General features: G+C 41.9%; 245 protein-coding genes, 1 tRNA gene, 1 other RNA gene, 14 pseudogenes and 1 riboswitch. Of the genes and pseudogenes, 106 read left to right on the top strand and 155 right to left on the bottom strand.

Annotated elements, in window-relative coordinates:
- The 3 genes from ACYRY3_RS39160 to ACYRY3_RS39150 all read left to right on the top strand — a co-directional run.
- The coding region (locus ACYRY3_RS39160; RefSeq protein ID WP_460207174.1) for a response regulator at positions 1-4011 on the top strand (4011 nt) is incomplete at its 5' end.
- Positions 3983-4363: a response regulator gene (locus ACYRY3_RS39155; RefSeq protein ID WP_460207172.1), complete on the top strand. Its 381-nt coding sequence runs from the start codon at positions 3983-3985 to the stop codon at positions 4361-4363. The genes ACYRY3_RS39160 and ACYRY3_RS39155, both read left to right, overlap by 29 nt.
- A 165-nt stretch (positions 4364-4528) precedes the next feature.
- The gene (locus ACYRY3_RS39150; protein WP_460207170.1) at positions 4529-5167 is read left to right on the top strand and encodes a class I SAM-dependent methyltransferase; all 639 of its coding nucleotides are present in this window, start codon (positions 4529-4531) and stop codon (positions 5165-5167) included.
- Between the two features lie 156 nt (positions 5168-5323).
- Here the strand turns inward: ACYRY3_RS39150 and ACYRY3_RS39145 are convergent, their stop codons facing one another.
- The 5 genes from ACYRY3_RS39145 to ACYRY3_RS39125 form a co-directional block, all read right to left on the bottom strand.
- Positions 5324-5830, bottom strand: a complete 507-nt coding sequence (locus ACYRY3_RS39145; RefSeq protein ID WP_460207198.1) for a hypothetical protein — start codon at positions 5828-5830, stop codon at positions 5324-5326.
- 172 nt (positions 5831-6002) lie between these two features.
- Positions 6003-6560, bottom strand: a complete 558-nt coding sequence (locus tag ACYRY3_RS39140; RefSeq protein WP_460207196.1) for a peroxiredoxin — start codon at positions 6558-6560, stop codon at positions 6003-6005.
- 35 nt (positions 6561-6595) lie between these two features.
- On the bottom strand, positions 6596-6859 hold the full coding sequence (sipA, locus tag ACYRY3_RS39135; protein ID WP_460207168.1) for a regulatory protein SipA: 264 nt from the start codon (positions 6857-6859) through the stop codon (positions 6596-6598).
- 142 nt (positions 6860-7001) lie between these two features.
- Complete coding sequence (locus ACYRY3_RS39130; protein ID WP_460207166.1) at positions 7002-8036, bottom strand: sirohydrochlorin chelatase; 1035 nt, start codon at positions 8034-8036, stop codon at positions 7002-7004.
- 39 nt (positions 8037-8075) lie between these two features.
- Positions 8076-8260, bottom strand: a riboswitch (cobalamin riboswitch).
- Positions 8261-8379: 119 nt separating this feature from the next.
- Positions 8380-8835 carry a Spy/CpxP family protein refolding chaperone gene (locus ACYRY3_RS39125; protein WP_460207164.1) on the bottom strand — a complete coding sequence of 152 codons (456 nt, stop codon included), beginning with the start codon at positions 8833-8835 and terminating at the stop codon, positions 8380-8382.
- 492 nt (positions 8836-9327) lie between these two features.
- On the opposite strand from ACYRY3_RS39125, the gene ACYRY3_RS39120 reads away from it, so the two are divergent.
- From ACYRY3_RS39120 to ACYRY3_RS39110, 3 genes are read left to right on the top strand one after another with little or no spacing between them, the layout of a single operon-like run.
- On the top strand, positions 9328-11835 hold the full coding sequence (locus ACYRY3_RS39120; protein ID WP_460207162.1) for an EAL domain-containing protein: 2508 nt from the start codon (positions 9328-9330) through the stop codon (positions 11833-11835).
- An 18-nt stretch (positions 11836-11853) separates the two neighbouring features.
- The gene (locus ACYRY3_RS39115; RefSeq protein ID WP_460207160.1) at positions 11854-13089 is read left to right on the top strand and encodes a sensor histidine kinase; all 1236 of its coding nucleotides are present in this window, start codon (positions 11854-11856) and stop codon (positions 13087-13089) included.
- Positions 13082-13732, top strand: a complete 651-nt coding sequence (locus ACYRY3_RS39110; RefSeq protein WP_460207158.1) for a response regulator — start codon at positions 13082-13084, stop codon at positions 13730-13732. Before ACYRY3_RS39115 ends, ACYRY3_RS39110 begins: the two co-directional genes overlap by 8 nt.
- Here ACYRY3_RS39110 and ACYRY3_RS39105 read toward each other — a convergent pair whose 3' ends face one another.
- Positions 13733-14158: a nucleoside deaminase gene (locus ACYRY3_RS39105; protein WP_460207156.1), complete on the bottom strand. Its 426-nt coding sequence runs from the start codon at positions 14156-14158 to the stop codon at positions 13733-13735.
- Positions 14159-14238: 80 nt separating this feature from the next.
- On the opposite strand from ACYRY3_RS39105, the gene ACYRY3_RS39100 reads away from it, so the two are divergent.
- From ACYRY3_RS39100 to ACYRY3_RS39085, 4 genes are all read left to right on the top strand, one after another.
- Complete coding sequence (locus ACYRY3_RS39100) at positions 14239-15018, top strand: ion transporter (RefSeq protein WP_460207154.1); 780 nt, start codon at positions 14239-14241, stop codon at positions 15016-15018.
- Positions 15019-15239: 221 nt separating this feature from the next.
- Positions 15240-15869, top strand: coding sequence for an OmpA family protein (locus ACYRY3_RS39095; RefSeq protein WP_460207152.1), 630 nt, complete (start codon positions 15240-15242; stop codon positions 15867-15869).
- Between the two features lie 351 nt (positions 15870-16220).
- Positions 16221-18989, top strand: a complete 2769-nt coding sequence (locus tag ACYRY3_RS39090) for an MHYT domain-containing protein (RefSeq protein ID WP_460207150.1) — start codon at positions 16221-16223, stop codon at positions 18987-18989.
- 369 nt (positions 18990-19358) lie between these two features.
- Positions 19359-20960: a DUF1565 domain-containing protein gene (locus ACYRY3_RS39085; protein ID WP_460207149.1), complete on the top strand. Its 1602-nt coding sequence runs from the start codon at positions 19359-19361 to the stop codon at positions 20958-20960.
- Positions 20961-21086: 126 nt separating this feature from the next.
- On the opposite strand, the gene ACYRY3_RS39080 is transcribed toward ACYRY3_RS39085, so the two are convergent.
- From ACYRY3_RS39080 to acpP, 5 genes are all read right to left on the bottom strand, one after another.
- Positions 21087-21518, bottom strand: coding sequence for a helix-turn-helix domain-containing protein (locus ACYRY3_RS39080; protein WP_460207147.1), 432 nt, complete (start codon positions 21516-21518; stop codon positions 21087-21089).
- 89 nt (positions 21519-21607) lie between these two features.
- Entirely contained in the window at positions 21608-21919 is a 312-nt protein-coding gene (locus tag ACYRY3_RS39075; protein WP_460207145.1) for a type II toxin-antitoxin system HigB family toxin, read from the bottom strand.
- A gap of 311 nt (positions 21920-22230) precedes the next feature.
- On the bottom strand, positions 22231-24243 hold the full coding sequence (tkt, locus tag ACYRY3_RS39070) for a transketolase (protein ID WP_460207144.1): 2013 nt from the start codon (positions 24241-24243) through the stop codon (positions 22231-22233).
- A 329-nt stretch (positions 24244-24572) separates the two neighbouring features.
- Positions 24573-25823, bottom strand: a complete 1251-nt coding sequence (gene fabF / locus ACYRY3_RS39065; protein WP_460207143.1) for a beta-ketoacyl-ACP synthase II — start codon at positions 25821-25823, stop codon at positions 24573-24575.
- Positions 25824-25937: 114 nt separating this feature from the next.
- The gene (acpP, locus tag ACYRY3_RS39060) at positions 25938-26189 is read right to left on the bottom strand and encodes an acyl carrier protein (protein ID WP_460207141.1); all 252 of its coding nucleotides are present in this window, start codon (positions 26187-26189) and stop codon (positions 25938-25940) included.
- Positions 26190-26436: 247 nt separating this feature from the next.
- Between acpP and ACYRY3_RS39055 the strand changes: the two genes are divergently transcribed.
- The gene (locus ACYRY3_RS39055; RefSeq protein ID WP_460207139.1) at positions 26437-27342 is read left to right on the top strand and encodes a CoB--CoM heterodisulfide reductase iron-sulfur subunit B family protein; all 906 of its coding nucleotides are present in this window, start codon (positions 26437-26439) and stop codon (positions 27340-27342) included.
- Between the two features lie 58 nt (positions 27343-27400).
- Here the strand turns inward: ACYRY3_RS39055 and ACYRY3_RS39050 are convergent, their stop codons facing one another.
- From ACYRY3_RS39050 to ACYRY3_RS39010, 9 genes are all read right to left on the bottom strand, one after another.
- Positions 27401-29656, bottom strand: coding sequence for an NB-ARC domain-containing protein (locus ACYRY3_RS39050; protein WP_460207137.1), 2256 nt, complete (start codon positions 29654-29656; stop codon positions 27401-27403).
- Between the two features lie 234 nt (positions 29657-29890).
- Complete coding sequence (lpxD, locus tag ACYRY3_RS39045) at positions 29891-30925, bottom strand: UDP-3-O-(3-hydroxymyristoyl)glucosamine N-acyltransferase (RefSeq protein WP_460207135.1); 1035 nt, start codon at positions 30923-30925, stop codon at positions 29891-29893.
- Positions 30926-31037: 112 nt separating this feature from the next.
- Entirely contained in the window at positions 31038-32297 is a 1260-nt protein-coding gene (gene mltA / locus ACYRY3_RS39040; RefSeq protein WP_460207133.1) for a murein transglycosylase A, read from the bottom strand.
- A 3-nt stretch (positions 32298-32300) separates the two neighbouring features.
- Positions 32301-32555 carry a hypothetical protein gene (locus ACYRY3_RS39035; protein WP_460207131.1) on the bottom strand — a complete coding sequence of 85 codons (255 nt, stop codon included), beginning with the start codon at positions 32553-32555 and terminating at the stop codon, positions 32301-32303.
- Positions 32556-33570: 1015 nt separating this feature from the next.
- A complete protein-coding gene (locus ACYRY3_RS39030; RefSeq protein WP_460207129.1) occupies positions 33571-33999 on the bottom strand; it encodes a hypothetical protein in 429 nt (142 codons plus the stop codon).
- A 78-nt stretch (positions 34000-34077) separates the two neighbouring features.
- Positions 34078-34458, bottom strand: coding sequence for a response regulator (locus ACYRY3_RS39025; RefSeq protein WP_460207127.1), 381 nt, complete (start codon positions 34456-34458; stop codon positions 34078-34080).
- Positions 34430-37189 carry a PAS domain S-box protein gene (locus ACYRY3_RS39020; protein WP_460207125.1) on the bottom strand — a complete coding sequence of 920 codons (2760 nt, stop codon included), beginning with the start codon at positions 37187-37189 and terminating at the stop codon, positions 34430-34432. Before ACYRY3_RS39020 ends, ACYRY3_RS39025 begins: the two co-directional genes overlap by 29 nt.
- Positions 37186-39201: an ATP-binding protein gene (locus ACYRY3_RS39015; RefSeq protein ID WP_460207123.1), complete on the bottom strand. Its 2016-nt coding sequence runs from the start codon at positions 39199-39201 to the stop codon at positions 37186-37188. Before ACYRY3_RS39015 ends, ACYRY3_RS39020 begins: the two co-directional genes overlap by 4 nt.
- Before the next feature lie 239 nt (positions 39202-39440).
- Positions 39441-41363, bottom strand: a complete 1923-nt coding sequence (locus ACYRY3_RS39010; protein ID WP_460207121.1) for a response regulator — start codon at positions 41361-41363, stop codon at positions 39441-39443.
- A gap of 220 nt (positions 41364-41583) precedes the next feature.
- Between ACYRY3_RS39010 and ACYRY3_RS39005 the strand changes: the two genes are divergently transcribed.
- A complete protein-coding gene (locus tag ACYRY3_RS39005; protein WP_460207119.1) occupies positions 41584-43698 on the top strand; it encodes a response regulator in 2115 nt (704 codons plus the stop codon).
- Positions 43699-43836: 138 nt separating this feature from the next.
- On the opposite strand, the gene ACYRY3_RS39000 is transcribed toward ACYRY3_RS39005, so the two are convergent.
- The 11 genes and pseudogenes from ACYRY3_RS39000 to ACYRY3_RS38950 all read right to left on the bottom strand — a co-directional run bounded on the left by ACYRY3_RS39000 (position 43837) and on the right by ACYRY3_RS38950 (position 57442).
- On the bottom strand, positions 43837-44856 hold the full coding sequence (locus tag ACYRY3_RS39000) for a GGDEF domain-containing response regulator (RefSeq protein WP_460207117.1): 1020 nt from the start codon (positions 44854-44856) through the stop codon (positions 43837-43839).
- Positions 44857-45074: 218 nt separating this feature from the next.
- Positions 45075-45239 carry a hypothetical protein gene (locus tag ACYRY3_RS38995; protein WP_460207115.1) on the bottom strand — a complete coding sequence of 55 codons (165 nt, stop codon included), beginning with the start codon at positions 45237-45239 and terminating at the stop codon, positions 45075-45077.
- 222 nt (positions 45240-45461) lie between these two features.
- Positions 45462-47537, bottom strand: a complete 2076-nt coding sequence (locus tag ACYRY3_RS38990) for a GAF domain-containing protein (protein ID WP_460207113.1) — start codon at positions 47535-47537, stop codon at positions 45462-45464.
- A gap of 232 nt (positions 47538-47769) precedes the next feature.
- On the bottom strand, positions 47770-49737 hold the full coding sequence (locus tag ACYRY3_RS38985; protein WP_460207111.1) for a hybrid sensor histidine kinase/response regulator: 1968 nt from the start codon (positions 49735-49737) through the stop codon (positions 47770-47772).
- Between the two features lie 531 nt (positions 49738-50268).
- A complete protein-coding gene (locus ACYRY3_RS38980) occupies positions 50269-50709 on the bottom strand; it encodes a response regulator (protein WP_460207109.1) in 441 nt (146 codons plus the stop codon).
- 337 nt (positions 50710-51046) lie between these two features.
- Positions 51047-51424, bottom strand: coding sequence for a response regulator (locus ACYRY3_RS38975; protein WP_460207107.1), 378 nt, complete (start codon positions 51422-51424; stop codon positions 51047-51049).
- Positions 51421-51582 (bottom strand): annotated as a pseudogene (locus tag ACYRY3_RS38970) (ATP-binding protein); the annotation flags it as partial. The gene ACYRY3_RS38975 and the pseudogene ACYRY3_RS38970, both read right to left, overlap by 4 nt.
- A 180-nt stretch (positions 51583-51762) precedes the next feature.
- Positions 51763-53634 carry a response regulator gene (locus ACYRY3_RS38965; RefSeq protein ID WP_460207105.1) on the bottom strand — a complete coding sequence of 624 codons (1872 nt, stop codon included), beginning with the start codon at positions 53632-53634 and terminating at the stop codon, positions 51763-51765.
- A gap of 158 nt (positions 53635-53792) precedes the next feature.
- Positions 53793-54215 carry a response regulator gene (locus ACYRY3_RS38960; protein WP_460207103.1) on the bottom strand — a complete coding sequence of 141 codons (423 nt, stop codon included), beginning with the start codon at positions 54213-54215 and terminating at the stop codon, positions 53793-53795.
- Between the two features lie 407 nt (positions 54216-54622).
- Positions 54623-55657, bottom strand: coding sequence for an L-histidine N(alpha)-methyltransferase (gene egtD / locus ACYRY3_RS38955; RefSeq protein WP_460207101.1), 1035 nt, complete (start codon positions 55655-55657; stop codon positions 54623-54625).
- Between the two features lie 219 nt (positions 55658-55876).
- On the bottom strand, positions 55877-57442 hold the full coding sequence (locus ACYRY3_RS38950) for an MFS transporter (protein WP_460207099.1): 1566 nt from the start codon (positions 57440-57442) through the stop codon (positions 55877-55879).
- 456 nt (positions 57443-57898) lie between these two features.
- Between ACYRY3_RS38950 and ACYRY3_RS38945 the strand changes: the two genes are divergently transcribed.
- Positions 57899-59944: an acylase gene (locus ACYRY3_RS38945; protein WP_460207194.1), complete on the top strand. Its 2046-nt coding sequence runs from the start codon at positions 57899-57901 to the stop codon at positions 59942-59944.
- A 139-nt stretch (positions 59945-60083) separates the two neighbouring features.
- Here ACYRY3_RS38945 and ACYRY3_RS38940 read toward each other — a convergent pair whose 3' ends face one another.
- From ACYRY3_RS38940 to ACYRY3_RS38905, 8 genes are all read right to left on the bottom strand, one after another.
- Positions 60084-60845, bottom strand: coding sequence for a thioesterase II family protein (locus tag ACYRY3_RS38940; protein WP_460207097.1), 762 nt, complete (start codon positions 60843-60845; stop codon positions 60084-60086).
- 170 nt (positions 60846-61015) lie between these two features.
- Entirely contained in the window at positions 61016-61813 is a 798-nt protein-coding gene (locus ACYRY3_RS38935; RefSeq protein ID WP_460207096.1) for an ABC transporter permease, read from the bottom strand.
- The gene (locus ACYRY3_RS38930) at positions 61803-62513 is read right to left on the bottom strand and encodes an ABC transporter ATP-binding protein (RefSeq protein ID WP_460207094.1); all 711 of its coding nucleotides are present in this window, start codon (positions 62511-62513) and stop codon (positions 61803-61805) included. The genes ACYRY3_RS38935 and ACYRY3_RS38930 overlap by 11 nt, the downstream gene beginning before the upstream one ends.
- Before the next feature lie 320 nt (positions 62514-62833).
- A complete protein-coding gene (locus ACYRY3_RS38925; RefSeq protein WP_460207093.1) occupies positions 62834-63703 on the bottom strand; it encodes an oxidoreductase in 870 nt (289 codons plus the stop codon).
- Positions 63704-63730: 27 nt separating this feature from the next.
- A complete protein-coding gene (locus tag ACYRY3_RS38920) occupies positions 63731-63955 on the bottom strand; it encodes an MbtH family protein (RefSeq protein WP_460207092.1) in 225 nt (74 codons plus the stop codon).
- Positions 63956-64018: 63 nt separating this feature from the next.
- Positions 64019-64336 carry a hypothetical protein gene (locus ACYRY3_RS38915; protein WP_460207090.1) on the bottom strand — a complete coding sequence of 106 codons (318 nt, stop codon included), beginning with the start codon at positions 64334-64336 and terminating at the stop codon, positions 64019-64021.
- Positions 64337-64478: 142 nt separating this feature from the next.
- Entirely contained in the window at positions 64479-65837 is a 1359-nt protein-coding gene (locus tag ACYRY3_RS38910; RefSeq protein WP_460207089.1) for an MATE family efflux transporter, read from the bottom strand.
- 166 nt (positions 65838-66003) lie between these two features.
- A complete protein-coding gene (locus ACYRY3_RS38905; protein WP_460207088.1) occupies positions 66004-66846 on the bottom strand; it encodes an SDR family NAD(P)-dependent oxidoreductase in 843 nt (280 codons plus the stop codon).
- Between ACYRY3_RS38905 and ACYRY3_RS38900 the strand changes: the two are divergent.
- Positions 66845-67000, top strand: a pseudogene (locus ACYRY3_RS38900) (NAD(P)/FAD-dependent oxidoreductase); the annotation flags it as partial. The gene ACYRY3_RS38905 and the pseudogene ACYRY3_RS38900 sit on opposite strands and share 2 nt — an antisense overlap.
- A 181-nt stretch (positions 67001-67181) precedes the next feature.
- Here ACYRY3_RS38900 and ACYRY3_RS38895 read toward each other — a convergent pair.
- The 3 genes and pseudogenes from ACYRY3_RS38895 to ACYRY3_RS38885 form a co-directional block, all read right to left on the bottom strand.
- The gene (locus ACYRY3_RS38895) at positions 67182-67340 is read right to left on the bottom strand and encodes a DUF4351 domain-containing protein (RefSeq protein WP_460207086.1); all 159 of its coding nucleotides are present in this window, start codon (positions 67338-67340) and stop codon (positions 67182-67184) included.
- 23 nt (positions 67341-67363) lie between these two features.
- Positions 67364-67963 (bottom strand): hypothetical protein, encoded by a 600-nt coding sequence (locus ACYRY3_RS38890; protein ID WP_460207085.1) that lies wholly within the window; start codon positions 67961-67963, stop codon positions 67364-67366.
- A 94-nt stretch (positions 67964-68057) separates the two neighbouring features.
- A pseudogene (locus tag ACYRY3_RS38885) lies at positions 68058-68231 on the bottom strand (Uma2 family endonuclease); the annotation flags it as partial.
- Positions 68232-68429: 198 nt separating this feature from the next.
- On the opposite strand from ACYRY3_RS38885, the gene ACYRY3_RS38880 reads away from it, so the two are divergent.
- From ACYRY3_RS38880 to ACYRY3_RS38870, 3 genes are all read left to right on the top strand, one after another.
- The gene (locus tag ACYRY3_RS38880; protein WP_460207084.1) at positions 68430-68711 is read left to right on the top strand and encodes an RNA recognition motif domain-containing protein; all 282 of its coding nucleotides are present in this window, start codon (positions 68430-68432) and stop codon (positions 68709-68711) included.
- Between the two features lie 394 nt (positions 68712-69105).
- Positions 69106-73803 (top strand): nSTAND1 domain-containing NTPase, encoded by a 4698-nt coding sequence (locus tag ACYRY3_RS38875; protein WP_460207083.1) that lies wholly within the window; start codon positions 69106-69108, stop codon positions 73801-73803.
- Positions 73804-74693: 890 nt separating this feature from the next.
- Positions 74694-77630: an NHLP bacteriocin export ABC transporter permease/ATPase subunit gene (locus ACYRY3_RS38870; protein WP_460207082.1), complete on the top strand. Its 2937-nt coding sequence runs from the start codon at positions 74694-74696 to the stop codon at positions 77628-77630.
- Here ACYRY3_RS38870 and ACYRY3_RS38865 read toward each other — a convergent pair.
- Positions 77627-77917 (bottom strand): hypothetical protein, encoded by a 291-nt coding sequence (locus ACYRY3_RS38865; protein ID WP_460207081.1) that lies wholly within the window; start codon positions 77915-77917, stop codon positions 77627-77629. The genes ACYRY3_RS38870 and ACYRY3_RS38865 overlap by 4 nt on opposite strands.
- Positions 77918-78173: 256 nt before the next feature.
- Here ACYRY3_RS38865 and ACYRY3_RS38860 point away from each other — a divergent pair, with 256 nt between their 5' ends.
- Positions 78174-78950 (top strand): hypothetical protein, encoded by a 777-nt coding sequence (locus ACYRY3_RS38860; RefSeq protein WP_460207080.1) that lies wholly within the window; start codon positions 78174-78176, stop codon positions 78948-78950.
- A gap of 15 nt (positions 78951-78965) precedes the next feature.
- On the opposite strand, the gene ACYRY3_RS38855 is transcribed toward ACYRY3_RS38860, so the two are convergent.
- The 4 genes from ACYRY3_RS38855 to ACYRY3_RS38840 form a co-directional block, all read right to left on the bottom strand.
- On the bottom strand, positions 78966-81470 hold the full coding sequence (locus ACYRY3_RS38855; protein ID WP_460207079.1) for a filamentous hemagglutinin N-terminal domain-containing protein: 2505 nt from the start codon (positions 81468-81470) through the stop codon (positions 78966-78968).
- Between the two features lie 520 nt (positions 81471-81990).
- Positions 81991-82206, bottom strand: coding sequence for a hypothetical protein (locus ACYRY3_RS38850; protein ID WP_460207078.1), 216 nt, complete (start codon positions 82204-82206; stop codon positions 81991-81993).
- A 258-nt stretch (positions 82207-82464) separates the two neighbouring features.
- The gene (locus ACYRY3_RS38845; protein WP_460207192.1) at positions 82465-84609 is read right to left on the bottom strand and encodes an NHLP family bacteriocin export ABC transporter peptidase/permease/ATPase subunit; all 2145 of its coding nucleotides are present in this window, start codon (positions 84607-84609) and stop codon (positions 82465-82467) included.
- Between the two features lie 137 nt (positions 84610-84746).
- Entirely contained in the window at positions 84747-86012 is a 1266-nt protein-coding gene (locus ACYRY3_RS38840; protein WP_460207077.1) for an NHLP bacteriocin system secretion protein, read from the bottom strand.
- Positions 86013-86468: 456 nt separating this feature from the next.
- Here ACYRY3_RS38840 and ACYRY3_RS38835 point away from each other — a divergent pair, with 456 nt between their 5' ends.
- The 5 genes from ACYRY3_RS38835 (at position 86469) to ACYRY3_RS38815 (ending at position 95567) form a co-directional block, all read left to right on the top strand.
- Positions 86469-88115, top strand: coding sequence for a sigma-70 family RNA polymerase sigma factor (locus tag ACYRY3_RS38835; RefSeq protein WP_460207076.1), 1647 nt, complete (start codon positions 86469-86471; stop codon positions 88113-88115).
- A gap of 24 nt (positions 88116-88139) precedes the next feature.
- The gene (locus ACYRY3_RS38830; RefSeq protein WP_460207075.1) at positions 88140-89396 is read left to right on the top strand and encodes a DUF1822 family protein; all 1257 of its coding nucleotides are present in this window, start codon (positions 88140-88142) and stop codon (positions 89394-89396) included.
- A 54-nt stretch (positions 89397-89450) separates the two neighbouring features.
- On the top strand, positions 89451-91778 hold the full coding sequence (locus tag ACYRY3_RS38825) for a CHASE2 domain-containing protein (protein WP_460207074.1): 2328 nt from the start codon (positions 89451-89453) through the stop codon (positions 91776-91778).
- Positions 91779-91788: 10 nt separating this feature from the next.
- A complete protein-coding gene (locus ACYRY3_RS38820) occupies positions 91789-92610 on the top strand; it encodes a DUF928 domain-containing protein (protein ID WP_460207073.1) in 822 nt (273 codons plus the stop codon).
- A gap of 71 nt (positions 92611-92681) precedes the next feature.
- Complete coding sequence (locus ACYRY3_RS38815) at positions 92682-95567, top strand: CHAT domain-containing protein (protein WP_460207072.1); 2886 nt, start codon at positions 92682-92684, stop codon at positions 95565-95567.
- A gap of 58 nt (positions 95568-95625) precedes the next feature.
- On the opposite strand, the gene ACYRY3_RS38810 is transcribed toward ACYRY3_RS38815, so the two are convergent.
- The 8 genes from ACYRY3_RS38810 to ACYRY3_RS38775 form a co-directional block, all read right to left on the bottom strand.
- Positions 95626-95805, bottom strand: a complete 180-nt coding sequence (locus ACYRY3_RS38810) for a hypothetical protein (protein WP_460207071.1) — start codon at positions 95803-95805, stop codon at positions 95626-95628.
- Between the two features lie 24 nt (positions 95806-95829).
- Complete coding sequence (locus ACYRY3_RS38805; protein WP_460207070.1) at positions 95830-96882, bottom strand: FecR domain-containing protein; 1053 nt, start codon at positions 96880-96882, stop codon at positions 95830-95832.
- 592 nt (positions 96883-97474) lie between these two features.
- A complete protein-coding gene (gene purT / locus ACYRY3_RS38800; RefSeq protein ID WP_460207069.1) occupies positions 97475-98644 on the bottom strand; it encodes a formate-dependent phosphoribosylglycinamide formyltransferase in 1170 nt (389 codons plus the stop codon).
- Positions 98645-98929: 285 nt separating this feature from the next.
- Positions 98930-99682 (bottom strand): hypothetical protein, encoded by a 753-nt coding sequence (locus tag ACYRY3_RS38795; RefSeq protein WP_460207068.1) that lies wholly within the window; start codon positions 99680-99682, stop codon positions 98930-98932.
- 42 nt (positions 99683-99724) lie between these two features.
- Positions 99725-99961 carry a hypothetical protein gene (locus ACYRY3_RS38790; RefSeq protein ID WP_460207067.1) on the bottom strand — a complete coding sequence of 79 codons (237 nt, stop codon included), beginning with the start codon at positions 99959-99961 and terminating at the stop codon, positions 99725-99727.
- Complete coding sequence (locus ACYRY3_RS38785) at positions 99939-100190, bottom strand: NADPH-dependent FMN reductase (RefSeq protein ID WP_460207066.1); 252 nt, start codon at positions 100188-100190, stop codon at positions 99939-99941. The genes ACYRY3_RS38790 and ACYRY3_RS38785 overlap by 23 nt, the downstream gene beginning before the upstream one ends.
- Positions 100191-100243: 53 nt before the next feature.
- Positions 100244-101041: an SDR family NAD(P)-dependent oxidoreductase gene (locus ACYRY3_RS38780; RefSeq protein WP_460207065.1), complete on the bottom strand. Its 798-nt coding sequence runs from the start codon at positions 101039-101041 to the stop codon at positions 100244-100246.
- A gap of 44 nt (positions 101042-101085) precedes the next feature.
- Entirely contained in the window at positions 101086-101595 is a 510-nt protein-coding gene (locus ACYRY3_RS38775) for a DM13 domain-containing protein (protein WP_460207064.1), read from the bottom strand.
- A 434-nt stretch (positions 101596-102029) separates the two neighbouring features.
- Here ACYRY3_RS38775 and ACYRY3_RS38770 point away from each other — a divergent pair, with 434 nt between their 5' ends.
- Entirely contained in the window at positions 102030-103322 is a 1293-nt protein-coding gene (locus ACYRY3_RS38770; RefSeq protein ID WP_460207063.1) for an ATP-binding protein, read from the top strand.
- Between the two features lie 272 nt (positions 103323-103594).
- On the opposite strand, the pseudogene ACYRY3_RS38765 reads toward ACYRY3_RS38770, so the two are convergent.
- Positions 103595-103687 (bottom strand): annotated as a pseudogene (locus ACYRY3_RS38765) (IS5/IS1182 family transposase); the annotation flags it as partial.
- 88 nt (positions 103688-103775) lie between these two features.
- Between ACYRY3_RS38765 and ACYRY3_RS38760 the strand changes: the two are divergent.
- Complete coding sequence (locus ACYRY3_RS38760; RefSeq protein ID WP_460207062.1) at positions 103776-104153, top strand: hypothetical protein; 378 nt, start codon at positions 103776-103778, stop codon at positions 104151-104153.
- A 190-nt stretch (positions 104154-104343) separates the two neighbouring features.
- Here ACYRY3_RS38760 and hemN read toward each other — a convergent pair.
- Positions 104344-105306 (bottom strand): annotated as a pseudogene (gene hemN / locus ACYRY3_RS38755) (oxygen-independent coproporphyrinogen III oxidase); the annotation flags it as partial.
- 242 nt (positions 105307-105548) lie between these two features.
- Between hemN and ACYRY3_RS38750 the strand changes: the two are divergent.
- The 3 genes from ACYRY3_RS38750 (at position 105549) to ACYRY3_RS38740 (ending at position 107981) form a co-directional block, all read left to right on the top strand.
- Positions 105549-106481 carry a phosphotransferase gene (locus tag ACYRY3_RS38750; RefSeq protein WP_460207061.1) on the top strand — a complete coding sequence of 311 codons (933 nt, stop codon included), beginning with the start codon at positions 105549-105551 and terminating at the stop codon, positions 106479-106481.
- 54 nt (positions 106482-106535) lie between these two features.
- A complete protein-coding gene (locus tag ACYRY3_RS38745; RefSeq protein ID WP_460207060.1) occupies positions 106536-107354 on the top strand; it encodes an AraC family transcriptional regulator in 819 nt (272 codons plus the stop codon).
- A gap of 75 nt (positions 107355-107429) precedes the next feature.
- Complete coding sequence (locus ACYRY3_RS38740) at positions 107430-107981, top strand: DUF6022 family protein (RefSeq protein WP_460207059.1); 552 nt, start codon at positions 107430-107432, stop codon at positions 107979-107981.
- Between the two features lie 469 nt (positions 107982-108450).
- On the opposite strand, the gene ACYRY3_RS38735 is transcribed toward ACYRY3_RS38740, so the two are convergent.
- Positions 108451-111396: a HEAT repeat domain-containing protein gene (locus ACYRY3_RS38735; RefSeq protein WP_460207058.1), complete on the bottom strand. Its 2946-nt coding sequence runs from the start codon at positions 111394-111396 to the stop codon at positions 108451-108453.
- A 128-nt stretch (positions 111397-111524) separates the two neighbouring features.
- Between ACYRY3_RS38735 and ACYRY3_RS38730 the strand changes: the two genes are divergently transcribed.
- The 5 genes from ACYRY3_RS38730 to ACYRY3_RS38710 all read left to right on the top strand — a co-directional run bounded on the left by ACYRY3_RS38730 (position 111525) and on the right by ACYRY3_RS38710 (position 117721).
- On the top strand, positions 111525-111797 hold the full coding sequence (locus ACYRY3_RS38730; protein ID WP_460207057.1) for a hypothetical protein: 273 nt from the start codon (positions 111525-111527) through the stop codon (positions 111795-111797).
- Positions 111798-112511: 714 nt separating this feature from the next.
- Positions 112512-112778, top strand: a complete 267-nt coding sequence (locus tag ACYRY3_RS38725) for a peptidoglycan-binding domain-containing protein (protein ID WP_460207056.1) — start codon at positions 112512-112514, stop codon at positions 112776-112778.
- A gap of 390 nt (positions 112779-113168) precedes the next feature.
- Positions 113169-113999, top strand: a complete 831-nt coding sequence (locus ACYRY3_RS38720) for a beta/alpha barrel domain-containing protein (RefSeq protein WP_460207055.1) — start codon at positions 113169-113171, stop codon at positions 113997-113999.
- Positions 114000-114138: 139 nt separating this feature from the next.
- A complete protein-coding gene (locus ACYRY3_RS38715; RefSeq protein WP_460207054.1) occupies positions 114139-114897 on the top strand; it encodes a class I SAM-dependent methyltransferase in 759 nt (252 codons plus the stop codon).
- A 244-nt stretch (positions 114898-115141) separates the two neighbouring features.
- Positions 115142-117721, top strand: coding sequence for a hypothetical protein (locus ACYRY3_RS38710; RefSeq protein WP_460207053.1), 2580 nt, complete (start codon positions 115142-115144; stop codon positions 117719-117721).
- Positions 117722-117823: 102 nt separating this feature from the next.
- Here the strand turns inward: ACYRY3_RS38710 and ahr are convergent, their stop codons facing one another.
- The 4 genes from ahr to ACYRY3_RS38690 form a co-directional block, all read right to left on the bottom strand.
- Positions 117824-118828, bottom strand: coding sequence for an NADPH-dependent aldehyde reductase Ahr (gene ahr, locus ACYRY3_RS38705; RefSeq protein ID WP_460207052.1), 1005 nt, complete (start codon positions 118826-118828; stop codon positions 117824-117826).
- 229 nt (positions 118829-119057) lie between these two features.
- Positions 119058-123710 (bottom strand): nSTAND1 domain-containing NTPase, encoded by a 4653-nt coding sequence (locus ACYRY3_RS38700; protein WP_460207051.1) that lies wholly within the window; start codon positions 123708-123710, stop codon positions 119058-119060.
- Positions 123711-124038: 328 nt separating this feature from the next.
- Positions 124039-125076, bottom strand: a complete 1038-nt coding sequence (locus ACYRY3_RS38695) for a DUF1822 family protein (RefSeq protein WP_460207050.1) — start codon at positions 125074-125076, stop codon at positions 124039-124041.
- A gap of 21 nt (positions 125077-125097) precedes the next feature.
- On the bottom strand, positions 125098-126522 hold the full coding sequence (locus ACYRY3_RS38690; RefSeq protein ID WP_460207049.1) for a hypothetical protein: 1425 nt from the start codon (positions 126520-126522) through the stop codon (positions 125098-125100).
- Positions 126523-126732: 210 nt separating this feature from the next.
- On the opposite strand from ACYRY3_RS38690, the gene ACYRY3_RS38685 reads away from it, so the two are divergent.
- Positions 126733-128943, top strand: a complete 2211-nt coding sequence (locus tag ACYRY3_RS38685) for a histidine kinase dimerization/phosphoacceptor domain -containing protein (RefSeq protein WP_460207048.1) — start codon at positions 126733-126735, stop codon at positions 128941-128943.
- Positions 128936-130048: a hybrid sensor histidine kinase/response regulator gene (locus ACYRY3_RS38680; protein ID WP_460207047.1), complete on the top strand. Its 1113-nt coding sequence runs from the start codon at positions 128936-128938 to the stop codon at positions 130046-130048. Before ACYRY3_RS38685 ends, ACYRY3_RS38680 begins: the two co-directional genes overlap by 8 nt.
- Before the next feature lie 25 nt (positions 130049-130073).
- On the opposite strand, the gene ACYRY3_RS38675 is transcribed toward ACYRY3_RS38680, so the two are convergent.
- Both ACYRY3_RS38675 and ACYRY3_RS38670 read right to left on the bottom strand, forming a co-directional pair.
- Positions 130074-130991 (bottom strand): histone deacetylase family protein, encoded by a 918-nt coding sequence (locus ACYRY3_RS38675; protein WP_460207046.1) that lies wholly within the window; start codon positions 130989-130991, stop codon positions 130074-130076.
- A gap of 66 nt (positions 130992-131057) precedes the next feature.
- On the bottom strand, positions 131058-131279 hold the full coding sequence (locus tag ACYRY3_RS38670) for a hypothetical protein (RefSeq protein WP_460207045.1): 222 nt from the start codon (positions 131277-131279) through the stop codon (positions 131058-131060).
- Positions 131280-131450: 171 nt separating this feature from the next.
- Here ACYRY3_RS38670 and ACYRY3_RS38665 point away from each other — a divergent pair, with 171 nt between their 5' ends.
- Entirely contained in the window at positions 131451-132755 is a 1305-nt protein-coding gene (locus ACYRY3_RS38665; RefSeq protein ID WP_460207044.1) for a chloride channel protein, read from the top strand.
- 167 nt (positions 132756-132922) lie between these two features.
- Here ACYRY3_RS38665 and ACYRY3_RS38660 read toward each other — a convergent pair.
- The 5 genes and pseudogenes from ACYRY3_RS38660 to nrdJ form a co-directional block, all read right to left on the bottom strand.
- Positions 132923-133156: pseudogene (locus ACYRY3_RS38660) on the bottom strand (transaldolase family protein); the annotation flags it as partial.
- Positions 133157-133253: 97 nt separating this feature from the next.
- Entirely contained in the window at positions 133254-134303 is a 1050-nt protein-coding gene (fbp, locus tag ACYRY3_RS38655) for a class 1 fructose-bisphosphatase (protein WP_460207043.1), read from the bottom strand.
- A 563-nt stretch (positions 134304-134866) separates the two neighbouring features.
- The gene (locus ACYRY3_RS38650; RefSeq protein ID WP_460207042.1) at positions 134867-135172 is read right to left on the bottom strand and encodes an RNA recognition motif domain-containing protein; all 306 of its coding nucleotides are present in this window, start codon (positions 135170-135172) and stop codon (positions 134867-134869) included.
- Positions 135173-135662: 490 nt separating this feature from the next.
- Entirely contained in the window at positions 135663-135881 is a 219-nt protein-coding gene (locus ACYRY3_RS38645) for a hypothetical protein (RefSeq protein ID WP_460207041.1), read from the bottom strand.
- A 148-nt stretch (positions 135882-136029) separates the two neighbouring features.
- Positions 136030-138657, bottom strand: a pseudogene (gene nrdJ, locus ACYRY3_RS38640) (ribonucleoside-triphosphate reductase, adenosylcobalamin-dependent).
- A gap of 283 nt (positions 138658-138940) precedes the next feature.
- Between nrdJ and ACYRY3_RS38635 the strand changes: the two are divergent.
- Positions 138941-139525 (top strand): Npun_F5749 family FMN-dependent PPOX-type flavoprotein, encoded by a 585-nt coding sequence (locus tag ACYRY3_RS38635; RefSeq protein WP_460207190.1) that lies wholly within the window; start codon positions 138941-138943, stop codon positions 139523-139525.
- Positions 139526-139549: 24 nt separating this feature from the next.
- Here the strand turns inward: ACYRY3_RS38635 and ACYRY3_RS38630 are convergent, their stop codons facing one another.
- The 8 genes from ACYRY3_RS38630 to ACYRY3_RS38595 all read right to left on the bottom strand — a co-directional run bounded on the left by ACYRY3_RS38630 (position 139550) and on the right by ACYRY3_RS38595 (position 147095).
- Positions 139550-140203, bottom strand: coding sequence for a Uma2 family endonuclease (locus ACYRY3_RS38630; RefSeq protein ID WP_460207040.1), 654 nt, complete (start codon positions 140201-140203; stop codon positions 139550-139552).
- A gap of 284 nt (positions 140204-140487) precedes the next feature.
- Positions 140488-140868 carry a hypothetical protein gene (locus ACYRY3_RS38625; RefSeq protein ID WP_460207039.1) on the bottom strand — a complete coding sequence of 127 codons (381 nt, stop codon included), beginning with the start codon at positions 140866-140868 and terminating at the stop codon, positions 140488-140490.
- A 189-nt stretch (positions 140869-141057) separates the two neighbouring features.
- A complete protein-coding gene (locus ACYRY3_RS38620) occupies positions 141058-141648 on the bottom strand; it encodes a radical SAM protein (protein WP_460207038.1) in 591 nt (196 codons plus the stop codon).
- A gap of 62 nt (positions 141649-141710) precedes the next feature.
- Positions 141711-143069, bottom strand: coding sequence for a CHAT domain-containing protein (locus tag ACYRY3_RS38615; RefSeq protein WP_460207037.1), 1359 nt, complete (start codon positions 143067-143069; stop codon positions 141711-141713).
- Complete coding sequence (locus ACYRY3_RS38610; RefSeq protein ID WP_460207036.1) at positions 143006-143605, bottom strand: hypothetical protein; 600 nt, start codon at positions 143603-143605, stop codon at positions 143006-143008. Before ACYRY3_RS38610 ends, ACYRY3_RS38615 begins: the two co-directional genes overlap by 64 nt.
- 45 nt (positions 143606-143650) lie before the next feature.
- Positions 143651-144445, bottom strand: a complete 795-nt coding sequence (cysE, locus tag ACYRY3_RS38605; protein ID WP_460207035.1) for a serine O-acetyltransferase — start codon at positions 144443-144445, stop codon at positions 143651-143653.
- Between the two features lie 110 nt (positions 144446-144555).
- Entirely contained in the window at positions 144556-145038 is a 483-nt protein-coding gene (locus ACYRY3_RS38600; protein WP_460207034.1) for a hypothetical protein, read from the bottom strand.
- 326 nt (positions 145039-145364) lie between these two features.
- The gene (locus ACYRY3_RS38595) at positions 145365-147095 is read right to left on the bottom strand and encodes a DUF3352 domain-containing protein (RefSeq protein WP_460207033.1); all 1731 of its coding nucleotides are present in this window, start codon (positions 147093-147095) and stop codon (positions 145365-145367) included.
- A gap of 248 nt (positions 147096-147343) precedes the next feature.
- Here ACYRY3_RS38595 and ACYRY3_RS38590 point away from each other — a divergent pair, with 248 nt between their 5' ends.
- The 6 genes from ACYRY3_RS38590 (at position 147344) to ACYRY3_RS38565 (ending at position 151968) form a co-directional block, all read left to right on the top strand.
- A complete protein-coding gene (locus ACYRY3_RS38590) occupies positions 147344-147988 on the top strand; it encodes a hypothetical protein (protein ID WP_460207032.1) in 645 nt (214 codons plus the stop codon).
- A 7-nt stretch (positions 147989-147995) separates the two neighbouring features.
- Positions 147996-148397, top strand: coding sequence for a hypothetical protein (locus tag ACYRY3_RS38585; protein WP_460207031.1), 402 nt, complete (start codon positions 147996-147998; stop codon positions 148395-148397).
- Positions 148398-148483: 86 nt separating this feature from the next.
- On the top strand, positions 148484-148840 hold the full coding sequence (locus tag ACYRY3_RS38580) for a rhodanese-like domain-containing protein (protein ID WP_460207030.1): 357 nt from the start codon (positions 148484-148486) through the stop codon (positions 148838-148840).
- Between the two features lie 427 nt (positions 148841-149267).
- Positions 149268-150356, top strand: coding sequence for a heat-inducible transcriptional repressor HrcA (gene hrcA / locus ACYRY3_RS38575; RefSeq protein ID WP_460207029.1), 1089 nt, complete (start codon positions 149268-149270; stop codon positions 150354-150356).
- A 244-nt stretch (positions 150357-150600) separates the two neighbouring features.
- Positions 150601-151281 carry a DUF2834 domain-containing protein gene (locus ACYRY3_RS38570; RefSeq protein ID WP_460207028.1) on the top strand — a complete coding sequence of 227 codons (681 nt, stop codon included), beginning with the start codon at positions 150601-150603 and terminating at the stop codon, positions 151279-151281.
- A 6-nt stretch (positions 151282-151287) separates the two neighbouring features.
- Complete coding sequence (locus ACYRY3_RS38565) at positions 151288-151968, top strand: hypothetical protein (RefSeq protein ID WP_460207027.1); 681 nt, start codon at positions 151288-151290, stop codon at positions 151966-151968.
- Positions 151969-152220: 252 nt separating this feature from the next.
- Here ACYRY3_RS38565 and crtW read toward each other — a convergent pair whose 3' ends face one another.
- From crtW to ACYRY3_RS38520, 9 genes are all read right to left on the bottom strand, one after another.
- Positions 152221-152976, bottom strand: coding sequence for a beta-carotene ketolase CrtW (crtW, locus tag ACYRY3_RS38560; RefSeq protein ID WP_460207188.1), 756 nt, complete (start codon positions 152974-152976; stop codon positions 152221-152223).
- A gap of 358 nt (positions 152977-153334) precedes the next feature.
- Positions 153335-153529, bottom strand: coding sequence for a high light inducible protein (locus ACYRY3_RS38555; RefSeq protein ID WP_460207026.1), 195 nt, complete (start codon positions 153527-153529; stop codon positions 153335-153337).
- A gap of 249 nt (positions 153530-153778) precedes the next feature.
- Positions 153779-155209: a GAF domain-containing SpoIIE family protein phosphatase gene (locus tag ACYRY3_RS38550; protein WP_460207025.1), complete on the bottom strand. Its 1431-nt coding sequence runs from the start codon at positions 155207-155209 to the stop codon at positions 153779-153781.
- A 484-nt stretch (positions 155210-155693) separates the two neighbouring features.
- Complete coding sequence (ftsY, locus tag ACYRY3_RS38545; RefSeq protein WP_460207024.1) at positions 155694-157376, bottom strand: signal recognition particle-docking protein FtsY; 1683 nt, start codon at positions 157374-157376, stop codon at positions 155694-155696.
- Between the two features lie 164 nt (positions 157377-157540).
- Positions 157541-158191, bottom strand: a complete 651-nt coding sequence (gene nusB, locus ACYRY3_RS38540) for a transcription antitermination factor NusB (protein WP_460207022.1) — start codon at positions 158189-158191, stop codon at positions 157541-157543.
- A gap of 174 nt (positions 158192-158365) precedes the next feature.
- On the bottom strand, positions 158366-159139 hold the full coding sequence (locus ACYRY3_RS38535) for a DUF502 domain-containing protein (protein ID WP_460207021.1): 774 nt from the start codon (positions 159137-159139) through the stop codon (positions 158366-158368).
- 521 nt (positions 159140-159660) lie between these two features.
- Positions 159661-160542, bottom strand: a complete 882-nt coding sequence (locus tag ACYRY3_RS38530) for a glycosyltransferase family 2 protein (RefSeq protein WP_460207020.1) — start codon at positions 160540-160542, stop codon at positions 159661-159663.
- A 193-nt stretch (positions 160543-160735) separates the two neighbouring features.
- Positions 160736-161572, bottom strand: a complete 837-nt coding sequence (gene hpsJ-B, locus ACYRY3_RS38525) for a hormogonium polysaccharide biosynthesis protein HpsJ (RefSeq protein WP_460207019.1) — start codon at positions 161570-161572, stop codon at positions 160736-160738.
- A gap of 342 nt (positions 161573-161914) precedes the next feature.
- A complete protein-coding gene (locus ACYRY3_RS38520; protein ID WP_460207018.1) occupies positions 161915-162547 on the bottom strand; it encodes a TIGR04282 family arsenosugar biosynthesis glycosyltransferase in 633 nt (210 codons plus the stop codon).
- A gap of 402 nt (positions 162548-162949) precedes the next feature.
- Here ACYRY3_RS38520 and ACYRY3_RS38515 point away from each other — a divergent pair, with 402 nt between their 5' ends.
- The 3 genes from ACYRY3_RS38515 to ACYRY3_RS38505 all read left to right on the top strand — a co-directional run bounded on the left by ACYRY3_RS38515 (position 162950) and on the right by ACYRY3_RS38505 (position 165798).
- Positions 162950-163234 carry an HU family DNA-binding protein gene (locus ACYRY3_RS38515; protein WP_009457351.1) on the top strand — a complete coding sequence of 95 codons (285 nt, stop codon included), beginning with the start codon at positions 162950-162952 and terminating at the stop codon, positions 163232-163234.
- 26 nt (positions 163235-163260) lie between these two features.
- Entirely contained in the window at positions 163261-164349 is a 1089-nt protein-coding gene (gene cobD, locus ACYRY3_RS38510) for a threonine-phosphate decarboxylase CobD (protein ID WP_460207017.1), read from the top strand.
- A 75-nt stretch (positions 164350-164424) separates the two neighbouring features.
- Positions 164425-165798 carry a dihydrolipoyl dehydrogenase family protein gene (locus ACYRY3_RS38505; RefSeq protein ID WP_460207016.1) on the top strand — a complete coding sequence of 458 codons (1374 nt, stop codon included), beginning with the start codon at positions 164425-164427 and terminating at the stop codon, positions 165796-165798.
- A gap of 89 nt (positions 165799-165887) precedes the next feature.
- Here ACYRY3_RS38505 and ACYRY3_RS38500 read toward each other — a convergent pair.
- From ACYRY3_RS38500 to ACYRY3_RS38490, 3 genes and pseudogenes are all read right to left on the bottom strand, one after another.
- Positions 165888-167027 (bottom strand): annotated as a pseudogene (locus ACYRY3_RS38500) (glycosyltransferase); the annotation flags it as partial.
- A gap of 77 nt (positions 167028-167104) precedes the next feature.
- Entirely contained in the window at positions 167105-167260 is a 156-nt protein-coding gene (locus ACYRY3_RS38495) for a hypothetical protein (protein WP_460207015.1), read from the bottom strand.
- A gap of 10 nt (positions 167261-167270) precedes the next feature.
- Entirely contained in the window at positions 167271-167435 is a 165-nt protein-coding gene (locus tag ACYRY3_RS38490; protein WP_460207014.1) for an NAD-dependent epimerase/dehydratase family protein, read from the bottom strand.
- Positions 167436-167923: 488 nt separating this feature from the next.
- Here ACYRY3_RS38490 and ACYRY3_RS38485 point away from each other — a divergent pair, with 488 nt between their 5' ends.
- From ACYRY3_RS38485 to ACYRY3_RS38475, 3 genes are all read left to right on the top strand, one after another.
- Positions 167924-168094 (top strand): DegT/DnrJ/EryC1/StrS family aminotransferase, encoded by a 171-nt coding sequence (locus tag ACYRY3_RS38485; protein WP_460207013.1) that lies wholly within the window; start codon positions 167924-167926, stop codon positions 168092-168094.
- Between the two features lie 9 nt (positions 168095-168103).
- Positions 168104-169399, top strand: a complete 1296-nt coding sequence (locus tag ACYRY3_RS38480; protein WP_460207012.1) for an acyltransferase family protein — start codon at positions 168104-168106, stop codon at positions 169397-169399.
- 129 nt (positions 169400-169528) lie between these two features.
- Complete coding sequence (locus ACYRY3_RS38475) at positions 169529-170170, top strand: histidine phosphatase family protein (protein ID WP_460207010.1); 642 nt, start codon at positions 169529-169531, stop codon at positions 170168-170170.
- A 51-nt stretch (positions 170171-170221) separates the two neighbouring features.
- On the opposite strand, the gene gntT is transcribed toward ACYRY3_RS38475, so the two are convergent.
- Entirely contained in the window at positions 170222-171565 is a 1344-nt protein-coding gene (gntT, locus tag ACYRY3_RS38470; protein WP_460207009.1) for a guanitoxin biosynthesis MATE family efflux transporter GntT, read from the bottom strand.
- 556 nt (positions 171566-172121) lie between these two features.
- Here gntT and ACYRY3_RS38465 point away from each other — a divergent pair.
- Positions 172122-172556, top strand: coding sequence for a COG3650 family protein (locus tag ACYRY3_RS38465; protein ID WP_460207008.1), 435 nt, complete (start codon positions 172122-172124; stop codon positions 172554-172556).
- A gap of 71 nt (positions 172557-172627) precedes the next feature.
- Here the strand turns inward: ACYRY3_RS38465 and ACYRY3_RS38460 are convergent, their stop codons facing one another.
- Positions 172628-173140 (bottom strand): SH3 domain-containing protein, encoded by a 513-nt coding sequence (locus ACYRY3_RS38460; RefSeq protein ID WP_460207007.1) that lies wholly within the window; start codon positions 173138-173140, stop codon positions 172628-172630.
- 440 nt (positions 173141-173580) lie between these two features.
- Between ACYRY3_RS38460 and ACYRY3_RS38455 the strand changes: the two genes are divergently transcribed.
- Positions 173581-173841, top strand: coding sequence for a hypothetical protein (locus ACYRY3_RS38455; protein ID WP_460207006.1), 261 nt, complete (start codon positions 173581-173583; stop codon positions 173839-173841).
- Between the two features lie 81 nt (positions 173842-173922).
- On the opposite strand, the gene ACYRY3_RS38450 is transcribed toward ACYRY3_RS38455, so the two are convergent.
- Positions 173923-174477, bottom strand: a complete 555-nt coding sequence (locus tag ACYRY3_RS38450; RefSeq protein ID WP_460207005.1) for a RidA family protein — start codon at positions 174475-174477, stop codon at positions 173923-173925.
- Between the two features lie 576 nt (positions 174478-175053).
- Between ACYRY3_RS38450 and ACYRY3_RS38445 the strand changes: the two genes are divergently transcribed.
- From ACYRY3_RS38445 to ACYRY3_RS38435, 3 genes are all read left to right on the top strand, one after another.
- On the top strand, positions 175054-177369 hold the full coding sequence (locus ACYRY3_RS38445; RefSeq protein ID WP_460207004.1) for a CHASE2 domain-containing protein: 2316 nt from the start codon (positions 175054-175056) through the stop codon (positions 177367-177369).
- Positions 177370-177430: 61 nt separating this feature from the next.
- Positions 177431-177781: a hypothetical protein gene (locus tag ACYRY3_RS38440; protein ID WP_460207003.1), complete on the top strand. Its 351-nt coding sequence runs from the start codon at positions 177431-177433 to the stop codon at positions 177779-177781.
- Between the two features lie 102 nt (positions 177782-177883).
- Positions 177884-178282 carry a hypothetical protein gene (locus ACYRY3_RS38435; RefSeq protein WP_460207002.1) on the top strand — a complete coding sequence of 133 codons (399 nt, stop codon included), beginning with the start codon at positions 177884-177886 and terminating at the stop codon, positions 178280-178282.
- Positions 178283-178290: 8 nt separating this feature from the next.
- Here ACYRY3_RS38435 and ACYRY3_RS38430 read toward each other — a convergent pair whose 3' ends face one another.
- Positions 178291-178743 (bottom strand): CHAT domain-containing protein, encoded by a 453-nt coding sequence (locus ACYRY3_RS38430; protein ID WP_460207001.1) that lies wholly within the window; start codon positions 178741-178743, stop codon positions 178291-178293.
- A gap of 440 nt (positions 178744-179183) precedes the next feature.
- Here ACYRY3_RS38430 and ACYRY3_RS38425 point away from each other — a divergent pair, with 440 nt between their 5' ends.
- Both ACYRY3_RS38425 and ACYRY3_RS38420 read left to right on the top strand, forming a co-directional pair.
- Entirely contained in the window at positions 179184-180716 is a 1533-nt protein-coding gene (locus ACYRY3_RS38425; protein ID WP_460207000.1) for a DUF3696 domain-containing protein, read from the top strand.
- A 9-nt stretch (positions 180717-180725) separates the two neighbouring features.
- Positions 180726-181616, top strand: a complete 891-nt coding sequence (locus ACYRY3_RS38420; protein ID WP_460206999.1) for a hypothetical protein — start codon at positions 180726-180728, stop codon at positions 181614-181616.
- Between the two features lie 266 nt (positions 181617-181882).
- On the opposite strand, the pseudogene ACYRY3_RS38415 reads toward ACYRY3_RS38420, so the two are convergent.
- Positions 181883-182221: pseudogene (locus ACYRY3_RS38415) on the bottom strand (HlyD family secretion protein); the annotation flags it as partial.
- On the opposite strand from ACYRY3_RS38415, the pseudogene ACYRY3_RS38410 reads away from it, so the two are divergent.
- Both ACYRY3_RS38410 and ACYRY3_RS38405 read left to right on the top strand, forming a co-directional pair.
- Positions 182215-182337: pseudogene (locus tag ACYRY3_RS38410) on the top strand (AAA-like domain-containing protein); the annotation flags it as partial. The pseudogenes ACYRY3_RS38415 and ACYRY3_RS38410 sit on opposite strands and share 7 nt — an antisense overlap.
- A gap of 52 nt (positions 182338-182389) precedes the next feature.
- Positions 182390-183049 carry a polysaccharide deacetylase family protein gene (locus ACYRY3_RS38405; RefSeq protein WP_460206997.1) on the top strand — a complete coding sequence of 220 codons (660 nt, stop codon included), beginning with the start codon at positions 182390-182392 and terminating at the stop codon, positions 183047-183049.
- A 118-nt stretch (positions 183050-183167) separates the two neighbouring features.
- Here the strand turns inward: ACYRY3_RS38405 and mltA (ACYRY3_RS38400) are convergent, their stop codons facing one another.
- The 3 genes from mltA (ACYRY3_RS38400) to ACYRY3_RS38390 form a co-directional block, all read right to left on the bottom strand.
- Complete coding sequence (gene mltA / locus ACYRY3_RS38400; protein ID WP_460206996.1) at positions 183168-184457, bottom strand: murein transglycosylase A; 1290 nt, start codon at positions 184455-184457, stop codon at positions 183168-183170.
- 66 nt (positions 184458-184523) lie between these two features.
- Positions 184524-184715, bottom strand: a complete 192-nt coding sequence (locus ACYRY3_RS38395) for a hypothetical protein (protein ID WP_460206995.1) — start codon at positions 184713-184715, stop codon at positions 184524-184526.
- A 58-nt stretch (positions 184716-184773) separates the two neighbouring features.
- On the bottom strand, positions 184774-186396 hold the full coding sequence (locus ACYRY3_RS38390) for an AAA-like domain-containing protein (protein WP_460206994.1): 1623 nt from the start codon (positions 186394-186396) through the stop codon (positions 184774-184776).
- Between the two features lie 440 nt (positions 186397-186836).
- On the opposite strand from ACYRY3_RS38390, the gene ACYRY3_RS38385 reads away from it, so the two are divergent.
- On the top strand, positions 186837-189614 hold the full coding sequence (locus tag ACYRY3_RS38385; protein ID WP_460206993.1) for a CHASE2 domain-containing protein: 2778 nt from the start codon (positions 186837-186839) through the stop codon (positions 189612-189614).
- A gap of 91 nt (positions 189615-189705) precedes the next feature.
- On the opposite strand, the gene ACYRY3_RS38380 is transcribed toward ACYRY3_RS38385, so the two are convergent.
- The 3 genes from ACYRY3_RS38380 to ACYRY3_RS38370 form a co-directional block, all read right to left on the bottom strand.
- Entirely contained in the window at positions 189706-190455 is a 750-nt protein-coding gene (locus ACYRY3_RS38380) for a DUF928 domain-containing protein (protein ID WP_460206991.1), read from the bottom strand.
- Between the two features lie 568 nt (positions 190456-191023).
- Positions 191024-193408, bottom strand: coding sequence for an EF-hand domain-containing protein (locus tag ACYRY3_RS38375; RefSeq protein WP_460206990.1), 2385 nt, complete (start codon positions 193406-193408; stop codon positions 191024-191026).
- A 158-nt stretch (positions 193409-193566) separates the two neighbouring features.
- Positions 193567-193773, bottom strand: a complete 207-nt coding sequence (locus ACYRY3_RS38370; protein WP_460206989.1) for an element excision factor XisI family protein — start codon at positions 193771-193773, stop codon at positions 193567-193569.
- Between the two features lie 252 nt (positions 193774-194025).
- Here ACYRY3_RS38370 and ACYRY3_RS38365 point away from each other — a divergent pair, with 252 nt between their 5' ends.
- From ACYRY3_RS38365 to ACYRY3_RS38345, 5 genes are all read left to right on the top strand, one after another.
- A complete protein-coding gene (locus ACYRY3_RS38365) occupies positions 194026-194673 on the top strand; it encodes a DUF4118 domain-containing protein (RefSeq protein WP_460206988.1) in 648 nt (215 codons plus the stop codon).
- A gap of 64 nt (positions 194674-194737) precedes the next feature.
- Positions 194738-195172, top strand: a complete 435-nt coding sequence (locus tag ACYRY3_RS38360; RefSeq protein ID WP_460206987.1) for a response regulator — start codon at positions 194738-194740, stop codon at positions 195170-195172.
- 407 nt (positions 195173-195579) lie between these two features.
- Positions 195580-196287, top strand: a complete 708-nt coding sequence (locus ACYRY3_RS38355; RefSeq protein ID WP_460206986.1) for a M48 family metallopeptidase — start codon at positions 195580-195582, stop codon at positions 196285-196287.
- A gap of 615 nt (positions 196288-196902) precedes the next feature.
- Complete coding sequence (locus ACYRY3_RS38350) at positions 196903-197124, top strand: DUF2795 domain-containing protein (protein WP_460206985.1); 222 nt, start codon at positions 196903-196905, stop codon at positions 197122-197124.
- A 119-nt stretch (positions 197125-197243) separates the two neighbouring features.
- Positions 197244-197804: a DUF5110 domain-containing protein gene (locus ACYRY3_RS38345; protein WP_460207186.1), complete on the top strand. Its 561-nt coding sequence runs from the start codon at positions 197244-197246 to the stop codon at positions 197802-197804.
- Between the two features lie 196 nt (positions 197805-198000).
- On the opposite strand, the gene ACYRY3_RS38340 is transcribed toward ACYRY3_RS38345, so the two are convergent.
- Complete coding sequence (locus ACYRY3_RS38340) at positions 198001-199125, bottom strand: murein hydrolase activator EnvC family protein (RefSeq protein WP_460207184.1); 1125 nt, start codon at positions 199123-199125, stop codon at positions 198001-198003.
- A gap of 349 nt (positions 199126-199474) precedes the next feature.
- Between ACYRY3_RS38340 and ACYRY3_RS38335 the strand changes: the two genes are divergently transcribed.
- From ACYRY3_RS38335 to ACYRY3_RS38325, 3 genes are all read left to right on the top strand, one after another.
- Positions 199475-199795 carry a hypothetical protein gene (locus ACYRY3_RS38335; RefSeq protein ID WP_460206984.1) on the top strand — a complete coding sequence of 107 codons (321 nt, stop codon included), beginning with the start codon at positions 199475-199477 and terminating at the stop codon, positions 199793-199795.
- A gap of 223 nt (positions 199796-200018) precedes the next feature.
- The gene (locus tag ACYRY3_RS38330; RefSeq protein ID WP_460206983.1) at positions 200019-200759 is read left to right on the top strand and encodes a cytochrome c biogenesis protein CcdA; all 741 of its coding nucleotides are present in this window, start codon (positions 200019-200021) and stop codon (positions 200757-200759) included.
- Between the two features lie 81 nt (positions 200760-200840).
- On the top strand, positions 200841-202250 hold the full coding sequence (locus tag ACYRY3_RS38325; RefSeq protein ID WP_460206982.1) for a cytochrome c biogenesis protein: 1410 nt from the start codon (positions 200841-200843) through the stop codon (positions 202248-202250).
- Positions 202251-202329: 79 nt separating this feature from the next.
- Here the strand turns inward: ACYRY3_RS38325 and queF are convergent, their stop codons facing one another.
- The 4 genes from queF to ffs all read right to left on the bottom strand — a co-directional run bounded on the left by queF (position 202330) and on the right by ffs (position 203854).
- Complete coding sequence (gene queF / locus ACYRY3_RS38320) at positions 202330-202701, bottom strand: preQ(1) synthase (RefSeq protein ID WP_460206981.1); 372 nt, start codon at positions 202699-202701, stop codon at positions 202330-202332.
- Between the two features lie 100 nt (positions 202702-202801).
- Positions 202802-203209, bottom strand: a complete 408-nt coding sequence (locus ACYRY3_RS38315) for a hypothetical protein (protein ID WP_460206980.1) — start codon at positions 203207-203209, stop codon at positions 202802-202804.
- Positions 203210-203345: 136 nt separating this feature from the next.
- Complete coding sequence (locus ACYRY3_RS38310) at positions 203346-203732, bottom strand: phasin family protein (protein WP_460206979.1); 387 nt, start codon at positions 203730-203732, stop codon at positions 203346-203348.
- Positions 203733-203757: 25 nt separating this feature from the next.
- Positions 203758-203854, bottom strand: an RNA gene (gene ffs / locus ACYRY3_RS38305) — signal recognition particle sRNA small type.
- 104 nt (positions 203855-203958) lie between these two features.
- Here ffs and ACYRY3_RS38300 point away from each other — a divergent pair.
- Entirely contained in the window at positions 203959-204510 is a 552-nt protein-coding gene (locus ACYRY3_RS38300) for a 2'-5' RNA ligase family protein (RefSeq protein ID WP_460206978.1), read from the top strand.
- 258 nt (positions 204511-204768) lie between these two features.
- A complete protein-coding gene (locus ACYRY3_RS38295; protein WP_460206977.1) occupies positions 204769-205188 on the top strand; it encodes a lysozyme inhibitor LprI family protein in 420 nt (139 codons plus the stop codon).
- Positions 205189-205274: 86 nt separating this feature from the next.
- On the opposite strand, the gene ACYRY3_RS38290 is transcribed toward ACYRY3_RS38295, so the two are convergent.
- The 10 genes and pseudogenes from ACYRY3_RS38290 to ACYRY3_RS38245 form a co-directional block, all read right to left on the bottom strand.
- Positions 205275-206591, bottom strand: coding sequence for a glycosyltransferase family 4 protein (locus tag ACYRY3_RS38290; protein ID WP_460206975.1), 1317 nt, complete (start codon positions 206589-206591; stop codon positions 205275-205277).
- 152 nt (positions 206592-206743) lie between these two features.
- Positions 206744-207616, bottom strand: coding sequence for a hypothetical protein (locus ACYRY3_RS38285; RefSeq protein WP_460206974.1), 873 nt, complete (start codon positions 207614-207616; stop codon positions 206744-206746).
- A gap of 64 nt (positions 207617-207680) precedes the next feature.
- A complete protein-coding gene (locus tag ACYRY3_RS38280; RefSeq protein WP_460206973.1) occupies positions 207681-209306 on the bottom strand; it encodes a GMC oxidoreductase in 1626 nt (541 codons plus the stop codon).
- Between the two features lie 316 nt (positions 209307-209622).
- Positions 209623-210395, bottom strand: a pseudogene (locus tag ACYRY3_RS38275) (SDR family oxidoreductase).
- A 60-nt stretch (positions 210396-210455) separates the two neighbouring features.
- Positions 210456-211457: a quinone oxidoreductase family protein gene (locus tag ACYRY3_RS38270; RefSeq protein ID WP_460206972.1), complete on the bottom strand. Its 1002-nt coding sequence runs from the start codon at positions 211455-211457 to the stop codon at positions 210456-210458.
- 533 nt (positions 211458-211990) lie between these two features.
- A pseudogene (locus tag ACYRY3_RS38265) lies at positions 211991-212349 on the bottom strand (transposase); the annotation flags it as partial.
- A gap of 77 nt (positions 212350-212426) precedes the next feature.
- Positions 212427-213077, bottom strand: a complete 651-nt coding sequence (locus tag ACYRY3_RS38260) for a PEP-CTERM sorting domain-containing protein (protein WP_460206971.1) — start codon at positions 213075-213077, stop codon at positions 212427-212429.
- A 327-nt stretch (positions 213078-213404) separates the two neighbouring features.
- Positions 213405-213911 carry a DUF302 domain-containing protein gene (locus tag ACYRY3_RS38255; protein WP_460206970.1) on the bottom strand — a complete coding sequence of 169 codons (507 nt, stop codon included), beginning with the start codon at positions 213909-213911 and terminating at the stop codon, positions 213405-213407.
- A 453-nt stretch (positions 213912-214364) separates the two neighbouring features.
- Complete coding sequence (locus tag ACYRY3_RS38250) at positions 214365-214487, bottom strand: hypothetical protein (protein WP_460206969.1); 123 nt, start codon at positions 214485-214487, stop codon at positions 214365-214367.
- A 68-nt stretch (positions 214488-214555) separates the two neighbouring features.
- Positions 214556-215305 carry an SDR family oxidoreductase gene (locus ACYRY3_RS38245; protein ID WP_460206968.1) on the bottom strand — a complete coding sequence of 250 codons (750 nt, stop codon included), beginning with the start codon at positions 215303-215305 and terminating at the stop codon, positions 214556-214558.
- A gap of 190 nt (positions 215306-215495) precedes the next feature.
- On the opposite strand from ACYRY3_RS38245, the gene ACYRY3_RS38240 reads away from it, so the two are divergent.
- Positions 215496-216092, top strand: coding sequence for a TetR/AcrR family transcriptional regulator (locus tag ACYRY3_RS38240; RefSeq protein ID WP_460206967.1), 597 nt, complete (start codon positions 215496-215498; stop codon positions 216090-216092).
- Between the two features lie 387 nt (positions 216093-216479).
- Here ACYRY3_RS38240 and ACYRY3_RS38235 read toward each other — a convergent pair whose 3' ends face one another.
- From ACYRY3_RS38235 to rplS, 15 genes and pseudogenes are all read right to left on the bottom strand, one after another.
- Positions 216480-218033 (bottom strand): GMC oxidoreductase, encoded by a 1554-nt coding sequence (locus ACYRY3_RS38235; protein ID WP_460206966.1) that lies wholly within the window; start codon positions 218031-218033, stop codon positions 216480-216482.
- Positions 218034-218310: 277 nt separating this feature from the next.
- The gene (locus tag ACYRY3_RS38230; protein ID WP_460206965.1) at positions 218311-218796 is read right to left on the bottom strand and encodes an ABA4-like family protein; all 486 of its coding nucleotides are present in this window, start codon (positions 218794-218796) and stop codon (positions 218311-218313) included.
- A gap of 152 nt (positions 218797-218948) precedes the next feature.
- Positions 218949-219734, bottom strand: a complete 786-nt coding sequence (locus tag ACYRY3_RS38225) for a metal-dependent hydrolase (RefSeq protein WP_460206964.1) — start codon at positions 219732-219734, stop codon at positions 218949-218951.
- A gap of 49 nt (positions 219735-219783) precedes the next feature.
- The gene (locus tag ACYRY3_RS38220; protein WP_460206963.1) at positions 219784-220299 is read right to left on the bottom strand and encodes a DUF302 domain-containing protein; all 516 of its coding nucleotides are present in this window, start codon (positions 220297-220299) and stop codon (positions 219784-219786) included.
- A gap of 175 nt (positions 220300-220474) precedes the next feature.
- Positions 220475-221443: a DUF1702 family protein gene (locus tag ACYRY3_RS38215; RefSeq protein WP_460206961.1), complete on the bottom strand. Its 969-nt coding sequence runs from the start codon at positions 221441-221443 to the stop codon at positions 220475-220477.
- A 100-nt stretch (positions 221444-221543) separates the two neighbouring features.
- The gene (locus ACYRY3_RS38210) at positions 221544-222503 is read right to left on the bottom strand and encodes a DUF1702 family protein (RefSeq protein WP_460206960.1); all 960 of its coding nucleotides are present in this window, start codon (positions 222501-222503) and stop codon (positions 221544-221546) included.
- Positions 222504-222581: 78 nt separating this feature from the next.
- A complete protein-coding gene (locus ACYRY3_RS38205) occupies positions 222582-223790 on the bottom strand; it encodes an NAD(P)/FAD-dependent oxidoreductase (RefSeq protein WP_460206959.1) in 1209 nt (402 codons plus the stop codon).
- Between the two features lie 89 nt (positions 223791-223879).
- The gene (locus ACYRY3_RS38200) at positions 223880-225289 is read right to left on the bottom strand and encodes a carotenoid oxygenase family protein (RefSeq protein WP_460206958.1); all 1410 of its coding nucleotides are present in this window, start codon (positions 225287-225289) and stop codon (positions 223880-223882) included.
- A 145-nt stretch (positions 225290-225434) separates the two neighbouring features.
- A complete protein-coding gene (locus ACYRY3_RS38195; protein ID WP_460206957.1) occupies positions 225435-226799 on the bottom strand; it encodes an aldehyde dehydrogenase in 1365 nt (454 codons plus the stop codon).
- Between the two features lie 256 nt (positions 226800-227055).
- Positions 227056-228885 carry an NAD(P)/FAD-dependent oxidoreductase gene (locus tag ACYRY3_RS38190; protein WP_460206956.1) on the bottom strand — a complete coding sequence of 610 codons (1830 nt, stop codon included), beginning with the start codon at positions 228883-228885 and terminating at the stop codon, positions 227056-227058.
- Positions 228886-229135: 250 nt separating this feature from the next.
- Complete coding sequence (locus tag ACYRY3_RS38185) at positions 229136-229741, bottom strand: hypothetical protein (RefSeq protein WP_460206955.1); 606 nt, start codon at positions 229739-229741, stop codon at positions 229136-229138.
- 7 nt (positions 229742-229748) lie between these two features.
- A pseudogene (locus ACYRY3_RS38180) lies at positions 229749-229928 on the bottom strand (transcription termination/antitermination NusG family protein); the annotation flags it as partial.
- Positions 229928-230149: a preprotein translocase subunit SecE gene (gene secE / locus ACYRY3_RS38175; RefSeq protein WP_460206954.1), complete on the bottom strand. Its 222-nt coding sequence runs from the start codon at positions 230147-230149 to the stop codon at positions 229928-229930. The pseudogene ACYRY3_RS38180 and the gene secE, both read right to left, overlap by 1 nt.
- Before the next feature lie 172 nt (positions 230150-230321).
- Positions 230322-230394: transfer RNA gene (locus ACYRY3_RS38170), tRNA-Trp, on the bottom strand.
- Between the two features lie 154 nt (positions 230395-230548).
- Positions 230549-230911: a 50S ribosomal protein L19 gene (rplS, locus tag ACYRY3_RS38165; RefSeq protein ID WP_460206953.1), complete on the bottom strand. Its 363-nt coding sequence runs from the start codon at positions 230909-230911 to the stop codon at positions 230549-230551.
- A 143-nt stretch (positions 230912-231054) separates the two neighbouring features.
- Here rplS and ACYRY3_RS38160 point away from each other — a divergent pair, with 143 nt between their 5' ends.
- Positions 231055-232017: a glycosyltransferase family 2 protein gene (locus tag ACYRY3_RS38160; protein WP_460206952.1), complete on the top strand. Its 963-nt coding sequence runs from the start codon at positions 231055-231057 to the stop codon at positions 232015-232017.
- Positions 232018-232400: 383 nt separating this feature from the next.
- Positions 232401-233750, top strand: coding sequence for a PrsW family glutamic-type intramembrane protease (locus ACYRY3_RS38155; protein WP_460206951.1), 1350 nt, complete (start codon positions 232401-232403; stop codon positions 233748-233750).
- 107 nt (positions 233751-233857) lie between these two features.
- Here the strand turns inward: ACYRY3_RS38155 and ACYRY3_RS38150 are convergent, their stop codons facing one another.
- The 7 genes from ACYRY3_RS38150 to ACYRY3_RS38120 form a co-directional block, all read right to left on the bottom strand.
- Positions 233858-235354, bottom strand: a complete 1497-nt coding sequence (locus ACYRY3_RS38150) for a diguanylate cyclase domain-containing protein (RefSeq protein ID WP_460206950.1) — start codon at positions 235352-235354, stop codon at positions 233858-233860.
- 8 nt (positions 235355-235362) lie between these two features.
- A complete protein-coding gene (locus ACYRY3_RS38145; RefSeq protein ID WP_460206949.1) occupies positions 235363-237255 on the bottom strand; it encodes an adenylate/guanylate cyclase domain-containing protein in 1893 nt (630 codons plus the stop codon).
- 157 nt (positions 237256-237412) lie between these two features.
- A complete protein-coding gene (locus ACYRY3_RS38140) occupies positions 237413-240583 on the bottom strand; it encodes a response regulator (protein ID WP_460206948.1) in 3171 nt (1056 codons plus the stop codon).
- A 1-nt stretch (position 240584) separates the two neighbouring features.
- Positions 240585-241811, bottom strand: a complete 1227-nt coding sequence (locus tag ACYRY3_RS38135; protein ID WP_460206947.1) for a sensor histidine kinase — start codon at positions 241809-241811, stop codon at positions 240585-240587.
- A complete protein-coding gene (locus ACYRY3_RS38130) occupies positions 241808-244621 on the bottom strand; it encodes an ATP-binding protein (protein ID WP_460206946.1) in 2814 nt (937 codons plus the stop codon). The genes ACYRY3_RS38135 and ACYRY3_RS38130 overlap by 4 nt, the downstream gene beginning before the upstream one ends.
- Positions 244622-244785: 164 nt before the next feature.
- A complete protein-coding gene (locus ACYRY3_RS38125) occupies positions 244786-248121 on the bottom strand; it encodes an efflux RND transporter permease subunit (protein WP_460206945.1) in 3336 nt (1111 codons plus the stop codon).
- A gap of 53 nt (positions 248122-248174) precedes the next feature.
- Positions 248175-249506 (bottom strand): efflux RND transporter periplasmic adaptor subunit, encoded by a 1332-nt coding sequence (locus ACYRY3_RS38120; RefSeq protein ID WP_460207182.1) that lies wholly within the window; start codon positions 249504-249506, stop codon positions 248175-248177.
- Positions 249507-250069: 563 nt separating this feature from the next.
- On the opposite strand from ACYRY3_RS38120, the gene ACYRY3_RS38115 reads away from it, so the two are divergent.
- The gene (locus ACYRY3_RS38115; RefSeq protein ID WP_460206944.1) at positions 250070-250618 is read left to right on the top strand and encodes a phycobiliprotein lyase; all 549 of its coding nucleotides are present in this window, start codon (positions 250070-250072) and stop codon (positions 250616-250618) included.
- Between the two features lie 384 nt (positions 250619-251002).
- Here the strand turns inward: ACYRY3_RS38115 and ACYRY3_RS38110 are convergent, their stop codons facing one another.
- Positions 251003-251395, bottom strand: a complete 393-nt coding sequence (locus ACYRY3_RS38110; RefSeq protein ID WP_460206943.1) for a hypothetical protein — start codon at positions 251393-251395, stop codon at positions 251003-251005.
- Between the two features lie 109 nt (positions 251396-251504).
- Here ACYRY3_RS38110 and ACYRY3_RS38105 point away from each other — a divergent pair, with 109 nt between their 5' ends.
- From ACYRY3_RS38105 to ACYRY3_RS38085, 5 genes are all read left to right on the top strand, one after another.
- Complete coding sequence (locus tag ACYRY3_RS38105) at positions 251505-251747, top strand: AbrB/MazE/SpoVT family DNA-binding domain-containing protein (RefSeq protein WP_460206942.1); 243 nt, start codon at positions 251505-251507, stop codon at positions 251745-251747.
- The gene (locus ACYRY3_RS38100) at positions 251741-251872 is read left to right on the top strand and encodes a hypothetical protein (protein ID WP_460206941.1); all 132 of its coding nucleotides are present in this window, start codon (positions 251741-251743) and stop codon (positions 251870-251872) included. The genes ACYRY3_RS38105 and ACYRY3_RS38100 overlap by 7 nt, the downstream gene beginning before the upstream one ends.
- A 168-nt stretch (positions 251873-252040) precedes the next feature.
- A complete protein-coding gene (locus tag ACYRY3_RS38095) occupies positions 252041-252679 on the top strand; it encodes a Uma2 family endonuclease (RefSeq protein WP_460206940.1) in 639 nt (212 codons plus the stop codon).
- Between the two features lie 221 nt (positions 252680-252900).
- Positions 252901-254130, top strand: a complete 1230-nt coding sequence (locus tag ACYRY3_RS38090; RefSeq protein ID WP_460206939.1) for an AAA family ATPase — start codon at positions 252901-252903, stop codon at positions 254128-254130.
- A 17-nt stretch (positions 254131-254147) separates the two neighbouring features.
- Entirely contained in the window at positions 254148-254759 is a 612-nt protein-coding gene (locus ACYRY3_RS38085) for a DUF4276 family protein (protein WP_460206938.1), read from the top strand.
- 149 nt (positions 254760-254908) lie between these two features.
- Here ACYRY3_RS38085 and ACYRY3_RS38080 read toward each other — a convergent pair whose 3' ends face one another.
- The 4 genes from ACYRY3_RS38080 to ACYRY3_RS38065 form a co-directional block, all read right to left on the bottom strand.
- Positions 254909-256621 (bottom strand): diflavin flavoprotein, encoded by a 1713-nt coding sequence (locus tag ACYRY3_RS38080; protein WP_460206937.1) that lies wholly within the window; start codon positions 256619-256621, stop codon positions 254909-254911.
- Between the two features lie 24 nt (positions 256622-256645).
- Positions 256646-258370, bottom strand: a complete 1725-nt coding sequence (locus ACYRY3_RS38075; protein ID WP_460206936.1) for a diflavin flavoprotein — start codon at positions 258368-258370, stop codon at positions 256646-256648.
- Positions 258371-259114: 744 nt separating this feature from the next.
- Entirely contained in the window at positions 259115-259366 is a 252-nt protein-coding gene (locus ACYRY3_RS38070) for a hypothetical protein (RefSeq protein ID WP_460206935.1), read from the bottom strand.
- A 106-nt stretch (positions 259367-259472) separates the two neighbouring features.
- Positions 259473-259847: a hypothetical protein gene (locus ACYRY3_RS38065; RefSeq protein ID WP_460206934.1), complete on the bottom strand. Its 375-nt coding sequence runs from the start codon at positions 259845-259847 to the stop codon at positions 259473-259475.
- Positions 259848-260042: 195 nt separating this feature from the next.
- Here ACYRY3_RS38065 and ACYRY3_RS38060 point away from each other — a divergent pair, with 195 nt between their 5' ends.
- The 12 genes from ACYRY3_RS38060 to ACYRY3_RS38005 all read left to right on the top strand — a co-directional run bounded on the left by ACYRY3_RS38060 (position 260043) and on the right by ACYRY3_RS38005 (position 278397).
- Positions 260043-261467 (top strand): NACHT domain-containing protein, encoded by a 1425-nt coding sequence (locus tag ACYRY3_RS38060; protein WP_460206933.1) that lies wholly within the window; start codon positions 260043-260045, stop codon positions 261465-261467.
- 37 nt (positions 261468-261504) lie between these two features.
- Complete coding sequence (locus ACYRY3_RS38055) at positions 261505-263730, top strand: GumC family protein (protein ID WP_460206932.1); 2226 nt, start codon at positions 261505-261507, stop codon at positions 263728-263730.
- Positions 263731-264979: 1249 nt separating this feature from the next.
- Positions 264980-265807, top strand: coding sequence for a heterocyst development glycosyltransferase HepC (gene hepC / locus ACYRY3_RS38050; RefSeq protein ID WP_460206931.1), 828 nt, complete (start codon positions 264980-264982; stop codon positions 265805-265807).
- Between the two features lie 416 nt (positions 265808-266223).
- Positions 266224-268071, top strand: coding sequence for a heterocyst formation ABC transporter subunit HepA (hepA, locus tag ACYRY3_RS38045; protein ID WP_460206930.1), 1848 nt, complete (start codon positions 266224-266226; stop codon positions 268069-268071).
- 101 nt (positions 268072-268172) lie between these two features.
- Complete coding sequence (locus ACYRY3_RS38040) at positions 268173-269123, top strand: glycosyltransferase family 2 protein (protein ID WP_460206929.1); 951 nt, start codon at positions 268173-268175, stop codon at positions 269121-269123.
- 271 nt (positions 269124-269394) lie between these two features.
- Complete coding sequence (locus ACYRY3_RS38035) at positions 269395-270369, top strand: glycosyltransferase family 2 protein (protein ID WP_460206928.1); 975 nt, start codon at positions 269395-269397, stop codon at positions 270367-270369.
- 80 nt (positions 270370-270449) lie between these two features.
- Positions 270450-271334, top strand: coding sequence for a glycosyltransferase family 2 protein (locus ACYRY3_RS38030; RefSeq protein WP_460206927.1), 885 nt, complete (start codon positions 270450-270452; stop codon positions 271332-271334).
- Between the two features lie 54 nt (positions 271335-271388).
- Positions 271389-272543, top strand: coding sequence for a glycosyltransferase family 4 protein (locus ACYRY3_RS38025; protein ID WP_460206926.1), 1155 nt, complete (start codon positions 271389-271391; stop codon positions 272541-272543).
- 888 nt (positions 272544-273431) lie between these two features.
- Positions 273432-274457, top strand: coding sequence for a glycosyltransferase family 2 protein (locus ACYRY3_RS38020; RefSeq protein ID WP_460206925.1), 1026 nt, complete (start codon positions 273432-273434; stop codon positions 274455-274457).
- Positions 274458-274742: 285 nt separating this feature from the next.
- The gene (locus tag ACYRY3_RS38015) at positions 274743-275777 is read left to right on the top strand and encodes a glycosyltransferase family 2 protein (RefSeq protein ID WP_460206924.1); all 1035 of its coding nucleotides are present in this window, start codon (positions 274743-274745) and stop codon (positions 275775-275777) included.
- Between the two features lie 97 nt (positions 275778-275874).
- Entirely contained in the window at positions 275875-276849 is a 975-nt protein-coding gene (locus ACYRY3_RS38010; RefSeq protein WP_460206923.1) for a glycosyltransferase family 2 protein, read from the top strand.
- A gap of 63 nt (positions 276850-276912) precedes the next feature.
- Entirely contained in the window at positions 276913-278397 is a 1485-nt protein-coding gene (locus tag ACYRY3_RS38005; RefSeq protein ID WP_460206922.1) for an O-antigen ligase domain-containing protein, read from the top strand.
- A gap of 59 nt (positions 278398-278456) precedes the next feature.
- Here the strand turns inward: ACYRY3_RS38005 and ACYRY3_RS38000 are convergent, their stop codons facing one another.
- The 4 genes from ACYRY3_RS38000 to ACYRY3_RS37985 all read right to left on the bottom strand — a co-directional run bounded on the left by ACYRY3_RS38000 (position 278457) and on the right by ACYRY3_RS37985 (position 284790).
- On the bottom strand, positions 278457-279545 hold the full coding sequence (locus tag ACYRY3_RS38000; protein ID WP_460206921.1) for a glycosyltransferase family 4 protein: 1089 nt from the start codon (positions 279543-279545) through the stop codon (positions 278457-278459).
- A gap of 314 nt (positions 279546-279859) precedes the next feature.
- Positions 279860-280939: a glycosyltransferase family 4 protein gene (locus tag ACYRY3_RS37995; RefSeq protein WP_460206920.1), complete on the bottom strand. Its 1080-nt coding sequence runs from the start codon at positions 280937-280939 to the stop codon at positions 279860-279862.
- 111 nt (positions 280940-281050) lie between these two features.
- Positions 281051-281836 (bottom strand): PIG-L deacetylase family protein, encoded by a 786-nt coding sequence (locus ACYRY3_RS37990; RefSeq protein ID WP_460206919.1) that lies wholly within the window; start codon positions 281834-281836, stop codon positions 281051-281053.
- Between the two features lie 767 nt (positions 281837-282603).
- The gene (locus ACYRY3_RS37985) at positions 282604-284790 is read right to left on the bottom strand and encodes an NHL repeat-containing protein (RefSeq protein WP_460207180.1); all 2187 of its coding nucleotides are present in this window, start codon (positions 284788-284790) and stop codon (positions 282604-282606) included.
- Between the two features lie 853 nt (positions 284791-285643).
- Between ACYRY3_RS37985 and ACYRY3_RS37980 the strand changes: the two genes are divergently transcribed.
- The 3 genes from ACYRY3_RS37980 (at position 285644) to ACYRY3_RS37970 (ending at position 289087) form a co-directional block, all read left to right on the top strand.
- Positions 285644-286813 carry a glycosyltransferase family 4 protein gene (locus ACYRY3_RS37980; RefSeq protein WP_460206917.1) on the top strand — a complete coding sequence of 390 codons (1170 nt, stop codon included), beginning with the start codon at positions 285644-285646 and terminating at the stop codon, positions 286811-286813.
- Positions 286814-286989: 176 nt separating this feature from the next.
- Positions 286990-287856: a glycosyltransferase family 2 protein gene (locus ACYRY3_RS37975; RefSeq protein ID WP_460206916.1), complete on the top strand. Its 867-nt coding sequence runs from the start codon at positions 286990-286992 to the stop codon at positions 287854-287856.
- Between the two features lie 82 nt (positions 287857-287938).
- A complete protein-coding gene (locus tag ACYRY3_RS37970; RefSeq protein ID WP_460206915.1) occupies positions 287939-289087 on the top strand; it encodes a glycosyltransferase family 4 protein in 1149 nt (382 codons plus the stop codon).
- 156 nt (positions 289088-289243) lie between these two features.
- Here the strand turns inward: ACYRY3_RS37970 and ACYRY3_RS37965 are convergent, their stop codons facing one another.
- From ACYRY3_RS37965 to ACYRY3_RS37940, 6 genes and pseudogenes are all read right to left on the bottom strand, one after another.
- Positions 289244-289615, bottom strand: coding sequence for a hypothetical protein (locus ACYRY3_RS37965; protein ID WP_460206914.1), 372 nt, complete (start codon positions 289613-289615; stop codon positions 289244-289246).
- A gap of 91 nt (positions 289616-289706) precedes the next feature.
- On the bottom strand, positions 289707-289970 hold the full coding sequence (locus ACYRY3_RS37960; RefSeq protein WP_460206913.1) for a hypothetical protein: 264 nt from the start codon (positions 289968-289970) through the stop codon (positions 289707-289709).
- Between the two features lie 250 nt (positions 289971-290220).
- Positions 290221-291837 (bottom strand): mechanosensitive ion channel family protein, encoded by a 1617-nt coding sequence (locus ACYRY3_RS37955; protein ID WP_460207178.1) that lies wholly within the window; start codon positions 291835-291837, stop codon positions 290221-290223.
- A 437-nt stretch (positions 291838-292274) separates the two neighbouring features.
- A pseudogene (locus tag ACYRY3_RS37950) lies at positions 292275-292679 on the bottom strand (NAD-dependent epimerase/dehydratase family protein); the annotation flags it as partial.
- A gap of 107 nt (positions 292680-292786) precedes the next feature.
- A complete protein-coding gene (gene devC, locus ACYRY3_RS37945) occupies positions 292787-293965 on the bottom strand; it encodes an ABC transporter permease DevC (protein WP_460206912.1) in 1179 nt (392 codons plus the stop codon).
- 79 nt (positions 293966-294044) lie between these two features.
- Positions 294045-295241: an ABC exporter membrane fusion protein gene (locus ACYRY3_RS37940; protein WP_460206910.1), complete on the bottom strand. Its 1197-nt coding sequence runs from the start codon at positions 295239-295241 to the stop codon at positions 294045-294047.
- A gap of 1215 nt (positions 295242-296456) precedes the next feature.
- On the opposite strand from ACYRY3_RS37940, the gene ACYRY3_RS37935 reads away from it, so the two are divergent.
- From ACYRY3_RS37935 to ACYRY3_RS37890, 10 genes are all read left to right on the top strand, one after another.
- Complete coding sequence (locus ACYRY3_RS37935) at positions 296457-297842, top strand: ParB/RepB/Spo0J family partition protein (RefSeq protein ID WP_460206908.1); 1386 nt, start codon at positions 296457-296459, stop codon at positions 297840-297842.
- A 124-nt stretch (positions 297843-297966) separates the two neighbouring features.
- The gene (locus ACYRY3_RS37930) at positions 297967-298125 is read left to right on the top strand and encodes a hypothetical protein (RefSeq protein ID WP_460206907.1); all 159 of its coding nucleotides are present in this window, start codon (positions 297967-297969) and stop codon (positions 298123-298125) included.
- A gap of 495 nt (positions 298126-298620) precedes the next feature.
- Positions 298621-298893, top strand: coding sequence for a hypothetical protein (locus ACYRY3_RS37925; protein ID WP_460206906.1), 273 nt, complete (start codon positions 298621-298623; stop codon positions 298891-298893).
- Positions 298894-299508: 615 nt separating this feature from the next.
- Positions 299509-304947: a beta-ketoacyl synthase N-terminal-like domain-containing protein gene (locus ACYRY3_RS37920; RefSeq protein WP_460206905.1), complete on the top strand. Its 5439-nt coding sequence runs from the start codon at positions 299509-299511 to the stop codon at positions 304945-304947.
- Positions 304948-305044: 97 nt separating this feature from the next.
- Positions 305045-305569 carry a peptidase associated/transthyretin-like domain-containing protein gene (locus ACYRY3_RS37915; protein ID WP_460206904.1) on the top strand — a complete coding sequence of 175 codons (525 nt, stop codon included), beginning with the start codon at positions 305045-305047 and terminating at the stop codon, positions 305567-305569.
- 160 nt (positions 305570-305729) lie between these two features.
- Positions 305730-307475 carry an SDR family NAD(P)-dependent oxidoreductase gene (locus ACYRY3_RS37910; RefSeq protein ID WP_460207176.1) on the top strand — a complete coding sequence of 582 codons (1746 nt, stop codon included), beginning with the start codon at positions 305730-305732 and terminating at the stop codon, positions 307473-307475.
- Between the two features lie 19 nt (positions 307476-307494).
- Positions 307495-312324, top strand: a complete 4830-nt coding sequence (locus ACYRY3_RS37905) for a PfaB family protein (RefSeq protein WP_460206903.1) — start codon at positions 307495-307497, stop codon at positions 312322-312324.
- A 101-nt stretch (positions 312325-312425) separates the two neighbouring features.
- Complete coding sequence (locus tag ACYRY3_RS37900; RefSeq protein ID WP_460206902.1) at positions 312426-314090, top strand: PfaD family polyunsaturated fatty acid/polyketide biosynthesis protein; 1665 nt, start codon at positions 312426-312428, stop codon at positions 314088-314090.
- 282 nt (positions 314091-314372) lie between these two features.
- On the top strand, positions 314373-315890 hold the full coding sequence (locus tag ACYRY3_RS37895; protein ID WP_460206901.1) for a thioester reductase domain-containing protein: 1518 nt from the start codon (positions 314373-314375) through the stop codon (positions 315888-315890).
- Positions 315891-316095: 205 nt separating this feature from the next.
- The gene (locus tag ACYRY3_RS37890) at positions 316096-317067 is read left to right on the top strand and encodes a class I SAM-dependent methyltransferase (protein WP_460206900.1); all 972 of its coding nucleotides are present in this window, start codon (positions 316096-316098) and stop codon (positions 317065-317067) included.
- Positions 317068-317199: 132 nt separating this feature from the next.
- Here the strand turns inward: ACYRY3_RS37890 and hetI are convergent, their stop codons facing one another.
- Positions 317200-317919: a 4'-phosphopantetheinyl transferase HetI gene (gene hetI / locus ACYRY3_RS37885; RefSeq protein WP_460206899.1), complete on the bottom strand. Its 720-nt coding sequence runs from the start codon at positions 317917-317919 to the stop codon at positions 317200-317202.
- Positions 317920-318634: 715 nt separating this feature from the next.
- On the opposite strand from hetI, the gene ACYRY3_RS37880 reads away from it, so the two are divergent.
- Positions 318635-318889, top strand: coding sequence for a peptidoglycan-binding domain-containing protein (locus ACYRY3_RS37880; RefSeq protein WP_460206898.1), 255 nt, complete (start codon positions 318635-318637; stop codon positions 318887-318889).
- A gap of 31 nt (positions 318890-318920) precedes the next feature.
- Entirely contained in the window at positions 318921-319148 is a 228-nt protein-coding gene (locus ACYRY3_RS37875) for a hypothetical protein (RefSeq protein ID WP_460206897.1), read from the top strand.
- Positions 319149-319456: 308 nt separating this feature from the next.
- On the opposite strand, the gene ACYRY3_RS37870 is transcribed toward ACYRY3_RS37875, so the two are convergent.
- Together ACYRY3_RS37870 and ACYRY3_RS37865 are read right to left on the bottom strand one after the other, a co-directional pair.
- On the bottom strand, positions 319457-320536 hold the full coding sequence (locus tag ACYRY3_RS37870; RefSeq protein WP_460206896.1) for a 2OG-Fe(II) oxygenase family protein: 1080 nt from the start codon (positions 320534-320536) through the stop codon (positions 319457-319459).
- Between the two features lie 547 nt (positions 320537-321083).
- Positions 321084-321863 carry a WYL domain-containing transcriptional factor gene (locus ACYRY3_RS37865; RefSeq protein ID WP_460206894.1) on the bottom strand — a complete coding sequence of 260 codons (780 nt, stop codon included), beginning with the start codon at positions 321861-321863 and terminating at the stop codon, positions 321084-321086.
- Positions 321864-322326: 463 nt separating this feature from the next.
- Here ACYRY3_RS37865 and csx18 point away from each other — a divergent pair, with 463 nt between their 5' ends.
- Entirely contained in the window at positions 322327-322611 is a 285-nt protein-coding gene (csx18, locus tag ACYRY3_RS37860) for a CRISPR-associated protein Csx18 (RefSeq protein WP_460206893.1), read from the top strand.
- Positions 322612-323141 lie beyond the last annotated feature (530 nt).

Below are 323141 nucleotides of genomic sequence, written 5' to 3'. Positions count from 1 at the left end.
TTGGAACATCTTTGGTCTTATGAAGATACTCCCGGTGAAGAAGCTGTTCGCACCCATATTAAAGGCTTACGGCAGAAAGTAAAAGCTGTGGGTGCTCCTGGGGATTTAATAGAAACAGTCTATGGCATTGGTTACCGCCTTAAACCCCAGGTAGAAGTGAAGGAGGGGAGGAACAAGGGAGACGGGGAAGACAAGGAAGAGGGGCGCAACAAGAGAGAAAATCCTAGCAATTCTACCTTGTCTCCTTCACCTGCAGAGAAGGAAAGTCAACAACGGATACTACTTGGAGTTGCTGCGGTTTGGAATCGATTCAAAGGAAGAGTTGATGAACAAGTAGCTTTGCTGGAGGAAGCTGCTGTTGCTGCAACTCAAAAAACATTGAGTCAAAAATTACGGAAAGAAGCTCAAAAAGAAGCCCATACACTAGCTGGATCTTTGGGTACCTTTGGCTTTTCTCTTGGTTCCCAGTTAGCAAGACAAATTGAGCGTCTGCTGAAGGCAAGTAAATCATTAACCGTAGATGAAACAAATGAGTTTCGCATTTTAGTTGAGCAATTGCGTCAAGAAATTGAACAAAACCATCATGAAACTTTGTCTTCATCACAATCACAAGTTATAGATGAAAAGCCTTTGCTACTCGTGGTTGATGGCGATGCTTACCGACAAGAAAGCCCGCATCAGCAGACTTTAGCTGAACAAATCGAACAAGAAGCCGCTCACTGGGAATTGAAAGTTAAAATTGTTACAAGCATGGAAGCAGCAAGAGATCTGCTCTATCATAAAAATCCCAGTGTTGTGCTCATCGATCCCGATGTTTTTCCAAGCTATGAAGAGAGCTTTAGCTTATTAGCGGAATTGAACCAACACAAACCTCCCATACCAGCGATTGTTTTTACTGAAAAAAGTGATTTTACCAATCGATTGCAGGTTGCTCGCAGTGGGGGGCACTTCTTTTTACAAAAGCCCCAGCCTATGGCAAGAGTGCTGGAGGCAGTCAAACAAGTTTTGCAGGATGCTACCCATGTAGAGGCTCATATTTTATCTGTTGATGACGATCCAAAGATAGGAGCAGTCTTGGAACACTTGCTTACCCCTTGGGGAATCAAGGTGACCAACCTCGAAGATCCACAGCGCTTCTGGAAAACTTTAGAAGCAGTCCAGCCAGACTTACTGATACTAGATGTAGAAATTCCTGAGATTAATGGTATTGAAATTTGCAAAGTTGTACGTAACGATCCCCGTTGGAGCGATTTACCGATTTTATTTCTCACAGTTCATAACGATGCCAATATTGTTAACCAAGTCTTTTCTGTAGGTGCGGATGATTTCGTCAGTAAGCCGATTGTTGGTCCGGAACTCGTGACTCGCATCATCAATCGCTTGGAAAAAAGAAAATTGCGGCAGCGGATCGAACAAACTCAAGTTAGCAAAACTGCCAGTCACAATGGTACGGCTGCAAGGACTTTACAATCTCGCATGCAACAACAAGCAACAGTTGCTCAGTTAGGTCAATCGGCTTTGTCTGGCACAGACATTTCTCATTTAATGAAACAAGCAGTTACCTCGATCGCCCAAAATTTGGAAGTGGAATACTGCAAAATATTGGAACTCCTTCCCGAGGGAAATGCAATGGTATTGCGTGGGGCTGTGGGTTGGAATCAAGAGCTTGTGTCTCAGGCTATTATCAACCTCGAAAATTCCGAGGCTGGTTACACCATGCGAGTTCAAGAACCAGTCATTATCGAAGATTTACAAACAGAAACCCGCTTTAAGAGTTCTTTTCTACTACAAGAACATGGGGTCATTAGTGGTTTGAGTGTCCCAATTGCCAAACCTAATGGTTATTACGGTGTTTTAGGAGCATACACTGTCAAAAAACAGACATTCACTCAAGATGATATTCATTTTGTACAATCTGTAGCCAATGTGTTGTCTGCAGCAGTTGAAAAGCAAAATACAGAGCAGGTTTTACGCAAAGCTAAGGATGAATTGGAATTGAGAGTTGCAGAGCGTACTGCTGAACTGATTCAAGCAAACGAACAACTCCAATCGGAACTCAATGAGCGTCAGCGAGCACAGGAAGAACTGCGAAACTCTCAAGCTCGGTTTGCTGGTATTGTGTCTATTGCAGATGATGCCATTATCTGTATTGATGGTAATCAATCCGTGACTTTGTTTAACCAAGGAGCCGAGAAAATTTTTGGCTATTCTGCAGCAGAAGTTTTAGGGCAGCCTTTGGACATACTTTTGCCAAACCGATACACTGAAGCCCACCGTCATTATGTCAGTGATTTTGGTAGATCGGCGAAAGTGGCTCGCAGAATGGGAGAACGCCGCGAAATTTACGGTCGTCGCAAAGATGGTAAGGAATTTCCTGCAGAAGCTTCTATCTCTAAGTTAAGGCTGGGAGATGAGATAGTATATACCGTTTACTTACAAGACATTAGCGATCGCAAGCAAGTGGAAAGGATGAAAGACGAATTTGTCTCTGTCGTCAGCCACGAACTCCGCACGCCCCTGACTTCAATTCATGGTTCTTTAGGAATGCTGGCAAGTCATCTGATTAACCCCGAGTCAGAACAAGGAAAACGCTTGCTGCAAATTGCGGTTGACAGTACCGAACGCTTGGTAAGGTTAATCAATGACGTTCTTGATATTGAGCGGATTGAATCCGGCAAAGTGAAGATGGAGAAACAAACCTGCAACGTTGCTGAACTGATCGAAGAAGCAGTGAACGTTATGCAACCGCTTGCTGACAAAGCCGGAGTGACTCTGTCAATTTCTAGCATATCTCAGGATGTATGGGCAGACCCGGATCGGATTGTCCAAACCTTAACAAACCTCCTCAGTAATGCCATTAAATTTTCTTCTCGTGATTCTACCGTCTGGTTGAGTGCTGAAGCAAAGGATGGGGAATTGGGAATAGAGAATGGGAAAACATCTTCTCCTACTTCCTCTATCCTGTTTACGGTTCGCGATACAGGACGCGGTATTCCAGCTGATAAACTTGAGAGTATTTTTGAGCGCTTTCAACAAGTGGACTCTTCAGATTCTCGCAACCATGAGGGCACTGGGTTGGGTTTGGCAATTTGTCGTAGCATAGTGCAGCAGCACAACGGGCGTATCTGGGTTGAAAGCGTCATGGATAAGGGTAGCACTTTTTACTTTACTCTCCCCATACACTCATCCTGCCATGCCCCCATGCCCCCATCTTCCTATCGCCCCTTGGTGCTGGTGTGCGATGACGAGGCTGAAATACGCACCCAAATTCAAAATCTTCTAGAAAGCCGACGTTATCGTGTTATTACCGTCGATAGTGGAGAAGCAGCGATCGAAACTGCATGTGCAGAACATCCAGATGTGATTTTGCTGGATTTGCTCATGTCTGGGATGAATGGTTGGGAAGTAATTGCAGCATTGAAGGAACGACCCGATACTCAAGATATTCCCATTATCATTTGCAGTGTCTGTACACCCACAAATAAACGCAAACCAAGTACAGATTTTGTGGATTGGGTGAGCAAACCGTTACAGGAAAGTTCGCTTTTTGAATCTCTCAGGCAAGCACTCATCCAAACCTCAAAACGAGTCCGCGTTTTGCTGGTTGAAGACGACAGCAATTTAGCAGAAGTGCTCATCACTTTATTTGAGCAGCATAACATCGAAACTTTCCTAGCGAAAACAGGAAAAGAGGCAATTCATTTGAGTCAAGACGTGAATCCCGACTTGCTCATCCTGGACTTAGTTCTACCTGAGGGCGATGGGTTTACTGTTGTAGATTGGTTGAAACAACACAGCCGTCTTTATAAAATCCCTTTAATGGTATATTCAGCAAAAGAACTTAATGAGTCTGAAAGGCAGCGTCTCAATTTAGGGCATACTGAAATTCTGAAAAAAGGGCAGGTGACAGCGCTAGAGTTTGAGCAGAGGGTGATGGATTTACTTCATCAAATTACTATGAGTGCAGGGCAGGAAGGAAGTAATGGCAAACAGGCGAATTTTGGTGGTTGACAACGAAGAGTACATCCAAGAAGTTACCAAGATTTGTTTAGAAACAGTAGCTGGATGGGAAGTCCTAACGGCAAGTTCTGGCAAGGAAGGTATTAGTAAAGCAGTTGCTTTCCAGCCAGATGCTATCTTACTGGATGTTATGATGCCAGATATGGATGGACCAACAACCTTTGAAAAACTACAGGAGAATCCCGCAACACAAACCATACCTGTCATCCTGTTAACGGCAAAAATACAGGCTTCAGACCGTCGCCGCTATGCTCAAATGGGTATCAAGACTGCGATCGCCAAACCTTTTAATCCTTTGGAACTAGCCGGACAGGTTGCTACTGCCCTTGGCTGGTCATTATGAATGATGAATCGCTAACTTAGATCTAAGTAGGTCGGTAAGAAAAAATGTAAAGTTAAAAAACCGTTATTTACAAGACAAAATTAAGACTTTTGAGCCCATCTTGCAGGTTTTGACAGTACAAACTGTGTTAGTCATGAAGCTAATGAAGATTTCTATATATTCACTATGGTTGAAGCCAAAGTTCGTCAGCAGTATGACAAGCTAGCAGCAATATATGACCAACGCTGGCATAATTATATTGCAAATACGCTGTTATTTCTGAAAAACTGGGCACAGATATCTCCAGCAACAACTGTATTGGATGTTGCCTGTGGAACAGGTGAATTTGAACAGTTATTATTAACCGAGAATCCAATGCAGCATATCACTGGAGTAGACATCTCAGAAAAGATGCTACAAATTGCTCAACAAAAACTTAAAGAGTATCCTCATGTCTCATTTCACACTGCTAGCGTCTCAGCCTTGCCATTTGAAAATAATAGTTTTGATGTAGTTGTATCTGCCAATGCTTTTCATTATTTTGACAACCCTCTAGCAGCATTAGTAGAGATAAAACGTGTATTGAAGCCTGACGGTACAGTAATTATTCTGGATTGGTGCAAAGATTATCTATTGTGCCGTATTTGTGATTTTATATTACAGTTGGTCGATCCTGCTTATCAGCAGTGTTATACTGAATGCGAATTTCACAGTTTCCTAAAATCTGCACAGTTTGATATTAAACGAGCAACAAAATTTACTTTTGGTGTTGTATGGGGAATGATGGCTGTTACAGTAATACCAAAACTAAAAAATACCACTTGAGGGGCGACGAAAAAGCTCAAGTGGTTGCTGGATAAGCATCACAGCCATCATTCCCTGCCGATAAGATAGCAGCTTGTTGCGAACATTACAGAAATTTTTGACGTTTAGCGTGTGGAAGCGTAGATTGCATTAAAGTAATGGCTGCAATTTTACAATTCATCTTTTGGATGGGTCTATTGGTCGGCGTGAATTGTGCTCTCCATATGCAGGACGCATTGCCTCTCGACCAAGAATAAACATTCCCGCTACACCCAAGCAGACAAACCAAACATACTGATACCAATACTTTGCGATCTGCTGAACCGTGTTTAATTCAGGATGCAGCGTATCTAAGTAAAGGAGCAGCACAACTATCATCAGCGCCCCAAACCCAACAAAGCTGAGAGCAACTCGAATGCGCGGCGTTTGCAGTTCCACATCGCTGATTGTCGCTAGGTCAATTTCTGCCAGTTCCCTTAAGGACTCTTCCGCAACCGATGAAGCCGTTTCCACATTCCTTGCCAGTTTTGGCGGTAAAATTGGCACGAGGCTTGCTACTGCAGGACGGCGCAACAATGCCTCTGTATCTCTCAGCAATTCTAGTGGCTTGCGGGTGACAGTTGGTTCGGCAAACCTTACATTTTCTGAAGCAGTTTGGACGCGGGTTTGAGGTTCAAAATCCATGAAGCTTTTTGAGCAGCTAGCGGGAGTTGGGGCAAATGAATAAATTTTGCCTCGTAACTCTATTGTAATCAGCGTCATTAGTCATTAGTCATTAGTCATTAGTCATTTGCGCCCAACAAAGGACAAAGGACAAAGGACAAATGACCAATGACAAAGGACAAAGGACGATCCCTTATGCTGCTGCTTTTTGCAACTCTTCAAGTCGGGTGAGAACCTCTTTACTATGGATAGCTGGATTGACTTTCACAAAAGTTTCGCGCAGAATCCCGTTTGGATCGATGATAAAGCTATGGCGCACAGATACAAAGCTCATCCAAGAACCGTAGGCTTTGCTCACTGTCCCTGTAGTATCGGCTAACAGGGGAAATTTGAGCCCTTCTGAATCACAAAATTCAGCATGAGAATTGACATCATCAGCGCTCACACCAATAATTTGAGCGTTTCTCTCTAAATATTTGGGCAAATCCTGCTGAAAACGACGGGCTTCCAGAGTGCAGCCCGGAGTAAAGTCTTTGGGATAGAAATAGAGGACTACCCATTTACCCCTTAAGTCAGATAGGGAAAGTTTGCCATCACCCGTGTTAGTTGGCAATGTAAAGTCTGGTGCAGGTCGATCGATCGCTGGAAGTTTGCCACCAATTGCAGAAGCAGCTGGGGCAAAATTCAACCAACTGATGACGGCAAAACCGATCGCAAGTAATATGCTTAAAAAATTGCGGCGGGAAATCATTATCATGCAAACCAGAAACACAACTTAAGATAAGTTTACAATTCTTGGTTGCTGTTCTCAGATTCTTGAGATTTGGAAATTGTTTCCACGCTTTCAATATACTGACTGTCAAGGAGAAAAGCTCCCTTCGCAAAGCGAATACCCCAGTAGCCACCGGGACGCCGATCTAGAACTATACCCTCTTCTCCAATGTGAATTACATCAGGAGGGCGCAGCATGGGCATGGGTTCGGCAGTTTTTACATAGGATGGTAGTGCTACAACGCGCACTTTACTACCGATGGCAAATTCTTTGGACATAATTGTGGAAGTTCGGATTTTAGATTTGAAATTGCTGGTGGGCAGTGCCCACCCTACGAAATCATAGGCTTTTCAACCTACAATTTTCGATATCAGCCTTTTAATTTCATCCTTTATCCTTCATACTGAGCGCCTTTCTGTACTAGGGAGCTTGCCAAATCTTTTGGTGGTACTTGTCAATGTCTGCGTAGGGATCTACGGGAGGATGAGGATGGGAATGGTCGTGGTGATGGTGATGGTGGTGATGGTGATGGTGCTCGTGGGAATGTCCGTGTCCCCAGTCGCTTGCTAAAGCAGAGAGACGGAATTTGCACATCTCACAATTCATTTGAACTTGTCCTAGTTGAGTTTCAATTTCTCTGTCTCGCAGTACAGAAAAAAGCACTGGATGCAAACCTATTTCCGACAGACAGGTTATGGAAATATTCGGGTTTTGCTCCTGCTGTTGGGCAGTGATGTTAAAAATCTTTTTCACTAAAGCCCCAGTAAACAGAAAATATGGCAAAACGATGATGCGTTTGGGTTGGTAAAGTTGAGCGCGGCGGAAGCCCTCTTCTAACCTGGGATGAGTGATGCCGATAAAGCAGGTTTCAACAGTAGAGTAGCCGCTTCCTTCCCAAAGAATGCGGGCTAATTTGTGAACATCCCCGTTGGCATCGGGGTCACTCGAACCACGACCAACAAATAATAAAACGGTGTCAGCACGAGAGATTTGTTGGGGGTTATTTTCGGGCTTGTCGAGTTCCTCAAGACGCGATCGCCATAGTTCTATAATTTTCGGTGTAATCCCAAAATGACGCCCATAGTGAAACTTCAACTGGGGATAGCGAGACTTGGCACGGTCTAGCTCATTTGTGACATCAAATTTATTATGTCGTGCAGCAAACAGCAGTATTGGTAGCACCGTTAGCTCGGTGTAACCTTGCGCTACACATTGGTCTATCCCTTCCTGAATTGAAGGAGTCGTCAATTCTAAAAAACACGGCAAAACTGGACGCGACCGATCCAAAGCTTGGTAAGCAACCGCAAAATCTAATAAAGCTTGCCTTCCTTCTTCATCTCTAGTGCCATGACCAACCATTAATAAAGGGCGTTGTATTGGCAGGGTTGGCAACTCCACACTTAGGTCAGTTGAAAATTCCAAATGAGAGTAATCTGGCGTGTTAATAATAGGCATCCTGATTCTAAAGCTCCCTTCCCGTGCAACGCGGGAAAATAAGTGAGCAAGTAACTCTTAGGCGTTCTGGCTGACGATGAGTCACCAGTCATTAGTCATTAGCTTTGGATTTTGTACGAATGACATTGGACACTGGACAGATCGTTTACAGCTGCGGCACAGCCCCGGATTTGCACCGGCGTTTCCCTATTTTGTTACAGTTCACGTGTGCTTTGCTATCTTAGCTGATTTCAGCCTGTAGCAAAATACAGGGGGAGGGGAGAGAAGGGAAAAGGAAGCAGTCAGGGTCAGACTGGTAAAATCTGCTTTTTCCCCAACCACTTGCCTTCTGTAAAAAAAATGACTACTGGTTTAATTGGCGACGGGCACGCATCTCGTCCCGATATTTCTGAAGTTGTGCCTTCTGTTCTTCTGTTAGAACTGCTTCCATTTTGGTTTTCTGCGATCGCATAATTTCGCGCAGTTGGGTTTTCTGTTGCTCGGAAAGATTTAAAGAAGATATTGCACGCTTCCAACCACCTTGACGGTTTTGGTTTTGCATGGCGGTCTTTAATTGTTCTCTCTGTTCTTCGGTGAGAATCCTGTCAATTTCCTCACGGGTGCCGCGACGAATCTCACTCAGCTGGGATTTTTGTGCATCCGTTAGCCCCAATCTTTTCCAAGGACCCCTCTCTCCAAATTGTTTTTGAGCAACAAGGAAGGGTGAAGATGTGGTCATTTCTGCATTTACTGCGATAGAGGTTGCAGTTAAACTGAGAGCGAGCGCTCCTACTACGAGTGATAAGTTCTTAAGTTGCATTTATGGGTTGTCTCCTGGGTTGCTCTTACCTATTTTTACTAGCTTAAAGTCTTACTTATAAAGGTCACATGAGGAGAAAGTCATGACTACAGCCATGACTTTAGTCATAAACCCTCTGTTTTCGCTCGCTCCAAACTTTCTTTATTTTGACTTTCTCAAAACAGGGACTTTACAGTAGCTATACAAATTTTATCAATTGGGAATAATATGCATACTTGATTTTTTGTCAATCCGTAAATTCTCAGTTTTTTATTTTTTAATAAATTCTTTTCCGTGGTTTTACTGAAGCCAAGAAGAGAATACCTTTACTCAATCAATTTCTGCTTTAAATAGGTTATAAGTAAATAGGTCAAATAAAATGTAACTATGTTGTTTGTTGTCTGTCATTGTTAAGACTTTTCAAGGTATTTAATTTTTGTAATATAGTTCTATTTATTCCCGACTTCCTACTTAAGTAAACAAGTGATATCAAAAATATTTCAATAAAAAATTATGGAAAACATCCTAAAAAAAATCTTATCTTCACGTAGTACAGAATATTTGGTAGTATCCCATCAGTTTATTATACTAGAGGCTTCTCTAGGTGCTCAAAGATTTGCTGAATGTTCTAAGAAAGTTGTCCTAGGAAAAGATATTCGAGAGGGCTTTCCTGAATTGATAGGGTATGAAAATGATTTGATAGAGATTTCTCAAGGAAATCAGGAGAGCTTGGAATTAAAAGGAATCTCTCGTTTTCAGGATATTTATTCTTCCTTTTATATAGATTTATTTATCAAATTCATTGACAATTCTTTTATTGTTGAGATACAAGATGTCACAGATCAAATGGTATTTGAACAAAAAGTAATTCAAAAAAATCATGAAGACAGTCTGTTATTGAATTCCGTGTTAAATGCCTTGTCCGCTGCTTTTAATTATATCGATAAATTAATTACGTCTATAAATGATGTCTTACTAGTGACAACTGAAGCAGGACATATTGTTACAGCAAACAAAGCAGCACTTGACATCTTTGAATATAGCAAAGAAGATTTGCTGCTTCAGCCAATTTCAACAATCATTAACGATAAAAATTTTGAGTTGAGAAACCCTCTTGTTGATTCTTCAGATAAAAATGATTTATTAAAGGAACGAGAGGTGATTTGTCATAGCAAAACAGCAAAAAAGCTGATTATTTCCTTTTCTATGGTTCAAACTAAGATAGAGGGAATAGAACATTTTGTTTATATTGGTCGGGACATCACCGAGCGCAAACGCTTGGAACAAGAACTGTATGAAGAAAAGGAATTAGCTCAAGTCACACTGCAATCTATTGGGGATGGTGTCATCACAACCGATGCTGCAGGTAAAATAAAGTATATGAATCCGGTTGCAGAACAACTGACTGGGTGGAATCTGGTAGATGCCCAAGGAAAACCATTGGTAGAAGTCTTGACGGCGATCGACGAAACGACCAGAGAAACTGTAGAAAATCCCCTAGAAAAAGCTTTGCGTTCTGGATGTAGTGTGGGTCTTGCCAAAAACAGTGTTCTCATAACCCGTAATGGCTCTGAGATCCCAATTGACGATTCTGCTGCACCAATCCGCGATCGCAATGGAGAAATCATCGGTGCAGTTATGGTGTTTCAGGACGTTTCCCAAACACGTAGTATGGCACGGCAACTTTCTTGGCAAGCAACTCACGACCCTTTAACTGGATTGTCCAATCGACGGGAATTTGAGCGCCGTTTGGAAATAGCCTTTAACAATGCCAAAGTACAAAATTTACAACATGCTCTATGTTACTTAGATTTAGACAGATTTAAGATTGTTAACGATACCTGCGGTCATTTTGCTGGTGATGAACTTTTGCGTCAAGTGACTGCACTATTACAAAATCAAGTACGCTCCTCAGATACTTTAGCACGTTTGGGAGGAGATGAATTCGCCATTTTGCTAGAAGCTTGCCCTTTAGACCCTGCTTTGCGAATTGCCAATACAATATTACAACGTATTCAGGAATTTCGTTTTGTTTGGCAAGACAAAACGTTTAACATTGGAGTAAGCATCGGATTAGTGCCGATCGATGCAGACAGTCAAAGTATGAATAGCGTACTTAGCGCGGCTGATGCAGCTTGCTACACAGCTAAACATAGAGGACGAAATCGTGTCCATCTCTATCAAGCTGATGATAGTGACTTGATAAAAACACAAGGTGAAATGCAATGGGGAGTCAAGATTAGTCAAGCTCTGGAAGATAATCGTTTTTGCCTTTATTACCAAAAGATTGTTCCCACGAACCTCACGAAATCAGGAGAAGAACATTATGAAGTTCTACTGCGCCTAATTGATGAGAAGGGCGAGTTAGTATTACCAATGACGTTTATTCCAGCAGCTGAACGTTATAATCTCATGCCAGCTATCGATCGCTGGGTTATCCGCACGCTTTTTGCTAGCCTAAAAGAGCGTAAAAAAGACATATGGACTAGCAGCATGAAGCAGGAAAACAATTATGGCTGTTTGTATGCCATTAACCTTTCTGGTGCCAGTATCAATGACGAACAATTTCTGGGCTTTGTGCGAGAGCAATTGTTATTACACCAGATTCCACCACAAATCATTTGTTTTGAAATTACTGAAACTGTTGCCATTGCTAATTTGACAAAAGCAGCAGGTTTTATTGGTTCCTTAAGAGAGATTGGTTGCCGCTTTGCTTTAGATGATTTTGGCAGCGGTATGTCCTCCTTTTGCTATCTCAAAAATTTACCAGTAGATTTCCTGAAAATAGATGGAAGTTTTATCAAGAATATTGTTGAGGAACCCATTGATACGGTAATGGTAGAAGCCATCAACCAAATTGGACATGTTATGGGTATTCAAACTATTGCTGAATTCGTCGAAAATGAAGACATTCTCACAAAACTCAAAGCAATTGGGGTGGACTATGCACAGGGCTACGGTATTGCCAAACCACATCCTTTTAATTTGAATGACACTCAACAGTTAACAGTCAACCCATAGTTCAAAATCTCAAATAATATGAGACGCCCCATTCAATTCAAAAATCACCCATTTCGATTTTTGCTTTATTTGGAATGGATCTTGCTGGGATTCGCAATTTTAGCAGCAGTTATACCATTTCCATCATATCGTCATGTTAGAGTTCCAGAACTGACTATTTCTAGTTTGATTGTTTTTGGCTTAATGGGCTTACGTTTACCTACTGGTAATAATATAACGAAAATATTTTACACTTGTGTAGAAATATTATTGATTTTAATTATTGGTTTTTTTGGAGGGAGAACAGCTCGTCTTTTTCCCTTTCCTTACATAATTTTAGTGACTCGCAGTTGCTTAATTTTTCAGTTGCCCGGTCGTTTGTTAGTAACATGTTTATCATTTATTCTATTTTTACTGACATTTAAACGTCGGTTTAATCGCATCCCTTTTTCACCTTTAGGACAAGAGCGGTTCTGGTTTTTTACTTTAAGTTTTGTGCTGGTATTCGGATTAGCTTTAGTATTTGTTCTGCTATTGATGAATGTTATATTATCTGAAAGGCAGAGTCGAGAAAAATTAGCGATCGCTAATGAAAAACTCCGTCAATATGCTCTGCAAATTGAGAATCAAGCAACACTGGAAGAACGCAATCGCATCGCCCGTGAAATACACGATTCTTTGGGTCATTCTCTAACAGCATTGAATTTGCAATTAGAAACTGCTTTAAAGCTTTGGCAATCCAACCCAGAAAAGGCACAGGCTTTTTTGGCAAGGGCAAAGGAGTTAGGCAGTAGAGCTCTACAAGATGTGCGTCACTCAGTTTCTACCATGCGTTCTCACCCTCTGCAAGGACAATCTTTAGAACAGGCAATCTCAGGACTCGCAGACAATGTTCAGCGTTCCACTGGTATCACACCAATTTGTCAAATTCATCTGGCTTATCCTGTCCCTACGGAAATGAGTACCTCTGTCTACCGCATTATTCAAGAGTCATTGACAAATATTTGCAAACATGCACAAGCAACAAAAGTAAAATTGGAACTAATGACAAGCACAACTGGTCTACAGCTAAGTATTCAAGACAATGGTGTGGGGTTTGATGTGACGCAAAACACCACTGGATTTGGACTCAAAAGTATGCGCGATCGCACTTTGGCATTAGGAGGTCATTTCCATATTCAAGCTGCCCCTGGTTCTGGCTGCACAGTTACAGTGACTATTCCCTTTTCCCTTTCTTCACTCACTTATCCAAAAACGAATGATTCCTATGATTAAAGTTTTTTTGGTAGACGATCAGAACCTAATTCGTCAAGGGTTAAGAGCATTATTGGAACTAGAAGCCGATTTAGAAATTGTGGGAGAGGCAGAAAATGGTGAAATGGCAATTCACTTCATCGAGCATTTACAACCAGATGTGGTATTAATGGATATTAGAATGCCTATTATGGATGGAGTGGCAGCTACACAAGAAATTCAAAAGTGCTTTCCCGACATTAAAGTTTTAGTGCTGACAACATTTGATGATGATGAATACGTGAAAGCAGCATTGCACAGTGGCGCAACTGGTTATTTACTGAAAGATACACCCTCTGAAGAACTGGCTTTTGCAATTCGTGCTGTTCACAAAGGTTATACTCAACTAGGACCGGGAATAGTCAGAAAACTTCTCACTCAATTTCCAACTGCAGCCCCTACTCAACCACCTCCATCAAGCTTGGCTGAACTCACTCCTAGAGAAAAGGAGGTTTTGCGATTAATTGCCACTGGTGCTAGTAACCGAGAGATCGCTCAAGAACTTTATATCTCGGAAGGAACTGTTAAAAATCACGTAACCAATATTTTGAACAGATTAAATTTACGAGATCGCACCCAAGCGGCAATCTTTGCCAATTCTTTTTTACCCTATCTCAACCAATAACTAACTAAATAATCTCATACACTCATCCCTTAAAATACCTTTTGTTACCTTAATTTCTCTAAAACTCTTACCAATGACTTCTTCACAAGATATGTTAATCTGAGATTGATTCAATGAAATTAAATCTTCAATAGAAACACTACAGATAATTTCTGAGACACCTGCCCAAACACAAGCGGTTGCACACATTGGACAAGGTTCCCCAGTTGTATATATGGTATAACCTTCTAAAGAAGGATTTTTGAGTTTAGCAGTTAATTGTCGTATAGCATTGATTTCTGCATGGGCAGATGGATCGCAATCTTGCCTTACAGTATTATGAGCCACAGCAACCACTTCACCGTCTTTCACAATGATAGCGCCATAAGATGCATCGCCTTTTTTAGCTTCATCCAGCGCCAAACGCATAAAATCTTCTTGGTTCATAATTTACACTAGAATTGGAAATCAAAAGCCTCAAGAATATATCATATTTCATCATTTTTGAAATGCGATCGCTGTAAATTATGTTAATGACTAGAGAAAAGACAGCATTTTACTTAAAAGACTTGGACACACCAATTGGGAAAGCTGTTAATCTAACTATTGCCGGACTGGTGCTACTATCTTCAGGAATTTTTGTAGCGGAAACATATAATCTTCCTGAGTTTATCCGAATAAAGCTAGATGCAATAGATACAATAATCTTGTTAGTTTTTGCACTAGAATACCTACTCCGTCTTTGGAGTGCGGAAAATAAGATTCAGTATATTTTTAGTCCCTATGCAATTATTGACTTAATGGCTATCTTGCCATTTTTTATAGGAACAGTCGATATTCGCTTTATCCGCCTGCTGAGGTGGTTTCGCATTTTAAGATTAATTAGATTTATAGATAAGAAATTTTTATGGGGAATTGATACCGAAGACGGAGTTATTTTTATACGTATCTTATTTACTCTATTTGCCATTATTTTTGTATATTCTGGATTAATTTATCAAGTAGAGCATCCCGTGAATCCAAAAGTTTTTGTTACTTTTTTGGATGCTTTTTATTTTTCTGTTGTCACAATGACAACTGTTGGTTTTGGTGATGTAACGCCAGTTTCTGAACTAGGACGCTTGCTGACAGTATTGATGATTTTAACTGGTGTTGCACTCATTCCCTGGCAAGTGGGCGATCTCATCAAGCGTCTATTCAAAACTGCCAATCTGGTAGAAACGGCTTGTTCTGGTTGTGGGTTACCTTTTCACGATCTGGATGCTAAATTTTGCAAGATTTGTGGGACAAAGTTGAGAAAAGATTGAGAATTATTTTAGGAAAAGTGTTAGTGGTTAGTGGTTGGTAGTTAGTGGTTTTCCTCCCTGTTCTCTGTTCCCTGTTTCTTGACGTCAAGAAAAAATGAAAAAAAAATTAGTATAAGCGATCGCAATTGGTCAAATATAGCTTTTGACAGAAGCATATTTTATCTTTTAATCTTAATATCAACTATAAAAATAATGAAGGGTTCATTCTATCCGCTTAGTCAATGTACTCACCTCGATTGATGAGTTGCTTGGTGCCCATCGCCATAGCCTTTGTTGCTGGAAATTTTATACACCGTACTACTACAAAGCCTGAAGAGAGGTTGACAAAATCTCAAGAGTCGCAGGTGTTATCAATACAATTTTCCCAGCCTCAGGTTCCTGTTGTCAGATTTCCTCGTGATATTTATCCAGAGATAAAGATTTCAGAAATTACGCTGCCACAAATTCAAGTGCAGGAAAATCAACATTTAACCATCATTACAATCCCAACTAATCTATTGTTTGAGTGTGGCAAGCATCAAATTCACGAAAAAGCAAAGCAGGTTTTGAACCAAGTCAGCCAAGCCATAAACAATCGATATCCAGGTTCTTGGCTGCAAATTTTAGGGCATGCGGATTCTAGACGCACTCAAAAAGAGAATTTGCAATTATCAGAGGAGAGGGCTACCGCCGTACAACAGTGGCTCAGTGAAAAAGTCCGTTTAAATGTATCCGCGATTACTAAGGAAGGCTACGGTGCAACTCAGCCAATTGTGTCAAACATGAAATTTGATTGTTTTAATAACCCCACTGGAAGGCAAAAGAACCGTCGTATTGAGATTGTCATTCAGAAGTTAAACAATCAACTATAGTTTAAAACACGTTGGTTGAAAATTGGGTTTTTAGAAAAAACCCTTTTTTTGCTGTCCAGAGATTTACGTAAGCCCTGGATCAAAAACTTTACAGTCTTGCTTTAATAAATCAGTGCTCTAGGAAAGATGACAAAAGTAAGATTTTATACTATAATAAATGGTTAACTGTCCGAATGGCTGAAATTAAGACATTCACCACCTACAATCATCACCAGCATAGGTGTCGGAGCATCTACCAGGGTTACTTTCTTTGTCAGCTGTCTATAGCTGACAGTTGACTGTTGCATTTGACAGCAATCACGCTCAGCACTCAACTGTCAGCAGTCAACAATTAGTTTTGAGGTTAATCAGATGCTTCTGGCAAATGTGATGCTGAGTCGCACTCATGACTTACGTCTTGTATTGCTTTCAATTGTCATAGCAGTTTTAGCATCTTATACTGCTTTGGATTTAGCTGGACGAGTGAAAACAACTAAAGCAAAGGTTAGACTCGCTTGGATAATTGGCGGCGCTACTGTTATGGGAATTGGTATCTGGTCGATGCACTTTGTTGGCATGCTAGCTTTCAGTTTGCCGATACCAATGGTCTATGACGTGTTGACTGTTCTGTTTTCTATAGTGCCTGCCATTGTTGCCTGTGGGGGAGCGCTTTTTCTTACAAGTCGTCAAAGCTTAAGTAAGCGGCAATTGTTGATTGGTAGTGTCTTGATGGGCGTTGGTATAGCTTCCATGCACTACATTGGGATGGCAGCAATGCGAATGGATGCAACCACTCACTATAACCCATTGCTGTTTTTACTTTCTGTGGCGATCGCAATAAGCGCGTCTATGGCAGCATTATGGATTTCCTCTGAATTAGGAACACAATCCACTAAAAACAATAGGTTATCCAAAATTCTCAGTGCCCTTCTCATGGCAACTGCAATCTCTGGAATGCACTACACGGGTATGGCATCTGCTTCTTTTGCACCAACCAAAGCCAAGAGTTTAGTTGCAAATGGAGGAATGGAAACTACTTTTACCTGGCTGGCTGTTGGCATCGGTATTGGTGCGCTTGTCATCCTTAGTTTTACGCTGTTGGCTTCTTTTGTAGACCAAAGACTACTCACTCAACGAGCGATGCTCCTTCAACAGCAAGAAGCTGAAGCTTTACGTTCCCGTCTATTTACGGAAATTGCTCTCCGCATTCGTCAGTCTCTGAACATTGACGATGTGCTGAGAACCACGGTTTATGAAGTGCAACAAGCACTGATGGTAGATCGTGCTGTCATCTACCGCTTCAATCCGGACTGGACTGGCACCATCGTTGCTGAAGCAATAGCACCTGGTTGGGTCAAAACCTTTGGGCAAACAGTGAATGACCCATTTCGTAAAGATTATATAGAGATGTACAAACATGGTCGAGTCCGGGCAACTGATAACATTTACGAAGCAGGTTTTGCTGGTTGTCACCAAGAGATTCTTGAAGGCTTTGAGATTAAGTCAAATATCGTCGCACCAATTCTCATCAACAATCAACTCCTCGGTTTATTATGCGGTCACCAATGTTCTGGGTTTCGGAATTGGCAAAAGTGGGAAATCGAGTTATTTCAACAATTGGCAATTCAAGTTGGTATCGCCTTAGAACAAGCAAATCTTTTACATGAATTGCAGAAAGCACAGGAAGTTCTGCGGCTGCGCGATCGCGCCATCGCTGCTGCTAGCAATGCGATCGTAATTACCGATCCACGTCAGCCTAACAATCCTATCATCTTTTGCAATCCCGCTTTTGAAGCGATGACTGGCTACTCACAAAAAGAGGTCATCGGTCGCAACTGTCGCTTTCTCCAAGGACCGGAAACTGACCCTGCTACTGTTAAGCAATTAAGCCAAGCAGTAAAAGAGGGCTATGAATGTCAGGTAACTATTAAGAATTACCACAAGGACGGTACTCCTTTTTGGAATCAAGTCACTATATCTCCCGTGCGAGATGCTTCTGGACAAATCATAAATTTTATTGGGGTACAGGCTGACATTACTCAAAACAAGTGGGCGGAAGAAGAATTAAGGCTGAGTAAAGAAATCCTCCAGCATAATTTGTTAGAACTTATTAGTGATGTTGAAGAAGTTGCCAAAGGTGACCTCACGGTTCGAGCTAATATTACCGAGGGTGAAATCGGAATTATGGCTGACTTTTTCAATACCATTATCGAAAGCTTGGGGCAACTAGTTATTCAAGTTAAAAAAGCCGTTCAACAGGTAAATTTCTTTGTAGGAGAAAATGCTGTAGCAATTCGTCACTTAGCTGATGAAGCACACCAACGAGCCGAAGAAATTACTCGGACTTTGGAAGATGTTGATAGCATGAACCAATCGATTCAATCGGTAGCAGATACTGCTAACCAAGCTGCACATGTCGCTCGTGCAGCGTCAGATACTGCCTTAGCTGCAGGTCAAGCAATGGAACTTACAGTTTCTAGTATCTTAGATTTACGGCAAGCCGTGACAGAAACAGCAGAAAAAGTCAGGAATTTTGGCGAATCATCCCAACAAATTTCCAAAGCAGTGACATTGATTGAGCAAATTGCTATGCAAACTAACTTACTGTCTATCAATGCCAGTATTGAAGCCTCTCGTGCTGGTGAAGAAAGTCAGGGTTTTGTTGTTGTGGCTCAAGAAATTTGTAGATTGGCAGCACAGTCAGCTCAAGCAACCCAAGAAATTGAAACTATCGCTCAAAACATTCAAGCAGAAACTTATGAAGTTGTTCAGGCAATCGAACTGGGAACAACCCAAGTTGCTGACGGCGTTCAACTTGTTAAGGATACCAAACAAAGCCTAGAAAGGATTTTAGAGGTTTCTTACCAAATTGACGAATTACTGCAATCAATTTCTCAAACAACAGTGTCTCAAGCTCAAACTTCTCAAGCTGTTGCTCTTTTTATGAAGGAAATTGCCAAAGCCTCAGAACGCAATGCTGACTCATCACGTATCGTCTCTTTATCTTTGGAACAAACTGTAGATGTGACAAAGCAATTGCAATCATCAGTAAGTGTATTTAAAACTGGGTCGTCATTAATCAAGCTTCCTCCACGCAACTTATCATATTCCCAAGGTGAAAATGTCAAGAATAAGGAATGAAAAGCTCTACTTTTGGTATGAGAATGACTACATCATCTTGCCATAGCCCCACCTACAAAAATCTCCTATATTTCTGACCTTAGCATTTCATTAATGTAACTAATTAGACCACCTCATCCGGATTAACTCCCAATTCTCGTAACTTATCAGCTAAACGTTGGGAACGTTCCCATCCTGTCAGTAGCAATGAAGTAGTTAAGCGCAAATAAACTTAGCTATGTAAATAAATGTTGAGATACTTTCAAGCCTACTAACTACTAACTACTAACCACTACCAGCCCTAACGCCAAATTATGTTTATTTACAGCAACTTATTTACGTGAAGTCTTTGCGATAATATTGCCGCAGTGCGGATTAGATTGCATAAACATGAGTGAGACTGTGTATGTGAATCCAATGGCAGGCAGCGATCGCGCTGTCGGTAGCCAAAAAGAACCGTTGAAAACAATTACGCAAGCTCTCAAACAAGCCCCTTCGGGCAGCCAGGTTCAACTTGCAGACGGTAATTACAGTGCTGTTAGCGGTGAAGTCTTTCCTATAACCGTTCCATTTGCTATAACAGTCATAGGTAATGAAAGTAACAAAGGTAGCAGTATTTTTATTGAAGGGAGCGGCGAATACCGAAGCCCCACTCTAGCAAAGCAAAATGTAACCTTCATACTGTCTAATAGTGCAGAACTTCGAGGGGCTACCGTGATCAATCAGGCTGACCGTGGGGTGGGCGTTTGGATTGAGTCAACTGCTTCTACCATAGCCAATTGTACCTTTACCAACTGCAAACGCGACGGTGTCTTTGCTGCTAGTGATGCTAATGTCACCATTATTGATAGCGTATTTGCAGAGAATCCTACCAATTGCATTTCAATTGTTCGCGATACTAAAGGAAATATCCAAGGTAATATCTGTTACAAATCGGGTTGTGGTATTGTTATTGGCGATCGCGCCTCTCCTATACTCATAGATAACAAAATTTACGAAAATCGCTCTGGAATTATTATCTCAGGTGATGCTCGTCCAGTATTGCGAAATAATACCAGTGAAAGAAATACTGAAGATGGTCTAAGTGTCATTTCTAACGGCTTACCAAATTTAGGCACCACAAATGACTACGGGGGAAACATCCTGCGTCTTAACGGGAAGTTTGATTTGCACAATACCAGTTCTAACAGGCTACTGGCTGTGGGGAATCAAATAGAGCCAGGAAAAATTAAGGGATATGTTGAATTGGTCTACAATCAAATACCCAAGCCCTCTACCAACTTGACTCCAATACCAACGCCTACGCCTGCATCAACTCAGGCAACCCCACCTATATCTCAACAAAATTTAATACCCAAGCCCAAACCTATTCCTATATTTACACCCACCCCTAAAGAATTAACTGATATTAAGAATCATTGGGCAGAGATTTTTATTCAGGAATTATTCAAACTAGAAATAGTCGTTGGTTTTCACAATCTGTGCTTTGCACAGCAGCAAAGCTATCGCACTTTTAAACCCGATGCTACGATAACACGAGCACAATATGCAGCAATGCTAGTCAAAGCTTTTAACCCACCTGTTAAACGCCAAGCGATCGAATTTCAAGATGTACCGGGGCAGTTTTGGGCTTATAAGGCAATACAGAAGGCATATGAAGGACAGTTTCTCTCAACTTTCTCCGAAAACTTCTTCCGTCCCAACTTCAACATCCAAAAGCTAGAAATTATCCTCTCTTTAGTAAACGGATTGGAATTAAGCATTGATACTGTTACATCTAACAATGTTTATAGCGATTGGGACAAAATACCGGAGACAGCAAAGCGAGAGATAGTCATTGCTACACAAAAGCGGATTATTGTAAATTTTCCCAATTCCAAATATCTCAATCCCAACCGAGATGCTACACGCGCAGAAGTAGCAGCAATGGTGTATCAAGCTTTAGTAGATGCTGGAAAGGTGGAAGCAATTGACTCTCCTTACTTAATATAAAAATACCCCTCCCTAACCCTTACTAAGGGGAGGGAATTAGATTTCTTCTTTCTCCCCCTAATAAGTTATTACTTCGTAGGTAGGGCTATGCCGTACATCCCTTATCGACAAGGTGCAAGATGTCAACTAAGCTACTTGTGCAAAATCTCGTTCTGTTGGGTCTTCTGGGAAGAATACAGCAGGTGAAAGATTAAAAAAATGTGCCAGCTTTTGAATGTGTTCCACTGTTAATTTACGCTTGCCTTTAAGCACATCAGAAACAATTGATTCAGTTTTAAAGATAGGGACTAAGTCCTTTTGTTTCAAATTGAATTCTGTAATTAGAACCTTAAGAAGTTCTACTCCATAAATATCTGGTACTAAATCCTGTGTTTGTTCATATTCATGAATTAACATTCCCAGTAAACTCAAATAGTCTTCTTCTTCCTCTGTTAATTGTCCTTTATCAAGCAAATTATCAACAACTACTTGAGTTTTTTCTAAGTCTTCTTCAGATTTTATAGGGCGCGGAGGGAAAGATATAAGTAAGTCCGTAAAGCTTTTATGTTGATGTAACATTTCATCATTATAATAAGGTTTAATTATTGAGACTAATATTGGAAAAATAGCAATATTAGTTTTATTTACACGATAAAGTTTAAATAATGCTAGCTATCAAACCATTCGTCATTTTCTTTCCATTTATCTTTATCGTATTCTGCGTGAGTTAGAAACCCACGAATGTATATAGCTTTAATTTTATAGTTGATACAGGTTATTAACCTATACTTATTTCCTCCAATATCAAAAATGACGAAGTTTTTAACTTGGTCAGGAGCAAAAACAGAAGTAGCTTTTACATCGTTAAAGTTATTCCAGTCTTGTGCTTTTACAAGTTTCTTCCAGGCTCGTATACTGGATTCAGCATCAGGATGCTTTTCATAAGCCTTCTTAAGTCTGGATTCTGTAATAATACGCATTTGTCATTTGTTTTTATAGATTTATTAACGTTAAAACTTCTCATAGGTTGTTCCTTTGCGGTGATAGTTTTAGATTGAATAAATTAGGAAAGCTTTACCTAATTAATAAAGCTAAAAATAATCTTAGCAAATTGCTAAGTCAACTGCCAACATTTTCTCTCCGCGTCCACAGGTGAGAGTTAGGGCAATGGCAATACGGTTCAGTTAAGGTTAATGTATAAAATACCACTGGCTCTGCGTCCTCAGCATCTGTTAAAAAAAGGCAGGCAAAATGCCCACCTTAAAAAAGAATAAAAATAATCTGTTGCTAATTAACCCAGCAATTCTTTTGCTTTAGCTACCACATTATCAACCGTGTAGCCAAACTTCTCCATTGCAATGCCACCAGGAGCTGAAACACCAAAACGGTCAACACTAATCATTGCGCCTTCACTACCTGTGTAACGGCACCAACCGAAGCTAGAAGCAGCTTCCACCGCTAGACGCTTGGTAACAGTTTTGGGCAGTACTGACTCACGGTATTCTTTGGGTTGCTCATCGAATATTTCCCAAGAAGGTAGGGAAACGACGCGGACTTTCTTTCCTTCAGCGCTTAGCTTCTCAGCAGCTTTGACGCAAAGTTCCACTTCGCTACCAGTACCAATGAGGATAATGTCGGGAGTTCCATCGCTATCGGAGAGAACATAACCACCCTGTGCCGCGTTTTCAATACTGCTTCCTGGCAATTGAGACAAGTTCTGACGCGAGAAGGCAAGTAAGGTTGGGCGGTTTTTACTTGCGTTTTCAACCGCTACCTTGTAAGCGCCAGAGGTTTCGTTACCATCCGCAGGACGGTAAACTACGAGATTGGGAATTGCCCGCAGGGAAGCAAGGGTCTCAACGGGTTGGTGGGTAGGACCGTCTTCTCCTAAAGCCAAAGAGTCGTGAGTCATAACGTAGATGACTCCAGCTTGTGACAGTGCTGACAGGCGAATTGCTGCACGCATGTAGTCAGCAAATACAAGGAAAGTCGCGCAATAAGGAATTAACCCAGAACCGTGTAGGGCAATACCATTACAAATTGCGCCCATACCGTGTTCGCGCACGCCAAAACGAATGTTACGGTTTTGGTATTGACCTTTTTGGAAATCGCCAGATACCTTTAAGTAGGTCAAGTTTGAGTGGGTGAGGTCAGCAGAACCACCAATCAATTCTGGTAGAGCTGGAGCGAGAGCATTTAGGGTAATTTCAGAAGTTTTACGGGTAGCTACCGCCTTGTCTTCGGTTTTATAGGTAGGTAGCGACTTTTCCCAGCCTTCTGGAAGTTTGCCACTCAATAAGCGCTCAAATTCAGCGGCGTCTTCAGCGTACTTAGCTTTATAATCGCCCCAGATTTTGTTCCATTCACTTTCCAATTGAGCACCGCGCTCAACTGCTTTGCGGAAGTGGTTGAGGGCATCTTCTGGCACAACAAAAGGTTCGTATTCCCAACCCAGGTTTTCACGGGTGAGTTTAACTTCATCACCACCAAGGGCAGCACCGTGAACGCCGGCTGTGTTTGCCTTGTTGGGTGAACCGTAACCGATGGTAGTGGTGACTTTGATTAAAGAAGGTTTGTCGGTAACTGCTTTAGCAGCCTCAATTGCTTTGGCAATAGCTTCGAGATCGTTGTTACCATCTTGAACGTGCTGCACGTGCCAACCGTAAGCTTCAAAGCGCTTAGCAACATCTTCTGTGAAAGCAACATCAGTTGAACCGTCGATGGAGATGTGGTTGTCGTCGTACAGAGCAATCAACTTACCCAATCCTAAGTGTCCCGCTAAGGAACAGGCTTCACCAGAAACGCCTTCCATGTTACAACCATCACCAAGAATGACGTAGGTGTAGTGGTCAACAAGTTTAGCATCGGGTTTGTTGAATTTTCCAGCAAGGTGTGCTTCTGCCATTGCCAACCCAACTGCATTAGCAATTCCCTGTCCCAGAGGTCCAGTGGTGACTTCCACCCCTTCTGTTTCAAAGTTCTCTGGGTGACCGGGGGTTTTAGAACCCCATTGGCGGAACTGTTTGATGTCATCAATTGTTACGCTGTCGTAACCGGTCAAGTAGAGTAGGGCATACTGCAACATACAACCGTGACCGGCAGACAGAACAAAGCGATCGCGATTAAACCACTTGGGATTTTTGGGGTTAAACCGCATAAAGCGGTTCCACAGAACAAACGCCATTGGTGCAGCGCCCATTGGCAGACCTGGGTGACCGGACTTTGCCTTTTCGACAGCATCAATTGCCAAAAAGCGGATCGAGTTAATACAAACTTGTTCGAGGGTTTGGGTTGCAACAGCCATAATAAGATTGTTCTTTACGACGGGTTAGCACTCTTTGAGCATCACTACTGGGGAGGCAAAAAGCGGTATGGATTTTCCTAACGCTTTATTACCGTAGAGGCATGAGATCCCCGAGGAGTATTCTCATCATCCCATTGGTGCTTGTTGACGGACAAGCAACAGATTTTGGGATTTTTGATATGGATTTTGAATTAATTGTATGGGGGATGCCTTTAATTATCGGTTGCTGAAAGGACTAAATTCTCTAGCTACCTAACTCTACACCCTACACACGCCACTCTTGATTTCTTTTATCGTGCGCTTAGCTCCCAAATCTCAAATACCCAACTTTAGTCGTATTTCTTAAAGGCTAGTGTCACATTATGACCGCCAAAACCAAAAGAGTTGGAGAGTGCTACCTCGATAATTGCAGGGCGGCTGGTGTGGGGAACATAATCTAGGTCACATTCTGGATCGGGGTTATCCAGGTTAATTGTAGGTGGAATCCGTCCGTTGGCGATCGCAAGAGATGTTGCTACTGCTTCAATACCACCAGACCCGCCCAACAGATGACCCGTCATAGATTTTGTAGAGCTAATTGCGACTGTATAAGCATGGTCACCCAAAGCTTTTTTAATTGCAGCTGTTTCAGTCGGGTCATTGACTGAGGTACTAGTGCCATGAGCATTGATGTAGTTTACTCGGTCTGGGGTTAGTCCTGCGTCTTTCAGTGCTAGTTGGATAGCTCTTGCCGCACCTGCTCCACCTGGTACGGGGGAAGTGATGTGGTAGGCGTCACAGGTCATCCCATAGCCTACAATTTCCGCATAAATGCGAGCGCCGCGACTCAGAGCGTGTTGCAGTTCTTCTAGGATAAGAATACCCGCACCTTCACCCATCACAAACCCATTGCGGTCTTTATCAAAAGGACGGCTAGCATGAGCGGGGTCATCATTGCGAGTTGAAAGTGTCCTTGCTGCTGCAAATCCTGCCATAGATAAGGGCGTAATTGTTGATTCGCAGCCTCCACAAATCATTGCTTGGGCATATCCTCCCTGAATCAGACGAAAGGCATCCCCAATGGCATTTGAGCCTGCCGCACAGGCTGTTACAGAGCAAGAGTTTGGCCCCTTAGCACCAGTGTGTATTGCTGTCAACCCAGCCGCCATATTGGCTATCATCATTGGCACCATGAAAGGGCTACAGCGGTCTGGACCTCGGTTCAAGTAAATTGTTTGCTGATCTTCCAACACCTTAATACCACCAATCCCAGAACCAATTATGACACCAACTTGTTCCGCATTCAGGTCATTGATGGTGAAGTTGGCATCGGAAAGAGCCTGTTTTGCTGCCGCAACGCCAAATTGAGAAAACCGATCCATCCGCTTGGCTTCCTTACGGTCCATGTAATCGTGGGGGTCAAAATTTTTGACCTCACCAGCAATACGACAATCATGGCGAGACGCGTCAAACAAGGTAATTTCACCAATACCATTGCGCCCGGTTACCAATCCTTCCCAATATTCAGCTGGTGTATTACCAATTGGTGTAATCGCGCCAACACCAGTTACAACAACGCGTTTACGTATAAAATCTGTCATGACGATAGTTATGAGGGCTGTTGATGCAGGCAGAACAAAAGACAATGGGGGGAGGGGGGAGGGAACAGGAGAGGGGGGAAAGCCAAAAGTACTTTCCTACTCCCCTAGTTCCTTTTAGGCGGACGTCGCAACTTTGTTGTTGATGTAATCGACTGCCTCTTGAACCGTTGTAATCTTTTCGGCAGCTTCATCAGGAATTTCGATATCAAACTCTTCTTCCAAAGCCATGACTAGTTCAACAGTATCAAGGGAATCAGCCCCTAGATCGTTGGCGAAATTAGATTGTGGTGTGATGGTATCACCCTCAACACTCAATTGCTCGGCAACGATTTTCTTGACTTTTTCAAAAATGTCCGTTTGGCTCATAGATAATATTTCCTCAACCAGTTGCTATAATCCAATCTTTTAGGGGATGTGATTTTGAGCATATTCATATTATCGGAAAGTGTGGACGCATACACCTCGTAAAATATTCTGTTTTGCAATTCTTACAAAATTTTTCTGAGTATGTGCATTTTTATATCTGTACTACCAGACGACCAACACTAAAAGCGATGATAGAACAGTTATTGATTCTTGACGACAGTAAATACCCTATTACCATCAAAATACTATGCTAACCTATACTTTGAGATACGCTTATTACCCTGGTTGTGTTGCTCAAGGAGCTTGTCGAGAGCTTCACCAATCTACTGTTGCTTTGAGTAAAGCACTTGGCATTGAACTCGTAGAACTTAAAAAGGCTGCTTGCTGTGGTTCTGGAACTTTTAAAGAAGATTCCCAACTCCTAGAAGACACGGTTAATGCTCGCAATATTGCCCTAGCAGAAGAGTTAAACTTACCACTACTGACTCATTGTAGCACTTGCCAAGGTGTCATTGGTCACGTTGACGAGCGCTTAAAAGAATGTCAGAAGACAGACCCAAACTACGTTGACCAAGTTAATGGTTTGCTCTGTAAAGAAGGCTGTTCGCCCTATCGGGGGTCTACAGAAGTTAAACATCTCCTCTACGCCTTGGTTAAAGATTACGGGCTAAAGGAAATCGAAAACCGTGTGACTCGTAAATTAGCCGGATTAAAGTGTGCGGCTTTCTACGGCTGCTACCTTCTCCGAGCTCAAAAGTCCATGCCCTACGACGATCCCTTCCAACCAGAAGCGATGGAAAACGTGTTTCGTACATTAGGTGCTATGCCAATATACTATAAAGGGCGTACCCAATGTTGCGGTTGGCCTCTTTCCAGCTATGCCACCACTCAATCTTTCAAAATGGCAGGGATGCACATCACTGAAGCTATACAAGCCGGTGCTGATTGTATGGTCACCCCCTGTCCTCTGTGCCACCTTAACTTAGACTCCCGTCAGCCAGAGGTGGAAAAGGTCATTGGACAGAAACTGAATTTACCAGTGCTGCATTTGCCTCAGTTAATTGCTTTAGCAGTTGGTATTAGCCCCAAGGAACTGGGTTTGCAACGGCATATTGTTTCAACTAAGCCATTGTTGGAGAAGTTGGGATTTTAATCTCAAGTAGCTGCAAAATCCCCGACTTCGCAAAAGTTGTCGGGGATTTGATTCACTATTAATTGCCTTGTTCCTCAATCGGCGTTACTGTGACAGCAGGAGTTGGTTCAACTTCTACTGCTGATGTCGTCGGCACCACATCCGGAGTAAGTATAGGCGTCAACGTGGGCGTAGGTGTGGGTTCTATTGATGGCTCAGATTCAAACGATGGTGTTGGCGAAAATGTGGGAGTCGGTGTAAGTTCTTCGGTTGGTGTTGGTGTTGGTGTTGGTGTTGGTGTTGGTGTTGATTCTGTCGGCGCTGAAACCGTAGGTATAGCTTCTGGAACTGCTGCAGGCACGGTATCGATTTGTGGTTTCTGCCGTTTAATCAATGTTGATGGTTGGTCAAACTTTGGTGCCACCAGTGGCGGATTAATTATTGGTTTATGTTCGGGAAGGGGTGACAGTGGATTTACAGAGGGTAGACGTTCAATCGCTGGTGAAAAATTTTTGGTTGTATTTGGTTGAGGTTGGGGAGTTGATGACGGTGTCGTTGTTTGTGCTGGTGCGATCGTTGTTGTTGGTGGTGAAGGTGTAAAACGATGCCAGTTCAGCCAACTCAGCAATCCCACTGAAGCTAAAATGCCAGTGGTCACAACTCCTTTTTGGGAGAGGAAGAAAGTATTGCGATCCGAAGCGCCACCTCTTGGGGAAACCTTGTCCGATACCAGGTTCATCCTGGTGACTAATTGCTGTGGGATTATTTGTGGCAGTGACGATTGTTCAGCCGTTTCTGTAGAACCAGACAAATTTTCAGGCTGATTTTGTTGGGGTTGTTGGGGAGATGATGGGATTGAAGAATTTTTGAGCAAATTAAGATTGTGTCGAGTTGCGGCTACTCCGGTACTTTCACCTAGCAATTCTCGTAATTCTATTGCTTTTGTTAAGTACTTTTGAGCGGTGCTGTGTTCTGCCAAACAAAGAGCACGGGTTCCTAACTGATGTAACGCCCAAGCTTCTGCAGATCGATCTTGCTCGGCTTGAGATGCTTGTAGTCCTCTTTGTAACACTTGTTTCCACAAACCCCATCGCTTGCTCAAAGCTACTGAACCTTCTACTGCTTTTACCAGGCGCAATGTATCTTGCCATCGGCTATTTCTAACGGTCACTTCTAAAATTTGTACGATCGCATCGATTTCCGCTCTCAGATAATCAAATTGATTTTGGTGTTGTTCGGCAAAATTAGTAAAGTAGATTATGGCATTTTCTACCGTTTTTGTTAACTTCCTTTCTGGTGGTAAAATGTCAACCACTACTTTACTAATTTTGTACCGATAACTCTCTAGCTGCACTAGATTTCGCCGATGCAGCATCTCTAAAATCTGACGAGCATTAGAAATTTGTGTAATGGTTATAACTTGCTCTTCCTTCAGCCCAACGTTTCCCATTACAAACAATAAATCTAAAATAGTTTTTTGTGGTTGTGACAGAGATATCAATGTTTGTTGGATGAAGTAATAAGCAGGCTCAGTTGATGGTAGCTGACTGACTGTTTCGGCAAACGATCGCCCTTCTTCTATCATGTTTGCAACTACTAAACGTAGGTGCATTGGATGTCCGTTTAAAAGAGTACACAGTGATTTTGCTGCTGGTATTTCTTCCTTCGTTAGCGAACGTCCCAACTCCTTTTCGACCAAAGAGATAGCATCAATGACAGAGAGAGGAGAAAGGGCAAAGGAGCGTCCCTTTGTTTTTAGGCGCTTTGTTGACGAAGCTATTAGGAAAGTCAAATTGCCCGCACAATTTATTAACTCTTGCAATTCTTCCTGTATCAGTTCATCATCATCCAGCACAATCAAAGAGCGTTTATTCTCAATTTGTTTTTTGATTTCCTTATAGGTAGGTTTGTAAGTAAAGTTAGTTTGATAGTATGCCTCCCAAATAGACTGAAGTAAATCATCTACGTATGGGTGAGCAAGTGATAGATTTATCACACCATCAGGGAACAGTGACATAGCTTGAATGTCATTTGCTATGCACTTTAACAGAACAGTTTTTCCAAAACCTGCTGCACCGTACATTTCCACTGATTGCCCAACTCCAAGGGTTGCGATCGCTTCTGTAACCAATTCTTGACAACCCAAAAGGTTAATCCCAGAACCTTCTTGTACCAAAACTGGGGAGGAACGCGAAAGCGTTGTTGGTCTTTCGTCATCGGTTGCTACATTTGCTATAGCCCCTTGGCTTGAACCAATCTCTAGAACGCGATTGCCCACAGCCAGGTGACCAATTATTTCCCCCTGAAAGTTTGCTATGATACTTTTTTGAGGCATAAGGTTTTCTTGAAAGCAAATTTGGGTTATTTTCCCTATTTACGGGATATTACTGTCATAACCCATATGAGTTTTACAAATTTTTCTCAATTTGCCAAGTTTTAAGTATTAATACTTAGGAATATTGGTTGGTGGATAGTGATTAGTGCTGAAAAAGCAATTAACTAACCCCCAACTACTAACTCCTAACTTCTAACTCCTAACTCCTAACTACTATCCCCTAACCCCCAACCATTATTTACGTTGCAATTGTCTTAAAGCTTGATACATTTCGGGTAAGCGGTTCAGAATAGCTGAAACCTTTAAGTATTGTTTGTAAGGTACAGCAGGAGAGCCAGAGACAATTTCTCCTGGTGCAACATCATTGTGAACTCCAGCTTGTGCAGTTGCAATCGCTCTATCGCCTATTTTTGCTTGATTGGCAATTCCAGATTGTCCGGCTAGGATAACACCAGTCCCAAGTTTTACACCTCCTGCCATACCGGATTGACCTGCCAGAGCACAACCAGGTCCGATTTGGCAACCGTGACCTACCTGTACTAAATTATCAATTATTGTATTGCGACCTACCCTTGTTTCACCTACCGCAGGACGATCTATAGCACTGTTGCAACCCACGGTAACGCTATCTTCCAAAACCGTACAACCAGATTGTTCCATTTTTACCCAACCCTTGGAGCTGGGAACAAATCCAAAGCCTTCAGCACCGATGACAGCACCACTATGAATGACGCAATCTGAACCGATACGGGTTCGTTCGTGAATCGTACAGTTGGCGTGCAAGATTGTGCGATCGCCTATCTTAGTATCTGGATAAATCACCACATTAGGATGAATGCAAACACTATCCCCAATTTCAACCCCCCGCTCAATTACGACATGAGCACCTATGTAAACATCATGACCAACTTTGGCACTGGGGTGAATAACAGCAGTTGGATGAATTTCGGAAGCAGGACGCCAGGGTTGGTAAAACAGCGCAATGGCTTGAGCAAACAAAAGTCTTGGTTCCGACGTTGCTATCCAAACAATACCCCGCTGTTGTGCTTGTGCTTGTAATGCTTCATCCTTGGGCAAAATCAAAGCACCAGCGTTTGTTTTCCCCACAAATGAGGCGAACTTTTCTCCCTCTATGTAACTCAGAGTATCAGTTGTTGCTTCATCAACTGCTGCTAGCCCTGTAATTTCTGGGTTATGGGTTTTGTTGGTTATCAGGCTATTGGAAGCAGCCGCGTCACCGAGTCTTTGTATAATTTCGCTAAATTTCATCTGTGTAAGTTTAAATATTCAATTTCAGTTGAGATTTGAGACGAGTTCCGGCACTAACTTGACAATCAGGAACTTTGCTTAAGAAGTGAGGAATTGTTCCTCACTTCTCACTTTACTCTCTAAGTAGTAAGTAAAATAGTGCGCCATTTCCACCTGTCACACCAGCGCGATCGCCTGCAAGTTTACCAGTTCCCATAAAATAATCCACCCGTCCCGGACCTTTGATAGCGCTTCCTGTATCTTGGTCGAGTACGTAGCGATTCACAGTGCGGTAAGTCAGCCCGGAGCCTTCGTTGGGGTATGGCAACCTAGCGTTGACTAATGCTAAGGCTCCAGGTGGCATGATAGATTTATCGGTTGCAATAGAACGTTCTGCTGTCACTGGGACACGAATACTTCCCCTAGCGGGTTGACCGTTGGTTTCTTTAAAGAAGACAAACCGTTCCCAGCGAGGTAGATAAATATTCATTTGCGCTGGATTTCGCTGAAAGTATTTGATCATCACTGGCATTGTTAAGCCCTTGGCGGGTAGTTTGCCATCTTTGATCAGCTCTCCTCCTATACTTGTCCAAGGGTAATCCGTTGCACCAGCGTAACCGATAGATGAGACAGAACCATCAGTTAATTGCAATTGAGCGGAACCTTGGATATGAATTAAGTAAGCATCTAAGCGATTGCGAAACCAAAATAATTCCAACCCGCGCAAGCGACTTTTATTGCCTAGCAAACCATTTTTCCCTTCCAGCTTTACTCGTGTTGGGTGGGGTTTTGCCCATTGCTTAAAATCAGGTGGTAGCGCATAAACAGGATACTTATATACTGATGTGCGAGTTCGACTAGCAGAATAAACAGGTTCATAATAGGCAGTAAACTTAACAGTCCCATTGCCATCATTGCCAACAGACTGATAAAAAATAAACTCCCGACTGACAGCAGCCTGCAAATCTGCTGGTGATTTAGCGTTAATAACGAGTTCGCGGAAACGTAACAAACTTCGACGGACGCGATCGAGAGTAAACTCTCTGATTGGATACTTCTGATACGCAGCAATAGCTTCTTTAGTTCCTAGGTAACGCAAGCTGTTGTCTATAGATGTTAACAACGCTTTCCAATCACCCGGTTTACCGTTCCCACCCCAAATTTGTTCATCATAACCCAGGCACGTAGATGGTGAAGTACAGTCAACTGCGGGATCTATTGGCACTAAAGGCAACGAACCCTCTTCAGGTTGGCTGGGATACTGTGGTGGCATTTCAGGTTGATTTTGTGTTGGAAAAGGCGGTAAGCCAGGAACCTGAGCAAAAACTGACAATACCGGGTTTATGAGGGAAATTCCTAGACTTAAGGAAACTAAAGCAAGCGTTTTCTTCATGATTTACGAAAATCGTTCCACACTAGAGCTAAAAACAGGTTCCACACGAATTGCTAAAATCCGACATGGACGCACCACCATATATTCACCCTGAATATTTTTAATCGGTACGCTGATAAAGTCATTAGAAGCGTTTTTGGGCATAAGTTCGCCACTATACCATTTTTGAAATTCTTGAATAGTGGGAAAACGCACTTCCTCCCGATGCCCACCTTCTATAAGTAGGTGTACTGCGTATTCATTCGGTGTTCTTGCCATAACTTTGAACCATCTGAAAAACATCCAACCCATTGTTAACCACGAAACCCCCGAATGAAAAGGGGAAATACGCTGACACAGATGATATACGGGAGATGAGAGCGCGGAAACGCCGGGACGCCAGAATTTTCTCTCTGGTACGTTGCCGTGTCTTATTGTCTCCGCGTTTCCCAGTAGTCGCCTATGACGGTGACTTACCTGTTAACGGTTCCCTGCCTAAAAAAGTATCAAGGATAAAGGATGAAAAGTTTTCGCTACAGAGTTTTTCATCCTTTATCCTTCACACTTTATCCTTCTGGGCTTTACTAAAAGTTACTAAAATCTGAGCCATAACTCTTTTTAACTAGTGTTCTTATTGATAGTATTGCTAAGGTTTTATCTGAATTTTCACTTACATAAGTTTACTTAAGAAAGTAAAGTTTGGTTGCAAGGAAAACAACTCCACGACAAAGAGCGCTAATCTAATAATTGAAGCTAAAAAGCTTCCCTGGCAGATAAAACAGCTAGTGTGTCAAGTTAGAAAAGAGGTAAAAACGCTGTTCACTTCACATCTGTCTCGTAAAAACACAACAACACCCAAGCCGAACGGTGATATTTCCTCAAGTAGCGGGATGGGGGCACTGTAACTGTTTGCTCTTACCACCTGTAGGTGGATGATACATTCAGGACATCCCTAGCTAAAATGGATAAGAAGAGGAAATCACTCATCTAGTAGAGCCTTGGGTGTTGTTGTTTTTATGGTAATACTTAGGCGTAAGCTTGTATAAACGTGAACTACAAACACTTCCCTTGCGGGTAAGTGTCGGCTTCGAGCTTCACAGGCTGCTGCCCCTTTTCCTTATGGATATTCGGTCTTACGCAGACTCCACTCGCGTACCGGGGAACCCTCCGGCAGTGACTCCAGCAAGCTGGACCTTCTCCTTATGATAGCATAGTGGATAAACGTTGTGTACCCATTATGAAAGATTCAAGATTAAGTTTAAGAATGTCTTCCCGATCCTTCATCCTTCATCCTTCATCCTTCATCCTTTATCCTTACTTGTAGGACTTCTTCTAGAAGAAGACGCTCGTATGCTGAAGTTGCCGACATCAAGCAAGTTAGAGCCCTTTCATTCAGCTGTAGATGACCACAAGTATCAAACCTAAAGTCCTGCTGTACTTGCAAACCCTGAGTTTCAAGTTTCTTCAGTACAAACTTCTTAGCTACTTCTATTAAATCAAGCTCAGGTTCTAGATAACGGTGATTGCCCAATATCCAACGACAAGCATTCGGATCGATGTCAGCCAGTCGGTAAATAGCTGCTAGCAAAACTTGTTCAATATATTTGGGAGTGGGTAAAACGGTAAGAAAGTTTTTGAGATAATATATCGATGCTCGATCTTGAGCCTTAAACACATGGATTGCTAATTCAACTTGTGGCTCATAGGTTTCGCATACACACATTTTCACTATGCCTTACAGTTAATAATTTGTTTAGCTATGATTTTAAAGTTAGGATAGTAGTGTGAATATTTTGTGAATTCAGTCTTTCCAGTTAAGAATTTTTTGGATGTACTCAACTAAGTCTTGCGCTTTGAAAGGTTTGGTGATGACACCCGTAACACCCAACTCGATAAACTCCTGTTGCTCGCTTACCTTTGCCTTTGCTGTGAGTAGAATAGTTGGAATGTGTGCCGTTGCAGCATTCGCTTGTAAATGACCAAAAGTCGTAGGACCATCCATATTCGGCATCATGACATCAAGTAAAATTGCGTCTGGCTGTTCATCCTCAGCTATTAGTAACCCCTCTTCACCAGAAGCAGCGGTTAAAACTTCCCATCCAGCCACCGCCTCTAAACAGATTTGGATGATTTCCCTCACTCCATCTTCATCATCAATTACCAAGATGCGCTTGGTTGTCATGAATCTTTTCCTCAACTTGCCTTCTAGGGAGTGCGAAGTAAAAACTGCTGCCTTCGCCAAGGGTACTCTCCACCCAGATCCTACCACCGTGCTGCTGTACTATGCTACGGCAAATAGCCAAACCCAAGCCTGTTCCTCCTTTTTGACGGGAATCGGAAGCATCAACCTGGTGAAAGCGTTCAAAAATACTTTCCATTTTTTCAGGAGGAATGCCCCGTCCGGTGTCTTTGACACAGAACAATACAGTTGTTTCCGAGTTTGTCAATAGCTCCTTTGCAAGCAATTCTACATTCAACCATACTTGAGAACCTTTGGTAGAAAATTTGATGGCATTGCTGACTAAGTTGGTTAATACTTGGAGAATGCGATCGCTGTCAACTTCTAACTCAATATTTTGGGGAGAAACAATAAGATTGATTTGGGCGCGGTTTGCCATTACCTGCATCATATCCACAGCTTGCGACATCAGTTCAGATACATTGCAAAGCTGCTTGAACAAACTAATTTTTCCTGACTCCAAACGTTCTAGTTCTAGAATATCATTAACAAGGCGCACCAGTCGTTCGGTGCTGTCGGCTGCAATTTCGATAACGCGTCGCCCTTTGTCAGATTGGGGATTTACCAAACCACTTGAGAGCAAGTTTAAAGCACCATGAATTGAGGTTAAGGGGGTGCGGAGTTCATGACTGACAATCGAGACAAATTCGTCTTTCATCTGTTCAATCACCTGACGCTCGGTAATGTCTTCCCCGATACTAAGTGTACCAATTGCTTCCCCTTGTAAATTTTGCAGCAGTGTGTTATTCCAAGAAATGACCCTTTCTTCGCCAGACTTAGTAAGAATCGAGTTTTGGTAATGATTGCGAAATTCCTGCTCTAATAGCTCTTGAAAACAACTTTCCACCCGTTTTTTCTGGTGAGGCGGAAGGAAATTTTCAAACCAGTCTTTGCCGAGAACTTCTCCTTCGGTGTACTCGCTTAATTCCAAAAAGAAGGGATTTACGTAATCAACTTTGCCATTGAGATCGAGCCCCACAACCACTAAACGCACATTTTCTAGCAAGCTGCGCCAACGTCGCTCTGTTTCTAACAGAGTTGCAGCGATTTGCTTTTGTTGAGTGATATCGCGGGCAATGGTGGAGAGGTATTTTACTCTACCATCGGGTGACTTATGGGCGACAATCAGCTGTGAAACTGGTATTTCTCTTTTATCATGACTCAAAAAAGCCGTTTCACCCAGCCAAAACCCATTTCCTATAGCTGCTGGAATTGCTTCGGTTTGCAAAATCTCATAAGCCCAATCTGGGTAAGCATCAGGTATGGTGAAAGTTCCCAAGTCCTCATTTCGGTCGAATCCGAGTATCTTGCGGGCAGAACTGTTCAAGTAAGTTACCTGCCCATTTAAGGCAACAGTGCCTATAATGTCAGATGTGGCTTCAAGAATGTCTATGAGCTTGGCACGTTCTTCTTCTGCTTTCTTGCGATCGCTAATGTCAGTGGAGATGCCACATACCCCATAAACAACTCCTTTATCGTCTTTTAAAGGAAATTTGATCGAATTGTAAGTGTGAATACCCTCATCATGAGGAGCAATTTCCTCCAACTCCAAGCAAGTTCCGGCTTCAATGACTGTTTGGTCATTAGCACGAAAACGCTCGGCTATTTCCTTGGGGAAAATGTCGTAGTCGGTTTTTCCTAGAATCTCTGCCCTGGGTATGTGCAAGATATTTTCAAAATGACGGTTAACCAAAAGATGGCAACCTTCAATATCTTTGAGATAGATAATAGCCGGCGCATTTTCCAGAATAGCCGCAAGCCGTCCTTCACTCTCCTGCAGTGCGGCTTCAGCTCTTTTGCGATTGCTTAGTTCTCGTTGCAAGCGCTGGTTCACTTCCACAAGTTCGGCTGTCCGCTGTTGCACTTTGATTTCCAGTTCTTGCTTTGCCTGTTGCAGGGCTGCTTGTGTAAGTTTGCGTTCGCCAATATCCATCACTGTCCCCATCATACAAACAGCCTTACCTTGTAAGCCGTAGAAAAATTTCCCCCTGCTCTCTATCCAGTGAATGCTACCATCAGAGGAAAGCAACCGATATTCATGGTGAAAGTTCTGTTGCGACTCACGGGCATATTCCACTGCTTGAATCATCGATTCCCGATCTTCTGGATGCACGCAGGCTAAAAAAGCTTTATAAGTGCCACTTGCTAAACCAAACAGCTGCTCGCAACCCTTAGACCAAGTTATTTGGTTAGTCAAGATATCCCAATCCCAAGTTCCCATGTTGGCAGCTTTCAGGGCTAGCCGCAGTTGCTCTTCTCTCTGAGTAAGTGCTAGCTCTGCCTGTTTCCTTTTTAGTCGGCTTTCTGCCTCGCTTAGCGAGCGTTCAATCGCCGGAATGAGTCGCGCCATACGACCTTTAGTCACAAAATCATGGGCTCCTGCTTTTAGCGCATCAACGGCAGTTTCTTCGTCGATTTTGCTAGACACAATGATGAAAGGTAGGTCAAGTCCAAAGCTCTGCAAAAGGCTTAAAGCAGCAAAAACACTGAAATCAGGCAATAAATAGTCACAGACGATCGCATCCCACTGTTGCCGCCTTAAAGCATCACTCATACTTTCGGCGGTTTCTACCCTTTCATAGGTAAGTTGGTAGCTGCGTTGCAAGTTATAGACTAGCATCATCATATCATCGTCTGAATCCTCTACAAAAAGGATTCGTAGCGGTGTATTCATCGTGGCTCTCCTGTAAGGGTGAAATAAAAGGTTGCTCCCACCTCCCGTTTGCCTTCTGCCCAAATGTAACCTCCGTGACGCTGAATAATTTGCGCTACCGTTGCCAAACCAATGCCATTCCCCTCAAACTCAGATGCAGAGTGTAACCGAAAGAAAGGTTTAAAGAGTTGATGGCTGGATTTCATGTCAAATCCAGCACCGTTATCACGGATAAAGTAGGTAAGAGATTTTGTATCTTGAATTTTTGATTTTAGATTTTGAGATTGTCCTGGGCTTTTGTGTTCCTCCTGCTTTCCTAAAATACCAAACTCAATCCGAGCTTGGGATCGTTTACTGGTATATTTCCAAGCATTGCCAAGCAAGTTTTCCAAAACGGCATGGATGAGCCCCACATCTGCACGAGCAATGATACCTTCTGCAATTGAAAATTCGACAAAGCGTTGTGGTTCGGTTCGTTGTAGCTCGGTGGCGATCGCTTGCACCATCTCGCTCAGATTTACTTTTTGATAGTGTATTTCACTACGACTGACTTGCGCTAACAACAACAAATCTTCAATTAACTGTTCCATTTGCTTAGTTGAATTACAAATTCTAGTCAGGCAGTCTTTCCCAACACCATCCAACTGGTTGGCATAGCCTTCTATGAGAATTTGACTAAAGCCATAAATTCGGTTAAGGGGAGCGCGTAAATCATGGGAAACTGAGTAGGAAAAGGCTTCTAGTTCTTTGTTTGCCACTTCTAGCTGGATAATGCGGTTTTGCACCCGCGTTTCTAATTCTTCATTTAAGTGGCGTACCTCTGCCTCAGCTTGTTGACGGGCGATAATATCCTGCTGTAATTGCTCGTTAAGGGTTTGCAACTCTGCTTGATGGTCTTTGAGGGTTGTCAAAAGATTAATTAGGGAACCAGAAAGAATTGCCACTTCATCTTGTCCGCGCACCACTGGTATTTTTACCTTGACATCACCAGAACGGATACGGTCAGCCGCCGCAGCAATTGCCAGTATCGGGTTGAGAATACGGTTAGTCAGCAACCAGGATAATATTCCAGATACCAACCCAAACACCGCTCCCCAAATCAAAACTTGTCGTTGTAGCGCGTAGGCTCGAGCAAAGGCAATATCAGTTTTTTGGCGCACCAGCACCACCCAGCCCAAACCTGGATAGCTCAGATAACCGACAGTCGGAGCAAAGCCAGTGACATAGTTCTTGCCATCATACCAATATTCTACCAAATAATGGTTTTTACCGCGTTGAGCCCCCTGGAAACTGCTTAGCTTACCTAAAAATTTCCCCTGTAAACTTGGTGTTCCCATCAAAACGCTACCATTTTTGCTGACAACCAGCATCTCTATGTGTGCGTCTTGGTAGCGGCTGTGCAGCAGTACGGAATTTTGCATTTTTTTCGCCCACACCCAATTTAGGTGCGCCCCTAACACCCCTACTGGTTTGTTCTGAAAATCTTTTACAACCGCTGTTAGATCGACAAAACGCAGAGGTTCCCCTGTGGAGTTGGGCAGGATTTTTGCCAACAGCATGGCATCATGGACATCACCCAAATAGGAACCTTGCTGCCCGTGGATAAACCAAGGTCGTTTGGAGACATTTTTTCCCTCCAAAATTTTACCAGTGCTGACTGTGACTTTACCCTTAAGATTAGCGAAGCCAATCCAAGCATAGTCGGTATAAGTACTTTGCAGCTTTTCTAGTAAGGCACGTTTGGTATCTAGGGTTGAGTTGGGACTGCCCAGTGTTTCCAAACTAGCAACAATCTGAATATCACGGCTTAGGGCGAACATCCCCCGGTCTAGCTTATCCGTCATTTGGTAAGCTAACTCTGAGAGAAAGCGCCCGGTATCGGCTTCAATCTGTCGGCTTGTTACATATCCTACTAACAGACTTAATAATATTGAGACTGCCAAGGTCACACCGCCTACTGCGAAACCCAAGCGATTTTTGAAGCTGTGATGCGGGTTGATACGCCTGTGCAAGCGTTGCAAGTGCTTAAACATAACATATTTTTTGGCAACCTCGCTTATTTATCAATTTTTTATACAATTTTTTTATACATAGATTACTGTTTTGCAGTCATCTCATTACCAATGCAATGTAAAATACTATCTTTAATGTAGTAATTCACCACAATAACCCCAACTATTTTAGCTTATCACTGCTGCTCTGTCTTATGGGTTAGTTAATATCTATCTTGAGACTGGTACTTTTTTTGATGTTTATGTAGCTTCTGTGTTTGCTAGCGATCGCGTGCAGTCTTCTTAGCCCGGTTGAGTTTACTCTGCACGCGAGCAACTAACTCAGAGGCGACAATCGGTTTATTCACGTAGTCATCTGCACCTACTGTAAACACCCTCTGTACTGTTTCTATATCGGTATGTGCTGATAAAAACAACACGGGTAGGTCTTGCCAGCGAGGGTCATTACGCACAACTTGGCATAATTCAATACCAGTTATCTCCGGCATTTCCACATCTAAAATCAGCAAGTCGGGTGCCGTCCGTGCTAGCGTATCCCAAAACTGCTGTGGGTCGTTTAGCAAAGTCAGCTGGAATCCCCGAGGCTCTAGTGTAATACGTAAAAAATCTAACATTTCTTGGTCATCGTCCACAATTAGCAGCTTGGCATCAAGGGGATTCGATTGTTGCAAAACTTGGGCTAGAACATCCATAACTTCAGGCGGAGACATGGGTTTTTGGAGAAAGCCTTGTCCGCCCAAACGAGCCACCTTAACCCGCTCCGCAAAAGTTTTAGTAGCAGAAAATACCAAAACAGGCACGGGTGGTTGATAAGCTGCCAATTGAGCTAACAAATCGAAGCCGTTTTCTTGTGAGTCGGCAAAGTACAAATCGAGCAGCACGACATCTGGTCTAGTTTGAGTGAGAGCAATTCTAACAGAAGATAAATCTGTCGCCACAGCAGCTTGCATTCCTCTAGTTGTAGCCTCTTCTCTCATTGCTTGAGCAAGTGCTGCATCGTCATCAATAATTAACAGTTGTGATTGGAGTTTGGTTGAAGTCGGTAGAGGAGCTAGCGGTTGCAGAATGACTGGTGTTTGTCCGACTTGCTGTCGCAACGTCACAACCAGCCAAGAAAGATGTTGCACAATCTCTGGAGTGGGTCGATCCTCGGTTTTAAATATCTCTTCAATTTCACGGCACAAACGAGAAGCTTCGGCAAAGCCAAAACTACCCAAAGAACCCATCAGTGTGTGAGCCTCCTGTAAAGCTTTTTGTTGTAATTCTTCACTCTTGTTGCCTTGGCTAAGAGCTGTAACAGCTTGCTCTAAAACTGTCATGCGATCGCTGTACTTTTGCTTATGCCGTTCCCAGACAAGAGCCGTTTCTGGTGAAATTTGTACCCGAGACCGGGCATTTTGAACCGTAGATGAATCTAAATTTACACGGTTATGGGTCAATTCTATCAGTGTAGATCCAGGTGTATCTTCTTTCCCACTCTCCTGTTTTATTTTCTGACTTTCAACACCTTGTTTGGTTTTCAGCCGATACCCCTGTCCGTAGACTGTCTCAATCAAATCAGCCTCAGCCCCTGCTTGTTTGAGTTTCTGCCGTAAACTTTTTATATGGGCTCTAACAGTATTCTCCAATGGAGGTTCTTCAAAAGACCAGAGGTGATTTAGCAATGCACTTTGGCTGAATATTCGGCGACTGTTGCGTAAGAAAAGCTCAATGAGAGCATATTCTTTAGAAGTCAAATGCAACAATTGCCCGTTGTAGGTGACCTCACAATGACTCGGGTCAAGATGCAAAAAACCCCATTCAAGTACTGGCGATCCACTTATACTGCCTCGACGCAGTAAGGCGCGAATTCTGGCTAATAATTCTTGCAAATTAAAAGGTTTAACCATATAGTCGTCTGCTCCAGCATCCAAACCCATAACTTTATTGGTGCTAGTATCTTGAGCAGTCAGTAAAAGAATTGGGGTGCCTTTGCCTTGTTGCCGTAACTGTTTACAAAACTTAATACCGTCAAGCTTAGGCAGCATTAAATCCAACAGAATCAAATCATATGCAAATGCTTCTGCTAGTTCCCAGCCCGACTGACCGTCACTCGCAACATCAACTAGATAATGTTGTTTTATCAGTGTGTTTTTTAGCGCATCAGCAAGGCTTTCATCGTCTTCTACCAATAGAATTCTCACAGTGACTTATCCTAAGTAGCAATAGCTGAGCTTTCTTTAGCATATGGTACAGTCAGGGTTAAGAGTTCTTGATGGTTCTTTTTCTGCTCTAACAAGTTGGGGTTATTGCGACCTTAAAATCCAGACTTATTACCAATTTCGTCTTTTTCTATAACTAATAAATATAATTGTAGAATCTGAAAGCCGTTTATTTTAACACCACTAACTATAAGTAGCCCTTATGAAAATTCTGCTTGTAGACGATGACGCACCAGCAGCCCAAATGCTAAAAAAAAGTCTGGAAATTAAGCAATACTCAGTGGATTGTGCTGCTGATGGTGAAACTGCTTGGGAATTAGTAGAAGCATTTGCGTATAACTTAATTTTGTTGGATGTGATGCTACCTAAACTAGACGGCGTTACGTTTTGTCAAAAACTACGAGCAAAAGGGGATCGCACTCCAATACTGTTATTAACAGCCCAAGATAGTAGTACTCTTCAAATTGCGGGGTTAGATGCAGGGACAGATGATTACTTACTTAAGCCCTATCAACTTGATGAATTATTTGCTCGGATACTGGCAGTGCTTCGGCGGGGAGCCGTGGATTTGATTGAGACAGTTCACGGGATGGGTTATCGTTTGACCAGCAAGGTGAAAACACAACCAGTGCAGGAGAGTCTGAAAACAGCTAATACTGTATTAAACGAAGTCAGTTCTCGCTCTGCCGAGTCAAGATTAAAAGCTATATGGGAACAGCATATAGAAAAGTACAGCTTGCGTGTTAAAACTATAGAGCAGGCTGTTGCAGCCCTGAAAACAGGGACTCTCAGTGAAACATCACAGCAAGCCGCCTTGCGGGAAGCACACACTCTTGCAGGCTCGTTAGGTAGTTTTGGCTTTACAGAGGCGACGTGCATATGTCATGAGATTGAACAAACATTGAAAACTTTGGGAACACCAAAGCAGGTTGAAGTCAACCATCTTTCTCGATTGGTTCAAAAGTTGCGCCAAGAATTAAGCCAATCGCCAGTTCATATCCAACCTAACGACGATCTATACTCTAGCCCAAATAAGCCGATCGCAAACCAACAAATACACCTCTTAATTGTTGATGATGACGAGGGAATCTCTTCCGCCTTGACCATAGAAGCCAAAATGCGGGGAATAGAAACACAAACAGCAACGACTTTAGCTCAAGCTCGCTCAATTTTAGCCCGTACTCAACTACATATTATTTTATTAGATCTGCGGTTTGCCAATTCCTTAGAAAATGGGTTTGAACTGTTAGGAGAAATTTTTGCTGTCAAATCGCCTATACCCGTGGTAGTGCTGACAGCAAGTGAGAGTTTTAGCGATCGAGTTCGAGCTGCAAAACTAGGAGCTAGAGGTTTTCTACAAAAACCCGTGTCACCCTCAGAAGTGATGGATGCGATCGCGCAAGTGTTGCAACAATCGAACACTCTAAAAGCTAAGCTGCTGATTGTAGACGACGATCTTGAAATCCTTGACTTTTTACGAACATTACTATCACCTTGGGGATTTCAATTAGCACTGCTAGACGATCCCCAAAAATTTTGGGATACCTTGGAACAGTTTGTACCCGATTTGCTCATTTTAGATTGGGAAATGCCAAATTTCAGCGGCATAGATCTCTGCCAAGTTGTACGTACCGATCCTCGGTGGAATCAACTACCGATACTATTTTTGTCGGCACACAGTGATGCAGAAACAGTGCAACAAGTTTTTACATCCGGTGCTGATGACTATGTCAATAAACCAATTATCGAATCAGAACTGATTGCCCGTATACTCAATCGATTAGAGCGGAGCAAGATTCTACAAAATTTTGCAGATATAGATGCGCTCACTGGTCTTAGCAATCGTCGTAAATGCGTGCAAGATTTTAATCACCTACTACGGTTGGCAAACCGCCAAAAACAATCTTTATGCTTTATACTTCTAGACTTGGATCGCTTTAAATCAATTAACGATGCTTACGGACACGATACAGGAGATAAAGTTCTTAAGCAGTTGGCAGAACTGTTCAAGCGCTGCTTTCGTGATGAGGATGTTGTAGCCCGTTGGGGTGGTGAGGAGTTTGCTATCGGTTTGTATGGTATAAATCAGCAACAGTGTGTTTATCGAATGGCAAGATTCCTGGAAACTTTGCGTCAGTATGAGTTCACCGATGCTCAAGAGCGAAAGTTTCAAGTTACCTTTAGTGCGGGTATTGCTGAGTACCCTTATGATGGTAATAACTTGGAAGAACTTTATCAAGTTGCTGATACTCAATTGTACAAGGCTAAGGTATCAGGACGAAATCAGGTGTTATGTTCACAATTGGTTAGTGGTTAGTGGTTAGCGATCGGCTGACAACATAGGGGTAAATTTAAAATAAAACTGAGCGATAGGTGTGGTTCTCAGAGCTTATTGAGATGGTGGGCTTTAGCCCTACCTACGTTTATTTTAAAAATCAAATAAAATTTTTAGATATTAATGAGTAGTATTTTTTATAGTAGAAGGGTATTTATTTGTGAAAAAATAATGGAGCGGTTTGATTGCTACAAATTGTTGATTGTAATGTATAAAGCAGTTTCGTCCATCTGCTTTCGCTTGATACAGTGACTTATCAGCCATAGCAATCAGTTCTTCATAGCTGGAGTGTATGCTGGGAATTTCTGTAGCGATTCCAGCACTTATAGTGATGCAATCGCTTACTTTTGAATTGATATGGGAAATATGTAATTTTTGGACAGCAGAACAAATTGCTGCTGCAACATGGGCAGAACCAAAAGTATTTGTATTAGGTAATATGGCAGCAAATTCTTCTCCACCATAACGAGCAACTAGATCGGTAGAACGTTTGACTTCATTTCTAACAGTTTGAGCAACTTTGTAGAGGCACCTATCACCTGTTTGATGACCGTAAGTATCATTGTAGGATTTGAAAAAGTCAATGTCACAGAGAATGAGAGACAGCGGTAATCTTTCTCGCCTCATACTCTGCCACTCCTGTTTCAAATACTTCTCAAAGTGGCGACGGTTAGCAACTTGAGTTAATTCATCAGTAAATGCAGACCGCTGTAATTCTTGGTTAGCCATTTCTAGTTTTTGATGAAGCTGAGATTGCTCAAGGGACTTTTTCACTCGTTGGCGGAAGACATCCCAATGAATAGGTTTAGTGATATAGTCAGTGGCACCTGCTTCAAAAGCACGGTCAACTGATACTCTATCTTCAAGCCCTGTAATCATCAAGATAGGAATGTGTTGCCAATGAGGAATAGTTCGTAACTGCGAACAGCATTGAAAACCGTTCATTCCAGCCATGATGGCATCAAGAAGCACAACGTCAGGATGCAGAGTTTGACAGAGTGCGATCGCATCTTCTCCACTGTGGGCTTCGATGACCCAATACCCTTCTCCTTCCAAGCAAAACCGGAGTTGCATTCGGAAAAAAGAATCATCATCAACAATAAGAATAAGAAATGGGTCTTTTGAAGAAGTTGTTCTCATTGTGTCACCTTTATAATTTTTATTTTTAATTAGTTTCAAATAACAGAGGGCTTTTAAAGTTCTCAGACAGGTTTTTGCCTTTGCTCCCTTTGGAGAAGCAAATAAACGAGTTACAACAATTTTTTAGTCTATAGAGCGTGGCTGTGCCAACAATTTTTACATTTCTAGCAAATTTTTTGAGATGCTCCAGATGACAAACGTAAATATCTCATGAATAGTTACCCAAACGCGGCACCTTCAAATTGTGTCAATCGCTCTTTTACCACTGATAGGATTGTTCCATTCAAACCTAACCTATTTTCTTCTAAACTCCAGTTAGGCATTTTTTGCCAGCAGTGGCGACAAAACCAGTAGGTTTCGTTGGAGCGGATGTGACGTACCATTTGATTTGAGCAGCAAGGACAGTTTGTCATAAAATTGTAATTTTCGTAAATAAACTTCAAGGCAAACAAGTTCGCTATTGGCTTAACCACCTACGGCTCAACTTTATAAACAAAAAATAAAAAACTAATAAAGAAAAAAATATCTTAATAAATTGAAATTTTCATAAGAAATTTCAATAAAAGTAAACTTTTGTTAAGAAGAGAACAATAAAAACATCTCTCTCAAGAGCAACAAGCACTCTCATTAGCGATCGCTGGCTTCTTGGGTAAGCCTATTGATAAAAGAACGATTACGCCCCTGTGCTTTTGCTTGATAAAGGGCTCGATCTGCTGTTTCAAAATTTTATCCAATTCCAAAGATTGACGAATGTTTTGGGCGATCGCGTAGACCATGCGTTCCCGTTCTCCCTGCTGTTGCAGTGCTTGTTGGGTCTGTTTGCTGATTGTGATATCTTCAAAAATGTACAATCGCCCAAAGTATCGATCCTGACGATCTCGAATTTGGCTGGAAAAACGGCGGATCGTCCGCCCATCTACAAATACAATTTCATCCTCAATCGTGCAACGGTTCTCCTCTGACTGTAAAGGTTTACAGGATTCCGCAAATGCTGGTAAATCGGCAATCAGAAGTATACACTCGGGAATGATATCTTTGTTTTTCAGGCTGTGCTGTCGCATTCGGGTTTCTAGATGTTCAATGCCCCAAATTTTACAAAAGCGCTCATTAAAATAGAGGATTTCGTCTGTACGGTTATCAACAACATAGAACGCTAGTAAAGAAGCATCTGTCATGGAACGCAGCAAAGCTTCCTGCCAGCGCAACTCATCCTCTATATGCTGGCGTTGTTCTAAAGCAGTTTGTTGCTTGGTAATGTCCTTTTCGTTAACGAGGATAGTGGGGTTACCCGTCACAGGATCGCGAGTGCATCGTATATCCATCCCATGCCATCGAATCCCCTCAGCGGTGAATACCTGGGCTTCGATGCTGAACACCTCACCTAACTTAATTGCCTTCATAGCTTGTTGCCCAGCACTCTCGTCAACAAAGTGACTGAGGAAACTATTCTCTAAAGACGAGTTAGGATGCACCGTGTCCCCATAACAGCGAAGGGCTGCAGGGTTTTGCATTAACGGTACACCATCCATTGTGTAGAGTGAAACCATGACTGTGGTGTGCCGCAATGCCTCAATTGAGCGTAGCGTGTCCCCATCGATCTGATTGGTAACTTCCTTTGTCCCTTCAACCAGCATCGCCATCCGCCCTTGTCCAATTTGAATCCCAGAACAGAGACAGCGAACAGAAACAGGTTTTCCTTCTGGGTAAAATGTCCAGTTTTCAACGATGGTTTCCCCTTGTTGAAATTTCTGCAGATAGGTTTTCAACCGAATCTGAGTAGACTCGGAAACATCGCTGAAATTACGGTTGAGCAATTCTTCTCGACTTTGAGCATTCCAAATACGAAGGGATGCCTTGTTAGCCCACCACATTTGCAACTTTTCAATATCATAAATCCAAATTGGAGTTTGTAATCGGTCAAATGCAATCAAGTCTGCAACTAATATATTATTCAGACATTCCTTTTCTGTTGGAATAGAGTTTCTATAATTCTCGTTTTGCAGTGTTCTGTTGATTAAGCTCAACTTTACCCTTGGCTGAACCGCCAAGTTTTTTAGGTGTTGATAATAGTGCTGTGCTCTGCTAGATTGAGGCTTAGCCCATTGTCGCTCCCGTTCTGCTTGCTGGAGGGCAATTCCTAGTTCTGTGGCTATAAGTTGGAGATACTCAATTTCTAACGAACTCCACTGACGCGGACTACTGCACTGATGAGCAATCAGCAAGCCCCACAGATGAGGAGGTGAAGGAGAAATTCTTCCATTCATCTTCTGGCTATTAACCACAATTGGTACTACCAAATTAGCTCGAATTTCCAACTTAGTTAATAGGTCTTTATAACAGGGATCAAGGGGTTTGGCATCAATGTCTTCTATGACACCAACTCTTCCCAATTGATATTGCTCTGCCCATTGAGCATTGAAGCAAGGATCGTAAATTAATTGCCCTTGTATTGCTGTCCAATGGCAACTGACAGACTCTTGTGCTACTACTCCATCTCCATCAGGTAAAAAGCGATAAATAACGACGCGATCGCTGTTTAAGGTTTTTCTGGCTTCGCTAAGGATGAAACTGAGAATTTGACTCAATTCAAATGACTGGTGAATTTGCTCAGCCAGTCTCCTAATTTGATGAAGAATTTGTGTTAAATCAATTTCAGAACCCGAGAGACTATTGAAGGGCATAGCAACAGTATATCTAGATTATTGCGCTTTATTTAAATCTATAAAAATAAATTATTTTGATGATTGAATTCCACATTAACAAAAGTATAAATTAAATTCAAATGAAATTTTGGTATTTAACAAGAACTTCAAAATCCATCACTTGCTCAAGGGTTAAACTTTAATAAGCAGAATCGGTATGAACAGCCCCAACTTTGTAACAGGGCGGTTGGTGGTTAGTTGTTAGTAGGATTTATTTTAACAAACCACGGCTAGTTGGCGCACTCGCGATCTCTACAATAAAGCAAGTCTGGTTGCCAGCACTCTCAACCCGGATTGTTCCGTTCATTTTCTCAACCAGTTTTTTAACCAATGCTAGCCCTAAACCAGCACCGCCCTGTTTCCAGAAATCATAACCTGGAATGCGGTAAAACTTATCAAAAATGTGGGGGAGTTCTTCCGGGGCAATTTCTACTCCTGTATTGGTTACAACTAATTGCAAGCAGGATGACTGGTGCTTTGGCAAATCGGACACTTTGTCTGGAGTTGCTTTATCTTTTTTGACAGCAACTTCTATCGAAATCTTCTCACCAGGAGGAGTATATTTACGGGCATTGTTGAGTAATTCTGTGATAATATGACTCAAGCTAACCGAATCAATTTCTACGATCGCTAAGTCAGGTGCAAGAGAAACTTCAAAATTTTGCTGCTGGTTTTGAAATTGAGTTTCAAAGGGTTCAATGATATGCTCAACCCAACTTTGAAGGTGAATTTTTGTCAGTTGTTTGCTGTATGTTCCTGCTTCCAAGTGTTGCAAGCTTAATATGTCATCGATTAACTTTAATTCGCGATCGCATTCTTCCTGCAACAGAGTAAGATATTGAACAGCTTGAGTTTTCTGATGGGGTGTTAAAGCAATTTCTGTATTCCCATCATGTCCGCGAGCTTTTAGACCTGTCAATAACTCAATCATCATTTTCATATTGGCAATGGGAGAGCGCAATTCATGGGTAATGGTGTTGAGAAAATCGTCTTTGAGTTGATTGAGTTTTTGAAGTTCTCTGACTTGGGCAAGGGAGTTTTCATAGAGACGGGCTTGGCGCAAGGCAATCCCACATTGATTCGCCACCTGTTGTACAAAATGGATTTCCATCTCACTGAAACTGAAATCGCTTTGTTTAAATAACCACAAGTTACCCAAAATCCCTGTTTCTTCTACCCGTTCATCAAAAATAGGACTGGCTAAAACAGCTGAGCGATTGCTTATTGGTGTCGGCTGAATTTGACAGAAGGCTAAGTAGGATTTCTGTTGTTGCAACTGGCTGTAAATTTCCGGTGCATTTGTCATCCATAGTCCCTGCTCTTGACTAACAGCTTCTTGTGACACAACGTATTGGTAATGGATGATTGAGGATTGATGATTCTCCTTTGGAGATAGGCTCTTATAAAGCACAGCATCACAACACTTAACTCCTAAAGCTATTGCCAGTTCTTCGACAGCACTTTGCAAGATTTGGTCTTGTTTGAGAGAATCCCGAACTTTATCAGAAATCCGTTTGAGTGTGGCTTCAAAGTTTAAGGATTGTTGTAATTCTAAAGTGCGTTGTTGTACCCGTTGTTCTAAATCAACATTCAGTTGCTGGATTTGGGCTTCGGCGCGTTGACGTTCTTTGATTTCCTGTTCTAAACGTTGATTTTGCTCAATCAGGAGTTGCTGCTGTTGTTGAATGAGTAATTGATTTTTAATTCTTGCCAAGACTTCTAACTCTTGGAATGGTTTAGTCATGTAGTCTTGACCCCCTACCTCAAAGGCTCGAATTTTATCTTTGATTTGATCGAGGGCACTAATAAAAATAATCGGAATTTGACTTGTTGATTCTAAAGCCCTCAATTCCTGGCAAACTTCATAACCATTCATTTCGGGCATATTAATGTCAAGCAAAATTAAATCAGGTGGTTCTCGCCCGACAGCTCGTAATGCCATTCTACCATTGAGGGATTTGCGAACGATATAACCCCGCGACTCTAGCATTTTAGCTAATAAACGTAGATTATCGGGGTTGTCATCTATCAGCAAAATTTTGGTTTGGGATGCAGGCTTAAGTAGCGTATTCATAAGAGTTTGTATTAGGGCTGAGTTAGGTTTGCGATCGCAATTGCTTAGATTGAGCGCTTCTGTGGTAAGAGATTCTGTAAGATTCAGTGTGTCTAATCCTTGCATTTTAAAATGTTAATTAGGAAATAAATGGTTGGTATAAAAAACCTAGCTGGAGAAGGTAGTCCTTGGTCATTTGTCATTAGTAAGCCTTAGCTTTCAATGAATTAGACGACTTTGAGGATGTTCCCCCAATCAATCGGAAGACTTACGGGGTTTTAAATGCGTTGCTTTAATAAGAATTGGTATATATAGCGATTAACCACTTCATGAGGTACATTCGGGCAAGCAAGAACGCTCACTCTATAAAATACGAGATGTCTCAGGTTGTACCTCACCTAGCTGAGATTTGCTATGTATACCAGCAGATTGAATTTATAAACAAAAAATAAAAAACTAATAAAGAAAAGAATGAAGTTAATAAATTTTAATTTTTTTAATTCAAATTAAAAAATATTAAGAATTGCAAGAAAAAGTATAAAGGATGAAGGATAAAGTATAAGGAATAAAAAACAGGTTAATAAATGGATACAAGTTCCTCAATTGATTGATGCAAGTAAAAGGTAACAGACTACTTCATACTTTATACTTCATCTTTTAGGTGGGGCTAACGTCGCACTTAGGTATATGTAGAGTAAAATCCCAACCTAGCAGTTTAGCAACCTGACCGGGAAGGGTAACTGGATCGAAGGGTTTGAGAATAACACCTACAACTTGGTACCGTCGAAGAATTTCTGTATCCAGCCACCGCGCCTTAGCACTTAGCAGCACTATAGGGATAGCTTGAGTTTCTAGATTATTTCTCAGTTGTGCCAAAAACATAAAACCATCCATACCGCCTATTGACCAATCGAGTAAAATCGCATCAGGATGAGCGAGGGCTGCCTTTTGCAAGCCTTGTAATGGAGAATCGGCGGTAACCACATTCCAAAGAGCTAAATCTTTGAGGCACAGCTCCACAATCTCTCGCACACTGATTTCATCATCAATAAGCAATATTGTTTTGGTGGCTATATTGACCTCCTTGACAATATTCATTCAATCAACTCCAAACTGAAAACAACGCAACTGTGACAACTCGGTCAGCTCTTTCAAGCTGGCAAGCATCGATATTTCTTGTCTATGAAATAAAGAATTTTGATTTGTATACTTGAAAGGTAAATTGCAAAAATAAAAAACTAATAAAGAAATTGGTTGTGTTACAAAAATTAAAAATTAAGTAGTATGACACAAATTAAAGTTAACTCATGAGGGTCGTCCTTAGTTCTTTGTCATTGGTCATTCTTAGGGATTTCGGATAGATTTACAAGGCAAGTATCCATCTATCAACCTATTTTCTACCCTTTATCCTTCATCCTTTATCCTTTATCCTTTTTCAGTCTTTCCAACCAAGAATCTCAGCAACTTGTTCTGAAATCGTAGTTGGTTCAAAGGGTTTGACGATAGTTCCTTTAACTCCCATTTGAGCAAATCGAGCGCGATCCCCTGGTTGGACTTTCGCGGTTAACAGAATCACTGGGATAGATTGGGTTGCTGAATTGGCTTGAAGTTGCTCGTACACTGCAAAGCCATCCATTTCAGGCATAGACACATCAAGCAAAATCGCATCTATGGGTTGTGTCTGGGCAATTTTTAACCCTTCGGTTCCGGATGCTGCCGTTAGAGTGTCCCATCCTCCCAAGTCTGACAAACAAATTTGTACTAGTTCGCGAATTCGTTCTTCGTCATCCACAATTAACACTTGTCTAGTCATATTATCTCCTTTGGCGGCAATGGCAAAGTGAAGAAAAAGGTACTACCTACGCCAAGAGTACTCTCAGCCCAGATTTTCCCGCCGTGCTTTTCGATAATACTACGGCAGATAGCTAATCCCAAACCCGTGCCGCCTTTCGAGGAAGAATCTGAATTGTGTTTTTGATAAGGTTTCTGGTCTTATATGAACCGTATTGGGGTAAATGGCAGTTGATAGCCATAGGCTCGTGCTTGTATGCACCCTTCGGCTAAAGCCAAGGGAGTCATCAAAAGGACTACTATATAAAAAAAGCACCAAGAGTGTGGCAACTCCGTAGGGTAATAATTGCGGATAACACCTCATAATTCTTGAGCTTTCCTTGGACCTGCCTGCCAGCGCATCCGCACTCGCTCAATCCGGCTGAGTACCCGTGTAACGAGTTCCGGACCTAGCACTGGCTTGGTGATAAAATCATCGGCTCCCGCTGCAAAAGCTTGCTGAAGGGATTGAGCATCAGTATGGGCTGTTACTACCAAAACAGGTAAATTGCCCCACTGGGCATCCTGCCGGACTACTCGACACAAATCTAACCCATTCACTATCGGCATATCTAAATCTAGCACTACTAAATCTGGAGATGTCGCTATCAGCACTTCCCAAAATTGCTGTGGTTCGGTCAAAGTTGTTACCTCCAGCCCCCAAGGGGTTAGCAATGCCGATAAGAAAGCGAGTATGACAGAGTCATCATCTACAATTAAAACCTTAGCTTCTGAATTTTGGGCTTGGGGTAAGACACGAGCCAGCGTTTGAAAAATCTGTTGAGTTGTTGTAGGCTTATGCAAAAATTGTCTTGCACCCAAACGTGACACTGCTAATCGATCGGCAAGACTGTCTCGCGCAGTAAAAACGATAATCGGCAGATTTGGCGATCGCTCTACCAGTTCCCGCAGCAGTGTTAATCCATCTTCTTCTGTGCCGGGAAAGCTCAAATCCAGTAAAACTGCGTCAGGACTTCCTAAGGCAAAGCGCGAGCGAGCAGTTGTCAAATCGGGAGCAATTTTCATGCGGATTCCCCAAGAGTCTGCTTCTGCCAGCAACTGTTCTGTCAGCATAGCATCATCATCAATCACCAGCACGCGATGAGTTTGGCGCAGAGGGGCTGCTTGGGCAGTGACAGTCACGGGCGGTTTTGTTAACTCTTGTTGCAATGCCGACACCAGTTGGGAAAACTGGCAAATTACTTCATCTGTCAGGGTGCGATCCTGTATCAATAAATGCTCTACTGTCCGTGCTAGTCTAGAACCTTCTGAATACCCGAAAGATCCCATCGATCCTGCAAGCTTGTGAGCTTCATGCAATGCCAGCTGCCGTAACTCCTCACTGCAATTTCCTGCCAACAGAGCAGTTTTTGCTTGCTCCAGCAGCGCAACTTGTTGACCAAAGGAATTGCGAAATCGTTCTAAGACTCGATTAACAGAGGCTAAATCTTTGGTGCTGGGTAGTTTTTTGGTATCCTCCTTGTCTAAAACTGTTGGATGAGCCGCAACAGAATGCTCTGGAACAGGCTTTAACCGATAACCAATACCATAAACTGTCTCAAAAATGTCTTCTGTCAGACCGCCTGCTTTCAGTTTCTTTCGTACATCTTTGATATGAGTCGTCACTGCATTTTCAATCGGTGCATCATCAAATCCCCAAAGCTCATCTAGAATCGTCCTACGGCTAAAGATGCGTTGGGGGTTTTGCAAAAATAATTCCAGCAATTTGTATTCTGTTGCCGTCAGTGGAATGTCTTGCTCATGATAAGTGACTTTGCCTCTTATTTGGTCTAAACAGAGATTTCCCCAGCTTAACTTAGATAGTGAAAGCATCCCACTCCGGCGTAACAAAGACCGAATTCTTGCCAGTAATGCTTCCGGGCTATAGGGCTTGACGACGTAGTCATCTGCTCCGGCGTCTAACCCCGCCACAATATCTGCATTGCAGTTCTTCGCGCTTAACAAAAGAATCGGTTTGTGGTAGCCTTGAAATCTTAATTGCCTACATAGGGTAATACCATCCAGTTTTGGAATTAGCCAGTCCAGTAAAATCAAGTCATATTTAGCCGACATTGCCCGGTCTAGCCCTGTTTGTCCATCATTTACCAAGTCAACAATATAAGAATTAACACTCAGTAATTCTGCCAATGTCGTACTGAGTGCTGTGTCATCTTCTATCAATAAAATTTTCATAAACTATGCTCAAAAGAAGATGCTGATGACACAAAGGTTCGCTACCATATTGCATTATCACCTTCCCGGTCAAGCTGCTGTGCGATCTACATATATCGTTACAATTTTGAGTTGTTCATTTCTCAGACACCGTCAAAGTGTTGATTAACGAAGCGATTTTAAACGCAAAGGGGACAAGTGCCGTACAACGCAACTAGAGCAAGATTTGAAGTGACTGTAATTAACTCTTCCGGATCGAAGGGTTTCATTAAATGGGAATTGTATCCTGCTTTCAAAGCAAGATTGCGTGCCTCCTCAGTTGCCATTGCCGTCAAAGCTATGGCTGGAATTTGTCTTATTTGTCCGGGAAAATTTCTAATTTTACGAATGAGGGCATAACCATCCTCAATGGGCATGGCTATATCGCTGATAAGAATATTGGGTTTGTAGTGCTTAATTTCTTCTAATGCAATTTGGGCTGAGGTAGCTAAAAACACTTGAGTATTGTACTCTTCAAAAGTGAATTTTACCAATTCTAAGGTGTCGGTGTTGTCATCTACTACCAACACCCGCAAACCGTCTAGGACTTGTACGTTTTCCATACCCCTAAACACTTCTTAAATATTTTGATAAACGACTAAAGCCACAGTGTTCTGCATATATTGCTTCTACAAAATTCCAACTCCAACTACAATGACTCCTTTCAATACGATCGATATAATTTTTTATCCAACTGGTTTTAACTGGTTCATATTAAACTCTATCTTTGTGGCGAAACTTATCTACCAATAGAACGATTCAAATAATTTTGTAAAATTTCTTAATATAAGTTTAATAATTCTTATTATAATAACATCTTGTAGATTGTCCATCCTTGTGTTATGAGATAAGCATCCCTGCCCGTTTTATCACAAAAACACCCCTCTCCACTTGTCCTGGAAGGGACAGGGGTGTATTGCATCATTTTTGCAGTTAAAGTGGTATGGGATGACCGACGCTACTACTTAATTTATACTTGCAGTTGACACAAGATTAATCCAAACCATTTATTTTTGTCAGTCCAAACTTTTTGGGGTACCAAGCCTTTTGCTTTCAGTTCTTGCTGGATAGTGTTAAGGTCAAATTTGCGGGAAATTTCCGTGAGAATTGTTTCGCCCTGTTCAAAAGAGACTGTGAGATTTAGGGCGTGTAATTGGACGGTTTGCGATCGCAAACTGCGTAAGTGCATTTCAATTTGATTTTCAGTCACATTATAAAAAGCCGAGTGTTCAAATTGTGTTGTATCAAAATTACCTTCAAACAGCCGATTGAGATGTTCGAGCATATTCAGGTTAAATGCTGCTGTGACACCTTGGCGATCGTTATAAGCAGCTTCTAACAAATGTTTTGGCTTTTGTAAATCTACACCCAGTAAGAAATACTCTCCTACTTGAAGAGCATCAATGATTTGAGAGAAGAACACATTGCATTCCTGAGGATTCAAATTACCCAATGTGCTGCCCATAAAACAAATCATTCTGGTAGGTAATTGAGTTGGTTCGAGTTGTACCAACGCTAATTCATAAGTTCCAGCTAGGGCATGAACTTTCAGAGTTGGATAATCTTCCAGCAGATGTAGGGCACTGCTTTCCAACATTCCTGCACTGACATCAATCGGTACGTAGCGCAGAGGATAACCCATACGATTGTAGGCATTAAGTAGAATACGGGTTTTGGTAGAACTGCCACTACCTAGTTCTACCAGTTGACACGAATGAGTTATCTGGGCAATTTCGCCAGCGCACTGTTGTAAAATTGCTGCTTCTGTTCGCGTTACATAATATTCTGGTAACTCACAAATCTGTTCAAATAGCTCAGAACCACGGTCATCGTAGAAGTAACGAGGGGGCAAAGATTTTGTTTTTTGAGTTAGTCCCTTGACGACATCACTCCCAGCACTAGAAGAAACAACCAAGGTTGGTTCTTGTAAACGCTGTATTTGCAAGCGTTGTGCAATATTGCTGTTGGAAGTTACTTTACTGCTAGGAGTTTGAGATATTGACATTCGTCCTCCGTTAACTTAGGCTATTGGGCTCTCTCCACTAAATTTGTTGAGAGTTAGGTATTAACAAAATTTAAGCAGAAAGCCCGACCTTTCTATCTCTTAAGGGATAAAGAAATTGCGATTTAATTAAGTGGACAGAATCAACAGAACTGTCTCACGAAAGATAAATATTTCTGCAATCCCTACAAATGACGAATGACAAAGGACTAAGGACAGTCTTTATTCCTTGTGCGAATTCTCAACCAACAGCGCTGCCATTGCTGCACTCAGCCACGCCAGTCCAGCACAAATTATCATGACTAGGCGAAAAGTATCAACTAACGCTAGTTTGACTGCTGTTTCTACTGCATCCATATTTTCCGGTGCCAATCCCACAATTGGGGATATGTGACCGAGTTGTCTTGCTTGGGATTGCAACAGAAGCCGTGCTGCTTTGGAGAGGTGAATGTAGGCAGTGTGCTCTTGTAACGCGCCTGCAAAAGTTGACAGCGCTATTGAACCAATAATAGCGATCGCCAGTACCCCAGCTGTACGGGAAACAGCATTATTAATTCCCGATGCAGTTCCCGCATACTGTGCCGTCACAGAACCCATCACTGCGTTTGTTAGTGGTGCAACGGTAATTGCCATGCCCAGCCCAAAGACCAGAATTCCAGGAAAGAATGTCGTCCAGTATTCGGAAGCGCCATGAGTAAGCCCGACAAATGCCATCAGCAGAAATCCCAGCCCAGCCAGCGAAGGACCCACAATCAGTGGTAAACGGGAACCGTAGCGGTCTGCTAGCTGACCCGCCCAAGGGGACAGCCCACTCAGTAGCAGAGCAAAGGGCATATCTGCCAATCCGGCTATAGATTGGCTGTAGCCTTGGGCCTGCACTAGGTTTAGACATAAAAAGAAAGTGCCTACACTCAATGCACCATACAAGAACAATGTCAATAGGTTAGTACCGCTGAAAGTCCGCGACTTGAAAAGGGACAGGGGCATCATTGGGTGGGCAGAACGGGCTTCGACGATCGCATAAGATACCAATGCAATAGCACCACTAATGAGTGTAAGGTAAATACGCGGGTTGCCAAATCCAAAGTCGTATAGAGAAATAAAACCGTAGGTCAGCCCTGCCAATCCCAGGGTGGCTAGAATTGCACCTGGGTAATCTATTTTGACAGAAGCTTCTTCGTTACGGCTTTCCGGAACTTTCAAGCACAGGATGAGGAGCGCGATCGTTCCTATGGGTACGTTAATGAGGAACACCCCGCGCCAATATCCGGCATCCGCCAACAACCCCCCCAGTACAGGACCAGCAACTGTCACTATTGTGGTTGCGGCTGACCATGTTCCAATAGCCGAACCACGGTGTTCTGGCTGAAAGTAGGCGGTGATGATCGCAAGGCTGCCTGGAATCATCATCGCACCTCCAATGCCCTGCAAGATTCGCGCTGAAATTAAAAATTTGGTCGTTGGGGAGAACCCACAAGCCACTGAGGCCAGTATAAACAGGCAAATGCCGATGGCAAACACCTTTTTGCGCCCTAGTTTATCACCCAAAGAACCACCTACTAGGATAAGTGCGGCGAGCATGAGCAGGTAGGAGTTGACAATCCACAGGAGTTGTATACCGCTTGCTCCAAGGTTTTCCTGCAATGCAGGGAGGGCGACGTTAAGCGCCGAGGCATCAATAAAAGCCATGCTTGAGGCAAGAATTGTTGATAGTAACACCCAGTGCCCTACCTTGTCTTGCACGGAACCAGATGTATTTTCCTGCTGAACCAGGTTTGCTTCGACCATGACTGCTTGTGTTTATGTAGCGAAAATTACAATTCATTTTAATGTACGAACTTTGTGTATGGGGAGCGAGGAGAGGCTATTTTTGAAGAGAGAAAGCGTGTTTTCCATTTTCTCCAAACCCGAACACTTTCCAACTGTTACAAAAAGTGAGTATTTTGTACAGATGAACTAACAGCAATTTCCTTGATATTTGGAGATTGCTTGGTCGTGCAGCTTTTTGCGATCGCACAACTTCAAATATTATAAATAATCTTTGATGTGGTTGGAATGGGCTCAATCGGGAACAGCTATTTGACAAAGGCATAGCTTATTGCATATTATTATCAACTGTTAAAACCCATTAATTATGCCAGTAGGGTCAAGTTGTTTAGTCAAAAACGAATATTACTTTTTCAAAAACGCATACACCAGGCGTTCAGGGTGTTTACATCAAGGTCAACGTGGATTTTCCTGTTGATAATTAGTTTTATTGTTACTTTGGCTGTTGGCAACTATGTTCCAGCACAAGTGACAAAATCCACTGAAATACTTTGGGACACCTACGGTATTCCCCATATCTATGGCAAGGATATCCCCAGTGCCTTTAAAGCCTTTGGCTGGGCACAAATGCAGAGTCACGGTAACCTACTTTTGCGTCTGTACGGTCAAGCACGGGGACGTGCTGCTGAATACTGGGGAGAAGAATATTTAGACTCTGACCGTTGGGTACTGACTGTGGGAGTCCCCGAACGCGCTCGTTCTTGGTACAAAGTACAGAATACTCCCTTTCGTCAATATCTTGATAGTTTTGCCGATGGAATCAATGCTTATGCGAAGGAGCATGGTGACAAGATTGACGACAAGGTCAAGGCTGTACTTCCCGTGAAGGGGGAGGATGTGTTGGCTCATTTACACCGGGTACTGCATTTCACTTTTGTGGTTAACCCAGAGGTGGTTGCAGGGCTAGGACCACAAGAGCAAAAAGCAGGGTCTAATGGTTGGGCGATCGCACCATCAAGGTCTGATAGTGGCAAAGCCATGCTACTGGCAAATCCACACTTGCCGTGGTCAGATTTATTTTTATGGTATGAAGCTCAAATAACGGCTCCCGGTATTGATGCCTATGGAGCATCACTAGTGGGAATTCCAGTGTTGAATATAGCATTCAACGACAATTTAGGCTGGACTCACACCGTCAACACTCATGATGGCTGGGACGCATACGAACTCAAACTGGTTGATAATGGATACCAATTTGATGGCAAAACCCGTGCTTTTGAGGCAGAAAATCTGACCTTGAAGGTCAAGCAAAAAGACGGCACACTCAGAACACAAAGATTATTAGTAAAACGTTCTGTTCACGGACCTGTGGTGTCCGAGAAAGACGGTAAAGCAATAGCGTTGCGAGTTGTGGGTCTTGACAAACCCGGTGCCTTGGAGGAGTGGTGGGATATGGCACGCGCTCAAAACTTCAAGCAATTTGAAAATGTACTCCAACGCCAGCAACTCCCGATGTTCACGGTTATGTACGCCGATAGAGACGGGCGCATCATGCACCTATTTAATGGTGATGTTCCGATTCGGCAAAAGGGTGATTTTGAATACTGGCAAGGCATTATCCCTGGTGATACCTCAAGTACATTATGGACGAAAATTCATCCTTACCAGGATTTACCGCGTATCGTTGACCCACCCAGTGGTTGGTTGCAAAATGCCAACGACCCACCCTGGACAACCACATTTCCATCTGCTATCAAACCAGACAAGTATCCGCCCTATATGGCACCGCGTTTCATGGATTTTCGGGCACAGCGTTCTGCAAGAATGCTGGCAGAGGATGAGAAAATCTCTTTCAATGAAATGGTGGAATACAAGCACTCAACCCGTATGGAATTGGCAGACCGTATCTTAGATGACTTAATTCCTGCTGCCAGAAATCAGGGAAGCGAATTAGCACGGCAAGCTGCTGATGTGTTAGAAGCCTGGAATAAGCAAGCTAATGCGGATAGTAAGGGTGCAGTACTATTTGCCGCTTGGGTTCAAGAGATGGACTTAGAGAAAGCGTTTAGTATTCCTTGGAGTGAAGACTCACCACGCACGACTCCTGATGGTTTAGCCGATCCCAAAGACGCGATCGCAAAACTGGTAACTGCGGCTGCTAAAGTTCAGAAGGGATACGGGTCTCTAGATGTACCTTGGGGAGACGTTTTCCGACTGCGGTACGGCAATGTGGATTTGCCTGCCAATGGTGGTGATGGCGATCTGGGTATTTTCCGTGTCCTCACGTTTATTCCTGGGTCAGATCGACGCTTCCAACCATTCCAGGGTGATTCCTACGTCGCTGCAATTGAATTTTCTAACCCAGTGCGGGCAATGGCACTGACCAGCTACGGTAATGCAACTCAACCAGGCTCGCCCCATGTTGGGGATCAATTGCAGCTGTTTGCAAATAAACAACTGCATCCGGTTTGGCGCACACGTCAGGATATTCAGGCTCATTTAGAAGAGCGTAAGGTATTTTGAGCGTGAGAACCCGGTTTTTGGCAACCGGGTTTCTCGTCCTATTTCATGTTAATTGGAACACATATTAAGAGGGCGAACGGTTGTTCGCCCCTACATTTTTGTGATATCCGTTCAAAAGCACTATCAGTATATCGAAAATCTAAAATTTCAAATTTAAAATAAGCTTGGCTAGGCTTTCCAGCAAGAGCGACTGCGCTGAATTAATAAAAAAGTGGTCACCGGGAAACATTTGCAATGAAAAACTCGAATTTGTTTGCTCCCGCCATCCTTCCAGCTCTTCACGATTAGCTTCTGAGTCTTCCAAACCACCAAAAACAGCTATGGGATAGCTAAGTGGTGGTTCCTGAGTATAAACATAGGTTTCCAAAACTTCAAAATCTGCCCGTATGATGGGAACAAGTATTTCCATCAATTCAGCGTTTTCAAGCACGGCTTTGGGAGTCCCATTGAGAAGACGCAATTCTTCTTTAAACTCTGGTTCGTCCAGAGCGTGTATGGGTGGTTTTTTATCAGGGGTTTGAGGAGCGCGACGACCGGAGATAAATAGCTGTACTGGTTCTATACCGTACTCTTTTCGTAGTAAACGAGCAAGCTCAAAGCTAATAAGCCCACCCATACTATGACCGAAAAAGGCAAATGGTTTGTCTAAATGGGGTTTAAGAGCTTGAGCTAGAGTCTCAACCAAAGGAACCAGTCGAGTAAAGGGAGCCAGCTTCATTTGGGCTCCCCGTCCGGGAAGTTCCACAGGGCAAACTTCTACAGTTGAGGGTAGACTGTCTGACCATTTGCGAAAAACCAGAGAGCTACCACCTGCATAGGGGAAGCAAAACAGACGTAAGTTCGCCTGAGGGTTGGGCTTGGGAAACGTAACGAAGGAGTTAAAAGTTGATGTAGGAATCATAACTTCTCATTCTAGGCTACCTCTGACCGTTAGCCAAGTATTTTACTCGTGAGAGTTGTGCTTTGTCTTTTGTCATTAGTCACTCGTCATTTGTCGCACAAAGAACCAAGGGCAAATAATAAATAATGACGTTCATAACGAAAAGATCTGCAATGTGTCAAGCTATTTGCTTAATTGACTTTTCGTGGAATCTCTGCAAGCTGATGTTGCTGATTAAAAAAAGCTAGAAAAGCTAGAATTACGACACCTATGGTGGCGATCGCAGTTCCCGAGGTTTGAGTAAAAATAATAATAATTTGGTAGCGCACAGCGTCAGTCGGGTTTGCGCCTGCCAAAATTTGTCCGGTCATCATCCCTGGTAGGCTAACTAAACCCATTACCATCATAGAGTTTATAGTGGGAATCATACCCGTTCTTAAAGCTTCTTTTACTGACTGATGTGCTGCTTCCCAACGGGTAGCTCCTAAAGCCAATAATGCCTCTATTTGCTCTCTTTTAGTAGTCAAATCCTCTAGAAAGCGGTCTAAAGCCAAGGACGTACCGGTGAGGGCATTACCCAAAACCATGCCCAACATGGGAATCTGATATTGTGGGTCGTACCAAGGTGCAACGCGAATAATGCCATTCACTGTTAAACCCGTAACCAAAAATGAAGCGCTTAACAGAGAAACAAAATTGCTCCAATAAATACCTATAAATCGTCTGCGGGTACGGTTGACACTAGAAAAACCTGCAATTACAGTCATGGCAAGAGCGACAATTAGCACCAATACCGGGTTGCGAAGAGTAAACACCCACTGCAATACATATCCCACCAGCAATAACTGCACTACCATTCGCAGCGACGCCATCAAAAGGCTTTGGGCTAGTCCCAAACGCAAGGCATAGGAAAGACCGATATTAATAAAAACAAAAAAAGCCGCCAAAGCGAGTTGTCCATAGCTAATAGAGATATAACTAGTTTCCATCCGTTCTCCCATTTAAAGTAATTTGGCGGGTTGTTAATCTCTGCAACTGATTTGGGTCATGACTGGTCCAAAGATAAGCTCGTTGTGGGTCATCATTAAGCCAAGCTGCAACCAAAGCTTCTAAACTATTGGCAGTTGACCCATCTAAAGAAGCAGTTGGCTCATCAAGTAATAGCACGCTCGGCGAAAGTTGCAAAGCTCGTAAAAATGCCACAATTTGACCCTCACCTCCAGAAATAGCACTAACTGGACGCCGCAAAAAATCAGCATCACGACCTAAAAGATGCAAATATTCTAGAATTAGCTGGCGGTTATAAACTTTATGGCGGTGAGTTGCTAAACGATACACTTGCTGAAGGTTTTCTTCGACAGTTCCTTCCCAAAGGGCTGGTCGCTGATGCAAGTAAATAATTTGAGAACGGTAGTGGGGTATAAAGTGAGAATTGATTGATTTTCCCCCAAAAATAATTTGCCCTGTTTGTACTGTATCAAGACCAGCTAATGCACGCAGCAGCAAGCTTTTACCGGAACCCGAAGCACCTAACACCGCGACTCGTTCACCTGAATATAATTCAAAACTCAAATCCCGCCACAGCCAACGATTTTGGATTTGGCGTCCTAAGCCTTGTACTGATAAAATTGGGCTATTAAAAGCTTGTTTTTTTGTATCATTATGGCTGCTGCTCAATTGATTTTTCATAGCTAGCTGCTTGCTTGTAATCTTTAAGGTTATTCTCTGTCATTCGTCAACAGTCATTTGTAAGGGCTATAGCGATTTTTACATTCCTTAACATAACAACATAACTGCTTTTATTTCCGCTGACCTACTTATCAAACATTAGGATTTAATTTTATGGCTATTTTTATAGCTTTTATTTAGAATGTTTTAACAATGTTTTCATATAAAAAACTGGTGCAGATACATTCAACATCCACACCAATATCCCGATTGTTAGTTACTTTTTCTGATAGCCTTTCCCAATCAAGTGAGGTACGTTGGTAAGGGCTCTAACTACTAACTCAGGTTTTACCCACTACAACTTCTTCAAACGCAGTATTCACAGAGACTTCCTTCCAAGTATCTAGTTCTGCTTTGATAAACTCTAATGCAGCATCAATAATATTTACTGCATCCGCTCCCAGCACTAATCTCAGTGGTGGGCGATCGCTGTTAACTGCTTGAATCATTGCCAAAGCTGCTTTTTTCGGGTCACCTAGACCCCTGCTATCAGCGGAGAGCGCTCTCTGGTGTAGGTGAGCAATCAATGCCTGATAGTCCTCAATTTGGGTGTCAGTTAAGACGTAAGAATGTGTGAAAAAATTTGTACGAAGCCCGCCTGGTTCAACTATTGTAACTTTGATACCGAATGGTGCGACTTCATTGGCTAGCGAACCGGACAGTCCTTCTAGTGCAAGTTTGCTACTGCAATAAATACCTCCACCAGCACCGTTCACAAAGCAAGCTATTGATGAAACATTAAGGATGTGCCCACTTCTTTGTTGTCGCATATGAGGTAGTACTGCCCGAAGGGTTTCTATGACCCCAAAAAAGTTTGTTTCAAACTGATGGCGAATTGCTCGATCGCTGATTTCTTCGATTGCTCCCGCAACTTCATATGCGGCATTATTAACAAGTACATCAATGCGCCCAAAGTTAGCAATGGTCTGTTTTACTGCTTCCCGCACCTCTTCGGGTTTTGTGACATCAAGTTGCACCGCTAAAGCTCGATCTGGAAAGCTTGCTGCTAAATCTTCTACCTGCTGTGGATTCCGTGCTGTTAGCACCACTATCTCGTTCTGCTCAAGCAATGTTTCAGCCAATGCTCGACCTAAGCCCCTGGAACTACCAGTGATGAACCATACTCTGGGCTGAGAAACAGACTTAACCATAAAAATTCTCCATTTTAATGAACGTTACTATGTGTTGCCAGCTGTTTCCTGCATCTTTTGCCGGAGACTGAGCGGTCTCATGTCAGTCCACACTTCTTTGATGTAATCCAGACACTCTTGCTTCAGACCACTTTTTCCAACATCTTTCCAACCTAGAGGGTTTTCGCGCTCAGATGGCCAAATGGAATACTGTTCTTCGTGATTAACTACCACTTTGTAGATTGTGGTGTCTTCTTTGTCTTCTTGATACATAATTTGCCTCTCGATATTTATTACTTATTGTCTTACACTTCAGTATTAAGAATTACTTTTGTTTTAACTGTTCGATGCCTGTACTTGTACAGCTTCATAAACCGGAATTTCAAATTCAAGGGTCTTGTGACAAAACTCTTTCCACTCAGGTGTAACATTGTTAAAAGTGGTATTTTTATCCTTGAAAATACCATCTGTAACTAAGTAGTTCTCTTGCAAATATAAAAAATAATCATCCATCAAAATCCTCTTGACTTCAACTTCTTTACCATCGACTTTTTGCTTTTCTGTCCTCGTATTTTCAGAATTCTCACTCCATTGAGAAAACAGACGTAATTTTTTGATTGGATATGCTTTACAGTATTTTCCCATTGTTGCCATACTATCACCTCTTGTATGATGTCTGAATAATGAATTGTCATTTATGAGATTAAAAATAAATTTTTACTTAGCAACTTTCCAAAATAAATCAATCTATAAAAAATATAATTTTACTTTAAATTGTATTTAGGCTTTTATACTTTTACGATATTGAGCGAAAACTCTTAAATTCTAAAAAAGTTAATAAAAATACAACTAACATAAATAAAATATCTGCATAAATTATTCCATAATATATACCATTTAATCCTAAAAGTTTTGAAAAAAGTAGTACTAATGGTACATTGAAAACCAGACTTTTCAATAAAATTACTATTAAAACAACTTGACCTTTTCCTATAGATTGAAAAAGTGTATTACTGAAGAAGGCTAAAGGCCATATTGGTATTAATATATTAAGAATTCTAAAATTTAGAATATCATAGTTTGTAAAATTAACGTTCGGTAGAATTAATCCTAAAAACATCCTCGGGGATATCTGTAGAGGTAGCCACATTAAAATTAATAAAATAGTTCCAAAGATGGCAAAAGTCAAGTATGCTGCCTTAAGTCTGCTATAATTTTGTGCTCCGTAATTCATTCCAATGATAGGTTGTAATGCTTGTGCTGCACCAGTGATGGGAATAAATGCAAATGAACTAACTTTTAATGCTGCTCCAAAGAAAGCAATATCATTATTTGTTCCATAATAAGAAATCAAATTAAAAATAAAAAAATATTGAATTAATAACATAACTGGATAAAATAATGCAGATATTCCTACTGATAAGATTCCGGGTAGTAAATCTGTTGCTATAGCTAATTTTTTAGGATTAACTGGGATAGAACTTTTACCAGCTAGGAAATAAACTAAGTTGACAATACTATAAACAACCATTCCAATAACTGTAGCAAGGGCAATTCCATATGTTCCCCAATGAAAGACAACAATAAATATGTAATTTAATAAGATATTAACAATGACAAAAACACAGCCAAATATGGTAGCCAATCTCATTTTCCCTTCTGATTTAATAACTTCGCTACAAGCTTGCGCTAGTATCAAAAATACCGAACCTAAAATATAAGTCTTAAAATATGCAGCACCAGCTAAGGCTACTTCACCGCTTCCTCCCATGAATAAAATTAATTCTTCACCAAATATATAACCAATAATTGTGATAAAAAAGGAGATTAAAACACTTAGGACGGTTAAGTTACCAAATATTTTAGACTGAGTTGTGATATCTCCAGAACCAATAGCTCGACTCAGAACAGAAGCAGAGCCTACACCAACTAAGAAAGCAAATCCATTTACTACATTTGTAAGTGGTAGGGCAAGTGAGATACCTGCTAAAGCCGTTTCACCAATAAACCGTCCTGCAAATAAACTATCAAGAAAAGTGTTCAAGCTAAGCATAAGTATTCCCAAAGTACTGGGAATTGATAACTTAAACATCAGTTTAATGAGATTGCCTTTAAGGATTTCATTTGTGACCTGAGATGGTTTTTGTGAAGTCATTTTTTAGTTTTCGGCTCACTACTATTTACTCAAACTTGACCAAGTGACTAACACGATCTTGCTTCACTAGTTTTAACTTTGTTGAATGCATGCATTACCTCAACATAAACTTCAACTCTGACTTCACAGCCATCTCTTATACTCCTATTTTGCCCTGCAAAAAATATTAATCAAATCCCTTTTGTTTCCGCAGATTTTCAAAAAAATTGTCATAAAAATACTGGTGCGGCACTAATCTTTTATACAAAGCATTTAGCCTAAGTTCCCACATTGAATGGGCGACAAAGTATTGTCTTTTAGGTTTGCGGGCTTCCAGCGCCTCTAAAATCACATTTGTTACCTTTTCAGGTGATAAACCCGTGCTGCGATTTCCTTTTACTGCGCCTTCCATATATATTCTGTAATTCTTACCATATATAGCTTTAGCTTCGGGTGACATTTTAGATAATGTTTCCTGATAACCAGCTTCTATCTTGTCAGCCTGTTCTGGGGTTATTATTCCCCCTGGTAAGATTGAAAGAACCTCAATTCCGCTAGAACGCAATTCCATCCGTAAAGAATCTGTAATTGACTCAAGGGCAAATTTTGAAGCAGATAAGAGTCCTCTATAGGGTAAAGCCAATCTGCCACAAATCGCACTGATATTGATAATGCGACCTTTGGCTTTTCTTATCGATGGTAAGAATGCTTGCGTGACCGCTATTTGACCGATAACATTGACTTCAAAATTCCATCTGACGTCATCTATCGCTACACACTCTAATGGTCCATCTACTGCTGCAACTGCATTATTAATTAGTGCAAATAATCCTTCATCTCCAAGCGCTAGTGAGACAAATTCTGACGCGGATTTAATTTGTTCTGCTTTTGTAACGTCGATGATAATGGGTGTTAAATTACCAGATGCAGCCTGTTTTAGCGACTCACCGTCTTTTTCTGTGCGGACTCCTGCAAAAACTTGATACCCTTGCTTGGTAAGTTTAAGCGCGGTTGCTCGACCGAGACCCATCTACTTCTTAATCGAGTTTGACACTAAATTGCTAGTAGTATTCCAGTGGGCGTGGAATTATATCACTCGCAATCGTCGCTCTAGATTGATTACAGGTAAAGAAGCATATGTAGAGGCAAAAACTGTTAATAATATCACCCAAGTTGCTAACTAGGTTAGCTCATATCTTGCACCATCAACTCCCAAGTGAAAATCAAAACCCAAAAAGCTTGTAGTTTCGTAGGTGGGCACTGCCCACCACCCCCTCCCACAAAGAAGGTGCAAGATGTCACTTAATATCAACCTTGATTTTGTGCTAACCAAGCTTTTAAATCAGCCAAACTATTAAAATCGAGTCAAGCTTCTGCTAAATTGTCCAACCGTGTTGAGGTTAAAGCTTGAATTTTCAATAGCTGTGTAGGTGGAACAGTTCCAACCTTACGACGAAGTTGTCGCATAACAATCGATAACGCTTTTTCTTGCTGAATGTCCTGATAAATTACAGACTCGCGCATAACATCACTCCGTTTCTAACCCCTCAACCTTCTCGCACCATCCAAACTAGAAAGCCCAAAATCTGGTCAACTGGAGGTAGTGCATAATCCATTAAATCGATGGTCACCGTTGACTCCTCCAATTTCAAAAAGCGCCATTGGGTTCCATTGCTAAGAGCTCCATATATCGTGGGAATATTCACCTGATTTGCTTTATTGAATAATTGAGCCGCAATCATTTCGGCAATACATTGTCCCAAACCTTCATTCAGGTTATCCCGTTTTGCTTCCCCCACGATCGCAACAGGCGCTTCAATCTCTAGTTGTTCTGGAGAACGGCTGATTAGGTAATCGACATAACCACTTAACCCTTTGTCTACATCAACCGTAAAATCCCGACCAGAAAACAAACTGACTTGGTTATTGAGAATCCGTCTTACTTCTTGCAAAATTGGGTAAATAATTCCCTCAGACTTTGCCTTTTCCGAACCAACAGCAATCGCCCACGGTAAATCTTCCAGCACTGCTTGTAAGCGAGAACTAGGTGCGATCGCGTCAATCGGCGGTAGAAACCGTCCTGCTTCAACGGTGGTTAAACCAAACTCTTTCTTGACCTTCGCTAAGGTAAAACTGCTGTATGGCATAGTTAAATTGTTATGTCATGAGAACTCAAGGCAAATCCCGTTCTCCTGGTCTAAAACTTGCGCTGCGGTCAGTTTTAATTCAGGAAAAATAGCTGATAGGAACAAATTTGAGAAATCTTGATAATACGTAGAGGGAAATTAAGTTATTTTTATCACTTTCTGGTGGCATTTCCACTAATTCTCCATCTACTAGCTCATACTTGGTGTCTGTCCCATCGTCATAAGCAAGATATTCTTCTAGGGTGAGTTTTTTGGTTGCTGTGGTCATGGCGATCGCCCTTTCAAGCCCTGTTGTTAGAATGACTTCAGGTATGCATCTGAATTATAGCCAAGATTAGTTTAATCGATTGATTGATTAAGTATTCATTTTAAGAAGGCGATCGCTGTCTCTGTGATTGAATTAAAATTGTTTGATTGCTAGTTGACTTGTTTGAATGTGTATTTTTTACTTTAGTGGGAGAAAAATATGACAATCGGGGTTAACAATCTACCTTCACAAATTTCCGAGCAAGATTTAATAGACCTGTTTGCGGAATATGGTGATGTTCGTGAAATTAGAATTTTGTCTGAAGCAGAAGCAGAAGTAGATCTAGAAAATCAAGCTGACGAAAATAGTGCTATTGCAGCCCTTGATGGTCGAGAATTGTATGGAAACAAGCTTTCAGTTTCAGAGTTAGAAAAGGAAAGTAGTAGAGGTTTGAAAGAACAACGTCATGGGACTGGCGGTCAAAAACCAAAAGGCAAGTAGTCATCTTGGGTTTCTTTTGACAATTCCAAATATCTAACATCTAGTAAGGTGGGCAAGTAGGCACCATCGGTAAATTTGTGTGCCATAGCCCTACCTACTGACGGGTAGGGAGAAGGAATAGATTTTGGTAAAATACCGTGAAACGGAGGTTTGGTGCTATTGCCGTCATCAAACTTTACAATATCTTCACGAAATATTCACTTTTGCAGTGTATTAAAAAATAAGTATTTACAATTGCAAATACCAATTTCCCATTGCACCAACTCAACTGCATAAGCTGGAAATCCTGTCAATTAATGATGCATGAAATTATTAACTTGACCCCCTGATTTCTTGAAAATTCTTAATTGACTTTTAGAAAAAATAATTTATATTGGCTTCTTAAAAAGCATTTATGCAAAAAAAGCGTCTACAGTTTATAAGTAAATCAGTTGTTATTAACCTGGGAAGTGGTGATTTGAACAACGGATTTTCAAAAGTGACCGCTCAGTTATGGTCGGCAGGAAATCCCCTTCCACAGCAATTTATGGGCAGCTTACCTGCAGCACCGCATTTAATAGAATTGTATAGAGATTGGCAGTTAATTTATAAGAATCTCTGTAGTCGGCAATATTTACGTTCTCCAAATTACCTAGAAGAAGATGATGATGAACTCGAATTTGATGAGGGTGGGATAACCAACGTTTCGCAGATGAGTTTTGAGGAGTTGTGCCAAAAGATGCAACAGAGCATCAATGTTTGGCTGGAGTCTCCTGAATTCCTGAACATTTCCCATCAATTGCGATCGCAACTCGATCCAACTGAAGAAATACGAGTCATTGTTGAAACCAACGATAAAACACTCCAACGCATACCTTGGTATCGCTGGGACTTCTTCAATGACTATCCCAGAGCAGAAATGGCTTTGTCCAGACCCGAGTACAAACGCAGTGAAACATTGCAGCCAAAATCACCAAGGAGGGAAGTCCGAATATTGGCTGTAATGGGCAACAGCAAAGACCTCAATTTAGAGACAGAAATTGAGTCCCTTGGTAGGTTACCAGATGCAGAAGTTGTTTCTCTTGTCAATCCAACTCGTTCGCAATTAAACTCCCAGCTTTGGGATTATAGAGGTTGGGATATCCTGTTTTTCGCAGGGCACAGTCAAACCGAAGGTGAAACCGGCAGAATTTACATCAACGAAAATCCAATAAACAACAGCCTGACAGTTGAACAATTGGGAGAAGCCCTGAAAGCAGCAATTAATAATGGTTTGCAACTGGCAGTTTTTAACTCTTGTGATGGGTTGGGATTAGCATTGGCACTGGAAAAATTGAATATTCCCATAGTTATTGTTATGCGGGAACCAGTTCCAAATGGCGTAGCGGCAGAATTTTTTAAGTATTTTTTGCAAGGTTTCGCGCTTGAGCGACTACCTCTGTATCTTGCTGTTCAGCAAGCACGTCGGAGGTTACAAGGTTTGGAGGATGACTTTCCCGGTGCTTCTTGGTTACCGATGATTTGTCAAAACCCAGCCGTGGAACCACCCACTTGGTTAAAGTTAGGCGGAACTCCCCCTTGTCCCTACCGTGGTTTATTTGCTTTCGGTGAGGAAGACGCAGACTTATTCTTTGGCAGAGAACAGTTTACCAAGAATTTAGTAGCAGCGGTGAAAAGAAAGTCGCTGGTGGCTGTGGTGGGTTGTAGTGGCAGCGGTAAGTCTAGTGTAGTGTTTGCAGGATTGGTTCCGCAATTAAGGCGGGAGACTCTTGTTAATTGGCAAATAGTTTCATTTCGTCCGGGAAACAATCCCGTTGAAGCATTGGCAGCAGCATTTGCTTCTTTAACTCTAACCAGTCAAACAGCGAACAGTTACCTGCTGAATAGAGGGGGATTACAACTTACCAATAAAGAGAACTATCATTTGGTAGCGGGTTTAGACCTTATGATAGGCGATCGCCCCTCACCAGTCACTGACAACTCTCGTCGCTTATTGGAACTGGAACTAGAAGTTATCTTCAGAGAGGATGGCAAAGGTTTATACAAATTTATTGAAAAATTAGTACAGCAGCAGCCCGGAACTCGCCTGGTACTTATAGCTGACCAGTTTGAAGAATTGTATACTCTTTGCTCGGAAGAACAACGCCAGTATTTCTTAGATGCATTGTTGACAGCAGTGAAATTAGCTCCTGCCTTTACTTTGGTAATCACCCTACGGGCTGACTTTTACGGATATGCCCTATCTTACCGCCCGTTGAGCGATGCTTTGCAGGAAAGGGTTTTGAACCTTGGCCCCATGAGCCCAGAGGAATTGCGATCGGCTATTGAAGAACCCGCTGCCCAAATGCAGGTTAAACTGGAAAATGGCTTGACAAATAAACTCATACGTGGCTTAGAGGAGCAGCCGGGACGTTTACCATTGCTGGAGTTTGCCCTGACACAACTATGGTCAAAACAGAGCCAGGGATTGCTAACCCATCAAGGGTATGAGGAAATAGGTGGCGTAGAGGAAGCACTAGCTAACCACGCAGAAATTGTGTATGCCCAGTTAAATGAAGCAGATAGGACGAGGGCAAAGCGAGTGTTTGTGCAATTGGTGCGTTTGGGGGAAGACACAGAGGCTACCCGGAGGTTAGCAACTCGTGATGAGGTTCGCACATTAAACTGGGATTTGGTGACACATTTGGCATCACACCGCTTGGTAGTCACAAACTGCAATCAGTCCACAGGGGAAGAAACAGTAGAAATTGTGCATGAGGCACTGATAAAAAACTGGGGACGCTTGGAAGACTGGCTGCAAACTGACGGTGAGTTTCGCCGGTGGCAAGAGCACCTGCGGATGCTTATCCGTCAGTGGGAAAGTAGTAATAAAGATATAGGAACACTGTTGCGAGGAAAACCATTAAGTGACGCAGAATACTGGCAGCTGCAACGCCCAGAGGAATTGAGTTCTGCAGAGAAAAGTTTTATTCTGCTCTCATTAGAACAAAGGAAGCGAGAGATAAATCTGCAAAAGCGCAGGCGGCAAATAGCTTTCTTGGGGCTTTCGGGTGGCTTGGTATTGGCTTTGGGTTTGGCTGGGGTTGCTTGGTGGAACTGGCAGAATTCAGCCAAGAACGAAGTTGAAGCCCTCAGTAAATCTTCGCGAGGACTGTTTGCCTTGAATAATGGATTGGAATCGCTTGTAGAAGCAGTCAAAGCAGGGCAACAACTCCAAAAATTAGGTGTTGCTTCTTCAGAAACCCAAATGCTAGTTAAATCGACTTTGTGGCAAGCAGTTTACGAAATGCCAGAGCAAAATCGTTTACTAGGGCATAAAGCTAATGTCTACAGTGCCAGTTTCAGCCCTGATGGCAAGATGATAGCCTCTGCTAGCGAGGACAAAACTATCAAACTCTGGAGTCGTGATGGTCGCTTATTGAAAAGTATCATTGGGCATAGCAAAGAAGTTACAAGTGTGACATTTAGCCCTGATGGTAAAACCCTTGCCTCTAGTAGCGCAGACAAAACCATTAAGCTTTGGAATCTGGAGGGTCAGTTACTAAAAACCATCAATGGACATAGTGCGGCTGTAACAAGTGTGGCATTCAGTCCCGACGGCAAAACTCTTGCCTCTAGTAGCGAAGACAAAACCATTAAGCTTTGGAATCTGAATGGTCAGTTACTAAAAACCATTAATGGACATGGTGCGGCTGTAACAAGTGTGACGTTCAGCCCCAACGGCAAAACCCTTGCTTCTAGTAGTGAGGATAAAACTATCAAACTCTGGTATTTGGATGGTCGGTTACTGAGAACTCTCGTTGGTCACAATCGTGCTGTCATTAACGTTACATTTAGCCCTGATGGTAAAACTCTCGCTTCTGGGGGTAAAGACAGCAACATCAAAATCTGGAATTTGGATGATGGGAAATCCAAAACTTTGAGTGGGCATACCAGTCTTGTCTCAAGTTTGAGTTTTAGCCCTGACAGCAAAACCCTTGCATCTGCAAGTTGGGACAATACCATTAAACTTTGGAATCTAGATGGTAAAACGATTGGCACTTTTTATGGATATATCCAACGGTTCTTCAGCGTCGGTTTTAGTCCCGATGGGAAAACCATCGTTAGCGCTAGTGGCGATAATACTGTTAAACTTTGGTGTGTGCAATGTCAGGGGCTGAAATCCTTTAATAGACATAGAGGTTCCGTCAATAGTGTCACTGTCAGCCCCGATGGTACTATATTTGCCTCTGCTAGTGACGATAACACTATCCTATTCTGGAGTGTAGATGGTCGCTTACTGAAAACCCTCCGTGGACATAATGGTGCTGTAACAAACATTACATTCAGCCCAGATGGCAAAATTCTCGCATCTGCTAGTAAAGACAAGACTGTTAAACTTTGGAATCTCAATGGTCAGTTACTGCAAACCCTTAATGGGCATAGCGATGTTGTCTCTGGTGTGAGTTTCAGTCCTGACGGTAAAACAATTGCTTCTGGAAGTTTTGATAAAACTATCAAACTTTGGAGTTTGAATGGTCAGTTACTGCAGACTCTTAATGGGCATAACAGTGCGATCGCAAGCATCGCATTCAATCCTGACGGTAAAAGTGTTGCTTTTGCAAGTAAGGACAACAGCATTAAACTTTGGAGTTTAGAAACTCCGAAAATCAAAACTCTCGGTCACCACGAGTTGCCAGTTAGGAGCATCAGTTTTAGCCCTGATGGTAAAACCCTTGCTTCTGGAAGCGATGACCTCACAGTCAAGCTTTGGCAACTAGACAATCCCAAACCCAAAACCCTTGATGGTCATCTCGGTCCTGTCACAAGTGTCAGTTTCAGCCACAATGGCAAACTCCTTGCTGCTGCAAATTCATATACTATTAAGATTTGGAGTCTCGATAGTCAGCAAGAACTTTTCCAACTTGAGGAGTCGGGAGGTGATTCTATAAACAGCGTTAGTTTTACCGCAAATGACAATATGCTTGTTTCTGGTGATAATAAAAACCAACTTATTCTATGGAATTTAAATTTAGATGATTTACTAGTACGTGGTTGCAATTGGCTAAGTGATTATCTCAAAAATTCTAATGACAATGATAAACGCTATCTCTGTGACAACATGAAACGTTGACATTTTCATTCCAACTACACATTCAATAAATCTCTTTTTTCCTAGGTTACAAGCCTGGGTTAAAAACAATAAAGTCTGTATTAGACAAGCGTATCTAAAGCACACAAACGAGTTATAGAAAATAGAAAATGGTGCGTTAAAGAAATGTAACACACCAGAGATCAATGCTATAATGTTAAATTGAAAAATCAAACTTTAACACTTACCTTGTTTTTTAGCTTCTGGAGAACAACCACTTTTTTTCCTAAACCTGGGAGTTAGAGATGCTTGTAGTTTAGGATTGAGAGATTTGATTGAGATGTTGGACAAAAATCGAAATGTTTTCATTTTACTTATATTCTCCTTTAATTATTTTTAAAGATGACAACAGAGCATCTGCTAGGATGCGATGAGAAAATATATTTCCCGGCTCTAATATATGCGTGTAATTTTTCAACTCTCTTTGGAGAGATTTGCTTAATCTATACATACAGAGCGCTCGGAAACTGTTCCGGAAATCTCCCCTAGTTCTCCCCTTTTTTTTGATATGCAGGGGTTGTTCATTGCAAACTTGAGCGGTACTAGTACAAAATGGCTGAAGTATGAACGCTAAAGGATGAAACTAATGGAAGAATTTGCTCAAGAGCTTCTAAGTAAGCTTTACTACCAGCTTTCCCTAAATGTTCAATAAAAAGAGTGGGAACCCGAATCCAGAGCGCTTACGGCTGACTTATTTGGCTTACTGGATTTAGGGAAAGGCATTTTGATACCCGTATTGATATCTAAATTGAAATCGATGGTTTTACGACTATCTGCTTGCTCTATTTTGAGAATGGACAGTCAACACGAGTGCAATATCGTCTTACACTTGTTTACAAACATATTTACCAAACTCCTTAAAATCTATAAATATGCTTATTGGTAAAATCACGGGTTTGCGGGGAGAGTGCTATCGATTTAAAGGTAATGAACCTTTACTATTAAACGATCCCCTGACAGTTTGGGTGGTGAAATCGGGTTCAATGTCACTATTTGCGATCGCAGTTAACAATGGTAACCCAGAGGGAAAGCGGCGTTACCTATTTAGCATCAAATCCGCAGAAGCGATGTTCTCAACGTCCCCAGAGTTTCACAGCAAAAATCTCCAGATTTTAGCAGTGTCACTTGAGGAAACGGAACTGCTCAAAATGTCTCGACAAGATTTTGAGTATATGCTTGCAAACAAACAAGGCTATGCGGTGGATTTGGTAGAGGGTTGGATACATCAACTGGGTTCGGCTGTTGCTCGCGAACCCGATCGCAGTTTAAATATATGCGTATCGGAACCGGGAATCCAGTTTTTCTCCTTAAGGAGTGGCGAGGTATTCCGACCTGAAAAAGGTAACGTGTCTTGGGTACAAATCCAACGTGGTTATGCCAAATTAATGGGATTTCCGGAACTGGTTTTTGAACCTTCGTCTGGTTTGTTACCTTTGAGTACTTATATGTGGTTGCTCTGTGAGGACATATTAGAATTAGCAAGCTTTCGCACGGAAGAAATCCAAGAAGCAGACACTTTAATGGTGAGTCTGGGTCAACTGCAAATGGATTTTCTACAGATGATTCACTTGCTCTCTCAGCAAGAAATTCAGCAAGAAATTTTGAGGTGTCGAGAAAGAGAAGACCTTAAGCGTCAGGTCATGGATGAAACATTGGGAGAACTGTCATCCGTGCTGCAACAGCAACAAACAGGTACACAATCGCAAGTGATACAGGGCAGTTTTCCAGACCAAGCTCTGTTAGTTGCTGCTGGGGCGGTCGGACGTGCTTTGGGGATTAAAATTCGCCCCCCTGCTCAGTCAGAAGACTTCAAACGCCTCAAAGACCCCCTAGAAGCTATCGCCCGTGCTTCCAGAATTCGGATGCGTCAGTTGCATCTGGTAGGGAACTGGTGGAAACGAGACTGCGGCCCAATGCTGGCATACTCTTTAGAAGGGGAAAGTCCAGTAGCTTTGTTACCAGTTAAGGGCTGCTATGAAATTTACGATCCCCTCAAGCAAACTCGCACCCCTGTAAATGAGCAAAGCGCTGCTCAGCTCTCCACCACTGCTTATGCATTTTATCGACCTTTGCCCGATAAAGACCTCAAAACTTGGGATATATTTCGATTTGCAGTGCAAGGTCATTTTAAAGATATAGTTGTCATCCTGTTCATTGGAATTGCTGTTTCTTTGCTGGGGATGGTGACCCCCCTGGCGACTGGTATTCTCATGGATAACGTTATCCCAGATGCCGACCGGGGATTATTGCTACAAATAGCTTTGGGTCTTTCTGCAACAGCTTTTGGAGGTGCAATCTTTCAACTGGCTCAGGGGCTGGCGCTGATGAGACTGGAGACTTTTGCTGACTCATCCACTCAAGCGGCGGTGTGGGACAGATTGTTGAAGTTGAAAGCATCTTTTTTTAGTCAGTATTCTATCGGTGACTTAGAATCCAGGGTTTCTGCCATCAGCGATATCCGTTCCAAACTGAGCGGTAGTGTTCTCAAAAGTATTTTCTCTGGCGTGTTTGCCTTCTTAAACTTGGGATTGCTCGTTTACTACAACGTTTCGTTAGCTGCGATCGCGATCGTAGCAGCGGTTGTAAATACAGCCCTTACTTTTATCTCTGGTATGCTCGCCCTCCGCAAGGTTCGTCCCCTATTGGAACAACAAGGACAACTTTTTGGGGTGATGGTGCAGTTAATCAATGGGGTTGCCAAATTGCGAGTTGCTGGGGCTGAAGAACGCGCTTTTGCTTACTGGGGTAAACAGTATAGCCAGCAACTCAAATTGATGCTGAGTACCCAAACTATTGAAGACATTCTTGCCGTCTTCAACAAAGTTTTTCCCGGTCTTACATCTTGCGTGCTTTTTTGGGTTACTGCCATACTACTACAACAGAACCAGCAAACAGAGGGGAGTCAAGCACTATCCATTGGTACTTTCCTCGCCTTCAACGCTGCTTTTGGCATTTTTATAAGCGGTACAACCAACTTGAGTACAACCGTTATGGATGTTCTTCAAGTCGTACCTTTGTGGAAGCGAGCCCAGCCAATTTTGCAAGCCGAACCAGAAGTTGATAATAGTAAAGCAGATCCCGGCAGACTATCGGGTAGAGTCGTTGTAGAGCATGTGGTTTTTCGTTACCGGAATGATGGACCCCCAATCTTAGATAACGTCAGTCTTCGGGCTGAACCAGGGGAATTTATTGCTTTGGTAGGGACTTCTGGAAGTGGTAAATCCACTTTGTTTCGGTTATTACTGGGATTTGAAACTCCGGAATCTGGTAGTATTTACTATGACGGACAGGAGTTGACAGGATTGGATGTTCATGCTGTACGCCGACAGATGGGTGTTGTCCTGCAAAATAGCCGCTTGATGTCAGCTTCCATCTTTGAAAACATTGCCAGTGGAGCTAATGTCACAACTGATGAAGCATGGGAAGCCGTCCGGATGGCAGGTTTTGCAGATGATATCCAAGCAATGCCAATGGGTATGCACACTGTTGTCAGTGAAGGAGGTGGTAATCTTTCTGGCGGACAACAGCAGAGGATGTTAATTGCAAGGGCGTTGGTATTGAAACCACGAATTCTGCTATTTGATGAAGCAACCAGTGCCTTGGATAACAGAACCCAAGCTATTGTTAGTCAAAGTCTCGACCGGCTTGAGGTGACGCGCATAGTTATTGCTCACCGTCTCAGTACAATCCGCAATGCCGACCGTATTTATGTGCTTCAGAATGGTCGGATTGTACAGCAGGGCAGTTTTGAGCGACTCGCCAATCAGGAGGGGCTGTTTGCTCAACTGATGATGCGGCAGAAGCTCTAGGGCATCACTTCAACGAATCGGTTGTAGCTGACTAAATTCGGAAAGGCTTTTTTCCAATAGGGTTGAACTTGCAATGTATAAAAGTCTTTGAAAGTGCGGTACCCAGATCCATGAAAGGCGATCGCAATCGTCATAATCTCCGACTGGCACATCTGACAACGGCTCAGTTTTTCCCCACTCATCTGTGGCAAATGTCCTTGTTTCCATGCCGATTCAAAGACTTGGCAGAAATCGTCAAGGTCACAAAAAATTTGTGTGATGTCCAACCGAGATTTTGGATACACCATAAACTTGTACACGATCGCCTACTTCTTGTATTGAAGTCCCAACCAGTCACCACAGCCAATTCAGTCTGTCGAACTCACGTATATTTAGCTACTTCATCCCGTGACTATATCATAGAAACACAGATTTAGATTTTTATCACTTTTCCCTTCTAGTGAATTTTTATAACGAATGACGTAATGCTGAAGCTAAACCACGAAGTTAATTAAGCTTGGTATTTTGTTTGTCTGAAGCTTTGAATAACTTGGAGTTTGACTTATGCGTAAGGTTCTAGCATTTATAACAACAGCAATTATTGCTTGTCTTATCATTGCCAGTATTACAACAGCAATAATCACTTGGGATACTTGGGGAGAAACAAAAACTTCGATGGCTGTTGCTCAAACAACAGTCGCTTGTCCTACCGAGCTAAATAAGAGGTGCTTGGATATTGATGTTTACGAAGCTCTAAACATTATGCCTAGAGAAGATAAACCACTATATAGTCCAAGTCTTGGAGCTTATTATGATGGAACTTCCTCTCCGCCCAATCCATTAGTTATTAAGCCAGGGGAATCAGTTAACCTTTTTATTAGTCCTCAATATTTCCTACCTGCATCTTATTTAATAGATGATACAAAGATTGTTCCCCATGTCGGTGCAGGTTCGACTTGGCCACTCTATTATCCTGATTCGCCAGAAGCTGTTTACACGAATAACAAGGTTACATTTAACTCTGGCGATCCTTCAAATCCACAACAAGCCACCAAGGAATTTGGGCATCCACCTAGAACGACGGGTGAACCTATATCCTCCGATCAATATCTGATTGCTAGTGGTCCGATAACATATAACAATTTGGGAGAATTTGTAGCAACGGCACGGGTTCAAATGATCCGACATTTTTTTATTGGTTGTTCTCCTAATCACTGGGGTTTTGTGCCCATGAAAGAAGATTTGTGTCCTTCTGGGCAAGAAGCTACAGGACATAGTCCACCCTCTTTAGATAGGCTTATTGATATCACTGTTTCTCGCTTAATCAAAGTAGTCCCCTAGTACTACAACGAGACTTTAACGAAGCAATGAATGACATCCAGATGGAGAATTCCTGAGCTTGTGAGGTGCGATCGCAGGTGCATTAGCCACAAGTATGACATCGCCATATGGATTGACTACCCAACCTTGAGCTTCCACAATTTCATCTATAGGTGTATTGACAAAATCCCTATTGCGTAAATTTTCTCCCCCCCTCACTCCCTCCCTCCTTCTTTCCCTCTCTCCCTCACTCCCTCCCTCCGTCACTCCCCCTCTCCCCCTTGGTACAGCAGTGAGTCGCCAATCTTCCCAAACGGTGTCGCTGTTAAGTGTGTTGTTAGGAGAAGGAGGTAAACCACCACGTCCGGTATAAATAAAGCTACTGTTTGCAGTTCTGGCGCAGACATTATCATCGACTAAACGCCCTACATCCACCACCTCGACTGTTAAGGGTACTAATCCTTGACTGGGATCGATATCAGGTGTGTTCACTTGTACTGTGCCATTTAATTCAGGAGTTTTGCCTATGGCGGTAATGTCACTGGTCAGGGTACTAGGTGAATTCTGAAACTGAGCGCCGATCAGGGATTGTGTAACAATTTTAACTCTACCTCCGAGAGATTCATCGGAGTTAGCACTAATATCGCTGTTTTCAAAGGCTGCTAGAACGTCAGTATCAATGTTGATATTGCCACCAACGACATCAGTACCTCTGGCGTTGGCAGTGATTCGACTTCCACGACGCAATAACAACGTTGCAGAGTTAAGATTGATATTTGCTTGTTGGCGAACTGGGTCAGTGGTAATGCTGCTTGTATTGGCATCAAAGCGAGAGTTACTGTCTAAAATGATAGAGCCAGCGTTTACGCTCAGATTGCCTGCATTTCCCCGTCCTTGACTGCTGACTAATACTGCTGCCCTATCTTTTATAGTAAGTTGCTCAGTATTAATCGTCACATCGCCCGCCCTTCCTGTTGCATTTTGGTCAGCTAAGGCACCCACAGCGCTACCAAGAAGTTGTACAGACTCAGTAGCATTTATGATTACATTACCACCACTGCTTTCACCAAAAGTACTAGCACTGATTTGCGATCTTGTGTCAAGACGCAACATCCGAGTATTAATTGTTAAATTCCCCGCCGCTCCTTTTGCATTTTGAGTTGTTTGAGAACTCAAAACGCTACGAGTCTTGAGCTGCACAGACTCAGTGGCATTGACAGTCAAATTTGCTCCATTACCTGAACCAAAAGTAGTAGTAGTATCTACTAATGCTCCATTAGTCAAGGTCAAAACGCGAGTATTAATTTTCAATTCTGTAGTCGCATTTGCTGACCCACGAACTTGAATACCCAAACTAGTGGGATATTTATTATTATTATGAATTATTTCCACTGTATCTGCATTCACTATCAAATTTCCCACCCTGCCCGCGCCTTTGGTAACGACGCTAACTTGTGCTCCATCTTGGACTTGCAAGAGGCGCGTATTGATTGTTATATCTCCTGCTGCCCCTGTTGCATTTTCTTCTGCTTGAGCGTAAAAGCCTCCAGGAAAAGGACAATCTGTAGAGGAACAGCTGTACACACCACTAAGTTGCACTTCATCCAAAGTATTTACAGTTAAATTTCCACCTATATTTGAACCTAAAGTACTTGTTTCAATTACGGAACCATCGCTTAATTTCAGGCTTCTCGCTGTTACTTGAATATCTCCGCCACCATTGCCCGTGGCATCTACCGCTGTTTGTTGAGATAGTTGAATATTTCCTAAGTTTTGCAAGCTATCATAGTTTAGTGAAAAGCCTTTTTCTATAGGAACAAGACTCACTAAACGATTTAAACCAGCACTACCTAATTCAATTCGTCCTCCAGCTGTCTTGAGTGTCGCTCCTTCTAGGGATATATCTCCACCTATTAAAGCCAAAGTTTGATTCTCTTGCACTCGTAAACCGACATTAGTATCTATTGCAGGAGATGGAATGTTTCGATGTCTGATCCCCTGCCCGTCTCCCTGTACCTGAATTAAACCGGGATTTGCCCCAAATTGCAAACCAATTGGAATACTAACAGTTAATAGAGGTGTTGTTTGTGGGGTTGTATTATACTCAAATCCGTCAGCAAACTTTATACTATTTGCAGTTGTGGCAAAAAAAGAGCCACCAATGTCTAAGCGAGCATTTTTCCCGAATACAATCCCATTAGAATTGATGAGGAATAGATTAGCTGTACTATTGGCTTTAATGACTCCATCAATATCAGAGATAGATTGACCGGTGATTCGAGTAATAATATTTTGAATGCCCTGAACGTTATTAAAGTTAGCTGTGGTACCGTTTTGGATAGAAAACTCGGAAAAACTATGAAATAAATTGTTTCCAGATTGAGTGCCACCTTCAATATTTACAATATTATCAGTTATGCTAATGCGAGAATTTTCAGGTAGAGTCGTATCTGGAATAATTTGAGCGCTTGTAGAGCTTACCCCAATGAAGAAGGCAATACCATTTGCAATTCCTAACGATCTCCACCAGTTTAAATGCATATTTATTCCTGATACTAAACTTAAAGAATGGCTCAACAGTAAATGGGAATTGCTCCCTTCGCGCTTGAAAATTACCTACGGATGTAGGGTGGCATTGCTAGCTCTGTCAAGTTGGGTAAAAACTTCAGGAAATCAATACCTTTCTCACCTCTTACCTCTGCCTACTCTGCTGTTTACCTCTGCCTACTCTGCTGTTTAATACAGCATATTTCAGGTAAATGAAGTACATCCGTAGGGGCGAACGGCTGTTCGCCCTAACAACAATCTGTACCTCCTCCGCGTTGCAATCTGCTGTAGTAATTTGTTTAACCGCCAAGATGCAAAGAGTGCAGAGGAAAAAAATGAGGAATTGCCACCTGAGTCAAAATTTTATGAGCCACCTTGACAGATTAGGTAGCATTGCCGACTTACAAGAATCGGTAATTTGAGCGAGGAAAAAGAGTAAATTACTTGCCCCTGCCTGCAAGAGAAAAAGATTGCAAGATAGTGGGGAATATAAATAATTTCCCCTAAATGCCCCTTACCAGTTCATGGTCGGAGGCTGATGTATGTGGTAATCATCTGTTACACACCCTGGTTTGCCACCACTAATTGTATCTAAATCGTCTTCATTGACGTCCTCGACCCCTGGAATTGATTGTTGCTCAGATGCTAACTCGCTATTTTGGTTGTTCTGAGTATTTTGTTGATTTGTTTGATTCTCGGTTGTGTGTTGGTTTGTACGATTCTCGGTCATTGTCATTATCTCCTTGTTGATAGGCTTAAGTTCAGTCTTCGTGGAAATTGATGCCTGTTTTTGAAGGCGGCTTAACTTACAGAACTAGCTGCATACATATGACCAGATTCTTAGAGGGTAAAACCCTTTTACTAACTTATAAGGAACGTTCAAGTTGACTTATGCAGTTAGGATCGTCTCTAGGGGAGAAAAAAGCGTTGGGATTTTTCATTGGTAAGGATTTCAGATTTTTTAGAATTGTTCGGAGAGCCTTTGCTATCAAAGAGCATCACCCTCACTGTGGATCAAATGTAAGTATGTTCCTTCAACTCGTTGCAATTCTTCATGGGTTCCCCGTTGCACCACCTTTCCCTTGAACAGAACAATAATTTCATCGCAATCGCGAATAGTACTGAGTCTGTGTGCCACGATGATGCAGGTACATCCTCGTTGGCGGAGTTTTTGGTCAATAATTTTTTCTGTTTCAGTATCTAGGGCGCTAGTAGCTTCATCCATGATGAGGATGGAGGGGTTATTGACTAAGGCACGCGCTATTTCCAAGCGCTGTCGCTGACCCCCACTCAAATTATTAGCCCCTTCTAAAAGGATGCTATCATAGCCTCCTGGTAGGGAGAGGATAACGTCGTGGATGGCTGCATCTTGACAAGCTCGCACTAAATTCCTTTCTGGCACCGTGGTGTCCCAAAGAGTCAGATTGTCTTTAATGCTACCGGCAAATAATAAAATATCTTGCTCTACGAAGGCAACAGAATTCACTAGAACTGGACGAGGTATTTGATTTCTGGGTTTGCCATCAAACTTAATTTCTCCTTGATTTGGTTCGTATAGCCCGCATATAAGTTTGGCGATGGTGGATTTACCGGAACCACTTCCACCTATAAGGGCGACTCGCTGTCCTGGTTTAATTGATAAATTAAAGTCTTCAATTAAAGGGGTACCAATTTTGTTATAGCCGAAGGTGACATTCTCCAAATCAACATACCCCTGCAATTTGGGCATGATTTGAGAGAAGGTTAGGGGTTTAGGTGCAGTTTCTCCTGTTTGCTCTTTTAACTGAGGAACTACGGGGTTTTGCAAAACATCGTCCAAGCGATTTAGGCTACCCTCGACTTCTTGGAGGTTTTTGCCAAGGCTAACGAGATTGTTTACGGGTTCCATAAAATTTCGTATTAGGCTTTGAAATGCGACTAGCATCCCAATAGTTAGGTGACCATCCATAACCCGCAAGCCACCAACAGCTAAAACTAGCATGGATGTTATTGTCGATAGGAACGATGGCAAAATTCCCAAACCTTGATTCGTTATGTCTATTTCCTGTCGGGAGTTGGTTGCATTGGCGTAGTAGCCCGCCCATTTGGTAAAAAAATCAGACTCTAGCCCAGATGCTTTTAAGGTTTCCATACTTTGAAGACCGGAAATAGCTACCCCGCCTACTTTTCCTTGCTCTTGCATCAATCGGATATTGGCGTCTACGCGCCACCGCGATACTTGCTGCAATGCTAAAAGATTCACAGCGACAAAGACGATCCCAATTAAGGTCAACACTGCATCATACTGCAGCATGACTATTATATAGAAGATGACCATGACTGCTGCGATCGCAGTTGTGGCTAATTTCCCCGACAGAAGTTCGGCTAAATCGTTGTTAAGGCGAATGCGATTGCTGATTTCACCAGCAAATCTTTGAGCATAAAAGCTTACAGGTAAACGCAGGATGTGCCAGAGAAATCGACTGGACATACTTACAGATAACTTAATCTTCATCCTTCGCAGGAACCTTAACTGTAGTAATGTCAACAGTCCATCCAAGACGCTCGTGAGTATCATTCCTAACAAGAGCGGTTGCAGCCAATCTTGCCTGTTTTCCACCAAAATATTATCTACAAACACTTGAGAAAATATGGGTGCTAAGAGTCCGGGAATGACGAGTAAAAATCCGGCAAAAATGCAATAGGCAAGTACCTCACCAGATCCTTGCAGGCGTTCCCGCAAGGCTAAGATAACGTTAAGTTTGCTACCACCTTTTTGGAATTCTGGTCCTGGTTCCAAAAACAGTATAATTCCCGTGAAACTTGTATCAAATTCTTGCCAAGATACCGTTCTAGGTCCAGTTCCGGGATCGTTCAAATAAACTCGCTTCTTGCTAAATCCCTCTACCACTAGGAAATGGTCAAAGTTCCAAAAGACGATGTAAGGACATTGCAACCGTCGCAGCCCATCCAAGTCGGCTTTCAAACCTTTAGCATTCAACCCGTAGCTTCTAGCAGCATTGAGGATATTTGAAGCTTTGCTCCCATCCCGCGACACTCCACAATCTTGACGCAGTTGCGCTAGGGGTACAATCCGACCGTAATAACCCAGAATAATTCCCAAAGCAGCAGCGCCGCATTCCACTGCTTCCATTTGCAAAACAGTTGGGGTACGACGTCGGTTTCCCCTATCCCCAAACAAATTTAGTATTTTTTTAACAAAAATTGTAATAGTGGAAATGTTATTTGTAACTCTTGCTTGTAGGCTTGACAACATTGCCATTATGGTAATTAATTTACACCAGTTAAAGACGTTAGGACAGGAAAAACAAAGCTGATTGGCGATCGCTCTTCCACAGTGACTCTGACCGTAGCGGTGGTTCCAGAAGAAACTTTCATCTGGGGACCCTTAGAAGAAGACCACTTGTATCCGCTAAAAGTTGAACTGTCTGGGTGTAATTCTGCAAACACTTGAAGCTGAGGATTTTGAGACATTAAGCTTTCCACAACCTCTGAATTGCCTACCAAACTTAAAACCCCCTCTTTAGTCACGGGGAAAGCTGAGACATCAGTAACAGTAGCCATAATGCCACCATATCGTTCGCGTTCTACCGTAGCAGGTGTAATTTGTACTTTCATCCCCTTTTGAATTTTCTTACCATCTCCAATAGAAAAGAAGGTTAGACCAGTTAGCCGAGCTGATGCTTCTTCTGCTTGAATGGTGGCAATGCGAGTTCCTTGGGTAACAACTTGACCGGGAAATGCAGTCACTTCTAAAACTCGCCCCTCGTATGGACTAATGACTTGGCTGTTTTTCTGTAATTGCACTTCTAACTGGGCGATATTTCGCTGTATCTCTCGTAACTGATTTAATCGGCTCGTTGAAGCTTGTAAATTTTGTTCATCCAAACTTTTTTCCCTAGCAGTCAGCCCTTGCAACTGAGTTTGGAGGTTATTAATTTGGCTTTGTTTCTCCTGGTAAGCCTGTTGTGACTGTAAAAGCATTTCCTCTGAAATTGCCCCCTGTGCCTTTAGCTTGTTTAGCCGAGAGAGTCTATTTTTAAGAACGACAACTAAACTTTGAGCTTCTCGGAGATTTTGCTGTAAACTGAAGCGTTGTTGCATGAGGGCTTTGATTTCCAGTTCGCTTCGCAATGATTGCAATGAGCTAGCGCTTTGATTCTGAGTTTTTAACTCTAATAGCTTAAGACGCTGCTGCTGTAATTGTTTCTGAAGTTCGGCTCGGTCAAAAATTGCCAATATTTGTCCCTTTTTCACGAATTCCCCTACACGTAAATTCATTGCCATCAATTGTCCGGTAGCAGGTGATTGTAAAGCCATAACCTTACTGGGATAAATTATGACTCCTTGACCCGTAACCGTAATGGGTATGCGACCAACAATACTCCAGATCGCTGCTGTTGCTACCAACGAACCAAGGGCAGTTAAAGGCAACCAATTCATTGGATGGATCACCTGCATGACGCGATCCAGGCGTTCAGGAGAAGATGAATTTAAGAGGGCTTTTTTTCGGAAAAGGTTGTTATTTTGAACCATACGGCATAATTTTGAGGTAAAAAAGGGAGGATAACAATACCAATTAGTTATGTTCGCATTTCTTTAACCTTCAGCCAAAACCATGTGCAACTAGTGGCTCTTGAAGCACAACAGGATACTTAGTTTGTTCTCATCTTACAAAAAAAAGAGAAAGGGGGGTAGGGAATTGTTCACAAAAAGTTCCGCTTTTGTTCCCTTAAAAAAAGCGCGTTATGGGCTGTAACTGACCTGACTTCTCACGCCATATAGAAAAATTAACACTCTTACCTAACTTCCCAATCTCTTCAAAAAGTATGGCTTTGCGTAAGCTCTTTATAATTTTGCCTGAAGGCTGCATAATTGGCTTGCGATGCTCCCAATAGGCTAACTAAGGCTAAAACCATACAAAATAGGACACTATAGTTGATACTTGCATATCATGTAAACCACTTTTTTGTCTAGTAAGGAAAAACCAAAATGCTTAGTTTTACCAAATTAGATAGTATCCCAGTACTACTGAAGCGGGAAAATAATCTTAATAAATTTTCAACCTATATTGTGCTAGAAACCCAAAACAATCGATTAACGTTGCAATGGAAACATCAACCTTCTTTGCAACGTAATTTGAAGTTATATAACGAAAAGCATAAAGAATTTTCTAATTTATTTTGTCAGAATAATAAAGGAACAGACATAGCACGTTTTTGGCAGAAAGTAGCACTTAATAAATCACAATTAACATTTGATTGGGAACCCAGTGATAAAACACAACTTGCTTATCAACATTTAGCGAGCTACTTTGAAGAAAAATGCTACTGGGTTGCTAAAAACTTATGTAAAGATGGTAACGTTGGTGCTTGGGAAGAATATCTGTGTATTGCCAGACTGCTGGTTTACAACCCGCTAAAATTTAGTGAAATTTTAGTTAAATATAATCCCGAAAGCGCTAATCTAGATACCTATGTAACTAACGCTCTGACAAATCATATTAAATTCTCAGCCGAAGTGAATCGATTTTCGCGATGGCGGCTACTCTACAAAAAGAGCGATAAAGAACTTATAGAGGCACTAAAAGTATGCGGAATAACCGAACCTAAAATTTCACTAATCATTTTTGCTAGAAAATATTTTAAGCAAGTTTATTTAATTAACAAGATTAAAAATCCAGCTAGAGATACAGGTAAAAAATGGGTGGCTCCCGATCGAGAGGATTTTGAAGAAGCTGCTCAATGTTATAACGCAGAAAAGGGATTACCAAGCGCACCTCATGAGGTATCGGCTAATTCTACTAAGGTGAGTGCAAAAGAAATTCAAGAGTGGATGGAAATTTGCATTCAGGCTTTAGAAACTTATCCGATATCAGTTCTACCAAAATTTTCACTTGACGCCTTGAAATCTGATGGATTTGAAGCTAGCTCAGAATTAGAAGCTTGGAAAATCGAAGGGGAAGGGATATCGAGCACTGAAAAGACACAAGAACAAGGATTTTCGGCAGCAAATAAAGCTAACTCGGTTTTATGTGAGCAAATACAAGTCCTGAAACTGGACGAGCGGAAAATTTTACTTCTCTATTATGGATTTGGATTCAGCCAAAAACAAATAGCAGATAGATTGGGAATTAATCAAAGTACAATTTCTCGTTATCTAAGTAAATCTGCAGTTAAGCTATTGGAAGCTTTAACTAGAATTTCCCAACCCCAAGAATGGGTTCAACAGTATGTAAAACGATGGTTAGAGAGAGAGTATCATGCACCAGTACACTCAGATTTGATTCAAGGGGCTTTGGTGTCAGCCATTAAGAAATTAGCAAATGAAGAACGGGAGATTTTACAACTTTATTATGGAGGGCAGATGGATGAAGTAAAAATTGCTTCTCAATTAAAGATGAGCTTGAATGAAATATCTACAAGACTTACTAGGGCAAGAAAGCAGTTACAAGAAAAATTGATGTGTCAAATAGATATTTGGATGAAAGAATATTTGGAGAAATGGTTAAGTCATTATTACAAATCTATAGTAAGATTAGTGTTGGAATCCGATGCGATCTCGGGAGACGAGCGAGGGATAACTCAAGAAGAAAAGATTTCTTTGGTTGAGATATATATTAAAAATCAGTTGCAGTAACTTTGATAGGAGAGGAGGAATATTATGTTGAGTTTATCTGATTTTGTAAGTATTGATTCTCAGCATATTTGGTTGCCCTTGGAGACAGCCAAACAAGAAGAAGCATGGCAGCTTGCTCAGCATCAATCGAATGCGATCGCAATATACAATGCGTATCTGAATCGTGTCTGCTTGAGTCACTTACTGAGTTGGTTTCAAGAGTGGTTGAGAGAAGAAGCTACATTGCAACCAGAAATATTCCCCTCTCAGGAAGAGTTACCCAGTTTTTTGGAAATAGTTCACGGTACAGCAATTAAGGTGGGTGAAACTAGAATAGTATTAGTGCCAACAGAAACGCTAGATATAGAAGAATTGCGCGTACCGCGAGAATGGGTAGATATTCACAGTTGGGCGGCTAATTGTTATATTTCCGTACAAGTCAATTTAGATGGTGATGATGGCGATTCTTGGATGCGAGTCGGCGGTTTTGTCACTCACCATCAATTGAAGAACCAAGGAACTTACAATCAAAGCGATCGCACTTATTCTTTACCCATAGAACAGTTATCAGACAACTTCACCTTACTATTTGCAACACTGGGGCTGCGCCTACAAGCAGAAATTCCATCTGAAGTCACTTTATCACCAACAGAAGCTCAAGATTTATTACAAACATTGAGGGATACGTCTATTTATTCTCCTAGATTGTTAGATATACCATTCGAGAAGTGGGCGGCTCTCATTTCTCACGAACAATGGCGACAGCAACTCTACAATCAACGTATAAATAAAGAGCAGAATACTGTAGCCAGTACTAAGAGTGTAGCAACAACTCCTACTGACTCCCCACTCATTCAGGTAAACCTCAGCCAATGGTTTCAAAAAGTGTTTGCAACAGGTTGGCAATCTATTAATGACAGTTTGGCTCCAAATATAGGAAGTTTAGCCTTAGATTTCAGAAGTTCTTCTACGAATAAGAAAGTAGGTGTTCATGGAATCAAGTTAATTGATTTGGGAATGCAGTTAGGAGGAAAGTCTTTAGCACTGATGGTTGCACTTTCTCAGGAAGAAGAGGAAAAAAGTGGTGTTCTCGTACAAGTTCATCCTACAGGGAATGAAAAATATCTGCCGCCCAATCTCAAGCTTATACTTTTAGAATCAGAGAGAATTTTACAAGAAGTTCCATCTAGAAGTCGAGATTGCTATATTCAACTCAACTATTTTAAAGGTTTACCAGGAACCAAGTTTGCTGTACGGCTCAATCTTGATGAGTTTACCATCACAGAACATTTTGTCATTTAAATAATAAGAAATTGAAACTAGATTTCTTCCCGTTCTCTGCTTTCGACTTTAAAGATGAGCACGCTAGTTGTTATTAACTTGGAAAAAGGTAATTTAAACGAGGGCTTTTCCCCTGTGACTGCACAACTGTGGGAAAATAACAACTCACGCCCAATCAAACTTACAGGTGCTTTACCTCCTGCTCCAGAAATTTCCGAACTATACAAACGTTTTCAACTCATATATCAAGCACTCTATCAACGATTGATAAGCCGTTCTGGGATTGAGATGGAAGCGACAGGTTTAACGAATGTGAGTGAAGTGGATTTTAACGAAGTTCAAGAACAGTTAGATGAAGCAATCAATTCTTGGCTAAATTCGGATTTATTTCGCCCAATTGACCAACAATTGAGAGAGCGATTGGCTTTAGACGAAGAATTTCAGATTGTTATTGAAGCCAGCGATAGTCTCCTGCGGCGTCTACCTTGGCATTTGTGGAATTTTGTGGAGCGTTACTCCTCAAGTGAAGTAGCTGTCAGTTCACCAAAATATGAACGAGTGCAACTATTACCAAAGCCAAAAAAGGATAAAGTAAACATTTTGGCGATTTTAGGGAATAGTGAAGGAATTGATATCCAACAAGATAGAAAGATTCTCGAACAATTACCCCATGCATCAACAGTATTTTTGGTAGAACCGTCACGTCAAGAGTTAGATAGATGGCTTTGGGAAGAAGAAGGTTGGGATATTCTGTTTTTTGCAGGACACAGTCACAGCCAAGGTGAAAAAGGTCAGTTACATATAAATAAAACCAGTAGCTTAACAATTGCTGAGTTAAAAAATGCTCTGAAATTTGCTATTTCACATGGTTTAAAAATGGCTATTTTCAATTCCTGCGATGGTTTGGGATTAGCACAAGAATTAGCGGATTTACAAATTCCTCAAATTATTGTGATGCGGGAAGAAGTTCCGGATCTAGTAGCACAAGAGTTTGTGAAACATTTTTTGGGGGCTTTTTCAAGGGGTCAATCTTTTTATTTAGCCGTGCGTTACGCACGCTTAAGATTGCAGGGTTTGGAAGATGAATTCCCCGGTGCTTCTTGGTTACCCGTGATTTGCCAAAATCCAGCAGAAGATCCTTTAACATGGGTTGAATTACGCGGGAAAAAGAATAAGGCTCTTTCCCATAAGTTGACGGTGCGACGTCTACAAACTGCATTTATAGCGAGTGTCACTATCGCAGGCTTGATTGCAGGGGTGCGATCGCTAGGTTTTATGCAACAATGGGAAATGTCAGCTTTTGACTCCATGATGCGAATGCGACCCGAAGAGGGATTGGATGAACGTCTTTTGATAGTTACAGTTACAGAGGAAGATATTCAAGCTCAAAAACAAAGACAAAAATCATCGCTATCAGATAGTACATTACAAAAACTATTACAAAACCTAGAAATACACAAACCAAGGGTGATTGGTTTGGATATATATAGAGATTATCAGGTAGATTCTCAGTATCCCGATTTAGCAAATCGATTGAAAAACAACTTGATTGCTATTTGTCAAGCCAGTGGTAGCAAACCACACGCAGTTGGTATTTCACCACCACCGGAGATTCCAATAACTCACACGGGTTTTAGTGATGTTGTATTCGATAGCGATTTAGTCATCCGCCGTCATTTACTATCCATGACACCAGACCCGGAATCACCTTGCAAGTCGCGCTACTCCTTCAACTTTCAGTTAGCACGACAATATCTAGTCAAACACGGCATTCAATTCAATATTACCAACGAAGACTACTTGCAACTTGGTCAAGTAGTCTTTCGACCTATAGATATCCCTACGGGTGGCTACCAACAATTTGATGCAGGGGGACACCAAATACTGCTCAATTATCGCTCCTCACAGCAAATTGCCAAACAAGTCAGTGTTGCAAAAGTCTTGAACGGTCAATTAAATCCCGATTGGGTCAAAGATAAGATTGTTCTAATTGGCGTTGACGCACAAAGTGCTAAGGACTATTTTCTGACTCCTTACAGTATGGCAACGACCCCCTACCAAGAAATTCCAGGCGTAATGCTGCACGCACATATGGTCAGTCAAATTCTTAGTGCTGTTTTAGACAACCGACCGCTCTTGTGGGTTTTACCTGCATGGGGTGAAGTTTTATGGATTTGCGGCTGGTCTTTATTAACAGGAATAGTGGCTATATACAGTCTTTCACAATTAAAATTGACAATTTTTATCATTGCTGAATTGTTGACTCTTTACAGTTGCTGTTTTATTCTCTTGCTGTATGGCTGTTGGATGCCATTTCTTCCGCCTGCATTGGGAGTCGTAGCAACTGTCTTTTTTGTAAATATCTATGAATATTTACTTGAGAGAAGAACTGTAAATAATTGAGAATTTAATTATGACTGGAAGAAAATTTTTTTTAGTAAAAAATTTATTAATGTTGATAGCTACATTAGTAGTGATAGTTAATTTCACTCAATTATCAGTACAATCTCAACAATCTAGTACTACAAAAATACGTTTTGTTCAACCCCCCCTAGCCAGACAACCAGAAAATCGTGGCGCACCGAGAGACAGAGAAGGAGCAGGAACGCGGGGTGATTGTCCGGCTGCTTCCAAACGCCTCACCGCTTTGGTACCTTTGGTGTCAGCAACCGCAGATCGGAAGCAAGCCTCGACCACGACAGTCACCACACAATACGTTTTAGGCTTAACTGCAGCCGAATATCCAACTTTTTGGTTTTACGTTCCCTATGCACCTAAGAATCTCAATTCAGTACAATTTGTCTTGCTTGATGAAAAAAACAACTCTGTTACCAAACAACCGATTGCGATCGCTCTCTCCAATACGCCAGGAATCATTAGCGTGAGTCTTCCCAAAACAGAGAAACCACTGGAAATTGGGCAATATTATCACTGGTATCTCTTAATTGACTGTAATCCGCAAAGCCGCTCGGAAGATATAGCAGTTGAAGGTTTAGTGCAACGTATCGCTTTGAAAGATGATTTCACACGTCGTCTTGTGGCTGCAACCCCACGTCAACGAGTCTCCCTTTATGCTCAAGCAGGTATTTGGCAAGATGCTGTCACTACTTTAGGAGAACTCCGACGTGCTAAACGCCAAGATGGAGCACTGGAAAATGATTGGAAAGATTTGTTGGAGTCTGTAGGGTTGGAAGATATTTCTAACGAAGCGATCGCTTCGTGTTGTAATCTTTGACACGAGTATAGAGCATTGGACATCTGCGAAAACTTGTCTAATAGACATCAGACTCAAGGGGATTTGAATTTATGGTAAGACTTAATTTTGGGAAGATAGTTAGAAACAAGGGTGTGTTTCACAAGTTGCAAATTGTCCTATTAGCTTTGCTGGGGCTGACTTTCAGCTTGGGTATCCATTTGCTAAGTGCTGCTTCCATTGTCCGAGCGATTGAGAAAGCCCCTATTTTATTGAGCCAGCCAATTAACAATGGTTCTACGTCCCTTACCCAAGCCCCTGAAAGCATAGAACAACTGATAGAAAAGGGCAAGACTTTATACCAATCGGGACAATTTGCCTCTGCAGCCCAAAGTTTCCAGGAAGCTGTACGGGTTTATCAGTCTCAAAATGACGCGCTTAACCAAGCTTTGGCGTTAAATTTTCTTTCTTTGACTGAGCAAAAACTGGGACGTTGGAACAAAGCAAGTGTTGCAATTACAACTAGTCTCGATTTATTAAATCAATCTCAGTTAGGTAATCCTCACGCAAAGCAGATTCTCGCCCTCGTTCTCAACACTCAAGGCAATTTACAATTAGCACGAGGACAAGCTGATGGTGCTCTGCAATCGTGGCAAAAGGCAGCTAAAATTTATGCTGAAATTGGCGATAGTGCTGGTTATACTGGTAGTTTAATTAACCAAGCTACAGCTTTCCAATCTTTGGGGCTTTACCGCCGCACGATGAAAATATTTGAGGAGGTAGAAAAAAATCTTCTTTCTATGCCAAACTCGCTTTTAAAAGCTTCTGGATTGCGAAGTTTGGGCAATGCACTGCTAACCAGTGGAGATATTGATAAGTCTCAGAAAATGCTGGAGCAAAGTTTGGCAGTTGCACGACAGTTGCAATCGCCACAAGAAGAAACTGCAACTTTACTGAGTTTAGGCAATGCCGCTTTCACAAAGGGTAAGAGGAATTTCGTCAATGAAAGCCCTGGGGAGGATAATTTTCTCCCGTCGCGATGCAAACAAACAGCGATCGCGCAAACAAAGGAAGTCAAATCATACTATCAACAAGCCTCCGATTACTATCATGAAATCTCTAATAAGTCAAGTTACCCCATGACTGCTGTGCAAGCACAACTCAATCGCTTGAGCGTATTGCAGTTTCTTGGGGAACAACCGACGAGGGAAGAACTAGAATCGATTCAATCTGCACTCTCCTATTTAAGCCCCAGTCGAGCCGCAGTATACGCTAGAGTCAACTTTGCCCAAAGTTTGCTTTGTCTTTCCAAGGGAGACGAGGTAACAAGGGGGACAGGGGAGACAACAAAAGAGATTGTCAATTCTCCAAATCAAAATTCGTATTCTCTGGCTTCTGTCTCGCAAGGAGCTAAAATTCAAAATCCCGAATATATTGTCCAACTATTAAATACGGCTGTACAACAAGCCAAAGAGCTTGAAGACCAAAGAGCCGAGTCTTATAGTCTGGGTTATCTGGGTCAATATTACGAGATGAGAAAACAATTGTCGAAGGCGCAGCAATATACTGAGTTAGCTTTAAATCTTGCTCAGATAATAAACGCACCGGATATTGCTTATCAATGGCAATGGCAACTCGGACGCTTACTTTTAATACGGGGAGATTCTCAAAAAGCAGTAGTCGCTTATACAGCTGCAGTAGAAACTCTTCATACTTTACGCAGCGATTTAGTGGCTCTCAATCCCGACATTCAATTTGACTTTCGAGATGAAGTAGAACCCGTCTATCGCCAATTGGTAGGATTACTTTTACAACCAGACCAAACGTTCTCTCACAAAGCTGTCACGAAACAAGTTAGTCAGAAAAACTTAAAGCAAGCTCGTGATGTAATTGAAAGTTTACAATTGGCTGAATTAGACAATTTTTTCCAAGATGCTTGCATTACTGTCCAACCGACGCAGATTGACAAAGTGGTGGACAATGCTAATCCGGCAACTGCAGTTTTTTACACGATTATATTAACAGACCGCATTGAAATTATTGTCAAATTACCGCTTGCTCAAGAATTACGGCACTACACGACTTACAAACCCAAAGCTGAAGTAGAAAAAACTTTGGAAGAACTGCGACAAAAACTCGAACAACGCTATACATTCCGCGATCGCGAAGCACTTTCCCAAGAAGTCTATAACTGGATTATCAAACCAGCCATTACAGACTTGGAGAAAAGCAACGTCAAAAATCTCGTCTTTGTGATGGATGGTTCCTTTCGGAATATCCCAATGGTAGCGCTTTACGACGGCAAACAGTATTTGGTAGAAAAATACAGCGTCGCCCTCTCGCCCGGTTTGCAACTGCTCATACCCGAACAAAAACGCAAGCGATTTGAAGCATTAGCCGCCGGATTAACAGAATCTCGCCTTGGCTTTAGTCCCTTACCAAATGTCGCCACTGAATTGAAGCAAATAGAGTCCGTTATTCCTTCCAAACAACTACTTAACCAAGCTTTTACTGATACTAACATTGGCGAGCAAGTCAGTTCGGTTTCTTTTCCTGTGGTTCACCTGGCGACTCACGGTAAATTCAGTTCTCAAGTCGAAGATACATATATTCTTGCTTGGAATGGCAAGCTTAATGTTAAGCAGTTGCGGGAAGTACTGCAAACTAGAGAACAAGTGGTAGGGCGTTCCTACCGCGTACCTCCCCCAATTGAATTACTTGTCCTCAGTGCTTGTGAAACAGCGACTGGCGATAAGCGTGCTGCTTTGGGACTCGCTGGTGTCGCCGTGCGTTCCGGCGCACGCAGTACCCTGGCTTCACTATGGCAAGTAGACGATCGCTCTACCTCCATTCTCATGAGTGAATTTTACCGACAGTTAACAAAAGAACCAAATTTAACTAAAGCGGAAGCTTTACGTCGTGCTCAAGAGGTTGTTTTGAAGGACAAGGAACACCCATATTATTGGGCACCTTATGTTTTAGTGGGCAATTGGTTTTAGGCAAAATTGATTATAGATTGCTTGATTAAAAACAGATTTGCTGTACCGTTAGCACGAATTAATTTTTAGTTTCTTTTTTCTTATAAGGTGTAGTCATGTTGCTACCACCTTGATATCCTTTATCTCCCTCAAATTCTAGTTTGTCATCAAATTTTTTTTGCTGTTTGCGAAATAGATTGATATCTGCCGTTGGACTTGGAACTCCTACTTCTACGTCAATTAGAGCCTTGCGGTTCATAATATTTCGCCAACAGTATCTTCGCTAATTCTCCCTTGAATTATTGTTACCGGAATTGTTGTTACCTGGGTTATTGTTACCTGAGTTATTGTTGCCTGGGTTATTGTTACCTGAGTTATTGTTGCCTGGGTTATTGTTACCTGAGTTATTGTTGCCGGGATTGTTGTTGCCTGGGTTATTGTTACTCCTATCTTCACCAGTATCTGATATGACTTGTCCTGTATTCAGCAGGGTATCTACTGGAGAATTGTCTTTAATAAAATTGTCGTTAATACTGTTAACGTTATTAATGTTGATAGTCGTAGAGGTATCGTGGGAAGAAGAAGTTATCGCTAAAAAAGATGGGTTTTCCACAACTCCCTGACCAGTTAAAGGCTGCTGTGTTGCAACTGCAGCAGAAGTTTCAGCTTGAACGCTAGCGATCGCAGTATCTGAATTAAATATACCACTTTTGAGCGTTAAATCCAATCCCCGAACTAATTCGCTCGTTTCATAAAAAGTTCTTAAATCGAAATCGTATAAACCCTTAAATCTATCTTTGACTATAACTATAAGTTGCCCAGCTTCCAACTTCTGACTTTGAGAAGCATTCGTATTTTGTACTTCAATACCACTGTCTGTCAATGCACCGACAATTGTGGTGTCTGTTTGTCGGTTGTAGCGTACAAATAATGCCGAACCGCGAATTGCTGCTGCTGCATTCGGTGTATTTATACGTGTTTGCCCTTGTCCCGGTCGAATCAGCAGCAACACAGTTCCGTTTGACAGTTTAAAGTTTCGTGTCTTTGGTAAAAAACGAAATACAGCCTGTTCTCCTACCCTTGCCAGAGAACCGTCATTGAAGTGCAAGTCTGCTAGGGAAGCTTTACCAGTGGACAAGGCATCGCCAGGAATCATTGCGTCCGATTTGCGTGCTTGACGCTTCGGCTGGTTTTGTGGAATGAGTTGCACTAAGTTACGGAGTTTCTCGATGACTCCCAAAGTCAGAGGTGTCTCAGCGCTTGCCCGCGCTGGCAATGGTAGCACAAGACCTCCCCATAAACCAATCGCTAGCACTAGGAAAAACTTGCGAAACATTGTTTGAAGCCTCCGGTAATGTTACTGATACCAAACTACGTGAAGACAGATGTTGATGTTGAAGGTTTAAACCTTTTAGCTGTTATGGGGGACTGTGTTGATTAGTATGAGATGTAAGTAGGTGGGCAGAATAAAATATCACTATGTTGAGAGCCATTCGTCCTCAGTCATTAGTCCTTTGCTTAAGGCAAATGACCAGTGAGCAGGAACAAAGGACGACCCTCAGCAGTTTACTTTATTTGTGCCTTAAGTAAAATTATCTTTTAGTTGTTTCAAATAAGACTTCAGAGCAATTACGGTTTTTTTAGTAAAGAGTTTTAGATCCTGTAGGTTGGGTTGAGGAACGAAACCCAACATTTAAAGTATGAAGTATGAAGGATAAAGGATGAACGAAACCCAACATTTAAAGTATGAAGTATAAAGTATGAAGGATAAAGGATGAACGAAACCCAACATTTAAAGTATGAAGTATGAAGTATAAAGGATGAACGAAACCCAACATTTAAAGTATGAAGGATGAACGAATGATTGAATATCTTGAAACGCCCTTTCAATGGTGGTGGGCAGTGCCCACCCTACGAAAATTGGTAAATTAGGATTGGATTTTTATTTGACTTGCGGCTCTTGTTGCCTTTTCCCGTGCGTGTTGTACGCTGTCACCTTTAGCTAAAGCCACTCCCATACGCCGGTAGGGATAGGCTTGAGGTTTACCAAACAGCCTAATATCCACATTTTTTTCTGACAGCGCCTCGGCTACACCCGTGTAAGTTATAGAATCTAATTCTTGGGAAGCTAAAATGACGGCACTGGCAGAGGGACCGAACTGTTCTATATTAGGAATGGGCAAGCCTAAAATGGCTCTTAGGTGCAATTCAAATTCATTGAGATTTTGCGAGATTAATGTCACCATACCAGTATCATGGGGTCTGGGAGAAAGTTCGGAAAAAATCACCTCATCTTTGGTAATAAAAAATTCAACACCAAAAATTCCCGCTCCTCCCAAGGCATCGGTGACTTTTTTAGCTATTGCTTGTGCTTCTCCGATCGCTTTTTCTGCCATTTCTGCTGGTTGCCAAGATTCTTGATAATCTCCTCTTTCTTGGCGATGACCGATGGGAGGACAAAAAATTGTCGGTTCATTCCATTGCTTTATTGTCAATAATGTAATCTCAATTTCAAAGTTAATAAATTCTTCAACAATGATTTTTTGACTATCACCTCTAGAACCTGCGATCGCATAGTTCCATGCTTTTTCAACTTCACTTTTATCATTAACGACAGATTGCCCTTTGCCAGAGGATGACATCACGGGTTTCACGACATTGGGAAATCCAATTTTATCGGAAATAGCAATCAATTCTTCTAAAGTTGTCGCATAACCATATCGAGCGGTACGAATACCTAACTCTTGATGAGCCAATTCTCGAATTCTATCGCGATTCATTGTATAGTTTGTGGCAGCAGCAGTAGGGACGATCGTCATACCTCTTTGCTCAAATTCTAGAAGTTTTTCCGTTCTAATTGCTTCAATTTCTGGTATGATGATGTCAGGTTGATGTTTGGCAACAACATCCTCTAGATCGTCAGGGTTTAGCATCGAAATCACTTCGCTTGTATCTGCAACTTGCATTGCAGGAGCGTTAAGATAGCGATCGACAGCAATCACATAGTTGCCCAGTCTTTGAGCAGCGATCGCAAATTCTTTACCGAGTTCTCCAGAACCCAGCAGCATTAACTTTTTTGGCAACTTAATTGAATTCATCTTTTTCCAAATTTCCGAGTATTTTAGAGATTGTCGTGAAGGTATAGATTATATCAAGTTTGTTGGCAGTACAAGGCTGTAGCAAAATTGCTGATGGCATCAGTTAGGAAGAGCGATTAAAAGAGTTTTGGCATTACCAATTTATTTTTATAGCTCAATACGGTTCAGTTAAGGCTGATGTGTAAATAATCACGTTGTCCAGACGCGCTGTTTGAAGCGTCTCTACGTTGAGTTCCAAATCGGAGTTCTGGTCTTCTCTGAACCGTATTGTTTTATAGCTCATCCCTAACCATAATTGACAATTTGAAAGCCATCACAAGGATAAATTCTTCTAATTCGGAAAATTTGGCGAGGGTGAAAGCGATCGAGGGTACAAGTCCAAGTTACAGAAAAATCTAAGCGATGGCGAAACAACAGTTCAATACGAGATAGCGAAGAAGATAAAAGTACTCCATGATAGCGAACGAGATGAAAGTCAAAATTATCATCCTGAAGAAATAAATCTAAATTTTCTGCTTTCAGGACAGTTTGACGCATAATCGGCTCTAGGATAAAAATCATCCCGTAGCGTTGAATATATTTAACTTTTTCTCGATTTTTGCCTATTTCTTGGCAAATGCCATAACCTTCCAAAAACAGCCCTTCATTCTCAACTAAAGCAAGATTGTTCCAAACTATCTGTTTATTGATTTCCCGTTCGATATATTGAATATCTTTCTTGTGTAGATAGGAGAGTTGTTCTCGATTTAAATAAGCTCGATATAAAGCATCAAGCAAAGTGGCATCCGTTTCTTTCCAGGTAATGTTTTCTGACCGAGGTGGTACAGAAGTTTTTCTAAAAATCAGACCCTCTCGTTTGCTATTATATTTCCAAATTTTAAATGGTTTATAAAGAGGACGGTTCAGAGGAAACTTCTGGCGACCTGTATACTCTGGATTAACTTTAGTAAATTGAAAAAAGGCGTTGCGAATCGTTTGAGAGGTTAGAATAACCAAACGACCATCACCAGCTAATGATAATTGAATCGGCAAAGCCATAAGCAATTTAAATTGGCTTTTTCAAAATTGTTAATCCTGATTTTAAGGTGATGGTAATTTGGCAAGAATTATTTGACTTATTCGGTTAATAACATCATCAACAAGGGGGTCGTTTTCTCTCCCTTTGGTATTTGCTTCATCAATCGCTACTTGAATAGCTGTCCCCAAATCATCTACCATTTCACCTAATTCATTGAGAAGTTTAATCTCCAACCCATAATCAATTTCTACTTTTTGAGTATAGTGAGTAATGACTTTATAGGTTATACTCTGGTGCAACGATAATTAATCCATCTGCCCGCTCAACAGTGCTGGAAAACTGAGGGTCTTTAATAGACTCACCAGCGTCATCGGTGGTAATTGGAATGTTACGAATATCAATCAGTTGCGTCTCTACATCATCTCGTAGCGCAATCTGCTCAACAATAAATTTGGCAACGTATTCACTTTGGCGACCTTGACGGGGAGTACCCAAAATGACAGGAATAAATAGAGGGGTATTTGTCATAATTCCTCTTCTGTGACTGGTGCAATTTTGAACCTAGTGAGATATTACGGTATTTACTGCTCCTGATAGTTCCAAAGCAGCCCACCATCTACGAAAAAAGTACTGCCTGTAATGTAGTCAGCATCTGAGGAAGCTAAGAACGCCACTAGAGAGGCGACATCTTGCGGTTGTCCGAGACGCCCAAGGGGAATGTTCTGCAACAAAGCACCCAACTTTTCTGGGTTATTCAACAGTTTGGTGTTAATGGGAGTTTCGATCGCTCCTGGTGCAACGTTGTTAATTGAGATCCCCAAAGGACCCAATTCAACTGCTAGGTTGCGAGTCAACATCTTCATCCCACCTTTGCTGGCACAGTAAGCTGTGAAATTAGGAAATGGCAATTCCTCATGCACCGAACTAATATTGATGATTTTCCCAGTCCGTTTAGTTTCAATCAAGTGTTGAACAAAGGCTTGAGTGGCAAAGAACACGCCCTTTAAATTGATATTCATGACAGCATCATAATCTGCTTCTGTCACTTCCCAGAATGGTGCGTGTTTTTCAATCCCTGCATTGTTTACCAGAATATCCAGCTTGCCAAAATGCTGAATGCTTTCCGCTATAAGTTGACGAACCTCTGACACGCTACCTAAATCTGCTTTCACAGTGTAACCATGAGATTTGGGACACTGAGCCATGTGACATCTACCGCCAATAGCCTCTACCCTGGCTAAGGTTTCTTCGGCCCCTTCTGGGTGAGAGCGATAATTAATAACAACATTGGCTCCTTCTTGAGCAAGGCGCAGGACAACTCCTTGTCCGATACCTTGACTGCTACCAGTTACTAAAGCAACTTTATCTTGTAGCTTCATAAACTTTCTCCTTGTCAGTATATAGTTGAGTTGTTGGTTAATTTTTAACTTTTTAAACTAGCAGCACCAAAAGTAGCGTTGAACTTCCGACACCAGATAGCCACAGATTTGTAGTCGGCTAAATTAATGTTGTTAGGAATGGCATAACTTTGAGCGCCACTAAATTTTTTTAAAGGAGCAATCACAATGTAATCTCCCTTATTTAAAGGATATGCTGGTGGTTTAGTTGAGCCAATGACATTCTCTGAACGATGTAAAATGACCACCAAATCAGGTCCCATTTCAGAAGTCTTAAACGCTCGGTCAAGCTCTAGCACTGATTTACCATCTTTGTTAGTAATACGTACTGTTCCTTGAGTTGTATGTTCTCCGGAAACAAAGGTGCCAGAACTTATAGCAGTTGCATTTTGAGACTTTACTTGAGTTAATGATATCGGAACTGATTCATTTGTCGGAGCAAAACTTTGAGTTAATTCATTCTTGGATATTTCTTTTGTACAGCTAACTGTAACAGTAGTAGCTAAAATCAGTGTTAATAAATATCCTAATTTCATAATTTAAAATACCTCAATGCATCAATCCGGAGTGAAATCTTTGCCTTCTGTAAACTAATTGTTGCCTGACTAGTTTATCAAGAAATTATTCAAAACTAAAGATTGATACTTAGAAAGCTGAAATTTTGTCTAGAAAATTCTCAGACACTTCTCAGCAAAATCTCAATTTTCAGCTAAAATGAGACAATTTCGTAGGTTGGGTTGAGGAACGAAACCCAACAAAAGCTCGCTCAATGTTGGGTAACGCTTAACCTCAAGCCCATCCACTCACCCTCAAATCAATTTACATTTATTCATATAAATAATCATAAATTTTCTGTACAAATAGTAGATTTTTATAATAAAATATTCGTCAATAAATCATCCCGGCATCCAGAGTAAATACCTGGAAATCCAAAATTTAATATTCAATTTTTAAACATATTTACTAAACCATGCAACAAGCATCCACGAGCAAAGGCAATGATGAAGAAATGTTGTTGCAACAACCTTGGCAGCGAGAGCGGCAAATAATAGCACGTTTGTCTTCTTTAAACTATCGAACTGGTGAATTGGGCAGTTATTTGCATAATATTGCCTGCGGAGTCAGCGAACTGATTGGAGTGGATTGGACGGTTGTTACATTTTGCCAAGAGGGGTTTGAAACTATTTTAGCCAGTAGTCTGGAAATGGCTGAAGATGCACCCCGTGTTTATGCACTGCATGGTCGGTTAATTGCTACAGTCATTCAAATTGGTCGTACATTGGCCGTTGCGGATGCTATCGCTAATCCAGAGTATGGCAAACCAGCATCAGGTTATCGAGCATATTTGGGGGTACCATTACAAACTTGCGAAGGTCAAGTATTCGGTACTGTTTGCTCTTTTCATCGGCAAGTAAGAGAATTCTCAAAAGAAGAAATCCAAATTGTGGAACTATTTGCAGAACGTGCGGCAACAGCGATCGATCACTATCATCTTTACCAGCAACAGTGCCAATTTAATCAAATTCTAGAAGCTGAGGTAGAAAAACGCACCGCTCAACTGCGGGCAGCACAAGCCAAGCTTGTAGAACAGGAACGACTGGTAGCCATTGGTGAATTTGCTGCGACAATCGTGCATGAAATTCGCAATCCCCTGACGACAATGATTATGGGATTGAAGTATTTTAAGAGAACCGTTTTGACTGAAGCAGCTCAAGAGCGATTATCACTGGCACTTGGCGAAGCCAGCCGTCTAGAACATCTGCTGAGTGAAATTTTGCTCTATGCCAAGCCCCAGGTACTGCAACTGTGTGACTTGGATGTGAATGAATTCATTTGTGAGTTGCTTGTATCAATCCGTGAGATGCCAGAAGCGCTGTCACGGCAAATCGAATTTATCCCGGCATCACCTCCTGTCAAAATCTTGGGGGACAAAAATAAGCTAAAACAAGTGTTTATCAATATTGTCCGCAACGCCTGTGAAGCAGTCTCAGCAGGAGATGTCATTACATGGCAAGTAGACAGTTCGTCTCAAGAAAAAGTCTGCATCAATGTCTGCAATAGGGGTGAGCCAATTCTCCCAGAAGTCCTCTCAAAGCTAACGCTGCCCTTCTTTTCTACTAAACCTGGTGGTACGGGGTTGGGGCTTGCCATTACCAAACGCATCGTTAATGCTCATGGTGGAGAATTATCTATTCAGTCTGATACGGTAACAGGTACTACAGTGAGTGTTCAATTACCTGTAGTTACTGTTGGAGGTCTTTGAGAAATTCTAAACCAGGGAGTTGGTAGAGTCGATATGGATATAGAAAATTTACTTATACCAGTTCTCCATAAAGTGTACTTAATTTTTAAAATGAACCGCCAAGACGAGCTAGTGCGTTGGACGGGTTCCCCGGCTTGAAGCACCTGGCGTCGCCAAGAGCGCCAAGAAGAGAAATTTAATTAGAAGAGTGCCAGTTTATAGAGAATTGGTATTAGGAGACGGGGTATTGATTGGGTAAAAGAAAAAGTGAGAGCTGATTCGTAAACAAAAGCTTAAGATGCAATTCGCCTTACCATAAGACGAATCAATGAGCCGTAAATCATAGCTTCACTCACCTCAGTGTACAACTCATAATCCTTGGGCAGATGAAGAGAACAGAACACTTTCTAATCTAATGGAGACGCTATCTGAAAATGCGATCGCTAAACGCCAAGGACAAGACAAGGAGGACAAATGACCAACACAGGACAACCACCAAGCGTTGAGGAACGACTCAGCCGACTAGAAACTTTGTTTGCCAACGTAGGCGAAAAAGTTGTGGAACATGATGCCACTATTGATGTACTGGTAGCAAACATTCAGCAACTTACTGAAAGAGTAGATACACTGACGATTAACGTTAATACTGTTGCAACACGAGTAGATTCCTTAGCCGAGCAAGCAGCCCAAGACCGCCAAGCTTTTCGCGAACGAACAGATCGCCTAGCAGCCGAAGCAGCCCAAGATCGGCAGCAAGCGGCTATTGACCGCCAAGAATTTCGCAACGAAATTCGGCAGATTTGGGAATATCTGCGCGTTCGCAATGGCGGTAGCAGTCCCCCCACCGGTTAGAAAAGTATGCTCGTGCTGGGTTTGGTTTCATTCATGCTAAGGTTGGGGATTATCTGGCAAATTTTGTAATGAATTGGATGTCACTAATACTTCCTCAACAACCACAAATTTCACGGAACCGGGGATTGGAGGTTGGGAGACTAGAGAGAAAAATAGCCTCCTTGTTCCTAACCCAATGTCCTTGACAACTTCAAATAGCTTTAGAAAAACCAGTGGCGCGATTGCAAAGATAGCTATCAAATACAGCAGCGATATTGCGGATGAGCAATTGTCCAGTAGGTGTGACCTCAATGCGATCGCGAGAAAGTCTGATTAAGCCATCAGCTTCTAGTAAATGCAGTTGCAATTGTTCTTGTGAAAAATACTCTGTAAAATCGCAATCAAAGCTCAGATGATATTTTTCCTCAATCTTATCCGGTGACAGTTGAAATTGGCACATCAATTCCATAATGATTGTGCGGCGAATGATGTCGTCGTGATGAAGTTTCACTCCCTTTTCAATTGGTAATTGACCGCCGTCAATCGCCTGATAATAATTTTTCAAACGTTTATGATTCTGCACGTACACGTCGTGCAGCATACTAATTGAACTCATGCCAAACCCAAACAAATCGGACTCCGGTTTAGTGGTATATCCTTGAAAGTTACGATGCAGTTGCCCGTTACTTTGAGCAATCGCCAATTCATCATTCGGTTTAGCAAAATGATCCATGCCAATAAAGACGTAGCCATTTGCGGTTAATTCCTCTATCGTCATTTGCAGAATCTTGAGTTTTTCAGAAACTGCTGGTAATGCCTCCTGTTGAATTCGACGCTGAATGGGTTTTAACCAGGGCACATAAGCAAAGTTGAAAACGGCAATGCGATCGGGATTTAGTTGGATTGTCTTGCGGACAGTACTTCTGAAAGTCTCTAGAGTTTGATACGGCAACCCATAGATTAGATCAACGTTGACACTGGCAAACCCAGCATCTCGAATCCAGTCCATTACCTGAAACAGCATGGCTTCCGGTTGAATGCGGTTAACTGCTTGCTGTACCTGGGGATGGAAGTCCTGAATACCAAAACTAATCCTGTTGAACCCCAAGTCCTTTAAGAAAAACAGGTACTCTCTATCAAGCGATCGCGGATTCAGTTCAATAGAAATTTCTGAAGCATTGCGCTCAACCGTTCGTTAAATTGTCAAGGCTGTTTGGCATTCTCCCACTCCTAAAAGGATACTGCTGGTGATTCAGGGGTGGGGGACACACCCCACGATTTTGGTACCCCACCCTATCGAGAGCAATCAACTTCAGTCATGAGGAGAGAGCCGAAAAAGGACATCGCAGTTGGCTTCTCAAAACAAGTTTGTAATATAATGTAGTATAAAAGAGAAAAATATTTCTCTTCTTCCTTATGGATCGCGATTCTACAAACCAAAAAGTTCCTATCATCGCACGGAGTCGAAAATCCAAATCACTCTGCAATGAAGAACCCCCTTCAGCAAAAGCGAACCGTGCTGTCGCTGCCTCAATGTCTGTTGCTTCTGCTTACGGCATCACTGTTGAAGACCCTCATGTGCTGGTTAATGGTTATTCAGTACGCGTCCACCTGCGACCTGCACCCATCGTCGCCCGTGTGAGTACTATCACCCCTGTAGTGCGATCGCCAATTGAGTCCTGGTTGGCACGTGAAGTTTCTGTTGCTGAATTCCTGGCAGCAAAAGGCGCGACCGTAGTTGCACCTAGCGACCTTTTACCGCCAGGTCCGCATCATTATGATGGTCTCACGATGAGCTTCTGGCGCTACGTTCAACGCGTTTCTGATACCTTACCAGAGCCTGCAATTGTCGGACGAATGCTGGCTGAGTTGCACGTCCTTCTGCGCGATTATCCTGGTGAGTTGCCACTTTTAGCACCACCACTTAACGACATTCCACGAGGACTTGAGCGTCTTGAACAAACTGAGACCCTTAGTGCTCCTGACCTGATGCTACTGCGAGAAACTTACGATATGCTACTTCCTCAGTTAAGCAATCCCGTCGGTTCGTTGCAGCCACTGCACGGTGATGCAAATGCTTTGAATCTCATCCCTACTGCGTCCGGACTAATGTGGAATGATTTTGAGGATACTTGCACAGGTCCAATTGCTTGGGACTTGATTAACCTTGACGATGAGGGGATAACGGCATATGGGGACGTTCCCGAACCAGCGATGCTGGATCTATACCGCAAGGTCCGGCAACTACACGCTATTGTTTGGGTATACGCGCTATTACCAGAATTTCCTGACTGGGCTGAATATGCCAAAGTCATGCTCAATAACTTGCGCGGTAATTTTCCGAGATAAAGCTTTCGGACAAATTTTATCTCAGATAATGCACATAATATAACTACAACCTGTATGATTTACCACACTTATCTTCCGTGCTCGCCATTATCACAGTTCGTGGAGTTTTTGTGGTTTCGGGAAGGTTATAACGTATCGAAGGCGCAGGCACGCTTGTTGCCAATGGGTTCGATGGAGCTGGTCATCAACCTGCACTCTGATACAATCCCCCTCTTCGAGAGGCATAGTCGGAAAAGGTGCGGAAGCGCACGCGGAAGCATGATATGTGGAGCACATTCTGAAGGGTTCATTATTGACATTGATAGCAAGGTTTGCGTCATGGGTGTGCATTTCAAGGCGGGCGGCGGAGCCCCGTTCTTTGCTTTACCTTCTGGCGAGTTGCACAACCAGATAGTATCACTTGATGATTTGTGGAGTCGTCGTGCTGGAGAACTACGCGATCGCCTGCTTGAAACTCCAACATTAGAAACTCGCTTTCTCGTTTTGGAGCGTTTCCTCCTGGCTCGGATGGCGCAGCGACCCGAACGACATCCGGCAGTTGAATTCGCGTTACGCGAGTTTCAGCGATCGCCCGTGCCCAGGGTCGGCGCGGTGACGGCTCAAATCGGTCTTAGCGATCGCCATTTCGGTCAACTATTCCGCAATGAAGTGGGGCTGACACCTAAGGTCTTTTGTCGCGTTCAACGCTTGCGGCAAGTTCTTTACCTCCTAGCTGAAAAAGAACACGCCGATTGGATTGATATTGCTTTAGCTTGTGGCTACTTTGACCAGGCGCACTTCATTCATGACTTTCGTAGTTTTGCTGGTTGCACTCCCACAACCTATCTCGAACAACGGGGTCTTCATCCCTGCCATATTGTGCTACCTGATTGAGGTCATTTTTTTACAATCCAGACACGTTTACTATACGCCACAATCAGAGACGACACAATTGGGAAGTCGTTTTCGATGGAATCATTACAGGAATTTCTTGGGGAAAACAACAAGAACGATATTTTTACCCTCGCTCAATACATTGAGAGCCATATTGCTCTTAATTGGGAAGCTCTAATTAAGAAGAATATGGATAAGTTAGTATACGTATTCACTAAAGCGGGTGATATGGCATATGGAATGTATCTAAGCTGGCTGTTTTTACCCGTTCACAAGCAGCTTAAGCAGGCTTTGTTGCGCCCCGAACCCAGATTGCCTGGGGATTTCAGCATCTCAAGAGAGTGGGGCAATCAGGAAGAAACTGACCAACAGCGTTGGATGTGGAGCACTATTAAGTCAACAGAAGGCAAGTCATTGGGAACTATTGTCACAATCGCGTTTCACGACCACACTCAGTTTCGCGTCCCTCAAAAGCCCCAAATTATTGCCCTACCTGAAACCAGTAAAGAAGCTGTTGTGGAGGCACTGTCGCACCGTTCCGATGACTTTAAGAATGCACTTGAATTCAATATCTGGTATGCAAACTACTTAATAAGTTTAAACAGCCAAGGTTTGGTACCCGAATAGTACAACTCATAATCTTCCCCAAAAATTTGCGCGATCTCGATTAAATGGGGAGTGGTTTCAAGCAGAACAGGAAATTTTCAATTATCTGGAAACGCAGATTATCACTAGAGCATCGGTACAGAAATCATAAATAACCTAGTTTTGTGTAGAGACGAGCCATGGCGCGTCTCTAAATTCACGAAATATCAAGGATTGCAGTCGAGAGAAAATGTGTGTTTTACTTCTCTGCTTGACTACTGTACCGGCGCTCTAGTTGATGCTCTCAAGGACGCCAGCCCATTTTCAGCTTCAAGGTTGGCTAATAAAATTGAAGATTACAACGTGCTTTGTCACTTAAAACAAGTTGAAAAGTTGGATTTATATAACTTTAAACCTAAATAAAAGAGTGGGAGTTTTATAAGGACTTAGAAGCGGTAGAAACGATTGAAGAAGCATTTGAGTTTGGCAAGAATGCACTCAGTTTGAATAGTTATTCACTCCCAAGCATTTGGGCAATAGCTTGTAACTTTGAATTTCCAGGATTTGAATGACGGGCAGCATGAACTAAAATTTTAATCCATCCTTGTGCTTCTGCCTCCTTCAAAATATTGAAGACAATTTCTTGTAAATTACCTTCTCCTGCAATGGCTGCTAGTTTTTTATTTAACCCAAACGACAACATTTGCTCTAGTGATGATTTTGTAGGAAACGCATCCACTAGAGCATCTTGTAGTTGTTTGCGCTGCTGACCAGATATTTGTTGTTTCAGTGTTTCAGAGTTTGCGTAATTTTGGGTGTGAGTATGGGTGCCATGTTCAAAGATGTCGTAGTTGTAGAACTGACACCGTGACTGAATTGATAAAATTATATTAGCAAAGTACTTAAATATATTATTTGATTGAGCCTCGAAAATAAGTTTATAAAATTGAGAGATATTTTCAGGAGAAGCGATTTCGTTTAGCTTAGAGATTGCTTCCCAAGGATCATCAGAACTTGACAAAACGATTTCTGTAAGGTCTGAAATTTTATAAATGTTACCAAGTCGATCTGCTAATTCATGATTTAAGCTATCAAAAGCTAATACTTCATCGCTATCAAATGCATCAGTTAACAAGTTAGCCGTGACAGGAGTGATAAGTTTTCTAATAGCCTTCTCAGCATTTCGCTTAACTTGATAGTCCAAAGTATTTAAAGCTTTCTCCAAAGCAGGAAGAACTGCTTCACCAATACAGATCAAAACCTCTATAGCATCTTCACACACTTTTGAATCTTCCCACCCTATGCAGTTGCGATATCCTAGTGCTTCAACCAAAACAGGAATAGCAGCTTGCTCACCATTTCTTCCTAAAGCACAAGCAGCAGTAAAACGAACTGAAAAGTCTTCATCGGTAAGAACTTGAATTAAACCAGAACTAGCTGCATCAGTTCCAATTATTGCTAAGGTTTCTACAGCTTCTTGGCGAATAGAAGGATCTGGGTGTTTTAGACCAATAGCAATAGCAGTTTCAAGATTTTCGATGCCAAGCTTGCCAAGAGCAAAAAGAGCATGAAAGATAACATATTCAGCTTCTTCATTATTGAAGATTTCTACAAGAATATCAATTACAGAAAAATCGCCTATGTTTCCAAGGGCTTTGGCTGCATTTCCACGGAGGATAAAACTTTTATTATTATCTTTCAAAACACGACTTAATATAGGAATTGTTTCCCTACTTGGAATCTGCATCAATATAATAACTGCTAATGAATGATTTGAAGTATATTGGATTACTTCAATTTCTTCCTGCTCTAGAATTTCGGATAAGGTCTGTATTACAGTTGAGTTACCGATTTGAATCATAGCAGTGGAAGCACTATTGCGAACCAAAAAATCTTGATCTGAAAATGCAACATTGAAAAGTACTTCTATGGCAGATTGAGATTTTGTGCCTATTATTCCTAAAGTTTCTGCTGCTTGTTTACGAAGGACGGAACTCTCAGCTAAAAGACATTTTGTAATTTCAGATATTAAATTTTCTCTTTCTTGTCCCTTAAATACCAAAGAAAAAATCATCCGAACTGAAATATTTTCATCTTTCCAAAGCTTGCCTAGGGCAGAAAGAACTTCTTCTTCTCCTTCATTTTTTAAGGCAAATGCTGCTTGATAACGAACCTGGCTATTTTCATCATCTAATACTTTTATTAAAAGAGGTAATATATTCTCATATCCACGCTTAAGAAGCAAATGTAGAGAAAGAACTGCCTGCTGACGTATTTCTGAAGTTCCTGTTTGTAAGATTTCATGCAGTCCAGTAATCATAATCTCCCGATTAATTTCTTCTAGGGCGAAAATAGCTCTAATATGAGATTCTTTATTATTTAGACCATCCCAAAGAATTGGTATTGCTGTCTCATCACCATAATGAGCTAATGTACAAGCAATTTTAAACATAAGCTGAGAATCGGCATTCTCTATAATTCTTTTAAGAAGAGGGATGGAAGCAAGACTGTAAATTTTCTCTAGAGCATCAGCAACTTCATTTTTTGTAAAGTAATCACTACTATTTTCCAAGGCTTGGTTTAGAAAAGGAATACTAGCATCGGAATTTGTCATACCTAAAAGTTTTATTTTGAACTTTTCAGGAATATTCAAATCAGTAATCATGCTTACGGTTCTGTCTTGATGCTCAGGCTTAACTCCTCCAGCCAGTTTTGCTCCTAGTTGTAAATCCACTTTCATTGCTAGCCTTACTATTCTTACTACCAACGCCTCAGACTCAACAAACGTCATCGCCATTGCCAGCGGTTCTGTCCACTTTAAATAATTCAAGTAATAATACTTCAGTTCCTCATCATTCAACTCTGCCAACTGCCGTACTAACCACTCTGCCGCATAATATTCCTGAAACAGTTGATGGTGAAATTCAAGATGCTCAGGGTTACTAGCTACTTGGAGCAAATGCCATTCCACCAAATCCTCTAACCACTCTTTAGCCTTTTGCATAACAGCCACATCTGGTGTGTTATCACCTGCCAGAAAAGTGGCTAATATTTTCTCTGCCTGAGTCTTGGGAATCGTGACCCAAGAAGCACTGGGTTTACAAGGATCGGTATGCGGATCACCCTGAACCATCGTAAAGGCAAGATAGCTGAGTAGGTCGAACGTAAAACGACGTGAGTCCTCAGAAACGTTTCTCAATCGTTCGGGTTTAAATTCCTCATACCGTCGCGCAAATTCCTTACGAAACAGATCGCCTCGGTTTATAGGAATTTCACCATTCTGCTCAAAAACATCGCATAACAGCTTCAGTAACAGTGGTGTTTCTGTCAGATCTCGGAGCCGTCCCTTAATCTGCCGCCATAGCTCCCCACTCGTCTCCGACAACCGCTTTTGAACAAACTCCCACATCTGAGGTTCGGTTAGTGGCAACATTTCTAGTTTTTTAGCAATGCCCAAATTCGAGCCCGAACCCAGTTCTCGCGTGGCAAAGATTAAAGGAACTTTTAAATCAGCACATAATTGTCTAAACTCATTTACTTCCTGCCAAGCTTTGTCATTGGGTAATTCATTCAAACCGTCTAAGATTGGCAGCAATTGTTTATCGCGCAAGAGAACTTTTAAGGTCTTTTCATCTATCTCAACCCACCATTCCAGTTTTTTTTGAATTGCTATTAACACCGAACTGCCAAGATAGCGCAGTTCAATTAGGACAGGGATTGGGGAAACCTCATTCTTGCCTTGCTCAATTGCTTCAAGACAATAGCGCGACTCTTCCCACAGCAACTGCCATAGCGATGTGGATTTTCCTGAACCAGGCTTACCTACCAGCAGTACGTGATCTGGAGCATACTTTCTGAGCCCCTCGAGCACCGCCAACTGCTCTTGCTTTTTCTCCTGGTGCTCCTGTTCGTCAGCATTCGACGTTGTATAGCTTTGTACCTGCAATGATACTCTTGCCAACGTTGAAACATAGCGTTCGCTTACTTCCAGCCGAGTATCCTTGCGTGATGCATTAAGGATAGATTGTAGATAAAGCTGAAACTCTCTAGGGGCAATCATGCGAAAGTTAATTTACATACATCATAAGAGAGTCTTTTCTAGAGCAATACTACTAATAAGCATAGAAAAGGCTCCAAACTACACCAGCTTAGCCTGCTGCTATTCAGATTTCTTCCAAATTCGGTAATCGCATATCTCTTTCCTCAAATCACATGAAGAATATAAGATATCTTTTATAGTAGTGGTATGCATCTGTAAAATTACGTAAAAATAATTATTAGCAATATCGATAACGTGCTTTCCCTTAGCAACATTTATTGTTCAATTACTACAAAAACTAAAAACGCTGCCTAGGTTTTCAAAAGAAGTGCAAATTGCATAGTTTCGCAAATTACGCGTTTTCCACCACAGTCTTACTACTAAACTGAGTATCTGTACTTATTGACAAAAGGTTTTGAACCATATCTTGACTGGGTACCCTAGAGGGTAGTCCTTCATTTGATTTCTGGAATCGAAAGTAAATTTGCAGAAGTTAGTTATTGTCAAACTCAATAAATACTTCTCTACAATAGATGAGCAATACAACACAAACAACTCTTCCAACTCTTAACAATGGTAGTTCTGGTGTAGCAGTCAAAGTTTTGCAACGGTTATTGATGTTTCAAAGTATAAGTGTTCCAAGGTTATTTTTAAAGATTGATGGAATTTTCGGTGCAGCAACAGATGCTGCTGTGAAAGATTTTCAAAAAAGCAGAGGGCTCTCTGTAGATGGAATTGTTGGTTTAAAAACTTGGCAAGAACTGAGTGCTTTACCAGGTGATGGAGAAGAAACTTTGTGAAGCCGCCCCGTTTGCGATCGGATTGCGTCGCGGAGGGAAGAGCAGCGTTCCCCAAAGGGGTAGGAGCGGAGTCAGGTTTTGGTGAGGTGTGCTCTAACCTTATATATTAGCGATCGCTCAAGGAGCACAAGCATTGGTGAGTGCTCAATTCATCTGACTATTAAGCCAAGGCAGATATGAACGGGAATATCCGCACAATTGTTTAATAGTTGAATGTTGGAAAGCAATAGCGCTCTTGCACCTGCCCTATGTGCAAAAACATATTTACAATCTGGTTCTCAACAACTAAAACCTGTTGAGAACATAATTTTTTTGCAGCAATGCCCTCAAAACACGGTTATTCTGGTTCTGAAGACCGATGATTCTATCTGAATTATCATCCAAACTGCCATGCATAACGTAAGCCAAACCGTTAAAATTACAATCTTTGATACGACCTTACGAGATGGAGAACTCGCCTTGGAACGCAAGCTGACAGTCGAGCAAAAGATTCGCTTGGCGATGATTCTTGACGAAATGGGAGTGGATGCAATAGAGGTTGGTTATCCGGGGGCTTTCCGCAAAGACTGTGATGAAATTTTCATGGTGTCAAAGCAGGTCAAACGTTCTACAATCTGCGGTTTGGCAAGTAGTAAACCAGATGAAATTGCTGCGGTTGCTGTGGCGCTTAAGCCTGCTGTTCGAGGACGCATTAATGTGTTCACTCCAGTTCGCATTCAGACGAATATGGCAGCATCAGAAGTTTTGGAAACGATCGCAAGCAGTGTATCGCTGGCAAGGAACTACTGTCCAGATGTGGAATGGTCAGCATTTGATGCTACGCGCAGCCATCCTGACTTGTTGTGCAAAGCGGTTGAAACAGCGATTAAAAGTGGTGCAACGACGATCGCCATTCCTGACAGTCTGGGAGTTACCTCACCAGTGGAATTTTCTCATCTAATTGAAACGGTGATGCATCGAGTCCCCAATATTGACTCTTGCACTTTAGCAGTTCACTGCCACGATGACCAGGGGTTTGCGGTAGATAATTCGCTGGCTGCGTTAGATGTAGGGGCAAGGCAAATTGAATGCTCCATTAACGGATTGGGGGTACGCGCTGGTAACGCTGACCTGGCGAAGGTTGTGGAGGCACTCGCCCATCATTCGACCTACTACACTGCTATCGACCTCTCATGCCTCACTCAAGCATCCGAGATAGTGACTCAATTTATCGCAGCATGACTAAAAAGGATGAAGGATAAAGGATGAAAATTAGGTTGATAGATGAATACTTGCCCCTAAATCTCTTGACAGGTTTTATTTTATACTTCATCCTTCATACTTTATCCTTTAGTTGACCTTTGGCTAGAGATGGATTGTTATGGCTAACTTTTACGATGGACTCACTCCTTTTTATCACCTGATTTATGGCGATTGGGATGCCGCAATTGAGAAGCAAGCAACCCAATTATCCAATATTATTAGTGAATATTGGGGCGATCGCGTTCGGCACATTCTAGATGTTTCTTGTGGCATTGGCACTCAGGCACTCGGGTTGGCGAGCAAAGGCTATACTGTAACGGCATCTGACCTATCACCCAAAGAAATCGAAAGAGCTAAACAAGAAGCCAAACAACGACAGCTAGAGATTAAATTTTCGGTCTGCGATATGCGAGAGGTTTACGAACATTACCAGACTCAATTCGATCTGGTGGTGTCCTGCGACAACTCTATTCCTCATTTGTTGGATGACTGGGAGATTTTGAAAGCCTTGCAACAAATGTATGCCTGCACGCGCCCCGGTGGAGGATGTTTGCTAACCATTCGAGATTACGAAAAAGAACCGAGGGGAACTGGTATTGTCAAACCCTATGGCATTCGGGAGGAAGCGGGAAAGCGATATCTGATATTTCAAGTATGGGATTTTGAAGGAGAAATTTACGATCTGGCGATGTATTTGATTGAAGACGATCGACAGACCGAACGTGCCACAACTTACATCATGCGATCTCGCTACTACGCCATTCATCCGAATCATTTGATGCACCTGATAACAAAGGCAGGCTTTACCAACGTCATACGCTTAGACCACGCATTTTTTCAACCCGTTCTCCTTGGTACCAGGGACACCTCATCATGAACATTTGGGCGCTTCAAGCCCATAGGCTGATAACAAGCGCATAAGTCAATTCTACTGACATCTATAAATAATCACTTCTTCCAGAATCGCATATGACTACTTATTCAAACCAATTTGAATTTGGCGATCCCGATGCCCTTAGCGTGACGGTGCAGACTTGGTCGTGGCAATGGAAAATCGTCAGGATGTTGTTCCATCTGGCAGTTTAGCTGCTACGGGCACTGTCGTCACATAGTTAGAATATATGGCAAATAGCAAGAAGTTAACACCAGATGAACGGGGTATTATCTCAGGCGCTGAGTTAATGAAAAGTATCATTGATAATGAACCAATTGAACCAATTAATGGCGCAATAGTTGAAGATTTTATCCAATTAAACTCAGTAAGTTACGACCATAAGTTAGTTTTACACAATATAACCTTTAGAGAGCATTTTGATGTCAGTGAAGCCCACTTCAAACGCTCAGTTGACTTAACGGGATGTGTTTTTGAGCAGAACATCAACTTTTCTGATACAGAAATCGAGAGAAATTTAGTACTTACAGAAGCAGAGATTAAAGCAACTCAAGAAAAATTTCAAAATTTAGCTAACTTTGAACGTAGTTATGTTAAAGGAATTTTAGATACACGAGCATTGCAGGCTAATGTCAAATTAAATTTGAACTACAGTCAAATTGGTAACTTAGTACTCCACTCCTTAGCTGAAAAACAAACAGTATGCAACGAAGAGGTTTCTCTGATAGGAGCCAAAATTGTACATGAACTCAATTGTAGTGGAACGAAAATAGCGAAGGATCTAATTCTTCAAAGCACGGAAATTCAAGGAGATTTATTTTGTAATCTCAGGAGGGGTTACTGCACCGAAGTGGGCGGTGATGTATGGATGATTGGTGCAAAAATATCAGGTAGGGCAGACTTTAGTGGAGCTAAGATTGGAGGTGATTTAGAACTGCAAATTGCTGACATTCAAGGTGCTTTAGATTGTAAACCAGAGCAAGATGAGCAACAGCAGTGGCACTATACCGAAATTGGTGGAAAAGCTATCCTCAGTGGAGCCAAAATATCACCACTTGTTAATTTTTGCGGGGCTAAAATCACAAAAGGTTTGTCTCTCGAACGAGCTGAAATTAACGGTAATGTATTCTGTGAATCATGGGAAAATCGCCAGACTAGAATTCTTGGCAAGGCAAACTGTGTTGGAGTCCAAGTTACAGGTTCCATGAAATTTAGTGGAGCAATAATCACAAACGATTTAGACCTGAAAGGAGCCAATATTAAGGAAAATTTGTTTTGTCAGTCTGAGGAAGGCAATCGTACCGAAATCGGGGGACGCGTGAATCTAACGGAAGCACAGGTTTTTGGTTCAGTTGACTTTAGTGGTGCAAAAATCTTTGGCGATCTAGATTTAAAACGAGCCGAAATAAAAAGTAAATTAGACTGCGAGGTGAAAGCAAACCATCGCACCGAAATTGGGAAGAATATTAATCTTGCTGGAACAAAAGTACTAGGTAGTGTCAACTTTAGAGGTGCTCAAATTGCTCAAGATCTAGTCCTGAAAGGAGTAGAAATTGCAGGCAGCCTAAAATGTCATTTCACCCTCCCTTCAGAATCGAGCACTGATGCTGAAAATGTCGAAAAAATCTATACAGAAGTTGGGAATGATGTTAATCTTATTAGAGCAAGAATTTCCAGTTCGGTTGACTTGAAATATTTAAAAATTCAAGGAAATTTAAAGCTAGAAGGAGCAGAATTTTCTAGTAATTTTTCCTGTAATATAAATAATATTAATTTAAGAAAAAATGGTAATAAGGAAATTAATTTTAAGGAATGTACGATTCGTTGTTTAAATATTGAAATTGATTTACCATTGAAGCACTCCAAATCTTCTTTTTCATCGAAGCCTACTAAACCTGCTTCATCATCGAAGTGTAGCAAACTTAATCTTGCATTTACAAAAGTTATTAAATTAATAATTTCTCCGCAAAAGGACGGATTAGAAAAATCGGAGGAGTTTGAATTTAATTCGGAGGGGTTTGAATTTAATTTGGAGGGATTTGAATATCAACAACTGGAGTTACCTGAAAACGAAGAAAGTACTGCAAATAAATACATCCAATTTTTAGCGGCAACCCAACCATTTGATGAAGGAACTTACCTTTTTATGGAAAATTGGTTGCGAAATCAAGGCGCACAGCTTGATGCCAACCGTGTTTACACGGAAATGCGGCGTCGGAATAGAAGAGAGACAATCAGTTCAGACATAAAACTGATTCGGAAATGGCGATTATTGTTGAAAAGTCCTAGGGGAAGGTTGCGGCTTATCAAAATCCTATGGATATATTCTTTTCAACAAGTATACGACTGGGTTTTGGACTTTACGATTCGCTACGGTACAGCCACTAATCGGTTGTTTTTCTTTTACTTTTTACCCGTGCTCATGTGTTCGTGGTTATTATTCTATAATCTACAATCGGTAGAATTGGACTGGACTGTAACAGCAGGTGATTTAAACAATTCGCACGTGATTAAACGGTCAAATCAACAAAAGCCACAACTCTTAGAAACTAAACTATTAGTTCACCCTACAAGACAAGATTGGACATCAATGAATGCCTTTTGGCTGGGTGTAAAGACAACTATTCCAGTTATACCCTTCGCATTTACCGATAAATGGACTCCCTCTTCTCAACCCATCGTATGTTTCAACAAGAAATGGTGCTCGATAAGTTACGATACCTATGCTAAATTCACGACTCTACTCGGTTGGATTACAGTTCCATTATTTTTGGCAGGGATATCCGGTATCGTGAAAAGGCAACCTTAATAAATAATTTTAAAGGGTTTTTATTTGGAAAATTGGAAGCGATCGCTTTTGTTTCCTAAAAAACTAAGATTGCCAACGGTGGGCAGTGCCCACCCTACATTACTACATTTGTTTCAATACAATCCGATATCGAGCTTTTCCTGCCGCCAAATGGGCGATCGCTTCATTCACTTGACCGAACTCAAAGGTTTCCGTGACAGGCTCAATGCCATGACGGGCAGCGAAATCGAGCATTTTAGCTGTTGTTGTAGGACTCCCAAGCGGTGTGCCAGATAGGGATTTTTGCCCAGCGATTAAGGAGAAAGCATAGGCCTGAATTGCATTCGGCACGACTCCAACAAAGTGCAATCGTCCTTTAGGACGTAGCGCCTTGATGTAAATTCCCCAATCCAAGTCTGCATTCACGGTCGAGAGAATTAAATCAAAGGAGTTAGCAACTGCCTCAATCGCTTTAGCATCGCGAGAGTTAACAAAGTGGTAGGCTCCCAATTCACGGGCTTCAGGTTCTTTGTCAGGATTCGTTGAAAAAGCGGTGACATCACATCCCCAAGCTCGCAGAAACCGCAGTGCCATATGTCCAAGACCACCAATTCCAATGACAGCGACTCGGTCAGTTGCTTTCACATCAAACTGAACAATGGGATTAAACACGGTAATGCCACCACAGAACAACGGTCCTGCCTTGGCGGGATCGATTCCGACGGGCAGTGGAGTTACCCATTCTTCATGAGCCCGCACCTTGTCAGCAAAGCCTCCATACCGACCTACGATAGTTTGCTCTGCTGTTAAACACAAGTTATGATTGCCTGACATACACCACTCGCAGTGCATGCAAGAATGGGAATACCAACCTAATCCAACTCGCTGACCTATTTCAAGGGTTGTGACGCGATCGCCAACGGCTGCAATGGTTCCTACTACTTCATGACCGGGGACAAGGGGATACTGACTGTTGCCCCAGTCGTTCTTTAGCATACTCAGGTCGCTATGGCAGAGCCCGCAATATTCCACATTAATTTCTACTTCTTCCTCTTTTAATGTGCCTGGATCGTATTCAAATAGCTCGAGTTTTCCACCTACTGTATTGGCTGCATAAGCGTGGATCATTTTCCTATTCCCTCTTGGAATATGTTCTAATTCATCTTGCCTTACCGCTGAACAAAACTCCCTTAAGCAAAATTTAAGCTTATTTAACACTGGTAAAAATTATTACATGAAATTCAAGTTTAAATTTTGGTGCAATTGCGCTAAAAAAGCATCAAAATGAAATGTAAAAATTTAATTCAATAGAGACGCAACGATAAAAGTTTTATAGTCGTTTCTTTTGATAGTGTTCTTATTCTTCACAAAGATAGCGATCGCTATCCTGTAGACCTGCATTGGTTTGCAAGTAATTCCCAACCAAACGACAACCGTCAACTAGGACATCATCCTGTTTAAGAAAACGTTTCCAATCCCATAACAGTACCGTTTTATCTTCATCTGTAGAGACTACGGTTTGACCGTCAGGGCTAAAAGCGACTTTCCACACGATGGCATTATGACCCTTGAAAGTTGTTAGTAATTCCCCATCGCTTGTCCTCCATAATTTCACAGTCTTGTCGCCACTTGTTGAGGCAATTATTTTACCATCGGGGCTGAAGGCAACTCCCCAAACATCTGAATCATGTCCCTTGAGAGTTGTCACCAAAGTGCCGTCTGGCTTCCAGAGTTTTACAGTTTTGTCTTGACTGGTGGTTGCAATGACCTGACCGTTGGGACTGAAAGCAACTGCCGTTACTGGGGCGCTGTGACCCTTGAGAGTCCTCAATAAAGTCCCATCTCGCTGCCAAAGTTTGACTGTAGTATCCCGACTAGCCGAGGCGAGGGTTTGACCGTCAGGGCTAAAGGTGACAGCCCAAACTTCATCGCTATGACCTTTGAGAGTTGCGCTCGCCATGACCTTAAGTTGCCAAAGTTTTACCGTTGTATCATCTGATGCTGAAGCCAACATTTGACCGTCAGGGCTGAAAGCCACTGAGTTGACATATAAACTGTGACCGACAAGAGATTTTACGAAGGTGCCATTTGGCCTCCAGAGTTTCACTGTTTTGTCCCAACTAGCGGTAGCAATTGTTGCACCATTAGGGCTAAAAGCAATATCCCAAACAGAATTACTATGACCCTTGAGGGTTGTGACTAAGGTGCCGTTGCGTTGCCACAATTTTACCGAACGATCCTCACTTGCTGTGGCAATCAATTCTCCATTAGGGCTGAATTTCACCCCATGCACTGCTGCACTATGACCGTTTAACACTGTCAATAAAGGATGTTTCCACAGCCAAAATCGCACAGTTTTGTCATCAGAAGCCGTGGCAATTGTTTGACCGTCAGGGCTGAAAGCAATATCCCAAATTGTTCCGCTATGACCTCTGAGCACGGCGATTTCGGTTCCATCAACCTGCCAAAGCCTGATTGCCCTGTCCCAACCCACAGAAGCAACGATCCGACTATCGGGGCTGAATGCGACTCCATGAACTTGACCTTCATGAGAGTTAAGAGTTTTGTAGGGACGGGTTTCTAAGCTGCCCAAACCTTCTGCCTTCCAGAGTTTCACTGTTTTATCGGAACTGGCTGTGGCAATAAACTGGCTATCAGGGCTAAAGGCGATCGCATTCACCCTGTCATTGTGCTGTAGAGTTGTGATTACAGTCCCGTCCCGCTTCCAGAGTTTGACGGTTTTGTCCCAACTTGCAGAAGCGATGGTTTTACCATCCGGGCTAAATGCAACTGCATCCACGCTTTCACGATGACCGTTCAGGGTTTTGTACCGGGCGGCAAACTGTCCTGTAACGTCTCGCTGCCAAAGTTTCACACCATCCCAGCTTGCAGAGGCAAGAGTTTGACCGTCAGGACTAAAAGCAACTGCGTAAACCTCAGCGCTATGATTGAGAGTCGTTAGCAAAGTACCGTCAATCTTCCACAATTTGACTGTTCTGTCCTCGCTAGTTGTGGCAATCAACTGACTATCGGGGCTAAAGGCAACCCCGTATACTTTATCTTTATGACCGGTGAGAGTTTTTAACAAAGTGCCGTCAAGTTTCCACAATTTGGCTGTCCTGTCTCCACTGGTTGTGGCGATAGTATCACCGTTGGAGCTGAAGGCAACTTTATGGATTTTAGCATCATGCCCTAACAAACGGTTGTACTCGTTTGCCCCAAAAATAGCTTGCCTGAGGGCTAAATCAACCTGAGTTTGGATTTCTGGCGGGGCGAAGGGAGCCGATTTTAATTTGTGTCTTGCTTTGAGTGCTTCGACAAAAGCATCTAATCTTTTATCTGAGGCAAAGAGTGCTTGTGAGGATGTAGTTGTTGCCTGAATTTCATTAATCCGGGCTTTTTGCCATTGCCACCCAGCTATTGCAGCAAGTATCAAAGCGATCGCCATTCCACTGGTAAGACCTAGAATAGTCCTGTGTTGGCGTTGTTGCTGCTGTCTTACCTCCCGTTCGCGCAGGTCTATAGAGGACTGAATAAAACTTTGCTCGTTGAAACTCAGTTCTTCCCATCGTTTCGTTTGCCAATATTCTGCATCTAAAAGGGGTTTTCCTCGCAACAGCACCCCCTCATCCCGAGCGCTATTCCCCCACTGATGGACTGCCACTCGTAACTGTTCTTGCCAGCGACGGAACTCACCATCAACTTGCAACCAGGATTCCAAACGTCCCCAGCTTTCGATGAGCGCTTCATGGACGATCTCCACTGTTTGGGTATCAGTGTATTCGTTACGGTTTGTGACTACCAAACGCTTTGATGCTAAATGTGCTACCAAATCCCAGTTTTCTTCTTTAACTTCAGCACGGGTGGCTAACCTCCGGGTTGCTTCCCCTCCTTCCCCCACCTGCACCAACTGCATGAAAACCCGTTGCGATCGCTGTCTATCTGCCTCGGAAAGTTGGCTGTACACCCCTTCTGCATGGTTAGCTAAAGCCTCTTCTACACCGCCGAGTTCTTCGTAAGCCTTAAGAGTGAGCAATCCCCGCTCTTGTTTTGACCACAGTTGTGTTAAAGTGAACTCCAATAGCGGTAGGTGTCCGGTTCGACCCTCCACATCATAAATAAGTTTATTTGTCAATCCCTTCTCTAATTCCACCTGCATTTGTGCCGCAGGCTTTTCTATACAATCGCGCAGTTCTTCACGGGACATGGGCGCAAGGTTGAGGACGGCCCCTTGCAAAGCATCGCTGAAAGGACGGTAAGAAAGAGCATACCCGTAAAAGTCAGCTCGCAAGGTCGCGACTAAGGTAAATCGTGGAGCGTGATGACAAGCATGCAGCAGCAAATCTAAGATATGCTGGCGTTCTTTTTCAGAACAAAGAGTGTAGAGTTCCTCGAATTGGTCGGCAATGAGTACTAGGCGAGTCCCTGGATTTTTTTGAACAAAGGTTTCAATGATTTTACATAAAGCGTTGTCGTTTTGTTCGAGTTCTAGTTCTAATTCCAACTCCACTAAGGAATGGCTGTTTTGCTTGGGGAGGAGTGACCATTGAGCGGTTGCTTTGCTCTGGAGTTTCAAGCTCTCGACTGGGGTCTGGTACTGGTTTACTGTCAAAGGTGCAAAGGCTGCTGCCAGAGATGCGATTGGATTGTTTCCCGGACGAAAAGCGATAGTATGCCAATTAACATTTGTCTGTTGGCGCAACCGAGGAACCAACCCAGCAAACACAACACTCGACTTACCACTTCCACTAGAACCAACCACAGCCACAAATGGCTTTTTTTTCACTGCCGTCACCAAATCTTGGGTGAATCTTTCCCGCCCAAAAAATAAGTGTGTATCCTCAGAGCGAAAGGCAAGTAAACCCCGATAGGGACATGGGGGCATCCCAGCCAAACTCAGCCAAGTTGGCGGTTTCACGGCTGGGTTTTGACAAATCGCCGGTAGCCAAGAAGCACCAGGCAAGTCATCTTCCAAACCTTGTAACTGCCTGCGTGCCTGTTGTACGGAAAGATATAAAGAACGTCGCTCAAGGGCAAAAGCTTCTAAAAAATGCTTGAAAAATTCCTGCGCGACGCGATTTGGAACCGGTTCGCGCATGACAATGATTGTGGGAAGGCTCAATTTTTCCAGTGCCGAAGCTAAACCCAGCCCATCACAGGAATTGAAAATAGCTAGCTTTAAGCCTTTCTCAATAGCTGCTTTGAGTGCTTCTTCTAACTGTTCAATTGTTAAGCTGTTGTTGGTTTTATTTTCATTAATATAAATTCTGCCCGTTTCACCCTCAGTTTGACTGTGACCTGCAAAAAACATAATGTCCCAGCCTGCGGAGTCCCAAAGAGATGTATTGAATTCTTGTCTTGATGGCTTGACAAGAAAAACAACTTCTGAATCTTGTAAATTATTGAGAAATTGACGCTCTTTTTCCAGGTCGATACCAAAACTATTACCCAGAACCGCCAAAATTCTCACTTTTTGTCTGGAGACTGTTTGCGGTAAGAATTGAACGCGTTTGTACTCTGGTTTGGAAAGAGCAACTTCAGCTAGAGGATAATCTTGAAAGAAATCACAGCGATGCCAGGGTAATCTTCGCAACAATGTGTCATTTGTTTCCAGGATGACTCGAATTTCTTCAGATGGGTTGAGTGCAGAACGCAATTGCCTACTAACATTCAGAATTTCTTGAGATTTGAGCCAATCATTCATTCTCTGTTGAACCTTGTGGCACAAACTATGAAAATCTACAACAGAGACGTTGGTGATAGCGCCTTCATCAATTTCTAGCTCATCATCATCATCGTCTAATAAAGCACGCCACTGTTGGCGATCGCAGATATTCTGATATATCGTTTGCCAATTTCTACAAAGTTCAACCAAATCTGGTGCTGGGGGTAAACTCCCTATAAATTGCTCTGGCTGGGGATAACCAACTGTCCAAACTTGAACAGTTACTCTTGGAAATCCTTGGTGTAAGTCCCCTTGACCTAAATTAATAACAACCGACTTGCTCATTCACAAAGACGCACTTGATTACCCTAGGCTGTGATTATTTTTCTATTTAATCATACCTTGTTGTGGATGCTGTAGCGTTCCTGAATAAATATTTCACGTAATTTCCCTTTCACATTCGCTAGGTTAGAAGAAATCAACCTAACCTTTGTGAAAAAATTGTGACAACTTATTTTCCTACTAACCACTAACAGTCTTCCATATCATGCTTATTCACACCAGTTATTACATGAAAATTTTTCTCTTCCGCAATCATTTTAGGGTGGCTTTCGAGGCTTCCACCCCGACCATAAATTGATACATCGAAATGCATCAAAAACACTTGCTGATTTTATAGTTCAAAATTTTCTCTTACCTTGGCATTATCCAGACTCAATTCTATACTGAAGCGCTTACCTGGTTCACCTTTAAATGGTTTAAGTTGAATAAAGTTATCTTGAGTTCTTGAGCTAACTTCTTGGAGAATTTTACCAGCTTTAGAGAATAAAGACAACTTAATATTTTCTGGTAAAAATCTTTCTCCACCTGTAGGATGTAACTGGATTAAAATGCCTAATTTTTCCTCACTTTCTTCTGTTATATTGACTAACAAAGCTACAGTTTGAGAACCCAGTTGCACTCCCAAATCAATTAATTTAGCTCTCTTCGCACCTGATTGAACGTGTCTGGTACTGAAAGCCAAACTTGTTTCTGGGTTGATCAATGTATCAATGACTTGCCAACCTTCATCAAAGATTCCTTCCAACCATCGGCTCAAGTTGGTTCTAGTGTTATAGAAGTCTTCCACTAACTTTTGCGCCACATTCTCGGTGGAGGTGACAGGTAAAGAAATAGAACTAGGATCTAAATAGAGATAGTAATGTAATAGATGATTTGGCTCTGGATCGAATATCGTTAGCGGTAACTGGTAACAATTATCTTGCAAATAATCCTGTCTGCAATACGTGACAAGCTGATCGTAACGTAAACAACCTCTAATTATGACTTCTTCCTGTTCTTCTGAAACTTCTAGCACCACATAGAAGTGAGATGCCAATCCAGGTGCGATGACTGCTTCAGGTATGCTGACGACTTCATCTAGCAGATGTTCGCTAGAAATTAAACAAAATTTAAACTCTCCTACTTTTAGCTGGGAACAAGTCTCAATGATATGTATTTCTCTAGGAATTGCTTGTGTTGGCATACGCATACTAAGCCATTGTTCAAAGCCAAACAAACCCAATGCGTTAAGGTAATTTTGCCATTTTTTGTCTTCATTCATGACACGGTTACTGATTTCTGTTGCTTGATAAAAATGTTCTGGCTCCAACCAAATAGCTTCTGGTAAAATGCATCTGCCGCTTGTTGAATTTAATAATGATTCTAACATAATTACCTCCTCATTTTTTATTTACATTTGTTCTAAATATTGAATAACTTGTTGAGCATATACACTATTCATTGACCGATTTTTACCTACCCTAATTTCTTCAGAAGCTTCCTGAAAAACTTCTTCATCTACAAAAGCTTCTATTTGCTCAGACAAAGTTTTAAGATAATCAGGCTCTGGAGGAATTTTGGTCAAGCCTTTTTCCTCAGCCTTCTTTAAAATGTTGTCGAGCAGTTGTTGGACTGTAAGAGAGCGCACCTTACTTAAAAGTTCACCCGGATTTAAAACCCGTCTTGCTTGATCCCAGCTAGACATTCCTAATTGGGGGGCAATTTCTTTCAGAGCTAAACCATGACCGTAATATAGTTTTAATCCGGGAAGAAACTTTTGGGCTAGTGGTGCATATCTTTTGCTTTTTTCTAATCGGATAATGCTAGCTTGAATTTCTTGTTTGACTGCCTTAACTAAAGCTAATTTCAGATGCTTCTGTAAGAACTGTAAAAATTCTTGTTGTTCCAGATCGACTTCATTTAAGGAATTAGTAGGTAAATCAGGTCTGAGTTTATAACCGCCAGTTTCCGGATCTTGAATTTCTATTGGTTCTCTATGGCTCCAGATATCATACTGCCTTAGTTGTACAACAATTTGCTTGAGTTCTTTAAGTAACTCCACCGAGTCATTAATAATGACATTTCTTCGTTTTAACAGGACAAGCATTTCTTGCTGTTGAGCCTTGGTAGGTTCAGGACAGCGTCTGGCTTGTTGAGAACGCTGCTGTTGTCTATCTCGACGATAAACGGCGTGAAAAACTTCCACCAAATGACGCTGCCGCAGTGAAAGACGGTCTAGTTGTTTGGCTCTAACACGATTCATTAGCGCCCAATCACTCAGATGCTTAAATCCAAATTCTGATAAAAAATCTTTTATTTCTGAATTTTGTCTAGTTTGTAAATAAGCCCAGTTGTCTAAACTCATTCTAGACTGAGAATCAGGCTTGTATGTTTGTAAGATTTTAACAGAAAAGAATTTGTAAGCGGCTGTCTTAGGTTCACCGTTTTTTTCCAGAATAAGTTGGTTTTTTCCATCTTTATCTGGAACAATCAAGCTTTCACCATCATCATTTAGAACAAAGGGCAGTAAGTCCTGGTAGGTAAACTGCTTTTCATTACCAAATAAACTGTCAATTTTTTGACAAGCTTTTAATATAGGGTCAGAAACATAGCACCTCAGGCAAAGTCCGGCAACAGCACGGTTTTTATCTTCAACCTCAAGTTTTTTGTTGTAGAAGTAAGAATAGAGCGCAGCCTCCACGTCCCCATTTTGGTTACGGGAAAACTGTTTCTGATAGAAATCCTGTGCCAGAGCAACTGAGTAGAGTTTGTACCCAACTCGTTCACTAGCTGGATTGACTCGCCATATTTTCCAATATCTGGATGAAACACCCATAGGTTGTGCGATCTCCTGCTATGAACTAACCTAGTTCTATAGTTGCACGAGTAAATAGGTGTTGAGCTACGGAGCTTATGCAGTTTCTGTTGTAATTAATAGCTTATGGCGAGTTGAACTTTTAACTTTACTAGGCATACACTACAGCTTTTGTCAAACGGGTAAGTTCAGTGTAAACTCTAACTATAGCAGAAATCCCTTAGCTTAGGTATGCCAGAGTCAGAGTCATCAGCATCTTTGTTTAGCTTAGAACCTGCAATTGACCGTCGCCCTCTAAAAGTGACTCCTGATACGTCAGTTATAGACACAATTACAATTATGGGCAAAGCTCGTAGCAGCTGTGTTTTACCCAATTTGAATTTGCGACCAGAAACTGTATTACTAACTAAAGCTAGAAGCAGCGGTGTATTGATAGTAGAAGGTACACAATTAGTTGGAATTTTTACTGAAACTGATGTTGTACAAGTCATTGCCTCAGGCAGGAATTTAGCAGAGGTGAAAGTTGCTGATTGGATCGAGCAGCCAGTATTGACCCTATCACAATCTGAAGCAGAAGATATTTTTAGTGCTCTGTCAGTGCTGCGCCAATATAAGATCCGCCACCTACCCATTGTGGACACTCAGGAACAACTGGTTGGGATGATCACCCTCGAAAGTATTTGTCAATCGCTGCAACTAGATGAATTACTAAAATCACAGCAGTTGACAGAGGTCATTTCCAATCCGGTGATTCAGGCATCGATGACAACTTCGGCACTTAGCTTAGCTCAGCTGATGGCAGAACATCAAGTTAATGGTGTGGTGTTAACGTCAGGGGATGGAGAGGCAGGCATTCAGCCAGTCGGGCTGATTATGGAGCAGGATATCGTCCAACTTCAGGCTCTGGGAATAAATTTATCACAGACCCAAGCTCGGTCCGTAATGGATACACCACTATTGCTTTGCAACCCAACAGAAACAATACTGGCTGCCTACTGGAAAATGCAACAGCGAAAGGTGCAGCAATTTGTGGTGTGCGATCGCTCAGAAGAAATTTTAGGCATTGTTACACCCACGACCTTTTTGCTAACACTTGATGTCGCACTCATGCGGCGTACTGTAGAGCAACTGCAGCATTCTATTGAACAGTTTGAAAATAAAAAAACAGAAATATCACAAGCTAGTGACGTTTGTGTAGAAACCGAGGTGCAACAGACCCCAGCCGCACTGATGGAACAGCTTGAGTGCAATCGCCTTTTAACCGCAATGGCACTTCGTATTCGCCAATCACTCAATTGGGATGCAATACTTAACACCACAGTTGCCGAAGTACGACAGTTTCTTCAGACAGAACGAGTTATTATCTACCGTTTCAACCCAGACTTAAGTGGCACAGTTGTTGTCGAATCCGTAGCTTCCGATTGGCAACCAGCTTTAAACAGCACTATCCAAGACACTTGCTTTGGGAGAAACTATGCCCAATCTTACAAAGAAGGGCGTATTCTCGTCGCAGAGGATATATATACAGCTGGTTTTACTCAATGTCACATCGATATCTTAGCTTTGTATAGCATCAGAGCTAGCCTCATAGTACCCATTCTTCAGAAAGAACATTTGTGGGGGTTATTGTGTGCTTACCATTGTTCCGAACCCAGGTACTGGCGGCAGTTTGAAGTTGATTTGCTCCAACAGTTGGCAACCCATGTCGCTATTGCCATCCAGCAATCCGAACTGTATCAGCAAGCTCAATCCGAACTGGCGGAACGTAAACGGGCAGAGGAGCAGTTACTTGCATCACTCAAAGAAAAAGAAATCCTGCTCAAAGAAGTTCACCATCGGGTTAAAAATAATCTCCAAACTGTTTCCAGCTTGCTGAGATTGCAATCTGACTATATCAAAGATGAAAAAGCGCTGGCATCTTTCAATGATAGCCAGAGCCGCATTCGTTCTATGGCACTCATTCATGAAAAACTGTATCAATCCAAAGATTTATTGAGGATAGATTTTGCTGAATATATTCGTGAATTAGCAACCAATTTACTCAGTTTATATTCTGCTAGAACACAGCCAATTACCTTGAAAATAAATGCTCAAGATATTTGGTTGAATATTGATACGGCAATCCCCTGTGGATTGATTATTAACGAACTCGTTTTAAATTCCCTCAAACACGCCTTTAACCCTACAATCAAAAAACCTCAAATCTCTCTTACTATTCATTCAATCAATTCCGATAAATTTAGGCTAATTATTAGTGATAATGGTATTGGTTTCCCTAAAGATATAGATTTCCAAGATACAGAGTCCTTAGGGCTACAACTTGTATGTACTTTTACAGAACAGCTAGAGGGAACTATAATTCTTGATAACAGTCAGGGAACAAAATTTATAATTGAATTTATTGAAGTAAAGCAGGAGTTAGGGGAGGGAGGAAATGGCTGATGCCAGGATTTTAATCGTTGAAGATGAAAGAATCGTTGCTAAGGATATATCCAAACGATTGAAAAATTTAGGGTATGTTGTAGTGGCTGCCGTTTCTTCTGGCGAGGAAGCAATTGAAAAAGCAGCAGAAACCCGACCGGATTTAGTGTTAATGGATATTAGATTAAAAGGTAAAATGGATGGGATAAAAGCTTCTGAACAAATACGGGCTGAATTTAATATTCCTGTCATTTTTTTAACTGCTTATGCTGATGAAAAAACTTTACAACGAGCCAAAGTAACGGAGCCTTTTGGTTATATTGTTAAACCTTTCGATGAAAGAGAATTATACGCTGCCATTGAAGTGGCTCTGCGTCGCCGGATGTCTGAAGAGGCGGTGCGCGTGGCTTTGAACAAAGAAAAAGAACTCAGTGAACTCAAATCTCGCTTTTGGTCAATGGTTGTCCATGAATTCCGCAGACCAATGACTAGTATTTTAGCTTCTGCTCAACTACTTGAACATCACAGCCCTGAATTACCTGAGGTGAAAAAACGGGAATACTTATATCTTATTCAAGAATCTGTCAGAGCGATGGAAAATCTGTTGAATGATGTTTTGGCAGTTGGGAAAGCAGAAGGAGGCAAACTAGAATTTGCTCCCGCACTTTTAGATTTGGAAAACTTCTGCCAGGGACTCGTGGAAGAGATGCAATTTAGTGCAGACCAAAGCCATCGCATTATTTTCACAAATCACGATGAATGTACCACTGCTTGCTTGGATCAAAAACTGCTGTGGCACATTCTTAGCAATCTGCTTTCAAATGCTATCAAGTATTCACCTCAAGCTAGCAATATCTATCTGGAACTCTTTTGTCCAAATGGAGAGGTCATTTTTCAGGTAAAAGACACGGGTATTGGCATTCCAAGGGAAGAGCAAGAGTATGTGTTTAAGCCTTTTCATCGAGGTGAAAATGTTGGCAAAATTCCTGGAACAGGTTTGGGACTTACTCTGGTCAAAAAGTGTTTGGACTTACATGGCGGAGAAATTACGGTGCAGAGCGAAGTGGGTGTGGGAACTACATTTACTGTTAAATTACTATCAAGCAATCCAGCAATAAGTAGATGAGAAAACCCAGTTCGCTTGCGGTAGTTCACACTAAACAGCGCTCAATAGTTGCAACAACTGATTTAGAAAGGGATTCAAAATCATAGCCACCTTCCAAACCGAACAGGATTTTACGAGTTATTCCCAGGCAATAATCGGTGAATACACCATAATCTTTTGGTTGCAGATTGATGCTTGCCAATGGATCGTCGGCGTTGGCATCGTAACCAGCACTCACAATCAATAAATCTGGCTGAAAGTTAGATAGAAAAGGAACAACTTTTTTTTCAAATACTGGTTGGTATACCTCTATATCGCTGCCAGGAGGCATGGGTAAATTGAGTACATTGTCATGAAAGCCTTTGTCTGTGGCTCGTCCAGTCCCTGGATAGCAGGGGTACTGATGCAGGGAACAGTAGGCAACTTGCGGGTGTTCTTCCACAATCGCTTGGGTTCCATTACCGTGATGGACATCCCAGTCAAGAATGGCAACACGATGAATTCCAGGTTTTTGCAGGGCATAGAAAGCAGCAATGGCGGCATTGGAAAATAAGCAGAACCCCATTCCCTCATCACTTACAGCGTGATGTCCTGGCGGACGCGCTAGCACAAAGGCTGGTTTGCCTGTCTCTAACACAATATCAATTCCATCCAACCAGGCACTAACTGCCAGTAAAGCAACATCATAACTGCGTGGGGAAACCGGGGTGTCTCCATCTAAATATCCCCCGCCAGCAAGAGCAATTTCTTTGATTTTGTTGATGTGGCGTTGGGTGTGGGCTTGTTGCAGGAAAGGCATGAGGGGGCGAGCTTCTGGAGAGGAGGGTAGCCGCCATTCAATTTGTTCTGCAAAAGGAGCAAGTTTTAGGGCAGTCGCGATCGCCGTTAAGCGTTCTGGTTTTTCGGGATGGAAAGACCCTGTCTGGTGATCCAGAAACTCGTCGGAATAGATAACTGGCAGCATAAGGCGAAAAACAATGGCAGCAAAATACTGATTGCAATTTTAACGTTTCGCCTTTAATTCCTGTAACTATTCCTTGGTAAAACCAATTATTTCATCGGTTGGTTCATCTAGCATTTCCGGTACGACTGCCGGATTTCCCCTACGTTCATCTGCTGATAAACCAAGTAAAACATCATCCATTTTGGGAGGATGTTTAATCCTATCAAGCATCTCGGGGCTTAAATCTGACTCATGGGTTTGAGGATTTGTCTTTTCGGCTTGATTGGGAGTTGTTGCATCACTAGACATAGATAGTTGTCCAATCTCGACATACCCCAGCCTAGACTTTCCTATTGCTGGCTACACACTACCTTGGGGGTGAGATTGAGGGTTTAGCGATTACCCTGTCCCCCAGACGCGTTACCATAGAAAATATCAAGATTTCGTAACATTTGTTTCACTTTAAAAGGAATATCAGCAGTGCTACCAAACAAGCGCCCTCCTACTCAGGAAACTCAGCGTTGGACAGTCTCTCAGCTTTTTGGACTAGTACGGCGCAATCCCTTCACCATTTCTCGCTGGGTTTTACGTTGGGTCGTGGTGGGGACTGTTTGCGGTTTATTTGCTGGATTATACTGGAGTGTCCTGGAATTGATGGTTCACGGGCTGCAAAAATTTCAGGGTTTGAGTCTGTTGATAGTCATGCCAATCGCCGGGTTAGCACTTGGTTTAGTCATTCATTTTCTGGGAAATCCCGGTGAAATTGCCGCGATTGTTGATAACATCCATGTTCGTAACGGGCGTTTGGATACCCGTCAAAATCCTTCCATGATTCTTGCTTCCTTGGTCAGTATATCAGCAGGAGGTAGTGCAGGTCCGGAAGCGCCACTGGTACAGGTAACGGGTTCTTTTGGGACTTGGGTTGCTGACCGTTTGCGACTCCAAGGTGAAGATGTGAGGTCGATGAGTTTGGCTGCAATGGCTGCAGGCTTTACTGCTTTGTTTGGCGCACCTCTTGGTGGGGCTATGTTTGCTCTGGAGATTTTGCACCACCAGCATATTGTGGAGTATTACGAAGCTTTAATGCCTGCTATTGTTTCGAGTTGTGCGAGTTATCTGGTTTTTGCCGCAATTACACATTTGGGAATTGCGCCAACCTGGCATTTTCCCCAATATCGCATAGACAGCATTGATGATTTTGCTATAGCTATTGTGTTTGGAATTATAGGAGTTGTGGCTGGGTGGCTTTTTATGGGCATTTTTCGCACGTGCGATCGCATTTTTGCCCACATCACTGGACCCATTTATGTTCGGACAACACTAGCTGGCTTGGGACTTGGTATTTTAGCTGCCTTTTTACCCCTTACCCGTTATTTTGGACATGATGAGTTAGATATCGTGGTTGGTCAAAGCTTTCCGACAGTTTTCTTGTTCGGGCTTGCTTTCGCGAAAATGGCTGCCATTAGTGTGACCGTCACTGGAGGATGGCGCGGAGGATTTATCATTCCCCTATTTTTCACAGGCGCTTGCTTGGGGAAAGCTGTAGCTTCCTTAATTCCCGGATTTAATCCCACACTTGCTATGATTTGTACAATGGCAGCCCTGAATGCAGCCGTAACGCGTACACCTGTAAGCACAACCTTGCTGCTGTCAAAATTGACTAATTTTAGCCCCTTCACCCCAATTCTTTTTGCTAGTTTGATTGGATTTTTTCTGGCTCCTAAAGTACCCTTAATTGAGTCCCAACTGAAAGCTCAGCAAGAAACCGCAATTAGCTCTCACTAAACTGTTATTGAACCTCAGTTAGCAGCTAAGTTGCTGTTTATCAGTTAACTAGTTTTGTTCCTGACTTGCTGTTTTACCAGCCAGCAAACGGGAAAATATGCTAGAATTGTATCAAATTATGGCAGTTATTCAGGGTTAATTCGGAATAATTTTGCTTTTTTTTCACGATAAAGGCTAAAATCAGGTAATCCAGCGCTGGTTTCTGCTTCAATATCGGCATCATAAATAGCATTCCCCGCGATCGCTTTTTCAAAGATAGCTGGGTTAGAGGTAATTCCACAAATTCCTTTATTTTCAACCAAATCTTTGAGTTCGCCTGATTGAATAATGTCACGGCTCAAATTATCCATCCAGATACTTTGACCGTATTTTTTAATTTTCAGTAGTTGATTGGTTGCCATAGCTGTACTTATTTAACTGGTGCTATTTGTGTTAGTAGTCGGTAGTTAGCAGTTATTTTGTTCTACTCACCACTAACCACTAACTACTAACCCCTAACTAATGTCCATTTTGAATAAAAGACTCTACCTTAGCGACATTCTTTGGGCTGCCAATAATCAAAGGTGTGCGTTGATGTAGTTTCTTTGCCACCACATCTAGAATGTTCGTATGTCCAGTAGTAGCACGACCACCTGCTTGCTCAATGACAAAGGCTAAAGGCGCAGATTCATAAAGTAAACGCAGTTTCCCTTCAGGTTTTGGAAGTGTACCGGGGTAAAGAAATACGCCGCCTTGCAGCAGTATTCTGTGAATATCGCTGACCATCGCTCCACTGTAGCGAGAAGTGTAACCTTCGGTTCTGTGAACGTAGCGGATGTATTCCCGGATTGGTTCATCCCACTGCCAAAAGTTCCCCTCATTCACACTGTATATGGAACTGTGCTCGGGAATGCGGATGTTCTCGTCCGTCAGAATAAACTCTCCTAAACTGGGGTCGAGGGTAAAGGAGTGAACACCTTTACCAATAGTATAGATCAGCATCGTGCTGGGCCCATACAGTATGTATCCTGCAGCAATTTGGTTGCGTCCTGAAGTCAGCAAGTCTTTGGCATCTTCGTCAAAATCGGTTCCGTTCTGCTGACGAATCGCGAATATAGAACCCAAGCTGAGATTTGTATCAGTGTTGGATGAACCATCAATTGGGTCGTATAGCAAAGTATAGCGCCCAATAGGACAGTTCTCGGGAATATAATAAGGTTTTTCCATTTCCTCAGAAGCTAGGCGGCATACCAAACCACTTTGCTTGAACACCGAGATAAAGACGTCATTAGCATAGACATCCATTTTTTTTACGGATTCTCCTTGCACATTGACTTCCCCTGTAAATCCGAGAACCCCTTCCATTAAGCCTGCACGACTGAGGCGACGAGCAATCAGCTTACCAGCAAGGGCGATTCGATTCATCAGCGCACTCAAATCCTGTGCTTCAGGCGAAAAGCTTTGAAGTTGTTGTAGGACATGACGGGATAATGTTGTACAATCACGGTCTAACGCCCGGTCAGCTGCTTCGTTACCTACAGATTCCAGAGATTCCGGCGTTCTAGTCATTGTTATGTCCTCCCTAAAGAGTGGGTGTTGGTTCGGTTCATCCCATGCGTCACAACTATTGGTTGCTGCCTCTATCTTAGAAAGGTAAATTGACCACTGAAATGTGATTTTAGATAAACTAAAGAATCGTTACCTGAATATGGTACTAGCTAAGTCTAAATACCTGTTTGGAATTGCTTACCCAGTAAATTTACCTGACATAACTGGATATGTAAAATACTGTTGCCACTTACAATATTTAAATCTTTAGATAGAGAGGCATGGTCGGGCAATCAGTATAATTGCTAGTAAATCACAAATTTCTTCATGTTACTGTTATTCAAGCACCCACTCGCGGGGCAACTCAATCGAGTTGGGGCGTGGAAACTCACAACCCACCCATGTGTTTCCTGTTGTTATATATACTATATCGTAGCAAAACCCGACAAATTGTGACCTATCTCATAATGTCACAACCTGTCGGAGGTAGGCTTATGAAATTCCTTGGTGAACTGTTCCTGAAGAACACAGCACCAAATAGCTTGCGTAACTGGAGAAAAATTTGTTATTATGGTGTTCTATCTTTAATAAGACTCTTGCTTTTTCGCCCAACTACCTCGGCGGTTGCCATTGCCATTAGTGCTTTCTTCTCGGGGTTTGGCTTTATTGACCCTGAGTTGACGACCCATCCATTCAGCTCCATCTAACTCTGATATGGCAGCGTCTTCTTGGGCGTCATCGTCCATGTCAACAAAAGCAAAACCACGCATCCGACCTGTTTCACGGTCAGTAGGTAAAACAACTCTTTTGACCTCGCCATATTCTGCAAAAACCACTCTTAAGTCTGCTTCAGTGGCGCGGTAGGAAAGATTTCCAACGTAAATAGTCATGTGAATCACGTAAGTCGCAACGAAAAGCAAAAAGTCAGCCTAAATAAACAGGTGAAACAAGCAGTAGTGACGGCTTTAGTCCCATCCGGTTAGCACATGGAAGAACTTGTAATAGACATACGACTCCTGAGAGTTGCGTGATTTACCAGTCAACCAATTGTTAAGCTAAATTTTTGCATACGCTCATATCATAACTGATTGTGTTGTTTTTCCAAGTATGAGTTTTTACAAACATATATAAGTTGAAATTAGTCTGGCTTATATTTCCTGATTGTTCTATGGTTAATGGATTGTTAATTATTTTTTCTTAAGTTTTTAGATTAAAATCTACCTATTTCAATAGATGCAAAATTTACTTTTTAGTACTTATTAAAATTAAGTTAAGGGTTAGCTTCGCTAACCCTTAACCCTAAACCATAAACCCTATGCAGACAAAATTAAGGCAAGTTTATGAACTAAGAATCCTATCCCATGGACGGCAAAGGAAATGTCAATCAATAGAAATTGTTTGTGGACCACCTGCTTTGCCATTATGTGCCTCAGTTGTTGAAGAATTGTAAGTATTTGTACTTAGTTGCTGTGAAAGCCAACTTTTAACAGGGTCATCTGCAAGATTCAGTCGCAGCATACCAGAGACGAATCCACTCATGAATGAGATTGGGTGCTGGACAAGTTCTTGAAATATTGGTGTCAATTCATCAAGGAACATAAACAATCTCCTGGTGCCGTAATTAAAATTTAAGACCTTTAAGATTATCGTAACGTACTGAGAAATAGCTCAATTTACACCGGCAGTCCCTAGCTCAAAGTCAACAGTCAATAGTCTAATTGTTTAACTAATGACCATTGACTAATGACTAATGACTATTTGTTGAGCTTTGTTCGGGCATCATGCATTTATCTGAGTCACAGCCTGCAGGTCCTGCTTCCATTAACTCACCAAAGTCATATCTGCTTAAAACAGCATGAAAATCATCAGTTTTACGGCGCATCTCCACTTCTTTCATCAACTGCTCGTATTGCTCTTGAGAAATTGGCTCGAAAGGCAGGCGCGGAAAAGTTTGATGGTCATCAAACCTAGCTAACAGTGCAGCACTCATGTACCCTTCATCATCTCTAATAGCTTCATAGATGCGAGTTCCCAAGGTTTCAACTTCGTGTTCTCGAAGTTCAATGGTTGCTGAGGTGTTGTGTGTAACGTAAAACTTTTGGACTTGCATATAAAAATCCATTTGGGCGAGGGCGCTAAATTGACTGATGTCTATTTCATCAGCACCTGGTAGATGAGCCCAAGGCACAGAAACGGGGATTTCAACAAGCCATTCGCTGACTCGTGGATCGAAGGGATCGTTTAACAAATTTCCCCGTTCATCCTTATCAGATTGGGAGGGAATAATATTGTACCCGTAGTCAATACAAGCCAAGGCAACTGGGTCATTTTTGCGGAAGGTAATCCGCCGAATAAATCTTTGTGCCTTGGGAGGGTGCCATCCAGGGCTAGCGCCAGTTAATAATGACTTGGTACCGCTTGGTTGAACAGTGGTACAACGATTGGGACGTTTGAGACTGTGGCGAGCGCAGTAATCCCAAACAACACGATGAACGGTATCTTTCCAGAAACTTAGGTATTCTTGCTCCCGACGCTTAAAAGACAAACCTTCCGTCGTTTCAGGTCTTCCTTCTGCCCACCAACGCAGCCAATCAACACCAAAAGCATGGACAAAGAAATCAAATAAGCCTGTGAAAGAAACACCCACAATGGGGTCTAATTCACGGCTGTATTGATAGCGGGGTTCTAGAAACTTGTGATGCAAAAGTGATGCTACAGAAAGCGCTCCTGCAGTGAAAGCTTCTTCTTGTTCCTTGTAGTTAAGTGGGTCGATTTGATTTAAGTGGATTTCTGATAAATTACAGTGAAAATCGCTACCAATAATTTCCATTTTGTTACCCCAGAGGCTTTTTATCCTCTAGCTCTGGAGGTTTCCCTCATACCCATAACTGGGATACAACTGGTCAAGCCCAGTTCAGTTCAGCATATCTTTTCTACCATTAGGTAGCCGGGGACTCGTGAGGGTCTTCTATTCTCTTCAGTTCTAAACTTTCACTGTTCGCTGAAAAGGTTCAACCCCTATGCGTTGCACTTCCAAAAGACTTTTAAATCTCAAGGTTAGCTCAGGATTGGCATGCGGAAAAATGTTTTAACCGTTTAGCTTTCCCTGAATTTCCCCAGTTTTTTACGTGAGGCAAAATTATCTACCACACGGATTTAAGCCAAATCGAGCTAAACGATGCTCTAACTCACTTTGAGAAATTTGAGGATATTTTTCCTGCAACCAATCTTCTGCTTTACCTAGTGTATAAGCTTTGAGAAAATCTACTTTTTGCTCTTGAGTTACGAGTAAATCGCAGTTAGCTCTGGCTACAGCTTCACCTGCCCATTGAATTGCACCTTCACCACTGTAGTATTGTTTGCGAACAGCATCAATAGATTCATTTAATGTTGGTTTTTGGTGAAAAACTCTTGTGTGGTTTGCCATTCTGAGAGCATCACGTTCTGGATCGATGCGCCAGTTGCCATTGTCATCCTGCTGCCAAAGATTAGCTTTTGCATCTGCAAATAAGCGATCGTCACTGGCACTTTGACGAATACCAGCTGACCTGCGGATGTTACCTGCAACAATTGTGACGGCAGCTTCATCAATCAACAAACAGCATTCAACGGAATTTAACTGTCTTCCTACAGCTTTATTTAAAATCGATGCACAGCGCTCGTAAAGCCCAGGCAATTTTACAGGATTGGCGACGCCTCCGAAGCCCTTAAGTGGCTCACCTGCTTCACGTACATCACTAATATCGACAATAACTTGAACTTCTTCTGTAAATCGTTCATCAGTTGAGAGTTCCAACAGTCTTTGATAGGACTGTACCCAACCTTGACGGCTATCTCCAACACGGATTGTCACGAGATTGCCCTCTATGTTGACCTCTGTTTCCTCACGACGCTGTTGGGAAGAAGTACTGCCAATTTCTCCCTGTACTTTTACTTGAAGACGATTGCGGATGGGAGGCAGTTGGTTAATATATTTGGGTTCTAGAATTGCTCCAGTACCGCAGCCCATCATCGCTAAGTCCATCATTAGCCCAAAAGCATTCCAATCTATCGCATTGGTAGAGGTGCAATTGTAGGCTCCAGAGAAATTCTTTGGCTGTAATAACCAGTTCGTACCTCCTACCCACAACCATCTTCCACTAGGTAAAGCTTTTAAGCTTCGCTGCATCCGCTCCAAGATATCAGCTTCTTCTGGCAAAAGTTTACCCAATTCAATTAAACCCGATAAAGTGCGATCGCACACTTGCTCCCAAGTTTCTCTCACCCCAGCCTCTTTACGGCGGCTATAGGTTCTAAAAAACACTGGATTGGCTGCTGGGGCGGTTTCTGGAAATTTTGCACTCTTTAGACGTTCTCTTTCAAGCTCACGAACCATAATCTAGTCTTGTTGCTGCTGACACAGATTATGACTATACGCCAAGTAGATGAGAGGGTAAAGCTTGAAAAATTATGAGATTTGCGCTAAGTGTAAAGCTACAACAAAAACAGATAGATTTAACCTGTATTAGCTTGAAATATTACCTTAATAAGTAGATATGATTAACTCTATAGAGCTAACTCTAGCTTCTGCAAGCAGTTTGTTTCTGGGAGTATTATGAAGTATATTTATACCAGTAAGAAATATGTGGAGGGTAGTTGTGCAAAATTCGGGATTGGGGATGGAAACTCTTGCCCCTTGGCGATCGCCCCTTGCCCGTGCCCTTCATCGCAATCGTAGCGAGCCCCACTCACGCTACTTTCAATTAGCCACCGTCCAAGCTGACGGACGTCCTGCCAATCGTACTGTCGTTTTTCGGGGCTTTCGTGACGACACCAATCAGCTAAAAATTATTACCGACTCCCGAAGTCAAAAATTTGACCAAATAAATTATCAAGCATGGGGAGAAGCTTGCTGGTATTTTACCAACACTCGCGAACAGTTTCGCCTTGCAGGAGAACTGGTTCTCGTTGATGCCAATCATCCCGAACCAGAAATGCAAAAAGCCCGTCAGATAACTTGGCAAGAGATTTCAGATAATGCTAGGTTGCAATTTGCTTGGCCCGTTCCCGGTGAATCTAGGGCTAACACAGAAGCTTTCTCTCCACTGCTTCCCGATTCAACTTTGCCTCTCTCAAATTTTTGTTTGTTATTGCTCGATCCCGTTAAAGTCGATCGTCTTGAATTGCGAGGCGATCCCCAAAACCGATGGTGGTATTTGCGGGATGAATATAAAGCTTGGTCTGTCGCAGAGGTTAATCCGTAAATTTTAGATAATTAACAGCACCCTTCATTTCTCATTATTTTGCAAAATTTCTCGAATTCGCGTCCTAAATAAACGTACTGCTGCTCTTTGCCCAATAGTTTGACTCTGTTCAATAAATTTAGGAATTTCTGTAATAGGTAAAAAGGGAAAAGCAAGACTTCGAGCAGCAAGTTCATAATTAGCTCCCACAAGTTGATAAACTTGCAGAGTTTGGCGGTGATATCTCCACAGTTCGGGAATCCCCAACGAAGCGTAAATTATGAACTTGTTCAAAGAAGAACTTGTATAATCTGATTCAACTACTAAATCTGGGGGTGGATCGTTGGGGAGAACAATGTTTTTGCCTCGAACTCTTGCTTCATTCTGGATATAAAAACAAGTATCTGGCTCAACAGCACGAGTTAAATCTTCTCGTTCGAGAGTCAAAGCACCAAGTTTCATCACCTCGATTTCTAGCTCATCTGCTATTGCTTCAACAAAACTCTCTATGAGCCCTTTAGGAACTTCATGTTCTTGTAGTGGCATTCTCAGTTCTAATACTCCTTCGTCATAAGCAATTCTCCAAGCGCGATCGTCCCCAACTTCTGCCATTAATGCCTTAAAAGTTTGCCAGCTAACACCTTTTAAAATAAATCTTGGTTCTACAAAGGTAGAGGAAGTTACCGTCTGTGCATTCATAATTTGATGCCTCTGACTTAATTACTCAAACTATAGCGCTTCTCTATTTTGGGTGCAGTAAGCGCTAGGAACAAAAAGTTCTTTCGTTGAAACAAATACCCAAAATTTACTAGATTGTGGCTCACTACTTCTTTCAAATGCCCAAAGTATAAGTCATTAACAGTCTTGGGTTTCTCAATCGGGTTATTGTTCCAGTTGTAAGCTTGCCCTTCCCCAAACGTATCAAATGGTCTTGTATTAAGATAGAAAATTCACATTACTTTTAGTTGCCATACGATATGCTATCAGTCTTTATTCTTATCTTTCAAACTTCCTACGAAACGGCTTACATTTGATAAGAATATCGGACAGTAAAGCCGACAGATATCATTTTTATTAGGCTCATAACATGGAGTAGTAGAAGCAATACGTAAGTTTTTGAGGTAACTAGTTTGAGCAAGATTATTTATACAAATTGATGATGGTAGTTGTCGGTGTACTTGATGGGAAATACACGGATAAATATTACCAAAATTATCTATATAGATACTTGAAGATCCTGCATGGCAAGGGACTGAATGTTTTACGTATCCACCTGCTCCAGATGTAAAATTATCTCCTCGATCGTAACCAAACAAATTATGTGCTCTAAGCGGTAATTGATAAAAAGCTTGATTTTTATACATATTGAGAATATCAGGTAATATATTTTGGTAATAATCAATTATTTCATCTTTAGTTAGATGAAGTTCTTTACGATCGTAAACAGGAAATAAATTTATATCTTCAGGCTGAAAATCATCAATAAACCAAGTTAATCTTTCTGGAAGAGACTTATAGTTGAATCTTGTGACCGCAGTATTAATTTCTATACGTTATTTCCGGTTAGAAACAGTTGAGAGAAAGCGTGCATTAGCAAACACTTTATTCCCTGATTTTTTTTGAGTAAAAGCGTTATGCTCTTCTTCTCTATGCGAATGTATTGAGTAACGGATTGTTCGTGGTTCTGATTCAATCAAAAATTTTAAAGTATCCAAACCTACAAAAAGACCAGTATTAATATCAAAAGGTATGTTTGACTCATTGAGAGATAATAAAACTTTGTCTAACCCATTGTATATTAAAGGTTCTCCACCTGTTAAGAGAACACTTTTAGTCATTTGGTTCTTATGTAGAGAACTGATTAAATGAAGTACTTCTTCTAAAGGTAGAGATACAGATTTGTCAAATTCGGCATACTGATTACAGTATGTGCAACGTAATGTACAAGCATCATTAAGTTTAATAGCTACTTGCCAAAAATAATTAAAGCGATCCTCCCTGGAGTTATAAGAACTTTCTACATCACTTAAAACGTTGGGAGGCAACATCCATTGGTTCATCATTGTCTTAACCATCTGTACATAATGGGTTAAATGAGCAATCAGACAAAAACTTACTTTAAGTCTGAAAACTTTAAGAGGCAAGCATTATATCCTCACTTGGATTACATCCACAAGTAGCAGGAGTCGTTTTTGCATAATTTTAATTATGTAATAATCCTTTTTAATCTTTCATCATTTATCATTTCTATAACAATTTTCTTTTGTTTATTCATTCTATTAATAAATTCGCTGATAGAAGAATTTATTTGACAATTACTAGTGCAATAGTTATTTAGAATTTTCCCTGTTTCATAAGCACCATAAAAATTAAATTTATTTTCTCTATTAGACTTAAATATTCTTGCTATAGTCTCACAGCCATCTTCTTGTTCACCTTTAGATATCATACGAATTCCTTTAACTAAATTCCAACTCATAATACCTATTATATTGTTTAGGTCTTGATTGATAAATTCTATACGCTTTTCCATAAATTTAATAACCTCATTTGAGAAAATATCTTCTTTGTTTTTATTGGAATTAATTAAAAAATTAATTTTACAAAATTTAATTATTTCTATCATGAAAATTTGTTCGTAAGATAAATAATTATTTGCCCGACAGATTTCAATACCTCTATTAGCGTAATTAACTGCTCGCTTTATTTGATATTGACGACATGAATGCCTAACTAAATCTGTTAGAATTTGTACTTGCGATTTACTATCTTGGAAGAAATCTAACGTATTTTGAGCCAATTCTAAAATACTGGCTGCTGTGTCAAATAATTCACAATCAATAAAAGCATTCGCTAAATTCCGTAGGTAGTTAAACTTCAACCTTAGCTCTAGTTGGTTCTTAAGTATAAGGTTGAGAAGAGTGTCAATGCAAGAATCATATTGACCACTTAATAATTCTCCTCTAGCTTGCCAGAAAAACAATTCACTATTACTCACACTTGCACAAGCAGCTTTCCAGGCGTCGAAATCACCAAGTAATATAGCAACTTCTGCTTGAATTTGAGGTTCTATATTTCCTTCACATGATTGAATAAATTCTCTTAAATATATCAAGTCTCTGCGTTTCAATGCACTTTTAAAAGCTAGAGAGGATGTACTAGACTTTAGAACAGAATTTTTTTTCAGAAGAATAGGAGTCTTATCTTCTGAATTACCCGCCATTCTAATGGCATTACAGCCCAGTTTGTAAGCAAACTCTACAGACCGTCCTGCTCCAAGAGCGTCGTAAAAACCCACAGCAAATTCAATTGCTGCTTTATCTCCAATCGCTTTTTTCATACCAATTACATAACTAATATGTTGAGTGATAGCCTTTGCTTGCACTTGCGAGTAACAGCCGTTAAGAACAACGCACTCAACTTGATTCGCAAATAGCTCAAACAGTCCAGCCAAGGCTTCTCCATCAACTAGCTTTGCCTGCCCAGTTTCATCTTCAAATACTAAACCCTCATCTCCTGCCCCATGACCAGAAAAATGAACAATTTGCGGATTGATATCCAACATAGCTCGCTGGATATCTCTTGGTCTTTTAAGTTTGTCAACACTTGTGGTAGATGCTCATTTTGTAGAATTGGCAGCAAATTGTCAACTTCTTTTAGAAGAGCTAATTCATAAGAAAACCTATGGCAAGGTTGCAGGCTTTCTTTATTGTCTTCCACTTCTTCAAAGGTTTGAATTAACTTGACTTTAGCTCCAATAAATTGGTCAAGAAATTCTTTGGCAATTTTGTTTTTATGGTCTATTATCTGTGAGGAAACTAGTAGATGATTAAAGGCAGGGCTATTTTCTAAGTGAGCTAAGTCAACTATGGTATTTAAAGCTTTTTCGCAGTAATTATTACGGCTCGGTATCAAAACTTCAGCCGCATACCGACGCAACCAATCATTGTCATTGTTCTCCGCGATCGCGACTAAAGTGGCGAGAGCTATCTCATTCCCCGGCTCTATTGCCAGGAGTGCTCGATCTCCAGAAATGGTGAATTCACAAAGAAGGGCTGAAGTGTGGTTAGCTGTTAATAGCAATTTGCTTGAACGAGCCACAATTTTACCACGAACCACTAACAACTAACCACTAACAGTCATAAATTAAATTCCAGAACCATCCAAAAACTCTTCTATGACCTTATCTTCAATCCGACAACTTCCACGAGTTTCTGTCAAAACTGCCCCATCAGTTAAGACATGGTCGTAAGAAGAGTATTGTTCGTTAAAAGTGGCGTTAAGATGCGAAACTGACAAATTTTGCTGCTCTTTTTGCAACTGTTGAACTTGTTGTTCGAGTTGTTCAATTTTGTCTACCAAAGCTCGTATCACTTGAGCTTCTGCATCTGGTAAACTTCCGTGTTCTAGCGGATCGACTCGAACTCCAGAACGATAAATAATCCGACCGGGTACACCTACAACGGTACAGTCTGATGGGACATCCCGTAAAACAACCGATCCAGCGCCTATGCGGACATTATTACCAATCTGGATATTGCCCAGCACTTTTGCGCCTGCTCCAACAACAACATTTTCACCTACAGTGGGATGGCGCTTACCGCATTCTTTACCTGTACCACCAAGGGTGACACCTTGATAAATTAGGGTATAGTCTCCCACAATTGCTGTTTCACCAATCACGACGCCCATACCGTGATCGATAAAAACTCCCTGTCCAATCGTGGCACCAGGGTGGATTTCTATGCCCGTTAAAAATCGAGCTAGGTGGGAAATCAAACGGGGAAGAAAGGGAATACCAACGATATACAACCAGTGAGCCAGCCGATGGAATAACAAGGCTTGCAAGCCAGGGTAGCAAAACAATACTTCCAACCAATTGCGGGCAGCTGGATCTCGTTCAAATATTATACGGAAGTCAACAAGAAGTGTAGATAACACGCTTATAGCACTCTCGTTTTGCCAAACAAGTTACACTCTATCTTAACGTTGTCAGGACATAAATTTTAGTTAGTAGTTAGTGGTTAGTGGTTGGCGGTCACTACCAAGCATTATTCTTCTAAGGTAATTGTGTAGTTGCGCTTGTCTCCAGCATTGAAGGTTCCTACCCAAACGCGGTATGTTCCAGCTTTCCAGTTAGTGTCTGTGATGCTAGCATCTTTATTTCTTCCAGTATCATCACCACAACGAACCGTGCTTCCATCTGGACCTTGGATGACTAAAGTTGTATCAGTTCCGCCAGTATTAACTTGTATCTTGAGGCGAGAAAAATTTTTTTCCAAAATTAGGATGTGGTCTGGATTTGGGTCGGCATAGCCAATACAGGCATTTCTGTTGCGATCGCGATTGCTAATAGCGGACAAGGAATAAGATCCACCTGTATAACCTGCTATTGTTCCTTTTGCTGGTGCAAACCCAGGTGATAGAGCTAGGTTGCCAAAATGCGACGTATCTGCCAACGCAGGGGTAGAAGCAACAGTCGCTAATGCAGCTAAAAAACCGTTTACAACAAATTGGGGGCGACAGCGTTTCATAGTACCCCTCCAAGAGTCAGAATGAGGTTGCTTTGTATACTTACAATATCAGGAAAAACCTCTAAACCCTGCTATCTTGTGCCACAATCAAAGGTGCCACAGGAAAGGGCTGTTAGTAGTTAGGCCTTTGTCCAAAGTCCTTTGTCATTTGTAAGATTTTGTAGACCAGCAGCTACGTCTTTAGTAGCCCAGCAGCTAACGGTGGGCAGTGCCCACCCTACGTCTTTAGTGGTTGTTGATTAGATATTGCTCGTTAATAATTATTAGATACAACCAGTTAACAAAGAATAAGTAACCACTAACCACTAACTACTAACCACTAACCCTCAACTATTAAACTGGAAAAACACACCGCCTTTAAGTAATTCTGGATTGCTACCGTAACTACTGAGTGTGAGCGATCGCAAATTTTGAAACAATGGTTTGCCAATGACTTCCACAAACTTAAGAATTGGTAGCTGAGTTTCAACAATTTCTTGGCTTTTTGTCCAGTCAAGAAAAAGATAACCCTGATTGGGTTGGGGTAAAGCAGCAATACTGTTTTGGAAATCACTATTGTTTGCCAAAGAATTTTCCTTTGCTCCTAAGGCTGCATCCATTGCCTCAATAGAGGAAGCGATAATCTCATAATCGCCAACATCTGCGTATGTCCCAAGTACCTTTGCTTGGATGGTATATGTTTGTCGGTCTTTTGCAAGAGCAGATTGAGTGCTGGTAGCTGCTAACTCAGTCCAAGCGAATATTTTTTGTTCGTTTAAAGTCAGGGAATTTAATGAAAGCCCAGTAGATGAAGCGACCTCATTTAAATGAGAAATAGCCGATGGTGTCGCCTCTGTTTTTTCTGCCACAAAAACCCAATCGGGATTGGCTTGGTCTTTACCTGGTAACAATCCTATGGCGTACTCTCCCTGTACCCAACTAAAAATATCTTCTTTCCAGTTTATGCCCCAGCGCTTTTGAAGTGTTGCCAAAGGTTGAAGCAATCCAGAAAACGTGTCTTCTTTTGAACCAGACATAACTGCTATAACTTGTTGCCAAAGAAGAGCTAAGTTGTTGTTATCCAAATTGGTTAAATTGGAAGAAGCAACTGTCAAACCTGCTGAGGCTGGAATATATTGTAAAGCGGCAACTGGTTTAGAGAGTTCTTTGGGAAGAAGCAAATTTTTTTCCTTTGCGAGTAAACCAGTTTCAGCTATCAATCCGGTGCGGTTCGCTACTAGGGAAACAATTTGGCTGTCATAAGTTTGGGTTTCAGGTTCCAGACCTTGCCATTTTGCTACAATCGGGAGATTAAAGAAAGCAACAACGAGTGCGTCTTTGGGCACTTCTTTTATCGCTTGTTGGTATTTGCTAGAACTGGTTAAATTAAGGTCTGGGGCTTGAACGTTATTAATGGCATCGCGCAGGACTTTGGGATCGTTAGCAAATAACACAAAGTTATCGCCCACAACTGCGCCAGCAAGAGAGTTTTGGGTTGTGGATTTTGAATTGTCTTTAGATTGTCGGTCTTTACTGGAAAAATATCCTCCTGCTCGTTTTTCCTCTACAGGCGTTTCCTGCTTAGTGTCATAAATCAACTTAATACCCTTGTACTGTTCGACAGCTAAGTTTGACCCAGCAAGCGATCTTTTGGAAAACAATAACTCTACAAATTCACGGCTTTTTTCTGGTTCTTGAGTAGCGAGTGCCATAAGATACCCTGGTTGCCGTCCATTTTCCGAGTCGCGATCTAAGTCTAAAGTGGTAACAGCCAGCGTTATTTCATTTCCCAACCAAGGTTTAATATCTTGTTGGTAATCTATATTCGTGTTAGCCAATAAACTTGTTTTTAGCTTTGATAGTTCTCCATCTCGTTCCAAACTTGGCAAGCGGTCTGGATTTGCTAGCAATGACACCATCACTGGTGCTTGCTTGGAGACAAATATAGCAGCATCTGGCTGCCCGGAAGGGGTAACGAGGTTGGGAGGAGCTTTGGTACTGTTACAACCAGCTGTACCAATCAAAAGTAGCACCAGAAGACAAGCGGTTATGGTCTTGAACAATAAGCGTTGTGTCATATTTATTACATAAACTTCTATGAACGCACAAACAAATATATAACTGCCTGGATTTAAAGACAGCGTCACTACTAGGACTTAGTTTAAATCGCGAACGCTCATTGCCTATACTCTCTAGGCATAAGTACTGCTCAGCCCATCCCCAGAAGGCAGGGGCTTGCGGCTCGTTCTTCGCTCAAAATTGTTATGCCTAATAAAAATAGTAAATTTTCAACTCGAATGGGAATATTAGGGGCAGTTAGTATTTTATGGTACAGGTGAAAATTATTCGGGCAGCCTTCCGTGAAATACAAAAACTACCATTTCGCGATCTCCAGACAGTCTATGACATCTTGTGTCGTTTAACTCAGGAAGAACGGACAAACACGATTGCTTTAAGCGGATACGACAACCTACGGCGAACTAGATCGGGCGAGTTGCGCGTTATCTGGCAACGAGAGTCAAGTGGGGACATTGTCGTCATAAAAGCTGGTTTACGTGGTGATGTTTATGACGATACATTTGAGATTCGCGATCGCGAATGTCCCATAACAATCACAGAACTTATAAACCCTCATGGAACCGAACTTGCTGAACATCCAGCTTACTACTGGAATCACCAACGAGATTCCGATTGGTACAAATTTGTATATAGTACTTATCGCTACTCACCTATATTGACTCGGTACCAAAGAGAAGTACTTGAACAACCACTCAGAACCTTGTTTGGATATAACCAATGGTTAACTGACATATTTAGGAATAGGGTTTGTGTAGTCCAAAGCGCTCCAGGAACTGGCAAAACAGTATGTGCTACTCTATTTGCCTGTGAAATTCATAAACAAAATGAATGCAATACAATGCTTATTGTGCCAGAAGCATTGCGCGGAACAAGCGAAAGGGCGAGAATTTGAAGCTTGTGTGGCTTTTTGTTTATTTGATGGAACTGGTGAACCATCTTTAGAAGAGACTTTTCAGTGGTACACGTTATTGACTCGTGCTCGTTCTCGATTACTAGTCGTGGTCACTTCAGAAGAATTAAATCGTATTAAATGTCATAAGTGTAATTACTTTGAAAAATGCGATCGCATCGATCCTCAAACAGCTATCAGTTGGATTACTGAGCTAGCTTGTGATGTCGATTTGAATCAAATGACCGATGATATTCAACAGCGTTTGTGGAGACGCTGCGAAACTGGTTATTTGTATTGGGATACTTACTTAGCTCTGGAATTGGCAGCAGTGAAGGAAGAGAATCTTTACCAGTGGGAACAAAAAGCGATTGCTCTTCAGGAAAAAACTTTTTGGTTTACTGATGCTTAGCTTTCCCCCTTTGAGGCAGGGTTCTTATCTCCAAAGGGAAGATTTTCTGCCAACATGAAGATACAGGCAATTATTGTAAGAACTTCATGACAGGCAAACCTTTCGAGCAAATCACCGAAATTCCTGTAGAGGAACTGGCACAACGTTTATCTGCAAAAGATCCAGATCTCCAGCTTGTAGACGTGCGCGAACCGCAAGAGCTGGAAATAGCTCGCATTGATGGTTTTGTCAATCTACCTTTGAGCAATTTTGCTGAATGGGGAGAGCAGATTCAGACTCGCTTGAATCCCCACGCTGAAACTCTCGTACTCTGCCATCATGGCGTCCGTTCTGCTCAGATGTGTCAGTGGTTGATCGCTCAAGGGTTTACAAATGTTAAAAATATCACAGGCGGAATAGATGCTTATTCAATTTTGGTTGACCCTTCAATTCCTCAGTACTAGTTTTGGGTTACCGAAGTGTTGATTATAACCGCTTGTGTGGCGTATTTAACTAACTTTTGCTATGTTTAAGCAAGTACGCGATCGCTCTTAATTCCTCTGAAGCAAGTGTCTCACTTGTTTCACTCACATCTATTTTTTTTGACTTAGGTAAAAATTGGTAACTTGAAATACAGCGATTGTGAGAAGCTTATGGAATCATCCAGGATGAGAGGGAAATCGTTGTACTCCAATTTCATTAGCTTTTTAACTAGATTCTTTTGTACTAAAAAATACTTTTATCAGGGGCTGTGCTGGAACTTTCTTTAATTTATTTCCATAGAAGTACATAATTTGATATCTTGCCTTAACAATATTAATCCTTTTTGGAGTTGTCTCCATTAACTTTTTCAAACTTTACTTAAAATTCGGCTTCAGTAAAAAACCCCTTATGCAAGTTCAGTTAACCAATCGGCAACAACATATACTTTGGGCAACCATACGTCATTACATTGCCACAGCAGAACCTGTCGGTTCCAAAGCTCTAGTTGAGGAATATAACCTTGGTGTGAGCTCGGCAACAATCCGCAATGTTATGGGCGCTTTGGAAAAATCAGGGTTCCTGTACCAACCCCATACTTCTGCCGGACGCGTACCTTCTGACTCCGGTTATCGGATTTATGTTGATCGGCTGATTACCCCTTCTGAAACCCTAGGACGGGAGGTAGAAGTGGTACTGCAACAACACCTTAAGTGGGAAGAGTGGAGTTTGGAAGCGCTTCTACAGGGAGCCGCACAGATTTTGTCAACCTTAAGTGGTTGCATCACCCTAATTACTATGCCACAAACCAATACTGCTGCGGTGCGACATCTACAATTAGTGCAAATTGAAGCGGGACGAGTCATGCTAATTGTGGTGACAGATGGATACGAGACTCATTCAGCAGTTATGGATCTACCTCATCCAAAGGATGATGTACAACCTGACACAGAAGCCATCGACCATAAGTTGCAAATAGTCTCTAACTTCTTGAATAGTCATCTGCGGGGTCGCGGTCTAGTAGAATTGGCTAATCTAGACTGGAGTGAACTAGATCGGGAATTTCAAAGCTATAGCGAGTTTGTCAAAAAGTCATTTGCAGAGTTAACTCGCCGCGCTTTTAAACCATCTGCAACACAGATTATGGTTCGCGGTATTGCTGAGGTTTTACGCCAACCTGAATTCTCTGAATTACAGCAAGTGCAAACGCTTATCCACCTGCTGGAAGAAGAACAAGACCAACTTTGGCAGTTAATATTTGAACAACCAGAAACTGAGGAAGTGGGCAAGCCTCGGGTTAATGTTCGTATCGGTGCTGAGAATCCCTTGGAACCCATACGGGGTTGCTCGTTGATTTCTTCCACTTACCGCCGAGGCTTAGTACCAGTAGGCAGTGTGGGAGTGCTTGGACCAACACGCCTGGATTATGAAAGTGCGATCGCAGTTGTGTCAGCAGCAGCTGATTACCTGTCGGAGGCGTTTAGTCTCTTCAATTCCTAACACTTGCTTCGCCTAAATTCAAAACTGATGGATTAATAGTTACTGTTAGGGACTTCTAAATTAAAAAATATCCAAGTTTTTCTTGTGGGACGATCGAGCATTCCATCCTCTAAGGTGGGTGGCAAGTGAATCCAGCCCAAATTCCGGGATAATTTATTTTTTAGAAGTTGTTTTGTGCTTAGTGATTAGTAATGACAAGTACTAACTACTAACGACTAACCCTTAACTACTAAAAACTTGAATTATGGTGAGAAAAATTGCATTTGGGTTACTTTGGCTGGGCTTTATTGTCTATGCTTTTGTCTTCGCACCTCCCAATCGACCCGACACATTCGAGTTGATTAAAAATCTTGCCACTGGGCAGTGGCAAGGAATCAACCCTCTTGTCGTGGCACTTTTTAATATCATGGGTGTTTGGCCTATGATTTACGGTACGCTCGTGTTTGCTGATGGTAGAGGGCAAAAAGTTCCTGCTTGGATTTTTGCCCTTGCTTCCTTTGGCGTTGGCGCGTTTGCTTTGCTGCCTTACCTATCTTTACGGGAACCCAATCCAAAGTTTCCCGGTGAAAAGAATCTTTTTCTGACAATACTGGATTCTCGCTTGACTGGTATTGCCTTAACTGTTGGCACTGCTGTTTTAGTCGCCTATGGTGTTAGGGGAGGAGACTGGGGAGATTTTTTGCATCAATGGCAAACTAGCCGCTTTATCCATGTCATGAGCATTGATTTTTGCCTGCTTTGCCTGTTATTTCCGGCGTTACTTAAAGACGATATGGCTCGTCGGGATATGGAAAATCCTCAGTTGTTCTGGTTAATAGCTTTGATCCCTTTGTTTGGTCCTTTGATTTACTTGTGCTTGCGTCCGCCTTTACCCAAAACGGGTATGGGCACTGTACACAATCAGCAACAACCAGCTGGAAACTAAATATTCATGAATAGAAAATTAGCTCTTTGGTCATTGTGGGCTGGATTTATAGCCTACATTTTATTTTTGGCTCCGCCACTACACCTAGAGGAAACTCTCACTTTACTAAAGAACATTGTGAGTCTGAATTGGTCAGAAATCAATGCTATTGTACTCTCAATATTCTCTCTCGTTGGTATTTTGCTATTGATTTACTGCGGTGTTTTGTTTTTTGATGGCAGAATGCAAGAGATTCCTTTTTGGCCCTTCGCTTTGGCAGGAGTAGGTGCGGGTATACTTGGTCTTTTACCTTATTTGGCTCTTCGAGACGCAAACCAAGAATTTGCCGGACAAAAGGATGCTTTTCTGCAATTTCTGGATTCTCACATTTTCGGTATTATCCTCTGTTTAAGTACCCTTGGGATACTTGCTTATGGATTTTTTCTGGGGGATTGGGCGGATTTCTGGCTGCAGTTCCAAAGCGATCGCTTTATCAATGGTATGAGTTTAGCAGTGTGCCTGTTTTGCCTTTTATTTCCAACGGTTCTTGGTGATGATATGGCACGGCGACGATTTCATAATCCCCAATTATTTTGGGTAGTATCACTTGTTCCTCTACTCGGTCCACTTGCATATCTTTGTTTGCGTCCGCCCATATTAGAAAACAATATTGCTCGGCAAAGACAGAGCATATTGATTCGTAATTGATAAGTAAGTTGGTGTAAATATTTGTTACTGCTTAGTAGTTGCGATGCATGCGTTCGCCGCTCTTGCGTGCCGCAGGCTAGACAGCGCTACTACGAGCCAAATTTAAAGATTTTACTTTTCGTTACATAGTTTGGTGTTTTCTCACTGACTTACTTAGTAGTTAATAGACGCTATGGGCACAAGTTTTGTAGAGTGGGCAGAACACACCAAATTAACAAAGTGGGCAGTGCCCACCCTACTTTTTTATATGGATTATGCATTCTTCTTGAAGCGATAAATTTCTGGCAATTGCCACCACGCAACATGAGGATATTCATGATGTTCCTCATGGTAACCAAAATGATAGCAAGTGATAAATGACCACCAAACCGGACGTGAAATTGTCTGGGCACGATGGGGTTCAGAATAACCGTCTTTTGGCTCTTGATGGGGTAGGAACGTACCGAAATAAAACAGCTGTACGGAACTTAGAATTGCGGGTATTGCCCAAAAGTAATTCAAATTACCTTTAGGTAAATGGAATAGGTAATGAGCCAAATTATAGACCGAAGTTACAACAATAATTTGTTGCCAACTCCAGTAATTTTTCATGAAATACAAATACCAAGCAAAGAAGTTTTTGTGGTGACCGTTATGGAAATCCGGATCTAGTTCAGTAGCAGGACGGTGGTGGTGCATCCAGTGCTTTTTGATTAATTTGTTATAGGATAACCAACCGTAAAGTAACAAGGACAATGTCCCAATAAAATGATTGATTTTGCTATTACTAGGATATACCACCCCATGCATAGCATCATGAGCAGTGATGAATAACCCGGTGTAGAGAAAGGTCTGCCAAATTATGGCAAGTAACAGAGTCAACAAATTAAGTTTGGAAGTATCAACTGAGAGTAAGAAAATTAAGCTGGCTGCCCATACAACAATTATGGTAGTAGCAATTAAAAGCCCAGTTGTAGATTCACTGGTCAGTTTTATTTGAGGACTGGGTGGTTTTTCTAATTGTTGGATCACTCTATTGACTCCGACTTGGGTAAAAATTCAAAAAGATCGTGACATGGCAGACAGATTACTAGACAGCAAAAGTCTGTTAGTAATTATTGCCGTGCTTCAAGCAACACCAGCACTCCTATTGTATAGAAATATTAAGATATTTTAATAATTACATACCCAATGACTATACCAAAAATCATCTTTGGTTTAGCAGTTATCCATAAATTGGGTGTTGCAAGTACCAGTTCCTGCTTTGGGGGCTGTGAGTGTTTATGAGCTTTGAGTGCTGAGACTAGTTCCTACTCAACACTCGTTGCTCGAAACTCATAACGATCTTTACAAACGGTTCTAGCTTGAAAGGTAAAGTAGCGTATAGTTAGCGAGGAATGACACTGAGTACGTCACGCACTACACTATAGCCGTTGAGATCCCACAATAGATATGCGAGAAAGCCAATCATTGCCAAGCGTCCTTGCCACAATTCGGATTGAGGAGTAAAGCCAAACTTAACAGCATTGCGATCGCTATCGTTGTATGCCTTCTCTGTAGAATCCGTAGGATAGGGTCCCATTGTTAATTTTCCTTAAGTATCTTAATGACATTTTCATAGTATTCCTTTGCACAGTTGGCGCTATCTGTCTGTAGTGCAAAAGTGCTAGCTAGTCAAAGGAATGAGATTGCCTGAGAATGTGTATAAATTTTTGTATGACAAAAGGACGGTTAGCGTTCGCTTTACCTAATCAATTAGAAAATTTTATCATTAGAAAAAATGTATTTCCCTATACCTAAAAAGAACCCAGTTTGTCAAATAAACTGGTCTTTAAGTATTGAAAATTTCAAGTCCCAACTCCGGTTGAACTTGCAAGACGACTAGTGTCATGTCGTCGGTATTGTGCCTGTCCTCACCGATAAATTGTTGTACTCGGTCAAATAGATAATCTAGAATTTCTTCTGGACCATTACAAATCCTACAAGCATAGCTAAAGGCGACAATCAGGTTTTCTTCATCGAAGCGATCGCCACTTGCAGAGGGAGCATCAGTCAAACCGTCTGTATAGTAAAGAATAGTATCCCCCGGTTCTAGCTGTGCCCTAGCATCTTCATATTGGCTATTGGCATCCAAACCAATGAGCATACCAACACTATCCAACCGCGTTACAGTTTTTGTCGAGGCGTGCCACCATATAGGAGGATTATGAGCGGCATTAGTGTAGGACAAAATTTTAGTTGTCGGGTCGTATTCTGAGTAAAACATCGTGACAAAGCGGTGGGAATTTTCCAAATCCGCATACATCACTCGATTTAAATTTTGTAAAATTTGTCCTGGAGTATGACTGTGGAGAACCTCTCCCCGAAGCATTCCCCGCATCATAGTCATAATCAGCCCTGCAGGAACACCTTTGCCCATCACATCCCCAATCACTAAACCCCAACGCTCTTCAATTTTCCCGTGAGAACCATTGCGATCGTGGTGAATTTGATGGTGATTGGTGGGAATAAAGTCATAGTAATCGCCACCTACACGATTGGCGGGTTTACATCGTGCGGCAAGGGCTACACCTGGAATTGTGGGGCACTGCCTGGGCAAAAGCCGTCGTTGAATTTCTGCACCAATTTCTAGTTCTTGGTCGAGGCGTTCTTTTTTCCTCAGTTCTACAGCTAACTCATCATTTTCTATCGCAACTGCTGTTTGATCTGCGACTAACCGAACTAACTTTTGTCGGGTTTCCGTCCAAGTATATTCTGGGTCGCGGCTTAAAACATAGAGCCACCCTCGTTCTGTATGCTTCACCAGAATTGCCGTACCAAAAATTTGTATATCTGGTCCTAACTGGCGATGCATATGGTCGTCCAAAACCGACGTACTTGTTGCTAAAGGTTGAGAGTTTGGTGCATATGTAATTTGATTGCTAACTGTTTCTAATGCTTTACGAATATTTTTCCGTTGGCGGCTATCCTGCCAATGAAGTTGCTCTAATCTCACTTGACCGTTAGGTTTGTATAGAAAGAGGGCACTGCCATCTGCATCGGTCACTCTTGTTGCCATCAGCGGAATCAGTTCCAAAAATTGATTGAGATTATTGAAACTTCGGAGAGCAAATCCTAAAGAACTAAGGAGGTCTTGAATTTTATTTTGTTCTCGATGGAGCCGTGCCACAAGTTCTTTCAGTGCCACTACAGGGGTTACCTCCGTAGCGCCACTAGTTGTATTACTTTCACTTGGTTGAGATGGTGGTTGAGACACAGGCACGGCTATAATTGCACTTTACTTAAGCAGATTCTAGATTAGATATAAATACTTCTGTTCTGGTATTGCTAAATCATATTGTGACAAGATTGTCAATTTAGCAAGAGTAAAAAGACGTAACAGATAAATTTTTTTGTTATTTTACGATTTGTGCTTTTTTATAAAACAGACCTATATAGAAATGGCTTTCTGAAAAGCGCTAGAAGGCTTTACATTCTCTCATACATTCCTTATTTTGTCATCTCTTTTTTGTAAAAAAAATGAAAATTGAAGGGTTCAACGCTTAGAATCCTCACATAACGGGATTTTTGAGCCAAAAGTTAAGCAGGGCGATCGAGTTGTAGTACGGCACTGCCAACATTTAAACTACCATTAGAGAATATTTTTGTAATTAATTTTTGTCAAAAATTGGAAACATAGTGGTTAGTAGGTGGGGCTATACCGCAAGTTGGTTAGTGCTGGGCAGTGCCCACCCTACTGCTAACTACTAACCACTTAAAAGTGCTTCCACAAACTCATAGCTAGAAAAAGGTCGCAGGTCTTCAACACCTTCGCCTGCACCAATAAAGCGAATGGGTAAGCCAAGCTGCTGTACAACAGCAAGGGCAACACCTCCTTTAGCGGTGCCATCAAGCTTGGTTAACACAACTCCACTCAGTTGTGCTGCTTGAGCAAAGACTTCCGCTTGTCGCAGCCCATTCTGACCTAAAGTAGCATCTAACACCAGCAGGGATTCGATCTTGGCATTAGGAGCTTTCTTGTCAATAATGCGACGAACTTTACTGAGCTCATCCATTAAGTTCTTTTTATTTTGCAGTCGCCCTGCAGTATCTACCAAAAGCAATTCTGTTTCTCGTGCCAATGCAGCGGAAATAGCATCGAAAACAACTGCTGCAGGATCTGCATTCTTAGCAGGATTAGCAATCACTTCCACACCACTTCTTGCACCCCAAATCTTCACCTGTTCCACAGCAGCAGCACGGAAGGTATCAGCAGCACCAATCAAGCATTTATAACCGGATTTATTAGCTAAATGGGCAATTTTACCGATAGTGGTTGTTTTGCCAACACCATTAACTCCAGTCATTAACCAGATATTCAACGTTTCTTTTTCTGGCGCAAAAAAATGCTTGCCAGATTTCTGTATCGGCGCATCTAGCATATCCCGAAGGATTGATTTGAGATACGCAATACCTTCTTCTGGTGGTAAAGCTTCTTGTCGAAGCTTTTGCTGTAAGGAGTTGATAATATGGTCGGTTGCTTCAACACCAACATCCGCTTGCAAAAGCAGTGCCTCAATAGCCGTAACGGCTGCTTGGTTCAGCGGACCTTGACCAACGATAGCTTTAAGTTGATTGAGGATATTACGGCGAGTTTTATCTAAACCTTGCCGCAGTTTTTTAAGCCAAGTAATTTCTTCAATAGAAACATCTTCCGGACGCCTACCTTGTGCTGCCAACACTTCTGTTGACCACAAGAACCCTTCATCAAAGGCAAACCCTGGTATTTCTGCTGTGATTTGTGGTTCTTCGGTCGTTGATGCAGCTTGATTCAGGGCTACCTCTGGTTCTGGTGTTTCGATCGCACTGGCTATGAGTCGTTCTTGCTTTGCTTGCTTTTCTGCTGCTGCCCTTTCTAGAAAGGAGAGTGTTGCCGGTGCTGCTGGTTGAGTTGGCTCTTCCTCTTTTGTTATCTCAACTTCCCCTACTCCCGACTCCCCACTCTCCACTCGCTCACAGGCAGAGGAGTCAGCACTTTCGTCCATGGCAATTTCAGCAACTGGCTCTTCAGTTGTTACTGCTTCCACTGGTGCTGCACTCACATCTTGATTGTCTGGTTGTTCGGCAATTGTTTCAGAAACAGCAACAAAGGCAACTTCCTGAATTGGTGGCGTTTCTGCAACTTCCTGTAGCTGTAGCTGGGAAGTTTCCGTTGTTGCATCACCAGTTGGGGTTGTCGCTTCCTCCTCAGTTTGCTGCCTTTGCTGAATATTCTTGTAAGCTGCTTTTGCATAAGCAAGCAAGTCTACAGCTACGTCCGCAGTTTCTGCCGTTGACGTTGCGGCTGGTTCTGGTTGGGGTTCTTTTACAGCAGGCGTTTCTGGCTGTTTATCTTGAGAGGGAGTACCAGTTGGCTCATTATGTTGACGGCGGAACCAATTAAAAACCATTGCAGCTAGCGGTGTTATAAAACTTTTTATCTAACGTTTAGTGTAATTTCTTTTGTCATTTGTCATTTGTCATTTGTCATTTGTTAAATTTTTAACAAGAACTAATGACCAAGAACCAAGGACTAATGACACTGGACAAAGGACTAATGACCCATAACTGTATACTAGAGAGTTGTTGCCGCTTTTGTCTGTTCTATGACTCGGCGCAAAACACCATTGATGAATCGATGGCTGTCTTCTTCACTATATCGCTTGGCTAGCTCAACGGCTTCGTTGATAGCTACACTCTGCGGTACTTCGAGGTGCTTTATTTCAGCCACAGCAATTCGCAAAATATCTCGGTCAATATGAGCAAGGCGAGTGACTTGCCAGTCTACTAAAGCAGTAGAAATTTGTTCATCTATTTCGTTGCGGTTTTCATTAACTGTCAGTACGATCTCTTTGGCGTATTCACGGACTTCTCTGTCTTGATTAGCTAGTTGAATAAGTTCTGGAAACTCCACAGCTGCAGCTAGTTTGTTAATAGCTGTTTGCGTACATTCAATCGCTTCTTTAACCATTGTTCTAGCAGTGTTCAGATCTGTGGCACGAGTCTGGCTGCTTAAAAGGCGGTCATTACTGCGTTGCAGTTCGGCCGCAGCATTGTCTAAAGTGTCTTGTACTTCAGATCTTAAGGTGCGTACAGCTGCTAGTACCAACTTGGGTATTAGCTGATCCCGCTCCATTTTTTCTAATTTTTTTGGGTTAACTGGCAATTGGCTGAGGCTTAAAAGCGCCAATTCACGAGCAATTTGACGGGGTTTGCGCTCTTGCATAAAGAAGTAGTTAGTGGTTAGTGGTTAATGGTTGGTGGTTGGTAGTTAGTAGTTAGTAGTTTGTGGTTGGTGTTTGGTGGCTTAGGTTACATTAGCACTTAACTACTAACTCCCAAGCACTTACTCTCAACTAGTAACCACTAACTACTAACTCCTAACTGATAATTATTGACTCTAGGTTTCTTCGACAGGCATAACTTGTCGTTTTGTTTCTAAAGGTGGGACATCCAGTTTACGCTCTTTGGGAATAACTAACGGAGGTAAGGGTGTGTTTGTTGCAACAATACCACCAGAAACTACTATTTTAAAGGCATCTTCAATAGACATTGACAGGTTGACCACCTCGTCTTCCGGAACAACTGCATACCATCCCGTGGTGGGATTCGGAGTTGTCGGGATAAAAACGCTCAACATAGAGCTAGACATATGAGCTTGAATCTCACTACTAATATTGCCAGTCACAAAGGCGATCGCCCATATTCCCCGTCGCGGATATTCCACTAAAACAACACGGCGAAATTTACCACCCGTATCTTTTAATAGTGTTTCTAAAAGCTGTTTAAGAGTTTTATATACCTGTCCAGCTAAAGGAATTGCCTGTAACAGTCGCTCCCCTAAATCCAGTAACCACCGCCCTGCAATATTCCTAGCCATCAAGCCAATAATAAGAATACTTAATAGTGGCACCATTAGTCCTACTAAGAGATTCAGCAGGTTGACCAAGATGGGATGCATTCCCTGAAAGGGGTTCAGTTGTTTGGGGATTTGGGTGAGAAAGTTGATAACCCAAATTGCGATGGTAACTGTTAACCAAATTGTGGTCGCTAGGGGAATAACGACTAACAAACCTGCAATCAGGTCATTTTTTAAGTCCTGTTTCCAGCGATTGATTGCCAAGCCCCCATTCTCCTTTTTTAGGCAAGTGGAACTTCTTTTATTGGTACTCATATCAGCAATTTAGTCAAATGGCAAAGCGACTCACTAACGACTGTCAGCTGATAGCTGCCGACTTTTACCTACACATAGTTACTAACAACGGCAGTTGCAGTAAGCTAACCCAACAGCGTGTCATTTGTCTTTTTAAGACTTGTAAACGATTGTTTCAAGTCTTTTAACGTATTACTAATACTACCGTGCCAAATAAAAAGCTGCTAACTATTCTGAAAGTATGACTGTAACTGCTTAGATTTAGGTTGTTGGTAAATAGATCTCTATAGAGTCAAGGGATCTCAGTTCGTAAGAATTATTTGAAACTTGTTAAGATATATAAATTATAGCATAATTTGACTAAGTATTGTGAGATGTCACAAGCTAAGCTCACCCAAGGAAGTAGAGTCAGATGGGTAAAGCCCACTCTTATTGGTGTGGTTGCCCCAAAACTATGCAAAAATAATTTTTTTAGTTTGGATGGGTGGGTCGCCCATCCCTGGAGGCAAATCTACTTAACTACAAAGTCTTTAGTAGCATATTTACTCTGCAGAATGGGAGACTAAGCTAGTAGTTTGAGTTTGAGCATTATTGGCATCCAAGTTGGGTATGGGCATATGTTTCAATTCCCAAACTTTGAGTAAAATTAGGTACTCGTAGAAAGCTTGTAAGGTACACCAAGTAAAACCCGGATACCCATCCAAGAAGCCACCCAGAATAAAATACATATAAAGAAAACGTATCAGGGGTCTAGCTGGCAAGCGTAAGGATAAGTCTTTGAGAGCCCGACGTCGTTCCACTTCTGTCTTGCCAAAAAACAAATGACGCCAATTAACCATGCCACCCTCCAATTGCTGGACGGTTTCTTTGGCTTCATCGCTAGAGTAGCGATTGTGTTTTTCTATCCAACGGCTAAAGCCCTTACTAGAAGTGTAATGGGGGTAGGTTTCCTTCAAAAAGCTTGTCGTACCCTCACAAACTTCTCTTTCAGTATGACCGTAGTCCACGAACCAGACTTTACCGTGGCGGAAGAGGCGCATTTGATAGCGGGGATACTGGGTGCTGCGCCGAATCCAACGATTCATAAACATAACCCGTTCGGCAACGTAGTAACCCACGTATTCCTGGCTCAAAATTGCCCGCTCGCATTCTGCAAAAAGTTCTGGCGTCATACGCTCATCTGCTTCGAGAATATAAACCCATTCATGCTTGGGTGGTATATTTTCTAGCATCCAAGTTCGTTGGCGACCGTGGCTTTCAAATGCGTGTTGGACGACCCTCACCGGATAAAAGCTGGCAATTTCCACAGTGCGATCGCTGCTACAAGAATCCACAACAATAATGTCATCCGATAGCATTGCCGACTCTATACAAGCAGCAATGTCTAGTTCTTCGTTATAAGTCAGTATGTAAATTGACAACATTTCAATTGTTAGTATTCATATTTTGTTTGTGCTAAATTATACCTCTTGATAGGCTAACTGGCAATGTACAAAAAATGACTTGTTAAACATAAAATATTACAAGCGCTTAATAATTTCATGCTCAAAGTTAGTGAAGTGGCAGTATGAACCACCATGAGTGAGGTGATGCCTCCTACTGCCTTCAGCTTGTGAATTAGCGTGCTGGCACTTTGCGTCCACCACCCTGTGTAGCACCCATACCTTTTATTCCCGACCAGCCAATGATGATGTAACCGATAGATAACAGCAAACTGCTGAAACCAATTCGCAATCCAGATTTCCATGCCCTTTCTCGGGCTTGTTTCTCAGCTTCTTCCTTACGCTCGCGAATCTGGCTAAGTTGTTGATTTGCCAGGGTTTGAGGATCGCTTTGCTGAGCAATAAATTTGTCGAGTTCTTGGGGATTTGCCTTAAACTTCTTCAATAAATCTTTTTGGGCTGGAGGAATATTTGGGTTTTCGAGTGCTTGCTTGTATCGTTGCTCATCTTTCAGCAATTCCGTAAACTGATTTCTGATTTGAGATTTTTGCTGTTCTACGGCTGCTCTAACTTTATCGTTACTCAATTGAGCTTGCACTTGATTGAGCTGGGTTTTCAGTTGATTTTCTGCAGCTTCTGCATCCCTTGTGATTTGTTCTACCCTAGATGCACTTGCTTGACGAATGTTATTAAGGTGCAAGGGAAAAATCAGCAAAAACATTAAGCCCAAAACACTGGATATTACCAGTGCTGGAAATCTTAAATCAATGCCAGGACGGCTGGCATCATCAAAACTATCAACCCAGTATCCAGCAAATAGCATACCTAAGCCCACCAGAGGGACAATTCCTCGGTCAACAAGCGCTGTTGCCAGATCGATTTGCCATGCCTTATTAGTTGGTTGGAAGGGGAACAACAGAATTAAAAAATCAACAAAGAAGGACAAAATTAAAATAATTCCCACCACCTTGAGTGTTCGGGAAGCGGTTACAGCTGCCAAATGGTTATTCATAGTTTTTGTCTTGCATTTAAAGGTGAGAGTTGTTCTATTCAAAGGTACTGGAATATTGTTCCCATGATGCTATCGGTTGTTTGTGATTGGGAGATTGTTTTTTTGGATCGCGAATATTTACATTTACTACCTCTTGGTTTAGGCTACATCACGCTAGCATCTGTGTTTGAGCGCGTCCTCAGGAAATACCTGTGTTGAAGAATACCAAATCAAGAGTTGCACTGCTTGTGACAACAGTAAATACCCCATTAGGAGGAAGATAGCAGAGGGATGGATGTAACGTATATCGCGGATGGTTTATCTGTGAAACTAACAGATAACCGATTCGTTATATGTGTTATGTCATCTGTTGCCAAGTTTTTCCCATACTGGTAAATCCTCTGGACGATCGATATCAGAGAGGACGGGTAAATAACCTACTGATAAGTTAAAGAACTGTGCCTTTTCTATAGTTTGTTGCAAGACATGACTTGTTCCCCAGGTAATGTTGGTAAATAAATCTGGGACAGGGCGTTTTAAACCAACTAAGTAATAACCTCCATCTGTGGCAGGACCGAGCACCAGGTCGTTGTGGTTAAGTCGATCAAAAGCCATTCTCAGAATTTCAGCATTCACTTCAGGACAGTCTGTGCCAATGATAATAACTTTTTTTGCGCCTGCCTCAAAACCACTCTTGAGCGATCGCAGCATACGCAAACCCAAATCCCCCTCGCCTTGCGGCTGGCAAGTGACATCAGACCCCAACCAATCTTGCATCAGTTGCAAATTCCCACCTGCAAACCGCACTTCCAAGGATACGCTCAAGCTACTTTGCAGTTGTTTAACCTGAAGTATTGTGTGTTCTGTCATTTGGCGCTGAAGTGTAGCCGCACCTTCAGGACCTAAAGCAGGTATCAATCGGGTTTTTGTTTTGCCCGGTTCAGGATAGCGAGTGAAGATAACAAGGTATTGTTGCCTATTTGTTGATATGGACATGAGGTGTAAGAGTAGGTTACTTGCTAGCACTAGTTTTTCATTTTGAACTTCAAACGCTTGAATTTTGAATTTTGAATTTTTTCTTACCCACCCCTGTTGTCAGAGTTATAGGGGTTATTACTAAGTATTTATTCCTACCGTATTGGGCTTTTTTAGCGGAACAAGTGCCCTTTTTATAGAAAAAATCCTGAAATCTATATAAATTAATGGTTTCATGTATCCACTTCTGGCTTGGACACTTTAGAATGATTCATTGAAAAGTCGAGCCTATGAGACTTACAGGTCTTTTAGGCATAAATACTCTAAAAGGATGACTTCTGTAAATCTCCCAATAGAGAAATAAGTAGAGATGCATCAGGGAGCATCTGTACACAATCTCAAGTAAACCCTAAGGAGTTTGACATGAATAAAGGTGAATTAGTTGATGCAGTGGCTGAAAAAGCTAGCGTTACCAAAAAACAAGCTGACGCAGTTTTAACGGCGGCATTGGAAACTATCATTGAAGCGGTTTCTTCTGGCGATAAAGTCACGCTAGTGGGATTCGGCTCTTTTGAATCACGGGAACGTAAAGCCCGTGAAGGTCGCAATCCCAAAACCAACGAGAAAATGGAAATTCCAGCCACTAAAGTTCCTGCCTTTTCAGCTGGAAAGCTGTTTAGAGAAAAAGTTGCACCCCCAAAATCATAGGTTTTCCCAACTGTGAGCCTATGGTGATGGGGCAACCAAAACACGGGGGAAACCTAGCTTGGGCAGCAGCACTGGCTGGCTGTCCCCCAAGTGCCATTCTGGATTTTTCTGCCAGCATTAGCCCTTTGGGACCTCCAAAAAGCACTCTGGCTGCAATTGAGTCCCAATTGGATAATCTCAGGCATTATCCAGACCCAGATTATTGTGAACTGAGACTTGCTCTCAGTCACTTTCATCAATTACCCCCCGAGTGGATTTTGCCCGGTAATGGCTCAGCAGAGTTGCTCTCCCTAGCAGGTAGGGAATTAGCTCAATTAGCCGCAACGGCTTTAATCACTCCAGCTTTTGGCGATTACTATCGAGCGCTGGCAGCATACGATGCCAAAGTTCTGGAGTGTCCTTTGTCATTAGTTATTCGTCCTTCATCATTTGTGATGAATGATTTGTCATTGATTCTTGACAAAGAAGAAAGGACAAAAGACAAAGGCCTATTGCTCAATAATCCTCACAATCCAACAGGAAGGTTATTTTCGCGGGAAGCAATTTTGCCATACCTGGAGAAATTTGCTTTGGTGGTAGTAGATGAAGCTTTTATGGATTTTCTACCTCCAGATCGGGAACAAAGTCTGATCGATGTGGTGCAGGAATATCCGAACTTAGTGATTTTACGATCGCTAACCAAGTTCTACAGTCTACCTGGATTGCGACTGGGGTATGCAATCGCGCACCCCGACCGTTTGCACTGCTGGAAGTTGTGGCGCGATCCTTGGCCTGTGAATACCCTAGCAGCAGCGGCAGCAGTCGCTGCTCTCAAAGATAGGGCTTTTCAGGAAGAAACTTGGTCATGGCTACCACCAGCACGCAACCAACTTTTCCAGGGTTTAGCTTCCTTACCAGAGTTGGAACCCTTACATGGTGCTGCTAATTTTTTACTTGTGAGATCGCAGCAGTCTACATTGCATTTGCAACAGAAATTACTCAAGGATCACCGAATCTTAATTCGTGATTGCCTGAGTTTTCCTGAATTAGGCGATCGTTATTTCCGTTTAGCCGTGCTCTCTTTTTCAGACAACCACCGCTTGCTAAAAGCTTTATCATTAGTCAAGAGTCCATAGTCCAGAGTCAATAGTCAAAGAAATTATTGACTATTGACTATTGACTATTGACTATTGACCAATGACTAATAACTCATGACTATTGACTACGACGTTGTGATTATTGGTGGCAGCTTAGCCGGACGCTTTGCTGCCCTAACTGCAACCAAATTAAGAGCTAAAGTTGCTTTGGTCGAACCAACTGTCAACAGTGCGTTACCTCTAGCTAGCACACCCTACGAGTTTATCTATCACCATGCTTTTAGCCAAATCAGCAACTTTGCCAAGCAGCTTGATGAGGCATTTCTTCAGGGTCTTCAAACTACATGTGCTGAAACTGGAGAGAAATGCCAATTTTCTGTAAATACGTCCCAAGCAATGCTGTACGCCCGTGGCGTTATTTCTAATGTCCAAGAACAGCACTCACCTAGTGTTCTAGCTGCACAGGGAGTGGATTTTATTGTTGGTAATGGTCAATTCCAACCATCACCTCATCTGGCATTTATCGTAAATAACCGTCAGCTTCGCGCCCGCACTTATTTGCTGGCTACAGGTTCTCGTCCGGCATTACTAGAAACTGAAGGATTGCAAAAAACAGGTTTTTTAACTTTACCTCATGTTTGGCAATGTCTTAGCAGTCCTACACCACCCAAACAATGGGCGATTGTTGGCGGTGTTCCCCAAAGTATTGAAATGGCTCAAACTTTGGCACGATTGGGTTACGATGTCACCCTGGTTGTGGAACACAGCCACGTTCTTCCTCAAGTTGATATTGAAATCATCCAACTGCTTTGCAGCCAACTAGAAGCAGAAGGTGTACGTATCATTACGAAAGCCCCAGTTACACAGGTTAGGCGCATCGGGAATAAAAAATGGCTCCAAGTAGGAGATAAGGCAATTGAAACAGATGAAATTATCGTGGCAGCTGCACAACAGCCAAATATTGAATCTTTAAATTTGGCTGCTGTAGATGTGAAGTGGAACCAGCACCGCTTATTGGTGAATGAGAAACTGCAAACTACCAATCCCCGTATTTGGGCTTGCGGTGATGTCATTGGTGGCTATGAAGTTGCCAATGTTGCTCATTATGAAGCAAGAATTGCTTTATACAATGCACTCTTTTTTCCAAAATTCAAAGTCAATTACCAATCTATCCCTTGGGCTATATTTACTTACCCGCCAGTAGCACAAGTTGGTTTAACTGAAGCACAAGCTAAACGCCGATACAGTCATGATGATATTATCGTCATACGACAATATTCTAAATTCATAACAGCTGCTCAAATTCAAAATGAAACCACAGGTATTTTTAAATTAATCACTCACAAGCATGGAGAAATTTTGGGAGCTTCTATTTTGGACACAAAAGCCATAGAGTGTATTAATGAGTATCTACTTCCCATTTCTTTTAATTTTAACTTAGAAACTCCCGTGGCTCTATTGCGCCAAATAATGGGTATAACTGTGTAGGAATATCCTCTGATGATTGCTTTAAGCGGCATTTCTACAGTTAAGTTAAAGTGATGGGATAAAAGAGGAGTAATTCCTTCTATAACTTCCCGTCGGTAAGCTTTAAAAGCATTAGTGGTATCATTAAACTTTAAGCCAAATAAAAGGGAAATAAATAAATTAGCAAGGCGATTGACAATCAATTTATGGGGAGGATAGTCAATAACATGACCACCTGGAATAAAACGAGAACCAAACACACAATCATAGCCTTCTTGTAACTTGTGATAGTAATCAACAATATTTTCTGGCGCATCAGAACTGTCTGCCATTACAATAGCTACGACATCTCCTTGGAAATTTTCTAACCCACATCGCACAGCAAAACCAAACCCATTAGGATAGTAGTTATTTATATAACTTACGTTACTATTTTGAGAACTGAGTTGCTGCAATAATTCTTCTGTGCGATCGCTGCTATTGTCATTAATCACAAGAATTTCGTAAACAATTCTTTTTTCTTCTAAAAGCTGGCTGATAGATTGAACAGTAGCTACGATACAATCTTCTTCATTATGAGCCGGAATGACAATTGATATAACCTGAATATTTTTAGACTTTCCTGATAGAGAATGACTCAGTGAGACAGAGCAACTTTCTAATGCTGGTGCTAATCCTTCAGGAGAATAAATTTCTGTTGAATGCGGATATTTTTTCCGATTTCCCAACAATTTAACTGAAGTTTCTTCTTTTAATAAAAGCAATAAAGCTAAATGATATAAGCCATTCTTGCTCAGCAAAACTAGGGAAATAGTGTCAATTGATTGACAAATATCTGACTTTTGAAAGACTAAGCGATCGCTAATTAAGTAGTTAAGAGCCGCACTCACTAATACGCCAAATAAGGTGTTAATAAAATAATTAACTTCTAAGCGATCTAAGAGAGGAAAAATGAAAAAGAGCCGAGCAATAACAGCCGTTCCTGCCGCAATATGGTAGAGAGGGATTTGCCTCAACAATACTTCTCCCACTGTCCAAGCTCCCCCTGGCCATACCCAAATTCTGTAGATGAAAAAACTAGCTAACAGTGACAGTTCAATGGACAATCCATTTGCAACATTGCGTAAAATAGAGGTATTAAATTCTAACCATTCAATGAAACAAAAAATGAGGATTAAATTGAGCGTAGCTGCTATGCCACCACCGATAAGAAACTTGAAAACTTTACTATTCAATATTTCTTTTAACATGATTTCCTTAAGTTAGTTGAGTTTGTTTATCTACGAGCATTAGAATTTACAATTTATTCATAGAAATTCCTTTCAATTTAGATAGAACTAATAGGTAAATTTAACTCTGAACCTCGTCGCTTCAAGTTATCTAAGGCAATAATCTTCCAGTCCGGATAGCGTTGAGCTAATCCTAAACCCAGAGAACTTCCTACAAAACCCGCTCCTCCTGTAATCAAAACTCGTTTGCTCATGAGTTTCTTTCTAGCTCCAGCGACTTATATTTTCCGTCAAAATCTCTTTCAAAATATCGGTTAAGGAGCGCATATTGTTGTCAATGCCAACCACGGTAAAGCCACGATTACAGAAAAATCGGACTGATTCAGAACCAATTAACCCGGCTGAACCTGTTACCAAAATGATGGTCATGATTTTTTTTTAGGTAGTTTAAAGAGCAATTGTCTAAGAGCTAATTTCTCAACTAGAGTACAGGCTTAGTATCGTCAGGGTTTCAGGTATTTTAACCCATCAGTTGTTTATTTTCTAAAAGCCATTTCCAGCAAAGAATTGGGTATTCTTAAGATTTTTTTTACGAATCAGCTTTTACAAGGGCAGAAAGTTTTACATAGGTTAAATCGCAGAAATAATAAACTAATTTTTAAAACCTTGTCAAGTAGTTTTTGTTTTAAAATATATGATATACTTTACACTAACTGTAAATGATATTAATATTCTTATGACAAAATACAGAATTATTCAAATTGAACCTTGAATCGACAATAGTAAATGGTAGAACGGCAGAGCGGTTCGACCCATAGTTAGAAAACGTTGACCAGATAGTCATTCTATGCAAATAGATTCGGACGAAAAGTTAGCGCCAACTTCTAGCCTGAATCCGCCAAATAGAATTTGGCGGTGTGGCTCAATTAACGGTGGCTAAATATGCGTTCGCCCCTTGGGCGGCTCCCTTCAGGAGTATCGCCACTTCTGATGGAAACAATGCACTCTTGTGTGGATTAAAAGTGTTAGGAATTGGTTTTGGTGATGAAGTTATTGTTCCAGATTTAACTTTTGTTGCTTCAGTTTAATGAAATTTCATGAATATTAATGCAAAAATAGAGCCCGATCGCAGAAGTGATGACTCTTTAAAAAAGAATTCAATATTAGACTATAATTTAGAGGGTATTAGAGGACTTGCTGCCCTTTCAGTCGCATCAGCTCATGTTTTTGATGTCAAAAATTTTTTAGACCCTACCTACCATCCCAATATTTATTTCAGCTATTTACAAGCGGGGCATAGTGCCGTTTTACTATTTTTTGTTCTCTCAGGCTACGTTATTGGCTTAACAACTAAAAAAGACTTCTCTATTGAACAAGCTTATAATTATATATTACGTCGAGCGATTAGAATTTTACCCATTTATTTCATTGCTATTTGTTTAGGAGTATTGGCTGAACCTAATGAAAAATTTAAAATCGTTTTAGGAAATTTATTTTTTTTGCAAAATTTCGATAGATACTTTTCTTTTTCCCTACCTCCTATAGCAGGTGACGGGGCTGTGTGGAGTTTAAATTACGAAATTCTCTATTATTTAGTTCTTATCTTTGTCTGGTGGTTGCATCCTAGAATTTTAGATATGTTTTTAGGGATTTTTCTAGTCAGTGCTATAGGCTGTTTTTTTCCATTATTTCCCCAGTTTCTTGCTGGTTATGCCTCCGGATGGATTTTTTGGTTGAGCGGGCTATTATTAGCATGGAAAATACAACCCTCTAGTAAAGAAGAATCTTTTTTACCGCTTTTTAGCTATATTTTATTATTTCATGCTACCAATCATCTTTTAACAGGTAAATATATTTTAAACGCTTTAGGTTTTTCCAATCCAGTTGTTAGTCATGTCAATTTTTCTGACCTAACAATTCTGCCAATTTGTATATTAATAGTTAGTGAAATCACACGTCGCTATTTTTATGGGTTGGTTTATTTACGTTTAATCAGTTTTTTAATTCCTATTTTTCACCTGCTTTGGATAATTTTGAAAGAACGTGTTTTTCAAGAACCAAAATTGGTAGCATCATCTTTGTTTATCATACTTGCAATTATTATTTTAAAATATAATATATCTGCTGATGGCTTGAAAAAAATAAATTTTATGGGTCGTATTTCTTATGCTTTCTATCTCTTACATACACCGATTGCTATACTAATGTATAAATACTTTCCTTGGCAAGGAACCGTTTTGAGTTTTTCCCTAGGTTTATTCATTTGGCTTGTTATCACAATATCATTGTCAAGTTTTCTAGAGCTTGTGATACAACCTAAAGTTAAATCTCATTTTAGGGAATGGGGAATAAGTAACAGGGAACAGGAAATAGCAAACACGGAGATGTCCTAATCTTTAATTTGACTGCTGAGAAATTTCAGCCCTGCTGATTCAAAATTGGTCAAATGAGTCTGGAAATCAAAACCCTGCCGTAGAAATGGAGCCTTCCTTATCAATCGCTGTGTATGAGGATAACAAGAAATGAAACTGGTTATTGTACGTCATGGGGAAACCGAGTGGAATGTACAGGATAAGGCTACGGGGCAACTCGATAGTCCATTGACACCCAAAGGAATCCGGCAGACCCATGCCATTGCCGAGCGCTTACGGCGTCTTTCATTCACCACTTTTTACAGCAGTGACCTGGGTCGTGCTGTTCAAACAGCCAATATCATTGCTGAAGTATGTGGAAAGAAAGTCATTTTTGACCCGGAATTACGAGAGTGGAATATGGGAATATTTCAGGGATTAACAGTCTCTGAAATGCACGAGAAGTTTCCACAGGAACGGCAAGACTACGAACGTATTGGCTTTGAATACGTCATCCCAAAAGGAGAAAGTTTAAGGCAATGTAGAGACAGAAGCTTTCGTGTCCTGAGTGCGATCGCTGAACGACATTTAGATGAAACCGTTGTGGTACTCACTCATGGTTGTGTCTTGATGGGTTTTTTTGAAATGGTGCTTGGTCTCCCACCTGGAAATAGTTGGCGCTTTAAGTTGTATAATGCGAACTTCTGCACTTTTGAGTATGTTAACGGGCTCTGGAGTCTGATTGTCTGGAATGATGTGAGTCATCTCGAAAATATGGAGACTTCACAGCTTAGTAGTAAACATAAGTTTTGAAAGGAATAATGTTCTAGAACTAGTATTATCAAGATAAATTAATCAATTCAATTATGAGTTGACAACAGCTTCCTTTTCCTCATTTGATTGCAAAGTCATAGGTATCTGTATCCCCAGAGTGAAAGTGCAAGACAACATAAATGTAGATAAAGCCAACCATAAAAAATGATTGCTATGAAAATAGAAGGTTGATAAAAATAGACCGGTGATTCCCAGCAAGCCACTGATTGTGTACGTATTGCGTACAGCAACTCCCTCACCCAAGCCAGCAAAATATCCATCTAGAACATAAGCAAATCCCGACCCGACTATAACAAGAAGTACCCAGGGGATATACACTCTAATTGCTTCTACCAATTCAGAATGGTTAGTGAACAGATTAAATATGGGGTCGGGGAAAAAGACAGCAGCCATCCCAACTACTAAAGCAATAGCCAGATTAGTTCCTAATGCAATTTGCAAAAGTGGGACAAATTTATCTTTTGCGCCTTGACCTTGAAAGTTACCGATTAAAGTTACCGTAGCGTATTCTACTCCATCACACATATACATACTTAATGCTACGACTTGAAGAAGTAAAACATTTTCAGCCAGAACACTAGTTCCCAATGTTGCACTAAAAACATTGAAAAGGACAAAAATACATACGATCGTTACAGACCTAACAGATAGATTGCGGTTCAGAACAAAAGGAGTTTGGAAGGTGGACAAATTGAAGACTTTCCCTGTTAAAGCACCTACTTCTTTTAACGGAACTTCACGGATAATCATCCCAAGCCCTACAAATAAGGTTATATACTGGCTAATAGCTTGCGACAATCCTGCCCCCATGCTTGACCAATCCCAAACAACAATGAAAAGGTAATTCAATACAACATTAGCAACGTTCCCAACAATAGTAAGTAAAAGGACTTTGCGGTTTTTTTCTTGTCCAAGAAACCACCCAACTAAGACGAAGTTGATTAAAGCCACAGGCGCTCCCCAAATCCGGCCATTAAAATAAGCAATACCGGCAAGTTCTACATCTGGAGTAGCGTTTAACAACATAAACCCTAGCTTCCCTATAGGGTATTGCAGTAGCAGAAAAAGTATACCCAATCCCAAAGCAAGTAAGACATTTTGTAGTCCTGCTAGAAGTATTGCTTCTTGGTCATCTCGTCCAACAGCTTGAGATGTAACTGCACTTGTTCCTGACTTGATAAAGGAACAGCTCTCGTAGAGAAAATCAAATAAAATAGCGCCTAATGCCACCCCTGCTAAATAACTGATGTTTGACAGGTGTCCCAGGAAAGCGACGCTGATTGCACCGGACAAGGGTATTGTAATATTCGACACTACGTTGACACTAGCAATTTTCAAAAAGCGATATAGAAAGTCGTATTGAAGCAATGTCAAAGCCCCTTGGGTTAAATGTTCATGTATATTTTATCATGTAACTAGACCCAAAATTCGCTAGGTCTGGAAGTATAAGCAAGTTATTTAACTGCTGAAAGCCTCATTTTTGATGACTCTTTTCTTGCTGTACTCTTGTTGCATCGAACGAATGCGAAGTGATGGATCGTTGGTTAGGTCGTTGGCATATTTGACTTGCCAGGTATACTTCGTGAGCGCTGTAGCTTCGTACTGGGTAGTGGTTAGAGTACTGCAACTGGTGAGGTGAGAGCGCTCTCACTTACCACAGCCACTGTCAAAAGCAAAAATATCGGCTTCCTCATTATTTTTTGCTGCTCGTCTGATAAAAAACGAATACTGCATAAGTTAACTCGGGCTGCATACATTAACTATAAGCGGAACTGTTAGCAAGGAACTACGTCTAAGACCTCATTAATGTCACATTCTATTTATTATGCAAGGCACGTTCTGGATATCTTGTTTAATTCTTAGAGCTTGTTTGTTATGAGTAGAATTGTATTCCTATCAAACATCATCATTCACTATGCTGTCTTTATCAATGAAAACTTTTATATCCGGTGTTATTTTGCTTGGGTTAAGCGTTCCTTTCTTAGTGAGCGATCGCAGTGTTGCCAATGATAGTACATTATCCAGCAATAGAAAAACTTCGCTTATTGCACAAACTGCTGGAGCAGAAAGATTTAATGTTGTAGGTACCGAACCGTTTTGGAATGTGACTGTCAGCAGAAGTGGAATTGTCTACTCTTCACCAGAAGTCAAAAGACTGGCATTTCCTTATGTTACACCATTGAGAGCAGCAGGGCGTCCTGACGATTTTGTGAGAGTCTACCAGTTAAAAGGTAAAGGTATCAATACACTCATTATTAAAAAAGATGATCAATGTAGTGATGGTATGTCTGATAAAGTATACCCCTATTCAGCGACTTTTATCTTAGGTAATAAGGTTTTGGAAGGATGCGCTGAGAAGAAATAACACTAACACTCTTTAAAATTTTTGGCAAGCCAAACATCACAAGATGGTTGTGCTGCAAGTTAAAACAGCGCTTAAAAGCAAGTTGGTTCCTTAAGAAACTTTGAGAAGACGTATCCCACTTCCCCTGTAGTCAAGCGTATCTTCGTCCAGTCTCGTTTAGGTTCGATGAAAGCGACTTCAGTGTTATTGGGCAATGTTCTTATTACTGTGCCGTTGGGTTGCTGCCGAATATTTACCTTCTTGTCATTAGGGTCTAACAACAAGTAAACACTACGGTACAAGAGTTTGGTGGATACGTAAGCAGTTTGTCCTTCAAATGACACCGGCATCCAATTTCTTCCTGGTGGAATCGGCGGAGTGTCTGGAAACGTATCTGAGACTTGTGTTCCGTTTGGAACAGCTTTTATTATGGGGCCATTTGGAGACCGACGCAAATTAACTGTTCGATCGTTGAGATCGAATACCCGGTAACCAAAGCACCGCTCTTGTGTCGAAAACCCAGCACTTATCGCTTGCGGAATTATAGTAGTACTAAAGAGCAAAAAGAAACTGAATAATATACCTACTTGCCAAATTCGTCTCATAGCTATAACCTTTTAAATTCCTTAGTTTCCAACTGTTAGGGCAGATGGATGTTCGTTTGATAAAATATGCAAAAATTCTGCCACAACATCTGCCCTTTGGTGAAAACATTCTTTGGCTGTATCTTAGCGTTGGAATATCCTCATGCAAGAGCACGCGATTGATATGTTAATCCCTAAAATGTAACAACGTCATCCTAGGGAATTTACTGAAACTAAACTTCAGGCTGAATCAAGAGCGAGCACCACAAGCAATCGCCCGCTTGGATAGTAGGTTACCCAATTGCCTTACTTGCCTTACTTCGTATTTTGTAAAACTTTAACGCAAAAATGGCGATCGCATCGCAGTGAGACCAAAGTTTTTGACAGAATCGCCAAAAAAATAAAAAAAGCGTATAATAAGATTTTTGCTTTTAAACTCCCTTAACTCCGAAGAAACGATTGTGAAAGAAAGTATTATCAAAATCTCCAAACCAATTCCCAAAGTTCAAACCCAGCCTAGTGATTCTGAACTTGAACCAAGTTTGAGCCAAACTCAGGAAATTAGCTTACCTGAAGAATTAGAAGAACCCGAACCAGAACCCATAGATATTGTGGAACCAGTTTCAATGAGGTTTGCTAGTACAAATTCTAGTGGCTGGAAAGCATCAGACATTTTGCGAGAAATTAGACTAGATAGTTTTGAGATGGGTGGTGGCGATTAATCGCTCATGCTTTTGATTAAAAATGGAGCCAACACTGTACCCGGTACTCCGGGTGAGTGTGGGCAATTCGCCAAAAGCTAGTTAAGTTTCCGGAATTACAGCAGTTGCATCAATTTCAAATAACATCCCGTCAAGTGCTAGTCTGGGCACGGGAATGAGAGTATTTGCTGGAGGTTTTGTTCCCCACATTGCTTGAATTTCAGCCCCCAATAGAGGCAGCTTATCTTCGCTATGATTGACTATAAGCACGGTAGTTTTTGCGACGTGCTCCGGTTCTGCACCGACTGCAGCTAAGGCAATCCGGAGATTTACAAAAGCCTGCTTCATTTGAGCGGCAAAGTCATCCGAGATAAGATTGCCATTCTCATCCGAACCAAATTGACCGGAAATATAAACTGTCTTAGCCCTTGATGGTGCTACGGCTATATGACTATAGCCATTTTTGGTTGCATCATACAACCCTGGTGGATTCAGCAACTTCAGATCGTCTTTGTTTGCTGTGGCAGTAACTTCCTGATTCTGTGAAGCAATCGCAACGGCGGTGGTCAGTCCACTACCTCCAAGCCACACAAGTGTGTGACGTCGTGATAATTTACTTATTACTGACTGCATGACATGGGTAATACGTCGAGTCATTCATCCTCTCCAATTGAGTTATATCTTTGTTCAAGAAAGAAAAGCTAATAGCAATTCAAGCAAATCCCTTTTCAGTATTGCATGGGGGATTTCAAGTGTCTATTAAGACAAATATTTTTGTGAATTTACGACTGCTTGTATGGGGGATAGTTTGCATCTTCATCCACTGACTCCGGTTCCGCCCCTCAGAAGATTAGCTATTTGAACGATCTCTTGTCAGATTTGGGTGATGATTTTAGCAAGCTGTTTAAGGCAGAAGTACATCCTTGCGATGACTACTATGTTCCCCACGCTTAAAAGCGCTTGATTTAACAAGCGTTCGCACTCTGATTATTTGTCTCCATAGATAAATTCAGGGGCTGTCTTACCGTATGGCAGAGCACAGAGGGCTTATTTTTGTATAAAATCTGACAATCCTTTCTTCTGCCGTCTGCCCTCTGCCCTCTGCTTTTGTGAAGGAATTAAATCAAAAAATTCAGTTAAATTGGGGAATATTGGGGTTTTAAGGTCTGGATTTTTATTTGATAAATCTTGGAGTTATCTTGATGATCGTAGCCTGTGACTTAAGGAAAAGCCATGAATACTGTACCCCAATCTAACTACAAATATCAAATAGGAGGGAGCTTGCCTCCAAATGCTCCTACGTATATTGAGAGAGAAGCCGATTCTGAACTCTATAATGCTTTATTGGCTGGTGAATACTGTTATGTCCTCAACTCCCGCCAGATGGGTAAGTCCTCACTCAGAATAAACACGATGTTCAAGCTGCAAGTACAAGGAATGTCCTGTGCTGAAATTGAACTTAGTGGGATTGGCAGTCAACAGATTACACCTCAGCAATGGTATGGCGGTATTATTCAAGAGTTAATCAGTGGTTTTGAACTAAAAGTTAATCGTCGGAACTGGCTGCGCGAACAAAATGACCTGTCACCTATACAGCGGTTGGGAGAGTTTATTGAAACCATTTTACTAAAGCAAATCCATCAAAATATTGTTATCTTTATTGATGAAATTGATAGCGTTCTCAGTCTAAGCTTCCCTACCGATGAATTTTTTGCCTTCATTCGTAACTGTTATGATAAACGGGCTACTAAGCTAGAATATAGAAGGCTCACGTTTGTACTTTTAGGAGTTGCAACGCCTTCAGATTTAATTCAAGATGAATTTGCTACACCTTTCAATATTGGTCGAGCCATTGAATTGAAAGGTTTTCAAGTTCATGAAAGCGCACGGCTAATTGAGGGGTTAACTGATAAAGTAAACAATTCTGAAGCTGTATTGAAAGAAATTCTCTACTGGACTGGCGGACAACCTTTTCTTACGCAAAAATTATGTTGGCTGATTTCTCAAGAATCAGAAATACAAACCCCTGAATCTATTCGCAACTTAGTACACAAGGAAATTATTAACGATTGGGAATCTCACGACCAGCCTGAGCATCTACGCACAATTCACGATCGCATTTTACGAAGTGCTCATTCTCGCAAACGAATGCTGGAACTCTATCTGCAAATTTTGCAACGGGGCAAAATTCCTGCGAAAAACAGTTCTGAGTATTTGGAATTACGTCTATCTGGTTTAGTTAGCCTGCAACAAGGTCACTTGGTTGTTAAAAACCCCATATATCAAGCTGTTTTCAACCGCAATTGGGTTAAGCAACAACTCCAACCTGTTGAAACTCGCGTAAATTGCCCTCCTCTCAAGATTGCCTGTATAGCCAGTCTTTTAGTAACCAGTTTTATTATGGGAATGAGATCGCTTGGGTTTGTGCAAGTCTGGGAACTGCAGGCTTACGATCGATTAATGCAGTTGCGACCAAATGAGGGACAAGATAAACGGCTTTTACTTATTACCATTACAGAAAAAGACGTTCAATCGCAACCTGTCACCGAAAGAGGAGCCGCTTCCCTATCAGAGCGCTCGTTGGCACGACTACTAGCGAAATTAGAGCGCTCGCAACCACGAGCAATTGGTTTGGATATTTATCGCGAGCTTCCTGTAGGAGCAAACAACAAAGACTTAGCAGATAGGATGAAAAACAGCGATCGCTTTTTTGCTATCTGCAAGTATGGAAATCCTGGTGTTGTCCCTCCAAAAGAAGTTTCTAGAAATCATCAAGGATTTAATAACGTCGTAACGGATATTGATGATGTTCTCCGCCGCCACCTTTTAGCAGTGAGTAACGCCTCCCCATGCCAAAGCAGATATGCCTTCAGTTGGCAGTTAGCTACACGTTACTTAATAGATGAGGGAATAGAAAGTGGTTCCACGTCAGACTATCATTTAAGAATTGGTCAAACAGTCTTTAAAACTGTGGAAACAAACACAGGCGCATATCATAATATTAACGCTGCCGGTCATCAAATATTACTTAATTACCGCGCTAGCGAACCCATTGCCCAAAAAGTCACACTTCAACAAGTCCTAAGCGATAAATTTAATCCCGATTTAGCCAAAGACCGTATTGTTCTCATCGGTACAACAGATCCCAGTTTCAACGATCACCGTTGGCGCACACCCTATGGCAGAGGTCAATGGTCTGTACGAAATTTAAGTGGCTTGGAAATTCAAGCACACATGGTGAGCCAAATTCTCAGTAGTGTGTTAGATAATCGACCCTTAATTTGGTGGTTGCCAAAACCACTGGAAATTCTTTGGGTTGGGTTTTGGTCATTAATTGGGGGTTTAGTAGTTTGCTTGTTTAGGTCATCCGCAGTCATTCTACTAGGAGAAGGAATCACATTTAGCATTTTATATGGCAGTTGTTGGGGTGTACTAGTTTTGCAAGGTGCTTGGGTGCCATTGGTTCCTTCGGCTTTTGCTCTGGTGGTGACTGCTAGCAGCTTAGCTATATACAAACAGCGAGTACTTGGAAAATCCGGAATCCTGTGATTGCAGTTTGTAGTTTAATAATGTCTTGTAAGCATGAGACGCACCCATAATATTTCTCAATATGCAACAATTGCTAAGATTGCACTATAAAGGTTTGTTTATCCTGCCTTGGGTAATCTTGAACTGGAGTAGCTTCTCCATGCCCTTACTGGCACAATCACCCAATCAATTAAGCGCAAACAACTCGCTAGGCGCAAAAATTCGCTTTATCCCAGCGCAAAGTAACCCCCCCGATAGAGGAACACCTCCCACAAACGAGGGAACAGGAAGCCGAGGTGATTGCCTTGCTAAAAAAAATAAGCCTCCACATTCCAGCCTTGAGAAAATCTGGATCGAGCTGTTAAGCGCTGAAAATGTTAACTTGTCCGCAATTGTACGAGAACCCATTGTTGGTGGAGTCAGCGAGAATTAGGTTTGAGTTGACGATCGCAATTTGCTGCAAATAAAATTGTCTTGTACTTTTTATCACAATAATTTTATCAGACCCTTTCACAATTAACACCTGTTTACAATCATGTTATTTCAAGACCAGCAAGTTATAAAAGATAAAAAAATCTCCCACTTATCAGCAGTAGGATTCTCTGTTTCTGTTTTTGCCGCTTCTACTATTAGCTTTTTTACAAATACTGCTGTTGTTCAAGCACAGAAGACAAAGACATTGCCTAAAATTGCTACAGTAACGCGCATAACAAATGGTGATATTTCGTGTTACGTCGATTTAGTTGATAGCAAGAGAAAAAAATACCAAGGAATTTATGCATCCTATGACATTTGTGAAAAGGAAAAAACTTTTTTAAACAAGAGAGTGCGTTTATCTTATGGTTCAGACAAAGTGAATGATTGTCAAAGTGCTGAACCCTGTGGCAAAAGCCGGACAGTCACCTTAGTCAAGAGCATGCAGGTTCTTCGTTGAGTTGAAGTTTAAAACCAATTCCCCACCAAAATAAAAGATGGCCAATGATAAGGACGGTTATAGTCTGTGCTGGGAAACTCCGTTAGGAAAGCACGCTGAACATTTCGTAATGCTTCTGCTTTCGTAATTCGGGGATTATTCAGTTCTTGATAGAACTTAATCATAAATTGGGCAGTTGAGGCATCATTGACTTGCCACAAGCTCGCTAATGTACTGTCAGAAGCGTTAACAGTTATATTTCCTCCCCGCCCTTGACCTGCATTACTCGCTGATATCCTTCCATCTGGTCGGATAATCAGTTGCTTTGTGTTAATCGTTAATTCTCCTGGTATGTCTCCTGCCTTCCTGTTGTCAGTGGACAAGGAACTGGGAAATCGACGATTATCCCCTGGATTATCTGCTGTTGTGCCGCTCAGTTCTACTAGTTCCTCAACTGCTGACAATTCAAAGGAGGTAACCAAGCTGCTTGAGGTGTCATCATAGCAGGTTCAATCGTCAAAATCACTGTACCAGTTTCACTCATAACCCAGCCTTGAGCTTCAATAATGTTTTTAGAATGCGGTTCTTCTCGATTTGGTTAATTATTTCTTGCACTTTCTGTTTTTTTAGATACAACTTGTTCCTATACCATGCGCCAATTTTTCCAAGTTGCATCGGGATTGAGAATTTCATAGGGAGAGGGAGGCAAATCTCTAAGACCCGTTATTGCAGTAGATTCACTTTCTTGATTAGCTGGTGTTTATTGCAGTTGCATTGCATTGTTAGTCTGCTTCAGCTACCATTATAAAAACACTAAACAAGAAATGGGTAAATCTAGAGCTTATTTAGAGTTAACCGAAGAATATTCAATTTGCGTGATTATACTTAATTGCGTAGCCAAGAAAATTGAAGGCAAAATATTATGTTAGAAACTATTTCTTTAGAAAATTTCAAGGGTTTTAACAATCTGAAAAATTTGAAGATAAAACCAATTACTATTCTATGTGGAACTAATAGTTGTGGTAAAAGTTCAATTCTGCAAAGCATTCTTTTGCTAAAACAAACTCTTGAAAGCCAAAACCCGAATCAAATTCTTTTACTTAATGGAAGATTAGTGCATCTGGGTTCATTTGAGAATATCATTTTTGAGAAAAGTTCAGGCAATAAATTGGTTTTTGAACTTAATTTCCAGCTAAGTAAAGAAGATTTAATAGGGAGAGCTAAAGCAAATGCTATACCATTAGAATTGTTAATTAGAGATTTTTTTCCACAAAGAGAATTGCTTCAAAACCAAGATGTTTTAATTCATGCTAAATTTGTATTGAAAGCACCTAATGCAAGAAGTAAACGTACAAGTCATCTTAAAACAATAATTGTAGAGCAATTTCAGTTTGAAATAGAGGCAATAGGTTCAAATAAACAAAAAAAACCAGGGGCTTGCATTGATATAAAACTGTCTGATAATGATTTATATACAATCAATTGGAAAAATTTAAGAAATAGAATTAATCGCGAGCAATCGAGTCATACAGGTGAAATACTATCTGCAAAAATTAAGTTTACAAGTTTATTTTCTATACGTCCTATTGTGATGAAAAATGATTCTGCAAAGAATGCGGATATTCTAGATACAGAGGTTTTATTTACTATTTTTAGAATCAACAATTTACTCCAAGCTATTTTTTCCTCATACAGTTATTTGGGTCCTTTGCGAGAGGAACCCTCTAGGAGATACATATATGAAGATGAGATTACAGAAATTGGTGTCAAAGGGGAAAACGCAGCCTATATCTATTTAACCGAACGAGATAAGATGGTTTCAAATCACTACTTTTACGATAAGAAAACTAATTCTTTTAAGCAAAAAAAAGAATTAACTTTGTCTGACGCTGTTCAAGAGTGGTTAGATTTAATGAATATAAGGGGATTCAAATCTGAGATTAAAAATGAAATTGTTTATTTAGAGCTTAATTCAAGCTCTGCTTCTAAAACTCGCGTCAGCATTGCCGATGTTGGCTTTGGTGTAAGCCAAATATTTCCAATTCTTTTAGAAGGACTAAGGATGCAACATCGAAATACTCTTTTGCTCGAACAACCAGAAATTCATTTGCATCCTAATCTTCAAATGCAGTTAGCTGATTATTTTATTGCATTGGCTAAATCTGGTAAGAGAGTGATGGTTGAAACTCATAGCGATCATATTATAAATAGATTAGTTAGAAGAATTGTAGAAGATGAAACAGGTATATTAAAAAATTTTATTGCCATCTATTTTATTAGTGCAACTGATTCTGGGTCTAATTTTGAAGAAATCTGTATAGATGAAAACTTTGGGGTTACCAATTGGCCAGCAGACTTTTTCGATCAAGCTGCATTGGAGCAGGAAAATATTTTGAGAGCAGGGCTAAGAAAGCGACAAACTTCTAGAATTAATAACAGTAAAATTGAACAATAGAAAGAAGCTATGAAAACTGTTTTAGAGCCAGGAAACTTGTTTATATCTGTACAAGATTGGGAAGATTCAGAGAAGAGAGATATTTTTTTACAACATTTACTGGATAACCTAGAGAACATTAATGATTATAAAATTACAAAAGTATATTGGACGGATGAGCTAGAAAAACTACTTTGGGATTCTCCACAATCACCGCCTTGGCGGCTAGATAGAGATTGGAATTTGCCAATTGTACAAGTCATATATAGAGCTTTTAGTAAAGCCAAAGAATACGTTCAAAACTCTAAAAATTTAACTTCTTGTCTAGTTGAGCCTCCTATAGACTGTAGTAAGCTTGGAGATTTAACATTACTTGCTTTCTTAGAGTTAATGCATATAGTAATTGATAGAAATGAAAATGTGTATTTGTGCTTGAGTTCCAGTCGTCAGGCAGAAAATTATCTGTTTTCATGCAACTGTCATTCTTTTAAACTAAATCCTTCCCTTATAGCAAAACCAAGAGAATGGCTTGAACGTATTAACATAGCATCAGATTATTGGCCTAACAGTTTAGATGAAATTGAAAAATTTAAAACCGCATTAAACATCGTCTTTAAGAAATTAAATAAAAAACCTATTTTTGAATATGAGTTTTCCAATACATTCTTAAAAGATATTATAAAAACTCAATTTTTTAGAGAGGATATCATTGAATATACTGCAAGAAGGTTAACTTTGACCAAGCAAGAGGCAGCTAGAGATTCATTTCTACAGGATGAGTATTTGGCACAAAAAAAAGAATACCGTTTCAGGATTACTCAACGACCGTCTTCAACAAGAATTCACTATAAGTACGTTAACAAAAAGCTCATCAGATTTCTAAGATATTACGGTGAAGGTGAACATGATGATGGACTGTAGAACCTACTCCAAGAAATTCCACGTTATTTGGGAGAAAGCGCTTTCCAAGTTTGGAAAAATTTGAGTGTTAGAAAAAATTTATACAATCCCTGAGACTCTACTTATACCTATTTTCTTTATTAATATATTGCATGAGGCTTCATAGGGTAATTTTAGTTGCACAAGATACCTTGATTAGGAAGGTAATGAGTATCTCGGCGTGAATTAATATTATTGAGGGAAGTTAATTGGAAAGCGATCGCGTGGTGCTTTTAGCTAATATTTCCTTAAAAATCAGCAATTAATTTTGCTTTTCTCAGAAAGAATTTTAGTACAGTTTCTTCCCTGGAGATAATATCTGCTCTGCCTTGCATCCCTAAAGTTATGAAACATTGGCTTTTGCCTTGAGCTAACACCAGATTTTCTGGTTCTATACTCACCTCATAGAAAGTACCACCTGTCACCATCTTACTAGCTGTAGTGCTACTATTAGGGTTAGCACCTTGGGCTTAAGGTGAGATAGCATCTGGAGAAATGGCTGTGACTTTACCTTTAAGAGTTCCGTAATCTGGATGGGGACACGCAGATATTCGCAGGTGAACTTGTTGACCAACTTTGACTTTGGCAAAAGCTGCGATTGGCTATTCTGCATTCAACTGATGTTTATATTCAACTCAATATTAATCAATCCCCATTTAATGTAGGTTTGCCAATTGAGTTGTCTGACTTTAGTCAGGAGCAACAGATCTGACATCAATAACGTCTAACATCTAAGTTCACTCCTCACACTCAATATGCACCTTGCTCCGCTATTTCCAATTTTCTACCGCGTTCTCAAACCAACTTTCCCTAACTGCCTTTGGTGCGGTGATGCCAATTCCAAATTTATTGCCCTAACATTTGATGATGGTCCCCATCCCGAATACACACCCGAGCTCTTGAAAGTTTTGGATCGTTACAATATCACCGCCAATTTCTTTTGGTTGGGTGCTTGTGTCAATCGTTCGCCCAGAATAGCAAAAGAGTTGTTTGAGCGCGGACACTGGATTGGATTGCATGGCTACGATCATCGAAATTTTCCCATGCTATCTCCAACTGAACTTAAGCAAAGTTTAGAAAAAACCCAAGCAGCCATTTATGATACTTGTCAGCTAGAACCCGAACAAGTTCGCGATGTCCGTCCGCCCAATGGGTTATTTACACCTACAACATTAAATTTATTACACCAGTGGAATTACCGCCCAGTTATGTGGAGTGTTGTTCCAGAAGACTGGGTTCGACCTGGAGTTAGTATCGTATCCAAGAGAGTGTTAGAACAGGTCTGTAACGGCTCGATTATTGTGTTGCATGATGGTGCTTGTGGTGGGCAGGATGTTGCGGAAACAACAGAGTTTTTAATACCTAAACTTATAGAACAAGGATATCAATTTGTAACAATAAATACATTTTGGTAAGCGTTATCTACATAGGGGCGCAATGCATTGCACCCGTACAGTGGTTGGTGGTTATGAGCTAGAAGGAATATTTTTCACCACTATCCGCAATCCAATAACCACTAACAATCCTCAAAATCTATTTCAGCAGTAAATAGTACAACTGACCATCACTTACTGTAACACCAGCACGCTCGCCAGCCACTTGACCGGCACCCAAAAAGTAATCGACTCTGCCCGCGCCTTTAATTGCACCTCCTGTATCTTGATCTAGAACATAGCGACTCACGATACGGTGCTCCATCTTCCCAGTCGCTTTGTTGACAAAGGGAAAAGGGGCACGGATCAACGCTAAAGCACCGGGAGGCATGAGGGATTTATCTGTTGCTATTGAACGTTCAGCTGTCAGTGCTACACTAATAGAACCTCGTGCTGGAGCACCGTGGTTTTCTTGGAAAAACACAAAGCTGCGATCGCGGGGGATGTATACATCTAACTCGTGTGGATATTTCTGGAAATATTCTAGAATCACTGGCATAGTCATACCTTCAAGAGGAAGCTTGCCATCGTCTGCAAGCGCTCGCCCGATACTTTTATAGTTATAGGCAGTATTGCCAGCATATCCTATAGTGGTTTGACTGCCATCGGGAAACTGAAGTCGAGCCGAACCTTGAATTTGTGCTAAATATGGTTCTAAGCGATCGCGAAACCAAAATAGCTCTAATCCCCGCAATCGACCTTTTGACGCTTGCAGTCCATCAGCACCTTCTAATTCCAAACGTGTAGGATGGGGTTTCTGCCAAGATTTTAAATCTACAGGTAAGCGATAAACAGGATAGCGATACTCCGGTGTAGGAAGGCGACTAGCTGTATAAATTGGTTCATAGTAAGCAGTAAACAAAACTGAACCTTCGCCGTCTTTACCTACTGATTGATAGAAGGTAAATTCTTGAGCGATCGCTTTATTGAGTTCTACCGCAGAATGAGACTTAAGCACCAGTTCGCGGAATCTTCGCAAACTTTTTATCACACGTTCTTGTGTAATTCCTTCAACCTTATATTGCTGGTAAGCCCCGCCAGCATCACTAGAGGACAAATATTGCAAGCTTCTGTCTATAGCTGTTACCAGCGCTTTTTTATCTGGTGCTTGGCTGTTTTCGCCCCATAATTGCTTGTCCAGACAAGAAACATCACCCTCGCAACAGAGAAAAGGTGACTTTTGAATGGGTACGAGGGGCGTGACTGGCTTTTGATTGGTAACATCCTGAGGTTGATTTTGAGGGGATACAGGTAGTTCCCACTTCGTCACCCTACATTCCGGTGGGCTCAATTGGTTCTGTGCCACTTGTTGCATCGGCAAGAGTACGATTAAAGGAGCGATGGGAAAGCCAATACTAATGGCAGCAAGTGTTTTTTGCTTGCGGAACATAGGGTTGAAATATCCAAGGAACTGTAAGGTGTGTTGTATTTTAACCACTCACTCTTGCAATTGTCATTATAAAAATCTATCAATAATGATAATTGCCAACCCACCCAAGACATGGAGTACGGCAAAAATAACCACGATCCGTCCCTTTGTTGTTTTAAGATTAAGTTCCAGGTTGGCAATTCTTAAACTGCCAGCAACCCAAGCAACTACCCCTATAATTAAAATTATTAATCCAACCAACGTCCGAGTACTCAGCATCCGATGAAAACCCCCCTTGACATACTAGAGTCGATGCCTAGGATTGTAATGCTTTCAATCATGTGTGAGAGCTTAGCGTTGAATATTTTTTCATTTTAGGAGAGAATTTTACTATATCTTGATTTTGAGCATCTGAGGCTGCTGAAATTTTTACTAAGATTTGAATTTCGTGAGTAGTTGCTTGTTTCCGGCTCTTAACAGCTTTTTGATATTGAAAAAAGATGATCCCTCCCAAGACCAATGTTTTCACGAAAGCAAGACTCAGAGTCACAATCAGGAGACGTTGTGCTGCAGCAGTCTTCAACTCTAGTGCTAATCTTCTTTTCTCCTCTGCCAGTCGGGCTTCAACTTCCTGAAGTCTTTGAGCTTCTAGCGCCTGTTGCATTTCTCGCCTATCTAATCTACTAGAAGCGGCTAAAAATTGATAATCCAAGTCACTTAAGCTTTTGCCATGAGACCAAATTTGAGCATCAAGTAATGCTTGTCCGCGCAAAAGCCGGGAAGAATCTGTTTGCTTTGAGGCAATCCAAGCTTCAATTGCTTGGGAATAGGGGCGCAGGGACATTAATTGTTTTTCTACCCATTCCTGGTTAAAAACTTCTTGATAAATCCGGTTTTTTACCAGGAGATTGCCTTGTTGTCTGACAACCAAACCTGACAGCTGGAGTTCGATTTGCTCTCGACTGTCGTCTGTTGATATTCTCACGCCCTGTAAGATTTGTTGATATATACCAAGCAGCCGTCCCGAGCGTTGCGAGTTGCAGAGGATGCGATCGCGAATTGTCCTTAAATGTTCTGGATCATCTTGGGATTCCCATTGCTTGATGATGCGTTCTCGGACAACCCTCTCTACCCAAAATGCTTCTGTGCCAGGAAACATAGACATACCTGTTGTTTTTGCATCCTGAATAAAATCTACCATCAATTGACACAACTTTTGGCTAAGAAAAGGCTGCCCACCAGTCCAATCCAATATTTCTTTTAACATTTTTTGAGAATTAACGTTTAGGGCTGCAAGTCCTCGTCCTAAGGATTTTACTTCCTCGATTTGAAACCCATCAATCTCTATTGCTTTTCCAATATTAAACGGTGTGCAATTTTTATCTTGGATTAAATCTGATGGTGTTGCCACTCCAAAAATTCCAAAAGTAATGCGATTGTATTCAGGATTTGTAGCACGTTGATTGTAGCAGTAACGAATTAAGGCAAAAAAATCATCGACTGAAAAATCAAGACTGAGAATACTATCAATTTCATCTATAAATATAAAAAGTTTTTCCGTGGGAAATTCGACTAATAGAACATCTGATATAAAGCGGCTCAATTTTTGCGGTAGGGAAATATCTTCTTGTTCGCTCCACCAGGACTTGAGCTTGATTTTTTTATATAGATTGAACCCCGAACATAACTCAGCCACAACACCCTTGTACCACTGCAATGGAGTTGTGTTTTCACTACCGATATTGGTCATGTCCACGGTAGCGCATTTAAAGCCTTCTTGCTGCAGGCGCTTGCGGGTTTTTACCATTAGAGACGACTTGCCCATTTGCCGGGAGTTAAGCACATAGCAAAACTCTCCCTGCTTTAGGGCTTTGTACAGTTCTGCGTCTGCTTTTCGTTCTACATAACTCAGTGCATCAGTAGCAAGGCTACCACCAATTTGGTATTGGTAGAGGGTCATCGGTTTAATGTGAAGTTATCTTATATAATACTGTTTCTAGGCGTCAATCATAATCCTATAGCTGGTTCTTTTCTCATAGTCTTAAGATTATGAAGTTGCGGTGTTGGTGAAACAGCTAACTAGCTATTTCCTTAAATATTTCTTAAATACTCAAATCATTTCCCTTTAAGACATTTATTACTATTACTACTTATAATAACATTTTTTTTGGTATGTGTTATTTTTCTTCCTACTTTTTCCTGCTTTTCTTACAAATCAACCTATTACTAAAGACACAGTATAGATAGTATAATGATACGAATGCAAACGATATGACTGGATATGGGCAGAGCTTTAGCACTTTCCAAGATAGCATTCACTCTTTAATATGGAACAGCAGCGATGGGAACTAGTTGGCTTTGGGGTAAAACAATGGAAAGTTTATATTCAGAAGTTGCATAATGAGCTTCTATACATATCAAGTTGGTGGTAGTCTGAGGAGCGATGCTCCAAGCTATGTGGAGCGGCAGGCTGATGGGGAACTCTACGAAGCACTCAGGAAGGGCGAATTTTGCTATGTCCTCAACACTAGGCAAATGGGCAAGTCCTCCTTACTGGTGAGAACTAAGCATCGTTTGCAGGAGCAGGGATTTAAATGCGCGAGTATTGACATGACCAATATTGGCAGTGAAACTGTAACTCCTTCTCAGTGGTACAAGGGAGTAGTCGCTGATTTATGGTCTAGTTTCAAACTGTCAAGAAAAGTTAACTTAAAAACTTGGTGGCAAGAACAGGAGGATATTTCGCTACTGCAAAAACTAAGTCGTTTTATTTCTGATGTATTGCTGGTCGAATTACCTAATGAAAAGCTTGTTATCTTTATCGATGAAATTGATAGTATTCTCAGTCTTAACTTTCCAGTAGATGACTTTTTTGCCCTAATTCGATTTTGCTACAATCAGCGAGCTATTGACCAAGAATACAATCGCATTACATTTGCTATCTTTGGAGTGGCAACACCGTCAGATTTAATTAGAGATAAGAAGCGCACTCCTTTTAATCTTGGGAAAGCAATAGAATTGCAAGACCTTACCGTAGATAAAATACAGCCTCTGGCAGAAGGATTATTTATAGAAACGCATCAAGGGGCTTCTGTACAAGGTAATGTACAAACCATTCTGAAAGAAATCGTAGCTTGGACAGGAGGGCAACCCTTTCTCACGCAAAAATTGTGCCATTTAATACAGAGTTCGAGCCAAAAAGTTGCCAGTGGTGGTTGTAGGATTCCCGTGGGTGCAGAGGCATTTTGGGTGGAAAGTATTGTCATGTCCAATATTATAGACGCATGGGAATCGCAGGATGAGCCGCAGCACTTGAGGACAATCCGCGATCGCCTTTTAGCGGATGAGAAAATAGCAGGATGCTTATTGGGCATTTATCAGCAAATATTATTAGGAGAGGATGTACCAACCGAAGACAGCCGAGAACATATGGAACTTTTACTGTCAGGTTTGGTTGTCCGCAAGCAGGGAAAACTCAGGGTGAAAAATCGCATCTATGAAGCAATCTTTAACAGGGAATGGGTTGCTAAACAATTAGAGAATATGCGTCCTTATGCACAAAACCTTAAATTATGGATTGCCTCCGGACAGCAAGATGAGTCACATCTCCTTAGAGGTACAGCATTACAGGAAGCACTGGCTTGGTCAGAAGATAAAAAGCTCAGCGATACGGATTATCGTTTTTTGGCAGCAAGTCAAGAACTTGTAAAACGGGAATTGGAAAGAGCCCTAGCGTTAGAAAAACAGGAAAGACAAATTGAGCGAGAGAAAGCACAATTTGCTCTGCAAGCAGCCAAACAAGCCTACCAGATTTTGGCTAATGCACGAAGAGCTACTAAAAAGTACGTGCAAAAGTTGCATTTGGGTAAAGCTTGGATTGCGAGGATTGCGCTTAGCGTTGCCAGTGTAGTGATTCTTTTGCGTTTGACTGGGCTGCTTCAAGGAATGGAATGGGCAACATTAGACAGCTTTTTTCAAGCACGACCCCCAGCAAAAATTGATCCCCGTATTGTTATTATCGCGATCGATGAACCAGATATTCAGAACATCGGTCAGTACCCGATGCCCGATAAGGTGTTAGTTCAGGCACTTCAAATTTTAAAAAGCTACAAACCCAGAGCCATTGGGCTAGATTTATATCGAGATTTGCCCGTGGAACCCGGTCATCAGGAGTTAGTGGAACTGTATAAAACAACTCCAAATTTAATTGGTATTGAGAAGGTCGTAGGTCGTAAAGTTGCACCACCGCCTGTCTTGAGTAAATTAAATCAGACGGGATTTGCCGATCAAGTTTTGGATGGAGATGGTAAGGTTCGTCGTGCCTTGCTTTCAATTCGCTCTCGAAAAGTTGGATTGCGCCTTAATCTGGGTTTGCGACTCGCATTGCGTTACCTGGAATTTGAAGGTGTCACACCTATTCGTCTTCCCAACACGCCCAATCACATACAGCTAGGGAAAACAATCCTAACTCCCTTTCAAGCAAATGACGGTGGCTATGTCCGGAGTGATGCAGGCGGCTATCAAATCTTACTGAATTTTCACGGTAATAAACAACACTTTGAGAGTTTCTCCATAACAGATTTGTTAGCCAATAGAGTTCCCAAAGATCGCGTGTACAATCGTGTTGTCCTGATTGGTTCTGTTGCTGAAAGTACGAATGATATGTTTCAAACACCCTACAGTAATAAGGTGTTTGGTCCGCCAGAACATATGGCAGGAGTCACTTTACACGCAAATATTACCAGTCAAATTTTGAGTGCTGCTTTGGATGGACAACCCATGCTAGAGGTATGGTCTGAACCTATCGAGTGGCTTTGGATTTGTTTGTGGTCTGGGGTAGGAGCAACCCTCAGTTGGCAGGTCAAAGACTTGAGGACTACAATACTCCTCCTTATTATTGCAGTTACTGGACTGATGGGAATCAGTTTCCTCACTTTTTTAAATAGTTTGTGGATTCCTGTTGTTCCTGCCATAATTGGAGTTGTCGTTGCAGCCTTTACCGTACCAATTTTTGCCAGCAAGTATTTAGAAAAAATACAACTAAGTGAGACTGTAAAGTTGTTAATTGCTATTAGTAGAGAAGAACCAGCCGCAGGACAAATTGCTATTGAATATCTCAAGCAAACCGAGAGTAAAGAGAACCAAGCTTTGATTGAGAAAATTATTCGTAGTTCATAAAATGTTTAATAATTAATAGCTAATAGCTAATTGCATAAACCATTAGCTATTAGCTAGCATTATTCTTGCATTCCTAGGTAGAGAAGTCTGATTATTTCAAAGGTAAAGAAACGCTGTCATACAGACCCACTGACTTTAAAACATTTTCCCAGAAAGCAGTCAACTTAGTATCGCTAGGACGTGTTTGTTTTGCTTGAATTATTGACTTGAGCATATCATACCAATATCCCCGGTTAGCATACCAAACCACCAGATCGGGAGCCGATTGTTGTCCCAGTTCTTTCTCCATCTCAGGCGATCGCGCTACCCGTTGTACCCAACCTTTAAAGACTGGGTCGTCAGGTTGCACGGTTTTTCCACAAACCACTGCTAAAGACCACTGGTAATTTATACCTATTTTTAAAGGTGGTTTTGTATCGGGTAAACTGAAGCCAACGATCCCTGCTTGAGCAGTGATGGGTAAAAACGCCCTTTCGTAAGATTTCCCGGCTTCATCTTGGAATGTCAGTACAACTTGCCGTGCAGATGTTCTGGGTAAATTTATATAAATGGATGGGCGTTCCTCTAGTGTCAAGGCATAGTTGCGCTTTGGCATCAGAGGTCGAATGGGTTGTTCATTTTTAGAACACCTCATTCCATCACGAGAACCAGCACCGGAAGTATCTTTTGGTTCTCCATCACCTGGTGGTTCAAAACTCTCCTGAAAAATAAGGTCTTTTTGTACACTAGTGGTCCTAGATTCTAATTTTGGCTGAGCCAAGGCAGTATAACTGAAGCCCAGCAGAATATAACTGGATAAGCCTAGAGGTACAAATCCTAACAGTATGTATTTTTTAATCATTAGGCAAGGAGGAATATGGCGGTCTTCACTTGCATTCAATATAACTGTTACAGGGTGGATATTCTTTCCGCCCCGAACAAGTGGTTAGATGCTTTCACCGCTAAAACAATCTATTGTTAAAAGTCAAACAGGTTGCTCTAGCATTTACGGTATACACAGTATCAATTAAACAAACCGGATATGTTTAAAAACAAAAGCCAATAAAATTGGAGTATGTTGTAATTCTCGATCGGAAATAAACAAAGCGGGGTTAAACCTATCCATTTTTTCCCTAACACCAAATAAAGTAAATAGCTCCACCCTACTTTTATAGTGTAGGGAGGTTCTCTTTACTGTACTGGGGAGACAATAAGATTAACTGCCTCACAATTTATAACAGAGCCTAGAATTAAGAACAATGAATTATCAATGAAGAATTGATGAAATACTCAGTCTTAATTACTGTTTTTCTTGGAAATTCTACGACTTCGCTCTGCTTACCGCATAACAACTGTATTGGATGCAAGTGAAAAGAGCTATAACCATTGCGAAACCCAACATTATGCTGGGTTTCTTTCCTCAATTGCTCTTACACAATCTCAATAAACACACCGCTGCGTGCAAACTCCTCTTCTTCAGGGGTAAAATATGGGGATCGATTTTGCAAATCGGGGTCAAAGTAGTAAGTTTCTTGTAAAAAGTTGCTACTAATGACAGCCTCCTCTAAATCCTTAATGTAATCTTGTGCAACTAAGCATGCTTCTTTGATACCTTCCACATCACCCTTTTCCAACAACCTTTGCAATGTTGTTCTCACTCCTGCCAACCGCGATGCTGGTTTCAGTGTCCCATAAAGACGGTAGATGCGATCGCAAGCAATGCTCATATGTTTGAGTGCTTTTGCCTTTGCTAACTCAGAGTCAATGCTAGGCCAATAGCGGGTGGTGTAAAACGCTTTTTCATCCTTGTGGTACCATTCTTCGGAACGAGCAATGGAGGAAGAAACGGTATTATGCAATTTCCAAAAGAATAGGCGAAGGGAGGAACCATCCCGCACACAGGACAATTTTGCATCTAATGACACTTCAAAATGCGTCAAATTGGGATCGCGTCCCAGCAACAGATATTCCACAGGGTACATCTCCACTTCCCTGTTTTGCACGACATACATATTGAGGTGATGGCGGCAGTAAGGACAGGGGTACATGGTAGCAAACAGTCGAAAAAACTTTTTGAACACTTCAACTAAAGCTTTCTGTTGCTCCTGTGTTTTAGTACACACTATTTCAGCAGTGGTATGAAAGAAGCGCCACACTGCAGGACCGATGTAGTATGGAAAGCTTACGCGCATTTGTGCATTCTTCACATCATTCCGACCTAAATACACATCAATAAATGCCACGTATTGTGAAAGAGCACCTGACTCACGCCCAAATTCCAAGCGCTCTCGGCGTTTTTGTACCCCGTTGAGATAGTGGTGCGTGAGACGCCATGCTTGCTTGATTGTCAACTTCTGTTTTGGAGTGCAGTTGAGAAAACGTTCTGCAACATCCGCCCCATAGCGATCGAACTCCCCTGCTGCCTTAGTGGACTCGAACCATTCATTTAAAGCTGCTTCATCAGGTATCGTATTGCTTTGAATCTCTGCTTCTATGCTGACGCTAAATGCAGCCAGTAACTTTGGCATGAAATCCTCATACCAATATGCCACAGGCATCATTGCACCATCCACTTTTTCCAAAGCATTGGAGAGGATGACACGGTTCCACTGCTTCAGGTATTCATAAGGATCTTCCCCTGATTGGATTGATGGTGGAGCCATCTCCTCAGAGAGTTCCATCTTTCTGAGGCGGTTCAGTTCGTTAATAGCAAGAACACCCTCTGCAACATCAGACAAGCTAAAACTTTTTTTCTTCAATGTGATGGCAAACTCAACACCCGCAGCAAATTTTTGTCTAACAGTAGCAGATTTCTCCCGCGCCTCCAACATGGCTTTTTCCTCTGCCAACATCTCTGGTGTTTTTTCCACCGTTTTCCAATTCTGGATGCGCTCTTCTAATCGAGTATGCTCGTTTGTTATCGATTCAACTACTGCATCTAGCAAAGGGTAGCAAGCTTCTTCCACCACACCTAACCCCTTGTATAATTCAATAGCCGTCTTGACAAACTGCACAAAATCAGTGATTCTGTACGGCAGCTTTTTTACACGCAGGTGCGTTTCGTGGTTGGCGGAAAAACTTTCGCGGAAGCAGCGGTAGGCGGCTCCTTGAATCAAGCGGAACAGACCAATTTGCATTTGTAGGCGAGACGTACCTTTCTTCTGCGTGCTGCTTGGGTGTTGTGTTAGCAGCTCTTGGAGTCGCCTAACTTCCGAACTATTATTGATAGATGCTTCGTGTAAAGAAGATTCTGTTGTCGCTGCGGCTGAATCGTTTGTGGCTGTTCCATTTGAAGAAGTCGTTGTTTTTTGGAAACTGGAGCTTGGAGTTGGGGCGTCTTTATAGCCTGTTGTTAGTTCTGACTCGTCCGGTATCAGTTTGCAGAACTCCTCAAAGTCAATAGCGCCGTCGCCATCGTGGTCTACCTCTTTGACCATCTCATCAAGTTCTTCAGAAGTCAGCCCAAACTGACTCATCACACATCGCATTTCGTCTGCAGTAATGTGACCGCTATTGTTTTCATCAAAAACACTAAATGCTAGCTTAAGACGGCTTTCGCGATCGCCTTGCTTGGACAACATCAACGCTTTGAACTCCTCAAAGCTGATACTGCCTGACAAGTCAACATCCACCTCTTTAATCATATCACGCAGCCCTACATCACTGGGGCTTTGTCCCATTGAATGCATAACCCGTCCTAATTCCTCTGTGGAAATGGTACCATTGCCATCCCCATCAAACACTTGAAATGCTTCCCACAGCTTCCTTACTTCCTCATCATTAAGTGTTGTTTTTCCTAAATTTACTGATACCATAAATGACTCTCTCCATGCCAATGAGAACAATTTGTCTGTTCAATCTCATGTAGATAGTACATCCACATATTCAAATAGTAAAAATCTACAGTTTACTTTTTTTAAGTATGAAAAGTCTGAAAAGTATGGTATGTAAGAATTAGTGCCTTCTTTCCCATTTATGCTACGCCAAAATCTGTATAATGACGGACTTGAGGAGGATGAAAGCCCAAGATAATATCCTCTCTTGGAACTCCTGCTTCCAACAACTCCTCGGCTACAGGACGATTAGTACCATCATGTTGAATCCAGATTTTCCCTTGGATAATATCAATATGGACTACTGAACCGTGTACCCGACGTTGTCCATCCCAGCCTACGTGCATCACTTCATAATTGGCACTGCGTGGAGATTTCTGAAATTAGAGGAGAAAATACTGAGTATTGATTTAAATGATTATCCCGTTCCACCAGTAGAGGTCATTCTGGGAATGTTGGTTTGGTTCGTGGGGGAAAGTTAGCACGCAGACCAGCCCATAGGACACAATCCCCTATAGGCAGTTGTCTGCTCTGTATTTTAGACTCTAAAGTTTAGAGTTACGCCTGTATCCCCGTCTTCTGTAATAGGAACTAGAAAAATGTCAAAAGCTAGGAGAAAGTTACTACTAAACTACGGTGTCGCCGTATTAGTAAGCTTGCTAGCATTGCTTATCCGCTGGATACTACATCCGCTTCTGGGAGAAAATGCTCCTCTCCTAGTTCTGCTTATGGCAGTCATAGTGAGTGCTTGGTATGGAGGTTTTGGTTCCGGTTTGCTGGTTACTATCTTGAGTGGAATTCTCGGTACCTATTTTTTTGTACAACCGACTTTTTCCTTAAAAGTTCTCGGACTGAGTAACGCGGTTCGTGTAGGTATCTTCCTAGTTGAAGGAGTGCTTATTAGTTGGTTGAACGAAGCACTAAAAATTGCCAAGCAACGAGCTGAGCTGACAGCGCTAACTTTAAAGGAAAGTGAGGAAAGTTACCGTTTACTCGTAGAAGGCGTGAAAGATTACGCAATTTTCATGCTAGATCCTAATGGATACATTACAAGTTGGAATACTGGCGCAGAAGGTATTTTTCGAGTTTTTGAGCGGTTGCATGGTAGTGACACTTACCCTGGCACTGGTATTGGATTAGCGATCGTGCGAAAGGGTGTAGAGCGTATGGGCGGACAAGTTGGCATTATATCTCAAATAGGTCATGGAAGCCGATTTTGGGTGGAACTACTTCAAGCCAACAATTAATAGCAGAAAAAATAGCTATACACTAACTTGATATTAACATTACATATAGTCCGATTTTTGCTAAATGACTTATACCGAACTACCAATTGTTCTAGTAGTTGAGGACAATCCTAATGACTTGCTGTTTATTCAGCGTGCTGCTACCAAAGCTAATTTACGGATATGTCTAAAAACTGTCTCAACCGGAGATGAAGCTGTGAGTTACTTGCTAGGTGAAGGTTCTTACGCTGATAGAGAACAATATCCATTACCAAATATTATTCTAACAGATACAAGAATGCCACGTATGGGAGGTTTAGAGTTAGTGATATGGATTAAGCAACAGCCCAATTTTCAAGATTTACCAATTGTTGTTATGAGTAGTTCTATAGATTCAGATGACGGCGGTCAATTTACTGCTTTGGGCATTAACTTACACTTTATCAAACCTGTTTCAGCAAGTGGATTTGAGGAAATTTTAAGACAAGTGTTGCTGTTACTAGCTCCCTCCCAAGAGTAAGTAAGTCGGCACAATAAAACATAACTAAGTACACTTCTGTTAAGAGCCTTAAAGCCTAGTAACTACTAACCACTAACCACTAACAGCCCTAACTCCTCGTTGTGCTTATTTACGCCGACCTACTTAGTATTCCAAAAAGAAGAGGGGCGGTTGTCTGGAAAGATTGAAAGTAGCTAACCGAACCCGATCTTCTCAAAAAATGAGTTTATAATAGAAAAATAAGAATCTCAAACAGTTGTCCAATAAGGTTTAGCTTACCTGCGAATTGAAACTCTCGAACCTTCAACTTCTTTAAGTTATTGGAGATATTAAATAAGATTTTTCGACTGTAGAGTTATGAACTTCCGATGATGATGCATTCACACTTTTCTAAATTACACAAAAGGATTGCCTTCTTTCTTGGAGGTTTGAGTACTGCTGTAGGTATCGGATTATCTACCCCTGCACCTGCAAGCGCAGTTCCTGTGGGTGAATTAATATTTCGTGGAATTCAGGTACTTCAACTTTCCAACCTATCAACAAAGCAAAAAGTCTCTTTGGGTAGCGATATTCACCAACAGGTACGTAGCAATCAAAAACTATCTACCAGTGCTTATGTCAATCGTATTGGTCAGAGGTTAGCTGCATCTAGTGAATGTTCTCAAATTCCTTTTAAATTCTATGTGGTTCAAGACTCCAGTATTAATGCTTTTGCAACCACGGGTGGATACGTCTATGTCCATACTGGGTTACTGAATGCAGTGGATAATGAAGCCCAGCTAGCATCTGTTTTGGCTCACGAAATCGCTCACATTTGTAATGACGATTTGATAGAAAAACTGAGACAAGCACAAATAGCTCAAGGTGCAGCCTCAGCTGCTGGTGTAAACAGAAGTACTGTAGCTGCTTTGGCTTATCAAGTTGCTGTAGACTTACCAAATAGTCGTGGCGCTGAATTTGACGCTGATGCTGATGGATTAAGATATATGCAACGAGCAGGTTACGATCCGAATGCTATGATTGCTTTCTTGAGAAAATTGGAGAGACAGCCTTCCCAACCATCGTTCCTGAGCACTCACCCAGCAACATCAGACCGAATTGCTACGATACAAAGGAGACTTGCTGCTAATCAGTAGTTGAAAAAGTTGGTTTCTCTGAGAGAAATCGGCTTTTTTGAAGCCCGTTGCAGCCAGAAAAACACTCAACTAAGTAAGTCGGTAAAAAAAACGTAACTTGTAAGGGCTGTCCTTAGTCATTTGTCATTGGTGAGTCCAGAGAAAGTAAGCGGTGAGACTAGTGCTGCAGGAGGGTTTCCCACGCCCAGGCAACTGGCGAATAAGGGAGGGGTTTCCCGCGACTACCGGGACTAGCGTTGGCGCAGCCTCTGGGGAGGAGATACCCGGAGGGTCATTCGTAAGGGTTTTAGATACATTTACATTTTGTAATGTATTTCTGTTTATTCACACCGACTTACTTATATCTATATATTTCTATAGGTAGATGTAATGGTTAATTGGAGGTAATTTTCAGTTTTTTTTCCTCCAACGGTAGGAAGTTTAAATGAAAAAAAGTTTGTAGCTTAAGTAACTGAAAGGATTAATATTTGCCCTTTAGTTCTGGGGTTATTTGGCATTTTTACAGTCATTGATTCGCACCCCAGAGTTCACAGGTTAGATAACCTGACAACGCGATGCACTTCATAGGACTATAACGTTTAGCGTTGCTCTTAGTAATGTTTGTGGGAGGTTTTCATGATGGTTAAAGTAAATCAAGTGCAGCTCCTGAAAAACTTGAATGAAGTTAAATATCCATTGAGCAAGAAAGACTTGATTCTGTTTGCTGAGGAAAAAGGTGTTGATGAAAATGTTCTTCGGGCTTTAAAGCAATTGCCAAACCAGCAGTATCAAACACCTGTAGAAGTGAGTGCAGCAATGGGTGTGAGTATAGTGCAGAACTTTTCTCATGCCATCTAGGCAATCTTCATTTTTGATTTAGTTTTCAACTGAAACCCTAGCAATAGACTAGGGTTTCTTATCCACTGATATAGTCCACTAGCAAGATGTAAGGGCGAGGATTATTGCTGTAAAGTTCCATCAGGCATTTAAGTAAAAATGAGGATGCTTTTTTCTTGGGTGATGCATTACTTGTTTGTCCCGTTGTTGAAGAAGGGGCGCGATCGCGAAAAGTCACTTTACCCAAAGGGCGTTGGTATAATTTCTGGAATGATGCAGTGATAGAAGGTTCGCAGCTGGTCACAATAGACTCCCCCCTAGAACAAATTCCCCTGTTGGTTCGCGCCGGAAGTATTCTATCAATGGAGGAAAATAAGCAACTCATTCTCCACATATATCCACCTATCGAAGGAAGTAGCCAGACAGTTCTTTACTCTGATGCAGGTGATGGATATGGAGAATCGCGATTGGATAAGTTCGATATGGTGCGTTCTGAAAATAGTTTAGAAATCACCAGGACAGAAGAAGGGAAATATCTTTTCCCATACACATCCGTGCAACTCCATCTACACGGGCTCAAACCACAACAAGCTTGGATAGATGATATCGAAGTTGCTTGTCACGGACAAATCTTGGAATGCCAGAGGTTCCAAAAAGTTAGCATTCAAAAATGCTATGAAATGGAAGCCGCTAAACACTAGTACAGAAAGGCTGTTCGCGTAGCGTCTCCTCTGGAGAAGTATCAAGGATAAAGGATGAAATTAAAAGGCTTACCCGGCCAACAGAACCGGAATCTGTTGCTCTATCCACTGAGCTACACGCCCATGATTTTTCGTAGTATAGCATTTTTCTTTTCACTCTGCACCTAATTTTTAAAGTTATTGAGTTAGCTGCCAATCACAGGAAATTCAATGGGTCTACTGGGGTACCATTTCTTCTGACTTCAAAGTGGAGGTGGGGACCCGTTGATAAACCAGTGGAACCTACAGCAGCGATCGCTTGTCCTCGCTCTACTGTTTGCCCTTCAGAAACATACAACTCGCTGCTATGACCGTAGAGGGTGGTAATTCCTTTGCCGTGATTGACAATGACAGCTTTGCCATAACCACCGTACCATCCAGCAAAAATAACCGTTCCAGAATCGGCAGCACGAATTGTACTTCCATAGCTGGCAGCAAAATCCAAACCAGCATGAAAGCGACGGTAGCCCAGAACTGGATGTACCCGCCAGCCAAAGGGGCTGCTTGTGGGACCGGAGCTAGGATAAGCAAAAATACCAGTTCCGCGAATGATAATGCTTTTACGGCTGTTGGTTTTGAGTCGCTCTTCTTCTTCGGCAACTTTTTGCTGAATTAACACCTCCAAGGTTTTGGAATCCCTTTCAAGTTGGGTGTGGGCGGCGGCTAAGGCGAGGCGATCGCTATTGAGGCGTTGTATCAAATCCCCTTGCAGTTGCGCCTGTGTTTGATAATCGGCTTTTTGTGCCCACAATTGCTGGCGAATCAAATCAATTTCGTTTTTTTGCTGTTCTACCTCTGTTTTCTGTGCGGTGAGCCGATTTGCTTCTTTGGTAAGTTTTGCCAAAACCTGTTGGTCAGCTTTATAAACTAACTTCAACTGTCGGCGACGGTCTAAAAAATCACTCATATTCTGGCTTTGCAATAACACCGCCCATCCTTGGCTGAGGCGATTGCGTTGGAGAAAGCGCAACCGGGCTACTGTCGCCTCTTGACGCTGCTGATAGGACACTTCCGCCGCAGCTAAATCAGCTTGCAATTGCTGCAGGCGCTCGATAGCTCTTTGCAGTCGAAATTCGCTATCTTCAATTTGAGTGTTAGTTGTTTGGAGATTTTGCTGTAAACCGTTAAAACGGTCTTGTGCTGCCTGTTGTAAATTCGTTAAGCGCTGCTGTTCCTGAACGACACCTTGACGTTGTTGGTTAATAACCTGTTGTTGCTGGCGCAAAGTGTTAATTGAATGAGTCGCCCCTGGGGTTGCTGCATGGATTGGTATAACTGGAATAAATACAAAGCTAATGGATAAAATGCAGAAAATTGCCAGAAAAAATATGAATTGACTGGTACGATGCCAATTCCCTTGTTTAAGGGGAGACAGCCCGTCGCCCTGGAAACCAAAGTTAAAGCAACTGTCTTGCGCTAGGGAGGATCTACGGAATGTTCTCTGTTTTTTTGGAAATGCCACTCTCATGCTGTTAGATTGGGCCAAGGGACGGCTGCAAACATCAGGAGTATTGTTCCCAAATTATTGTCCAACCTTTCACAAACCTATTGTTTTTAATTGTTCGCCAGATACTCTCGCCAAATGCCAGCTATGTCAGCATTTATTCAGAAATATCGCTTGAGAAAGTTTTATGAGCTTAGGCAGAGCTATTCTCTTGATTACCTTGGTTATTCCAGGTATTTTGGTGGCGGGATCATCGCTTTACTCATTCAACCTTGACTATACAGCACTAGGGAGAACCGAAAGGTACATAGAAAAGTTAGTCAGGGATGGAAGAACCAATGACAGACAGTTGGATGTTGCCTATCATCGCAGTCTCAGTCACCGTATGAATGCATTATCTAACGGAACTTGGGGGTTTATCAGCGCAGCGATCGCAGCAATAGGCGTACATGGCATCGCTACTACTAAAGAGGAGACTATCCAAGACCAGAAGAAAGCATCAAAATAAGGTTTTTGTAGAGGATTGTGGTTTTGTTCCAATATTTGCCCAACAGGCGCGAGAATTGTGGTTTTGTTGGGTTTTGTTCCAATATTTGCCCAACAGAAGCGAGGATTGTGGTTTTGTTGGGTTTCGTTCCTCAACCCAACCTACGTTATCAATCAAGAGGATTCTTTCCAAAGTAAGCTAAAATGCAAGCAGAGTAAGCATTTCCCATTTTTTTCACAGCCTCATGCTTGAAACCCTGCAAACCCGACTTTACGAACTAGAACAATTTGCTGATGCCCTAGTATCTAACCAACTGACCCATCTGAGTTGGCTGAGTATAGGAATAATTTTCTTCGCAGGATTGCTGACCAGCCTCACCCCCTGTATGCTTTCCATGTTGCCAATTACCATCGCTTACATTGGCGGTTATGAGGCGAAGAACCGTTTCCAAGGCGCTGCCCAATCTACATGGTTTGCTTTAGGATTGGCAACTACACTGGCTGGGCTGGGAATCGTAGCAGCTTTCGTTGGAAAAGTTTACGGTCAGGTAGGCATTGGTTTACCAATTATTGTCAGCATCATTGCGATTCTCATGGGGTTAAACTTACTCGAAGCCTTACCCCTGCAATTACCCTCTTTTGGCAGTACAGAATGGATTTCTCAAGAACTGCCCCAAGGAGTGCGAGCATATTGCATTGGTCTGAGTTTTGGTGTTGTCGCCTCTCCTTGCAGCACGCCTGTTTTAGCGAGTTTGCTTAGTTGGGTTGCCCAAACACAGGACTTGGTTTTAGGCGCTGTTTTGCTGCTTTGCTACACAGCTGGTTACGTTGTCCCCTTGATTTTGGCAGGTACTTTTACAGCTTCTATTAAAAGATTACTAGAGTTGCGCCGCTTGTCGAGTTGGATCAATCCCATAAGTGGAGTGTTGTTGATAGGATTTGGTGTATTTTCTTTGATTTCTCGCATTCCATTAGGAAGTTTTTAGAACTAAGTGGTTCATTACAAGCGTAAAAATTCGGAAATTTGAAAAGAAAAGATATACACAAATATTGCGGATACTTAACTAATGACTATAGAAAATCCAGTTTCTCAGAAATCTATATGGTCAGTGCTAGGACGTATATTGCGACAAGAGTTTTTACCAGTGCTGACAGATTTACGCTTGGCAATTGTGACGTTACTTGCGATCGCACTGTTTAGTGTCAGTGGCACTGTTATCGAACAAGGTCAATCCCTAGCATTTTACCAAGCCAACTATCCAGAACACCCAGCCTTGTTTGGTTTTCTCTCGTGGAAAGTCATCTTAACTCTGGGCTTAGACCATGTCTATCGGACTTGGTGGTTTTTGGCATTGCTCATATTTTTTGGTACTAGCTTAACTGCCTGTACTTTCACCCGTCAGCTACCAGCTTTAAAAGCCGCCCGGAAATGGAAATATTACGAAGAACCCCGCCAATTTCAAAAATTAGCTTTGAGTGCGGAGTTTGATAATGTAGAGATGCAAAATATTTCATCTCTACAAACCTTATTGCAAAAACGCAGTTACAAAGTTTTTCAAGAAAAAGACAATGTCCTCTATGCCCGCAAAGGAATTATTGGACGGATTGGCCCAATAATTGTTCATATTGGCATCGTCATGACTTTGCTAGGTGGAATTTGGGGAGCCATGACAGGTTTTCTTGCTCAGGAAATGGTTGCAAGTGGCAATACATTTCAAGTGAGGAACATTATAGACGCAGGACCTTTTGCAGCAGCCCAAGCCCCCAAGGATTGGCAAGTACGAGTCAATCGTTTTTGGATTGACTATACCCCTTCTGGAGGCATTGACCAATTCTATTCCGATATGTCTGTCTTAAACGCTCAAGGACAAGAAGTTGACCGCAAAACAATTTTCGTTAACAGTCCTCTACGCTATCGTGGTGTAACCTTTTACCAAACTGATTGGGGAATTTCTGCCATTAGAGTTCAACTCAACAACAGCCCAGTTTTTCAGATTCCAATGGCACAACTGGATACCAAAGGTCAAGGACGGATTTGGGGAACGTGGATTCCTACAAAACCAGATTTAAGTGAAGGTGTATCTATACTCGCGAAAGACTTGCAAGGCATGGTGTTAATTTACGATGTGGCAGGCAAGCTGGTTGATACAGTTCGCACCGGAATGTCTGCCCAAGTCAACGGTGTCACTCTAAAAATTCTGGATTTAGTTGGCAGTACTGGCTTACAGATTAAAGCCGATCCGGGAATACCAATTGTGTATTCGGGATTCGCCTTACTGATGCTAGGCGTGGTTATGAGTTACTTTTCTCACTCCCAAATTTGGGCGTTGCAAAAAGATGGTTGTCTGTATGTGGGTGGCAAAACCAATCGCGCACAGGTGACTTTTGAGCGGGAAATGCTGGAAATTTTGGATAGTTTGAGTTTACCGCCGAAGAATGAAGAAAACGCACCTGCAATGGAGCCTCGTGCAGTATAGCTGATATTCACCCACAGCCGCAAAGGCATGAAGAATGATTCCTCATGCCTTTGCGACCTTGCTTGCTGTTTTTGATATTTTATTTCTGATGGCGCACTTCAATAACTGTATGTACGTTACCGCGAGGTGCAAAGTCTGCTTTCACAGTAACTTCTAAGGGGTCACAAGCCGCAACAAAATCATCCAAGATTTGATTGGCTGTTTCTTCGTGAGAAATGTAGCGATCGCGATAACTGTTAATGTATAGTTTTAGCGCCTTCAGTTCCACCACCCGTTCGTCTGGTATATAGGTAATGTCAATGGTGGCAAAATCGGGATAACCAGAGAACGGACACTTACAAGTAAATTCAGGCAAAGTAATATTAATGTTGTATCGCCTTCCTACACGGGGATTGGGAAAGGTAATGAGTTGCCCTTCTGTAATGTTTCGTTCGCCGTACTTTATTTCCATAATCAGTAGTCAATAGTTATTGGTCATTAGTCATTAGTGATTAGTCATGAGTTATTAGTTGTGGACGAGAACTACTAACTACTAACCACTAACTACTAACTTATAACTCGTCTTGTTCCCAATCTGGGCAATTCTCGTCATCCCATCCGTGGGGGTGCATTCCACAAACTAACAAATTGCCACTATAGACTTGACCGTGGTAGTGACGGCACCCAATACAAGCGGGATTTTTCTGTAATGTGGCTTCAACTGGATATGGGAAACCAGGATCTACAACATCCTCAATCGAAATCTCTTCTAGATCCCAGTACACTTCCAAAATTGGCTCTGCCAGTTCTTGTAAGTACTGATCTACCTCAGTAGCAATCACATCTTGTACTTGCTCGGTAATTTCTTCCGCGATCTCAAAAAAGGTATCTACCATTTCTGTCATCCCCAGAAAAAAGCGTTCTACTTCATCTGCCACTGTTTCCATCATTTCCCAAAACTCTTTTTGCCACTTTTCCATAGTTTCTACGTCCTTAAAAGCCTGTTAATCGGACGCTTAATTTTTACATGGCTTGAAGCATTTGCGTACACTCTGAGGATGTTCATTCACGAAAGTTTTCTAAACATGGGATACACGATCGTTTCCGGTCTCCTAATTATTTATCGCGTTGCAGCCTACGCAGTTCTTCTTGCATTTGCCTTACTTGCTCCCGCAATTTATCCACATCTTCAGTTGGAGGAGATGATTTTGCTTTTGGCTCTTCATCTTCTTCTATTATTTCAATCCGACGTGGTTCTGATGGGGACTTTTTCTCAGCTGGCGAACCAGGTGGGGCTGCTTGTTGCGCCTGCTTCATCATATCTTCTACGAAGCGGCGGGCTTCATCTGTAGTCATTTCCCCGCGTGCAACCATTTCGTCTGCCAGTTTTTGGACTTGCGATCGCAACTCCGATAATGTCACGCCTGCTTTTTCTCCTGCATATGATGCCAACCCAACACCGAGGTAAAAAGCTTTTTTAACAACATCTCCAAAACCAGGCATTGTCGCTTTTGCGCTCCTAAAATAGGGCGACCCGGAGACTACGCCTGCTACAAGCATCCCGTATTGCTGCTACCTTCCGGTCCTGACAAAGTTTGGGCGTTGGAGCCGCGTAGATCCAGGTCTAAAATCATAATAGCATGAAATTTTTCAATTTGTGTTATTTGACTACAATTTTCCATTCGTAGAGTTTGTAGGTAAGCTGCTACACCCTAGAGTTTAAAATATTATGAAACTTTATTTTATCGCCTTGCTGCCACCTCAGGAGATTCAGGACTACGCCAACCAAATCAAGCAGTACTTTGCAGATAACTACGCTAGTTGCCACGCCCAAAAATCTCCACCACACATCACCCTGCAACCACCTTTTGAATGGGCGGATGACAATTTGCCCTTGTTGGAACAGTGCTTGAGGGATTTTGCGGTGAATCGAGATTCAGTTCCGATTACCCTCAGTGGTTATGGTGCTTTCATACCTCGTGTTATATATATTGATGTTGTCAGAAGCCACGAACTGCTGAGTTTGCACGCCGATGTTATGGCATATATGGAAAGTCAGTTGGGAATTGTAGATAAGGTTGGCAAAACACGTCCCTTTGCCCCCCATATGACAGTTGCTTTTAAGGATTTAACAAAGCAGAACTTTAGATCTGCATGGTCAGAATTTCAGAATCGTCAATTGCACTTTGAGTTTACTGCTTCCTGTCTAACGTTGTTGGTACACGATGGCAGACGGTGGAATGTCAAAAATGAATTTTCCTTTGCATCTGTTAATGGTTAGGTAGGTCGGTCACAAAAATAACTGGTAAGGGTCGTCCTTAGTCATTTGTCATTGGTCATTTGTAAGGGTTTCAGATACATTTATATTTTGTAACCTATTTCTGTTTATTCCCGGTGACTTACTTAGTTCATTAAGATTAGTATTTTTAAGATTTTTTTCTTTTGCATACTAAAAACTTATCGTGCCTTATAGTATATGTTCACTAGTGCTTCCCTAGAGAATATATTGTCATTTGAGTAGCAAAAGAAACTTTTAATTATGTCTGTAAGACTTATACATAAAAGACGGATTAATTCCTTCATTTTGATGGCGATCGCATCCTTATCCATAACCGCGATTTCCATGCCCATTAAGGCACAAGAGGCTGTTGCCCAAAAAATTAACTGTTCTAAGGCAGTCACAACACCAGAACTGAAATATTGTTCTCAGCTGTCTTACCAAACAGCAGATAGACGCCTAAATGAGGTGTATAAAAAAGTGACATCTAATTTGCTGAAGGAGCAGAAGCAAATACTGACTGCCGCACAGCAGGCTTGGATTAAATTCCGCGATGGCAACTGTAATTTTGAAACTTACAGTTCTCGCGATGGGACGGGATACGAAATTTTTCGGAACGGGTGTCTTGAGAGACTGACAAAACAGCGCACAAAAGATTTGGAAGATTTTTTGTCTCGGTAAGGTTTTGCCACAGCTAACTTTTTTCTTTAATGGGCTGCAAGATCCCCAAGTTCTCTAAGAAGTCGGGAAGCGGGGGGTCACAGTTATCAGACATCTATGACTGATTCCCTCGAGCTTAATTTTGGCACAATACCCAAATTTGATGCTTGAGGAGCGATAGCTTCGTTCCTGCTCGGAGGGCAGATCGCATTAGAAAATAGCCTTTCATACTGGTCGAGTGCTTGCTTATAGGAATAGCGCTCCATAGCAAACGTTCTCCCTTTCATACCTAGTAATGCCGCCAGGGTTGGCTTGGCATATAGATTTAGTACCGCATCTGCCAGTGCATCTGGTGACTCAGGAGCTACAACTATACCACCATCACTATGCCCTATCGCACGCGCCGCAGTGCCAGTGGCGGGAACTGATGCCACTATCGGACGTCCAGATGCTAGTAGCAGTGGAATTTTAGAGGGCATATTGAAAGAAATTACGTTGCGCTTCTGCACTACTAACCCCACATCTGCCGCCGCCAGCATCTCGGGTAATTTTTCTCGCTCTACAAGTGGTAGGAACATTACATTATCAGCCCCACAAGTTTGACAATATTGCTGTAAACTTTTTAAGGCTTTTGATTCACCGACAATTGCAAACACAATTTCTGGAATATGGCGCAACAAAGCTGCAGCTGCCACTACTGTCTCCAAACCTTGTGTCAGTGCTATATTGCCCGAGTACATCACTACAAATTTCCCCTCCAGATGATAAGCAGTCCGAAAGGCGTTATTCTCCTTAGGTAGGGGGCGGATGAAATTCACATTCACCCAATTGGGAATGCAGACAATTTTCTTTTCTGGTACTCCCTTATTCACTAAATTCTCCACAAAACCTTCAGCGATGACACTGATAGCGTTTGCGGTTCGATAGACGAATTTCTCCAAGGCTTCAAATACTTTAATTAACCATTTGTTTTTCAGCAAACCAACGCGCACGGCTGCTTCTGGGAGGATATCTTGCACATTCAACACCACTGGGCAGTTGTATAACCAACCAAGTAGAGTTGCAGGTAATGACACGAGTAAAGGTGGAACTGTTAAAAGGATGACATCGGGTTGCCAACCGTTAAGTGCTTGCGGCAAGCTTGTGAACACGAAGCTCAACTCTAATAACAGCCGATCTACCAGGTTGGGTTCGGACTTGATTTGTAGGTAACTGCGCTGGATGGTAACGCCGTTCTTTTGTTCGGTGACGTACCACTTACCCCGATACTCTTGATATATCTCGCGCTGGGGATAGTTAGGCATTCCCGTAATTACCCGCACTTGATGACCTCGTTTTACCAGTCCTTCTGCTAGCTCAGTCATTAAGGGAGCAATTCCAATTGGTTCTGGATCGTAATTGTAAGAATAAATTAAAATGTGCATAATTGATTAGTTAATTTGGTGGACTGAGGGGGCTGTAGTTGTAAGACGGATGATGTCATGAGTACAAAATACGATGTATCTCTTTGCTTAGAAAGCGGAATATGGGAAGTAGGTTACGTGCCGGAGTTAATCAGCTTTACAGCCCTCAAACCTCATCGGCACAGTTTTCTTAACTTGTCATGAATGAGTATCAAAGCGCTAAAAGCTATGAAGCCTAACGTCATCGTCGGTTCAGGAACTTGTTTGACTGGGGCAATAGATTTGTAGTTGTTGATTGAGAAAGATTTTTCTGGCTCAAGAGCGAAATTCCACTGGAAAGCGTAAGCATTGTCACCAGTCAACGGCCCGGAAAAATTTGCTAGGGTGGTGGTAACATTGTCTTCCAATGCATCTAGGATGTTAGAGAAAGGAGACACTTGGTAGTAAGTTGCTGCTGGGTCAATGACTTCGGTCGCAAAGGTAAAATTATCCAACTGTGTGGCGCTACCACTACCTATTTTTGTTGTGTCCCGATCGCCATTTTCAGTGAGGTCAAAGTCAGTGTAGTTAAAGAAGTGGAAGTCTAACTGATTAGAGCCAGTGTTTTTAATCGTGATATTCTCAAATAAGCTAGATATGCCACTGCCCTGTGCGCCACCATCCAACGTGTAGTTGAGGGCAATTTCAAAGTCGGTGCCTGCGTAGGTAACGGAGATCTGGTTGTCAGCTGGTTGAGATTGATTGAGGCTAATCAAATTAAGAGTATTAAGAGAATTTTCTCTGCCTTCGGAGCCAACACGATACCAGAATTGGTTCTGGAATAATTGATTTACACCTTCTACAGTCCAGAAGAGAAGACCATTATTTGAGGGAATATTTGAGAAAGAAGGGTCAAATGCAGCGATCGAATTGTCATCACTCAACGCTAATACAGCGGATTTAGCTGGTCGCTCTGTGATTCCAAAACCGATTAAAATGATGGTGGCAGTTGTCGCCACAGACGCAAATTGTCCTTCTAGAAGCCTGTTGAAGCGTTTTTTCAACATATGGAATTTTTTACTTGTACTGGGGGTGAAAGATAAGGAAGAAAGAATACTTCAAACTGGTGACTTAGGCAATATCTTCTGCAATAATCCGTTCGATACAGCGTTCTGCCAAAGCTGCAATGGTAAAAGAGGGGCTTGCAGCTGCTGTAGAGCCGGGAATCAATGCACTATCAACAATATACAGACCCCCATAACCGATGACTCTACCATATAAATCACAGGCTTTTCCTAAGACTGCTCCTCCTAAAGGATGGAAAACAGGAATGTTATCAGATACTTGATCCGTAATTCGGATTTTACGCTGAGAGTAGCTACCTATTGTTATATCTGTTTGTGGCTGGCTAGTCGAAGTAGCATTTTTCCTTTCAATTAATCTGGAGGCAAATTCTGCAGCTTTCAGAATTGTTGAATCTCCCAAATTGTTACTATCTGGCCACTTTAGTTTAACCAAACCTGTAGTTGAATCGTAGTTGAATCTCCCCCTAACAGAGGGTAAGCCGATGCCGAGAGATATTAGAGATCCTTCGGGAGCATTCCATGTCGGGAATGATAGGAAAGAAACTGGGCCGAGAGGGTTATCGAAGTATTGAGTAACTACAGTTGCAGGTCCTCCCTGACTGGGGTTTGTGGGTTGTGGAAAACCTAAACGAATGGTCAGAGTGTCTCCATTAGTTCCCCAGTCTAAGCCAATGTAGTCATTTAACCTAGGTAGTGTACCTGTTGCTTTGGCTTTGACTAGAAGCGTAGAGGTTCCCATAGAACCAGCTGCCAGAAATAGATATTTACAAGTAATAGTTTTTGTTGCAACAATTTCTCCAGACTCATTAATCTGGTTACACGTAACTCGATAGCCATATCCCGGTACTTCAGAGATTTCTGTTGCTATATGAAGAGGTAGAATCTCCACAGACCCGGTTTGCTCTGCCTGAGTGAAGTAGTTACGATCTAGACTCTTTCTCGCTCCACTATTAAGGCCGTACCAGTTTTCACCAATAATAGCGGAAGGAACTTTAGTGCCATTGATTTCTTGGCGAACAATATCCCAGTCTACAGCTACGTCTAGCAAACGGCTGGGTAATCCGGCAACTGCCGCTTGCTGAAGAAAGAGCCTAGTGGATAAATAGTAATCAGTAGCCAAGATATCTTGAGGAATTGGTGCTGGCTGTATGATGGAATGAACGCGAGGGTAATAAACTCTATCCATCTCGTCATAGTCAATTTCTCTAGGAAAGACCTGATAGAAAAGTTCGCGGGGAGGTTGGTAAATAACACCGTTATAAACCAGCGAGCCACCTCCGACTCCAGCACCACAGTAAACAGAAACTCCATTTTCATTTTTACGCTCTAAAACTCCTGTGTACACGTCTATAGGGACTTCGTCAAATAGCACTGTTTTTGGGCTGAGCCAAGCAGCTCGACCATCAGGATTACGGTAAGTAGCAAAAGTATTTTGGGCAGATGTAATAGGCCAACGACGACCTCGTTCTATAATCAACGTATCGATACCAGCTTGCCCCAAACGTAAAGCTGCAACAGCGCCACCAAAGCCACTACCAATAACAACAGCTTCTACAGACTCATCCTGAGCACTAGTCCGATTAGGGCTGACTATTGAAGTCATCAAACCAGCGGAAAATAGACCAGCAGTTTGAAGAAAACGACGACGATTATAGAACTTATTATTAAGCATAAACATCACCATTTAATGAGCTATATTTTTCCATTTTTTTTAAATTTTGGCGACACAACCCCTATTTACCGAGTTGAAGACCAGCGAAAAACTGGCATCTGCATTCGTGACAATTTTAGGTTATAGCGCTTTATCAATAAGTAATATTACTTAAAAAAATCCTGGAAATCGTGGTACAAAACATCATTTTTGGGGGAGCGGTTGTATGATATTGACACACATCCCGCCTTGCATTGCTTCAGTGCAGAGCGAGTGTCGAGGGTGCGTTTTCGTACAAGGAGCAGCCAAGGTAAACTCTCGCCCAAGCTTGCTCACCCTACCATCTGCTCCCGATGAAAGACCGTAGCGCTTGCTCGAAGGTCGCATCATCCATAGTGGCGCGTGTGCTTAGCAGTTGCTGCGCCCCTTCGCCCACCGGCCACCGGAACTTCTTGTCCTCAGACTCCACTGCATCGACAATCGTTTGTGCCACATCTTCGGGGGAGAGCATCTCTGACTGGAAGTCAAGATGTGCGGTAAGCGGTTCATATGCCCCGTCTCCGAAAAACGCTTTTGGTGCATCTAGAGCTCCCGTTGCCGTCGGCCCGGGCTCAATCACAATAACCCGAACGCCAAAGTGGCTAACCTCAAAACGAAGCGCATCACTCAAAGCTTCGATCGCCCATTTCGTTGAGGCATAGATTCCGGTGAGCGGCATTGTGATCCTTCCACGATCGATGACAGGTTGACTACGGTACCGTGACCGCGCTTACGCATTGAAGGTACAAATGCTTGAACCATACGAAGGGTTCCGAAGACGTTAGTTTCGTACAGATGCTTTGCTTCCCCAATTGGAACAGCCTCCACTGGACCTACCGCGATAATGCCCGCGTTGTTGATGAGCACGTCGATGTCGCCGACAGCCTCCTTCGCCGCAGCGACCGAGCTGTCGTCTGTCACATCCAGGGCAAGGCGTCTCGCTACGTTTAGACCCTCAAGTGTTTTGGAATCTCGTGCTGTCGCGATCACCTCGTAGCCCCGCTTGGCGAACTCCTGAGCAGTCATGTGCCCAATTCCTTTAGAACATCCCGTAATCAGTACTTTGAGCATAATTCTCCATTGATATTGCTATCAGAATGTAGTTATTTTGCCTAACCCACGCAAACGTCCTTATGTATCCGCCCACGGCTGCAAGACAACTTTACCAGTAGTCTGGCGGTCTTCGAGCAGGCGGTGAGCCTCAGCAACCTTAGAGAGGGGGAAGACCTGCCCGACGTGAAGCGTCAAGCGACCAGTGGTGATTTCTTCCATCAGTTCACCTAGGCTAGACTGGATAAGTCCAGGTTGGGCGAAGAACTGACCGAGGTAGAAGCCTACGATCGATTGACACTGCCCCAATAGCCTTTGCGGGTCGAGGGAGGTCGGCTGACCGCTCGCGAGCCCGAAGACGACCACGCGTCCGAACGGTGCTAGGCAGTCGAAGTTCCGCTCGAAAACCGTCCCTCCAACCATCTCCAAGATGACATCAACCCCACGGCCCCCGTTCGCGTCGAGAACCTGCTGCGGCCAGTCGTCATGCATGTAGTTGACGCCGGCATCCGCCCCCAAGGACCGGGCCAGTTCCAACTTCGCGGATGAGCTAGCTGCCGCGATCACGCGTCCCGCGCCTATCCGCTTGGCGAGTTGCACGGCGAGGATGCCAACGCCGCCCGCCGCCGCTTGCACCAAGACGCTCTCCCCTGATTGCAGTCGGGCCGACGCCTTCAACAGGAGGTGCGCGCTCAGCCCCTGCACGAGAACTGCTGTAGCCCGCACCGGGTCAAGCTGGGGCGGGAGCGGTATGAGATGTCCGGCAGGTACTGTCACGTATTGGGCGTAGCCGCCGCCTGCAGGCATTGCTGCCAATACGGAAGTGCCTACACTCACGGTTCCGACGCCCTCGCCTAACGCCTCAACCGTCCCAGCGACTTCCCCTCCTAGCGTGTAGGGCAGGGGTGTCGGCTCCGGATACCTGTTCCATCGCCGCATGGTGTCGGCATAGTTGACGCCAGAAGCTGCGACCTTGACGAGTACTTCACCTGCCTGGGGCTGAGGAACTGGAACGTCCTCGATCTGGAGAACCTCTGGCCCACCATAGCGATATAAACGAACTGCTTTCATCGTGGCAGTCATGCGACTGTTCCTCCTAATAATGGTTCGTGATGGCTTTGCCCGCGCGATCGCAAAAGTTTTCGGCTTCCTCATATTGACAATCATTTTTCATTATGAGGATTGCTGGAATCAAGTTGTTTCCTTGGACAATCAGGCATTAATTTCTCTCACCCTTCAATCACGAGCGAACATACAGAAGTAAATATACCCAGCGTTATTTCAATACCTTCGCCAAATATAAAGAGGGCTTTGTGTAGTAAAGTTGTTGTCTACCAAAACCACAACTCAGAACCGACACAAAGCCCATGCCAGACAACAAGCGCACTATTATAATGCTTGCAACCTGATATGAGCGCGACCACGATGTGGCAATGGAGCCGGATAAAGGGAATGCGGCGGCATTGTTGAGCGGAATGTCTATCCCGCTCAAAGCGTTGGTCGCCGTTTTGACGACGTCACGCCCCAAATCGCCTAAAGCGACGACAGATTAACGAGTGTGTACGAGGGCTGTCCATTTGTTTGGATAAGTCAGTCACCTGTTTAACGACGTCTTAGCCCACAGCCTTGGATACCATTGCTGCGCTTTTCACGCTTTCGCTATCCACAATTGCCTCGGATGGGCTTGGCTCACGGTCACTATCAACCCTCGTCCACTCCCGCAGACGGTCATGTACCTTTACCCACGTCCTGTCTATGCGCCAGTTGCGAAAATATGTATCACCTATTGCCAGTTTGAGAAGTCGCCTGGTAAGGCACGCTATCGGCATCCTTCACACAGGACATAAAAAATGGCGTTAAGAACCTCCCGGATGTCAACTTGGCGGGGACGACCACGCGGTAAAGCTTGCGGAATCAACGACGCTAGCACTTCCCATTGCTCTGACGTCAGGTTACTAGGGTATAATTTACTCATGCTCTTAATGGTGCTGTACTACGTATTTACAGCTTATACTTATACCTTGAGAGCATTTTTACCCCCCAATCGACTTTTCAAACATCCTCCTGGTATAGCAGTTTCTTATTTTGCTTTCTTAAAAAGACTCCAAATCCTAGAGCTAGAACTAAGCTAAAAATTGTTGAGGGTTCAGAAACTGTAGCTGGCTGGTACTCAAACTCCTGGGTTACGACCTCGAATTGATCCGTGACATCTGTGCCGTTTACATCAATTGCAGATAATACGCCAATCCTATAATCGACTTCTCCATCATTGTTGAGTTGATCGCTTAAGGTTGCAGTGACATCTACTATCTTATGGATATAGTTTGGGGGTAACCCTGGAGGACCACTACGAGTTGCTACTAAGGTGGTTAAACCCGTATTCGGATCTAGGGTTGTCGGCTCTTGTAAAGTAGGAAAAAACAATGCATCATCATCAGCAGGGTTAATCTCAAACCCTGCAATCTCATTTGAGCGACTTGTGTACGTGGTTATGGACTGTAGAGGAGCGGTTAGACCAGTAGTATCAAAAAATCCTGACCAACTAATAGTGTTACCAGGACGACCTGCTACGTCTAAAACGGGGTCATCGTCCAATTGTGCTTCTGGTGTGGTTATAAATATCCTCGCTCCATAAGCAGGGGAAGCAGCTATTAACAAAACTGCAGTTATAGATAAACCTTGAATTAGTGCCGAAATCTTCATAAATAACTCCTCCAAAAATGTCAGGATTCATGTGTAAGGTTTAGGCAAAAGAGAGGGAAGAACCTGAAAACTGTGGAGTGAGCGATTAAAGGCTTCGCCGATGGCAAAGTTGTATTGGGCTGGAAGCCCGCTCGGCAGAACACGAACGCGTATCGGCTCACCCCTCAGTTAACCTCACAATACTGCTGCTGGGCGTTGCTGAACCAAAATATGAATCAGGCGATCGGCTGAAATACTGATGAAAAGGTAGTTTCTTGGGAAACGGCTGTTTAGTTAGAATGCTTATGTGGTAAAGCTTCTAAAAAACTTTGTGATTTACTGATATTTCTATTCTGCAACGCCAGCTGCTGCGATCGCTAGTTCTTCAAGCTTACGATCGAGCATTTGCGCGACTGCCGAAATTTTCTCATTTTGGAATTCCTTTAGAAGAGACGATGGCTTGTCGTAGGTGATTTGAGTCCTTCCCTCCTGGTCTTCGTACACAAACAGTCGTAACGGTACGTAAAGCCCGACCCCTAAATTTTGTTCCAGCATTTGTTTGGCAATTAGGGGGTTTCCAATCACATAGAGCTTGGCCTTGACGCCCTGGGAAGCCAGGGACATAAGACTACCATGATCGATCTTTGTAAAGGTCATCAAGCCACTACTTCCGATCTTTGACGCGATCGCCTCCCGGAACTCATCCCACGACTTGCTGGCCAAGACAATTTGTTCAACGACCTCCAAATCCATCTTACCCGCCATCGCTATCGACTCGATCGCTTCTGCGACCTGCTCAAAGGACTTGTTTGAAGATACTACGACGTGCGTTCCCGATCCAGTTAGGGTTCCCATTCCCTTCTCCTTCTTGGATGCTGATACTATGAATGCATTAGACACATTAGGGTTGCTGCATTTTTATCGACTTTGTAACTCTCTCCGGTATTGTTAACTTAACATCAATGCTGATGTTTATTACAGAAAATTAGGCGACATTAGTATTGATATCACTTACTGGTACCTATTTTTGCAAGATAATTAGTTGTTGATGCAGGGCAAACGCATTTAAATAAGACTTGAGCAAAAAAGAAATATGTGTACAAAGAGAAAAGGTGGCGATGGTTGTGCTCATAATTCCACTATCAAGCGATTGCATCGAATGTCAGTAGACCGAGAACTTTTGTAAGTTTATGAAATAATGAGGATTTTAGCCGACCCTTCTGAGGGTGACCAGAGCAATCACTTGCCGGGGCAGGAGAGCCCACCTACAATGCTCATTACTCGAAGCTAACACCTCATGGTATCTGCTCAATTGATACCACTTGCCTCCATGCGAATTAAAACTTCTCCTGGAGTGGGTTCTGGGATTTCCACTTCGCCAATACCCAGAACCTCCAGTCCACCAAAACTCTTCATCACGACTTGTTTCATCCTTCCTACGAAGTCTGCCCTTTGTTATCCCCCCTTTAGCTTGCTCACGGCGAAGCCTTTGAGGCTGTTTAGACTTGGGTCATTGCCCCGTCCACAAAGAGCTCAACGCCTGAAATATAAGAGGCTTCGTCAGAGGCGAGAAATGCCACTGCGGCTGCGACTTCTTCAGATGTTCCCAAACGCTTCATGGGAATCATGGAAGCCAGTTGCTCCCTCCACGCTGACAAATCGCTAGGTAGTCCCTCCGTCCGTTCAATGATGGGTGTTTCAATCGGTCCTGGGCTTACGACATTAAATCGAAGGCCCTTGGCGATATGTTCAGCCGTGAAGCTACGGACCAGAGAGCGAATTGCGGCCTTGGTCGCGTTATAGACGCTTGCATTTGGAATCCCCTTGGAACTACCCACGGAAGCGTTAACCACGACGCTTGCTCCACTTTGCATGAGTGGCAGCGCTTTTTGAATTGTGAAAAAGACACCCTTGAAATTGGTATTGATCAAAGCGTCAAAATCGGCTGAACTGAAGTGATCCGTTGGCGCAAAGAACGCGCTACCGGCATTTGCAAACAAAGCATCAATTCGCCCGTGCTCGCCCTTCACCTGAGAAAAAAGACGATCCAGTTCTTCGATTCGAGCCACATCTGTTCTATAAAAGCTCGTTCCGTTTCCGATCTCTTGCGCGGCTTTCTCAAGCTTTCCTTCATCTCGACCAGTAATAAGGACTTTGGCACCTTCCTGTGCAAATCGTTTTGCGCTTGCAAGTCCGATTCCACTATTTCCGCCTGTGATCAAAACGACTCGATCTTGGAATCTCATCATAATTTCCTCTTCTCTGATTAAACGTTTTCTAGTGAAATAGCAGTTTTCATGCTGTGCTAAGACGAAAGCAAACACCAGGAATTGGGTTTGGCGGATTGGCGACTTGAAGCACCTGCTTTAGTTCACATAGAATAACGATCGTTATAGTAACTATCGTTATCTTATAATCAAGATCGGGAGGATGTCAACCATGCGGTATAAACCAGAGCACAAACAGAGAGTTCGTGAAGCAATCGTGAGAGCGGCAGGACGATGTATGCAGTTGAAAGGCTTTCATGGAATCGGCATAGACAGTATTATGGCGGAAGCTGGATTAACATCCGGAGCCTTTTACTCTCAGTTTTTATCTAAAACTGACTTACTGCTTGAAGTTGTTAGGACTGGTCTGGAAAGGTTGAACGTGCTTTTCTTACAACATCGAACGAAGAATCAACAGAATCGATTCGATAGCAAGGTGATTGAGCATTATTTAAGTTCTCAACACTGTCAGAACGTGGCGGAAGGTTGTGTTCTGCCTAGTCTCTCTGCAGATGTTGCTAGAGCAGACAATGTCGTAAAGGAACTTTATGAGCAGCTCCTTTGTCAGGCAATCGACGAAATAGAGACAGATATGCCAACATCTCAAGATATTACGCAGCGTCAGAGAGCGTGGGCAACTTTATCTTTAATGGCTGGAGGAATATTGCTAGCGCGTGCAATGCCCAGTAAGGAGACCTCTGAAGAAATTTTGGAAGCATGTCGCTGCTTTGCTCAGCAAGGCTTGGATTTGGTGGATTCTGGAAAGTAAGCGAAACCAGTATAAAAAAGCAAAAGCTAGTTATGGTAAAATAACATCGGTACGGCAAATTGAAGTTTCGTGGTTGCCCAATCGTTTATAGCAATTATTTTTCTTAAGAATTGCTAGTTTTTTTGAGCTTGACCTAGACAAAAGTTTCTACGATTCGCGCTCGAGCGCCAGAGTACCTGGAAACGTTATCTAGTCCTGAGATTATATGCAGACAACCACCTATTCACTCCTGCCAGCAATGAAGTTGAAGAAATGCAAAAAATTATGGTGGCAAGTCCTAATAAACTTAAAACCATATTCCTCTGCATCCTTCTGCCACAAGCCTCGATCCCTCTGCCTTTTCTTCGTGCCATTCGCTTTCAAGCATGGGGCTTGCTCGTCATTGGGTTATTGGTCAAAAATGTCTCTTTCTAGTATGCGTTCTATATTCCGCTCCGCCAAGGCAGCGATTGTGAGAGATGGTGCAACACATCCTGTTGCACCAGGGATAAGCGCACCATCAATGACATAAAGCCCCTGATAACCTTTGACACGCCCATACAAATCACATGCATTTCCAATGACGGCTCCACCTAAAGGATGAGCTGTCACGGAATCATTAATCTCTGTTCTAGGTTGGTAAGTAGAATCTGTGTTGCTCTTGTCAAGGATGGCATGAGTTAGCTTACTAGCCTCTAGAATTACTTGAGTTTCTGAGCTATTTGCAGGCCAATCTAGCTCTACCGAGTCCTTAGCTGCATTATACTTAAAGTTCCCTCTAGCCAACGGAATTCCCTCGCTTAATAGAGCATCAGTCCCCTCAGGAGCATCCCAGTCGGGGCTTCCAGTGAGAGTAATTGGTGCTAGAGGATTGTCAAAATGAGTCACTGAGTAGGCATAAGCTGGTCCACCCTGTCTAAAATTGTTGGGCGGTAAACCAAAACGGGTACTAAAACTGTCTCCGTTTTGAGCCCAGCCCTTGCCGATCTGCTCATTTAATCGAGGCAGGGTACCTTTTTCCTTTGCCTTCACTAAAAGTGCGGAGGTTCCCATTGAACCTGCAGCCAAAAATAGATAACGACAGGTGATCGACCCGCTAACTACTACTTCTCCAGTCTCAGTAATTTGCTCGTAATAAACCCGATATCCTTCACCACCAACTTCGGAAATGTCTTTGGCGACATGTAAGGGCAGAATCTCTACAAATCCGCTTTGTTCCGCTTGGGCCAGATAGTTACGATCCAAGCTGTTTTTAGCTCCACTATTAGAACCGAAAAATAAATCGCCAATGATGAGAGAAGGCTCCCTAGTCCCAGCTATTTCCTGACGTACAATATCCCAATTAACATTCAAATCATTCTCAAAGTAAGGTAATCCTGTATTCTTTATCTGTTCGAGAAAAGCTCGTGATGATTGATAGTAGCTGCTATTTAAAATGTCTGAGGGATGTTTAGAAGGTTTAAGGATAGATCGAACGCGAGGAAAATAAACCCGATCCAATTCCTCATAATTAATTGCACGAGGAAAAGTTTTATAAAATAAGTCCCGCGTTGGTTGAAGGGTTGCACAAAAGTACGACAAGGAGCTACCTCCTACTCCAGCACCGCATAAAACAGTAATCCCATTTTCAGATTTAGTCTCTAGAACCCCTGTAAATTTATCAACAGGCGCTCCTTCAAAGGTTGTTGTACTCAACCAGGCTGCTCGACCATCCGGTTGACGCTGAGTGGCAAATGTATTTTGTGCAGACGTAATTGGCCAACGTCTTCCGCGCTCTAACACAACTGTATCAATTCCAGCTTGTCCCAAGCGCAATGCTGCGACAGCACCGCCAAAACCACTACCAATAATAACAGCAGTAACAAAGCGATCGTTGGCTTTGACTAGACGAGAATAGCCGAATGTGGTAATTAGACCAGTGGAGAAACAAGCAGCATTTTTAAGAAAAGAACGACGTTTCATTTTTGTGATATGTTAAGGAAGATTACTTTTGCCAAGCAGTAATAATACTAGAAAATCATGAGTTCTTCTAGTAATTAATGAATAGTTATTCGGTTTCAGAGGCTATTTATAAACCAATACGGTTCGGTTAAGGCTATGCAGTGGTAAGGATTAGGAAAACAGGAGGATTGGTTTTCGTTCCAGAACCTCTGTGTTTTACTTTTTTCAAGCAAGTATCATAGCTCTTTTTGTTGCCCCGTCATAATCAGTTGACAATACCATTGCCCCCTGTATTCGCCTATGCTGAGAACGTGCCGCTTGACGGCGCAACCCGATCTACTACAGTCGCCGCTTCGCTATCAAAACGAGGGAAAAACCTTTGGCTAATCCAGCGAGTCAAGGTGTGTGACAGCAACCCGAAGGGACCTGCAAACAAACACACGGCAAGTGAGTGAGCTGTCCAAACACCCGTTCGCTGCCCTTCCCAATAAATCCAGCGACCAACAAACAAATCCACTACCACAAAATGAACCCATCCAGTTGCTACAGCCCTTTCATCCGCAAATAATCGGGCAATGTTCGCCAGCCTTGGAGTGAATAAGGCTTGAGTTTCCGGTGTGATGCTGCTAACGAACAAGTACACATACAGTGCTGCCAAAGCCACAAAGGGGACATATGATTCCATTACCCGTCGTGTGACTCTCCAGTTTGGCAACAGAATCATCAGCGCCCAAAAGGGCAAGACAAAGAGAGTAGCGACATCAAACAGTTGAACAAGGGTCATAACTGCTTTCCTAGATTAGTACAAAATTATCGCCATCCTAACTATCGGGGTAATCGGTGTTGAATTATCAGTAGTAACAGTCTTACCCAGATAAAAAGCTTGGTGTTGTATGGTAAGTAAAAGTAAATGCTCGGTGGTGGAATTCGGCTTGTTTAGCCAATAACTTTCTTGACTAAAAACAGATTGTCTCTTTGTGAAGGATGAAAGTTTTTTCTGAAGTATTCAAGTGAGTCCAAGATTACTTTGAAGAAAAATTTTTCTTTGGTAAATAAGAACTGTACCATTTCCTTCCACACCCTAATATTCAGAAGCTTTTTGTCCTGATACAACATCAGAATCAATCCCAGGTTAACGAACCCAAAAACAAAGGTATAGGCCATAAGTATACCTAGCAGGCGAATTGGGTAACTTCTTGTGACACTTTCAAGAACATCATAAGCGACTGTTTTATGCTCAATCTCTTCAGCAGAATGCCACTCGAAAAGCTCCTTCAACTTCGGGTCTGCTTCTGCAAATAGTTCCCCTTTCAAGGTAAGCTCAGCTATAACATTTGTAAAATGCTCAACTCCTGCAATCATAGCTAGCTTCAATTTGATACTCAATCGATTGTCACAAATATTAAAAAGAATAAACCGCAGAAAGCGAAGATATGTGTCGAACTTATAACCTTGCTGGCGTAGGTTATTCCAAAATTTCTCATGCTGAACAGCGTGCTGTGCTTCCTGTCCAACAAACGCTGAAGCTTCTTGTTTAAGCTGGGGATTGTCAATCTGCTTGAGCTGTCGTTTTATAGTCCGAAGCATGAATTGTTCGCCATCGGGAAACAAAAGGGTGATGCTGTTGAAAAAGTGTGTTTTGAAGGGGCTGTTCCCGTACCAGTACCGCTCAATCTGCTCGGGAAAATCAAAATTCATTTGCCGTACAGTTATTTGAGGCATAATTGATGCTTTATAAATAGTGTTTGCAATACAACAGACAACGTAGATTTTATACAGCCATCGTTGCTAAATTTTCAAGCTGACGGTCGAGCATTTGCGCCACCTTCAATATCTCATCGTTCTGGAATTGGCCTAGTAGCGATGACGGCTTGTCATAAGTCACACGGGTCTTGCCATCAAAGTCTTCGTACACAAACAGTCGCAATGGGACGTAAAGACCAACCGCAGGATTATGTTCAAACATTTGGTTAGCTATTAAAGGATTTCCTATGATATAGAGCTTGGACTTATTGCGCTTGCCTCCTTGGGATGTCAGCAGTCCCCCCAGTTCAAAATCTACTAAAATTGTGAAGCCGCTAGGACCAAGCATGGACTCAACTGCACTTTTGACCTGCTCAAAAGATTTGTTTGTGTCTAACCTCTTAAGCTGTCTGAGGAGCATATTATCGGCTTGACTGGCCATTGCCTCGATCGCACTCGTGACTTGCTCGAAGGACTTCTCTGAAGACACAAGAACGCAGGTTCCTGTGAAATTAACAGTTGTTATGGAATCAACAGTTGTCATCCGTTTCTCCTTGAATTTCTATTTACTTACAAAGTTTATGCAAGAGATGCCTAAACCCTAAAAATGGGGCAATATGTTTCTCCTTTTTTAGGGGGATTGATAAAAGAGCGCAAGGGAAGAAATCGCTCCTGGGTCTGCACAAGCCCTAAATTAACTTTTGAGTGCAAGTACGTCCTTAAGAAACTTTGGCAACAGCAGGCAAATCACTTGTTACTAAATACACCCGGTAGAACTGCCATACTTCCGAATCCGATACTGCTGGGTTAGCGGGAAAGTTTGTTGGAGCCTGATTTATAATCTCGTCTGGTGCAGCAGTGTCCATACCGCTAAGAACCTCACTAGCCATTTTCGTGTAGCCAGCTGAATTGCCGAGTAAATGACGGAATTTGGCGGCGCAAGCTGCGGAACGTGCCAATGCAAACCGATAAGGGCCAGCTGCAGTTCCTAGGGCTTCTAAGGTTGCACGTTCCGCACCACCAATTGAGGCACAGGCATAACCAACGCCACCCCAAAGATCGGCTTGTCTTGTAGACGGAAAAGCTGCAATCGTCTGTGAGATACGAGTGACATCAGCACAGTTCACCATCCAAATACTGCGACCCAAACCCTGGTCAAAGATGTGGCGAGTGTAGCCAGAAAATTGCTCGGGAGGTGTTGCTGTGGCATCAAGAAACTCAGACCAGTGGAACATACCGTGTTGAAATCCATAGCCATCAATGACGGGCCAAACTTTCACAGGATCGCTTGGTTTTAAATACCGCTCAATAGGTAGCCGACTCTTACCCAGCATCAAACCCACTCCCAAATAAACCATGGTCTGATAAGCTGTGCTACCACCTGCCACAAAGGTCTCCACGCGATTCTGCTTGCTGGGTGAGACCAGATCTTGCTGGGAAAGACCTATGCCTATCCCCTCTAAGGCGAATCCGAACAACTCAGCTTCAATTGAATTTAACTTGTTAACAAGCACCTGTGGTTCGTCAGTTGCAAGCGCTGCTTGATGGGTTTGCCACATGGCATTGGTAACTTGAAAAAAACGCTGTTGCATTTTTTCATCATCGGTTCGAACCCCACGTTGCGTCCACATATCCTTCAAAAGCGTCATCACAGTATTTATTTTTAGCTGCCAAGAGTCGTCTTGCATCTTGATTCTCCTTTTTGAGCAGTAAATTCTTTTAAGTAGTTACGCGTGAAGCTAGAGTTGAGAGTCAGTCAATTGCAGATAAAAATGAACAGTGAAGCTACTAAGCTGGTGAAGCAATTGTGCTCGGCATCAGAACATACGCTCGGTAATGCTGCCAAACTTCTCGATCTGGTGTTGCTCGGTTAGTCTGGAGGTTTTGAAGAGCCAAGTCTTGCTTCTTAGTGACTGCCGCAGCTCCCATTCCCCAGAGAACCTCGCAAGCGAGTTCTGTATATGCGGAATAGCTACCAATTCGTTGACGGGACTTGGCGGCGAAAGCTGCTCCCTGAGCCAACTGAAATTCATAAGATCCTGCGGCTGTCCTCAATGCCTCTAAGGTAGCACGTTCCACACCACCGGAATAAGTGCAGACAAAACCAATACCACCCCACAGGTCTGCCTGCCTTATGGGCGGGAAAGCTCCGATGGTCTGTGATATACGAGTGGCATCAGCACCGTCCACAAACCAAATGCTGCGACCCATACCTTGGTCGAAGACACGGCTTGCATAGCCAGAAAGATGCTCCGGCATGGCTAAGCCATCAAGATATTTTTGCCAGTGGGATAAACCGTGTTGGAAGCCATAGCCATCAATTACGAACCAAACCTTTGTTGGGTTAAGTTGTGATACGTAAGGCTCGACAGGCACCGGAGTCTTGCCTAGCATCAAACCCACCCCCACATATACAAAGTGCTCATAACCTGCTCCCGGACCTGCGACAAAAGCCTCCACTCGATTCTGCTTGCTCGGTGCAATCAGATCTCTTTGGGTAAGACCCATGCCTACCCCCTCGAAGGCAAATCCGCGCAACTCATCTTCAATTCCATTCAATTTCGGAACAATCGCCTCTAGTTCATCTGTGGCGAGGGCTGCCTGAAAGCCCTGAATCAAACTGCCACGGATCTGTCGAAGTCGCTGCTGCACACTCGGAGCGATCGCGCTCATCCCACGTGCAGCCCAAATATTTACTGGTAAAGTTTGCTCGTCATTGAATCTTGTGTGCACAGAATCCTGTTTCATCGTGATTTTCCTTTTTGAGCAGTTGATTTTAGGATGAAAAAGCCTTAAGCCCTGTTTTAACCGGAACGCTTTATTTCCTCAAGCTTTAAGAGCAAAAAGAGGGCTGTTTCGCTTTGGTTCTTCATTGACTGCGCCCAGTTTGAGAAAAGAGAGTTGACCCAGTAACCCGATCGTCTGCTTCAACAATCCAAGACTGCATAAACTAAGCTTTTCAATCCCCCAGACTCGCTCCCACTTGTGTATGAGAGCGCGAATTTGCCGATCGTAATTAGATAGATGTTCCGTGCCATCCAAGCGATTACCCAGAGCTAAACCTTGAATGACAAAATCAGCAGCAATTTCCCCAGCATTCATCCCGATGGCTACACCATTGCAAAAGAAGGGGTCAAGAAACGCTACTGCATCTCCAGCAATCAAAAATCCGTTCCCAGAAAACCTGTCATATTCCCAGTTATAGTTCATAACGGGTTGCGTCGGCATGACTTTTTGAGCTGCCTGGATAGCTTGAGAAAGCGGTTCCCAACAATCGACGGCTTCCTGAAATACCTTTTCCAAATTCATAGCACCACTTTTAGCCTTCTGTTCCAATAGAACGACCATCACACTGACTCGGTTATCCGGAAGGGCTGTAACCAAGACGTAGCCACCATCTAGAGTAATCACCAAAATTCCGTTACTGGGAATCAATTCGCTCAACCTATGTCCAACGAAATAGGAAAAAACCGCAATACGTTGCTCATCCGGTTTTTTCCCTTCGGCTCTTAAACCTAAACGATGTGCCAATGGTGTAAGATTACCTCTTGCATCAATAACCACCTTCGCCCCATACTCTTCATTGTATCCATTACTATTGTGGCACTTAACACCACTGAGCTGGTCATCGGTGAAAATAAAATCTTCCACGACCGTTGTCGGCAAATACATGGTACCAGAATTCACAGCACTTTCGATCAACACTTGCTCAAAGGCTGCTCGGTTTAAACCCATCCCGTAATAACTACCATGTAGCCTTTTCGGCTCAATTTCTATTTGGTAATTGAAACCATCATTTGCTGAAATAAGACGAATGTTCTGTGGGGCATCAACAGCTATCTGAATCTTTTTCTCAACGTTGAGCCGTACCAGCAGGTCATAACTTATTCCATAAAATGTTTCTGGGAGTTGGAGAATTTGTTGAGTACCTCGGTCAACCATAAGTACAGCCAATCCCTTGCGTGCTAGCAAATTCGCCGCAGTTGCCCCCGCAGGTCCTGTGCCAACAATAATAACATCATACACCTTTCTCATAATCTGCTTCCTTAATTTTTCGATGGGGAATTTTAAACCCCTGAAAAATGGCAGTGTAGGTGCGTTGTTAGTCAACGAGCACTACCAATTCAAAACTTCTGTGAAATCCAAGTTCCATGAAAACCGTAAGGAACTCGCTGCGGGAGGAGAATGCGGGCTACGGGTTGATCTGTCAGATCCTGGGCACTTACAACTACCAATTCAGAGGTATTTTTCGCCGCGTCGTAGACGAAAGTGAGCAACCAACCGTCGTCCTCGGCAGTACTATCAAGCTGGGGGACAAATACTGCCTCTCCTCCGTAGCGACCAGGTCCCCATTCGTGCAACTGGGTGCAACCACTCGTGAAGTCATACTTGAGCAATCCGTCAAAAGTAAAAAGGGGTGTCTGCCCCGGTACCATTTTTGCGGAATAGCCATATCGGTTTGATTTTCCTACCCATTGCTGATTCAGACTGGGAAATTCTGATGCAATATCATCAATTGCCTCTTCCTGAACCGCACCTGTGTAAAGATTAAACCGCCAGCGATACAGAATAGGTCTATCTTGTTGATTGTGATTGAGCTTGGTCTTTGTAGGTACGTTTAAAACCTTAGCGTCATTCGCTCGACAGGCAATCAGGACAACTTCCTCTCCGATTTCATAGGCATTGAGAGTGTGTAAAACGTAGCAGGTAGGAACCTCAAACCAGCGGATACTGCTACTATCTCCGTAACGCTTAAGGATACCAAAGCGACTTGGCGAATCAGGCTCAAACATATAAGCTGGTTCTCGACGTCGCAGCCTTTCTAACCTAAATGTTAAAGGCAGATCCATAAAGATTGTATAATTTTGGGTAATGGCAAAATCATGCATCATCACCCCTATTGGAAGGTCAATTGGAACTGTTCTTACGATCTTTCCTTGGGCTGAAACAACGGTATATCGTAGATAGGGTGGCTGTAGCAGGGAATACCCAAAGAACATCATTTCTCCAGTCATAGCATCAACTTTAGGGTGAGCTGTAAAGGGAGAAGCGAGTTGACCGTTATAACTGTACGGACCAACTGTGTTTAAGTTAGGTAACTCAATCTCATAAGGCTCACCTCCTTCCCAAAGTGCTAATAAGTGACCTGCGTGCCAAACTAAAGCAGTATTGGCAGTATTCTTGAAAGGACTGAAGAGGTTATTAGCAGGGTTATTAAGCTGTGGCGGTTCCATCAGACCCGTCCAAATAGCTCGACCGACCGTCTGCTCCATTTTAAGTCCCCGTGTCTGCACATAGCGATTGCGGTAGACGGCTTTGCCATTGCCAAGTTCAATGCCATGCAACATACCGTCCCCATCAATCCAGTTGTAACGACCTATGGAAGGAAACTGGGGATTAGGACCATTGCGGACAAAGGTTCCAGATAAATCGCGGGGTAGCTCACCGATAACTGGTAGGTCATGGGCTGTGATTTCCGCTTGTACAGGAGAAAAGTTCTTTTTAAGATAAGGACTGATTTCTGTTGTTATCATTGCTTGGCCTTTTAGCAAATAAAGATTGTCAGGACTACTTTGAGTAGTAGGTTCATTACTTCTAAATTAGTGGATGGACTTGTTAATCCACAGGAGCACTGTCAATATCTTTGAAACAGTGTGTCAAACAGTTTTTATCTTGTCGTTAGTGCTTCTTTTTTTCTGGATACGGAGGATATCTCCAATTCAGATCGAAAAGAAAGGATTTGTTTAAGACTCCTCTTTGATAAGAAAAGGTATCAAAGCCAGCTTTACCGTGATAACGGCCAAAGCCACTGGCTCCGACTCCGCCAAAAGGTAAAGCCGGAACAGTCAAATGCATGACAGTATCATTGATACAGGCACCACCTGATGTAGTTTCTCGCAAAACCAACTCTTGATTTTTTTTGTGACTCGAGAAGAAGTAGAGAGCGAGTGGTTTTGGTTGTTTGTTAACCAGGTCAATCGCCTCCGATAGATGTCCATATTCAAAAACGGGAAGAATGGGACCAAAAATTTCTTCTTGCATGACCTTGTCTTCCCAAGAAACTTGCTCTATGACAGTGGGAGCAATATAAAGCTCCTCTAAACGACTATCTCCTCCCACTAAAATTTCACCATCTTTCAGGAATTCAGAAAGACGAGAAAAATGTTTTTGATTGATTATTCGTGCATAGCTATGGCTTTTTGATGGCTCGTCACCATAAAATTTATGTATATGTTTTTTAATACTATTCAGCAAATCTCTTTTAATTTTTCGGGTTACTAAAAGATAGTCAGGAGCAGTACAAGTTTGACCTGCATTGCTGAATTTACCCCAAACAATTCTTTTGGCAGTATATTCAACGTTGATACTGTCATCAACAATACAAGGGCTTTTTCCACCAAGCTCAAGGGTGACTGGGGTCAGATTTTGGGCGGCAGCTGACATCACAATTTTCCCAACCCCAGTTCCTCCAGTAAAAAAGATATGATCGAACTTTTCTGCCAAAAGTTCTTGACTTGTTTCTACACCGCCTTCAACGACAGTAATAAAAGATGGCTCAAAAGTTTTTTGGATAATTTCAGCTATAACTCCAGAGGTATGAGGTGCTATTTCTGAAGGTTTTAAAATCGCACAATTTCCAGCCGCGATCGCACTTACTAAAGGAACGAGTATCAAATTGATTGGGTAATTCCAAGGGCCAATAATGAGGACGACACCAAGAGGTTCAGTATAAACTTGCGATGAAGATAAAAACTGATAAAATGGAGTAGCGACCTTTTGGGGTTTTGTCCAAGATTTAATATTTTTGAGAGCGTATTTAATTTCACTTAAAACTCCCATTATTTCAAAATAAGCTTCAAATCCTGGTTTCCTTAAATCAGTTTTTAGAGCTTTAATAATAATCTCTTTATTCTCTTCAATGGATTGCTCTAGCTTTTTCAGGTTTTCAATTCGATAGTCAACATTTTTTGTTCTTCCCGTACTAAAAAATTGACGTTGCTTATTGACAAAATCGCTCATTCTATTTTTAGTTTGAGTCATCATAGCTTTTTTCCTTAATGAAAATTCAGAGATTCTCTAAAAAGTAGAGAGAAATTGATCGTGTTTTAGAAAAATCGAATTCCAGCAAAACTTTACAGAGAGAACAGAAATGGTAGCCTTTTAAATCTGTTGATTGTTGCAGCTTATTTTTTCTGAAATACACAGGACTAACAACAGAGTCCCAGGCTACCCTGAACCTTCCTGTTCTCTTTTAACCATAGTCAGTAATGGTTTTTTAACGCCTTAGTTTTAGGCGTAGTTAAACCTCTAGTGTGACTAGATCTGAAGCTTGAGGTACATTTTTCCCATTTAATTGTAAGGATTGTTCGGCTACCTTCTCTGTCCAAGGCTGCAACTGAGGCTGATACTGATAACTCTTGAACTCTTCTGTGACATTGGCAATGATACTGCTAGCTGGCTGACCTCTAGTCTTAAACTTGAAAATCAATTCGTCCAATGCACATTCACCAGATGCTTTTAACAACTTGAAGACGTGGTAAAGATTGCGCGGTGATAACAAGCCAGTAATACCAAAACCCTTCCACAGGAACTTCAGATACCACAGGGCAACAAAGAAGTAGATGTTTTTCATGTATGCAAACACATTGCACCGCTGGGGTTCGTACTTAGTATCCTGTAGATAACTATCGAATTCTCGGGTTATGTAGTAACCAAAGGGCAATTGACCGCCGCGATGGATGTACATTAATCCAATATTAGCATTTTGTTCTACAAGTTGGTTAAACTGGTCGTACACATGAACCATGAGTTTTCTGACAACTTCACGACTTTGTCTGCCAAACTTGCGGAGAAACTTGAGATCTAAATGCCATTTGCCTACATACATAGGCACTATCATTCCGAACCACCACATATTTTCTAAGTACATCCGCCAGCTCATGATACTAGCATGACCAAGTTGTTTTTCATGATGACGTAGGAGATGATTGCTCGACTCTATGTAACCAAGATTATAGGCATTATACACAGCCCGCTTCTTCTCTACATCCGCCTCCCCTGCTAACTGCCCACGAATAATTTCCGTAACGCTTTCCATTTGAAAGGTCATCATCACCATTCCTAAGGAATAGAAAGGATCGAAGATAGCTGCAGCGTCACCAATTACGTACCAGTTGTCTTGAGAAAATAAGGTCTTACTTTTATGTGCCAACCTTGGCAAGTAATGGAAGTCAATGTCCTCTCCGCTCTCGATCAGGCGATAGAGAATATTGTGATTTTCCTCTAGAAAGGCATAAAACTTTTCCTTGGTGTTGAGACTCTGAGCTGGAATAACTTGATGATGATGGGCTACCCCAATTGACAATTCCATTGTCTGAGTATCTGTCGGAATTACCCATACCCAATGCCCGTGTCCCATCATGTGATTGGTGGCATAGTAATGGCTGCATGTTGCACTTAACGGGTCATAACCACTATGAAAAATAGTGCGATCCACATTTTTCACGCGTACCCATGCTGAACCATTGTTGAGACCGTGCAGGTTTTCAGGCCCAAAGACGACGTTGTCTGTCTTGCGGCTAATGATAAACTTGCGGCCTGCAGCATCAACAATATGTTTGGCACGAAGTTCTAAGTACTTATCACCCACTTTAACTTTCACAGTGTTGAGGGCATCACCAGGGGTTAAGTCTACATCAACGACACGACCGTTGTAGAACTTAGCCCCCATCTGCTGATTCATTTTTAGGACATCCCGCTCGAACTTGGCACGGTTCATCAGTGTGGAAGCAAGCGGGGGTTGTTTGATGGACCAGACGTGATAGTAGTCATCAATGGTCTCTGTTTTGTCGGGTTGTTTGGGCCAATGATAGTTTAATCCATACTTAGGAGGATGGTTCTCAATCAAGTAATCGTAAAGACCCAACTCCTTACCGAAAAAGAGAGTGGAAATTTCAACTGTTGATTCCCCAACTTTCAAATCTTTTTCTGTCCTTTCCTCTGGACGAGGGTCAATCAACGCCACCTTGATATTTGGAATATTGAGCAAGAGGTGGCGAGCTTGAGAGACTCCCGCTATGCCAGCACCCATGATGACAACATCATAAACTTGAGACTGCGTGTTGTTCATTGACATTTCCCTTTCACTCACTAAAAGTTTTAGTTCATCAAAGTTTGTAGTTATATATAGTGGTGTTTGAGTCAGATGAAATTTTGGAAAAACCACTCACTCTAAAACACCACCACTACAACGCTTGGTTTGCGGTCGAACAGTAATGTAACTCTTGATTAAATAAGAACTTGCGTCCTGAAAAAGAATTTCTTCCGATGCTTTCAAACTAGCCTTTAAGGTTAGTTATGAGTTTTTTAATGCATTGAAGCTAAGAATGTACTTCAGCCTTAAGGTTGACGAGCTCTGGAACTTCGGATAACTTTTTCCCATTTAATTGTATAGATTGTTCAGTCACCTTCTGTGTCCAAGGCTGCAAGTTAGGTTTGTACTGATAACTCTCGAACTCTTGTCTGGCTTTAGCAATGACATTACTAGCTGGTAAATTTTTGGTCTTCAATTTGAAAATCAATTCGTCCAATGCAGACTCAGCAGATGCTTTCAACAACTTGAAGACGTGGTAAAGATTTCGCGGTGATAACAAAGCAGTTATACCAAAACCCTTCCACAAAAACTTCAAATACCACAAGGCAACAAAAAAGTAGGTGTTTTTGATATAGGCAAAGACATTGCATCGCTGAGGTTCGTACTTGGTATCCTGTAAATAAGTATCGTAGTCCCGAGTAACGTAGTAGTTAAAAGGTAATTGATCTGCTCGATGAGTATACATCAATCCAATGTTGGCGTCTTTTTCTATCAGTCGATCGAATTGTTCATACACATCAGTCATCAGAGATGTGATAATATGACGACCTTGTTTACCAAACTTGCGGAGAAACTTCAAATCTAAATGCCATTTGCCTACATATAAAGGCACTATAATCCTTATCAGCTACATCAAAAGTTTGGATGCGCTGCTCCAAGTTTGTCTTTACTCGCTTCTCACAGCCAGAAGCGACTTGCACTGCATACCAGCGGGCTTCTTGCGAAGTCCTTAACGCTGAATCTGCGGTATCATCTGACTGTAGCGTTGCATCACGCTCTCCGTCTCTTGCATAAGTCATCAGAACACCTGTTGTGCTGCCCAAGTAAAAAATTTATCTACTAGAAATATTAAGGTTGCGGAGAGTACCATCATTAACAAAACAGCTGCTGATTCACTTACCAACTGCTGCCGACTGGGCCAAACCACCTTGTCGAATTCTTCTCTTAGTCCTTGGAAGAAAGTCGGAATGTTGAATCCATTGCTGGTTTCCGTCATTTCTGCTTCATTTTTTTTGGCCACGGTCGCTTACTCCCCCATTCATTACATACACAGTGCCTGGTATTTCTATTCTGTAGCAGCTTCAGCTTGTTTGACGCGAAAGGCTACAAACACAAAAATTATACCCGAAAACATTAAGTCACACCGCACCTAGCAGGTATTGCCTTAGTTTCGGGCATTTTTTAGCTTTCAGCGCGCCCTGGAGGACTTGAACCCCCGACATCAGGTTTTGGAGACCTGCGTTCTACCAACTGAACTAAGAGCGCACACGCTGCTGCTTATTTACTTATTTTATCTAACCTTCCCTACTATAACACAAGCTTGACTTATTTTTTCATTTTACTTTGGTTGAGGAAACAAATTAGCGGCTTTAGCCGCTTTTTTGTTGAGCTTTCTCCCAAAATTTGGCTCTTGTATGTACTAAAGGGCGCGGTCAAAGCGTTGTTTAATGCGGGTAGCCTTACCTACGCGGTTGCGTAGATAGTATAGCTTAGCACGCCTAACTTTACCACGGCGCAGGACTTTGATGTTGTCTATCCGAGGAGAATGTAACAGAAACACTCGCTCGACGCCTACACCTTGAAATACGCGACGAACTGTAATCGTTTCATTAATGCCGCCATTCTGTTTGGAAATGACAACTCCCTCGTAAGGCTGGACGCGGTACTTATCGCCTTCCTTAATTTTGACTCCGACTCTCACTGTATCGCCCACAAATATTTCGGGCAAATTAGATTTCAATTGTTCCGCTTCTATTGAGCGGATGATCTGCTGGGCGTTCATATTCCGTACAAAAACTCACAATCAATAATAATAAATCGACAACTAGCATTCAGTCTAGTTATTTTAGTTGGAGCACCTACCCAGTATAACGATGCTTGGTAGAAAATGGATTGCATCCGGGCTAAGTCACGAGTATTGAATCTATGAAACTCAGTGTCGTTATCACGACCTACAACCGATTGACATTGTTGCAACGCGCAATTCACTCCGTTCTGAACCAGACGATCCCTTGTGAATTGGTTGTTGCTGATGACTGCTCAGTAGATGGCACTCAAGAGTATCTCAAAAGATTAAGCGCTGAACTGTCATCCTATGAAAATGTACCACGCCTCATTTATCATCGCAATGAGGTGAATAAAGGTCATGCAGCTACAGTAAATGCCGGAGTCCTTGCCTGCAGTGGAGATTGGATTAAGTTTTTGGATGATGATGATTACCTAGCTCCCAACTGTTTGGAAGAAATGGCAAAGGCTCTAGCGCTGCGAGAAAATGCAGTTATTTGCTCTTGCGTTGCTGCTCAGGTCAGTATAGATGGAGTTGAACAGTGCCGCACCCCTGTTGTTGGTCCGGGATTAGCTTATTATGTCCCCCAGGCAGACATTCACTACGGTATGTTGCTAGAGCTAGTTCCCTTTGGGACTCCCGTCCAAGTTGCTTGTAAGCGTGAGGTTTTCTTGAAAACGGGAGGATGGGATGTGAGATTAACGAGCTGTGATGATATTGATTCCTGGATTCGTATTGCCCAATATGGGGATGCGGTTTTTCTTAACCAGTGTCTTGCTTACCGTACTATTTGGTCTGGTGGTATTGACCAAAAAATTTCTTTAAAAGTTAGATTGGATACAAATATATTGATGAAGGAAAAAATTTACGCTCTAGTCAATGAAAAATACCGTGAAGATATCCTACCTTTTGAGGATATTAAAAATTATTTAAAACTGCATTGGACTATAGTCGCTCTTCAAAGTAAAAACATTAACAGTTTTATGAAAATCGTCGAGCCCTGCGTACTATCTTGGCAGGCTTGGCGGCTTTTGATAGATGCTTTTCTAACACGACGCTTAAAAAAGTACAATTCCTGTATTCGCAAGTTTGTATTGATATAGTATTAATTTTTATTAAGTCAGGTCTCAAGTTAAACACTAGTTCACGGAGTATATATTTTTCTTATACGAACTACCCCGCCTATGGGGAGCATTGACTCTAAATGCGCGGCGGCTTTTTGTTCAAAAACACTATTGTTTAAATTTTGTAAACTTTTTTGTCACCTCCATGCTGGGCAAACGCCTTACTCAGAGAGGGCAAATCTAAAGTGGAAAAATTTCCTGTGTTTTTCAGGAATTTTCTATGCAGAAATGGTATGAAGAATGTAGTATGACTAACTAGGTTGTTACGCAACTCATTTGTGTCAGCAAGAAAGTAAGATACTTGCCAGTATTACTTTTCTCAATTTTAAACTACTTAACGGGTGGGTAGGTGATATACCTAGATGAGTATTGCTTTTCTGCGTTTGATCTCCGGTGATAGCAATAATTCTTACTCGCTCTTAACGACGGGCGAAGTGGTCATTGGGCGCGATTTCAGCTGTCAAATAGTACTTAGTTCAAATCTATACGGGATGGTATCGCGGCGACATGCAACCGTGCGCCCACTCAAAACACCAGATGGCAAAATAAGTTACTTACTCAGCGATTTGAATAGTGCGAATGGTACTTATTTAAATGGAAACCTTTTACAGGGAAGTCAGGAATTACACAGTGGCGATCGCATCACTGTAGGCACCAATGGTCCGGAATTTGTTTTTGAGTACCAATACAACCATCAACCTGTAAAACCACCACAGCGAGTGGTTTCCACAACCCAAGTGTCATCCTCTTCGTCGCCATCGCCCAATACAGATAGTGAGGCAAGCTGGTCGCAATTACTCCCCATTCTTTCACCACCAAAAGACCTAACACACAAAGCTTACTTAGTACCGGGAATCATTACGGTGATATTCGTGGTACTTTTGTTTTTCGTCCAAGGGGTCACCTATCAAATCTTACTAGGGGCTTATCTGGCTGGTGCTGTTTTATACTTTATTTATCGATTGTGTGGCAAACCTAAACCTTGGTGGGTACTCATCACGGCTATAATTTCTACCATAGTTATTCTGGCAAGTCCCATACTGAGCTTATTTATATTAGTGTTTCGGGTGATTCTTCCAGGAACTGTGCCAGACGATCCCAGCACGATCTCCTTTCCAGAGCTATTTATGCGGTACTTTTTTGGTGCAGGGCTGTTGGAGGAATTGCTCAAAGCCTTACCAATTATTGGATTTTATCTTTTAGGTAAAGCCCTGTCTTCGCCAAAGCGAGAACGTGTCGGTGTATGGGAACCTCTTGATGGAATTTTGCTGGGAAGCGCCTCGGCTGTGGGTTTTACACTGTTTGAAACTTTAGGTCAATATGTACCCGGTACCGTAGCACAAGTGGCACGAGAAATGGGAGAACAAGCTGGGCTGTTGGCGGGATTAGAACTGTTGATTCCGCGAATCTTGGGCGAAGTCGCAGGTCACTTGGCTTGGAGTGGCTGGTTCGGCTATTGTATTGGGTTGAGTATCCTAAAACCGCGTCAGGCTTGGCGAATTTTGCTCATGGGTTATTTGAGCGCCTCTGCACTTCACGGTTTGTGGAACAGCAGTGCGGGACAGGCAGGAAGATTGGGGGTTTTTGTTTTAGGATTGTTGGTAGTGGTTGGTGGAATCTCTTACGTGTTGTTGGTAGCAGCAATTATTAAGGCACGCTCTTTATCACCAACGCGATCGCAAAATTTTGCAACTCGCTTCAACAACTCTTAAATAACTTAAGTAAGTAGGCGGGAATAAACAGAACTAAATTACAAAATGTAAACGGATCTGAAAGCTTTACCAATGACTGATGACCGAATTGAAGCCAAGGGACGTGACTACTGAAAATCCATACAAATACGATTTCTGCCCCGATTTTTTGCTTTGTAAAGAGCCGCATCTGCTAATTGGAACAACACTTCCTTTGAGTTCTCTTGGGAGGGAATCAAACTACTGACTCCAAGACTTAAAGTGACGTACTTGCTGACAAGCGATTCGTCATGAAGCAGTTGGAGTTGTTTGACTTGTTGCTGAATGAATTGTGCCACTTGCACTGCGCCGTCAACAACTGTATTGGGGAGAAGCACGGCAAACTCTTCGCCACCGTAGCGAGCAACTAAATCGGCTGGGCGCTTGGCAGCACGGTTGATGGCTTGAGCGACGTTCTGCAAGCAGAAGTCTCCGGCAATATGACCGTAGGTGTCGTTGTAGCGTTTGAAATAATCGACATCGCAAAGAATCAATGACAACGGCAATTGCTCCCGTCGCATTCTGCACCACTCGAGTTCTAACACTTGGTCAAAACGGCGGCGGTTGGCAACTTGGGTCAACCCATCTAAATTGATTAAACGTTCTAGTTCTTGGTTGGCTTGTTGCAGTGCCACTTCCGCTTTTTTACGTTGAATCAATGACCCAACTTGAGTCGCGATCGCTGTCACTAACTCAAGAGATCCCGGCTCCACTGGCATGGCATTTTGAGAAAGAAAGACGAGAATAGCAAGAAACTGCTCCTTAAAAAGAATTGGAACTCCAAAAGCCGCTTTTAGCCCTACTTGAGAAGCAATATCGTGACGGTAAAAAACTTGCTCGTTTTGAGACACATCAAAAACCCATTCAGGTTGTTTGGAAACCCAAATTCGACCGGGTAATCCTACATTAGGGCTAAAGGTTAATGTTTGGCTCCAAGAGCGAAATTTCTCCAGTTTGGTATACCTACCATACCAACCCTGACTGCACTCAAGGGCTGTTCCTTCCGAATTAACAAGCCAAGCTTCACCAAAATCCCAACCAATGGTTTGACAGATTAAAGCTAAAATCTTCTCTAAAGCAGAATCAATGCTAATTGCAGAACTTATCTCTTGAGTTGCTGCAACTAGCAATTGCAATTGAGAATTTTGCTGACTTAATTCTTGGTTTTTTTGTTGCAGCTGCAGTTGCAAATTCCGTAGGGTCAGTTGATTTGCCACTCGTACCAGAACCTCTTCTACCTGAAATGGTTTAGTGATATAGTCTGCGCTGCCAACATGAAATGCTTTGGCTTTATCGAGACCTTCACTGAGAGCACTTAAGAAAATGATGGGAATATCTCTCGTTTTTGGGTCAGCTTTCAATTTTTGACAGACTTCATAGCCTGATAAATCTGGCATGAGAATATCTAGCAAAATCAAATCCGGTGGGCTGGCTCGAACAACTTCTAACGCTGAGTAGCCATCGGTTACAGGTCGAGCCTTATATCCATTTTGTTGTAAGACATTGACTAATAACCGCAAGTTGGCAGGTGTATCATCAACTACCAAAATATTTGCTTTGGAATTGTGACTGTCAGCTAGATTCATATAGGTGGTTAAAAGTGTTTCGCTTTTCCTAAAAGCCAGTAAGCGATCATTTCTCCTTTGCCCTTGACGGTAATTTTTCCCCGTTTTTCAAATTCAAACTCCTCCTTTAAACGTTCGTAGGTTGCCGCACTCACCTGAATTTTTCCTGGTAATCCATTTGATTCCATGCGGGATGCAATATTGACTGTATCTCCCCACAAGTCATAGCTAAACTTACTCATTCCAATCACTCCAGCAACCACATCTCCCGTGTTAATACCAATTCGCAGTTGAAATACCTCTGTTGTTTTCCTATTAAATTCAGCTAAACACGCCTGCATATCCAGCGCCATTTGTGCAGTTTTCCGAGCACTATCCTGGAATGGTGTGGGTAACCCTCCCACCACCATATAGGCGTCTCCAATTGTTTTTATTTTCTCCAAGCCATGTTTTTTTGCCAATTGGTCAAACTCAGAAAAAATCTGGTTCAGAAATTCTACGATTTGTGCTGGAGTTTTCCGGGTAGAAAACTGGGTAAACCCCACCAAATCAGCAAACAGGACGCTCACCTCCTCACAGCGATCTGCGATTGGGCTTTCGCCTGCTTGGAGGCGTTCGGCAATGGGTTGAGGCAAAATATTGAGTAGCAGTTCTTCACTTTGAGCTTGTTGAAATTTCAGAGCTTCTTGCGCCACCATACGTTCGGTAATTTCAGTGACCATACCTTCATAGTAAAGTAGCTTTCCTGTGAGATCTCGAACGGCTCGAGCAGTTTCAGAAATCCAAATAGATGTGCCATCTTTGCGGCACACTATTGACTCAAACCCTGCCACAGTTCCATCCGCTTCCATAGCAGCGATGTATTGCTGACGGCAGTTAGAATCAAAATATAACTGCTGACCAATGTCCCGTATATCCTGGAGTAGTTCTTCTGGACAAGAGTAGCCGTATATCTTTGCCAGCGAACTATTAGCACTTATGTAACGTCCGTCAGGAGTTGATTGATAGATACCAACAATGGCATTTTCAACAATACTGTGATATCTTTGCTCGGCAATTCGCAAAGCTTCTTCTGCCTGTTTGCGCTCGCTGATATCCCTTGCAACTAAAGTAACTGAGTCATTATCCATTGGAGATATTGCCGCACTCAGCCAAACTGTCTTCAATCCTCTCAGGCAGAAATCAAAGTCAACGGTACGTTTGGTCTCTATGGCTTGCTGAATCAAACTCAACCAAGTCTGTTCAGTGTCAGCTTGAAAAAATTGTTCTACTATCTGACTGACTAGATCGGTGTCAGAATCCAGTAAATTTGCTGTACTGGTTGGTATAATTTCTATATTACTGAGTTGACCTTCTAGAGTATCAATAACAATAACAATATCAGTCATTGCAGCTAAAACCGCACGCATTTTCTGCTCAGATGTGAGCAGTTTTTGCTGGAGAAGTTGACGTTCTGTAATTTCAGTTTGAAGTTGTCGGTTTTGATGATACAGTAGCTTAGTTTGTTGCTGAAGAATCTTTTGCAGAAACCGTTGGGAAATGTGATTGTGAACTCGTGCCAAAATCTCTTCGACTTGGGAGGATTGGATGATGTAATCAGCGCCTCCAACCTGAAATGCTTTGGCTATATCTAATTCCTCACAGCAGCTACTTACAAAGATGACAGGAATTTCACTTGTTTGGGGAGAGGCTTTGAGTTGCTGACAAATCTTGTAGCCGTTCAGGTCGGGCATGAGCGTATCAAGCAGAATTAAATCGGGAATCTTTGCTTGAGCAACTTCAAGTGCTAAGTACCCATCACTGACCAGTTCAACTTGATAGCCATTTGTTCTCAATATGTTGACTAACCAATTAATGTTAGCTAGTCTATGGTCTACTACTAAAATTTCTGCTTTTAAATTTTTGTTCGCCGTAAAATCCATTGACTGTTCCTGGCAACGCACCCTCATAATCCAGTAATAATTACCGTTACCTGATACTTTCTATTTAGTGTTTAATTTATCCTGGGCTTACAGCCGCAAGAGGTTGAAGTATCAAATATAGCAAGATTTTAATGTACTTCAGACATCCGCGAGCAAATTATTCTCCCTGTGTAACAAATTGTGTAATTATATTAATAATTTTCTTGTACTCAAAATTATTCAAATAACCTTGAAGCAGTTGGGCAAAGTAAGGATTCTCGCTGTTGATTTGGGCAATCAGACTATCCATGACCTCTAAGTCAGCACAGTTAATTGCTTGCTTCATGTCATTCACCCATTGAAGTTGAAGTTTTGGCATTTCAGCCAACTTCATCGGTTCTGTGGTATCAGATGTTGTCTGCTCGTAGATATAATGCACTCCCAGATGCTGGTGGAGCGTGTTCAAAATAATTTCCTCGGACAAAGGCTTGCGGATAAAAGCGTTAAAGCCCATCGCAAGAGTGGCTGTTTCCGTATCTTGTAATGTACTGGCAGTCAGGGCAACGATCGCACTTTGCAATCCATAGGATTTAGCTCTAATGTATCGAGTGGCTTCGTAACCATCCAAGACGGGCATTCGCAGATCCATCCAAATTAAGTGGGGTTGCCAATCTTCCCAGATTTCAATGGCTTGTTGACCGTTACTGGCTTGTTTCAGTTCAAAGCCGAGGGGTGCAAGAATCTGTATCAAGAGTTGACGATTATAATCTATGTCATCCACTATCAGGAGGCGATAGGGAGGGTGACTGGGTTCTATAGCAATGGCGCGACGGGATAACTGTTGCGTTTTTGGTTTGTTAGCCTCTAAATCTACATTAATTGGCAATCTAAATTTAAAGGTTGTACCACGCTCGATTTCACTCTCTACAGTCATATCACCGCCCATAAGTTGCACGAATTGGCGGCTAATAGATAAGCCCAATCCCGTACCTTCGTGGGATTTCTGACCTGATGAGATTTGCACAAAAGGTTGAAAAAGATTATCTATTTGATTGGAGGCAATGCCAATGCCTGTATCTGTAATAGAAAATACAAGAAAGTAAGTGGTATTGAGTATTTTTTCTAATGTAGAAGTCAGTTCCACAGAAAGTTTGACACTGCCTTTGTCGGTAAACTTGATAGCATTGGATAGCAGGTTAATCAAAACTTGACGCAGTTTGATTTCATCTGTACAAATATATCGAGGAACATCAGCATTGCAATCAATAATCAATTGCAAGCCCTTTTCTTTTGCTTTAAGACGGAACAGATGTTCGACTTCATTTATCAGGTGAATGATGTCAATATTTTTGGATTCAAGGGTGACTCGTCCCGCTTCTATTTTAGAAAAATCAAGGATTTGGTTAATGAGGGCAAGCAGATGCTCTCCACTGCTATGAATAATACCCACGTTTTCTTTTTGTTCGGCAGAAAGATTGGGGGCTTGAAGGATTAATTGCGAAAACCCGAGTATTGCATTTAAGGGAGTTCGCAACTCGTGGCTCATGTTGGCAAGAAAGGTACTTTTCGCTTTGCTTGCTTGCACGGCGGCTTCTTTTGCTAATGCAAGTTCTTCTTCAGTGCGTTTGCGATCGCTAATATCTTGATGAGTTCCTACCATTCGCGTGGGTTGACCGTTGTCATCCCAAAGGGCTTGTCCTCGTACCAAAATCCACTTGTAGCTGCCATCTTTACACCGCAGGCGATACTCAACTGCGTATTGGGAATTTTGGCGTTGGAGGTGGGATTCCAAAGCAATTTTCACTCGCGCAACATCCTCTGGATGCACTAAACTGCACCACATCTCGTAGCTCCAAGGCAGTGAGTGTTCTTCATAACCCAACATTTCTTGGAGCCTAGCCGAAGCAAAGGTTTCACCCGTGACTAAATTCCAGTCAAAAATGCCATCCCTTGTGCCCTGTAAGACTAATTCCCAGCGTTCTTCACTTGTCTTTAAAGCTTTTTCAGTGGCAAGGCGTTCGGAGATATCCGTCTGCACTCCAATAAAGTTTTTCAAGTTGCCTTTGGCATCATAAACTGGAGAAATTTTGAGTTCATTCCAAAAACCAGTTCCGTCTTTACGAAAATTTTGCAGTACGACTTGGCAGTCTCTGCCATCAGCCAGGGCTTGGCGCAGTTCTACTAGTGCGGGTTGATCTGTTTGAGCTCCCTGTAAAAAGCGGCAATTTCTGCCAATAACTTCCGCTGCACAGTAACCTGTGATTCGTTCAAACCCAGAGTTAACATAAAGCAATGCATAGTCAGGAGCACCAGTCGTAATGGCGATACCATCAGAAGTAGCGGCGATCGCTCGCTCTACTATCAACAAACGCTCTTCTGCTGCAGTCCGAATTTGAATTTCTTGCTGCAATCGTCGATTTTGTTCTTCTAATTGTTGTTTGAGCCTTTGATTTGTCAAATGAGTTTCAACTCGAGCAATAATCTCTTCAGGTTGAAACGGTTTTGTAATATAATCTATTGCTCCAACTTCAAAAGCTTTCACCTTATCAACAATTGCATTAGAAGCACTAATAAAAAGAATGGGAATATCTCTTGTTGCCCGAACAGATTTTAGCTGTTGGCAAACCGTGTAACCATTTTGGTCTTTTAAATTAATATCCAGTAAGATGAGATCTGGTGGGAATGATTGAGCAGAGCGAACTGCTAAATTTCCACACTGTGTTGGGCGAACTTTATACCCAGAATCCGATAAAGTCTTGATTAAGAGTCGCAAATCGGCAGGATTATCGTCAACAACTAAGACGTTTCTTTGGGTTTTGCTGGATTGAGGTTGCTGAGCCTGTAGAAGCTGACGGTAAGAGCGCAAAGCAATTATAGTTGTCGTAATAAGTTTTTGCTGGGTGAGTTCCAGTTTAGTTTTATAGTCGTTGATATCGTAGTTTAATATAACTGATGTTTCTGGGGCTTGTCCGGGTTGAGCCGTGCGTAAAATTATACGTACTGTCTGATTTTTCAGCACTTCCCGAATATATTGCACAACCTTTAAGCCTGCATCGTGGGTTTCCATAACCACATCTAATAAAATGAAGGCTGTATCCGGATTGTCTTGAATCAATTGTTGAGCTTCTGCAGCCGAATATGCCGAAATCAGGTTTAAAGGTTTTTCCTCAAATGTAAAATCTTCTAAGGCTAACTGAGTTGCTTGGTGAACGTAGATATCATCATCCACAATCATCACTTTCCAACAGTCGGTGACTTTTTGCTTGGGAAGATCTTCCTCTAAATCTAGACTATTATCGTCATTTTCATTGAACAAGCGATGTTTACCATATATAAATTTATCGGACATATTATTCACAATTAACCTTCAGTGGTAAATTCATGATAAATTTTGTGCTAAATGGATACGACAAGTGCTTATCCAAACCACTTTCACAGCGTATGGTACCCTGAAGTTTTTGAGTGACCAAGTTATATACAATATGCAATCCTAGCCCACTTCCCCCATAACTTCTGCCAGTTGTAAAGAAAGGTTCAAAAATTTTACTGAGGTTCTCCGGTGGAATCCCACATCCATCATCAGTATAGGAAACGAGCAGTCTATTGTTTTGTTGCGTAAGTTCAAAGCATAAATGACCGTGTTGCCCTGGTTGATAGGCGTGATTGATGGAATTCATGACTAAATTAGTTACAATTTGAGAGAAGGCACCAGGATAACTATCAATTTCGATTGAATCATCTCCACTAACTTTTAATGAAAGTTGAGTTTTGCTGAGTTGGGGCGTTAAACTCACTAAAGTCTCTTCAATATACTGTTTGACATAAAAAACTCTCTTTTCCAAGTAAGTTTGGTCAACGGCAACTTGCTTAAAGCTTTGTATCAGTTCACCTGCTCTTTGTAAATTACTTAAAAGAAGTTGACTGCTGCGCTTAGCTTTACTTAAGTATGCCATTAATGACAACTTTCTTAATCCCCCTTTTTCTACCTCAACTTCAAAAGCTGCTGTTTCATTTTTCAAAGTTGAGGCAACTGTGATTCCCGTCCCAATAGGAGTACTAATTTCATGAGCTATACCTGCTACTAAATTACCCAAAGCTGCCATTTTTTCAGCTTCAATAAGTTGGGTTTGCGTAGCTTTTAAACTGTATATCGTTTGTGTTAAATAGTCATTTTTTTCTTGCAAGGTCTTTTGTAAATGGCGTAGCGATAAATGAGTTTGAACGCGAACTAAAACTTCTTCCACATGAAACGGTTTAGTAATGTAGTCTACCCCACCAACGGCAAAAGCCTTCACCTTATCAAACACTTCATTTAAGGCACTGATAAAAATCACTGGAATGTCCTTAGTTTGTTCGTTTTCTTTGAGCTTTTGGCAGACTTCATAACCATTAAGGTTAGGCATCAAAATATCAAGTAATATGAGGTCAGGAGGTTCTACAAAGGCACTGATAAGAGCCGATTGACCATCTAAAGCAGGTCGAACGCAGTAACCCTTATCTGTTAATATTCCAGCTAAAAGCCGTAAATTGTCCTTAGTATCATCAACCACTAAAATTGTTTGTTCGGATGAATTCATGCTTTTTCCTGGTCTTTCACTTGCTGAACAAGCATAACAATTTTTGAATATTCAAAATCCTCTGCCAAAATCGCCAAGGCATTCGCCCCATCTGGATTGAGAGTACTGATTCTTTCAATCAGGCTATTAATTTCCATCATTTTGGAGCGAATGGCTGCCTCTTCTAACTTACTCAGTAAATCTACTGGGATGATTGCAAGGGCAGCTACAATTGTATCTCCCACAGCCTCATTTTTGAAGGTGGGCTGCAAAGATAAGGATTGAGATTTTTTACCTTTATCATCGGTATCATCTTCGTAAATATAACGCACCCCAATATGCTTGCTTATGGTGTCAAAAAGCTCTGCTTCCCGAAAAGGCTTACGCATAAAATCATCACAACCCACCGACAGTACAACTGCTTTTTCTTCTTCTAAAGTACTCGCAGTCAGAGCAATAATGGCAGTGGCTTGACCTTTGATAGTCGCTTTTATCTGTTTTGTAGCTTCGTAGCCATCCATAACAGGCATCTGCATATCCATAAAAATGAGATGAGGTGAAAATGTATCCCAAGTTTCCAGTGCCTCCTGACCGTTACTCGCTTCCCACAGGTCAAAGCCTAGAGGGTTGAGGAGTTTAATTAAAAGTTGGCGATTGATTGGCTTGTCATCCACAATTAAAATTCCATAACGGGGTTGATTGGGTTCGAGGGCAATGACTCGCCTGATTGAACCCGTGCTTTCGATATCAGTTGCATCCACTAAGGTAATTTTGATGTCAAATCTAAAGGTGCTACCACTTCCTATTTGGGATCTGACAGTGATGTCACCGCCCATCAATTGGACAAATTTGCGTGATATAGCCAATCCCAATCCCGTGCCTTCTTGAGATTCTTTGCCAATTTTGGTTTGCACGAAGGCTTCAAAGAGACTGTTTAATTCTTCTGGGGGGATGCCCGGTCCAGTATCTTCGACTTCAAAAAGCAGTTGCTGGCTGTTGGATGTTGATTGTTGAGAATTATTAACAACTCTTACTCGCAATGTCACGCCGCCTTCGCGTGTAAATTTCAAGGCATTGTTCAGCAGATTAATCAAAACTTGGCGTAACTTGATATCATCAGTACGGATGTAACGAGGAACATTAGGCGTGCAGTCAAATATCAACTGCAATCTTTTCTCATCAAACTTCAGTTGAAACATATCTTCCAAATCGTCTAATAGACAGTAGAGGTCGAAGTTTGTTTCATTCAGGGTGATGCGTCCGGCTTCAATTTTAAACAAATCTAAGACTTGGTTAATTAATGCCAGCAAGTGTTCTCCACTGCGGCTAATAATGCTGACATTTTCCTGCTGTTCGGGCATCAGGCTTTGGCTGCGCGTCAAGAGTTGGGAAAAACCCAAAATTGCATTGAGAGGTGTTCGCAATTCGTGACTCATGTTAGCAATAAAGACACTTTTTGCTTGATTGGCAACTTCTGCTTTTTCTCTGGCAATCTCCAGTTGTTGATTGGACTCGGCTAACTCAGCAGTTCTTTCGGTGACTCGCTGTTCTAGCAAGGCAAAGGACTCTTGAAGTTGATGAGCCATGCTATTAAATGACTGGGCAAGGGAACCTAGTTCATCGGCGCGTTTAATCTCGACAGTTTTTTTCCATTCACCCTTGGCAATATCAATAGCCGCTTTGTTTAATTGCAGAATAGGCTTTGTTACCCATTTTGCTGTTACAATTCCAACAGCAGTTGCCACAATTAAAGCTGCAATACAAAGCAGGATAGTGGTACGAGTGTTGGCGTGAATCTGTTCCATAAAGTCTGCTTCCGGAACGACCGCAACAATTAGCCAGTCTAGCCCTTTGTTATCTCGAATTGGAAGAACTTCTACATAATGTCGCTTGCCTTCTGTTTCAAAAGTTGATAGCCAGTTGCTCTGAATTTCTTTGAGTTTCTGAGAATGACTGAATAAGTATTTAGCAGTTTCTCTAGTCAAGAAATTACTACTTTCTGTCACTGAGAAAAGTTTTTTGGCATTACCTTGGTTGCGAAATGGTTTTTCTGGAGTAGAAGTTGCTAGCAATATTCCATTACGTTCTATAATAAATGTTTGACCGGATTTTCCAATTTTTAGTCTATTTAAGAATTCTCCAATACGGTCTAGACGTAATGTAGAAAGCAAAATTCCTTTGACCTGTTTTCCTTTGTTGTATAATGGCTGTGTTCCACTAATTAATAAAGTCGGTTCATTAAATGAAATAAAAACTGAACTCCAGGTTGGCTTACCTGCTTGTACAGCAGCTTTATAAGAAGTTTCTTGTAGTAAATAAAAGGGTTTTACGATTAAAGCTACTGTGGTGCGATCGCCATTTTTATTAGTATTGTAAGAATGAAAGTTATAATTGGTTGAGCGATCGGCAACGTTAACTCGGAAAGAGCCATTTTCTAGCTTTTCCCCAGAACGATATTCACTCTTGTAATTACCAACACCAATGAAAGTGATATCAGGATATTGTTGTACTTGAAGTAATAGATATTTCTCCCAAGGCTCCAAGTTTTCGATACTTAGGAGTTCTCGTTTAATCAGATTGAGGTTACTGTGATTAATCTCATGAGGAGTGTACAAATAAGCTCTCAAATTTTGCTCAATCCTCAAACTCACCTCATTCATTAACTGAGTTGCTAAATCTTCTACTGCTTTTTGACCGTTTCTAAAAGAAAGATATCCCACCAACCCAACAGCACCAACAATTTGCAAAACAAAGGGGAGAATTAGAATCGTTCGTAGAGACATTTGCCCAAACAATCGAGCCATTAAAGAGTTGGGAGATTTGACAAGCATAGAAGTTATGAAAACTGGCAAAAATGCCAGTCTAAGTATATATGCTATATTTTTAACTCAGAAATTCCATGAGTGTCAAAATCTACTTTTTTAACAAGTAAAAAACCGACTTCCATCAATGTGGAAATCGGCTGTTATTGCTACATATTTTCTTTACCAATTGTTTACCGGAAAATTTTGAAAGACTTCCTCCACCAACGCAGGCTCATTAACACTGGCTTTGCCCATTTCCAATCCAGCACATCATGCAGCAGAGTATAAAAACAGGGAATGATAAACAGTGTTAGCAGTGTAGCGATCGCCATTCCAAAGAATACGACAATCCCCAAAGGCTGTAGAAACTCCGAACCTTCACCAATACCCAAAGCTAGGGGAAACAGACCCAAGATAGTGGTGACTGTGGTCATCATAATAGGACGCAAACGCTGAGGGGCTGCTTTGAGAATGGCAACTTGACGAGTACACTCTTCCTCTTCCTGAATTTGGTTAGCCAGTTCCACCATTAGAATCCCTGCATTCACCACAATACCCACTAGAAGAACTGCACCAACGATCACTGTTGCACCGACTGCTGTCTTGGTAACGTAAAGACCAAAAATTCCTCCAGCTAAGGCTAATGGTACGGTGAACATAATCACTAACGGGTCAATCAGGGAATTGTATTGCACAGCCATGACAACGAAAATTAAAAATGTTGCCAACGCTCCCAAAGTTTTCAAGGAGTTTTGCAACTGTCGATTGCTTTCTTGAGCAGAACTGGGGATAATCGTAATACCTTCTGGTAACTCAATGCTCTTCATCACCTCATTCGCTTCTGCTAGAGCATCACCAAGACTGGCTCCCTCACTTAAATTACCTGCAATGACAAAAACTTGGCGTTGATTGATCCGCTGAATTTCTCCTGGAGCTTGACCTTGTTCAATGCGGGCAACATCTGAAAGGCGGACTTGTTGGTTATTTTGTGTAAACAGTGGTAATCCTTCCAATTGAGAAGGTCGTTCAATCGCTTCTTGATTCAACTCCACACGCACATCAACTAAGCGGTTACCTCGTTGAATTTGTGTAGGAACAGAACCCTCAATTGCTGTTTGAATCGTTTCACCAATTTCTTGTGCTGTCAGCCCCACTTCTGCAACTCTTTCCCAATCAGGACGAATTTGGACTTCGGGTTGGCGGGGATCTGCATCCGGTCGAAATCTAGCAGATGTTACTCCTTCCTCCAAAGCTTGCAGCACTTGCCTGCCTGCCTGTTGTAACTTTTGTTCATCCTGACCTTGCAGAATAATGTCAATCTCGGAACCTTGAGCTGGAGTATTCGTTAAAATCAAACCGCGTACCTGACCGGGGCTGAGGCGCAGCAAAATACCTGCTAGGTTAAGTTTATTAAATTCCTCGTTAACCCGTTTGACAAACTCTTCAACATCCTTTCCTGGTTTGAGAGTAATCGTGCTGCTAGCGCGTAAAGGATTTTCAGTCGTATTACTACCAAAGAGAAAACCCCCTACTGTTGTGAAAACATAATCCGTTTCCGGTTGCTTCATTAAAATATCATCCACAACCTGCATCACTTTCTGAGAAGTCGCCAGGGGTGTACCGGGAGGAAATTGCACTCTTAAGTTAGCTTGCCCAGTGTTGATGCGCGGCAATATTTCTTGCGAAAGTTGACTTCCCATAAAAAAGCTGCCACCACCTAAAATCATAAGAACTGCCGTAATAACGATTAATCGATGGTGTACAACCCTACTCAGTAACCTACTATAGAGGTTTGTTACATTTTCAAAACGATAATTAAATTGCCGCAGCAGCCAAAACTCATTCACACGACTAGACCAAGGAATTGCTAGCAGTCGCGAACACAGCATCGGTACAACTGTGACGGCGACAACAAGGGAGGCTGCAACTGCAAAGCTAATCGTCAGAATCAGTTCATTAAATAGCAGTGAGATAAACCCACCAATCAACAAAAATGGCACGACAGAAACCAAGTTTGCAGCAGTGGCGGTGACTAAAGCAGATTCAACTTCTTGTGAAGATGCAATTGCAGTCTCAATAAAGAATTTGGGGTTTCTGCTTTTGTTTATCTCTCCATCTGCTACTCTCCACGTCTCCCCATCCCCCCGCCTCTCCTTCTGATTGGGAGTCTTACCTGTTTTTTCGGCAATGTTCTCTAGAATAACTACTGATGTATCAATGGCTTGACCTATTCCTAAAGTCAAACCTGCCAGACTAAATACGTTTAAAGTCAAGCCGAACAGCTTCATTAAAACAATCGCCGCTAGAGTACACAGCGGGATTGCCAGACTAATAATAAATGTTTGCCGTATTGACCCCAAAAATAACAGCACTGCTGCTGCTGCCAACAATGCCCCAGAGACTGCTGAAAAAATTACATCATTTAACGAATTGCGAATGAATCTCGATTCATCTGTCGTAGGCGTTAAAACCATATCCGATGTAATTAAGCCTGACTGCCGCAATTCTTCAATCCGCTGTTTCACCCCATCAACAACCGCGATCGTGTTAGCGTCTGGCTGCTTTTGCACTGACACTTTCACTGCGGTCTGACGGTTTAAATAAACAAATAATCGCTCTTTTTCTGTATCATCAAGAACCTCAGCAAAATCCCGTAAATATACACGGCGGCGGGATGGTGACGGATTCGTAACGGATGTAGCAGATGAATTATTGCTGGAATTGTTGTTATTGGAACTGTTACTACTTGTAGAGCTTGTAACTTCAAACGAGAGGTTGCTGATTTCATCTGCATTTTGAAATCGTCCAAAGGTGCGGGTCAGCGGTTCAGTATTCTGCCCTAAAATCCGACCACCAGATATGTCCTGATTGCGAGCTGTGAGTTCATTTAGTACATCAGTTAACCCAACACCTAACGCTTGCAAACGGTTTAAGTCAACAAGTATCCGCACTTCTTCTTCGGCAGCACCGGATATATCAACCGAGGCAACTCCCGGAACAACACTAAGTTCACGAGACAGTTCTTCATCCGCAAAGACTCGTAAATCTTTACCTTGTAATGAGGAAGATGTCAGTGCTAATTCGTAAATCGGTTGTTGAGACGGATCGAACTTAAATATGCGCGGCTCTTCAATCGTATCGGGTAGTTGTCCTCTTCCTCGGTTGAAAGCAGCAGTCGCATCATTTAAGGCTTGATCGATATCTCCCCCTGGTTGAAAAAATAAATCAATGCTCACCTGTCCCTCGCGAGTGCGTGAGAAAACTTGCACCACGTTCTCCGTTGCAGATAAGGTCTCCTCTAAAGGTCTGGTGATTTCATCTACTGCTACTTCTGGCGAGATACCTGGTGCTTCTAATCGAACACCTATTCGTGGATAGGTAATTGACGGTAGCAGATCCACTTGAATTGTTGTAAGAAAAAATACGCCAACGACAATGACTGCCAGCGTCAGCATGAGGGTGCCTATATGCTGGCGGATAGAAATGGCGCTAATACTGAATCCACTACTTTGCTGTACCTGCTGCATAACTAAGTGCTGAGTACTGGGTTGGTTTTGAGAATGGTGGGCAGTGCCCTATATTATTGTTTTTCCGACAGTATTGAAAGTTTGACACCGGCTCCATCTTTTAAAGGTCTGCCACTGCGAGCCACAAATCTATCTCCTGGTTCTAAGCCGGTTAAGACTTCTACTTTGCCATCAGCCCTTTCTCCAAGTGTTACTGCTCTAGATGTCACTGTCGCTTTTCCACCCGCTTCCGCCACCACAAATACTGTCCCCTGACGTTTAGCTGTTGGGGATTGAGAACTCCCAGATGGAGAATTGCTCTCCCCCCTTTGCCCCCTCGCCCCTTCGCCTCTTTCCTGAAGGGCTGTTTCCGGTATGAGTACCCGTGCTTGTACTTGGGTTTCAAAATTGACTCGTGCTAGCAATCCGCTGCCAATCTTTCCCTCACCGTTAGGTATAACAACCTCTACAGGTATTAATCGGGCGGTTCTATCTGCGGCTGGAGAAATACGTGTTACTTGCCCAACATATGTGCGATCGCCAAAGGCATCCAACCGTACTTTTACGGGTTGTCCTACCCGTACTTTTGCCAGTTCTAGTTCAGAAACTTGAACCTCAACTTTGACACGGTTGAAGTCACCCATTTTTATAACTTCATTCCCGGCTTGAAGGAAATTGCCTGGTTCTGTCACTTTTTCTAAAACTGCTCCAGTAATGGGAGAGATGAGTCTTGCATATGAACGGCGTTCTTTTGCTTCTGCAACAACTGCTTGTTGGGCAACAACTCTACCTTGAGATGCGCTTAATGCTTCCTGTTCTGTACGGACTTGCTCTTGCGCGGCCCGGAGAACTTGAGCCGCTGTTCGGGCTGCAGTGCTGGATTGTTCGGCTGCTTGTTGTGAAATCGCTCCCTCTTTCACAAGTTTCTGCTGTCTTTGGGAATCTGCCTGTGCTTGCTGTAGTTGTGCTCTTGCTCTTTCTACTTCAGCACGAGCATTGCTGACTTGTGCTCTTGCCCTTGCGACTTCTGACTTGAGAGCTGCTAATTCTGCTTCTGCTTGATTTTGGGCTGTTCTTAACAGGGCATCATCCACTTGTCCAAGAACTTGCCCAAGCTTTACGCGATCGCCCACATCCACATTCAATGCTAGAAGCTGCCCTTCAACTCGCGATCGCAGTGATACGGTACGATAGGGTACGGTAGTTCCCGTATACTCTGGGTCTTGACGCAGCTGTCCCTGACGGGCGATGGCTACATCCACGGGTACTGCACCGCCATCCCTTTGATTTCTTCCGGGACTCTGTGATTGAGCCTCCGCTGACTCCTTTGGAAGTGAACCGCAACCTGCTGTCAGTAGTCCTACACCCAGTATTGAAGCAATCAAAATATTTTTCTTAACTTTCATTGGCTTTATGATGATGTTTGGCTTGTGCAATTGCCTTTGAGCTGTATAAGCCTGCTTGTGTGTTATGTTTCGCCCCTTATTTTCTTCCAAAATCATTGATATTGCTCCTACCAGGGTAGTTTTTGCTTAACCTGTTAGTTTTATCTTCTAAAAGTTAATATTCTAAGTAAATAGCTAGTCTTCGCCGTTAGTTACCAATCATACTCCTGCCACCGCATTTCTACTTGGTATAAACAAAAGTTATTGATAGTAATATAACGAATCTTAAATTTTTCTTGGCTCTACCTAAAGTCACGACTTTTCTGGTAGGCAATCAGTTCCCACACGGTTACAGTTCCGCAAACTATTTCGGAACGGGAACCATCATGCTCCACCTCTAGCTCAAGGGGGTTGTAAAAAAAGATAAAGTGTCTATTCTTCTTATTGTAGCAAGATTATCAACCAATTTCCTGAAAATGTGTAAATAATATTAAAAAAGGTAAACATATCTGGTATTTGAGACACACATAGTGTATCTATTCTCAACACCTGATGCAAAATTCACATTGACGGGGGAACTAATAGTGACAACACTGCTCAAACTTGCACAAAGCTCGGATGAATCTTTACTGATTGACTTCTTCCAAGAATCAGTGGGGATGTGGAGATCGGAACGACGCTACTACACGCTACCAGATGGAGAAACAAAAGAAGTCGTAAGCATAATTACCATCCGGTTTTTGAACGCAGGATGCGATGAATTGCAGAAGCTAGCTCAGTTGCACGATTTACCAGACGCAATCAGTTTGAGTTGTGGTGCTGAAGTCACTTGGGAAAGCGCCAATTCCGTCACAGGAAAGAAAGAGTCCAACGGTTCAACACTGTTTGGTGCATTGGGAAATATTTTGTATCGCGATCGCGGTTTTGCCACAACCAAACCCGTTACCGCACAGTACCATTTCCCCAACTCCAAAACATTGTGTTTGCGAACGGAATACAACGGTTCAGTTTTTGAGGAAGAGTTAAAGTTAGTTGGTACCAAATACCGCACGCGTCAGTCGATTATTTCCCGTGCGGGCGAACAACTCATGATCGGTCAGTATTTGGAAAAGAGAATTGAAAGCGAAGAGTGAGGAATGAAAACTCCAAGGTTGAAAATAGGGTAACTCCGTATATCTTGCACCTGGAAATATGGATGTCAAAACCATGACTACGTGCAAGAGGAGTTATACGTTTGATATCAAGTCATGATACTAAATCCAGTTTATCAGCCCTTTTTTATGGAACCGCAAAGACGCAAAGAACGCCTATAGCCCTAGCGGGCATAGCCTATCGGCAACGCGAAGCGTCTCGAAGAGAAGAGAAGACAAAGAAGGAGCCCAGAAGGTGTTTCGGCATTGAGTTTATCCCAATCAGGTAAGTTCGGATCGGAAGTTTAAAGTTGTGCCTAATGCCCCAGGATGTAGGCACTTCGCCGACAGGACTAAGCAGCGATACACTCCAAGTAATGAGCCATATCACTTCACAACCATTGAAGAATCGACATCTAAAAGCCAATTCTCATCAACAAATTCTAGGTGCTCATTATAATCAAGAACCAATTCACCAAGTTTTTGAGATTTACTACTTGCTGTTGTTGTAAGACCGACAGCATCAGCTATGAGGGAAAACTTTAGTTGTAAAAAACGTTTTTTGTGAGTAACGCCAATAGAACTGCTAACTAATTCAGCTTTTAGGGTACGAGGCAACGTAATTGTTTCATAATATTCATCTTGTTTATCCCAGTAGCCGCACACTTTATAATCACATTGTTCCAGATGTTCTTGAACAAGTCTATTGGCATCTAAACTTTCTAATATTTCAGTTAAATCTTGCCAGATTTGATGATTGTTTAATTCGAGCTTTGTCATAATTACGTAGGTTTAATGTTCTGCTACCATAAAATAAGCACTTATTTTGCTTGGTGCAAAGCTTATACCTAATTATAAATTCATTGATAAAAGTTGATTAGAGAGATTTATGACTACCACAGTAACTAAGTGGGGAAATAGTTTAGCTGTTCGCATTCCTAGGGCGTTAGCTGAACAAGTAAAAATTCAAGAAGGAACAGAGGTAACATTAAGTATTTCAGATAACAGCATTGTCATTACACCAAAAAGACGTAAAAAATATACTCTTGATGAATTGTTGGAGGGAATGACACCAGAAAACTTCCATTCTGAAATTGACACTGGAGTCGCTATGGGGAATGAAATTTGGTAAGCATTCCATATATTCCAGATAGAGGCGATATCGTTAAAGTAGATTTTGGCTCACAAGAAATTACCCCTGATTTGGTTAAACGAGCATTTGCGTTTTTACGGCGATCGTACAAATTGATAGTGTAGAGACGCGCCATGGCGCGTCTTTACAAAATTTATATGTATTCCGATTAAAGTAAAATGGTATTAGTTCTCTACAAATCGTAGCCTGATTCTTGGGAAGCCACCAACCCAAACGCTTACCCAAAAGCGCTAGAGTAGGCATAAATTGAGGTAATACGCCCCTATCGAACCATGCAAGTTACTGACAAACGATACTACTCTCCACAGGAATATCTAGCAATAGAAGAGGCGGCTGACTGCAGAAGCGAATATATTGACGGTGAAACCGTTCCTATAACGGGTAGTTCTACTAATCACAATCAAATAGCTGGCAATTTTTATGCCAAACTGAGTTTTGTCTTTAAAAAACTCGACTATCGAGTGTTTATGAGCGATGTACGGTTGTGGGTACCCCAGCAGCGTATCTATACTTACCCCGATGTGACAATCGTGGAGGGAGAGCCGCAGTATTATAATAACCGGACAGATACGATTACCAATCCTATAGTGATTATCGAGGTTTTGTCACCGTCAATTAAGGAATACGATCGCAGCAAAAAGTTTGAGGCATACCGCACGATTCCTACATTTCAAGAATATTTGTTAATTGACCAAACTCGAATATATATCGAGCATTTTTCTAAGACAGATAATAAGCGATGGTCGTTTGCTGATTATGATAAATCGGATAGGGCGATCTGCCCAGAGGGCAGGAGCGAAGCTATCGCGCTAGCTTCAGTACCCTTTGAAATTTCCCTGCTAGATATCTATAACAAGGTAAATTTTCAACAGGTAGATGTAGAAACTGCACCCGAAGTTGAAAAAATTTAAGATAGTGCAGGTAAAATTAATTCTTCCTTCTAATAAAATTGTTAAAATTTTTAACAGTAGAGTTCAGGCTATAGACGGTAAAATCACTAAGCAATGAGCAAAAACCCAGCTCCCAGCATCTGTCCGCCACCCCCTACTACCCAAACTCTTCTCAGGCGAGATACAGATGAAAGATGCTGATAAATATGTAGCAATGGGAGATGTACCCCAGATGTTTTCTAATGCCTAAACAATCTATTCACCGTATAGAATATCTAAGAGTCAAAAACTATCGAGCGCTGCGTGACCTAGAACTCAAAGGAATTACTCCCCTCACCGTGTTCTTAGGACCCAACGGCAGTGGTAAATCAACCATTTTTGATGTTTTCGCCTTTCTATCAGAATGTTTTATATTGGGCTTACGTAAAGCTTGGGACAAACGCGGACGCTTCAGAGAACTGCGGACACGGGGCGCTGATGGCCCTATTGTAATTGAATTAAAATATCGTGAAAAGCTAGATTTACCTATCATCACATATCATCTGGCTATCGAAGAAAAAGCTAATAAAGGACCTTACGTAGCAGAAGAATGGTTGCAGTGGAGAGGAGGTAAGAGTGGCAAACCTTTTAAATTTCTCGACTTTCAAGAAGGTGCAGGACGGGTAATTACAGGCGAAAAGCCAGACGAACAAGACGAAAGAGTATTTGAACAGCTAAACTCCCCTGAATTGCTTGCTGTTAGTACTTTGGGACAATTTTCTAAACACCCTCGTGTTAGTGCATTACGCAATTTTATTAGTGGCTGGTATCTTTCCTACTTAACAGCAGACAACGCCCGCAGTGTCCCAGAAGCAGGACCACAGGAAAGATTATCACCCACAGGAGATAATTTACCTAATGTTATTCAATATCTCAACGAACAACATCCTGAACGATTAAAACTTATTCTTAATACTTTATCCTGTCGCGTTCCCCGCTTAGAAAGAGTAGATGCAGAAATGATGCAAGATGGGCGGTTATTGTTGCAAATTAAAGATGCCCCTTTTCAGCAACCCATACTTGCTAAATTCGCTTCAGATGGCACACTTAAAATGTTGGCTTATCTAAGCGTATTATATGACCCAGATCCACCTCAACTTATTGGAATTGAAGAACCAGAAAATTACCTACACCCACGTTTATTGCCAGAGTTAGCAGAAGAATGCCGTGCAGCCTCAGCTAACACTCAATTAATGGTAACGACCCATTCACCCTTCTTTACTGATGCTCTAAAACCAGAAGAATTGTGGGTACTGTACCGCGATCAACAAGGTTATACCCAGGCTAAACGTACTGCGGATATGCAGGGCATTAAAGAGTTTATGGAACAGGGAGCTACTTTAGGTTCATTATGGATGGAAGACTATTTTGAAGTAGGTAATCCTTTAATTAATTCTGGGGGTCCAAAGAAGAATACATCTCAAACAAAATAAAGGAGGAGTGAACTAACTTGCATATTGAGTTTTTAGTTGAAGAGCTATCTATGAAAGAGGCTCTCCAAAATTTACTACCTAAAATATTGGGAGACACGAATACTTTTGATATTCACCCTTACCAAGGTAAACACAATTTACTATCAAAATTACCTCAACGTTTAAAAGGCTACAAATCTTGGTTACCAGATGATTACCGGATTGTTGTTTTAGTTGATGAAGACCGGGAAGATTGTAAAGACCTGAAGAACAAGTTGGAAAAAATAGCTCTTGATGTAGGCTTTAGTACTAAGAACTCTGTCGATATAGGTCAGAAATTCCAAGTCCTTAATAGAATAGCAATTGAAGAACTAGAAGCGTGGTTTTTTGGAGATATAGATGCTTTGACCAATGCTTATCCTAAAGTATCATCCTATATAGAAAATCATGCAAAATACCGCGACCCAGACGCAATTACAGGTGGTACTTGGGAAGCTCTAGAAAAAGTGCTACAAAGATCTGGCTATCATCAAGGAGGTCTAGAAAAGACAAGAGCAGCAAGAGAAATATCACTACATATGAATCCATCAAATAATCGCTCTAAAAGTTTTCAAATATTCTACGATGGCTTGTTAAAAATAATAGCATGAGCACCCTAGTAGAATCTTTGCCATAAAACAGGCAAGCTTTTAAGCAAAAATGTGGAAAATGAAATCATCAAACATAGGTTGGTTATTTCCCCAACTTCTTTGAGAAGTCGGGGATTTTGCAGCCCATCGAGATTTTTCAATCTATCTCACTAATAATGACTTCCCGATTTACGATGGTGTACGGCAGTCACCCCATCATTATCCAGCAACTTACCATTCTTCACCATCGCATAAATCAGCCAGTGGTCGCCGCATTCCATCCGGCTTTTCACACTGCATTCTAGATAAGCAAGTGCTTCACTCAGTACGGGAGAACCATTTTCGGCTTCTTCCATTGCAACACCATCAAAACGGTTTTGTCCCGGACCAAAGGGTTTGAGGAAGTGTTTCATCAAGCCCAAGTGATTCCCTTCCTTTAGGACGTTGAGAACAAATTGGCTTCCGGAGTGTGTTAGCGATTCGACAGCACGGTCTTTAGCAACAGCAATGGTTAACCCAGGGGGATTAAAGCTTGCCTGAGAAACCCAAGAAGCTAACATAGCACTGGAGATATCGTCTTGCTTTGCTGTAAGAACGCACAGTGAACCAACAATTCTCCCAACAGCTTGCTCTGTTGTTGTTGCAGGTACGCTTTGCGATCGCACTTTTTTAACTTTCTTGAGTGCTTGGGCAAAGTCAGTTCCTGCTTCTTCACACAATTGCAGGACTGCATCATTCGGTTTGAACTTCACCCGAATGGTTTCAAACCCAAAACGGTAGCCTGCGTCTTTGAGTTTATCTTCTAGGAAATCAACAGCTTCCCCACTCCAACCAAAGGAACCAAACACCCCAGCGAGTTTGTTGTTTGTAGCAGTCGAAAGAACAATACCCAAAGCTGTTTGAATGGGGGTTGGTGCATGACCGCCAAGAGTCGGGGAACCTATGACAAAGCCAGCTGCTTTTTCCACGGCTGCACGGATTTCCTCTGGGTCAGTAAATTCGCAGTTAATTGATTCTACAGCAACGCCGGCTTTTGTAATACCGCGAGCGATCGCTTGGGATAGAGTTGCGGTATTTCCATAAGCGGAAGCGTAAATCAAAGCGACAGAAGTGTCTTGAGAAGTTTGCTGTTGACTCAACTGACGGTAAACCTTTGTCAGGTCGAGTAAGCCATAGCGTACCAAAGGACCGTGACCGGTGGCGTACACTCTTACGGGAAAATCAGCAAGTTTTTCCAACGCTGTTTCAACCTGACGGGCGTGAGGTGCCATCAAGCAATCATAGTAATAGCGTCTATCTTCTTGAAATACCTCCCAACCTTCGTCAAACACCTGGTCACCACAGATATGTGCTCCAAATAATTTATCTGTGTAGAGAATTTCTGTCTGTGGGTCATAGGTGCAGAGTTGGTCCGGGTAGCGGGGGTTGGGGGTGGGGATGAATTGCAAAATATGCCCCTTCCCTAAATCGAGAGTTTCTTCCCCCCGCATGACGATAACTGGTAAATCTGGCTTTTCCAATGCACCCCGTAAATTGATTGCGCCGGGATTGGAACAAACAAAGGTTATCTGAGGTGCAATTTCGAGTAAAGCTTTTAAAGTGGCTGCACGGTTTGGATTAACGTGACCCAAAATCACATAATCTATCTCTTGTAAATCAAACCGCTTTTGCAAGGCATCCAGATAAATCCCTGTAAATGTTTCCCCTGGCGGGTCGATAAGGGCGATTTTATCTCCTTTGATTAAAAAAGAATTAGCTGTTGTACCCTTGGCTAGGGCATATTCGATTTCAAATCTCAACCGCGTCCAACTGCGGGAACGGAATACGGTTGTATCTGTGGCGATGGGAAGGACTTGAACGTCGCGGGGCTTTGTGGAGGTCATGGCTTTCTGGTTAGTGGTTAGTGATTAATAGTGGTTACCAACTTTACGGTGGTGAACGGCGGTGAGGGCTTCTGCCTTACTCACGCGTCCTGCGTAGACCGTGCTGTAAACAATCCAGTGATCCCCGCCATCCATTCTACTGATAACTTCGCACTCCATGTACGCCAAGGCTTCTGTTAAGATGGGAGCACCGTTTTCTGCTGGTTGGGTTTTGACTCCTTCAAAGCGATCGGCACCAGGGGCAAAGCGTTTGAGGAAGTGCTTCATCAGGCGTTGGTAATTGCCTTCTTCTAAGACGTTAAGTACGAACTTATCGCCCACTTGCATCAGTGATTCAATTGCCCTGTCTTTCGCAACAGCTATTGTTAGGCCCAAGGGTTTAAAGCTGGCTTGGCTGACCCAAGAAGCTAACATGGCACTGGAGACATCGTTCTTTTTCGCAGTGATGATGTAAAGCCCGCCGCTGATTCTACCTAATGCTTTGTCAAGATCGGCATTTAAAGATTTCATCTGTTTGATGCTGCGATCGCGTGTTACCCACTGTCCTAAGTCTGTTCCCGCTTCTTCACAAAGCTTGTAGGTGTTGTCTGTGGGTGTTTCTTTGATTTGAATTGGTGGGAAAGCTGAGGTTAAACCCAAATCCCGAAACTTATTCAGCAAAGGATAAGTTGGCTCGTCATCTGGACCGCCTGCTTCAAAGATGCCCACTGCTTGTTTTTCGTTGACCGAGCCTAAGATGGTACTCAGGGCTGCTTGGATATTACCTGCACCAGAAGTGGGAGGCATTCCGATCGCAATTCCCGCACAGCGACCAACCAGTTCTCGCAGTTCTACTAAGTCACCAACAGCACGCAAGTCCACAAGTTCCACAGCAACGCCTGTTTTGGTAATACCCAAAGCAAGTGCTTGGGCTAAACGATAGCTATAACCGTAATCTGAAACGTAAAAGACGCCAATGGTTGTTTCTGCTTTGGCTTGTGTTTGGCTCCAGGTGCGGTAACGCCCGGTCAGTTCTTCAAGATTGTGATACAGTAGGGGACCGTGACCCGTAGCAATTAAGCTAATTTTTTCCAGTTCAGCCATGCGCTTGAGGGCAGATAGGACTGAACGGGCATTAGGAGCCATCAGGCATTCGTAGTAATATTCAAAATCGGCTTCAATGGCTTTTAAATCTTCGTCAAAGGTACTATCCGAGCAGTAATGCAACCCGAAAGCATCGCAGGTGAAGAGAGTTTGGGTTTTACGGTCAAAGGTGAAGATGGTGTCCGGCCAGTGTAAATTGGGTGCAATCACGAATTCTAGCTCGTGACCGTTGCCCAAGTCCAAGCGATCGCCATTTTTGACAATCTGCCGCTTAAACGGCTGATGCACTAAATTTTCGAGAAATTGAATAGCGACTTTAGAACCAACAACAGTGATATCTGGAGCCAGTTGTAAAACATCCTTAACTAAACCACTGTGGTCTGGCTCGGTATGGCTGATAATTAAATAATCAATCTCTGCTGGGTCAACTAAATTGTTCAGAGTATCTAAAAACAGCTGGCGAAACTTCTCATGGGAGGTATCGACTAACGCTGTTTGCTCACCGCGTATCAGGAATGAGTTGTAGGTAGTCCCGTTTTGCAGACCGAACTCAATATCGAAGCGGTCTCTGTCCCAATCCAGAGAGCGAATTGCTGTTGTCTCGGGAGCAATATCGACAACTTGGACGGTTAGTCTTTTCTTAGTCTTTTCGGTGAGTGCTACCATATCTTCCCTCCTAAGCAAATGAGTATTTATTACTCTTGTTCTATTGTGCCACGAATCGATTGTAACGTTTTATTAAAAATTCTATTAATTCATTTTAAAAACCATTATGGGATGCTATTTATGCTGACTTTTTACGTTATGTGGAAAAGCTTACCCAAAACCTAACCCCCCAGCCCCCTTCCCTACAAGGGAAGGGAGAGAAATCAAAGCCTCTCTCCTTGTAGGGGAGCCAGTGCGTTGCTCATGTGTCCAGAGTTGTAACAACTGGCGTGAGAGGTTGGAGAGGGTTTTTCCAGATACCGTGAAAAGTCAGGCTCATGATGGGCATTGTCAGCCCTTTCTACAAGAACAAATGAACTAGTAAAATGAAGGATTTAAGGCAAGGCTAAACAATAATTGATAGCCTTAGACTATTGCTCAAAGTTGTTGTGAGTACCCCTGGTCTGACGGTCAAAGGTTCCAACTTCTTTTATCTCCCCAAACAGTTCTTGCTCTAATACATCGTTGTGCATTCAACTAGAAGTTTCTAGTTCCCTAGCACCGCGTGCTAAAATTAGGATTGGGTAATTTTTATCGTTGCGAATATTAAGCCATTCAATAAAACTTGAATAATCAAGACGCGATCAAAATATTAACCGATTCGCGAACACGGGGAATAAATGAATTGATGATTTCCAGAGTACACTGAGCAAAACGACTCGCATCAGGGAAGATGTGCGAGCATGGTAGTCAATTACAGTAAATCTAACGATCGCGATCTTTCAGACGTTGGGCAAGTAGACAGTCCTCAAAGCTCAAAGCTTCTTCATCTAGAAAACTGGCGATTGCCATTTCGATTGTAGCTTCGAGGGAACATTCAAGTTCAGCGGACTTTTTCAAGAGTGCAGCTTTGATATAATCAGGTAGGTCGTTGACAAGCCTTGCGATCTGCCCAGAGGGCAGGAGCGAAGCTATCGCTTCTGAAGAAAGGTGTTGAGTAGTGAAAGTTGGATTCATAATTCTTTGGGAATTTTGACGTTGTAGGGGGGATTGCTAGCCTGGAGAATCAGTGTTTCTAATTCATATAGTAGTAAATGCTCCCACTGCTACACAACTTTTCACATCACGATCCTGAAGGAGGTTCCTCTTCAATCATCTGTTTTGCTTCAGGTAGGTTGTCACTTTGGGATTGGGTTTGCTGTTGCTTCGTAGTGATTGTGGTAGTCGGGCTACTCTGAAAGGTAATTTGTGGTGGGTTCACTGGAGATTGGGGTGGTCTGATTGCAATAACAAGAAACCCAAAGAACATTGCTGCGATCGCTACGAGTGCAACATTATTACTACCTTCCTTACTGGCTGCGTTAACTAAATGCTCTAGCAGTTGCATAAACTGCTGTTCCCCAGAAACACCTAAATTGCCTGCCCTTTTTAAGGTAGGTGTTTTAGCAGAAGCCGGCTTATCATGGAAGTTGCGGGGTGAATGACGTTTCACAGACATCGTTAGATACCTCAGAATTTTCGACTTTCAATTCCTGCTCAGATTGGGTTTAATAACTGAGCGGGTTTTATATGTCATCATTCTGCCAAAACCCTCAAACCCTTGTCGTTACTATAAAGTAAGCCAAAATTACGAAAAAGTAAGCCAAAATTACGAAAAAGAGTGTAGCTACAACAATATTGACTTAACTGACTAATGAATTTGGAAGAAGCCCTAAAGGTCGCTGATGAAGCGGTATTTAATAAGACAGGCAAGTACTTGACTGATATACAAAAGCTTGTACTTCAGGAATGTTGGGACAAGAAAACATATGACGAAATAGCTAAAGCTATCGATTATAGTCCTCAGCACATTAAAAATGAAGGCAACGAATTATGGAAACTTCTTACAAATGCGTTAGGTGAAAAAGTCAGTAAAAGTAATTTCCAAGCACCATTAGAACGCTACCAACGACGCTTGCAAAAGTCCGAAGAAAATGTTGTACCACGAACCTTGCCAGTTAGCCCAACTTGCAACTCAGAAAAAGAAATAGATGCCTGGGTGCAAGAGGTACGAAAAAAGGTCAAACCTTACTACGAAAAACGGTATGGCATTCTCAAAGTTTTGGGAATGCGTGAACCTGTAAAGCTGGAATCGGTCTATACAGCAGTTCAATTTTTAGATAATGAAGCCATTCGTAGTTTTGAATCTATCGAAAATTTAGAAAAATTTTATCGTCAAGCTAATAGGCGCAGTTTCCAATTTCAAGACGAAGGTAAACAAGAAGGAATTATAGTTGCTAATGATAAGCAATATCTGATGGTGCTTGGTGGTCCTGGGGCTGGTAAGTCTACATTTCTGCGAAAGGTGGGACTAGAAGCACTCAAAGCTAAAAAAGTAGAATTTAAACACACCTGTATACCAGTTTTTCTTGAATTAAAAACTTTTACATCCAATGATATTGATATTGAAAAAATTATTGCTGAAGAGTTTCGTAGATGCGGTGTTCTATCAACTGATGAATTTACAGGCAAAGCTTTAGAAACAGGTAAATTACTTATTTTGCTAGATGGATTAGATGAAGTACCGACACAAAACTTGAATCAGGTAATTAGTAAAATTGAAAAATTTGTTGATACTTACGACCAAAATCGCTTTATTGCCTCATGTCGCACGGCGGCTTATCGCAGTAGTTTCCGTTGCTTCAACGATGTGGCAATGGCGGATTTTGATGATATCCAAATTCAGCAATTTATCTATAATTGGTTTCAGTCAGCAGCAGATAAACAAGCAAAGACAGGTGAAAAATGTTGGGAATTACTGCAAAAACCAGAAAATTCTGCCGCTAAAGAGTTAGCCCACACACCTTTATTGCGATTAGTTCCAGTAGAGGCAAATGCTAGTGGAACACCAGTCATTGCATTTGGAGCAGGTGGGGTATTAGATACTCAGATACCTGGTAAGACAGGGGTCTTTTTCAAGAGGCAAACACCCGATTCGCTACAAACTGCATTACTAGAAGCCAGGGAAATCTATTGGGATTACGGGAACATTCGTAATCATGCAGTCACTCATTTTTCAGAAGAGGCTTTCTTTAGTAAAGTCGATCAAGTTATTGACCAAGCTTGTGCCGTAAAGTAATTATTCATTTGATTTGATTAGCTGAGGGATAGTAAAAGTGGTTCAAAGCAGTCTAGGTCCATATGTAAATCCAGTTACTGAGTCAGAACCGGGTTACGGACAACTGTTTGCGGTTTTAATACGCAGATTTCCCTGGTTTTTAATAGTATTTGTGGCATCAATTGCCATGGCAGGCTTAGTAACAAAAAGAACGCCAACTACTTATGGAAGCTCAATGCAGCTTCTTATAGAACCTAATTATCAGGGAAAGAAAGAAGCAAATGCTTCCGTCGAGACTCAATATGCCGATCCCAACATTGAGATAGATGCTGCAACCCAACTGAACTTGATGCAGAGTTCAGAACTTATCGAAAAAGCAGTCGATCAGCTTAAAGCAGAATATCCTGACATAAGTGTACCTGAACTGAAAGGCTCCTTAGCTCTAGAGCAGGTCAAGAGAAAAGAAGATAACATCCCTACTAAAATATTCAAAATTGACTACACCAGTACCGATCCAGAAAAAACTTATAAAGTTTTGGATACGATGCGGAAGGTTTATCTGGATTACAACATCAGACAGCAGGACGAACGTATAAAAAGAGGTCTTAAAGTTATTAGGGAACAGATCCGAAAAGTCAATAATGATGTTAGTACTGCAGAGTCCAACCTACAACGGTTTCGGAGAAGTCAGAATTTAATCAATCCAGAGACACAAGCAAAAGCAACAGAAGATGAACTGGCGCGAATTCAGCAAGAACGGGGCAAAACTCGTGCGGAGTATCGGGAAGCAGAAGCCCGTTACAAAAACTTGCAACAGCAACTTCAAACAACTCCAGAAACAGCCCTAGCCGAAGCCCGTCTCAGTCAATCGACTCGCTATCAAGGATTGCTCAACGAAATCCAGAAAACCGAGTTGCTTTTGGCACAGGAACGCCTCCGCTTTACAGAGGAAGCTCCCAGCGTACAAAAGCTCGTAGAACAACTTCAAAGCCAGAAGGCATTATTGCAGCAAGAGCAAAGACGGACTTTGGGCGCTGAGGCAAAAACCCAAGGACTGGGCTTGCTACAACAAGGACAAAAGGGTCAAATTGATATCAACCTTTCATCTGAACTGCTAAAAACAAGAACTGATTTGCTGGCTTACATCGCCCGCGACCAGGTTTTGGCGAAGAAAGAAGAACAGCTGCGTAACGAACTCAAACGCTTCCCTACTGTATTGGCTGAGTATAATCGCTTACAACCTCAGGTACAACTGAACCGGGAGAAGTTAGAGCAGCTTTTGAAAGCAGAACAAATCCTGGAGCAAGAACTCGATAAGGGTGGATATAACTGGGAACTTATTGAAAAGCCCAAACTGGGTACGAGATTGGGTCCCAACCTCCAGCAAAATCTTCTTTTAGGTGGAGTCGTAGGATTGATGTTGGGTGGTATTGCTGCTTTTCTTCGAGAAGTAGCTGATGATTCCGTGCATACTACTGCTGAGTTAGAAAAACAGGTTGCCCTACCACTATTGGGAACAACACCGAAGTTACCCCCAGCTAAAGCCAGAGATTCTGTCATTAAATTGCCTTTTGGTAAGCCACAAGAACCTGCGCCTTGGACAATTCAAGTCTTGCAATCCCCACCACGATGGGAATCACTGGATCTGATTTACAAGAATATTGAACTTTTGAACTCTGTTTCTTCGTTCAAATCCCTAATGATAACCTCTGCTTTGGCAGATGAGGGTAAATCAGCTCTGGCATTAGGTCTAGCAATGAGTGCTGCACGCTTGCACAAGCGGGTCTTGCTCATTGACGCGAACTTGCGCGATCCCAGCTTGCACAAACAATTGAATCTTCCTAACGAACAAGGACTTTCAACTCTACTTGCAAGTGATGTTGCTCTACCCAACCAAATTAGCATTCAGTCTTCAGGCTCATCTTACATTGATATTTTGACTGCCGGACCTACGCCAGCTGACCCAGCTAACTTGTTAAGTTCCCCTCGCATGCAGCAATTGATGGCAACATTTGAGGAGAACTATGATTTGGTTCTTGTAGACTCTACTCCAGTTCTTGGGTTGGTAGATGCATTGCTCACAGCGTCATCTTGTCGTGGCGCAATCATGGTAGCAAGCATTGGTCAAGTGACTCGCACCCAAATGGCACAGGCGACAGCCATGCTCAGCAGATTGAATCTTCTTGGAGTTGTCGCAAGTGGTGTGTCAAACTCTAGCAGTGCCTACATCCCTTACACGACACACCAACATCGATTTGCACTGCAACAAGCTATGGAAAAATAAGCTATAGGCGCTAGCGGGAGCAATAGCTACGTCTCTAAACTCTTGGTCTTACCAATAAAAATGAAATTTTGATGTGGCGTATACTTAAAGCACAAAGTGTACGCTATTTTTGTGCGTTTTGCATACAATACACCAATTCTCACCCACCCTCTTGCTCGGGGGCTACGGTGATGTACATCCGTTTGATATTATGTTCGATTTATTACTTGCAACACCTGGTTTTTACCCCTCCCCAACCCTCCCCAAACTTCGGGGAAAGTGCCGTCAGGCGGGTGGGATGTTTTTTCCTAAGTGTTTATCCAAACATAAGATGAAATAGTTCACAAAGGAATCAGCTACCAAAGTTATTTCTCTAGGTTCACTTTCTCCTTTAGTTCGCTTAGAGTTACGTCTTAAGACAGATGATACGTCTAAGTATGGACTTGGATAAAAAGACCGGGTTTTTCCGAAATCAGGTCTTTTTTTGTTGAAGTTACGTAAGGTGATGTGAGTATACTGCAATGCATTTATAAATGCTGGTAGTCCTCTCACAAGCAATTTCTTATCAAAATAGGAAGCTAAGAAAAAGGTTTAAGGGTACATTTAGCTACAATCGCGTAAATCTTCGTGTTAAAAAATCAACATAAGAAATAAGAATTTTCTCACACAAATGAGGTAAATCGTTAAATGTCAACTACCAAGTGTTACATATTGGAATGTTAGTTTGTATCAACAGAAAAATTGGATAAGTATATAAAATTTATTCATATAACTAGTTTTACTGAATTTGTGTTATTTGATGATATGTAATTATGCTGTAATGATTAATATTCTTTTAATTGAATATCCCGAGTATGCTAAAATTCCTTACAAGAAGAAACAGGTATGCTCGTAGAGCATTTACGATAGCTTAATAATTCTTGGAAAAAGTGAGTGACTATTTAAAGAGTGAATAAAGAATCTCTATAAGCAACTGTAATTTCTACGGCATCTTATATCCTAGATATTAAATCACCCCTGAAAACAAACAACACGAGTGTGGAGTTACTTAAATATATTCAGACAATAATATCATTGATTGATGTATCCTGCACACCATAAAAACTAATTTGATAACGATGTGCAGTTGCTATTAGAGATAGTTTGTAAGACTATTTTTCCACTCAGATGGCTCTTTTTTAGAGCAATAGGCAAGATGCAGATCGTGCGTGGCTTTAACAGCCTTTAAGTATCAGGTCGGGAATCTACTACCATATGAGCTGAAATAAATATGACAACCTCAATAATACCAACAATACAGAATTACTATACAGTGAAGCAGCAACATCAAGATTATCCCACCCAATACTGCACAATTCAATGGCGGCGGGGTCAGTTGCTGGTAATGTCCCCAGGACAAGTTAAGCAGCCATATATGCCTTCACTGCAAAAAATGCAGCCACTAGTGGAGTGCCTGAAGCATTCTCCAGCAACTTTAGTTCGCATAGACCCAAAGTTAGGTGAAGCAAGATTGAAATTTTGGGCGGATGCATGCCTTGCAGCCGATAAGCCCATCTTTCTTCGCATACCCCGTGTTCACTCGCGCCCAAAACTCATTAGCCCAATTTTCGGAATAGTGAGACGGTTGACTGAATGGATTGGTGCTTTGATATTGTTACTCGCAGCCAGCCCGATGATTGTCTTGTTAGTTTTGTTGATGCAAATTCATTCCTCGGGTCCGGTGTTCTCTCGCCAATGGCATGTTGGTGAAAGAGGTAGACTTTTTAAAGCGATCAAGTTTCGCACAACTGCAGCGAGTAAGAAAGCTTTTGAAGATACTACAGCATACCAAAGCAGTTTGTATGATGGCGAAAGTGAGGAAGAACTCACAGTGCTTGGACGTTGGATGCGTAAGTATGGGTTAGATAATTTACCTCAGCTGCTAAACGTGCTACGGGGTGAAATGAGTTTGACCGGACCACGGTGCTGGTCATTAAAAGATGCCGTGCGCTTGAACCCAGAGAGACAAGGGCACCTTAACAAGTTGCCAGGAATTATGGGGACATGGGAGGTTGAGTCACAGTCCAGCTTGTTGCATTTAGACAGTCAAGTTTTGTAATTCAAATGTTTACAGAGTTGGTATGAGTTGCTGAAAATACAATATCTGAACATTTTGTGAAGGAAGCAAAGTTCTATACTTACTGTTGGAAAGCATAGATTTACACCAATTCTCTAAAATTTAGGAACAGATTCAAAGCTAAAAACCAAGATTCAGTCAAAGTTTTGTAATTACGAATTATGAATTGGTTTTACGGCTTGTCTCTCTTGGTAGGATTCTGACAAAATAGTTGATAAGTGGAATTTGCGGTAATTGAGCGATCATTTGCCGCAATTAAACGCAGTCATACTCTTAATTGTTTTGACTGCCTAAAATTTGAAGAATGAAACTCTCAAGGCAAGGGTTGGGCGAAAATTTGATTGCACAGTACAACAAGTTATGCCATTTCCTTGTCGAAATACCTTAAAGAAATACAAATGTACTCCAAACTTTCCAAATCTGTTAACAAAATTCTCAGGAACATTATCAAAGCTAATAAGTTTTGGCAGGAGAACCACTTAATACTGCGAGAGTTTGGCAATTTTCGCAAAATAACTATCTTCGCAGTTGTGTTCACCTTCCTTGCAGCAACCTTTGAGGGCGTCAGTGTCGGGTTTCTACTTTCCTTTCTCCAAAGCTTAACCAATCCAAATGCTACACCCCAAACAGGTATTGGCTTGTTGGATACTTGGATAGCAGCTAATGCCTCAGTAATCAATCCTCTTTACGTAATATCTATAATGATATTACTTAGTACTTGGATTCGCGCAGCTTTTAATTACTTCGCAGCAATATACACAGAATCTGCACAACTTAATCTTGCCGACCGATTGCGAAAGCGAATTTTTGAACAGTTACAGTCTTTGCCACTCGGTTACTTTACTGAAGCTCGTTCTGGCGAAATCATGAATACGATGACGACAGAAATCGAGAGATTTAAACAGGGTTTTAGTGGGTCAGCTTTCGTATTAACTAGGGCACTAGTAGTCGTTGTCTACTTTATCTGTATGTTTCTGATATCGTGGCAACTGTCTGTCTTATCAGTCCTATTATTTTCTTTGCTAGCAGTAGGCTTGACAACACTGAACGCTAGGGTGAGAGAAAGCAGTTTTGATATTTCTACCGCCAACGGTAAATTCAATGCAATAGCATTAGAGTTTATTAATGGAATTCGTACCGTTCATGCATCTGGAACTCAAGACTTTGAGAGGCAGCGCTTTTATAAATCAAGTAAAGAATTACTAAATGCTTCAATTAAAGTTGTCGCTGCTTGGACATTAGTCAAACCTATAGCTGAAAGTGTAGCAACTACAGCTCTTATAAGTTTAATCATTATCTCGTTCACGAAATTTACACTGCCAATCGCTTCACTACTCACCTTTTTCTTTGTCCTTGTCCGCGTTGTACCAAGTCTCCAGGATATCAACGGAACTCTTGCATTTCTTAGTACTTTGAATGGGTCCCTAGAAAATATTAAAGAGCTATTGAGAGAGGACAACAAACATTACTTCATCAATGGCAATATTCAGTTTCCAGGATTGCATCGCTCAATTGACGCCGTGTCTGTTGATTTTGGTTACAATCCTGAAAATAGAGTGCTGCATAATGTAACCCTATCGATTGAAAAGGGTAAAATGACGGCACTGGTAGGAGCGTCTGGCGCTGGTAAAACAACACTCGTTGATTTAATTCCTCGATTCTACGACCCAACAGAAGGACACATTTTTATAGATGGTGTAGATTTACGGCAGTTTGAGATTAACTCACTGCGTCATAAGATGGCAGTCGTCAGCCAGCATACATTTATTTTCAATACCACTGTTTGGCAGAACATTGCCTATGGTACACCAGATGCAACGGAAGCAGAAATTCGAGAAGCCGCCCGACTTGCAAATGCACTTGAGTTTATTGAACAAATGCCTCAAGGTTTTGATACTGTGTTGGGCGATCGCGGATGCCGTTTATCTGGAGGACAACAGCAGCGGATTGCCATAGCTCGTGCATTATTGCGCGATCCGGAAATTTTGATTCTAGATGAAGCAACAAGCGCTTTAGATTCAGTCTCAGAGCGATTAATTCAAGAATCCATAGAAAAACTTTCTGTAGGTCGAACGGTGATCGCGATCGCCCACCGACTTTCAACAATTGCTAAGGCAGATAAAGTTGTGGTCATGGAAGCAGGGCGCGTTGTAGAACAAGGAAACTATCAAGACTTGTTAGAACGACGCGGCAAGCTTTGGAAATATCACCAGATGCAGCATGAAGTCACTCACGAAGCAAAATAAAACTTTTGTTTAGATTGCTTAAAAAAAGTGTAAACTTCATCTATTTTATACCAGGCACTACCACAATAAACAATAGAACCTTATGGTTTTGCGGCTCAAACATGAAAGTATCAGTTATCATTTCAAACTACAATTATGCTCGGTATCTAGCAGCTGCCATTGAATCAGTCTTAACTCAGACCTATAACAACACGGAAATTATCGTCGTAGATGATGGTTCCAAAGATGATAGCCGCGAGGTCATCACCCAACTAGCCCAAAAGCACCCAAATAAAATCAAAGCGATTTTTCAAGAAAATCAGGGACAGGGAGCTGCTTTTAACACGGGATTTGAGGCAGCTAGCGGAGACATTATCGCATTTTTAGATGCTGATGATGTGTGGAAGCCTAATAAATTAGAGCAGGTTGTAAAAGCGTTTAATAGGCCAGATATTGTTGGTGTCATGCACCTCTTAGATAACATTGATAGTGAGGGCAAGCGCATTCCTAACACCAGGACAGTAGGAAGGCTACTGGATGAAAATTTGGCAGAAGTCATCGTTGAAACAGGGAACGCTTGGTGTTTTCCACCCACCTCAGGGCTTGCCTACCGACGATGCACACTCTCCAAATTTTTTCCTATCGACTGTGTCAAGTGGCGGCTATGTGTTGATGGTTGTCTTATCTACTGCACAGCTTTTTTAGGCAAAATTAGGACACTGAATGAAGTACTGGGAAGTTATCGATTGCATGGGAAAAATAACTTTATTCAAAAGAGAGTAGAATTAAGCGCAACAGGACAAACCGGAATTGAAATGACCAACGAATACATCAATAATTTTTTAAAACAAATTGGTCATCCGTCTAGAGTAAATTTATCCCGTAACCTTCAGTATCGGCGGACAAATTACTACATAAATTGCAAATGGGACTTTCAAGAAGCGTTAGATATTTCAAATTTAATTTTAAGTTGGCGCTTCTACAATTTTTTAGAACGGATTTACTATCTTGTTCGCTTTTGGATGAAAAATGCACAATTGTTTTACCAAAAGGTAGCTTATGTAAAGTTATAAAAATTCCCATAGTGAAAGTTACTTCATTGAAGTTTAAAGATTGTTGATAAATAAGAGGTAAGAGAAATTATTTTTTCTTACCTTGTGTATTGTTAATAACATATTAAATAATAGTCAAAGCCATCTAAATTTCTCAGGAGAAAACAAGCCCAAGTTTTTGACAAACGTTGCAATATTCTCAAGTTCCCTTTTTAATAAATTTGTACTAGCGATCGTTTGAAAAGCCGTTTAAAACTTTCCCGATAAAAGAAAAATCCACAGTAATAAGAATATGATTGATGAAATCAAAACCCAACAACCCCTAGTAAGTATTATCACACCTACTTACAACCGTCCTGATTATTTAAAAGTCGCTCTCAGGAGTGCTATTAGACAAACCTATCGCAACATTGAAATTATTGTTTCTGACAATTGCAGTCCGGAAAACCCCCAATCCATTGTGGAGTCTTTTAATGACGAGAGAATTCGATTCTACCGCAACTCAACAAACTTGGGGATGTTTGCCAACACCATGAACGCCTTTAAAAAAGCAAGAGGTAAGTATGTTGCGAGTCTGCTTGACGATGATATGTGGGAAGAGAACTTTTTAGAAAAACTCGTACCACCATTGGAAGCCAATCCAAACCTAGCGCTTGCTTTTTGCGACCATTACATGATGGACGCTGATGGTGAAATAGACCCTGCTCTCACTGAGCATTGTTCGCACCTCTTTAAGCGGGCTTATCTTAAGGAAGGAATTTACCAACCTTTTTCTAAGCTGAGCTTAATTGATAGAGCAGTTTCTACAGCAACTGCAGCTGTTATTCGTCGAGATGTTGTAGACTGGAACACCATTCCTTCAGAAGTCGGCGGTTCGTGGGATCTGTACTTAAACTACCTATGTTGTCGTAATGGTTTGGGAGCATATTATTGTCCTGAAAAATTGACTCGTTACAGAGTTCACGAACAAACAGACACAATGTTGAGTGGTAGCCGAAACTCTCAAGCGAAAATCCGAAAAGCTCAAGCTGATATTTTCTGCTACGAGAAGTTTATGGAAGATGAGCGACTTCAGGAATTTAAACCCCATTTTCAACAGCAATGGGGACATGTCAGTACCACTTTAGGGATTGGGTTAATGCGTTCTCAAAAAATCAGAGAAGCGCGTCCATATTTTTGCCGTTCCTTGCGTCAACATCTCACCTTCCGCACAGTAGCTGCATTAATGTTAAGTTTTATTCCACCAAGAATTGCAGCTAAGTTTTAACTGAGAACAAATCAAATATAGGAACAGCCAGGGATTTTCTACACCAACAAAACTGTGAGCGAACAATAAACTATAGAATTATGAGAGTATCAGCTTGTATCACCACCCGAAATCGACCAGAAAACTTAGAAGAATGTCTACAAGCACTATGGAACTCTGATATTAAACCCCATAAAGTTGTCGTTTCAGATGACTCCCCAACTATAGAAGTCCAGCAGCAGAATTATCAGATTGTTGCGAAATATCCAGGAACAGAATATATTATTGGACCCCGTCAGGGAGTTTGCGCTAACCGCAACAACGCAGTCAATGCCATACCAGCATCTGAAACTGATTTTGTTGCTTTTATTGATGATGATATTTGTGTAAAACCAGACTATATTGCTCGTGCTTTAGACAGATACGCTCAACTGTCTGCCGAACAAAGAAATCAAACTATCCTTTCAGGTGTTAGCCGAAGCCCTGATGGTTCCTTTGAAATGGTTTCTGGAAAACTTTCTTTTCGCGGGTACTTCTGTGCTTCTGAGGTTCCTGAATCTGTAGCTATTCATGCCACTTTATTCCCCCGAGTCTTTTTTGACCAAGAACAGTGGGACGAAAATATCTTCTTCGGCTATGAAGATGCAGAACTTTGTTTGCGAGCCTTGAAACGAGGGTACAAAATTGTACATTGCCCTGAGTTGCTGGTTATTAATGCCGCAAGCGTTGATTTTAAGAGTAGTTTATACGAACCCGGAAAAGGCAGTTTAACAAGATATGAAATCTCAGTAGAAGCTGCTCGGTTGTATGTTGGTATCAAACGCTACAAAGACTTATCTCCTAATCCAATTAAACTAGTGGCGTTTCTCATTTTATACTTTGTTCATATGACGATCTATTTGATGAGACGGAAAGCAATTCAAGCTTTGCCTGAGATTGTTCGACTGTCTCATATTGGACGATTATTGCGTCCGTCTGTTGTTTAAAGATTTAATGGCAACAATCCCTAAGTTCTAAATAGATTTTACAGGAAGTTAAGAGTGAAGCTCTGCATCGTTACCCACAGCGTTATCAAAGGTGATGGACAGGGTCGAGTAAATTATGAGGTTGCCCAAGAAGCAATTCGTCGCGGTCATCACGTTACCTTATTATCAAGTCAGGTAGCCCCGGAATTACAACAAAACGATCGCGTTCACTGGGTACCAATTCCGGTTGAAGGATGGCCTACCGAATTGCTTCGTAACTTAATTTTTGCTTGGCGCAGCACGGCTTGGTTGCGTAAGTATCGCGTTCAGCTTGATGTAGTCAAAGCTAACGGCGCGATCTCTTGGGCTCCTAGTGATGTTAACGCAGTACATTTTGTCCACGGTTCGTGGCTGAAATTTTCCTCCAAGCAAGTCAAGCCTAAATCAATTAGAAATGCACTGAATCCACGCCAAGTTATTTACGATTTATATCAGTGGTTTTACACGGCTTTAAATGCCAGGTGGGAAAAAAAGGCTTTTCGTCAATCACAAGCAGTGGTGGCTGTCTCCGATAAGATCGCCAAAGATTTGTTAGAAATTGGTGTGCCTCAAGAATCCATTCAAGTCATTGTGAATGGCGTGGATTTACAAGAGTTTTCTCCTGGTGTTAGCGATCGCAAAAAATGGGGTCTTCCAGAAGGAGTAACCCTTGCTTTGTTTGCAGGAGATATCAGAATCCCCAGGAAAAACTTGGATACAGTGTTGCACGCTCTCGTTAAAGTGCCCGAGCTCCATCTGGCAGTTGCAGGCGTTAAAGAAGGCAGTCCCTATCTCCAGCTTGCAACATCACTGGGATTAGATGACCGAGTTCATTTCTTGGGATTGCGACGTGACTTACCAGAGGTCATGAAAGCAGTAGATTTTTTTGTTTTCCCATCCCGCTACGAACCTTTTGGCTTGGTTGTGATTGAAGCTATGGCAACAGGTATACCCGTGATCACTGCTAGTTCTACAGGTGCAGCAGATTTGGTCACGCCATCGGCAGGGATCGTTTTGCAAGATTCAGATGATGTTGAGGCTTTAGCCACTGCGCTTTTAACCCTAACGCAGGATCGACAACTGAGAATCCAAATGGGTAAAACTTCGCGAACTATAGCGGAACAACACAGCTGGAACACAATGGCGCAAAGCTATGTGGATTTATTAGAACAAATGACTTCCAAGAAATAATTTAATGGACATCACGAGCCGTCCTGATTGTTCTTAGTTCTCTTGATTTTTTCAGCCGAAAATATCGTGGTTGCTTTATTGTTAGCATCAATCATTGGTCTTTTTTCCGGATGATATCCTAACTTTAAAGTTCTATTTATTTATAGACTTTGTAGTCTAGTTTACGTTATAATAGAAATCATCAGCATAAAACCTGAAAATACCAAATAGGTGGCTAAACAAAAAGCACATATATTAAGGAAGGTGAAAACAGCCCTAAATCATATCAATGAGAAGGGGTTCTCTTAGCTATTTAACTTTATTTGTGCCGCCCCACTTATTTGTTGTCAAAATCTGTCTCAATCTGAATAAGCAATCAAGTTTATTGATGGCGATCGCACAGTTAAGAAAAAAATAACAAAATACAAATAGAGGAAAAGAAAAAATCAGAACATAAAACAAAAATAGCAAAGGTACCCCCGAAATTTAAATTTCTTTAGGGAGGTAAGGTTCAGGCTATTTTTAATATGACTGTAGTTTGGGGCGTTTGTTATTTATTGACTCTGTGGTTTAATATGAATACTTCTAATAAAGAAATGTAACAATAATATAAACTTTTCTGTTTTTGCATAAAACCTTTTTTAACACCTGATTAAATAAAAAGAGGTTGAAACACCTTGACAAAATATCTCTTTAGCTTTGCCTAAAAGAGTTTTCTTTTGACAATAGCACTTCTCAGGCTCTGGGATAGAAAACTTTATCCTTAGTTGCAGGAAGGTTCATATTAATTTCATCTCAAATATACACAATCCATAACTGCGTTTAAAGTTCTTTACTCAGACAAAGTCAAAATTAATTGACTCCTTGACCCATAACTAGTGACCAACCATAAAAAGGAATAACCATAATATGCAGGAATTGCCATCAGTTGCTATTTGTATTCCCACATACAATCAAGCCCAATACCTCATCCATTCAGTGTCAAGTGCTTGCAGCCAAACATATCCAAATGTAGAAGTGTGGGTTTCAGACAATGCTAGCACCGATAACACTCCGGAAGTGATGGCAAAATTGTGCCAGCAGTTTCCCCAACTGCGGTACCATCGCCATCCAGAAAATATGGGCATGATGCCTAACTGTAACTGGGTCTTAAGCCAGCCAAACGCAGAATTTGTGATTCGCTTGGACTCAGATGACGTTGTATTACCGAGTTATGTGGAAACTTTGGTAGCTCTGATGCAAAAGTATCCAGAAGCAGGTTGGGCTCATGTTGCAACATTGGAGATCGACCAAACCGGAAAATTCCTTTCCGAACGACGAGTCATGAGAAAGCACGAGTTTCAAAACGCAGATGAGGCACTAAGAGCTTCTGTGTCTGGTTTGCGAACTGCTTCCAGCATTTTCATGTTTAAAGCTCAAGCTTTACGAGAAGTAGGGTTTTATGGAGACGTTCGGCTGGGGTATAGCGAAGACTACGATCTAGCAGTGAGAATGTCCGATGCTGGTTATGGGAACGTTTACTCGGATACGATTTTGGCTGAGTACCGTGTATGGACAGATGCCGAACACACGCGACCCAAGCGAAAAGGGGATCAATTGCGGGCTTATCTTTGGATATACAATAAGTCGTTAATGTCTGCTTTTGAAAGACGTGGTTGGGATACCGAGATTATTGATAAATATCGACGCAAGATGGCGTTAATTCATGCGGCAGCTTGTTTTTCTCCAATTTTTTCCAAGACAGAACGGGCAGAACTTATTAGTCTGTTAAAAGAATTGGGTGATTCACCAGCTTTGCGGATTCGTCTTTTTGCATCGTCCTTGGGTCTTGCGCCTGTCTTTGAGTGGCAGCACCATATGGAATTAAAGCTAAAAGGCATAGTTAAGGTGTTGTTAAGCAAAATCAAGACCATTACTCAACTGAAAACAGCATAATCAAAACAGATAGAAATCACAAAGAGGCAGAGGCGATCGCGAGTTGGGAAGCTTTCAATTTTTCTTTCATAAAAAATTGCGCTTTGCCTCCCTTATAAAAAGCATAGTGTGGTCATTACGATCGGGAAACCTACCGAACAAAACAAAAAATGGGTTGCATATCCTCGTCAGAATTGAGCATAATGAAAGCTGGCTTTTAGTAAGGATGAGCGTCCTTACTTTGCTAGTCAAATAGGGCTCTTGTCCTTACTACAATCTGCTCCATTTTGTAGGACCTGACTTAAAATGACTTCAATGCCAGATTTCCCCTCTGTGGCTGTTTGTATTCCCACCTACAATCAAGCTCAATATCTGATCCACTCCGTGCGTAGTGCCTGCAATCAAACATACCCAAATGTCGAAGTTTGGGTTTCAGACGACGGCAGTACAGACGAAACGCCTCAAGTTATGGAACAGCTATGCCAGCAGTTTCCCCAGGTGCATTACTATCGCCAACCGAAAAACCTTGGAATTGCTGGAAACAACACTTGGTTAATGAGTCAGCCAAAAACTGACTACATCGTTCGCTTGGACTCGGACGATCTGATATTTCCCAAATACGTTGAGAAATTAGTCGCGCTACTACAAAAATACCCACAAGCAGGTTATGCTCATACGGCTATTCAGGAAATTGACGAATATGGAAATAACCGTGATATAGGAAGAGTAGCCAGAAAACACGAGTTCCAAGACTCTGAAGAGGCGCTTATGGCAGCAGTCTCGGGCTATAGAGTAGCAGCAAACATTGTCATCTTTAGAACAAAGGCATTACAGGAATTAAAATATTACGAAGGTCGTCCTGAATTTGTTGAGGATTACGATTTATCCGTAAGAATGGCAGACGCAGGCTATGGTAATGTCTACTCAGATGAGATATTAGCTTGCTATCGAGTCTGGACCGACGTTAAAAAAACGCGATCCAAACGCAAGCATTTGCAGTTAAAAGGATATGTTCGGATCTTCGAGGAAAGTTTCTTGCCAGCATTTAAACGTCGGGGTTGGGATACAAAAGTGCTGAACAAGCAGAGACGCAAGATGGCAGTTTTGCACTCAGCTTACTGTTTTCTGCCTATCTTTAATAAAGAGGAACGAGCAGAACTGGTCAATCTCCTCAAAAAATTGGGGGATTCGCCATCCTTGCGATTGCGCCTTTTCGCCCTGTCTATCGGTTTAGCCCCTTACTTTGAGTGGCAGCTCCATACAACACTCAAGTTAAAAGGCATAGTAAAAGATTGGTTAAGCAAGCTTAAAGCTCGTTCAACAGTCAAAACAGTAGGTTAAGTTATCAGTTAGCGGCGATCGCCAATTGCCGCTAACCGATAACTGGTTACTGTTAACTCTTTAGTGTTAACTGATTAAATAACCCAAGCAGAGACTCATGATTACCATCACTGCTATTGTTCCAACCTATCGTCGCCCGAAAGACCTCAGTCGTTGTTTGGAAGCACTCAAGAGCCAAAATCGTCCGGCAGATGAAGTGCTAGTGGTGGTGCGTGACACGGACAGCGACAGTTGGGCGTTTCTCAAGGAATTTAACCCCGAACCCTTAAAATTTCGTACTGTAACTGTTACAGTTCCAGGAGTCGTTGCCGCCCTGAATGCAGCCTTGAAAGAAGCCAAAGGAGATATCGTTACAGTTACTGATGATGATGCAGCACCTCATCGCGATTGGTTGGAACGGATTGAGAAGTACTATCTGTCAGACGATCGCATAGGTGGTGTGGGTGGAAGAGACTGGGTGTACTGGCAAAACAAATTGCTCGATGACGGCACCAGCGAAGTTGTCGGCTTAGTTCAGTGGTGGGGACGCGTTATCGGCAAACATCACATTGGCGTGGGTAAAGCCCGCGAGGTTGATGTTCTCAAAGGCGTGAACATGAGTTTTCGTCGGAGTGCATGCACCCCGATTGGCTTTGACGAGCGGATGAAAGGTACGGGTGCTCAAGTTCACTTTGAAATGTCATTATGCTTAGCTTTGAAACGAGCAGGTTGGAAAATTGTTTACGACCCGGAAATTGCAGTAGATCACTACCCAGCGCAACGTTTTGACGACGACAAACGTGACAGACTCAATGAAACTGCAGTGCTCAATTCAGTACACAATGAAACCCTAGTTTTACTGGAACATTTACCATTTGTCAGACGTATTGCATTTATTATATGGGCTATATTGGTAGGAACCCAAGAGGCTTTGGGTTTAATACAATGGTTGCGATTTTTACCCAGTGAAGGAAGCTTGGCTAGGAAGAAGTGGTTAGCATGTCTTCGCGGACGCAGGCTCGGCTGGTTAACCTGGCAAGCCACCCAAAACCAAAACCAAGCATCAGCGAAGGCATTGGTGAGTAATTCGTAATTCGTTACGAATAATTTCAACCCTTGCCCCTTACCTTAGATATTTTTACCTTGGAGTGGCGTAGTGTTTCAAAGGCAGCCGATCTCAAATCCTTATCCTGTAGTAAATAATACCAAACAACACCCAACCCTGTATGCTTGGCTGGCAATTGGGGCGCTAATACTTTTTACTGTTGCGGGCATTGCAGTACGTGCTGCCAGTATCATGCGTCCGGGATATATAGTCATATCTTTTGCTGTTGCTCTTCTCCTGTATTTCCGATATCCCGCCCTCTATGTTGGTTTCACGTTTTGGATGTGGTTTATCACGCCGCTAGTTTCTCGCTTAATTGATTATTACAGTGGCAGCTTTGATGAGTCTCGGTTGATACTGGTCTCTCAATACTTAGTAAGCTTTATTACTATGTATTCCTTCAAGGACTTACCTAAGGAGGCTCGCACCGGAGGGTTACCATTTATCCTTGCCTTTATAGGTGTGATTTATGGCTTTCTAATAGGGTTGATTAAAACTTCACCGGTGACCGCAGCCCGGTCGCTTTTGGACTGGCTGGTTCCTATTTCTTTCTCCTTCTACTTCATTGTTAACTGGCAAAATTACCCAGAATATCGCAAAAGCATACAACGAGCATTTCTTTGGGGTGTGTTGGTCACGGGAGTGTATGGAGTTATACAATACCTAATTGCTCCAGAGTGGGATAGATTTTGGTTGATCGGCACAAAAATCACCAGCTTTGGCGATCCAGAGCCATTAAAAATCCGTCTCTGGAGCACGATGGCATCTCCCGGTCCCTTTGCTGTCATGATGATGGCAGGTTTATTACTGTTATTTACTTCCTCTGGACCGTTAGTTATTCCAACTGCAGCCTTTGGCTACCTCTCCTTCCTACTTGCATTGGTACGCACTTTATGGGGTTGCTGGTTGGTGGGACTTCTCACCATGATTACTGCTATCAAGCCAAAACTCCAAATGCGCCTCATGGTAACTATTTTGGTGATGACACTTTGTGTCGTCCCGTTAACAACTATGGAGCCATTCTCTGAGGCAATCAACTCTCGTCTGCAAACATTAACTGCGCTAGATAAAGATGACAGCGCAAATGTCCGAAAAAAAATCTATGAAGATGGCTTGAGTAAAGCCATGACCAATTATCTCGGTAACGGTATAGGAAATACGTTTGTCGTTGATGATGACGGCAAACTACTACCAATTGTTATCGATAGCGGTATCCTAGAAACGTTTTTCACCATAGGTTGGTTGGGAGCGTTCCCTTACTTAGGTGGAATAGTCATGCTTTTACTGAGGGTATTCCAATATACGGAGTATCGTTTCGATTCTTTTATGGCTGCATCTCGTGCTGTGGCTTTTGGTTGTTTTATAGCACTACCTGGTGGTAGCGCTATGCTAGCATTCTCTGGTATGCTGCTCTGGGGCTTTTTAGCTATTGTGATGGCAGGGCATAAGTATTATAAAAACCAACAGCACCTGAACAATTTTCATCAAATTTATCCACAGTACTATCAAAATATAAAGAATTTTCCTCAAGAATAATCAATGGTTAATAGTTAGTAGAGGCGCTCTTTCTTTGCACCCCTGCTAACCACTAGCCACTAACCACTCACCACTGAAAAAACATTGCAGTTTGTAGTTAATTCCCCATACACTACCATCGTCTCTTCATGAACGCGCAACACGCTCAATCGTTCTAGGTTTTGTTGTGCTTTGTCTTGCCATGTTTGCAGTAACTCAGGAGAAGCGAGCAATTGCTTCAGGGCAGTTGCAAGGGCTTTGCTGTTTGCTGGTGGTACCAAAATACCAGCTTGACCACCATCCAATGCTTCAGGTATTCCATCTACATGAGTGGCTACAATCGCACAACCAGCTTCACGGGCTTCTGGAATGACAAGAGGAGAGGGATCGCGGTGAGAAGCCAGGACAAAAATGTCACAGCCTAACATATAGGGTTTCGGCTCTGACTGGAAACCTTCAAAATGAATCCTGTAAGCAAAAGGCGTATTCTTTGCTTGCTCTTCAAACATAACACGGTCAGGACCGTTCCCCACTAAATAGAGATGAGCATCTGGAAAATCACAAGCAATTTCTGCAAAAGCATCTATTAACTCTCCAATACCCTTACGCTGATACATACCCGCAACAGTTGCGATCGCCGGTTTTTGCAGTGGCATGGGTAAATAGTCTTGAACTTTCCGACAGCGAACACTTCCTAGAGTTCCATTAGACACAACTCTCAGCTTTTTTGCCGGAATACCGCGTTGTGCCATCGACTCAGCGACTGCGTGACTTACTGCAATCACCCGGTCTGCTAAACCCATCAGTATTGCACTGCGTTGAAATTCATTGTGTACTGTGGAAACCAAACCGTATGGAGATGAAGCTTTGAATAATCTTGCCAGAACAACTCCGGTCATCATGTGCGTATGGACAATATCTGGTCTATACGCTTTGATAATTTCCCGATAACGCAAAGCGGCATTAACTATATTCATGAGGGATCTTGATTGATCCAATTTGAAGTGCTTTACTCCATAACTGGTCAGCAATGCCTCATACTCTCCACCTGCTGAGGCAACAGCTACTTCATGACCATTCTTTGCTTGCAAGCAAGCTAAATCCACCGCCACATTGACAATCCCATTACCGATTTCTAGGACGTGGTTTAAAACATGTAGAACACGCATTGAATTCGGATCGTATTGAAAATATACAATATAAAGCAAAAAAATTTTTAGAAATCCGGAGAATTTTTCTCAATTCAGGTGATGGCTATCAAAGTTTAATCAGCCTTGGAAAAATTTTTCTTTGGAAATAGCATAAATATTATACCAATTCTCCATCAAAATGGTCTTAATCTCAACCCCTGAGGTAGGCTTTCTTCTTATGAGCTAGGACTTCTAGCCTCAGAGGATATTAAGCACCAGCTTCAAGAGAATTGGTATTATTCTTTAGATATATTCCGATTTCTGCGTGGGGGATTCTGTGTGCCAAATTCTTCTCAAACAACACTGAGGCATTTATATTCTTTTAACAATTCTTGGTAAACAGCTAGAGTCTCTTCATTAACCCTTGCAGCACTGAATCGTTCTATGTTTTGTCTGGCAACACTTTTCCACTTACGCAATTCCTCAGGATCGCTAAGTAGTTTTGCCATAGCTTCTGCCAAAGCATGGCTGTCTTTAGGTGGTACCAAAACACCAGCCCGCCGATTATCCAATGTTTCGGGAATACCATCCACATCGGTCGCCACAATGGCGCATCCTGCTTCCCGTGCTTCTGTCAGCACTAAACCAAAAGATTCGCAATAAGAAGCTAGAACGAAGATATCAGACGCCAACATATACTTTTGAGGTTCTGATTGGAACCCTTCAAAATGAATGCGATTGGCAAAGGCTGTATTCTTAGCTTTTTCCTCAAACATCAGACGGTCGGGCCCATCTCCTACTAAATAGAGATGGGCGCTCTTAAATTTATCGGCAATCTCTACAAATGCATCAATTAACTCACCAATTCCCTTTCGTTTATACATCCCCGCAACAGTCGCGATCGCAGGACGTTGTAGGGGTATGGGCTGATATTCTCTCAGATTGCGATGGCGGGGACTACCCAAGGTTCCATTGGAGACGACGCACAATTTACTTTGAGGTATACCGCGTCTCTCCATCGATTTGGCTACCGCCTGACTCACTGCAATAACGCGATCGGCTAATCCCATGAAGATTGCACTTCGCTGAAACTCATTGTGTACTGTAGAAACCAAGCGGTAGGAAGAGTTTCTTAAAACTGCTGCTAGTATCACCCCTGTCATCATGTGGGCGTGAACGATATCCGGCTGAAACTCCTGCACAATTCTCAAATAACGTCCTGCTGCTTTCAGAATCTTAATTGGAGTCCTTGACTGGTCGAGTTGAAAGTGAGTAATGTCGTAGCTTTCCAGAAGTGTTTCATATTCTCCACCAGCAGATGCTACAGCCACATCATGACCCTGTTTTGCTTGCAAACAAGCTAAGTCTACTGCTACATTAACGATCCCATTCCCGATTTTTTGTACGTGATTTGTAAGATGTAGTATACGCATTTATATTTTCTCCACAGCGGTCGCTTATTACTAATTAATTTCAGTTTGTTTATTGAGTAGATAGATACAAGAGCAACCCCTGGCACTAGATAAATATCATATAATATCTAGCTATTGGGATACCTTAAAAAAGATTTCATAAGAACTTAGAAATCGCTTAACAAATCCACGGGGTAAGGTTTCTAACTGAGAACAATAAGAAGCTATTGCTTGACTTTTTTTATCTTGAACAGATGCAATTGAGAGACAGTAAGCAGCGGCTATATCCTGCAATTTGAGCATAATAAAAAGTGGCGCTCGCCAAAAGACCCAAATAGGATATTGTAGGATATCTATTTTCGCTCCTACTTTAGTTATCGCTGCTTTTACTAATTCATAGGTAGCTTCATGATCTGTGTGACAGTCCTTTCTATGAGGAACATAAACTTCCTCAGGGTTGTAAATCTTTATCAGCTCGGCCAGTTGCTCGATAGTCTGAGCCCGTTGTCCGGACTCTAAACCTTGCAAAGTTCCATCCGCCTTATCCAAAAAGTGAATTTTTGAAGCTTCTACTCCTAAAATTCCTAAAGCTTTTAATGCCTCTTGCTTGCGAATTTGAACAAGTTCGTCTTTGATTGGCGAGTCTGTACCGTGTGAACCCCGCCCATCCGTCAAAAACGCCACTGCTACTGGTATTCCATGCTCTCTTTTCATAGCAATCATACCACCACAGCCAAACGTTTCATCATCTTGGTGTGGGGAAAATACCAGAGCTGATTTCTGATTAAATGCGATCGGCTGACTTCCACGATGTAAAATCCACCGATATATCAAGCTAGAATGAATATCCTGCAACTGATAAAGCCAAGTGATTGGAATCCATTTTTGTATTTGTTTAAGTTTTTCTTTTGTCCCCATTGATTTACTATATTGATAGATAAAACTTAAAAAACATTCTGTCTGTATTATCTCTCGATCTATGCTTTTTTGATTCAAGTTATGTTCATTTTTTTCAGACTAAATGTAAATTTACTGTAATTCTTGTTGCATCGGCAACAACTGATATTTATTCTTGTCATGAACTAGACTCTATGAAATCTTTTTTATGGCAAAAAACTAACCGATATCATAGTTTTTCGGTCTATTATTTCATGCACGAATTAATTTTGCATTTTCTTTTGTATTAATTCCCAAGGATTACTGATAGTGAACTACCTATACTCCTGCAAGCGGTGAGTGTAAGCTTCTAGCATTCCTGAGAACCACTAGAGTCTCTGTGAGGAGAAGAGAAGCGTGCCGACGAAGAAGGTATAGAACGCTAAGTCGAATTGTGGCGGAGTTAGTCAAAGGAATGACTCCGCTTCACTCTAGATCCCTCGAGTTCACCTACTCCTCTTCAACCGATCGCCATCTGGTCTTTTGGCTTTTGCCAAAATATACAATACCATTAATCGAGATATTTAATTGCAAAACGATTGTTTAAATACAGATTAACAACAGGTAATCTACGTAAATCTACGACAGATTATTTGTCTCAATAGATTAATTCAAGGGCTGTCTTACCGTATAGCAGAGCACAGAGGGCTGGCTATTGTATTAAAAATGACAACATATACCACCAGCCTTTTGCCTTTCTGCAATAAAATAGCCTTATTTTTCTACATTTGTAGACTATGCAATTTACTTTATCCTCTCATGCGATACATAATAACTTTTGCTTTTGCGTCTTCCTCAACAAACACCAGGTATTCGCCGTTTGAACGCCGAAAAGCCCGAACTCCGTAGGGAATATCTACCCAACCACTCTCACCAGCAACCTCCGGACCGGGTTTTAATGTTCTGACAAGTGCTCCCGTCTTCGCGTTATAGACGTAGACATCTGCCTTTTTCACAGACACGGCAAACACGTAATCGCTTGCCACATCAATTGCCGCAGGAGTCAACACTTCAGGAGGTGCGCTTTTGTCAACTGGAAAAACAACCCGCCAGCGAGGTTTGCGGTTACCCTTGCTCCAATTATCAAAACGGGCAATTTCGGAACCGACCAATTTTGCATAATCACCATTAATCGCAGGGTTTTCTTTAGTGAAACCCGTTAAATACATTGTGTCTGTTTCGGGAAAATACTCAATTCTCCGCAAATCGGTAAAAAAGCTGGGAGTCTGTTGCTTTTCCATTGACTTATAGGTATAGATAAGGTTGCCCTTGTTATCTATTCCCTGTAAGGGATAATGCCGAATGCCAACTCCATCTTGTGTCCGCAATGATTTCCAGACATCACCTTTGCTATCTACCCACCATCCTCCAATATAGGGATGGTCTTTGCTAATATCATATTCGCCGCTCTCAAACGCACCGTTACCATTTCGATCTCGCCAGATCCACTCTCCCGTCTTTGGTTGATTTGGCGGCCACTTTCCTTCGATTGCCTGTTTGCCTTCGTTGGTGCCAATAAACATTCCTGACGGAATGGCAACTTCCCCATCTGTATTTTTCTGAAAACGATAAATTTGCAAAAAGCCCCCATACATATCCGTTAAGAACAAATAGGGCTTACCTTTGATGCGGCGAAAGAAAGGGGCGTCGGGTGAAGTATTCAAACGTGGATCTTGAGGATATTTAAAGGCGTTGATTGTGAAACCTTTATAAGTCCACTGCTTGCCCGAAGGTTTGCTGTAATCCATGACGAAGTGTTCGTCTTTTGTGTAGACATCCACAGCATCTGTGGCTCGATCTCCATCAGCATTATCAACAAATGACAAACCCATTAACTGCCACTGAAGTTTTCCTGATGGAGAAAATTGCCTCAACTTTGCGCCGGAACGGTTGAAACCATCAGTAGCAACGTAAATATTACCTTTCCCATCCGCACCGACTCCGGTAATACCGCTAAACTTCACATTTCCGACTTCACCGGGAACACCCGCGTAAATACCACCTTTTGTACCCAAGGTTCCCACCTGTGCTGGTTTGCTTCCGGTTATGCTGTAAATGAGCACTTGCTGGCGGGGTCCATTGTCTGCAATTAACAACCTGCCTTGATTATCAACTGCGATCGCACTGGGCTTGGCAACATCTGCAATTGCTTCTGGCAATAGCTTGCCTTGCTTGGAATAATGGGAAATTTTAGCGCGGCTACTGCCGGACGCATTTTGAATAATCCACAAATTGCCTTTACGGTCAACAGCGATGTGTCCTGGATTGGCGACAGCAAAACTGCGGAGTTCTTTCATTGTATTGGTGTCGTAAACACGAACTCGATTTGCGCCCGAATCACTGACATATAATTCCCCGCCTGCATTTGCCAGTCCCGTCACTTTGCTTTTGGTACTGACAATAACCATGCTTTTATCCCATCCACGTCCACCAGGAAATGGTGCGGTTTTTCCAGACAGGTTATAACGTCTTACACAATGCCAAGTTGTCCCCTTAGATGGATAATCTTCCCCTGGGCTGCCGCTGTTACCCTGAGACATACTCACGTATATATACTTCTTATCCGCCGTGACAGCAACTCCACCAAGCCTTTCCCATCCGTGTAAGTCATCGGCTAAACCCATGACATCACCATTTTTATAAATTCCAGCCTCTCGCCCTGATTCATCCCACGGACTATTGGTATAAACCGTGCCGTCAGGTGTAACATACATCGAACTAATTTGAATTTGAACCCACTTGCTTCCACCACCAAAAGAATTGCCTATCCAGGATGTTGTGTAGGAATTTGCAGCTGGTGTGACCCTAGGCACTAAGTGGGTCGCAATTAAAATCGCAGCAATGACTGCTGCGCTGAGACTAATTGCGAACTTCAGAAGGCTTTTCCGTTGAAAATACTTAGTTTGAGATAACTTTTTTCTATATCGATCTAACATACGCATTCTAGTTCGTTAGCTTTGGTAGATATTGCTACAAAAGCAGCAGTAGCTAAGTTTTTTCTTTAACTACCCCCTGCTCGTAAATTGTTGATTTTTGCACCTATCAAAAAAATGTTTTGATTCTCACCTACTAACTTACTTTGTTTTCAATTGATTTCATAAACTTTATCTATGGTTATTTTGTATTTTTTGTTCTTTCCCTCTTTTAAAAATTATCCAAGTAAATACCGAGAGGAAAATGTTCACAACTAATTTTTACGAAAACTTCACCAAAACAATATATTTTTTTCATTTTAATTTGTTTCACTAGATTCAAGGTATATTTTTTACCGTGAAATAATATAGCTATTTTTGCTCCTTCAATTTAGTAGTTATTATTAATTACAAGACATGAAAATCAATAAATTTTATAAAATCAGTAAGTGTTTACCATACTACTACCTGGTATTTTTTTTTAATTGTATTATATCAATACTTCAAAAGCTACCCAGGCTTTGTTGTTAGACAAGGTTTTTTAATTCAATCAGATATTAGTTTTAAGATGTCTTATACGTTAGATGGTTAACAGCGTCAAAGCTTATGTATTTTGAAATTGACTCTCTCAGATGCACGAAAAAGCATTTTTGTATAAGAAATTACAAATTATGTAGAATGACAGAAAATCAAGCTATCTGGAGATAGATGTTTTGTGATGAAATTTACCGTCAGAATGACATAAATATTTCTGATTGTGCAAGAAAGTACAGAATAGATGTACTGTCAGCATCGATAGATATGCTGAATATAGAATAAAGAAGAAAAAATTAACGACAAGTAGACACACGCACAACCAGTACTTGGAGAAAAGTAAGTGGAAGGTAAAAACAGAAATGCTACTTCAGAATCTGCGTCTATTCTCTGTGTAGGAATAGGCTGGTTTCCCAAAACCCCAGGAGGACTGGAACGCTACATTTACGATCTAACTCAGAAGTTAGCAGCAAATCACGATCGAGTTGAATTATGCGGAGTTGGTCTACCAGAAAATGAACCAAATTCGTCGGTAAAATTAACTAACTTAGCATTGCCAGACACCCCCATCTTGAAACGACTGTGGTGCATTCGCAATAACTTCAAGAAAACAAGATTCGGCAAACCAGATGCCATTAATTTACATTTTGCACTATACAGTCTTCCAATTCTGGATCTCCTGCCAAAAGACGTACCAATTACCTTTAACTTTCACGGTCCTTGGGCATTTGAAAGTAAAGAAGAAGTCAATGAGAAAAATTTGAGTATTTTTCTCAAAGCTTGGCTGGTAGAACAAAGAACGTATAACTGCTGCGATCGCTTTATTGTTCTGAGCAAAGCATTTGGCAATATTTTACATCAACAATACAAAGTTTCTTGGGATAAAATTCACATTATCCCTGGTGGAGTAGATGTTGCGCGTTTTCAACCAAACTTATCACCCATAGAAGCGCGAACTAAATTAGGTTGGCCGACTGACCGTCCCATTCTGTTCACAAGTCGCCGTTTGGTCAATAGAGTGGGGTTGGACAAATTGTTGATAGCCTTAGCTGAAATTCAGCCAAGAATTCCAGATGTTTGGCTGGCAATTGCCGGTCGCGGACCACTGCGAGAGACCCTACAACAGCAGGTAGATGAACTGGGGCTTCACGACCATGTGCGATTTTTGGGTTATGTACCTGACGAGCACTTGCCAATCGCATATCAAGCAGCCGATATCAGTGTTATGCCAAGCCAGTCCTTTGAAGGTTTTGGATTAGCTGTTGTAGAATCCTTAGCTTGCGGTACTCCCGTTGTTTGCACTCCTATTGGGGGAATGCCAGAAACTATAGAACCCTTTTCACCAGATTTGATTACTACCTCTCCAGACGCTTCAGCCATTGCGGAAAAATTAGAACAAGTTCTTCTAAGGAAGGTACCAGTTCCTTCACGAGAAGACTGCCGCCAATATGCTGTTGCTAACTTCGATTGGCGTAAAATAGCTCTAGATGTACGAAAAGTTTTGATTGCCTAATCGGGAAAACAATTGTGAACTTTAAATTTCCAAATAAAGTGGTTCCCTTAAGCTTGAGCACCAATTTTATGCCTTTAGTATAACAGCTTATTTGCTGGCAGGGGCGATAATACCACAACAAAGTCAACAAAGACTATTAACAAAACCTGAATTGTTGTAGTTACGGTACAATTACCATGAAATTAAGTGTGGTTATTCCCTGTTTTAATGCGGCAGATACAATTGCTGTGCAACTAGAAGCGCTCTTCCAGCAGAAATGGAACCAGCCTTGGGAAGTTATTGTTGCTGATAATGGTTCAACAGACGAGACTTTGGCGATCGCTAAACAATATACTCAAAAGTTACCAAATCTTTGTGTTGTCGATGCATCGTCTCTGCCGGGAGCAGCCCATGCCCGTAATGTTGGTGCTAAAGTGGCTCGGGGAGAAGCATTAGTATTTTGTGATGCTGACGATGAGGTAGCACCTGGGTGGTTAGCAGCGATGGGTGAAGCTCTTTCCAAATACGATTTTGTGGGTGGGCGACGCGAACACTGGAAATTTAACGAACCGTGGATTCTTAAGACTTACGGGTGCGAAGCAGACAATGGAGTTTTTTTTGACCACCCATATCTACCACTAGCAGCCGGTAATAACCTTGGGGTAAAGAAATGGCTTCACGATGCGATCGGTGGTTTTGATGAGACAATACTCATTCTTGATGACGTTGACTACTCTTGGAGAATACAACAGGCAGGATATAAACTGCACGAAGCGTCAAACGCCCTTGTTCATTTCCGTTTTCGTCACACTTTAGTGGGCATTGTCCGTCGGGCTTGGGATATGGGTTGTCAGGAACCATTACTGTATAAAAAACATCGACCAATTGGTATGCCTCAACTCATATCATGGAAAACTATCATCAAAACAGGGATAATGTTTCCTTTTCGATTTTTACTACTACAAATTCGTGACAAAGCCAGCTTAGCTCAGTGCATAATGGATCTGGCTTGGCGTGCAGGACAATTACAAGGTTGCATCAAATACAGGTATTTACCAGTCTAAAGTCCTCTAATTGTAGGGTGGGCAATGCCCACCAATCTCAACAAAGGTAGAGCTATTGTTCACCTAATATCTTAAAAGTCCTATGAAAATTCTCTTCCTCGACCAAAGTGGGAAACCAGGCGGAGCAGAACTATGTCTGATAGATATTGCTAAACCTTACAAAGATAACTGTTTGGTCGGATTATTCGCTGATGGTTCTTTTAAAAATTTGTTAGAACAGAATCAAATTCCAGTCGAAGTTCTCACAACTCAACAAATACAAGTCCGCAAAGAAAGCAGCTTGGCACAAGGATTGGGTAGCTTGGGTCAACTGATACCCTTAATTGCCAAAGTCGTGCAAAAAGCCGATCGATTTGAGCTAATTTATGCTAACACGCAAAAAGCATTAGTTGTCGGTGCGATCGCTAGTTTTTTCAGCCGTCGTCCGCTGGTATATCATTTACACGATATTCTTTCTCCAGAGCATTTTAGTCAAACAAACCGTCGCATTGCTGTTACCTTAGCAAATCGTTGTGCATCATTGGTGATTGCCAATTCTGAAGCCAGCAAAACTGCTTTTATAGCAGCAGGAGGCAATCCAAAAATCACAGAAGTTGTTTACAACGGCTTTGACCCTGCAAGTTTTCAAACCCAGGAATTTGATGTTAGTCGAATCAGACAACAACTGGAACTGGATGGACAATTTGTTGTCGGGCACTTCAGTCGTCTTGCCCCTTGGAAAGGGCAGCATATATTAATAGAGGCACTGGCTCAATGTCCCCAAGACATAACAGTTATTTTAGTTGGTGATGCTCTTTTTGGCGAACAAGATTATGTCCAGCAGTTACACCATCTAGTGAAAACACTGGGACTAGAAAATAGAGTCAAATTTCTAGGATTTCGTTCAGAAATTCCCCTATTGATGACGGCTTGCGATTTAGTTGCACATACCTCAACGGCTGCGGAACCTTTCGGGCGAGTCATTGTTGAGGCTATGCTTTGCGGACGACCTGTAGTTGCTGCAAAAGCTGGGGGTGCCATTGAGTTAGTAGAACACGGTACCAACGGTTTTTTGGTAACGCCAGGAGATGTCCGGGAACTCGCACAGGTCATTACCACTTGTTTTAAGGAAAAAGAGAAAACCGCGACCATCGCTAATAGTGCAAGAACTATCGCTAGCCAGCGGTTTAATGTCACAGTTATTAATCAGCAAATTGCTGAATTGCTTAATAGGTTAATGGCTAATCATTGAACGTAATTGTGTTGGTTTGAGGGGTAGCGAAACTGAATATCACCGATAATTTGTTGGCTTTGGTGACTGAATATCACGGATAATTTGTTGGGTAGAGTTCCTCAAACGCCACTTGCTTCAATGGGGGGAACCCCCACAACGCAGTGGCTCCCCAACCTACAAACCTACTAATTCACGGGATTCAAAATCTGTAAGTTGTTGAGCTATTGCCAGTCTTGTTTCCAATTTTGCTACGCTAAACTGGTTGCGTAAATATTCAATATGGGCAAGGGCATTTGCTTTATCAGCAGTTAATTGCATTAAGGTGTCTACTGCTTTTTGATACTCTTGATTAATAAGTAGCAATTCAAAGCGGCGTGCTTTGCGTTGACTATCATTTTTGAGATCCATATCAAAGGCAGCACTACGATCGGCGTTACCTTCAAATCGATTAATTTGGTGCTGCACTGCCATCAACTGAGAGTCGATTTCATTGACTCTTTGAACAGCTTGAGCGATCGCAGCTGGATAATGATTTAGTTGCGTCATGATTTAAATATGTTTTCCTCTAATAAAAATTGTAGGTAATTTGTAATTCGTGTTGTAGTCGGTAATTGCGAATAACAAATTACGCATTCTTCTATGCTGCTTCTCGTATTTGAGGCTTGTCATTTACCTCTAAAATGTTCAGACTGAGTTGTTCTGTCTGAGGAACTGTAGCTTGTTCTAACACTTGAACTTCAATGTTGACACTCACCAAATAACTACCTGTATCAGCACCAACTGCTTCAGCGACTAATTTGGCGATATCTGGACGTTTTGCTGTCAGTGGGTCACGCAAGATACAGCGATCCCATTCGTGCTTGGCAGTAGGATTGAGGCTGAGAATATAATGCTTGATCATAGGACAAACCGTTGAAACCATCTCCAAAAGGCTGTTCCGCACCCGTTTTGCACTTTATCTGGCTTGTGGACGCTATCTCTATTATAGTACAAAAGTACTAGATTGTGGGGAATAGGATTCTTGTGGGGTGGGCATCGGTGAAAGTTAAAGACGGGTATCCGTTGTCAAGCTTGCAGTATAAGCCTGTTACTTTCATCCAAATGCCTTCATACTTCTCCAGAGGAGACGCTACGCGAACAGCCTTTTTGTACTAGCTGTTTTTGCCGTTAGCATCAAGGGAGGATTTTAGCAATTGACCATCGTTGACCCAAATCGCTTGTTGAGGAACGGGAATCGTGATTCCGGCTTTATCAAAAGCAATTTTTAGGCGACGGCGATATTCGCGTGCGACATCCCATTGTTTGAGGGGCTGTGTTTTAATCCATACGCGAATGATCAAACCCCGGTCGCCAAAATTATCAACTCCTAAAACTTGAGGAGTTTCCACAATTTGATGCTGCCATTGGGTGTCTCGATCCATATCCAAGGCAACAGTTTTAATCAATTGCAATGCTTCGTCAATATCCGCATCATAGGCGACTGGGATAGTGAGATCGGCTCTTGACCAGCGACTGGAGAGATTGGCAACAATTTTGACTTCGCTATTGGGAATTGTAATGAGGCGTCCTTCTGCGTCTCGCACTTGGGTCATCCGCAAATTCAAATTTTCTACCAAGCCTCCCACATTTCCCACGTTAATCACATCACCCAAGGCGTACTGGTCTTCCAAAATGATGAGAAAGCCATTAATTGCATCTTTGATTAAGTTTTGTGAAGCAAGGGACACCGCAACACCAACCAAACCGGCACCAGCCAGTAAGGGAACAATATTTATACCCAATGACAGAAGTGACATTAAAATGCCAGCGGCGACCCAAATGATAGTCACAAGGCTTTTGGTAACACCAGAGATAGTTGAAACCCTGAGTTGGAGGCGTTCAGAGGTTTCAGGAGTGAGCAACACACTGCTACTGACAATTGCTGAAGTGAAGCGATCGATGAGACCATAGCTGAAGCGGATAGCAACATAAGTCCCCAGTATCACAACACCTAATTTCAAAGGAATTTGCAAGGCTGCGAGAATTTCTAACTGTAGCACTCGCGTGTAAGGAAACAGACCAAGTATGAAATAAGTTCCGCCTCCCCAGACCCCTGCTTGAGACAGTTGAAACAAGCGTTTCCTGGCTTCGTTCATGTGTCCGAATTGCTGGTGCTTCAGTTGGGTCGTAATAGGTCCGTCAACTGGTTGAGAAAGCTGCTGTGATAACAGCTGAGTCGAACGTTGCTGCCACCGCTTTAACCCCCAGCTTAAAATCAGCATAGTTAATGCGAAAGCAGCAGCAATTCCACCCTGACGCATTAAGAACTTGGGCTGTCGCTCTTGCTTTCCGTCTCTCAAATGGTCTTCTAGCAATTGAGAAATACGAATTGCTGCTTCCCTCGGTTCTACCTGTCGCAGGTTCGCATCTTGTTGAGTAATGGTCATCAAGTATCTGCCATTGACGCGAATGACAGGGTTTTGATTTTCTGATGTCACCTCTACCTTGAGGTCTTTTGTAGGCGATTGAAAGTAATCTTCGCTAATCAAATCCAGATTTTGCGTGATTTGATCTAAACGCTCTGAAATGTTCGTCCTTGGTGCTGCTACTTGAAACAAAGGGCGACCATCAAGAGAAATCCAGCGAGAAACAACTCTAGTGTCGGATTCACTAGGTTGAGTTGTGGGAGTGTGTACTATGGGTAGAGGTATTTGTGCTGTCGCTGGAGGGATTGCTCCAACCGCAATCATTGTAGAAAAAAAAGCGACAACCAAAAATTTAAAGCGCAGTTTCATTACACCTCCTCGTGCAGAATAAACTGTCGAGCCATGTTAGAGTAATTCCCTAACATCAAGCTGAGTAATTTTACTTGTGCTCCTCTTTAGTGTTTTAACAAATCTTTAACTTATTGCCCTTCATGAAATTTCTATCCTTGGATAGATGACCAACGAGAAACATCCTGATGTAAAAAAACTACATTGAGTCGATGGCACAGATCGACTTATTAGGATACACCACAGTATGACCTGCAAATCGGATTTCTAAATTGCAACTCTCAAAAGGCATTAATTGCAGTTGCATTTTTTCAAAATTGGAATAATCTAGTAGAGTGTGTAAGCAATTACGCAACATTTTACTTAATTGAGGACTATTTAATGACTGCAACTTCTCCCCGACTAAAGCACGCGGTTCAAGACCTCGCCCTCGCTTCCTTGGGAAGACAGCGCAGCGGACCATCTTCCGTAACCCATTCGGGATAGTTAAAGCCATAGACTAAAACACTAGAAAGATGGATAAAGGTTTTGACCCCTGCTTTCTTGGCAGCTTTTGCTATGTTCACAGTTCCATTAACATTTATCTCGCGGAATTGCTCAAGGGAACCACCTTCTTTTGAAAGTTCGGCTGTGTGTAAAACTACGTCTACTCCTTGACAAGCTGCTTCGGCTACTGCTGGGTTAGTTATGCTACCATAAGTTACCTTAGCACCCAAATTTTGTGCTTTTTTGGTTTTATCAGAAGGGTCTTGCAACCCACAAACTTTTATTCCTTGAGCTACGGCTAGTTCTGCTGTACGTAAACCGATAAATCCACTAATGCCAGTAATCAGAATAGTTTTGTTTTTGAGGTTCATAAAGCAACGAGTATGTTACGGGAATTGTGTGAAGGTTTTCATCGATCGTCAGTCATTTGTCATAAGTGAAGCGGTTGGGAAAAATAACAAATGACAAATAACATTATCTAAAATATATCTGCTGGGTCTGTAGAGCGTAGTTTGTTAATAGCTAGTGCTCCAGAAATCATACACATTACTATAGTTGATATTAAGACAAGAACTCCATTGTGCAAGCTCATTACGATTGGTAATTTAGTTGCTTCCATTGCAAATTCATACAACCACCAAGATAAAATACATCCTGGTATATAACTGAGTACTACTAAAATCAACGCTTGTTGGAAAACAACAACTAGTAAATAATTATTGGCATAACCAATGGCTTTTAAAGTTGCATATGCAATCAATTGAGTAGAAATATTACTGTAAAGAATTTGATAAACAATGACTATGCCAACAATTGAAGCCATTGACAGCATGAGATTAAGTATAAAACCAATAGGTGTTCTGTTAGCCCAATATTCTTTTTCAAAGTCAATAAATCCTTGACGAGTAAAAACCAAAACATCATTAGGTAGGTTTTTCTGTAAATCTTTCATGACTTTTTGTGCATTGACTCCCGGCTTGAGACTGATAGCACCTATATCAATCATTTCCGCTGGACGGCTGTTAGGAAAAATCTTCAAGAAAGTAGAGTCACTGACGATTAAATTGCCATCTACACCAAAGGAAGGACCCAGGCTAAATAAACCGCCAATTTTCACAGTGGAACCAGCAATTGAATTAAAGGGATAAATTTCAACTAACTGTTCGGTCTTTTCTTTTTCAAATCTTTCTGCAATATTGCCAAATTCTGCTCGAGAGTTGCGGTCAAAAAGAACAACATTAGGGATTTTTATTTTATCTAAGTTTTCTTCGATTTCTGGCAAGTCCATCACAGGCTTACCCGGCTCAAATCCAATAACATATATTGAATATTTTTGACCGGTATCTGGATTTTTAAACTTAGCAAATCCGATAGACATAGAGCTAACGTATTCTACACCATCAAACCCTAAGGTTTGGTATAAACGAGTCCGAAAAAAGCTTTGATTGGCAGTCAAAGATTTATATTGAGAACTAATGAGAAATAAATCTCCTTTAAGATGATGATGAACTTGGGTAGCACTAGAATAAAGAGCATCTTGAAACCCTAGTTGCATGAACATTAAAATGACAATAAAGGCAATACCAGCTACAGCCACTAGAGAACGAACTTTATTTCGGGCAAGTTGCAGCCATGCCAAAGGAATTTTGACAATCATACTTCCAGCATTTATGATATTTATTAGTTACCAAATAACAGCGATCGGCGAGCAATCTTGACTGATGACTTATGGCTACTCACTGAACTTTGATGGAGACATCCACTTGTAAGCCAGTTAAACCTGATACTTTTTGGCTATCTTTTGGATTGTCGATACGGATTTTCACCGTAATAACTCTCCGGTCTGTCTCTGCGGCTGGGTTGACACTTAAAATATTTTGTCTGTCAACTTGTAAACCAATATTGGTTACAGTTCCCTGTATTGTTCCAGGGAAGGTTGTGCTGGTAATGGTGGCTTTTTGACCTACCTTCACTTTATTAATATCAGTTTGATAAACTTCTGCCTCCACATACATTTGAGATATTTTTCCAATCTCAACGATTCCATCATTACTGTTCACTTCTCCCGTTTTAGCGTGAACTTCCAAAACTGTGCCATCTATCGGAGATATAAGCTTTGTTAAATCATAGTCTGCTTTTGCTTGTTGAACAGCAGTCACAGCACTTTTAACTTCGGCTTCTGCCAACCGAACATCAACCACACGTACTTCTTGAATGCTATTCAGTCTGGCTTTTGCTTCTTTGATTTGGTCGTTTAAGGTGTTGACAGTACTATTAAGGGTTGCTTTAGCTTCTTGGAGTTGTTGTTGTACTGTCTCTTCTTGCAAACGCTTGCTATCTGCTGTGGAGGCAGCAATTGCCCCTTCTTTATAAAGCTGTTGATAGCGATTATTTTCAGTTTGGGCGTTGTTTAATTGAGCCTGCAAGCGAGCAATGGTTGCTTGTTGTGACGCAATTTCTCCTTTTAATTGCGATTCTAAGCGAGTAATGGTTGCTTTTTGAGCTTCAATGTCTCCTGTTTTAGCCCCAGCTTTTATCTGTGCCAACTGAGCTTGAGAAATTTGCACTTTATCTAAAGCTTGTTGTAAAGCTGCTTTAGCACGGCTGTAACCTTCCAACCAAGCTATGACTTGTCCCGCTTGAACGCGATCGCTTTCCTGCACTAGCAATTTTTCTACTCGAACGCCACTCAAGGAACTTGGAGGAAACAACTTAGTAATTTCTCCTTGTGGCTGTAGACGACCCAATGCAGGTACTACGATTTTGGGAGGGACAACCTTTACGGGTTTTGTGGGCTGAATTGAGACCTTATCTCGCGGTGAAAAACTGTAGTAAAATACTAAGCCCGTACCTGAAGTGATAAGAAATGCTAATATGAATCTCCAGCGATATCGGGGTTTGGTGTACAACTGGCTTTCTCTGTCTGCTGCCATATTTTTATCTCAATTGTGCTGGTTTTGAGGGGAGTTTGAATGCTTATATTCAGTCAACATTCTATTTTTATCTGTTACTTTAGTTGGGACAAATAAAGTTAACTTGTAAAAGTCATCATATGTTATTTGTCCTCAGTCACTGGTAAGAGTTAAGCGCGTTTTTTACATTTCTCAATATAACTACTTTGATTTCTGTCTACTTATCGATCGCTACTCAATACTTACAAGTAACTCTTGTTCATTCCATTTCATCAATGACTGACTGATTGAACAAACTTGTTACTGTTGACTGTATAAATGGTAACTATTGCGCGAAATAGTTACCCTGTCAAAAAAATTCAAGCTCAAGCAAAACGAAGTGCTGCTAGGGAATAATTGCAAAAACTTGTTCACCATATTTCCATGAAACTTTAAATTTGTCAACAATAGTCATTATGTATGAATTCTTTCATCATTGTTTGTTACTGAGTAACAATTTTGCTTTTGAACTGCATTTTAAATGTATACCAATTTGTTTCTTTGATTAATTACTTCTTGGTATACAGCGTTTGCCATTTGTAAATTTTAATATCACTGTGTGGTTGTAGGCTGTTTCAATTTTTTCAAAGGATACCAGTCGTAATTTAGTTTCAACTAATGTAGGCTGGGCACTGTCTACTCATTAAACAACTACCTGGGTTTCTAGAATTCAATAAAACTTTTGTACTACTCCTTATTTAGTGTTAGGTTTATAGGTAATTTTTCCTCGAGAGAAAAATTTTAATGAACTACAGAAAGTAATAAGAAAAAAATTATGACAATAAATAAGCATTTTTATCGATTGTTAAAATTTTCCAACTGGGGAACTTTCTGGTAGCATCTGCATTCAATAGCTGTAAGTCAACTGATGTTAAGAGCGATAGAAAGGATGAAGCATACAGGGTAAAATGTAAAATGAAACAAATTATACAGAGACAAGCTTCCAATATTCAAAAATTGGAACTTGTAAGCTGACTGAGCAGTTTTATTCTAGTCTTTTCAAAGAATCTGTAAAGTTCATTTCACACCTTCTGCTTGAAACTTCATACTAAATCTGCTTCTTAACAAAATTGCAATCATAAGACATTTTCATCAGACTTATCACAAAATTTATGTTTTTGATAACACTGATGAAATATATTAGGTATGTCTTATTGTTGGTACTTTCATTACTAACAATACTCAAGAACATTGCTTATGCCTATAAAGTCAGTACTCATAGACAAGATTAAATATGGTTCTAACCGCCGTCCAGTAAATGACGACAAAGTAAAGGAATTGAAAGAATCAATTCAGGCTAATGGTTTGCTCAATCCTATTACAGTGGATAGCAAGCTAAACTTGATTGCTGGGCTACATCGGTTGACTGCTTGCAAGCAATTGGGGTTGGAAAAAATCGAGTGTAACATAGTTGATTATGACGATGTTGACCAAAGCCGATTGGCGGAAATTGATGAAAATTTTATCCGCAATGAATTAGAAATTTTAGAGCGAGCAGAACTATTGTTGGAACGGGAACGAATCCTAGACCGACTTGGACTGAGGGCTAAACCAGGAGATAACCAATACACTTACAAGGGACGCGAAACAGTTTCGCAAATACCCAAAACAACTACGGACTTAGCAAGAGAAATTGGATACAGCGAACGCAGTTTGCAGCATGACAAGCAAATTGCTCGCGACATTCATCCCGAAGTTAAAGAAAAAATAAAGGGTACGTCGCTTGCTAATATGAAAACAGAGCTGCTCAAGATAGCCCGGACAGCCGGTCAAGAACGTGCTTTCGCAAAACAAGCCGAACAAGCTTTAGAAGCAGCAAAATCAAAGGGAGATGAAGAAGAAGCAACAAGGCACGCAAGAAGTGCCGCCTACTGGCGACTCAGGCAGCAAGAAATACAATTGCAAGCCATGAAAAATTCTATGGCAAAGGCGAAGAGAGAAGCTAAGCTGGCTCTCAAGGAAGACAATCTTCAGGTAGAACAGTCAATGCAAAAAGCCGTCATTGCTACCAACCAGATTTCGGTTAAAGTAGGTGATGCATGGAAGTTAAGCCAGCACCTGGTCTATTGTGACATTACGGATAGCGAACAATTCGCAAGCCTCCTTCCCGACAAAGCAGCCCTTGCGATCGCCACTCTTTCACCAACTTGGAATCACGATTACCTAGTAGATAAGGCTAGGATTGTAGCTGTGTTGCGATCGGAAGGCAGCATTTATGAATTTTGCAATCAACAAAGGATGCCCTTTCAGTATGAATTCATTCTCGGCAATATATACGTAGGTCTCTTTTCTCGCGAAACGATACCAAAACCACAGGCACCGATTAACATTGATGGAGTAGAGGGTATAGTCAACTATTTGCTGCATTTGTACACCAATCCAAATAACTTTGTCATTGCCCCCTTTATAGGACAAGGTGAAATTCTAATTACTTGTGAAAGAATGGGACGTACTTGTTTTATCGGTGATGACAATCCTGACTTGGTAAGTCGTGGAATCATACGATGGCAAGCTTGGACTGGAAAACAGGCTCAGAAAACAGAGTCAAGGCGAGTAGAGCCACGAAGTTATGCACATAACTAAGTTAAGTACCTTCTTGCTACGCAATTATTGGGGCTGTTCTTGGTTAGTGGTTAGTAGTTAGTAGTTGTTAGGTTTCTACCTCCAGCATTCATACAATGGTTTACACTTAAACGCACAACAATTTATGGAATGGGCATTTTGCTCCTTCTTGTCTTTTACACTAGTCCCTCTCAGTAAGACAGCTTGCAGCTACACATATAAAGTTCGTCCTCCAGTGGCTGGGCACTGCCCACCACTGTCTCGCGATCGCGCCGCTATGTTACGCTACGATTTTCTTCTTTGATATGTAGCTGTGCATGATATCGTATCATCTAAATTCAAATTGATTTTCTCGAACTTCTGTATGTTATATCAATGGTAATTAAATTAACAATTTTTATTCTATCTAAAATAAAATTTATTTGAGAACTGTAGTTAATCGCATAATTTTACTTCCAATAATCGTAATCTCCTATACTTTCCTTAATTTAGTAAAAGTTCATATCTGCACAAAATTCACTTTTTTCTAAAAACATATAAAAAAAACTATTCAATCCTAGCTAGTTGTGCTAGTGTTTTTATTAATTATCGCGTTTCTCAGCAATAAGGCATATTATTTAGTTTATTGATAGTGCAGAACTAAAAATAGCTTAGTTGCTAGCACTTATTCAGGCTTCAATTAGTGTTTTAAGTTTTTAATTTTTATGGATAAAGAGGAGTGTTCTTTGTGTAACGGATTTGTCAAACATACTTTGGTCAAAATCCATAGAATATATTGTCTTGAACGTCAAAACTATCTATGGCATTTCTCAAGATACAGAACGTTGTCATTAACACTAACTATGTTGCAGCAGTTAAGTTAAATCATCACACTAACACTGGAGAAAAAAGTGTTTTTGTTCTAATAACTACTCCTAAGTTTTCATTATTCAGTGCGGAAACAGTTTCTCAAAATCCTCAGGATTTGGATTATTCTGAATGGATTGAATTTACTGGACAAGCAGCTATTGCTCTGCAAGACTATTTTACGAGTTTCAACAATGTTATTGACCTACTCCCAAGTTACCAATAATCGAAATTTGCATAGCATTTTTAACCGAAGAGGTCAGGGGTGAATCCCTAGGGTAAAGCTTTGCCCGTTATAGGATGTCTTTTCCCTGACCTCCACTCCCCGGTTCAAGCACCCCTTTCATAGAAATGGTAGTGTGTGTCATTGCCAACATTTTCTTTGAAACGAACGCTAGGCATATTCGTTAACCAAAGTGGTATCGGTCATTTCAAAGCTGAAGTATAAAGCATGAAGTATGAAATAAACTTAGTTTTTTCTTCACACTTCATCCTTTATTTTTGAGACTGTATCTTGTTTTCGTTTTACCTTTTGCAGATAGGATAACTGCTGAAAGATCGAATGAGTTATCAGCAAACAGTAAATATAGCGATTTGCGATTCAATGAAGTACGTCTGTCAGGGTGCAAAGCAACCCCTACATCAGGTGTACTTTATGCCAATGGTAAACCGCTATAGTTAGCGTTTCATCTAAAAAGAAAATTTTTCTGCACATTTCTTAACTTCAGTTATGGGTATTACTGAATTGTGATAACTGATAACTGTTAACTGTTAACTATTCATTGGTAGACAGATTACCGCAGCTAAATGACCCACGCTACTAACCATTACGACCTTTCCTATGTCTGCTCATTCAATTGATACTGCCTTGGCGGAGTTGGAAGCCCAAATAAACAATTTTGAAAAGGTTGTCTACAAGTCTATTGAGGAGAAAAAAAAGATGACTGATAAACCTATGTCAACTCACAAAATTAACAGAAAATTACAAGATAGCCCTATAGCCATTATTGGTATGGCTTCCCTCTTTGCTCAAGCCAGGAATTTGCAGCAATACTGGCAAAATATTCTGAATAAGCTTGATTGTATCACGGATGTTCCATCAACACATTGGAATATCGAAGAGTACTATGACCCCAACCCCAGAACACCTGAGGAAAAAACCTACTGTAAGCGAGGTGGGTTTATTCCTTATGTTGATTTTGACCCAATGGAATTCGGAATACCTCCCAGCATTTTAGAAGTGACAGACGTTGCACAACTCTTAAGTTTGGTTGTTGCAAAAGAAGCGATGGAAGATGCAGGCTACGGTGCTTCCCGCGAGTTTAATCGCGACACTATCGGAGTTATTTTAGGTGTAGCAGGAAGCCAGTTGGGATTGCCACTTGCTGCACGCTTAGAGTACCCCGTTTGGGAAAAGGTTCTTAAAAGTAGTGGTTTATCCGATGAGGATACCCAAAAAATTATCAAGAAAATTAAAAGCGCCTACGTCAACTGGGATGAAAATGCTTTCCCTGGAATGCTATCTAATGTAGTTGCAGGAAGAATTGCCAATCGCTTGAACTTAGGCGGTATTAATTGCGTTGTTGATGCTGCTTGTGCAAGTTCATTCGCTGCTTTAAAAATGGCGATTAGCGAACTTATAGAACATCGCTGTGACATGATGCTTACTGGTGGCGTTGACACAGACAACACCATCATGGCGTATATGTGTTTCAGCAAAACACCCGCGGTTTCACCCAGTGACAATGTCAAACCCTTCGATGCCAAATCAGATGGCATGATGTTGGGTGAAGGTATTGGCATGGTTCTGCTCAAGCGTCTGGATGATGCAATACGAGACAACGACAAAATTTATGCCGTTATCAAAGGAATTGGAACTTCTAGCGATGGACGATACAAGAGTATTTACGCACCCCGACAAGAAGGGCAAGTAAAAGCCTTACAACGGGCTTATGAAGATGCAGGTTTTGCACCTGAGACGGTGACCCTGATTGAAGCCCACGGTACGGGAACTTTGGCTGGAGACCCCACTGAGTTTGCATCTATAAACGAGTTCTTTGGGAAAAATAATGCCAAAAAGCAGTATATTGCTCTTGGTTCTGTTAAGTCTCAAATCGGACATACGAAGGCGGCGGCTGGCGCAGCGAGTCTTATTAAAACTGCCTTGGCACTTCATCACAAGATATTACCCCCTACAATCAATATCACTCAACCGAACCCCAAACTCAATATTAAAAGCTCGCCGTTCTATTTGAATACAGAAACTAGACCTTGGATTCGTGCAGAAGGAGAGGTACCAAGGCGTGCGGGTATCAGTTCTTTTGGCTTTGGCGGTACAAATTATCATGTTGTATTGGAAGAATACGAAGCTCAAAATGACAGGGTATATCGCGTACACAGTACACCTAGTGAAGTTTTATTGTTTGCACAAACCCCCGCACAGTTATTAGCTATTTGTGAAGAGATGTTAATTAGTCTCCAATCTGAAGATGGAGCTAAAAATTACGTAGAACTCGTAGAGGTGTCTAAATCTAAAGAGATTCCTCTGAATGCAGCGCGGATTGGCTTTGTTGCAGAGTCTCGTATTGAAGCTTGTAAATTCTTGCAAATCAGTATTGATTTACTCAAAAACAAGTCTTCCGAACCATCATGGGAACACCCTCAAGGTATTTTTTACCGCCAAACAGGTATAGAACTTGCAGGAAAAGTTGTTGCTTTATTTTCCGGGCAGGGTTCTCAGTACTTAAATATGGGTCGGGAAGTTGTGATGAATTTCCCTGTGATGCAGCGTCTTTTTGGCTATATAGATAGCCTTTTACTGAAAGATAATTTGCAGCCGTTGTCGGATATAGTTTTTCCTCATCCCGTCTTTGAAGAAGCAGAAAAGAATATTCAAGTTGCTGCATTGCAACGTACAGAATATGCCCAACCAGCCATTGGGATGCTTAGCGCAGGGCTTTACAAAATATTGCAACAAGCGGGTTTCAAAGCAGATTTTACGGCAGGGCATAGCTTTGGAGAACTCACAGCTTTGTGGGCTGCGGGAGTATTAAGCGAAGAAGATTACTGCTTCCTTGTCAAAGCTAGGGGACAGGCAATGGCAGCACCTCAAGATCCTGATTATGATGCAGGAACTATGCTGGCTGTGAAGGAAGAAGTTGGCAAAATAGAACCCTTTCTCAAACAGTATCCCAGGGTATCAATTGCTAATCTCAACTCCCCCCGCCAAGTCGTTTTGGCAGGTCCAGTTACAGAAATAACGAAAGTACGGCAGGCTTTACACGAACAAGGAATTGCTGCTGTCTCTTTGCCCGTGTCTGCTGCTTTCCACACACCGTTGATTGCTTTTGCTCAAAAAGCTTTTGCGAGTGCGGTTAAATCTATCAACTTTCAAAACCCCAAAATACCCGTTTACACTAACGTCACCGCAAAGCAGTATCCTCAAGAACCACAGGCTATTCAAAAAATCCTCGAAAATCACCTTAGCAACCCAGTGCTGTTTAAGCAGGAAATCGAACATATTTATGCAGCAGGGGGCTACTGTTTTGTAGAATTTGGTCCGAGGAAAATTCTCACAGGTTTAGTGCAAGAAATTTTGGGCGATCGCCCTCATATCACCATAGCATTAAACCCCACCGGTCAAAAGAATAGCGATCGCTCCTTGCGGGAAGGTGCTGTACAGTTACGGGTTGCTGGGTTGTCATTAAAGAACCTTGACCCCTACCAATTGCCACAAACCATACCCACAACCAAGAAAACTAAGGGTTTGGCAGTACGGTTAAATGGCATTAACTACGTGTCAGAAAAAACAAAAATGGCATTTCAACAAGCTTTGCAAGATGGGCATAAAGTTACCTTAAAAGCAAGCACAGAATCCGTTCCAGACAATGCCAAGCCACTACCACCCAACGAAATCGCACTTAAAGAAACTAACGGAAACCGACACAACAAAAAACCTCTACTCTTCGTTGAAGACAAAGATATCGGGGGAGAAGTGGACAAGGGAGACAAGGTAGACAAGGCAGACAAAGTAGAAATTGCTTCCTCATCCACCCCCACTCCCCCTCTCCCTCCCTCACTCCCTCTGTCCCCCACTCCCTCCCCTCAACCAGTTTTAGAGTTAAAAATGCAAACAAATTCAGATAAACTCGTGAATTACCAACAAGTTTTAGCAAGCTTAGAGTATGTCCTGACACAATTTCAGCAAAATCAAAGCGAGAGTTTACAAGTTCACGGGCACTATCTTAACCATCAAATGGAATATGCCAAAACCTTTTTCCAACTGATGCAACAGCAGAATGTTCTATTTGCTAATAGCCCGTCTTCAATGGAAGCTGCAAAGCTCAAGCCAGTGGTGATAGAAAGCTTAGAGCGAAGCATGATGCAGTTCCACGATCAACAAAGCGAAACTCTACGCATTCACGAACAATACCTCAATTCACAAACAGAACTGACTAAAAGCTTTTTCCAACTCCTACAGCAAGAGTACTCACAGATTGTCGGTAAGAAGTTAGCAATTACTCAACCTGTCGTTTCCTCTGAGGTGACTGCCTCTGTACGTAACGAAATGACAGCTCCGCTTCCCCTACAAACCGCAGCCAAACAAGAAAACCCAACTCCACCTACTACTACTACCCAAACATTCAAGACCGAACCACAGCCTACTGTCAAAATGGATGCAAAATTGCATCCCGTTCTAGAAACACTGACACCAGAGAAAGTTGTAGTGGCAACAGATACTGTAGCAGATGTAACAGATAACCTATCTGCCAGCCTGACCACTCAACCATCTGTTGCAGCCGTTACCCCATCCGTTGCTCAACCAGCACCTCTACCAACTGCTGCAACAACTTCCAGCGCGACTGTAAACTTGGCTGACCTGGGCAAAAACCTCTTGGCGATCGCGAGTGAAAAAACGGGCTACCCCGTAGAAATGCTCGATATGGGTATGGATATGGAGGCAGACCTCGGGATTGACTCCATCAAACGTGTAGAAATCTTGGGAGGATTGCAAGAACTCTACCCCGACTTACCCCAGCCAAATCTAGAAGAACTGGCAGAAAAACGTACCATCGGTGAAATTGTAGAGTATTTGCAATCCAATGCCTCTCAATCTTCTGGTTCTGCAACAACCGTCATGAACGCGTATGTAACAGACGCAGTTACCGATGAAGTAACAAACACAACAGATATTTCATCTGTGGAAGTTACAAACAACTTCTTTGCTATAGAACCCGTTACCACCGATACCCCATCTGTTGCCTCAGACTTGGGTCAAACCTTGTTAGCAATCACGAGCGAAAAAACGGGCTACCCCATAGAAATGCTCGATATGGACATGGATATGGAAGCAGACTTAGGGATTGACTCCATCAAGCGTGTGGAAATTTTGGGGGCGATGCAGGAAATGTACCCCAATTTACCCAAGCCCAACGTGGAAGAACTGGGAGAACTACGCACCATAGGTCAAATTGTGGCATATTTGCAAACCTTGGTGGGTGAGGAAAAAAAAAAGTCTCTGAACCCGTCTTCCAACCAACCGCCTAGTCTAAACAAAAGTCCCCTACGGCGTCAGGTTAAACTCAGAACATTACCTCAACCGGATTTTTTGGAGTTCACAATGCCAGAGGGGCACATCTGTTTACTAACTGATGATGGCACCCTCACCACTTCCAAATTAGCCCAATCCCTTATGGAGTATGGCTGGAAAGTAGTTGTTCTGAGTTTTCCTTTATCACTCGTTCCACAACAAATGCCTTTACCCGCAGACGCGCACCGAGTTCAATTAGTAGATTTGAGTGAGGAGCATCTGCAACAGCAGTTAGCAAGCATTACTACCAACTATGGGCGTATTGGCACCTTTATCCATCTCAATCCCGTCTTTGACGCGCTGTATAACGGTAAAATTCCTTACCTTCAAGAAGAAAAGGCGATTGTCAAGCTCATCTTTCTGATGGCAAAACACCTCAAAAAATCCCTTAATGATGCAGCCCAATACGGACGTAGTAGTTTTATAACTGTTGCTCGCTTGAATGGAGCCTTTGGTTTGGTAGAAAATATTAATTTTGGTCCCATCAGTGGCGGTTTGTTTGGATTAACTAAAACTTTGAATTGGGAATGGCAAAAGGTATTTTGTCGGGGGATCGATCTCAGCCCTCATATTGACGCTGAAGAGTCAGTAGATCGCATTATTGCTGAACTACACGACCCAAATCTTTACATTACCGAAGTTGCATACGGTTGTCAGGGACGAGTCACCCTAATTAGTACTCCCGAATAAGAAGGAAAGGGAAGGGGACAAGGTAGTATTTACTTCCTTATCTCCCCTCCTGTCCCTTCCTTACTCTCCATTCCCTACTCCCTATTGACTTAAATACATGACAAAAGTTAATTACATTGGTCGCATTCTTGATACAGAGAAACAAGCTCCTATCAATGGAGCAAAAGTCTCAATTGGTCTGCCTGGTGAAGAACTTGTTGTTTACACTGATTTGGAAGGAATTTATAAATTTCCCATCGATTTTGGTAATTGCAGTGTTCTTGAGGGAGAAATAAAAATAGAAGCTAAGGGTTACAAAACCTACAGCGCTTTTATAAGACTTTCTCCTCAAAACAAAGACCTTGGTGATATTCGACTCGTATATCCCCATCATCAAGAAAGTGGTAAAGGAGGGGAAAACTCAGAAAACTCAGAAGATTCAGAAAACAATATTGCGTTACCAATTGTCGCAGCTATTATGGTAGTGTTTGCTCTCATTGTAGCAGCACTGACTTTACCATCACCTCAAGAATCTCCTCAGCAAGAAATACCTGAAAATAGCATAAATCTTCCCGCATCTTTGAATTTTTCCAAAAATAATTTTTTGGAAAGTTACTTCGCTCAGTCTTTTCTAACTCTCTAAATATATAGGAATCCTATTTGATTCTTGAGTTCGATGTAGGGTGGACATTGCCCAAATTGAATTGTTGGTTTTTGTTTCTCAAGACAAACCTGAAATGTTGGGTTTCGTTCCTCAACCCAACCTACGTCTTATCCACATTAAAGCTAAGGTAGACAAATTTATGACTCTAACCACCACAATTAGTCCAGAAACAGTTTTTCTCGTAAGTGGCGGCGCTAAAGGTATTACAGCTAAATGCGTCATCAAATTAGCACAACACTATTCTTGCAAATTTATTCTTTTAGGTCGTTCGGAACTTTTAGAAACTGAACCAGATTACGCTCAAGGTTGCTTTGATGAACCAGTCTTAAAAAAACGTATTATGGAATACTTGCTCTCACTGGGAGAGAAGCCCACGCCAATTAACGTACAAAAGCTTTATAACAAAATTGTTTCCAGCCGAGAAATTCAACAAACTTTGAACACGATTAAACAGGCTGGGGGTTATGCAAAATATGTAAGTGTTGATGTCACAGATAGCAATGCATTAAAGCAGCAATTGTCTCATTTTTCTGAGAAGATTGGAGCTATTACTGGAATTATTCATGGTGCTGGCAATTTAGCTGATAAGTTGATTGAAAAGAAAACAGAGCAGGATTTTGAAAAAGTTTATACTGCAAAAGTTCAGGGATTGGAAAATCTTTTATCTTGTATAAAACCCAATCAACTGGAATATTTAGTTTTATTTTCATCAGTTACGGGTTTTTACGGTAACCTAGGTCAAACTGACTATGCAATTGCCAACGAAATACTCAATAAATCAGCCCATCTTGTGAAGCGACGCTATCCTGAATGTCATGTTGTAGCAATCAATTGGGGTGGTTGGGACAGTGGTATGGTGACACCAGAATTGAAAAAGGAGTTTGCCCGTCGAGGTATTGACATTCTGTCTGTTGAAGATGGCACACAAATGCTTGTGAACGAACTTCATCCTGCCAACCGTGAAACAGCACAAGTTGTCATTGGGACTCCCTTAATTCCACCTCCCATTCCATTAAGCCCCGAACTACAAACCTATCGCATTCGCCGCAAGCTATCACTGGAATCCAATCCCTTTTTACTCGATCATGTCATTGCTGGTAAGGCAGTTTTACCTGCTACTTGTGCGGTGTCCTGGATTGTTGATTCCTGCGAGCAACTTTATCCCGGTTACAGATTTTTTAGTAACACTGATTTCAAAGTATTGAAAGGAATCAATTTCAGTGAAACCCTAGCCACTGAGTACATTGTAGATTTGCAAGAAGTTTCCAAAGTCAATTCCCATGAAGTTATCTTACAAGCAAAAATTTGGAGCTTAAGTCCAAACGGAAAAACCATTTATCATTTCAGTATTGAGCGGGTTCATCTTTTACGAGAACTCCCTACCCGTCCTACATATGAATCACTGAATCTTGCAGAAGATAATATCATTACCATCAAAGGTAATGATTTTTATCAAGCACAAACGGCATCCTTCTTCCCACTGTTTCATGGCTCTTCTTTCCAAGAACTGAAAAGGGTTTTAAATATTAGCCCCGAAAAAATTACTACTGAATGCGTTTGGCAAGAAATTTCACATCAACAACAAGGACAGTTTCCCGTTGGATGGGTTAATCCTTATTCCATTGATTTGAGTACTCATCCTTTATGGATTTGGATGCAGCATTTCCATCAAGAAATATGCTTGCCTGCAAGCCAGCAAAAGTACGAGCAGTATACTAATATTCCCTGCAATACACCTTTTTATGTCTCTTGTGAAGTGAAATCGAAGACAGCAACTAGTGTAGTTGCAGATTTTATTGTTCACGATTCTCAAGGTAACGTTTGCTCGCGTCTCTTAGGCGGTAAAGGCACCATCATACCTACTCAAGCTTTAAAAAAGAATTAACACACATAGGAATTAAACCGTGGAAAAAATAGCTATTGTCGGATTCTCATGCCTTTTTCCAGATGCCAAGAATTTAGAAGAGTTTTGGCAAAATCTTCTCCAGGGAAAAGACTCGATATCATCTATTACTGCTGAAGAGTTAGGGGTTAATCCACAGGTTTTTTACGATCGCACTAAAGGTCAAGCTGATAAGTTTTATTCTCTGAAAGGAGCATTTATTCGCAACTTTCAGTTCGATTCAACCGGATATAAGCTACCAGGAGAATTTCTACAAAGCTTAGATAATACCTTTAAGTGGTCTCTTGATGCTGCTAAACAAGCTTTGCAGCATAGCGGTTATCTGGGAAATGAGTCAGTTCTTGCAAAATGTGGAGTGATATTGGGTTCGCTTTCTTTACCAACTCAATTTTCCAACCAACTATTTGCTCCCATGTATCAGCAGGTACTATCACCTGCAATTAGAGAACTTTTGCAGTGTCCGGATTTTGATTTAACTTCTTTAAACGGTGCTGCAAAAGCCTCCATTCATAACGCCATGATTTCTGGCTTACCAGCTGCTATCATTGCTCAAGCTCTTTCTCTCTCAAATATTCACTTTTGCATTGACGCTGCTTGTTCTTCGCCTCTCTATGCTGCTAAACTTGCATCCCATTATTTATGGCATCATAAAGCAGATTTGATGTTAGCTGGAGGAATCAGTTGTTCTGACCCTCTGTTTATACGGATGTTGTTTGCTGGTATCCAAGGGTATCCCGAAGACAATGACCTCAGCCGTCCCTTGGATAAGTCATCACGAGGGTTAATTACCGCTGATGGCGTTGGAATGGTTGTGCTGAAACGATACAGTGATGCGGTGAGAGATGGCGATCGCATTTACGCTACCATCAGTGGTACTGGGCTTTCCAATGACGGTAGGGGCAAACACCTACTTAGCCCCAGTTCTAAAGGACAAATTCTAGCTTTTGAAAGGGCTTACAAAGAAGCACAAATCAATCCAAAAGACATCGACTACATGGAGTGCCATGCAACTGGCACATTGTTGGGAGACACGACCGAATTTAACTCAGTAGAAACCTTCTTTGGCAAGCAACAAGCAACACCGCTTGTAGGTTCGGTAAAAGCAAATGTCGGTCATCTGCTCGTCGCTGCTGGTTCAGTCAGCTTGATTAAAGTCCTTTTGAGTATGTCCAAGGGTACCATCCCACCAACACTTAATGTTAATGACCCCCTAGGAACAGAAAACAACGTCATTGCACCTCAACGAATAGTCACCAAAACTACCCCTTGGCCAAATAATACACCAGTCAAACGGGCAGCTATTAGTGCTTTTGGTTTTGGTGGAACCAATGCACATATGATATTGGAACAAGGAGAGGAACAAAGAGAAAGAGTAGAAAATTCTACCTTGTCCCCCACTTACTCCGTGGAACCAGCCAAAGTCGCCATTGTAGGTATGGATGCATTTTTTGGTTCCTGTAATGGATTAGATGCTTTTGACCGCAGCATTTATGATGGAAGACAGCATTTTATTCCTCTGCCTACCAAAAGATGGCATGGTTTGGAAGACCAGCAAGAGTTACTTCAGAAGTACGGCTTGCCAGATGGTAAAGCACCAGTAGGGGCTTACATCGAAGATTTAGAAATTGATACTTTATCTTACAAAATTCCCCCGAACGAACTTGCTAAACTCAACCCACAGCAACTTCTCCTTCTGAAAGTTGCCGATCGCGCCCTCAAAGATGCAGGAATGAAAGAGGGTGGAAATGTTGCAGTTTTGATTGCAGCTGAGACAGAACTCTCGGTGCATGAGTTACAACAGAGATGGAATTTATCTTGGCAGATTAAGGAAGGCTTGATTGCTGGTGAAATTTCTTTACCAGCAGAAAAAATTGCTCAACTTGAAAACATTGCCAAAGATGCGGTTCACCACCCTGTAGAAATTGGCGAGTATCTGAGTTACATCGCCAACATCATGGCGAGCCGTATTTCTTCCCTTTGGGATTTCACAGGTCCGACATTTACCATCACCGCTGGGGAAAATTCCACATTCAAGGTTTTGGAAGTTGCACAAATGCTACTTTCTGCTGGGGAAGTCGATGCCGTACTTGTGGGTGCTGTTGACTTAGCTGGCGGTTTGGAAAATGTTCTGTTGCGAACTCAAGTAGCAAACATCAACACGGGAGTTGCAACCCTCAGTTATGACCAGAAAGCAAATGGCTGGATGGTTGGCGAGGGTGCGGGTGCAGTTGTCTTGAAGCGTCACGATACAGCTAAAAAAGATAATGACCGCATATATGCTGTCATTGATGCAATTAGTTTTGCACAAAAACATACTAGTATAGATTCACTCGATAACCGTTTAGCCACACCAGACCCAGGAGCCGTTACTCAGGTTTGCCAGCAAGCTTTCCAAATGGCAGGCATTAAACCCACAGACATCGAATATTTGGAAGTGTGTGGTAGTGGAATTCCCCAAGAAGATGAAGCAGAAATCAAAGGTTTAATCCAAGCGTATCCGGTAGGGCAAAATGGGTTAACTTGTGCTATTGGTAGTGTCAAGGCAAATATTGGTCACACCTGTGTCGCATCGGGAATTGCCAGCTTGATTAAAACCGCACTGTGTGTTTATCACAGGTACATTCCCGCAATCCCCAAATGGTCTGGGGTGAAAAATCAAGAAGTTTGGCAAGGTAGCGCTTTTTACATAGCTCCAGAATCAAGACCTTGGTTTTTAGGCAAGGAAGCTAAAAAGAGAGTTGCTGCTATTAACAGTATGGGTATGGATGGAACATACGCCCATGTTATTTTATCGGATGAACCCGAACAGCAACAGCGTGGCAGCAAGTATTTGCAGCAAATGCCTTATTATGTGTTCCCAATTGCAGGTCGCGATCGCTCTGACATACTACAGCAAATTCACGCTCTCCAAACAACGGTAGAAAATTGTAGTTCTTTAGCTGGAGCTGCCCGTCAAAGTTTTGTAGAATTTCAGAAACATTCAGTTGCCCCCTACGCCCTTGCAATTCTCGGACGGAATAAAAACGAGTTAGCACGAGAATTAGAATCCGCCCTCAAAGGAGTGAATAATGCTTTTGAGAGTGGGGAAGATTGGCAAACACCCGCAGGCAGTTATTTTACAGCGAAACCAGTGGGTAAAAACGGAGGCATAGCTTACGTCTACCCTGCTGCTGTTAATTCCTATCTTGGTATTGGTCGTACTCTCTTCCGTTTGTTCCCCAGAGTTTACGAAGATGCAGTCATCAAAAGCCTTTTCACCCTTTTTGCTGAAGTTTCTCAACTTGTCTTTCCTAGAAGCTTAAATAAATTATCTACCAGGCAGTTGGAAGCTCTCGAAAAACAGTTACTGAGTAATGCATTGGCAATCTTTGAAACTGATATGGCATTTGCCAGACTCATTACCACAATTATCCGAGATGATTTCCAAGTTAAGCCAAAATACGTCTTTGGCTATAGCCTGGGTGAGACAAGCATGATGGCTGGGATGGGGGTATGGAGCAATTTTAACCAAGGAATCAGTGCCTTTCACTCTTCTCCTCTATTTGTAGACAGGATTGCTGGAGCAAAAAATGCCGTGCGCGAGCATTGGGGATTGCCCGTAACCCAATCACCAAACGATGATTTTTGGAGCACTCATCTTTTGATGGCACGCCCATCTCAAGTTCAAGAATGTCTCAAACATGAAAATCGCGTTTACTTGACTCAAATCAATACACCAGAAGAAGTTTTAATTGCAGGTGATGCAGCAGCTTGTGAAAGAGTCATTAAAACTTTGGGTTGTAACGCTTTCCGCGCTCCTTTCAACCATGCAATTCATTGCGAACCGATGCGATCGGAATACGAAGAAGTTGTGAGAGTTAATACCCTACCGGCGCAGAATATACCGGGTATCGCCTTTTATTCCTCTGCCAAGTATGAACCTGTTCCACTTGAAAGTGGCGCGATCGCTCGCAGTTTAGCAAAAGGATTGTGCCAACAACTAGATTTTCCCCGCCTCGTGAATCAAGTGTATGAAGATGGGGCAAGAATATTTATTGAAGCAGGGTCTGGTAATGTCTGCTCTCGATGGATTGATAAAATCTTAGAAAACAAAGAACACATCACCGTACCCCTCAATAGAAGAGGTATCGACGACCATGCCTCTATTATTAGAGCAGTAGCAAAACTTGTCAGCCATCGAGTTCCTGTCAATTTATCAATCCTCTACGATGACACAGCAGCAACATCGAATCAACGCAAACCAACTGTGAGAACACTCACCTTGGGAGGACACGCCCATACAGGAGAAAATGTTCTTCATGGTAACCAAATTGTCTCAAGTATCTTAACTGAAGAAAACCGCAAACTTTTCCAAAACGCAGCCCGCAAAGTACCAAGGTATAGCGATACTAGCTTACATCAGAAAAAAGCTCAATCCCAAGAGCTAGAAACCAGGAATTCAACCCAAGAACCAAGCCCGAGCCAAACTAGTGAAAGAGATTTTCACAACATCATTACACAACCTATAATTCCCCCAGAAAAAATAAACATGAAAAATGCCGCCAATAACAGTTTTGAATCTGGAGAACAGGTACAATCTTGTGAACAAAACGCAACTCAACAAATTATTCCCCATACCATTTTGTCAACACCTACTGACACTCAAATAGTTTGTCACAACATTACTCAGAATCGCTTAAATAAGACTCAGTATGACAAATTTCATACTAACAACTTCAGTGTTAATAAAAACCACAAGGAGTTCTTACAATCCAGACATGAATACAACCAGCAAATCAGCGAAATTATCAAATTACAACTAGCTTGTGCAGAAAATTTGCTTAATAGTTAGGAGTTAGTGGTTAGTAGTTAGTACTTACCTAACAACAACTAACCACCAACCACCAACAACTAACCACCAACAACTAACCACTAACTACTAACCACCAATCAATGATGGAAAACACAGTTTTAGGTAAATACAATAACGGTCTCAGCTTTTATACCAACTCCTTTTATCACAATCAAGCTTGGAAAGGTGCTTTAGATTGTGTTGCTTTTGAGCGAAAGGCTATCAAAGAGAAATTACTCAATTTAGATAAACCTTGTTATGTCGTGAGAGTAGCAGGACAAATCGGCGTCACCAATGATGGTTATTTGTCTTCCACTGACAACGGGAAAACAGGACAAGCAGAACTTTTGACGGCTGTTCCACCAGTATCAACTCAAAATTTGGGAGATCCTAGTTTTTTATCATTTCACGAGGTGAAATGCGCTTACACTACCGGTGCAATGGCTGGTGGTATTGCTTCTGAAGAAATGGTTATCGCACTCGGAAAAGAGAAACTCTTGGGTTCTTTTGGTGCGGGCGGATTAACTCCCGATCGCTTAAAAGCAGCGATTCACCGCATTCAAGAAGCATTACCGCGAGGTCCCTACGCCTTTAATTTAATTCACAGCCCCAATGAACCTGCTATTGAACGTCGTGCTGTGGATTTGTACCTCAAGTATGGGGTAAGAACAATAGAAGCTTCTGCATTTTTAGATTTAACTCCCAATATTGTTTACTACCGTGCAGCCGGATTGGGTGTCAATACAGCAAATCAAATTGAAATCAAAAACAAAGTCATTGCCAAAATTTCTCGCCGAGAAGTTGCTAGCAAATTTCTCCAACCAGCCCCATTAAAAATTTTAAAAGAACTGGTTCAACAAGGGCTTATCACCGAATTACAGGCAAATTTAGCAGCCCAGTTACCAATAGCTGATGATATTACTGTAGAAGCTGATTCTGGAGGTCATACAGACAACCGTCCATTGGTATGCCTCTTGCCTTCAATTGTGGCATTAAAAAATGAAATTCAGGACAAATATCATTACTCAACACCCATACGAGTTGGAGTGGCAGGAGGAATTGCTACACCAGAATCAGCCTTAGCAGGATTTATGATGGGTGCTGCCTACGTTGTCACGGGATCTATCAATCAATCCTGTGTTGAAGCCGGAACCAGCCAATACACAAAGCAATTACTAGCACAAGCAGACATGGCTGACGTCATGATGGCTCCAGCAGCAGATATGTTTGAAATGGGAGTTAAACTTCAAGTTCTCAAGAAAGGAACAATGTTTGCCCTGCGATCGCAAAAATTATATGAGTTATACAGAACTTATAACTCAATTGATGATATTCCTATTGTAGAACGAGAGAAGCTAGAAAAGCAAATTTTCCGCAAGACTTTAGACCAAGTTTGGGAAGAAACTGTCTCTTATCTATCCCAGAAGAACCCTGAGAAACTCAATAAAGCAGTCAACAATCCGAAAGTCAAAATGGCTGCAATTTTTAAATGGTATTTAGGATTGTCCTCCCGTTGGTCTAGTGCTGGAGAAAAGGGCAGAGAAGTAGATTATCAAATTTGGTGCGGACCAGCAATGGGCAGCTTTAATAACTGGGTGAGCGGTTCTTATTTATCTGAACCAAATAATCGCAAAGTTGTCGATGTCGCCCATCATATTATGACAGGTGCAGCATTTTTACACCGCATTCAAAGTTTGAAGATTCAAGGATTGCATATCGAAGACGATTACAGCCAGTATCTGCCCGTTCGTTTTACTGGTTTGTAATTTTGGGGCTTCCGAATAACAACTATCTCAAACCCTCTTGTGGATTGGGTATTCTGGAACTCCCTAGCATGGAACGCGAGACAAGACGGGCGAGACGCCCGTCCCACAAGAGCCCACAAGATTCCACAAGAACCCACACGGTTACACAAAATCCATAAGGTTCCGCAAAGTTTCACAAAGTCCCCCAACGTTCCATAAGGTTCTACAAGATAGAGTAAGTACTTAAAACTCTCTTAAAGTTTTTCAACCATCATCAACTACTCCCTCACAGGTACATAAAATATGTCTTCAAAACAGTCTCGTACAGCAGAAGAAATCCAAGCATGGTTGGTATCTAATCTTGCTGAAGCATTAAAGGTTTCACCTCATGAAATAGATATTAGAGAGCCCTTAGATAGTTATGGTTTGGACTCAGCCCAAGCGATGGTGCTGATTACGAAAACAGAGAAGATGCTTGGGTTTGAAGTCTCACCCATGTTGCTATGGCACTATCCCAACATTGAAGCTCTTTCAGAACGGTTAGCTGAAGAATCGCAAGATTTAAACTCAGATGCTCAAGACACAAAGGACAGCCAGAATTCTTCAGCGAATAAAGCTCCAACCCTAGATTTGAGTGCTGAAGTTGTTCTAGACCCAAATATCCGTCCGGCATCTTCATCCTTTGAATTCCCCTCTAAACTCAATAATGTCTTTTTGACTGGAGGAACCGGCTATTTAGGTGCGTTTATCATCCATGAACTGCTCCAGACAACCAATGCAGACGTTTACTGCTTAATACGTGCAGCAAATTCTGAAGAAGGCAGACGCAAACTAAAGCAAAACTTAGAACAATACGCAATTTGGGAAGAAGATTATAGCTCCAGAATTGTTGCTGTTCCTGGGGATTTGTCTCAGCCATACCTCGGTCTGAGCAAAGAGGGTTTTGAAATGCTAGCAGCAAACTTAGATGCGGTTTATCACAGTGCTGCTATGTTGAATTATGTCTATCCCTACTCTGCACTCAAGGCTGCCAATGTCTTGGGAACACAAGAAGTGATTCGATTGGCAAGCGAAATCAAAGTCAAGCCCCTGCATTACGTCTCTAGTGTCGCTATTTTTGAATCGCCTGCTTACGCGGGCAAAGTTGTGAAAGAGCAAGATAGCTTTGACCATTGGGAAGGTATTTATCTGGGATACTCTCAAACCAAATGGGTTGCTGAAAAGCTAGTTAAACTTGCTGGCGATCGCGGGCTTCCCATTACCATCCACAGACCCCCATTAATCGGAGGACACAGCGAGACTGGCATATGTAACACAAGCGACTTTATCTGCTTAATGATTAAAGGCTGTCTTGAGATGGGATATTTTCCAGATGTAGATTACATGATGGATATGTCTCCCGTAGACTACGTAAGCAAAGCAATTGTTTATCTATCACAGCAAAAAGAATCTTTAGGCAAAGCTTTCCACTTGCAACATCCTCAACCAGTGCCCTTAAAAATGTTAGTTGACTGGATGCGTTCTTTTGGATACCCAATTCAACTGATGCCTTACGAGCAGTGGCAAGAAGAGTTAATGAAAACTCTATCTTCTGAAGACAATTCTTTATATACTCTTCGACCTTTCTTGCTGGAAAAATGGTCTCAAGAAGGGCTCACCATTCCAGATTTATACCTCCAAGCAAAAAGACCTATTATCAGTTGTCGGGAAACCCTTGATGCACTTGCAGGAAGCTCTATTGTCTGTCCACCGATAGATTCTAAGTTGTTTCTGACCTACTCTGCCTATCTCCTGGAGAGCGGTTTCCTAAATGTCGCTTAAAAACAATTAACACATCTTGCATTTGTAGGGTGGGCAGTGCCCACCATTGATATCTCTATATAGAGTGGTTATATCTCTTCTGTAGGGTAAGCACTGCCCACCATTTAAATCTTTAAAAAATGCAAGATATAAAGTTTTGTAGAGGCGCTTACATAACGTCTCTACATTACCCTGCTAATGTCATTCAATAACCCTTCAAATGAAAATGAAATATATGGTTGAAAATCTCTTAAATCCTTCTCATGTTCCGAATTTTACCTTTTCCCCAAATAGGTTCAAAAAAGCCAATCAAAAGCGCAGTCAATGTGTAATTTGTGATTACAGCCTACCTGTGACTGATGTTTTTGAGCTTCCAAGGTTCCCCTGTAATGTTAGAGCATTTAAAGACGAAAAATTTAAGATTTGGCGATGCCCTAACTGCAAGACAATTCACAGCTTAGATGTTGTCGATTTAGAACACTACTACGCAAAATATCCGTTTGCTAACGCCAAGCTTACATGGGTATTACGTATTTTATATAAGAATTTATATCGGCAGATGGCAAAACACGGAGTTTCTAAAACTCACAAAATACTCGATTATGGTTGTGCTAACGGATTGTTTATAGAGTATTTGCAACAACACGGTTTTAGGAATTGCTACGGTTATGACCCTTATGCGCCCAAAAATAGCTTTGGCAATCCAGACATACTTGAGCAAGAACCATTTGATTACATACTGCTTCAAGATGTTATTGAACACGTTGAAGATCCCCATGCACTACTAAGTAAGTTAAATAATCTTCTTGCCCCTGGAGGTTATATTTTCATCGGCACGCCAAATGCAGCCAAAATTGATTTAACTCAACCCAACTTATCTGATTACTATAATTCAGTACATGTCCCATACCACCTTCACATTTACACTCGCGAAACTTTGGAATCTCTGGGTGGTTGTCAAGGTTGGGAAGCTATAGAATTTATTGACCGTGCTTTTCACGATACACCTTGGTTCGGTTTAAATACTCGTGCATGGAATCAATACCAACGTCTTTTTGATAGTACGTTGGATGTTATCTATGAATCTTTGAATTTAAGGAGAGCATTTACCTCTTATAAGTTTCTTTTTTACGCAATTTTCGGCTATTGGCTCAGTTTTCAAACAGAAATGACAATTGTTTTCCGGAAAGGCAAATAAAGCCCGTATGTTGGGTTGAGCAACCAAACCCAATGCCAAAAAACTGTGTTCATAGAAAATTCAGATGTGGTAGAGAGGCGGAATTTCGCGTCTCTACATAGGGGGGGTTGAAAAACCTGCCCCTCTTTTACATTAATACTGGAAGCACTTGAGACGCATACCAGAACCTTGCACAGCAATAGCAGCAACGGAATTATTTTCGGGTATGATTTCCAATAGACTCCATTGTTGCTCAGTTTTCAGCTTTGCTGGCTGTCCTGGTGTGAGCAAAACTTCTATTTGCTCTAATTGAGCTATGCCCACTCCAGTTGCTTTTAAATATGCTTCTTTACAGGTCCAGTAACGGAAGAACACTTCTTGCACCTGGTGAGGTGGAAGGGAACTTAACACTCCATACTCTGCTGGCGAAAAGAACCGATTGGCAAGACTTAGAACATCGGAAATTGGGCGAACGTATTCTAAATCCACACCCACTTGGCGAGCGCTGGTTACGGCACATAAAGCTAATCCTTGAGAATGTGTGAGGTTAAACCACAGCTTGCGATCGGCAAATGAATCAGCGAGAACAGGTTTGCCAGAGGGTTCGTAGCAGAACTGCAATTCTTGCGGTTCAATACCCAAATAGCGACCCAAGATAGTACGCAAGATTCCTCGACCAGCAATAAAACGCTGCCGATGCTGTTCTTTATAGAACCGCTTTGCGCGACAAACTTCATCACTAGAGAGGGTTGCTGCCAAATGTTGCAGTTGTGAGTCTGGTTGGTCAAGGTTAATTCGCCAAACATGAACTTCATCCTGCAACAGGGTTAAGTTTGTCGGTGCAGGCTGCCACGAAGAATTATCAACAGTCATTGAGTTACGCAGTAATAATGAGATTAATGCCTGAATTTTGGGTACCTAGGTTTTGAGGGGATTGGTGAGGTAGGTCTTTCTCACCTGCGGTAGAGCCCTTCTGTTATGAACTACCGTTCCCAACCAATTGTCCGGTAATTTACCGCTTTCACGACAGGGCTTTGGGGATTGGTTGACACGTCTACCTTTCCGCCAATCGGTAATACAAAAGTATGGCTATTGTATTACGTTATGTTTCAACTCACATCACTTAAGTCAAACAGCCTTATCGCTTTTTTATAAGATAAAAAAGTGCATTGTCAAACTCTGTTTTGCTTTTTGACTTTGACGTTATTATACTATTTCAGGAGCTGAGCCGAATAGTCTACTTGGAAACCATTTCAATGTTTTTCCGTCTTTTCTAGTTTTTTGGAAGGGAATAGGGGTGAATAGTAGGGTGGGCAATGCCAAGCATCATCCTACGTGGGGCATGGTTTACCCAACAAAAATCGGCAATTATAGAGCACCAAAGGGAGTAGTTCAAGGTTATTCTTAACAATTCAAAGTAGAGAAGAGTGGTATGCAGTGCCTTTACATGGGTTGAAAATTAGTGCAAATCCTCCAATCTTGAGCGATTGGATAAAATATTACCCTTGGGGGTACCGTGCAAAAACCGTAATTGCTACAGATGGAAGTGATGATATGGATCGATACACCATTAAAAGGAAAACTAACTATGGAACCCGAAGTTCAAGCATCTGCTGTTCGAGAACTGCCAACTGTAAGACGCGGTGATACAGGTTCATCTGTAAGACTGCTACAGAATATCCTGATTTCTCTGGGCTACCTTGCTAGAGACCTCAACACCGGAAACTTCTTAGAGCAAACAGACCTAGCGGTAAGAAATTTTCAATCAGATAACAGCTTGCGTGTAGATGGTGTAGTTGGTCCTAGAACTTGGGATCTGTTGGGTGCTCTTCTCTGGGAGTAACAATTTAGCAATTAAACACTCTGCCCAAAAGATGAGCCCCAACCATACACCTAGTGTACGGTTGGGGCTTGTACAAATACCGATTGAAATACTCATTATTAAAGTTGACGCCCAAACACATTTGATGCGAGGACGCAAACAAATTCCCATTATAGCAGTTCTTCCAAGTATGAATACACCCAGCTGTCAAGGCGCAAGTCTACCTCGCCCTTACCTCATATCTTGCACCATCGTTTCCCAAGCCAAAATAATAGGTTGAAAAGCTTATGGTTACGTAGTTACGTAGGCACCGCCCACTACCCCTTCCCACTTCTGGGCGTGCAAGATGTCAGTTACCAATGTACTTCATTGATTGGCAAACTGCTAAGTGACGAATTAAACTGACGTTGATAATATCTGTATCAGTATTTTCGTAAAATAGTATAAAGCTCAATAAGTACTGCAAAAACAAGCTTTTTATGAGAAGTTTGGGTTGAAGAGCTGTTTTTGTAACCTTTTTATAGTAAAGTTTTCAGTCGTTATGTAGCGGAACGTATTAGACTTACTGCTTTTACTCTCGCTCGCATATTATATTTGCAATGCGTATGCGTTGTTCACTGTAGCCAAGCGATCGCAGGCGTTCTTTTCCAAAAGAGCCAAACTTGACAATCGGTCTTCATTAAGAATACGGCGTGTAGTGATTCGGTCTGGATAACACCGCATGAACATGTTTGTAAAGTGCGTTCCGTAGTGGATATATTCATCGCTGGAGGTATTAAACAGAGGACGGACACAAGCATCGAAATTGGGTTCATGGAAATACGCTATTGCATATCGTTCTCTCGTATTCAGCTTCACTTTGTGTGGAGTTGAAAGCAGGTAGCCATTAGTCAGGAACTGCAGAATATCCCCAGGGAAAACTGTCAGCACATTTGGTACGGGCTTCACAAATGTCCAAGGTTCATCGTTTTCATACATGCCTGCCATGCTTTCGTTTGGCAACCAATTCCTATTTCTTTTTTCCCCTTCAACTGGAGGACGTACATACAGACCACCCACATCATCCTGAGCCGCAATAACCAATAGCCCGTAGTCGGTATGTGCGCCAATTCCCCGCGCTGATTTTTGCGATACCGTTGGAAATCGCAATACGCGCATATGGTGCCAACCATTATTAGTTAATTCCGTTAAAGCATTAATATCATTGAGCCCCAAGCCAAGAGCAGTTAACTTCAACAATTTCTCGCCGATTAAACCAAGCTCGTCCATGAAGACCGTCATACTTTGCTGGTACTCGTGGTCGGGCCAAGGCATTGGTCCATGACACGGCAATTGCGCTTGTACGGAGACATCACTCTCTGGAATATCTTTGCAAACAGTGTATATTTCAGAATAATCAGCTTCTCCTGCGGTGAGTTCTTCTCCAGAAGCGATATACCCACCGTAATTCACATCGCTGATACATTGGGATTTGAACTTCATGGGCATGCGAAAGAAGCGACGACTTGCTTCAAACGCACTCTGGGTTTTTTGAGACTGTATTGAATTTGTTGCTACTTGAAAAATTCCGTCAGTTCTCCATGCTTGAATCATCTCGCGTGCTATAGCGACATCGGATTCTGTTCCTATAACGGATTGAGGTAAGTGGAATGTTTGTAGCGCAGCCATTTTAATGTCCTTTCCCTGATTTTAAACAAACGTTAATCCAAGCATTCTGCTCTACTCCTGAGTCTTCAACTTTAATGAGTCGAGCCGTTTCTACTTATATGCTTGACATGATCTCAAGCGTCATCTTATACAGAATCTACCCGTATTACCATCCGTAATGTCCACGATTTTTTTTAGAAAGGACAATCCATCTCTGAAGATCTACTTGAATCGGTCAGCTGTTCTCATTTGAATTAGTTATAATGCCACGAATAATGTAGAGACGCGTCATGGCACATCCCTACATTTGTGTATCATATGTAATTGAAAATTGCTGTATTTGTTCAAGCAAATATTGCTTGGGTTGCGATCGCAAAAGCCAATTAAGGTATTGATATTAAGTTCGGTTAATTAGTTATTATTAAACGATCTGTGCAAAAACCGGAAAACCCGCCCCCCATCTGCCTTAATAATAAGTCTTTATGCGAACATGATATGACCCCCGAGTCAAAGAATAGTACTTTCCTATGTCTGCAAAAGGTAGAAATTTAATTTGTATACCTAAATACTAACTTAGTAGCAGCATCGCGATGTTTTTCCACGATACGGGGAGGGGACAGCTGTCACAATATTCATAAAGTACATACCACGCAATGTCTTGATAAATTAATTGTAATGGTACAACTTGTATTGGTCCGACGCGGTTAGTTCCATAAAGGTCGCTACTGCGAGAAATTTCAATTGCCTGTCCTTGGATAATGGCTTTTTCTAATATTGGTAATTTATGAAATAAAGTATCCCGATATTTTCCCCGTTCTGCCATTTCTTCAGGATCTGTATAGACTATGGCACGATTGAGATATTGTCTGAGAGGATAAGAAAATTCCCCCTTCATGTGCAAATCTAACCCCCGCAGTCTTTTGCTCAAGGTTTCATAGATGCGTCTAACTTGTGAATCTGCTTGATATTTAGCTTGGGATGCTAGGGCGTTGAATGCTACTTTCAGTTCCTCTGGAGACATTGCACCTGTACCCAGATAGTATCCCCAACGATACATCCGACGGTCTAGAATGCCATATTGCCGCAGGGTTTCTAAATCTTTACGTAGTGTCGGTGTGGAAGGATAATGTTCTGGTAACTTGACTTTCAAGCCCTCTGCTAGCTCTTGCAAACCTAACTGCACTTGTGTCAAAGCGTTATGGTGCTTGTCTTCTGGTAAATCTTCTATCGACTTAGGGCAGCCTATTCCCGGATACTTCAGCAACGTTGCAATCAACAACATTAACCTTTCAAAACTCAGGCGATCGCTGTAGGGGTGTGAAGTAGTTTTTTTAGGCATTTTGGTCATTTGTCATAAGTCATTTGTCCTTGGTCATTTGTAGGGGTTGTGTGAATTTTTACATTTTTTAAAATAACGGCTTTTACTTCCTCTGGTACTGTTGCTATATGAAGATGCATGGCAAGAACCCCACCGCCTGCGGCACCTTCCCTTATTCATGGGAGGTTAGGAGGGGTACAAATCGCCTGCTACTTCATAAAGAATTGGTATGACTTATTTAAAAAATAAGGTCCTGAGTGAATTAGAAATAACATTTTCTTGAACCAACGTCAAGAAATAGAAAATATTGACTCACTCCCCTGTTATATCAATAAATTGCACTGTTAACAGGCTTTTTCACTTTGCTGGGTAAAACGATGAATTATTTTCTTTAATGTGCTTTTCCTTGAGGTATAGCGTATCTTAATGATATGCAGCGCTGCTTATTATATATCTACAAATCCACCAAAGTTGCAAAGAGTTACTAACTTTTATGTACATATCTCCGCGTATGTCTCTCATCCGTAACACTCTGGTCTCTACTTTTGCGGGAGGCATTACTCTCATTATCTTGCTCATTGCTCCCTTGGGATTGGTAGCCGTCATTATTAATACATTGCTGGTAACTTTAGGAACTTACGTTGTGTCCGGTGTGGCTGACCGGGTGATTGCTTGGTTGGAACCGCAAGGAAAAGTCGAACTGCTTTCTTCCGATCCCAGACGAGAAAATACCAGTCGTCGTCGCCAATCTTCTTTAGCAAGATGGTGGAGAGGTTAAGAGATATGGGGTGTGGCTTGTAAAAAGTCTCAATAACAAGTCACTACAAAGCACTTACCCCAAACTCAAATTATGAGAACCCTTTATCCCACATTCCGCACCCTAACTGTCACAGAGGGGTTTTTATGGAGCATTTTTCTCGATAAAGAGAGTAAACTAATACCTCAAACGCATACATGGTTCTATTTTTTACCGACTCTAGATGAGATGCGCGATTCTCAATAAGGTGCAATAAATATCGATGAGAGATTGATAGATAAAAATTTATTGTGACTGCGCTAATTTCTGTATTTAACTTATGGTATTTTTAGGGAAGTTAAAAAAACTTTGACTATTAAACTTAATTAATAGCGTTTATAAATATATTTATAAATAATTTATCACTAATTATTTAGCTCAACATTGATAATAGTAGCGACAATGAGGAGGCAGGAAGCTCAAAATATATTTTCTATAGGAAGTTATATTTGAAATTGATATGACATCATTTAATTTTACTAAATGTATAGATTGAAAACATTGAAATACCC

The sequence above is a fragment of the Scytonema sp. NUACC21 genome, assembly GCF_054684315.1.
Note: the sequence above shows the minus strand (reverse complement) of the source record. Positions and strands in the feature narration are given on the sequence as shown.

Bases quoted from the DNA above. Each gene is read 5' to 3' on its own strand.
- ACYRY3_RS39155 (WP_460207172.1), top strand. From the start codon at position 3,983: ATGGCAAACAGGCGAATTTTGGTGGTTGACAACGAAGAGTACATCCAA.
- ACYRY3_RS39150 (WP_460207170.1), top strand. From the start codon at position 4,529: ATGGTTGAAGCCAAAGTTCGTCAGCAGTATGACAAGCTAGCAGCAATA.
- ACYRY3_RS39145 (WP_460207198.1), bottom strand. From the start codon at position 5,830: ATGGATTTTGAACCTCAAACCCGCGTCCAAACTGCTTCAGAAAATGTA.
- ACYRY3_RS39140 (WP_460207196.1), bottom strand. From the start codon at position 6,560: ATGATTTCCCGCCGCAATTTTTTAAGCATATTACTTGCGATCGGTTTT.
- sipA (WP_460207168.1), bottom strand. From the start codon at position 6,859: ATGTCCAAAGAATTTGCCATCGGTAGTAAAGTGCGCGTTGTAGCACTA.
- ACYRY3_RS39130 (WP_460207166.1), bottom strand. From the start codon at position 8,036: ATGCCTATTATTAACACGCCAGATTACTCTCATTTGGAATTTTCAACT.
- ACYRY3_RS39125 (WP_460207164.1), bottom strand. From the start codon at position 8,835: ATGCAACTTAAGAACTTATCACTCGTAGTAGGAGCGCTCGCTCTCAGT.
- ACYRY3_RS39120 (WP_460207162.1), top strand. From the start codon at position 9,328: ATGGAAAACATCCTAAAAAAAATCTTATCTTCACGTAGTACAGAATAT.
- ACYRY3_RS39115 (WP_460207160.1), top strand. From the start codon at position 11,854: ATGAGACGCCCCATTCAATTCAAAAATCACCCATTTCGATTTTTGCTT.
- ACYRY3_RS39110 (WP_460207158.1), top strand. From the start codon at position 13,082: ATGATTAAAGTTTTTTTGGTAGACGATCAGAACCTAATTCGTCAAGGG.
- ACYRY3_RS39105 (WP_460207156.1), bottom strand. From the start codon at position 14,158: ATGAACCAAGAAGATTTTATGCGTTTGGCGCTGGATGAAGCTAAAAAA.
- ACYRY3_RS39100 (WP_460207154.1), top strand. From the start codon at position 14,239: ATGTTAATGACTAGAGAAAAGACAGCATTTTACTTAAAAGACTTGGAC.
- ACYRY3_RS39095 (WP_460207152.1), top strand. From the start codon at position 15,240: ATGTACTCACCTCGATTGATGAGTTGCTTGGTGCCCATCGCCATAGCC.
- ACYRY3_RS39090 (WP_460207150.1), top strand. From the start codon at position 16,221: ATGCTTCTGGCAAATGTGATGCTGAGTCGCACTCATGACTTACGTCTT.
- ACYRY3_RS39085 (WP_460207149.1), top strand. From the start codon at position 19,359: ATGAGTGAGACTGTGTATGTGAATCCAATGGCAGGCAGCGATCGCGCT.
- ACYRY3_RS39080 (WP_460207147.1), bottom strand. From the start codon at position 21,518: ATGTTACATCAACATAAAAGCTTTACGGACTTACTTATATCTTTCCCT.
- ACYRY3_RS39075 (WP_460207145.1), bottom strand. From the start codon at position 21,919: ATGCGTATTATTACAGAATCCAGACTTAAGAAGGCTTATGAAAAGCAT.
- tkt (WP_460207144.1), bottom strand. From the start codon at position 24,243: ATGGCTGTTGCAACCCAAACCCTCGAACAAGTTTGTATTAACTCGATC.
- fabF (WP_460207143.1), bottom strand. From the start codon at position 25,823: ATGACAGATTTTATACGTAAACGCGTTGTTGTAACTGGTGTTGGCGCG.
- acpP (WP_460207141.1), bottom strand. From the start codon at position 26,189: ATGAGCCAAACGGACATTTTTGAAAAAGTCAAGAAAATCGTTGCCGAG.
- ACYRY3_RS39055 (WP_460207139.1), top strand. From the start codon at position 26,437: ATGCTAACCTATACTTTGAGATACGCTTATTACCCTGGTTGTGTTGCT.
- ACYRY3_RS39050 (WP_460207137.1), bottom strand. From the start codon at position 29,656: ATGCCTCAAAAAAGTATCATAGCAAACTTTCAGGGGGAAATAATTGGT.
- lpxD (WP_460207135.1), bottom strand. From the start codon at position 30,925: ATGAAATTTAGCGAAATTATACAAAGACTCGGTGACGCGGCTGCTTCC.
- mltA (WP_460207133.1), bottom strand. From the start codon at position 32,297: ATGAAGAAAACGCTTGCTTTAGTTTCCTTAAGTCTAGGAATTTCCCTC.
- ACYRY3_RS39035 (WP_460207131.1), bottom strand. From the start codon at position 32,555: ATGGCAAGAACACCGAATGAATACGCAGTACACCTACTTATAGAAGGT.
- ACYRY3_RS39030 (WP_460207129.1), bottom strand. From the start codon at position 33,999: ATGTGTGTATGCGAAACCTATGAGCCACAAGTTGAATTAGCAATCCAT.
- ACYRY3_RS39025 (WP_460207127.1), bottom strand. From the start codon at position 34,458: ATGACAACCAAGCGCATCTTGGTAATTGATGATGAAGATGGAGTGAGG.
- ACYRY3_RS39020 (WP_460207125.1), bottom strand. From the start codon at position 37,189: ATGAATACACCGCTACGAATCCTTTTTGTAGAGGATTCAGACGATGAT.
- ACYRY3_RS39015 (WP_460207123.1), bottom strand. From the start codon at position 39,201: ATGTTTAAGCACTTGCAACGCTTGCACAGGCGTATCAACCCGCATCAC.
- ACYRY3_RS39005 (WP_460207119.1), top strand. From the start codon at position 41,584: ATGAAAATTCTGCTTGTAGACGATGACGCACCAGCAGCCCAAATGCTA.
- ACYRY3_RS39000 (WP_460207117.1), bottom strand. From the start codon at position 44,856: ATGAGAACAACTTCTTCAAAAGACCCATTTCTTATTCTTATTGTTGAT.
- ACYRY3_RS38995 (WP_460207115.1), bottom strand. From the start codon at position 45,239: ATGGTACGTCACATCCGCTCCAACGAAACCTACTGGTTTTGTCGCCAC.
- ACYRY3_RS38990 (WP_460207113.1), bottom strand. From the start codon at position 47,537: ATGCCCTTCAATAGTCTCTCGGGTTCTGAAATTGATTTAACACAAATT.
- ACYRY3_RS38985 (WP_460207111.1), bottom strand. From the start codon at position 49,737: ATGCAAGGATTAGACACACTGAATCTTACAGAATCTCTTACCACAGAA.
- ACYRY3_RS38980 (WP_460207109.1), bottom strand. From the start codon at position 50,709: ATGAATATTGTCAAGGAGGTCAATATAGCCACCAAAACAATATTGCTT.
- ACYRY3_RS38975 (WP_460207107.1), bottom strand. From the start codon at position 51,424: ATGACTAGACAAGTGTTAATTGTGGATGACGAAGAACGAATTCGCGAA.
- ACYRY3_RS38965 (WP_460207105.1), bottom strand. From the start codon at position 53,634: ATGAAAATTTTATTGATAGAAGATGACACAGCACTCAGTACGACATTG.
- ACYRY3_RS38960 (WP_460207103.1), bottom strand. From the start codon at position 54,215: ATGGAAAACGTACAAGTCCTAGACGGTTTGCGGGTGTTGGTAGTAGAT.
- egtD (WP_460207101.1), bottom strand. From the start codon at position 55,657: ATGTCAATATCTCAAACTCCTAGCAGTAAAGTAACTTCCAACAGCAAT.
- ACYRY3_RS38950 (WP_460207099.1), bottom strand. From the start codon at position 57,442: ATGGTCGAAGCAAACCTGGTTCAGCAGGAAAATACATCTGGTTCCGTG.
- ACYRY3_RS38940 (WP_460207097.1), bottom strand. From the start codon at position 60,845: ATGATTCCTACATCAACTTTTAACTCCTTCGTTACGTTTCCCAAGCCC.
- ACYRY3_RS38935 (WP_460207096.1), bottom strand. From the start codon at position 61,813: ATGGAAACTAGTTATATCTCTATTAGCTATGGACAACTCGCTTTGGCG.
- ACYRY3_RS38930 (WP_460207094.1), bottom strand. From the start codon at position 62,513: ATGAAAAATCAATTGAGCAGCAGCCATAATGATACAAAAAAACAAGCT.
- ACYRY3_RS38925 (WP_460207093.1), bottom strand. From the start codon at position 63,703: ATGGTTAAGTCTGTTTCTCAGCCCAGAGTATGGTTCATCACTGGTAGT.
- ACYRY3_RS38920 (WP_460207092.1), bottom strand. From the start codon at position 63,955: ATGTATCAAGAAGACAAAGAAGACACCACAATCTACAAAGTGGTAGTT.
- ACYRY3_RS38915 (WP_460207090.1), bottom strand. From the start codon at position 64,336: ATGGCAACAATGGGAAAATACTGTAAAGCATATCCAATCAAAAAATTA.
- ACYRY3_RS38910 (WP_460207089.1), bottom strand. From the start codon at position 65,837: ATGACTTCACAAAAACCATCTCAGGTCACAAATGAAATCCTTAAAGGC.
- ACYRY3_RS38905 (WP_460207088.1), bottom strand. From the start codon at position 66,846: ATGGGTCTCGGTCGAGCAACCGCGCTTAAACTTACCAAGCAAGGGTAT.
- ACYRY3_RS38895 (WP_460207086.1), bottom strand. From the start codon at position 67,340: ATGCGCGAGTCTGTAATTTATCAGGACATTCAGCAAGAAAAAGCGTTA.
- ACYRY3_RS38890 (WP_460207085.1), bottom strand. From the start codon at position 67,963: ATGCCATACAGCAGTTTTACCTTAGCGAAGGTCAAGAAAGAGTTTGGT.
- ACYRY3_RS38880 (WP_460207084.1), top strand. From the start codon at position 68,430: ATGACAATCGGGGTTAACAATCTACCTTCACAAATTTCCGAGCAAGAT.
- ACYRY3_RS38875 (WP_460207083.1), top strand. From the start codon at position 69,106: ATGCAAAAAAAGCGTCTACAGTTTATAAGTAAATCAGTTGTTATTAAC.
- ACYRY3_RS38870 (WP_460207082.1), top strand. From the start codon at position 74,694: ATGCTTATTGGTAAAATCACGGGTTTGCGGGGAGAGTGCTATCGATTT.
- ACYRY3_RS38865 (WP_460207081.1), bottom strand. From the start codon at position 77,917: ATGGTGTATCCAAAATCTCGGTTGGACATCACACAAATTTTTTGTGAC.
- ACYRY3_RS38860 (WP_460207080.1), top strand. From the start codon at position 78,174: ATGCGTAAGGTTCTAGCATTTATAACAACAGCAATTATTGCTTGTCTT.
- ACYRY3_RS38855 (WP_460207079.1), bottom strand. From the start codon at position 81,470: ATGCATTTAAACTGGTGGAGATCGTTAGGAATTGCAAATGGTATTGCC.
- ACYRY3_RS38850 (WP_460207078.1), bottom strand. From the start codon at position 82,206: ATGACCGAGAATCGTACAAACCAACACACAACCGAGAATCAAACAAAT.
- ACYRY3_RS38845 (WP_460207192.1), bottom strand. From the start codon at position 84,609: ATGGAAGCAGTGGAATGCGGCGCTGCTGCTTTGGGAATTATTCTGGGT.
- ACYRY3_RS38840 (WP_460207077.1), bottom strand. From the start codon at position 86,012: ATGGTTCAAAATAACAACCTTTTCCGAAAAAAAGCCCTCTTAAATTCA.
- ACYRY3_RS38835 (WP_460207076.1), top strand. From the start codon at position 86,469: ATGCTTAGTTTTACCAAATTAGATAGTATCCCAGTACTACTGAAGCGG.
- ACYRY3_RS38830 (WP_460207075.1), top strand. From the start codon at position 88,140: ATGTTGAGTTTATCTGATTTTGTAAGTATTGATTCTCAGCATATTTGG.
- ACYRY3_RS38825 (WP_460207074.1), top strand. From the start codon at position 89,451: ATGAGCACGCTAGTTGTTATTAACTTGGAAAAAGGTAATTTAAACGAG.
- ACYRY3_RS38820 (WP_460207073.1), top strand. From the start codon at position 91,789: ATGACTGGAAGAAAATTTTTTTTAGTAAAAAATTTATTAATGTTGATA.
- ACYRY3_RS38815 (WP_460207072.1), top strand. From the start codon at position 92,682: ATGGTAAGACTTAATTTTGGGAAGATAGTTAGAAACAAGGGTGTGTTT.
- ACYRY3_RS38810 (WP_460207071.1), bottom strand. From the start codon at position 95,805: ATGAACCGCAAGGCTCTAATTGACGTAGAAGTAGGAGTTCCAAGTCCA.
- ACYRY3_RS38805 (WP_460207070.1), bottom strand. From the start codon at position 96,882: ATGTTTCGCAAGTTTTTCCTAGTGCTAGCGATTGGTTTATGGGGAGGT.
- purT (WP_460207069.1), bottom strand. From the start codon at position 98,644: ATGAATTCAATTAAGTTGCCAAAAAAGTTAATGCTGCTGGGTTCTGGA.
- ACYRY3_RS38795 (WP_460207068.1), bottom strand. From the start codon at position 99,682: ATGGCTTTGCCGATTCAATTATCATTAGCTGGTGATGGTCGTTTGGTT.
- ACYRY3_RS38785 (WP_460207066.1), bottom strand. From the start codon at position 100,190: ATGACAAATACCCCTCTATTTATTCCTGTCATTTTGGGTACTCCCCGT.
- ACYRY3_RS38780 (WP_460207065.1), bottom strand. From the start codon at position 101,041: ATGAAGCTACAAGATAAAGTTGCTTTAGTAACTGGTAGCAGTCAAGGT.
- ACYRY3_RS38775 (WP_460207064.1), bottom strand. From the start codon at position 101,595: ATGAAATTAGGATATTTATTAACACTGATTTTAGCTACTACTGTTACA.
- ACYRY3_RS38770 (WP_460207063.1), top strand. From the start codon at position 102,030: ATGCAACAAGCATCCACGAGCAAAGGCAATGATGAAGAAATGTTGTTG.
- ACYRY3_RS38760 (WP_460207062.1), top strand. From the start codon at position 103,776: ATGACCAACACAGGACAACCACCAAGCGTTGAGGAACGACTCAGCCGA.
- ACYRY3_RS38750 (WP_460207061.1), top strand. From the start codon at position 105,549: ATGGATCGCGATTCTACAAACCAAAAAGTTCCTATCATCGCACGGAGT.
- ACYRY3_RS38745 (WP_460207060.1), top strand. From the start codon at position 106,536: ATGATTTACCACACTTATCTTCCGTGCTCGCCATTATCACAGTTCGTG.
- ACYRY3_RS38740 (WP_460207059.1), top strand. From the start codon at position 107,430: ATGGAATCATTACAGGAATTTCTTGGGGAAAACAACAAGAACGATATT.
- ACYRY3_RS38725 (WP_460207056.1), top strand. From the start codon at position 112,512: ATGAGCAATACAACACAAACAACTCTTCCAACTCTTAACAATGGTAGT.
- ACYRY3_RS38720 (WP_460207055.1), top strand. From the start codon at position 113,169: ATGCATAACGTAAGCCAAACCGTTAAAATTACAATCTTTGATACGACC.
- ACYRY3_RS38715 (WP_460207054.1), top strand. From the start codon at position 114,139: ATGGCTAACTTTTACGATGGACTCACTCCTTTTTATCACCTGATTTAT.
- ACYRY3_RS38710 (WP_460207053.1), top strand. From the start codon at position 115,142: ATGGCAAATAGCAAGAAGTTAACACCAGATGAACGGGGTATTATCTCA.
- ahr (WP_460207052.1), bottom strand. From the start codon at position 118,828: ATGATCCACGCTTATGCAGCCAATACAGTAGGTGGAAAACTCGAGCTA.
- ACYRY3_RS38700 (WP_460207051.1), bottom strand. From the start codon at position 123,710: ATGAGCAAGTCGGTTGTTATTAATTTAGGTCAAGGGGACTTACACCAA.
- ACYRY3_RS38695 (WP_460207050.1), bottom strand. From the start codon at position 125,076: ATGTTAGAATCATTATTAAATTCAACAAGCGGCAGATGCATTTTACCA.
- ACYRY3_RS38690 (WP_460207049.1), bottom strand. From the start codon at position 126,522: ATGGGTGTTTCATCCAGATATTGGAAAATATGGCGAGTCAATCCAGCT.
- ACYRY3_RS38685 (WP_460207048.1), top strand. From the start codon at position 126,733: ATGCCAGAGTCAGAGTCATCAGCATCTTTGTTTAGCTTAGAACCTGCA.
- ACYRY3_RS38680 (WP_460207047.1), top strand. From the start codon at position 128,936: ATGGCTGATGCCAGGATTTTAATCGTTGAAGATGAAAGAATCGTTGCT.
- ACYRY3_RS38675 (WP_460207046.1), bottom strand. From the start codon at position 130,991: ATGCTGCCAGTTATCTATTCCGACGAGTTTCTGGATCACCAGACAGGG.
- ACYRY3_RS38670 (WP_460207045.1), bottom strand. From the start codon at position 131,279: ATGTCTAGTGATGCAACAACTCCCAATCAAGCCGAAAAGACAAATCCT.
- fbp (WP_460207043.1), bottom strand. From the start codon at position 134,303: ATGACTAGAACGCCGGAATCTCTGGAATCTGTAGGTAACGAAGCAGCT.
- ACYRY3_RS38650 (WP_460207042.1), bottom strand. From the start codon at position 135,172: ATGACTATTTACGTTGGAAATCTTTCCTACCGCGCCACTGAAGCAGAC.
- ACYRY3_RS38645 (WP_460207041.1), bottom strand. From the start codon at position 135,881: ATGTTCCTTGATGAATTGACACCAATATTTCAAGAACTTGTCCAGCAC.
- ACYRY3_RS38635 (WP_460207190.1), top strand. From the start codon at position 138,941: ATGGAAACTCTTGCCCCTTGGCGATCGCCCCTTGCCCGTGCCCTTCAT.
- ACYRY3_RS38630 (WP_460207040.1), bottom strand. From the start codon at position 140,203: ATGAATGCACAGACGGTAACTTCCTCTACCTTTGTAGAACCAAGATTT.
- ACYRY3_RS38625 (WP_460207039.1), bottom strand. From the start codon at position 140,868: ATGTATAAAAATCAAGCTTTTTATCAATTACCGCTTAGAGCACATAAT.
- ACYRY3_RS38615 (WP_460207037.1), bottom strand. From the start codon at position 143,069: ATGTTGGATATCAATCCGCAAATTGTTCATTTTTCTGGTCATGGGGCA.
- ACYRY3_RS38600 (WP_460207034.1), bottom strand. From the start codon at position 145,038: ATGAAACGCTGTCGCCCCCAATTTGTTGTAAACGGTTTTTTAGCTGCA.
- ACYRY3_RS38595 (WP_460207033.1), bottom strand. From the start codon at position 147,095: ATGACACAACGCTTATTGTTCAAGACCATAACCGCTTGTCTTCTGGTG.
- ACYRY3_RS38590 (WP_460207032.1), top strand. From the start codon at position 147,344: ATGGTACAGGTGAAAATTATTCGGGCAGCCTTCCGTGAAATACAAAAA.
- ACYRY3_RS38580 (WP_460207030.1), top strand. From the start codon at position 148,484: ATGACAGGCAAACCTTTCGAGCAAATCACCGAAATTCCTGTAGAGGAA.
- hrcA (WP_460207029.1), top strand. From the start codon at position 149,268: ATGCAAGTTCAGTTAACCAATCGGCAACAACATATACTTTGGGCAACC.
- ACYRY3_RS38570 (WP_460207028.1), top strand. From the start codon at position 150,601: ATGGTGAGAAAAATTGCATTTGGGTTACTTTGGCTGGGCTTTATTGTC.
- ACYRY3_RS38565 (WP_460207027.1), top strand. From the start codon at position 151,288: ATGAATAGAAAATTAGCTCTTTGGTCATTGTGGGCTGGATTTATAGCC.
- ACYRY3_RS38555 (WP_460207026.1), bottom strand. From the start codon at position 153,529: ATGGGACCCTATCCTACGGATTCTACAGAGAAGGCATACAACGATAGC.
- ftsY (WP_460207024.1), bottom strand. From the start codon at position 157,376: ATGGTTTTTAATTGGTTCCGCCGTCAACATAATGAGCCAACTGGTACT.
- nusB (WP_460207022.1), bottom strand. From the start codon at position 158,191: ATGCAAGAGCGCAAACCCCGTCAAATTGCTCGTGAATTGGCGCTTTTA.
- ACYRY3_RS38535 (WP_460207021.1), bottom strand. From the start codon at position 159,139: ATGAGTACCAATAAAAGAAGTTCCACTTGCCTAAAAAAGGAGAATGGG.
- ACYRY3_RS38530 (WP_460207020.1), bottom strand. From the start codon at position 160,542: ATGTTGTCAATTTACATACTGACTTATAACGAAGAACTAGACATTGCT.
- hpsJ-B (WP_460207019.1), bottom strand. From the start codon at position 161,572: ATGAATAACCATTTGGCAGCTGTAACCGCTTCCCGAACACTCAAGGTG.
- ACYRY3_RS38520 (WP_460207018.1), bottom strand. From the start codon at position 162,547: ATGTCCATATCAACAAATAGGCAACAATACCTTGTTATCTTCACTCGC.
- ACYRY3_RS38515 (WP_009457351.1), top strand. From the start codon at position 162,950: ATGAATAAAGGTGAATTAGTTGATGCAGTGGCTGAAAAAGCTAGCGTT.
- cobD (WP_460207017.1), top strand. From the start codon at position 163,261: ATGGGGCAACCAAAACACGGGGGAAACCTAGCTTGGGCAGCAGCACTG.
- ACYRY3_RS38505 (WP_460207016.1), top strand. From the start codon at position 164,425: ATGACTATTGACTACGACGTTGTGATTATTGGTGGCAGCTTAGCCGGA.
- ACYRY3_RS38495 (WP_460207015.1), bottom strand. From the start codon at position 167,260: ATGAGCAAACGAGTTTTGATTACAGGAGGAGCGGGTTTTGTAGGAAGT.
- ACYRY3_RS38490 (WP_460207014.1), bottom strand. From the start codon at position 167,435: ATGACCATCATTTTGGTAACAGGTTCAGCCGGGTTAATTGGTTCTGAA.
- ACYRY3_RS38480 (WP_460207012.1), top strand. From the start codon at position 168,104: ATGAATATTAATGCAAAAATAGAGCCCGATCGCAGAAGTGATGACTCT.
- ACYRY3_RS38475 (WP_460207010.1), top strand. From the start codon at position 169,529: ATGAAACTGGTTATTGTACGTCATGGGGAAACCGAGTGGAATGTACAG.
- ACYRY3_RS38465 (WP_460207008.1), top strand. From the start codon at position 172,122: ATGAAAACTTTTATATCCGGTGTTATTTTGCTTGGGTTAAGCGTTCCT.
- ACYRY3_RS38460 (WP_460207007.1), bottom strand. From the start codon at position 173,140: ATGAGACGAATTTGGCAAGTAGGTATATTATTCAGTTTCTTTTTGCTC.
- ACYRY3_RS38450 (WP_460207005.1), bottom strand. From the start codon at position 174,477: ATGACTCGACGTATTACCCATGTCATGCAGTCAGTAATAAGTAAATTA.
- ACYRY3_RS38445 (WP_460207004.1), top strand. From the start codon at position 175,054: ATGAATACTGTACCCCAATCTAACTACAAATATCAAATAGGAGGGAGC.
- ACYRY3_RS38440 (WP_460207003.1), top strand. From the start codon at position 177,431: ATGCAACAATTGCTAAGATTGCACTATAAAGGTTTGTTTATCCTGCCT.
- ACYRY3_RS38435 (WP_460207002.1), top strand. From the start codon at position 177,884: ATGTTATTTCAAGACCAGCAAGTTATAAAAGATAAAAAAATCTCCCAC.
- ACYRY3_RS38425 (WP_460207000.1), top strand. From the start codon at position 179,184: ATGTTAGAAACTATTTCTTTAGAAAATTTCAAGGGTTTTAACAATCTG.
- ACYRY3_RS38420 (WP_460206999.1), top strand. From the start codon at position 180,726: ATGAAAACTGTTTTAGAGCCAGGAAACTTGTTTATATCTGTACAAGAT.
- ACYRY3_RS38405 (WP_460206997.1), top strand. From the start codon at position 182,390: ATGCACCTTGCTCCGCTATTTCCAATTTTCTACCGCGTTCTCAAACCA.
- mltA (WP_460206996.1), bottom strand. From the start codon at position 184,457: ATGTTCCGCAAGCAAAAAACACTTGCTGCCATTAGTATTGGCTTTCCC.
- ACYRY3_RS38395 (WP_460206995.1), bottom strand. From the start codon at position 184,715: ATGCTGAGTACTCGGACGTTGGTTGGATTAATAATTTTAATTATAGGG.
- ACYRY3_RS38390 (WP_460206994.1), bottom strand. From the start codon at position 186,396: ATGACCCTCTACCAATACCAAATTGGTGGTAGCCTTGCTACTGATGCA.
- ACYRY3_RS38385 (WP_460206993.1), top strand. From the start codon at position 186,837: ATGAGCTTCTATACATATCAAGTTGGTGGTAGTCTGAGGAGCGATGCT.
- ACYRY3_RS38380 (WP_460206991.1), bottom strand. From the start codon at position 190,455: ATGATTAAAAAATACATACTGTTAGGATTTGTACCTCTAGGCTTATCC.
- ACYRY3_RS38375 (WP_460206990.1), bottom strand. From the start codon at position 193,408: ATGGTATCAGTAAATTTAGGAAAAACAACACTTAATGATGAGGAAGTA.
- ACYRY3_RS38370 (WP_460206989.1), bottom strand. From the start codon at position 193,773: ATGCACGTAGGCTGGGATGGACAACGTCGGGTACACGGTTCAGTAGTC.
- ACYRY3_RS38365 (WP_460206988.1), top strand. From the start codon at position 194,026: ATGTCAAAAGCTAGGAGAAAGTTACTACTAAACTACGGTGTCGCCGTA.
- ACYRY3_RS38360 (WP_460206987.1), top strand. From the start codon at position 194,738: ATGACTTATACCGAACTACCAATTGTTCTAGTAGTTGAGGACAATCCT.
- ACYRY3_RS38350 (WP_460206985.1), top strand. From the start codon at position 196,903: ATGATGGTTAAAGTAAATCAAGTGCAGCTCCTGAAAAACTTGAATGAA.
- ACYRY3_RS38335 (WP_460206984.1), top strand. From the start codon at position 199,475: ATGAGCTTAGGCAGAGCTATTCTCTTGATTACCTTGGTTATTCCAGGT.
- ACYRY3_RS38330 (WP_460206983.1), top strand. From the start codon at position 200,019: ATGCTTGAAACCCTGCAAACCCGACTTTACGAACTAGAACAATTTGCT.
- ACYRY3_RS38325 (WP_460206982.1), top strand. From the start codon at position 200,841: ATGACTATAGAAAATCCAGTTTCTCAGAAATCTATATGGTCAGTGCTA.
- queF (WP_460206981.1), bottom strand. From the start codon at position 202,701: ATGGAAATAAAGTACGGCGAACGAAACATTACAGAAGGGCAACTCATT.
- ACYRY3_RS38315 (WP_460206980.1), bottom strand. From the start codon at position 203,209: ATGGAAAAGTGGCAAAAAGAGTTTTGGGAAATGATGGAAACAGTGGCA.
- ACYRY3_RS38310 (WP_460206979.1), bottom strand. From the start codon at position 203,732: ATGCCTGGTTTTGGAGATGTTGTTAAAAAAGCTTTTTACCTCGGTGTT.
- ACYRY3_RS38300 (WP_460206978.1), top strand. From the start codon at position 203,959: ATGAAACTTTATTTTATCGCCTTGCTGCCACCTCAGGAGATTCAGGAC.
- ACYRY3_RS38295 (WP_460206977.1), top strand. From the start codon at position 204,769: ATGTCTGTAAGACTTATACATAAAAGACGGATTAATTCCTTCATTTTG.
- ACYRY3_RS38290 (WP_460206975.1), bottom strand. From the start codon at position 206,591: ATGCACATTTTAATTTATTCTTACAATTACGATCCAGAACCAATTGGA.
- ACYRY3_RS38285 (WP_460206974.1), bottom strand. From the start codon at position 207,616: ATGTTGAAAAAACGCTTCAACAGGCTTCTAGAAGGACAATTTGCGTCT.
- ACYRY3_RS38280 (WP_460206973.1), bottom strand. From the start codon at position 209,306: ATGCTTAATAATAAGTTCTATAATCGTCGTCGTTTTCTTCAAACTGCT.
- ACYRY3_RS38270 (WP_460206972.1), bottom strand. From the start codon at position 211,457: ATGACTGCCACGATGAAAGCAGTTCGTTTATATCGCTATGGTGGGCCA.
- ACYRY3_RS38260 (WP_460206971.1), bottom strand. From the start codon at position 213,077: ATGAAGATTTCGGCACTAATTCAAGGTTTATCTATAACTGCAGTTTTG.
- ACYRY3_RS38255 (WP_460206970.1), bottom strand. From the start codon at position 213,911: ATGGGAACCCTAACTGGATCGGGAACGCACGTCGTAGTATCTTCAAAC.
- ACYRY3_RS38250 (WP_460206969.1), bottom strand. From the start codon at position 214,487: ATGAAACAAGTCGTGATGAAGAGTTTTGGTGGACTGGAGGTTCTGGGT.
- ACYRY3_RS38245 (WP_460206968.1), bottom strand. From the start codon at position 215,305: ATGATGAGATTCCAAGATCGAGTCGTTTTGATCACAGGCGGAAATAGT.
- ACYRY3_RS38240 (WP_460206967.1), top strand. From the start codon at position 215,496: ATGCGGTATAAACCAGAGCACAAACAGAGAGTTCGTGAAGCAATCGTG.
- ACYRY3_RS38235 (WP_460206966.1), bottom strand. From the start codon at position 218,033: ATGAAACGTCGTTCTTTTCTTAAAAATGCTGCTTGTTTCTCCACTGGT.
- ACYRY3_RS38230 (WP_460206965.1), bottom strand. From the start codon at position 218,796: ATGACCCTTGTTCAACTGTTTGATGTCGCTACTCTCTTTGTCTTGCCC.
- ACYRY3_RS38225 (WP_460206964.1), bottom strand. From the start codon at position 219,734: ATGCCTCAAATAACTGTACGGCAAATGAATTTTGATTTTCCCGAGCAG.
- ACYRY3_RS38220 (WP_460206963.1), bottom strand. From the start codon at position 220,299: ATGACAACTGTTGATTCCATAACAACTGTTAATTTCACAGGAACCTGC.
- ACYRY3_RS38215 (WP_460206961.1), bottom strand. From the start codon at position 221,443: ATGCAAGACGACTCTTGGCAGCTAAAAATAAATACTGTGATGACGCTT.
- ACYRY3_RS38210 (WP_460206960.1), bottom strand. From the start codon at position 222,503: ATGAAACAGGATTCTGTGCACACAAGATTCAATGACGAGCAAACTTTA.
- ACYRY3_RS38205 (WP_460206959.1), bottom strand. From the start codon at position 223,790: ATGAGAAAGGTGTATGATGTTATTATTGTTGGCACAGGACCTGCGGGG.
- ACYRY3_RS38200 (WP_460206958.1), bottom strand. From the start codon at position 225,289: ATGATAACAACAGAAATCAGTCCTTATCTTAAAAAGAACTTTTCTCCT.
- ACYRY3_RS38195 (WP_460206957.1), bottom strand. From the start codon at position 226,799: ATGATGACTCAAACTAAAAATAGAATGAGCGATTTTGTCAATAAGCAA.
- ACYRY3_RS38190 (WP_460206956.1), bottom strand. From the start codon at position 228,885: ATGAACAACACGCAGTCTCAAGTTTATGATGTTGTCATCATGGGTGCT.
- rplS (WP_460206953.1), bottom strand. From the start codon at position 230,911: ATGAACGCCCAGCAGATCATCCGCTCAATAGAAGCGGAACAATTGAAA.
- ACYRY3_RS38160 (WP_460206952.1), top strand. From the start codon at position 231,055: ATGAAACTCAGTGTCGTTATCACGACCTACAACCGATTGACATTGTTG.
- ACYRY3_RS38155 (WP_460206951.1), top strand. From the start codon at position 232,401: ATGAGTATTGCTTTTCTGCGTTTGATCTCCGGTGATAGCAATAATTCT.
- ACYRY3_RS38150 (WP_460206950.1), bottom strand. From the start codon at position 235,354: ATGAATCTAGCTGACAGTCACAATTCCAAAGCAAATATTTTGGTAGTT.
- ACYRY3_RS38145 (WP_460206949.1), bottom strand. From the start codon at position 237,255: ATGGATTTTACGGCGAACAAAAATTTAAAAGCAGAAATTTTAGTAGTA.
- ACYRY3_RS38140 (WP_460206948.1), bottom strand. From the start codon at position 240,583: ATGTCCGATAAATTTATATATGGTAAACATCGCTTGTTCAATGAAAAT.
- ACYRY3_RS38135 (WP_460206947.1), bottom strand. From the start codon at position 241,811: ATGAATTCATCCGAACAAACAATTTTAGTGGTTGATGATACTAAGGAC.
- ACYRY3_RS38130 (WP_460206946.1), bottom strand. From the start codon at position 244,621: ATGCTTGTCAAATCTCCCAACTCTTTAATGGCTCGATTGTTTGGGCAA.
- ACYRY3_RS38125 (WP_460206945.1), bottom strand. From the start codon at position 248,121: ATGCAGCAGGTACAGCAAAGTAGTGGATTCAGTATTAGCGCCATTTCT.
- ACYRY3_RS38120 (WP_460207182.1), bottom strand. From the start codon at position 249,506: ATGAAAGTTAAGAAAAATATTTTGATTGCTTCAATACTGGGTGTAGGA.
- ACYRY3_RS38110 (WP_460206943.1), bottom strand. From the start codon at position 251,395: ATGACAAAGCTCGAATTAAACAATCATCAAATCTGGCAAGATTTAACT.
- ACYRY3_RS38105 (WP_460206942.1), top strand. From the start codon at position 251,505: ATGACTACCACAGTAACTAAGTGGGGAAATAGTTTAGCTGTTCGCATT.
- ACYRY3_RS38095 (WP_460206940.1), top strand. From the start codon at position 252,041: ATGCAAGTTACTGACAAACGATACTACTCTCCACAGGAATATCTAGCA.
- ACYRY3_RS38090 (WP_460206939.1), top strand. From the start codon at position 252,901: ATGCCTAAACAATCTATTCACCGTATAGAATATCTAAGAGTCAAAAAC.
- ACYRY3_RS38080 (WP_460206937.1), bottom strand. From the start codon at position 256,621: ATGACCTCCACAAAGCCCCGCGACGTTCAAGTCCTTCCCATCGCCACA.
- ACYRY3_RS38075 (WP_460206936.1), bottom strand. From the start codon at position 258,370: ATGGTAGCACTCACCGAAAAGACTAAGAAAAGACTAACCGTCCAAGTT.
- ACYRY3_RS38070 (WP_460206935.1), bottom strand. From the start codon at position 259,366: ATGAATCCAACTTTCACTACTCAACACCTTTCTTCAGAAGCGATAGCT.
- ACYRY3_RS38065 (WP_460206934.1), bottom strand. From the start codon at position 259,847: ATGTCTGTGAAACGTCATTCACCCCGCAACTTCCATGATAAGCCGGCT.
- ACYRY3_RS38060 (WP_460206933.1), top strand. From the start codon at position 260,043: ATGAATTTGGAAGAAGCCCTAAAGGTCGCTGATGAAGCGGTATTTAAT.
- hepC (WP_460206931.1), top strand. From the start codon at position 264,980: ATGACAACCTCAATAATACCAACAATACAGAATTACTATACAGTGAAG.
- hepA (WP_460206930.1), top strand. From the start codon at position 266,224: ATGTACTCCAAACTTTCCAAATCTGTTAACAAAATTCTCAGGAACATT.
- ACYRY3_RS38040 (WP_460206929.1), top strand. From the start codon at position 268,173: ATGAAAGTATCAGTTATCATTTCAAACTACAATTATGCTCGGTATCTA.
- ACYRY3_RS38035 (WP_460206928.1), top strand. From the start codon at position 269,395: ATGATTGATGAAATCAAAACCCAACAACCCCTAGTAAGTATTATCACA.
- ACYRY3_RS38030 (WP_460206927.1), top strand. From the start codon at position 270,450: ATGAGAGTATCAGCTTGTATCACCACCCGAAATCGACCAGAAAACTTA.
- ACYRY3_RS38020 (WP_460206925.1), top strand. From the start codon at position 273,432: ATGCAGGAATTGCCATCAGTTGCTATTTGTATTCCCACATACAATCAA.
- ACYRY3_RS38015 (WP_460206924.1), top strand. From the start codon at position 274,743: ATGACTTCAATGCCAGATTTCCCCTCTGTGGCTGTTTGTATTCCCACC.
- ACYRY3_RS38010 (WP_460206923.1), top strand. From the start codon at position 275,875: ATGATTACCATCACTGCTATTGTTCCAACCTATCGTCGCCCGAAAGAC.
- ACYRY3_RS38000 (WP_460206921.1), bottom strand. From the start codon at position 279,545: ATGCGTGTTCTACATGTTTTAAACCACGTCCTAGAAATCGGTAATGGG.
- ACYRY3_RS37995 (WP_460206920.1), bottom strand. From the start codon at position 280,939: ATGCGTATACTACATCTTACAAATCACGTACAAAAAATCGGGAATGGG.
- ACYRY3_RS37990 (WP_460206919.1), bottom strand. From the start codon at position 281,836: ATGGGGACAAAAGAAAAACTTAAACAAATACAAAAATGGATTCCAATC.
- ACYRY3_RS37985 (WP_460207180.1), bottom strand. From the start codon at position 284,790: ATGTTAGATCGATATAGAAAAAAGTTATCTCAAACTAAGTATTTTCAA.
- ACYRY3_RS37975 (WP_460206916.1), top strand. From the start codon at position 286,990: ATGAAATTAAGTGTGGTTATTCCCTGTTTTAATGCGGCAGATACAATT.
- ACYRY3_RS37970 (WP_460206915.1), top strand. From the start codon at position 287,939: ATGAAAATTCTCTTCCTCGACCAAAGTGGGAAACCAGGCGGAGCAGAA.
- ACYRY3_RS37965 (WP_460206914.1), bottom strand. From the start codon at position 289,615: ATGACGCAACTAAATCATTATCCAGCTGCGATCGCTCAAGCTGTTCAA.
- ACYRY3_RS37960 (WP_460206913.1), bottom strand. From the start codon at position 289,970: ATGATCAAGCATTATATTCTCAGCCTCAATCCTACTGCCAAGCACGAA.
- devC (WP_460206912.1), bottom strand. From the start codon at position 293,965: ATGATTGTCAAAATTCCTTTGGCATGGCTGCAACTTGCCCGAAATAAA.
- ACYRY3_RS37940 (WP_460206910.1), bottom strand. From the start codon at position 295,241: ATGGCAGCAGACAGAGAAAGCCAGTTGTACACCAAACCCCGATATCGC.
- ACYRY3_RS37935 (WP_460206908.1), top strand. From the start codon at position 296,457: ATGCCTATAAAGTCAGTACTCATAGACAAGATTAAATATGGTTCTAAC.
- ACYRY3_RS37930 (WP_460206907.1), top strand. From the start codon at position 297,967: ATGGAATGGGCATTTTGCTCCTTCTTGTCTTTTACACTAGTCCCTCTC.
- ACYRY3_RS37925 (WP_460206906.1), top strand. From the start codon at position 298,621: ATGGCATTTCTCAAGATACAGAACGTTGTCATTAACACTAACTATGTT.
- ACYRY3_RS37920 (WP_460206905.1), top strand. From the start codon at position 299,509: ATGTCTGCTCATTCAATTGATACTGCCTTGGCGGAGTTGGAAGCCCAA.
- ACYRY3_RS37915 (WP_460206904.1), top strand. From the start codon at position 305,045: ATGACAAAAGTTAATTACATTGGTCGCATTCTTGATACAGAGAAACAA.
- ACYRY3_RS37910 (WP_460207176.1), top strand. From the start codon at position 305,730: ATGACTCTAACCACCACAATTAGTCCAGAAACAGTTTTTCTCGTAAGT.
- ACYRY3_RS37900 (WP_460206902.1), top strand. From the start codon at position 312,426: ATGATGGAAAACACAGTTTTAGGTAAATACAATAACGGTCTCAGCTTT.
- ACYRY3_RS37895 (WP_460206901.1), top strand. From the start codon at position 314,373: ATGTCTTCAAAACAGTCTCGTACAGCAGAAGAAATCCAAGCATGGTTG.
- ACYRY3_RS37890 (WP_460206900.1), top strand. From the start codon at position 316,096: ATGAAATATATGGTTGAAAATCTCTTAAATCCTTCTCATGTTCCGAAT.
- hetI (WP_460206899.1), bottom strand. From the start codon at position 317,919: ATGACTGTTGATAATTCTTCGTGGCAGCCTGCACCGACAAACTTAACC.
- ACYRY3_RS37880 (WP_460206898.1), top strand. From the start codon at position 318,635: ATGGAACCCGAAGTTCAAGCATCTGCTGTTCGAGAACTGCCAACTGTA.
- ACYRY3_RS37875 (WP_460206897.1), top strand. From the start codon at position 318,921: ATGAGCCCCAACCATACACCTAGTGTACGGTTGGGGCTTGTACAAATA.
- ACYRY3_RS37870 (WP_460206896.1), bottom strand. From the start codon at position 320,536: ATGGCTGCGCTACAAACATTCCACTTACCTCAATCCGTTATAGGAACA.
- ACYRY3_RS37865 (WP_460206894.1), bottom strand. From the start codon at position 321,863: ATGACCAAAATGCCTAAAAAAACTACTTCACACCCCTACAGCGATCGC.
- csx18 (WP_460206893.1), top strand. From the start codon at position 322,327: ATGTACATATCTCCGCGTATGTCTCTCATCCGTAACACTCTGGTCTCT.